The sequence below is a fragment of the Pantoea sp. Z09 genome (assembly GCF_022394795.1).
Lineage (GTDB): Bacteria > Pseudomonadota > Gammaproteobacteria > Enterobacterales > Enterobacteriaceae > Pantoea > Pantoea latae.
This window is the reverse complement of the sequence record NZ_CP092373.1, coordinates 172126-616310: the sequence shown is the minus strand read 5'-3', so window position 1 is coordinate 616310 and position 444185 is coordinate 172126. Positions and strand designations below refer to the sequence as shown.

General features: G+C 59.7%; 453 protein-coding genes, 6 tRNA genes, 4 rRNA genes, 1 other RNA gene, 4 pseudogenes and 1 riboswitch (2 of these 469 only partly in view). Of the genes and pseudogenes, 163 read left to right on the top strand and 305 right to left on the bottom strand.

From position 1 onward, the window contains the following. Both MC269_RS03105 and MC269_RS03100 read right to left on the bottom strand, forming a co-directional pair. Positions 1-14: the beginning of a bifunctional diguanylate cyclase/phosphodiesterase gene (locus MC269_RS03105; protein ID WP_239953872.1), read on the bottom strand. 2110 nt of this gene lie to the left of the window's left edge; the window shows 14 of its 2124 coding nt (coding positions 1-14); the start codon lies at positions 12-14; its stop codon lies beyond the left edge, outside the window. Between the two features lie 154 nt (positions 15-168). Beyond that, positions 169-2214, bottom strand: coding sequence for a bifunctional diguanylate cyclase/phosphodiesterase (locus tag MC269_RS03100; protein ID WP_239953871.1), 2046 nt, complete (start codon positions 2212-2214; stop codon positions 169-171). 533 nt (positions 2215-2747) lie between these two features. Between MC269_RS03100 and MC269_RS03095 the strand changes: the two genes are divergently transcribed. The 5 genes from MC269_RS03095 to MC269_RS03075 are packed head-to-tail and all read left to right on the top strand — an operon-like array spanning position 2748 to position 7994. Continuing rightward, entirely contained in the window at positions 2748-3317 is a 570-nt protein-coding gene (locus tag MC269_RS03095) for a spore coat protein U domain-containing protein (RefSeq protein WP_239953869.1), read from the top strand. A 49-nt stretch (positions 3318-3366) separates the two neighbouring features. After that, complete coding sequence (locus MC269_RS03090) at positions 3367-3855, top strand: spore coat U domain-containing protein (RefSeq protein ID WP_239955059.1); 489 nt, start codon at positions 3367-3369, stop codon at positions 3853-3855. 24 nt (positions 3856-3879) lie between these two features. Then, on the top strand, positions 3880-4569 hold the full coding sequence (locus MC269_RS03085; protein WP_371824353.1) for a molecular chaperone: 690 nt from the start codon (positions 3880-3882) through the stop codon (positions 4567-4569). Then, positions 4570-7020 carry a fimbria/pilus outer membrane usher protein gene (locus tag MC269_RS03080; protein WP_239953867.1) on the top strand — a complete coding sequence of 817 codons (2451 nt, stop codon included), beginning with the start codon at positions 4570-4572 and terminating at the stop codon, positions 7018-7020. It begins immediately after the preceding gene. Beyond that, complete coding sequence (locus MC269_RS03075; RefSeq protein WP_239953866.1) at positions 7017-7994, top strand: spore coat U domain-containing protein; 978 nt, start codon at positions 7017-7019, stop codon at positions 7992-7994. The genes MC269_RS03080 and MC269_RS03075 overlap by 4 nt, the downstream gene beginning before the upstream one ends. Here the strand turns inward: MC269_RS03075 and MC269_RS03070 are convergent. Then, a complete protein-coding gene (locus tag MC269_RS03070) occupies positions 7991-9310 on the bottom strand; it encodes an MFS transporter (protein WP_081139789.1) in 1320 nt (439 codons plus the stop codon). The genes MC269_RS03075 and MC269_RS03070 overlap by 4 nt on opposite strands. A gap of 252 nt (positions 9311-9562) precedes the next feature. Between MC269_RS03070 and MC269_RS03065 the strand changes: the two genes are divergently transcribed. Continuing rightward, complete coding sequence (locus tag MC269_RS03065) at positions 9563-10468, top strand: alpha/beta fold hydrolase (RefSeq protein WP_239953864.1); 906 nt, start codon at positions 9563-9565, stop codon at positions 10466-10468. A 103-nt stretch (positions 10469-10571) separates the two neighbouring features. Here the strand turns inward: MC269_RS03065 and MC269_RS03060 are convergent, their stop codons facing one another. The 3 genes from MC269_RS03060 to exbB form a co-directional block, all read right to left on the bottom strand. Then, a complete protein-coding gene (locus MC269_RS03060) occupies positions 10572-11009 on the bottom strand; it encodes a 6,7-dimethyl-8-ribityllumazine synthase (RefSeq protein WP_239953862.1) in 438 nt (145 codons plus the stop codon). Between the two features lie 230 nt (positions 11010-11239). Beyond that, a complete protein-coding gene (gene exbD / locus MC269_RS03055; protein ID WP_081139795.1) occupies positions 11240-11662 on the bottom strand; it encodes a TonB system transport protein ExbD in 423 nt (140 codons plus the stop codon). A 4-nt stretch (positions 11663-11666) separates the two neighbouring features. Next, positions 11667-12392: a tol-pal system-associated acyl-CoA thioesterase gene (gene exbB, locus MC269_RS03050; RefSeq protein WP_239953860.1), complete on the bottom strand. Its 726-nt coding sequence runs from the start codon at positions 12390-12392 to the stop codon at positions 11667-11669. Between the two features lie 334 nt (positions 12393-12726). Between exbB and MC269_RS03045 the strand changes: the two genes are divergently transcribed. The 5 genes from MC269_RS03045 to MC269_RS03025 all read left to right on the top strand — a co-directional run bounded on the left by MC269_RS03045 (position 12727) and on the right by MC269_RS03025 (position 17642). Next, positions 12727-13704, top strand: a complete 978-nt coding sequence (locus MC269_RS03045) for a TRAP transporter substrate-binding protein (protein ID WP_239953858.1) — start codon at positions 12727-12729, stop codon at positions 13702-13704. A 45-nt stretch (positions 13705-13749) separates the two neighbouring features. Further along, complete coding sequence (locus tag MC269_RS03040; protein ID WP_081139800.1) at positions 13750-14256, top strand: TRAP transporter small permease; 507 nt, start codon at positions 13750-13752, stop codon at positions 14254-14256. 9 nt (positions 14257-14265) lie between these two features. After that, positions 14266-15552: a TRAP transporter large permease gene (locus MC269_RS03035; RefSeq protein ID WP_239953856.1), complete on the top strand. Its 1287-nt coding sequence runs from the start codon at positions 14266-14268 to the stop codon at positions 15550-15552. 131 nt (positions 15553-15683) lie between these two features. Beyond that, on the top strand, positions 15684-16877 hold the full coding sequence (gene metC, locus MC269_RS03030; RefSeq protein WP_239953854.1) for a cystathionine beta-lyase: 1194 nt from the start codon (positions 15684-15686) through the stop codon (positions 16875-16877). Positions 16878-16979: 102 nt separating this feature from the next. Beyond that, the gene (locus MC269_RS03025) at positions 16980-17642 is read left to right on the top strand and encodes a DedA family protein (protein WP_081139806.1); all 663 of its coding nucleotides are present in this window, start codon (positions 16980-16982) and stop codon (positions 17640-17642) included. A gap of 10 nt (positions 17643-17652) precedes the next feature. On the opposite strand, the pseudogene MC269_RS03020 reads toward MC269_RS03025, so the two are convergent. After that, positions 17653-18565: pseudogene (locus MC269_RS03020) on the bottom strand (AraC family transcriptional regulator N-terminal domain-containing protein). Between the two features lie 183 nt (positions 18566-18748). Here MC269_RS03020 and dkgA point away from each other — a divergent pair. Next, positions 18749-19573, top strand: coding sequence for a 2,5-didehydrogluconate reductase DkgA (gene dkgA, locus MC269_RS03015; protein ID WP_239953852.1), 825 nt, complete (start codon positions 18749-18751; stop codon positions 19571-19573). A gap of 36 nt (positions 19574-19609) precedes the next feature. On the opposite strand, the gene ftsP is transcribed toward dkgA, so the two are convergent. From ftsP to MC269_RS02995, 4 genes are all read right to left on the bottom strand, one after another. Then, positions 19610-21040 (bottom strand): cell division protein FtsP, encoded by a 1431-nt coding sequence (ftsP, locus tag MC269_RS03010; RefSeq protein WP_081139813.1) that lies wholly within the window; start codon positions 21038-21040, stop codon positions 19610-19612. 132 nt (positions 21041-21172) lie between these two features. After that, positions 21173-21910 (bottom strand): 1-acylglycerol-3-phosphate O-acyltransferase, encoded by a 738-nt coding sequence (locus MC269_RS03005; RefSeq protein ID WP_081139815.1) that lies wholly within the window; start codon positions 21908-21910, stop codon positions 21173-21175. Between the two features lie 46 nt (positions 21911-21956). Next, positions 21957-24230: a DNA topoisomerase IV subunit A gene (gene parC, locus MC269_RS03000; protein WP_239953850.1), complete on the bottom strand. Its 2274-nt coding sequence runs from the start codon at positions 24228-24230 to the stop codon at positions 21957-21959. A gap of 131 nt (positions 24231-24361) precedes the next feature. Beyond that, entirely contained in the window at positions 24362-25129 is a 768-nt protein-coding gene (locus tag MC269_RS02995; protein ID WP_239953848.1) for a transporter substrate-binding domain-containing protein, read from the bottom strand. Between the two features lie 161 nt (positions 25130-25290). Here MC269_RS02995 and MC269_RS02990 point away from each other — a divergent pair, with 161 nt between their 5' ends. Continuing rightward, positions 25291-25869: an NAD(P)H-dependent oxidoreductase gene (locus MC269_RS02990; protein ID WP_239953846.1), complete on the top strand. Its 579-nt coding sequence runs from the start codon at positions 25291-25293 to the stop codon at positions 25867-25869. A gap of 32 nt (positions 25870-25901) precedes the next feature. Further along, positions 25902-26210 carry a putative quinol monooxygenase gene (locus MC269_RS02985; RefSeq protein ID WP_081139822.1) on the top strand — a complete coding sequence of 103 codons (309 nt, stop codon included), beginning with the start codon at positions 25902-25904 and terminating at the stop codon, positions 26208-26210. Positions 26211-26262: 52 nt separating this feature from the next. Here the strand turns inward: MC269_RS02985 and MC269_RS02980 are convergent, their stop codons facing one another. From MC269_RS02980 to nudF, 6 genes are read right to left on the bottom strand one after another with little or no spacing between them, the layout of a single operon-like run. After that, complete coding sequence (locus MC269_RS02980) at positions 26263-27162, bottom strand: LysR substrate-binding domain-containing protein (protein ID WP_081139824.1); 900 nt, start codon at positions 27160-27162, stop codon at positions 26263-26265. A 22-nt stretch (positions 27163-27184) separates the two neighbouring features. After that, positions 27185-29080, bottom strand: a complete 1896-nt coding sequence (gene parE, locus MC269_RS02975; protein ID WP_081139826.1) for a DNA topoisomerase IV subunit B — start codon at positions 29078-29080, stop codon at positions 27185-27187. A gap of 47 nt (positions 29081-29127) precedes the next feature. Then, positions 29128-29709 (bottom strand): esterase YqiA, encoded by a 582-nt coding sequence (yqiA, locus tag MC269_RS02970; protein WP_239953845.1) that lies wholly within the window; start codon positions 29707-29709, stop codon positions 29128-29130. Further along, positions 29709-30536, bottom strand: coding sequence for a 3',5'-cyclic-AMP phosphodiesterase (cpdA, locus tag MC269_RS02965; protein WP_081139829.1), 828 nt, complete (start codon positions 30534-30536; stop codon positions 29709-29711). The genes yqiA and cpdA overlap by 1 nt, the downstream gene beginning before the upstream one ends. Positions 30537-30581: 45 nt before the next feature. Next, the gene (locus MC269_RS02960) at positions 30582-31007 is read right to left on the bottom strand and encodes a DUF1249 family protein (protein WP_081139830.1); all 426 of its coding nucleotides are present in this window, start codon (positions 31005-31007) and stop codon (positions 30582-30584) included. Continuing rightward, positions 31004-31639, bottom strand: a complete 636-nt coding sequence (gene nudF / locus MC269_RS02955; RefSeq protein WP_081139832.1) for an ADP-ribose diphosphatase — start codon at positions 31637-31639, stop codon at positions 31004-31006. The genes MC269_RS02960 and nudF overlap by 4 nt, the downstream gene beginning before the upstream one ends. 214 nt (positions 31640-31853) lie before the next feature. On the opposite strand from nudF, the gene tolC reads away from it, so the two are divergent. From tolC to MC269_RS02940, 3 genes are all read left to right on the top strand, one after another. Next, positions 31854-33320 carry an outer membrane channel protein TolC gene (gene tolC / locus MC269_RS02950; protein WP_081139834.1) on the top strand — a complete coding sequence of 489 codons (1467 nt, stop codon included), beginning with the start codon at positions 31854-31856 and terminating at the stop codon, positions 33318-33320. Positions 33321-33630: 310 nt separating this feature from the next. After that, the gene (locus MC269_RS02945; RefSeq protein WP_033792232.1) at positions 33631-34302 is read left to right on the top strand and encodes a DUF1190 family protein; all 672 of its coding nucleotides are present in this window, start codon (positions 33631-33633) and stop codon (positions 34300-34302) included. Positions 34303-34309: 7 nt separating this feature from the next. Next, the gene (locus MC269_RS02940) at positions 34310-35470 is read left to right on the top strand and encodes a glutathionylspermidine synthase family protein (RefSeq protein ID WP_239953843.1); all 1161 of its coding nucleotides are present in this window, start codon (positions 34310-34312) and stop codon (positions 35468-35470) included. A 30-nt stretch (positions 35471-35500) separates the two neighbouring features. Here MC269_RS02940 and ygiD read toward each other — a convergent pair whose 3' ends face one another. Next, a complete protein-coding gene (gene ygiD, locus MC269_RS02935; RefSeq protein WP_239953841.1) occupies positions 35501-36286 on the bottom strand; it encodes a 4,5-DOPA dioxygenase extradiol in 786 nt (261 codons plus the stop codon). A 189-nt stretch (positions 36287-36475) separates the two neighbouring features. On the opposite strand from ygiD, the gene zupT reads away from it, so the two are divergent. Continuing rightward, complete coding sequence (gene zupT, locus MC269_RS02930; protein ID WP_239953840.1) at positions 36476-37243, top strand: zinc transporter ZupT; 768 nt, start codon at positions 36476-36478, stop codon at positions 37241-37243. Positions 37244-37305: 62 nt separating this feature from the next. On the opposite strand, the gene ribB is transcribed toward zupT, so the two are convergent. Further along, positions 37306-37962 (bottom strand): 3,4-dihydroxy-2-butanone-4-phosphate synthase, encoded by a 657-nt coding sequence (gene ribB / locus MC269_RS02925; RefSeq protein WP_239953838.1) that lies wholly within the window; start codon positions 37960-37962, stop codon positions 37306-37308. Between the two features lie 108 nt (positions 37963-38070). After that, positions 38071-38218, bottom strand: a riboswitch (FMN riboswitch). A gap of 172 nt (positions 38219-38390) precedes the next feature. Between ribB and MC269_RS02920 the strand changes: the two genes are divergently transcribed. Further along, positions 38391-38696 carry an accessory factor UbiK family protein gene (locus tag MC269_RS02920; RefSeq protein ID WP_033752486.1) on the top strand — a complete coding sequence of 102 codons (306 nt, stop codon included), beginning with the start codon at positions 38391-38393 and terminating at the stop codon, positions 38694-38696. Between the two features lie 40 nt (positions 38697-38736). Here the strand turns inward: MC269_RS02920 and hldE are convergent, their stop codons facing one another. The 3 genes from hldE to MC269_RS02905 all read right to left on the bottom strand — a co-directional run bounded on the left by hldE (position 38737) and on the right by MC269_RS02905 (position 44416). Beyond that, positions 38737-40161, bottom strand: coding sequence for a bifunctional D-glycero-beta-D-manno-heptose-7-phosphate kinase/D-glycero-beta-D-manno-heptose 1-phosphate adenylyltransferase HldE (gene hldE / locus MC269_RS02915; RefSeq protein WP_239953821.1), 1425 nt, complete (start codon positions 40159-40161; stop codon positions 38737-38739). 75 nt (positions 40162-40236) lie between these two features. Continuing rightward, a complete protein-coding gene (glnE, locus tag MC269_RS02910; RefSeq protein ID WP_239953819.1) occupies positions 40237-43080 on the bottom strand; it encodes a bifunctional [glutamate--ammonia ligase]-adenylyl-L-tyrosine phosphorylase/[glutamate--ammonia-ligase] adenylyltransferase in 2844 nt (947 codons plus the stop codon). Between the two features lie 25 nt (positions 43081-43105). Then, a complete protein-coding gene (locus MC269_RS02905) occupies positions 43106-44416 on the bottom strand; it encodes an inorganic triphosphatase (RefSeq protein WP_239953817.1) in 1311 nt (436 codons plus the stop codon). Between the two features lie 206 nt (positions 44417-44622). On the opposite strand from MC269_RS02905, the gene MC269_RS02900 reads away from it, so the two are divergent. Further along, complete coding sequence (locus MC269_RS02900; RefSeq protein ID WP_239953815.1) at positions 44623-45243, top strand: TIGR04211 family SH3 domain-containing protein; 621 nt, start codon at positions 44623-44625, stop codon at positions 45241-45243. 156 nt (positions 45244-45399) lie between these two features. Then, positions 45400-46632 carry a multifunctional CCA addition/repair protein gene (locus MC269_RS02895; RefSeq protein WP_239953813.1) on the top strand — a complete coding sequence of 411 codons (1233 nt, stop codon included), beginning with the start codon at positions 45400-45402 and terminating at the stop codon, positions 46630-46632. Positions 46633-46650: 18 nt separating this feature from the next. Here the strand turns inward: MC269_RS02895 and bacA are convergent, their stop codons facing one another. Both bacA and folB read right to left on the bottom strand, forming a co-directional pair. Continuing rightward, entirely contained in the window at positions 46651-47469 is an 819-nt protein-coding gene (gene bacA / locus MC269_RS02890) for an undecaprenyl-diphosphate phosphatase (protein WP_081141399.1), read from the bottom strand. A 193-nt stretch (positions 47470-47662) separates the two neighbouring features. Beyond that, positions 47663-48022 carry a bifunctional dihydroneopterin aldolase/7,8-dihydroneopterin epimerase gene (gene folB, locus MC269_RS02885; protein WP_081141402.1) on the bottom strand — a complete coding sequence of 120 codons (360 nt, stop codon included), beginning with the start codon at positions 48020-48022 and terminating at the stop codon, positions 47663-47665. Between the two features lie 108 nt (positions 48023-48130). Between folB and plsY the strand changes: the two genes are divergently transcribed. Further along, positions 48131-48742, top strand: coding sequence for a glycerol-3-phosphate 1-O-acyltransferase PlsY (gene plsY / locus MC269_RS02880; protein WP_239953811.1), 612 nt, complete (start codon positions 48131-48133; stop codon positions 48740-48742). Between the two features lie 25 nt (positions 48743-48767). Here plsY and tsaD read toward each other — a convergent pair whose 3' ends face one another. Then, the gene (gene tsaD, locus MC269_RS02875) at positions 48768-49781 is read right to left on the bottom strand and encodes a tRNA (adenosine(37)-N6)-threonylcarbamoyltransferase complex transferase subunit TsaD (protein ID WP_081141408.1); all 1014 of its coding nucleotides are present in this window, start codon (positions 49779-49781) and stop codon (positions 48768-48770) included. A gap of 281 nt (positions 49782-50062) precedes the next feature. Here tsaD and rpsU point away from each other — a divergent pair, with 281 nt between their 5' ends. From rpsU to rpoD, 3 genes are all read left to right on the top strand, one after another. Continuing rightward, a complete protein-coding gene (gene rpsU / locus MC269_RS02870; protein WP_001144069.1) occupies positions 50063-50278 on the top strand; it encodes a 30S ribosomal protein S21 in 216 nt (71 codons plus the stop codon). 118 nt (positions 50279-50396) lie between these two features. After that, on the top strand, positions 50397-52142 hold the full coding sequence (dnaG, locus tag MC269_RS02865) for a DNA primase (RefSeq protein WP_239953809.1): 1746 nt from the start codon (positions 50397-50399) through the stop codon (positions 52140-52142). A gap of 477 nt (positions 52143-52619) precedes the next feature. Further along, entirely contained in the window at positions 52620-54464 is a 1845-nt protein-coding gene (gene rpoD / locus MC269_RS02860; protein WP_081141414.1) for an RNA polymerase sigma factor RpoD, read from the top strand. 48 nt (positions 54465-54512) lie between these two features. On the opposite strand, the gene MC269_RS02855 is transcribed toward rpoD, so the two are convergent. From MC269_RS02855 to MC269_RS02845, 3 genes are all read right to left on the bottom strand, one after another. Beyond that, the gene (locus tag MC269_RS02855; RefSeq protein WP_239953807.1) at positions 54513-55262 is read right to left on the bottom strand and encodes a substrate-binding domain-containing protein; all 750 of its coding nucleotides are present in this window, start codon (positions 55260-55262) and stop codon (positions 54513-54515) included. Between the two features lie 95 nt (positions 55263-55357). Further along, positions 55358-55873, bottom strand: a complete 516-nt coding sequence (gene mug, locus MC269_RS02850; protein WP_081141420.1) for a G/U mismatch-specific DNA glycosylase — start codon at positions 55871-55873, stop codon at positions 55358-55360. Beyond that, positions 55870-56460, bottom strand: coding sequence for a TetR/AcrR family transcriptional regulator (locus MC269_RS02845; protein ID WP_239953805.1), 591 nt, complete (start codon positions 56458-56460; stop codon positions 55870-55872). The genes mug and MC269_RS02845 overlap by 4 nt, the downstream gene beginning before the upstream one ends. A gap of 132 nt (positions 56461-56592) precedes the next feature. Between MC269_RS02845 and MC269_RS02840 the strand changes: the two genes are divergently transcribed. From MC269_RS02840 to MC269_RS02830, 3 genes are all read left to right on the top strand, one after another. Further along, on the top strand, positions 56593-57393 hold the full coding sequence (locus MC269_RS02840; protein WP_239953803.1) for an SDR family oxidoreductase: 801 nt from the start codon (positions 56593-56595) through the stop codon (positions 57391-57393). Positions 57394-57565: 172 nt separating this feature from the next. Continuing rightward, positions 57566-57641: transfer RNA gene (locus tag MC269_RS02835), tRNA-Ile, on the top strand. 18 nt (positions 57642-57659) lie between these two features. Continuing rightward, entirely contained in the window at positions 57660-58139 is a 480-nt protein-coding gene (locus MC269_RS02830) for a hypothetical protein (protein ID WP_239953801.1), read from the top strand. A 21-nt stretch (positions 58140-58160) separates the two neighbouring features. Here the strand turns inward: MC269_RS02830 and MC269_RS02825 are convergent, their stop codons facing one another. The 25 genes from MC269_RS02825 to MC269_RS02705 form a co-directional block, all read right to left on the bottom strand. Beyond that, positions 58161-58379, bottom strand: coding sequence for an ogr/Delta-like zinc finger family protein (locus MC269_RS02825; protein ID WP_072010442.1), 219 nt, complete (start codon positions 58377-58379; stop codon positions 58161-58163). A gap of 62 nt (positions 58380-58441) precedes the next feature. Next, positions 58442-59539, bottom strand: a complete 1098-nt coding sequence (locus MC269_RS02820) for a phage late control D family protein (RefSeq protein ID WP_239953799.1) — start codon at positions 59537-59539, stop codon at positions 58442-58444. Continuing rightward, positions 59536-60021: a phage tail protein gene (locus MC269_RS02815; protein WP_033752523.1), complete on the bottom strand. Its 486-nt coding sequence runs from the start codon at positions 60019-60021 to the stop codon at positions 59536-59538. Before MC269_RS02815 ends, MC269_RS02820 begins: the two co-directional genes overlap by 4 nt. Continuing rightward, the gene (locus MC269_RS02810) at positions 60021-62687 is read right to left on the bottom strand and encodes a phage tail tape measure protein (protein WP_239955056.1); all 2667 of its coding nucleotides are present in this window, start codon (positions 62685-62687) and stop codon (positions 60021-60023) included. The genes MC269_RS02815 and MC269_RS02810 overlap by 1 nt, the downstream gene beginning before the upstream one ends. Further along, positions 62680-62820, bottom strand: coding sequence for a GpE family phage tail protein (locus MC269_RS18800; RefSeq protein ID WP_072010443.1), 141 nt, complete (start codon positions 62818-62820; stop codon positions 62680-62682). The genes MC269_RS02810 and MC269_RS18800 overlap by 8 nt, the downstream gene beginning before the upstream one ends. Continuing rightward, a complete protein-coding gene (locus MC269_RS02800; RefSeq protein ID WP_239953797.1) occupies positions 62817-63119 on the bottom strand; it encodes a phage tail assembly protein in 303 nt (100 codons plus the stop codon). Before MC269_RS02800 ends, MC269_RS18800 begins: the two co-directional genes overlap by 4 nt. Positions 63120-63173: 54 nt before the next feature. Next, entirely contained in the window at positions 63174-63689 is a 516-nt protein-coding gene (locus tag MC269_RS02795; RefSeq protein ID WP_239953796.1) for a phage major tail tube protein, read from the bottom strand. Between the two features lie 12 nt (positions 63690-63701). Further along, positions 63702-64871, bottom strand: coding sequence for a phage tail sheath protein (locus MC269_RS02790; protein WP_239953795.1), 1170 nt, complete (start codon positions 64869-64871; stop codon positions 63702-63704). 118 nt (positions 64872-64989) lie between these two features. Beyond that, complete coding sequence (locus tag MC269_RS02785; protein WP_239955054.1) at positions 64990-65580, bottom strand: tail fiber assembly protein; 591 nt, start codon at positions 65578-65580, stop codon at positions 64990-64992. Continuing rightward, positions 65580-66680 (bottom strand): phage tail protein, encoded by a 1101-nt coding sequence (locus tag MC269_RS02780; protein ID WP_239953793.1) that lies wholly within the window; start codon positions 66678-66680, stop codon positions 65580-65582. Before MC269_RS02780 ends, MC269_RS02785 begins: the two co-directional genes overlap by 1 nt. Then, on the bottom strand, positions 66677-67288 hold the full coding sequence (locus MC269_RS02775) for a phage tail protein I (protein WP_239953791.1): 612 nt from the start codon (positions 67286-67288) through the stop codon (positions 66677-66679). Before MC269_RS02775 ends, MC269_RS02780 begins: the two co-directional genes overlap by 4 nt. After that, a complete protein-coding gene (locus MC269_RS02770) occupies positions 67285-68199 on the bottom strand; it encodes a baseplate J/gp47 family protein (RefSeq protein ID WP_239953789.1) in 915 nt (304 codons plus the stop codon). The genes MC269_RS02775 and MC269_RS02770 overlap by 4 nt, the downstream gene beginning before the upstream one ends. Then, positions 68186-68542: a GPW/gp25 family protein gene (locus MC269_RS02765; RefSeq protein ID WP_239953787.1), complete on the bottom strand. Its 357-nt coding sequence runs from the start codon at positions 68540-68542 to the stop codon at positions 68186-68188. Before MC269_RS02765 ends, MC269_RS02770 begins: the two co-directional genes overlap by 14 nt. Beyond that, positions 68539-69117: a phage baseplate assembly protein V gene (locus tag MC269_RS02760; RefSeq protein ID WP_239953785.1), complete on the bottom strand. Its 579-nt coding sequence runs from the start codon at positions 69115-69117 to the stop codon at positions 68539-68541. The genes MC269_RS02765 and MC269_RS02760 overlap by 4 nt, the downstream gene beginning before the upstream one ends. Before the next feature lie 75 nt (positions 69118-69192). Then, positions 69193-69639 carry a phage virion morphogenesis protein gene (locus tag MC269_RS02755; protein ID WP_239953784.1) on the bottom strand — a complete coding sequence of 149 codons (447 nt, stop codon included), beginning with the start codon at positions 69637-69639 and terminating at the stop codon, positions 69193-69195. Further along, a complete protein-coding gene (locus MC269_RS02750; protein ID WP_239953782.1) occupies positions 69632-70063 on the bottom strand; it encodes a phage tail protein in 432 nt (143 codons plus the stop codon). Before MC269_RS02750 ends, MC269_RS02755 begins: the two co-directional genes overlap by 8 nt. Beyond that, entirely contained in the window at positions 70026-70265 is a 240-nt protein-coding gene (gene lysC / locus MC269_RS02745) for an Rz1-like lysis system protein LysC (RefSeq protein ID WP_233215846.1), read from the bottom strand. The genes MC269_RS02750 and lysC (MC269_RS02745) overlap by 38 nt, the downstream gene beginning before the upstream one ends. Beyond that, entirely contained in the window at positions 70159-70581 is a 423-nt protein-coding gene (gene lysB / locus MC269_RS02740; protein ID WP_239955053.1) for an Rz-like lysis system protein LysB, read from the bottom strand. Before lysB ends, lysC (MC269_RS02745) begins: the two co-directional genes overlap by 107 nt. Before the next feature lie 8 nt (positions 70582-70589). Further along, on the bottom strand, positions 70590-71105 hold the full coding sequence (locus tag MC269_RS02735; protein ID WP_239953780.1) for a lysozyme: 516 nt from the start codon (positions 71103-71105) through the stop codon (positions 70590-70592). After that, the gene (locus MC269_RS02730) at positions 71086-71298 is read right to left on the bottom strand and encodes a phage holin family protein (protein WP_239953778.1); all 213 of its coding nucleotides are present in this window, start codon (positions 71296-71298) and stop codon (positions 71086-71088) included. Before MC269_RS02730 ends, MC269_RS02735 begins: the two co-directional genes overlap by 20 nt. Positions 71299-71301: 3 nt before the next feature. Then, entirely contained in the window at positions 71302-71505 is a 204-nt protein-coding gene (locus MC269_RS02725; protein ID WP_103794608.1) for a tail protein X, read from the bottom strand. Next, positions 71505-71969 (bottom strand): head completion/stabilization protein, encoded by a 465-nt coding sequence (locus tag MC269_RS02720; RefSeq protein WP_239953776.1) that lies wholly within the window; start codon positions 71967-71969, stop codon positions 71505-71507. Before MC269_RS02720 ends, MC269_RS02725 begins: the two co-directional genes overlap by 1 nt. 100 nt (positions 71970-72069) lie before the next feature. Beyond that, complete coding sequence (locus MC269_RS02715) at positions 72070-72720, bottom strand: terminase endonuclease subunit (RefSeq protein WP_239953774.1); 651 nt, start codon at positions 72718-72720, stop codon at positions 72070-72072. 3 nt (positions 72721-72723) lie between these two features. Next, complete coding sequence (locus tag MC269_RS02710) at positions 72724-73785, bottom strand: phage major capsid protein, P2 family (RefSeq protein WP_239953772.1); 1062 nt, start codon at positions 73783-73785, stop codon at positions 72724-72726. Positions 73786-73800: 15 nt separating this feature from the next. After that, entirely contained in the window at positions 73801-74655 is an 855-nt protein-coding gene (locus MC269_RS02705; protein WP_239953770.1) for a GPO family capsid scaffolding protein, read from the bottom strand. A 143-nt stretch (positions 74656-74798) separates the two neighbouring features. On the opposite strand from MC269_RS02705, the gene MC269_RS02700 reads away from it, so the two are divergent. Together MC269_RS02700 and MC269_RS02695 are read left to right on the top strand one after the other, a co-directional pair. Further along, positions 74799-76565 carry a terminase ATPase subunit family protein gene (locus MC269_RS02700; RefSeq protein ID WP_239953768.1) on the top strand — a complete coding sequence of 589 codons (1767 nt, stop codon included), beginning with the start codon at positions 74799-74801 and terminating at the stop codon, positions 76563-76565. After that, positions 76565-77599 carry a phage portal protein gene (locus tag MC269_RS02695; protein ID WP_239953766.1) on the top strand — a complete coding sequence of 345 codons (1035 nt, stop codon included), beginning with the start codon at positions 76565-76567 and terminating at the stop codon, positions 77597-77599. Before MC269_RS02700 ends, MC269_RS02695 begins: the two co-directional genes overlap by 1 nt. A 24-nt stretch (positions 77600-77623) precedes the next feature. Here the strand turns inward: MC269_RS02695 and MC269_RS02690 are convergent, their stop codons facing one another. The 12 genes from MC269_RS02690 to MC269_RS02635 all read right to left on the bottom strand — a co-directional run bounded on the left by MC269_RS02690 (position 77624) and on the right by MC269_RS02635 (position 85706). Then, a complete protein-coding gene (locus MC269_RS02690; protein WP_239953764.1) occupies positions 77624-78631 on the bottom strand; it encodes a DUF2806 domain-containing protein in 1008 nt (335 codons plus the stop codon). Between the two features lie 612 nt (positions 78632-79243). Then, a complete protein-coding gene (locus MC269_RS02685) occupies positions 79244-79477 on the bottom strand; it encodes a DinI-like family protein (protein ID WP_239953762.1) in 234 nt (77 codons plus the stop codon). 14 nt (positions 79478-79491) lie between these two features. Further along, a complete protein-coding gene (locus tag MC269_RS02680) occupies positions 79492-79680 on the bottom strand; it encodes a hypothetical protein (protein ID WP_239953760.1) in 189 nt (62 codons plus the stop codon). A gap of 120 nt (positions 79681-79800) precedes the next feature. After that, entirely contained in the window at positions 79801-82053 is a 2253-nt protein-coding gene (locus tag MC269_RS02675; protein WP_239953758.1) for a replication endonuclease, read from the bottom strand. Continuing rightward, entirely contained in the window at positions 82050-83054 is a 1005-nt protein-coding gene (locus tag MC269_RS02670) for a phosphoadenosine phosphosulfate reductase family protein (protein WP_239953756.1), read from the bottom strand. The genes MC269_RS02675 and MC269_RS02670 overlap by 4 nt, the downstream gene beginning before the upstream one ends. Further along, positions 83051-83914 carry a DNA adenine methylase gene (locus MC269_RS02665; protein WP_239953754.1) on the bottom strand — a complete coding sequence of 288 codons (864 nt, stop codon included), beginning with the start codon at positions 83912-83914 and terminating at the stop codon, positions 83051-83053. The genes MC269_RS02670 and MC269_RS02665 overlap by 4 nt, the downstream gene beginning before the upstream one ends. Further along, positions 83911-84138, bottom strand: coding sequence for a TraR/DksA family transcriptional regulator (locus tag MC269_RS02660; RefSeq protein ID WP_239953752.1), 228 nt, complete (start codon positions 84136-84138; stop codon positions 83911-83913). The genes MC269_RS02665 and MC269_RS02660 overlap by 4 nt, the downstream gene beginning before the upstream one ends. Further along, the gene (locus MC269_RS02655) at positions 84138-84365 is read right to left on the bottom strand and encodes a DUF2732 family protein (RefSeq protein ID WP_239955052.1); all 228 of its coding nucleotides are present in this window, start codon (positions 84363-84365) and stop codon (positions 84138-84140) included. The genes MC269_RS02660 and MC269_RS02655 overlap by 1 nt, the downstream gene beginning before the upstream one ends. Before the next feature lie 69 nt (positions 84366-84434). Next, entirely contained in the window at positions 84435-84776 is a 342-nt protein-coding gene (locus tag MC269_RS02650; RefSeq protein ID WP_239953750.1) for a DUF5347 family protein, read from the bottom strand. Continuing rightward, positions 84713-84916, bottom strand: a complete 204-nt coding sequence (locus MC269_RS02645; protein WP_239953748.1) for a phage filamentation protein Fil family protein — start codon at positions 84914-84916, stop codon at positions 84713-84715. Before MC269_RS02645 ends, MC269_RS02650 begins: the two co-directional genes overlap by 64 nt. 9 nt (positions 84917-84925) lie before the next feature. Next, positions 84926-85435, bottom strand: a complete 510-nt coding sequence (locus MC269_RS02640; protein WP_239953746.1) for a phage regulatory CII family protein — start codon at positions 85433-85435, stop codon at positions 84926-84928. A gap of 34 nt (positions 85436-85469) precedes the next feature. Next, positions 85470-85706 carry a regulator gene (locus MC269_RS02635; protein ID WP_239315397.1) on the bottom strand — a complete coding sequence of 79 codons (237 nt, stop codon included), beginning with the start codon at positions 85704-85706 and terminating at the stop codon, positions 85470-85472. Between the two features lie 89 nt (positions 85707-85795). Between MC269_RS02635 and MC269_RS02630 the strand changes: the two genes are divergently transcribed. Then, a complete protein-coding gene (locus MC269_RS02630; RefSeq protein WP_239953744.1) occupies positions 85796-86401 on the top strand; it encodes a phage repressor protein CI in 606 nt (201 codons plus the stop codon). Between the two features lie 9 nt (positions 86402-86410). Then, a pseudogene (locus MC269_RS02625) lies at positions 86411-87049 on the top strand (site-specific integrase); the annotation flags it as partial. A 56-nt stretch (positions 87050-87105) separates the two neighbouring features. On the opposite strand, the gene MC269_RS02620 reads toward MC269_RS02625, so the two are convergent. After that, a complete protein-coding gene (locus tag MC269_RS02620; RefSeq protein ID WP_000654812.1) occupies positions 87106-88074 on the bottom strand; it encodes an IS5-like element IS903B family transposase in 969 nt (322 codons plus the stop codon). A gap of 32 nt (positions 88075-88106) precedes the next feature. Between MC269_RS02620 and MC269_RS02615 the strand changes: the two are divergent. The 5 genes and pseudogenes from MC269_RS02615 to MC269_RS02595 all read left to right on the top strand — a co-directional run. Then, positions 88107-88496 (top strand): annotated as a pseudogene (locus tag MC269_RS02615) (tyrosine-type recombinase/integrase); the annotation flags it as partial. A 108-nt stretch (positions 88497-88604) separates the two neighbouring features. After that, positions 88605-90293: an ATP-dependent endonuclease gene (locus MC269_RS02610; RefSeq protein WP_239953742.1), complete on the top strand. Its 1689-nt coding sequence runs from the start codon at positions 88605-88607 to the stop codon at positions 90291-90293. Positions 90294-91027: 734 nt separating this feature from the next. Beyond that, positions 91028-91519: an Hcp family type VI secretion system effector gene (locus MC269_RS02605; RefSeq protein WP_239953740.1), complete on the top strand. Its 492-nt coding sequence runs from the start codon at positions 91028-91030 to the stop codon at positions 91517-91519. Next, positions 91516-91932, top strand: a complete 417-nt coding sequence (locus MC269_RS02600; protein WP_239953738.1) for a polymorphic toxin type 44 domain-containing protein — start codon at positions 91516-91518, stop codon at positions 91930-91932. Before MC269_RS02605 ends, MC269_RS02600 begins: the two co-directional genes overlap by 4 nt. Continuing rightward, complete coding sequence (locus MC269_RS02595) at positions 91910-92335, top strand: hypothetical protein (protein ID WP_239953736.1); 426 nt, start codon at positions 91910-91912, stop codon at positions 92333-92335. Before MC269_RS02600 ends, MC269_RS02595 begins: the two co-directional genes overlap by 23 nt. Positions 92336-92535: 200 nt before the next feature. On the opposite strand, the gene MC269_RS02590 is transcribed toward MC269_RS02595, so the two are convergent. The 9 genes from MC269_RS02590 to MC269_RS02550 form a co-directional block, all read right to left on the bottom strand. Beyond that, the gene (locus MC269_RS02590; protein ID WP_096072071.1) at positions 92536-92745 is read right to left on the bottom strand and encodes an ogr/Delta-like zinc finger family protein; all 210 of its coding nucleotides are present in this window, start codon (positions 92743-92745) and stop codon (positions 92536-92538) included. A 75-nt stretch (positions 92746-92820) separates the two neighbouring features. Then, a complete protein-coding gene (locus MC269_RS02585) occupies positions 92821-93945 on the bottom strand; it encodes a phage late control D family protein (RefSeq protein WP_239955051.1) in 1125 nt (374 codons plus the stop codon). Positions 93946-93959: 14 nt separating this feature from the next. Then, on the bottom strand, positions 93960-94451 hold the full coding sequence (locus MC269_RS02580; protein WP_239953734.1) for a phage tail protein: 492 nt from the start codon (positions 94449-94451) through the stop codon (positions 93960-93962). 3 nt (positions 94452-94454) lie between these two features. Continuing rightward, positions 94455-96902: a phage tail tape measure protein gene (locus tag MC269_RS02575; RefSeq protein ID WP_239953732.1), complete on the bottom strand. Its 2448-nt coding sequence runs from the start codon at positions 96900-96902 to the stop codon at positions 94455-94457. Beyond that, positions 96895-97017 carry a GpE family phage tail protein gene (locus MC269_RS02570; RefSeq protein WP_239953730.1) on the bottom strand — a complete coding sequence of 41 codons (123 nt, stop codon included), beginning with the start codon at positions 97015-97017 and terminating at the stop codon, positions 96895-96897. Before MC269_RS02570 ends, MC269_RS02575 begins: the two co-directional genes overlap by 8 nt. A gap of 14 nt (positions 97018-97031) precedes the next feature. Then, positions 97032-97328, bottom strand: coding sequence for a phage tail assembly protein (locus MC269_RS02565; protein ID WP_239953728.1), 297 nt, complete (start codon positions 97326-97328; stop codon positions 97032-97034). A gap of 53 nt (positions 97329-97381) precedes the next feature. Further along, entirely contained in the window at positions 97382-97891 is a 510-nt protein-coding gene (locus tag MC269_RS02560) for a phage major tail tube protein (protein WP_239953727.1), read from the bottom strand. Between the two features lie 12 nt (positions 97892-97903). Further along, positions 97904-99073 carry a phage tail sheath protein gene (locus MC269_RS02555; protein ID WP_239953725.1) on the bottom strand — a complete coding sequence of 390 codons (1170 nt, stop codon included), beginning with the start codon at positions 99071-99073 and terminating at the stop codon, positions 97904-97906. A 122-nt stretch (positions 99074-99195) separates the two neighbouring features. After that, positions 99196-99771, bottom strand: a complete 576-nt coding sequence (locus tag MC269_RS02550) for a recombinase family protein (protein ID WP_239953723.1) — start codon at positions 99769-99771, stop codon at positions 99196-99198. Between the two features lie 48 nt (positions 99772-99819). On the opposite strand from MC269_RS02550, the gene MC269_RS02545 reads away from it, so the two are divergent. Both MC269_RS02545 and MC269_RS02540 read left to right on the top strand, forming a co-directional pair. Next, positions 99820-100467: a hypothetical protein gene (locus tag MC269_RS02545; protein WP_239953721.1), complete on the top strand. Its 648-nt coding sequence runs from the start codon at positions 99820-99822 to the stop codon at positions 100465-100467. Then, on the top strand, positions 100451-100858 hold the full coding sequence (locus MC269_RS02540) for a tail fiber assembly protein (protein ID WP_239953719.1): 408 nt from the start codon (positions 100451-100453) through the stop codon (positions 100856-100858). Before MC269_RS02545 ends, MC269_RS02540 begins: the two co-directional genes overlap by 17 nt. 110 nt (positions 100859-100968) lie before the next feature. Here the strand turns inward: MC269_RS02540 and MC269_RS02535 are convergent, their stop codons facing one another. Both MC269_RS02535 and MC269_RS02530 read right to left on the bottom strand, forming a co-directional pair. Next, the gene (locus MC269_RS02535) at positions 100969-101562 is read right to left on the bottom strand and encodes a tail fiber assembly protein (RefSeq protein ID WP_239953717.1); all 594 of its coding nucleotides are present in this window, start codon (positions 101560-101562) and stop codon (positions 100969-100971) included. Further along, complete coding sequence (locus MC269_RS02530; RefSeq protein WP_239953715.1) at positions 101562-101870, bottom strand: hypothetical protein; 309 nt, start codon at positions 101868-101870, stop codon at positions 101562-101564. The genes MC269_RS02535 and MC269_RS02530 overlap by 1 nt, the downstream gene beginning before the upstream one ends. A gap of 61 nt (positions 101871-101931) precedes the next feature. Here MC269_RS02530 and MC269_RS02525 point away from each other — a divergent pair. After that, positions 101932-102629, top strand: a protein-coding gene (locus tag MC269_RS02525; RefSeq protein ID WP_103215986.1) for an IS1-like element IS1A family transposase whose coding sequence is annotated in 2 segments (ribosomal slippage) — positions 101932-102181 and positions 102181-102629 — 699 coding nt in all. Because the reading frame shifts where the segments join, the coding sequence is not laid out codon by codon here. Between the two features lie 13 nt (positions 102630-102642). Here MC269_RS02525 and MC269_RS02520 read toward each other — a convergent pair. The 10 genes and pseudogenes from MC269_RS02520 to MC269_RS02475 form a co-directional block, all read right to left on the bottom strand. Further along, positions 102643-103461: pseudogene (locus MC269_RS02520) on the bottom strand (phage tail protein); the annotation flags it as partial. Then, the gene (locus tag MC269_RS02515; RefSeq protein WP_239953713.1) at positions 103458-104066 is read right to left on the bottom strand and encodes a phage tail protein I; all 609 of its coding nucleotides are present in this window, start codon (positions 104064-104066) and stop codon (positions 103458-103460) included. The pseudogene MC269_RS02520 and the gene MC269_RS02515, both read right to left, overlap by 4 nt. Next, complete coding sequence (locus MC269_RS02510) at positions 104059-104967, bottom strand: baseplate assembly protein (RefSeq protein WP_239953711.1); 909 nt, start codon at positions 104965-104967, stop codon at positions 104059-104061. The genes MC269_RS02515 and MC269_RS02510 overlap by 8 nt, the downstream gene beginning before the upstream one ends. Before the next feature lie 4 nt (positions 104968-104971). After that, a complete protein-coding gene (locus MC269_RS02505) occupies positions 104972-105319 on the bottom strand; it encodes a GPW/gp25 family protein (RefSeq protein ID WP_371824352.1) in 348 nt (115 codons plus the stop codon). Further along, on the bottom strand, positions 105319-105909 hold the full coding sequence (locus tag MC269_RS02500; protein ID WP_239953707.1) for a phage baseplate assembly protein V: 591 nt from the start codon (positions 105907-105909) through the stop codon (positions 105319-105321). The genes MC269_RS02505 and MC269_RS02500 overlap by 1 nt, the downstream gene beginning before the upstream one ends. Before the next feature lie 71 nt (positions 105910-105980). Continuing rightward, positions 105981-106436, bottom strand: a complete 456-nt coding sequence (locus MC269_RS02495; protein ID WP_239953705.1) for a phage tail protein — start codon at positions 106434-106436, stop codon at positions 105981-105983. Continuing rightward, positions 106369-106689 carry an Rz1-like lysis system protein LysC gene (lysC, locus tag MC269_RS02490; protein ID WP_239955050.1) on the bottom strand — a complete coding sequence of 107 codons (321 nt, stop codon included), beginning with the start codon at positions 106687-106689 and terminating at the stop codon, positions 106369-106371. The genes MC269_RS02495 and lysC (MC269_RS02490) overlap by 68 nt, the downstream gene beginning before the upstream one ends. 195 nt (positions 106690-106884) lie before the next feature. After that, the gene (locus MC269_RS02485) at positions 106885-107394 is read right to left on the bottom strand and encodes a lysozyme (protein WP_239953703.1); all 510 of its coding nucleotides are present in this window, start codon (positions 107392-107394) and stop codon (positions 106885-106887) included. After that, positions 107378-107602, bottom strand: a complete 225-nt coding sequence (locus MC269_RS02480) for an HP1 family phage holin (RefSeq protein ID WP_081140833.1) — start codon at positions 107600-107602, stop codon at positions 107378-107380. Before MC269_RS02480 ends, MC269_RS02485 begins: the two co-directional genes overlap by 17 nt. Before the next feature lie 2 nt (positions 107603-107604). Beyond that, positions 107605-107808, bottom strand: coding sequence for a tail protein X (locus MC269_RS02475; protein WP_081140832.1), 204 nt, complete (start codon positions 107806-107808; stop codon positions 107605-107607). Positions 107809-107889: 81 nt separating this feature from the next. Between MC269_RS02475 and MC269_RS02470 the strand changes: the two genes are divergently transcribed. Next, positions 107890-108243 (top strand): hypothetical protein, encoded by a 354-nt coding sequence (locus tag MC269_RS02470; protein WP_239953701.1) that lies wholly within the window; start codon positions 107890-107892, stop codon positions 108241-108243. A gap of 274 nt (positions 108244-108517) precedes the next feature. On the opposite strand, the gene MC269_RS02465 is transcribed toward MC269_RS02470, so the two are convergent. From MC269_RS02465 to MC269_RS02450, 4 genes are all read right to left on the bottom strand, one after another. Beyond that, complete coding sequence (locus MC269_RS02465; protein WP_239953699.1) at positions 108518-110488, bottom strand: replication endonuclease; 1971 nt, start codon at positions 110486-110488, stop codon at positions 108518-108520. Continuing rightward, the gene (locus tag MC269_RS02460; RefSeq protein WP_239953697.1) at positions 110488-110712 is read right to left on the bottom strand and encodes a TraR/DksA C4-type zinc finger protein; all 225 of its coding nucleotides are present in this window, start codon (positions 110710-110712) and stop codon (positions 110488-110490) included. Before MC269_RS02460 ends, MC269_RS02465 begins: the two co-directional genes overlap by 1 nt. Then, entirely contained in the window at positions 110712-110930 is a 219-nt protein-coding gene (locus MC269_RS02455) for a DUF2732 family protein (protein WP_239953695.1), read from the bottom strand. The genes MC269_RS02460 and MC269_RS02455 overlap by 1 nt, the downstream gene beginning before the upstream one ends. Positions 110931-111000: 70 nt before the next feature. Next, on the bottom strand, positions 111001-111483 hold the full coding sequence (locus MC269_RS02450) for a hypothetical protein (protein WP_239953693.1): 483 nt from the start codon (positions 111481-111483) through the stop codon (positions 111001-111003). Between the two features lie 167 nt (positions 111484-111650). Between MC269_RS02450 and MC269_RS02445 the strand changes: the two genes are divergently transcribed. From MC269_RS02445 to ddlA, 3 genes are all read left to right on the top strand, one after another. After that, the gene (locus MC269_RS02445; RefSeq protein ID WP_081140827.1) at positions 111651-112265 is read left to right on the top strand and encodes a phage repressor protein CI; all 615 of its coding nucleotides are present in this window, start codon (positions 111651-111653) and stop codon (positions 112263-112265) included. A 114-nt stretch (positions 112266-112379) separates the two neighbouring features. Next, positions 112380-112712, top strand: a complete 333-nt coding sequence (locus MC269_RS02440; protein ID WP_239953691.1) for a hypothetical protein — start codon at positions 112380-112382, stop codon at positions 112710-112712. A gap of 87 nt (positions 112713-112799) precedes the next feature. Further along, on the top strand, positions 112800-113894 hold the full coding sequence (ddlA, locus tag MC269_RS02435) for a D-alanine--D-alanine ligase (RefSeq protein ID WP_239953690.1): 1095 nt from the start codon (positions 112800-112802) through the stop codon (positions 113892-113894). A 3-nt stretch (positions 113895-113897) separates the two neighbouring features. On the opposite strand, the gene MC269_RS02430 is transcribed toward ddlA, so the two are convergent. The 4 genes from MC269_RS02430 to MC269_RS02415 form a co-directional block, all read right to left on the bottom strand. After that, positions 113898-115322: a GGDEF domain-containing protein gene (locus MC269_RS02430; RefSeq protein ID WP_239953688.1), complete on the bottom strand. Its 1425-nt coding sequence runs from the start codon at positions 115320-115322 to the stop codon at positions 113898-113900. A 383-nt stretch (positions 115323-115705) separates the two neighbouring features. Beyond that, the gene (locus MC269_RS02425; protein ID WP_239955049.1) at positions 115706-117175 is read right to left on the bottom strand and encodes a SulP family inorganic anion transporter; all 1470 of its coding nucleotides are present in this window, start codon (positions 117173-117175) and stop codon (positions 115706-115708) included. A 2-nt stretch (positions 117176-117177) separates the two neighbouring features. Further along, positions 117178-117798: a carbonic anhydrase gene (locus MC269_RS02420; protein WP_239953686.1), complete on the bottom strand. Its 621-nt coding sequence runs from the start codon at positions 117796-117798 to the stop codon at positions 117178-117180. Between the two features lie 584 nt (positions 117799-118382). Then, positions 118383-119192 carry a 5'-nucleotidase, lipoprotein e(P4) family gene (locus MC269_RS02415; protein ID WP_239953684.1) on the bottom strand — a complete coding sequence of 270 codons (810 nt, stop codon included), beginning with the start codon at positions 119190-119192 and terminating at the stop codon, positions 118383-118385. A 99-nt stretch (positions 119193-119291) separates the two neighbouring features. Between MC269_RS02415 and MC269_RS02410 the strand changes: the two genes are divergently transcribed. Both MC269_RS02410 and MC269_RS02405 read left to right on the top strand, forming a co-directional pair. Further along, positions 119292-120017: a polyphenol oxidase family protein gene (locus MC269_RS02410; protein ID WP_081140820.1), complete on the top strand. Its 726-nt coding sequence runs from the start codon at positions 119292-119294 to the stop codon at positions 120015-120017. A gap of 92 nt (positions 120018-120109) precedes the next feature. Beyond that, a complete protein-coding gene (locus MC269_RS02405; protein WP_239953682.1) occupies positions 120110-122125 on the top strand; it encodes an NADPH-dependent 2,4-dienoyl-CoA reductase in 2016 nt (671 codons plus the stop codon). Here the strand turns inward: MC269_RS02405 and rlmG are convergent, their stop codons facing one another. Continuing rightward, a complete protein-coding gene (gene rlmG / locus MC269_RS02400) occupies positions 122126-123244 on the bottom strand; it encodes a 23S rRNA (guanine(1835)-N(2))-methyltransferase RlmG (RefSeq protein ID WP_239953680.1) in 1119 nt (372 codons plus the stop codon). Between the two features lie 81 nt (positions 123245-123325). On the opposite strand from rlmG, the gene MC269_RS02395 reads away from it, so the two are divergent. Beyond that, the gene (locus MC269_RS02395) at positions 123326-123829 is read left to right on the top strand and encodes a M48 family metallopeptidase (protein WP_081140818.1); all 504 of its coding nucleotides are present in this window, start codon (positions 123326-123328) and stop codon (positions 123827-123829) included. Here MC269_RS02395 and MC269_RS02390 read toward each other — a convergent pair. Then, positions 123826-125514: a chloride channel protein gene (locus MC269_RS02390; protein ID WP_239953678.1), complete on the bottom strand. Its 1689-nt coding sequence runs from the start codon at positions 125512-125514 to the stop codon at positions 123826-123828. The two genes, MC269_RS02395 and MC269_RS02390, sit on opposite strands and share 4 nt — an antisense overlap. 223 nt (positions 125515-125737) lie before the next feature. Here MC269_RS02390 and MC269_RS02385 point away from each other — a divergent pair, with 223 nt between their 5' ends. The 5 genes from MC269_RS02385 to sstT all read left to right on the top strand — a co-directional run bounded on the left by MC269_RS02385 (position 125738) and on the right by sstT (position 130215). Next, a complete protein-coding gene (locus MC269_RS02385) occupies positions 125738-126088 on the top strand; it encodes a type II toxin-antitoxin system RelE/ParE family toxin (RefSeq protein ID WP_239953677.1) in 351 nt (116 codons plus the stop codon). After that, on the top strand, positions 126085-126384 hold the full coding sequence (locus MC269_RS02380) for a helix-turn-helix domain-containing protein (protein ID WP_239953675.1): 300 nt from the start codon (positions 126085-126087) through the stop codon (positions 126382-126384). Before MC269_RS02385 ends, MC269_RS02380 begins: the two co-directional genes overlap by 4 nt. A 144-nt stretch (positions 126385-126528) precedes the next feature. Continuing rightward, positions 126529-127521 (top strand): Gfo/Idh/MocA family protein, encoded by a 993-nt coding sequence (locus MC269_RS02375; RefSeq protein ID WP_239953673.1) that lies wholly within the window; start codon positions 126529-126531, stop codon positions 127519-127521. 254 nt (positions 127522-127775) lie between these two features. After that, positions 127776-128747, top strand: coding sequence for a TerC family protein (locus MC269_RS02370; RefSeq protein WP_239953670.1), 972 nt, complete (start codon positions 127776-127778; stop codon positions 128745-128747). 235 nt (positions 128748-128982) lie between these two features. Beyond that, positions 128983-130215, top strand: coding sequence for a serine/threonine transporter SstT (sstT, locus tag MC269_RS02365; RefSeq protein ID WP_081140814.1), 1233 nt, complete (start codon positions 128983-128985; stop codon positions 130213-130215). A gap of 197 nt (positions 130216-130412) precedes the next feature. Here sstT and MC269_RS02360 read toward each other — a convergent pair whose 3' ends face one another. Genes MC269_RS02360 through uxaC form a run of 3 tightly spaced genes read right to left on the bottom strand, consistent with a single transcriptional unit; the run spans position 130413 to position 134774 of the window. Then, complete coding sequence (locus MC269_RS02360; protein WP_239953668.1) at positions 130413-131903, bottom strand: UxaA family hydrolase; 1491 nt, start codon at positions 131901-131903, stop codon at positions 130413-130415. A gap of 4 nt (positions 131904-131907) precedes the next feature. Then, positions 131908-133356, bottom strand: coding sequence for a tagaturonate reductase (locus MC269_RS02355; RefSeq protein WP_239953666.1), 1449 nt, complete (start codon positions 133354-133356; stop codon positions 131908-131910). Positions 133357-133358: 2 nt separating this feature from the next. Beyond that, complete coding sequence (gene uxaC / locus MC269_RS02350) at positions 133359-134774, bottom strand: glucuronate isomerase (protein WP_239953664.1); 1416 nt, start codon at positions 134772-134774, stop codon at positions 133359-133361. Positions 134775-135149: 375 nt separating this feature from the next. Between uxaC and MC269_RS02345 the strand changes: the two genes are divergently transcribed. The 11 genes from MC269_RS02345 (at position 135150) to MC269_RS02295 (ending at position 142604) form a co-directional block, all read left to right on the top strand. Then, positions 135150-136454, top strand: a complete 1305-nt coding sequence (locus MC269_RS02345) for an MFS transporter (protein ID WP_081140846.1) — start codon at positions 135150-135152, stop codon at positions 136452-136454. Between the two features lie 147 nt (positions 136455-136601). Continuing rightward, positions 136602-137375 carry a transcriptional regulator ExuR gene (exuR, locus tag MC269_RS02340; RefSeq protein ID WP_239953662.1) on the top strand — a complete coding sequence of 258 codons (774 nt, stop codon included), beginning with the start codon at positions 136602-136604 and terminating at the stop codon, positions 137373-137375. Positions 137376-137697: 322 nt separating this feature from the next. After that, positions 137698-138375 (top strand): DedA family protein, encoded by a 678-nt coding sequence (locus tag MC269_RS02335; protein ID WP_081140809.1) that lies wholly within the window; start codon positions 137698-137700, stop codon positions 138373-138375. Next, positions 138372-138734, top strand: coding sequence for an EnvZ/OmpR regulon moderator MzrA (gene mzrA / locus MC269_RS02330; RefSeq protein ID WP_081140808.1), 363 nt, complete (start codon positions 138372-138374; stop codon positions 138732-138734). The genes MC269_RS02335 and mzrA overlap by 4 nt, the downstream gene beginning before the upstream one ends. 177 nt (positions 138735-138911) lie before the next feature. After that, positions 138912-139292, top strand: coding sequence for a DUF1090 family protein (locus tag MC269_RS02325; RefSeq protein ID WP_239953660.1), 381 nt, complete (start codon positions 138912-138914; stop codon positions 139290-139292). Between the two features lie 36 nt (positions 139293-139328). Beyond that, positions 139329-139634 (top strand): YqjD family protein, encoded by a 306-nt coding sequence (locus tag MC269_RS02320; protein ID WP_081140806.1) that lies wholly within the window; start codon positions 139329-139331, stop codon positions 139632-139634. A gap of 2 nt (positions 139635-139636) precedes the next feature. Then, positions 139637-140035: a phage holin family protein gene (locus MC269_RS02315; RefSeq protein WP_174580918.1), complete on the top strand. Its 399-nt coding sequence runs from the start codon at positions 139637-139639 to the stop codon at positions 140033-140035. Then, a complete protein-coding gene (locus MC269_RS02310; protein ID WP_081140805.1) occupies positions 140032-140319 on the top strand; it encodes a YqjK-like family protein in 288 nt (95 codons plus the stop codon). The genes MC269_RS02315 and MC269_RS02310 overlap by 4 nt, the downstream gene beginning before the upstream one ends. Positions 140320-140528: 209 nt before the next feature. Beyond that, positions 140529-140942, top strand: coding sequence for a DoxX family protein (locus tag MC269_RS02305; protein ID WP_081140804.1), 414 nt, complete (start codon positions 140529-140531; stop codon positions 140940-140942). 75 nt (positions 140943-141017) lie between these two features. After that, the gene (locus MC269_RS02300) at positions 141018-141992 is read left to right on the top strand and encodes a glutathione S-transferase family protein (protein ID WP_081140803.1); all 975 of its coding nucleotides are present in this window, start codon (positions 141018-141020) and stop codon (positions 141990-141992) included. Between the two features lie 129 nt (positions 141993-142121). After that, positions 142122-142604 (top strand): YlaC family protein, encoded by a 483-nt coding sequence (locus tag MC269_RS02295; protein WP_081140802.1) that lies wholly within the window; start codon positions 142122-142124, stop codon positions 142602-142604. Here MC269_RS02295 and MC269_RS02290 read toward each other — a convergent pair. The 3 genes from MC269_RS02290 to rsmI all read right to left on the bottom strand — a co-directional run bounded on the left by MC269_RS02290 (position 142601) and on the right by rsmI (position 145409). Further along, positions 142601-144004, bottom strand: a complete 1404-nt coding sequence (locus MC269_RS02290; RefSeq protein WP_081140801.1) for a PLP-dependent aminotransferase family protein — start codon at positions 144002-144004, stop codon at positions 142601-142603. The genes MC269_RS02295 and MC269_RS02290 overlap by 4 nt on opposite strands. 130 nt (positions 144005-144134) lie before the next feature. After that, positions 144135-144512: RNase P RNA component class A (gene rnpB, locus MC269_RS02285), an RNA gene on the bottom strand. Between the two features lie 33 nt (positions 144513-144545). Then, positions 144546-145409, bottom strand: coding sequence for a 16S rRNA (cytidine(1402)-2'-O)-methyltransferase (gene rsmI, locus MC269_RS02280; RefSeq protein WP_239953658.1), 864 nt, complete (start codon positions 145407-145409; stop codon positions 144546-144548). A gap of 62 nt (positions 145410-145471) precedes the next feature. Between rsmI and MC269_RS02275 the strand changes: the two genes are divergently transcribed. Genes MC269_RS02275 through dolP form a run of 4 tightly spaced genes read left to right on the top strand, consistent with a single transcriptional unit; the run spans position 145472 to position 149035 of the window. After that, positions 145472-147493 (top strand): penicillin-binding protein activator, encoded by a 2022-nt coding sequence (locus tag MC269_RS02275; protein ID WP_239953655.1) that lies wholly within the window; start codon positions 145472-145474, stop codon positions 147491-147493. After that, positions 147451-147846 carry a YraN family protein gene (locus MC269_RS02270; RefSeq protein ID WP_081140794.1) on the top strand — a complete coding sequence of 132 codons (396 nt, stop codon included), beginning with the start codon at positions 147451-147453 and terminating at the stop codon, positions 147844-147846. Before MC269_RS02275 ends, MC269_RS02270 begins: the two co-directional genes overlap by 43 nt. A gap of 14 nt (positions 147847-147860) precedes the next feature. After that, a complete protein-coding gene (diaA, locus tag MC269_RS02265) occupies positions 147861-148448 on the top strand; it encodes a DnaA initiator-associating protein DiaA (protein WP_081140793.1) in 588 nt (195 codons plus the stop codon). Between the two features lie 14 nt (positions 148449-148462). Further along, complete coding sequence (gene dolP, locus MC269_RS02260) at positions 148463-149035, top strand: division/outer membrane stress-associated lipid-binding lipoprotein (protein WP_081140792.1); 573 nt, start codon at positions 148463-148465, stop codon at positions 149033-149035. A 72-nt stretch (positions 149036-149107) separates the two neighbouring features. On the opposite strand, the gene MC269_RS02255 is transcribed toward dolP, so the two are convergent. Next, complete coding sequence (locus MC269_RS02255; RefSeq protein WP_239953653.1) at positions 149108-149812, bottom strand: pirin family protein; 705 nt, start codon at positions 149810-149812, stop codon at positions 149108-149110. A 130-nt stretch (positions 149813-149942) separates the two neighbouring features. Between MC269_RS02255 and MC269_RS02250 the strand changes: the two genes are divergently transcribed. Continuing rightward, positions 149943-150842, top strand: a complete 900-nt coding sequence (locus MC269_RS02250) for a LysR family transcriptional regulator (protein ID WP_081140790.1) — start codon at positions 149943-149945, stop codon at positions 150840-150842. Positions 150843-150875: 33 nt separating this feature from the next. Here MC269_RS02250 and MC269_RS02245 read toward each other — a convergent pair whose 3' ends face one another. The 11 genes from MC269_RS02245 to pmbA all read right to left on the bottom strand — a co-directional run bounded on the left by MC269_RS02245 (position 150876) and on the right by pmbA (position 160494). Next, the gene (locus tag MC269_RS02245; protein ID WP_081140789.1) at positions 150876-152786 is read right to left on the bottom strand and encodes a transcription antiterminator; all 1911 of its coding nucleotides are present in this window, start codon (positions 152784-152786) and stop codon (positions 150876-150878) included. A gap of 129 nt (positions 152787-152915) precedes the next feature. Then, positions 152916-153656, bottom strand: a complete 741-nt coding sequence (locus MC269_RS02240) for a KDGP aldolase family protein (RefSeq protein WP_239953651.1) — start codon at positions 153654-153656, stop codon at positions 152916-152918. Beyond that, entirely contained in the window at positions 153653-154774 is a 1122-nt protein-coding gene (locus MC269_RS02235) for a DgaE family pyridoxal phosphate-dependent ammonia lyase (protein ID WP_081140787.1), read from the bottom strand. The genes MC269_RS02240 and MC269_RS02235 overlap by 4 nt, the downstream gene beginning before the upstream one ends. Then, positions 154758-155891 (bottom strand): amidohydrolase/deacetylase family metallohydrolase, encoded by a 1134-nt coding sequence (locus MC269_RS02230; protein WP_239953649.1) that lies wholly within the window; start codon positions 155889-155891, stop codon positions 154758-154760. The genes MC269_RS02235 and MC269_RS02230 overlap by 17 nt, the downstream gene beginning before the upstream one ends. A 45-nt stretch (positions 155892-155936) precedes the next feature. Next, on the bottom strand, positions 155937-156578 hold the full coding sequence (locus tag MC269_RS02225) for a DUF4310 family protein (RefSeq protein WP_239953647.1): 642 nt from the start codon (positions 156576-156578) through the stop codon (positions 155937-155939). A 10-nt stretch (positions 156579-156588) separates the two neighbouring features. Further along, complete coding sequence (locus MC269_RS02220; RefSeq protein WP_081140784.1) at positions 156589-157365, bottom strand: DUF4311 domain-containing protein; 777 nt, start codon at positions 157363-157365, stop codon at positions 156589-156591. 27 nt (positions 157366-157392) lie between these two features. Then, entirely contained in the window at positions 157393-157692 is a 300-nt protein-coding gene (locus MC269_RS02215) for a DUF4312 family protein (protein ID WP_081140783.1), read from the bottom strand. A gap of 2 nt (positions 157693-157694) precedes the next feature. After that, positions 157695-158051: an SFCGS family glycine-rich protein gene (locus tag MC269_RS02210; protein WP_081140782.1), complete on the bottom strand. Its 357-nt coding sequence runs from the start codon at positions 158049-158051 to the stop codon at positions 157695-157697. Between the two features lie 21 nt (positions 158052-158072). Next, entirely contained in the window at positions 158073-158336 is a 264-nt protein-coding gene (locus tag MC269_RS02205) for a glycine dehydrogenase (protein WP_371824370.1), read from the bottom strand. Between the two features lie 361 nt (positions 158337-158697). Then, on the bottom strand, positions 158698-159084 hold the full coding sequence (cybC, locus tag MC269_RS02200; RefSeq protein ID WP_239953643.1) for a cytochrome b562: 387 nt from the start codon (positions 159082-159084) through the stop codon (positions 158698-158700). A gap of 69 nt (positions 159085-159153) precedes the next feature. Continuing rightward, positions 159154-160494: a metalloprotease PmbA gene (gene pmbA / locus MC269_RS02195; RefSeq protein WP_239953641.1), complete on the bottom strand. Its 1341-nt coding sequence runs from the start codon at positions 160492-160494 to the stop codon at positions 159154-159156. A gap of 117 nt (positions 160495-160611) precedes the next feature. Here pmbA and yjgA point away from each other — a divergent pair, with 117 nt between their 5' ends. Beyond that, the gene (yjgA, locus tag MC269_RS02190; RefSeq protein WP_081140777.1) at positions 160612-161154 is read left to right on the top strand and encodes a ribosome biogenesis factor YjgA; all 543 of its coding nucleotides are present in this window, start codon (positions 160612-160614) and stop codon (positions 161152-161154) included. Between the two features lie 39 nt (positions 161155-161193). On the opposite strand, the gene MC269_RS02185 is transcribed toward yjgA, so the two are convergent. Together MC269_RS02185 and mpl are read right to left on the bottom strand one after the other, a co-directional pair. After that, complete coding sequence (locus MC269_RS02185) at positions 161194-161934, bottom strand: oligogalacturonate-specific porin KdgM family protein (protein ID WP_239953639.1); 741 nt, start codon at positions 161932-161934, stop codon at positions 161194-161196. Between the two features lie 364 nt (positions 161935-162298). After that, positions 162299-163651 (bottom strand): UDP-N-acetylmuramate:L-alanyl-gamma-D-glutamyl-meso-diaminopimelate ligase, encoded by a 1353-nt coding sequence (gene mpl / locus MC269_RS02180; protein ID WP_239953637.1) that lies wholly within the window; start codon positions 163649-163651, stop codon positions 162299-162301. A gap of 168 nt (positions 163652-163819) precedes the next feature. On the opposite strand from mpl, the gene fbp reads away from it, so the two are divergent. After that, a complete protein-coding gene (gene fbp / locus MC269_RS02175; protein ID WP_081140774.1) occupies positions 163820-164824 on the top strand; it encodes a class 1 fructose-bisphosphatase in 1005 nt (334 codons plus the stop codon). Between the two features lie 453 nt (positions 164825-165277). Here fbp and MC269_RS02170 read toward each other — a convergent pair whose 3' ends face one another. Next, the gene (locus tag MC269_RS02170; protein ID WP_239953635.1) at positions 165278-166837 is read right to left on the bottom strand and encodes a methyl-accepting chemotaxis protein; all 1560 of its coding nucleotides are present in this window, start codon (positions 166835-166837) and stop codon (positions 165278-165280) included. Between the two features lie 249 nt (positions 166838-167086). Here MC269_RS02170 and MC269_RS02165 point away from each other — a divergent pair, with 249 nt between their 5' ends. Both MC269_RS02165 and ppa read left to right on the top strand, forming a co-directional pair. Further along, positions 167087-167536 carry a DUF441 domain-containing protein gene (locus tag MC269_RS02165; RefSeq protein ID WP_081140773.1) on the top strand — a complete coding sequence of 150 codons (450 nt, stop codon included), beginning with the start codon at positions 167087-167089 and terminating at the stop codon, positions 167534-167536. Between the two features lie 99 nt (positions 167537-167635). After that, the gene (gene ppa, locus MC269_RS02160) at positions 167636-168166 is read left to right on the top strand and encodes an inorganic diphosphatase (RefSeq protein ID WP_239953633.1); all 531 of its coding nucleotides are present in this window, start codon (positions 167636-167638) and stop codon (positions 168164-168166) included. A gap of 122 nt (positions 168167-168288) precedes the next feature. Here the strand turns inward: ppa and MC269_RS02155 are convergent, their stop codons facing one another. The 3 genes from MC269_RS02155 to MC269_RS02145 are packed head-to-tail and all read right to left on the bottom strand — an operon-like array spanning position 168289 to position 174130. Then, positions 168289-168645, bottom strand: a complete 357-nt coding sequence (locus tag MC269_RS02155) for a gamma-glutamylcyclotransferase (RefSeq protein ID WP_081140771.1) — start codon at positions 168643-168645, stop codon at positions 168289-168291. Between the two features lie 2 nt (positions 168646-168647). Continuing rightward, positions 168648-172418, bottom strand: a complete 3771-nt coding sequence (locus tag MC269_RS02150) for a translocation/assembly module TamB domain-containing protein (protein ID WP_239953632.1) — start codon at positions 172416-172418, stop codon at positions 168648-168650. Further along, entirely contained in the window at positions 172415-174130 is a 1716-nt protein-coding gene (locus MC269_RS02145; RefSeq protein WP_174580921.1) for an autotransporter assembly complex family protein, read from the bottom strand. The genes MC269_RS02150 and MC269_RS02145 overlap by 4 nt, the downstream gene beginning before the upstream one ends. A gap of 467 nt (positions 174131-174597) precedes the next feature. Here MC269_RS02145 and MC269_RS02140 point away from each other — a divergent pair, with 467 nt between their 5' ends. After that, positions 174598-175926, top strand: a complete 1329-nt coding sequence (locus MC269_RS02140; protein ID WP_081140768.1) for a hemolysin family protein — start codon at positions 174598-174600, stop codon at positions 175924-175926. Between the two features lie 32 nt (positions 175927-175958). On the opposite strand, the gene MC269_RS02135 is transcribed toward MC269_RS02140, so the two are convergent. Continuing rightward, positions 175959-176165, bottom strand: a complete 207-nt coding sequence (locus tag MC269_RS02135) for a DUF1107 domain-containing protein (protein WP_081140767.1) — start codon at positions 176163-176165, stop codon at positions 175959-175961. 315 nt (positions 176166-176480) lie between these two features. On the opposite strand from MC269_RS02135, the gene MC269_RS02130 reads away from it, so the two are divergent. After that, the gene (locus MC269_RS02130) at positions 176481-177035 is read left to right on the top strand and encodes a YtfJ family protein (RefSeq protein WP_081140766.1); all 555 of its coding nucleotides are present in this window, start codon (positions 176481-176483) and stop codon (positions 177033-177035) included. A gap of 33 nt (positions 177036-177068) precedes the next feature. Here the strand turns inward: MC269_RS02130 and cysQ are convergent, their stop codons facing one another. Continuing rightward, entirely contained in the window at positions 177069-177809 is a 741-nt protein-coding gene (gene cysQ, locus MC269_RS02125; protein ID WP_239953630.1) for a 3'(2'),5'-bisphosphate nucleotidase CysQ, read from the bottom strand. A gap of 271 nt (positions 177810-178080) precedes the next feature. Here cysQ and MC269_RS02120 point away from each other — a divergent pair, with 271 nt between their 5' ends. Beyond that, a complete protein-coding gene (locus tag MC269_RS02120; protein ID WP_239953628.1) occupies positions 178081-180024 on the top strand; it encodes a bifunctional 2',3'-cyclic-nucleotide 2'-phosphodiesterase/3'-nucleotidase in 1944 nt (647 codons plus the stop codon). A gap of 56 nt (positions 180025-180080) precedes the next feature. Here the strand turns inward: MC269_RS02120 and fklB are convergent, their stop codons facing one another. Next, the gene (gene fklB, locus MC269_RS02115; RefSeq protein WP_033754889.1) at positions 180081-180701 is read right to left on the bottom strand and encodes an FKBP-type peptidyl-prolyl cis-trans isomerase; all 621 of its coding nucleotides are present in this window, start codon (positions 180699-180701) and stop codon (positions 180081-180083) included. A 215-nt stretch (positions 180702-180916) separates the two neighbouring features. On the opposite strand from fklB, the gene MC269_RS02110 reads away from it, so the two are divergent. After that, complete coding sequence (locus tag MC269_RS02110; protein WP_305802679.1) at positions 180917-181588, top strand: OapA family protein; 672 nt, start codon at positions 180917-180919, stop codon at positions 181586-181588. A gap of 60 nt (positions 181589-181648) precedes the next feature. On the opposite strand, the gene rplI is transcribed toward MC269_RS02110, so the two are convergent. Genes rplI through rpsF form a run of 4 tightly spaced genes read right to left on the bottom strand, consistent with a single transcriptional unit; the run spans position 181649 to position 183089 of the window. Then, positions 181649-182098 carry a 50S ribosomal protein L9 gene (gene rplI, locus MC269_RS02105; RefSeq protein WP_081140761.1) on the bottom strand — a complete coding sequence of 150 codons (450 nt, stop codon included), beginning with the start codon at positions 182096-182098 and terminating at the stop codon, positions 181649-181651. Between the two features lie 39 nt (positions 182099-182137). Beyond that, positions 182138-182365, bottom strand: a complete 228-nt coding sequence (gene rpsR / locus MC269_RS02100; protein ID WP_000135199.1) for a 30S ribosomal protein S18 — start codon at positions 182363-182365, stop codon at positions 182138-182140. 4 nt (positions 182366-182369) lie between these two features. Further along, the gene (priB, locus tag MC269_RS02095) at positions 182370-182687 is read right to left on the bottom strand and encodes a primosomal replication protein N (RefSeq protein WP_081140760.1); all 318 of its coding nucleotides are present in this window, start codon (positions 182685-182687) and stop codon (positions 182370-182372) included. Positions 182688-182693: 6 nt separating this feature from the next. Next, positions 182694-183089, bottom strand: a complete 396-nt coding sequence (gene rpsF / locus MC269_RS02090) for a 30S ribosomal protein S6 (protein WP_081140759.1) — start codon at positions 183087-183089, stop codon at positions 182694-182696. A gap of 373 nt (positions 183090-183462) precedes the next feature. Between rpsF and MC269_RS02085 the strand changes: the two genes are divergently transcribed. Continuing rightward, complete coding sequence (locus MC269_RS02085; protein WP_081140758.1) at positions 183463-183669, top strand: hypothetical protein; 207 nt, start codon at positions 183463-183465, stop codon at positions 183667-183669. Positions 183670-183715: 46 nt separating this feature from the next. Here MC269_RS02085 and yjfP read toward each other — a convergent pair whose 3' ends face one another. Next, the gene (gene yjfP, locus MC269_RS02080) at positions 183716-184465 is read right to left on the bottom strand and encodes an esterase (protein ID WP_239953624.1); all 750 of its coding nucleotides are present in this window, start codon (positions 184463-184465) and stop codon (positions 183716-183718) included. A gap of 155 nt (positions 184466-184620) precedes the next feature. On the opposite strand from yjfP, the gene MC269_RS02075 reads away from it, so the two are divergent. Both MC269_RS02075 and bsmA read left to right on the top strand, forming a co-directional pair. After that, complete coding sequence (locus tag MC269_RS02075) at positions 184621-186552, top strand: methyl-accepting chemotaxis protein (RefSeq protein WP_239953622.1); 1932 nt, start codon at positions 184621-184623, stop codon at positions 186550-186552. Between the two features lie 56 nt (positions 186553-186608). Then, a complete protein-coding gene (bsmA, locus tag MC269_RS02070; protein WP_239953620.1) occupies positions 186609-186935 on the top strand; it encodes a biofilm peroxide resistance protein BsmA in 327 nt (108 codons plus the stop codon). On the opposite strand, the gene MC269_RS02065 is transcribed toward bsmA, so the two are convergent. The 15 genes from MC269_RS02065 to nnr form a co-directional block, all read right to left on the bottom strand. Further along, entirely contained in the window at positions 186909-188537 is a 1629-nt protein-coding gene (locus tag MC269_RS02065; protein WP_239953618.1) for an isovaleryl-CoA dehydrogenase, read from the bottom strand. The two genes, bsmA and MC269_RS02065, sit on opposite strands and share 27 nt — an antisense overlap. Before the next feature lie 86 nt (positions 188538-188623). Then, the gene (rlmB, locus tag MC269_RS02060; protein ID WP_081140753.1) at positions 188624-189358 is read right to left on the bottom strand and encodes a 23S rRNA (guanosine(2251)-2'-O)-methyltransferase RlmB; all 735 of its coding nucleotides are present in this window, start codon (positions 189356-189358) and stop codon (positions 188624-188626) included. Between the two features lie 72 nt (positions 189359-189430). Further along, positions 189431-191869, bottom strand: coding sequence for a ribonuclease R (rnr, locus tag MC269_RS02055; protein ID WP_239953616.1), 2439 nt, complete (start codon positions 191867-191869; stop codon positions 189431-189433). 16 nt (positions 191870-191885) lie between these two features. After that, positions 191886-192329 (bottom strand): nitric oxide-sensing transcriptional repressor NsrR, encoded by a 444-nt coding sequence (gene nsrR / locus MC269_RS02050; RefSeq protein WP_081140751.1) that lies wholly within the window; start codon positions 192327-192329, stop codon positions 191886-191888. Between the two features lie 207 nt (positions 192330-192536). Beyond that, positions 192537-193835, bottom strand: coding sequence for an adenylosuccinate synthase (locus tag MC269_RS02045; RefSeq protein ID WP_081140843.1), 1299 nt, complete (start codon positions 193833-193835; stop codon positions 192537-192539). Positions 193836-193979: 144 nt separating this feature from the next. Further along, entirely contained in the window at positions 193980-194177 is a 198-nt protein-coding gene (locus MC269_RS02040; protein ID WP_239953614.1) for a DUF2065 family protein, read from the bottom strand. Between the two features lie 56 nt (positions 194178-194233). Then, positions 194234-195238, bottom strand: a complete 1005-nt coding sequence (hflC, locus tag MC269_RS02035) for a protease modulator HflC (protein WP_239953612.1) — start codon at positions 195236-195238, stop codon at positions 194234-194236. Between the two features lie 3 nt (positions 195239-195241). Continuing rightward, on the bottom strand, positions 195242-196477 hold the full coding sequence (gene hflK / locus MC269_RS02030; protein WP_239953610.1) for an FtsH protease activity modulator HflK: 1236 nt from the start codon (positions 196475-196477) through the stop codon (positions 195242-195244). A 289-nt stretch (positions 196478-196766) separates the two neighbouring features. Continuing rightward, positions 196767-198047: a ribosome rescue GTPase HflX gene (hflX, locus tag MC269_RS02025; protein ID WP_239953608.1), complete on the bottom strand. Its 1281-nt coding sequence runs from the start codon at positions 198045-198047 to the stop codon at positions 196767-196769. An 81-nt stretch (positions 198048-198128) separates the two neighbouring features. After that, the gene (gene hfq / locus MC269_RS02020) at positions 198129-198440 is read right to left on the bottom strand and encodes an RNA chaperone Hfq (RefSeq protein ID WP_081140747.1); all 312 of its coding nucleotides are present in this window, start codon (positions 198438-198440) and stop codon (positions 198129-198131) included. Between the two features lie 103 nt (positions 198441-198543). Further along, positions 198544-199494 carry a tRNA (adenosine(37)-N6)-dimethylallyltransferase MiaA gene (miaA, locus tag MC269_RS02015; protein ID WP_081140746.1) on the bottom strand — a complete coding sequence of 317 codons (951 nt, stop codon included), beginning with the start codon at positions 199492-199494 and terminating at the stop codon, positions 198544-198546. Further along, complete coding sequence (gene mutL, locus MC269_RS02010) at positions 199487-201346, bottom strand: DNA mismatch repair endonuclease MutL (protein WP_239953605.1); 1860 nt, start codon at positions 201344-201346, stop codon at positions 199487-199489. Before mutL ends, miaA begins: the two co-directional genes overlap by 8 nt. A gap of 46 nt (positions 201347-201392) precedes the next feature. Further along, positions 201393-203033: an N-acetylmuramoyl-L-alanine amidase AmiB gene (gene amiB / locus MC269_RS02005; RefSeq protein WP_081140744.1), complete on the bottom strand. Its 1641-nt coding sequence runs from the start codon at positions 203031-203033 to the stop codon at positions 201393-201395. Beyond that, positions 203030-203494 (bottom strand): tRNA (adenosine(37)-N6)-threonylcarbamoyltransferase complex ATPase subunit type 1 TsaE, encoded by a 465-nt coding sequence (gene tsaE / locus MC269_RS02000; RefSeq protein WP_081140743.1) that lies wholly within the window; start codon positions 203492-203494, stop codon positions 203030-203032. The genes amiB and tsaE overlap by 4 nt, the downstream gene beginning before the upstream one ends. 6 nt (positions 203495-203500) lie before the next feature. Further along, positions 203501-205015, bottom strand: a complete 1515-nt coding sequence (gene nnr, locus MC269_RS01995; RefSeq protein WP_239953603.1) for a bifunctional ADP-dependent NAD(P)H-hydrate dehydratase/NAD(P)H-hydrate epimerase — start codon at positions 205013-205015, stop codon at positions 203501-203503. Between nnr and queG the strand changes: the two genes are divergently transcribed. Then, positions 205014-206153 (top strand): tRNA epoxyqueuosine(34) reductase QueG, encoded by a 1140-nt coding sequence (gene queG, locus MC269_RS01990; RefSeq protein ID WP_239953601.1) that lies wholly within the window; start codon positions 205014-205016, stop codon positions 206151-206153. The two genes, nnr and queG, sit on opposite strands and share 2 nt — an antisense overlap. Before the next feature lie 348 nt (positions 206154-206501). Here the strand turns inward: queG and MC269_RS01985 are convergent. From MC269_RS01985 to orn, 4 genes are all read right to left on the bottom strand, one after another. After that, positions 206502-206577, bottom strand: a tRNA-Gly gene (locus MC269_RS01985). 27 nt (positions 206578-206604) lie between these two features. Continuing rightward, positions 206605-206680, bottom strand: a tRNA-Gly gene (locus tag MC269_RS01980). 27 nt (positions 206681-206707) lie between these two features. After that, positions 206708-206783, bottom strand: a tRNA-Gly gene (locus MC269_RS01975). Between the two features lie 153 nt (positions 206784-206936). Next, entirely contained in the window at positions 206937-207485 is a 549-nt protein-coding gene (gene orn / locus MC269_RS01970) for an oligoribonuclease (protein ID WP_081140740.1), read from the bottom strand. Positions 207486-207587: 102 nt separating this feature from the next. On the opposite strand from orn, the gene rsgA reads away from it, so the two are divergent. From rsgA to mscM, 3 genes are all read left to right on the top strand, one after another. Then, positions 207588-208631 (top strand): small ribosomal subunit biogenesis GTPase RsgA, encoded by a 1044-nt coding sequence (gene rsgA / locus MC269_RS01965; RefSeq protein ID WP_239953599.1) that lies wholly within the window; start codon positions 207588-207590, stop codon positions 208629-208631. A 140-nt stretch (positions 208632-208771) separates the two neighbouring features. After that, entirely contained in the window at positions 208772-209668 is an 897-nt protein-coding gene (asd, locus tag MC269_RS01960) for an archaetidylserine decarboxylase (RefSeq protein WP_239953598.1), read from the top strand. A gap of 20 nt (positions 209669-209688) precedes the next feature. Beyond that, the gene (mscM, locus tag MC269_RS01955) at positions 209689-213018 is read left to right on the top strand and encodes a miniconductance mechanosensitive channel MscM (RefSeq protein WP_239953597.1); all 3330 of its coding nucleotides are present in this window, start codon (positions 209689-209691) and stop codon (positions 213016-213018) included. 77 nt (positions 213019-213095) lie between these two features. Here the strand turns inward: mscM and mdh are convergent, their stop codons facing one another. After that, positions 213096-214034 (bottom strand): malate dehydrogenase, encoded by a 939-nt coding sequence (gene mdh, locus MC269_RS01950; protein WP_239953595.1) that lies wholly within the window; start codon positions 214032-214034, stop codon positions 213096-213098. A gap of 422 nt (positions 214035-214456) precedes the next feature. On the opposite strand from mdh, the gene argR reads away from it, so the two are divergent. From argR to yhcN (MC269_RS01930), 4 genes are all read left to right on the top strand, one after another. Next, the gene (gene argR / locus MC269_RS01945) at positions 214457-214927 is read left to right on the top strand and encodes a transcriptional regulator ArgR (protein ID WP_081140735.1); all 471 of its coding nucleotides are present in this window, start codon (positions 214457-214459) and stop codon (positions 214925-214927) included. Positions 214928-215399: 472 nt separating this feature from the next. Then, a complete protein-coding gene (yhcN, locus tag MC269_RS01940; protein WP_081140734.1) occupies positions 215400-215663 on the top strand; it encodes a peroxide/acid stress response protein YhcN in 264 nt (87 codons plus the stop codon). 90 nt (positions 215664-215753) lie between these two features. Then, positions 215754-216020: a YdgH/BhsA/McbA-like domain containing protein gene (locus MC269_RS01935; protein ID WP_081140733.1), complete on the top strand. Its 267-nt coding sequence runs from the start codon at positions 215754-215756 to the stop codon at positions 216018-216020. A gap of 97 nt (positions 216021-216117) precedes the next feature. After that, the gene (gene yhcN / locus MC269_RS01930) at positions 216118-216381 is read left to right on the top strand and encodes a peroxide/acid stress response protein YhcN (RefSeq protein ID WP_081140732.1); all 264 of its coding nucleotides are present in this window, start codon (positions 216118-216120) and stop codon (positions 216379-216381) included. Between the two features lie 60 nt (positions 216382-216441). Here yhcN (MC269_RS01930) and MC269_RS01925 read toward each other — a convergent pair whose 3' ends face one another. From MC269_RS01925 to aaeX, 5 genes are all read right to left on the bottom strand, one after another. Then, complete coding sequence (locus MC269_RS01925; RefSeq protein WP_081140731.1) at positions 216442-216711, bottom strand: hypothetical protein; 270 nt, start codon at positions 216709-216711, stop codon at positions 216442-216444. Positions 216712-216761: 50 nt separating this feature from the next. Continuing rightward, on the bottom strand, positions 216762-218222 hold the full coding sequence (locus MC269_RS01920) for an NAD-dependent succinate-semialdehyde dehydrogenase (protein ID WP_081140730.1): 1461 nt from the start codon (positions 218220-218222) through the stop codon (positions 216762-216764). A 112-nt stretch (positions 218223-218334) separates the two neighbouring features. After that, a complete protein-coding gene (aaeB, locus tag MC269_RS01915) occupies positions 218335-220290 on the bottom strand; it encodes a p-hydroxybenzoic acid efflux pump subunit AaeB (RefSeq protein ID WP_239953593.1) in 1956 nt (651 codons plus the stop codon). A gap of 10 nt (positions 220291-220300) precedes the next feature. Beyond that, positions 220301-221233: a p-hydroxybenzoic acid efflux pump subunit AaeA gene (aaeA, locus tag MC269_RS01910; protein WP_081140728.1), complete on the bottom strand. Its 933-nt coding sequence runs from the start codon at positions 221231-221233 to the stop codon at positions 220301-220303. A 7-nt stretch (positions 221234-221240) separates the two neighbouring features. After that, positions 221241-221444, bottom strand: coding sequence for a p-hydroxybenzoic acid efflux pump operon protein AaeX (gene aaeX, locus MC269_RS01905; RefSeq protein ID WP_081140727.1), 204 nt, complete (start codon positions 221442-221444; stop codon positions 221241-221243). A gap of 275 nt (positions 221445-221719) precedes the next feature. Between aaeX and aaeR the strand changes: the two genes are divergently transcribed. After that, on the top strand, positions 221720-222637 hold the full coding sequence (gene aaeR, locus MC269_RS01900; protein ID WP_239953591.1) for an HTH-type transcriptional activator AaeR: 918 nt from the start codon (positions 221720-221722) through the stop codon (positions 222635-222637). 31 nt (positions 222638-222668) lie between these two features. Here the strand turns inward: aaeR and tldD are convergent, their stop codons facing one another. From tldD to csrD, 8 genes are all read right to left on the bottom strand, one after another. After that, a complete protein-coding gene (tldD, locus tag MC269_RS01895; protein ID WP_081140725.1) occupies positions 222669-224114 on the bottom strand; it encodes a metalloprotease TldD in 1446 nt (481 codons plus the stop codon). 126 nt (positions 224115-224240) lie between these two features. Then, positions 224241-228059: an AsmA2 domain-containing protein YhdP gene (gene yhdP, locus MC269_RS01890; protein ID WP_239953589.1), complete on the bottom strand. Its 3819-nt coding sequence runs from the start codon at positions 228057-228059 to the stop codon at positions 224241-224243. A gap of 147 nt (positions 228060-228206) precedes the next feature. Further along, positions 228207-229676: a ribonuclease G gene (gene rng, locus MC269_RS01885; RefSeq protein ID WP_081140723.1), complete on the bottom strand. Its 1470-nt coding sequence runs from the start codon at positions 229674-229676 to the stop codon at positions 228207-228209. A 1-nt stretch (position 229677) separates the two neighbouring features. Beyond that, positions 229678-230259, bottom strand: a complete 582-nt coding sequence (locus tag MC269_RS01880; RefSeq protein ID WP_081140722.1) for a nucleoside triphosphate pyrophosphatase — start codon at positions 230257-230259, stop codon at positions 229678-229680. Positions 230260-230267: 8 nt separating this feature from the next. Continuing rightward, positions 230268-230756, bottom strand: a complete 489-nt coding sequence (gene mreD / locus MC269_RS01875) for a rod shape-determining protein MreD (RefSeq protein WP_239953587.1) — start codon at positions 230754-230756, stop codon at positions 230268-230270. Then, positions 230753-231769, bottom strand: a complete 1017-nt coding sequence (gene mreC, locus MC269_RS01870) for a rod shape-determining protein MreC (protein WP_081140720.1) — start codon at positions 231767-231769, stop codon at positions 230753-230755. The genes mreD and mreC overlap by 4 nt, the downstream gene beginning before the upstream one ends. Before the next feature lie 147 nt (positions 231770-231916). Beyond that, positions 231917-232960: a rod shape-determining protein MreB gene (gene mreB / locus MC269_RS01865; RefSeq protein ID WP_003855260.1), complete on the bottom strand. Its 1044-nt coding sequence runs from the start codon at positions 232958-232960 to the stop codon at positions 231917-231919. A 276-nt stretch (positions 232961-233236) separates the two neighbouring features. Further along, positions 233237-235186, bottom strand: coding sequence for an RNase E specificity factor CsrD (gene csrD / locus MC269_RS01860; protein WP_239953585.1), 1950 nt, complete (start codon positions 235184-235186; stop codon positions 233237-233239). Positions 235187-235468: 282 nt separating this feature from the next. Between csrD and msrP the strand changes: the two genes are divergently transcribed. The 11 genes from msrP to fis all read left to right on the top strand — a co-directional run bounded on the left by msrP (position 235469) and on the right by fis (position 244696). Next, positions 235469-236473: a protein-methionine-sulfoxide reductase catalytic subunit MsrP gene (msrP, locus tag MC269_RS01855; RefSeq protein WP_239953583.1), complete on the top strand. Its 1005-nt coding sequence runs from the start codon at positions 235469-235471 to the stop codon at positions 236471-236473. After that, positions 236474-237076: a protein-methionine-sulfoxide reductase heme-binding subunit MsrQ gene (gene msrQ / locus MC269_RS01850; RefSeq protein ID WP_081140717.1), complete on the top strand. Its 603-nt coding sequence runs from the start codon at positions 236474-236476 to the stop codon at positions 237074-237076. A 222-nt stretch (positions 237077-237298) separates the two neighbouring features. Then, the gene (gene aroQ / locus MC269_RS01845; protein WP_081140842.1) at positions 237299-237751 is read left to right on the top strand and encodes a type II 3-dehydroquinate dehydratase; all 453 of its coding nucleotides are present in this window, start codon (positions 237299-237301) and stop codon (positions 237749-237751) included. A 21-nt stretch (positions 237752-237772) separates the two neighbouring features. Then, entirely contained in the window at positions 237773-238240 is a 468-nt protein-coding gene (gene accB, locus MC269_RS01840; RefSeq protein ID WP_081140716.1) for an acetyl-CoA carboxylase biotin carboxyl carrier protein, read from the top strand. Positions 238241-238251: 11 nt separating this feature from the next. Continuing rightward, on the top strand, positions 238252-239601 hold the full coding sequence (accC, locus tag MC269_RS01835) for an acetyl-CoA carboxylase biotin carboxylase subunit (RefSeq protein ID WP_081140715.1): 1350 nt from the start codon (positions 238252-238254) through the stop codon (positions 239599-239601). A gap of 71 nt (positions 239602-239672) precedes the next feature. Continuing rightward, entirely contained in the window at positions 239673-239915 is a 243-nt protein-coding gene (locus tag MC269_RS01830; protein WP_239953581.1) for a YhdT family protein, read from the top strand. After that, positions 239905-241341, top strand: a complete 1437-nt coding sequence (gene panF / locus MC269_RS01825) for a sodium/pantothenate symporter (protein ID WP_239953579.1) — start codon at positions 239905-239907, stop codon at positions 241339-241341. The genes MC269_RS01830 and panF overlap by 11 nt, the downstream gene beginning before the upstream one ends. A gap of 11 nt (positions 241342-241352) precedes the next feature. Further along, the gene (prmA, locus tag MC269_RS01820) at positions 241353-242234 is read left to right on the top strand and encodes a 50S ribosomal protein L11 methyltransferase (RefSeq protein ID WP_239953577.1); all 882 of its coding nucleotides are present in this window, start codon (positions 241353-241355) and stop codon (positions 242232-242234) included. A 126-nt stretch (positions 242235-242360) separates the two neighbouring features. Beyond that, positions 242361-243098, top strand: coding sequence for a carbonic anhydrase (locus MC269_RS01815; protein ID WP_239953575.1), 738 nt, complete (start codon positions 242361-242363; stop codon positions 243096-243098). Between the two features lie 311 nt (positions 243099-243409). Continuing rightward, positions 243410-244375 (top strand): tRNA dihydrouridine synthase DusB, encoded by a 966-nt coding sequence (gene dusB / locus MC269_RS01810; RefSeq protein ID WP_081140841.1) that lies wholly within the window; start codon positions 243410-243412, stop codon positions 244373-244375. A 24-nt stretch (positions 244376-244399) separates the two neighbouring features. Beyond that, a complete protein-coding gene (fis, locus tag MC269_RS01805) occupies positions 244400-244696 on the top strand; it encodes a DNA-binding transcriptional regulator Fis (protein WP_000462905.1) in 297 nt (98 codons plus the stop codon). Positions 244697-244758: 62 nt separating this feature from the next. On the opposite strand, the gene MC269_RS01800 is transcribed toward fis, so the two are convergent. Beyond that, a complete protein-coding gene (locus MC269_RS01800) occupies positions 244759-244959 on the bottom strand; it encodes a hypothetical protein (protein WP_239953573.1) in 201 nt (66 codons plus the stop codon). 282 nt (positions 244960-245241) lie between these two features. Here MC269_RS01800 and MC269_RS01795 point away from each other — a divergent pair, with 282 nt between their 5' ends. From MC269_RS01795 to MC269_RS01780, 4 genes are all read left to right on the top strand, one after another. Then, on the top strand, positions 245242-246267 hold the full coding sequence (locus MC269_RS01795) for an amino acid ABC transporter substrate-binding protein (protein WP_081140709.1): 1026 nt from the start codon (positions 245242-245244) through the stop codon (positions 246265-246267). A 67-nt stretch (positions 246268-246334) separates the two neighbouring features. After that, positions 246335-247513, top strand: coding sequence for an amino acid ABC transporter permease (locus MC269_RS01790; protein ID WP_239953571.1), 1179 nt, complete (start codon positions 246335-246337; stop codon positions 247511-247513). Between the two features lie 15 nt (positions 247514-247528). Next, positions 247529-248629 carry an amino acid ABC transporter permease gene (locus MC269_RS01785; RefSeq protein WP_239953569.1) on the top strand — a complete coding sequence of 367 codons (1101 nt, stop codon included), beginning with the start codon at positions 247529-247531 and terminating at the stop codon, positions 248627-248629. 8 nt (positions 248630-248637) lie between these two features. Next, positions 248638-249396, top strand: coding sequence for an amino acid ABC transporter ATP-binding protein (locus tag MC269_RS01780; RefSeq protein ID WP_081140707.1), 759 nt, complete (start codon positions 248638-248640; stop codon positions 249394-249396). Between the two features lie 116 nt (positions 249397-249512). Here MC269_RS01780 and rrf (MC269_RS01775) read toward each other — a convergent pair. From rrf (MC269_RS01775) to MC269_RS01750, 6 genes are all read right to left on the bottom strand, one after another. Next, positions 249513-249628: ribosomal RNA gene (gene rrf, locus MC269_RS01775) — 5S ribosomal RNA — on the bottom strand. 32 nt (positions 249629-249660) lie between these two features. Beyond that, positions 249661-249736 (bottom strand) — tRNA-Thr (locus MC269_RS01770). 15 nt (positions 249737-249751) lie between these two features. Beyond that, positions 249752-249867, bottom strand: a 5S ribosomal RNA gene (rrf, locus tag MC269_RS01765). A gap of 92 nt (positions 249868-249959) precedes the next feature. Beyond that, positions 249960-252862: ribosomal RNA gene (locus MC269_RS01760) — 23S ribosomal RNA — on the bottom strand. Between the two features lie 210 nt (positions 252863-253072). Next, positions 253073-253147: transfer RNA gene (locus MC269_RS01755), tRNA-Glu, on the bottom strand. 92 nt (positions 253148-253239) lie between these two features. After that, a 16S ribosomal RNA gene (locus tag MC269_RS01750) occupies positions 253240-254781 on the bottom strand. The 16S, 23S and 5S rRNA genes sit together here with 2 tRNA genes alongside, the layout of an rRNA operon. A 489-nt stretch (positions 254782-255270) precedes the next feature. Here MC269_RS01750 and MC269_RS01745 point away from each other — a divergent pair. Beyond that, positions 255271-255822 carry a gamma carbonic anhydrase family protein gene (locus tag MC269_RS01745; RefSeq protein ID WP_239953567.1) on the top strand — a complete coding sequence of 184 codons (552 nt, stop codon included), beginning with the start codon at positions 255271-255273 and terminating at the stop codon, positions 255820-255822. Here the strand turns inward: MC269_RS01745 and MC269_RS01740 are convergent. From MC269_RS01740 to dprA, 6 genes are read right to left on the bottom strand one after another with little or no spacing between them, the layout of a single operon-like run. After that, positions 255789-256046, bottom strand: coding sequence for a DUF1488 domain-containing protein (locus tag MC269_RS01740; RefSeq protein ID WP_239953565.1), 258 nt, complete (start codon positions 256044-256046; stop codon positions 255789-255791). The two genes, MC269_RS01745 and MC269_RS01740, sit on opposite strands and share 34 nt — an antisense overlap. After that, positions 256043-256861, bottom strand: coding sequence for a shikimate dehydrogenase (aroE, locus tag MC269_RS01735; protein WP_239953562.1), 819 nt, complete (start codon positions 256859-256861; stop codon positions 256043-256045). The genes MC269_RS01740 and aroE overlap by 4 nt, the downstream gene beginning before the upstream one ends. Positions 256862-256864: 3 nt before the next feature. After that, entirely contained in the window at positions 256865-257437 is a 573-nt protein-coding gene (tsaC, locus tag MC269_RS01730; protein WP_239953560.1) for an L-threonylcarbamoyladenylate synthase type 1 TsaC, read from the bottom strand. A gap of 9 nt (positions 257438-257446) precedes the next feature. Continuing rightward, positions 257447-257992 (bottom strand): type I DNA topoisomerase, encoded by a 546-nt coding sequence (locus MC269_RS01725; RefSeq protein ID WP_239953558.1) that lies wholly within the window; start codon positions 257990-257992, stop codon positions 257447-257449. A 23-nt stretch (positions 257993-258015) separates the two neighbouring features. Continuing rightward, positions 258016-258489: a DUF494 family protein Smg gene (smg, locus tag MC269_RS01720; protein ID WP_033752918.1), complete on the bottom strand. Its 474-nt coding sequence runs from the start codon at positions 258487-258489 to the stop codon at positions 258016-258018. Next, the gene (gene dprA, locus MC269_RS01715; protein ID WP_239953556.1) at positions 258461-259585 is read right to left on the bottom strand and encodes a DNA-protecting protein DprA; all 1125 of its coding nucleotides are present in this window, start codon (positions 259583-259585) and stop codon (positions 258461-258463) included. The genes smg and dprA overlap by 29 nt, the downstream gene beginning before the upstream one ends. Positions 259586-259701: 116 nt before the next feature. Between dprA and def the strand changes: the two genes are divergently transcribed. The 5 genes from def to mscL all read left to right on the top strand — a co-directional run bounded on the left by def (position 259702) and on the right by mscL (position 264424). After that, positions 259702-260217, top strand: coding sequence for a peptide deformylase (gene def / locus MC269_RS01710; RefSeq protein ID WP_081134593.1), 516 nt, complete (start codon positions 259702-259704; stop codon positions 260215-260217). A 13-nt stretch (positions 260218-260230) separates the two neighbouring features. Continuing rightward, on the top strand, positions 260231-261175 hold the full coding sequence (fmt, locus tag MC269_RS01705) for a methionyl-tRNA formyltransferase (RefSeq protein ID WP_239953555.1): 945 nt from the start codon (positions 260231-260233) through the stop codon (positions 261173-261175). A 47-nt stretch (positions 261176-261222) separates the two neighbouring features. Then, complete coding sequence (gene rsmB / locus MC269_RS01700; RefSeq protein ID WP_239953554.1) at positions 261223-262515, top strand: 16S rRNA (cytosine(967)-C(5))-methyltransferase RsmB; 1293 nt, start codon at positions 261223-261225, stop codon at positions 262513-262515. Between the two features lie 19 nt (positions 262516-262534). Next, entirely contained in the window at positions 262535-263911 is a 1377-nt protein-coding gene (gene trkA / locus MC269_RS01695) for a Trk system potassium transporter TrkA (protein ID WP_081134599.1), read from the top strand. Positions 263912-264013: 102 nt separating this feature from the next. After that, positions 264014-264424: a large-conductance mechanosensitive channel protein MscL gene (gene mscL / locus MC269_RS01690; protein ID WP_239953552.1), complete on the top strand. Its 411-nt coding sequence runs from the start codon at positions 264014-264016 to the stop codon at positions 264422-264424. A gap of 25 nt (positions 264425-264449) precedes the next feature. Here mscL and MC269_RS01685 read toward each other — a convergent pair whose 3' ends face one another. The 43 genes from MC269_RS01685 to fkpA all read right to left on the bottom strand — a co-directional run bounded on the left by MC269_RS01685 (position 264450) and on the right by fkpA (position 289595). Beyond that, the gene (locus MC269_RS01685; protein ID WP_081134603.1) at positions 264450-264656 is read right to left on the bottom strand and encodes an alternative ribosome-rescue factor A; all 207 of its coding nucleotides are present in this window, start codon (positions 264654-264656) and stop codon (positions 264450-264452) included. A 50-nt stretch (positions 264657-264706) separates the two neighbouring features. Next, entirely contained in the window at positions 264707-265144 is a 438-nt protein-coding gene (gene zntR, locus MC269_RS01680) for a Zn(2+)-responsive transcriptional regulator (RefSeq protein WP_239953550.1), read from the bottom strand. Then, positions 265144-265515 carry a DUF1992 domain-containing protein gene (locus tag MC269_RS01675; protein ID WP_239953548.1) on the bottom strand — a complete coding sequence of 124 codons (372 nt, stop codon included), beginning with the start codon at positions 265513-265515 and terminating at the stop codon, positions 265144-265146. Before MC269_RS01675 ends, zntR begins: the two co-directional genes overlap by 1 nt. 99 nt (positions 265516-265614) lie before the next feature. Next, entirely contained in the window at positions 265615-266001 is a 387-nt protein-coding gene (rplQ, locus tag MC269_RS01670; RefSeq protein WP_081134609.1) for a 50S ribosomal protein L17, read from the bottom strand. Between the two features lie 40 nt (positions 266002-266041). After that, positions 266042-267031 (bottom strand): DNA-directed RNA polymerase subunit alpha, encoded by a 990-nt coding sequence (rpoA, locus tag MC269_RS01665; RefSeq protein WP_003850179.1) that lies wholly within the window; start codon positions 267029-267031, stop codon positions 266042-266044. Between the two features lie 25 nt (positions 267032-267056). After that, complete coding sequence (rpsD, locus tag MC269_RS01660) at positions 267057-267677, bottom strand: 30S ribosomal protein S4 (RefSeq protein ID WP_081134611.1); 621 nt, start codon at positions 267675-267677, stop codon at positions 267057-267059. 32 nt (positions 267678-267709) lie between these two features. After that, positions 267710-268099: a 30S ribosomal protein S11 gene (gene rpsK / locus MC269_RS01655; RefSeq protein ID WP_004160563.1), complete on the bottom strand. Its 390-nt coding sequence runs from the start codon at positions 268097-268099 to the stop codon at positions 267710-267712. A 16-nt stretch (positions 268100-268115) separates the two neighbouring features. After that, positions 268116-268472 (bottom strand): 30S ribosomal protein S13, encoded by a 357-nt coding sequence (gene rpsM, locus MC269_RS01650; protein WP_033752934.1) that lies wholly within the window; start codon positions 268470-268472, stop codon positions 268116-268118. Between the two features lie 146 nt (positions 268473-268618). After that, positions 268619-268735, bottom strand: a complete 117-nt coding sequence (rpmJ, locus tag MC269_RS01645; protein ID WP_071813610.1) for a 50S ribosomal protein L36 — start codon at positions 268733-268735, stop codon at positions 268619-268621. A 32-nt stretch (positions 268736-268767) separates the two neighbouring features. Further along, complete coding sequence (gene secY, locus MC269_RS01640; RefSeq protein WP_081134613.1) at positions 268768-270099, bottom strand: preprotein translocase subunit SecY; 1332 nt, start codon at positions 270097-270099, stop codon at positions 268768-268770. Between the two features lie 7 nt (positions 270100-270106). Next, positions 270107-270541, bottom strand: coding sequence for a 50S ribosomal protein L15 (gene rplO, locus MC269_RS01635; RefSeq protein WP_033752938.1), 435 nt, complete (start codon positions 270539-270541; stop codon positions 270107-270109). A gap of 3 nt (positions 270542-270544) precedes the next feature. After that, on the bottom strand, positions 270545-270724 hold the full coding sequence (gene rpmD / locus MC269_RS01630) for a 50S ribosomal protein L30 (RefSeq protein WP_021186404.1): 180 nt from the start codon (positions 270722-270724) through the stop codon (positions 270545-270547). Between the two features lie 5 nt (positions 270725-270729). Next, a complete protein-coding gene (gene rpsE, locus MC269_RS01625) occupies positions 270730-271230 on the bottom strand; it encodes a 30S ribosomal protein S5 (RefSeq protein WP_033792403.1) in 501 nt (166 codons plus the stop codon). Positions 271231-271244: 14 nt separating this feature from the next. Further along, the gene (gene rplR / locus MC269_RS01620; RefSeq protein WP_033752941.1) at positions 271245-271598 is read right to left on the bottom strand and encodes a 50S ribosomal protein L18; all 354 of its coding nucleotides are present in this window, start codon (positions 271596-271598) and stop codon (positions 271245-271247) included. Between the two features lie 9 nt (positions 271599-271607). Continuing rightward, positions 271608-272141: a 50S ribosomal protein L6 gene (gene rplF, locus MC269_RS01615; protein WP_033752942.1), complete on the bottom strand. Its 534-nt coding sequence runs from the start codon at positions 272139-272141 to the stop codon at positions 271608-271610. 12 nt (positions 272142-272153) lie between these two features. Continuing rightward, complete coding sequence (gene rpsH / locus MC269_RS01610) at positions 272154-272546, bottom strand: 30S ribosomal protein S8 (protein ID WP_081134615.1); 393 nt, start codon at positions 272544-272546, stop codon at positions 272154-272156. A 33-nt stretch (positions 272547-272579) separates the two neighbouring features. Further along, on the bottom strand, positions 272580-272885 hold the full coding sequence (gene rpsN, locus MC269_RS01605; protein ID WP_033752945.1) for a 30S ribosomal protein S14: 306 nt from the start codon (positions 272883-272885) through the stop codon (positions 272580-272582). A gap of 14 nt (positions 272886-272899) precedes the next feature. Next, on the bottom strand, positions 272900-273439 hold the full coding sequence (gene rplE, locus MC269_RS01600) for a 50S ribosomal protein L5 (protein ID WP_081134617.1): 540 nt from the start codon (positions 273437-273439) through the stop codon (positions 272900-272902). Between the two features lie 14 nt (positions 273440-273453). Continuing rightward, the gene (gene rplX, locus MC269_RS01595; RefSeq protein ID WP_003850150.1) at positions 273454-273768 is read right to left on the bottom strand and encodes a 50S ribosomal protein L24; all 315 of its coding nucleotides are present in this window, start codon (positions 273766-273768) and stop codon (positions 273454-273456) included. Positions 273769-273778: 10 nt separating this feature from the next. Further along, positions 273779-274150 (bottom strand): 50S ribosomal protein L14, encoded by a 372-nt coding sequence (gene rplN / locus MC269_RS01590; RefSeq protein WP_006120590.1) that lies wholly within the window; start codon positions 274148-274150, stop codon positions 273779-273781. A gap of 251 nt (positions 274151-274401) precedes the next feature. Further along, on the bottom strand, positions 274402-275754 hold the full coding sequence (locus MC269_RS01585; RefSeq protein ID WP_239953546.1) for an 8-oxoguanine deaminase: 1353 nt from the start codon (positions 275752-275754) through the stop codon (positions 274402-274404). Positions 275755-276068: 314 nt separating this feature from the next. After that, positions 276069-276323, bottom strand: a complete 255-nt coding sequence (gene rpsQ, locus MC269_RS01580; RefSeq protein ID WP_081134621.1) for a 30S ribosomal protein S17 — start codon at positions 276321-276323, stop codon at positions 276069-276071. Then, positions 276323-276514 (bottom strand): 50S ribosomal protein L29, encoded by a 192-nt coding sequence (rpmC, locus tag MC269_RS01575; protein WP_025902044.1) that lies wholly within the window; start codon positions 276512-276514, stop codon positions 276323-276325. Before rpmC ends, rpsQ begins: the two co-directional genes overlap by 1 nt. Further along, positions 276514-276924 carry a 50S ribosomal protein L16 gene (gene rplP, locus MC269_RS01570; RefSeq protein WP_002438716.1) on the bottom strand — a complete coding sequence of 137 codons (411 nt, stop codon included), beginning with the start codon at positions 276922-276924 and terminating at the stop codon, positions 276514-276516. Before rplP ends, rpmC begins: the two co-directional genes overlap by 1 nt. Before the next feature lie 12 nt (positions 276925-276936). Continuing rightward, positions 276937-277635, bottom strand: coding sequence for a 30S ribosomal protein S3 (rpsC, locus tag MC269_RS01565; protein ID WP_009087585.1), 699 nt, complete (start codon positions 277633-277635; stop codon positions 276937-276939). Between the two features lie 17 nt (positions 277636-277652). Next, a complete protein-coding gene (rplV, locus tag MC269_RS01560) occupies positions 277653-277985 on the bottom strand; it encodes a 50S ribosomal protein L22 (protein ID WP_002919773.1) in 333 nt (110 codons plus the stop codon). A 13-nt stretch (positions 277986-277998) separates the two neighbouring features. Next, on the bottom strand, positions 277999-278277 hold the full coding sequence (gene rpsS, locus MC269_RS01555; RefSeq protein ID WP_001138115.1) for a 30S ribosomal protein S19: 279 nt from the start codon (positions 278275-278277) through the stop codon (positions 277999-278001). Positions 278278-278293: 16 nt separating this feature from the next. Further along, a complete protein-coding gene (gene rplB / locus MC269_RS01550; protein WP_033752967.1) occupies positions 278294-279115 on the bottom strand; it encodes a 50S ribosomal protein L2 in 822 nt (273 codons plus the stop codon). A 17-nt stretch (positions 279116-279132) separates the two neighbouring features. Next, the gene (rplW, locus tag MC269_RS01545) at positions 279133-279435 is read right to left on the bottom strand and encodes a 50S ribosomal protein L23 (protein WP_033752969.1); all 303 of its coding nucleotides are present in this window, start codon (positions 279433-279435) and stop codon (positions 279133-279135) included. After that, on the bottom strand, positions 279432-280037 hold the full coding sequence (gene rplD, locus MC269_RS01540; RefSeq protein ID WP_033752971.1) for a 50S ribosomal protein L4: 606 nt from the start codon (positions 280035-280037) through the stop codon (positions 279432-279434). Before rplD ends, rplW begins: the two co-directional genes overlap by 4 nt. A 10-nt stretch (positions 280038-280047) precedes the next feature. Further along, positions 280048-280677 (bottom strand): 50S ribosomal protein L3, encoded by a 630-nt coding sequence (gene rplC, locus MC269_RS01535; RefSeq protein WP_033752973.1) that lies wholly within the window; start codon positions 280675-280677, stop codon positions 280048-280050. A 32-nt stretch (positions 280678-280709) separates the two neighbouring features. Beyond that, positions 280710-281021, bottom strand: a complete 312-nt coding sequence (gene rpsJ, locus MC269_RS01530; protein ID WP_001181005.1) for a 30S ribosomal protein S10 — start codon at positions 281019-281021, stop codon at positions 280710-280712. A 359-nt stretch (positions 281022-281380) separates the two neighbouring features. Then, entirely contained in the window at positions 281381-281857 is a 477-nt protein-coding gene (gene bfr, locus MC269_RS01525; protein ID WP_239953544.1) for a bacterioferritin, read from the bottom strand. A gap of 89 nt (positions 281858-281946) precedes the next feature. After that, positions 281947-282141 (bottom strand): bacterioferritin-associated ferredoxin, encoded by a 195-nt coding sequence (gene bfd / locus MC269_RS01520; protein WP_081134626.1) that lies wholly within the window; start codon positions 282139-282141, stop codon positions 281947-281949. 170 nt (positions 282142-282311) lie between these two features. Then, the gene (tuf, locus tag MC269_RS01515) at positions 282312-283496 is read right to left on the bottom strand and encodes an elongation factor Tu (protein WP_033752981.1); all 1185 of its coding nucleotides are present in this window, start codon (positions 283494-283496) and stop codon (positions 282312-282314) included. Positions 283497-283565: 69 nt separating this feature from the next. Further along, positions 283566-285680, bottom strand: coding sequence for an elongation factor G (gene fusA / locus MC269_RS01510; RefSeq protein WP_081136652.1), 2115 nt, complete (start codon positions 285678-285680; stop codon positions 283566-283568). 93 nt (positions 285681-285773) lie between these two features. Next, a complete protein-coding gene (gene rpsG, locus MC269_RS01505; RefSeq protein WP_013510774.1) occupies positions 285774-286244 on the bottom strand; it encodes a 30S ribosomal protein S7 in 471 nt (156 codons plus the stop codon). A 96-nt stretch (positions 286245-286340) separates the two neighbouring features. Next, positions 286341-286715 (bottom strand): 30S ribosomal protein S12, encoded by a 375-nt coding sequence (gene rpsL, locus MC269_RS01500; protein ID WP_003852912.1) that lies wholly within the window; start codon positions 286713-286715, stop codon positions 286341-286343. A gap of 123 nt (positions 286716-286838) precedes the next feature. Continuing rightward, positions 286839-287126 carry a sulfurtransferase complex subunit TusB gene (tusB, locus tag MC269_RS01495; protein WP_081136650.1) on the bottom strand — a complete coding sequence of 96 codons (288 nt, stop codon included), beginning with the start codon at positions 287124-287126 and terminating at the stop codon, positions 286839-286841. A 9-nt stretch (positions 287127-287135) separates the two neighbouring features. Next, on the bottom strand, positions 287136-287495 hold the full coding sequence (tusC, locus tag MC269_RS01490) for a sulfurtransferase complex subunit TusC (protein ID WP_239953542.1): 360 nt from the start codon (positions 287493-287495) through the stop codon (positions 287136-287138). Continuing rightward, positions 287495-287881: a sulfurtransferase complex subunit TusD gene (gene tusD / locus MC269_RS01485; RefSeq protein WP_081136646.1), complete on the bottom strand. Its 387-nt coding sequence runs from the start codon at positions 287879-287881 to the stop codon at positions 287495-287497. The genes tusC and tusD overlap by 1 nt, the downstream gene beginning before the upstream one ends. Continuing rightward, positions 287881-288603: a transcriptional regulator gene (locus tag MC269_RS01480; RefSeq protein WP_081136668.1), complete on the bottom strand. Its 723-nt coding sequence runs from the start codon at positions 288601-288603 to the stop codon at positions 287881-287883. The genes tusD and MC269_RS01480 overlap by 1 nt, the downstream gene beginning before the upstream one ends. 164 nt (positions 288604-288767) lie before the next feature. Continuing rightward, on the bottom strand, positions 288768-289595 hold the full coding sequence (gene fkpA, locus MC269_RS01475; protein ID WP_081136645.1) for an FKBP-type peptidyl-prolyl cis-trans isomerase: 828 nt from the start codon (positions 289593-289595) through the stop codon (positions 288768-288770). Positions 289596-289875: 280 nt separating this feature from the next. Here fkpA and MC269_RS01470 point away from each other — a divergent pair, with 280 nt between their 5' ends. Then, positions 289876-290094, top strand: a complete 219-nt coding sequence (locus MC269_RS01470; protein WP_081136643.1) for a protein SlyX — start codon at positions 289876-289878, stop codon at positions 290092-290094. Between the two features lie 191 nt (positions 290095-290285). Here the strand turns inward: MC269_RS01470 and slyD are convergent, their stop codons facing one another. The 4 genes from slyD to kefG form a co-directional block, all read right to left on the bottom strand. After that, positions 290286-290843, bottom strand: coding sequence for a peptidylprolyl isomerase (gene slyD / locus MC269_RS01465; RefSeq protein WP_081136641.1), 558 nt, complete (start codon positions 290841-290843; stop codon positions 290286-290288). A 192-nt stretch (positions 290844-291035) separates the two neighbouring features. Beyond that, complete coding sequence (locus MC269_RS01460) at positions 291036-291236, bottom strand: YheV family putative zinc ribbon protein (RefSeq protein WP_167376551.1); 201 nt, start codon at positions 291234-291236, stop codon at positions 291036-291038. A gap of 15 nt (positions 291237-291251) precedes the next feature. Next, the gene (kefB, locus tag MC269_RS01455) at positions 291252-293057 is read right to left on the bottom strand and encodes a glutathione-regulated potassium-efflux system protein KefB (RefSeq protein ID WP_239953540.1); all 1806 of its coding nucleotides are present in this window, start codon (positions 293055-293057) and stop codon (positions 291252-291254) included. Beyond that, positions 293057-293608 (bottom strand): glutathione-regulated potassium-efflux system ancillary protein KefG, encoded by a 552-nt coding sequence (kefG, locus tag MC269_RS01450; protein ID WP_081136637.1) that lies wholly within the window; start codon positions 293606-293608, stop codon positions 293057-293059. The genes kefB and kefG overlap by 1 nt, the downstream gene beginning before the upstream one ends. Before the next feature lie 113 nt (positions 293609-293721). Here kefG and MC269_RS01445 point away from each other — a divergent pair, with 113 nt between their 5' ends. After that, positions 293722-295626, top strand: coding sequence for an ABC transporter ATP-binding protein (locus MC269_RS01445; RefSeq protein WP_081136635.1), 1905 nt, complete (start codon positions 293722-293724; stop codon positions 295624-295626). 151 nt (positions 295627-295777) lie between these two features. On the opposite strand, the gene tauD is transcribed toward MC269_RS01445, so the two are convergent. The 4 genes from tauD to tauA are packed head-to-tail and all read right to left on the bottom strand — an operon-like array spanning position 295778 to position 299197. Continuing rightward, complete coding sequence (gene tauD / locus MC269_RS01440; RefSeq protein WP_239953538.1) at positions 295778-296617, bottom strand: taurine dioxygenase; 840 nt, start codon at positions 296615-296617, stop codon at positions 295778-295780. Continuing rightward, complete coding sequence (gene tauC / locus MC269_RS01435; RefSeq protein ID WP_081136631.1) at positions 296614-297441, bottom strand: taurine ABC transporter permease TauC; 828 nt, start codon at positions 297439-297441, stop codon at positions 296614-296616. The genes tauD and tauC overlap by 4 nt, the downstream gene beginning before the upstream one ends. Then, positions 297438-298205, bottom strand: coding sequence for a taurine ABC transporter ATP-binding subunit (tauB, locus tag MC269_RS01430; protein ID WP_239953536.1), 768 nt, complete (start codon positions 298203-298205; stop codon positions 297438-297440). The genes tauC and tauB overlap by 4 nt, the downstream gene beginning before the upstream one ends. Before the next feature lie 11 nt (positions 298206-298216). Continuing rightward, on the bottom strand, positions 298217-299197 hold the full coding sequence (gene tauA, locus MC269_RS01425) for a taurine ABC transporter substrate-binding protein (protein WP_174580887.1): 981 nt from the start codon (positions 299195-299197) through the stop codon (positions 298217-298219). A 236-nt stretch (positions 299198-299433) separates the two neighbouring features. On the opposite strand from tauA, the gene MC269_RS01420 reads away from it, so the two are divergent. Then, positions 299434-300414: a LacI family DNA-binding transcriptional regulator gene (locus MC269_RS01420; protein ID WP_081136625.1), complete on the top strand. Its 981-nt coding sequence runs from the start codon at positions 299434-299436 to the stop codon at positions 300412-300414. Between the two features lies 1 nt (position 300415). On the opposite strand, the gene MC269_RS01415 is transcribed toward MC269_RS01420, so the two are convergent. After that, positions 300416-301018: a LysE family translocator gene (locus MC269_RS01415; protein WP_081136623.1), complete on the bottom strand. Its 603-nt coding sequence runs from the start codon at positions 301016-301018 to the stop codon at positions 300416-300418. A 56-nt stretch (positions 301019-301074) separates the two neighbouring features. Here MC269_RS01415 and MC269_RS01410 point away from each other — a divergent pair, with 56 nt between their 5' ends. From MC269_RS01410 to MC269_RS01400, 3 genes are all read left to right on the top strand, one after another. Next, complete coding sequence (locus MC269_RS01410) at positions 301075-302091, top strand: hydrolase (RefSeq protein ID WP_239953534.1); 1017 nt, start codon at positions 301075-301077, stop codon at positions 302089-302091. Then, on the top strand, positions 302088-302306 hold the full coding sequence (locus MC269_RS01405; protein WP_081136619.1) for a YheU family protein: 219 nt from the start codon (positions 302088-302090) through the stop codon (positions 302304-302306). Before MC269_RS01410 ends, MC269_RS01405 begins: the two co-directional genes overlap by 4 nt. A gap of 61 nt (positions 302307-302367) precedes the next feature. Continuing rightward, positions 302368-303237: a phosphoribulokinase gene (locus MC269_RS01400; protein ID WP_081136617.1), complete on the top strand. Its 870-nt coding sequence runs from the start codon at positions 302368-302370 to the stop codon at positions 303235-303237. A gap of 57 nt (positions 303238-303294) precedes the next feature. On the opposite strand, the gene MC269_RS01395 is transcribed toward MC269_RS01400, so the two are convergent. Further along, positions 303295-303699 carry an OsmC family protein gene (locus MC269_RS01395; RefSeq protein ID WP_081136613.1) on the bottom strand — a complete coding sequence of 135 codons (405 nt, stop codon included), beginning with the start codon at positions 303697-303699 and terminating at the stop codon, positions 303295-303297. Positions 303700-303999: 300 nt separating this feature from the next. Between MC269_RS01395 and crp the strand changes: the two genes are divergently transcribed. Next, positions 304000-304632: a cAMP-activated global transcriptional regulator CRP gene (crp, locus tag MC269_RS01390; protein WP_000242758.1), complete on the top strand. Its 633-nt coding sequence runs from the start codon at positions 304000-304002 to the stop codon at positions 304630-304632. Between the two features lie 58 nt (positions 304633-304690). Further along, positions 304691-306766, top strand: a complete 2076-nt coding sequence (locus MC269_RS01385) for a YccS/YhfK family putative transporter (RefSeq protein WP_239953532.1) — start codon at positions 304691-304693, stop codon at positions 306764-306766. Here MC269_RS01385 and MC269_RS01380 read toward each other — a convergent pair whose 3' ends face one another. From MC269_RS01380 to ppiA, 5 genes are all read right to left on the bottom strand, one after another. After that, the gene (locus tag MC269_RS01380; protein ID WP_239953530.1) at positions 306767-307987 is read right to left on the bottom strand and encodes an aspartate aminotransferase family protein; all 1221 of its coding nucleotides are present in this window, start codon (positions 307985-307987) and stop codon (positions 306767-306769) included. An 88-nt stretch (positions 307988-308075) separates the two neighbouring features. Further along, positions 308076-308651, bottom strand: coding sequence for an aminodeoxychorismate/anthranilate synthase component II (locus MC269_RS01375; RefSeq protein ID WP_081136607.1), 576 nt, complete (start codon positions 308649-308651; stop codon positions 308076-308078). 41 nt (positions 308652-308692) lie between these two features. Then, the gene (locus tag MC269_RS01370; RefSeq protein WP_239953528.1) at positions 308693-309289 is read right to left on the bottom strand and encodes a putative adenosine monophosphate-protein transferase Fic; all 597 of its coding nucleotides are present in this window, start codon (positions 309287-309289) and stop codon (positions 308693-308695) included. Then, a complete protein-coding gene (locus tag MC269_RS01365) occupies positions 309276-309449 on the bottom strand; it encodes a YhfG family protein (protein ID WP_239953526.1) in 174 nt (57 codons plus the stop codon). Before MC269_RS01365 ends, MC269_RS01370 begins: the two co-directional genes overlap by 14 nt. Before the next feature lie 111 nt (positions 309450-309560). Continuing rightward, a complete protein-coding gene (ppiA, locus tag MC269_RS01360; protein WP_239953524.1) occupies positions 309561-310133 on the bottom strand; it encodes a peptidylprolyl isomerase A in 573 nt (190 codons plus the stop codon). 262 nt (positions 310134-310395) lie between these two features. Between ppiA and tsgA the strand changes: the two genes are divergently transcribed. The 4 genes from tsgA to cysG all read left to right on the top strand — a co-directional run bounded on the left by tsgA (position 310396) and on the right by cysG (position 316101). After that, entirely contained in the window at positions 310396-311574 is a 1179-nt protein-coding gene (gene tsgA, locus MC269_RS01355; protein WP_081136599.1) for an MFS transporter TsgA, read from the top strand. 212 nt (positions 311575-311786) lie between these two features. After that, positions 311787-314327: a nitrite reductase large subunit NirB gene (nirB, locus tag MC269_RS01350; protein ID WP_239953522.1), complete on the top strand. Its 2541-nt coding sequence runs from the start codon at positions 311787-311789 to the stop codon at positions 314325-314327. After that, a complete protein-coding gene (gene nirD, locus MC269_RS01345; RefSeq protein ID WP_081136595.1) occupies positions 314324-314650 on the top strand; it encodes a nitrite reductase small subunit NirD in 327 nt (108 codons plus the stop codon). The genes nirB and nirD overlap by 4 nt, the downstream gene beginning before the upstream one ends. A gap of 86 nt (positions 314651-314736) precedes the next feature. Beyond that, entirely contained in the window at positions 314737-316101 is a 1365-nt protein-coding gene (cysG, locus tag MC269_RS01340) for a siroheme synthase CysG (RefSeq protein ID WP_239953520.1), read from the top strand. A gap of 304 nt (positions 316102-316405) precedes the next feature. Here the strand turns inward: cysG and trpS are convergent, their stop codons facing one another. The 12 genes from trpS to pilM all read right to left on the bottom strand — a co-directional run bounded on the left by trpS (position 316406) and on the right by pilM (position 326295). Then, complete coding sequence (gene trpS, locus MC269_RS01335) at positions 316406-317410, bottom strand: tryptophan--tRNA ligase (RefSeq protein WP_081136591.1); 1005 nt, start codon at positions 317408-317410, stop codon at positions 316406-316408. 13 nt (positions 317411-317423) lie between these two features. Then, the gene (locus tag MC269_RS01330) at positions 317424-318104 is read right to left on the bottom strand and encodes a phosphoglycolate phosphatase (protein ID WP_239953518.1); all 681 of its coding nucleotides are present in this window, start codon (positions 318102-318104) and stop codon (positions 317424-317426) included. Continuing rightward, positions 318088-318771, bottom strand: a complete 684-nt coding sequence (gene rpe / locus MC269_RS01325; RefSeq protein ID WP_033753082.1) for a ribulose-phosphate 3-epimerase — start codon at positions 318769-318771, stop codon at positions 318088-318090. The genes MC269_RS01330 and rpe overlap by 17 nt, the downstream gene beginning before the upstream one ends. A gap of 66 nt (positions 318772-318837) precedes the next feature. Further along, entirely contained in the window at positions 318838-319650 is an 813-nt protein-coding gene (gene dam, locus MC269_RS01320) for an adenine-specific DNA-methyltransferase (RefSeq protein ID WP_081136666.1), read from the bottom strand. A gap of 94 nt (positions 319651-319744) precedes the next feature. Continuing rightward, positions 319745-320791: an SPOR domain-containing protein gene (locus MC269_RS01315; RefSeq protein WP_239953516.1), complete on the bottom strand. Its 1047-nt coding sequence runs from the start codon at positions 320789-320791 to the stop codon at positions 319745-319747. A 72-nt stretch (positions 320792-320863) separates the two neighbouring features. Then, the gene (gene aroB, locus MC269_RS01310; protein WP_239953515.1) at positions 320864-321952 is read right to left on the bottom strand and encodes a 3-dehydroquinate synthase; all 1089 of its coding nucleotides are present in this window, start codon (positions 321950-321952) and stop codon (positions 320864-320866) included. 38 nt (positions 321953-321990) lie between these two features. Continuing rightward, positions 321991-322512, bottom strand: a complete 522-nt coding sequence (gene aroK, locus MC269_RS01305) for a shikimate kinase AroK (RefSeq protein WP_033792589.1) — start codon at positions 322510-322512, stop codon at positions 321991-321993. A gap of 361 nt (positions 322513-322873) precedes the next feature. Further along, entirely contained in the window at positions 322874-324133 is a 1260-nt protein-coding gene (gene hofQ / locus MC269_RS01300) for a DNA uptake porin HofQ (protein ID WP_239955048.1), read from the bottom strand. Further along, positions 324063-324467 carry a HofP DNA utilization family protein gene (locus tag MC269_RS01295; protein ID WP_239953513.1) on the bottom strand — a complete coding sequence of 135 codons (405 nt, stop codon included), beginning with the start codon at positions 324465-324467 and terminating at the stop codon, positions 324063-324065. The genes hofQ and MC269_RS01295 overlap by 71 nt, the downstream gene beginning before the upstream one ends. Continuing rightward, positions 324457-324945 (bottom strand): hypothetical protein, encoded by a 489-nt coding sequence (locus MC269_RS01290; protein ID WP_239953511.1) that lies wholly within the window; start codon positions 324943-324945, stop codon positions 324457-324459. Before MC269_RS01290 ends, MC269_RS01295 begins: the two co-directional genes overlap by 11 nt. Next, positions 324938-325480, bottom strand: coding sequence for a PilN domain-containing protein (locus tag MC269_RS01285; RefSeq protein WP_239953509.1), 543 nt, complete (start codon positions 325478-325480; stop codon positions 324938-324940). Before MC269_RS01285 ends, MC269_RS01290 begins: the two co-directional genes overlap by 8 nt. Further along, on the bottom strand, positions 325477-326295 hold the full coding sequence (gene pilM / locus MC269_RS01280; RefSeq protein ID WP_239953507.1) for a pilus assembly protein PilM: 819 nt from the start codon (positions 326293-326295) through the stop codon (positions 325477-325479). Before pilM ends, MC269_RS01285 begins: the two co-directional genes overlap by 4 nt. A 117-nt stretch (positions 326296-326412) precedes the next feature. On the opposite strand from pilM, the gene mrcA reads away from it, so the two are divergent. After that, positions 326413-328962 (top strand): peptidoglycan glycosyltransferase/peptidoglycan DD-transpeptidase MrcA, encoded by a 2550-nt coding sequence (gene mrcA / locus MC269_RS01275; protein WP_239953504.1) that lies wholly within the window; start codon positions 326413-326415, stop codon positions 328960-328962. 238 nt (positions 328963-329200) lie between these two features. On the opposite strand, the gene nudE is transcribed toward mrcA, so the two are convergent. After that, positions 329201-329767, bottom strand: coding sequence for an ADP compounds hydrolase NudE (gene nudE, locus MC269_RS01270; RefSeq protein ID WP_239953502.1), 567 nt, complete (start codon positions 329765-329767; stop codon positions 329201-329203). Between the two features lie 393 nt (positions 329768-330160). Between nudE and MC269_RS01265 the strand changes: the two genes are divergently transcribed. The 5 genes from MC269_RS01265 to pckA all read left to right on the top strand — a co-directional run bounded on the left by MC269_RS01265 (position 330161) and on the right by pckA (position 336259). Then, positions 330161-332296: an intracellular growth attenuator family protein gene (locus MC269_RS01265; RefSeq protein ID WP_239953500.1), complete on the top strand. Its 2136-nt coding sequence runs from the start codon at positions 330161-330163 to the stop codon at positions 332294-332296. Between the two features lie 86 nt (positions 332297-332382). Next, the gene (yrfG, locus tag MC269_RS01260; protein ID WP_081136565.1) at positions 332383-333045 is read left to right on the top strand and encodes a GMP/IMP nucleotidase; all 663 of its coding nucleotides are present in this window, start codon (positions 332383-332385) and stop codon (positions 333043-333045) included. Positions 333046-333057: 12 nt separating this feature from the next. Further along, complete coding sequence (gene hslR / locus MC269_RS01255) at positions 333058-333465, top strand: ribosome-associated heat shock protein Hsp15 (RefSeq protein ID WP_081136563.1); 408 nt, start codon at positions 333058-333060, stop codon at positions 333463-333465. 19 nt (positions 333466-333484) lie between these two features. Continuing rightward, the gene (gene hslO, locus MC269_RS01250) at positions 333485-334357 is read left to right on the top strand and encodes an Hsp33 family molecular chaperone HslO (protein ID WP_081136561.1); all 873 of its coding nucleotides are present in this window, start codon (positions 333485-333487) and stop codon (positions 334355-334357) included. 282 nt (positions 334358-334639) lie between these two features. After that, positions 334640-336259 (top strand): phosphoenolpyruvate carboxykinase (ATP), encoded by a 1620-nt coding sequence (pckA, locus tag MC269_RS01245; protein ID WP_239953499.1) that lies wholly within the window; start codon positions 334640-334642, stop codon positions 336257-336259. 31 nt (positions 336260-336290) lie between these two features. Here the strand turns inward: pckA and envZ are convergent, their stop codons facing one another. Continuing rightward, on the bottom strand, positions 336291-337649 hold the full coding sequence (envZ, locus tag MC269_RS01240; protein WP_081136557.1) for a two-component system sensor histidine kinase EnvZ: 1359 nt from the start codon (positions 337647-337649) through the stop codon (positions 336291-336293). Next, the gene (gene ompR / locus MC269_RS01235; protein ID WP_001157751.1) at positions 337646-338365 is read right to left on the bottom strand and encodes a two-component system response regulator OmpR; all 720 of its coding nucleotides are present in this window, start codon (positions 338363-338365) and stop codon (positions 337646-337648) included. The genes envZ and ompR overlap by 4 nt, the downstream gene beginning before the upstream one ends. 531 nt (positions 338366-338896) lie before the next feature. On the opposite strand from ompR, the gene yjbE reads away from it, so the two are divergent. The 4 genes from yjbE to MC269_RS01215 all read left to right on the top strand — a co-directional run bounded on the left by yjbE (position 338897) and on the right by MC269_RS01215 (position 344031). Further along, the gene (gene yjbE / locus MC269_RS01230; RefSeq protein ID WP_239953497.1) at positions 338897-339136 is read left to right on the top strand and encodes an exopolysaccharide production protein YjbE; all 240 of its coding nucleotides are present in this window, start codon (positions 338897-338899) and stop codon (positions 339134-339136) included. 154 nt (positions 339137-339290) lie between these two features. Beyond that, on the top strand, positions 339291-339767 hold the full coding sequence (gene greB, locus MC269_RS01225) for a transcription elongation factor GreB (protein WP_239953495.1): 477 nt from the start codon (positions 339291-339293) through the stop codon (positions 339765-339767). A 100-nt stretch (positions 339768-339867) separates the two neighbouring features. Continuing rightward, a complete protein-coding gene (locus MC269_RS01220; RefSeq protein ID WP_239953493.1) occupies positions 339868-342201 on the top strand; it encodes a Tex family protein in 2334 nt (777 codons plus the stop codon). Positions 342202-342339: 138 nt separating this feature from the next. Beyond that, entirely contained in the window at positions 342340-344031 is a 1692-nt protein-coding gene (locus tag MC269_RS01215) for an alpha-amylase family glycosyl hydrolase (protein WP_239953491.1), read from the top strand. On the opposite strand, the gene MC269_RS01210 is transcribed toward MC269_RS01215, so the two are convergent. Further along, positions 344032-344301: a YdgH/BhsA/McbA-like domain containing protein gene (locus tag MC269_RS01210; RefSeq protein ID WP_081136547.1), complete on the bottom strand. Its 270-nt coding sequence runs from the start codon at positions 344299-344301 to the stop codon at positions 344032-344034. It lies immediately after the preceding gene. Between the two features lie 169 nt (positions 344302-344470). Further along, the gene (gene bioH / locus MC269_RS01205; protein WP_239953489.1) at positions 344471-345247 is read right to left on the bottom strand and encodes a pimeloyl-ACP methyl ester esterase BioH; all 777 of its coding nucleotides are present in this window, start codon (positions 345245-345247) and stop codon (positions 344471-344473) included. Between the two features lie 35 nt (positions 345248-345282). Between bioH and gntX the strand changes: the two genes are divergently transcribed. Together gntX and nfuA are read left to right on the top strand one after the other, a co-directional pair. Continuing rightward, a complete protein-coding gene (gene gntX / locus MC269_RS01200; protein WP_239953487.1) occupies positions 345283-345963 on the top strand; it encodes a DNA utilization protein GntX in 681 nt (226 codons plus the stop codon). A 58-nt stretch (positions 345964-346021) separates the two neighbouring features. Continuing rightward, positions 346022-346597, top strand: a complete 576-nt coding sequence (gene nfuA, locus MC269_RS01195; protein ID WP_081136541.1) for a Fe-S biogenesis protein NfuA — start codon at positions 346022-346024, stop codon at positions 346595-346597. 43 nt (positions 346598-346640) lie between these two features. On the opposite strand, the gene malQ is transcribed toward nfuA, so the two are convergent. From malQ to glpE, 4 genes are all read right to left on the bottom strand, one after another. Next, entirely contained in the window at positions 346641-348713 is a 2073-nt protein-coding gene (gene malQ, locus MC269_RS01190; protein WP_239953485.1) for a 4-alpha-glucanotransferase, read from the bottom strand. Positions 348714-348896: 183 nt separating this feature from the next. After that, positions 348897-349655 carry a DeoR/GlpR family transcriptional regulator gene (locus MC269_RS01185; protein WP_081136537.1) on the bottom strand — a complete coding sequence of 253 codons (759 nt, stop codon included), beginning with the start codon at positions 349653-349655 and terminating at the stop codon, positions 348897-348899. Positions 349656-349687: 32 nt separating this feature from the next. Then, the gene (gene glpG, locus MC269_RS01180; RefSeq protein ID WP_239955046.1) at positions 349688-350512 is read right to left on the bottom strand and encodes a rhomboid family intramembrane serine protease GlpG; all 825 of its coding nucleotides are present in this window, start codon (positions 350510-350512) and stop codon (positions 349688-349690) included. A gap of 33 nt (positions 350513-350545) precedes the next feature. After that, positions 350546-350872 carry a thiosulfate sulfurtransferase GlpE gene (gene glpE, locus MC269_RS01175; protein WP_239953483.1) on the bottom strand — a complete coding sequence of 109 codons (327 nt, stop codon included), beginning with the start codon at positions 350870-350872 and terminating at the stop codon, positions 350546-350548. A 227-nt stretch (positions 350873-351099) separates the two neighbouring features. Here glpE and glpD point away from each other — a divergent pair, with 227 nt between their 5' ends. After that, a complete protein-coding gene (glpD, locus tag MC269_RS01170; RefSeq protein WP_239953481.1) occupies positions 351100-352608 on the top strand; it encodes a glycerol-3-phosphate dehydrogenase in 1509 nt (502 codons plus the stop codon). A gap of 1003 nt (positions 352609-353611) precedes the next feature. Here the strand turns inward: glpD and glgP are convergent. The 6 genes from glgP to asd (MC269_RS01140) form a co-directional block, all read right to left on the bottom strand. Continuing rightward, complete coding sequence (glgP, locus tag MC269_RS01165) at positions 353612-356059, bottom strand: glycogen phosphorylase (RefSeq protein WP_081136531.1); 2448 nt, start codon at positions 356057-356059, stop codon at positions 353612-353614. A 21-nt stretch (positions 356060-356080) separates the two neighbouring features. Continuing rightward, on the bottom strand, positions 356081-357514 hold the full coding sequence (glgA, locus tag MC269_RS01160; protein WP_239953478.1) for a glycogen synthase GlgA: 1434 nt from the start codon (positions 357512-357514) through the stop codon (positions 356081-356083). Between the two features lie 70 nt (positions 357515-357584). Beyond that, the gene (glgC, locus tag MC269_RS01155; protein WP_081136527.1) at positions 357585-358871 is read right to left on the bottom strand and encodes a glucose-1-phosphate adenylyltransferase; all 1287 of its coding nucleotides are present in this window, start codon (positions 358869-358871) and stop codon (positions 357585-357587) included. A gap of 10 nt (positions 358872-358881) precedes the next feature. After that, positions 358882-360882: a glycogen debranching protein GlgX gene (gene glgX, locus MC269_RS01150; protein ID WP_371824351.1), complete on the bottom strand. Its 2001-nt coding sequence runs from the start codon at positions 360880-360882 to the stop codon at positions 358882-358884. Continuing rightward, positions 360858-363041: a 1,4-alpha-glucan branching enzyme gene (gene glgB, locus MC269_RS01145; protein ID WP_081136523.1), complete on the bottom strand. Its 2184-nt coding sequence runs from the start codon at positions 363039-363041 to the stop codon at positions 360858-360860. The genes glgX and glgB overlap by 25 nt, the downstream gene beginning before the upstream one ends. A 357-nt stretch (positions 363042-363398) precedes the next feature. Further along, entirely contained in the window at positions 363399-364508 is a 1110-nt protein-coding gene (asd, locus tag MC269_RS01140; RefSeq protein ID WP_239953474.1) for an aspartate-semialdehyde dehydrogenase, read from the bottom strand. 220 nt (positions 364509-364728) lie between these two features. On the opposite strand from asd (MC269_RS01140), the gene MC269_RS01135 reads away from it, so the two are divergent. Further along, the gene (locus MC269_RS01135; protein WP_081136519.1) at positions 364729-365322 is read left to right on the top strand and encodes a YhgN family NAAT transporter; all 594 of its coding nucleotides are present in this window, start codon (positions 364729-364731) and stop codon (positions 365320-365322) included. 116 nt (positions 365323-365438) lie between these two features. Then, positions 365439-366179 (top strand): carbonic anhydrase, encoded by a 741-nt coding sequence (locus tag MC269_RS01130; protein ID WP_239953472.1) that lies wholly within the window; start codon positions 365439-365441, stop codon positions 366177-366179. Between the two features lie 32 nt (positions 366180-366211). Here MC269_RS01130 and gntU read toward each other — a convergent pair whose 3' ends face one another. The 5 genes from gntU to ggt form a co-directional block, all read right to left on the bottom strand. Then, a complete protein-coding gene (gntU, locus tag MC269_RS01125) occupies positions 366212-367552 on the bottom strand; it encodes a gluconate transporter (RefSeq protein WP_239953470.1) in 1341 nt (446 codons plus the stop codon). A 2-nt stretch (positions 367553-367554) separates the two neighbouring features. Further along, on the bottom strand, positions 367555-368091 hold the full coding sequence (gene gntK / locus MC269_RS01120) for a gluconokinase (RefSeq protein ID WP_033753176.1): 537 nt from the start codon (positions 368089-368091) through the stop codon (positions 367555-367557). A gap of 139 nt (positions 368092-368230) precedes the next feature. Then, positions 368231-369226: a gluconate operon transcriptional repressor GntR gene (gntR, locus tag MC269_RS01115; RefSeq protein ID WP_239953468.1), complete on the bottom strand. Its 996-nt coding sequence runs from the start codon at positions 369224-369226 to the stop codon at positions 368231-368233. A gap of 92 nt (positions 369227-369318) precedes the next feature. Further along, entirely contained in the window at positions 369319-370014 is a 696-nt protein-coding gene (locus tag MC269_RS01110) for a pirin family protein (protein ID WP_239953466.1), read from the bottom strand. A gap of 1006 nt (positions 370015-371020) precedes the next feature. After that, on the bottom strand, positions 371021-372775 hold the full coding sequence (gene ggt, locus MC269_RS01105) for a gamma-glutamyltransferase (protein WP_239953464.1): 1755 nt from the start codon (positions 372773-372775) through the stop codon (positions 371021-371023). Positions 372776-372962: 187 nt separating this feature from the next. Here ggt and MC269_RS01100 point away from each other — a divergent pair, with 187 nt between their 5' ends. Next, complete coding sequence (locus MC269_RS01100; RefSeq protein ID WP_081136505.1) at positions 372963-373241, top strand: DUF2756 domain-containing protein; 279 nt, start codon at positions 372963-372965, stop codon at positions 373239-373241. Here MC269_RS01100 and ugpQ read toward each other — a convergent pair. The 10 genes from ugpQ to MC269_RS01050 all read right to left on the bottom strand — a co-directional run bounded on the left by ugpQ (position 373238) and on the right by MC269_RS01050 (position 383429). Beyond that, positions 373238-373981, bottom strand: coding sequence for a glycerophosphodiester phosphodiesterase (gene ugpQ / locus MC269_RS01095; protein WP_239953462.1), 744 nt, complete (start codon positions 373979-373981; stop codon positions 373238-373240). The two genes, MC269_RS01100 and ugpQ, sit on opposite strands and share 4 nt — an antisense overlap. Then, on the bottom strand, positions 373978-375051 hold the full coding sequence (locus MC269_RS01090) for a sn-glycerol-3-phosphate import ATP-binding protein UgpC (protein WP_239953460.1): 1074 nt from the start codon (positions 375049-375051) through the stop codon (positions 373978-373980). The genes ugpQ and MC269_RS01090 overlap by 4 nt, the downstream gene beginning before the upstream one ends. Before the next feature lie 2 nt (positions 375052-375053). Beyond that, positions 375054-375899, bottom strand: a complete 846-nt coding sequence (gene ugpE / locus MC269_RS01085) for a sn-glycerol-3-phosphate ABC transporter permease UgpE (RefSeq protein ID WP_239953458.1) — start codon at positions 375897-375899, stop codon at positions 375054-375056. Next, complete coding sequence (gene ugpA / locus MC269_RS01080) at positions 375896-376783, bottom strand: sn-glycerol-3-phosphate ABC transporter permease UgpA (RefSeq protein WP_081136497.1); 888 nt, start codon at positions 376781-376783, stop codon at positions 375896-375898. Before ugpA ends, ugpE begins: the two co-directional genes overlap by 4 nt. Positions 376784-376838: 55 nt before the next feature. Next, the gene (ugpB, locus tag MC269_RS01075) at positions 376839-378155 is read right to left on the bottom strand and encodes a sn-glycerol-3-phosphate ABC transporter substrate-binding protein UgpB (RefSeq protein WP_239953456.1); all 1317 of its coding nucleotides are present in this window, start codon (positions 378153-378155) and stop codon (positions 376839-376841) included. Between the two features lie 404 nt (positions 378156-378559). Further along, positions 378560-379273 carry a high-affinity branched-chain amino acid ABC transporter ATP-binding protein LivF gene (gene livF, locus MC269_RS01070; RefSeq protein WP_081136493.1) on the bottom strand — a complete coding sequence of 238 codons (714 nt, stop codon included), beginning with the start codon at positions 379271-379273 and terminating at the stop codon, positions 378560-378562. A gap of 1 nt (position 379274) precedes the next feature. After that, positions 379275-380042 carry a high-affinity branched-chain amino acid ABC transporter ATP-binding protein LivG gene (livG, locus tag MC269_RS01065; RefSeq protein ID WP_081136491.1) on the bottom strand — a complete coding sequence of 256 codons (768 nt, stop codon included), beginning with the start codon at positions 380040-380042 and terminating at the stop codon, positions 379275-379277. Beyond that, entirely contained in the window at positions 380039-381307 is a 1269-nt protein-coding gene (locus MC269_RS01060) for a high-affinity branched-chain amino acid ABC transporter permease LivM (RefSeq protein WP_239953455.1), read from the bottom strand. The genes livG and MC269_RS01060 overlap by 4 nt, the downstream gene beginning before the upstream one ends. Next, entirely contained in the window at positions 381304-382230 is a 927-nt protein-coding gene (livH, locus tag MC269_RS01055) for a high-affinity branched-chain amino acid ABC transporter permease LivH (RefSeq protein ID WP_081136662.1), read from the bottom strand. The genes MC269_RS01060 and livH overlap by 4 nt, the downstream gene beginning before the upstream one ends. A gap of 71 nt (positions 382231-382301) precedes the next feature. Beyond that, positions 382302-383429: a branched-chain amino acid ABC transporter substrate-binding protein gene (locus MC269_RS01050; RefSeq protein WP_239953454.1), complete on the bottom strand. Its 1128-nt coding sequence runs from the start codon at positions 383427-383429 to the stop codon at positions 382302-382304. A 400-nt stretch (positions 383430-383829) separates the two neighbouring features. Here MC269_RS01050 and panM point away from each other — a divergent pair, with 400 nt between their 5' ends. Continuing rightward, positions 383830-384216 carry an aspartate 1-decarboxylase autocleavage activator PanM gene (panM, locus tag MC269_RS01045; protein WP_239953452.1) on the top strand — a complete coding sequence of 129 codons (387 nt, stop codon included), beginning with the start codon at positions 383830-383832 and terminating at the stop codon, positions 384214-384216. A gap of 47 nt (positions 384217-384263) precedes the next feature. Here panM and rpoH read toward each other — a convergent pair whose 3' ends face one another. The 4 genes from rpoH to ftsY all read right to left on the bottom strand — a co-directional run bounded on the left by rpoH (position 384264) and on the right by ftsY (position 388558). Then, positions 384264-385121 (bottom strand): RNA polymerase sigma factor RpoH, encoded by an 858-nt coding sequence (rpoH, locus tag MC269_RS01040; RefSeq protein ID WP_033753215.1) that lies wholly within the window; start codon positions 385119-385121, stop codon positions 384264-384266. A 242-nt stretch (positions 385122-385363) separates the two neighbouring features. Continuing rightward, the gene (gene ftsX / locus MC269_RS01035) at positions 385364-386347 is read right to left on the bottom strand and encodes a permease-like cell division protein FtsX (RefSeq protein ID WP_239955045.1); all 984 of its coding nucleotides are present in this window, start codon (positions 386345-386347) and stop codon (positions 385364-385366) included. Continuing rightward, positions 386337-387005, bottom strand: coding sequence for a cell division ATP-binding protein FtsE (ftsE, locus tag MC269_RS01030; RefSeq protein ID WP_081136483.1), 669 nt, complete (start codon positions 387003-387005; stop codon positions 386337-386339). The genes ftsX and ftsE overlap by 11 nt, the downstream gene beginning before the upstream one ends. A 5-nt stretch (positions 387006-387010) precedes the next feature. Further along, complete coding sequence (ftsY, locus tag MC269_RS01025) at positions 387011-388558, bottom strand: signal recognition particle-docking protein FtsY (protein ID WP_239953450.1); 1548 nt, start codon at positions 388556-388558, stop codon at positions 387011-387013. Between the two features lie 235 nt (positions 388559-388793). Here ftsY and rsmD point away from each other — a divergent pair, with 235 nt between their 5' ends. Next, positions 388794-389393, top strand: coding sequence for a 16S rRNA (guanine(966)-N(2))-methyltransferase (gene rsmD, locus MC269_RS01020; protein WP_239953448.1), 600 nt, complete (start codon positions 388794-388796; stop codon positions 389391-389393). Next, complete coding sequence (locus MC269_RS01015) at positions 389383-389655, top strand: DUF1145 family protein (protein WP_239953446.1); 273 nt, start codon at positions 389383-389385, stop codon at positions 389653-389655. Before rsmD ends, MC269_RS01015 begins: the two co-directional genes overlap by 11 nt. A gap of 26 nt (positions 389656-389681) precedes the next feature. On the opposite strand, the gene MC269_RS01010 is transcribed toward MC269_RS01015, so the two are convergent. Next, on the bottom strand, positions 389682-390038 hold the full coding sequence (locus tag MC269_RS01010) for a DUF2500 domain-containing protein (RefSeq protein WP_081136477.1): 357 nt from the start codon (positions 390036-390038) through the stop codon (positions 389682-389684). Between the two features lie 157 nt (positions 390039-390195). On the opposite strand from MC269_RS01010, the gene MC269_RS01005 reads away from it, so the two are divergent. Further along, positions 390196-390825, top strand: coding sequence for a lysoplasmalogenase (locus MC269_RS01005; RefSeq protein WP_239953444.1), 630 nt, complete (start codon positions 390196-390198; stop codon positions 390823-390825). A gap of 86 nt (positions 390826-390911) precedes the next feature. Beyond that, positions 390912-393194 (top strand): zinc/cadmium/mercury/lead-transporting ATPase, encoded by a 2283-nt coding sequence (locus tag MC269_RS01000; protein WP_239953441.1) that lies wholly within the window; start codon positions 390912-390914, stop codon positions 393192-393194. A 12-nt stretch (positions 393195-393206) separates the two neighbouring features. On the opposite strand, the gene tusA is transcribed toward MC269_RS01000, so the two are convergent. Next, positions 393207-393458, bottom strand: a complete 252-nt coding sequence (tusA, locus tag MC269_RS00995; protein WP_081136471.1) for a sulfurtransferase TusA — start codon at positions 393456-393458, stop codon at positions 393207-393209. 202 nt (positions 393459-393660) lie between these two features. Here tusA and MC269_RS00990 point away from each other — a divergent pair, with 202 nt between their 5' ends. Together MC269_RS00990 and MC269_RS00985 are read left to right on the top strand one after the other, a co-directional pair. Further along, entirely contained in the window at positions 393661-394326 is a 666-nt protein-coding gene (locus MC269_RS00990) for a 7-cyano-7-deazaguanine/7-aminomethyl-7-deazaguanine transporter (protein ID WP_081136469.1), read from the top strand. 117 nt (positions 394327-394443) lie between these two features. Beyond that, positions 394444-394998, top strand: a complete 555-nt coding sequence (locus MC269_RS00985; protein WP_081136658.1) for a DcrB family lipoprotein — start codon at positions 394444-394446, stop codon at positions 394996-394998. Positions 394999-395268: 270 nt separating this feature from the next. Here MC269_RS00985 and iolC read toward each other — a convergent pair whose 3' ends face one another. Continuing rightward, entirely contained in the window at positions 395269-397182 is a 1914-nt protein-coding gene (gene iolC, locus MC269_RS00980; RefSeq protein WP_081136467.1) for a 5-dehydro-2-deoxygluconokinase, read from the bottom strand. A gap of 534 nt (positions 397183-397716) precedes the next feature. Here iolC and iolD point away from each other — a divergent pair. The 4 genes from iolD (at position 397717) to MC269_RS00960 (ending at position 402755) form a co-directional block, all read left to right on the top strand. Next, on the top strand, positions 397717-399657 hold the full coding sequence (gene iolD / locus MC269_RS00975; RefSeq protein WP_239953440.1) for a 3D-(3,5/4)-trihydroxycyclohexane-1,2-dione acylhydrolase (decyclizing): 1941 nt from the start codon (positions 397717-397719) through the stop codon (positions 399655-399657). A 58-nt stretch (positions 399658-399715) separates the two neighbouring features. Next, positions 399716-400732 (top strand): Gfo/Idh/MocA family oxidoreductase, encoded by a 1017-nt coding sequence (locus tag MC269_RS00970; RefSeq protein ID WP_081136463.1) that lies wholly within the window; start codon positions 399716-399718, stop codon positions 400730-400732. Between the two features lie 57 nt (positions 400733-400789). Further along, positions 400790-401686 (top strand): myo-inosose-2 dehydratase, encoded by an 897-nt coding sequence (gene iolE / locus MC269_RS00965; RefSeq protein WP_239953438.1) that lies wholly within the window; start codon positions 400790-400792, stop codon positions 401684-401686. A gap of 229 nt (positions 401687-401915) precedes the next feature. Continuing rightward, a complete protein-coding gene (locus MC269_RS00960; protein ID WP_081136459.1) occupies positions 401916-402755 on the top strand; it encodes a MurR/RpiR family transcriptional regulator in 840 nt (279 codons plus the stop codon). 68 nt (positions 402756-402823) lie between these two features. On the opposite strand, the gene iolB is transcribed toward MC269_RS00960, so the two are convergent. After that, the gene (gene iolB / locus MC269_RS00955; protein ID WP_239953436.1) at positions 402824-403639 is read right to left on the bottom strand and encodes a 5-deoxy-glucuronate isomerase; all 816 of its coding nucleotides are present in this window, start codon (positions 403637-403639) and stop codon (positions 402824-402826) included. An 82-nt stretch (positions 403640-403721) separates the two neighbouring features. Next, positions 403722-405227 carry a CoA-acylating methylmalonate-semialdehyde dehydrogenase gene (locus MC269_RS00950; protein ID WP_239953435.1) on the bottom strand — a complete coding sequence of 502 codons (1506 nt, stop codon included), beginning with the start codon at positions 405225-405227 and terminating at the stop codon, positions 403722-403724. Between the two features lie 402 nt (positions 405228-405629). Here MC269_RS00950 and MC269_RS00945 point away from each other — a divergent pair, with 402 nt between their 5' ends. Beyond that, positions 405630-406445 carry a TIM barrel protein gene (locus tag MC269_RS00945; protein WP_239953433.1) on the top strand — a complete coding sequence of 272 codons (816 nt, stop codon included), beginning with the start codon at positions 405630-405632 and terminating at the stop codon, positions 406443-406445. Positions 406446-406537: 92 nt separating this feature from the next. Here MC269_RS00945 and MC269_RS00940 read toward each other — a convergent pair whose 3' ends face one another. After that, positions 406538-407755: an MFS transporter gene (locus MC269_RS00940; protein ID WP_239953431.1), complete on the bottom strand. Its 1218-nt coding sequence runs from the start codon at positions 407753-407755 to the stop codon at positions 406538-406540. Between the two features lie 194 nt (positions 407756-407949). Here MC269_RS00940 and MC269_RS00935 point away from each other — a divergent pair, with 194 nt between their 5' ends. Next, complete coding sequence (locus MC269_RS00935; protein ID WP_081136437.1) at positions 407950-408996, top strand: AI-2E family transporter; 1047 nt, start codon at positions 407950-407952, stop codon at positions 408994-408996. Here MC269_RS00935 and MC269_RS00930 read toward each other — a convergent pair. After that, positions 408993-409682, bottom strand: coding sequence for a FadR/GntR family transcriptional regulator (locus MC269_RS00930; RefSeq protein WP_239953429.1), 690 nt, complete (start codon positions 409680-409682; stop codon positions 408993-408995). The two genes, MC269_RS00935 and MC269_RS00930, sit on opposite strands and share 4 nt — an antisense overlap. A 168-nt stretch (positions 409683-409850) precedes the next feature. Here MC269_RS00930 and uxuA point away from each other — a divergent pair, with 168 nt between their 5' ends. Then, on the top strand, positions 409851-411035 hold the full coding sequence (gene uxuA / locus MC269_RS00925) for a mannonate dehydratase (protein ID WP_239953427.1): 1185 nt from the start codon (positions 409851-409853) through the stop codon (positions 411033-411035). 38 nt (positions 411036-411073) lie between these two features. Here uxuA and MC269_RS00920 read toward each other — a convergent pair whose 3' ends face one another. Further along, positions 411074-412021 carry an ABC transporter substrate-binding protein gene (locus MC269_RS00920; protein ID WP_239953425.1) on the bottom strand — a complete coding sequence of 316 codons (948 nt, stop codon included), beginning with the start codon at positions 412019-412021 and terminating at the stop codon, positions 411074-411076. A gap of 9 nt (positions 412022-412030) precedes the next feature. Continuing rightward, complete coding sequence (locus MC269_RS00915; RefSeq protein WP_239953423.1) at positions 412031-412795, bottom strand: class II aldolase/adducin family protein; 765 nt, start codon at positions 412793-412795, stop codon at positions 412031-412033. 237 nt (positions 412796-413032) lie between these two features. Between MC269_RS00915 and MC269_RS00910 the strand changes: the two genes are divergently transcribed. After that, a complete protein-coding gene (locus tag MC269_RS00910; RefSeq protein WP_239953421.1) occupies positions 413033-414637 on the top strand; it encodes an EAL domain-containing protein in 1605 nt (534 codons plus the stop codon). Continuing rightward, positions 414615-415571: a D-2-hydroxyacid dehydrogenase family protein gene (locus MC269_RS00905; protein WP_239953419.1), complete on the top strand. Its 957-nt coding sequence runs from the start codon at positions 414615-414617 to the stop codon at positions 415569-415571. Before MC269_RS00910 ends, MC269_RS00905 begins: the two co-directional genes overlap by 23 nt. Here the strand turns inward: MC269_RS00905 and MC269_RS00900 are convergent. Then, positions 415560-415745: a hypothetical protein gene (locus MC269_RS00900; RefSeq protein ID WP_239953418.1), complete on the bottom strand. Its 186-nt coding sequence runs from the start codon at positions 415743-415745 to the stop codon at positions 415560-415562. The two genes, MC269_RS00905 and MC269_RS00900, sit on opposite strands and share 12 nt — an antisense overlap. A 643-nt stretch (positions 415746-416388) precedes the next feature. Between MC269_RS00900 and proP the strand changes: the two genes are divergently transcribed. From proP to MC269_RS00885, 3 genes are all read left to right on the top strand, one after another. Then, complete coding sequence (gene proP / locus MC269_RS00895) at positions 416389-417894, top strand: glycine betaine/L-proline transporter ProP (protein ID WP_081136423.1); 1506 nt, start codon at positions 416389-416391, stop codon at positions 417892-417894. Positions 417895-418264: 370 nt separating this feature from the next. After that, positions 418265-419242, top strand: coding sequence for a porphobilinogen synthase (gene hemB, locus MC269_RS00890; RefSeq protein ID WP_081136656.1), 978 nt, complete (start codon positions 418265-418267; stop codon positions 419240-419242). A 104-nt stretch (positions 419243-419346) separates the two neighbouring features. Then, positions 419347-420318, top strand: coding sequence for a sensor domain-containing diguanylate cyclase (locus MC269_RS00885; RefSeq protein ID WP_239953417.1), 972 nt, complete (start codon positions 419347-419349; stop codon positions 420316-420318). Here the strand turns inward: MC269_RS00885 and MC269_RS00880 are convergent. Beyond that, complete coding sequence (locus MC269_RS00880; protein ID WP_239953416.1) at positions 420315-421337, bottom strand: alpha/beta fold hydrolase; 1023 nt, start codon at positions 421335-421337, stop codon at positions 420315-420317. The two genes, MC269_RS00885 and MC269_RS00880, sit on opposite strands and share 4 nt — an antisense overlap. Positions 421338-421751: 414 nt before the next feature. On the opposite strand from MC269_RS00880, the gene MC269_RS00875 reads away from it, so the two are divergent. After that, positions 421752-422243: a helix-turn-helix domain-containing protein gene (locus MC269_RS00875; RefSeq protein WP_239953415.1), complete on the top strand. Its 492-nt coding sequence runs from the start codon at positions 421752-421754 to the stop codon at positions 422241-422243. 52 nt (positions 422244-422295) lie between these two features. On the opposite strand, the gene MC269_RS00870 is transcribed toward MC269_RS00875, so the two are convergent. The 5 genes from MC269_RS00870 to MC269_RS00850 all read right to left on the bottom strand — a co-directional run bounded on the left by MC269_RS00870 (position 422296) and on the right by MC269_RS00850 (position 427635). Further along, positions 422296-422955 carry an epoxyqueuosine reductase QueH gene (locus MC269_RS00870; protein ID WP_239953414.1) on the bottom strand — a complete coding sequence of 220 codons (660 nt, stop codon included), beginning with the start codon at positions 422953-422955 and terminating at the stop codon, positions 422296-422298. 79 nt (positions 422956-423034) lie between these two features. After that, the gene (locus MC269_RS00865; RefSeq protein WP_239953413.1) at positions 423035-423697 is read right to left on the bottom strand and encodes an SDR family oxidoreductase; all 663 of its coding nucleotides are present in this window, start codon (positions 423695-423697) and stop codon (positions 423035-423037) included. Between the two features lie 107 nt (positions 423698-423804). Beyond that, positions 423805-425115, bottom strand: a complete 1311-nt coding sequence (locus MC269_RS00860; RefSeq protein ID WP_239953412.1) for a c-type cytochrome — start codon at positions 425113-425115, stop codon at positions 423805-423807. Between the two features lies 1 nt (position 425116). Next, positions 425117-426889 carry a GMC family oxidoreductase gene (locus MC269_RS00855; protein WP_239953411.1) on the bottom strand — a complete coding sequence of 591 codons (1773 nt, stop codon included), beginning with the start codon at positions 426887-426889 and terminating at the stop codon, positions 425117-425119. 32 nt (positions 426890-426921) lie between these two features. Then, a complete protein-coding gene (locus tag MC269_RS00850) occupies positions 426922-427635 on the bottom strand; it encodes a gluconate 2-dehydrogenase subunit 3 family protein (RefSeq protein WP_239953410.1) in 714 nt (237 codons plus the stop codon). 603 nt (positions 427636-428238) lie between these two features. Between MC269_RS00850 and MC269_RS00845 the strand changes: the two genes are divergently transcribed. Next, positions 428239-429258, top strand: coding sequence for a LacI family DNA-binding transcriptional regulator (locus tag MC269_RS00845; protein WP_081136403.1), 1020 nt, complete (start codon positions 428239-428241; stop codon positions 429256-429258). On the opposite strand, the gene MC269_RS00840 is transcribed toward MC269_RS00845, so the two are convergent. The 3 genes from MC269_RS00840 to MC269_RS00830 form a co-directional block, all read right to left on the bottom strand. Beyond that, complete coding sequence (locus MC269_RS00840) at positions 429236-430042, bottom strand: hypothetical protein (RefSeq protein ID WP_239953409.1); 807 nt, start codon at positions 430040-430042, stop codon at positions 429236-429238. The two genes, MC269_RS00845 and MC269_RS00840, sit on opposite strands and share 23 nt — an antisense overlap. A gap of 1 nt (position 430043) precedes the next feature. Continuing rightward, positions 430044-430241, bottom strand: a complete 198-nt coding sequence (locus tag MC269_RS00835) for a hypothetical protein (RefSeq protein WP_081136399.1) — start codon at positions 430239-430241, stop codon at positions 430044-430046. Between the two features lie 182 nt (positions 430242-430423). Further along, positions 430424-431608, bottom strand: a complete 1185-nt coding sequence (locus MC269_RS00830; RefSeq protein WP_239953408.1) for an NAD(P)/FAD-dependent oxidoreductase — start codon at positions 431606-431608, stop codon at positions 430424-430426. A 242-nt stretch (positions 431609-431850) separates the two neighbouring features. On the opposite strand from MC269_RS00830, the gene pitA reads away from it, so the two are divergent. After that, positions 431851-433353, top strand: coding sequence for an inorganic phosphate transporter PitA (gene pitA / locus MC269_RS00825; protein WP_081136654.1), 1503 nt, complete (start codon positions 431851-431853; stop codon positions 433351-433353). Positions 433354-433402: 49 nt separating this feature from the next. Here the strand turns inward: pitA and uspB are convergent, their stop codons facing one another. Further along, complete coding sequence (uspB, locus tag MC269_RS00820) at positions 433403-433738, bottom strand: universal stress protein UspB (RefSeq protein WP_081136393.1); 336 nt, start codon at positions 433736-433738, stop codon at positions 433403-433405. 424 nt (positions 433739-434162) lie between these two features. On the opposite strand from uspB, the gene uspA reads away from it, so the two are divergent. After that, complete coding sequence (uspA, locus tag MC269_RS00815; RefSeq protein WP_081136391.1) at positions 434163-434600, top strand: universal stress protein UspA; 438 nt, start codon at positions 434163-434165, stop codon at positions 434598-434600. A 53-nt stretch (positions 434601-434653) separates the two neighbouring features. On the opposite strand, the gene rsmJ is transcribed toward uspA, so the two are convergent. Further along, positions 434654-435406 carry a 16S rRNA (guanine(1516)-N(2))-methyltransferase RsmJ gene (gene rsmJ, locus MC269_RS00810; protein WP_239953407.1) on the bottom strand — a complete coding sequence of 251 codons (753 nt, stop codon included), beginning with the start codon at positions 435404-435406 and terminating at the stop codon, positions 434654-434656. Positions 435407-435414: 8 nt separating this feature from the next. Further along, the gene (gene prlC / locus MC269_RS00805; protein WP_239953406.1) at positions 435415-437457 is read right to left on the bottom strand and encodes an oligopeptidase A; all 2043 of its coding nucleotides are present in this window, start codon (positions 437455-437457) and stop codon (positions 435415-435417) included. 225 nt (positions 437458-437682) lie between these two features. On the opposite strand from prlC, the gene MC269_RS00800 reads away from it, so the two are divergent. Further along, positions 437683-438525, top strand: coding sequence for a 23S rRNA (adenine(2030)-N(6))-methyltransferase RlmJ (locus tag MC269_RS00800; RefSeq protein WP_239953405.1), 843 nt, complete (start codon positions 437683-437685; stop codon positions 438523-438525). A 4-nt stretch (positions 438526-438529) separates the two neighbouring features. On the opposite strand, the gene rnz is transcribed toward MC269_RS00800, so the two are convergent. Then, positions 438530-439441 (bottom strand): ribonuclease Z, encoded by a 912-nt coding sequence (gene rnz, locus MC269_RS00795; RefSeq protein WP_239953404.1) that lies wholly within the window; start codon positions 439439-439441, stop codon positions 438530-438532. Between the two features lie 124 nt (positions 439442-439565). Here rnz and gorA point away from each other — a divergent pair, with 124 nt between their 5' ends. Continuing rightward, a complete protein-coding gene (gene gorA / locus MC269_RS00790; protein ID WP_239953403.1) occupies positions 439566-440918 on the top strand; it encodes a glutathione-disulfide reductase in 1353 nt (450 codons plus the stop codon). 63 nt (positions 440919-440981) lie between these two features. On the opposite strand, the gene MC269_RS00785 is transcribed toward gorA, so the two are convergent. After that, the gene (locus MC269_RS00785; RefSeq protein ID WP_239953402.1) at positions 440982-441887 is read right to left on the bottom strand and encodes an Rpn family recombination-promoting nuclease/putative transposase; all 906 of its coding nucleotides are present in this window, start codon (positions 441885-441887) and stop codon (positions 440982-440984) included. A gap of 140 nt (positions 441888-442027) precedes the next feature. Further along, entirely contained in the window at positions 442028-442669 is a 642-nt protein-coding gene (locus MC269_RS00780; RefSeq protein WP_239955044.1) for a hydrolase, read from the bottom strand. Between the two features lie 223 nt (positions 442670-442892). Here MC269_RS00780 and MC269_RS00775 point away from each other — a divergent pair, with 223 nt between their 5' ends. Further along, the gene (locus MC269_RS00775; RefSeq protein ID WP_239953401.1) at positions 442893-443807 is read left to right on the top strand and encodes a bestrophin family protein; all 915 of its coding nucleotides are present in this window, start codon (positions 442893-442895) and stop codon (positions 443805-443807) included. On the opposite strand, the gene MC269_RS00770 is transcribed toward MC269_RS00775, so the two are convergent. Next, a protein-coding gene (locus MC269_RS00770; RefSeq protein ID WP_081136672.1) for an alpha/beta hydrolase crosses the window boundary here: on the bottom strand, positions 443808-444185 show its 3' end. 519 nt of this gene lie beyond the right edge of the window; only the last 378 of its 897 coding nucleotides appear in the window; the start codon falls outside the window, past its right edge; the stop codon is at positions 443808-443810. It abuts the gene before it with no gap.

Here is a 444185-nt window from a genome sequence, read left to right as displayed (position 1 = left end):
GAGGTCACTAACATAGTGAAGTTCCGTTAAAGCCCAAAACGCAGCTGTGGTGTTGTAATGAAAAAGTCACAGGGATGAATTATTTGCTCAGGTTATCGGCAAAAGGCAAAGGGTTATTAGCCAGCCACGATGAAAGCTTCCGATGTCTCTGAGCGTTAAAATCTATCGTCAGCTGACAATGAAGTCGCCGACGCGGTCGGCAGGGGTCGGTTTGCCCAGCAGATAGCCCTGCAGCGCGTCGAAACCGAGCCGCGTCAGCAGCGTTTGCTGCTCTTCCGTTTCCACCCCTTCCGCCACCATGCGCAGATTCAGCGTCTGCGCCAGCGCCAGCATCGCGCTGACCACGGTGGCGTCCTCGCTGTCGGCGCGCAGGCTGTTGATAAAGCTGCGGTCGATCTTCAGCTCGCTGGCGTCGAGGTGCTTGAGATGCAGCAGATTGGCGTAGCCGATGCCGAAGTTGTCGATCGCCACGCTTACCTGAATTTTTTGCAGCTCGCTGATGCGCTGCTGGCTGAACTGCGGATCGCGCATGGCGACGGTTTCGGCAATCTCCAGCGTCAGTGCGCCGCCCGGCAGCTGATGGCGCAGCAGCGCCTGGCGCACCGTTTCCAGCAGATCGCGCTGGTGAAACTGCAGCGCCGAGAGGTTGACGGAGACGGTCCAGTGCTCATGCCCGTCGCTGTGCCACTGTTTTAGCTGGCGGCAGGCTTCGTTGATCACCCAGTTGCCGAGGGCGACGATCTGGCCGGTTTTCTCCGCACGCGGCAGGAAGATATCGGGCATCAGCAGGCCGCGCGTGGGATGCTGCCAGCGCAGCAGCGCCTCAAAGCCGATCAGCTCGCTGCCGCTGGAGCGGAATTTCGGCTGATAGAACAGCCGCATCTCCTGGCGCTCCAGCGCCTGCCACAGATCGTTGGCCAGCGCCAGCTGATGCTGCGCGCTGGCGCTCATTGCCGGCTCGAACAGGCAGCAGCCGTTGCGGCCGCTGTATTTGACGTGGTACATCGCCGAATCGGCGTTGAACATCAGCTCCTGCTTGCTGCGGCCGTGCTGCGGCCAGAGGGCGACGCCAACGCTGAGCGAGACGCGCAGCAGATAACGCTCCAGCTCGAACGCGGCGTCGATCGCCCTGACCAGCCGCTGCGCCAGCGCCACGGTGCGCGCGCTGTCGTTGCCCGTTGTCAGCAGCACAAACTCGTCGCCGCCGAGGCGCGCCAGCAGCATGTCGTCGTCGAGCTGGCCGCGCAGGCGGTCGGCGACAGCAATCAGCAGGCGGTCGCCGACAAAGTGGCCCCAGGTGTCGTTGACCGCCTTAAAGCCGTCGAGATCCATATACATCAGGGCGAAGCCCGCGCCGTCGCGCGACGCCTGACGCAGCGCGGCGTCGAGGCGCTGTTCGAGCATCACGCGATTGGGCAGCGCCGTCAGGTTGTCGTGCATCGCCAGCTGATGCAGCTCCTGGTTCGCCTGTTTCAGGCGCTGCGCCAGCCGCGCCGCGCGCAGCTGCGCGTCCAGCATTGAGGCGAGCAGCGTAAAGCCGAGAATAGAGAGCGTCACCAGCGCCACCCACACCGCCAGCCCCTGACTGCTGACGCCCTGCGCCAGCGTCATGCTGTGGCGATCGAACTGCGCTGCCGCCATGCCGGTATAGTGCATGCCGGCGATGGCGACGCCCATCACCAGCGCCCCGAGCGCGCGCATCGTCAGAATATTTTTTTCGCTCTGACGCAGGTGGAACGCCAGCCAGAGCGCCGCGGCGGAGGCGAGATAAGCGATGGCGACGGAGAGCGCCACCAGCGACAGGCGCCAGTGCGGCGCGGGCGAGATCAGCAGCGCGCGCATGCCGATGTAGTGCATCGCCGCCACGCCGCTGCCGAGCATGGCGCTGCCGATCAGCCAGCGGCGTCGGCTAAAGCGTAAGCCGCCCTGAGTCTGGGCAAAGGCCAGCACGCAGGCACCGCAGGCCGCCAGCAGCGACAGCACCGTCAGGCCGCTGTCGTAATGCATCGGCATCATCATCGCCAGCATGCCGATAAAGTGCATTGCCCAGATGCCGATTCCCATCGCGACGCCGCCGACCATCAGCCATAAACGCGCCTGCCAGCCTTGCGATACCGCGACGCGCCCTGCCGTATCCAGCGCAGTAAACGCGGCAATAAAAGCGACGATCAGCGAAACGCCAACCAGAACGCTATCCCAGGTGACCAGCAGCATGTGAACTCCTCACACCCCGTCTGTCAGCAGGCGGGGTGTTGTCATCAACAACGATTTCAAACAACAACAGACGGATAAAATATCGGCCAGCCGTGCGGTTTATATTTTCAGGGCCGAATGCCGCCGTCCCGCTCGGGCGGGAGATAAGTAAGACCTTTCCTGGTCTGGCTGAAAAAAGCGTAACTATGTCTGATTAATGCATGAACATATCACTGTTAGCGAAGCGACGATAGAGGGCGAAATGTTACCCGCTTTGCTTTTTTTCATCTGACACAACATATTGGTATTACTGGTTTATCGACCGGATAAGCGAATTGATTAATGAAAAATTAACGTATCGCTTCACCGAGCCCTGCGCGCTGATCTATAGTAAGTAAAATTTATAAAAATCCCTTAGCCAAAAACTAAGAAGATTCTAAGAAGACAGGTAATTTCTGGCGCAGCCAGAGCTGCCACTGAGATATTTTGCTGGATTTGCTAATTGGTCACCGGGTGAAAAAGCACTGACTCTGGATAATCGGTAAGGATTGATTATGAAACTCAAGCTTTTTCTGTTTGCCGCTGCGGGACTGACCACCGTACTGCCTTCTCTGACTTTTGGCGCCACCACCACAGGGACCATTAATGCGACCCTGACGCTCACCACCGGTTGTCTGGTCAACGGCCAGTCCGCTACCACCGGCGTTAACTTCGGTACCCTGAACTTCGGTAGTAGCGCGGCGACGTTCGATACCCTGAACGCCACGCTGGTCGGCGCCTCCGGCAACGGCATCTACGTGCGCTGCACCACCGGTCAGACCTACAATGTGCAGGTCACCAGCAGCAACGCGGCGCCCGCCACCATCTTCGGCACCGTTTCTGGCCAGCCGCGCTACCTGATCCTCGGCTCCAACAATACGCAGGGGATCGCCTACACCCTCTACAGCGACGCGGCCTTTACCACCGCCATCGCCAACAACACCAATATCGCCGCCAGCGGCACCACCGATCCGACGCTGGGCACCAACTACGCCATCTACGGTCGCGTGGTGGGCGGCGGCTTTAATCCGCTGATCCCGGCCGGGACCTACACCGACACCATCAACGTCGCCGTGAATTACTGATCGCGCGGTCGGGAGCCTCTGGGTGGCAGTGCCGCGCGCGTTGCGCACGCTGATCTGCACGCTGCCCCTGCTGACAGGAAGTCTACACGCCTGGAGCCTGCCTACCAGCACGTTTCAGGTGTCCGCTTCCATCGTGGCGGGCTGCGTCGTCTCCGGTACCAATACCGGGGTCTTTGGCACGCTTGATTTCGGCTCGCAGTCGGGCGTCGCCAGCAGCAGCGTTAGCGCCAGCTTTGTGCAGAGCACCGCGATTACGCTCGCCTGCACGCCCGGCACTACGCTGAGCATGAGCATCAACGGCGGCGCTAACTACACCACCACGCGCAACCTGAAACACACCAGCAACACCAATACCCTGGCCTATTCCCTCTATTCCAACGCCAGCCGTACTACCGCGATCCCGGTCAACAGCGCCGTCGCGCTGAGCTACAGCAACGCCAATAACATCACTTTGCCGATTTACGGGTTGCTGCAACTGCCTGGGCCGACGCGCGCTGGCGTCTACACCGACACGCTGACCGTGACGCTGAGCTGGTAGCCGCATGCTTAAAGGAGAAATGTGATGATGCGCGCCCTGTTGTTCTTTATATCCCTGCTGGCGACCAGCGCCCAGGCGGCCAATTCGCTGATGATCTGGCCCATCGATCCCAGCATCAACCCGGATGAAAAAGCCAGCGAGCTGTGGCTGGAGAATCGCGGCAGCGTCACGACGCTGATGCAGGTGCGCATTTTTAGCTGGCAGCAGGTCGGCGGCCAGGAGCAGTACGCCACCCAGCAAAGCGTGGTCGCCAGCCCGCCGCTGGTGCGCATCGAGCCAGGGCAGAAACAGCTGGTGCGTCTGATCAAGCAGACGCCGCCCGGCGCGGGTCAGGAGCTGGCCTACCGCGTGGTGCTCGACGAGATCCCGACGCCGCGCACGCCTGGCGAAAACCAGGCGGGGCTTAATTTTCAGATGCGCTACTCGGTGCCGCTGTTTGTCTACGGCGACGGGCTGACGCGCGACACGGCGAAGCCCGATCTGAGCTGGCGGACGGTCGGCGAGGGCGGCAAATCCTGGCTGCTTATCGCCAATCGCGGCAGCGGCCATGCGCGCCTCAGCAACGTGATCATCGGCGGACGTAAGCTGGGCGACGGTCTGTTCGGCTACGTGCTGGCGCGCAGCGAAAACCGCTGGCCGCTGAAAGCCGCCGCTGGCGGCCAGCTGACGGCGGAGACCAACGCCGGCGCCTGGCGCAGCGCGTCCAGCCGCTAAATGGCACGCTCCCTTCGCCCCTGCGCGCTGGCGGTGGCCAGCGTCTGCGCCTGTTTGACGTCAGCCGCCGCGCTGGCGGAGACCTTTTCGTCTCTGCCGCCGCCGCCGTCGCTGGCGAGCAGCGGCGAGCAGCAGCGCTATATGCTGGAGCTGGTGGTTAACCAGCGCGAAAGCGGCGCTATCGTGCCGGTCGAGCGGCGCGACGGCCACTTTCTGCTGCGCGCCGGCGACCTGCAGCGCGCCGGCATTCCGGCGGAAAAACTGCCGGACCCGCAGCAGGTCGACGTCAGCCAGTGGCGCGAGGTAAAAGCGGACTACGACGATCGTCGTCAGCGTCTGCTGCTGACGGTGCCGCCCGACTGGCTGCCGGGCCAGGTGATCGGCGAGGCGCAGAATGGCCCGCGCTATCCCGGCCGCACCAGCACCGGCGCGCTGTTCAACTACGATTTTTACGCCACGCGCACCACCAACGCCGGCACGCGGCTGTCGGCCTGGAACGAGCTGCGGCTTTTCGGCGCGGCGGGCCAGTTCTCCAGCAACGGCGTCTGGCAGCAGCAGATGGAGGGGCGTGCGCCCGCGCAGGATGATGGCTATATCCGCTACGACACCTGGTGGAGCAACGAGGATGAGAACAACGTCATCAGCTGGCGCGTCGGCGATCTCACCACCGATGCCCTGAGCTGGAGCAACAGCGTGCGGCTCGGCGGGATCCAGATTGGCCGCGACTTCAGCGTGCGGCCCGACCTGGTGACCTATCCGCTACCGGCGTTTTCCGGCCAGGCAGCGGTGCCCTCGACCGTCGATCTCTTTATCAACGGCTATCGATCCAGCCAGGCGAACGTGCAGCCCGGTCCCTGGTCGCTGACCAACGTGCCTTTCGTTAACGGCGCGGGCGACGCGGTGATCACCACCACCGACGCCGTGGGACGACAGGTGACCACCACGCTGCCGTTTTACGTCTCCAGCACGCTGCTGAAGGCGGGCCTGAGCGACTACTCCTTCTCCGCCGGGGCGTTTCGCGACAACTACGGCATTAAAAATTTCGATTACGGCGAGGCGGCGGCGAGCGGCTCGCTGCGCTACGGCGCCACCGACTGGCTGACGCTGGAAACCCATGCCGAAGGCAGCGACAGTCTGGCGATGGGCGGCGCGGGCGCGATGTTCCGCGTCGGCAGCCTGGGCGTGCTGAACGGCGCGCTGGCGCAGAGCCAGATGAACGGCGCGGCCGGCACGCAGTACAGCTGGGGCTATCAGTACAACAACAGCTGGTTCAGCATCGGCACGCAGCACACGCTGCGCAGCCGCGAATTCGGCAACCTGGCGCTGCTCAGCAGCCGGACCGGCAACAGCGACACCAGCAATACCACCTATAGCCTGGCGCGCCGCAGCGCCCAGTACAACGCCAGCGTGTCGCTGAGCCAGTATGGCAGTCTCGGCGCGGCCTATATCGATATCAGCGGCGGCGACGGCCAGCACACGCGGCTGCTCAATCTGTCGTGGAGCAAAACCCTGTGGGGCAACTCCAGCCTCTACGTCTCCGCCAGCCGCGACCAGCAACAGGGCGCGTGGAGCGGCGCGATTTCGCTGGTGATCCCGTTCGGCGAGCACGGCAGCGCCTCGGTCAGCATGGAGCGCGACCAGCAGGGCGAGAATAATCAGCGGCTCTACCTGTCGCGCTCGATGCCAAGCGACGGCGGCTTCGCCTGGGACGCCTCCTGGGCCAATCAGGGCGGCAACAGCGGCGATTACCGTCAGGGCAGCCTGCGCTGGCGCAACAACAAAATCGACACCTCGGCAGGCTTCTACGGCGACGACGACTACAACACCCAGTGGGCGGATCTCACCGGATCGCTGGTGCTGATGGACAGCGAGGTGTTCGCCGCCAACGCCATTAACGACGCCTTCGTGGTGGTGAAAACCAGCTATCCCGACGTCAACGTGCGCTATGAAAATCAGTCGATGGGACGCACCGACCGCAACGGCTATCTGCTGGTGCCGTCGATCAGCAGCTACTATCCGGCCAAATACGATATCGACACCCTCGACCTGCCGGCGGATATCACCACGCCAAAGGTGGAGCAGCGCTTCGCGGTGAAGCGCCAGAGCGGCTATCTGCTGCACTTCCCGGTGGAGAAGCTGCGCGCCGCCAGCGTGATCCTGCACGACGCCGACGGCCAGCCGCTGCCGGTTTCCAGCCAGGTACTGCGCGACGGTCAGGCGACAGAGTATGTTGGCTGGGACGGCATCGCGTGGATGGAGAACCTGCGCGCCAGCAACCCAATGCGCGTCGCCACGCCCGATGGACGCACCTGCAGCGCCGAGCTGACTATCGCCAACGGCCAGCCGCAGGCGCTGAAAACCTATGGCCCGATCACCTGCCCGCTGCCGCCCAGGCCAGCAGGCGCGCCGGTGCCCAGCCCCGATAACTCCACCTCAGGGATCACGCCATGAAGAAAATTTTGCTGATGCTGGCGCTGCTGCTCTTCTTTCCCACGCTGGCGCGCGCCGCCTGCACGCTACCCAGCTCCACCGCCAGCTTCGGCTCGGTCACCACTTTTGTGGTGAACAGCACGGTGCAAAACACCTCGACCAACGCCAACGTCAACTGCGGCTCCGGCTCGGCGCTGTCGCTGCTGGGCAATAACCAGATCACCTTTCAGCTCACCGGCGCCACCAACGTCAGCGGCACGCGCGGCACGCTGAAACGCAGCGGCGACACCGGCACCGATAATATTCCTGTGCAGCTTTGCGTCGACAGCGCCTGCGCCACCGAACTCACCATCGGCGCCGCCGCCTACGTCATCAGCCAGTCGGTGCTGGTCAACCTCGCCGGCCTGCTGGGCAGCCTTAACTTCGCCATTCCGGTCTATCTGCGCACCGTGCCGGGCCAGACGGTGGCGGCGGGCACCTATACCACCACGCTCAACCTGGCGGTGACCTATAACATCTGCACCAGCGTCGGCGTCGGCAATATTTGCCTGTCGCCGCAGACCGGCAGCGGCGTGATCCCCATCAGCGTCACCCTGGTGGTCACCAACGACTGCACCACCATTACCTCGCCCAATATCAGCTTCGGCAGCGCGCCGCTGGTCGGCAGCTTCTCCGCCGTGTCGCAGACGATTAACGTGGTATGCAGTAAAGGCAGCACCTACACGGTGGGATTGAGCAACGGCAACTACGTCAGCGGCACGCAGCGCCAGATGGCGAGCGGCACTAACCGACTGAGCTATGAGATTTACAAGGGAACCAGCAGCAACCGCTGGGGGCCGAGCAGCAGCGAGCGCTACAGCAGCGCCAGCTCCACCAGCGTCAGCAGCGATGGGCTGACGCGCGGCTACAGCTACACCGCGCGCATCCTCACCACGCAAAACACGCCGCCTGCGGGAGACTACACCGACAGCGTAGTGGTGGACCTCTCGTTTTAGATCGAGGCGCTGGCGACGGCAGCGCCGTGGCGTGCGCGATATTGTTTCACCATCCGGCCAATCAGCAAGGTGCCGATCAGGCCGCAGACGGCGGCGAAGGTGAGCCAGACGCCGGGCATCGCCTTATCGCCGGTGGCGTGGATCAGGTAGCTGGAGATAGCAGGCGTAAAGCCGCCGAACAGCGCGGTCGCCAGGCTGTAGGCGAGGGAAAAACCAGAGGCGCGCACCTCGGCGGGCATGATCTCCGCCAGATAGACCACCATTGCGCCGTTGTAGCTGGCGTAGAGAAACGAGAGCCACAGCTCCGCCTCCATCAGATGGGCGAAGGTCGGCGATCCCACCAGCCAGTGCAGCACCGGCCAGGTGGTGAGGATCATCAGCAGCGTAAAGGTAATCAACAGCGGACGGCGGCCGATGCGGTCTGACAGCGCCCCCATCAGCGGCAGCCAGATCAGGTTAGAGAGGCCAACGCACAGCGTCACCAGGAAGCTCTGCTTGTCGCTCATCATCAGCACGGTTTTGCCGAAGGTCGGGGTAAAGGCGGTGATCATATAGAACATCACGGTGGTGGTGACCACCATCAACATGCCCGCCAGCACCAGTGCCCAGTTACTCGCCAGCGAGCGCATAATCTGGCGCATGGTCGGATGCTGTTTACGCTGGCTGAAGGCTTCGGTCTCTTCCAGCATGCGGCGGATCCAGAACAGGAAAGGCACGATCATACAGCCGACGACAAAGGGAATACGCCAGCCCCACTCCGTTACCGCCTCTTTCGCCAGCAGATGGTTAAGCAGCAGGCCGAGCAGCGCGGCGAAGATCACCGCAATCTGCTGGCTGCCCGACTGCCAGCTGACGAAGAAGCCTTTGCGCCCTTTCGGCGCAACCTCCGCCAGATAGACCGAGACGCCGCCCAGTTCAACCCCGGCGGAGAAGCCCTGCAGCAGACGACCCAGCAGGATCAGAATCGGCGCGGCGGCGCCCAGCGTGGCGTAGCCCGGCACCAGCGCGATGGTCAGCGTGCCGATCGCCATCAGCCCCAGGGTCAGCAGCAGCCCTTTACGGCGGCCATGCTGGTCGATATAGGCGCCAAGCACGATAGCGCCCAGCGGCCGCATCAGGAATCCGGCGCCGAAGGTCATCAGGGTTAACATTAGCGAGGCAAATGGATCGTCGCCGGGAAAGAAGGTTTTCGCGATGGCGGTGGCGTAGTAGCCAAACACCATAAAGTCATACATTTCAAGGAAGTTACCGCTGGTAACGTTGAAGATGGTTCGGGCGCTGCCCTGAGGTTTTTGTAAAGACGACGTGTGGCTCATAGTGGCTTCCTGCGTTTTTCCTCCGTTTTAGCCTGACGGGCCTGGGATTAACGTGACGCGCCTCACCATTTCACTTTACAATACTGAAACTAACAGTAACAAACAGTTAACCTGGCAATTATGCAGCATTATTCACCCTTGTGCGCGCTCGCGCTGCCTGAGTCTGCTTTCAGGCGGTCGACAGGCAAGGTATTTGAAAAGGCGCAAAGCGATCAGCCGTGGCTTAAGCCGCTAACGTAAACAGAGGAAGTTATGCATATCACCACTCTCCGTGCACTATTCGCAGGAACGCTTTTACTCATGTCACTTTTATTCTCAGCATCCGCCGCTCAGCCTGTTACCCCACTTTCTCCCCACTCGCAGCGTATCTCTGTACAGACGCAGGGCGCAGGAACGGATGTCATCCTGATTCCAGGGCTGGCGTCGTCGCGCGACGTTTGGGCCGAGGTCGCAGCAGGTTTACGCAGCAACCACCGTGTTCATCTTGTCGAACTGGCAGGCTTTGCGACTACGCCGGCCATTTCCCGCCCAGAGGGAAAGGTCATCGCGCCGGCAGTGGAGGCCATCGCTGAGTATATCCAGGCCCAGCACATCCACGCCCCGGCGATCGTTGGCCATTCTCTCGGGGGAGAGATCGCCTTGATGCTGGGGGCGCGCTATCCCGACCTTGTCGGTCGTTTGATGATCGTCGATGCGTTGCCGTTCTATACGTTGATGATGGACCCTGCGGCGACCCGCGAAACGGCTGCCAGCCATGCCGCGGCTACGCGGGAGTGGCTACTGCAGCAGTCGCCGCAGCAGTTCGACGCGTTTCAGACAGCTTCCATAGCCCGTTTAGCCAGGACCGAGGCGGTGAGGCCCGCTCTGGTGGCAGCGAGCATCCATTCCGATCGCAAAACCGTTGCGGATGCACTGTATGAACTGATGATGACCGATTTGCGTCCCGAGCTTGGCCGCATTAAAGCACCGATGGAGATCGTATACGCGTATGACCCCTTATTCGGGATACCGGCAACCCGCGTAGAGGCGATGTACCATCAGGCCTATGCTTCTGCATCCGATATCCATTTCACGCGCATCGATGAGAGTTTTCACTTTGTGATGCTTGATCAGCCCGAGCGGTTCTTCAGCGCGGTTGAGGCGTTTTTAAAGGAGTAAAGGATGCGCAGCGCGCAAGCACCGCTGCTGGCACAAAGGGGAGTTTCGTCAGGAACAAGGTCCGCTATAAGTGAAAAGCGGACATTGCATCGGACGTTCAGTTTCAGTCAATCGCCAGGTTATGAATCGCCAGCGCTGCGCGCGCAGCTTCCTGGCCTTTTTTGATGAAGTGTTCGGTGTAGAAATTTTCCAGCGCTTCAACCGGCTGGAAGTTATGCGGCGTCAGTGACACTGAATAGACCGGCACGTTGGTGGTGAGCTGCACGTTCATCAGGCCGTCAACCACCGCCGCGGCAACGAAATCGTGACGATAAATACCACCGTCAACCACCAGCGCAGCGCAAACGATCGCATCGTACCGGCCGGTTTCAGCTAAACGCTTTGCCAGTAAAGGCATCTCAAACGCGCCGGGAACGTCGAACGTTTTTAGCTCTGCGTTCACCTCCTGTGCCGCTAATTCTTGTTTAAACCCTGCCAGCGCATTATTAACAATCTCTGCATGCCAGTTGGCTTTGATAAAGGCGATCTTAAAGTCTTTCATGGTTACTCCTGTCATATTTTATTTTTCCAGCCGCTGGCGAGAATCGGTCACTCTGGGCGATAGCCTGGTTCATACCTTACGTCTGATAGGTGCCAGCGACTATTCTATACGGTGCTGAGCGACAGCGACATTCAGGAAGTGCCGGTAAACATTAGCACTTATCACACCACGCCCGCCCAAAAAAACAAAAAAGGGCAGCCCGCAGGCTGCCCTTTTCTTATCCCAACCGCTTACTTCGCGGCGGTTTCCATTCCCATCAGGCCGATTTTCAGATAACCCGCGCCACGCAGCTTATCCATCGCGCTCATCAGCGTTTCATAATCGACCGATTTATCGGCCTGGAAAAAGATCGTCGTCTCTTTGTTGCCCTGAGTCTGGCTGTTCAAAACCTGAACCAGCGTCTCCGGCGTCACCTGATCGTTGCCGATATAAAACTGCTTATCCGCTTTAATCGACAGGTAGACCGGCTTCTCTGGCCGCGGCTGCGGCGCGCTGGTCGAGGCAGGCAGATTAACGCGAACATCCACGGTCGCCAGCGGCGCGGCCACCATAAAGATGATCAGCAGAACCAGCATAACGTCGATAAACGGCGTTACGTTGATCTCATGCATTTCGCCATCGCTTTCCAGGTCGTCGTTTAATCGCATTGCCATGACGTTAACCTACGCGTAATTTCTGAGCGGCCGGACGGGCATCAGCGCTTTTCGCGGTGAGATTGCCCAGGTCGATATCGCGGCTCTGCAGCAGCAGGATCTGCGCGGCCACGTCGCCCAGCGACGCCTTATAGCTCGCAATCATGCGCGCGAACACGTTGTAGATCACCACCGCCGGGATCGCTGCCACCAGGCCGATGGCGGTCGCCAGCAGCGCTTCGGCGATGCCGGGCGCGACAACCGCCAGATTGGTGGTCTGCGTCTGCGCGATGCCGATAAAGCTGTTCATGATGCCCCATACCGTGCCGAACAGGCCGATAAAAGGCGACACGGAACCGATAGTGGCGAGAAAACCGTTGCCGCGACCGGCGTGACGGCTAAAGGCGGCGACGCGGCGTTCCAGACGGAAGCTGGTGCGCTCTTTAATCCCGTCGGTATCCTCAACGCCCGCCGACAGCTCAATCTCGTTTTGCGCGTCATTCAGCAACACGGCGCTGTGGCTATGGCCTTTGAACTGCGCGGCGGCACGGGCGGCATCGCCCAGATTGCGCGCGTCGCTCAGCGCCAGCTGCTCTTGTTTCAGTCGGCGTTTCGCCGCGCTCAGCTCGGCAAACTTGCCAAAAAAGAGCGCCCAGGTCACGACCGACGCCAGTAACAGGCCGATCATTACCACTTTTACCACGATATCAGCATGTTGATACATGCCCCAAACGGAGAGGTCCGTTTGCATCAAGTCACTGGCTACCACGCTGCGTCTCCAACTTCATATGCAGGAATAATGGATAAGCGCGAATAATAGCAAAAAACGGGCGAATTGATAGTAGTTCTCATTACTATTTACAAACAGCGCAGCCGGTTGTTGCCCTTATTAGCGGCCTTTTATGAACCTTTTTAAGGGCATTTCAGAAATGTGATTTCCAGTATAAATTTATTAAAACATCGTTTCAAAATGTGAGCTTGTTCATTCAATCAACATTGTCGCATTTTCAACCAGCGCCATTTGCCTATTCTGGCAGCATCTGGATCGTTCCCCGTGCCCTCCTCTACCTGCCTGGAGAAAAATAATGAAAATGAATAAATGGATGCTTGCCGTTTCCGTCTCCGCTGCGCTCGGCCTGAGCGCCACCGCCGCGTCGGCGAAGATGCTGAAAGTGGCGGAAGTGCAGCCCGCCGGCTATCCCACCGTGGTGGCGCTGCAGCATATGGGCGACAAGCTTAAACAGGCCACCGACGGGCGGCTGGAGATGCGCGTCTACGCAGGCGGCGTGCTGGGCGACGAAGATCAAACCTTACAGCAGGTTCAGCTCGGCGCCATCGATATGATCCGCGTCTCGCTGGCGCCGGTCACCACCATCGCGCCGGAAACCAGCGTGCTGACGCTGCCCTATATCTTCCGCGACGTCGAGCATATGCATAAGGTGCTGGACGGCGAGGTCGGCAAGCAGATCGTTGAGAAGTTTGACGCCGACGCCAACGCACGCATGGTGTTTCTCGGCTGGACCGACGCCGGCGAACGCAACATGATCACCAAAAAGCCGCTCAGCAAGCCCGAAGATCTCAAGGGCATGAAAATCCGCGTGCAGAACAGCGCCATCTCGCTGGCAACGCTAAAAGCGATGGGAGCGAACCCGGTGGCGATGGGCGTCAGCGAAGTGTTTAGCGCCATGCAGACCGGCGTGGTAGACGGCACCGAAAACAACCCGCCCACCTTCGTTGCCCACAACTACCTGCCGGTGGCGAAGTACTACACCCTGACCGGCCACTTTATCCAGCCGGAGATGATCCTGTTCTCGAAAAGCGCGTGGGCGCGCCTCTCGCCGGACGATCAGGCGCTGCTGAAAAAACTCGGCAAAGAGGCGCAGGATGAAGAGCGCCAGCTCTGGGCCACCTACACCCAGCAGTCGATCGAGAAGATGAAAGCGGGCGGCGTCACCTTTCAGGAGACCGACCGGGACTACTTTATGAAAGCCACGCAGCCGGTGCGCGATGAGTTCGGCGGTAAATATCGAGATCTGATGACGCAGATCGCCGACGTTAAATAACCTCCCCCGCCGCGCGTCCTGCGCGGCGTTATTCAGGTAACGCATATGACCCGATACTCTCGTCTGATGGATGGGCTCTACCTGCTGTGCATGGGCATCGCCGCCGTCGCGCTGCTGATTATGGTGACGGTGATCCCCATCGGCATCTTCGCCCGCTATGTGTTGAACGGCGCGCTGGCGTGGCCCGAACCGGTGGCCATCGTCTGCATGATTATTTTTACCTTTATCGGCGCGCCGGTGGGCTTCCGCGCCGGCACCCATATCTGCGTCTCGATGGTGACGGATCGCCTGTCGCCCGGCGCGCAGCGTCTGATGCTGCGCCTGTGCGATCTGCTGATGGTGGCGACCTGTTTGATTATCTTCCAGGCGAGCTACAGCCTCTGCGCGGCGATGTGGATCCAGCCGCTCGCCTCGCTGCCGTCGGTGACCTACGGCGAGATGTATTTGCCGATCCCCATCGGCGCGCTGTTTACCCTGTTGTTTGTTATCGAGCGGCTGCTGAACGGCGATCAAAGCCAGCGGCCGGTGGTGGTTTTAGGCGGCACCCATTAAGGAGCGACCATGGACGCATTGATATTGATCGGCAGCCTGGTTGTGCTGCTGCTGTTGGGCTTTCCCGTCGCCTTCGCCGTGGGCCTCAGCGCCTTTATCGGCGCCTGGTGGATCGATCTGCCGCTCGAAGCGGTGGTGATTCAAATCACCAACGGAGTGAATAAATTCTCGCTGCTCACTATCCCCTTCTTTATCCTGGCGGGCGCGATTATGGCGGAGGGCGGCATTGCGCGACGGCTGGTGAACTTCGCCTATATCTTCGTCGGCTTTATTCGCGGCGGGCTGTCGCTGGTGAACATCGTTGCCTCGACCTTTTTCGGCGCCATTTCCGGCTCGTCGGTGGCGGACACCGCTTCGATCGGCTCGGTGATGATCCCGCAGATGGAGCAGAAAGGCTATCCGCGCGACTTCGCCGCAGCGGTCACCGCCAGCGGCTCGGTGCAGGCGGTGCTGACGCCGCCCAGCCATAACTCGGTGATCTATTCGCTGGCGACCGGCGGCGTGGTGACCATCTCCTCGCTGTTTGTCGCCGGCATTTTTCCCGGCCTGCTGCTGGGGCTCTGTCTGATGGTGATGTGCCTGGCCTTTGCGCGCAAGCGCGGCTATCCCAAAGGCGAGCGCATTCCGTTTCGCCAGGCGGTGAAGATCTTTTTCGACGCCTTCTGGGGCCTCTTCACCATCGTCATCATTCTGGGCGGCATTCTCTCCGGCATTTTTACCGCGTCGGAGTCGGCGGCGATCGCCTGCCTCTGGGCCTTTTTCGTTACCATGTTTATCTACCGCGACTTTAAGTGGAACCAGCTGCATATCCTGCTGTTCCGCACTATCAAAACGGTGACCATCGTGATGGTGCTGATCGCCTTCGCGGCGGGCTTCGGCGCGGTGATGACCTTTATGCAGCTGCCAACCATTATTACCGACGCCTTTACCAGCCTGTCGGACAACAAGTACGTCATTCTGATGTGCATTAACGTTCTGCTGCTGGTGATCGGCACGCTGATGGATATGGCGCCGATCATTCTGATCCTGACGCCGGTGCTGCTGCCGGTGGCGACCGCGCTGGGCATCGATCCCGTGCACTTCGGCATGATCATGATGACCAACCTCGGCATCGGCCTGATTACCCCGCCGGTGGGCACGGTGCTGTTTGTCGCCAGCGCGGTAAGCAAGCAGAAGATTGAGCAGGTGGTGGGCGCGATGCTGCCCTTTTACGGCATCCTGTTTCTGGTGCTGATGCTGATCACTTACATCCCGGCCATCTCCCTCTGGCTGCCGCATGTGATGGGCGTGATGTAGCGCGCGGCAAGGCGGGCGGCGCGCCGTCGCCCGCCAGCGGACAGGTTCTGAATATCAGGATTTGGGGTCAACCCTGACCGGCAATTCATGGTAACGTGAAGCCTTTGTAGGAAGCGGCAGGGCAGACACGAATGACAACCAAAAAAATCGATACCACCTTAGTCAGCGCAGGACGCAGCAAACGTTACACCCAGGGCGCGGTCAACAGCGTCATTCAGCGCGCCTCTTCGCTGGTTTTTGACAGCGTTGCCGATAAAAAACGCGCCACGGCGGGACGCGCCAGCGGCGAACTCTTTTACGGCCGGCGCGGCACCCTGACCCACTTCTCGCTGCAGGATGCGATGACCGAGCTGGAAGGCGGCGCGGGCTGTGTGCTCTACCCCTGCGGCGCGGCGGCGGTGGCCAACGCCATTCTCTCTTTCGTCGACGCCGGCGACCATGTGCTGATGTGCGGCGCGGTCTATGAGCCGACCCAGGACTTCTGCACTAAAATCCTCAGCAAACTTGGCGTCGCCACCACCTTCTACGATCACACCATTGGCAGCGATATCGGCGCGCTGGTGCGCCCGGAAACCCGCGTGGTGTTTCTCGAGTCTCCCGCGTCTATCACCATGGAGGTGCAGGATATTCCCGCCATTGTCGCCGCCGTGCGCGCGAAGGCGCCCGACGCGGTGATCATGATGGACAACACCTGGGCGGCGGGCGTGTTCTTTAACGCGCTGGCGCACGGCGTCGATATCTCGATTCAGGCGGGCACCAAATATCTGATTGGCCACAGCGACGCGATGATCGGCACCGCGGTGGCGAATGCGCGCTGCCTGGAGCAGCTGCGCGAAAACTCCTATCTGATGGGCCAGACGGTAGACGCCGACAGCGCCTATATGGCGAGCCGCGGCCTGCGCACCCTCGCCACGCGCCTGCGCCAGCATGAAGAGAGCGCGTTAACGGTGGCGGAGTGGCTGGCGACACGGCCGGAAGTGGCGCGCGTCAACCATCCGGCGCTGGCACAGAGCAAAGGCCACGCCTTCTGGAAACGCGACTTCAGCGGCAGCAGCGGCCTCTTCTCCTTTGTGCTGCATGAAAAACTCGGCAGCGAAAAACTGGCGCATTATCTCGATCGCTTCCACCATTTCAGCATGGCCTACTCGTGGGGCGGCTATGAGTCGCTGATTCTGGCGAACCAGCCGGAAGAGCTGGCGGCGATTCGCCCGGCGGGCGGCGTCGACTTTGACGGCACCCTGGTGCGCCTGCATATTGGTCTGGAGCACGTTGACGACCTGATTGACGATTTAACGGCGGGCTTTGCCCGCCTGGCGCAGTCGTAACATAAACAGAACCTCAACCACAGAATGGCGACCGGCCGCAGATCAAATCTCTCCGCCGGATTGCCGCTAAAATAGATTCCTTGTGACTCGATGGGATAGCAGATGAGTGTTTTACACGAGATTGTTCATGCGCTCTGGCATCAGGATTTCGCCGCGCTGGCCGATCCAAATGTGGTTTGGGTAGTTTATGGCGTGATGTTTCTGACGCTGTTTCTGGAAAACGGTTTGCTTCCCGCCTCGTTTTTGCCGGGCGACAGCTTGCTGCTGCTGGCGGGCGCGATGGTGGCCAAAGGGGTAATGGATTTTTTCCCGACGATGGTGATCCTCACCACCGCCGCCAGCCTCGGCTGCTGGCTGAGCTACCTGCAGGGACGCTGGCTCGGCAATACGCGCCTGGTGAAGAGCTGGCTGATGCACCTGCCGGCGCAGTACCATCAGCGCGCCTGGCAGCTGTTTAACCGCCACGGCCTGATGGCGCTGCTGGTGGGCCGCTTTCTGGCGTTCGTTCGCACCATTCTGCCTACCATGGCGGGCATCTCCGGCCTGCAGAACGGCCGCTTTCAGCTGTTCAACTGGCTGAGTGGGCTTCTGTGGGTGGCGATTGTGGTGGCGTTTGGCTATGGCATCAGTCAGGTGCCCTTTATCAAACGCCATGAAGATCAGGTGATGGCGATCCTGATGGTGCTGCCGGTGGTGCTGCTGTTTGTCGGCCTGGCGGGCAGCGTTATCGTCATCTGGAAAAAACGCCGGCAAAAGCAGGCGTAATCGGGCGGCGTCAGGCCTGCGGCTCCGCCACCGTCTGACGCACGCGATTGATCTCCTCTCCCGGCGTCACGCCGAAATAGCGCTTAAACTCCCGTGAAAACTGCGATGGGCTTTCGTAGCCCACCCGAACCGCCGCCGCGCTCGCCTTCAGCCCGTCATGCAGCATTAGCAGCCGCGCCTGATGCAGCCGGTAGCGCTTCAGATACTGCAGCGGCGAGGTCTGCGTTACCGCCTTGAAGTTGTGATGAAACGCCGAGACGCTCATATTCACCTCCGCCGCCAGCGCGTCGACGCTGAGGTTGTCCGCATAGTGATTTTCAATACGGCGGGCGCAGCGCGCGGGCGATCTGGCTGAACTGGGTGTGGCGGCTCACCAGCGACAGCAGCGCGCCGCCCGTTGGGCCAGTCAGCACGTAATAGATAATCTCCCGCACGATCTGCGGCCCGAGCACGCGCGCGTCGCGCGGGTTCACCATTACGTCGAGCAGGCGCTCCGCCGCGCACAGCATCGGTTCGGTCAGCCAGGCGGAGTGAATGCCGGAGGTCTGCGGCTGCGGCTGGAAATCTTCGTCGTCACCGATCTCAATCAGCAGATCCTGCAGCCCGGCGGTGTCGACCGTCAGAAACATACCGGCGACCGGCGCTTCCGGCGACGCCCAGGTTTCACACTCCACCGGCAGCGGCACGGTGAGCATCAGGTATTTGGTGGCGTCGTAGGTAAACACGGTGCTGCCGAGATAGCCGGTTTTGCTGCCCTGAAACAGGATCACGATACCGGGCTGATACATAATCGGCGTGCGCGGCTGGTACTGGTTAACGTAAATCAGGCCGACGTTTTCCACCGGGCAAAGGCGGTGGCGTCCATGGGTCATGAGGGTCACCACCTGGCTGGCCAGGCGCTGACACAGAGCTTCGTGCGCCATGCATCTCTCTCGCAGGATAAAGAACCCAGTCTGCCAGGCTGCTGCGAAATTCGCCACTGAAATGGAGAAACAGGCAAGACTTCCGCAGGATCAGGCAGGGCGAGAAGCGGAATTGCCGCCCACAATAAGGTTTGTTGACTAGACTTAACCACTCTCGGGTCACTGCAACAGAAAGGAGCACCTATGGCAGATCAACCGATTATCAAACTGCACGACGGCAATATGATGCCGCAGCTGGGGCTGGGCGTGTGGCAGGCGAGCAACGAAGACGCCCACCGCGCGGTGCTTAAGGCGCTGGAGGTCGGCTACCGCTCCATCGATACCGCCGCGGCCTACAAGAACGAAGAGGCGATCGGCCAGGCGTTACAGGATACCGACGTGTCGCGCGACGAGATTTTCGTCACCACCAAGCTGTGGAACGACGACCAGCAGAATGTGCAGCAGGCGATGGAAACCAGCCTGAAAAAACTGCAGCTGGAGCAGGTCGATCTCTATCTGATGCACTGGCCGTGCCCGGAAAAAGATCACTACGTCGACGCGTGGAAAGCGATGATCAAGCTGCAGCAGCAGGGGCTAACCAAAAGTATCGGCGTCTGCAACTTCCATGAAGCGCACCTGAAGCGGCTGCTGGACGAAACTGGCGTCTCGCCGGTGGTGAACCAGATCGAGCTGCACCCGATGCTGCAGCAGCGCACGCTGCACGCGTGGAACGCCATGCATCAGATCCAGACCGAATCCTGGAGCCCGCTGGCGCAGGGCGGCGAAGGGGTGTTCGATCAGGAGATTATCCGCCAGCTGGCGAAGAAGTATGGCAAAACCGCAGCGCAGATTGTGATCCGCTGGCATCTCGACAGCGGGCTGGTGGTGATCCCGAAATCGGTGACGCCGGCGCGCATCGAAGAGAACTTCGCGGTGTTCGATTTCCGTCTGGAGAAGACCGAACTGAGCGAAATCGCGAAGCTGGATCGCAGCAACCGTCTGGGGCCAGATCCGGAAACCTTTAACTAACCGCGATGCGCGCTGCTCTGACGGGCAGCGCGCCCGTTACGCCGTCGGCTGCACCAGCAGCTGCCCCGCCGTGCCGAGATCGGCCAGCTCCAGCGTCTGGCTGTAGTAGACGAAGGGGAAATGATCGGACGAGCTTTGCGGGAAGCTCACCAGCAGCTCAACCTCGCCATCGACCCACACCGTATCTTTCCAGCCGCGATCTTCGCCCATCGGCTGCGCGCCGTTGACGCTCTTGATCAGGAACATCGCGCCCTGAATATGCATCGCCTGCGGCCGATCGGCGCGCAGGATCCAGCGCTCAAAGGTGCCCTGCTGCACGGTGGTGTCGATGCGGTTCATATCCCACTGCGCGCCGTTAATGCCCGCCATGCCGTCGCCGATGCGGAACTCGCGCGTGCGCGTTGCCATGCCGTCGAGGATCTGATCCGCCAGCAGGCGCATCGGCAGGTTATCGGTTACCAGCGGCAGCAGCCCGGTGGGACGCAGCGTCAGCACCAGGGTATTGGTCAGGATTGAGGAAGGCTCGAACAGGCCGCGCAGCCGATCCATAATGCCGGCCGCCGTGCCTGCGGTGATCGACACCTCATCGCCCTGCGACATATCAATCAGCACTTCGCGGCGTTCGCCCGGCGCCAGCGACAGCTGCTGCACCGCCACGGGCGCGGGGAGAAAGCCCTGATCGCTGGCGATCACGGTAAAAGGCCGGTTATCGCTTAGCACCATCTGATAGCGCCGCGCGTTGGAGGCGTTAAGCAGACGCAGGCGCACCCAGCCGCGCGACACCTCGACAAAGGGATTCTGCACGCCGTTGACCAGCAGCACGTCGCCGAGGAAGCCGCCGTCCTGCGGCGGATCGTAGGTCGGCGTGCCAAAGTTATCGAGCCGCTTGTCCTGAATAATCAGCGGAAAGTCATCCACGCCGTAGTGGCGCGGCAGCGGCAGCTGTTTGCTTACCTCGTCTTCGATCAGCCACATGCCCGCCAGGCCGTTATAGACGTGCGGCGCCATGCGGTTCGGCGTGCTGGCGTGATACCAGCAGGTGGCGGCGTTCTGGCGGATCGGCAGCACCGGCGCCCAGTCGGCGCCGGCGGACATCATGCGCGGCGCGCCGCCCATCAGCGCGCCCGGCACCTGCAGGCCGCTGACGGTCATCGCCACCGGCTCGTTCAGGCGGTTGCTGTAGATCAGCTTGACGTCGTCGCCGTTGTAAACGCGCACCGTCGGCCCGAGATAGAGGCCGTTGACGCCCCACACCGGCACTTTGTTACTGTCGCCGAGAAAAGACCAGTGGCTGCGCATCAGCGTCAGAAACAGCGGCTGGCCGCGACGCGATTCAATAAGCGGCGGCACCGGCAGCGGCGTATCGCCGTTGGCAACGGAGGCGGCGCGCGCCGCGCCAGGCAAGAGACCCGCGCTAAGCGCCGCGCCAGCAGAAAGCTGGATAAACTGTCGTCTGCTGAAAGACATAGAACGTCAAACCCTTTACGCCTGGCGCCTGCGCGCCAGCTGATTGTTATTCTTGATTATTGCTGTGCTGCGTCGCGGCGGCGAAACGCGCGCCGCGTGCATCCGTGCGGGTGCCGGCGACATGCTGTCCGGCTAGATTTTACCGCTTTTTTCGCGCGCCTCGACTTCGGCGTTGAGCGCTTCCAGTTTCTCCATCATCAGTTCGCGGCAGTGGGTCGCCAGCTTGCGCACCGACTGCGTGGTGTAGCCGCTGGTGTCGATCGGCGGCAGCATTTCCACAATCACCAGACCGTTTTTCAGGCGGTTCAGGTTGATCTTGCCGTGGGTGTTGGAGACCACAATCGGAATAATGGGCACGCCCGCCGCCACGGCGGCGTGAAACGCGCCGGTTTTAAAAGGTAGCAGACCGCGGCCGCGGCTGCGCGTGCCTTCCGGAAACATCCAGAACGAGATGCGCTTCTTTTTAAACTGATCCACCAGCTGGCCGATGGTGCCGTGCGCCTTCGAGCGGTTATCGCGGTCGATCAGCAGGTTGCCGGTGAGCCAGTAGAGCAGGCCGAAGAACGGCACCCACAGCAGGCTCTTTTTGCCCACCGTCACCGTGGTCGGCTGGACGATCTTCGCCGCGGTGATCATGTCGTAGTTGTTCTGATGATTGGCGATATAGATGGCGTTGCCGTAATGGGCCGCTTCGGCGGGTTTACGCAGCTCGACCTTGACGCCGAACACCCCGGAGAGCCGGCCGAACAGATGGCCGAAGGTGGCGACGTGGCGCGGGTTGCGCGGCGAAAACAGACACCAGATGCAGCCGAAAACACAGACCAGAATCGAGTAAATCACCACAAATATCGTGCGCAGTACTAGTAACATATATCCCTCATTATGGCGCGGCGGAGAAGATCATCCGCCGCGTTGCTCAGGCTTCGCCGTCTTCGCTGACAACACGCGCTGGGGCATCCAGCTCTACCTTGTCGATACGCTGCAGGCCGCGCGGCAGCAGCGTGCCGCGACGGCCGCGGTCGGCGCGGAACTTTTGCAGCTCTTCGCTGCGCATCACCAGCTTGCGCTTGCCGACGTAGAGCGTGACCGCGCTGCCCGGCGGCAGGATCAGCAGCCAGGCGAGCTTGTCGTTGCCCGCCGCGGCGTCCGCCGCCGGGATAGAGATAATCTTGTTGCCTTTGCCTTTCGACATCTGCGGCAGCTCGCCCACCGGGAACATCAGCATCCGGCCCGCCTGGGTGATCGCCAGCAGCATGTCATCTTCGTGATGCACCGCCATCGGCGTCATTACGCGCGCGTTGTCCGGCAGCGTCAGCAGCGCCTTGCCGGCGCGGTTGCGCGACACCAGATCGGCGAAGGTGCAGATAAAGCCGTAGCCGGCGTCGGAGGCCATCAGCAGCTTCTGCTCCTCCGCCTCCATCAGCACCTGCTCCACCACCGCGCCCGGCGGCGGCTGAAGCTTGCCGGTCAGCGGCTCGCCCTGCCCGCGCGCCGACGGCAGCGAGGTGGGATCAAGCGTGTAGCTGCGTCCGGTGGAGTCGATAAAGGCAACCGGCTGATTGCTCTTGCCGCGCGCCGCCGCCAGATAGCTGTCGCCCGCTTTGTAGCTCAGCCCGGACGGGTCGATATCGTGGCCTTTGGCGCTGCGCACCCAGCCCATCTGCGACAGCACGATGGTAACCGGCTCGGAAGGCACCAGCTCGTTCTCGCTCAGCGCCTTCGCCTCTTCGCGCTCGTGCAGCGGCGAACGGCGATCGTCGCCGTAGGCAGCGGCGTCGGCCTGCAGCTCTTTCTTCAGCAGCGTGTTCATCTTGCGTTCAGAGGCGAGGATCGCCTGAATCTGATCGCGCTCTTTCTCCAGCTCACTCTGCTCGCCGCGGATTTTCATCTCTTCCAGCTTCGCCAGATGGCGCAGCTTCAGCTCAAGGATCGCTTCCGCCTGAGTTTCACTGATGCCGAAGCGCGACATCAGCACCGGCTTAGGCTCATCCTCGCTGCGGATGATATGGATCACCTCGTCGATATTGAGGAAGGCGACCAGCAGGCCCTCAAGGATGTGCAGACGACGCAGCACGCGCTCCAGGCGATAGTTAAGGCGGCGCTTAACGGTGTCGCGGCGGAACACCAGCCATTCCGACAGGATCTCCAGCAGGTTTTTCACCGACGGACGGTTGTCGAGGCCGATCATGTTGAGGTTAACGCGGTAGCTCTTCTCGAGATCGGTGGTGGCGAACAGGTGGTGCATCACCTGATCGAGATCGACGCGGTTCGAGCGCGGCACGATCACCAGACGAGTCGGGTTTTCATGATCGGATTCGTCGCGCAGATCCTCGACCATCGGCAGCTTTTTATTGCGCATCTGGGCGGCGATCTGCTCCAGCACGCGCGCGCCCGAGACCTGATGCGGCAGCGCGGTGATCACCACCTCGCCATCCTCTTTTTTCCACACCGCACGCTGACGGATCGATCCGCGTCCGTTCTGGTAGATCTTGCGGATCTCGTCGCGCGGCGTGATGATCTCAGCCTCGGTGGGATAATCGGGGCCGTGCACGATATCGAGCAGCGCGTCGAGGCTGGTGTTCGGCTTGTCGATCAGGGCGATCGCCGCCTGCGCCACTTCGCGCAGGTTGTGCGGCGGAATATCGGTCGCCATGCCGACCGCAATGCCGGTGGTGCCGTTCAGCAGGATGTTTGGCAGCCGCGCAGGCAGCATCTTCGGCTCCTGCAGCGTGCCGTCGAAGTTCGGCACAAAGTCGACCGTGCCCTGGCCCAGCTCCCCGAGCAGCACTTCCGCATATTTCGACAGGCGCGATTCGGTGTAGCGCATCGCGGCGAAGGATTTCGGATCGTCCGGCGCGCCCCAGTTGCCCTGGCCATCGACCAGCGGATAGCGATAGGAGAACGGCTGCGCCATCAGCACCATCGCTTCATAGCAGGCGCTGTCGCCGTGCGGATGGTATTTACCCAGCACGTCGCCGACGGTACGCGCCGACTTTTTGAATTTGGCGCTGGCGCTCAGGCCGAGTTCCGACATGGCGTAGACGATACGGCGCTGAACCGGCTTCAGACCGTCGCCGATATAGGGCAAGGCGCGGTCCATAATGACGTACATGGAGTAGTTCAGGTACGCGTTTTCGGTAAATTTGTGCAGGGCAAGACGCTCTGCACCATCCTGCGTCAATTCACTCATTAAGCTTTTATCCTCACTTCGTGGCCCGCAATGGCGGATCACCCGGCGGTTATTTGGCGAGGATAGTACCTTAATCGCCAGAATTAGTCACAGGGAAGCGCGGCGCGGCGCGCGATTGCCGGGCGTAGCGATCAGCGCGCCGCACCCATCCACTGCGCCGCAATACGGGCGTACTCGCCGGTGGCGGTCGCCAGGTGCAGCCACTGGTCAATATAGGCTTTCCAGCTCATATCGTCGCGCGGGATCATGTACGCTTTCTCGCCATACTGCAGCGGCGCCTGCGGATTGATGGCGCAGAGCTGCGGGTAGCGCTGCTGCTGATAGAGCGCCTCAGAGGCGTCGGTGATCATTACGTCAGCCTTGTTGTCCACCAGCTGCTGGAAAATGGTGACGTTGTCGTGGAACAGCGTCAGCGACGCCTGCGGCAGATGGCTGTGAACAAAGGCTTCGTTGGTGCCGCCCGCCGGCTCGATCAGGCGCACCGCAGGCGCGTTAAGCTGCGCGATGGTCTGGTATTTCGCCTTGTCGGCGCAGCGCACCAGCGGGATTTTGCCGTCGACGCCGAGCGGCTGGGCGAACCAGGCGATCTGCTGGCGCTTCAGCGTTACCGACACGCCGCCCAGCGCGATGTCGCACTGCTGCTGTTTAAAATCCTGCGACAGGGTTTTCCAGGTGGTCGGCACCCAGCGGATCTGCGCGTCGAGGCTGGCGGCCAGCGACTGCGCCATGCTGATATCCAGCCCTTCATACTGGCCGTCCGGGCGCAAATAGGTGTAGGGCTTGTAGTCGCCGGTGGTGCAGACCTTGAGCGTTTTGCTGGCGAGGATCTGATCGAGGCGCGAATCCGCCTGCGCCACGCCGCTGACCAGCAGCAGCGCGCTGAATAGGGTTTTGTACATAGCTGTTCTTCTGTTACCGCGCGATTAAGTGTGAAGGGAGTGTGTCATACCGCGCGGGATTATTGCTTCCAGCGCAAAAGTCTTGTGATCCGAATCCCATTTTTCTCCCGGCGCGACGCGCGTACAGTAGCCCCCTATCGCATCACACAAGAGAGTAGCGCATGAATATTCTGATTATCGACGGCGGCAAAACCTTCGCCCACTCTAAAGGCGAACTGAACCACACCCTGACCGACGTGGCGGCAAGCCAGCTGCGCGACCTGGGCCATCAGGTCACAGTCACCGTCGCCGACAGCGACTACAGCATCGAAGAAGAGGTGCAGAAGTATCTCGACAGCGACGTGGTGATCTATCAGATGCCGGGCTGGTGGATGGGCGAACCCTGGACGGTGAAACGCTATATCGACGAGATCTTTACTGAAGGCCACGGCAAGCTCTACGCCAGCGATGGCCGCACCCGCGCCGACGCCGGCAAGAAATATGGCTCAGGCGGTTTGCTGCAGGGTAAAAAATATATGCTGTCGCTCACCTGGAACGCGCCGCTGGAAGCCTTTACCGATCCCGAGCAGTTCTTTGAAGGCGTCGGCGTCGACGGCCTCTATCTGCACTTCCATAAAGCGAACCAGTTCCTCGGTATGGACGCGCTGCCGACCTTTATCTGCAACGACGTGATCAAGCAGCCGGACGTGCCGCGCGATATCGCGCGTTATCGGACTCATCTCAGCGAGATCTTTGCTTAACTTAATGCGGGTCCGTTAATGAGGAGGCGTAAATGCTAACGGTAGTGGCTGAGATTTGTATCAAACCTGGACGTCGCAACGCAGTGCTGGACGCGATCGCCTCGCTGATCCCGACGGTGCTGGCCGAAGAGGGCTGCCATCAGTATGACGCGCTGGTGGATCACCAGGCGCAGGTGCCGTGGAAGCACAATTCGCCTGACTCCATTTTTATGCTGGAGCAGTGGGAGTCGCTGCGCCATCTGGAGCAGCATCAGCAGATGCCGCATATGGAGGCGCATCGCGAAAAGATCAAAGCGGATGTGGTGGACGTGAAGATTCTGGTGCTGGAGCCAACGGCCTGACCGCCGCCTCGCCGATCAGCCGCGCGCTTTCGGGCCCGCGGCTTTTTTTATTTCAGAACAGCGCCTGCGCGGCGATCTCGGCGTGAAGAAAATCGAGAAAACAGGTAATGCGCGCCGCCAGCTCCGCGTTGCGGTAGTACACGGCGTGCACCGGCAGCCGCACATCCAGGGTCTGCGCCACCAGCACCTCTTTCAGCCGGCCGGCGGCGAGATCCTGATGGCTGACGAAATCGGAGATGCGCGCGATGCCCTGGCCGGCCAGCGCGAGCTGGCGGATGATTTCGCCGCTTGAGGCGGCGATGGTCGGCTGGATGCGCAGCATTTCGCCTTCGCGCTGCCAGACGGGCCAGACGTTGTGCATCTCCAGCTGGCTAAAGCCGATCAGCTGATGCTGCGCCAGCGCCTCGACGCTGTGCGGCTCGCCCGCCCGTTGCAGATAGTCCGGGCTGGCCAGCAGCCGCACCCTGCTGCTGCCGAGCATGCGGGCGCGCATGGTGGAATCGCGCAGCTCGCCGATGCGGATCGCGATATCGGTCTGCTGCTCCAGCAGATCGATCACGATATCGTCGGTATTGAGTTCCAGCTGAATTAACGGATAGCGCTGGCGGAAGGCGCCGATCAGCGGCACCACCACGTGCTGCATAAAAGGCGCGGCGGCGTTGATGCGCAGGCGGCCCGACGGGGTTTCCCGGCGTCGGGCGAGCTGCTCTTCCGCCTGTTCGACAGAGAGCAGGATCTGGCGCGCGTGGGACAGGAACAGCAGGCCCTCTTCGGTCAGGGCCAGCCGGCGCGTGGTGCGGTGCAGCAGGGTGCTGTTGAGCTTGGCCTCAAGACGGCTCAGGGCGCGGCTTACGCCTGAGCTGGTTTGATCCAGCAGCTCCGCCGCCGCGGTGATAGAACCGCAGTCCGCCACCGCCACCAGCACGCGCAGCTCTTCCAGCGTGACTTTCATCCTCGACCCCGCAGCGCGCCTGTCACACTTCGATATCGGCCATATCGCCTTTTTCCTGCAGCCAGTTGCGGCGATCTTCCGAACGCTTCTTGGCCAGCAGCATATCCATCACGCGCAGCGTCTGCTCGACGTCGCTCTCTTCCACCGTCAGCTGCACCAGGCGGCGCGTGTTAGGGTCGAGCGTGGTTTCGCGCAGCTGCAGCGGGTTCATCTCGCCCAGCCCTTTAAAGCGCTGCACGTTCGGCTTGCCCTTCTTGCGCTTGAGCTGCTCCAGCACGCCCTCTTTTTCATCTTCGTCGAGCGCGTAGTAGACCTCTTTGCCGAGATCGATACGGTAGAGCGGCGGCATTGCCACATAGACGTGGCCGCCCTTCACCAGCGAGCGGAAGTGCTTCACAAACAGCGCGCACAGCAGGGTGGCGATATGCAGGCCGTCGGAGTCCGCATCGGCAAGGATGCAGATCTTGCCGTAGCGCAGCTGGCTGAGATCTTCGCTGTCGGGATCGATGCCGATCGCCACGGAGATGTCGTGCACCTCCTGCGACGCCAGCACCTCGTCCGAGGAGACTTCCCAGGTGTTGAGGATCTTGCCCTTCAGCGGCATGATCGCCTGATATTCGCGATCGCGCGCCTGCTTGGCAGATCCGCCGGCAGAATCCCCTTCCACCAGGAAGAGTTCGGTTTTATTCAGGTCCTGCGCGGTGCAGTCCGCCAGCTTGCCGGGCAGCGCCGGTCCGCTGGTGAGCTTTTTACGCACCACTTTCTTCGCTGCGCGCATACGGCGCTGAGCGCTGGCGATCGCCAGCTCCGCCAGCTGTTCCGCCGCCTGCACGTTCTGGTTGAGCCACAGGCTAAAGGCATCTTTCACCACCGCCGAAACGAAGGCAGCGCACTGGCGCGACGAGAGACGCTCTTTGGTCTGACCGGCGAACTGCGGGTCCTGCATCTTCACCGACAGCACGTAAGCGCAGCGATCCCAGATATCCTCCGCCGACAGCTTGACGCCGCGCGGCAGAATATTGCGGTATTCGCAGAACTCGCGCATCGCGTCGAGCAGCCCCTGACGCAGGCCGTTAACGTGCGTGCCGCCCTGCATGGTCGGGATCAGGTTAACGTAGCTTTCAGTCAGCAGCTCGCCGCCTTCCGGCAGCCAGATCAGCGCCCAGTCCACCGCTTCCGTGTCGCCGGAGAAGCTGCCGACGAACGGTTTTTCCGGCAGCGTCGGCAGGCCGTTGATCGCTTCGCACAGGTAGTCGGTGAGGCCATCTTCATAGCACCAGCGCTGTTCGGTGTTGTTGACCTTGTCTTTAAAGACGATCTCGACGCCGGGACAGAGCACCGCTTTCGCCTTCAGCAGGTGAGTCAGGCGGGAGACCGAGAAGCGCGGGCTGTCAAAGAAGCTTTCGTCAGGCCAGAAGTGCACGCTGGTGCCGGTGTTGCGTTTCGCCACCGTGCCGGTTTTGGTCAGCTCCTGCACCTTCTCGCCGTTTTCAAACGCGATGTCGTACACTTCGCCGTTGCGGCGCACCGTGACCTCTACCCGCTTCGACAGGGCGTTGACCACGGAGATGCCGACGCCGTGCAGGCCGCCCGAGAACTGATAGTTTTTGCTGGAGAACTTGCCGCCCGCATGCAGTCGGCAGAGGATCAGCTCAACGGCGGGCACGCCCTCTTCCGGGTGGATGTCCACCGGCATGCCGCGCCCGTCGTCGATCACCTCCAGCGACTGATCGGCATGCAGAATCACTTCGACCCGTTTCGCATGGCCCGCCAGCGCCTCATCGACGCTGTTATCAATGACTTCCTGACCCAGATGGTTAGGACGCGTCGTATCGGTATACATGCCGGGACGACGGCGAACCGGCTCAAGGCCAGTCAGAACCTCAATAGCATCCGCGTTATAGCTTGATTGACTCATGATAAATTTCTAATCAGAAGCGTGAAATTAGGTGCAATTTCCGCAGGTTAGTCGTGATTCAGACCCAGAAAGTCCAGAATCTGCGGGAAATGGCGTTCGAATCCGGTAAAGGCATGATTGCCGCCCTGCTCCACCGTTTGACGGCACGCGCTGTAGTAGTCGAGCGCCTGGCGATAATCGAGCACTTCGTCGCCCGTTTGCTGCAGCAGCCAGAGTAAATCGGGCGCTTCCAGCGGCTCAATCTGCATGACTTTCAGATCGTAAATGTGGCGAGACTCTAACACATATTGCTGGCCGGTGTAGGGATTCTGGTTGACCCCAAGGTAATCCGCCAGCAGCTCAAACGGCCGCACCGCCGGATTGACCACCACGGCGGGCAGCATAAAACACTGGGAGAGCCAGGTGGCGAAATAGCCGCCCAGCGAGGAGCCGACCAGGCCGAGCGGCTGGCCGCTCAGCGCCATCACTTTCTCTTCCAGCAGCGCGGCGGCGTCGGCGGGAAACGCCGGCAGCTGCGGCACGATCACCTCGATATGCGGATGCGTCGCCGCCAGCCACTGCTGCAGCTGCGTCGCCTTGGCGGAGCGCGGCGAGCTGTTGAAGCCGTGCAGATAGAGCAGCGCCGCCATCAGTAGCCGTCCGAGTCCAGATCGGGGCGAAACGCGTCGGTTTGCAGCCGCTCGACCTCGGTGTCGAACGATCCGTCTGGATGCAGCGTAAACCAGCGCCAGCCTGGCGCCACGGTATCAATGGTGAAGCTGGTGCAGTGCGGTTTGAACTGCACGCAGGTCGAGGGCGTCGCCAGCACGCGACGGTCGTGCCAGCTAAGATCCAGCTCCTGATGAATATGGCCGCACACCAGCGTGCGCGCTAAGGGATAGTGCTGCAGCACCGCGTCGAGCTGATGCGCGTTGCGCAGGCTGTGCTGATCGAGCCAGGTGCAGCCGCTGGCCAGCGGATGATGGTGCAGCACCACCAGCGTGTGGCGCTGCGGAAAGCGCGCCAGCGCCTTCTCCAGCCACTCCAGCTGATAGTCACTCAGCATGCCGTGCGGCACGCCAAACACCTGGCTGTCGAGCATCACCAGCTGCCAGTGCTCGCCCAGCAGCACGTGCTTTTGCGCGGCGATCGCCGCCTCGGCCAGGGTATCCACCATCGCCGGCTGGAAATCGTGGTTGCCCGGCAGCCAGACGCAGGGTTTCGGCAGACGCGCGATGCCCTCAGCGAAGTGCTGATAGGCTTCGACAGAGTGATCCTGAGCGAGATCGCCGGTGGCGATGATCAGATCGAAATCGCGCTGCTGCGCCGCAATGGCGTCCAGCACCGCGTCATAACTCGCCCAGGTATTCACGCCCAGCAGCGATTCGTTTTTTCCAGCGAAAAGGTGGGTGTCCGTGATTTGCAAAATCCTGATCCCGGCCCCATTCGCCGCAGGAAGTGTTAGCAGGCTATCCAAAGCGTTTCCTTCGTCTCCACGCCGAATAATGCATTATCTGTGCGATCAGCAGACCGGCTCCGCCATCGCGCCCTGCGCCAGGCAGTAGCGCAGCCAGTCAGCAAGGAACTGGTTGATCTGGTGTTTCTCGTCGCGCTGATGCAGTTTTTTATTAGGATAATCATAGCGCGCTTTAAAGCGATAGATCTGCTGTGTTGAACACACTTCGGCGACCATCGCGTCGTGATATAACCGCACCGACATGCAAGGCAGGCTCCAGTAACTCACAACGGGCGCCACCTGGCGGATCTCCACCAGCGTGGTGTAGCGCGTGGACTCTTCGATGGTCAACTGATAGCGGGCGCCCTTAACCTGATAGACCACCGATGCGCCTGCCTCGTCGCTGCGCGGCAGCAGACGACGCAGCTGGGCGAAGTTGGTTTCGCAGAGCCGCATCATTTCGGGGAAATCAGGGATATAGCGCTGTTTCATTTTAGCTTCCACTCGTCTCGTAGTTTTTCATGGTGCAACGCCAGCCATTGCAGGGCGATGACAGACGCCGCGTTGTCGATAATCCCCTCTTCCACCCAGCGGTAAGCCTGTTCGCGGCTCACCACATGCACAAGAATATCCTCATTCTCTTCCTCCAGACCGTGGCATCCTTTTGCCAGGCTGGCATCCACTTCTCCCACCAGTATCGATAAGCGCTCACTGGTGCCGCCAGGGCTGGCGAGGTAGTTTAACACGGGTTTAACGCGTCCGACGCTCAGTCCCGCCTCTTCGACGGCTTCGCGTCGCACCACCTCTTCGGCGCTTTCGTTGGGCTCGATAATGCCCGCCACCATTTCCAGCAGCCAGGGCGTTTTGCTGACGTCAAAGGCGGGAATGCGGATCTGCTCGATCAGCACCACTTCGTCGCGTAAGGGATCATAGGGTAGCAGCACGGCAGCGTGTCCGCGCTCGAAAACTTCGCGCACCACTTCGTTGCTCATTTCGCCATTAAAACGGCGGTGGCGAAACCGGTAGCGAACAATGGAAAAAAAACCTTTCCAGGCGGTTTCGCGTGCAATAATTTCTACATCGTTTTTTGTAAAAGTCACTGGGGATTTTTTTTCGCCGCTCATCGACGGGCTCCTTATGCAGATTGGGACGGAGCGGCAAAAAGCCAACCCACAGGCTCCATCCGAGTGGTTCTTTCTGAATTATTTACGTAAATTAGGGGGAGAAGGCACGTTCAGCCAACTTATCTCACAGTCGCACTCTGCTAGAATCTGCGATTATTTTTTGGCTTATCCGGCAGCGCTACCCCTGTAATTTGCTGCAACAAAAGGAATGCAAATGAAAAAACTGCTCCCACTTTTTATTGGGCTGAGCCTGGCCGGTTTCAGCCTTGCCAGTCAGGCAGAGGACCTGCTGCAGGTCTATCAACAAGCGCGTCTCAGCAACCCGGATTTACGCAGCTCCGCCGCCACCCGTGACGCCGCCTTTGAAAAGATCAATGAAGCGCGCAGTCCTTTGTTGCCTCAGTTAGGTTTAGGCGCGGATTACACCTATAGCAATGGTTATCGCGACAGCAGCGGCCTTCATTCCAACACGACCAGCGGATCGCTGCAATTAACGCAGACCATTTTCGACATGTCGAAATGGCGCGCGCTGACCCTGCAGGAGAAAGCGGCCGGCATTCAGGACGTCACCTACCAGGTGGCGCAGCAGGATTTAATCCTCAACACCGCGACCGCCTATTTCAACGTATTAAAGGCGATTGATACCCTTTCTTACACCGAAGCGCAAAAACAGTCGATCTACCGCGAGCTGGATCAGACTACCCAGCGTTTTAACGTTGGCCTGGTGGCGATTACCGACGTGCAGAACGCCCGCGCGCAGTACGACAGCGTGCTGGCGAACGAAGTAACCGCGCGCAACAACCTCGACAATATGGTCGAGTCGCTGCGTCAGATCACCGGCAACGACTACCTGGCGCTGGCGTCGCTGAATATCGATCGCTTTAAGGCCACCAAGCCGGACGCGGTGAGCGCGCTGCTGAAGCAGGCCGAGAGCCGCAACCTCAATCTGCTGTCAGCCCGTCTGAACCAGGATCTGGCGCGCGAGCAGATCCGCTCTGCGGAAACCGGCCATATGCCGACGCTGGATCTGACCGCGTCGACCGGTCTCTCTAACAGCAAGTATGGCGGCAGCCGCGCCAACCAGAGCACCGGCAGCACCGATTCCATCAGCGGCACCAATCAGGTGGGCCTGAGCTTCTCGCTGCCGCTCTACAGCGGCGGCGCGGTCACCTCACAGGTGAAGCAGGCGCAGTTCAACTACGTCAGCGCCAGCGAACAGCTGGAGAGCGCGCATCGCTCTGCGGTGCAGACGGTACGCTCCTCCTACAACAACGTGAACGCGTCGGTGAGCAGCATTGAGGCCTACAAACAGGCGGTGGTTTCTGCGCAAAGCTCGCTGGATGCCTCTGAAGCGGGTTATCAGGTCGGCACGCGCACCATCGTCGACGTGCTGGACGCGACCACCACGCTCTACAACGCCAAGCAGCAGCTCTCTGACGCGCGCTACAGCTATCTGATTAACCAGCTGAATATCAAATATGCGCTGGGCACGCTGAACGAGCAGGATCTGCAGCAGCTTAACAGCCAGCTCGGCAAAGAGATCTCTACCTCGCCGGAAAGCGTGGCGCCGGAAAATCCGCAGCAGACCGCGCGCGTTGACAACGGCCCAGCGGCGGAGCCAGCAACCCCTGCGGCGCGTCCTGCCGCTCAGCGCAGCAGCGCGAATCCGTTCCGCAATTAATCTTCAACGGGCCGCTTTGCGGCCCGTCTTGATTGTGCCACCGTGCGTGACATGGACCGATCGCAAAGTCGCAAAATCGGCATCCTTGCCAGCTCGGCACGCGCCCTCCCTGGCGCGTGACGCTTTGCTCTTCGGTCCATATCACACCCGTTTCAAATTCCAGCTGCAGGCCATAACGGGCCGCTTTGCGGCCCGTCTCTCCGTTAAACGTATAACAACGTAAAGATCCTTTCCGCATCAGGCCCTCAGCTTCATTTTCCACCAGCGATCCCCTATCCTGAGCATCACCTTTGGGCACAGGATGACAAATATGAAACGGACAAAAAATATTCGCCATGCCGCTTTTCGCAAAAGCTGGCAGGCACGCCATTTAACGCCGGTCGCACTGGCCATTGCTGCGGTATTTACCCTGGCGGGCTGCGAACAGAGCGATGAAACGGTCTCGATGTATCAAAATGCCGATGACTGCAGCAAGGCCAATCCAGGCCAGAGCGCGCAGTGCACCACCGCCTACAATAACGCGCTGAAAGAGGCGGAACGCACCGCGCCGAAATACGCCTCACGCGAAGACTGCGTAGCGGAATTTGGCGAGAATCAGTGCCAGCAGGCCCCGGCGCAGGCGGGCGTTGGCACCACGCAGAACGCGGAAGCGCAGCAGAGCGGCAGTTTCTGGATGCCGCTGATGGCGGGCTACATGATGGGCCGCCTGATGGGCGGCGGCGCGGGCTTCGCGCAGCAGCCGCTCTTTTCGCCGCGTACCCCGAACAGCCCGGCTAACGGCCAGTTTGTGGACGCGTCGGGCAAAAACTACGGCGCCGCCACCTCTGGCCGCACCATGAACGTGCCGAAAACCGCGCTGGCGCCGAAACCGGCCACCACCTCCACCATTACGCGCGGCGGCTTCGGCGAAACGGTGGCGAAGCAGAATAGTATGGCGCGCAGCAGCGCCACCGGCACCTCCAGCCGTTCGCTGGGAGGCTAACGCCGTTATGCAACGCATTGCCATCAATGAGCGCCCTGACTGGCGCGAAAAGGCCACGGAATATGGCTTTCGTTTTCACACCATGCACGGCGAGCCGTACTGGTGTGAAGACGCCTACTATCAGTTTACGCTGGCGCAGATAGAGAAACTGGAAGCCACCACCGCGGAGCTGCACCAGATGTGTCTGCAGGTGGTGGAGAAAGTGGTCGGCAGCGAGCAGCTGCTGGAGAAATTCCGCATACCGAAGCACACCTGGGATTTCGTGCGCGACTCCTGGACGCAGCGTCAGCCGTCGCTCTACTCGCGCCTCGACCTCGCCTGGGATGGCCAGAGCGACGCGAAGCTACTGGAAAACAACGCGGATACGCCGACCTCGCTGTATGAAGCGGCCTTCTTTCAGTGGATCTGGCTAGAGGATCAGCTTAACGCTGGCCAGCTGCCGCCGGGCAGCGATCAGTTCAACAGCCTGCAGGAGAAGCTGATTGAGCGCTTCGCCGCACTGCATCAGCAGCACGGTTTCCAGTGGCTGCACTTCGCCTGCTGCCGCGACACCGAAGAAGATCGCGGCACGGTGCAGTATCTGCAGGACTGCGCCACCGAGGCGGGTCTGCCGAGCGAGTTTCTCTATATCGACGAGATTGGCCTCGGCGACAAAGGCCAGTTCACCGACGTGCAGGATCAGGTGATCAGCAACCTGTTCAAGCTCTATCCGTGGGAATTTATGCTGCGCGAGATTTTCTCCACCAAGCTGGGCGATGCGGGCGTGCGCTGGCTGGAGCCGGCGTGGAAAAGTATCGTCTCTAACAAGGCGCTGCTGCCGATGCTGTGGCAGATGTTTCCCAACCACCCTAATCTGCTGCCCGCCTGGTTCGCCGAAGACAATGTGCCGCACATGGACAAATATGTGGTGAAGCCGCTGTTCTCGCGCGAAGGCGCCAATATTCGCATCGTGGAAAACGGTCAGGAGATTGCGCGCGTCGACGGGCCTTACGGCGAAGAGGGCATGATCGTGCAGCAGTTCCACCCGCTGCCGAAATTCGGCGACAGCTATACGCTGATCGGCAGCTGGCTGATTGACGATCAGCCGGCCGGCATTGGCCTGCGCGAAGATCGCGACCTGATCACCCAGGATCTTTCGCGCTTCTATCCTCACGCCTTTATCGGGTGAGCCAGAGCGGGCCGCGCTGGCCCGCTTCGCTTAGCCTACCTGCACCGACAGCATGCTGATTGCGCCCATCTCCAGGCCCTCCACCGGCACGCTGACCGGCTCGTCACCGCGACGGGCGCCCAGCACGTAGAGCAGCGGCAGATAGTGCTCTGGCGTCGGATTCGACAGCGCGGCGTCGGGATGCTGCATAAAGTTCACCAGCGGATGCGTCTCGCTTTCGCCCTGCCAGCTCAGGTTGTCCCGCACAAACCGATCGAAGCGCTGCGCCCAGGGCCAGGCTGGCGCGGTTTCGTCCCAGCGCACCTTGCGCAGGTTATGCACCACGTTGCCGCTGGCAACGATCATCACGCCGCTGTCGCGCAGCGCCGCCAGCTTTTTACCCTGCTCGAAATGCCAGGCGGGCGACTGCGTCGCATCGACGCTGAGCTGCACCACGGGAATGTCGGCGTCGGGATACATCTTGATCAGGACGCCCCAGGAGCCGTGATCGAATCCCCACTCATGGTCGAAGCGCACCGCCGTCGGCGCGAGCGCGTCAGCGATCTCCTGCGCCAGCGCGGGCGATCCTGGCGCCGGATAGCGCGTGTCGAACAGCGCCTGCGGGAAGCCGCCGAAATCATGGATGGTGCGCGGATCTTCCATCGCCGTGACCGCCGTGCCGCGCGTGTACCAGTGCGCCGACACCGCAATAATGGCGCGCGGACGCGGCAGGGTTTCACCCGCGTGACGCCAGGCCTGGGTATAGCGGTTCTCTTCCAGCACGTTCATCGGGCTGCCGTGACCTAAAAACAGCGCGGGCATAGGTTGTTGCATCATCGCTCCTCAGACATATCTCTATCGGCTAACGATACGCCCTTTAACAGCGCCGGAAACGCGCATAAGCATGATGAAGAGCATCAGTGAATTTGAACAACTTTCAGCCGACACTTCTTTACCAAATATAACTCGACGTTTCGTAGGGTTATCGCTAATTTTATGCGAATGATTATCATTAAGGAGAATGCGATGTCGGGTCCGTTATTGCTCACCGTGCTGGCTGGCGCCGCTACGTTTATCGGTGCGCTGTTCGGCGTGCTGGGCCAGAAGCCGTCTAACCGCATGCTGGCGTTTGCGCTCGGCTTTGCGGCGGGCATTATGCTGCTGATCTCACTCATGGAGATGCTGCCGACCGCGCTGCGCACCCAAGGGATCTCGCCGCTGCTCGGTTACGGCATGTTTATGCTGGGCCTGCTCGGCTATTTCGCGCTGGATCGTTTGCTGCCGCATCAGCATCCGCAGGATCTGATGTCGGCGCAGCGCCACCCGGCGAAGCTTCGCCGTACGGCGATCCTGCTGACGCTCGGCATCAGCCTGCATAACTTTCCCGAAGGCGTGGCGACCTTTGTCACCGCCAGCAGTGATATGGAGCTGGGGCTGGGTATTGCGCTGGCGGTGGCCATCCACAATATTCCCGAAGGTCTGGCGGTAGCCGGCCCCATGTACGCCGCCACCGGCTCGAAACGCAAAGCGCTGTTCTGGGCCTGCGTTTCCGGCATGGCGGAGATCCTCGGCGGGCTGCTGGCGTTTGCGCTGCTTGGCCCGATGATGTCGCCGGTAGTTATCGCGGCGGTGATGGCGGGCGTCGCCGGCATTATGGTAGCGCTGTCGGTGGATGAGCTGATGCCGCTGGCACGGGAGATCGATCCCCACAATAATCCGAGTTACGGCGTGCTGTGCGGGATGACGGTGATGGGCGCCAGCCTCGCGCTGTTGCAGATCAGCGAAGTAGGCTAGATCGGCTGCTGAAAACAAAACGGGCCGCTAAGCGGCCCGTTTCTTTTTGGTCAGCGCCTGCCTTAGCTGGCCTGACGCGTTTCGTGCGCGCGCCGCCAGGCCACCAGATCTTCAATGGTGACCACAGGCATGTTGTGCGCTTTCGCGAAGGTAATCGCTTCCGGCGCGTGCGCCATGGTGCCGTCGTCGTTGGTGAGCTCGCACAGCACGCCCGCCGGCTTAAAGCCCGCCAGCGTCACCAGATCGATAGTCGCTTCGGTGTGGCCGCCGCGCGTCAGGACGCCGCCGTCACGCGCGCGCAGCGGGAAGACGTGGCCGGGACGATTAAGGTCGCTCGGCTTCGCGTTATCGGCAATGGCCGCGCGGATGGTGGTAATGCGATCTTTCGCGGAGACGCCGGTGGTAACCCCTTCGGCGGCTTCAATCGTCACCGTAAAGCCGGTGCCGTAGGCGCTGGTGTTGGTCTCGACCATCATTGGCAGCTCAAGCTGCTGACGGCGCTCTTCGGTGAGGCAAAGGCAGACGATGCCGCTGCCGTGGCGGATGGTCAGCGCCATCTGCTCGACGGTCATGGTTTCCGCCGCGAAGATCATATCGCCTTCGTTTTCACGGTCTTCATCGTCAAGCACCATTACGCCGCGTCCCTCACGGAGCGCAGCAACTGCACGTTCTACACGCTGTTCCGGCGTGCCAAATTCAGAAAGAAGCGTCTGATTCATGGTAATAAAACCTTATAAAATATATGAGTTACCAGAATCAGGGCGAGCTTAGGAGTGATGTCATCAAGACATGGCAATAACGCGAAGCGGGCGTAGCCCGGCAGATGTCGTTACCCTCTCCCATCCGGACTTTAACCGTCGGCCCCGGAATTACACCGGATCTGCTGACCTTTCCGTTGCCGGAAAGCGCTCGCGGGCTTTCAGCCGTAGCTGATTTACCGCCGGTGGGGAATTTCGCCCCGCCCTGAGAATAAGCAAAATTACTATAGCGCCATTACACAGGTCGGGCAATCAACAAAACCTCAAATGCTTTTGCATTTCCTGCCGTGTCGATTTCGGGTTTAACCTTTTCGTTTCTGGCATTACACTTAACCCTTATCAGGCCCCAACCCCTGCTGTCACCAGCAACACGAAACCAGGAAATCATCATGATCGACACGAAAAAAATTGAACAACTTGCGCGTCAGGTGCACGAGGCAATGCCGAAAGGGATTCGTGAATTTGGCGACGATGTCGAAAAGAAAATTCGCCAGGTTCTGCAGGCGCAGCTGACGCGTATGGATTTGGTCAATCGTGAAGAGTTCGACGTGCAGACGCAGGTGCTGCTGCGCACGCGTGAAAAGCTGGCCGCGCTGGAGCAGCGCCTGGCACAGCTGGAAAGCCATCAGCCTTCCGCACCGGCGCCCGCGGTAGTGACGCCCGATCCGGCAGGCAAAATCGACACCCCGCAGTAAGCTTTCAGACGGCGGGCGCGCAAGGCGCCCGCCCGCACGGTTACTCGCCGCGAATAGTCTTGATGATATTGGTGGTAGAGATGCCGTCTTCGAAGTTCAGCACGCGCACGTCGCCGCCGTTCGCCCATACCTCTTTGCTGCCCGCGATATCTTCCGGCTTGTAGTCGCCGCCTTTTACCAGCAGATCCGGCAACACGCTGGCGATCAGACGCTGCGGCGTATCTTCCTCAAACGCCACTACCCAGTCTACCGCTTCCAGCGCGCCAAGCACGATCATGCGGTTCACCAGCGGATTTACCGGGCGACTGCTGCCTTTCAGACGCTTCGTCGACGCGTCGCTGTTGACCGCCACAATCAGGCGATCCCCCAGCTTGCGCGCGTTGGCCAGATAGGAGACGTGACCCGCGTGCAGAATGTCGAACACGCCGTTGGTCATCACTACTTTCTCGCCGCGCTTGCGCGCCTGCTCGACGGCGATTTTAAGCTGCGCTTCGTTCATGATGCCGAAACCTTCGTCCGGGCGTGCATGCACGGCGTTTTCCAGCTCAATCGGACTCACGGTCGAGGTGCCCAGCTTGCCGACCACCACGCCCGCCGCCGCATTGGCCATAAAACAGGCCTCTTCCAGCGAGTCGCCCGCCGCCAGCGTCGCCGCCAGCACGCCAATCACCGTGTCGCCTGCGCCGGTCACGTCGAAAACTTCCTGCGCCTGCGTCGGCAGATGCAGCGGCGCCTTGCCTGGCTGCAGCAGCGTCATGCCGTTTTCAGAGCGCGTCACCAGCAGCGCGGAGAGCTCGTAATCCGCCACCAGCTGCATGCCGCGGCTGACAATCTCCTCTTCGTTTTTACACTTGCCAACCACCGCCTCGAACTCCGACAGGTTCGGCGTCAGCAGCGTCGCGCCGCGATAGCGCTCGAAGTCAGTGCCTTTGGGATCGATCAGCACCGGCACCTCTGCTTCACGCGCCAGGCGGATCATGGTCTGCACGCTGGAGAGCGCGCCCTTGGCATAGTCGGAAAGCACCAGCGCGCCGGCCGCCGCCAGCGACTGGCGCAGACGCTGATGAATCGGTTCCGGATCGACCTGCTCGAAGCCCTCTTCGAAATCAAGGCGCAGCAGCTGCTGATTGCGCGACAGCACGCGCAGCTTGGTAATCGTAGGATGGGTTTTGACCGCAACGAAGTCGCAGCGCACGTTGACCTTTGCCAGCGTGCTGTTCAGCACGCGCGCCGCGTCATCTTCGCCGGTTAAGCCGATCAGCTGCGACGCCGCGCCCAGCGCCGCAATGTTCATCGCCACGTTTGCCGCGCCGCCGGGACGCTCTTCAATGGTGTCCACTTTCACCACCGGCACCGGCGCTTCAGGAGAGATACGGCTGGTGGGGCCATACCAGTAGCGATCCAACATCACGTCGCCTACCACCAGCACCGAAGCACGGTCGAACGCGGGCAAAGTAACTTTCATTCCAGACACTCCAGACTGCAGTAAAAATAGTGCGCGGATGATAGCACAGATGCGATCTGCGCTATCAACAGCCGCTTATGGGGTTAAAGGCGACGCCAGCCAGCGCTGCCAGCTTGCCACCACGGTTTGCCGCTCGGCGGCAAAGGCGTCCGGCTCGACATGGCCCGGCAGCTCCTGCAGCGCCAGATGATGCAGCGCGTCGCGCAGCGTGACGTAGGCATGGGTCAGCGCCTGCGCTTCCGCCTCCGGCAGTTTGTCATAGCGCGCCGCCAGTTCGAAAATCCGCACGTTATCGGACCAGCGCGTCAGCTCAGGCTGTTCGGCGGCCCAGGCTAAGACAAGATATTGCGCAATGAATTCAATGTCGGTAATGCCGCCTTCGTCGGTTTTGATCTCCCAGCGCCCTTTGTGCCTGTTGCTGAGATGAGTGCGCATTTTCTCACGCATCTCGCGCACCTCTTTTTGCAGCGCCTCTGGCGCGCGCGGCAGGCAGAGAATGGCGCGGCGGATGGCGTTGAAACGCCCGGCCAGCGCATCATCGCCAAACACCACGCGGGCGCGCACCAGCGCCTGATGCTCCCAGGTCCAGGCCTCATGGCGCTGATAGTCGTCGAAGGCGTCGAAAGTGCTGACCAGCATGCCGGCCGCGCCGGAAGGCCGCAGCCGCGCGTCCACTTCATAGAGAATGCCTGAGGCGGTGCGCGTGCTGAAGAGATGCATAATGCGCTGCGCCAGCCGCAGATAGAACTGCCGGCCGTCGATGCTGCGCTCGCCGTCGGTGACCGCATCCGCCGGGCAGTCGTGCAGAAACACCAGGTCGAGATCGGAGCTATAGCCCAGCTCCCAGCCGCCCAGCTTGCCGTAGCCCAGCACCGCGAAGCCGCGCTCGTGCTCATTTTTCAGGTGGCCCGGTCGGCCGTAGCGTTGCACCATCATCTGCCACGCCTGCTGCACCACCGATTCGATAATCGCTTCCGCCAGCCAGGTTAAGTGATCGCTCACTTTCATCACCGGTAACGTGCCGGCGATATCGGCCGCCGCGATGCGCAGCAGCTGCGCCTGTTTGAACTGGCGCACCGCCTCCAGCTGCTGCTCTTCATCATCCACCGGAATGCGCATCAGATACTGGCGCAGCTCGTCGCGGTAGGCGTCGGTGGCGGTCGGCTGATAGAGCGTGGCGGGATCGAGCAGCTCATCCAGCAGCAGCGGATAGCGCGCCAGCTGGCTGGCGATCATCGGCGACGCCGCGCACAGGCGGATCAGATGCCGCAGCGCGCCGTGATATTCGGTCAGGAGTTCAAGATAGGTGCTGCGCGTCAGCACGCCCAGCAGCAGCGGCACCAGCCGGCTGAACGTAACGGCGGCGTCGTCGCGCGGACACACCTCGCTCAGCAGGCGCGGCATCAGCTGGTCGATCGCCAGCCGTCCGCGCGGACCGATGGTGCGGCGGCTAATATCCTGACGAAAATCCTCCAGCGCGCGATGCAGCGACCGGCGCTGTTCATCGTCGAGCTGCGGCACCAGCGGCGCCAGCTCCGCATCCTCCAGCGAATCCTGCCACATGCCGCTGAACTCCAGCAGCTCGGGCTGATCGCTTATTTCCGGGATATCTTCACCGATCAGCTCGTCGAAAATGGCGCGCACCGCCGCCATATGCGTTTCAAGCCGCGCCGTTAAGACGCCCCAGCTCTCGGCGTTCATCGCCCAGGCGAGCCGCGCGCGGTCGCGCGCATCGGTCGGCAGCGTCTGGGTCTGTTCGTCATTGATGCTCTGCAGCAGGTTCTCCAGACGGCGCAGGAAAAGGTAGGCCGCGCGCAGCGTCGCCACCTGATCCGCCGTCAGCAGCGCCAGTTCGCCAATTGCCGACAGCGTCGGCAGCAGCGAGCGCAGCTGTAGCGAGCGCTCACGTCCGCCGCGTATCAGCTGGAAAACCTGCACGATAAATTCGGTTTCGCGAATGCCGCCCGCGCCCAGCTTGATGTTATTGGTCAGCCCGCGCCGCCGCACCTCGCGCGTGATCATGCTCTTCATGTTGCGCAGCGACTGGATGACGCTGAAGTCGATATAGCGACGGTAGATAAAGGGGCGCAGCATCTGCTGCAGCTCCTGGCTCCAGCGATCCTGGTCGTCGCCCATCAGGCGCGCCTTGACCATCGCATAGCGCTCCCAGTCGCGGCCCTGCTCCTGATAGTAATCCTCCAGCGCGGCGAAGCTCAGCACCAGCGGACCGCTGTCGCCGAAGGGGCGCAGCCGCATGTCGACGCGGTAGACGAAGCCGTCCATGGTGGGCTGATCCAGCACTTTGATCAGCCGCTGCCCCATGCGGGTAAAAAACTGCGCGTTATCCAGCTCGCGTCGGCCGCCGCGCGTGGTGCCGTTTTCCGGCCAGGCAAAAATCAGATCGATGTCGGAAGAGAAGTTGAGTTCGCCGCCGCCCAGCTTGCCCATGCCGAGGATCAGCATCGGCTGCGGCTCGCCCGCGCTGTTGCAGGGGGTGCCGAAGTCCTGACAACACGCCTGATAGACCCAGTCGCGCGCCCGGCTAATCAGCACTTCCGCCAGCACGCTGAGCTGCTGCAGGCTCTGCTCAGTGCTCGCCTCGTGCAGGCACTGCATCCAGGCAACCCGCACCAGCATACGGCGACGGAACAGCCGCAGCGCGCGCATCAGCGCCGCCTCGCCGTCAACGGTAGCGATGTCGGCGTCCAGCCAGCGGGCGTAGTGCTGCCACTCGTCCGGCTGCGGCGGCTGCTGCTGGATCGCCAGCCACCATTCCGGGTGACGCTGCAGGTTCTCGACGATGAAATCACTGAACGCCAGCGCAGCGCGCTGTGCGTCGGTTAAGGCGTCTGCGGCGACGCCGAGGCGCTCGGCCGCGCTGGCCGCCTGCGCCTGTAGTTCAGCGGGTAACTCTAACAACGTCTTCTCTCCCTGATGGGTCAGATCATCGCGGCGTGCTGCTGTTGAGCCAGAAAGCAGGCTGACGCATCGCCTGAGCCGCCAGCGATTGCAGCCAGCGATCCTGATGTTGCGCAATAGAAGTTTGCAGCTCCTGCCATGGCGCCAGCCAGACGGCCACCGCTTCCGGCGCGTAGGCGCCAGCCAGCAGATGCACCGCCAGCAGCTGACGCGACAGGCGCGTCGCCTTGTCGTGGTATTCGTTGGGCTGCTGCACGTCGCTGAAGGTCTCTTTCAGATCGGCGGCGATGCGGCTCAGCATAATGTCGCTGAAGCGCTTAAAGGAGCCGTCGAGCTTCGCCTGGTTTTTCGCATCGATCCAGCGTCGCCACTGCGACTCCACCAGCCAGTGAGTGAGCGCCAACTGGGTTTCTACTGAGAGCGCGGAAAAGCTCAGCGCCTGTGCGTCTTTAACCGGCTCGGCGAGCGTCTCTTCCAGCGTGGTGAGTTTCTGACGCAGCTCGCTGCTCGCCTTGCGCGGCACCAGCGCGCCGAACAGTGAAAAGGCCTGACGCAGCGCTTCCAGCGCCTCAACGACGCTGCGCTGCGCCTCGGCGTTACCGCGCAGCCACACCTCTTCATGATACTGCCAGTGGCTGAGCGCGCCCGACATCGCGGTGACCATCCCCTCTTCCACCGTGGCTTTCGGCGCGGCTTTCAGCAGCGGGAACGGCCGCAGCGGACGCGGCGGATTGCCCTGCGCCAGCTGATAGCCGCGCGCCGCCTTGCTCAGACTGCCGAGACGCAGGCCGCCCATGCCGATCAGCTGTTGGGCGAAGGTCATCATGTCGCCGCGCTGGCCGCTTTTCAGCTCCAGCTCGACTTCAAACAGATCTTCGCTCAGGGTCTCGGTCGCGACCGCGCCGCGATCGAACGCGACTTCCACTTCGCTTTCGCCGGTCTGCACCAGCCAGGTTTCACGCTGGAAATGGGTGCTGAACAGCGGCTGCAGGCGCGCCTGCAGCGCGGCGACATCGGTACCCTGCGGCCAGACCTCGGCGGGCAGCCGGGCAATATCCAGCGTGGCGTCGGGCAGGTCGATATTATATTCCGCGCGCTGATGCAGGCCGCCGAGGCTTTTTCCGGCGGTTTTCAGCGTCATTTCGTAATGACCGTCTACGCCGCGAATGCGCAGGCCCATATCCCAGCGACGCAGCTGGTTGTCGTCGGTTTCAAAATAGGTGTTGCTTAACGCGCGCGCGGCCTGATGCTGATGGGGAAAATCAGCGAGGGTCTGCGCCAGTTTGCTGGCGGCGTCGGGCGTGGCAATGAACTTTAATTCGATTTCGATGGTCATAATTTTTTATTCAATACGCTGCTGGCACTTACGAGGATTATCTGGCGAAGAGTAATGCACAGAAGGCGGGCTGTCTCTGCTTTCTTTGCGCTTTCGCTACCCTTTTCGCAGGGAAATGAGACCAGGATAGTTCTCATTCAGATTTATGCGAGGCGGTTCCAGACTGTGCCGGTAAATTTACAGACCCCAAGCTAAAACGACATCGAATGAAAAAAATTGTAATCGCAGGCCTTACCTTGCTGACTCTCAGCGCGCTCGCTCCAGCTCATGCCGACGAAAAACGCTACATCTCTGACGAATTATCCACCTGGGTTCGCACCGGGCCGGGCGATCAGTATCGCCTGCTCGGCAAGCTGAACGCGGGCGAAGAAGTGCAGCTGGTGCAGACCAATAATGACACCCACTACGGCCAGATCCGCGATTCAGAGGGCCGTACCGCCTGGATCCCGCTGTCGCAGCTCAGCGCCGAGCCGAGCCTGCGCACGCGCGTGCCGCAGCTGGAGCAGCAGGTCAAAGATCTTACCGCCAAGCTGGGCAATATTGACAACAGCTGGAACCAGCGCACCTCAGAGATGCAGAACAAAGTCGCCAACAGCGACAGCGTCATCAACGGGCTGAAAGAGGAAAACCAGAAGCTGAAAAACGAGCTGATCGTGGCGCAGAAAAAAGTCAGCGCCGCCAACGTTCAGCTGGACGACAAGCAGCGCACCATCATCATGCAGTGGTTTATGTATGGCGGCGGCGTACTGGGCGTCGGCCTGCTGCTGGGGCTGGTGTTGCCGCATATGGTGCCGCGCCGCAAGAAAAAAGATCGCTGGATGAACTAAGCCTTTCTCCGCGTGACGCGTTCAGCAGCCTGAGGGCATCCTTTGATGCCCTCTTTGTCATGCCTGCAATCTGGCGATTGTGTGCAACAATAGAGCAACAGGCGCGCTGAATAATTTTGGGCGGCGCGCCTTCATTTTTATCTCTGGAGTAGTTGAGTGAAGACCTATTTAGTCGGCGGCGCCGTTCGCGATGCGCTGCTAAACCTGCCGGTTAAAGACCGGGACTGGGTCGTGGTCGGCGCGACGCCTGACGCGCTGCAGGCGCAGGGCTTTCAGCAGGTGGGCCGCGATTTTCCGGTTTTTTTACATCCTGACAGCCGTGAAGAGTACGCGCTGGCGCGCACCGAGCGCAAAAGCGGTAACGGCTACACCGGCTTTGTGACCTGGTCCGCGCCGGACGTGACGCTGGAACAGGATCTGCAACGCCGCGATCTCACCATCAACGCCATTGCGCAGGCGGACAACGGCGATCTCATCGATCCCTTTCAGGGACAGCGCGATCTGCAGGCGCGCCTGCTGCGCCACGTTTCTGACGCCTTTAACGAAGATCCGCTGCGCGTGCTGCGCGTGGCCCGCTTCGCCGCGCGTTTTGCCCATCTTAATTTCCGCATCGCTGACGAGACACAGGCGCTGATGCGCCAGATGGCGGCGAGCGGCGAGCTCGGCCACCTTACCGCCGAGCGCGTCTGGAAAGAGACGGAGAAAGCGCTGACCTCGCGCAATCCGCAGGTCTATTTCCAGACGCTGCGCGACTGCGGCGCGCTGGCGGTGCTGTTTCCGGAGCTTGACCGGCTGTTCGGCATTCCCGCGCCGGCGAAGTGGCACCCGGAGATCGACACCGGCGTGCATACCCTGATGACGCTGACGCTGGCGGCGTCGCTGTCGGACGAGGTGGAGGTGCGTTTCGCCACGCTGTTCCACGACGTCGGCAAGGCGCTGACGCCGCCGGAGAAGTGGCCGAGCCATCACGGCCACGGCGCGGCGGGCGTGCCGCTGGTGGAAGCGCTCTGCCAGCGCCTGCGCGTGCCGAACGCCATTCGCGATCTGGCGCTGCTCGTCACGGAATTTCACGATATCGTGCATACCATTGAGCGCCAGAGCGCCGACGCCTTAGTGGCGCTGTTCGACCGCATCGACGCGTGGCGTAAGCCGCAGCGGGTTGAGCAGATCGCTCTCACCAGCGAAGCGGACGCGCGCGGCCGCGCCGGGCTGGAGAGCATGGCCTATCCGCAGGGCGATTACCTGCGACAGGCGTTTGCGCTGGCGCAGTCGGTGCCGACCAAAGCGGTGATCGAGGCGGGTTTCAAAGGCGCAGAGGTGCGGGAAGAGCTGACGCGACGTCGCATCGCTATCGTGGCGCAGGGCATTGCGGAGATGCGGCCAGCCTGATGGCTGGCCGCGCAGGCGTTACATAAAGAGCGCGTACACCGCGGCCGCCACGATAAAGCGGTAGATGGCGAACGAGACGAACGAGATACGTTTGATCAGCTCAAGGAAGGCTTTGATTGCAATCAGCGCCACGATAAAGGCGGTGACGAAGCCGACGGCGAACATCGGGAAGTCGCTCATGGTCAGGAAGCCGACGCTTTTATAGAGGTCGAGCACGGTGGCGCCCATCATCATCGGCACGGCGAGGATAAAGGAGAACTCCGAGGCCGCGTAACGGCTGACGCCCATCAGCATGCCGCCGGAAATGGTGGCGCCGGAGCGAGAGAAGCCCGGCCAGAGCGCAAGGCACTGGAAGCAGCCGATCATAAAGGCCTGACGATAGGTGATGTCGTCGATGCCGACCGCTTTCGGCTGTTTCGGCTTCAGGTATTCCGCTGCCAGCAGCAGCACACCGCCGACCACCAGCGCATACATAACGTTAATCGGGTTGAACAGCGTTTTGATCTGGTCATGCAGCACCAGCCCGATCACCACCGCCGGGATCATCCCCAGCAGGATGTGGATCAGCGTCAGATGCCCGCGGCCTACGCCTTCGTGCTTCACTTCGCCGAAGTGAATGCCGATCAGGCCAAAGAGACGACGCCAGAACATCACCACGACGGCGAGTATCGATCCGAGCTGAATCACCACTTCGAAGGTTTCTGCTTTATCCCCTTCGAAGCCCAGCAGGTGGCCGACAATAATCATGTGCCCCGTTGAGGAGACCGGCAGAAACTCCGTCAGCCCCTCCACGATGCCCAGGATTGCAGCCACCCAAAGCTGATGAATATCTGCCATCACATTTTCCTTATATCCGTTTCAAACCCATTAAAAAGGCGGTCGCGAAGATGCTTCCGCCTGAAATTTTGCCATTGTCTGCCTGAGGGAAACCTTAAGGCTTCAGGCGACGTCGCGTTTCTCAACGCAGCGGCGCCAGTTATGACAAGCAATAATTTGGTTTGGTTTCATTGTGATGGCAATCACATCTATCCTATTTAGGAATTGTCCCGCGCGTGATGCGCACGCCAACCTGCGCCGCCTGCGCCACCGCGCCCGGTTTGGCGACCTTGATACGCACGCCCGGCGTGTTGAAACGCGTCATCAGCAGATCGGCGATCTCTTCCGCCACACGCTCTACCAGCGCGAAGCGCGTGCCGCTGAGGTGGGTCAGGATCGCCTCAGAGACGTCGGCATAGCTCAGACAGTCGTTTACATCGTCGCTGCGCGCCGCCTGGCGGTTGTCCCACGCCATTTCGACATCGAGCACCAGCTTCTGCTGAATGCCCTGTTCCCAGTCGTAAACGCCAATGGTGGTGTACACCGTGAGTTGTTCGATAAAAACGATATCCATGATAGCAGTCTCTGTTTTTGGCTAAGCCGGATACCACTTCCGGCATATAATGCGTATTATCCACGGTTAACGAAGACAAAACGACCCTATAGGAAACGGTACGGTAATATGAGTGCTATCGCGCCTGTTATGATTTTTTTCGCGTATCTTTGCGGTTCGATTTCGAGCGCCATTCTGGTGTGCAAAGTCGCCGGACTGCCCGATCCGCGCACTCAGGGTTCTGGCAATCCTGGCGCGACCAACGTGCTGCGCATCGGCGGCAAAGCCGCAGCGGCCTGCGTTTTGGTTTTCGATATTCTTAAAGGCATGGTGCCGGTCTGGCTGGCCTATCTGCTGCATCTCGCGCCGCTCTATCTTGGCCTGACCGCCATCGCCGCCTGTCTCGGCCATATCTATCCGCTCTTTTTTCGCTTTCGCGGCGGCAAAGGCGTGGCCACCGCGCTGGGCGCTATCGCGCCAATCGGCTGGGACTTAACCGGGCTGATGACCGGCACCTGGCTGCTGACGGTGCTGCTGAGCGGCTACTCGTCGCTGGGCGCTATCGTCAGCGCGCTGATTGCACCTTTCTACGTCTGGTGGTTTAAGCCGCAGTTCACCTTTCCGGTGTCGATGCTGTCATGTCTGATTTTGCTGCGTCATCACGACAATATTCAGCGGCTGTGGCGCGGACAGGAGAGTAAAATCTGGAAGCGCAAAAAAGCGCGCGAAGAGAAAAAATAAAGCCGGCGATGCCGGCTTTTTTCCATCAGATGGCAGGCAGTTCCGCCAGCGGCCAGCGCGGCCGTACGCTGACGCCCAGCCCGCCGCGTGTGCCCCCTTTCAGACGCACCATGCCTGCATAGGCAATCATCGCGCCATTGTCGGTGCAGAACTCCGGACGAGCGTAGAACACCTCGCCGCCGCGCGCCTGCATCATCTGCGCCATGCGCTCGCGCAACGTGCGGTTGGCGCTGACGCCGCCCGCGATCACCAGCCGCTTAAAGCCGGTTTGATCCAGCGCGCGCTTGCACTTGATCATCAGCGTATCGACCACCGCATCCTCGAAGGCGCGGGCGATATCGGCGCGCGTCTGCGCGTCGTCCGCATTTTCGCGAATGGTATTGGCGGCAAAGGTCTTCAGGCCGGAAAAGCTAAAGTCGAGCCCGGGACGATCGGTCATCGGGCGCGGAAAGGTGAAACGCCCGGCGACGCCCTGCTGCGCCATCTTCGACAGCATCGGTCCGCCGGGATAGTCCAGCCCGAGCAGCTTGGCGGTTTTATCAAAGGCTTCGCCCGCCGCGTCGTCGATGGATTCGCCCAGCAGCGTATATTCGCCGATGCCGGTGACGCCGATCAGCTGGGTATGTCCGCCAGAGACCAGCAGCGCCACGAACGGGAACGCCGGCGGGTTCTCTTCCAGCATCGGCGCCAGCAGATGGCCTTCCATATGGTGGACGGGAACCGCGGGCACCTTCCACGCAAAGGCGAGCGAGCGGCCGATGGTGGCGCCGACCAGCAGCGCGCCGACCAGACCCGGACCCGCCGTATAGGCGACGGCGTCGATCTGCTGCGGCTGCAGGTTCGCCTGTTTCAGCGCCGCCTGAATCAGCGGCACGGTTTTGCGCACGTGATCGCGCGACGCCAGTTCCGGCACCACGCCGCCGTAATCCGCGTGCAGTTTCACCTGGCTGTAAAGCTGATTGGCGAGCAGGCCCGCTTCGTCGTCATAGATTGCGATGCCAGTTTCATCGCAGGATGTTTCAATACCCAGAATTCGCATAGCGCTTACCTCTTACTTGCGGCGCGCAGTGTAGCATAGCAACACCTTTGTCCGTCGACGCTTTCGCTGCAAAAAGTGATTTCGTGGCGCGCAAAGAGTGCGCTATACTCCGCACCCTTGAAAAAAACCCGCAGCCGCATCGGCAAACGCTCCTGTTGGTTCTTAATTGTCCATGGTGCTTTACAAACCGACTCACGTTGGAGTAAAATGCTGCACCATTTTGAAATGTGCTGGCGCCGCAGTCAGCAGCAAAAACCGAATTTTATCGAGGTGAGAGTTACATGCCGGTAATTAAAGTACGTGAAAACGAGCCGTTCGACGTAGCACTGCGTCGCTTCAAGCGTTCCTGCGAGAAAGCAGGCGTTCTGGCTGAAGTTCGTCGTCGTGAGTTTTATGAAAAACCGACCACAGAACGTAAGCGCGCTAAAGCGTCAGCAGTTAAGCGTCACGCCAAGAAACTGGCTCGCGAAAACGCACGCCGCACTCGTCTGTACTAAGTTCTTCCGGAGGTTCGCCTCCACCGCGTGTTAAGCGCAGACAGAGTCACGTAAGAGGCCGTGCTTTCCGAAAGGAAGCGCGGCTTGTTGCCGTTTATGAGCTGAAAATTTGGGGCTTATGGCTGGAAGAATCCCACGCGTCTTTATCAACGATCTGCTTGCCCGCACGGACATCGTGGATCTTATCGATGCCCGCGTTAAGCTGAAAAAGCAGGGTAAGAACTTCCATGCGTGCTGTCCTTTCCATAATGAAAAAACGCCCTCTTTCACCGTAAACGGCGAAAAGCAGTTCTATCACTGCTTTGGCTGCGGCGCGCACGGCAATGCCATCGACTTTTTGATGAATTACGATCGGCTGGAGTTTGTCGAGAGTATCGAAGAGCTGGCGACGCAGCACGGTCTGGAAGTGCCCTATGAAGCGGGCAGCGGGCCGAGCCCGATGGAGCGCCATCAGCGTCAGAGCCTCTATCAGCTGATGGAGAGCCTGAACGGTTTTTACCAGCAAAGCCTGACCCAGTCCCATGCGCGCGCGGCGCGCGACTATCTCAGCAACCGCGGCTTAAGCGCCAAAGTGATTGAGCATTTCGCCATCGGCTTCGCGCCGGCTGGCTGGGATAACGTTTTAAAGCGTTTCGGCACCAGTAAAGACGATCGCGACTCTTTGATGGAGGCTGGCATGCTGGTTTCCAACGACAAGGGCCGCACCTACGATCGTTTCCGCGAGCGCGTGATGTTTCCTATCCGCGATAAGCGCGGGCGGGTGATCGGTTTCGGCGGTCGCGTGCTGGGCAACGATACGCCCAAGTACCTTAACTCGCCGGAAACGCCTATTTTCCATAAGGGTCGTCAGCTTTACGGCCTGTATGAAGCGCAAAAGAATCATCCGCAGCCTGCTCGTCTGCTGGTGGTGGAAGGCTATATGGATGTGGTGGCGCTGGCGCAGTTCGGCATTGATTATGCCGTCGCCTCGCTGGGCACCTCCACCACGGCGGAGCATATCCAGCTGCTGTTCCGCAGCACCGATACGGTGATCTGCTGCTACGACGGCGATCGCGCCGGTCGTGAAGCCGCCTGGCGCGCGCTGGAAACCGCATTGCCTTACATGAATGACGGACGTCAGCTACGCTTTATGTTTTTGCCAGACGGCGAAGACCCGGACACGCTGGTGCGCAAAGAGGGTAAAGAGGCGTTTGAAGCGCGTATGGAGCAGGCGATGCCGCTCTCCTCTTTCCTGTTCGACTCGCTGTTGCCGCAGGTGGATCTGAGCACGCGCGACGGCAAAGCGCGCCTGAGCACGCTGGCGCTGCCGCTGATTACGCAGATCCCAGGCGAGACCCTGCGCATCTATATGCGTCAGGAACTGGGTAATAAACTCGGCATTCTTGACGATAACCAGTTAGAGAAGCTGATGCCGAAGCAGGCCGCCAGCGGTGCGGCCCCGACGGCGCCGCCGCTGAAGCGCACCACCATGCGCGTGCTGGTGGCGCTGCTGGTGCAAAATCCGCAGCTGGCGACGCGAGTGCCGACGCTTGAAGGGCTGGCGCAGGTGAAAATGGCTGGCTTGCCGCTTTTTGCTGAATTGGTCAGCCGTTGCAATGAGAATCCTGGATTGACCACCGGACAGCTACTAGAGTTATATCGCGGGACAAATTTTAGCCAGATGCTTGAAACCTTAGCCACGTGGAACCACATGATAGTGGATGAGGAAGTTGAAGCGGTGTTTCACGACTCGCTGGCGAGTATTTACGACGCCGCGCTGGAGCAGCGTCTGGAAGCGCTGATCGCACGCGATCGCACCCAGGGTTTGAGCGCGGAAGAGCGCCGCGAATTCTGGACGTTAAGCCAGGCGCTGGCGAAAAAGTAGAGTTTTCAGTGGGTCAGAGTGTTGCGGGTAGCCAAAAGCGCATCTCTGACCCATTCGTTTCTGGGGCGATGCGCCGCAAGCCGAGGCTGAGCGACGCGATAAGCCAAGCCGGAGACGTGACAAATTTAGCAATAGACAGGCAGTGCGCGCGGTTAGCACGACTGGGGCGACGAAGCCTAGCCTACCGTTCAGAGCGCAAGGTAGCAGGGCCCTCGGCGGTGAAGTCAGTTTCATCACCGCCAGCGCGCAGCACACGGAGCGTACTGAAGTACGTGAGGAGTGCGAGCACTGCCGGGGATGAAAATGGCGAACAAGCCAGGCCCGAAAAATATTTAAAGCGGCTTAAGTGCCGATATATGAGGGGCAAAAGCCCTGGCCGCGACGAAGGCAGCGGCAATAACATAACGCCTTCACTGTTATAGTTGGCTCGCTGCCGACCGACACCAATCTAATTAACAGAAGTGTGGATACCGTCTTATGGAGCAAAACCCGCAGTCACAGCTTAAGCTGCTTGTCACCCGTGGTAAGGAGCAAGGCTATCTGACCTATGCTGAGGTCAATGACCATCTGCCGGAAGATATCGTCGACTCCGATCAGATCGAAGACATCATCCAGATGATTAACGATATGGGCATTCAGGTGGTGGAAGAAGCCCCTGACGCCGACGATCTGATGCTGAATGAGAACAGCGCCGATACTGACGAAGATGCCGCGGAAGCCGCCGCTCAGGTGTTATCCAGCGTTGAATCTGAAATTGGCCGCACCACCGATCCGGTGCGCATGTATATGCGCGAAATGGGTACCGTTGAACTGCTGACGCGCGAAGGCGAAATCGACATCGCCAAGCGCATCGAAGACGGCATCAACCAGGTACAGTGTTCGGTTGCGGAATATCCGGAAGCCATTACCTATCTGCTGGAGCAGTACGACAAAGTCGAAGCGGGCGAATCTCGCCTCTCCGACCTGATCACCGGCTTCGTGGATCCAAACGCTGAAGAAGATCTGGCGCCTACCGCCACCCACGTCGGCTCTGAGCTGTCTGAAGAAGACCGCGACGACGACGAAGATGAAGACGAAGAGAGCGAAGACGACAACTCCGACGACGATAACTCTATCGATCCGGAGCTGGCGCGCGAGAAATTCGTCGAACTGCGCACGCAGTATGAAACGACCCGCACCGTCATCAAGAGCAAAGGTCGCAGCCATGCTGACGCAGTAAAAGAGATCCAGAACCTTTCTGACGTCTTTAAGCAGTTCCGCCTGGTGCCGAAGCAGTTCGACTACCTGGTTAACAACATGCGCGAGATGATGGAGCGCGTGCGTACGCAAGAGCGCATCATCATGAAGCTGTGCATTGAACTGTGCAAAATGCCGAAGAAAAACTTCATCACGCTGTTCACCGGCAACGAGACCAGCGAGAGCTGGTTCAAAGCCGCGCTGGCCATGAATAAACCCTGGTCAGAGAAGCTGAAAGAAGTTGAAGAAGATGTGATGCGTTGTCTGCAAAAACTGCATCAGATCGAAGAAGAGACCGGCCTGACCATCGAGCAGGTGAAAGATATCAACCGTCGCATGTCTATCGGCGAAGCGAAAGCGCGTCGTGCGAAGAAAGAGATGGTCGAGGCGAACCTGCGTCTGGTGATTTCCATCGCGAAAAAATACACCAACCGCGGCCTGCAGTTCCTCGACCTGATTCAGGAAGGCAACATCGGCCTGATGAAAGCGGTTGATAAGTTTGAATACCGTCGTGGTTACAAGTTCTCAACCTACGCGACATGGTGGATCCGTCAGGCTATCACCCGCTCTATCGCCGACCAGGCGCGTACCATCCGTATTCCGGTGCATATGATTGAGACCATCAACAAGCTCAACCGTATCTCGCGCCAGATGCTGCAGGAGATGGGCCGCGAGCCGACGCCGGAAGAGCTGGCTGAGCGTATGCTGATGCCGGAAGACAAGATCCGCAAGGTGCTGAAAATCGCTAAAGAGCCGATTTCGATGGAGACGCCGATTGGCGACGACGAAGATTCGCATCTGGGCGACTTTATCGAAGACACCACGCTGGAGCTGCCGCTCGACTCTGCGACTTCCGAGAGCCTGCGTTCAGCCACCCACGACGTGCTGGCGGGTCTGACCGCGCGCGAAGCCAAAGTGCTGCGCATGCGTTTCGGTATCGATATGAACACCGACCATACGCTGGAAGAGGTGGGCAAACAGTTCGACGTGACGCGTGAGCGTATTCGTCAGATTGAAGCGAAAGCGCTGCGTAAGCTGCGCCACCCGAGCCGTTCAGAAGTGCTGCGTAGCTTCCTGGACGACTAATCCGCTCCACGTAAAAAAACCCCGGCCTGCCGGGGTTTTTTATTGCCGTTATAACGGCGTCAGCCCTTTGTCACGCATCATGGTTTTCGCCTGATCGCTTTGCAGATAGCGGACAAACGCTTCCGCCGCCTGCGGCTGCTTGCTGGAGGCAGTCACCACCGCGCCATACAGCGTATCCTGCTGCACCGCCGGCGGGATCAGGCCGACGATAGTGATCCCCTTCACCGCCTTTAGCTCGCTGTTCTGCTGAAAACCAATCGGCGCCTTGCCCTGCGCGACCGCTTCGCCAACCGGCGTGGCAGGAACGACCACCACCTTTTTCGCGGTCTGATCGCCCAGATTGAGCTTCTTCAGCATTTCGCTGCGGATGTAGCGTCCGCTGGCGCTGTCGGAAACGGCGATGGTCGAGGCTTCCGTCAGAACCTGTTTAAACTTCGCGACGCTGCTGATATCGGGCATCGGCCTGCCCTGCCTGACCGCCATCGCGATATAAGAGTGCGCCAGCACCTGATGGGTGTCCGCCTTCACCTGCTGCCCCAGCGGCGCGATAGCGTAGTCAACCATCACCAGCACGTCGGCGTCGTCGTGCCGTTTCAGGCGGTTCGGGATCGCCTGCGGCGTATCGCCCATCGATGGCGCCGCCTCCAGCGTCAGCTGATTGCCGCTGCGCTTTTCATAATCGGCCTTCAGGCTTTCCACCACGGGATACATCCCGCCGGAACAGAATACGCGCAGCGTTTCGCTCCATCCCGGCGCGGCAAACAGCAGCGCCGCTACGATAATCAGGTACTTTTTCATGCCACTCCCCTTTTATTGTCCAGCACCTGGTGTAGCCAGGAACCCGACGGGGAACAATGACCAGCCAGCAGTAAGCCGAGCCTGCTCACGTTTTATTAGCCGTTTTTATGTAACGCATCATGAAGTTGCCGATAGGACTCGACGATCTCCTCCAGCGAGGCGCGGTTAAGTCCGCTGGGATTGGGCAGCACCCAGACCTGGGTTTTGCCCATAAAGATCCCCTGTAAGCCCCACTCCACCTTGCGCTGATTAAAGGCACGCTTAAAGGCGTCTTTGCCGAGGATCGCCAGCACGCGCGGCTGATAGTTCAGCACCTTATCGGTGAGGCGCGCGCCACCGTCGCGCAGCTCTTCCGCCGCCAGCTGGTTCGCCTGCACGGTGGGACGCTCCACCAGCATGGTAATGCCGCAGCCGGTTTCCAGCAGCCGCTGCTCCTCTTCGGGTTTCAGCTGCTGGTGAGTAAAGCCAGCCAGATAGAGCACCTTCCAGAAGCGGTTGCCGGGATGCGCGAAGTGATAGCCGGTGTGCGCCGTCGAGTGGCCGGGATTGATGCCGCAGAACAGCACGTCGAGACCGGAGGCAATGATGTCGGTAATGTTGTGCTCACTCATGCCGCCTGCTCCCGTCCGGTGCGCTGCATAATTGCCTGACGGCTGCGCGCCAGCATCGCCGCGGAGAGCGTCTTATCGGGACAGGCGCGCGCCAGCGCCAGCGCACCGACCATTTCCGCCAGCAGGCTGCTGGCGAGCGTCTCGGCGTCGTGGTGTCCCAGCTCGGTGAGCAGCTCGCTCAGCCGTTTCAACATCGACGACACGCCCTGGGTAAAAATGGCTTTCGCCTCGTCCGGCAGATGGCCGACTTCGCTGACCAGCGCGGGCACCGGGCAGCCTTCGGCACGGCAATCGCGATGCGTTTCGGACAGGTAGTAATCGATAAGCGCGCTCAGCCGCTCAGCCGGATCGGGCTGCTGCCACAGCGATTTCATCCGCTGCGTAGAGTCTGTAAACATCTCGGCGATCACCGCCTCTACCAGCGCCTCGCGCGAGTCGAAGTGGGCGTAGAAGCCGCCGTGCGTCAGCCCGACGCGCTTCATTAGCGCCGCCACGCCGATGCTTTCCGTGCCGCTTTCGCGCATTACCCGCGCCGCCTCTTCCAGAATGCGCTGCCGCGTGCGCGCTTTAGGGCTCTGTTTATCCATCGCTCTTTTCCCGCTGATATGTTCTGCCGTTCATAGTAATTATTACGACCATCATATTCTACCTTGACGGAAAATATTACGATCGTCATATTAACTACAAATATGACAACCATCATACGCAAGGGGTTCACCATGTCAGCATCAACATCAGGCTCGGCTTTAATCACTGGCGCTTCAAGCGGTATCGGCGCGACCTATGCACAACGGCTGGCGGCGCGCGGCTACGATTTAATCCTGGTGGCGCGCGACCAGACGAGGCTCGAATCGCTGGCGCAAACGCTGCGACAGCAGCATCAGATTGAGGTGCGCGTGCTGCGCGCCGATCTGACCGACGCTGAGGATCTGCTCCGCGTGGAGCAGGAGCTGCGAAACAACGCCGCGATTACGCTGCTGGCGAACAACGCCGGCATGAGCGTAGACGGCGAGTTTATCGATGCCGATATCGACCGCATTCAGACCATGCTGGCGTTGAACATTATCGCCCCGACCCGCCTGGCGCATGCCGCAGCCAATGCGTTTCGCGCGCGCGGACGCGGCGTCATTATCAATGTCGCCTCGGTGCTGTCGCTGATGCATGAGATGTTTAACGGCGCCTATAACGGCAGCAAATCTTTTGTGCTGACGCTGACCCGTTCTATGCAGCGTGAGCTGGAGAACAGCGGCGTGCAGGTGCAGGCGGTTTTGCCTGGCGCCACGCGCACCGAGATTTTCGACCGCTCCGGCAAATCCATCGATGAGCTGCCGGCGAATATGATTATGGAAGTGGAAGATATGGTGGATGCCGCGCTAGCGGGTCTGGAGGCGGGCGAAGCGGTGACCATTCCGGCGCTGGAGGATCTGGCGCTGTGGCAGGATTACGATCGGGCGCGCGGCGCGATGCTGCCCTTCTTGTCGCTGAGCCAGCCAGCGTCGCGCTATCGCGATGGAGGTTGACGTGGTTATGGGCTGGTTTGCCTGCTTTGTTTAAAGAAGATGGGTAAAACAGGGCCGTATGTTCTGGAAATGTGTAGTTTAATCAAGCACTCATGCGCTGGAGAATTTTTCAGCATCCGGCGGATGAGTGCTGGATCGCTCTAAACAGATACATTATAATCCCCGCTCCGCTGGCCCCTTAGCTCAGTGGTTAGAGCAGGCGACTCATAATCGCTTGGTCGCTGGTTCAAACCCAGCAGGGGCCACCAAATTTTAGCATTAAAATCATGTATTTAAGCCACCTTTTCTTGGTGGCTTTTTTGTTGGCGGTGTTGCCATTGGCAGCAAAATGGCAGCAGATTTTTTCCTCACATCAATCTGGCAACTCACACATGAAAAAATTTCTTCTGGCGCTATCTATGCTTCCTGCCCTAACCGCAGTAGCTGCGCCGATACCTGAGCAGGTCGAAAAAACGCTTAAAACGTACCAATATGATAATTATGTTTTGAGAAATGGAGTTTTATCCCTAACTCTTCGAAAATCCACGGTTAATAAAGACTCTGCCTATTTCTTCTTTTCAGGAATCTGCAACACGATTTTTGTTCATCCTTGGGATGAAAAACTGATTACATCAATGCGCATCCTGAATTCAACACAAGATCAGGGGTTCGAATTTAGCGGCGGGGGGAAAGAGTGTAAGCAGGCAGGGGCTTTAGGCTTTGACGAAAGTAAAAAATTCATTGAATCGCGCACTTCAGAATTATAAGCCCGCTATCGCGGGCTACCCTTATAGCCAGAGTCCACCCTGTAAATTCCTGTCCGGATGTGGCGTTACAGGTTTGACTTTTCCAGGGTTCATTATAATGTCTGCGACTGTCTCGTGAGATTTGAAGGTACAGCCGCAGTTAAGGTTTTGGCATTGGTTGTAGCGCTCTTTAGTCGTTTTAGAAACTTGAAAACTACTGCGCGTATGGGACGCGTTCCCACACAATGGACAATTCATCATAACTAAACCTCGCATCTCGTTTTGGGTGGATGGTACACAAAAAAACCCAATTGGGATACTTCTTATTCCATTTCCAATGAGTCTATTTTTACCTCAAGATCAATGCTTGTTGTAAAGCCACTGTCCGCGCTGAGGCTGTGCGTAAGCGTCGTTACAATCCATTCTCCCGCATCTATCTGCTGTTTGAAGCCGCTCACCTTTACCGGCATTTCGGTGTAGAGATCTGCCCGGCCGCGAGCCAGCTGTATAGAAAATGACGCAACCCCGTGCTGCAGCCGCTCCCAACGCATTTTGGCCGCACGCTCTGCATTGGCCCGGTTTGCATAGGTACGACTCAGCACCAGGACGTTTTCATCCGTTCCGATCAGGTAATCGCCCTGTTTGGCTTCTGGCTCTTTTTTCTTTGTCGTCTTTTTCCGCCTGCGCTTTACTTTCGCCACCGGTTTTTTTGTCGGTTCGCGGGTATGCAGCCAGCTGGCAATCACGCCGGTGTAGGCGTCGCGGTCAGCCATGGTAAAGCGGTGGCTGTCGCCGTCCTTGCGTTGAATGGTGATCACCGGCAGCGCCTTACCGCTGGCCGTTTTTCCCTGCCCCTGACGTATGAACAGCAGATTGCCGTTTTTGATTGAGGCTATCGCGCCTGACTGTTTCGCCAGGCGCATCAGAAAGCTGGCGTCTGACTCGTTGGTCTGGTCAAGGTGATCTACGGCCATCTTCGCCACATCATCACCCAGGGCGATCTTCAGCTTGTGGCGGCCTGCAATGTCTTTCACGATGTCGCCCACGGTTGTCTGGTGCCATGATTTTTCACGCTTAGTATTGAGCGTCTGCCTGAAGTCGGCGCTGCGGGCGCGCAGGGTCAGCCGGTCAGGCGTGCCGGAGTGCTCAATCTCATCCACGATAAAGGTGCCTTTCGGAAAAAGCGCCTCACCCTGCCAGCCGAGCGCGAGCGACAGAGAAACGCCCCGGCGAGGCAGCAGCAGCTGGCAGTCTGCATCGTCCAGCTCGATGTCCAGCTGGTCAGCCTCAAACCCCCGGTTATCCGTGAGCGTCAGGCTCATAAGCCGCTTTTCAATCTTCTGCGTGATGTCCGCGCCCTCAAGCGTCAGCCTGAAAGAAGGGGAATTTGCCTGCCCGTTTATCCATTGCGTGGCGTTCATGAAAGCAGCCCTCCCATCATGCTGGTAACTTTACCCGCGGCGTCCGTCGCCGCGCCCTTCATGGCTGAGAGCTGATCGCTCAGGCTGCCGAACATTTCGCCCAGCGTTTCGTCGGTGCGCTTCAGGGTGAGCGTGAACTCAATGCGCCGGCAGACGCCACTGCTGAAAAACTCCGCTTTGGTCTGGCTCAGGCTCTCGATCACAAACATGCCGTAAATGGTGCCGCTTCCCTCTATCAGCGGCCATGCGCGCCCCAGCTCTGCTATCTGCTCCAGCGCCAGCAGTGACAGCCTGCCGCCGGTAATCTCCGGCAGCAGAACGCCCGAAAGCGTCAGCGTTTCATTATCCGGCCCCAGAAACTGCAGGGACGAGCGCACGCCGACGCGGCTGTTTGACGGAAACCGCCAGCTGCGCTGGATCTGCAGCTCCTGATAAGGGACTGTCTGCAGCATGAAAACGAACATCCCCAGCGTCATCATCATTATTCAAATCCTTCTCTGTCGTGGTAGCTGCTGCGGGCGCGGGCCTTCGCCTGTCGCTCTTTTGCCTCAAGCCTGCGCATAACCTCGTCCGCCACGTCCTGCGCGCTCTGCCCTGGCTGTTGCATGATGGTGATAGAGGCATTAACGGTCACGGGCGACATACTGGCCGCCGGTTGCGGTCGTGCCGCTTCCTGCCGGTATGCCTGTGCGGGCTGGCTCATCGGATGCAGCGGACGCGCAGCGGCTGGCGTTGCGGCCATGCCCATCGCCAGCGCGGCAGTGCGGCGGCGGCTGGTTATGTTGGCCGGGCCGTTCACAATTTCCGGCCCGTTTTCCCCGACGATGCCGAACTGCCCGGACGGAATATGCCCGCCGGTGTCGTACATTCTCGGAAAAGCCGGGAAGCCGCCCGGCGGCAGCGCCACTTTCCCGTCTGCCGTGACCTGCGGCGGGCGTGGTCGTGCTGCCTGCGCCGGTGCGCCTGGCTTGTCGTTGCCGGGCTTTAGAAAGTCCGGCAGGTAATCAGTCAGCGAGGACAGCTTGCTTTTGAGCGCATCCCATTTCTGGCTGATGCCTGCCAGCAGGCCGTCAATCATCTGCGAGCCAGCTTCCTGAAAGCGCGCGGGCAGCGCCTTCACGTCGGCCACAATCTCATCCCATTTTGTGCTGATGTAGGTGCGGATGGCCGTCCATACATTACTGACCTTGGTGCTGATGCCATCCCACAGCGCGGCAAATTTTGGCCCCAGCGTGTCCCAGTTCTGCCAGATATAAATTGCCCCCATGGCAATCAGTCCGATCACGGCCAGAATCCAGTTTGACATCATCAGCCGCCCCAGCCACAGCACGCTGTTACCGACTACGCCAATTGCCTTACGCATGAGGCCAAACGAGGTAAATGCCTGAAGGCCCGTCTTGTTCATAACCATACGCATTACCAGCATTGGTCCTAAGATGGCCGCCAGCGCAAGCAATATGCTCCCTATAGCTACTGTCGCTATCGCAAAACCTGCCGCCATCTTGAACAAGGCCGCCGTCAGTTGTGGGTGCTGTTTCACAAAGCTGCCGAGCGCGCTGGCAAGATTGCCCAGCCAGTCGGCCAGCTGTTTAAGCACTGGCGCGACCGTCTCACCAATTGCAGCCATTGCATTAGTAAACGAGCCGCTCGCCGCATCCCAGCGGTTTGACAGCGTCTTTAACGAGGCGTCAACACGCTCGCGCAGGGTCGCCTGATTGTCGAGCTTCGCAGCAGTTTCCCGATAACCCTCGATCCCCTTGCTGATCATGATGTTCAGCGCCTGCAGGGTTTCAGCGTCATCACCAAACAGCGTATTTAAAACGGACTGGCGCTTGCTGTCGCTGGTGATTTTTTTCAGCTTCGCCAGCTGCGCATACAAATTTTCCAGCCCGGCAAACTGCCCCTTTTTGTTCTGGAAATTCAGCTTTATCCCTGTACCAGCCAATACATCATTCGCGTCACCAATTTTTTTATTATTGAGCGTTGCCTGAAAAATCTTGCGGTAGGCGTTGCCCGCCGACTCGCCGGGCATACTGGCCTGATCGGCCATAACCAGCAGTGGCGCAAAGGTTTTCGCCGCAGTGAGCCCTTTCTGGTGAATGATGTCCATGGCGCTGCCGATTTTGGAGAATCCCTGCAGCATGTTTCCCGAATCCACGCCCGCATAAAATCCCTTCTGAATGATGTCGGTGAGCGCCATCATGTCCTTTTCGCTGGTCTGCGTGGCGTCCTGCAGCTTCGCCGCAAACTCCGCCGCATCGGTCGGGGCCATCTGCAGCTGTACGCCGAGATAGGCCGTCGCCTCACCCAGCCCGCCCAGGATCGCCTGCGCGCTCATGCCCTGGCGGCGAAGCATGGTCATCATGTTCTGAAAGTCCGCCGTGGTGCCGGGCAGCTTGTCGCCCAGGCTCACCGCCAGCCTGTTGATTTTTTCATACTCCGGCAGCACCTTAGCGCCCGGTCCCATCATGGAGGCGGCCAGCTGCGTCGCGGCGTTCTCCGAATCCGCATAGGCGCGCACAGGGGCCATCAGGGTCGCGCCGGTAGCAACGCCGGTTGCCACCATGCCCGCGCCGTTACCGGCCAGCTTATTGCGCGTCTCGGTCAGCTTTTCATGCCGCGCCTGGATGTCGTGAATCTTCTGCTGGCGCTCGCCGAGCTTGCGCAGCTCTGCCTGCTGGCGCTCGATGGCCCCGGTTGCCGCCTGCGCGTCCGTTTTTAGCCGGCGCTGCGCCTCGCTCAGCTGCTTCGTGTCGATGCCCGCCGCATTCAGCGCCTCACGCTGGCGCTGCACCGACAGGCGCAGGCCGTTATAGGTCTGCTGCAGCTGGCTGGCGCGGTTCTTTGCCTGCTCAAGCAGCCTGGCCTGCTGTGCCGTGGGCCTGTTCGTTTCGGTAAACTGCACGGCAAGGCGCGCCGCTTCCTCGCGGGCGGCCTTCAGGTTGTTGGCGGTAACGGCAAGCTGTGAGCGGGTTTTGCGGAATCCGTCAATGCGGCCCGCCTGCTCGTTAAGGGATTTCAGGCCGTCTTTGCTGGCCTTCAGCGCAGCCGACAGCTCCTTAGAGCCGTCGCGCGCGCTGCGAAAGGGGCGCGTGATTTTATCCACCGCGCTTAATACCACCTGCAGCCGCAGGTTTGTGTCACTCATCGTCACCGGCTCCGCTACGCTGCATCGCTTTATGCCGCCACTCAAGCACGTCCGTCAGAGACTCCGCGTACATCACCGGCGGCGGCCAGTGAAAAACGGTAGCGATGTCCGCTACCAGATCTTCTACCGTCAGGCTGTCGGGAAAGCTGACAGCGCCGACTTCGGCAACAAAAAAGTGATCACCTCGACCGACAGGGACAGCAGATCGGCGGGGTCCATTTCGTTAATTTCCTGCACGGTCAGCGCCGGGCTCGTGACGCGCGGCAGCACGGCCATCATCGCGTTCACGTCCATATCCATCAGCGCCTGCAGGCGGATGCCGCGTAGCGCCCCGGCCTGCGGCTTGCGCACGGTCACGCTGGTAACTTCGGTTTTGCCGCGCAGAATGGGGGTGTCCAGCTCTACAGCTTTTTCGGTAATTTTGTCGGTCATGGTTATTTTCCGTTTATACGTTTCAGAGCGGCAGGGCTGCCCCTGCCGGGTTTATCAGAGGCCGAGCGCGTTACGGTGCGCTTCCATCAGGTCGGTGCCGCCCGCGATGTGGATCATATTCACCAGATCCACTTCGTAGAGCACTTCGCCGTTAATGGTCAGCTTGGCGTAGCTGTTGGTTGCGGACACCTTGGTGGTGCTGGACTCGCCTTCCTTCCACTCGCCGGAATCCAGCTCTTTGTAGCGGCCGCGCGTGACCAGTTCGACCGCCTGCACTTCGCCGGTGTCGTCGCGCTGGATAGAGCCGGTAAAGCGCAGCTGCACGCCGTCCACGGTGGCGGTGCCCAGCTGCTTGAACAGCAGCGCCTCGGTGCCGCCTACAGTGAACTCCGTATCCAGCGCGCCGTCGTCCAGGCCCATGTCGATGTCCACGCCTCCGGCCATGCCGCCACCTCGGTACTTCTCAAACTTGCGGGTAAGCTTTGGCAGGGTGATGGACTCAACCAGCCCCTGCCAGTTGTTGCCTGCGTTAAACACGTTCAGGTGCTTGAGCTTGCGGGGTAATGCCATGTTTCAGTCTCCTTATGCGCTGACGCGGCTGCTGAAATCGACCAGGTACTGGTCGGTGATGCGCTGGCGCAGCAGCAGGTTTTCCAGCGGTGGCACCGGCGTGTAGTCGTAGTCGATGGTCAGTTTGCCCGCCTTCAGCGTGTCCTTGTCGTTCACGCTTTCATCCAGCCAGCAGTCCGCCCCGATGAGGTAGCCCTGATTCACCAGGCTGCGCAGCTTCGCGCGGATGCTCTCGATGATGTCGCGGGCCAGCGACGGGTTCAGCGGACCGTCAACGGCCCACATCTGCGCCTCGGCCATGGTGTCCATCAGCACCTGCGCGGTGCGGGTGTAGCACTCGAAGGCAAACAGCGCGTCGTCGCTCAGGCAGCGGGAACCCCAGAAGCGGAAGCCGTCTTTGCGGATCAGCGTGGTGACGTCGTTCTGGTTCAGCATGCCCGCGTCCGTCGCCGGATCCTGCAGGTCCCAAAAAACGTCTCTGGAAATGCCGGTGACGCCGTTCACCCCGACGTTTGACAGGGACTTGTGCCAGCCGGTCTGCTCGTCGATTTTGGCGCGCAGGCCGAGCGCGCGGGCGGTGGCGTAGGCCGTCGCGTCCGCTTTCAGCACGGTGTCAAAGCTGATGAAGTCAGGCCAGATAAGCATCCCTTCGCGCTGGCTGAAGTTGGCGCGGTAGGCGATGGCCTCCTCTACGCTTTTGCAGCCGTAGGCCGACAGGTAGGCAAAGCCGCGCAGGCTCTGCGCCACGGTCAGCAGCTCGGTGGAAACTGCCTGCGTGTCATGTCCCGGCACGCCGAGAATGCGCGGCTTGACGCCACAGACGGCCTGCGCGGCCAGCAGCGCTTTCATGCCGGTGCGCTGGCCGTCGGTCACGCCGCCGATGATGTTAGCGGTGGTTTCCGCCTCGGTTTCGCCCTGCGGCACGCGCACAACGACGGTGACGGGTTTTGCCTGGTCGGCGATGGCGTCCAGCGAGCGGGCCAGCGTGCCGGACTCGCCAGCCTTGCCGCTGGCGGTGAGCACGTCGGTCAGCAGCACCGGGCGGTTGAGCGGAAAGGTTGCCGCGTCGGCGTCGTCGCCGGTGCAGACCAGGCCGACGATTGCCGTGCTGACGGTGGTGATAGTTCGGGTGCCCTCGTTGATTTCCTCAACGCGCACGCCGTGGTGATAATCCTGAGCCATGTGGCGGTTCTCCTGTAAAGGGGTTCCGCTATGGTGAAAGGTGACGGGCGCGGGCGCACCCTGCGGGCATTGTGCGGCGAATGGCACAAAGCAAACAGGCCCGAAACGGGCCTGCAATTTACTCTGGCTTTACCGGCCAGCTGATGTCTGGCGCGTTTGTCAGGTCTGTTTTCTGCACCGCCTGAATATATTTCATCCATTCGGTCAGCGTAACTTTGTCTTCGTCCGTAATGATGCCAAGCAGCAGCTGTGTCTGCCATGCCTGAGTAACGCCGCTTGCCTCGCTGATGCGCGCCGATTTCTCTGTTGTTGCCTGGCTAACGGCGGCAGAACGTTGTGCATCATTGTCCGTCACCCACTTTTCCCCTTCCCACTTATCCCATGCGGTTGCGGGCTCAAGCGGTGTTGTGCCCGCCGGATAATCGCCTAACTCTGCTAATTCTATTGCTGAGCCGTCAGCAACGGAGTAGACCGTTTCGCCACGATGGTCGGCAACAACCTGCCAGTTGCCATCACGATAAACAGCTGCCTGCCCGGCCTCAATGCTGGGCGGCGCGGTGATACAGGCGTTAGCAGGCAGGCCAACACCCTGCGCCAGATACTCATCGCTGGATCCGGTAAACTCGCCGGTTGATGCGTCAAAATTATAAATCGTCAAAGTGCCGGCCGATTTTGCCTGACCGTTTTTATCGAGTGTTGCCTTAGCCATCATGCGGCCCTCACAATGTAGTTAAAGGCGATGTTGCGCGGACGGTTTTCAGCTGCTGTAGGAACCTGTCGCGATGCATCCATTTTCGAAGACATGCCAGCCAGGCTACCGGTCTGTGATTGCAGCACCGTTGAGTCAGGCAGGGATGCATCATAAAAAACACCTGACGAACTGCCGCGCCACGCGTAATAGTTTGAACCAATAACCTGTCCTGTAAGGTTGCGCATTGCATCGCCCTGTGCCGACAGCAAAGTCCGCCCGCTGTCCGCTCCACGCCCGTCATCCCAGCCGCGAATAAATTCACCTCTCAAATCTGTTAGTACCAGCCCCGGAAATACCTGCGCCAGCTTCGGATACAGCGTTCCGCTAAATGTCGCACCGTTACTTTTCAAAAAGACCATGCCAGCCATTGATGGAAACAGCTCATTAGGCATTTTCGCGTGCGGCCAGGGGAAAGGCGAACCTATGACCGGCGAGCCTTCGCCTAAACCGAGGTTTTTGAGAACGTCCGGCAGCAAACCGGCATCAGCCATTTCCTTCAGCGCGTTCTTAATCAGCGGATACTGGTTATGCGGATTAGCAGCTGCTACATGGTCTGCCAGTAGCTGGTCCGCGTATTGCCTGACCGTCAGAATGTTGTCATCGACATATTTACGGGTAGCCAGCACCACGGACGGATCAATCTTCAGGGTGATGGCGTCGGTGCTGTTTACGATGATGAGCATGCGCACGGTCTGCGTGCGCCCGCTGCCTTCCTGCAGGGCGGGCTTGTAGGTTTCCGGCGTATTGCAGACCGCTATCAGCGTGCCGTCCGCATCGAACAGCCCCATTTCCCGGATCCAGAATCCGCCCTCCGTTTCAGGGATCACCTGCTCGGCTATCACCTGGCTGGCGTTGGCCGGATCGATGCTCAGCGTGTTGATGGCCGCGCGGCGCACCTCGTTTACCAGCTTTGTCTGGCTGGCGTTCGGTGTGGGCAGCGTGCCGCCGCCGTCACCTACGGCCATCTGCGTTATGTTCAGCTTTGTGCCGAGCGCGGCGGCGTTGGCAATTTTAGCCGCGCCGAGGTTGGTCACGATTGCATAGAATTTTTGAGTCATTGTCCCACTTCCATCAGGTCGATAACGTGAACCGCCGCGCCCGCATACGTCGGGCCGCTGACGGACAGAATTTCCGGGGTGTAGGGGTAAATCGAGAGATCGTCCCCGTCGTAGCTCGCGGCGGCTATGCGCGTTTCGCCGCTCACCTGCAGGTTGATGGACATGCCCAGCAGGTGACGGCTGCAGGGTTTGGCGTCACTGATGAGCCGCTCCAGCTCGTGATAGGTTTCTTCCGTAATGCCCTGGTCCTGCACACCGATGTCCAGGCGAAACGTGCCGGGCGCTTCGCCGGTTTTCCACCACTCAATAACGCGGATCAGGAACCCGAACGGCTCCACCACGCGCCGGATAGCGCTGATGGTTCCCTTGTGCTGATGGATATAAAACGCATCGAGCACCACCTGCCGCTTGACGCTTTCCGCCCAGTCTTCGTCCCATCGGTCCACCGAAAACGCCCAGGCGAGATACGGCAGAAAGCTGACCGGGCAGGTTGCCGGGTTCCACAGGTCGCGCAGCGGCACGTTCAGTCCGGTAATGCCGCTGCAGGCTTCCGCCAGGCGGCGCTCCAGCGCGGACGAGCCGGACGGCATCAGGCTGCTGTTGCTCATGTCAGCACCTCGTCAGTCGCCACCGAAATATCCGTGCCGGTGCAGTTACCCGCTGCCGTGCGGTCCAGGATGATGTCCGCCGCCGGTTCGATCATCTCCACCCAGTCCACGCCGGGCACGCGCAGCACCGCCCCGTAGGACTCGCGGCGCACGCTGCGTCCCAGCTTTTTCTGCTCGGTGAGGTAAGCGGCCAGCTGCGCGTTTGCCGCCTCAAGGCAGGGACCGGCCGCCACGCCATCAAACAGGTGCAGCTTTGCCTTCACGCTGTAGTCATGAATGGCCGCTCCCTGCACGGTCACGCGGTCCGCTACGGGCCGCACGCTTTCGGCGTTCAGCGCGGTGTTCACTGTAGCCAGCAAATCCGCCGCCGCTTCGCCGTTGCCTTCACGGCTCAGGACGGTGATCAGCACGCTGGCCGGTGACGGGCTGGTTGCCGACACGTCCTGGACGCGGCCGTCCGCGCTCTTTGCGTGAAACTCATAGGCCGCCGTCGGCCCGGCCACGCTCAGCCCCTCAAACGCCTCTGGCACGCGCACGCGCAGGGCATCGTCGGTTTCCATCACGGCATCGACCGGCGGCACCGCGTCAGGGTCAGCCGGGGTCACGGTCAGGCGCTGCACATTATGGTTTGCGGCCAGCTGGTCCAGATCGCTGCCGAGCGCGTACGCCACCATGACCGCCTGCGCCGCCTCGTTGATGCGCTGGCGCAGCAGGATTTCCCGGTAGGTGCTTTCCTGCAGCGTCTTCACCATCGGATCGGACTCCAGCGCCAGCACGCGGCGCACCGCCGCCTGCTCCTCCGTCGGGTAGAGCGCGATCAGCGCCTCTTTGCGCTCGGCCAGCAGGGTTTCAAAGTCCGGCACCTCAATCACTTCAGGCGCGGGCAGCTGGGAAAGGTCAATTACTGCCACTGTTCACCCCCGTTGAAACAGACATGGCAACCGGCGAGCCGTCATCCCGCTGGCCGGTCAGTTCAACCACCATTGAGCCGTCGAAGGCGCTGGTAATGTTGACAGTGTTCAGCCTGATACGCGGCTCCCAGCGGCTGAGCGCGGTATACACCGCCGCCATCACCTGCAGGCGGATCACGTCGTTTTGTGGCTGGTCAATCAGCACCGACAGCAGCGAGCCGTATTCCCGGCGCTGCAGGCGGCTGCCTTCCGGCGTCATCAGAATGTCACGCACACTTTGTCTGATGTGATCGATGTCGGTGAGCGCCTCACCGGTGTCGCGGTTCATGCCGAGATACATCATTGCGGACCTCCTGACATATCGCTACCAGACTTCACGCCGCCGTGCTGATGGGTATCCACCACGACGCCGTTTGAACTCATGCCGCCGCCGCCCTGCGTCACCGCGCCGTTCATCACGGTTTCGCTGTTAATCCGGGTCTGGTCAGCGTCCACGCCAAACTGCTCAGTGACGAGCTGGATACCGTCGGCCGCCTCAATCCGCACGCTTTTGATGTTCTTTATCAGCAGCTGGCCGGTTTCCGGCTCGTACTGAAACCAGCCGCCGTCCTGAAACACGGTTGTGGCTCCGTTTTCTGAATAGTCCGGCGGTGGAAAGGCGTCGGAATAGATGGCGGGCAGCGCAAAGGCGGTTTCGAGGTTGCCGCCCAGGCTCAGCAGCACAACCTGCTCGCCGACGGTCGGTTTCCACCATGTGCGGGTGTTACCGGCGCGCATGGTGAGCCAGTTAATCCAGTTGGTTTCGATGTCGCCCGTTTTCACCCGGCACAGCCAGTTCACCGGGTCCATCTCGGACACGGTGCCGGTGCGGATCAGGTTGGTGATAAGGCGCATAATTTCGGTCAGTTTTTCGTTCATGAGCTGAGAGTGTCACTAAGGCAGGGGACGGGCATCTGCCCGGCATTGTCTGAGGTATGGCACAACGACAGGCGGCTACTCCGTCAGCCAGCGCAGCAGGGTGTCGCGCACTGAGCTTTCAACCTCGTTATTTACGCCCAGCAGCGGGCGCTCCGCATATTTGACCGTCGTGCCGCGCCGGTTCACCCGGTCGCGCAGGCCGTAGTGGTGCACGCGGGCCAGCTTCTGCACGGCAGGCGCAAAGGCTATTTCGGCCTGATCGGTGCTGGCCTGCGCCTTCAGGTACTTTGTGGTTTTGAGCTTCGCAAACATCTTGCGCCGGATCCGGCCCGGCTTCGTGCGGGCCGTGGCGTGGCGGGGTTCCCATGCGGTGCCGTCCGGGGCGCGCTGCGCCGTGATGTTCGCCTGCTGAATGCGGCGCACGTCGCGCGCAACCTCCCGAAGCATCTTTTTCCTGGCCGACGGTTCAAGCTGTGCCAGCAGCGCATCCAGCCAGGCGTCTACCTCATGCAGTTCAGCCATGGCGCGCCGTCCAGAACTCCTCCGGCACGTCCGGCTCCGGTATGGCCTCGACCGTCATTTTCCCGTCCACTTCCCGCGCCAGCACCCGCTCGGTCAGCTTCAGGTCCATGCTGATGTCGCAGCGGTCATTGCCGAGAATGTCGGCCTCAAAGGTGAAGAGCTTTTCCCGCTCGCCGGGGTTCTGCAGGGCATCCGGCTGATTTTCCCGCAGCCAGAACATTATCGGGGCCATCAGCAGGTTCTGGTCGCCGGTGAAGTCGGTAATCACCACGTTCAGGGTGTAGCGGTATTCCCATGAGATCGACGCGGCCGACGTGGCGACCAGCGCGCCGTTATCCACGAACAGGTGCAGCCGGTCGGGATTGTCTGCCACGTAGGGCACGGCTTTATTCAGGGCGTTTCGCAAGGACTGCGGCTTGTTCATCGTCTTTTTCCTGACAGCTGATAATGGTATCCACTTTATCCGCGCACGCCGCCCAGGCGGCCTCGGTTTCATCCAGCAGGGCGTTCAGGTCGCCGTTACTTCTCGGCGCGGCCGGGTCCAGCTGGCAGCGGGTGATTTTGGGACAGCCACTCACGGTAAGATTCACCTCCGGCGAGGGCCGGTCGCTGGCGCAGCCGGACAACAGGATCAGGCAGAGGGGAATCAGCCCAGCGGCGCAGGTCTTCATTTTCACGTTTAAGCTCCTCGATGGTGCGTTGCCGGTCGCGCAGCAATTTGCCGTTTTGCTCGGCGGCGGCATAAAGCTGCGTCTGCGCCTGGCTGTTCGTCTGCGTAAGAATGTTCAGGGCGATCAGCTGACCGTTTTTCTGCGACAGCTTTTTGCCCTGGTCCGCAATCGCCGCCTGCTGCGTGCTGATAGTGTGGTGCGCATTGCTGAGCCGCCATGACTGCACGCCGAGCGCGGCCAGCAGGAGAAGGACAAGCGCTGCTGCCAGCAGCACTCGCTTCATGCGCCCGCTCCCCTGAGGCACCACGCCATTTCACGCTGGCGGCGGTTATCCAGTCCCTGATTAAATACGCCTTTTACGTACACCCAGCCCGGCAGTTGTCCGCAGGCCTCACGCCATCGCCCCTGTTTCAGCAGCGCCACCATGGTCGATCCGCAGGCGTTGCCGGTGCCGACGTTGAACGCCAGCGACACCAGCGCGTCATAAACCTGCTGCGGCATTGATACCGCCACGCAGCTCGCCAGTGCCGCCTCAACGCGTAACACGTTGGTGATGAAGTTGCCCGCCGCCTGCCGTTCCGTGATTGTTTTCCCCGGCACCACGCCGCGCGTGTTGCCGATCCCGTCGGTCCAGACGCCGGCGCTGCACTGGTACGGCTGCAGGCGGCAGCCCTCATAGTCCGCGATGAGCTTCAGCCCCTCCACGGAGGTGTGCAGCTGCTGAAAGCCGGGCAGCGAGGCGGCCAGCGCCAGCACCACGCCCACGGCACAGCGCTTAACGGTTTGCAGATTCATATTCCTCCCGCGTGATGCGCCCGCTTGCCAGCAGCAGGTAGGTTTTGTGCTTGTAGTACCAGCTGATAAGCGCCATCAGCAGGCCGATGAAGACACCGGCCACGGTGGAAACGTCCTTCAGATCCATGCCACCCAGCCACGCCATCACTACCGCCACGCACCAGGTGATAAAGGTGCTGATTTTTTCCCACATGTTTCAGTCCCAAAGCTGGACGGCCTGCACGGTTGCCGTCGTTGTTACGTCCGGCAATTCCACTTCCAGCCCGTGCGGCAGGATGGGGCCATGCTCAGACAGCCCCGGATTCGCCCGTATAACCTGCTCGGTCATGCCCTGCGTGCGCCCGTAGTGACGCCAGCAGATCGCGTCCACCGTGTCGTACTGCTGCGCACGCACTTTCATCAGATAAGCTCCACGGTGCTGTGCGGCAGGTTCTGCACGCGGCTGATGGCCCAGCGCGCATCCCGCCACAGGTCGCCGGTCGTGTCGGCCAGCTCCTCGCCGCGCTTCGCCGCAGCGGCGGTCGCGTCAAAATCCTGGTAGCGCTCGTTAAGTACCGCGCGGGTCCAGCACCACACCGCGCTGAAGTAGTGATGCAGGCGTACGCTCTCACCGGCCAGCTTCTCCGCCGGCACGTCGGCCAGGGTGTTAAACCCGCGCAGCTCCTGCCGCTCGCGCCATGAATAAAGCTCGGTATTGACCTCCGCCATCGCGGTGAGCACCACCTGCTTTAAGCGCTCCGGCGTCACGGTGCCGTCTACGCGCATTGCGGCTCTGAACTTCGCCAGATCGACGTCCGGCCAGAACGAGTTGTTGGGGATAATTTCCGGCGTTCCCGTCGCCTTCTGCGGCGCTACAAATTCCATAGCCTTGATACTCCTGAAAAGGTTGGGCGGTGGACGGAGTTTTGATAAGGCTCAGCCTGTCGCCACCCCGTGCCGCCCCGCGCGTGGGCACGTCCGGTTATCAGCTGGCGTTGCGGATTTTCCGCTCCAGCTGCTCAATGTCTTTTTTCACGCCGCAGCGCTCGTCGAGTTGCAGCGCCTGCTTAAGGTGATTCAGGGCCATCACGGGCTGGCTGCCGGTGAGCACGTAGCCGATGGACTTGTGCAGGCGGGCGCGCGACTGGTCCGGCATATCCAGCCCGTCGGTTGCCTCCAGCGTCTGCATCAGCAGGGCAGGATCAAAGTCGCTTTCTGCCATCAGGGCATTTTTAGCGGCGTCGGCCATCTCTTCGGCCAGCAGGGTCTGCACGTTTCGGTTAAACCCCTGCGGCATAGACCAGCCGTGCTTGAGGGCATGGCGGCCAACGGCCAGCGCCCCGGCATAATCCCCGGCGTCAATGCGCCACAGCATCACGTACATCAGCACGTCATCCTGTTGCGCGCCGTCGGCGGCCAGCACGCCGTCTACCCAGGCGGCATATTTCGGCAGCACTTCTGCCTTGATTTCGGCTTTTTTGACGTTGGACTGAATGCCCTTGAGGCGGCGGCGGTCTTCACCCAGCTGCATCAGCATCAGCTCGTAGCCGTTCGCGTGCCGGGCAGAGCCGCCCGTATGGGCGGCCTGCTCAGCCTGAACGCGCAGGCGGTGCTGCCGTGCGGGACTCAGGCTCATGGTTTACGCTCCGGCACCGGCATCAGCTGGCGCGCTAAAGTCGCCGATGGTGATGTTTTCGATCAGCGCGGCGCAGCGGTAGTCTTCCACCACGTACGCCTCGTTAACCGACTCGTAGTTCTCGATGCGGTCGCGCTTCGGATTGTCGATAACCGAGCGGCGGCGGGTGTCCTCCTGCCAGTAAATCGACAGGTTATCCAGACGGGGGATCAGCAGGGCATTCGCCGGGAAGTACGGCGCGCGCACCGCCTGCAGGCCGCCCATGCGTTTCTGGCTGATGATGAGATCGGCGGCCAGCTTTTCGGTGTTGGCCTGCTCACTGTTGACCAGCGGGAAATACTTGTCAGACAGCAGCTCGCGCCCGCAGATAACCACCATTTCGTCGTCGTCCTGGAAGATGGGATCGATAAGCTCGTTAACCGCATCCATGACCAGCGCGTCCAGGTTGAGATATTCGCCGCCTTTGCCGACCTTCACCGCTCCGGCGGTGGTTTCGCCGTCTTTAGTCGTGCTGCCCATCACGTTGTCCGGGGCGTCTTCGCGCAGCTTCTGCAGCCAGCCTTTGTTGACGTCCTGCAGCAGCGGGTTCTCTGCGCGGTTAGAGGTTTTGGCGCGCTTCACGCCGTTGAAGCCGATCATGATGCGGTCCAGCGCCTGGCGCTTCACGATGGCGTCGCGGATGCGGGTCTGGAAGTCCTGAAACTTCGCCCACATGTCCAGCTTCGCGTAGGTAATGGCCGTGTCGAAGTTGGTCTGCTCGCACTTGTACTCAGTCCCGGTCATCGCCGTTGGATCGGTCGGCTCGCGGTCCTTAGAGCTGGTATCGGTGGTGCCCGCGATGGTGCTGCCGACGCCGAGGCCCAGCAGCTGGCCGGACTGTTCAGATACGGCGATAACGTTAACCAGCGTCAGAAACGCGGTGCTCTGCTGGATGGTGTCCTCCAGCGTCTGCGCCACGGATGGCTCCACGCTGAACTTGCTGGAAAGCTCTGCAATCTCCACGGAATAGATGCGCGCCAGCTGGCTCAGGTAGGCGTTAAAGGCAAAACGGGTCTGTTTTTTCATGGGGTGTACTGCTCCTTAGCAGTTGGTCAGGTGAGCGGCCGGCGCATCGCCGCCCGGTGCGCGCTGGCGGTAGTCGGGGCGGCTGTCTGCGCGCTCCAGCTGCTCTTTGAGTGCGTTAAAGGCTTCCTTCTGCGCCGACAGGTCATCCAGCTGCGACTGCAGGCTGCTTTCCAGCTGGCTCAGGCGCTCGGCCTGCTCGCCCAGCGTTCTGTCGGTGCGGGTGCCATAGTTCTGCTGCTCGCTGGCAATCAGCTCGACCGCCTGATGCACGTCGCTGAAACGGTCGTCGTCGGTCTGCTTTTGTTTGGCAAACATGGCCCTGATGCGGGTAAACAGGGCGGGCTTTTCTTCGGGCGCCTCTTCCAGCTCGATCACGGTTTCGGTGGCGGCGGTAAAGAGGTTGTCCGGGTGCTGCTTGCGGTTTGCCAGTGGGTTCTTTTCCGCCGACGCGCTGAACGCCAGCATTTCGGTGCCGAGGCTCGCCGGATCGTCCGTGGCAGCCAGGCCGACCAGGTAGGCTTTGCCGGTGTCGGCAAATTTGGTGCTGACCTCCATAGAGGTGAAAAGCTTCTGGCCCTTTTTGACCAGCTCGACGAGCGAATCCGTTGGCAGAATGTCGGCGTAGAGCGCCATTTTCCCGGCCAGCGGTCCGTCGGTAATTTCCTCCGCAACCAGCGCGCTCACCGAGCCGTAGCGGTTAAAGGTGCTGTCCGGGGCGTAAGACTTGATGTGCTCCAGATTAATCAGCGCGGTGTAGACCTGCGGGTTGTACGCGGCGGCCATCTGCACGAGCCACTCGCGGGAAATTTCGCGCCCGTCCGTGGTGGCACCTTCCACCCCGATCCGAAAACGCTTTGCAGTTACTGTCATGAGCCAGGCTCCGTTGTGAAAAATCGCTTTGAGGCTCTATGTTTGCGGCGGGAGGGGTATTGAAACAACGCGGGGCCATTGTGCGGAAAACCACACAATGAGGGGCGGCGGAAAAGGGACCGCCGGGGCCGTATTTTGGGGCCATGACAACGACACTCGCCCCCGAAGACCTCGATCCCCGCAGGCAGGCCTTGCTCCTGTACTTTCAGGGATACCGTATCGCCCGCATTGCTGAAATGCTGGGAGAGAAACCCGCAACCGTTCACAGCTGGAAGAAGCGCGACAAGTGGAACGACTACGGCCCGCTTGACCAGATGCAGCTCACCACCGCCGCGCGCTACTGTCAGCTGGTCATGAAGGAGTCGAAAGAAGGGAAGGACTACAAGGAAATTGACCTGCTGGCGCGCCAGTCCGAGCGCCACGCCCGCATCGGCAAGTTCAGCAACGGCGGGAACGAGGCGGACCTTAACCCGAAGGTGGCAAACCGAAACAGCGGCCCCCGCAAGCCACCGGAAAAAAACGTATTCAGCGACGAACAGATCGAGAAGCTGCAGGAGATTTTCCACGGCTCGATGTTCGGCTATCAGCGCCAGTGGTGGGATGCGGGCAACAAGCACCGCATCCGCAACGTGCTTAAATCCCGTCAGATCGGCGCGACGTTTTATTTTGCCCGCGAGGCGCTGATCGATGCCCTGACCACCGGGCGCAACCAGATTTTTCTCTCAGCCAGCAAGGCGCAGGCACACGTCTTTAAGCAGTACATCATGGAGTTTGCCAAAGAGGTGGATGTAGAGCTGAAAGGCGACCCAATGACGCTCAGCAACGGCGCGTGCCTGTACTTCCTCGGCACCAACGCCCGCACCGCGCAGAGCTACCACGGCAATCTCTACCTGGATGAATATTTCTGGATCCCGAAGTTTCAGGAGCTGCGCAAGGTGGCGTCCGGCATGGCCCTGCACAAGAAATGGCGGCAGACCTACTTTTCCACCCCGTCCAGCCTGACCCACAGCGCCTATCCGTTCTGGTCCGGCGCGCTCTTCAACCGTGGGCGCGCTAAGGCGGACCGCGTAGACATCGACCTGACCCACGGCAACCTGTCGCCGGGCCGCTTCTGCGATGACGGCCAGTTCCGCCAGATTGTCACGGTTGAGGACGCCGTGCGCGGCGGCTGTAACCTGTTCGACCTCGACCAGCTGCGCCTGGAGTACAGCCCGCCGGAATACCAGAACCTGCTGATGTGCGAGTTCGTGGACGATCTGGCGTCCGTGTTCCCGCTGCAGCTGCTGCAAAAGTGCATGGTGGACAGCTGGGAAGTCTGGAACGACTTCGAGGCGCTGGCGCTGCGCCCGTTCGGCTGGCGCGAAGTCTGGATCGGCTATGACCCGGCGAAGGGGACGCAGAACGGCGACAGCGCCGGGTGCGTGGTTATCGCGCCGCCCGCCGTGCCGGGCGGCAAGTTCCGCATTCTGGAGCGGCACCAGTGGCGCGGCATGGACTTTCGCGCGCAGGCCGAGTCCATCAAAAAGCTGACGCAGCAGTATAACGTCACCTATATCGGCATCGACTCCACGGGCGTCGGCCTCGGCGTCTATGAAAACGTGAAAATGTTTTTCCCGGCGGTGAAAGAATTTGTCTACAACCCGAACGTGAAAAACGCCCTGGTGCTGAAGGCGTTCGACATCATCAGCAGCGGTCGCCTGGAGTTCGATGCCGGGCACCTCGACATCGCGCAGTCATTCATGGCAATCCGCCGCGCCACCACGGCCAGCGGCAACCGCCCGACCTACGAAGCCAGCCGCAGCGAAGAGGCAAGCCACGCCGATCTCGCCTGGGCGACGATGCACGCGCTGGCAAACGAACCGCTGCAGGGCGAAGCCGCCCACAGCCGCAACATTATGGAGATTTACTGATGAGCAAACGCAGGAACCGCACGCGCACCCAGCCCGTGCAGCAGCAGATGACCGGCGGCGCGGCGGCAGAAGCTTTTACCTTCGGCGACCCGGTGCCGGTACTGGACCGCCGCGAGCTGCTCGACTACGTGGAGTGCGTCATTAACGATCGCTGGTATGAACCGCCGGTGAGCTTTGACGGGCTGGCGCGCACGTTCCGCGCGGCCGTGCATCACAGCTCGCCGCTCAACGTAAAGCGCAACATTCTGACCAGCTCGTTTATCCCGCACCCGCTGCTGAGCCAGCAGGCATTCAGCCGGTTTGTGCAGGACTATCTGGTGTTCGGCAATGCGTATCTGGAGAAGCGTACCAACCGCCTCGGCGGAGTGATTGCGCTGGAGCCTGCCCTGGCGAAGTTTACGCGGCGCGGAACCGATCTCGACACCTACTGGTTTGTGCAGTACGGCCTGAGCACACAGCCTTACCAGTTCACGCCGGGCAACGTGTTCCACCTGATGGAGCCGGATTTGAATCAGGAGGTTTACGGCCTGCCGGAATATCTTTCGGCCATCCCGTCTACGCTGCTGAATGAGTCGGCGACGCTGTTCCGCCGTAAGTATTATCTTAACGGCAGCCACGCGGGTTACATCATGTACGTTACTGACCCCGCGCAGAATCAGGAAGATGTGGACGCCATGCGCAAAGCCATGAAAAGCACGAAGGGCCCTGGCAACTTCCGCAACCTTTTCATGTACTCGCCGAGCGGTAAAAAGGACGGTATCCAGATCATCCCGCTGTCAGAGGTAGCGGCAAAGGATGAGTTTCTGAACATCAAGAATGTGAGCCGGGATGACATGCTGGCCGCGCACCGGGTGCCGCCGCAGATGATGGGCATTATCCCGAATAACACCGGCGGGTTCGGTGACGTGGAGAAGGCCAGCCGCGTGTTCGTCCGCAATGAACTGATGCCACTGCAAAAACGTCTTGAAGAGCTCAATGCATGGTTGGGTGAAGAGGTAATACGCTTCGAAGCTTATAATTTAGCGTCCGAGTGATAATTTAAAGCGCCATTCGGCGCTTTAAAGGGCTTTAGCGTTATAAACTCTTATCGCTCCCGCCTGCATATCTACATAATCGACTAAAAAGACTTGGCTTCCTTGTGTTTTAAGATGTTCTCCAACCGCCAGTAAATACTCTTCGTTAGCATTGCAACCTGCAATTTCAGCAAGCTGAATACCTAGCTGCGTAACGGCTATATAAGGCATATTGATATCACTATCCCCCTCGCGTAGAAAAGTTAATGCTTTTTCATTACACCTTATAAAGGCTGTTTCACCTTTATTACCATTTAGGTTTATAGTTACATTCCCTTGATGTATCTCTTGTACTATTCCAAGCTCTTGCATCTTTAGCAAAATATCTAAGCTCAACCACTTATGAATGTATCTCGTTCTGTTTGATTGGAGGTAGCCACGAAAAATAAATCCCTCCTTAAATATAAAGGGTAGGACTGATTCAATTTCTTGTGCTTCTTTTTTTGTAATGTTTTTAATAAACTCCATGGTTCTGAAGGAAAATTTACCGGGCGATTTTACTTCTCCGGCTAAAAGCCTTGCCCAAATAGACTGCATCTCATCTGTGGAAACCTTGCAGGCATAATCACGCCAGCGGTTTATCCAGTCACTTTCGATATCTGCTTCAGAAACTTCAACTTCTTGTCCCTCAAGTTCTTTTTCAGCTTTAAGTAAAGTTTTTGCAATATTGATTTCGTTTTGCACTCTTTCAATAATAATATCTTCTCTTATTACTGCATACATACTTGGCAAATCAACAACAGGTTCATATTTTTCGATATTAGGTTTCAATACTACATTACTACCTTCTATCTTCGATATTAACATTCCATTCCTAACATCTTCTGCATCTTTTTCAGCCTGCGCGAGCATTAGGATTTGATTTCTTGCAACAACACTTTTTGCAAGTCCTTCTCTACGCATTTGTGCTGGCCTGAGAACTCCACAAATACCTTTGTCCACCACAGTATCCCACAACTTTAAGATAAGCTTCTCATAAGGACCATCAGCCATAACCCTCTCCTTATTTATTAATATGACTGGCTCATGCCAACGCCACTTACCAATAATTCCAAATACATATGCTATGCGCAAGTACAGCTGTAATGTATAACGAATGCTTACAGCGCGCGCTCGTACCCCCGCCACGCCTGCCCGCTTTATGTAGTGGTTTTCATGCGGGTGCATGACATAAGCAAAAGCCCGCCATTACTGGCGGGCCGGGGCATAAACGATCCTTTCGGGATCATGCGAATTCATGCGGCATAGTCATGCAGTGCCGGGCAACATCAAAACAGGGGCAACTGGTCATCAGGCTCTGACTCCGGCACTTCAACTTTTCGCCTGGTGAAATCCATGGCAAGCAGAAGAGCTTCCCGGTAAGTCAGGGGAAACCGCCGGCCAAAGATAAACGCATTTTCGAAAGTCTGCCCCAGCCAGAAACCGCCGCCACACTCGCGCGACCGTTGAAACATAACCCATCCACCGGGACAAAAATATGGGAGGGTTTCACCACGGTAAACAATCTGAAATTCAGATTCTCGTCCCCCCATAACCTAATGCCTCGCTCGCTCGTTGTTCAACCCTGCCGCCGTCAAAATCAAGCTTTTGACGTCTGCACGGTTATCAGTGTAGCCAGCTGTCATCTTCCCAGACGTTCTGAAGCAGATCATTTAGCCGCTGCCTGTCCTCGTCGAGTTTAAAGCCAGGCATTTCTATTCTTGTGTGGCTTCCTTGCCGTACCTGCACTACTGCTTCGGGGTAAAGCGCTACTACGCGCCTGTGTATCTCGTCATGAAAAGCTTCAATCACTGACTGGCTTAGTTTTTGATTTTTATCAAGCATAATTTCAATGCGCATAGTCTCCCCTCAAATCATTCAGATACTTGTATAGATCGTGAATATTCGTGTCTTCTTACCTTACGCATCAGCTCATCAGTCAGCTCTGAAACCCACTGAATCGCGAGCTGTTTCTCATCTTCACTGCAATCACTTGCTGCAACAAGTTTCATAAATAAATCAATACGCTGGAGCTTCATTGACTCCAAAAAATAGTCTCGCATAATCCCTCCGCACAATGAACAACTGGTTATGCATACAGTATATTACGAATTTCCAAATGTGAAATGATTTTTTATGGTCAATAAGACTTTATCTGAAAGCATGCTCTTGAAGTTAGGACGTTAATTGGCTTCATTCGCATCCTTAGAGGCACGAGCTAAGCGCCCTATTCGCTCCAGAACTTCATATTTTTTAGGTCCAGCATGAGGCCTCACTAACTCACCATATGCAGAACTGCGAAACAGTCGGCCAGCAATTTTCGTCTGCGTGCCGCCAATCAGGCGCACGGCCAGACCGCGGCTGATGGTTTCACCGCATAATTCCTTCACCTGGCCTATCACGTTGTCGCATGCGGCCTCGATTTTGTCCGACCGCCTTAGCTGCCGACGTCTTTTTTCTGGCTCCTGCGCCCTGATCCGGCTCAGCAGCTGCCGTCTTTCTCGTCTGCTAATGCCGTCCAGGTCGATATTGTCGAAACTTTCCGGCGGGTTCGAATCCTCAGATCTCAACCCCCCCGTACAGTTATTGACAGAACTCCGAGAGGACGCGGACGCGTCCTTAAATTCAAAACCCAAATCAACGGCACGTTTCGGGACAATCTTCCACTGCGCGAGACGGGTGAGGATCGGGGTATCTTCGCCAACTTCAGTTGCATAAACGCCTTTTATGCGCACGGTTTCCTCGCCGTACTCGTTCACGTCTTCGCTGGCCTGATACCAGGTGCGCACGGCCAGCTCGTCACGGCGCACGAAAGGCCCGCCCTGCGCGTTAACGTATCCGGCCCAGTCTCCCGCATCGGCGGCGTCATGCGCGGCCGCAAACTCAACGCTGAGGCCGTGGGCTGTTTCGCTGTCTGCCATGCGGCGCAGCTCGCGGTAAACCGTCACCGGCGCGCCGCCCACAAACTGGAATTGCCGGATGTGCCAGCGGGCCGCCCAGGCGGAAACGGCCGAGGCGGTTTCCTTCAGGTCTTTGCCGCTTTCGTCGTCCGTCTCGCCGTCCAGCGCGTATCCGTCGATGTTTTTGGAAATGTACTTCGCGACGTAGCCCGTCGCGCTGCCCTTCTCCGGATCGATAGCCTCGGCGTGAAAACGGGCCTTGCGGGCCTTGTCGGTCGTCAGCTCGTCGCTGTCCTCCTGCCAGGCGTAGTCGCGCATAATCTCGCGCACGCGTTCAACCTGTTCAGGACGCATAAACATCAGCATGTGCCAGTGCGGGGTCGCGTCGTGATGGGGCTCGGCAACGCGGATCCCGAAGATGCGGATTTCTTCACGGTGCAGTTTGGCGCGGACTTTTTGCCAGACGCCGCAGAGATAGCGCTGGGTGTCGGCCGGGCTGGCGCCGTTCCATTTGCGGTTGCGATGGCCGGTTTTGATTGTGGCGTGATAGCGCGCCGGGGCAGTCAGCGTGTAGAACTCGCCGATGAAGCCCATTTCGTTGCAGATGTTTTCGAAGCCGCGAATGCGGGTCATCAGCTCGCAGCGCCGGATCGCCGGATTGGCCACGCTGCCGTCGTACTTTTCAATCAGGCTGATGCGGTTGCCTTCCTCGTCTTCCAGCTCCATGCCCTTGAGGAACTCACGGGTGCGGCGTTTCTGCTCGCGCCACTCTGAGACGGTCATGCTGCTGGCGTAGGGGGTATGCTTTTTGCTGACGTTAGCCAGGGCAATCTGCAGGTGCTCACGCCATGACGCGGCGACGCGGCGCAGGCGGCCCTTCCACCACTTTTCGGTCTGCATACGCATGATCGCCGGGGTCACTTCTTCCGGGTCGAACAGGCGGGACGTGACCTTTTCCCACAGCGGCGGCGTCTGGCTCAGCTCGCGGGTAATAGTGGCGGCGGTCATGTAAACGCGGTGCGTGTACCGGTAATCTGACTCGTCGCTGGCCTGCGCGTGCGCCTGTACCAGCTCGGCGAGGATGAAATTAGCCACATCCCCAGCCAGCAGATCGACGTCGGCGCGCGCCATATCGGGCAGGCGGTTAAAGCGGCGCATCAGCTCCCACAGCGTGCCGGCCGCGCTGGCCGCGCCAGCCTGTTGAGCGGCGTTGCCTGCCAGCAGGTTAAACGTGCCGCTGCTCATTTCACCGAGGCGGTACTGCTCACTGACGCATTCAACGCGTGGCAATGTGCGCTCAACAAAGGTTTTTGCTAAGTACGCATTGGCACGGGCAATGCCCTGGGTCTTTTCAAGCTCGCTGACGCGGCGCTTAACGTCGAGCTGGATCAGCGTCGGCTGCTTTTCCAGCAATTCCTGCGCACGCGCCAAAGCCGCAATCATCTGACTGCGGCTGTGCATTTCCTCATAGGTGGGATACGGACTGGCGATGGCTTCCCGTGGAGCGTTCCACGGGTAAGCGTATTCCTGAATCACTCGCAAACCCCCAGATACACGCTGCTGCAAACGGACTTGTTGTCCATCGCTGCCAGCATGTCGAACTGCCGACCGCCGCGCGTAGTCAGTGCCCAGTCCCGGTAGGTTTCAATGCCGTGCGAGGTGAGAGTGACCTTTCTGCCGTTTGTTTCTGCTTTAACCGGATCCATGCCTGAATGGAAAAACGCAGCGTTACCACGGCGCGAGCACTGGGCAACAATCCGTTCCCACGCCGCAACGCGGCTGATTTCCTCAGGCCAGCGGGTAAAAATCTCCGCCAGTTCGGCTTTGTTTACGTTTACGCATGGCATGCAACCAACCCGGCTACAGCCCTGCTGATAAAGCGGATTGGGTTTGATCCCGTGACGTTTTGCCAGTGCAAAGACATCATCATGCGTCCAGTTGAGGATCGGCCGGTAAATCGAGAGGCCCGGCCCGAGGTCAAAGCCTTCTTCCCATTCAGCCAGCGCTGCGCGGCTCGCGGATTCCTGCGCACGAACTCCCTGCCACGTAATGACACGCTTACCCTCTGCAACCAGCCTGTCTACCACCTGCTCCTGCATCGGGATCTGTTTCAGCTCGAAAGAGCAGAATTTGCGCTGCGTTGAAGGGAATGTGCCTTTCCAGATGCACATATCAAGGAAAGGAATGCCGGTAGGCTTCAGGGCATTCAGGGCGCGACGGACAATTGAAGCGGCTTCAGTTTCAGTGAACCCCAAATCCCTGACCAGAGAAGTCGGCCACTTGTCTTTTACAAAGGTCCTTTTGTCCACGATACGCTGGGTGAAATCAGCCCTGATCCGACGCAGCGGGCCGAGCCTGGACTCAAGATAATTGAGGTACTCGACGGTTTCAGGGTGCTCGTGACCTGTATCAGCATGCGCAGCCTGAAACTCAACGCCAGATTCAATAGCGAGCAGCCAGTCAGCCAGGCTGTCCTTACCTCCTGAAACGGTTACAAGGTTCATGACGCCGGGCGCAAAGCAGCGAGAGTCAATCATGGCTGCACCTCCATTATTGCGGAGTGGTCCGCCCCTGCAGTCAGATCAAAACCAGTAACAACGGGCACGGGCTCAGGGCGGCGCACGGCGATAATTTCCGAGGCGCGCTTACCCTCACCGGCGGCAACGCCAACCGAGCGGGCTACGCTGATTTTGGTAATGTCGAACTCGCGGAGAATGCTGCGGGTGTAGAAGGTATCGCTGTTTGAAACGACAACCGGGCAGCGTTCCGAAACGCCGAGCAACATGCTGACCAGATCGTGATGCTCATCTTTGCCGAATCCAGCGGTGTGGTAGTCCGAGAAAGTCCCGTCATATGGCGGATCGCAGTACACGACATCCCCGGCTTTAACGAGAGGCAGCGTCTCGCGGAAGTCGGCGCAGATAAACGTCGCGCGCTGCGCCTTCTCGGCAAACGCCTCAATCTCTGCCAGTGGAAAATAGGGTTTTTTGTAGTGACCAAAAGGGATATTAAATTCACCGCTACGGTTGTAACGGCACATGCCGCGATAGCCGTGGCGGTTCAGATACAAAAAGTGCGCGGCGCGCTCCAGCAGGGGTAGCGCGGGGTTATGGTTGAACGTCTCACGGACAGAATAATAACTTTCGCCTGTGGTGTTCTGATTGAACAGGCTGGACGCAACAACGATAAAGGGGCGGGCGTGCTCCTTTATCTGGCGGTACAGGTTGATCAGGTCGGGGTTAATATCCGCAACCAGATAGGAAGGGTAATCGGTGTTCATCATCACCGCGCAGGAACCGGCGAAGGGTTCGACCAGGCGATCGCCTGCTGGCAGGTGTGCCAGCAGCTCCGGCATTACGCGGGTCTTGCTGCCCGCCCATTTCAGGATCGCGCTCATACCGCACCGCCTTTTGAAACTTTCGCGTACCGTTCGGCCATGTCCTGACAGCTGACGCAGCGAGTCACGCCACGCACGGCGCGGCGGCGCTGTTCTGGGATCGGCGCGTCGCAGTCTTCACAGAATGAAGCCGCCACGCTGACCGGGCGGTTAACCACGCTGGCGATGTTGCGCGCCAGCAGCTCATCGGCGCGCTGCTGCGCCATGTCGATAGAGTCGGCCATTAGTGCAGCTCCTGCGATTCGCTCTGATAACGCTCTGCCTCGCGGCGGATCAGGTCGGCAGCCTCGACAGCAGAAAGCCCCTGCTGATGTACATGCACGGCCAGCTCAACAAGGCGCTCAAACACAGCCAGCGCACGGTCTTTGCGCTCCTCAATGCGCGCCTTAGTGATGACTGCGGCCAGCGCCTCGGTGTCAGCGTCAAAATTAAATTTCTCGATATTTCGCATTTCACTTTCTCCAGAATTTGGGCAAAAGAATGCCCGGCGGGTGTACGCCATTTAATTACTTCGGGTTAATTAATTAGGCAGCGCCATTCGCTTCGGAAATAAACTCACAACTGCTTTTAGATGATTCATTGCACGAATAAGCGCCGCTCTTTCATCAGTAGTCAGTTCACTAAATTCAGCGGCGTGCCTGTCCTTACCGATGCCAGCCAGGAAGAAAATCGCGCTCAGCGCGCGCTTGTTGTCCTGGTAATTACTGTCTGTCACATCGCGCATTTCAGAGAAAAAACGGGTCATATCTTTTTCACAGTTGCCGCCCATCAGCTGCGCGCGGATTAAGGCAACGTGATTCAGCGCCGAAACCCGTTGGCCGGCAGTAAGCTCGACCAGCATTGAATCGCCTTCGATAGCCATGTTTTACCTCTTTGCTCTTTTACCTGTACCTGCTGGCTCAGTACCGGATGCCAGCGCTGACCGTTCTCGCCCATGATCCAGCCATGCCCGTATGACATTGACGGACTCTGGCGCTTGAGGCGTGCCGCAAATGAAATCATCGCGCGCCCTCAGCTGATGCCAATCGAAGCACCCAGCCCGCTGATTGCGTCAACGGTTGAGGCTAAGGTTGGGTTGGAGTGAACGCGGTTCTGCACGGCCAGCGCGGCCAGCATCATGCAGCGGATCCCGGTATTGGCAGCTTCCAAAATGCCGCGGCGGCAGGTTGCCGTAATACGCTCCGGGTTCGCGGCGTTAGCGGCCATATGCCCGACTTCGGCGGTTGCCTTCAGCACGTACGTCGGAAACTTCTCTTTTGCCAGCTCGTTAACCGGCACGCACGGCAAACACTGCAGCTGCGCCAGCATGCCGTCCATCAGCGTGGCGTCTTCGGTCAGATCGGTAAGCAACAGCACTTCTGGAACGGTCAGTTGATGCACTTGTTCCGGGTTAAGCTTGTTGCGCAGGGTCTGCACTTTCATACCCGCCCGCTGCGCCAGCTCCGTCATGTTGTGCGTAAGCGCAAACTTGCGGCAGGCGTCGTCGTAATCGGAATGTGTGGAAACACGAAAATCAAACATGATTATTCCCTATCGTTATCCCAATATGGATACATCAACCCTGCATCGTGATTTCGCAGCCAGCTGCTGCTTCGATAGTCAGAGCAACCATATTGATTTCGATCAGTCCGTTTACGCCCTCTTTCTTCCGAATGGGTAAACGATTTTCGCGGTACATCTGGCGCACGGTGCCTTCCTTGTAACCAGTGCGACGACAAAACTCTTCGACAGTAATGTACGGTTCTGAGATCACGAGGTTGATTGAAGGGCGCATTGAAAGTTTACGGGTCATGATGCACTATCCTCTGTTGAGTTCTAGCCAACTCTATTCATCACTATTAAACACGTCTTGATACGACGAGTGAATATTAGGATCACAAATTGGAAAGATCAACGAAAGATTTTACGAGTCGTAAAGCACCAACTTTACCGGAGGGTGGTAAAGATCCCATTGAACGCATCGTTCAAGCATATGGTTTTTCATCCCGACAGGCGCTGTGCCGCCATTTAAATGTCTCTCAGAGCACCATGGCTAACCGCATAATGCGCGGGAACTTTCCAGCTGATTGGGTGCTTATCTGCTCTATGGAGACTGGTACTTCGCTTGAGTGGCTAACGTACGGCCGTGGTGATTCAAACATCACAAAACAAGATGATAAACCTAACAAGATCGAACTCAAAAAAATCACAAATGGGAACTTTTCTTCCTCTGATTGGGTTGAATATGACATTCAGCTTTTGCCAAGCGATGTTGAGGCCCCTCTGTTAGTACATTTCGAGAAACAGAATTATCTAGTTGATATGACTGCCGCAGAGATCACCGATGGGCTATGGCTCATCGAGATTGATAAACTCATAAGCGTTAAAGAGCTTTACCGTTTTCCTGGCGGGCGCATTCGCGTTGAGAATGGAAAAGCCTCATTCGAGTGCAAAGCAGATGACATCAAGGTTTTGGGCAAAGTCCTTGCCCGTACTGAGTATCTTTAAAGGCAAAGCATGGCGATTAGCAAATTACCCAATGGAAAATGGCAAGCTCAGGTATTCCCCAATGGCCGAGACGGTAAAAGGATTCGCCGACAATTTGCGACGAAGGGCGAAGCACAATCCTATGAGAAGTTCGTGAAAGAGCAGGCTCAAGATAAGCCCTGGCTGGGAGAGAAAGCAGATAAGCGGCGGGTAATTGAGCTGGTTGAACTGTGGTTTAACACGCATGGTATTACATTGGCGGATGGTGAGAAGCGGCGAACTACAATGGCGTTCGCCTGCGGGGCGATGGGAAACCCACTCGCAACCGAGTTTAACGCGAAGATTTTCGCGTCTTATCGCGAGCAGCGGTTAAGCGGAAAGATCACCCGCTCCACTCGAGTTAAAACGGTTACGCCCCGCACGGTAAATTTAGAGCTGGCGTATTTCAGGGCGATGTTTAACGAGCTACGCCGGTTAGATGAATGGACCGCACCCAATCCGCTTGAGAACGTGCGCGAATTTAAGATCAGTGAATCCGAGATGGCGTATCTCACCATTGAGGAAATTAGAACCCTCCTCGTCGAATGTGAGAACAGCCGCTCTAAAGATCTGACGACCATTGTGAAAATTTGCTTGGCAACTGGCGCACGGTGGAGTGAGGCCGAAGGCGGCTTTGTTGAATAAATCAGATTTCGGGTAAGTCTCCCCCGTAGCGGGTTGTGTTTTCAGGCAATACGCACGCTTTCAGGCATACCTGCTTTCGTCATTTTGTTCAGCGCTCGTACCAGGGCCATAGCCTCTGCAACCTGACCATCGTAGTCACGCAGTGTCAGTGAACCCCCGAACAGCTGTTTTACCCGGTACATCGCCGTTTCCGCTATCGAGCGACGGTTGTAATCTGTTGTCCATTTCCACCGCGCATTACTCCCGGTCATTCGCTGATTAGCCACTGCACGGTTACGGTCTGCATATTCACCGGGCCAGTAACCCGCACCTTTTCGGGGAGGGATAAGCGCGCTGATTTTCTTACGCCGCAGTTCATCGTGACATAGCCGGGTATCGTAAGCGCCATCGGCGGCGGCTGACCTGATTTTCCGGTGGGTTTGCCGGATTAACCCGGGGAAGGCCTCTGAGTCCGTAACGTTGTTCAGCGACAGGTCAGCGCAGATGATTTCATGTGTTTTACTGTCAACGGCGAGATGCAGCTTACGCCAGATACGGCGGCGTTCCTGGCCATGCTTTTTGACTTTCCACTCGCCTTCACCGAAGACCTTCAGCCCGGTGGAATCAATTACCAGGTGTGCGATTTCACCCCGGGTGGGCGTTTTGAAACTGACATTAACCGACTTTGCCCGCCTGCTGACACAGCTGTAATCCGGGCAGCGTAGCGGAACGTTCATCAGAGAAAAAATGGAATCAATAAAGCCCTGCGCAGCGCGCAGGGTCAGCCTGAATACGCGTTTAATGACCAGCACAGTCGTGATGGCAAGGTCAGAATAGCGCTGAGGTCTGCCTCGTGAAGAAGGTGTTGCTGACTCATACCAGGCCTGAATAGCTTCATCATCCAGCCAGAAAGTTATGGAGCCACGGTTGATGAGGGCTTTATTGTAGGTGGGCCAGTTGGTGATTTTGAACTTTTGCTTTGCCACGGAACGGTCTGCGTTGTCGGGAAGATACGTGATCTGATCCTTCAACTCAGCAAAAGTTCGATTTATTCAACAAAGCCGCCGAAGGCTTGAAGGGCAATCAAATCCGCGCCGGTCAGATCATATACGTGAAAACTAAAGGCAAGAAAAACCGCGCGGTGCCGATAACTGAAAAATTACAGGCTGAACTGCCAACCAGCAGGAAAGCGCAGGTGCTCTTTAAACCTTGTTACTCAGCCTTTAGAAAGGCTATGCAACGAGCTGGTATCGAGACACCTGCTGGACAGCTTACGCATGTTTTGCGCCACACCTTCGCGTCTCATTTCATGATGAACGGGGGGAATATCCTAGTTCTTCAGCGGATATTGGGGCATACAGATATTAAGGTGACGATGCGGTATGCGCACTTTGCACCGGATCATTTATCAGAAGCAATGTCATTAAACCCATTAACTACTAGTAATTTATGAAAAAAATTCAAGATCAATAAAGAATTACAACGCATTTTAATAGCAAATTTTAAATTAGATATAATAGCCACATAAGTTAACGTTTTATCTTTTCAAAAGGAGTCTATCTTGCTAAGCAGCATAAAAATTGAAAGATTTAAAAACATCGTCGATATCGAAATTCCATTAGTCGGTATCAATATATTAATAGGTTCTAATAATGCTGGTAAAAGTAGTATACAACAGGCAATACAATTTGCGGTTTCGATAGCCCAATCTACAAACCAACAAGGTGCAAGATGGACAGAGGAAAGATGCCCTTCATCACTTTCTAGTGAGTCTTTAATCTATTCTCCATTAAGGGATATTGATGCACTGGCGCCTAACGGAAAGCTTCAAACATCATTGGAGCATGCAATCAAAGTTACTTTTAACGAACAAACAAGTTCATCAGTAACTATACGTAAGGGGAAAAATAGAAATATAGCAACCTCAATTGAAGGAAAAGAACTGGGAGAAAATCTTCAGAATATCGAACACCCATACTCGATGATTGTACCTGGTCTTGCAGGCATACCTTCTTTTGAAGAATATAGACCTCCATCAGTAGTACGCAAAGCTGCGGCCAAGGGGGATTCAAATAGCGTATTCAGGAATATCCTCTTACTTCTATCTAAAGATCAAGATTCATGGATAGCATTTGAGAATAAGTTCAAGGCAATTTTTCCTGATTATGAAATTAGCGTAAGATTTGATCCCAATGTCGATGAACATATTAATGCAAGAGTAACAAGCAATGAGGTTTCATTGCCAATAGATTCTTGTGGAACAGGCATTTTACAAGCAATACAGATTTTAGCATATTATTACTTATACAAACCAAAATTATTAATATTAGATGAGCCTGATTCCCACCTTCACCCAAATAACCAAAGAACTCTTGCTGTTCTATTAAAAGAACTTCATCAAGAAACTGAATGCCAAATTATTATCTCAACTCACTCAAGACATTTTTTTGAAGCATTGAAAAATGACGCCAGTGTTTTTTGGATAAACAACTGTTCATTGGTTGAAAACTCTGGAGACCTTGAAAGAAGTATATTATTAGAAATTGGAGCGCTTGATAAAGGTGATCAGTTAAGGAATGGCGAAATACCTTGCATATTATTAACTGAAGATACAAACGTAGAATATATTAAAATCATCGCAGAATCCTCTGGATTTTTGCAAGATGAATATCAAATATGGTCATACAATGGGTGTTCGAATGTAAATATTGCGTTAGCTCTAAATTCTTTCATACTGCACCATGCTCCCGGAAGTTCTGTCATAGTCCATAGAGATCGTGATTATATGACAGATGCAGAGGTTTCGTCTTACATAGAGAGTTTAGAGGAAGTTGGAATAAAAGTTTTCGTGACGAATGGTAATGATTCAGAAAGCCACTTTGTGAACGAAAATCATATTCATGAGCTTTACCCAACACTCACTCTCGAAGAAATTTCCAGTTATATTGATGAATGCCTAGTCGATAAGCGTGATGATATAATAATGAAATATATTAACACGATTTACAACCGAAGTTTGCAAGCTTCTTATCGAGGCGGTGATAAGCCAAATGCTGGAGAAATCTCTCATTTTTGCAATCGAAATTTCGACGGCAACAATCGTGGCTTTATGCATGGGAAATTAGTGGAGCGTTGTTTAAGAAATAAACTACAACAACGATTGGGGCAAAACATTAATCTATGTAGAACAACTTTGGCTATAAAAGATCAGACATTAAGTTCATTTGCAGAAGAAATATGGGATGAGTAAATTACTCAAATAATTTTCGACTGGGAAATTTGGATACCTTTTGATTTTTTCTGCATCATAGTTCTATGGTAAAAGTGGCAGCAAAGTGGCAGCAGAGCGCAACGCTATGTGCCACTTTTCATCACTATACGGCCTAAAGAAAACATAAAAATCAGCAAGTTACTGATTTTACTCACTTCAAATTGGGACTCATAATCGCTTGGTTGCTGGTTCAAAACCAGCAGAGTCACCCAATTAAGCTATGTAATCAGCCAGATATAGCCAACTTTTGAGTATTTTTTTCGGCGAGTTTAGCGTAGTAGTAAAATTGCGATGCAATTACCTATACATCAAAAACACCCTACCGATTTTATCATTACCTAATTTCCACCCTAAAATCTAATCTTTGTATGCCCGCTCCTTTCAACCCATTATCGCTATTACACATGCATTCTTTTTCACCTCTCAGAGCAATATATTTTTCTATTTTCACCTTATCCCTAACAATGCTCACCACAAAAAAAATTAAATAACCCCAGAAAATACCCTGCGACCCACCTTTTTAATTGCAAAATAAAAATCACATAGCCATTCCACCAAAATAACATACAAAAAATATTAGTTCCATTTCTGGCAGGCAAGTTAATTAACCACATTAAATAAAACATGAATAATAAATAAGTTGATTAAGATCAATTCCCCTCAATCATAAAAGAGTAGCGTCTGTATTTTTCAAAAATGACAAAGGTGCTCAAATGGCAATTCCCGCATATATGTGGTTAAAAGATGATGGTGGCTCTATTATTCGAGGCTCAGTAGATGTTCAAGACCGGGAGGGCAGCATCGAAGTCACTGCTTTTTCTCACAATTTGAGCCTTCCTACAGATGCGATGACAGGAAAAATAAAAGGAACAAGAAAACATTCCCCAGTCTTAATACAGAAAGAATTTGATTCTTCCTCTCCCTATCTCTATAAAGCCGTTGCCACTGGGCAAACTCTCAAGTCTGCCGAATTCAAGTGGTACCATATCAATGATGCTGGACAAGAAGTAGAGTATTTTAATATTTTACTTGAAAATGTTCGAATCGTTGGCGTATCGCCCGTTATGCATGACACAAAGGACGCAAGTAAAGAAAAACACAACCACCTGGAATGCATTGAATTACGCTATGAAAAAATCACCTGGAAGCATTGCGATGGAAACTTAATGTTTGTAGATAGCTGGAATGAGCGAGCGCAAGTATGAGATATCCTACATTTGCTGCCTCCCCGCATCCTCCTTATGATGTATCTTCTTTTTCTCCACCCGGGGTAAATATTCTACAAAACATGATGCTGGCCAGGCTGCATCGTGGTCCCTCAGCATTAACCTATCTTTGGTTTTATCAGCAGGTTAAAAATCATAGCCCTTGGGATTATAAAAACCAACATGGTAAGCAATATGCTAATTTTGGAAATTTCCATTATGGTGCTATCGGACATGCAGCAGGCATTCCTGACGAGATTTTACTAAGAGCTGCTGGATGGGCACAAAGTCGAGCAGGCACAAGTTCGCCTGCTTTTGGTGACTGGTATAGATCTGCACCTTACGGTGACGATCCAGACGATCAGGCATGGATAAAAATGGGTATAGAATATGCGAAACGCACAGGGTTTTAAAAAACGCTACCTGCTTATTTTACTTCTCCCTGTATTAGTGTGGGCAGCGTTTAAAATTGCCCACTTCAACCCGCTCGAACAAAGGCTCCTCCAGACGATCCCCGTCACCTCTCAGGTAAACCTCTACATCACCGAAGCCAGTGCAGGCGCCACAACAGACTTCTCTTACCGCTTCTATTTATACGATGCCCGTAAAGATGCCCATGCTTTTATGGCGAGCCTGAAAGATGACCAGCAGCCCTTTATGATCACATCACATCGCAACGCATTGCAAAAAGTCGATGATGGCGCGATCTATTTATCCGTAAAAGGCACCGTTTACCGCTTCACTAATACGCCATCCTGCCGCGTCGGCAATAGCATCTATTCGGTCCCTGTCTACCTCACTGCAACGCCATACTGAACAACATTCTCCATAGCCACGTTGCGCCACGGGATGTATCTGGTTAAAGGTACCTGGCACTCGCAAAGATAACGACTAACACTTATTGCCAACGCGGCAAGCTCCTCCCGCCTCACACCATACACTTATAGCCAGCACTCCAAGAGGCGGCGCTGCCGCCATAAAAAAACCCGCTGATGCGGGCTTTGCACTTCAAAAGATCAGGCGCGAACCTCAGGCTGCTTCTTGCCTGTCGCCACCTTCTCGATTTTACCCGGCGTCACGATCATGCCGGTCACGCTTTCGTGCGTCTTGAAGGTACAGCTGCAGTTGATGTTCTGACACTGGTTATAGCGCTCTTTGGTTTCGTTAGAGATGTAGCGGCTACTGCGCGTATGGGCAGCGCTCTGACACAGCGGGCAATGCATCATTTGTGAGTTCCTCAGTAGTTGACGACGTAATTATCGCTTTATTTACTCACAAAAAGCAAATTAATTAACTAATAGTTAGTTAACCACTTCATATTCCACGCCTGCGATGTCGTTCTCTAGCTCCAGCGTCGTGGTAAAGCCGTCGTTCGCGGTCAGGCTGTGCGTGACCTTGCTGATTATCCAGACGCTGGCGTCGATGACGGTTTTAAAACCGCTGACCCGCACCGGCGTTTCCGGGTAGAGATCCGCGCGTCCTGCCGCCAGCTGGAAGGTAAAATGGACGACGCCGCGCTGGATCTCATTCCACTTCGCCTGCGCCGCCTGCATCGCCATCTCTTCGCTGCTGAAGACCTCTGACAGCACCAGCAGGCTATTTTTCTGGCCGGAAAGATAATCTCCCTCTTGCTTGCCGGTTGGCTGCGGCGCGCTTTGCGCATCGGGATGCGTTGCGGCGTCAGCGCTGGCGGCTTTTGCCTTGCGCTGCAGCTGAAACAGATGGGTTTTCGCCTCCTTCGTAGAGAGCCATTTCGCCTGGACGCCGGTATAGGTGGTGCGATCGGCCACGGTAAAATTATGCTTATCGCCATCCTGACGCGTCAGCAACACCGTCGGAATCGCTTTACCGCTGGCTAACTCGCCGCTGCCGGGACGCAAAAACAGCAGGCGCCCCGCTTTAATCACCGCGATGGCGCCATAGCGTTTCGCCAGCCGGGTGACAAAGGCGGGATCGGTTTCGTGCGTTTGATCGATATGATCGATTTTGATCCCGGCGAACCCTTCCGCCATCTGTAAAATCAGCCCGCAGCGCTGGGCAATCTGCGTCACGATGCTGCCCAGCGTCGCGTCGTGATAAGAGAGGTCACGCGCCTTGTTCAGCTCCCCGCGAAAATCGACGCTGCGCGCAACAATGGTCAGCACATCGGGCGCGCTGCCGTGGCTGACCTGATCCACCGTATAGTCGCCCTTGTTGTGCAACTGCCCCACCCAGCCGAGGAACAGCGACACCAGGGTGCCGCGCTGCGGCAGCTGCAGCAGGCCGTCGCTGTCGTCCAGCTTCAGCGTCAGCGTATCTGCCTCGAAGCCGCGATTATCCTCGAGGTTGAGGGAGATCAGCCGATTGCGCAAATTGGACGTTACGTCTTTGTTGCCGATCCACAGCATAAAATCGGGCGCTCGCTGGCTGCCCGCCTTCATCGCCATCACGCCAAGATCGCTCACAGTGAAAAGCCTCCCGCCGCGATGCCTGAAGAGAGCGAGCCCGCCGCCGATTCCGCTTTCGCCCACAGCTCGCTGCCCTGCTTTTGCAAGTCGCCGAACATCGAGACCAGCGACTCGTCGACGCGCAGCAGGTTGAGGGTAAAGGCGATCACCCGCGCGCTGCCGTCGGCGTAGAAGTCGCTGTGCGTGGTCTTAAAGCTCTCGATAACATACATGCCGTAGATGGTGCCGTCGCCGCCGATCAGCGGCCAGGCGCGTCCTTCGTCAGCCAGCAGCTGAAACGCCAGCGCTTTAACCGGACCGCCGGTAAGCTCCGGGCGCAGCTCGCCGCTCAGCGTAATCTTGTCGTTACCCTTGCCGGTGAACTGCGCCGCGGGGCGCGTGCCGACGCGGCTGTTATTGGCCCAGCTCCAGCTGCTGTCGCGCATCAGCTGGGTATAGGGCAGCGTCTGCCGCATAAAGGGCGGCAGGCCGTAGATCATCATCATGGTTTAAAACACTCCTGTCATGGCGCTGCGCTGCCGGTTTTGCTGCTCAAACTGCTGCTGAGCTAAATGCTGCTGCACGATGCGCCCAACATCATTGGGGTCCATGCCGGGCGACGCATTCACCGTGATATTGTTGGTCCAGGCATTCTGCTGCGTCGCACCGCCGCCCGCGCCTGGCGTGATGACCGGCCGATAAGGCACGTTGCCGGCCGGCACAGCGGTTTGCAGCCCGCGAGTCGTCGTCGTTGCGTCGCTCGCCGCGTCTGACGGCAGATCCACCTTCAGCTCTTTGCTTTTACTGCTGGCGATGCCGAGCTTGTTCAGCACCCAGTCGATGCCGCTGGTAAGCTGCTCCAGCGCATGGCCGGGAATTTTCAGCGCATCGGCGATCATCGTGCCGAACTTTTTCCCCATATCGCCAGCGGCCGCCAGCTGCTCCTGCGTCGACTTCACCGGCTCCAGCAGTTGCGTAAAGCCGTTCCACACCGCCTTGATTTTATCCGTGACCCACGCAAATACCGGCTGCAGCGGCGTAAAGGCGTTGCTGATGGGCCCCATCGCGGCGGAGAACCCCTGCGCGACGCCGCTGATAAAGGCGCTGATCGGCTCCCAGTACTGGCGGATCAGCAGCGCGCCGCCAACGATAGCCGCAACGATGGCCACCACCGGCAAGGTAATGGCGCCGATGGCGGTGACGATAGCGCCGCCCACGACCGTGAACAGGCCGCCGAGGATCTCGACGCCGGCCATGATGGCGCCGACGCCGCTGACCACCGGCCAGACCGCCATGCCGATAGCGCCCAGCGCGCCGACAAAGGTCAGCGCCACCGCCGCCGCCGTTGCGATGCCGCTGGCCAGCGTCGGGTTGTCCTGCAGCCACTGGTCGACGGTCTGCAGAAACTGCGTTGCATCCTGCGTCAGCGTGCGCAGCGTGCCATCGAGCGGCGCGTAGAGATCGACGCCGATAGCTGCTTTTGAGGCGTCCAGCTTTTGCAGGTCGCCGCCCAGACTATCCTGCTGCGACTGCGCCATGCGCGCCGTGCCGCCGTCGGCGTGCTGTACGGTGGCGGTGAGCGTCGACAGCTCGCCGCTGGCCGCGCCCTGGGTCAGCAGCGCGGCCGCCGGGGCTGCCTTGTCGCCGACGAGGTTTTTCAGCACCTCCGCCTGCTGCGCCGCGCCCATGCCTTTTTTGGCGAACGCGGTCTGGATATCTTTCAGCAGCGGCATGATCTGACGCGCGTCGCCGTTTTCATCGCGGGTCGATACGCCGAGTGCGGCGATGCTGCGTTCCGCAGCAGGCGTCTGCAGGCGCGTTACTACCGCGCCGACCTCCTCGCCCGCCGCCGCGCCGGTAATGTGGTTTTTTGCCAGCAGCCCCAGCATAGCGGAGGTCTGCTCAACGCCAACGCCAGCGCTTCTGGCGACCGGCGCGACGCGGCTCAGCGCGCTGCTCAGATCCTCGAATGTCACGCCGGTCTGCTCGAGCGTAGCGTTCAGCACATCTCCCAGATGAGGGAGATCGCTGCTGTCGAGGCCAAAGGCGGTTTTCGTTTCCATCAGCAGGCCGGCGTTCTCCTGTGAGGAGTGGCGGTTAACCTGCGTCATATTCAGCGCCACCGGCGTCGCGGAGGCGATATCGTCAACCGAGCCGCCCGCCTGGGCGAGGTCGAGCTGCGTCTGCGCAACGGTCTGCGCCGGAACGCCCGTTTCCACGCTAAGGCGGCGCGCCTGCTTATCCAGCGCCACAGCCTGAGGCGACGCCTTATTCAGGCCGGTCGCGGCCTGCAGCGCGGCATCGGTACGCGCCAGCTCATAACCCGGACGCAGCAGCGCGGCGCCGGCGGTGAAGCCCGTTTTCGCCGCACCGATGGCCGCTGCGCCGCCGCTGCGGATCTTGCCCGCCAGCGCCTGGCCTTTGCGGTATTGCTCCGTCATCTGGTTATGGCGCGCCTGCTGCTGGCTCAGCTGTTGCAGCTGCTGCTGCTGACCGCTGAGGTTAAGGTTGGCCTGCGCGGCTGAGGCTTTCAGCCGCAGCTGTTCGCTGCTCAGGCTGCGCGTAGAGATGCCCGCGCTGTTCAGGCTCTCGCGCTGCTGCTGCACGGAGAGACGCAGGTTTTGCGCCTGGGTTTGCAGCGCGGCGGTTTGCTGCCGCGCCCTCTCCAGCGCGCGGCTCTGTGCGTCGGTTGGCTGACCGCTGCTGCGCATCGCCTGCGCCAGCGCCGCCGTTTCGGCTTTTGCCTCTTTCAGCTTCTGCTGGGTGTCGCTCAGCTGACGGCTGGTGGCGCGAAAGCCGTCGATTTTCGCCGACTGTGCCTGCAGCGCCGCAAGCTTCTGCTGCGTGTCGGCGATGTTGTCGGTCACCTGTTGCGTTTCATTCTGGAGGGTCTGTAGCGGGCGCAGCGCCTGATTAACCGCTTTCAGCAGCGCCTGCAGTTTGAGGTCTTCACTCATCCGTATTTGCTCCGCTGCGGATCAGGGCTTTATGCCGCCAGTCGAGCAGCTCGGCCAGCGGCAGGTTGTTCATTTCAGAAAGGGGCCAGTGAAAAATGGCGGCGATGTCGGCCATCAGGTCATTGACCGTCAGTCCGCCAGGCCATTCGACGCGGCCGACTTCGACTGCAAAAAACCGATCACCTTGCCGCCCAGCGCGATCAGATCCACCGGGTCGAGGCTATTGCACTCCGCTTTGGTCAGCGCAGGCAGCGTGATGCGCGGCAGCACCGTCAGCAGCGCATCGACGTCGCTTGATGCGAGATCGGCAAGGCGCACGCCGCGCAGCGAGCCGGCGTTCGGCTTAATCAGCTCTACCTGCGCGATGGCACCATCGCCGCGTTTTAGCGGGGTTTCCAGCACAACGATATTTTCTTGCTGTTCCATGTTTATCTCTCTCAGACAGGTAAAAAAGCCAGCGCCAGGCGCTGGCGTCAGGGTTAAGCCAGGCCGAGATTTTTACGGCGCTGCTCAAGGCGATCGGTGCCGTTCACCTTCTCCACCATGTTGACGGTGTCGATCTCAATCAGCTCTTTGCCGTTCCAGGTGAGCTTGAAATAGGTGTTTTTGGTAGTGATTTTGGTTTCAGTGTCCTCACCCTGTTTGGCTTCGCCAAAATCGAACGCCTGATGACGGCCACGCACCTCAATCTCAACCGCGATCTCTTCGCCGGTGTCGTCACGCTGGTAAGAGCCGGTGAAGCGCAGCGGCACGGCGGAACCGCCCCACTGCGACAGCGCCAGGTCGTCCATGCCGGCGATAGTCCACTCCATATCGAGCGCATCGTCGTCCAGGCCGTTATCGATAAAGGCGGCGCCGTTCATGCCGCCGCCGCGATAGGCGTTCAGCTTGCGGGAGAGCTTCGGCAGGGTGACGGAAGAGACAACGCCCTGATAGCTGTTTGAATCGTTGAAAAGGTTCAGCCCTTTCAGTTTGCGGGGTAGTGCCATTTATCCGGCTCCTCAGCTGTTAACGGATGCGGCGAAGTTCGCCAGATAGGTGTCGGTGATGCGCTGGCGCAGGGTGAGATCTTCCAGCGGCGGCACCGGCGTGTAGTCGTAGTCGATGGCGAGTTTGCCCGCCTTCAGGCTGGCAACGTCGTTGGCGCTTTCGTCGTACCAGGCTGACGCGCCCAGCAGGTAGCCGGCGTTGACCAGCTCGCGGAATTTGGCGTTGATGCCCGCCACGATTTCACGCACCAGTACCGGCGTCAGCGGTTTGTCGTTGGCCCACATGTGCGCTTCGGCCATGGTGTCGGCCAGCACCTGCGCGGTGCGGGTGTAGTTTTCAAACACAAAGAGCGGATCGTCGCTGCAGGTGCGGTTGCCCCAGAAGCGGAAGCCATCTTTGCGGATCAGCGTGGTGACGCAGGCTTCGTTCAGCAGGTCGGCATCGGTGCCGCTCTGTTGCAGATCCCAGAAGACCGATGAAGAGATGCCGGTAACGCCGTTGACGCCGACGTTTGACAGGGTTTTATGCCAGCCGGTGTCGTTGTCGATCTTGGCGCGCAGACCGAGCGCGCGCGCCGTGGCAAACGCGGTTTCAGCGGTGCTGGTTGCGGTGTTCCAGGCGACGAAATCGGGCCAGATCACCATCAGTTCGCGCTGGCTGAAGTTTTTGCGGTAGTTCATCGCATCGCTGATGGTTTTGCAGTTCCAGGCTGACACATAGGCGAAGGCGCGCAGCTGCTGCGCGATGCTCGCCAGCGCGGTCGCCACTTCCTGCGAGTCGAGCCCCGGCACGCCGAGGATACGCGGCTTGACGTCGAGCTGCGTCTGCGCGGTCAGCAGCGCCTTCATGCCGGTGTACTGGCCGTTTTCATCGGTGGTGCCGATAAGGTTGGAGATCGTTTCCGCTTCGGTCGCGCCTTCGGCGACGCGCACCACGACGGTAACCGGCTTCGCCTGGTCGGCAATCGCCTGCAGCGACGCCGCCAGCGTGCCTTTGCTGCCAGCTTTGGCGATAGCGGCCTGCACGTTGGTCAGCAGCACCGGGGTGTTGAGGGGGAACGCCGTGGCGTCTGCGTCGTCTGCGGTGCAGACCAGGCCGACTACGGCGGTGGATACGGTAGAAATGGTGCGCGTGCCGTCGTTGATTTCGACAACGCGTACACCGTGATGATAATCAGACATCTGATGTACTCCGTGTTGAGGGTGCGCTCAGATTGTCAGGTCAGGTGAGAGAAATCATGCGGTTGCGGTTTGCTGAGGGCTGAGCGAACAGCAGGCTAGCTCTGCCTTCTGCTGCCACAAAATTATGGAGCGCTCGCCTCTTCCTGCGTCTTTACAGGAAAATATTTATACAGGGTGGATAGCCCGACGCCGTAGATGATAGCCAGCTGCTGTCGGCTATGGCCTTGCGCCAGCAGCCGGCTGGCTTGCTCGCGTTCCTGCGGGTTCAGAGCCTGTGGCCTTCCGCCCGTGCGCCCTTTCGCCCGGGCCGCCGCCAGCCCAGCCAGCGTGCGCTCAACGATCAGTTCACGCTCCATCTCCGCCAGCGCTGACATCACATGGAAAAAGAAACGTCCCATGGCGCTGCTGGTGTCGATGCTGTCGGTCAAAGAGCGGAAATGCGCGCCGCGGTCATGCAGCGCTGAAATCAGCGCGATGAGATTTTTGACGCTGCGCCCAAGCCGATCCAGTTTCCAGACGACCAGCGTATCGCCTTTATTAATGTGCTTAAGCGCCTGCTTAAGGCCTGGGCGGCTTGCCACTTTCCCGCTAATTCGATCTTCAAAAATGCGGTCACAATTTGCGCTTTTGAGCGCATCCCGCTGTAAATCGCAATTCTGGTCAATTGTTGACACGCGAATATAACCAATGACGGCCATAACCTTTTCTCTTCAGCTTATCAGGGACGGATTTTTGCGGATTTTGTCATGCATGGCGGGTTTCTCAAAAACCTTGGTATTAGCGAAAAATTTTCCGGGCGCTTTCTTAACCGGCAGATATTCACCACGCCAGGGGCTGTCAGCTATAAGCCCTCGGCTGGAACGAAGCGTATCAAAATCATTATGACCGGCGGTGGCGGCAGGGGCTATGGCTTCCTTGGCTGGGGCAATGGATTTCATGCGCGTGGTGCAGGCGGCGGAGCGGGCGGCACCACCATCGCCTGGCTGACGGTTGATGAGAGCAAAACGTACGCAGGCGTTGTTGGTCAGGGAGCAGATGAGACGTCAGATTCATCAAGCAGTTCGTTTGATGGGCGGTTAACGGCAGGCAACGGTGCTTCAGCAAAGGGCGATGCGGGCGGCGGCGGTGGCAGCGCGGTTGGCGGCGACTTAAATATTCGCGGTGGTGACGGCAGCGATGCACCCGGTATTGTCAGCGAGTCAGCCAATCCTTACTTTGGCGGTTCTGGCGATGGCGGCGCAAGTTACTGGGGCGGCGGCGCCCGCAGCGGTGAAAGTTCAGCATCAAATCGTGCGCCAAGGTTTGGCGCGGGCGGCGGCGGTAATACTCGTACCGATCCGTATGTTGGGGCATTTGGCGCGCACGGCGTGATCTATATTGAGGAGTTTAGCTAATGAAAAATTATGCCGAATTGAGGAGCAGCACGTTGCAGAGATAGTTTCGCTCAGCGTTCAACCCTCAAAGATATATCATCCATCGCTGGAGTGGATCGATATTACCTCTTTGGCCGAGGCACCTGAGGTAGGTTACCTCTACAATGACGGTCATTTCACGGCTCCGGCTGTTAAAACTGAAAATGCTGTTTTAGTGGCAAAGGCTACGCATACTCTCTTAATGGAAGAGGCAAACAACGCTATCGCTCCGCTACAAGATGCCGTTGATATTAATATTGCAACGGATGAAGAAGTGACACGATTAGCTGAATGGAAAAAATACCGAGTCCTTCTCAGTCGCGTTAATATGCAGAATGCGGCAGATATAGAGTGGCCGACCAAACCCTCATAATAATAAAAATGCACCTGAGGATTTCACTACCTCAGGTGCAGTCACGATAAATTATGCCGTCATTAAGAGCGAATAAATTTACAGGTTTGGGTATCAATCATGCCAGTCATTCACTGAGCGGGCACTTCTGGCCATTTAATATCTGGCGCAGCGCTACTATCAATTTTTTGTAGCGCTTTAATGTAAGACAACCAGTCTGTCAGCTTAGCTTTATCTTCATTATCAATAATGCCTAACTGCAATTCAGTTTGCCAGATACTGATTTTTACCTGCGCCTCTGCCAGTAATGATTTCCTCTTGGCTTCTGCAACTTTAATTTGCGCGATATTCATCGCATCCCTATCCGTGACCCACTTTTCTCCATCCCATTTATCAAATTCGGTTGCAGGCTTTAACGTTGTGGTTCCGGCTGGATAATCACCTAACTCAGTGACTTCTGTTACTGCTCCGTCTTCAGTTTTGTATATGCTTTCACCACGATGATCGGCAATAATATGCCAGTCATTTTCGCGAAAAATAGCCATATTACCTGCTTTAACAACCGGTGGCGCAACGGTAGTTGCATTTGCCGGCACGCCAACACCTTGCGGCAAATACTCTTCGACCATATTTATATATTCGCCACTTTGCGAATCATAATTATATACAGTTACATTACCGGGCTCGCTTGCCAGGCCGTTCTCATCGAAAGTAAAATCAATCATTATGCAGCTCTCACAATAATATTAAATGCAATGTTGCGTGGTCTGTTCTCATTAGCCGTCGGAACAGTTCTTGAAGCATCAAAATATATTTTCTCACCATGAGAAGCCCCTCCTTCTGAAACATTCCCTACTGGTGGACCATCATTTATTTCAGTTCCATCGGCGTAAACACCCTCATTTGAGTTCTTCCCATTATTATAAAAAACGCCTGACGACCTACCATTGTAAGCAACAACAAGTGACTGTTCGCCTACAATATTTCTAATAGCATCACCTTGTGCTGATAATAATAAACGTTCACTATCCACTCCGCGGGTGATGCTGCCAACTTACTGATTTAGTGTATGATGGTGTTTTTGAGGTGCTCCAGTGGCTTCTGTTTCTATCAGCTGTCCCTCCTGTTCAGCTACTGACGGGGTGGTGCGTAACGGTAAAAGTACTGCCGGACATCAGCGCTATCTCTGCTCTCACTGCCGTAAAACATGGCAGTTACAGTTCACATACACCGCCTCTCAACCCGGTACGCACCAGAAAATCATTGATATGGCCATGAATGGCGTTGGATGCCGGGCAACCGCCCGCATTATGGGCGTTGGCCTCAACACGATTTTACGTCACTTAAAAAACTCAGGCCGCAGTCGGTAACCTCGCGCATACAGCCGGGCAGTGACGTCATCGTCTGCGCGGAAATGGACGAACAGTGGGGCTACGTCGGGGCTAAATCGCGCCAGCGCTGGCTGTTTTACGCGTATGACAGGCTCCGGAAGACGGTTGTTGCGCACGTATTCGGTGAACGCACTATGGCGACGCTGGGGCGTCTTATGAGCCTGCTGTCACCCTTTGACGTGGTGATATGGATGACGGATGGCTGGCCGCTGTATGAATCCCGCCTGAAGGGAAAGCTGCACGTAATCAGCAAGCGATATACGCAGCGAATTGAGCGGCATAACCTGAATCTGAGGCAGCATCTGGCAAGGCTGGGACGGAAGTCGCTGTCGTTCTCAAAATCGGTGGAGCTGCATGATAAAGTCATCGGGCATTATCTGAACATAAAACACTATCAATAAGTTGGGACCATTACCCACTATCCACTCCGCGCCCGTCATCCCAGCCACGAATAAACTCCCCGCGCAGATCGGGAAGCTTTAACGTCGGGTACGCTTTGGCCAGCAAGGGATACGTCGCGGCAGAAAAAGCGGCTCCGTTACACTTCAACCAGCCTGCAGGCGGCGTTGCCGACGGCCACGGAACCGGTACGCCGACCGGTAGCGCCGAGCCTGCTCCCAAACCAAGGTTTTGTAGAACATCCGCCACCTTCCCCGCGCTCTTCACCTCCGCCAGCGCATTAGCAATCTGCAGATACTGCTTATGCGGGTTCGCCGCCGCGACGTGGTCAGCAATGCCCTTATCCGCATACTGCTTCGCCTCGATCACCCCGTTATCCACATACTGGCGCGTCGCCAGCACCACGGAGGGGTCGATCTTCAGCGTCACCGCGTCAGTGCTGTTGACGATGATAATCATGCGCACCGTCTGCGTGCGGCCGCTGCCCTCCTGCAGCTGCGGCTTGTAGGTCTCCGCGCAGTTGGCGACGGCAATCATCACGCCGTCGGCGTCGAACAGGCCGATTTCGCGGATCCAGAAGCCGCCTTCGTTTTCCGGGATAATCTGCTCGGCGATAATCTGGCTGCTGTTGGCCGCATCGACGCTCAGGGAATTGAGCGCCGCGCGGCGTTTTTCGCCCACCAGCGCCGTCTGCGAGGCGTTCGGTGTCGGCAGCGTGCCGCCGCCGTCGCCTACTGCCATTTCCGTAATTTGCAGCTTCGTGCCGAGCGCCGTGGCGTTCGCCAGCTTTGCCGCGCCCTGATTGGTCAGCAGGGCGTAATATTTCGTTGTCATGTGCGCACTTCCGTCAGGTCAATTAAATGTACCGCTGCGCCGGTGTAGCCTGGCCCGTTCACGGTGATGATTTCTGGGGTATAGGGATAAATCGTCAGCTCGTCGCCGCTGTAGCTGGCGACCGCCATCGGCAGCACGCCGCTGGCGTCCAGATTGATCGAGAGACCAATCAGATGCCGGCTGCACGGCTTCGCATCGGCGATTAGCCGCTCCAGTTCGTTGTACATCGCCTCGGTGATGCCGGTGTCGAGCACGCCGACGTCGAGGCGAAACGTGCCCGGCGCGTCGCCGGTTTTCCACCACTCGGTGATGCGGATCAGATAGCCGAGCGGCTCGACGATACGCCGCAGCGAACCGATAGTGCCTTTATGCCGGTGCACATACTCCGAGGCGGCGACGACGCTGCGTTTGGTCGCCTCATTCCAGCTGCTGTCCCAGCGGTCGACCGACCAGGCCCAGGCGAGATAGGGCAGCAGCGCAACCGGGCAGGTCTGCGCGTTCCACAACTGGCGCAGCGGCACCGGCGTCGCCTCGATAGCCGCGCAGGCCTGCGCGGCGGCGACTTCGAGCGTTGAGGAGCCGGTCGGCAGCAGCCGATCACTCATCGGAGCCTCCCACCGCGATGCTGTAGCCGCTGCAGTACGCGGCCTGGGTTTTATCCAGCACCACATCGGCGGCCGGCTGCGCCAGCTCGACGCGCTGCACCCCTTCCACATGCAGCGCGGCATAGAGCGCCGACTGGCGGATATCGCGCCCCAGCCGCGCCTGGGCGTTGATAAAGGCGATCAGCTTTGCTTCGGCGGCGGCGCGGATCGGCTCCGCTTCCGGACCGGGATAGAGATAGAGCGTGGCGTCGACGCGGTATTCGACAATGGCGGCCGTCTGCACGCTGACGCGATCGGCGACCGGACGCACATCCTCATCGTTGAGCGCGTTGGCCACGATGGCGAGCAGATCGGCGGGCGCCGTGCCGTCGCCCTCGCGGCTCAGGACGGTGATCACCACCTCTGCCGGCGCCGGACTGGTGGCGGAGACATCCGCCACGCGGCCGTCGGCGCTTTTGGCGTGATACTCGTAGGCGCCGCTCGGCCCCGCCACGCTCAGCCCTTCAAACGCGGCGGCGATGCGCATGCGGAAATTGTCGTCGCTCTCCATCAGCGCCGCGGTCGGCGGCAGCGTGCTGTTGTCCGCGGCCCGCAGGGTCAGCCGCGTCACGCCGTTATTGGCGCCCAGCTGGTCCAGATCGCTGCCGGTCGCCCAGGCGACCATATTGGCTTTCGCCGCCTCGTTGATGCGCTGGCGCAGGATCAGCTCGCGGTAGGCGTTCTCCTGCAGCAGCTTCACCAGCGGCTCCGACTCCAGCGTCAGCGTGCGGGTAAGCGCCGCCTGCTGCTCGGCGGGATAGAGAGAAATCAGCGTCGCCTTGCGCTCGGCCAGCAGGGCTTCATAATCCAGCGTCTCCACCACATCGGGCGCAGGCAGCTGGCTCAGGTCAATGGTTGCCATAGGTTCAGCTCACGGGAATAGTCAGGGAAAAATCTTGCGTGGTATCACTGCGGCTGCCGGTAAGTTCTACCGTCATGCCGCCGTCATACGACGCCTCATAGTCGATCGCGCTCAGCTGAATACGCGGCTCCCACTGCAAAATTGCCATATAGCAGGCGGACATAATTTGCAGACGCAGCGCCGGGTTTTGCGGCTGGTCAATCAGCGCCGACAGCAGCGAGCCGTAACGGCGACGCATCACCCGGGAGCCAAGCGGCGTGGTCAAAATATCGCGCACCGACTGGCGGATATGCTCCAGGTCCGCCAGCGCCGCGCCGCTTTCGCGATTCATGCCAAGATATTTCTCCGTCATCACTGCGGCCCTCCCGAGAGATCGCCGCCCGACTTCACGCCGCTATGCTGATGGGCGTGCAGCACGATGCCGTTAGAGCTAAGGCTGCCGCCGCTGTGTGTCAGATTTCCCTGCAACGTACCGCCGCCGGTCACCTCCAGCGTGGCGGTTTTCAGCTTTGCGCTGCACTCCACCAGCGGCGCGTCCAGCAACACACTGACCGCCGCCTGCACGGTGGCGCGCTGAATGCCGCTCGCCTTTAGCGCGCCGTTCTGCGGTTCATACTCGATGACCGCGCCGTCAGGAAACGACCAGTGCAGCGCATCGGCCGAGGCGGAAGGCGCGGGATGGCTGTCGGAAAAGATGCCCGGCAGAATAAAACCGGTGTTTAGCTCGCCGCCCAGGCTGAGCAGCAGCACCTGTTCGCCGACCGACGGCGCGCTCCAGGCACGCGATCGTCCGGCGCGGGCGCTGAGCCACGGCAGCCAGCCGGTTTCGTTGTCGCCGCTGCGCACGCGACAGCGGCCGTTCGGCGCATCCACCGCCGAAACGGTGCCGATGCGGATAAGGTTGCGCAGCAGGCGCAGGATTTCGCTGATATGTTCGTTCATGTCGCTAGTGTTACCCGTGGTGCGTGCGGCCAGCAACGCGGCGCCGACCGCTGAGAGATAGCAGGACAGCTTTAGCGCTGCCACTCGCTGACCAGCGTGCCGTGCACCCAGAGCTGCAGCGGCGCCTCATCGTTAGCCGGCGGCGTCGGCTCGCCGGGAAAGGTGACCTGCAGCGCGCTCTCCTGCTGCGTCACCAGCACGCGCTCGCTCAGCTGCAGGCCGATGCTGAGCGCGCCAGCGGCGTCGGACGCGAAGGTAAAATCGCTGCGGCGCTTATCGGCATTGCCCATCATCTCCGGCTGGTTATCCCGCAGCCAGGCGAGCAGCGGCACGATCGCCGCTTCAATCTCCTGCTGAACCTCGGCGATGGTTAATTCAAGCCGGTAGCGATACTCAAAGGAAAGCGACGGCGCGCTGGTCGCCACCACTGTTCCAGCGGCGATGCTCATGGTCAGCCGCTCAGGGTTTTGCTGTAGCAGCGGCACGCTGCGGTTCAGCGCCGCGCGTAGCTGTTGAGGTTTCTGCATCCTGTTGCTCCTGGCACTCTTTTATGATTTCAATCTGCAGCCCGCACGACGCGAGCGCATCCTCTAGCTGACGGTTATCTGCCGCCAGATCGCCCTGCGTCTGCAGGCGGTTGCCCGGCACTGGACAGCTGGTCACGCGCGGACAGCCAGCCCAGATAATCGCGGGGGTTGTCGAAGGCGGGACGACTGTGCAGCCGGATAACATCATCAGGCAGAGCGGCAGCAGACCACTGGCGTAACGCCTGGCTGGCATTGGTTTCCCTCGCGATTTGTCTTTCACGGTTAAGGGCGAGGCGGCTGGCGCGACTCTGCTGTTCACGCAGCGCCGCCTCGCGTATAGCGTTCATCTGCGCCTGCTCGCGCAGACGGACAATGATTTGGTCGCGGCTGGCGAGATCGGCGGCGAGCGCCAGCAGCAGCCCCGCCAGCAGCGCAAGGCACAGGCGCGTCACGGCACGCCTCGCAGGCACCAGGCGTGCTCTCGCGTGCGCCGCTGCGCCAGTCCGGCGTTTTTCACGCCGTTGACGTAGATCCAGCGCGGCAGCTGATCGCACGCCGCGCGCCAGCGCTGCTGATTCAGCTCGCGCGCCAGCGTCGAGCGGCAGGCGGCGCCGGCGCCGACGTTAAAGGCGAAGCTCACCGCTGCATCCCAGACCGGCTGCGGCATCGTCACCGGCACGCAGCGGGCGAGCTGACGCTCGACGCGGATCAGATCGTCGACCAAATTGACCGCCGCCTGGCGCTCGTTGACCGTGCTCTGCGGCGTGACGCCGGCGGTATGGCCGATACCGTTGGTCCAGACGCCGGCGCTGCACTGATAGGGTGAGGTGCGGCAGCCCTCGGCGTCGGCCAGCAGCCGCAGCCCGTCAGAGGAGATTTTCAGGGTGGCGAACCGCGGCAGCAGCGCGGCAATTGCCACCACGGCGACCACGGCGCAGCGCTTAGCGATCTGACTCAAGGCTGCCTCCCTGCGCGCTGGCGCGCTGCAGCTCATAGGTTTTGCGGCGGTAGTGCCAGTTGATGAAAAAGGTCGCCACGTTAACCATCAGGGTGATCACCGCCACGCCGGAACCGACTAAAAACGCGATGTCCTGGATGGTGTGGCGGCCCAGCCACATCAGAAACAGGCTGACCAGGTAGTTAATCAGCGAGCTGGTTTTCTCCATCTTCAGTCCCACAGATTGACGGTTTCGCCTGTCGCGGCGTCTGGCAGCTCGGGCAGCGTCAGGGCATAGCCGTGCGGCAGAACCGCACCGCGCTCGGCGAGGCCGGGATTGGCGGCGTAAACCTGCTCTACCGCCTGCTGCGTGCGGCCGTAGTAGCGATAGCAAATCTCGTCGACCGTATCGCCCTGGCGGGCATAGATGTTCATGGCGATAGCTCTCCATCGGGCAGGCTAAAATGGTGCGTCACTCTTCTCTTTCTCCCCTTAAGGCGGCGAGCAGGCTCGCGTGTGAGCCGCTTCGCGGTTGTATTCGGCGGCGCCTGCGCGTCATCCGGCACTGCCAGTCTCCTCGCTGCAGGACCATGGCTCAACGTCCACCTGTTCGCTGAAACAGGGGTAAACAGGGAAATCGCGGCGCAAAAAAAAACGGCACCCAGAGGGTGCCGTTATCGCTTCACTGTTGCCGTGCCGGGACGGCGCGCGCATCAAGGGGAAAGGGTGGGGATCTGCCGCTTTGCAGCAGTCAGGCGATCGCTTCTCATTGCCATACCTGCGTTATTATTTATTAGTGGGTATCGCAGAAAACGAAACGGCGAACTGCTTGTTTTTTATCATCATATCGCCAGCAATCTCGGCGATTAAAGCGAGGGCCACTTCTCGGTCGCGCTCCCTGCAAACTCCTTCAGTGGTCAGTCTTGCAATAAGCTCAACGCGCTCAAGCATTACCTGTTCTTGTAAGTCAGTATCCACTTTCCCTCCCCCATTTTATAACTGTATATCTATACAGTATCACAGCATGCAATCTGATATAAAGAAAATTAACTGCGCAGCCTGTCTGGCTCAGGCCATTGATATTGCGCCTCTTTTATCTAACAGCGACTTAACGCAAATGTGAAAACAGGGCGGAAAAAGGGCGTTACGGCGCGCTGTTTTGCCGATAAAAAAAACCGTTCTGAGGGAGACAGGCGAGGTTTTTAACCGCCAGAGGGTCACCATGATTCAATGGCGCTAACCGGTCTGGCCGTCGCGCCCTCTGCGTACAGTTAATAACAGAACTCCAAGAGGCGTTGTCGACAGGAGAACGCGCCTGCTCCTCTTTGCGCTTCGGCACCAGCTTCCAGCTCACCAGCCGGGTCAGCAGCGGTTTTTCCGCGCCCATGGCGGTAAGGTAAACGCCTTTGATGCGCGTCATCTCTTCACCCCAGCTGTTGCGCTGCCCGGCAGATTGATACCAGCTGCGCACCGCCAGCTCATCGCGACGCACCAGCGGGCCGCCCTGCGCGTTGACGTAGGCGGCCCAGTCGCCGCGGTCGGCCGCCTCGCGCGCGTCGGCCAGCGTCTCGCTCATTTCACGCAGCCCCTCACCCTCCGTTATGCGGCGCAGCTCGCGCCAGACCGTCACCGGCGCGCCGCCGATAAACTGGAACTGCCGGATATGCCAGCGACTCGCCCAGGCGGATACCGCCGCCGCGCAGTCGCGCAGGCTTGCGCCGCTCTCATGGTCGCGCTCGCCGTCGAGCGCGTAGCCGTCGATATTTTTGGCGATATATTTAGCGATATAGCCGGTGGCGCTGCCCTTTTGTGGATCGATGGCCGTGATGTGAAAGCGCGCCCTGCGCGCTTTTTCGCTCTTCAGCTCGTCGTTGTCCTGCTGGCAGGCGTACTCTGTCAGGATCTGGCGCACCTGCGCCGCCTGCTGAGGGCGCATAAACAGCAGCAGATGCCAGTGCGGCGTGCCGTCATGATGCGGTTCGGCAACGCGAATGCCGAACAGGCGGATCTGTTCGCGGTGCAGTCTGGCGCGTACCTTCTGCCACAGCTGGCAAAGGTAGCGCTGCGTCTCCGCCGGGCTGGCGCCGCGCCATTTCGGGTTGTGCTGGCCGCTGCTGAGGGTGGCGTGATAGCGCGCCGGCGCGGTGAGCGTGCAAAACTCGCCGACGTAGCCCATTTCGTGGCAGATAGTTTCAAAGCCGCGGATGCGCGTCATCAGCTCGCAGCGGCGGATCGCCGGATTGGCGACGCTGCCGTCATGTTTATCGATCAGGCTGATGCGGTTGCCCTCTTCATCCTCCAGATCCATGCTCTGCAAAAAGTCGCGGGTGCGGCGTTTCTGCTCGCGCCATTCGGCGATGGTCGTGCGGCTGGCGTAAGGCGAGCGGGTTTTACTGACCTGCGCCAGCGCGATCTGCAGATGTTCGCGCCAGGCGGCGGCGAGTCGGCGCAGTCGCCCTTTCCACCATGTCTCCGCCTGCATACGCATAATGGCTGGCGTCGCCTCTTCCGGCGCGAAGAGGCGCGTGGTGATCTTGTCCCACAGCGGCGGCGTCTGGCGGAACTCGCGGGTAATGGTGGCGGCCAGCAGATAGAGCCGATGGCTGTAGCGCCAGTCTGATTCATCGCGGCTCTGCGCGTGCAGCTGCGCCAGTTCGGCGAAGATAAAGTGGGCGATATCGCCCGCCAACCGATCGACATCGGCGCGCGCCATATCGGCCAGACGGTTGAAGCGGCGCATCAGCTCCCACAGCGTGCCGGCCGCCGCCGCCGCGCCTTTTTCCTGCGCGGCGTGGCCACTCAGCAGCGCAGCGGTGCCGCGACGCATTTCCCCGAGTCGATACTGGGCGCCTGCCTGCTCCACGCGCGGCAGCAGGCGTTCGGCGAAGGTGGTGGTCAGCCAGGCGGCGGCCGCCGCCGTGCCTCTCTCCTTCTCCAGCTGGCCGTGACGCAGCCGGATAATGCGCTGCACCAGCGACGGCTGCTGCTCCAGCGCCGTCCACGCCTGCGCCTGCGCAGCGAACTGTCGGCTGCGCCGCTGCATCTCGGCGTGCGTCGGATAAGGCGAGGCGATAGCCTGACGCGGCGCGCGCCACGGCCAGTTTTCGTGCAACATCAGACGCCGCCCTGATAGTGGCGAGCGCGCCGTTCGGCCAGCTCCTGGCAGCCGACGCAGCGGGACACCCCGCTAAGGGCGCGGCGGCGCGCTTCAGGAATGGCGCTGTCGCACTCCTCGCAGAAGAAGGCGCTGATGCCTTTGGGCCGCTGCGTCACGGCGGCGATATCCTGCGCCAGCCGCTCCGCCTGGCGCTGCTGCGCAATATCCATGGTATCGACCATCAGTGCAGCTCCTCTGACTCATCGCGGTAGCGCTGCGCCTCATGGCGAATCAGCTCGGCGGCTTCGATGCCGTTAAGTCCCTGGCGGCTGATATGCGTCGCCATGGCGGCCAGACGCGCGGCGACCGCCTGTGCGCGGTCTTTGCGCTCGTCGGCGCGCGCCGCGGTTAGCAGGGCGTTGAGCGCCTCATTTTCAGTGCGGTGAATAGCGTGTTTCATCTCATCTCTCCTGAATGCGGGCAAAGGGAAGCCCGACGGGTTGACGTCATTAAGTTGCAGTGGGTGTTAGTTATTCAGACAGATATCGGTCGGCGTCGGAAAACGCGCGCGGCCAGCGCCGACCCCAGCGCACCATTTTGTTCATGGCGGCGATAATCAGCGCGCGCCGGGCTTCGTCGAAGGTTTCAAAATTCTGGCCGACCTCCTGCAGGCGAAAGCTGCCGGGCTTTTCCCGGTTCGCCAGCGTCAGCACGCAGAATTTGCATTCGTCATCCTGTTGGTTGAAGGCGACCAGCGCCGGATTACGGCTGTTGCTGCGCATCTGCCGCCAGCTTTTGCAGAACTCCTCAAAGCTCATGGCAGCCGCTGGTTGAGAGTGACTATTCATCATAAGTGAGTTAGTCCGGCTGAAAATTAACAGAAAAAGAGCCAGCCCGACCGGCGGCCCGTTCTGCCGCGTCGGCAGCGCGTTTTCCCCGGAGCGCATGTCGGCATAGGGCGCGCCCGTTTGCCGGCAAAAGGCCGTATTGCCTGATAAAAAGCGCGTCAGCACGCCGTTTAACGCTTACGGGTAATAAAAGAGCGCGCGCTATGGCATTTGTAATGTCGGGCTTCATAGGGCATCATCTCCAGTTAACGTAATGTCAGCGATATGCGATAACATTCACAACGCAGTGATGCTAATTCAAATATGTTAGTAACACAAGAGGAAGCTCAAAAATGTTAGTCACTAATTTTAACGGGAGCGGCGGGGCTATCCTCGACAGGCTGATTCAGGCCTATGGGTTCAAACAGAAATCGCAGTATGCCGACCATGTCGGGCTCTCTTCGAGCAACCTGGCAATGCGTTATAAAAGAGACGCTTTCCCGGCCGATCTGGTGGTGCAGTGTTTGATTGACACCGATGCCGAGCTGAACTGGATCCTCTATGGTCAGGGCGAGGCGCCCAGCGCGGTAAAAGCGCTGGCGGCGGAAAAAGGCAGCGAAAGCCACCCGATCAAAAGCCTGACCGAGATTGAGCGGGTTAAATTAACAAATGGTGAACTCAGCCCTGTCGATTTTGTGACTCTGGAAAGCAAACTGTTTCTTGATAAGGTGGCGGCCAACAGCAACCTGCTGGCGGTGATTGAAGGCGAGCAGCAGTACATCATTAACCGCAGCTATAAGGCGGTGGTGGACGGCAAATGGCTGCTGGATATTGAAGGCATGGCCAGCCTGCGCACCCTTGCTCGCCTGCCTGGCGGACGCGTCAGAATTAGCGGCGGCGACGCCGAGTTCGAATGCGCGCTGAATGAAATTGCCGCGACGGGTATCGTGGTGATGACGCTGATTTAACGGTGCTGCGCTTTCCCTGGCGATAAGCGCAACCCTTTAGCTCATTGAGCTGCCGTTATCCGTTACGCGCTATACTCCCCCGCTTTGTTCCCTGCTACGAGCGTACCCACAGCTATGATCGCCCGACTGAAATATCTTCTCCCGCTGCTTCTTCTTGCCGCCGCCCTCTGGTACTGGCTGACGCCGCACTACAGCAAAGAGGACGAGGCCTACTACGTCTCGGTGTTCTGCGCCATTCACCATGACGACAGCCGCCGCTTCGTGGCGGATATGCGCACGGTGATCGAAGGCGGCAACTCCGACTATGCGCTGCAAAAAATTCATTTTCAGCCGCGCCTCGGCCAACAGGTAGTGGATGCCTGGCAGCGCCTGAGCACGGCGCAACAGGCGCAGGTGCGCGCCGACGCCGGCCAGTGCCGCAGCCTGCTCTCCGCCGCGCTGAATTAAGCGCCTCGCTGACCCGCGCCATGCCGTTACAGGGCGAAATCTGCATGTTATCTTGTGGGTTTCGCATCATCTTTCAGGCACGTTCTTATGACAAAACTGCGGGTAGGCATTGTGTTCGGCGGCAAGTCGGCCGAGCATGAAGTATCGTTACAGTCGGCTAAAAATATCCTCGATGCGATCGATAAAACGCGCTTCGAGCCGGTGCTGCTGGGCATTGATAAACAGGGTCAGTGGCATCTGAACGACGCCTCAAACTTTCTGATCAATGCGCAGGATCCGGCGCTTATCGCGCTCAATCGCGCTGGCGAAAGCGTGGCGCTGGTGCCTGGCGCGTCGCAGCAGCAGGTAATTGCCCGCCAGAGCGGCGATGCGCTGTCGCAGATCGACGTGATTTTCCCTATCGTGCACGGCACGCTCGGCGAGGATGGCTCGCTGCAGGGGCTGCTGCGCATGGCGTCGCTGCCTTTTGTCGGCTCTGGCGTGCTCGGCTCGGCGGTCAGCATGGATAAAGACGTCACCAAACGTCTGCTGCGCGACGCCGGTTTGCAGGTCGCGCCCTGGATCAGCGTCACCCAGGCGCAGCGGCCGCGTCTTCAGGCAGCCGACGTGATTGCGCAGCTGGGGCTGCCGCTGTTTATCAAACCGGCTAATCAGGGGTCGTCAGTAGGCGTCAGTAAAGTCGACAGCCTCGAGGCGTTCAGTAGCGCGCTGGATCTCGCCTTCTCCTTCGACCGCAAGGTGCTGATTGAGACCGGCATTAAAGGGCGGGAAATCGAGTGCGCGGTGCTGGGCAACGACGAGCCGCAGGCGAGCCCGTGCGGCGAAGTGGTGGTGCACGACGCCTTCTACTCCTATGAAACCAAATATATCAGCGAAACCGGCGCGCAGACCCAGGTGCCCGCGGCCATTGACGCAGAGCGCAGCGAGGCGATCCGCGCGGTGGCGATCAGGGCGTTTCAGGCGCTGGAGTGCAGCGGCATGGCGCGCGTCGACGTCTTCCTGACCGAGGCGGGCGAGATTATCGTCAACGAGGTCAATACCCTGCTCGGCTTCACCAATATCAGCATGTATCCCAAGCTGTGGCAGGCGGCGGGCGTCAGCTATCGCGATTTGATTAGTCGCCTGATCGAACTGGCGCTGGAGCGTCATCAGCAGAGCAGCCAGCTAAAAAGCAGCGTGTAGCCGCTAGGCTACCTCGCCCGCCAGCGTCAGCGTGCGGTAGGCGGGCGAGGTCTGGTTACGCCCGTTGCGCTTGGAGAGATAGAGATTTTTATCCGCGGCGGAGACCAGCTGATTAATCACGCTGTGCCAGTCGCGCTCCTCGCCCGCGTGCCCCTGCGCCAGTCCCAGGCTGACGGTCACGGTCACCGTGTTGCCCTGCAGCCAGAACTTCTCTTTGCCTATCGCCTGACGCACCGCCTCCGCCAGCTGAAACAGCTGCGCGGCGTGGGCGTCGAACAGCACGATGGCGAACTCCTCGCCGCCGAACCGGCAGATGCGCCCCTGGCTGCCCACCACTTTTTGCATCCGCAGCGCAATCTCCTCCAGCACGCCATCGCCCGCATCGTGGCCGAAGTTGTCGTTAATCGCCTTGAAGTAGTCGACGTCGAGCAGGATCACACCGACGCTGCGCTGGGCGGAGAACGGCTCCTCTTTCAGGCTTTCGTACAGGCCGGAACGCGACAGCAGCTGCGTGAGAAAATCGTAGTTGGCGCGCAGCGCGAGCCGCTGGTTGAGCTGGCGCACCGCATCCATACTGACGGCGACGATCAGCGGGCTAATCGCCACGGTGGCGACGCCGAGACGCGCCGAGGTGAGATGGCTTAACGGCAGCAGGTTGTCATTGCCCTGAATGTTCATCACGCCGTGCGAGACCAGCACAATTTCGGTGATGCCGGTCAGCAGGATCACCAGGCTGGTTACCGGGATCGGCAGGACGATGGCGCACCAGATCAGCGCCGGCACCGGAAACGTCAGGCTGCCCGCGCCGCCGATCATCGCGCCCACCACCAGCGACAGCAGCACGCTGAGCACCGGTAGCCATTTGCCCGGCGCCAGCAGCGCGGCGAACGACAGGCTGCGCCAGCCGCGCGCCAGCAGGAACGGCAGCAGCATCAGCCCGGTGGAGAACTGTTCGCTAAACCAGTCGCCCCAGGCGGTGGCGAAGCGGACGTCAAAGCTCATATCCTGCGCCAGTCCGCCCCAGGTGGCGCAGGCAAAGGCGGCCAGCAAACAGGCGGGAAAGATGCGCAGCGCATTGCCGAGCTGGGTGCGGCTGGAATCGCGCAGGTAGTGCCTGACCAGCATCGAGACGGAAATAATGATAAACAGCAGGTTGGCGATATTGAGCGTGACCGCAGGCCAGGCCCAGCCGGAGAAAACCGTGTCGTTCACCACCATCGCGGCGAAACTGGCAAGGTAGTAGCGGATGCGGTGAAGATAAGGGTGTCGCACGATAACCGCGGCGACGATGGCGTTTACCGGCCAGAACAGCGACAGCTCGGCGGGAATACGCAGATGGCTGCCTAAAAAGCAGAACAGCAGCGTCAACAGAAACAGCGAGAGGGCATTTTTTTTAGTCTGGTGCTCTGCAAACAGCTTAACGCGCATAGGTCTGAACCCTGTAGCCTGTAAATTCCCCGCTCCCTGCCCGTTCTGGACGATCGCCGCACGCCATTAAACCGCACTTGCCGTTCGGGCAATCAGGTGAATAAACGGCAGGGATCGACGCTACTCGCGATGTGGGTAGCGCCGTCTGGCTTTGGGCGCGCCAATTATGCCCTAAACAGGAAAAAACCGGCTATCCGAGATATCTGATTTTTAATACAGCCGGCCAGGGTGCGACGGCGGGTGGCAAGGCCCGATCGCAAAGACGCAAAAAACGGCATCCTTGCCAGCTCGGCCCGCAACATCCCTGTTGCGGGACGCTTTGCTCTTCGTGCCCTGCCACCCGCCTGGTTGAACGCTGTGCGGCCTGAAAAAGCGAAACAGCGCTACTTCACCGCCACCGGCCACTGGCTCAGGCGAATGCCGCGCTGATCGGCGCTGTCGCCAAAATCTTTCAGCACTGCCTTTACGTCGGGATCGAGATAGCGCGCGTTGTCATGATCGACAATCACCACGCTGTTCTCCGGGATCTCCGCCAGCAGCCCCTGCAGTTTCGGGTTGTGCAAGAAAGTGAGGTTCTGCTGAAAGCGCAGCACATAGTGATCGTCGTAGCGCGTCAGCTGCAGCGCGTTACGGTGGCTCTTATAGAGGCTGAACAGCATCTGCGTCGCCAGGCCGATACCGATGCCCGTCAGCATGCCGAACAGGATAATGCCGCCGATGGTGGCGAGGAACGGCACAGACTGCTGCGCGCCCAGCCGGAACTGCTCGACGAACAGCCGCGGCGGCGCCAGCTTATAGCCGGTGTAGAGCAGCACCGCCGCCAGGCTGGCCAGCGGAATGGCGTTCAGCAGATCGCTAAACCAGAGTCCGCAGATCAACAGCAGCACGCCGTGGATCAAGATCGAGAGTTTGGTCTGCGCGCCGGTGCTGACGTTCACCGAGCTGCGCACGATCACCGCGGTAATCGGCATGGCGCCCAGCAGCCCGGCACTGAGGTTGCCGATGCCCTGGGCGAACATCTCGCGATTGGGCGACGGCGGCGGATTCTGCGGGCGCAGCTTCTTCAGCGCCTCCTGGCTCAGCAGCGTCTCGAGGCTGGCAACCAGCGCCAGCGTCACCGCCACCACCCAGACCGCCGGGTTTTGCCACGCGTTCCAGGTCGGACGCTCCAGCTGCGCCGCCAGCGCGGAGAGGCTGTCGAACGCTGGCAGCGCAATGCGCGCCAGCTGGTCCGCCATCTCCGGCATTACGCGCCCGCCGAAAACGGTAGCGGCGCAGCCGAACAGCACCGCGACTAGCGGGCCGGGCACCCAGGCCAGCGCACCGACGCGCTTCACCAGCGGCGTGGTCCAGAGCCAGAGGATCGCCAGACTGCCGCCCGCCACCAGCATCGCGGGCGCCGAGAAGGTGGTGGCGCCGCTGGCGAAGCCGGCCAGTCCGGCGTCGCCCTCAACGCCAAACGCCACCGGGATCTGCTGGATAATCAGCAGAATGCCGATAGCCGCCAGCATTCCCTTAATCACGCTGCCGGGCACCAGCGAAATAAAACGGCCCGCGCGCAGCAGGCCGAGACCGCACTGCATCAGGCCCGCCAGCACCAGCGCGGTCAGGAAGGCGCTAAAGCTGCCGAGGGTCTCGATCGAGGCGACGACAATCGTCACCAGCCCCGCCGCCGGGCCGCTGACGGCAAAGCGCGACGGGCTTAACGCGGTGACCAGCAGCCCGCCGATCACCCCGGTCAGCAGCCCGGCGAACGGCGGCAGCCCGCTCGCCTGCGCGATACCCAGACAAAGCGGCAGCGCCACCAGAAACACCACCAGACCGGCGGGAATATCCTGACGAAGCGTATTCACATTCATGGCGAAGATTCCTCTGCGGATTGCTGAATTAACTCTTTAAGATGGCCCGACTGCAGATCGTACACGCAGCCGAACAGGTCTAGTGGCTGACCCGCGCGCCAGGCCTCGCGCACCGGCGCGGTGGCGGCCAGGTGGGAAAACTGCGCCAGCACGTTGACCTCCACCAGGCGGTTCAGGGTTTCGGCCGACGCCGCCTGCTCGCTGGGGACCTCCGCGCCCAGCGCCTGGCGCAGCGCGGCGATGCGGCGCGCCAGCGCCGAGCTTTCCTGCGCCAGCGGCGTGTGCGGCAGATCGAGCGCCGCCTGAACGCCGCCGCAGCCGTAGTGGCCGCACAGCACGATGCGTTTTACGCCGAGATAGAGAATGGCGTACTGCAGCACGCTCATCAGGTTATCGTCGCCGTCCACCACCATGTTGGCGATATTGCGATGGACGAAAAGTTCACCGGGATGCGATCCGGTCAGGACCTCGGCCGGCACGCGGCTGTCGGAACAGCCTATCCAGAGGGAGTGCGGTTTTTGTTGATGGAGATATTGTTCAAAATAGTCAGGATTACGCTCGCGGCGCTGAAGCGCCCAGCTGCGATTTTTCGCTAATAAAGGTTTCAGTGTCGTCACAATCGTCTCTCTCAACAATCGGGCAGAAGGTATCCAGGCAACAGAGGCAGTGAACCTGCTCACAGATAAACGTGAGCGGTTGGCGAATTAACGCAGCAGGTCACAGAAAACGTTTATAGACGTTTATGAATCAATACGCACCCGCAATTTTATTGCAGGCCAGAGAGGTGCGCTTTTTGTCAGTTATTATTCAAGACAGGTAAATATCAGGTAAAGCTAATACAGAGGAGTCAGCCGTCGAATAGCGGTCATTAAAAATAAAAATTATATTTATCAACAAGATAAATAAAACACGCAAAAACAAAGCCTGCTTTCCTGACAAATATTTACAACAGGCTGCGTGAGCAGACTAGCCATATTGATTTACAAACGGCCCTTATATACAGAATAGTCCGAATTGCATTCTTAACCATTAGCGTTAAAAACTGGCAACCGGGCAAAAAGGCAGTGCGATCCGCTTAATAACAGCGTGTTTAAAAGTAAGAGATAATAAAATTAATTCGCAGGGATATAATTACCTGGAAACGTAAATATCGGCGCGCAAAATAAAGAGCCTGCTGGCGCAGGCTCTTTCGCTTGACGAATTATTTACCGTTCCAGGCTTTCAGCTGCGCGTCGCGCGTGGAGAGCTGCTGCTGCGGCGTCAGCTTGTTGTAGTTTTCCGCCATGCCGCTCTCCCAGTCGCCATACAGCGGATTGGGCAGCACGATAAACTGGGTGCCGAATCGCTGGTGATTCTGGCTGACAAAGGCGCGACGCTGCGCGTTGCCCTGATGCCAGGTCGCCGCGCCAAAGTCATTCAGGTTGTCGCCGACATAGAGCACCACGTTATAGCCCGCCGCCTGGATGGCGTCGAAGCGCGCCTGCTTGTTGGAGCTGCCGGTGCTGAGACGCACCGTCTGCGCGTTGGCCTGCGGGAAGCCGAGCTGCGTCAGGTTCGCCACCGTGGCGTCAAAATCTTTCTGGTCGCGGTTCGACACGTAGAACAGCGTGCCGCCGTGCGAGGTGACGTAGCGGGCGAAATCGACCGCGCCGGGCACCGCCAGCGCCTGCTTCGCCTGGGTCCACGTCGACCAGCTCTGCGCGCTGAACGGCTGGCCGTTTTTCGCCTGCCAGGCGCTGTAGGCGCTGTTATCGATCATCGTCTCATCGAGATCGACAATCACCGCTTTGGGCTTGCCGGTCAGCGAGGGCGCGGCGTCGAAGGCGAGGCGCGCGCCGTTAAAGGCCTGCCACGTCAGCGCCTGGTACTCGCCGGACTGCTGAAACCAGTTCAGCGCCAGCACCGACTGCTGGCCCAGCTGCTGCTGCGCCTTCTGCGCCGACTGCGAGGCGCAGCCCGACAGCATCAGCGCCATCAGTCCGCTGGTCAGCAGCGTTGCGGTCATTTTCATGTTGTTGTCCTTAAGCCGGAAAGTGGGAAGAGGTAACGCTTTCAAAATGTAGCAGTTAACCTAAGATGAATGCAGCCTAACGCCTCAGAGGAGATTCATATGGGAATCCGCGTACGCTCTACCCTGCTTGATGCGCTGGAGTGGGTTGAATATGCTTTCCAGCCTGCAGGCGAAGCGCCGCCCGACGATGTCGCCTACGGCCATCAGCGCCACAGCGCCATCGTGGTGGATGACGAAGCCAACGTGCCGCCGAAAAGCTGCGAGTCAGACGGTATTATCGGTCTGGGCGCGCGCCCGGTGGCGGTCTACACCGCCGACTGTCTGCCGGTGCTGATCGCTGACAGGCAGCAGCGGCGCGTGGCGGCGGTGCATGCGGGCCTGAAAGGCACGCTGGCGGGCGTGCTGGATCGCGCCGTGGCGCGGCTGTGCGAAGCGGGCAGCACGCCGGATGCGCTCGTCGTCGCCATCGGTCCGGCAATCGCGCCCTGCTGTTACGAGCTGGGCGAAGAGATGCTGACCCCCATCGCGCAGCGCCTCTCTGGCCCGCTGGCGCACTGCTGGCACCGCGAGCAGCCGCGCAATGCGCTGGCCGTCAGGCCGCAGGCGATCGGCACGCAGCACGGCATCTGGTTTAACCTGCCGCAGCTGGCGACAGCGATCCTGACAGAGGCCGGCGTGCCGGCGGCGAATATCGAAAACGTCGGCTTTTGCACCTACTGCATGGCAGAAGCGGGCTCGAGCTATCGGCGCAACACCCACTTCAACAGCGGCTATCAGTCGCGCTTTTCCTGGATCCGCCGCCGGGGCGACAACGCGCTTTTTTGATGCGCCTCACAGCGCGGTAAACTTTCACTTTTTTTTAACATCACCGCGGCTACAGTACACTCATCCGACCACTTACTCTGAGTGATGCCGCCGTGAAGAGTCACGCCTACCCTGCCCTGTTCGCCCCGCTCGATCTGGGCTTTACCCAGCTGCGCAACCGCTTTCTGATGGGTTCGATGCACACCGGACTGGAAGAGCACCCTGATGGCGCGCAGCGCCTCGCCGCGTTTTACGGCGAGCGCGCACGCGAAGGGGTGGCGCTGATCGTCACCGGCGGCGTGGCGCCCGACGCGCACGGCGTGGCGATGAAGCATGGCGCCACGCTCACTTCGCCCGAGCAGTGCGGCTGGCATCGCGCGATCACCGACGCTGTGCATGCGGAAGGCGGCAAAATCGCCCTGCAGATCCTGCACACCGGCCGCTACAGCTACCAGCAAGATCTGGTGGCGCCCTCGGCGATCCAGGCGCCGATTAATCCTTATCTGCCGCAGGAGATGAGCGAGCAGGCGATCCTGCAAACCATCAGCGACTTCGCCCGCTGCGCGCGGCTGGCGCAGCAGGCAGGCTACGACGGCGTAGAGATTATGGGCTCGGAAGGCTACCTGATTAACCAGTTTTTAGCGCCGCGCACCAACCGCCGCAGCGACCGCTGGGGCGGCGACGCGACGCGACGCCAGGCGTTCGCACTGGCCGTCACCCGCGCGGTGCGCGAAGCGGTCGGCCGCGACTTTATCGTGATTTTCCGCCTGTCGATGCTGGATCTGGTGGAAGACGGCAGCTCGCTGGAGGAGACGCTCACGCTGGCGACCGGGCTGGAGAAGAGCGGCGTCACGCTGTTCAATACCGGCATTGGCTGGCACGAAGCGCGCGTGCCCACCATCGCCACCTCGGTGCCGCGCGCGGCCTTCGCCGCAGCGGCGCGCCGCCTGCGCCAGCACGTTGCGGCGCCAGTGATCGCCACCAACCGCATCAATCATCCGCAGGTCGCCGAACAGCTGCTGCAGAGCGGCTGCGCGGATATGGTGTCGCTGGCGCGCCCGTTTCTCGCCGACGCCGCCTTTGTCAGCAAAGCGGCGCGCGGCGCGGCAGAGAGCATCAATACCTGCATCGCCTGCAACCAGGCGTGCCTTGACCAGATTTTCGTCGGCAAGGTGACCTCTTGCCTGGTGAACCCGCGCGCCTGCCACGAAACCCTGATGCCGGTGACGCCGTGCGCCGTGCCAAAGCGGATTGCGGTGGTCGGCGCCGGTCCGGCGGGTATGGCGTTTGCGCTGCAGGCAGCGCAGCGCGGCCATCGGGTGCGGCTCTATGAGGCTGATGAAACGATTGGCGGCCAGTTCAATATTGCGCGTCAGATCCCAGGCAAAGCGGAGTTCAGCGAAACCCTGCGCTACTTTAACCATCAGCTCGCCGCCGCTGGTGTGGAGGTGCGAACCCGCTGGCGGGCGACGCCGGCGGATCTGGACGAGGCGGATGAGGTGGTGCTGGCAAGCGGCATTCAGCCGCGCACGCCGCCGATCCCGGGCGTCGATCACCCCAGCGTGCTCAGCTATCTCGAGGTGCTGCGCGACAAAAAAGCGGTGGGCCGACGCGTCGCCATTATCGGCGCGGGCGGCATCGGCTTCGACACCGCCATGTTTCTCTCGCAGGCTGCGCAAGAGAACGACCTTGACCATTTTTGCCGTGAATGGGGCATCGACCTGACGCTGTCGCAGCGCGGTGGGGTGCTGCCCGCGCAGCCGCAGCCCGCCGCGCGCGATATCTGGCTGCTGCAGCGCAAGCCGGGCAAACCCGGCGCGGGATTAGGCAAAACCACCGGCTGGATCCACCGCGCCGCGCTGCAGGCGCGCGGCGTACGCATGTGGGGCGGCGTAGAGTATCTGGCGATTGACGATCGCGGGCTGCATCTGCGCCGCGACGGCGAGGTGGACATCCTGGCGGTGGATAATGTGATTATCTGCGCCGGTCAGGAGCCGCAGCGCGAGCTGGATGCCGCGCTGCGCGCGCGCGGCAAAGTGCTACATCTTATCGGCGGCGCCGACGTGGCGCTGGAGCTGGACGCGCGTCGGGCGATCGCCCAGGCGGTGCAGCTGGCGCTGACTATCTGATCAGCGCATCTTCACCGCGCGCAGCACCACGAACTTCTGATTCGAGGCCACCAGCGTACAGTTGCCGAACAGTTTTTTTAGCTTGTGGTGGTAGTCGAGGTGGCGGTTGCCGACGATGCGCAGCTCGCCGCCGTACTGCAGGCAGCGTTTGGCGTCGCGGAACATCTGCCACGCCAGGTGATCGGTGACGGCGTGCTGCTGATGGAACGGCGGGTTGCAGAGCACGGCGTGCAGACGGTCTGACGGATAGCCGCTCAGCACGTTGTTGACGCGAAAGACGCAGCGCGTCAGATCCTGCGGCCGGTTCACCTCGACGTTGAGCTGGCTTGACGCCACCGCCATGTAAGACTCATCGAGAAAATGCACTTCAGCCTGCGGATTGCTCTCCAGCGCCATCAGGCCAATCACCCCGTTGCCGCAGCCGAGATCGACGATCTCGCCTTCGATATTTTCCGGCAGATGCTGCATAAAGAAACGCGCGCCGATATCCAGCGAGGCGCGGGAGAATACGTTGGCGTGGTTATGGATCTGATACGGCGTCTCATCCAGCGGCCAGACGGTGGTGGCCGGCTGCGGCGCCAGCGCGGGCGCGCTAAAGTGGGTGTAGATCAGTCGCGCCTTTTTCCACGCCAGCGAGGTGCGGGTGTCGCCGAGGATCTTCTCAAACAGCTGCAGCGTAGAGTTGTGGATCTCTTTGGCGCGCGCCGCCGCCAGGATCACCGTCTCGGCGGTTACCACTTCGCGCAGGGCGCGCAGCTGCTGTTCCAGCAGCGCCAGGGTTTTCGGCACCTTGATCAGCACCGCGGCCGGCGCGGCGGGCAGCGCGTCGAGGCTGCTGAGGAAATGCACTTCGCCGTCGTCGAGTTCATTGAGGCGCAGGTTTTGCCGCGTCGCCTGCTGGCTGAGCCAGGAGTCGCTGACGTGCCAGACCGGGCGCGGATTAAGCGCGCAGGTGAGCGCGCCAAAGCTGTCGTTGAACACCAGCGTCGGCCCTTCCGGCAGCGTCTGTTGCAGCAGATATTCATCCGCCGCATCCCACGCCTGAAGCGGACTCTCTTCGCGCATTTGCGGGAAACGATGCAGGATCAGGGTGCGATCCACTAGTTCAAGTTGGCTCATGAATTCTCCGGCTGGTACAATCTGGCTGTTTTACGCCCCAAAAGGGGGGCGCAGTATACTGTCTTTCGCCGGGAATCCCTAATGTCCTCACTTATCTATCTGCAGGGTTATCCTGAAAATATCCTGCAGCAGGTTCAGACGCTGATTGACCATCAGAAGCTGGGCGCGTTTCTGCAGCAGCGCTATCCCGACACCCACGATATCGTCAGCGATAAAGCGTTATATGACTATACCCAGGCGCTGAAAAATCGCTTTATGCGCAACGCGCCTCCCATCAGTAAAGTGATCTGGGATAATAAAATCAAGGTGATGAAGCATGCGCTGGGGCTGCACACGGCGGTGTCGCGCGTGCAGGGCGGCAACCTGAAGGCGAAAGCGGAGATCCGCGTCTCGACCTTTTTCCGCCTCGCACCGGAGCCGTTTCTGCGCATGATCGTGGTGCACGAGCTGGCGCATCTGAAAGAGAAAGAGCACGACAAAGCCTTCTATCAGCTCTGCTGCCATATGGAGCCGGACTACCATCAGCTGGAGTTCGACGCCCGGCTCTGGATGACGGATCAGGCGATGCGCGGCAACGCGGCCTAGAGAAACTCCTGCGCTTTCTGGATCAGGCTGGTTTTGGTCAGCGCGCCGAGAAAACGCTTCTCCTGCGGATTGTTCAGCACCGGCAGACGCTCCAGCGTGACGCGGGCAAACGCCTCCCACCCTTCGCGCATGCTCTGGTTCTGGTAGACAAAGGGAAAGTTGTCATCCATTACCGTGGCGACCGGCGAATCCAGCGTGATCTCCTGCGCCAGCACCTTACGCGCGATGTCGTGGATCGACACCACGCCGAGAAAGGCGCCCGCCGCGTTAATCACGTAAACGTAGCGCTCGCGCTTGAGCGAGCTGACCGCCAGCGCCTGCCCTACCGACTCCTGCGGCTGTAGCGCCGCGCCCGGAATAATCAGCTGCGACACGCGCATATTGTCGAAGTCATATTTCGCCTCCGAGCGGTTAAAGTGGTTGCCGACCACCGGATAGGTACTGGCGGACTGCAGGCGATAGACCACCATTGACGCCAGCACGGCGGCGATCATCACCGGAAAGAGCAGCGAGCTGTTGAGGGTCATCTCCAGCACCATCAGCATCGCCATCAGCGGCGCCTGACTGACGGCGGCCAGCACCGCCGCCATGCCGATGGCCGCGTAGAGCAGCACGTTGCTGAGCGGCAGATGCAGCGCCGCGCCCAGCGTCGCCAGCGCCACGCCGAGCAGCGCGCCGATCAACAGCGACGGCGTAAACAGGCCGCCCACCGCATTGGAGCCGACTGACAGCGTGGTCGCCAGCGTCTTTAGCAGCAACAGCAGCAGCAGGCCCGGCAGCAGATAGTCGCCCGCCATGATTTTGACGATCACTTCGTAGCCGTTGCCCAGGATATCGGTGGAGATCAGCGCCAGCAGCCCCACCGCCACTCCGCCCGCGCCCAGCCGCAGCGGCAGCGAACGGATATGGCCGAACAGCGCTTTGCTGCGCGCGATAAGCTTAATCAGCAGCCAGCCCGCCAGTCCGGCGGCCAGGCCAATGACAACCGTTAGCAGCAGGCTGCTTACGTCCATCTGAAAGCTGGCCTCCGCCAGCGGATAGAGCGCGCTGCGAAAGCCGAGCGACCACATGGTCATCACGGCGACGGAGGAGGCGATCACTAGCGGAATCAAACGCTGCAGCGCTGAGATGCCGAAGGCAATTTCGGCGACGAAGATCGCCGACGCCAGCGGCGCGTGGTAGACCGAGGAGAGCCCGGCGGCGGCGGCCATCGCCACCACGTCGCTGTTCTTCAGGTTGAGCGAGGCGGGTAGCCAGCGGCCCAGCACGCTGCCGCACAGCGCGGAGAGTTGCACCATCGGCCCCTCTTTACCGATCGAGGCGCCCGATCCGATGCTGGCGATGGAAGAGAGCGCGCGAAACAGCGAGGTGCGCGTTGGCACCGCGTCGAGCCGCGCGTTAATCACTTCCAGATAGTCGGTTTTGACCGTCTGCTGCTGTTCGATGCTCACCGCATAGCGCAGGAAAAAGCCCGCCAGCACGCCGCCCGCGCCGACCAGCAGCGGCCAGAAGATCCACGGCCAGACGTGCATTGCCACGGTGATCTCGCTGTCGCTGTTGAACAGCAGGCGGTTAAGCAGTTCGATCACGCCGCGAAACGCCAGCGTCACCAGCGACGCCGCCAGGCCGACCGGGATCGCCACCAGCAGCGTGGTCCAGTTCAGTGCGTGTTTACTTCCTTTCAAGCGTTTCTCCACTTTTTTCAGCCAGTCGCCGTTACTATGGCGCGATTCCCGCTTGCGGGATATATACCATAAAACGGAACAAGGAAGCTGGCGGAAGCCTGAAAGGCGACAGGCATGAAAGGGCTGGATAGAGGTCGCAGCGAATTTCTATGCGATACGCCTCTTGTTTTTATAAGCTGTAGCTTATAGAATTTTTATAAGCTACAGCTTATAAGGATATTCTATGTGGACTGTGCTTTTCGGCGAGATATTCGATGCGTGGTTCGAAGACCAGGAAGAAGCTTTGCAGGAAAAAATCCTTGCCGACCTCATCAACCTCAGGACGTATGGACCCACGCTGCCTCGGCCTTATGCGGATACGGTTAAAGGATCGCGACACAAGAATATGAAAGAACTTCGTATTCAATACGCAGGAAAGCCGGTACGCGCCTTTTTCGCGTTTGATCCCGTGCGCAGAGCGGTCATTCTTTGCGCAGGTGATAAAAGCAATGATAAAAATTTTTACCCGCGCATGATACGTATCGCCGACGATGCATTTACGGCGCACCTGAACAATATGAAGGGGAAACTATGAGAACACTCGATGATGCTATTGCTGCACGCTCTGCGGAAAGCCAGCAGCGCATACGCGATATGGCAGACGAGATGGTGCTCGAAACCGGCCTGCAGATGATGCGAGAAGAACTGCAACTGTCGCAAAAAAACGTTGCGGAAGCGATGGGCATCAGCCAGCCCGCGATTACGCAGCTAGAGCAACGCGGCAACGAGCTGAAAATTGCGACGCTTAAGCGCTACATTGAGGCAATGGGAGGTAAGCTCAGCCTGGATGTGGAATTGCCTTCCGGCAAACGCATCGCTTTTCACCTCTGAACAGCATGGGTTATTTCTCTCCCGGAACCTGTCGTCTGTGCCTGACTGGAAGGCGGATCGCATAATCAATTTGCCTTTACTATCAGCGCTTGCGCCCGGTGCCCGGCGTGCTACTCTGCCGCTATTTGCCGCAGGAGAGCCGACGTGATCCGTTTTGCTATTGTGGGAACCAACTGGATAACGCGCCAGTTTATCGATGCCGCGCACGAAACCGGCCATCTGCGCCTGAACGCCATCTATTCGCGTTCGCAGCAGCAGGCGGAAAGCTTCGCCGGGGACTATCCCTGTCAGCATCTCTTTACCTCGCTGGAGGCGCTGGCTGCCTCCGATCTTATCGATGCGGTTTACCTGGCAAGTCCCAACGCCCTGCACTGCGAGCAGGCGCTGCTGTTTATGTCACACGGCAAGCACGTGATCTGCGAAAAGCCGCTCGCCTCCAACCTGCACGAGGCGGAGCGGATGATCGCCTGCGCCCGTCAGCATCAGGTGGTGCTGTTCGAGGCGTTTAAAACCGCCAGCCTGCCTAATTTCACGCAGCTGCAGCAGGCGCTGCCCGCCATCGGCCCACTGCGTAAGGCGCTGTTTAGCTACTGTCAGTACTCGTCGCGCTATCAGCGCTATCTCGACGGCGAGAACCCCAATACTTTTGATCCGCGCTGGTCCAACGGCTCAATCATGGATATCGGCTACTACTGTCTGGCGACGGCGGTAGCGCTATGGGGCGCGCCACAGGCGGTAAGCGCACGCGCGACGCTGCTGGCGAGCGGCGTTGACGGCCACGGTAGCGTGCTGCTCGACTATGGCGACTTCGACGTCACGCTGCTGCACTCCAAGGTCAGCGATTCGCGCATTCCCAGCGAAATTCAGGGCGAAGCGGGCTCGCTGCTGATCGAAAAAGTGTCGGAGATGCAGGCGATCAGCCTGGTGCCGCGCCACAGCGCCGCCCAGGTGCAGGATCTCAGCCAGCCGCAGCATATCAACACCATGCTCTATGAAGCCCAGCATTTTGTGCAGCTGGTGCGCCAGCGCCATGTCGATCATCCGGGGCTGGAAAGCGCGCGCATCACCGCCGCGCTGCTGACCGAAATCCGCCGCCAGACCGGCGTGGTTTTCCCGGCTGACGGCCGCGCTGTGTAAATATGTCTAAATATGAATGGCCCGCTCTTGCCTCTTTCCCGGCCTGCGCCTATCTTAACGGACAGCAAAGGGGAGTAACTTGTAAGCTGTACGATCGTCATTACGATGCGTAAGCATCCGGTCGTCAGGCAACCCGGAATCTGATTCTGCGTTGTAAGTGAGACCTTGCCGGAAGGCGAGGTTTGCTTACAACCCTGTAAAGCGGCTGACGTCTTCTGACTTCAGCCGTTTTTTATTTCAGGGCAGGAAACGCTATGCAGACAGTAGGAACGCCTCTTCTCTGGGGCAGCTTCGCGGTGGTAGTGCTTATTATGCTGGCGATCGATCTCTTGTTACAGGGACGTCGCGGCGCGCAGACCATGAGCTTTAAACAGGCGGCCGTCTGGTCGCTGGTGTGGGTATCGGTGTCGCTGCTGTTCAGCGCCGCTTTCTGGTGGTATCTCGAGGGCAGCGCCGGGCGCGAAGTCGCCACCACGCAAACCCTGGCCTTTTTAACCGGCTATGTGCTGGAAAAAGCGCTGGCGGTCGATAACGTCTTTGTCTGGCTGATGCTCTTCAGCTACTTCTCTATCCCCGCCGCGCTGCAGCGCCGCGTGCTGATCTACGGCGTGCTGGGCGCGATTGTGCTGCGCACCATTATGATCTTCGCCGGAAGCTGGCTGGTAACGCAGTTTAGCTGGATCCTCTATCTGTTCGGCGCTTTCCTGCTGCTCACCGGACTGAAGATGGCCTTCTCGAAAGAGGATGACGAAAACGCGGTGGGCGATAAGCCGGTGGTGCGCTGGCTGCGCAAACACCTGCGTATGACCGACGCGCTGGAGGGCGAGAAGTTTTTCACCCGCAAGAACGGCGTGCTGTTTGCCACGCCGCTGCTGCTGGTGCTGATTATGGTCGAGCTGAGCGACGTCATCTTTGCGGTCGACAGCATTCCGGCAATTTTCGCCGTGACCACCGATCCCTTTATCGTGCTGACCTCTAACCTGTTCGCCATCCTCGGCCTGCGCGCGATGTACTTTCTGCTGGCCAACGTCGCCGAGCGCTTCTCGATGCTCAAATATGGTCTGGCGGTGGTGCTGGTGTTTATCGGCGTGAAGATGCTGATCGTCGAGTTTTACCATATCCCGGTCTCCTTCTCGCTGGGCGTGGTGGGCGCGATCCTGGGGTCGACGCTGTTGATCAACGCCTGGGTGAATCGCAAAAGCGACCAGAAAAAGCTCTCGCAATAATCCGCTACAGGGGCAGGTAATGCCCCTGTTTTATTTTGCCAGTCACCAATGCGACATTTCATCCCTCTGTCACATCTTCTTCATGCAGCATAATAGAAATCCGATCCACCTCGCACCGACAGAATTATCTCTTTCTTCGTCCGATCTTTTCCTTATACTCCGCCGGGCAAACCGCTTCAGGCGCGTTAATCGACGCCCTCTGAAGCCACATCCCGCTACAACGTAAAGAACAATTATGCAGAACTCATTTTCCGGTCGTCTGGGCGCGCTACTCGCAGGAAGCCTGGTGAAACAAATCATGATAGGGCTGGTGGCCGGCGTGGCGCTGGCCTGGGTCTCGAAGGATGCCGCGCTGGCCGTCGGCCTGCTGGGCGAGCTTTTCGTCAGCGCGCTGAAGGCTGTTGCGCCGCTGCTGGTGCTGGTGCTGGTGATCGCCTCGATCGCTAACCATCAGCAGGGGCAGAAGAGCAATATCAAGCCCATTATCGCGCTCTACTTGTTGAGCACCTTTTTCGCGGCGGTGGTCGCGGTGGTGTTTAGCCATCTGCTGCCGCAGACGCTGACGCTGGCGGTCGGCACAACGGAAATCACGCCGCCGTCGGGCATTACCGAGGTGTTGCGCGGCCTGCTGATGAGCATGGTGGCGAACCCGATCACCGCGCTGATGCAGGCGAATTACATCGGCATTCTGGTATGGGCAATTGGCCTCGGCCTGGCGTTCCGCCATAGCGCGCAGAGCACGCGCGATCTGCTCAATGACGCCTCGAACGCCGTGACCTGGCTGGTGCGCTGCGTGATCCGCTGCGCGCCGATCGGCATTTTCGGCCTGGTGGCATCAATTCTGGCGTCGACCGGCTTTGGCGCGCTGTGGCAGTACGCCCATCTGCTGGCGCTGCTGCTGGGCTGCATGGCGCTGATGGCGCTGGTGGTGAACCCGCTGCTGGTTTACAGCAAGATCCGTCGCAACCCCTACCCGCTGGTGTTTACCTGCCTGCGCGAGAGCGGCGTGACCGCCTTCTTTACCCGCAGCTCGGCGGCCAATATTCCGGTGAATATGGCGCTGGCGAAACGCCTGAACCTGGATGAGGATACCTATTCGGTGTCGATTCCGCTGGGCGCGACCATCAGCATGGCGGGCGCTTCTATTACCATTACCGTGCTGACGCTGGCGGCGGTGCATACGCTGGGGATCAGCGTCGACGTGCCGACGGCGATTCTGCTGAGCCTGGTGGCCTCGCTGTGCGCCTGCGGCGCATCCGGCGTAGCGGGCGGTTCGCTGCTGCTGATCCCGGTCGCCTGCAATATGTTTGGCATTCCCAACGATCTGGCGATGCAGGTGGTGGCGGTCGGTTTTATTATCGGCGTGCTGCAGGACTCTGCCGAAACCGCGCTGAATTCCTCGACCGATATTCTGTTTACCGCTGCGGTGTGTCAGGCGGAAGCCGAGCGCGAAACCAGCCGGGCTTGATCGTTCAGATAGCTCAGTAGCCTAAAGAGCGGGTGGCAGGGTCCGAAGAGCAAAGCGTCCCGCGCCAGGGAAGGCGCGGGCCGAGCGAGCAGGGATGCGTTAAGCGACTTTGCGATCGGACCCTGCCACCCGCGAAGGGCTCAAGATTAACAGACAGCAATGGCGACCTTCAGGTCGCCATTTTTTTGCCCGACAAACTATAACGTCACGCCGCTTTTAAAAATCGCCAGCTCGCGGAAATCGTTCTTCTCGTTGTTGGTCAGCTCGCCGCTGGCAATCGCCACGATGGTGTCGACGAAATCCGCCAGCAGCGCCTCCATGCTCATCCCTTCCAGCAGACGACCGGCGTTAAAGTCGATCCAGTGCGGCTTCTTCTCCGCCAGCGGCGAGTTGGTCGCCAGCTTCACCGTCGGCACAAAGCCGCCGTAAGGCGTGCCGCGCCCGGTGCTGAACAGCACCATATGACAGCCCGCGCCCGCCAGCGCGCTGGTGGCGACCGCGTCGTTGCCCGGCGCGCTCAACAGATTCAGACCCGGCGTCTTCAGGCGCTCGCCATACTTCAGCACGTCGACCACCTGGCTGGAGCCCGCTTTCTGCGTGCAGCCCAGCGACTTCTCCTCCAGCGTGGTAATGCCGCCCGCTTTATTACCCGGCGACGGGTTCTCGTAAATCGGCTGCTGATGGTCGATAAAGTAGCGCTTGAAGTCGTTAATCATCGCCACGGTCTTGTCGAACGTCGATTCGTCTCGGCAGCGGCTCATCAGGATGCGCTCCGCGCCGAACATCTCCGGCACCTCGGTCAGCACCGTGGTGCCGCCGTTGGCGATCATCTGATCGGAGAAGCGTCCCAGCAGCGGGTTGGCGGTAATGCCGGAGAAGCCGTCGGAGCCGCCGCACTCCAGACCAAACTTCAGCTCGCTCAGCCTGCCCGGCTGGCGCCTGTCGTGACGCATCACCTCATACAGCGCGCGCAGACGTTCCAGCCCCGCCTCTACTTCATCGTCGTGCTGCTGGCACACCATAAACTGAATGCGGTCGCTCTCCGGCAGGCCCAGCGTCTCGCGGAAGGCGTCCACCTGATTGTTCTCGCAGCCGAGGCCGATCACCAGCACCGCGCCGGCGTTGGGATGACGCACCATATTTTGCAGCATGGTGCGCGTATTTTCATGATCCTGGCCCAGCTGCGAGCAGCCGAAGGTGTGGCTAAAGAGAAAGGCGCCGTCAGTGCCCGCCGCGTTGTCGGTCTCTTTGAGGAAACGCTGCAGGATCTGACGCGCGATGCCGTTCACGCAGCCCACGGTCGGCAGGATCCACAGCTCGTTGCGGATGCCGACGTCGCCGTTGGCGCGGCGATAGATCTGCACCTCGCGATCGCCCGGCTGCGGCGGCACCTCAACAAACTCCGGCTGATAGTCGTACTCATCCAGATCGCTCAGGTTAGTGCGCGCGTTGCTGGAGTGGATCACTTCGCCGGCCGCGATCGGCTGCGTGGCGTGGGCGATCGGCAGCCCATACTTGATCACCAGCTCGCCCTCGGCGATGGGCCGCAGCGCGAACTTATGGCCGCGCGTCACCGCCTGCTGCAGCTGCACCGATCTCTGCTGCAGATCGATGGTCTGCCCTGCTTCTAAGTCGCGCAGCGCCACGGCGACGTTGTCCTGAGAGTGAATCTTAATCGCGTCTTGCATAGCTTTATCCCAGTGTGCTCAACGCCTCACGCATGCCGTGGGCGATGATATTTTGCAGGTGTCGGCTGACCTCGGCCACCAGCTGCGGCTGCCGGGTCAAATCTTCTCCCCAGTGCTGCGCGTCGCTTAACACCTCGCGCACCAGCTGTTCCGGGGAGATCTGGTCGTTATTAAGGGCGTGCCAGTTTTTTTCAAAGCGCGCCAGCCAGTGCGCGTCATCCTGCAGCGGCCAGCTTTTTTCCGCCGACGCGCCGCGATAGAAGGCGATCAGCGCCGCGAGCGCGAAGGTCAGGCGCGGCGGCCAGACGCCGCGCTGCGCGTGCGACGCCAGCAGCGGCGTCAGCAGACGCGTGCGGAACTTGGTCATGCCGTTGAGCGCGATAGCGAGCAGCGCATGGCGGATAAAGGGATTGCGGAAGCGTCGCTCGACCGCATCGGCGAAGGCGTGCAGCTCGCTGCGCGGCAGATCCAGCGTCGGGATGATCTCCTCGCGCAGCAGGCGATCGACGAAGCCAGCAATGGCGGGATCCGCCATTGCATCGCCGACGCTCTCCAGACCGGCCTGAAACGCCACCGGCACCATCGCGGTGTGCGCGCCGTTGAGGATCGCCACCTTCTGCGCCTTCCACGGCGCGATATCCTCGACCTGACGCACCTGCGGCGCCAGCGCGTCGAGCTTCAGCTCGTCGAACAGCGCGCGCGGCCCCTGCAGAATAAACTGGTAGTAGACCTCGCCCGCCACCAGAAAACGATCCTCATAGCCGAGCTGGGCGGCGAGCGCCTCGCTCTCCTGCGGAAAGCCGGTCACGATACGGTCCACCAGCGTGTTGTAGAACACGCAGTGCTGCGTCACCCAGGCGGCGAAGCGTTCCGGCAGCTGCCAGTGGCGCGCATAGCGCAGCACCAGCTCGCGCAGGGCGTCGCCGTTATGGTCAATCAGCTCGCAGGGCACAATCAGCCAGCCTTTGTCGGCGGCGCCGCTGAAGTGCTCGAAGCGCGCCCACAGCAGCTGCGTCAGCTTGCCGGGAAAGCTGGATGCGGGCGCATCCGCCAGCTGGTCGCCTTCCGCGAAGGCGATGCCCGCTTCGGTGGTGTTAGAGAAAACGAAGCGCATCTGCGGCGCGCGCGCCAGCGCCAGAAAGTCGTCATGCTGGGTATAGGGCTGGATCTCGCGGTTCAGACTGCGGATCAGACGCGTTTCGCTGACGCGCTCGCCCTGCTCGTTCAGCCCGCGGATCAGCGTGGTATAGAGCCCGTCCTGCTGGTTCAGGCTGTCGCTGACGGCGCGGTTGCGCGGCCGCACCACCACGATGCCCGCGTCGGTGCCCTGGTGCTGGTTCAGCCAGTCGAGTTGCCAGTCGATAAAGGCGCGCAAAAAGTTGCCTTCGCCGAACTGGATCACGCGCTCGCTGTAGATCGCGCCGGGGAAATCGTGACGGTTTAGCCGCTGCATGATCAGGCTCCCAGCTCGATGCCGAAGTAGTCGCGCGCGTTGTTGAAGCAGATGTTTTGCACCATCTGTCCCAGCAGCGCTTCGTCGCCCGGCGCTTCGCCGTTTTCTACCCAGCGGCCGATCATCTGGCACAGCAGACGACGGAAATATTCGTGGCGCGTATAGGAGAGGAAGCTGCGGCTATCGGTCAGCATGCCGACAAAGCGGCTGAGCAGGCCAATCTGCGCCAGCTGCGTCATCTGACGCTGCATGCCGTCGAGCTGATCGTTGAACCACCATGCGGAGCCGAACTGCATTTTGCCCGCCTCGCCTTCGCCCTGGAAATTGCCTGCCATAGTCGCCAGTACTTCGTTGTCGCGCGGGTTCAGGCAGTAGAGGATGGTTTTCGGCAGGGCGTTATGCAGATTCTGCGCGCCCAGCAGCTTCGCCAGCGGTTCCGCCAGCGGCTGATCGTTAATGGAGTCGAAGCCGACGTCCGGTCCCAGCAGCTCGAACTGGCGACGGTTAGTGTTGCGCAGCGCGCCGATGTGGTACTGCTGCACCCAGCCGCGACGGGCGTATTCGCCGCCCAGCCAGACCAGCACGGCGGTTTTGAACTGCGCGATCGCCTGCGCGTCCGGCGCGTTGCCGGCACGGCGCGCGGCCAGGATGGCATCCAGCGTCGCGTCGTCTGCGTCGGCGTAGAGCACCACGTCGAGCGCGTGGTCCGACACCTTGCAGCCGTGATCGGCGAAGTAGTCGAGACGCTTGCTCAGGGCGCTGCGCAGCTCGTCGAAGCGGCGCACGCTGATATCGGTCAGCGACTCCAGCTTTTCGATCCACGGCAGGAAGCTTTCCGCTTCGATATTAAAGGCTTTGTCTGGACGCCAGCTCGGCAGCACTTTGACGCTGAAGCTACCGTCCTGCGCCAGCGCGCGGTGGTGCTGCAGATCGTCCAGCGGATCGTCGGTGGTGCCGACCATCTTCACGTTCATCTGCTGCATAATGCCGCGCGCGGTAAACGCATCCTGCGCCAGCAGGTCGTTGCAGCGATCCCAGATGCTGTCGGCGGTTTTTTCTGAGAGCAGGATGTCGGTAATGCCAAAAGGACGGCGCAGCTCAAGGTGGGTCCAGTGGTAGAGCGGGTTGCCGATGGTGTGCGGCACGGTGCGCGCCCAGGCGTTGAATTTTTCGCGGTCGCTGGCGTCGCCGGTGCAGAAGGCTTCCGGCACGCCGTTAGCGCGCATGGCGCGCCACTTATAGTGATCGCCCTTCAGCCAGATATCATAGAGGTTGGTAAAGCGGTAATTTTCGGCAATCTGCTGCGGGGGAAGATGGCAGTGATAGTCGAAAATCGGCTGATCCTTCGCATAGTCGTGATAAAGGCGACGGGCAAATTCAGTATCCAGCAAAAAATACTCGGTCATAAAACGCGACATACGTGCTTCCTCTTGGATAGAGCCTTAATGCGCTCAAAGTTATCATACCAATTTTAGCCCACTACAGAATTCTTTGAGATCTCGCTCACATTTCCGGCAGCAATTCCCTGGTCTTATGGACGTTTTTGCTCTCTGCAGCGTGCTAAATGGCTGTCCTGACGCAGGTTTAAAGTATCCCACATTGCAAACGAGGCTTTTGTGATGGCTCTCAACTTTTAAAGTTGTATAACAAGTTACGCTCTCGCTCCGTAATGGCAAGGTAAACAGGGGTCGCTTTTGCGCGGCCTGCGGGCGTGAACGAGTCAGATCACGGGTGTCCCGCTCCAGATAACAACAGCGGCAAGACCGCAGACAGAACACTGGAAGAGGTAAATGATGCGTAAGATTAAAGGGCTACGCTGGTATATGATCGGGCTGGTGACGTTGGGCACCGTGCTGGGTTATCTCACCCGCAATACCATTGCCGTCGCGGCGCCGACGCTACAAACCGATTTGCATATCACCACCCAACAGTACTCCTACATCGTGGCGGCCTACTCCGCCTGTTATACCGTGATGCAGCCGGTGGCGGGCTACGTGCTCGACCTGCTCGGCACCAAAGTCGGCTATGCCGTGTTCGCCGTGCTGTGGGCGATTTTCTGCGCCGCGACGGCGATGGCGGGCAGCTGGGGCGGCTTTGCGCTGGCGCGCGGCGCGGTCGGCGCGGCAGAAGCGGCGATGATCCCCGCGGGCCTGAAAGCGAGCAGCGAATGGTTCCCGGCGAAAGAGCGCTCGGTCGCCGTCGGCTACTTCAACGTCGGCTCCTCTATCGGCGCCATGCTGGCGCCGCCGTTGGTGGTGTGGGCGATCGTGGCGCACAGCTGGCAGATGGCGTTTATCATCACCGGCGTGCTGAGCCTGGTCTGGGCGATCTGCTGGCTCATCTTCTATAAGCATCCGAAGCAGCAAACCAAACTCAGCGAGGAAGAGCGTCAGTACATTATTTCCGGTCAGGAAGCGCAGCATCAGACCGGCAACACCAAAAAAATGTCGGCGCGTCAGATCCTGCGCAACCGCCAGTTCTGGGGCATCGCGCTGCCGCGCTTTCTGGCGGAACCGGCCTGGGGCACCTTTAACGCCTGGATCCCGCTGTTTATGTTCAAGGTCTATGGCTTCAACCTGAAAGAGATCGCGCTGTTTGCCTGGATGCCAATGCTGTTCGCCGACCTGGGCTGCATCCTCGGCGGCTACCTGCCGCCGCTGTTCCAGCGCTGGTTCGGCGTCAATCTGATCGTGTCGCGCAAACTGGTGGTCACCATGGGCGCGGTGCTGATGATTGGCCCCGGCACTATCGGCCTGTTCACCAGTCCTTATGTCGCTATCGGCCTGCTCTGCGTCGGCGGCTTCGCCCACCAGGCGCTCTCCGGCGCGCTGATCACCCTCTCTTCTGACGTCTTTGGCCGTAACGAAGTCGCCACTGCCAACGGCCTGACCGGCATGGCGGCGTGGACCGCCAGCACCATGTTCGCGCTGGTGGTCGGGGCGCTGGCCGATACCCTGGGCTTCAGCCCGCTGTTCGCCGCGCTGGCGGTATTCGACCTGCTGGGCGCGGTGGTGATCTGGACGGTCTTGCGCAATAAGCCCGTCTCCGAGCTGGAAAAAGAGGTGGCGGTGCCGCAGGCCGCGGCGGTGCGCGGTTGAGGAAACGTGCCGTTTATTGCCCGCGCCCTTGCGGCGCGCGGCAGCCTGACTGAAAAACGACATGTCCCGCACCATGATGGCGCGGGACATTTTCTTTCACGCCCGCAGAGTGGTATAACAACTTTATTTGCGACACGGGAATGCGCTATGGAACTGACCGAACCTCGCCGACTTTATCAGCAGCTTGCCAGCGATCTAAAAAGCCGTATTGAATCAGGCGTTTATCCAGTGGGCGACAAACTGCCCGCCGAACGGCTGATTGCGGAAGAGATGAACGTCAGCCGCACGGTGGTGCGCGAGGCGATCATTATGCTGGAAGTGGAAGGCTACGTTGAGGTGCGCAAAGGTTCCGGCATTCATGTTATCGCCAGCCAGCAGCAAAACCGCGTCACCACTTCGAGCCAGCTCGAATTCGCCAGCTTCGGCCCCTTCGAACTGCTGCAGGCGCGCCAGCTGATTGAAAGCAACGTTGCTGAATTCGCCGCAACCCAGGTAACGCGGCAGGATATTATCGAGCTGATGGCGATTCAGGAGAAAGCGCGTCAGGAAGATCACTTCCGCGATTCACAGTGGGACATGCAGTTCCACGTGCGTATTGCGCAGTCTACGCAAAACAGCGCGCTGGCAGCCATCGTCGAAAAAATGTGGCTGCACCGTCTGCACAACCCCTACTGGCTCAAACTCCATGAGCATATCGACCAGCGCAGCATTCTCAGCTGGTGCGACGACCACGATCAGATCCTTAAAGCGCTGATGCGCAAAGATCCTGCCGCCTGCAAACTGGCGATGTGGCAACATCTGGAAAATACTAAGCAGATGCTGTTCAACGCGACCGCCGACGACTTCGAATTTAACGTGGATCGGTACATGTTTGCTGAAAACCCTGTCATCCTGCCGGAAGGCTCCAGCAATCTGCCTTGATTCCGCTGCGTTTTTGCGCAACAAAGTCAGTTAATCTGGAATAGTGTCAGGTCGTGTAAAACTCCTTTTGACGGACCGTGTCAAAAGGTAAAACTCCTGTGCGGCGGGCACATTCCCCTGTCTCAGACCTGTGATTTTTGTTACAGTTATCGACCCTTTCTTACCCTTTGCGACAGGGTTTAAAAAGTTGCTGATTTAACAATCAATTCTGGAAGGATCCGGAAAATCCTGCTCAGGCTGTGCTCCTAAAACAGATAACCAACCGCCGGTCTGCGCTTATGTCCTTTGAGACGCGTTAAACAATGATGTTCAGGAATGATTGATGGATATTTTGCATGCGTTGCTGCAGGCGTTGTGGCAACAGGACTACGAGACTCTCTCCGATCCAACGCTGGTATGGGCCATTTACGGCGTGTTGTTCATGATCCTGTTTCTGGAAAATGGCCTGCTTCCCGCCGCGTTTCTGCCCGGCGACAGCCTGCTGATTCTGGTGGGCGTGCTGATCGCCAAAGGCACCATGAGCTTTCCGCTCACCGTTCTGGTGCTGACCACCGGCGCCAGCCTCGGCTGCTGGGTCAGCTATATTCAGGGCCGCTGGCTCGGCAATACGCCGACGGTACAGAAGTGGCTTTCGCATCTGCCGGCGCAGTATCACGCCCGCGCGCACAGCCTGTTTCACCGCCACGGGCTGTCGGCGCTGCTGATCGGCCGCTTTATCGCCTTTGTGCGCACCCTGCTGCCGACCATTGCCGGCCTCTCCGGCCTGAATAATGCCCGCTTCCAGTTTTTCAACTGGGTTAGCGCGCTGCTCTGGGTGCTGATCCTCACCGTTCTCGGCTTCGCGCTGGGCAAAACGCCCCTCTTCCGCCGCTACGAAGACGAACTGATGTTCTGTCTGATGCTGCTGCCGCTGGTGCTGCTGGTTATCGGCCTCGCCGGCTCGCTGCTGGTGCTGTGGCGCAAACGCCAGGCGAACCGGCACGGCAAGGGGGAGTTATGAAAATTTATGGCCCCGTTCCCCGTCGCATGCTGCCCTGGCTGGCGATCGCCACGCTGCTGCTGCTGGCGATCTGCCTGACGCCGACGCTGCTGCGCCATGAAACCGTGGTGCAGATCCGCGTCTCCCATGCCGGCGGACCGCTGCCGGACGGCTTTTATCTCTATCAGCAGCTGACGGCGCAGGGCATCCGCATCAAAAGCATTACGCCGTCAGGCGACGCGCTGATTATCCATTTCGAAAACGAAGAGCAGAGCCTCGCCGCGCAGAAAGTGCTGCGCCGCCTGCTGCCGGACGGCTTTGTGGTCGCCCGTCATCTCGATTCCGCCTCTGCCGCTTCCGCCACGCTGAATATCTCCTGACGCGCCGTTGCCGTCCCGCCCGCGCGGGACGGCACGGAATAATCTGTATCCCCTCGTCTTTTTTGAACTTTTTACAGGCGCTGTCTATGCTTTAGGGATGGCTCAGCTATCTGACACGCCAGGACATGACGCTGTCTGGTCACGGCAGGTCAGTAACAAAGGAAGGTAACAAGCCTGATGAAACATCAATTACTTCTTGGCCTCGCGCTGTTTTCTCTCTCGGGTTCGCTGATGGCGGCGGAATCGCTCTGTCAGCAAAAAGAGCAGGATATTCAGCATGAAATTGCGATGGCGAAACAGCATAACAATCAGCGTCGCGTCAATGGACTGGAGCGGGCGTTAACCGAAGTGCGCGCCAACTGTAGCGACGACCAACTGAAAACGGCCCATCAGACGCGCATCAAAGAGCAGCGGGAAAAAGTCGCTGAACGCGAACGCGAACGCGAACTGAAAGAGGAACGTCAGGAGGGCGATGACAAGGAGAAGATCGCCAAACGTGAACGTAAAGTGGAAGAAGCACGCCAGGAGCTGAAAAAGTTACAGGCGGAGCCTTATTAATCCGGACTTAATCACTGAAGCTAAAAGGAACATTACATGTCTAAAGACACTTCATCAGAAAATTTGCGTGCTGAACTGAAAAACCTGGCGGACACCCTGGAAGAAGTGCTGAGCAGCACCACGGACAAGTCGAAAGGCGAGCTGGATAAGCTGCGTCAGAAAGCGCGCGTGGCGCTCGACAGCTCACGCGAGAAGCTGGGTGACTCCGGCGAATATCTGGCGCAAACCACGCGCGAAGCGGCGCAGAAAGCGGACGGCTACGTGCGCGATAACCCCTGGCATGGCGTAGGCATCGGTGCGGCAATTGGCGTGGCGATCGGCATGCTGATTTCACGGCGTTAATTATGGCGGATTCACAGCAGAGCCACGGCCCCGGCAAAGGGGTCATCAACATTGGTCAGCGCATCGTCACCACGCTGGTCAGCATGGTCGAGACCCGCGTTCGTCTGGCGGTGGTCGAGCTGGAAGCGGAAAAGGCTAATCTGATCCAGCTGCTGCTGATGGTCGGCCTGACTATGTTGTTCACCGCGTTCGGGCTGATGAGCCTGATGGTGCTGATTATCTGGGCCGTCGACGCGCAGTATCGTCTGATGGCGATTGGCATTACCACCGGCGTGCTGTTTCTCCTGGCGATTATTTTCGGCCTGTGGAGCCTGCGCAAATCGCGTCAGTCCACGCTGCTGCATCATACCCGCAAAGAGCTGGAGACAGACCGCAAGCTGCTGGAGGATGACCGCGCATGAGCAGCAAACTGGAACGTGAAGCGCGCATTCATGAGCTGCTGAGCGAAGTGCAGCAGCAGCGGCTGGATCTTAGCGCGGGTCGCCGTGATTTTCTGCAAAGCACGGCGCAGTACGATCGCGGCTGGCTGACGTTCCTCAGCATGCGCCGCTATCTGGCTATCGGCAGCAGCGCGCTGGCCATCTGGTCGGTGCGCAGCCCCAACAAAATCATGCGTCTGCTCAAGCGCGGCTTCGGCGTCTGGAGCACCTGGCGCATGCTGAAATCGGCGCTGCCGCAGCGTTGATCTCTCTCTGAGCTCAGCCGGTGCGAAATCGCCGGCTTCGCTTTATCAGATTTCCTGAATAAGACCCACAGAATATCTCGCTTACAACCTTTCCCCGCCGCGACTATCATCTCCAGCTATCAGCTCAGCAAACGGCAACACCGCCTCTTGCTGGGAATTATCCAACGCAGGCGCGATTGCCCTGCCGAAAACCTGGTCTGGAGTCAATGATGAAAAAATTCGAAGATACTGGTCTGCTGCTGGCGCGTATTTTAATGCCTGTTCTGTTTATCACGGCCGGCTGGGGCAAGATTACCGGCTATGCCGGCACCCAGCAGTATATGGAAGCGATGGGCGTGCCCGGCTTCATGCTGCCGCTGGTGATCCTGCTGGAGTTCGGCGGCGGCCTGGCGATTCTGTTCGGCTTCCTGACCCGTTTCACCGCGCTGTTTACCGCCGCCTTCACCATCCTGACGGCGTTCCTGTTCCACAGTAACTTCGCGGAAGGCGTTAACCAGCTGATGTTTATGAAAAACCTCTCTATCGCTGGCGGTTTCCTGGTGCTGGGCCTGGTCGGTCCTGGCGCGTACAGCATTGACCGTCTGCTGCGTAAAAAAGCACAGCCAGCCGCGGCGCTGCGCTAAGCACACATCCGGCGTAATGCCACATATACTTAGCAGGGCGAGGATACTCCTCGCCCTGTTTGCATTGGAGGCGATATGGGCCAACTGATCGAGGGTGTCTGGCACGACACCTGGTACGACACCAAATCCACCGGCGGACGCTTTAAGCGCTCTGATGCGGTCTGGCGCAACTGGGTGACGGCGGACGGCAGCGCCGGGCCGACCGGCAGCGCTGGCTTTAAAGCCGAACGCGACCGCTATCATCTGTATGTTTCTCTCGCCTGTCCCTGGGCGCATCGCACGCTGCTGATGCGTCAGCTCAAAGGGCTGGAGTCGATGATTGACGTCTCCGTGGTGCATCCGTTAATGCTGGAAAACGGCTGGACCTTTGACGACGATTTTCCCGACGCCACCGGCGATAAGCTCTATCAGAACGAATTTCTCTACCAGCTCTATCTGCATGCCGATCCGCACTACACCGGACGTGTGACCGTGCCGGTGCTGTGGGATAAACAGCAGAACACCATCGTCAGCAATGAGTCGGCGGATATTATCCGCATGTTCAACAGCGCTTTCGACGCCGTTGGCGCACGCGCCGGCGACTACTATCCTCCTGCGCTGCGCGAGAAGATCGACGAGCTGAACGGCTGGATTTACGACACGGTCAACAACGGGGTCTACAAGTCGGGCTTCGCCACCTCGCAGGCAGCCTATGACGAGTCGGTGACCGCGCTGTTCCATTCGCTGTCGCGGCTGGAGCAGATTCTGGGGCAGCATCGCTATCTCACCGGCGATCAGCTCACCGAGGCGGATTTACGCCTCTGGACCACTCTGGTGCGTTTCGATCCGGTCTACGTGACGCATTTTAAATGCGACCGCCACCGCATCGGCGACTACCTGAATCTGAGCGGCTTCCTGCGCGATATCTATCAGATGCCGGGCATCGCCGACACCGTGAATCTGCCGCATATTCGCCATCACTACTACGTCAGTCATAAAACCATCAACCCGAACGGCGTGATTTCGCTGGGTCCGGCGTTTGACTGGGATGAACCGCACGGTCGCGGCTGACCGCAGGCGCCGTCTCTTCGCGGGGACGGCGCGCGGAGCAACTGTTATAACTATTCTGCGCGTTTCTGTGTCTCCTTTGCCTCACTGTTATCTGTTTTACTGAGCAGAAAAGTAACGGTGAGGTGAACAATGGACGCCATTAAACAAATCTTGATCGACGAAATCGCCACGCTGAACCGCGAAGAGCGCCGCGACAACCGGCCGCGTTTCAGCTTCTCCTTCCTGAAAACCCATCCTGGGCTGTGGGCGATCATGTATCTCTGCTACGCGCTGTGCGTGGCGCTGATCTTTTCCACCGAGATGCTCGGCTGGCCCGCCTTCTGGTTCGCCACCCTTTTCGTGCTGGTGATGAGCTTTCTGATGCTGCTGGATATCAACCCGAAATATCGCTTCGAGGATATCGACGCGCTGGATCTGCGCGTCTGCTATAACGGCGAGTGGTATTACGTGCAGCCGGTTTCGGAAGGCGGGGTGAAGAAGATCCTGAATCTGCCGGATGCGCCGGAGCAGGTGAAAAGCGGCATCCATCGCCTGCTGCAGCAGAAAGGCGAGGTGGATTTCTATGACGTCTACTATCTCACCTGGGGCCACCAGCAGGCGGCGCGCATTTAACGACCGCGCTGGTCGGCAATCAGGCCGCCCAGCGTGTCGATCGCCGCTTCGGCGCGCGTGTCCCACGGCCAGGCGGCGTTGACGCGAAAACAGTGGGTAAACTCCTCGCCTGCGGAAAAGAGCCGCCCCGGCGCGATGCTGATTCCCTGCTGTAAGGCCTGCTGATAGAGTCGCGTGGTGTCATAGCCGCGCGGCAGCGTTACCCACAAAAAGAACCCGCCCGGCGAATCGCTTACGCTGGCTTCCGCCGGCAGCGCGCGGCTGAGCGCCTGGCGCACCCACTCTTTGCGCCGCGCCAGCGTCTGGCGCAATTTTTTCAGATGGGTGTCGTAGCGGCGCGTGGCGAGAAAATCCGCCAGCGCCAGCTGCATCGGCGCGCTAGTGGAGAGCGTGCTCATTAGCTGCAGGCGCTGGATGCGCTGCGCGTGCTCTCCCGCCGCGACCCAGCCGACGCGAAACCCCGCCACCAGACATTTGGAAAACGAGCCGCAGTGCAGCACGCCGCCGCTGCGATCCCAGTATTTCGCCGGATGGGGCGGCTCGCCGCCGCTCCAGAGTTCAGCGTAGACGTCATCTTCGATCAGCGGTACCTGATAGCGCGCCAGCAGCGCCACCAGCTGCGCTTTGCGCGCGGGCGACAGCGTGACGCCGAGCGGGTTTTGCAGCGTGGTCATCAGCCAGCACGCTTTCACCGGCCAGCGCTGCAGCGTCTCTTCCAGCTGCTGCATGTCGATGCCCTGCTGCGGGTCGCTCGGCACCGCCAGCGCTTTCAGCTTCAGGCGCTCGATCGCCTGCAGCGCGCCATAGAAGGTCGGCTGCTCAATCACCACGTAGTCGCCGGGCTCGGTCAGCGCCTGCAGGCTAAGGTTGAGCGCTTCCAGCGCGCCGTTGGTAATCACGATTTCATCCGGCGACAGGGTAATACCCTGACGCGCGTAGCGCTGCGCCAGCATCTGCCGCAGCGCCGCGTTGCCGGGCGGAAGGTTATTGAGCGCGTCGAGCGGCGTCAGCTGGTGGGAGACGTTAGAGAGAGAGCGCATCAGCTGGCGCTGCGGAAAAAGTTCGGGGTCGGGAAAGGCGGAGCCGAACGGCACAATCGCCGGTTCGCGTATCGCCTGCAGCACGTCGAAGACGAAGTTGTTGATATCCACCTGCTCGCTGAGCGCCACCTGCGCGGGCGCGGTTTGCAGCGCGCGCGGCGCGACATAGTAGCCGGACTGCGGCCGCGAGACGATCCAGCCCTGGCTTTCCAGCACCTCATAGGCGTGCATTACCGTCATCAGGCTCAGCCCATGCTGCGCCACCTGCTGACGCAGCGACGGCAGCTTCGTGCCCGGCGGCCAGATGCCCGCCTCAATCTGCTGCTGAATCTCATCCGTCAGTTGCTGGTATTTCGCCACGGGCTGCTCCTTTCGTTGCCGGCGCGCAGTTTAGCATGGGGAGAACAGAAGCGCCGAAGGCGGCATAAGATTTGATATCAGCGATACCCAGAAAGCAAAAACCCCGCTTGCGCGGGGTTTTCACCTGAAAAGTCGAAACTGACCGATAAGCCGGGTTCTGTCGTGGACAGTCATTCATCTAGGCCAGCAATCGCTCACTGGCTCAAGCAGCCTACCCGGGTTCAGTACGGGCCGTACCATGCGAACCCCTATTTGGCCTTGCTCCGGGTGGAGTTTACCGTGCCGCGAACTGTTGCCAGACGCGCGGTGCGCTCTTACCGCACCCTTTCACCCTTACCTGATCCCATAAATGGGCCATCGGCGGTTTGCTCTCTGTTGCACTGGTCGTAGGCTTGCGCCCCCCAGGCGTTACCTGGCACCCTGCCCTATGGAGCCCGGACTTTCCTCCCCTCTGCCCGTCTCCCTACAAGAGGGACGACGACAAAGCGGCGACTGTCTGGTCAGCTTCGGCGCGAGATATTAGGGCATTCGACCGCGTTTGTCACGCCTCTTGCTGATCGAGCGCGAAGCGATAGAGCGCATTTTTCTTCACGCCATGGATTTCCGCCGTCAGCGCCGCCGCCTTTTTTAACGGCAATTCTTTTTGCAGCAGCGCCAGCGTGCGCAGCGCGTCGGCGGGCAGCGCCTCTTCATCCGCCTTATGCCCTTCGACGATCAGCGCCATCTCCCCTTTGCGACGATTCTCATCCTCTTTGATCCAGGCAAGCAGCTCGCCCACCGGCGCGCCGTGAATCGACTCCCAGGTTTTGGTCAGCTCGCGCGCCAGCACCACATAGCGATTGGCGCCCAGCTCCTTCACCATATCTTCCAGGCTGTCGAGCAGACGGTGGGTCGACTCATAAAAAATCAGGGTGCGCGGCTCCTGCGCCAGCGCACGCAGCGCATCGCAGCGCGCCTTGGTTTTGGCGGGCAGAAACCCTTCGTAACAGAAACGATCGGACGGTAACCCGGCGGCGCTTAATGCTGTGACGGCGGCGCAGGCGCCAGGCAGCGGCACCACGCGGATGCCCGCCTCGCGGCAGCGGCGCACCAGATGGTAGCCCGGATCGTTGATCAGCGGCGTGCCGGCATCGGAAACCAGCGCAATGCTCTGCCCTTCCTGCAGCTTCGCCAGCAGCAGTTCCGCCTTCTGCTGTTCGTTGTGGTCGTGAAGTGCGAAGAGCCGCGCAGCGATGGCGAAATGTTGTAGCAACAGTCCGGTATGACGTGTATCTTCCGCTGCGACCAGATCGACGCCCGAAAGCACCGTCAGCGCCCGCTGGGTGATATCACCCAAATTACCAATCGGGGTTGGAACGATGTAGAGCGTGCTGGCAGAAATCTCTGCCCGATCGAGTTGTTTCATTGTTTCATCCGAATTGCCGATTTAATATTGAGCATCTTGAAAAAAACATCACTGGATACAGTATGCTTCCTTCAAAAGTCGTTCGTCATAAAGCAGGACGCTTTGTGCCTGTCCTTCTTGCTGGGCTGATTTTAGCCGCCTGTAGCGGTCAGGGGCCGCAAACCTCAAACGTAAATATTCAGGGGCCCATTACCGGCGGGTCTGATTACTATCTGCAGCAAGTGCAGCAAAGCAGCGATGATAGCAGGACAGACTGGCAATTACTTGCCATCCGTGCCCTGATGAAAGAAGGAAAGTATCCGCAGGCCGGGCAGCAGCTCAACCAGCTGCCGAGCCGCCTCAGCGACACGCAACAGCAGGAGCTGCTGCTGCTTAAGTCGCAGTTTCTGTTCAGCCAGCAGAACGTGCCGGGCGCAACGCAGCTGCTGAGCCAGGTGAAAGTTGACGACCTGTCGAAAGAGCAGCAGGCGCGCTACTACGGCCTGCAGATCGCCGCCGCGCAGGGCAAACCTTCGCTGGCGCTGCTGCGCGCCTATATCGCGCAGGAGCCGCTGCTGAGCGGCGAGGATCATCAGAAAAACATCGACGCCACCTGGCAGGCGCTGACGCAGATGACGCCGCAGGAGGCGAGCAATCTGGTGATCAACGCCAGCGAGAATACCCTGCAGGGCTGGCTGGATCTGCTTAACGTCTGGCGCGCCAACGCCCAGGATGGCGAAATGCTGAAGTCCGCCCTTAAAGACTGGCAGACGCGCTATCCGCAAAACCCGGCGGCGAAAACCCTGCCGACGCCGCTCAGCCAGGCGCAGAACTTTACTAAAGCCTCGACCAGCACCATCGCGCTGCTGCTGCCGCTCAACGGCCAGGCGCAGGTGTTCGCCAGTGCCATCGAGAAAGGCTTCAACGACGCCAAAAACGGCGCCCTGAACGGTGCGCCGCAGCCGGCCGCGCAACCCGCGCCCCAGCCGGCCGCCGCAGACGCCGCGCAGCCCGCGCCGACCGGCGAAGCCAATACTGTGGTCAGCCCGACCGCTGCCGCGATTACCCCAGCCGATACTCAGCAGCCCGCGGCGTCGCAGCCAGCGGCCAGCGCCGCGCCCGCCAGCAGCGCGCAGATCAAGGTCTATGACACCAGCAGCCAGCCGATTCAGCAGGTGATGCAGCAGGCGCAGCAGGATGGCGCAACGCTGGTGGTCGGTCCGCTGCTGAAAAACAACGTCGAAGCGGTCGCCAACAGCCAGACGCCGCTCAACGTGCTGGCGCTTAACGCGCCGGAGCAGATCCAGAACCATCCGAATATTTGCTATTTTGCGCTTTCTCCTGAAGACGAAGCGCGCGATGCCGCGCACCATATGTGGGATCAGGGCAAACGCCAGCCGCTGCTGCTGGTGCCGCGCAGCAGCTTCGGCGATCGCGTGGTCAGCGCCTTCGCCCAGGAGTGGCAGAAGCTGGGCGGCACGGCGCCGCTGCAGCAGCGCTTCGGCTCGACCGCCGAGCTGAAGCAGGGCATCAACAGCGGCGCGGGCATTACGCTGAGCGGCACGCCGGTCAACACGCAGCCTGCGGAACCGCAGGGCGTGACCATCGCCGGGCTGACGATCCCGTCGCCGCAGCAGGAGAGCGCGCCGCCAGCGGCGAGCGGCGGCGGCGTCGATTCGGTCTATATCGTCTCGACGCAGGATGAGCTGCAGCTGATTAAGCCGATGATCGCCATGCGCACCGGCAGCCGCAGCGCGGCCTCGCTCTACGCCAGCTCGCGCAGCTACCAGGCGGGCGCCGGCCCTGACTTCCGTCTGGAGATGGAAGGGTTGCAGTTTAGCGACATTCCGCTGCTTTCAGGCCGCAATCCGGCGCTGATGCAGCGAGCAGCGCAGTCGTTCAACAACGACTATTCGCTGGTTCGCCTCTATGCGATGGGTATTGACGCCTGGACGCTGGCGAACAGTTTTAACCAGGTGCGCCAGACGCCGGGCTTCACCATCGACGGCAATACCGGCAAACTGAGCGCGAATCAGGATTGCGTGATCAACAGGACGTTGTCATGGAGCCAGTATCGTCAGGGCGAGATCGTTCCCGCCTCCTGAACCCTCGGCGCCTCGGCGCCGAACAGGAACAGCGCGCCCGGCGCTATTTAGAGCGCGCCGGGCTGCGCTGGGTCGCCAGCAATGTGAACTATCGCGGCGGCGAACTGGATCTCATCATGCGCGACGGCGCATGCTGGGTGTTTGTGGAGGTGCGCTACCGGCGCGATGCGCGCTACGGCGGCGCGCTGGCCAGCATCACCCGCCTCAAACAGCAGAAACTGCTGCGCGCCGCCGCCCTGTGGCTGGCGCAGCGCGGCGGCAGTTTTGAGACGGTGGATTGCCGTTTCGACATCATCGCCATTACCGGTACGGCGCTGGAATGGCTGCCCAATGCCTTTAATGCAGACGTATAGAACCAGGTGGTCGTGTGCAGGACAGAATCAAAGCGTGTTTTACTGAAAGTATTCAAACCCAGATTGCCGCCGCAGAGGCGCTGCCGGATGCCATTTCCCGCGCCGCGATGACGCTGGTGCAGTGCCTGCTTAACGGCAATAAAATTCTCAGCTGCGGCAACGGGGCCTCAGCCGCCAACGCGCAGCATTTCGCCGCCAGCATGATCAACCGTTTCGAGACCGAGCGCCCCAGCCTGCCTGCGCTGGTGCTCAGCGCGGACAACGTGATGCTGACGGCGATCGGTAACGATCGTCAGCACGATGAAATTTACGCTAAGCAGGTGCGCGCGCTGGGTCAGACCGGCGACGTCCTGCTGGCGATCTCCACCCGCGGCAACACGCGCGATATCGTGAAAGCGGTAGAAGCCGCGGTGACCCGTGATATGACCATCGTTGCGCTCACCGGCTATGACGGCGGCGAGCTGGCGGGCCTGCTGGGCCCGCACGACGTGGAAATTCGCATCCCGTCGCACCGAAGCGCCCGCATCCACGAAATGCATATGCTGACGCTGAACTGCCTGTGCGACCTGATTGACAACACACTGTTTCCACACCAGGAATAGCTGAAGGAGCAAACATGAAAGCATTGAACGCTGTCGCCATCCTGTTAACCGCCATGCTGCTGCAGGGCTGCGTCGCCGTCGTCGCCGGCGGCGCGGCCGTCGCCACCAAAACCGCCACTGACCCGCGCACCGTGGGCACCCAGGTCGATGACGGCACGCTGGAGCTGCGCGTCAGCAACGCGCTGGCGAAAGATCAGCAGATCAAAACCGACGCGCGCATTATCGCCACCGCCTATCAGGGCAAAGTGCTGCTGACCGGCCAGGCGCCGTCGCAGGATATCGCCAGCCGCGCCAAGCAGATCACCATGGGCGTGGATGGCGCGACCGAAGTTTACAACGAGATCCGCATCGGCCAGAAAGTGAGCCTCGGCACCTCGTCGTCAGACACCTGGATCACCACCAAAATCCGCTCGCAGCTGCTGGGCAGCGATCAGGTGAAATCGTCGAACGTGAAGGTCACCACCGAGAACGGGGAAGTGTTCCTGCTGGGTCTGGTGACGGCGGAAGAGGCGAAAGCGGCGGCGGATATCGCCAGCCGGGTCAGCGGCGTGAAGCACGTCACCACCGCGTTCACCATGCTGAAGTAAGCGAGCATCAGGTCGCTCATCCGCGCAAGCACAGCGGCAACAGACGAACAGGGCGGCCTTAGCCGCCCTTTTTTACACCGGTATGTCGATCACCAGCGCCCGCGTTGCGGTCTTCGCCCGCAGCCGAATCTGCTGCTCCTCCTGCAAAAACGCCCCGTCGCCGCAGCCCAGCTTCTCCTGACGATCGCCAGGCGTCACCGCCTCCAGCGAGCCGTGAATCGACTGTAAATAGGCGCGCGGACCACGCAGCGTCAGCGTCTGCTCTTCTCCCGGCGCCAGCCGCAGCTGATGCACCCACACCTGCTGACGCAGCTGCAGGCTATTGCCCGCGCCGTCCGGCGACGCGATCAGCAGGCTGTTTTCCCGCGTCGGCAGCACGATTTTTTGCAGCGGCGGGTTTTCCCGCTCGGGACAGGCGGCCAGCCAGAGCTGCATGCGCGTCAGCGGCTGATCCTTACGCAGGTTGATCTCGCTGTAGCTGACGCCCTGCTGCGTGGCGAGCAGCAGCGCTTCGCCTTCGCGCGCAACGATATGATTGCCCTCGCTGTCGCGATACTCCGCCTCGCCCTGCAGCACGATGTTCAACACGTCGACCTGCGGATAGGTGCGCGGCTGAAAGGCGGCGCCCGGCGCCAGCACTTCCTGGTTCAACACGCGAAGCGAAGCGTAGCCCATCAGTTTGGGATCGAAATAGTGACCAAAAGAGAAACTGTAGCGCGCCTGCAGCCAGCCGAAATCAGCCTGGCCGCACGCGGACGCACTGCGCGTTGTTATCATGATAATCCTCCAGCTCGCCGCGGCAGAGAGCGGCCGCAGACTTGATACCCGTTATGGTAAAAGGCTGGACGCCGTATTGTTAGCCAGTTAATCTGCCGTGCATATTCAAATTTCCTGAAAGAGAGTGCGGATGGCCAAAGAGCGGGCTTTAACCCTGGAAGCGTTGCGCGTGATGGATGCGATCGACCGGCGCGGCAGCTTTGCGGCGGCGGCGGATGAGCTGGGGCGCGTGCCGTCGGCGCTCAGCTACACCATGCAAAAGCTGGAGGAAGAGCTGGACGTGGTGCTGTTCGACCGCTCCGGCCACCGAACCAAATTCACCAACGTCGGGCGCATGCTGCTGGAGCGCGGACGCGTGCTGCTGGAGGCGGCGGACAAGCTCACCACCGACGCCGAAGCGCTGGCGCGCGGCTGGGAAACCCACCTCACCATCGTCACCGAGGCGCTGGTGCCAACCGACGCGCTGTTCCCGCTGGTCGAGAAGCTGGCGGAAAAAGCCAATACCCAGATTTCGCTGATCACCGAGGTGCTGGCGGGCGCGTGGGAGCGGCTGGAGCAGGGCCGCGCCGATATCGTTATCGCGCCGGATATGCATTTTCGCGCCTCCACCGAAATCAACACCCGCAAGCTCTACACCATGATGAGCGTCTATGTCGCCAGCGCCGATCACCCTATCCACAACGAGCCGGAGCCGCAGTCGGAAGTGACGCGCGTGAAATATCGCGGCATCGCGGTGGCCGACACGGCGCGCGAGCGTCCGGTGCTGACGGTGCAGCTGCTGGATAAGCAGCAGCGCCTGACGGTGAGCAGCATGGACGACAAGCGCCGCGCGCTGCTGGCGGGCCTCGGCGTCGCCACCATGCCCTATTCGCTGGTGGAAAAGGATATTGCAGAGGGTCGGCTGCGCGTCGTCAGCCCGGAATATACCCGCGAAGTAGATATTATTATGGCGTGGCGCCGCGACAGCATGGGCGAAGCCAAAGCCTGGTGCCTGCGCGAGATCCCGCGCCTGCTGGCGAAAAGAAGCTAGGCCTCTGCGACGGCGCCTGGCTGGCGCCCGTTGTTACAGCCGCCCCAGACACTCAATCGCCACCGCCTTAAACCCGGCGAAATCGCTGCTGTCGCGCAGCCGGGCCACCGCCCTTTCGCGCAGAAACGTCACGAACAGATCGTAGATCGCCATCGCCTCTTCATACTCGCTTTTGCTGATCGCCAGCAGAAAGATCACCGAGGCGGTGTCGTCGCCCCAGGGAATGCCCTGCGGCGCCAGCACGGTATAGACCACGGTCTTCTTCGCCAGCAGGCCGAGCGAGTGCGGCAGCGCGATGCCCTCGCCCAGCATGGTGCTGACGATCGCCTCGCGCTCCTCTACCGAGGGGTAGAAGCTCGCGTCGACATAGCCTTCCGCCTCCAGCCGATCGCACAGCTGACGAAACAGCTGCGACTGCGTCATCGGCTTATCGACGATCAGGAAGTGCTGCGCGTCGAAAAACTTCTCCAGCATATAGGGCCGCGTGCGGTCCACCAGCACCAGCTTGCCGATCTGCTCCAGCTGAAAGCCGGTGGGAAACGGCGACATCACCACCACCGGCTTATCTTTCTCGCTCAGCCGCGCGGTGGAGATAACGAAATCCTCGTCGATGCGCGTGCGCGCCTCATACTCGCGCTGCGACAGCCGCGCGGTCACCTGCAGCTGCGGGTATTTGCGCAGCAGCATCGCCTCAATCATGCGCAGCGTCGAGTTGCCGCTGTCGCATACCAGCAACACCTGCGGATGTCGCTGATAGCCGACGTCGTAGTGACGCTCCAGCCCGACGCCGATGTGCAGCACCAGAAAGCCGATTTCGTTCTCGCTGATGGTATAGGGCGTGTATTTGCCCCAGCTCGAGACCGCCGCCAGCGTGACGTCGTAGGCCATTGGATAGTGCTGTTTGATATTGTCCAGCAGCGGGTTGGGAATATGGATCTGGTAACGCACGCGGGTGATCATGGTTTTAATGTGCGTCAGCAGATCGGCGCGCAGCTGCGCGTCGCCCTGCAGGTTGTAGTTGTAGTGGGTATTGATATAGCTCAGCAGGTAATCCACCAGCGCGTCGGCGTCATCGGCATTGATGGCGCTCGGCGCCGCCTCCTGGATCTGGCGCGCCGCGATATTAACCCGCAGCCAGCTCTCTTCCGCCGGGGACACCGGCTTGCCCACCAGCGGACGCAGCAGCGCGATCAGCTGGTGCGCCGCCTCGCGCACGTCCAGCCCGACATCTTCCGCGCCGGGATCGCTGAGCGGATAGCCTTCGCTGATGCGCCGCACCGCCACCGCGCAGTAGAGGCGCAGATAGCGCTCGCCCTCGTCGCTGAGGCGCACGTTATGGCGCGTCAGGCACTGCTGCAGCAGCGGGCGCAGCGTCTCGAGAATGCCGCTGTGCAACGCTTCGACAGCGATCAGCGGGCTGTCGGCCTGCTCCTGGTCAATCTGCCACAGCAGGTCGGTCAAACAGGTGCGGATCGCCACTTCGCTGCCGAATAGCTTCATGCCGTAGTGCGGCTTGCTCTCAATGTTGAGGTGATAGCGCGCCAGCCATTCGCGCACCTCGGTCATGTCGTTTTGCAGCGTGGCGCGGCTGACGAACCACTCTTCCGCCAGATCCTCCAGCTTCAGCGACCAGGCGGCGGTGAGAAAACGCGTCAGCAGATAGCGCACGCGCTCGGCGGAGGTGCGCGGCACGCGCAGCGGCGCGCGCTTGTGCGGCTCCAGCCGCTGGAAGCGCTGCGCGTCGTCGATTTTCAGCTGATAGCCGGCGCCGCGGCTCAGCACAAACTGCGCGCCGTAGTCCGCCAGCAGCGCGTTGAGCGCGCTGATATCGGTGCGCACGGTGCGTGTGGAAACGGCGAAGCGCCGTGCCAGCTCATCCTGGGGCAGCGTTTCGTTCTGCAAAGCGTCAAACAGTTGCGCAAGGCGCTGATTAGGAAATCTCAAGGCGGTCTACCTGTTGCAGCGATGGCATGCTTCAGCGGCATCATGCCGAAAGATAGCAGCCTAAAGCGAACGCCGCGTCACGTCCAGGCATGCGCCGACGCCCTGTGAGGCGCGCCGGCGCAGCGGGCGTTACGGCAGCAGTTTCTTGCAAATCGCCAGCAGCTGGCGCACATCTTCCACGCGCGTATCGCCGCTGGCGGGATCGATGATCGAGCTGTAGACGTGCGGGATAATTTTACTGACGCCCGCCTCCAGCGCAATGCGCAGGATCGCTTCGACTTTATCCAGATCGATGCCGCCGGTCGGCTCCAGCCAGAAGTCGTGCGCGGCACACGCCTGCGCCACGGCGCGATATTCGTCGACCGCCTTCAGGCCGCCCATAGGAAAGTATTTCACCGAGCTGCCGCCCATATCCTTCAGCAGCGCGATGGCGGCGTCGATCGGCACCAGCGCGTCGCTGCCCTGCGAACTCTGCGGGCCGGTGGAGATCTTTACCAGGCCCGGCGTGCCGGTCGGTGAGATCAGGCCGTTGACCACGGTTTGCGACTGGCCGAGCAGCGCGCGGCTGGTGGCGACGCCGGTAAACACCTGGTTGACGTGCTGCGGCTGCAGCACGGCGGAAATCTCGCTCACCATTTTTGATTGATTCGGGTCGCCCGCGCCCAGCCCGACCGAGAGCGCGTTGTCGATCAGCGCGGCGTATTCGCGCATATCGGCGATGGCCGCCTCGTTGCTGCTGTAGTTTTTTGACAGCACGCCCACCAGCACATGCCCTTCCGCCGCTTCCCAGATGGCGCGCGCGTTGGCTTTCGATCCGGCCAGCACGTTAAGACAGAGACGATCCTGATAGAAATTCGGGGTCAGCGTCATGCGGTTTTTCCTCCGTTCAACAGCGCCTGGATCGAGGTGAAAATGGTGTGCAGCTGCTCGGCGCTGACGCTGCGCACATCCGCCTCGATAATGCCTTCATTGGCTTTGTAGCCGCGAAAATAGATGGCGATAGCACCGTTTTTCAGCGCCTGTACGATATCGCCGGTGCGCTGGCCGATGGCCGCCTCGTCGAATTTGATTTCGGCGCGGGCGATGTCGCGTCCCGCCGCGTCCCACACCACGCGCGCGCTGACGCCGCGCAGCTGGTTGAGGCTGTCGATAAAGGGCGTCATCTTCTCTACCATCTGCGCGCCGCTGGTTTTCTCCAGCCGCAGATAGTTTTCAACTGCCTGCGTCAGGCCGAGGATGCCCTCTTTGCCGACTTTCATTGCCCGGCCGATGCCGTTGCTCTGGCGTTTCACCCACTCGACGTACTGCTGTCTGCCGATCACCAGCCCGCTGGTCGGCCCCTCAATCGCCTTCGCGCCGCTGTAGATCACCAGATCGGCGCCGTACTGGTAGTAGCACTGCAGATCCTCTTCGGCGGCGGCGTCGACGATCAGCGGCACGCCATGTTTGCGCGCCACCACTGCCGCCTGCTCGACGCTCAGATGGCTTTTCTGCACGCAGTGGTGCGATTTCACGTAGAGGATCGCCGCGGTCTGCGGCGTGATCGCCGCCGCCAGCTGCTCGGGCGAGCATTCGTTGCTGTAGCCCGCCTCTACCAGCCGTCCGCCGCCCAGCGCCACCATGCTGCCGACCGGCGCGCCGTAGTTGACGTTATGGCCCTTCGGCACCACGATGTCGTGCGGCACCGCCAGCGGTGCGGCGTGCAGGTTATCCAGCAGCCAGTCGCTCTCTTTGACGATCACCGCCGCCACGCACTGCGCGATGCCCGCCGAGGCGCAGGAGACCACCACCGCGTTTTCTACGTTCAGCAGCTGCGCGATATAGGCGCCGGTTTTGTTGACCAGATCTTTCATTTCGAAATAGTGGCTGAGGCCGGTCTGGACGGTGTCGACCACATCCGCCGACGGCGTAGAGACGCCGAGGATGGTCATGCGGCCCGAGGCGTTGATCACCGGCTTCAGGCCATATTTTTCATAAATCGAAGACATTGGCTTTCCCTTCTTCTGTCAGGAACCACTCGCCCGCCACCACGGCGGCCAGCGGCGTAAGGTGTTTCTCCCCGGTAAGCTGTTCGCCTTCGGAATCCACAAACAGGCGGGGCGTGTCGGTCAGGCTGAACAGCGTCAGATCGCCGTCATAGCCGACCTCCAGTCGTCCTTTGCGCGTCAGGCGCAATCCTTCAGCCGCCTTCCAGGTGACGCAGTCGATCACCTGCGGCAGCGTCATGCCGACGCTAAGAAATTTCGACATCACGTGCGCCAGGCTATGCACCGGGCCATTGAGGCGGTTGCGGCAGTAGATATCGGAGCTGATGGTGTCGGGCAGAATGCCCTGCGCGATGGCGACGCGCGCCACCTCAAAGCTAAAGCTGGCGCTGCCGTGGCCGACGTCCATCTTCACGCCGCGCGCGATGGCGTTGCGCACCGACGCCTTGAGTTCGCCCTGCGGCGTCAGCACGCGGTTGGGCTTGCCGTTAAAGCAGTGGGTGATGATGTCGCCCGCGGTGAGGCGATCGGCGATCTCCGCCAGATCCGGCGGATTGTTGCCGATATGCACCATCAGCGGCAGGCCGCCAACGCGCTGCTGGATCGCTTTGGCTTTGATCAGCGGCTGAATACCGTTCTCGCCCACCACGCTGCTGCTCATGCGCGCCTTCAGGCCGACGATAAAGTCGGGCAGCCGCGCGACGGCGCCCGCTACCGCGTCGCCGTCGATCTGGCGCATATCCGCCAGCTCGTTCTGCGTGACGATGCCGGTGCGCGCGATATTGATCAGCGCGTAAACCTGAGTCGTGGCGGCGCGGGTAATCGCATAAAAATCATCAATATGATCCGCGCCGGTGCTGCCCGCGTCGATCACCGTGGTGACGCCGGTGGCGACGCCGATGGCGTCCGCCTCGTCGTGGTAGATGGGCGATTTGGGGTAGCAGTGCACGTGGGAATCGATCCAGCCTGCGCTGACGTAGCAGCGTCCAGCCAGATCGCGTTCGCGTTTGGCTTCGCCCGGCAGGCTGTCGGCGATGGCGGCGATTTTGCCCTCCTGCAGCGCGATATCCACCAGCCGTTCATCCGTTAGCCTGGCGCGGCGAAGGATCAGATCGAACATAGCAACTCCTTAACGCGGCGGCCCGCTGGCGAGCCGCCGCCAGTTCTAGATGGCGACCGGAAAGATCGCGCCGAGGATCATGGCGCCGAGGATCGCGCCGCCGGTGATCGGCTTGTTCCACAGGTAGAACAGCAGCGCGCCGAGCAGCGATCCCAGGCCGATCGGGATCGAGGCCGCCATGGCGGAGAGAATGATCAGCGGCCCTAAAAAGCGGCCGGAGGCGTTGCCCGCGCCCATCATCACATCCGCGCCGTAGGTCGAGTCGCTCTGGTTGATGGTGAACTTGCGCGCCAGAATGATGATGTAGCCAATCGCCAGGCCAATCACCAGACCAGTCGCCAGCGAGGCGGCGAAGTTTGCCACCGGAAAGACGATGCCCGCGCCGAGCAGCAGCGCCGGCACGCCCAGTCCGACGCCGGTCTGGATAGCGCCGCCGATGTCGAGGATGCCCACCAGCGAGCCTTCGATAATACGCGCGAACAGGAAGCTCGCGCCGAAGGCGGCCACCGCGCCATAGACGCCGGTTTCCATTCCGGCGCGCAGCATAGAGACGAACGCCACTTCGTTAAACGCGCCGATGCCGTAGAGATAGTACATATGGGTGCCGGCGAACACGCCCGACGAGAGCAGGCCGACGAAGATGGGAAAAGACCAGTCGGCGTACCAGAAGCCTTTATTTTCAGTCATGACGCTAGCCTCACTTGCCGCTCAGAGAGTTATGGATCATGTCGAGCCAGCCGGGAATGCCCAACTGGAAGGATTGCAGCAGCTTCATATCGAAACCGCGGAAGAAGCCGCTCAGCACGAACAGCAGCACGATCGCCACCATCATCACTTTGGTGACTTTGTTCCAGCCGCTCTCTTCCACGCCTTTGCCGATCAGGATGCCCAGCACCAGGCCCGGTACGGCGTTGCCCATGATCAGCTGCGCCAGACCGCCGAAAATCGTCGCCCAGAAGCCCGATTTTTTCCCGGCGTCGATGGCCGCCAGCCAGAAGATCACCGGCATCACCGTGTTGACCAGCAGGTTGGCCGCCGGCACCAGCACTTTCACCGCGGTGACCTGCAGCGCGGCCGGCACCGCCGAGGCGGTGGAGTTGAGGAAGGCGACCACGATCATGCCGATGATGCCGCAGGCGATGGCCATTTTTTTCGGGTCGTGCAGGGTTTCGGCCAGGTTGCGGTTTTTTATCATCAGCGCGGCCGCGCCCCAGTTAGGAATAATGCGGTGATCGACGTCCTGCGTGAAGGAGCCTGCCGCCACGGAAGATGCCCAGGCATTGAAGAAAAAGCCGAGACCAAAGGAGAAGTGCGACGCGGGATCGCCTTCGCAGGAGTTAAGCTCGCCCAGCGTACGGAACGCGCCCATCCCCTGCGACGTCGGCGCGTGGAACATGCGCGCCGCACCGGCGCCAACGCCCACACCCACCAGCCCCCCAATGATCAACGACTTAAACAAAATGATTAAAAACATGTTTTTTACCTTTGTTGTCGTCTGTTTTTACGGTGTCGCCGTGAATGCCACCTGTGCGGTATCGATCACGGTGACGCTGACGGTAATCTCCAGCTCAACGCTGTAGGTCCGCCGCTGGCGCGCCAGAAAGAAGAAGAGAAACTTCTCCGTTCGGACGCTCTCCTGCGCGCGCAGCACCCGTACATCCTGGGGTTCAATGCGCAGCAGAATTTTTTGCGTCGCGCGCAGCACCTGGCTCTGCACGCGACTCAGGGCATCGGCAAAGGCCTTCTCTTTGCTGTCGCCTTTGCCCTGCACCGTCACCTGAGTAACGTATTGTTCTTTCATGGTCAGCTGCCGTGCTTCTTGTTCCAGGCCTGCACCAGCCGCTCGCCTAACTCTTCTTTGTCCATAAAACCGAAGCCGAGCACGTTGGCGCCTTCGTTAATGGCGGTGACCCCTTCGTCGATAGAGCGCATGCCGTGGCGTGCTTTATAGCCATATTTGTTCTGGGCGGTAATGGCACCCGCGCCGCCGCTGCCGCAAAAGGAGATGCCGAAGTCGGCGTTTTCCGCCTTCATCACGTCGCCCAGCTTCATGTCCGCCGCCACGCCCGGCACCACCACGGCGCGTCCGCCCGCTTTTTCAATGCCTGCGGCCACTTTCTGTCCTTTACCTAAACGATCGCCAATGACTACGGTTACCATGATGATTTCCTCATTTAACAATTAGTTGGAACGTGCCACTTCTATATGGACGGAGAGAAGCCAGGCCTCTTCGCGCGGCAGATTGCCGAACAGATCGACCACCTGCTGCGCCAGCTGCATGGTTTCCGGCGATATATCCTCAAACAGCTCCGCGTCGACTTCTGGAAGGGGTTCGCCGGTCAGCGAGCGCAGCGCCATGGCGCGTACGTGCGACGCCAGCATCTGCTGCTGCACCGCGTTGGGCGCGATAGCGTGTTGGGCGTAGATCGCCGCGATTTGCGCCATCACCCTGTCGGTCAGGGCCTCAATCTCATCCGGCGTGGTCTGCCGTACCGAAGCTTCGTTGCTGCTCACCTTGCTACTCCTGTTCACGAAAATTCGCGTTGCGAATAAATTACGGCGTAGCGCGGCGGAAGTGCAGACGCACTTTTTCCGCCTCGAAACGGAAATCGCAGTGGATGCTGTGCGCCAGATCGCAGGACGCACGGATTGTGTGATACACGCCGCGTTATGCGCGCTTTAAAAGCAAAAAGTGAGTGTCAAAAGAGAAGCGTGCATGGGCCGCCGCGCTGCGCGCTGGCCATAAAAGATGAGATAAGAAAAGCTGATGACGAAAAAAAGCCGGTCGTGCCGACCGGCCTGGCCGTTAGCGGAATTTTTTATGGTTGGCGTTGCGGATATCCGCCAGCTTTTTCGCTTCGGCTTTGGCGCCGTCGACGTTGTTGGCTTTCGCCAGCTGATCGACCACGTCAATCTGGGCGATAAGCGAGTCCAGCCCGGCGTGGTAGTCCTTGATCTGCGCGCTGTCGGCCGGCTCTCCTTCCAGCTTCTCCGGCGTCGATTTTTTAGCGTCTTGCGCTGCCTGACGCATCTCGGCCAGCGCCTTTTGCATCTCCTGCGCGTCGCTGGTTTTCATCACGGTGTTCAGCCCCGCTTTCAGGGTGTCCATGTCATGTTCCAGATCCGCCGCGTAGAGGCTGGCGCTTCCGAACAGCAAAGAGAGAGATAACATTGCAATCACATGCTTACGCATCGGTTTATCCTTTTTATTGTGGGCAAAAAAAAAGCAGCCAGAGCGGCTGCTTTCGGGAAGCGAGTATTATTATTGTCCGGCGATTTTCATCTCCGGCAGCAGCACCGAACCACATTGTATGTTGCTGCGGGTTTCAATGTCGTTACCGACCGTGACGATATTGCGCCACATATCCTTGAGATTTCCTGCAATAGTGATCTCGCTCACAGGATACTGAATCTCCCCGTTTTCCACCCAGTAGCCCGCCGCGCCGCGCGAATAGTCGCCGGTAATGGCGCTGACGCCCTGGCCCATCAGCTCAGTCACCACCAGACCGCGTCCCATCTGCTTGAGAAGATCGTCGAAGCTGCTGCCCTGGCCGGCGATGCGCCAGTTGTGAATGCCGCCCGCATGGCCGGTGCTTTTCAGCCCCAGCTTGCGCGCCGAGTAGCTGGTCATTAGCCAGGTTTGCAGCACGCCCGCTTTGATGATGTCGCGCGCCTGAGTGCGGACGCCTTCGCTGTCGAACGGCGTTGACGCCAGCCCCTTCAGCAGATGCGGCTGCTCCTGAATGGTCAGCCACTCCGGCAGGATCTGCTGGCCCAGCGCATCCAGCAGGAAGGTCGATTTGCGGTAGACGCTGCTGCCGCTGATGGCGCCGACCAGATGGCCGAACAGACCGGTGGCGACTTCCGGCGCGAAAATCACCGGCGCCTTCATGGTAGAGAGCTTGCGCGGCGCCAGGCGCGACAGCACGCGACGCGCGCACTCTGCGCCGACCCAGTCCGGGCTTTGCAGATCCTCGAAGGCGCGGCCGATAGTGTAGGCGTAGTCGCGCTCCATATCGCCATCCTGCTCGGCGATCACGCTGCTGGAGAGCGAATGACGGCTGGAGCAGTAGCTTTGCAGCATGCCGTGACTGTTGCCGAACACTTTGATACCGACGTGGCTGTTGAAGCTGCCGCCTTCGGTATTGGTGATGCGCGCATCCGCCTTCAGCGCCGCCTGCTCTGCCTGCGCGGCGAGTTCAATGGCGCGATCGGCGTCGATCTCCCACGGATGGTAGAGATCGAGGTCCGGCGCCTCGAACGCCAGCAGCTCGGCGTCCGCCGGTGCGGCGTAGGGATCCGCCGAGGTATAGCGCGCGATATCGATCGCCGCCTGCACGGTGCGCTTGATCGCTTCCGGGCTGAGATCGGTAGAGGAGGCGCTGCCCTTGCGGTTCTGATGATAAACGGTGATGCCGAGCGCGCCGTCGCTGTTGAATTCGACGTTCTCCACTTCGCCGTAACGGGTGCTGACGCCGATTCCGGTGGTTTTGGTCACTGCCACTTCCGCGCCGTCGGTGCTGGCTTTCGCCAGATCCAGCGCCTGCGCCACTGCCTGTTCCAACACTTTTCGCTGTTCTGCAACCTGAGTAGATACGTTCATCGGCCTGCCGTCTAATCTTATGTATGAAAGTTTTGAGTCTATCAGAGTCAGAGAACAATTTCGCAGTCACCCGATAAACTGATAGGATTAGCCTCTTTTTTTAGGGGAGCCCAGAAAATGACCAAACAGCCCGATGAGTGGCTCGACGATGTGCCGGATAATCAGGAAGAAGAAGACGAAGAGATTATCTGGGTCAGTAAAAGCGAAATTAAACGCGACGCTGAAGAGCTGAAACGCCTGGGTGCCGAACTGGTCGATCTGGGCAAGAACGCCCTGGAGAAGATCCCGCTGGATGAAGAGCTGCTGGCCGCCATCGAGCTGGCGCAGCGCATCAAGAAAGAGGGCCGCCGCCGTCAGCTGCAGCTGATCGGCAAAATGCTGCGCGCGCGCGACGTCGATCCGATTCGCCAGGCGCTGGATAAGCTAAAGAACCGTCACAACCAGCAGGTGGCGCTGTTCCACAAGCTGGAAGCGCTGCGCGATCGCTTGATCGACCAGGGCGACGAGGCGATGAACGAGGTGATCACCCTCTATCCGCACGCCGATCGCCAGCAGTTGCGCAGCATGATCCGCAACGCGCAGAAAGAGAAAGCGGGCAATAAGCCGCCGAAGTCGTCACGTCAGATCTTCCAGTACCTGCGCGAGCTGGCGGAAAGCTAAGCCTGTGCAAGGCGGGCATCGCTGCCCGCCTGTCAGCGGTTAACGATAAATGTAGGCAATGCCGGCGCGCAGTCGCAGCTGACGCTCGCTGGAGGTTGAAGAGCGACCAATATCGCCAAAGGTGACATAGGGAACCCAGGCGCGATCGTTGCCTAGCGCATAGTCGAACTGCAACTCCTGCTCATAGTCATCGTGTTTATTTGCGAACAGCTTCGCATCCGCATGTTTATAGACCAGCTTATAGGTGGTGGTCAGCCGATCGCTTTTATTACGTAAATAGATATCGAAGCGATTGGCGGTGCGGTGACGATCGGTGTCGCAATAATCGATGCCGCCGGTGCGACATTTATCTTCATGCGCATAGTCGGTCAGCTCAAGGCGGTACAATCCGCCGAGATACCACTGGTCATTAATTTTATACCAGGGCGCGACGCCGAATTTCCATTCGGTACGCGCTGAATTAAATTCCGGCTGAATAAAGGGCGAGAGCGTCCAGTTGCCCCAGTAGTAGGATTTAAGAAAGGTGGCTTCTACCACGTTCAGAACGGTATCGTTGTAGAACTTATCTTTCGGATTTGCGCCGCCGGTTTTAAATTTGGTCTCCACGCCGATAAACATATCATCGGGCAAGGTGGTGCCCAGCCCCAGCTTATCGTAGTGGGTACGATCGCGCAGGCGGTACTCGTGGCGGTAGTCCACCGTCGCGGTGGCCAGCGCCGCCGTCGAGCCCAGCAGCAGCGCGATGCCCAGAGAGGCGCGCAATAATTTATTTTTTCCCATAATAACATCCTTATTTCATACAATGAGGCAAGTTTAAAAGAATAAGCAGACGAATAGTGGTCATTAACTTATATTTAACCCGCATACCAAAATAAGCATGATTAAATCATCAACACCTGTTATTTATTTCACTAACGGGAAAGCTGTTTATTTCTTATATGGCAGCACGACCGATGCTAGAAATAATCGGCGCCGTAATCCTTTTTATTTATGACAGGGAAAAATTAAAACTGGCAACCTCAGAAAGAGTAAAGCGATCGGTTTCAAATATTAAGGCGTGGATTTTTTGCTACAGAATAAATAACCCGCTGATAATTAGCGGATTCATTAATAAAAAGGCGCCCGTCGCCGGGCGCCTGACCGATTAAGCCAGTCGATCGAGCAGCTTCTGATGAATGCCGCCAAAGCCGCCGTTGCTCATCACCAGAATCGAATCGCCCGGCTGCGCGGTTTTCGCCACCATCTCCACCAGCGTATCGATATCGGCGCTCCAGTGCGCCGGCGGCATGCACGCCTCGGCCACGTCAGAGACCTGCCACGGAATATGGTGCGGCTGAAACAGGAATACCTCATCCGCGCGCGCCAGCGACGGCGCCAGGTCGTTTTTGCTTACGCCCATCTTCATGGTGTTGGAGCGCGGCTCCAGCACCGCCAGAATGCGCGCCCGGCCGCCGACCTTGCTGCGCAAGGCAGAGAGCGTCGCCAGAATCGCCGTCGGGTGATGGGCGAAATCGTCATACACCTTGATGCCGTTCACCTCGCCGCGCAGCTCCAGACGACGGCGCGCGTTGATAAAGCTGTCCAGCGCCTGCGCCGCGTCCTGCGGTTTCACGCCGACGTGGCGCGCGGCGGCGATCGCCATCAGGCCGTTATGCATGTTGTGCTCGCCCACCAGCGACCAGTTCACCTCGCCGACGCTTTCGCCGTCGAGCAGCACTTCCCAGCGCGAGGCGTCCGGCACCAGTTTCTTCGCCTGCCAGCGACCGCCTTCGCCGACGCTCTCCTGCTCGCTCCAGCAGCCCATCGTCATCACCTGGCGAATGTTGTGGTCGTGCTCCGGCAGCAGGATCTTGCCCTGGCCCGGCACGATACGCACCAGGTGGTGGAACTGCTTCTGGATAGCCCGCAGATCGTCGAAGATATCCGCATGATCGAACTCAAGGTTGTTGAGGATCAGGGTGCGCGGCGCGTAGTGAACGAATTTGGAACGCTTGTCGAAGAAGGCGCAGTCATATTCATCCGCCTCGATGACGAAGAATGGACTTTTTCCTAATTTTGCCGAGACGTCGAAGTTGCCCGGCACGCCGCCAATGATAAAGCCCGGCTCCAGTCCGCACGACTCGAGGATCCAGGCTACCATACCAGAAGTGGTTGTTTTGCCATGGGTTCCTGCTACTGCGACCACCCAGCGGTCGCGCAGTACAAAGTCATGCAGCCACTGCGGGCCGGAGAGATAGGGAATGCTGCGCTCCAGCACCGCCTCTACACAGGGGTTGCCGCGCGTCATCGCATTGCCGATGATAACGAGGTCCGGCGCGGGATCGAGCTGGGAGGCGTCGTAACCTTCCGTCAATGCAATGCCCTGCTGCTCCAGCAGCGTGCTCATTGGCGGATAAACGTTGGCGTCCGAACCGGTCACCTGATGGCCGAGGGAACGTGCCAGCATCGCCAGACCGCCCATAAACGTGCCGCAAATCCCAAGGATATGAATGCGCATAACGAGATCCATTACTCAAAAGTTCGGCGCACAGTGTAACCCCGCTCGCAGCGTTAAGAAACGGATTAGGACTATGGTTTTTGAAGTTCAATCGGCTAAACTGCGTACGCAAACGTTGGCGGTTTGCCAGGCAGGCTGCCACTCCATCGAAGATTCAGGGAATGTGTTATGAAAACGTTAGGCGAATTTATCGTCGAGAAACAGCACGACTTTCCTCACGCTACAGGTGAACTGACGGCGCTGATTTCCGCTATCAAGCTGGGCGCGAAGATTATTCATCGCGACATCAATAAAGCGGGCCTGGTCGATATTCTCGGCGCCAGCGGCGTTGAAAACGTTCAGGGCGAACAGCAGATGAAGCTGGATCTCTTCGCCAACGAAAAGCTGAAAGCGGCGCTAAAAGCGCGCGGCATCGTGGCAGGGATCGCATCGGAAGAAGAGGATGAGTTTGTAATCTTCGAAGGGGTTGAGCACGGCAAATATGTGGTATTGATGGATCCGCTCGACGGCTCTTCCAATATCGACGTTAACGTCTCCGTCGGCACCATCTTCTCTATCTACCATCGCGTCAGCGCGCCGGGCACTCCGGTGACCGAAGCGGACTTTATGCAGCCGGGCCACAAGCAGGTCGCAGCGGGCTACGTCGTCTACGGCTCGTCCACCATGATGGTCTATACCACCGGCTGCGGCGTGCACGCCTTTACCTACGATCCGTCGCTCGGCGTTTTCTGCCTGAGCCACGAACGTATGACCTATCCGCCGACGGGCTACACCTACTCGATTAACGAAGGCAACTATATTCGTTTCCCGCAGGGCGTGAAGAAGTACCTGAAGTTCTGCCAGGAAGAGGATCACGACACTCATCGTCCTTACACCTCGCGCTATATCGGCTCGCTGGTGGCGGACTTCCACCGCAACCTGCTGAAAGGCGGCATCTACCTCTATCCGAGCACCGCCAGCCACCCAAACGGCAAGCTGCGCCTGCTCTATGAGTGCAATCCGATGGCGTTCCTCGCCGAACAGGCGGGCGGCAAGGCGAGCGACGGCGCGAAACGAATTCTCGATATCCAGCCGGAAACCCTGCATCAGCGCTGCCCGTTCTTCTGCGGCAACAACGCGATGGTCGACGACGTCGAGCGCTTCCTGCGTGAATACCCGGACGCGGCGCAGTAACAGCGGACTCGCATAGAAACGGGCGCGAATCTCGCGTAATACTTGTCAGTTAAGATTGTATTCAGGTAAGGCCGCCTTTTTCTCAAAATGGCGGCCTTTTTTATGCGCGTGTGAGCCTGCTGGTGCGGGCCACGGCACCTCCTCTGCTGCCGTACTCTCTCTTATGCCCTTTCCAGCAGCCCCCACGGAAGCTGGCCAGCAGGCGGGTGCCGCTCAGGGGCGGGCATTTCGCAGCGCTGAACAGAATGAGTCAGCCAGGAGAGCCCGCAGGGATGCGGGCGAAAGGTGGGGCTGGAACAGGGAGGTTCCATCCCCACCGGTCCGTCAGGCAGACGAATGGCGTGAAGGGACCGCGTCAGCGGTGCGAGGACCGCCCGCCCCTGAGCGGCACCAGACTGCGTTATTACCTCATGCTTAACTGACAAGCATTACGCGAATCTCGCGCCCTTTCTTTTACGCCGTTTCCAGCCGGAACAGCGACACCGTCGACTGCAGATGCTGCGACTGCGCCTCCAGCGACTGCGTCGCCGCCGTGGCCTGCTCCACCAGCGCCGCGTTCTGCTGCGCCACCTCATCCATCTGCGTCACCGCCTGATTGACCTGCTCGATGCCGCGGCTCTGCTCATCGGACGCCATGGAAATCTCTTTCATCAGCGTCGTCACGCGCATCACCTCGCTGGAGATCTCATCCATGGTTTCCCCGGCGCGCGTCGCCATATCGCTGCCCTCTTTCACCCGCGACTGCGACTCGGCGATCAGCCCGCGGATCTCTTTCGCCGCGTTGGCGCTGCGCTGCGCCAGGGTGCGCACCTCGTTCGCCACCACGGCGAAACCGCGCCCCTGCTCGCCCGCGCGCGCCGCTTCCACCGAGGCGTTCAGCGCCAGAATATTGGTCTGGAAGGCGATGCTGTCGATCACGCCGAGGATATCGCCGATGCGGTTGGCGCTGTCGGTGATCTCCTGCATCTTCTCCATCACATAGCACACCACCTCCGCGCCGCGATCGGCGGTGTCGGAGACGCTGTTCGCCAGCTTATGCGCCTGCTGCGCGTTGGCGGCGTTCAGACGAACCGTGGCGGTCAGTTGCTCCATGCTGGCCGCCGTCTGCTCCAGCGACGCCGCCGACTCTTCGGTGCGCTGGGAAAGATGCACGTTGCCCGCCGCCAGCTCGCGGCTGCCGACGTCGATCTGCATACTGGCGTCGAGCACCTGGCTCACCTGAGCACGCAGCGCCTGCTGCATTTCCCCTAAGGCACGATTAAGGCGGCCCAGTTCGTTGTCGCCGGCGGGCGGCAGCGTCTGCGAGAGATCGCCTGCCGCCACCTGCTCCAGATGCGCGATAGCGCGGTTAAGCGGCTTCAGCAACAGACGACGCATCAGCAGCCACGCCAGCGCGAACAGCAGCAGCGTCAGCGCCACCGCCGCGCCGATCAGCGTCTTCATCAGGGTTTCATTCCACGCCGCCTGCGCCAGCTGCGCCTCCGTCACCTGATCGGCGTAGCTGCCGAACGCCGCCACCGCCGTGCTGTAGGCGGTCGCCAGCCGGGCGAGATTGCCCTCCAGCACGCTGTAATATTCATCGGTGTACTGTTTTTCCAGCGCATCCATAATCGGCCTGATGCCCTGCGCCAGATAGGCGTTGTAGGAGGCCACCACCTCGTCTGCCAGCTTTTTACCCTGCGCGGTGACCGTTCCGGCCGCAATAAAGGCCTGCATATTTTGCTGCGAGGTGGCGACGTCGGTCTGCGCCTGTTTTACCGAGGCGGCGCCTTCGTCCAGCAGGCCGATCTCGATTTTGCGCACCGCCAGCGCGGCGGTGGCGCGCGCGCGCATCAGATCGCCGTTGCTTTGATAGAGCGCGTTAAGTTCGATGCCCTGAATGCGGTTGATGACATCCAGCGATCGGTTTCCTTTGTTAATGGCAATAATGCCCATCACGCTGACCGCCAGCAGCAGCAGCGTCATAAAGGCGAGTAAAGCTAAGAGTCCTGTGCGTAGTGAGAGCTTTTTCATGATGTTGTTTTCCGTTTGCTTATAAAAAGGCAGAGAATCCAGCAGCCCTAAAACGAACAAGTTATCGGCAGTTGCGCAGGGAAACTTTATCGCTCTTGATGGTTATTTGCCTGATGATCACCCCTGTTTGCGCACGCTGCCGCAATAAAGGCAGTTGCGCCTGGCGCGCAGATTGTTGATAAATGAAGGCGGTCTGTTATTTACGCGCGGGCGTCCGTCCGCGCATTCATCTATTTTCAGGGAGAAATCATGGCTGCGTACGCCTCGACTCTTATTCTTATCGGCCTCGCGGTCTTAAGCTATTTCGTTCACAACAGCGCGGTCACTATCTCTATTCTGATCCTGCTGGCGATCAAGCTGACGCCGCTGTCGCAGTTTTTCCCCTACGTGGAGAAGCAGGGCATTCAGCTCGGCATTATTATCCTGACGGTGGCGGTGATGGCGCCGCTCGCCAGCGGCTCGCTGCCCGCCTCGTCGCTGCTGAAATCCTTCGCTAACTGGCAGTCGATCGTGGCGATTCTGGTGGGTGTTTTTGTCGCCTGGCTCGGCGGCCGCGGCGTCAACTTTATGAGCGTGCAGCCCTCGGTGATTGGCGGCTTGTTAATCGGCACGGTGATTGGCGTCGCCTTCTTTCGCGGCGTGCCGGTCGGACCACTGATTGCTGCGGGGATCGTCTCGCTGTTTGTCACTGCGAAGTAAGGCGTGGACCATTCCGAAACGTCAAATTTGGGGCATACTTTCCCAGGCAGTTGGCTATAATAGCCGACACTCAACATATGACTATTGAAGGAATGCCCGATGAGTTTGAACCAGGTGCCTGCAGGTAAAGAACTGCCAGAAGATATCTACGTTGTCATTGAGATCCCGGCGAACGCCGATCCGATCAAATACGAAGTCGACAAAGAGTCTGGCACCCTGTTCGTGGACCGTTTCATGTCTACGGCGATGTTCTATCCGTGCAACTACGGCTACATCAACCACACCCTGTCGCTGGATGGTGATCCGGTTGACGTGCTGGTTCCAACCCCGTATCCGCTGCAGCCTGGCTCGGTGATCCGCTGCCGTCCGGTTGGCGTGCTGAAGATGACCGATGAGTCTGGCGAAGACGCCAAACTGGTTGCGGTGCCGCACACTAAGCTGACCAAAGAGTACGATCACATCAAAGATGTGAACGACCTGCCGGAACTGCTGCGCGCGCAGATTACCCACTTCTTCGAGCAATACAAAGCGCTGGAAAAAGGCAAATGGGTGAAGGTGGAAGGCTGGGACAACGCCGAAGCGGCGAAAGCTGAAATCATCTCCTCTTTCGAGCGCGCAAAGCAGAAATAATCTGACGCCGTCCGATAAAAAACATCGTCCTCTGGACGGTGTTTTTGTTTGTGCGCCGGGTGAGTGAGCGGGTGATATGGGCCGCAGGCAAAAAAACACCGTCCTCTGGACGGTGTTTTTGTTTATGCGTCTGACGGAGGGTCGTCGCGCCGCAGCCAGTCGCCGCTGGCGATGCGCTGACGTCCCTTTACCGGGCGCTGATAGACATAGAGCCATGCGCTGCCGTAAGGCGTTTGCATCAGCTGGCGCTTGTACTCGCCAGCCTTAGTGCGCAATGCATCCAGTTCGCCCAACGTGGTGGCGTCGATGCGGTAAACTTCACAATAGACGGTTCCTTCGCCCGGGATCACGCCCGGATAATGGCCGAGACTGTAGAGCGCATAGCCCTCAATCTGCATATCCCCCAGCCATTGCGCATTCGTCATCCAGTGACTGTTTCCCTGTTTGCGCCGTAAACTGCCGTAGACAATTATTCGCATTGCTAAAACTCAAACTGATAGAGCAAATCAAGAGCCTGGTCCACACCGGACACGGCTTCCAAATAGAGTTTGGGCATCAGGCGATAACGCAAGGTCAAGGTCGCCAGCGAATCAAAAATGCCGACGCCATATTTTACTTGTAGACCCGGCAGCACATAGCCGCTGACCTGCACCTGCTGGCTGTCGCCAACCCCAGTCGTATCAAGGGCAAGATTGCTGACGCCAAACGTCTCACCGATTTTACCCACAACCTGACCACTTTGTGCAACCCCTAGCCCAACTAACGCCGAGGTTAATGCGTTTCCATCGCCGTCAGAGCCTAATCCCTGACCGCGCAGCAGGTAGGAAAGCGCCTCCTGCTGCGACATCGCCGGATCGGAGAAGACCTCGACCTTCGGCTCGTCCGCCAGCCCGGTGACGCGCAGACCCGCCGTGACGTCATCCTCTGTCGCCTCAGGATTACGGATCGCTTCCAGGTTGACATAGGGTTGATCCGGCGGACCGGCGAACTGCAGCTCGCCTTTGCGCACGATCAGATCCTGACCGTAGGCGTGGAAGCGCCCGGACGGAATATTGATCTGGCCATTGAGGCCGAGACCGGTTCTGTCCTGCACCACCTTCAGGTCGCCGTTGAGCTTCGCCTTCAGGCCGAAGGCAGAGAGGCGCACGTCGTTGCCGACGTGGATCACCAGATTACTGTTAATCGGGATAGCGGCGGTTTTCGGCTGAATCGGCTGCAGGTTTTTATCCAGCAGCACCTCGTCCGACGAGACGCCCGTCGCGCTCTCTGGCACCTCCTGCACCGTAATGCGCGCCCAGGGAATATCGACGCTGCCGTCCAGGCTGAAGGCCGCCGGCGTCGCCTCGAACACCAGATCCGGCGAGACATCCATGCGCACCATCGGCGGCACGGTGACGCGCACGCGGCTGCCCTGCGCGGCGATGCGCGCGCGCCAGTTGTCGAGCTGGCTCCAGTCCGCGTTGCCGTTGAGGTTGATGTTGCCCTGCGCGGTCTGCACCAGACCGTTCAGCGTCGAACTCATGCCGTTGAACACCATGTTCAGATTGGCAGCAGTGAGATCGACCGGCATAAAGTTGCCGTCGACGTCGACGCCCTGCAGGCCAAGCTGGCCGAAGATCTGCGGCTGCTTCACGCTGCCGCCGAGGCGCAGGCTGCTGTTGAGGTTGCCTTTGATCTTCTCGCCCTGCATCAGCGCCGGGTTGAGCATCGCCAGCGAGATATTACGGATGTTGACGTTGCCCGCCAGCGTACGACGGTTTTGCGGATCGCCGATCTGCACGTTGCCGTCGAGCTGGCCGTTGTTAGCGATGCGGATCAGCCAGTCGAGATCGGCGTGGCCGTTGCGCAGCGCCGCGTTGAGGTTCAGCGCGTTAAAGTCGATGGGCAGCGTATTGCCCTGCACATCCTGCCGCACCTTCACGCCGCTGCCCTTCAGCGAGAGGGTACCGGTCGGCAGCGCGCCGTCCGCCGTCCAGTTGACGCGCGCGTCGCCGCTAAAGAGGCCCGCCAGCTGGGTTTCATCCGGCAGGAACGGCTTGATCATCGCCAGGTCGAAGCGGTTGAGCTGGATATGGGCGTGGCCGCTCGGGCCCGCTTCAACCGGCTCCGGCACGCAGAGCTGAGCATTGGGGTTCTGCCAGCAGTGCGGGCCAATGGTGGCGGTCTGCTTCGCGTTGAGGTAGTCGATCGCCATCGCGCGCGTCAGTCGCCATTCGCCGACCGGCGTTTCAAAGCGCGTATTGTTAAGCGTGCCCTGCCAGCGCTGCTGCTGGCGATCGAAGCTGCCGTTGAGCGCCAGCTGGCCGGAAACCGGCTCGCCCTGCACGTTAAGTTTGAGCTGATGCGCTTTTTCATTGCCGTCGGCGTTGAGCGTCAGCAGGCTGATAGACAGCGCATCCTGCTTCAGCTGCTCGACGCGCAGCTGTAGCTTGCCGGCGACCTGATCGCTGGAGCGCACGTCGCCGTCCAGCGTCACGCGACGGATCTGCAGCTGCTGCCAGCGCAGCCCGGTGGCGTTGAGATCGGCGAGTAGCTGCGGCGCCTGCAGCGTGCCGCGCGCCTTGATGGTACCTTTGGCAACGCCGCCCAGCCCTGGCAGGGCGTTGTCGAGGTGCGGCGCGTCGATGGTGGCGTCGAGGTTAAGCGCGTCACCCAGCGAGCCTTTCACGTCCAGATTGTTGCGGCCCAGCACGATGTGCACGCCAGGAATATCCCACTGGTTGTAGCTGTTGCCTTTTAGCGACCCGTCGGCGCTGACCGCGTTCTGCTTGACGTTGCCCTTCAGCTGCAGCTGCGGCACGCTCACCTGCCAGCTGCCGCCGTAGAGGCTGCCGCGCGTGGCGATTTTGCCGTCCAGCTTCGCCGGCCAGTCGGGATACTGGCGTGCGGTGTTGATGCCGGAGAGCGTCAGTTCGCTGCGCCAGCTGATCGCCTTGCTCCAGTCCACCAGCGCCGTGAGATCGACGTTGCCCTGCAGCGCGCCAAGGCGCAGCCTGTCGAGGCTAAACTGCTCGACGTTGCCTTTGCCGTCCAGCGCGACGGTGGCGGGCGGCAGGCCCTCTCCTTTCACCGCCGTGCGCAGCGACATTACATAGTCTGTGGCTTTGCCCTTGAACTGATAGTCGAGATCGTCCGCCTGATACTGCGCCGCGCCGGTCAGCGGCCAGCGCAGCTGCGGGCTGGTGAGGTGCAGCGACAGCGGCAGCCCCACCGCCGCCAGCTGGGTGGTGGCGTCGAGCTGCGCGCGCACCGGGCCGGAAAGATTCAGGCCCAGCTTCAGCTCATCGCGCATCGCGCCGCCCAGATCCAGTTTGATCTTCTCGCCCTTCAGCGGATCGACGTTGGCCGTGCCGTTAAGGGTGAAATTCACCGGCCAGTTGTCTGCCAGCGTCGCATCGCCGCTGCCGTTGAGCTGGCCAAGGTTAGAGTCGATGTCCAGCGTCTGCAGCTGCAGCTTGCGGTCAGCGGTTTTCGCCTTCAGCAGCAGGCGACTGACCGCAATGTCGGTGTCGCCGGTCAGGCGCAGCTGCTCGCCAAGGATCGACTGCACGTCGATATCGAGCGGCAGACGAAAGTCGGGCATCTCCGGCAGCAGCGGCTTCGCAAACATCGCCTGCAGGGTTTCGCCCAGCGGCTTCTCATCCGGCTGCGGCTGCTGTACCTTCGGCTGCACCACCTCTTCGTTGGCGACCTTCGCCGCTTTCGGCAGCGCTACCAGCAGGCTCTGGATATGGGTGGGATTCAGCGTCAGCGCGCGACCCTGCCACTGCAGACCGGTAGTGAAATCGAGCAGCGAGATGGCGGTGTCGTCGATTTTCACATTGACGTTATGCAGGCCAAGATGGCGCAGCGTAATCGGATACGGTGTGCTGAGATCGCCGCTGCCGCTCTCCTCTTCCGGCGGCGCCTCCTGCGCGGGCGTCATCTTTTTGCTGTCGACCACCACGCTGACATCCTTCAGCGCGATATCGTTGACGCACACCGAGGAGTGCAGCAGGCAGTTAAGATCCACCGCCAGATGAAAGGAGCCGGCATCGACGCTGACGCCGGGCATCTCATAGCGCAGGCCGCTGACCGTCAGATTACGCCAGCCGCCGTCCACCTGTTTGATCGACAGGCCCGGCACCCAGCGCGCCGCGCCGTTCAGCACCAGATGCAGTCCCGGCGTGGTGCCGATTAAAAACGCCACGCCGCCCAGTAACAGCAGCAGAAAGATCACTACGCCGATCAGGACCTTTTTCCACAGCTTCATAGTTCAGGCCCCAGTCCGATATAAAATTGCAAACCATGCTCCTCGCTGTCGCCAATCGGCCGGGCGATATCCAGTTTGATCGGCCCGACCGGCGACGCCCAGCGCACGCCGAAGCCCGCGCCGGTTTTAAAATTGCTCTGTTTGATGTCGTTGACCGCCTCGCCCGAGTCGATAAACGCCGCGCCCCACCATTTGCCGGTCACGTTGTACTGGTACTCCAGCGAGCCGGTGGCAAGTTTCGAGGCGCCGGTCAGCTTGCCGTCTTCGTCGCGCGGGGAGATGTCTTTGTATTTGTAGCCGCGAATGCTGCGATCGCCGCCCGCGAAGAAGCGCAGATCCGGCGGCACCTTCTCGAAGTCGTTGGTTTCGATCCAGCCGAGATTGCCGCGCGCCACAAAGCGATGCTTATCCGCCAGGGTGCGGATCCAGACGTTCTGCGCCTGCAGGATCAGGAAGTCGACGTCCGATCCCCAGGTGGTGTCGGAGACGTCAATGGAGTAGCGCTGCGAGTCGCCCCACGTCGGCATCAGGCCGCCGCGCGAGCGGGTGCGGTTCAGGCTGACGCCGGGATAGAGCAGCATGGTGGTGTTGGTGACGCTGCCCTGGGTAAAGTGATCGAGGCTCCATTTCAGGTTTATCGCCTTCTGCCAGCCGGTGCTGTTCTCCCAGTAGCGCGACACCCCGAGTGTGGAAGTGTCCGCTTTGGTGTCGTTAAGATCGGTGCGCTTCAGGCCGCCAGAGAAGATGTAATACTGCTCCAGCGGGCTTTTCAACAGCGGCACCTTATAGCTCAGGTCGAGCTGCTGCTCCGGCGCGGAGAGATAGGCGCTGGCCGCCATGCTGTGGCCGCTGTCGTTAACCCAGGGCTTTTTCCACGTCGCCTTCAGGCGCGGCCCGACGTCGGTGGAGTAGCCGACGCCCGTTTCGATGGTGTTTTCGGTGCGCGGCGACACCACCGCGCTGAGCGGCAGCACTTTGGTTTTCCGCCCCTGCGCGAATTCCGGCGCCACCACCACGGAGTTAAACCAGCCCGTCGCCGAGAGACGACGGTTCAGCTCGGCGAGATCGCGCGAGCTGTAGTTGTCGCCTTTTTTAAACGGCACCAGCTTCTCCAGATACTCCTCGCGGATTTGCGAGCCGGAAAAGCTGACGTCGCCGAAGCGATAGCGCTGCCCGCTGTCGTAGTCGATATCCCAGAAGGCTTCGCGACGCTCCACAGAGACGCCAAGCTGGCTCTTTTTAAAGTTGCCGTCGAAATAGCCGTTGCGCAGCGCCAGGTTCGAGAAGCCGCTTTTAAACTTCTCATATTCGCCGTGGTTAAGCTGGCGCCCTTTTTGCGGCGTGCCCTGTTTCACCCAGGCCCGATAGTCGGGATCGCGCAGCGCGTCGCCTTCGAGCACGATGGTGCTGCCGGCGATTTTCACCGGTTCGCCGGGTTTGACATGGGCGATCAGCACCGGTCGGCCGCCCTGCGGTGGCGCGGGACGCGCCTCGAAATCGATATCGGGCTCATAGTAGCCGAGCGCTTTCAGCCCTTGCTGAATCGCCTCTGAAACGCGCGCGCGAAAGCGGCCGTCGTTCGACACCTCGTCGGCGCCGATGGTCGAGAGACGGGCGCGCACGTTTTTGTTGAGATCCCCGGTTAAGCCTTGCACTTCAAGGCGCACTTTCGCTGCCTCAGCGACCGGCGCGGCGGCCAGCAGGCAGGTCATAAAACAGACGTGAATTCGTGGCACGCGTACTCCTGTTAATCATGCCGACCCCTATTCCGCGGGGCGTGATATAGATCCCTGGATAAGAACATCGCAGCGGCGCTGTCATCATCATAGCCGCAGAAAGCGGCCTGCGGCTGCGAAAAAACGGCAACAAAGCCAAATAGCGCCCCATTGTCAGCAAATGACCGGATCGATACAACCGCTGCGCAGCAGATGCGCGCGCCACTCGGATTAATCTGAGCTAAACGCGGTCGCTGCGAACTCTGGCGGCCTTGAGGGCGCTGCTGCTATAATCAGCGGCGCAGGCTTCGCCTGCTCTTTTTCTGCCCCGACGCTGCTCTGTCGATAAGGCGCAGACATTTTTGGCACGGATAGCCCAGACTGAGAGGTGAGTACAGACGGTACGCCCTTTGCGTGCGCTGCCCAGGCCAAAAATGACAAGTGGATAACCCTTTGGAAACCCTATGTTAGATAGCTTGCTTGTCATCTTGTTGCTGATCGTGATCAGCGCCTTTTTCTCTCTCTCGGAAATCTCGCTGGCGGCCGCCCGCAAGATCAAACTTAAACTGCTGGCCGACGAGGGCAATATCAACGCCCAGCGCGTGCTGAAGATGCAGGAAACGCCCGGCACCTTCTTTACCGTGGTGCAGATTGGCCTGAACGCGGTCGCCATCCTCGGCGGTATCGTCGGCGACGCGGCCTTCTCGCCCGCCTTCAGCAGCCTGTTTAGCCGCTTTATGGAGCCGGCGCTCGCCGATCAGCTCAGCTTTATCTGCTCCTTTATCATCGTCACCAGCTTCTTTATTCTGTTCGCCGATCTGACGCCGAAGCGCGTCGGCATGATTGCGCCGGAAGTGGTGGCGCTGCGCATCATTAACCCGATGCGCTTCTGTCTGCTGGTGTTCAGCCCGCTGGTCTGGCTGTTCAACGGCCTGGCGAACGTCTTCTTCCGCGTCTTTAAGCTGCCGATGGTGCGTAAAGACGACATCACCTCTGACGATATCTACGCGGTGGTGGAAGCGGGCGCGCTGGCGGGCGTGCTGCGCAAGCAGGAGCACGAGCTGATTGAGAACGTGTTTGAGCTGGAATCGCGCACCGTGCCCTCTTCCATGACCTCACGCGAAAACGTGGTCTGGTTCGATCTGCGCGAAGACGAAACCACGCTGAAGACCAAAATTGCCGAGCATCCGCACTCGAAGTTCCTGGTGTGCGACGGCGACATCGACCATATCGTCGGCTACGTCGATTCCAAAGAGCTGCTGCTGCGCGTGCTGGGCAATCAGAGCATGGCGCTTAACAGCGGCGTGCAGATCCGGTCGGCACTCATCGTGCCGGACACGCTGACGCTCTCTGAAGCGCTGGAAAGCTTTAAAACCGCAGGCGAAGACTTCGCGGTGATCATGAACGAATACGCGCTGGTGGTGGGCATCATTACCCTCAACGACGTGATGACCACGCTGATGGGCGATCTGGTCGGCCAGGGAATGGAAGAGCAGATTGTGGCGCGCGACGAGAACTCCTGGCTGGTAGAGGGCGGCACGCCGATCGACGACGTGATGCGCGTGCTGCATATCGACGAATTTCCGCAGTCAGGCAACTATGAAACCATCGGCGGCTTTATGATGTATATGCTGCGCAAAATCCCGAAACGTACCGATTTCGTCAAGTTCGCCGGATTTAAGTTCGAAGTGGTGGATATTGACAGCTATCGTATCGATCAGCTGCTGGTGACGCGGATTGACGATCGTCCGCCGGTGCTGAATGTGGCGAAGGCCACGGAAGGGGAAGAGTAGAAAATCAGAGGGCGCCGACGGCGCCCTTTTTGTCAGTTGAACTCCGCCTGAAGGCGCAGAACCTGACGGTTAATTTCGGACATCACGCTTAAGTGCTGTACGTCCTTTACGCGCGGGATCAACACTTTCCCTTTGTCGAACTCGAACGCGCCAACGTCCTTGATATACATCCTTCCTTTGAACAGCGTTTTTACATATTTCGCTATTTGCAGTGGATTATAGCGTTGGAAAATCTTCATGCTGTCTAACTCCTGTATATATTTAAATACGCTTCGCCGTTTCCAAGTTCGGTACGAGCCCATGAAGCGCAAATGCCGGTAAACTATAGAACACTTAACGGGGTTAATGTTCCGAAAGCTGAACTTTTTTACTGAGTTGACACATCATTACAGAATAGTCTGTTATCACGCGTCACCAACACAGTATAAATCCAAGCTTGTTAATAAATTGTGTCATAGATAACAAACCTGACACCTTAACAAGACAGGCGCATCATCCCCGCTTACTATTGCAGAAAAATGACTAACTGGTCGGATTACTCAAGGAGATCTACTATGCGACTCGCCTGTGCCCTGTTTGCGCTGGTTCTACTGCCCGGCGCGGTTTTCGCCCACGTTCTGAAACCAGATGAACGCGTGCCTGCGGTCGGCGTCGACGATAAAGGCGAGCTGCTTTATCAGCAGGATGATTTCAGCTATAAGCGCTGGAACAGCGCGCAGCTGGCGGGCAAGGTGCGCGTGATCCAGCATATTGCCGGACGCTCCTCCGCTAAAGAGAAAAATGCCGCCGTGATTGAGGCGATTAAAGCGGCGCAGTTCCCGCACGACCGCTATCAGACCACCACCATCGTCAATACCGACGACGCTATCCCCGGCACCGGCATGTTCGTGCGCAGCAGCATTGAGAGCAATAAGAAGCAGTATCCCTGGTCGCAGTTTATCGTCGACAACAAAGGCAACGTTAAACACGCCTGGCAGCTGCAGGACGCCGGCTCGGCGATTGTGGTGCTGGATAAAAACGGCCGCGTGCGCTTTGTGAAAGATGGCGCGCTAACGCAACAGGAGGTGACGCAGGTGATCGATCTTGTGCGGACGCTGCTGAAGCAGTAACAGAAAACGGGAGGCATGCGCCTCCCGTGTTGATCAGAACAGCGACACGCGGAAGCCAGGATTAAGAAAAGATTCGCGCGGCGCATAGTCCAGCGTTTTGCCCTGCCAGTCATGCACGTGCGCGCCCGCCGCCATCGCGACGGCGTGCCCCGCGCCAGTGTCCCAGATGTTGGTTGGCCCAAAGCGCGGATAGAGCTGCGCTTTGCCTTCCGCCACCAGACAGAATTTCAGCGACGAGCCGATAGCGACGGTCTGATGCTCGCCCAGCTGCTTCAGATACTCTTTCAGTTCGTCGTCGGCGTGAGAGCGGCTCACCACCACCAGCGGCGGTCGCGCCGCCTGGGCGTGGATCGCCGTCTTGTGGCCGCCCTCTTCTTTCCAGGCCTTGCCGTCGGCGGCAGAGTACATCACGTCGAGCGCCGGCGCATAGACCACGCCCAGCACCGGTTTGCCCTGATCGATCAGCGCGATGTTGACGGTAAATTCGCCGTTGCGCTTGATAAACTCTTTAGTGCCGTCGAGCGGGTCGACTAGCCAGTAGCGCTGCCACTGCTGCCGCTCGCTCCAGGCGGGCGGATCTTCTTCCGACAGCACCGGCACTTCCGGCGTCAGCTGCCGCAGCCCCTGCAGAATAATATCGTGCGCGGCGATATCCGCTGCGGTCACCGGGGAGTCGTCGGATTTGCGTGAAACGTCTGGCGGCGTTTCTTTCTCGTAAATCAGCATGATCGCGTTGCCCGCTTCGCGCGCCAGCTGGCAAATGTGCTCTAACATTGTTCACCTCCTGATCGGTGGCTGCTGCACGCGTTAACGTGCGCCACATCGGTTAAATTTTAGCAGCTACAGCGCTGCTGCCCGGCCATCCAGGCGCTAAACCCTCAATATTTTAATGATATCAATACCATGTATTGCGACCTGCCGCCATGCCGCGCGCTTTTCAGCGGTTTCAGCCGCTAAAACGAGAATCCCATCACGTATTCCTCTGACACATCATCGTTGTTTTACATTACTTTGAGAGCCTTACTTTTTTGCAGCAGGAGCACGCATGTTTAAACCCACTCTGACTTTTCTGGCGCTGGGCCTCTCAACCGCCCTGCACGCCGCCACCGTCGATCTTCGTCTGCTGGAAACCACCGATCTGCACAGCAACATGATGGATTTCGACTACTACAAAGACGCCCCCACCGAGAAGTTCGGGCTGGTGCGCACCGCGACGCTGATCCATGCCGCGCGTCAGGAGGTGAAGAACAGCGTGCTGGTGGATAACGGCGATATTATTCAGGGCAGCCCGCTCGGCGACTATATGGCGGCGAAGGGGCTGCAGCAGGGCGAGATCCATCCGGTTTATAAGGCGCTCAATACGCTTGATTACAGCGTCGGCAACCTCGGCAACCATGAATTCAACTACGGCCTGCCTTACCTGCGCAAAGCGCTGGCGGGGGCGCGCTTCCCCTACGTTAACGCCAATATTATCGATCTGAAAACCAACCAGCCGATGTTTACGCCCTGGCTGATAGAGCCCATCGAAGTGACGGATCGCGACGGCAACAGCCAGCTGCTGAAGATTGGCTTTATCGGCTTCGCGCCGCCGCAGATTATGGTGTGGGATAAAGCGAACCTGCAGGGCAAGGTGCGCGTCGAGGACATCACCGAAACCGCGCGCCGCTATGTGCCGCAGATGCGCGCTCAGGGCGCGGATCTGGTGGTGGCGATCCCCCATTCCGGCCTCAGCAGCGAGCCCTACCACGCGATGGCGGAAAACTCGGTCTACTACCTGAGCCAGGTAAAAGGGATCGATGCGATCCTGTTCGGCCACGCGCACGCGGTTTTCCCCAGCAAAGAGTTCGCCGCCATCAAAGGCGCGGACGTGGAAAAAGGCACGCTGAACGGCGTGGCGGCGGTGATGCCCGGCATGTGGGGCGATCATCTCGGCGTGGTGGATCTGGTGCTGACGCATGACGACGGCCGCTGGCAGGTCAGCGATCGCAAAGCGGAAGCGCGTCCGATTTACGACGCGGCGCAGAAAAAGTCGCTGGCGGCGGAAGATCCGGCGCTGGTGAAGGTGCTGGAACAGGATCATCGCGCCACGCGCACCTTTGTGGCGCAGCCGATCGGCAAATCGGCGGACGTGATGTACAGCTATCTCGCGCTGGTGCAGGACGATCCCACCGTGCAGATCATCAATAACGCGCAGCGCGCCTACGTCGAGCATTTTATTCAGGGCGATCCCGATCTCGGTCGCCTGCCGGTGCTCTCCGCCGCCGCGCCGTTTAAAGCAGGCGGGCGCAAAAACGATCCTGCCAGCTATACCGAAGTGGAAAAAGGCGACCTCACCTTCCGCAACGCCGCCGATCTTTATCTCTACCCGAATACGCTGGTGGTGTTGAAAGTCAGCGGCGCCGAGGTCAAAGAGTGGCTGGAGTGCTCCGCCGGCCAGTTTAACCAAATCGATCCACAGCGCCGCGATGCGCAGTCGCTGATTAACTGGGACTTCCGCACCTACAACTTCGACGTCATCGACGGCGTCAACTATCAGATCGACGTTACCCAGCCCGCGCGCTACACCAACGACTGCCGGCTGATCCATCCAGACGCCTCGCGCATCAAAAACCTGACGTGGCAGGGCAAGCCGATCGATCCGCATGCCACCTTTCTGGTCGCCACCAATAACTATCGCGCCTACGGCGGCACATTTGCCGGCACCGGCGATAGCCATATCGCCTTCGCCGCGCCCGATGAGAACCGCGCGGTGGTGGCGGCCTATATCAGCGCGGAGACAAAGGCGCATGGCGAGGTGCGTCCACAGGCGGACAACAACTGGCGGCTGGCGCCGATTAGCAGCAGCGCGCCGCTCGATATTCGCTTTGAGACCGCGCCGGGCGACAAGGCGACGGCGTTTATCCGCAGCCATGCGCAATACCCGATGCAGCCGCAGGGCAGCGACGCCATCGGTTTTGCGCTGTGGCGCGTCGATCTGCAGCCGCGATAGGGGCGTAAAAAAGCCAGCCCAGGGGCTGGCTTTCGCGTACTGAAAAGCAACGGAGATTACAGGATCTCCAGCAGCTCCACTTCGAAGATCAGGGTGCTGAACGGCGGAATGGAGGCGCCTGCGCCGCGCTCGCCGTAGGCGAGGTTGTGTGGAATAGTCAGCTCCCACTTCGAGCCGACCGGCATCAGCGTCAGCGCTTCAATCCAGCCGGCGATCACGCCGGTGACCGGGAATTCAGCCGGTTCGCCGCGCGCAACCGAGCTGTCGAACACCGTGCCGTCGATCAGCTTGCCGGTGTAGTGAACGCGTACGCGATCCTGACGTGACGGGATCGGGCCATCGCCCTGTTTGATCACGCTGAACTGCAGGCCCGATTCGGTGCTGTTGACGCCTTCGCGCTGCGCGTTCTCCGCCAGGAAGGTTTGACCTTCGGCCGCCATCGCCTCGACGCGCTCGCGACGCACGCCTTCGGCGCGCTCATGCACTTCGCGCAGCGCACGATGCACGACGTCAACCGGCACCGCCGGCGAATTCCCTTCCAGCGCGTCGCGCAGGCCCGCGAGCAGCGCTTCCGGCTGAAGTCCCTGCAGACCGGACTCCAGCAACTGCTGGCCAACCTGTAAACCGATTCCGTAACTTGCTTGTGATTCGACGCTGTCGAATGAAGGGGTCGTCATCTTGATACCTGTCTCTTTCGCTAATAGAACCGGCAGCATAACAGCGCGGGCCGCCGGCGTAAAATCCCGCGCGCGCAGATGACTTTTGCCGTTGAAACAGAAACAATACGCAGGTCATATTTCATCGGGCTGGCAGGCGCGTCGCGCTCGCATTGCCCATACTATAACTCTGGACCAAGGCCATCTTTGCCAGAGTACTGAAAGAAGAGAGATACATGGGTCAAATCGCCCCACGACGCCGCAGGACGCGCGCACCCCGCGCTTTGCGCACTTTGCGCCAACGCTTCGCCTGGCGGCCCGCTACCCCGCCGACCGCCGCTGGCGATGAGGAGGATTCACGAATGGCTTCAGACGCGCCTTCCCGCATGCCCGCCTGGCTGAGTAAAATCTGGCACTTTACCGACACCCTGCGCTGGATGGGCCCGCTGCCGCCGGCGCACCGGCGCGGCATCGTTATCGCCCTGCTGGTGATGCTGCTGGCCTTCTTATGGCCCTCCAGCTCGCCGCAATACCCGATTGAGCGCCCGCAGACCGCGAGTGGCGAAAAAGAGGTGCCGATGCAGGCGGAGATCGTCGATCAGAACGCGCCGCAGCAAAACGCGCAACCGCCGAAGGCGGATTCTCAGGGCGCGTGGCGCAGCTATACCATCGCCTCTGGTCAGACGCTGGCGCAGCTGTTTCGCGACAATAATCTGCCGGTCGGCGACGTCTTCGCTATGGCGCGCGTGGAAGGCAACGATCAGCCGCTGAGCGCGCTGCAGAGCGGACAGCAGGTAAAGATCAGGCAGAATGGAGAGGGCGTGGTGACGGGGCTGACGGTGGATGGCGCGAACGGCCCGGTGCTGTTTACTCGCCAGCCGGACGGCTCGTTTATACGCGCCCAATAGCGCGGCGGCAAAAACAAAAAAGCCGGCACAAGGCCGGCTTTTTCGCATTACCGAGTAAAATTACTCAGCAACTACATTTACAACCAGTTTCGCGAAAACTTCGCTGTGAACCTGGAAGTCAACTTCGTGCTCACCGGTGGTGCGCAGAACGCCGTTCGGCAGACGAACTTCGCTCTTAGCCACGTCAACGCCAGCTGCAGTTACAGCGTCAGCGATGTCGCGCGTACCGATAGAACCGAACAGTTTACCTTCGTCGCCTGATTTAGAGGCGATGGTCACTGAACCCAGTGCATTGATTTTCTCAGCGCGTGCGTTGGCAGCAGCCAGAACGTCGGAGAGCTTAGCTTCCAGTTCAGCGCGACGAGCTTCGAAATATTCAACGTTTTTCTTGGTAGCAGGAACAGCTTTGCCCTGCGGTACCAGGAAGTTGCGCGCGTAGCCCGCTTTAACGTTGACCTGATCACCCAGGCTGCCCAGGTTTGCTACTTTATCAAGCAGAATAACTTGCATTACCTTATCCTCTTAAAGTCGTTAATGGACAGTTGCCGATTACTGATGACGATCAGTGTACGGCAGCAGAGACAGGTAACGCGCGCGCTTGATAGCACGAGCCAGCTGACGCTGGTATTTTGCGCGAGTACCGGTGATACGGCTCGGTACGATCTTGCCGCTTTCAGTGATGTAGTTTTTCAGCGTTGCGATATCTTTATAATCGATCTCTTGAACGCCTTCCGCGGTGAAACGGCAGAACTTGCGACGACGGAAATAACGTGCCATTTGGCTAGTCTCCAGAATCTATCAATTCAATCTGCTCGGCATGCAGCACCATTTTACTCTGGCCATTTCGCGCCTGATGGCAGCTAATGAAACCTTCGAGGGTGAGCGGCGTGCCGACCGTTATATGTTGAGTAATCTCCTGATGGAGCGTGCCGCTGATAATCACAGGCATTCTGCACCAGGCTTGCCGGTGGAAACCGGCTTCTTCCTGCACTGAGCGGTGCTCAAGCACGAACTGACAGTGAGGAATTCCTGACGGGCTCACTTTTCGAACCGGCGTCTTGCACACGGTGCCAGACAGGCGCAGTCGATTGGCCGTCACGAATGATTACTCTTCAGAATCCCCAGCATCTGACTCATCAGAGGTTTCGTTAGCGAAGTCTTCGCGGCGCTCACGACGCTCGTCTTTCGCTTTAACCATCGGAGAGGCTTCAGTTACCGCGTGCTTAACGCGCATAACCATGCTGCGGATAACGGCGTCGTTGAAGCGGAAGTTCGTTTCCAGCTCGTCGATCGCTTCCTGCGGCGCTTCTACGTTCAGCAGAACGTAGTGAGCTTTGTGCAGTTTGTTGATCGGGTAAGCCAGCTGACGGCGGCCCCAGTCTTCCAGACGGTGAATCGTGCCCTGTGCACCAGTGATAGCACCAGTGTAACGCTCGATCATGCCCGGAACCTGTTCGCTCTGGTCAGGATGGACCATAAATACGATTTCGTAATGACGCATCGAAATTGCTCCTTACGGATTATTCAGCCTCCTGTCAGGGTCAGCTGCGGCCCACGGAAGCAAGGAACGTTATAGGTCGTGAAACATTCATTGAATGTAACGCGCCCCTGAATGCAGCTGAAAAATTGACGCGTAATCATACTGGCGTCGCTGTCTAAACTCAAGCGCACATTTCATTAAATCGCGTTTAATGCGGCTTTCCGTGCTATGGCCAAAAATTCAACAGCTTGCGCATAACTTCATCAGTTTTACTGATTAAGGCGTTCAGCGTTGCCGTCTGGCATCGGCGACGGCAGGCACTAAACTTACTCATGACGCCGCGAGTCTTCTCTCCGCCGTCGCAGAGTGTGTTCCCATCAGTGAGGAGTCGAGCATGAAAACGTTCGTCGTCGCCACTTTACTGGGTCTCTTCCTGTCTCCACCCGCCCTTGCCAGCCAGACTGACTGTGCGCAGCAGATGAGAAGTAACAGCAGCAAAGCGGCCTCAGGCTATGTCTACGTCAATCGACTGGACGCGCCGGGCAGTACGCACGCCAGCGCCACCACCAGCGCGGCGCAGCGGTTGTCGAATCAGTTGTGATCTCTGCAGGGTAACGGGCTGACGGCGCGCCGCCGGCCCGACTGCGCTACAGCTGCGCCTTGAAGAAATCCACCAGCGCGCGCAGCGCGAAAGGGGTGATTTTGTGGCCGATGCCCCTCTCTGAGAAAAAGGTCATCTTCTCTGTCTCTCCGTTTGCCTGCAGCGCCTCTACCAGCCGCGCCGTTTCGGCGAAAGGCACCACCTCGTCCGCTTCGCCGTGCCACAGCAGCAGCGGCCGGCTCGCCAGCGTCTCCAGTCTGGCGCTGGGATCGTAAGCCGCCAGCGGCGCCATCAGCCGATCGAACTGCGCCTGCTCCTCCGGCGAGCCGACGCGCAGCGGCGGAAACAGCGAACGGCTAAGAGACATAAAGTAGCCCGATCCCATCAGGCAGGCGACGCTGCGGATATGCGGATAGCGCGCCATCGCGCCCAGCGCGGTCATGCCGCCCAGCGAGGCGCCCGCCACGCCGAAGCGGTCGCCGTCGACCAGATTCGCGGCGCGCAGCGCGCTCTCCAGCTGCGGCAGCTCGTCAATATTGCGCTGCAAAATCTGCCAAAAGCGCGACAGCCGTAGCGCGTCGTTGCCGTTGTCGCGCGCGCCGTGCAGGTCAGCGTCGGGCATCACGGCGCGGAAGCCCGCCTGCGCCAGCGCCACGGCCAGATAGGCATACACCTCTTTCGAGGAGGTGAAGCCATGATAAAGCAGCACCGTCGGCAGCGGCGCGTGACGCTGGCCCGCCGGCGCGGCATGCAGCACCTCAATGCCCGCCAGCCTTTCCGTATTCAGTTCAATCATGCCTGCCCCGCTCTCTTTGTTAACTCCGCTGAGTTTACGCGCCGCGGCGTTAATCTGCGAACCGCTTCACAAATCTACTGCCCTTTTTAGGGGGTAAACCTTTTGCTGCCGATGCCGTTAATCGTATATCCCGTAAACCGACCTAAAGGTATTTTATGAAGCGTCTCTCTCTCAGCCCCATGAGTCTTGGAGTCAAGCTGTCTGTACTGACGTCTCTCAGCGTCGCACTGCTGCTGTTCGTCCTGACACTGACTCAAAGCCACACAGCAGCCCGCCAGCTGGAAAGCCTCGCCACCGATGATATGCATAATCAGGTGCAGGGCATTAGCGAAATGGCAACGATGTTCAACGCCACCCTGACCGAAGAGGTCAACAACTACACCCAGCTGTTCGCCAGCTTTCTGCCGCAGCGCTTTAGCCGCGACGACAGCGCGCGCATTCAGGTGGGCGAGTTTTCGACCCCGACGCTACGCGCCGGACTGAAAACCCTGAACCTCGATCAGGTGGCGGTGGATGACTTTTTACAGCGCACCACCGCCGTCTCCACCATCTTTGTGCGTGACGGCGACGACTTTTACCGTATCTCCACCTCGCTGAAAAAAGAGGATGGCAGCCGCGCCATCGGCACCCGTCTCGACCGTAGCAGCGCGGCGTGGAAAAGCGTCAGCCGCGGCGAGATCTATCGCGGGCTGGCGACGCTGTTCGGCCATCGCTATATCACCCAGTATCAGCCGGTGAAAGATGACGCCGGCGCGGTGGTCGGCATTCTGTTCGTCGGCGTGCAGATCGATAAGCAGTACGCGCTGATGCGCGACAAAGTGCTGGCGCGCAAGCTGGGCGACAGCGGCCATTTCTTTGTGCTGAACGGCGCGCCGGGCGCGGCGCAGGGCCGCTATCTGTTTGACGCGCGCCATGAAGGCCAACAGCCGGCGTGGGACGCCAGCGTGCAGCAGGCGCTGCTGAGCCAGCCGCAGGGCATTCAGGAGGCGCAGATCGACGGCGAGAGCAAAATGCTGGCCTGGCAGCAGCTGCCGGGCTGGGAGTGGATTGTGGTCGGCGAAGTGAGCCGCGACAGCCTGCTGGCGCCGATTACCCACAGCCGCAATCTCTTTATGCTAATCGGACTGGCGCTGGTGCTGCTTTTTGCGCTGGGCTTTGTGTTCTACAGCCGCCGCGCTATTACTCAGCCGCTGCAGCAGGTGATCCATCTGGCGGAGCAGTACGCGGCGGGCAACCTGCGCGTGCACCTCGATACCCGACGTCGCGACGAAGTGGGCCAGCTGATTACCGCCATTAATGGCATCGGCGACGGGCTAGAGAAGATTGTCGGCCAGGTGCGCGCCGCCGCGCAGGAGATCAGCGACGGCACCGACACCATCGCTGCCAGCAGCCTGAATATCAGCGAGCAGATTGGCCGTCAGGCGAGCAGCGTGGAGGAGACCTCGGCGAGCATGGAGCAGTTCGGCGCCACGGTCGAGCACACCGCGGACAACCTGCGCCAGGCGATGACGCTGGTGGCGGAAGCGAGCAGCCTGGTGGGCCACGGCAGCCAGACGGTGAGCCGCTCGGTGAACACCATGTCCGCGATTCAGGTCTCGTCGCAGAGCATCGCCGACATTACGCACGTGATCGAATCGATCGCCTTCCAGACCAATATCCTGGCGCTAAACGCCGCGGTGGAAGCGGCGCGCGCCGGCGAGCACGGCCGCGGCTTCGCCGTGGTGGCGGCGGAAGTGCGCGCGCTGGCGCAGCGTAGCGCGCAGGCGGCGAAAGAGATCGACGGTTTGATCGCCACCTCGATCAGCAACGTCTCGGAAGGGCATCAGCTGTCGCAGCAGACCCACGACGCCATGACCCATATCGTGTCGCATATCGAGCAGGTTCAGGCGCTGATGGGCGAGATCAACGTCGCGGCGCAGCAGCAGGCGGCGGGCATCGGCCAGGTCAATCTGGCGATGAACCAGATCAGCCAGGCGACCCATGAAAACAGCGAGCTGATGGCGCAGGCGGATGCCTCGGCGCAGAATCTGAGTCACAAAGGCCACCACCTGACGCAGTTAGTCAGCGTTTTTCATCTGAAATCCTGACCCGCTTTTGGGGCGGTGACTTACACTTATGTCACCGTCCCTCTTGAGGAAATCTTATGCGTTACGCTTACTTACTGACTTTGGCGCTGCTGTTGAGCGGCTGCTCGGCGCTGAAAACCACGCCGCAGCCGCCGCCTGCGCCTGGCCATCAGGCGCAGGAAATTACGCGCGCGCAGAGTACCGGCCTGCCGAGACTCGGCAGCATCAGCACCCAGACGCGAGGTTCGCCGGACGACGCGCAGCGCGCGCTGGCGGCAGAGGCCAACCAGCGCGGCGCGGTCTACTATCAGGTGATTATGGTGGATGAAACGGTCACGCCGGGATACTGGTACGCCACGGCGATCCTTTACGGCGCGTCACCCACCGCTGGCGCGCAGCAGTAAGCGTTCCGCCACCAGGCTCTCCAGCGGACGGACGCCGCGACCGTCGAGCCACTGCCGGCACCAGGCGTCCGCCAGCGGTGGCTCACCATATTTCAGCAGCTGCGCGCCCGTCGCCAGCAAAAACAGGCGCTGGGCGATGTCGCGCGCCTGGCTCTCCTGCAGGCGGTTCAGCCGCAGTTTTAGCTGACGCCAGGCCGCGTCAAACAGGCGATTAACGCCCTTCACCGCCCCAAACTCATCATCCAGCATCTCAATCACGCCTGGCTGCTTGCGCAGCACCCGCAGCACGTCGAGACACATCACGTTGCCGGATCCCTCCCAGATGCTGTTGACCGGCATATCGCGATAGAGACGCGGCAGTTCGCTCTCTTCGCAGTAGCCTACGCCGCCCAGCACCTCCATCGCCTCGGCGACGAACGGCATGCCCGCCTTGCAGACGGCGTACTTCGCTGCCGGGGTGAAAAGCCGGGCGAACAGGGTTTCCAGCGGCTGGGCCGGCTGCGACCAGGCGCGCGCCAGCCGCATCAGCAGCGCCGTTTGCCCCTCCAGCTGCAGCGCCTGCGCCGCCAGCACCTGGCGCATCAGCGGCTGGTCCAGCAAATTCTTGCCCATCACCTGGCGCTGGTGCGCATGATAGAGCGCGACGGAGAAGGCGCGCCGCATCTGGCCGTGGCTGCCGAGCGCGCAGTCGAAGCGCGTCATGCCGCCCATTTGCAGAATCAGCCGCACGCCGTCGCCTTCTTCGCCCAGCAGCCAGCCGGTGGCGTCCTGAAACTCCGCTTCGCTGCTGGCGTTGGCGCGGTTACCCAGCTTCTCTTTTAGCCGTTCAAGGCGGATGGCGTTGCGCGTGCCGTCCGGCAGCAGACGCGGCACAAAAAAGCAGCTCAGCCCGTTGCCGCTTTGCGCCAGCACCAGGTGCGCGTCGCTCTGCGGCACGGAAAAGAACCATTTATGGCCGGTGAGACGCCAGAGCGAGCCGGGCGCGCGATCCGCCAGCGGCTCCGCGCGCGTGGTGTTGCTGGTGACGTCGCTGCCGCCCTGCTTTTCCGTCATGCCCATACCGATCAGCAGGCCGCGCTTCTGGCCGCCCGGCTGCGCGTGGGTGTCGTAGCGATCGCTGAGCAGCGGCTCGCGCCAGTCGCTGAAAGTGTCGGGCAGCCAGCGCCGCAGCAGCGGAACGGCGGCGTGCGTCATGGTCGCCGGACAGAGCGTGCCCGCCTCGACCTGCGCATGCAGGATAAAGCGCGCGGCGCGCGCCACCATGGCGCGATCGAGCACGTCGGGCTGCCAGCTGAGATTATGCAGCCGGCTGGCGCAGACGCCCTGCATCAGCAGATGCCAGGCGGGGTGAAAACGCACCTCGTCGATGCGCACGCCGCGCGCGTCATAGCGCAGCAGCTCCGGCGGCGCGGCGTTGGCCAGCCGGCCTAACTCCAGCGACTCGGCGCCGCCGAGCTGCGCGCCCACCGACGCCAGCCACTCGCGGTCCCACTCGGCACCTTCACGGGCGAGCGCCTCGCGCAGCGGTGTGTCGGAGAGAAAGAGGTTGCTGTTGCTCAGGGGCTGTGGCTGATTGAAAACGGTGTGGGTGGTCCAGGTCATAACCCTTCCTCGCGTTGCCTGTCCCAGTGAGTATGGGAGAATGACGCGCGGTTATGCCTGGCACTAAGAGGATTTTGCGGCGGGGATCACGCCCCGCGCTGGCGTACCGCTTCGAACAGGCAGACGCCGGTCGCCACAGAGACGTTAAGCGACGAGACGCTGCCCGCCATCGGAATGCTGATCAGCTCGTCGCAGTGCTCGCGCGTCAGACGGCGCATGCCTTCACCTTCCGCACCCATCACCAGCGCCATCGGCCCGGTCATTTTGCTCTGGTAGAGCGTATGGTCCGCTTCGCCCGCCGTGCCAACCACCCAGATGTTGTACTCCTGCAGCAGGCGCAGCGTGCGTGCCAGGTTGGTGACGCGGATCAGCGGCACGTTTTCCGCCGCGCCGCTGGCGACTTTTTTCGCCGTGGCGTTGAGCGACGCAGAACGATCCTTCGGTACGATCACCGCGTGTACGCCCGCCGCATCGGCGCTGCGCAGGCAGGCGCCAAGGTTGTGCGGATCGGTAACGCCGTCCAGCACCAGCAGCAGCGGTTTTTCCAGACTCGCCAGCAGATCCGGCAGATCGCCTTCCTGATACTGACGGCCCGGCTTGATGCGCGCCACGATACCCTGATGCACGCCGCCCTCTACCTGGCCATCCAGCCACTGACGGTTCGCCAGCTGGATAACGATGCCCTGAGCTTCCAGCGCCGCCACCAACGGCTGCAGGCGACGATCGTCGCGGCCCTTGAGGATAAAGACTTCCTGGAAGCGCTGGGGATCGCGCTCCAGCAGCGCCTGCACGGCATGGATACCAAAAATAATTTCGCTCATCGATCTGCTCAGTTTGGAATGAAATGGACTTCAGCGGACGCCCTCTGCGGGCAGAAGGCGTCCGTTAACGCATCAGGCGGAGTCAGCCTGTTTTTTCGCGGCGCGCTTCGCCTTGGTGGCGGCGGCGATTTTACGGGTTTTTTCCGACGGGGTTTTGCTTTTTTTCTCTTTCTTCGCTTTGGCCGGTTTTTCCTTGCCGTCGCGGAACGCTTCGTTCGGCTCAAAGTTGCCTTTTTTGCCCACCTGACGACGACGCTTCGGCGGCGCTTTGCCTTCGCGCTTCGCTTTGTCGCGCGCGGTTTTGCCTTCGCCGCGCGGCTGACGCTGGCTGGAGATCAGCGCGAAGTCGATCTTGCGCTCGTCCAGATGCACCGCCTCGACGCGCACTTCCACCGCATCGCCCAGACGATAGGTGCGTCCGCCCGATTCGCCGATCAGACGCTGCCCGACCGGATCGAAACGGTAGTAGTCGTTGTCGAGCGTCGAGACGTGCACCAGCCCGTCGATAAAGAGATCGTTCAGGCGCACAAAGAAGCCGAAGCCGGTCACGCTGGAGATCACGCCGTTAAAGGTGTTGCCGACCTGATCCTGCATAAAGTCGCACTTCAGCCAGTCGGCGACGTCGCGCGTTGCCTCGTCGGCGCGACGCTCGGTCATCGAACAGTGCTGGCCCAGCTGCAGCATCTGCGGCAGATCGTAGTGGTAGCCGCCGGTGGCGGTGGTGTTGCCTTTCACCTCGCCCTCGGCCTGCGCCAGCAGGTATTTGATGGCACGGTGCAGCAGCAGATCGGGATAGCGGCGGATCGGCGAGGTAAAGTGCGCATAGGACTGCAGGGCCAGACCGAAGTGGCCGCGGTTTTCCGGATCGTAGACCGCCTGCTTCATTGAGCGCAGCAGCATGGTTTGCAGCATCTCCGCATCCGGACGATCGGCGATCTGCGTCAGCAGCTCGGCGTAGTCGATCGGCTCCGGCTTCGCGCCGCCCGGCAGCGACAGGCCCAGCTCATTCAGCACGGTGCGGAAGCTGGTGATGCTGTCGTCGCTGGGACGATCGTGGTCGCGGAACAGCGCCGGCTCCTGGTGTTTCTCGACGAAGCGCGCCGAGGCGATGTTGGCGAGGATCATGCACTCTTCGATCAGCTTGTGCGCGTCGTTGCGCACGGTGCGCTCTACGCGCTCGATGCGGCGCTCGGCGTTGAAGATAAACTTCGCTTCTTCGGTCTCGAACGAGATGCCGCCGCGCGCGTCGCGCGCCTGCTCCAGCACTTTATACATGGTGTGCAGCTCTTCCAGCGGCTTCAGCAGCGGCGCGTACTGCTCGCGCAGTTCCGGGTTGCCCTGCAGAATGTTCCACACTTTGGTGTAGGTCAGACGCGCGTGAGAGTTCATCACCGCTTCGTAGTGCTTATAGCCGGTCAGCTTGCCTGTGGCGGAGATGGTCATCTCGCACACCATGCAGAGGCGATCGACCTGCGGATTCAGCGAGCAGAGACCGTTGGAGAGCACTTCCGGCAGCATTGGCACCACCTGCGACGGGAAGTAGACCGAGGTGCCGCGCTGCAGCGCTTCGTCGTCGAGCGGCGTGCCGGGACGAACGTAGTAGCTCACGTCGGCGATCGCCACCCACAGACGCCAGCCGCCGCCGCGTTTTTTCTCGCAGTAGACCGCATCGTCGAAGTCGCGCGCGTCTTCGCCGTCAATGGTGACCAGCGGCAGCTTGCGCAGATCGACGCGCCCTTGCTTCGCCGCTTCCGGCACCTCTTCGCTGAGTTTGCTGACCTGCTTTTCCACTTCCGGTGGCCAGCTGTGCGGGATCTCATGGGTGCGCAGCGCCATATCGACCGCCAGGCCGGTGCCCATGTTGTCGCCGAGGATCTCCGCGACTTTGCCGATCGCCTTGGTGCGGCGCGTCGGGCGCTGCACCAGTTCGACCACCACCACCGAGCCCATACGCGCCTGTAAGGTCGCTTCCGGCGGGATGAGAATGTCGAAGCTCAGACGGCTGTCGTCCGGCACCACGAAACCGGCGCCCGCGTCGGTGAAGTAGCGGCCGACGATCTGATTGTTGCGCGGCTCCAGCACGCGCACCACGCGCGCTTCACGCCGTCCTTTGCGATCGGCGCCCAGCGGCTGCGCAAGGATAACGTCGCCGTGCATGCACATCTTCATCTGCTCGGCAGAGAGATAGAGGTCATCTTTCTGACCTTCCACGCGCAGGAAGCCGTAGCCGTCGCGGTGGCCAATCACCTTGCCGCGCAGCAGATCGAGGCGTTCCGGCAGCGCGTAGCACTGGCGACGGGTAAACACCAGCTGACCGTCACGCTCCATGGCGCGCAGGCGACGACGCAGCGCTTCAAGGTGCTCTTCGTCGGTCAGGTTCAGTTCCTGCGCCAGCTCGTCGCGGCTGGCGGGTTTTTCGCGTTTTTCCAGATGAGCCAGAATGAATTCACGGCTCGGAATAGGATTTTCGTATTTTTCAGCTTCTCTTTCCTGAAAAGGATCTTTTGACATAGCGGTTCCTCCGATGTCATTTCAGATTCATTGCCACCGGCGGTTCGGACAATAAAATGTGGTATAAGGGTTCATTCCCCTCGACTAGGTCTGCCAGCGTGTAGCTGTCCAGTTCCCGCAAAAACAGCTGTACCGCATCGTTCAGCGCCTTTCTCAGGCGGCAGGCTGGCGTAATGACGCAGGTGGCGCAGTCAACTAACTGTAGCGGCTCCATTTTTCGTACCACGTCGCCGATGATGATATGACGCGGATCCATCCCGAGACGGATGCCGCCGTTTTTGCCGCGCGTCGCCGCGATAAATCCCGCACGGCTGAGCTGATTGATAATTTTAACCATATGGTTGCGCGACACGCCGTAGGTCTCGGTGACTTCGGTGATGTTAGTCATTTTGCCTTCCGGCAAACTGGCCATGTAAATTAGGGCCCGCAGACCATAATCGGTAAAACTTGTCAGCTGCACAGTGACCTCAGTAGCGCACCCACGGCGTATTTATCTGCTCTGCCCGCGTTGCGGTTGATTTTAATAGTAAACCGGCTTGCGGTTACTGTAGATGATAAACCAGAGTCGAAACCAGAGTGTGTTTTTTTCAGCCGAACGGTGATGTGAACGCGCGAAGGGATGAGAAGCGGAGAAAAAGAGGCCGGAGCGTCTCCGGCCTGTGCAGGATTATGCGTCGAACGGATCGCGCAGAATCATGGTTTCGCTACGGTCTGGACCGGTAGAGATAATATCAACCGGCACGCCGGTGACTTCTTCAACGCGCTTAATGTAGTCGCGCGCGGTCTGCGGCAGCCCTTCCAGCGTTTTCACGCCAAAGGTGGTTTCGCTCCAGCCCGGCAGGGTTTCGTAGATCGGCTCGATGCCTTCCCAGTTTTCCGCCGCCAGCGGCGTGGTGGTCACTTCGCGGCCGTCTGGCAGGCGATAGCCCACGCAGATTTTCACTTCTTTCAGGCCGTCCAGCACGTCCAGCTTGGTCATGCAGAAGCCCGACAGGGAGTTGATCTGCACCGCGCGACGCACCGCGACCGCATCCAGCCAGCCGGTGCGACGACGACGCCCGGTGGTGGCGCCAAATTCATTGCCTTTCGCGCACAGGAACTCGCCGATGTCGTCAAACAGTTCGGTCGGGAACGGACCCGCGCCAACGCGCGTCGAGTAGGCTTTGACGATGCCCAGCACGTAATCAACGCAGCGCGGACCAATGCCCGAACCGGTCGCCACGCCGCCGGCGGTGGTGTTGGACGAGGTCACATAGGGATAGGTGCCGTGGTCGATGTCCAGCAGCGTGCCCTGCGCGCCTTCGAACATGATCAGGTCGCCGCGCTTCTGCGCTTTGTCCAGCAGATCGGAAACGTCGACCACCATGCTGGTCAGCACGTCGGCTACTGCCATTACGTCGCTCAGCACTTTGTCGTAGTCGACCGCGTCTTCTTTGTAGTAGTTGACCAGCTGGAAGTTGTAGTAATCGACAATCTCTTTCAGCTTGATGGCGAAGGTCTCTTTATTGAAGAGATCGCCGACGCGCAGGCCGCGACGCGCCACTTTATCTTCATAGGCGGGACCGATGCCGCGGCCGGTGGTGCCGATGGCTTTGGCGCCGCGCGCTTTCTCGCGCGCCAGATCCATCGCCACATGGTATTGCAGGATCAGCGGACAGGCTTCGGAAATCAGCAGACGTTCGCGTACCGGTATGCCGCGTTCTTCCAGGCCTTTCATCTCTTTCATCAGAGCTTCAGGCGACAGCACCACGCCGTTACCGATAATGCTGGTGACGTTTTCGCGCAGGATGCCAGATGGAATTAAATGGAGGACGGTTTTTTCACCGTTGATGACAAGCGTATGGCCTGCATTGTGGCCACCCTGGTAGCGCACGACATAATTCGCGCGTTCAGTCAGAAGGTCTACAATCTTACCTTTGCCTTCGTCACCCCATTGGGTGCCCAGTACGACGACGTTCTTACCCATTTTCAAAATCACCGATTGCTTAAAAATGGATTCTACCATCTGATCTTGCGGCTTTCAGCACTTTTAGCATACGTTTGCGCGCATTTTTCGCCTGGCTTTTGCACACTACAACATCCTGGGGAACGCGCGCGCAAAAGACACAATTTAGCTGCTGTGCGCGGCAATCATGTAGTAGATCACCACGCCCGCCACCACCAGGCCGCCGCCGAAACGGTGCAGCAGACGATCCGGCAGCTGCGCCATACTGAGGAGCATACGTCGCCAGACGCGCGGCAGAAACATCGGTCCCAGCCCCTCCAGCACTAACACCAGCGCCAGCGCCATCCATATGGTTGTGTTCATGGATCATCCCAAAAAAAAGGCCGACATCATTGTCGGCCCGTAGGTTATAGCAGTTCTTATCGCGTCGCGTTAGAGGGCGCTTTCATATATCGGAAGAAATCGCTGTCCGGACTCAGCACCATCACATCCTGATTGTCGCTGAAGCTATTTTCATAGGCGCGCAGGCTGCGGATAAAGGCATAGAAATCAGGATCCTGACTGAAAGCGTCAGCAAAAAGTTTCGCCGCTTCGGCATCGCCGTCACCGCGTGTAATCAATGCGGTGCGCTGCGCTTCCGCCAGCGTGCGGGTTACCTGGTAGTCCGCCTGAGCGCGCAGTTTTTCCGCCTCTTCCTGACCCTGCGAGCGCTGGCTACGCGCTACCGCTTCACGCTCGGCGCGCATACGGTTGTAGATTGCGTCCGACACTTCGGTCGGCAGGTTGATCTGCTTGATGCGCACATCCACCACCTGAATGCCCAGCGCCGCCATGCTGTTCGGGTTGATCGCCGGCTCTTTGCTGTTGGTTTCACGCTCGACGCGCGCCGCGGCGCTGGCGATGGCGTCATCCGCCGCCGGCGTCTGCACCTCGTCGTCGCTGCCGGCGCTGCCGGTGTTCAGCGCATCGCGCACGTCGGTGGTCAGACGCCCGCGCGAATCCGTTACGATATCCTTCACGTCAAGACGGCCCATCTCGGAACGCAGGCGGTCGCTGAACTTACGTTTCAGCAGCACTTCCGCCTGAGAGACATCGCCACCGCCCGTCGCCAGGTAGTAGCGGCTGAAGTCGCTGATGCGCCACTTGATGTAGGAGTCGACGATCAGATCTTTCTTCTCTTTGGTGACGAAGCGATCCGCCTGGTTGTCCATGGTCTGAATGCGCGCATCGAGGGTTTTCACCGTCTCGATAAACGGCACTTTCATGTGCAGACCCGGCGCGAACACCTGCGGTTTGTTCTCGTCGTCGCGCAGCACTTTACCAAAGCGCAGCACGATGCCGCGCTCGCCTTCCTGAACCACGAACAGTGAAGCGTAGAGCGCCACCAGTACAACAACAATGACTACAATTATGGGCTTACGCATCAATTACTCTCTCCCTTCGCGCTGGGTATCGTTGCGCAGAGCGTTGGCCCGACGCTGATCCATGATGCTGTCTGGATTATAGGCTGAGGTGTCGCTGCGGCTGGCGGTGCTGCCAGGCGAAGCGGGCAGCGTGGACAGACTGGCACCTTTCTGGCCGCTCTGCGCCGCGCCGCTGGCGCCGCGCATCAGCTGATCGAGCGGCAGCACCATCAGGTTGTTGCCGCGATCGTTAACCAGCACCTTGCGGGTATGGCTCAGCACACGTTCCATGGTTTCGATATAGAGACGCTCTTTGGTGATATCCGGCGCCGCTTTATATTCCGGCAGCAGTTTGGCGAAGCGCGCCACTTCACCCTGCGCTTCCAGCACGGTGCGCTCTTTATAGGCGCGCGCCTCTTCGAGAATGCGCTGCGCCTGACCGTTGGCGCGCGGCTGCACTTCGTTGGCGTAGGCTTCCGCCTCGCGGACGTATTGCTCGCGGTTTTCACGCGCGGCGATGGCGTCGTCGAACGCGGCTTTCACCTCTTCCGGCGGACGCGCCGCCTGGAAGTTGACGTCCAGCAGCGTGATGCCCATGTTGTAAGGACGAATGGTTTCGTCGATTTCGCGCTGGGTATCGCTACGCACCACGGTACGGCCTTCGGTCAGGATGCGATCCATGGTCGAACGGCCGATAACGCCGCGCAGCGCGCTGTCGGTTGCCTGGCGCAGGCTGTCGTCCGCGCTGGTAACGGCGAACAGGTAGCGTTCAGGATCGGTCACGCGGTACTGCACGTTCATTTCCACGCGCACCACGTTCTCGTCCGAGGTCAGCATCACGCCTGAGGCGGCAAGCTCGCGCACCGCTTCGACGTTGACCGCACGCACCTGATCGATAAAGGTGGGTTTCCAGTTCAGGCCTGGCTCAACCAGATGACTGAATTTGCCGAAGCGCGTCACGACGCCGCGCTCCGCTTCTTTGATAGTGTAGAATCCGCTGGCGGCCCAGATAACCACCGCCGCAACCGCGACGATACCGACCAGTTTGCCTCCGCTGCCGCCGCTGCGCTGGCCATTTTCACTCTGTTTGCCACCGCCCAGTCCGCCAAGCTTTTTGCTTAACTTACGGAAGATATCATCCAGATCCGGAGGTCCCTGCTCACGACCGCCTTTGCTTCCCCCAGAGTTGCCGCCTTTATTATTGCTGCTTCCCCACGGGTCGCGGTCCTGTCCGTTATTACCGGGCTGATTCCACGCCATGTTCTACTCCATTTATTGTAAGTGCGCTGTTTACCCTGCAGCTTTCAGGCTGTAGCGGTGTTGGCTGCCTTCGTTCGCCCCAGTCACTTACCGATGTAAGCTCCTGGGGACTCGCTCAGTTGCCGCCTTGCCACAGCCTGAAATCTTTGGGTAAACCCTGCTATTCGCGGCTGTAGCGGTGTTGGCTGCCTTCGTTCGCCCTAAAGAGCCTAAAGAAAAAGATCCCAGAAAAACGGCAGCCGCCTGCTACACCATATCAGCTATTGCGTAAGGACGTTTGGGCAACGTGTCAAACTATGTAATCGAGCAGCGCCGGCTCCTGCTTGCACAGGCGTCGCCAGTCGACCATCGGCAGGCGCACGCGCAGCCCAACGCCGCCATCTTCTTCATTCCATTCATCTTCAATGGCCTGCAGCTGGTAGAAGCGGCTGCGTAAACGCCCCGCTTCCGGCGGCAGACGCAGCGCGAACTGCGCGATTTCGCCCGCCAGCCGCTCAGAGAGCGCCTGCCATAACAGCGGAATGCCTTCGCCGCTCTGCGCGGAAAGCCAGACGCGGATCGGCAGGTTTTCTTCATCGCGGTCGATGCGCGGCGCGAACCCGTCCAGCATATCGATTTTATTCATCACCAGCAGCGTCGGGATCTCATCCGCTTCGATCTCTTCCAGCACCGTGTCGACCGCTTCAATGTTCTCGTTGACGCGCACGTCGGCGGCATCGATGACGTGCAGCAGCAGCGTCGCCTGGCGCGTTTCCTGCAGCGTCGCTTTAAACGCGGCCACCAGGTCATGGGGCAGATGGCGGATAAAGCCGACGGTGTCCGCCAGCACCACGTCACCGACGTCGGCAACGCTCAGACGACGCAGCGTGGGATCGAGCGTGGCGAACAGCTGATCCGCCGCATAGACGTTAGCGGAGGTAATGGTGTTAAACAGGGTGGATTTGCCGGCGTTGGTGTAGCCCACCAGCGACACGGTCGGCACGTCCGCTTTCGCGCGCGCCTGACGTCCCTGCTCGCGCTGTTTTTCCACGCGTTCGAGCCGGGATAAAATTTGGCTAATTCGGTTGCGCAGCAGGCGACGGTCGGTTTCCAGCTGGGTTTCACCCGGGCCGCGTAGGCCGATACCGCCTTTCTGACGCTCAAGGTGCGTCCAGCCGCGAACCAGTCGCGTGGCAAGATGGCGCAGCTGGGCCAGCTCGACCTGAAGCTTACCTTCATGGGTACGGGCGCGTTGGGCAAAAATATCCAGGATCAGACCGGTGCGGTCAATGACTCGGCATTCGCACAGGCGCTCCAGATTGCGTTCCTGCGCTGGGGTTAAGGCATGATCGAATAATACGACCGATGCTCCACTTGATTTTACCGCATCGGCAATTTCAGCTGCCTTTCCTTCACCGACAAAATATTTGGGATGTGGCGCTTTACGACTGCCGGTAATAACCTGCAGCGCCTCGACGCCCGCAGAAGAAACCAGGGTTTCGAATTCCTGGAGATCTTCCATCTCTTTGTCTTGGGAGAACCAGATGTGTACCAGTACGGCCTGCTCACCGGCATCATAACGGTCAAACAAGCTATAACCTCGCTTAGAAAATAGAAGACCAGGACGGAAAACGGCCTGCGTTCTCCCGCCCTGGCTTGTACGGGTAGCGCGTTATTCCGCGTTATCGCCGTCTTGTTGTGGCTGCGACTGTGCAGAAGCGTTGCTACCGCCGTGGTGGTAGTTATTGCTGCCGCCACCAGCATTGTTGCTGTGGTGAGAAACCGGGCGTGATGGAACCACGGTAGAAATGGCGTGTTTGTAAACCATCTGGCTTACCGTGTTCTTCAACAAAATCACGAATTGATCGAAAGACTCAATTTGTCCCTGCAGCTTGATACCGTTGACCAAATAAATCGAAACCGGAACACGTTCACGACGCAGTGCGTTCAAAAACGGGTCTTGTAATGATTGCCCCTTAGCCATTCTATCTTTTCCTTATATGCTTGTTGTTTATTACTTGTAGAACCGAAGTCCTGAAAAAAACTGCGTAAAAATTTGCGCACGATAACCAGCCAATTGTACACAATCACCCATGCTTCGCACTAAGAACCTGAAGCACCTCATTACGCGCGGATTCTGGGCTGTCGCTGTCAAGCCAGCGGACATTTTCCCAGCCGCGTAACCAGGTCATCTGGCGTTTAGCGAGCTGCCGGGTTGCGCAAATTCCCCGATAAACCATCTCGTCATAATCGATCTCGCCAGCCAGGTAAGACCACATCTGGCGATAACCGACACAGCGAATGGAAGGCATATCCGTATGCAAATCACCTCGTGCAAACAGGGCCCGAGCCTCCGCTTCAAATCCTGACGCCAGCATCTGTTCGAAGCGTAATGCGATACGCTGATGCAGCAGTTCACGGCTCGCGGGGGCGATTGCGAACTGATACACATCGTAGGGTAACGCTTCGCCGGATGTTTTTGTCAGTTCCGTTAAAGTTTTACCCGAAATAAAAAAAACTTCCAGTGCTCGCGAAAGTCTCTGCGGATCATTCGGATGAATACGACTCCCGGCGACCGGATCGATGGCGCACAGCTGACGATGCAGTTCGTCCCATCCTTTCTCGCGCGCCATTTCCTCTATCCGCTGACGCACCTCGGGATCGGCCGAGGGCAGCGGCGACAATCCTTCCAGCAACGCTTTGAAATAGAGCATGGTTCCGCCGACCAGCAGCGGGATCCGGCCGGCCTGCACGATCTCCGCCATCGCCGCCAGCGCATCGCGGCGAAAGTCGGCGGCCGAATAGGCCTGCGACGGATCGCGGATGTCCAGCAGGCGATGCGGCGCCTGCGCTAACTCATCGGCGGAGGGCTTCGCCGTGCCGATATCCATCCCGCGATAGATTAAGGCAGAATCAACGCTAATAAGTTCCACCGGCAGCTGCTTTCTTAACGCAATCGCCAGCGCGGTTTTGCCCGAGGCGGTCGGCCCCATCAAAAAAATAGCCTTAGGTCGGCCAGACTGGTTTTGTTCACTCATGCTTTAGTGCGGTCAGCGCGCTCTCAATCTCAATGGCCTGAATCAGGCCTGAAGGCGGCGATTTCAGCAGCTGCGGACAGAGCCGCTCCAGCTCCGCCAGCAGCGCAATCGCCTGGGTGTGATTCCAGTGGGACGCCTCGCTATCGCAGCGTCGCGCCAGCCACTGCGCCAGCTGAGAAGCGTCGCACGCCGGCTGCTGGGCGAGATAGCCTAACAGCTCTGGAATCAAGATTTGTAAATTTTGCGTGCGCAAGGGTAAAGGCACCGCGCGCAGCGTCACGTGGTCGCCCTCCGGCTGCAGATCGATGCCCATTTCGCTCAGCAGGCTCTGCCTGTCGGCGGCGATCTGGCGCTCCGGTCGGGCGATCTTCATCCGCACCGGGATCAGCAGCGGCTGCGATTTCAGCCCGGTTTCGCCTGGCTGCAGCTGCGCGTGACGCACCCAACGCGTGGCCACCGGCAGCGACAGCAGCAGCAGACGCTGCTCCTGCTCCAGCAGCGCATAGCATTCGCGCACCACCGTCAGCACGCGACCGAAGCTTTGCGCATGGGAGGTCAGCGGCGCTTCAGCGGGCCGCGCGCGCGCCGGCGTCACAGGCGCGGCGACCGGCTCGGCCGGCGTCGCCCGATCCGCCGTCGGCGTTTTCAGCAGCTGCTGATAGACCGCGCCTTCGCGCTTGCTGTAGCCGCTCTCTTTATTCTGCCAGGCCGGCTGCGGCTGCGCGGCGGCGGCGCCTTCGCGGCTGCGCGGCGCGGAAGGCTGGGAAAAGTGGTTGCCGCCCGCCGCCTGGCGGTTCTCCGGCTGCCAGCGCGGCGCCGGCTCTTCCGCCGGGCCAACAGGCAGAGCCGGCGCGCGGCTCTCCTGCAGCACGCTCATCACGCCCTGGAAAATAAAGTCATGCACCAGCCGCGACTGATGAAAGCGCACCTCGTGCTTGGCGGGATGGACGTTGACGTCCACCTGATGCGGATCGATCTCCAGATAGAGCACGTAGGCCGGCTGCTGTTCCGCCTGCAGCTGCGTCTGAAACGCCTGGCGTATCGCATGGTTAATCAGCTTGTCGCGCATCATGCGGCCGTTGACGTAGCAGTACTGGATGTCGGTCAGCTGGCGCGAGCCAGCCGGATCGGCCACCCAGCCGCGCAGCAGCAGATCGTCATGCTGCCAGTCGATGCGCAGCGCATGCTGCATAAAGGTGGCGCCGCAAATCGCGCCCAGCCGCCGCTCGCGCTGCGCCTCATCGCTGACCGCGCGATACTGGCGCATTAGCTTGCCGTTGTGGCTGAGCGAGATGGCGACGTCGAAACGCGCCAGCGCGATGCGGCGGATCACCTCGTCGATATGGCCGAACTCGGTTTTCTCGGTGCGCATAAATTTCCGGCGCGCGGGCGTGTTGTAAAAGAGGTCGAGCACCTCCAGCGTGGTGCCGCACGGGTGGGCCGCTGGCTTCACCGTCACCTCCATATCGCGCCCTTCGGCGTACGCCTGCCAGGCTTCGCTCTGCGCCTGGGTGCGTGAGGTTAAGGTGAGGCGCGACACCGAGCTGATGCTGGCGAGCGCTTCGCCGCGAAAGCCCAGGCTCATAATGGCTTCGAGATCGTCGAGCGAGGCGATTTTGCTGGTGGCGTGCCGTGCCAGCGCCATCGCCAGCTCCTCTTTGCTGATGCCACAGCCGTTATCGCGGATGCGGATCAGCTTCGCGCCGCCCTTCTCGATATCGATATCGATGCGCGTCGCGCCGGCGTCAAGGCTGTTTTCCACCAGCTCTTTCACCACCGACGCGGGGCGCTCGACGACTTCGCCCGCCGCAATCTGGTTGGCCAGCTGCGGCGGTAAAATTTGAATGGGCATGGTTTATCCTTTTAGAGCCTGGCCCGGCGCCTGGCCGGGCAGTCCGTCAGGAAGCGGGAATTTTCAGGGTTTGCCCCAACATTACGTTTGAGGACTTCATGTTGTTCGCCTGGATGATCGCCTGCGGGCTGACGCCGTAATGGGCGGCGATCGCCGTCAGCGAGTCGCCGCGCACCACTTTATGACGCGCCGGTGCGCGCGCGGCCACCGTGCTGCCTGCCGGCACCTTCAGACGCTGTCCGACCCAGACAACGTCGCGCTTGAGCCGGTTCAGCTCGCGCAGCGTTCCCATGCTGACGCCATATTTCGCCGCAATGCCGGAGAGCGTTTCGCCGCGCGTTACCGTATGGCGCTGCACCGCGCCGGTATACTGCGTGACGCCGGTCGCCGGATTACTGGCGACGCTCACCGTCGGCGATGAGCCGAGCGGACGATTTTCCTCCTTTGGGAGCGATTGTAGCGGGTGCGCCAGGAAATAGTTGCGCAGGCCTTTGTAGATGGCCATCGCAATCTTATCCTGGTAAGCGCTACTGCCGAGCAGTCGCTCCTCCGAGGTATTACTGATAAAGCCGGTTTCCACTAACAGCGAGGGAATATCCGGCGAACGCAGCACGCCCAGGCTGGCGTGCTCTGGCAAACGCTTATGCAGCGGCGACACGCCGCGCAGCTGTTGCAGCACCTTCACCGCCACATCGTAACCAACGCGCTGCGAATGGCCGAACTGCAGATCCAGCACCGCCTGGCTCAGATAGGGGTCCGCCTGGCTGTTCGCCAGCAGATCCCCTGCGCCGCCCAGCAGTTCGGACTGTTTCTCGCGCTGTTCCAGCCAGTTGGCCATTTCGCTGTTGGCACGGCGGTTTGACAGCACCCATACCGAAGCGCCGGTGGCGCTGTGGCTCGGCGCCGAGTCGGCGTGAATCGAAACCAGCAGGTTGGCGTTCTCTTTACGCGCCACCTCAGAGCGGCCCATCACTGAGATAAAGTAGTCGCCGTCGCGCGTCAGCACCCCTTTGAACATCGGGTCTTTGTTGAGCAGCACCTTCAGCTTGCGCGCGATAGCGATAGTCACGTTCTTTTCATGCAGGCCGCGCTGGCCGGTGGCGCCCGGATCCTGGCCGCCGTGACCGGCGTCGATCGCCACAATCACCGTGTCGTTGCTGGTGGGCACCGCATTGCCCGGACGCGTTGTGGTGTTGGTGTTACTGACCGCCGTCACCTGATTAGCGTTAAACGGGTTAGCCGCCGGACGGCTCGGCGCGGCCGACGCCGTCGACACAGGCGCAGCATGCGCGGCGGGCTGCCGGCCCTGAATGGTGAACACCACGTTATAGCTGCTGCCGTTACGCTGCGTCACCGCGCGGGTTTTGGCCGACTGCGTCAGCTCCAGCACCAGACGAATGCTCTGTTTGTCTTTCGGCGTGCTGGTGCGGATGCGCCTGACGATGTTTTCGCCGCTGAAGTTAAGCGGCAGTCCCTGGATCACGCCGCTCTGCCGGATATCCAGCACCACGCGATCGGGATTGCGCAGCGGGAAAAAACCATACACCGGCTGACCGGCGAAGCTCAGCGTTACCGTCGCCTGGCTGTCGCCGTTCTCTACTTTGATATCGGAAAGGCTGGCCGCCAGCGCCGGGGCCGTTATCAGGCAGAGCGCCAGCAGCAGCGCGCTTTTCATCCTTGCGATCATGCCTGCGCCACCTGCTCTGTCAGGGTTTCGCCCAGCGCGGAGCGCGCCTCGAGCCGCGCCTCGCGCGCGGTGCCGACGTAGCTCAGCGTCAGCGCCAGATCGGGCGGCGGCAGCACGCCAGCGCCCTGCTGCGGCCATTCCACCAGGCAGATGGCGTCGCCGGTGAAGTAGTCGCGGATGCCCATAAACTCCAGCTCTTCCGGATCGGCCAGGCGATAGAGATCGAAGTGATAGAGCGCGCGCTCGCCGAGCTGATACGGCTCGACCAGCGTGTAGGTCGGGCTTTTCACGTTGCCCTGATGGCCAAGCGCCTGCAAAAATCCGCGGCTGAAGGTGGTTTTACCCGCGCCCAGATCGCCATAGAGATAGATTACCGCCGCGCCGGTACAGGCGCGGGCCAGCTGAGCGCCCAGATCGAGGGTCGCCGCCTCATCGGGCAAGGAAATAACACAGGTCTTCATGCTTTATTATTGGGTCATCTCTGGATTAACAAACTGCCACAGCAGCTCGAATAAATCTGTTGCCAACATGCCGCGCGTGCCGCGCCGCGCCGCCACTGCGTCCGCCGCTGCGCCGTGTGCCACGCAGCCTGCGCAGGCCGCGTCAAACAGCGCCAGCTGCTGCCCCATCATCGAGGCGATAATACCACTTAATACGTCGCCCATGCCGCCGGACGCCATACCGGCGTTGCCAACGTCAGCGAAGGCCATCGCGCCCTGTTCGCTGGCGATCAGCGTGCCGGCGCCTTTCAACACCGCCACGCCGCCGTAGCGCGCCGCTAACTTCTGCGCGGCGAGCAGGCGATCGCTCTCGACCTCGCTGGTCTTAATACCCAGCAGTCGCGCCGCCTCGCCGGGATGCGGCGTAATGATGCGATTCTGACGTTTCTGCGCATTGATTGCCAGCAGGTTAAGCGCATCCGCGTCCCAAAGCATCGGCTTTTCGCTGGTGGCAACCGCTTTCAGCGCATTCTGTCCCCACTCGCGCTGGCCCAGACCAGGGCCAATGGCGATCACATCCGCCCACGCCAGGCCGCTCTGCAGCGCGTCGTCCGTCAGCTCGTCCACCATAATTTCCGGGCGCGCCGTCAGAACTGGCGCGATATTATCGCGATGCGTCAGGACGCGCACCAGCCCTGACCCGCTGCGCAGCGCCGCCTCCGCCGTCATGCGTATCGCGCCCGCAGTGCCGGTATCGCCGCCCACCACCAGCAGACGGCCGTGATTGCCTTTGTGCGAGGTCGGCTTGCGCGGCTTCAGCCAGTGCGACAGAAAGGTGGCGTCGAAGCGCGCCATCGGCGCCGCTTCGCCGGCGAGAAAAGCCTCTAAGCCGAGATCGGCATAGCGCAGTTCGCCGATCAGATCGCGCGCTTTGCCGGTGATCTGGCCGGGCTTGAGGGCAATAAAGCTCAGCGTCTGCGTCGCGGCGATCGCCTCGCCCGGCGCGCAGCCGGTGGCCGCCGAAAGTCCCGACGGCATATCAAGCGCCAGCACCGGCGCGTGATGAGCGTTCGCCTGCGCAATCAGCGTGAGGTAAGGTTCGGCGGGCGCGCGGTTGATGCCGGTGCCAAGCAGCGCGTCGACGATCAGATCGACCCGCTCTGGCCAGGCGGCGTCAGGCGCATGGATTTCGCCTCCCGCTTCCAGCCACGCGTCGCGCGCGCGCTGCGCCTCGTCCGGCAGCGGCTTTTCGCCCGTGCACGCCAGCAGCGTCACCGCGCAGCCCGCCGCCTGCGCCAGCCGCGCCGTAACGTAGCCGTCGCCGCCGTTGTTGCCATGGCCACAAAGGATCAGCCAGTTTTGCGCCTGCGGCCACTGCGCGCGCGCGCGTTCAAACGCCGCCTGCCCGGCGCGCTGCATCAGCTCATACAGCGTAACGCCCAGCGCATCGGCGCCGTCGCGCTCCAGCTGGCGCAGGGTCTGCGCAGGCCAGACGGAATATGGTAAACTGCGGCCGTTTGCTTCTGATTCCTGGTTACTCATGTCATACCCTCTCGATCTTCATCAGCTTGCTCAACAGATTAAACAGTGGGGCAAGGATCTCGGCTTTCAGCAGGTCGGCATCACCGACACCGATCTCAGCGCGGAAGAGCCGCGTCTACAGGCGTGGCTGGACAAACAGTATCACGGCGAAATGGAGTGGATGGCGCGTCACGGCATGATGCGCGCGCGTCCGCATGAACTGCTGCCCGGCACGCTGCGCGTCATCAGCGTACGGATGAATTACCTGCCGGCGAAAGCCGCCTTTGCCAGCACGCTGAAAAACCCGCAGCTCGGCTATGTCAGCCGCTACGCGCTGGGACGTGATTACCACAAAGTATTACGCAATCGCCTGAAAAAGCTCGGAGAAATGATTCAGGAGGCGTGCGGCGAGCTGAATTTCCGCCCCTTCGTCGACTCCGCGCCGCTGCTGGAGCGGCCGCTGGCGGCCAAAGCGGGCCTCGGCTGGACCGGCAAACATTCGCTGATCCTCAATCGCGAGGCGGGCTCCTGGTTTTTCCTCGGCGAGCTGCTGATCGATCTGCCGCTGCCGATCGACGCGCCGCAGGAAGAGCAGTGCGGCCGCTGCGTCGCCTGCATGACGATCTGCCCCACCAGCGCCATTGTCGAGCCCTATGTGGTCGATGCGCGCCGCTGCATCTCCTATCTCACCATCGAGCTGGAAGGCGCGATTCCGGAAGCGCTGCGTCCGCTGATGGGCAACCGCATCTACGGCTGCGACGACTGCCAGCTGATCTGCCCGTGGAACCGCTACGGCCAGCTCAGCGACGAGGCGGATTTCTCACCACGCGCCGCGCTGCATGCGCCAGAGCTGATGACGCTGTTCCAGTGGGACGAAAAAACCTTTTTACGCGTGACGGAGGGATCGGCGATACGGCGTATCGGCCATCTGCGCTGGCTGCGCAATATCGCCGTGGCGCTGGGCAATGCGCCCTGGACGGCGGAAATCGTTGAGGTGCTGGTGAAGCGGCTGGGCGAGAACCCGCTGCTTGACGAACATATCGAATGGGCGCTGCGTCAGCAGCATGCTAAGCGGCAGGCGCTGGCGATAGAGGTGCAGCCGGCGCAGCAGAAACGGCTGGTGCGCGCCGTCGAGAAGGGTTTGCCGCGTGATGCATGATTGACCACCACCCGCTGCGTCTGAGTTTTCCACAAGCTGTGCATAAAAATAAAAAGCCGTTGTCATTCAACTGACACAGAGCACACTGCACCCCTGTTTAACAAAATGAAATATTGTCATTACAATAATAATCAATGAGTTAAATCAAGAATGTGTACAAATAAGAATGTGGATAGCGTCAGGCGTAGACAACAAAGTTGTGGATAACTCTGTTTAAAATAGTTTTACAGATCGCGGGAAGCGGCAGCAAACGCGGCTGGCGCGCTGTGGATAACCTGATAAGCGCAGCGTCAGGCAGTGACCGACATCGGCTTGCTCTAAACGTATGATTTTTAGTGATGTAAAATTTGGAGCGGGAAACGAGACTCGAACTCGCGACCCCGACCTTGGCAAGGTCGTGCTCTACCAACTGAGCTATTCCCGCGTAGAGAAGGTACTGCTAACTACATTTTGGAGCGGGAAACGAGACTCGAACTCGCGACCCCGACCTTGGCAAGGTCGTGCTCTACCAACTGAGCTATTCCCGCTTAGAGAAGGTGCTGCTGACTAAATTTTGGAGCGGGAAACGAGACTCGAACTCGCGACCCCGACCTTGGCAAGGTCGTGCTCTACCAACTGAGCTATTCCCGCGCCCTGTACCGCTGCATAAATTCTTCATCGGTACGGGGTGCGCATTATACGAGAAATTATTGCTGCTGCAAGAGTCTGAAAGCAAAATTTTGCGCTTTCGATTCGTTTGCCGATTAAAGCAGCAACCTGCTGTTTTCCTGCGCACCTTTGAGGCTAGAGCTGCAAAAAGTGCTCGCGATAGTATGCCAGCTCGGCGACCGATTCGCGAATATCATCCAGCGCCTGATGCGTGCCCGCCTTTTTAAAGCCTGGCAGAATTGCCGGCTTCCAGCGACGCGCCAGCTCTTTTAAGGTGCTGACGTCGAGATAGCGGTAGTGGAAATAGGCCTCCAGCTCTGGCATGTATTTGAAAAGGAAGCGGCGATCCTGGCCGATGCTGTTGCCACAAATCGGCGAGCTGTTAGCCGGCACCCACTGTTTTAAAAACTCAATCGTCGCCAGTTCGGCGCGGCGATCGTCGAACGCGCTGGCTTTCACGCGCTCCACCAGCCCGCTCGCGGTATGGGTGCGCACGTTCCACTCATCCATCAGCGCCAGCTGCGCGTCGGACTGATGCACCGCCATCACCGGCCCTTCCGCCAGGATATTCAGGTTCGCGTCGGTCACCAGCGTGGCGATCTCGATAATGCGGTCGCGCTCTGGATCCAGTCCGGTCATCTCCAGATCGATCCAGATTAAATTATTTTCATTTCCTGTTGCCATGCTGTTTCCCGCCGTAGCCGTAGTCGTCATCGATAGTCATTAGGGTGTATCATAGACGTTTTGCCCAGCGGGGCGAAATCTGGCAACAGCCTGAGAGGATGCGTGAGCAAAAATAAACTGTCGAAAGGTCAACAACGTCGCGTCAGCGCTAACCACCAGCGTCGTCTTAACCAGCGTGAAGCGCCGGAAGCGGACGACAACCTGTTTGGTGAAGCGGCGGAAGGCGTAGTGATCAGCCGCTTCGGCATGCACGCAGACGTCGAGGATGCCGTGGGTGAGGTGCATCGCTGCAACCTGCGCCGCACCATCCGCTCGCTGGTGACTGGCGATCGCGTGGTATGGCGTCCGGCGCTCGGCGGCGGTAAAGGCATTGTCGAAGCAGTGCACGAGCGCACCAGCGTGCTGACTCGCCCTGACTATTACGATGGCCTGAAGCCTATTGCCGCCAATATCGACCAGATCATTATCGTCTCGGCGATTTTGCCCGAGCTGTCGCTTAATATTATCGACCGCTATCTGGTGGCGAGCGAAGCCCTCGGCATCGAGCCGCTGCTGGTGTTGAACAAAACCGATCTGCTGGATAACGAGGCGCGCGCCTTTGTCGACCAGCAGATGGCGATCTATCGCCGTATCGGCTACCGCGTGCTGATGGTCTCCAGTCATGCCAAAGCGGGCCTGGCGGAGCTGGAAGCCGCCCTGACCGATCGCATCAGCATCTTCGCCGGGCAGTCCGGCGTCGGCAAATCGAGCCTGCTGAACGCCCTGCTCGGCCTTGATGCGGCGGCGGAGACCGCGATTGTCACCAACGACGTCTCTGACGTCTCCGGGCTGGGTCAGCACACCACCACCGCGTCGCGCCTGTATCACTTTCCCCACGGCGGCGATGTGATCGACTCGCCGGGCGTGCGCGAGTTCGGTTTATGGCATCTCGAACCGGAACAAATTACCCGCGGCTTTGTCGAATTCCGTGAGTTTATTGGCAGTTGTAAGTTTCGCGACTGCAAGCACGGCAACGATCCCGGCTGCGCCATTCGCGCCGCCGTCGAGGCGGGCCAGATCGATCGGTCGCGCTTCGACAACTATCACCGCATTCTGGAGAGCATGGCGCAGGTAAAAACGCGCAAAAATTTCTCCTCCAGCGAGTAACCCTCGCTGCTGATTAACGGCATTGACCCTGCATCGCCGCCGTAACGCGCACGATCGCGGGGGAAATTCGCCATCTGGCCGGGGCGCTGATATCATTCGCCCCCTTTTTGACTGACGCGAAACAAAGCCAGGAGGCTACGGTGTTTGATCGTGTAAAACTCGGCCTGAATCATGTACTGCCGAAAAAATGGTTAACGGAACTTGCGGGTTGGGGCGCCAGCCGGCGTGGCGGCTGGTTGACCAAACTGGTGATTGATATCTTCGTCTGGTTCTACAAGGTAGATATGTCGGAAGCGCGTAAGCCCGATACCGGCAGCTATCGCACCTTCAACGACTTCTTCGTCCGTCCGCTGAAGGACGACGCGCGTCCGGTCGATCCCGACGCCAGCCTGATCGTGCTGCCCGCCGACGGTGCCATCAGCCAGCTGGGCCCCATCGAAGGCGACCAGATTTTCCAGGCAAAGGGCCATCACTATACGCTGGACGCGCTGCTGGCCGGTCAGGAAGCGATGGCGGCGCAGTTCCGCGACGGTCATTTCGTTACCACCTATCTGGCACCGCGCGACTACCATCGCGTGCATATGCCGTGCAACGGTATCCTGCGCGAGATGATTTACGTGCCGGGCGATCTCTACTCGGTCAATCCGCTGACGGCGCGCAATATCCCTAACCTGTTCGCGCGCAACGAACGCGTGATCTGCTATTTCGATACCGATATCGGCCCAATGGTGCAGATCCTCGTGGGCGCGACCATCGTCGGCAGTATCGAAACCAGCTGGGCCGGCACTATTACGCCGCCGCGTGAAGGGGTGATCAAACGCTGGCACTATCCGGCCGCCGATGATGAAGGCGCGATCGTGCTGCTGAAAGGCCAGGAGATGGGGCGCTTCAAGCTGGGCTCCACCGTCATCAATCTGTTCGCGCCGGGACGCGTCAAGCTGGCGGAGAGTCTGGAAGCCGAAAGCAAAACCCGCCTGGGCCAGCCGCTGGCCATCGCGCTGCCGCAGACCGCCCCCGTCGACGTTATCGCCGACTAACCGCTGAGAGTGTTTTTGCTGTGCGATCGTTTCTCATCCTGCTGCTGAGCCTCTGGCTCAGCACCTCCGCGCTGGCGGCCACCGTGCCGGACGCCAGCCAACTTAAACAGGCGCTGGACGAGGCGAAGGCGGCAAAAAGCTCTCCCGCGCAGGCGGAGCAGGTGCAGTCTCTTGAGGCTGCCCTCAACACCCTTTCCGAACGCGATGCGTCGCTGGAGCGCGCAAAGCAGTATCAGCAGGTTATCGACGACTTCCCCCGTCTGGCGCGCGAGCTGCGCCAGCAAATCGCCTCGCTGGACGACAGCAGCAAAAGCGTGCGCAGCACGCTGAGCAGCGCCCAGCTCGATCAGGAGATCCTGCAGGTCAGCAGCCAGCTGCTGGAAGAGGGACGTCAGGCGCAGCAGGAGCAGGATCGCGCCCGCGAGATCAGCGACTCGCTGTCGCAGCTGCCGCAGCAGCAGACCGACGCGCGGCGGGCGATGAACGAAAGCGACCGCCGGCTGCAGGGCGGATCCGCCGCCTCGCCGCAGGCGCAGACGCAGCTGTGGGCGGCCCAGGCGGAAAACGCGCTGAACAAAGCGCGCGTGGACGAGCTGGAGCTGGCGCAGCTCTCCGCCAACAACCGCCAGGAGCTGGCGCGCATGCGCGCCGACCTCCATCAGCGCAAAGCGGCGCAGCTCGACAACTATCTGCAGGCGCTGCGCAACCAGCTTAACGAACAGCGTCAGCGCGAGGCGGAGCTGGCGCTGGCGCGCACCGAACAGCTGGCGGAAAACAGTGGCGATCTGCCGCCCGCCATCAGCGATCAGTTTCGCGTCAACCGCGACCTTTCCGGCGCGCTGAACCAGCAGGCGCAGCGTATGGATCTGGTGGCGTCGCAGCAGCGGCTGGCGACCAATCAGATTATCCAGGTGCGTCAGGCGCTGGGCACGCTGCGCGAACAGTCGCAGTGGCTCGGCGCGTCGAATCTGCTGGGCGAAGCGCTGCGCGCGCAGGTGGCGCGACTGCCCGATATGCCTAAATCGCAGCAGATCGACAACGAGATGGCGCAGCTGCGCGTGCAGCGCCTGCGCTACGAAGATTTATTGCAGCAGCAGGAGTCGCTGCGCAAGGCGCATCAGGCCGACGGGCAGCCCTTTACCACCGAGCAGCGCCGTATTCTGGATGCGCAGCTGAAAACCCAGCGCGAGCTGCTCAACTCGCTGATTTCCGGCTGCGACACGCTGATTCTGGAGATCACCAAGCTCAAGGTCGCCAATACCCAGCTGCAGGATGCGCTGACCGACGTCAAGGACGCGACCCACCGCTATCTGTTCTGGACCGCGGATATCAGCCCCATCGGCCTGAACTATCCGGTGGAAGTGGCGCGCGATCTGACGCGCCTGCTGTCGCTCGACACCCTGGGCCAGCTGGGCAAAGCGCTGGCGATGATGGTTACCAGCCGCGAGACCGTTTTGCCGCTGATCGGCGCGGTGCTGCTGGTCGGCTTCAGCATCAGAACGCGTCGCCACTTTAACGCCTTCCTCGCGCGTTCGGCGAGCAAGGTCGGCAAAGTGACTCAGGATCGCTTCCGCCTGACGCTGCGCACCGTTTTCTGGTCGATTCTGGTGGCGCTGCCGCTGCCGGTGCTGTGGGCCGCGCTCGGCTACGGCCTGCAGCACGCCTGGCCCTACCCTGTCGCGGTAGCGTTCGGCGACGGCATCACGGCGACGCTGCCGCTGCTGTGGGCCTTTATGATCAGCGCCGCCTTCGCGCGCCCTAACGGCCTGTTCGTGGTCCATTTCCGCTGGCCGCAAACCCGCGTCGCGCGCGCAACCCGCTATTACTCGCTGACCATCGGCCTGATTGTGCCGCTGATTATGCTGCTGATCGCCTTCGCCAATATGGAAGATCGTCAGTTTTCCGCTTCGCTCGGCCGGCTCTGCTTTATCCTGATCTGCGGCGCGCTGTCGATCGTCACGGTGAGCCTGAAGCGCGCCGGCATCCCGCTCTATCTGGATAAAGAGGGCAACGGCGATAATCTGGTGAACCGCGTGCTGTGGAACCTGATGATCGCCATTCCGCTGGCGGCCGCCCTCGCCTCAATGATCGGCTATCTGGCCACCGCGCAGGCGCTGCTGGCGCGTCTGGAAACCTCCGTCGCCATCTGGTTCCTGCTGCTGGTGATTTACCACATCATCCGCCGCTGGATGCTGATCCAGCGGCGTCGCATCGCCTTCGACCGCGCGCGTCAGCGCCGCGCCGATATGCTGGCGAACCGCGCGCGTCATGAAGAGGAGAAAGACGCCGCGGCGCAAAACGTCGACGTGGTGGATGTCGATGAGCCGATTATCGATCTCGACGCCATCAGCGCCCAGTCGCTGCGGCTGGTGCGCTCTATTCTGACGCTGATCGCGCTGGTGTCGGTGATTGTGCTCTGGTCAGAGATCCACTCCGCGTTCGGCTTTCTGGAAAACATTCGCCTGTGGGACGTCAGCACCACGGTGCAGGGCGTCGAAAGCATCCAGCCGATTACGCTGGGCTCGGTGTTGATTGCGATTCTGGTGCTGATTATCACCACCCAGCTGGTGCGCAATATGCCCGCGCTACTGGAGCTGGCGCTGCTGCAGCATCTTAATCTGACGCCCGGCACCGGCTACGCCATCACCACCCTGACCAAGTATGTGCTGATGCTGATCGGCGGTTTAATAGGCTTCTCGATGATCGGCATCGAGTGGTCGAAACTGCAGTGGCTGGTCGCCGCGCTCGGTGTGGGACTCGGTTTCGGCCTGCAGGAGATTTTCGCTAACTTTATCTCCGGCCTGATTATCCTGTTTGAAAAACCGATCCGCATCGGCGATACCGTGACCATTCGCGATCTTACCGGCAGCATCACCCGCATCAACACGCGTGCCACCACCATTATCGACTGGGATCGCAAAGAGATTATCGTGCCCAACAAGGCCTTTATCACCGAGCAGTTCGTTAACTGGTCGCTCTCCGATTCGGTGACGCGCGTGGTGCTGACCATTCCTGCGCCCGCCCATGTAGACAGCGAACAGGTGACCACGGTGCTGAAGCAGGCGTGCGACCGCTGCAGCTACGTGCTGGAGGTGCCGGCGCCGGATGTCTTCCTCGTCGATCTACAACAGGGGATTCAGCTGTTTGAGCTGCGTATTCACGCGGCCGAGATGGGGCATCGCATGCCGCTGCGCCACGAGCTGCACCAGCTGATCCTGAAAGGCTTCGCCGAGCACGGCATTGAAATGCCCTTCCCGCCGTTCCAAGTGCGCATGGAGACGCTGGGCAAAAAGACGCCTGCCAGCAACGGCACGCCGCCAACGCGCACTTTTAAGTCTGGCGGCCTTTAGACCAGGCAGCCGTGATACGAAGCGAGGCCCGTCAAGACGGGCCTCGTTAACACAGGGAACAGACTGCACTCGCACGCTTACTGCTTCACAAATTCCTCGCCCTGGGCGATATCTTTTTTCAGCGTTTCCAGCATAGCGTTCAGCGCCTGCTGCTCAAACGCGCTGAGCGTGCCGACAGGACGCCGCTCCACTACGCCACCTTTACCCAGCAGCAGCGGCTGCGAGAAGAAACGGGCATATTCGCCGTCGCCTTCTACGTAGGCGCACTCCACGACGTTCGCCTCGCCCTTCAGGGCGCGCACCAGCGCCAGGCCGAAACGCGCCGCCGCCTGACCCATTGATAAGGTTGCCGAGCCGCCGCCCGCTTTGGCCTCGACCACTTCGGTGCCCGCGTTCTGAATGCGTTTTGTCAGGCTGGCGACCTCTTCGTCGCTAAAGCTCACCCCTTTCACCTGCGACAGCAGAGGCAGAATGGTGACGCCGGAGTGGCCGCCGATGACCGGCACCTCGACCTCATTCGGCTGCTTGCCTTTCAGCTCGGCAACAAAGGTATTGGCACGAATGATATCCAGCGTGGTGACGCCGAACAGACGATTCTTGTCATAGACGCCATGCTTTTTCAGCACCTCGGCGGCAATCGCCACGGTGGTGTTGACCGGATTGGTGATGACGCCGATAAGCGCTTTGGGCGCGGTTTGCGCCACCTGCTCGATAAGATTGCGCACAATCCCGGCGTTGACGTTAAACAGATCGGCGCGATCCATTCCCGGTTTGCGCGCCACGCCCGCCGAGATCAGGATCACTTCCGCGCCCTGCAGCGCAGGCGTCGCGTCTTCGCCGCTAAAGCCCTGGATCTTGACTGCCGTGGGAATATGGCTGAGATCGACCGCCACGCCAGGCGTCACCGGCGCGATATCATAGAGTGAGAGTTCGGAACCCGCAGGAAGCTGGGTTTTTAACAGAAGGGCGAGCGCCTGACCAATTCCGCCAGCGGCGCCAAGAACGGCAACTTTCATTCTGTACTCCTTATTAAGGTGGGGCAGAGTAGAGCCGAATTTCCATCTGTGTCCAGACCTGAATCAACTTCTCAGACGATGACAAACCCACTGTCTATTATGCGTGCAGCAGCACTTAATCTTATGGGTTGCTACTTTGTCAGCACAACGCGCCTGAATGACCGACAACGATGCCAATGGCAGATAGAGCACGGCCGCGATAGCTATCCATTGTGACACCTCAATTGTATAACAATTCTGCAACCTTCGCGTAGCCAGCCGCGCGCCGTTTTTGGTCTGTGCAGAAAACTTTGTTATCATTGGCGCCCGCACCGCGCGGCGCCTGCCTGTTTTACCAGCGAATTGCATAAAAATTCATTCATATGCATAATAATGTATCTGCCGTCGGCGGGCGTTCGGCATTTTTTCTCTACTGGTAGCTTATGCGAAACCCATCTAAACAAGACGAATTGATCAAAGCGTTTAAAGCCTTATTAAAACAAGAGAAATTTAGTTCTCAGGGCGAGATTGTGCAGGCGCTGCAGGATGAAGGCTTCGAGAATATCAACCAGTCAAAGGTTTCTCGTATGCTGACCAAGTTCGGTGCCGTCCGCACGCGCAACGCCAAAATGGAGATGGTTTACTGTCTGCCTGCAGAACTGGGCGTGCCGACCACCACCAGCCCGCTGAAAAACCTGGTGCTGGATATCGACTACAATGACGCGCTGGTGGTGATCCATACCAGCCCCGGCGCCGCGCAGCTGATCGCCCGCCTGCTCGATTCGCTGGGTAAAGCGGAAGGCATCCTCGGCACTATCGCCGGCGACGATACTATTTTTATCACCCCTGCCCGCGCCTTTACCGTGCGACAGCTGCATGACGCTATTCTGATGCTGTTCGAACAAGAGCTGTAAACCGCTCGCCGACCGGCAACGCCTTTGCCGGTCGCATTCTGCCCGGCCTGTTCCTTCTCTCCCTCTGCTTTTTCAACCCGTTAGCTTATGCGCTTTACCGCTTAGCGGCTGCGCTGCTTTGGTCATACCTTTTGGCCTGCTTAACCTTTCGCGCTATTTTACGCTGCTTTACACTACGCAATTAGCGACAATACCCAGATCTAAATCAATAACCAGCCACATTCACCGCAATGTTTCGCACAAAAAGATAAAGTGAAATATCCCCTTGTTTTTGCAAGTGTTTAACCGGAAAAGGTCGTTTTTTATCCATTTTTTATAACTATAAAGAATAAAAATGAAGCATAAGGATAAAGAATAACAACAAAACATTATTAGGCAGGTATTAATTTCACACGTTATTAGTTCTATACTTCTTTTCGTGATGCAAATCACACCAAACAAAAAGACAAAAACAGACGACGAGGAAATAAACATGAAAGTTAAAACTACTATCGCAACCCTGAGCATTCTATCTGCCCTGTCATTCGGTGCTTTTGCAGCAGAATCCATTAACGCTCAGCAGGCGCAAAATCTGCAGTCTATCGGCTCAGTAAGCGTAAGCGGCGTGGCGGGTTCTCCGATGCAAATTAAAGAAGAACTGAACGCAAAAGCAGAGCAGCAAGGCGCCAGCGCCTATCGCGTGATCGAGGCCTATAACAACGGCAACTACCACGCCACTGCCGAGCTTTATAAATAAGTTCGCACCAACCGATATCGTCCCGGCGACCTCTTTGAAGCGCTACTTGCGCATCGGGTTGCCTGACTTATGAATTCAGGAGAGTAGACCATGAAAACCAAATCACTTATCGCTATCGCCGCGCTGACTTCCGCCCTGTCCTTTGGCGCCAGCGCAGCCAGTTTGGTATCAAATCAGCAGGCTGAAACCCTGCAGCCGCTGAACCAGACCATCAGCATCAGCGGTCATGACGGCGACCAGACCAATATTCGTCAGGCGCTTTCTCAAAAAGCCGACGCGCAGGGCGCTAGCCACTATCGCATCATTGAGAACAACCAGGACGATACCTTCCACGTCACGGCTGAGCTGTATAAATAATTAACCGATTGGGCGCCCGTGCGACGCCTGAAAATATCGACGACCCGCATCGATTATCGCTAACCGCAGGTTGTTGATTGTAATGAGGAGACGAACAATGAAAATCAAAGCAACCATCGCAACCGTTAGCCTGCTTTCCGTAATCGCATTTGGCGCTCAGGCAGCGCAGCTGGTTACCGGCGATCAGGCGCAAAACATGCAACCTGCAGGTACAGTCACCATTAGTGGTACGGCGGGCGCGCCGATGGACTATCGCGCGCAGCTTTCTCAGAAAGCGGATGAGCAAGGCGCCAGCGCCTATAAAGTGATCGAAGCGCGCACCGGCGACAACTATCACTTCACGGCTGAACTCTACAAGTAATTCCTCGTCAACTACTGACGAACCCCTTGGCCCCGCTTGTCGGGGCCCTTTTTGCGGGGGTTACCTGATATTAAAGCGGAGCTGGCCCTCCAGCTCCTCTTCCGCTTCATCAAACAGCAGGATCAGCGCGCCGTAGCGCCGCTTTTGACCCTTCCCCAGATTGATAAATTCAACCTCCAGCGGCATCGGCAGCTCCTCGCCCAGGATCGCCTCCCATAACGCATCCAGATCGCAAATCCGGCCCGGTGCCAGATCGAAACGTTCGCTGAACTGGCGAAAAAAATGGGCCTGGTCAACGATCTCATTGAAGTCGAAACGCTCGCTTTTCATCCTCAGGGCTCCTGTTCTTCTTCACAGGACAGCAGAGTGCCGTCCGCGTGTTAATTCTCGCTCAGGCCGCCGATATGCAGCGCTTTGACTTCCAGATACTCCTCCAGACCGAGCACAGAGCCCTCGCGGCCCAGCCCTGACTCTTTCACGCCGCCAAACGGCGCCAGCTCGGTCGATACCGCGCACTCGTTGATGCCGATCATGCCGCTTTCCAGCGCGGCGGAGACGCGAAACACGCGCTGCAGGTTTTGCGTGTAGAAATAGGCCGCCAGCCCGAATTCCGTCTGGTTGGCGCGGCGAATGACGTCAGCCTCCTCGCTGAAGCGGAAACAGGCGGCGACCGGGCCAAAGGTCTCTTCCTGCGCCAGCTTCATCTCTTCATGCGCCTCGGCAATCACCGTCGGCTGCCAGAAGTTGCCACCCAGCGCATGCCGCTCGCCGCCCGTGACGATGCGTCCGCCTTTCGCCTGTGCGTCTTTCACATGCTCTTCCACTTTATCCACCGCAGCGGCCTCAATCAGCGGCCCGACCACCACGCCCTCGTCGACGCCGTTGCCGACCTTGAGCTTTTTCACCTCTTCAGCCAGCTGACTGACGAAGCGATCGTAGACGGCGTCGTGGATATAGAAACGGTTGACGCTGACGCAGACCTGGCCGGCGTTGCGGAACTTATTGGCGATAGCGCCTTTCACCGCCGCATCGATATCCGCATCCTCAAACACGATATAGGGCGCGTTGCCGCCCAGCTCCATCGACACCTTTTTCAGGGTGTCGGCGGCGTTGCGCACCAGGGTTTTGCCCACCTGTGTCGATCCGGTAAAGGAAATTTTACGCACCGCCTTGCTGGCCATAATCGCATCGCTGATGGCGTGCGTATCGCCCGCCACTGCGTTAAGCACGCCGTCCGGCACGCCCGCTTTTTTCGCCAGCGCCAGCAGCGCAAAGGCGCTGAGCGGCGTGTTGTTCGCCGGTTTGATAATACCGGTGCAGCCCGCCGCCAGCGCCGGACCCAGCTTGCGCGTCAGCATCGCCATCGGGAAGTTCCACGGCGTGATGGCCGCCACTACGCCGATCGGCTCGCGCGTCGCCAGAATGCGCGAACCGGGTTTGGCCGGCGGAATAATTTCGCCGTTGGCCCGCTTCGCCTGTTCCGCAAACCACTGAATAAAGCTGGCGGCATATTCCACCTCGCCTTCCGCTTCCTTCACGGGTTTGCCCTGCTCGGCGGTCATCAGCTGCGCCAGCCAGGCTTTGTGTTCGATGATAAGCTGATACCAGCGATAAAGGATTTCCGAGCGCGCTTTGGCGGTCTGCGCGCGCCAGGCGGGAAAGGCGCGTTCGGCGGCGGCGATCGCCTGCTCGGTTTCCGCCTTGCCGGCTTTCGCCACGGCGGCCAGCACCTCGCCCGTTGCCGGGTTCAGCACATCGAAAGTGGCGGCGGCGCGGCGCCACTCGCCGTTGACCAGATAGCCGGTCTGAAACAGTTCGCTGTCGTGTAGGGGGGTCGTCATCGCTTCGCTCCTGTCATTTTCTTTTCCTGTGAGAAAAGTATAGATGGCAAAAGCGAGCCACTCAGGGAAGGCGTGGCATTGAGCAGGCCGCTACGCAAGGCAGCGGCGAGATTCAGATTTGGATCAGGGTGTTCTGGTATTTACTCAGCATATCGGCCAGCCGTTTTACCGGCTCGGTCACGCTGAGCGGCGCCTCGTACTGCACCAGTTTCTGCTGATAGATCTCGAACTCCGCCAGCAGCTGTTCAAAGTAGCGGCGGCGCTTTTCATCGCTGCGCGCGGAGATAATATGATCCGCCGTGGCGCGCAGCTGGCGGTGAAAAGCGGAGAGATCGGCATTCACCGGCACGTCCGCATTGCGCAGCCGCTGGTGGCCGATAATCAGGGTCAGCGCGATGCGATATTTGTCGAGATCGCCGGGGAACAGGTTCAGCAGCATAAACAGCTGCTGGTAGAGCGCCGGAAGATGATTCTCGCGACGGCGCGCCTGGTTGGTGGTCATGGCGGAAACGGCCGCATACATAAAGCGGTTCAGCAGTTTACGTCCGGTGCGCGCCTTCGATTTGTCGCGGATCAGCAGGATCACCATCATTGCCACGAAACAGCCGATCACCTGCCCCAGCACGTTGTCGAGGAAGACGTTGAACTCGAACTTCATCGGGTTATCCAGCACCAGCACGTTAATGGTGCCGATAAGCGCACCGAGCGTGCCGAGCTGACGCCGCTGCACAAAGATGCCGCCGACAAAGCCGAGCAGGCCGATGGCGATGCAGAGCAGCAGCGCGCTCTGCTGCGTGTTGGGCAGCACATACATAAAGTAGAGCGCGCCGAGCGGCACCGCGACGGTCATGCCGTAGAGGAAATCTTTTGCCATCAGCAGCGGATTCGGCACGCGCATCGCCAGCGCGGTGATCACCGCCAGCATTACCATGCAGCCGCTGCCGGAAGTCCAGCCGGTATAGAGCCAGAACAGCGAGCCGAGCGCGGTGGCGGCAAAGGTGCGAATACCGTTAATCATCGCGTGGTGCGTTTCCGCAGAGCGCGCCTGAATAACCACTTCGCGCTCAAGGATGCCCTCTTCCAGCGTGGTGATGCGGCTGTTGCTTTTAATGCCTTTCAGCAGCAGCAAATATTCGGTCGCCGCGCCCACCCAGCTGGCGAGCGTCACCGGCGCTTTGCCGTCGCTGCTGGCGCCGATCACCCGGCGCATTACCTTCATGCGTCGATGCACGTCGGCGACGGTTTCTACCTCTTTTTCCACCAGCAGACGATACTGCGGCGCGATATATTCCGGGCGCGAGTTCTGGATTAAGAAGGTTTCCGCCGCCTGAGTGATCATGGTCAGCGACAGAGTATTGAGCATCTGCAGACGACGGTTGGCGTTTTGCCAGCGCGACGACTCCATCATCAGCTGGCCGCGCATGGTGCCGAGCGCTGTGGTGCGGCGCACCAGCGCACTCCAGGCTTTGTCCACTTCCTCTTTATCTTCATGCGCCACGCAGAGCTGCAGCAGCCGATAGTGCGCCACCAGCAGCGCATCAACCTCGCTGTCGATCACTTTTTTAATCGAGCGCGGCGAGAAGATCATATCCGCCAGAATGGCGCAGAGAATACCGAGCACGATTTCGCTGCAGCGCTCTACCGCAAACTGCGGCGCCAGCGTCAGCCCGCCGCTGGCGTCGGCGGTCACCACGATAATCAGCGCGGTATAGCCCGCCAGGCCGAGCGCGTAGGAATTTTCGACTTTGATCAGCGACGAGAGCCAGACGCAGACGCCGGCCCAGATGCAGCAGAGCAGCAGCATCACCACCGGTGCGCGCACCGTGGCGATCATAATGGTCAGCGCGGCGATACAGCCGATAAAAGTGCCGATAATGCGCAGAATGCCGCGATAGCGCAGCGCCCCAGAGTAGGGATCGCCGCCGGCGACGAAGGCGGTGCCGCCGGCGACGATGCCGGCGGTCATTACCGCCCAGCGCGGCGTTTCAAGGTTGAGGTGAAAGCCGATCATCAGCGCCGCCACCAGCGCGAAGGTCAGCTTGACCGGGAAACGCAGGAACTCGATCATATCGCCCCGCTTAACCAAACTCACGCAGGCGATTAAAGAGACGCGTCATCGGCGACACCTGAGTGTCGGCGCGATCGTTCTGGCCGGTGATCACCACGGTTGCGGTGGTGCCCGCCGGGAAGCGATTGCCAGGCTGCTGATCGAGGCGAATGCGCACCGGCACGCGCTGCGCCAGACGCACCCACTCCAGGTTCGAGTCCACGGTGGCCATGCCTTTGCTGTCAACCGAACTGCTGCTGTTGGTGACGCCCGCCGCCACGCTGTCGACGGTGCCGCGCAGCACCACGTTGCTGCCGAGCGGCGTCACTTCCGCGCGGAAGCCCGGCTCGACGCCGTGCAGCTTGGTCTCTTCCAGATAGGCCAGCACGTAGAAAGAGTGCTGCTGCACCAGCGCCACCGCCACCGAGCCGCGGGTGATGAACTCGCCCTGATAGACGTTGAGGTTAGTGACCCAGCCGTCGGACGGCGCGGTAATAGCGGTGCGATCCAGGTCGATCTTCGCCAGATCGCGGGTGGCGATCGATTTCGCCAGCTGATGTTCGCTGGTTTGCAGATCGTTATTCGCCTGATCGATCGCCTCGCGCGACATCGCCGAGGTGCCCAGCTGATTGCGACGCGCCGCCTCGCGGCGTTTTTCGCTCACCAGCGCCTGATAGTACTCGACGTCCGCCTGCGCCTGATCCAGCGCTTTCTGGTAGCGCGGGCGATCGACGACAAACAGCGTGTCGCCTTTTTTCACCAGCTGGTTGTCATGCACCGGCACCTCGGTAATCAGCCCCGTCACATCCGGCGAAATCGCCACGACATCCGCCGCGAATTTGGCGTCGCGCGTCCACGGCGACTCGGTGTAAAACACCCAGGCGCGAAAGATAATAACTACAGCGATGATGACCAGCAGGATAGTAATCGCGTATCGCGCGATTTTTCTTATTAGCGATTTCACTTAAACCTCAGACGAATAGACGGGATACCAGGTAAAACACACAGCAGTAGAGCGCCGTGTTAAAAAGCGCCGGATGCCAGACGAGATCGTATATCCCGCTCGGCGTCAGCAGACGTTTCACCAACCAGAACAGCATTAGCGAGACGATTAATTCAACGAAGATGGGCGGGAACGAGAGCCCAAACACGACAAAAACCGGAAGCACACTCATCAGGGATCCTTAGTTCGACCTTGCCGGGATGATCCTTAGCCTGCCCGGCCGCAAGCCGCGACGGGTTGATGAGGACGGATGACAACATCCGAACCATTGCTGAGTAAATAATAGCGTATCATCGGGCAGCAGCAGGCGTTTTGCCGCAGGTCGGTTTGACCTTTCGTGGACAAAAGCGGATCACCGGGAGATACCCCGGCGCGCATATAGTAACGCGCCTGACTATACGTTTTCTACAGATTGTGAACTAAATCACTTTTTAGCCAGAGTAAACAATGGAACGACTGAAAGGCATGTCCATTTTCGCCAAAGTGGTTGAATTAGGCTCTTTTACCGCCGCTGCGCGCCAGCTCCACCTTAGCGTTTCGTCTATCAGTCAGATTGTGGCGAAACTGGAAGATGAGCTACAGGTGAAGCTGCTGAACCGCAGCACCCGCAGCCTCGGCCTGACCGAGGCGGGAAAAATCTACTATCAGGGCTGCCGCCGCATGCTGGCGGAAGCCACCCAGGTGCACGAACAGCTCTATGCGTTTAACAACACGCCGATCGGCACGCTGCGCATCGGCAGCTCCTCCACCATGGCGCAAAACGTTCTCGCCGAGATGACCAGCAATATGCTGCGCGAATATCCCGGTCTGAGCGTCAATCTGGTGGCGGGCATCCCGGCGCCCGATTTGATCGCTGACGGGCTGGATCTGGTGATCCGCGTCGGCGCGCTGAAAGATTCCAGCCTTTTTTCGCGTCGCCTCGGCGCGATGCCGATGGTGGTGTGCGCGGCGAAAAGCTATCTGCAGCAGCACGGCGCGCCGGAGAAACCGGCTGACGTCGATAATTTCGCCTGGCTGGAATATAGCGTGCGTCCCGATAACAACTTCGAGCTGATCGCGCCTGAAGGGCTGGTGTCGCGGCTGTCACCGCAGGGACGCTTCGTCACCAACGACTCGCTGACGCTGATCCGCTGGCTGAAGGCGGGCAACGGCATCGCCTATGTGCCGATGATGTGGGTGATAGAGGAGATTAACGCAGGCGAGATCGATATTCTTTTTCCGCAGTATCAGTCCGATCCGCGCCCGGTCTATGCGCTCTATACCGAGAAAGATAAGCTGCCGCTGAAGGTGCAGGTCTGTATCGACTACCTGACGGGCTATTTTCAGCAGGTGGCGGCGCAGTATCAGCAGCACCGCGCCAGCTAACAGCCCGCCAGAAGGCGGGCTGTTAGTGATATTAGGCGGTGCCGCCGATGGTGAGCTTATCCAGCTTCAGCGTCGGCTGGCCGACGCCGACCGGCACGCTCTGCCCCTCTTTGCCGCACACGCCGACGCCTTTATCCAGCGCCAGATCGTTGCCGACCATCGAGATCTGCTGCATCGCCTCGATGCCGGAGCCGATCAGCGTGGCGCCTTTCACCGGCTTCGTTACCTTGCCGTTTTCAATCAGATAGGCTTCTGAGGTAGAGAAGACAAACTTGCCGGAGGTGATATCCACCTGGCCGCCGCCGAAGTTTGGCGCATAGAGGCCATATTCGACGCTTTCGATAATTTCCTGCGGCGTCGATTTGCCCGCCAGCATATAGGTGTTGGTCATACGCGGCATCGGCAGATGCGCATAGGACTCGCGGCGGCCGTTGCCGGTCGGCGCCACGCCCATCAGGCGCGCGTTAAGCTTGTCCTGCATATAGTTTTTCAGCACGCCGTTTTCGATCAGCACGTTGTACTGGCCCGGCACGCCTTCGTCATCCACTGCCAGCGAGCCGCGCAGCCCTTCGATAGTGCCGTCATCCACCACGGTGCAGAGTTCCGACGCCACCAGCTGACCCATTTTGCCGCTGAACACCGAGGTTTCGCGACGGTTGAAGTCACCTTCCAGACCATGACCGACCGCTTCATGCAGCAGCACGCCCGGCCAGCCTGCGCCCAGCACCACCGGCAGCGTGCCGGCCGGCGCGGCGACGGCGGAGAGATTAACCAGCGCCATGCGCACCGCCTCTTTCGCCCAGGCGTCGGCGCGTACTTCGCCGTTTTCATCGGCGAGGAAGAATTCGTAGCCGACGCGCGCGCCGCCGCCGCTGGCGCCGCGCTCGCGTTTGCCCTGATCTTCAACCAGCACGCTGACGGAGAGGCGCACCAGCGGACGGATGTCCGCCGCCAGCGTGCCGTCGGTGGCGGCCACCAGCACCTGCTCATAGACGCCGCTCAGACTGGCGTTCACCTCCTGCACGCGCGCGTCGGCGGCGCGCGCCACTTTGTCTACGCGCTGCAGCAGGGCGATTTTATCTTCGCGCGTCAGGCTGTCGAGCGGGTTAATCGGCTGATAGAGCGCGCGATGCATCACGTTTGAAAGCGTATGCGCCTTGCCGTTGCCCTGTTCGCGCACGATGCTGCGCGCCGCTTCCGCCGACTGACGCAGCGCGTTCAGGGTGATCTGGTCGGCATAGGCGAAGCCGGTTTTCTCGCCGCTGACGGCGCGCACGCCGACGCCCTGGTCGATATGCCAGGAGCCGTCTTTAATGATCTTGTCTTCCAGCACCCAGGATTCATGGAAGCTGGACTGAAAATAGAGATCGGCATAATCCAGACGACGTTCTGAAAGCTGCCCTAACAGGGAAAACAGGTCCTGCTGATTAATATTGTTAGCAGTTAGCAACTGCTCACTTACCAGGTTCAGAGTCATCGTATCTCGCTCGTTTTATGCTCGGATAATGAGGGTGTGACACTCATTCTGCGCCAGCGCCGTCTGGCGCTGCGCGGATAAAGTCAGATTTTACTAGCCTGCGGCAATTCCCCGACGGCGTCAAATTCACTTCTTCTCTTCTTCGCGCGGTTTGCGCAGCACTTCGTTGATTTGCGGCTTATCCAGCGGGCCGTCGATGTGATAACGCAGCAGCGAGATTTTATTCCATAGCGGGCCCAGCACCTTGCTGGCGGCGAAAACCGCCGCGCCGACCACCGGGTTGATGACAAAGGCGGTCGCGACGCCGACAGAGGCGGAGATCTCCGGCGCCACCACCGCTTCCATATCGATATTGCGCTTCACTAAATCGACTTTCCCCTGCATGGCGATATCCGCTTCCAGCCCGTCCACCAGCAGGTTATCGGTGCGCATCACGCCGTTTTCAATCCATGCGGTGCCGTTGATCGAGTCAAAATAGAAACCGTCGTTGTTAAAGGTATCGCTAAAATCGAAACGCAGCTTGCGCAGCAGCGCGTCAAAGCTCATCAGACGCAGCAGCTGTCCCGCCGCGCCCGTATTTACGTCGGCGATTTGCCCCTTGCCGAAATGGGTTTTAAGCGTGCCGCTCAGCGTCTCTTCCGAGGGCTGCCACGGCGCCGAGCGCCAGTGGAGATCGTAATCGACCTTAAAAGAGGCGTCGCGCAGCGGCGTATTGACGCCAAACCAGTTGGTGGCGTTATTAATATTGCTGCCGCTCAGCGTGCCCTTCAGCGAGGTGCGCGGCGCGTTGGCGCGATTGACCCACTCGCCGGAGACGTTAAGACGCGAGCTGCCGGTATCCACCACGCCGTTAGTGAGTGCTAACGTATCGCCTTTCGGCACCACCTGCGCCTGAATGCGGCCGAACTTCTGCCCGCGCAGCCAGCACTCGGCGCAGCTCAGCTGCAGCGCCGGCCAGCGGCTGAAGTCGATGTGGCTCGCCTGCTGCTGCTGTCGCGCCGCGTTATCGCCGCCGCCGCTCTGCCATTCCGGATTGTAGTAAAGATAGTCGAGCGCCACGCGCCATGCCGCGCTTTGCGCCGTCTCCAGCGTGCCGCGAATTTCTCGTCCCGTGACGCTGACGCGGCTTTTGCCGTTAACGCCCTGCTCCAGCGTGGCGTCAACGTCGTGCCACTGCTGGCCCGCCAGCGTCACCGCCGGGCTGCGCAGGGTCACATCGCCGGGCAGCGCAACGCCACCCAACTCGCCTCCGCCGCGCGCGTCAGAGGCGCCGCCCGCAGCCATCAGTCCAGCCCAGGCTTCGCCGTCCAGCGGAGGCAGATTAAGCACCATGCCGGCGCGATCCGGCAGGGCGGGCTTGCTGTGCGCCTCGTTCAGCCAGATACCGCGCTCGACGCGCAGCTGCGGCTCCAGCAGCCAGCGGCTGTTGAAGCGATGGCGGTTCGCCACGCTGCCGCTCAGCTCGAACTGCTTCAGGTCGCCGCTGGCGTTTACCGCGATGGGCATCGCGTCGCCGCTTGCCTTAGCGAGCGGGGCCGGTAAGCGACTGCTTACTTCTTTCGCATCCCCTTTCAGGCTGACGTCGTAGCGCGCCCCGCCCTGATGCGGCAGCGTAATGTTCACATCGCCCTGCCACGGCAGATGTCCGCCTAGCTGGCTGGCGACCGGCGCCGGCAGCGGCGACAGTTTCGCCGGCTGCCAGTCGCCGTCGAGTTTGACGTTAACGCCGAACTCCTGCGGATTCTCTTTGGTGCTAAAGCTGACGTTAACCGGCTGGCCGAACCAGTTCGCCTGCAGTCTGTCGCTGTCGAGATTGCCGTTGTTGAAGCGGAAACGGCCGCTCAGGTGATCTAAGGTGGTGTTGAGCGGCTTGATATGCAGCGCGTTGTTGTGCAGATCGACGTTGCCGCTGGCGTGCACCTGCTCGCCGTCGAGGGGAATATCGAGCTTCAGATGCCCCTGGGTTTTCCCTTTGATCTCCAGCTGCTCCAGCGCCGCGCCCAGCGAGGCCTTCAGCGGCGTATCCTGAAAATAGCGTGCGATTTGATCGCCTTCGCCGCTGATATCGCCGTCGATCAGCAGTTTCTCTTTCAGGTAGTCCGGAATGGCCGCGCTGAAATGGCCGACGTCCACCTCGCCCAGCCTGAAGCGCGGCGCCGTCATCCACAGCCCGTCGTTGATGAAGTTGAGATCGATATCGAGCTGAGAAACGTCGGGCCAGTTGGGCTGGAAGGCGTAGGTCGCCTGCCGCAGCGGCACCCAGACCTGAAACATGCCGTCGTTATGACGGAACGGGAACAGCGTCGGATTGCCCGCGAACAGCAGCGTCGCGTTATCGACCTGACCGCCCTTGATCGCCCCGCTCAGGTAGCGCGTAAGCGCCTTGCCCATCAGCGGCTGTGGGAAGTAGCGCCAGGCGTCACCCGCGTCGGTGACGCGAATGCCGGCGAGAATATCGAGACGCGGCTCGCGGCCGAGGTTCTGCTGATAGCGAAAATCGCCGCGCGCCCAGAGCGAGCGCGCCTGTACGTCGAGATCGCGACCATCCAGCGTCAGGCCGTTTTGATCGCGCAGCCAGCTCAGCGAGCCACGCAGCTGATGGATCTCCAGCGGCGCGTTGAACATGGCGCTGTAGGGCACGTCGGTGCGGCCCATCTCGATCTTCACCTGGCCATTGCTGAGGCTGCCGCGCGCTTCGCCGCTCAGGTTGCTGATGCCTGGCAGCAGCTGCCACGGCTGCCAGCGAAAATCGCGCCATTTTACCTGCATGCGCGTCTGGTCCGGCTGCTGCAGAGGAATGTCCAGCGCCAGCCCCTCTACCATGCCCTGCGGCTGCAGCGCGCGCCAGTTTTCGAACAGCGAGGGCGATAGCGGCGCAAACAAAGGCACCAGCGGCGCAATGCGGTTGAGCGCCAGCTGTGTCGCCCTCACCCGCACCTCGCCCTGATGATCGGGGCCGAGCAGCTGCTTATCCTGTGGCCGCCACAGCAGCGCAAAGTGGCCTGCAGGCCAGGCTTCGCCGTCGGTGCTGAGACGCGTCTGCGGCACGTTGACCATCCAGCCGTTTTGATAGCGCGAAAGATGCGCAGTCAGGCCGTCCACCTGCAAATGATGGGCGCCATCTTCGCCCTGCCAGTTCGCGCCACCCTGGCGCAGCAGCAGATCGCCCGCGTAGAGATCGCCGTCGCGCAGGCTAACCCAGGCCGCCAGGCTGAAACGCGCGCTGTCGAGCCGCGTGTTGTCGCGCATCCAGCGCCCCAGCCACGGCCGCACGTCAACGTCGTCCGCCTGCATCCAGATGCGTCCGTCGTTGAGCAGGCCTTCGCTGTCGTTCAGGTCAAGCCGCACCTGCACTACGCCGTGCTGGCCGGTAAAGCTGGAGAGGCTCACCTCGCCCTCTGCGCGATGGCGGTTCGCCTCGTTCAGCCAGGTAAGTTTGGGGATCGCCAGCTCGGCGCGCTGGCCGGAAGGCGTGCGGAAAAAGATCGAGCTGTCGCGCAGGTCGAAGTGGTCGAACTGACGCAGAAAGAGTTCGTTGATGCGGCCAGGCTTGAAGCTATTTTTCTCTTCATCGCTGGAAAAGAGCGGACGATTGTTGTCGAGGCGCAGCTGCCAGAAGGTGAGATCGCGAAACTGCCAGCGCCAGTGCAGCAGCGACTGCCAGACATCCAGCGCCAGGCTGACGCGCGCGATGTCGAGGGTACCATTCTCTTTCATATCGACGCGCAGGCCGCGGATCTGCATCGTCGGGCCGAACGTTTCCCAGCGGCCGCGCAGTTCGTCGGCGGTGACGCTGACGCCGCTGGCGCGCGACACCGTCGCCAGGATGTCGCTGCGGTAGCTGTCGAGGTGCGGCATCACCAGACGCAGCCCGCTGACCAGCAGCGCGACAATGACGATCGCCGTCGCAACCAGCAGTAACAAAATCCTCGGCAGCTGCCTCACACACCTCTCCTTGTCTTCCGCATTTGACGGATGGTTATCTCTCATACTCAACCGTCGCCAGACAATTATCGGTATGAATGCGCATGTTAACCTAAGCAAGGCCGCTTTTTTAGCCCGCAGCAGGCGATTTTGCCTGATGCTACGGGATTACATCATTACCACGTCGAACTGCTCCTGGGTGTAGAGCGGTTCGATATGCACTTTGACCTGTTTGCCGACGAAAATTTCGACCTCGGCCAGCGCGTGCGACTCGTCGCTTTTCAGCGCCTCGCCGACGGCCGGCGAAACATAGACCAGAAAGCGATCGGCATCATAGGCGTGATGGACGCGGACGATTTCACGCATGATTTCGTAGCAGACCGTCTCCACCGTTTTCATGGTGCCGCGCCCTTTGCAGACCGGACAATCTTCGCACAGCACATGCTCGATGCTTTCCCGCGTGCGTTTGCGCGTCATCTCCACCAGCCCCAGCGCCGAGAAGCCGTGAATGCCGGTTTTGACCCGATCCTTGGCGAGCGCCGACTCCAGCGAGTGCAGCACGCGGCGACGGTGGTCGTCATTGCTCATATCGATAAAGTCGATAATGATAATGCCGCCCAGGTTGCGCAGCCGCAGCTGGCGCGCAATCGCCTGCGTCGCCTCGACATTGGTGTTGAAGATGGTTTCATCGAGATTGCGATGGCCGACAAAGGCGCCGGTGTTGATGTCGATAGTGGTCATCGCTTCGGTCTGATCGATGATCAGATAGCCGCCTGACTTCAGCTCGACTTTGCGATCCAGCGAGCGCTGGATTTCATTCTCGACGTCGAAGAGATCGAAGATGGGCTGTTTGCCGGCGTAAAGCTCCAGCTTGTCGGCCATTTCCGGAATGTATTCGCGCGTGAATTCCACCAGCAGCTCGCAGGTCAGGCGAGAGTCAACGCGAATACGATCCAGCGCCGCGCCGGCGAAATCGCGCAGGATACGCTGCGCCAGCGCCAGCTCGCCGTAGAGCAGACAGCGGGTCTGGTTACGCTTTTTCCGCTCGGTGACTTTGGTCCAGAGACGTTTCAGGAAGGCGGCGTCCTGCGCCAGCTCCTCTTCGCCAATGCCTTCCGCCGCGGTGCGGATAATAAAGCCGCCCAGATCGTCGCAGTAGTCCGCGACCACCGCCTTCAGGCGCTCGCGCTCGCGCTCGCTTTCGATGCGCTGGGAGACGCCGACGTGCGACGCACCGGGCATAAACACCAGATAACGCGACGGCAGCGTAATGTCGGTGGTGAGGCGCGCCCCTTTGGTGCCGAGCGGATCTTTTACTACCTGCACCATCAGGTCCTGGCCCTGCCGCACCAGTTCGGCGATATCGCGCACGATAAAGTTTTTCTTCTCATCGCCCGCCACGCATTCGGTGTGCGGCATGATATCGGAGGCGTGCAAAAAGGCGGCTTTATCCAGGCCGATATCAACAAAGGCCGCCTGCATGCCCGGCAGTACGCGGCTGACGCGCCCTTTGTAGATATTGCCGACGATGCCGCGCCGCGCCTCGCGCTCAATATGAATTTCCTGCAGAATGCCGCCGTCGATATAGGCCACGCGCGTCTCGGAAGGCGTGACGTTGACCAGTAATTCAGCCGTCATGTTATCCCCTTACGGCACGCAGTGACTGAAAATGGCTGAGTAACTCGCCTGTCTCAACCAACGGCAATCCGACCACCGCGTGATAGCTTCCATTAATTTTGCGGACAAAGTTTCCACCGATGCCCTGAATGCCGTACGCGCCGGCTTTATCCATCGGCTCACCGGTAGCGATATAGTCAGCGATCTCCGCCGCGCTTAACAGGCGAAAGGTCACGTCCGTCACCACCAGGCAGTCGAGCGCGCGCGCGCGATCGGCCAGCGCAACGGCGGTCATCACCTGATGCGTCTGGCCCGAAAGACGCGCCAGCATCCCGGCGGCGTCCGCGGCGTCGCGCGGCTTTTCCAGCACCTCGCCGTTGAGCACCACGATGGTGTCCGCGCCCAGCACCGGCAGATCCTGCTGCGCGACCGCGACGCCAGCGCGCGCTTTGTCATTCGCCAGGCGACGCACGTAACTTTCCGCCGCCTCATCCGGGCGGCGTTGCTCTTCAACATCGGTATGGAGACGCTCAAACTGCAGGCCAAGCTGCGTCAGCAGCTCACGACGACGCGGAGAACCGGAAGCCAGATAGAGGGATAACATAAAATTCCTTACTGAACAGCGAACTGACGACGAATCTTTCTCATTAATAAGAATAGCCAGGGCCAGAGAATCCCGTCGATAACGCTGCTCCAGAAAATCTCAGGGCGGAATGATACGTTGATCACTAAAAACTCTGCCCAGAAAACAATCACGTCCACCGCCAGCGACAGCACCATCACCATTAACGCCTGCTGCCACAACGCCAGGTTGCGGAACAGCTGGAATTTAAAGGCGACCAGGTAGGCGATGATGCTGAGCGCCAGCGCGCGCACGCCGAGGGTAGATCCGGCGATCAGATCCATCACCCCGCCCAGCACGAAGCCGGAGCCGACGTTGACGCGGTGCGGCAGCGCCAGCACCCAGTAAATCAGGATAAGCAGGATCCACGATGGCCGGAACATATAGAACTGTTCCGGCCACGGCATGATCTGCAGCACAAGGGCGACAAGAAAGGACAGCCAGATAACCCAACGACCCTGGCTGCGGTATCGACTCAAGGCTGGCCTCCGCGCGCGTTAGCCGGCGCGCTTTGCGTTCCGCTGCTGGCTGGCGCAGGCGGGCCCATCTGCGCGGACGGCGCCGGCGGCCCCATCTCGCCCGCTGGCGGCAGCACCTGCGGCATCATCTGCATCAGGCGCTCGTTGGCAACGCGGTGCACGTCATCCGGCGCCATCGGCATGTCGCCGTTCTTATCCGCGCCCCACAGCAGCAGCAGATAGCGCAGACGCTGCAGTCCCGCGGTCGGACGCGCCTGAATCACGGTATAGGCGCGCTGCGTGTCGACTTTCACCGACGAAACCACCGCCACCGGATAGCCTTCCGGGAAACGACCACCCAGGCCAGAGGTCACCAGCATATCGCCGACGCGAATATCGGTGTTGCCCGGCAGATGCTCCAGCTGCAGATCTTCGGTGCAGCCGTTGCCGGCCGCAATCACGCGGATGTCGTTGCGCAGCACCTGAATCGGCAGCGCGTGCGACGCGTCGCAAATCAGCAGCACGCGGCTGGTCACCTGACCGACAGCGATAACCTGGCCGACCACGCCTTTGTCGCTGATGACCGGCTGGCCTTCATAGACGCCGTTGACGCTGCCTTTGTCGATCACCACCTGATCGGTGTAGGGATCGGTGCCGGTGGAGATCACCTGCGTCACCATCTTGTGCTCATCCTGACGCAGCGGCGAACCTAACAGTTCGCGCAGACGCGCGTTTTCCTGCTTATATTGCCCCAGCATCAGCAGGTCGCTGTTTTTCAGGAAAAGCTCGCGGCGCAGGGCTTTATTCTCCAGCTCAAGCTGCTGGCGCGACGCCAGCGAACCGGAAATACCGTCAAGGATCTGGCGCGGGCCGTTGGCCAGGAAATAAAACGGACTGACCGATGTGTCCAGATAGTTGCGAATTTGGGTAAACGAACCCAGCCGGCTATCGGCGACAATAATCGCGATGGCAACGATCACCGCCAAAAACAGGCGCAACTGCAGGGAAGGCCCCCTGCTAAAAATCGGCTTCATATATTCTGCGTGTTCCTCGACAACAGGTAAGGAAGTACGGCCAACGCCGCACTTCCCTGGGCTGGACGTCTGACGCCGACGCCTGTAGCGTCAGCTTCCACGCGATTCCCTGCGCATTTCCATTCAGGTCACAGCCGATTGAGGCGATTATTCTTCGCTGAACAAATCGCCGCCATGCATGTCGATCATTTCCAGCGCTTTACCGCCACCGCGCGCCACGCAGGTCAGCGGATCTTCTGCCACCACCACCGGAATGCCGGTCTCTTCCATCAGCAGACGGTCCAGGTTGCGCAGCAGCGCGCCGCCGCCGGTCAGCACCATGCCGCGTTCAGAGATATCGGACGCCAGCTCCGGCGGGCACTGCTCCAGCGCCACCATTACCGCGCTCACGATGCCGGTCAGCGGCTCCTGCAGCGCTTCCAGAATTTCATTTGAGTTCAGCGTAAAGCCGCGCGGCACCCCTTCCGCCAGGTTACGGCCGCGCACTTCGATTTCGCGCACTTCGTCGCCCGGATAGGCGGAGCCGATCTCATGCTTGATGCGTTCTGCGGTCGCTTCGCCAATCAGCGAGCCGTAGTTACGGCGCACATAATTGATAATCGCTTCGTCGAAGCGGTCGCCGCCGATACGCACCGACGAGGAGTAGACCACACCGTTCAACGAGATCACCGCTACTTCGGTGGTGCCGCCGCCGATATCAACCACCATCGAGCCGGTCGCTTCAGAAACCGGCAGGCCAGCGCCGATAGCGGCCGCCATCGGTTCTTCAATCAGGAAAACTTCACGCGCGCCTGCGCCCTGCGCGGATTCGCGGATAGCGCGACGCTCAACCTGGGTCGCGCCGACCGGCACGCACACCAGCACGCGCGGGCTTGGACGCATAAAGCTGTTGCTGTGCACCTGCTTGATGAAGTGCTGCAGCATTTTTTCAGTAACGAAAAAGTCCGCGATCACGCCATCTTTCATCGGGCGAATGGCGGCAATATTACCTGGCGTACGGCCGAGCATCTGTTTGGCATCATGGCCAACGGCCGCCACGCTCTTTGGGGAACCGGCACGGTCCTGGCGGATGGCAACCACGGAAGGCTCGTTCAGCACGATGCCCTGTCCTTTTACATAAATCAGGGTATTCGCGGTACCCAGGTCAATGGACAAGTCATTGGAAAACATGCCACGAAATTTTTTAAACATATCTAAAGGATAATCCTGCAAGCTGGGGGCGGAAAATAAAATCCGCTTACTTTACCAACCACGCGAAGCCGCCACAAGGCGCAAAAACGTTCTGCTTCGGTGAAAAAATAGACCAATTTGGCTTTATACGATCGTCAACGAGAACTGACGGGTGCAAAACAGCGCTATTCCCCTGTTTTCACCCCTTCCGGCGTCTATTTTGACGTTCTCGTTCGACATAAAATTTAACATTTCCGCTTAGGATTTTGGCTATGTCGCCGCCGCTATCCCTACTGGCTAAATATGATAGCGTTGTGAATACTTTTTCACATTACTGTTTACCGGCAGCGATGGCGCGAAAAGATCGCCCTGCCCGCCGGAGACGCCCAGGCCGACCAGCGTCTGCCACTCCGCATGCGTTCGCACAGCGGTGGCAAAAACCTGCGTCTGAGTCGACTTGCACACCTCCAGCAGGCTCTGCACGAACAGCTGATTTTCGGTGCGCCGGTCGATATTGCGCACCAGGCCGGGATCAAGCTTGATTAAATTGATGGGGAATTGCTTGATATACGCGCTACTCACCACGGTTAAACCAGCCTGAGCGACGGCGATGCGGCAGCCAAACGCCTGCAGCGCGCGGAACACCGGCGCTAAACGGTTGATGTGTTGACAAACGTCAGCCTCAGCAAGTTCAAATAAAAATCGTTTTCTTTGCGCTTTGGTGCACTGCAGCAGCATATTTTGCAGCCAGTTGACAAAGGGGCGCTGCAGCAGCGAGTCGATATTGATCGGCATCGCCAGGGTTTCGTCCGGCCAGACTTCGGAGAGCGCGGCGATGCGTAGCACCAGCTGGCGATCCCAGCCGTCCGCCATGCCGAACTGCAGCACCAGCGGCATAAACTCCGCCGCCAGCACCTCTTTGTCGCCGTCGAAAATGCGCATCAGCAGCTCGCGATGGTGCACGCTGCCGTCGAGCAGCACCGCCGGTTTCTGGTAGAGGCGCGGACCGCCGCGGCTCAGGGTATTTTCCAGCAGGGTGCGCCAGCGCACGCTGCCGCGGCCGGCGTCAAGCGGGTTGCCTTCGCCGTTTGACCAGTTATTGCCGCCCAGCAGCGTCGCCCGTCGCGTCGCCATTTCGACGTTGTCCATCACCTGCGGCACGCTCTGTCCGCTGTGCCACGCGCTGATGCCGATATGGATCAGATCGTCGCGGTTCACCATACGCATCGGCGGCAGCGAGTCGACCGCGTTGATCAGCTGATCCGCGATGCTGTTGGCCTCTTTCAGGCTGCGATGCGGCAGCAGCACCGCGAAGTCGCTGCGGAAGTAGCGCGCCAGCAGCGCGCCCGGATAGCGCAGCACAAAGGTAGAGAGCATGTTCACCAGATCATAGAGATACTCATCTACCAGCGTCGGACCCAGGGTTTCGTTGAGCATATCGAGATCGGGCAGGCGCACCATCATCACCACGCCGTGCATGCCGACATCTTCTTGATCCTCCAGCAGCGTCGCCAGCTGGTTGTCGAAGAAGAGCCGATTGCTCAGGCCGGTGCGGCTGTCCTGCGCGGCGAAGGCGCGGATCAGCGTGTCGATGCGCAGCCGCTGTTCGCCCGCTTCCTGTAGATCGCCTAGCAGCATATCGATGGCGCTGCTGGCGCGCGGCGGCCACTCATCGACGTCGCCCTTGCGCAGCAGCGTGCGCTCGCCCGCCAGGATCGCCTCGGCGCGCTTTTCCAGCCGCTCCATGCCGCGCCACTGGCGATTGAGCCAGCAGTGCATCATAAACAGCAGCAGGCTCATCACCAGCACCACAAAGAGGATCGCCGTCAGGGTATAGACGCCGGTAAAAGACTGAAACCAGGTTTTGGCGGGATCGAGCACCACGACGCGCATCGTCACGCCCGGCTGATGCACCAGCGGCACATCGAACTGGATAAAGCGGTTGGTCTCATCTTCCAGCATCGGGTTTTCATGCCGGCTAAGCCGAAACAGGATCTTGTCGCCGTTGCGCAGCTCGATGCGTTCGGTATTGATCACCGTCATGGTGTGCTGCAGCCAGCCGCGCAGTTCGTCGGGCGACTGCTCGAGCAGCGCTTGATCCACTTCGGTCGCCAGCGTCTGCACCCGTCCCTCGGCGCGCTGGTGCGTCAGCCAGTAAACGCTAAAAGCGCAGCCTACCAGCATCAAAAACATCGCCAGTAAGCTTAAAAATGTAATGAACGCAGAAAGTTTCGTGGTTAATCGCATCCCTGTGCCTGTTCGCTGCGGTGATGACCCGTTTATGCCCGCCCTGCGTCGCGCCTGACGCAAGCGCGAGCAAAATAGCATAAATTCCGCTACGCGGCAGCGCTGCTGCGTATGAAGGGCCAGTATATCCGTACCAGACAACGGGGAAGCGCGGTCGTTCTGTTTTTCAGCGCATTCTCATCAGCGAGGCGCGCCAGGAAATTTCATATTTTCGCAGCGAAAGTCGCGGCAATCGGCAATAGTCATCATGCTGGGAGAGTGATTCCAGCCGGGAGGTGAGTGATGAAATCGACAAAATATCTGACGGAAGCCGACGTAACGCCGGAAAGCGTCTTTAATATGCAGCGCCGTCAGGTGCTGAAAACCCTCGGCCTGAGCGCCGCTGCGCTGGGCATGCCGGGCGCGGCGCAGGCGGACGTGCTGAGCTGGTTCAAGGGCAACGACCGCCCCGCCGCACCAGCCGGCCGCGCGCTGACCTTCAGCAAGCCGGAAAAATATCAGGCCAGCCTGACGCTGACGCCGGAGGATAAGGTCGCCGGCTACAATAATTTCTATGAATTCGGCCTCGACAAGGCCGATCCGGCCGCCAACGCCGGCACGCTGAAAACCGATCCCTGGCAGCTGACCATCGACGGCGAAGTGGCGAAGCCGATCACCCTGAATATGGACGACATCTTCAAAAAGTTCGCCATGGAGCAGCGTATCTACCGTATGCGCTGCGTGGAAGCCTGGTCAATGGTGGTGCCCTGGGTCGGTTTCGAGCTGAATAAGCTGCTCAAGCTGGCGGAGCCCACCAGCAATGCGCGCTTCGTCGCGTTTCAGACGCTCTATGCGCCCGATCAGATGCCCGGGCAGAAGGATCGCTTTATCGGTGGCGGACTCAACTATCCCTATGTGGAAGGATTACGCCTCGACGAGGCGATGCATCCGCTGACGCTGCTCAGCACCGGCGTTTACGGCAAGGCGCTGCCGCCGCAGAACGGCGCGCCGATCCGCCTGACCGTGCCGTGGAAGTATGGCTTTAAAGGCATTAAATCGATCGTCAAAATTACCCTGACGCGCGATCAACCGCCGACCACCTGGAATCAGATCGCGTCAAATGAGTATGGTTTTTACGCCAACGTTAACCCGCACGTCGACCATCCGCGCTGGTCGCAGGCCAGCGAGCGCTTTATCGGCCCAGGCGGCACGCTGAGCGTGAAGCGTCAGCCGACGCTGCTGTTTAACGGCTACGCCGACGAGGTGGCGTCGCTCTATCGCGGGCTCGATTTACGGGAGAACTACTGAGTGCGACTGACGCTGAAACAGATTGTCTGGCTGAAAGTGGTGCTTCATCTGGCGGCGTTTTTGCCGCTGGTCTATCTCTTTATGGCGGCAAGTCAGGGGTGGCTGAGCGCCGATCCGGCGAAAGATATTCAGCACTTCACCGGCCGCATGGCGCTGAAGCTGCTGCTGGGGACGCTGCTGGTCTCGCCGCTGACGCGCTATGCGAAACAGCCGCTGCTGATCCGCACCCGACGCCTGCTTGGCGTCTGGACCTTTGTCTGGGCCTCGCTGCATCTGCTGAGTTACTACCTGCTGGAGCTGGGCGTCGATAATTTACGTCTGCTCGGCAGCGAGCTGGTTTCGCGCCCCTATCTTATGCTTGGCATCCTGACCTGGCTGATCCTGCTGGCGCTGACGGCGACCTCGTTTCAGCGCGCGCAGCGCAGGCTCGGCCGCCGCTGGCAAATTCTGCATAACTTCATCTATCTGGCGGCGATCCTCGCGCCGATTCACTATCTCTGGTCGGTAAAGGTGCTGTCGCCGCAGCCGCTGCTTTACGCAGTCGCCGCGCTGGCGTTGTTAGCGTGGCGTTACAAAAAGTTTCGTCACTGGTTGCCGCGCTAAGTTGTCTTCCCCCCGCGATTTCTGATAAAACGTGTGGCCTTCGGGCCACGCTGGATCAACTTCGCAGATAAGACCAGTATTTTGCTGCGAATTGCCCCGAAACGGATATAATGCCCGGCTTTGTTGCGCGCGGCGTCGCCTTTTTTGGCGCGGCGGGTGACAAATGGAAGATAGCAAGGTATTTTACGCGATGCCTCAATGATTGCGGGAGATGGCAGCACGATGGCGCATAAATTTCACATTCTGCTTTTGAACGGTCCCAACCTTAATTTGCTGGGAACCCGCGAGCCGGAAAAGTATGGTCGCACTACGCTACAGCAAATCGTCAGCGATTTAGCGGCGCAGGCGAGCCAGCTTGATGTGGAACTGAGTCACCTGCAGTCCAATGCGGAGTTTCAGCTCATCGATCGCATTCATGAGGCCAGAGGCAATGTGGATTACATCATCATTAATCCCGCTGCGTTTACGCACACCAGCGTAGCATTGCGCGATGCCCTTCTGGCGGTAAGCATTCCCTTTATCGAGGTGCACCTCTCCAACGTGCATGCTCGCGAACCTTTCCGTCATCACTCCTATCTTTCTGACGTATCCGCCGGCGTGATTTGCGGTTTAGGCGCCGACGGCTACTCATGGGCTTTACAAACGGCAGTAAAACGCCTGTCTCACTCCAATTAAACAGAGTACGGAACCACACTCATGGATATTCGTAAAATTAAAAAACTGATCGAACTGGTTGAAGAATCCGGCATCGCTGAGCTGGAAATTTCAGAGGGCGAAGAGTCCGTTCGTATCAGTCGTTCACCTGCCAATGTGGGTTATCCAGTCATGCAGCAGGCTTACGCCGCGCCGGCTCCGCAGCCTGCGCTGGCCACTGCCGTCGCGCCGATCGCTGCGCCGGTGGTAGAAAACGCCAAGCCTGCTGAAATCAGCGGCCATATCGTGCGTTCGCCGATGGTCGGCACCTTCTATCGCACCCCGAGCCCGGATGCGAAAGCCTTTATTGAAATCGGACAGAAAGTGAACGCTGGCGACACCCTCTGCATCGTTGAAGCGATGAAGATGATGAACCAGATCGAAGCCGATAAATCTGGCGTCGTGAAAGCCATTCTGGTCGAAAGCGGCCAGCCGGTTGAATTTGACGAGCCGCTGGTCGTCATCGAATAACGAGGCGAACCATGCTGGATAAAATTGTCATTGCTAACCGTGGTGAAATCGCGCTGCGTATTCTCCGCGCCTGTAAAGAGCTGGGCATCAAGACCGTGGCGGTGCACTCCACCGCGGACCGCGATCTGAAGCACGTGCTGCTGGCGGACGAAACCGTCTGCATCGGCCCGGCGCAGTCGGTTAAAAGCTACCTTAACATCCCGGCGCTGATTTCCGCCGCCGAGATCACCGGCGCGGTCGCTATCCACCCCGGCTACGGCTTTCTCTCTGAGAACGCCGACTTCGCCGAGCAGGTTGAGCGCTCCGGCTTTATCTTTATCGGCCCGAAAGCGGACACCATTCGCCTGATGGGCGACAAAGTCTCCGCCATTACCGCGATGAAAAAAGCGGGCGTGCCGACCGTTCCAGGTTCAGACGGCTCGCTGGGCGAAGACATGGAGAAAAACCGTGCCATCGCCAAGCGCATCGGTTATCCGGTCATCATCAAGGCGTCCGGCGGCGGCGGCGGTCGCGGCATGCGCGTGGTGCGTAGCGATAAAGAACTCGAGCAGTCCATTAACATGACGAAAGCGGAAGCCAAAGCGGCTTTCAACAACGACATGGTTTACATGGAGAAGTATCTCGAGAACCCGCGCCATATCGAGATTCAGGTGCTGGCCGACGGCCAGGGCAACGCCATCTATCTGGCCGAACGCGACTGCTCGATGCAGCGTCGTCACCAGAAAGTGGTCGAAGAGGCGCCCGCGCCAGGCATCACGCCGGAACTGCGTCGCTACATCGGCGAGCGCTGCTCTAACGCCTGTATCGAAATCGGCTACCGCGGCGCAGGCACCTTCGAGTTCCTGTATGAAAACGGCGAGTTCTACTTTATTGAGATGAACACCCGTATTCAGGTTGAGCATCCGGTTACCGAGATGATCACCGGCGTGGATCTGATCAAAGAGCAGCTGCGCATCGCTGCCGGTCAGCCGCTCTCTATCAGGCAGGAAGACGTGGTGATCCGCGGCCATGCGGTCGAGTGCCGTATCAACGCGGAAGACCCGAACACCTTCCTGCCGAGCCCGGGCAAAATCACCCGTTTCCACGCGCCGGGCGGTTTCGGCGTGCGCTGGGAATCGCACATTTACGCCGGCTACAGCGTGCCGCCGTACTACGATTCCATGATCGGCAAGCTGATCTGCTACGGTGAAACCCGCGACGTGGCGATTGCGCGCATGAAAAACGCGCTGGCGGAGCTGATCATCGACGGCATCAAGACCAACATTGAGCTGCAGATGCGCATCATGTCCGACGAAAACTTCCAGCAGGGTGGCACCAACATCCACTATCTGGAAAAGAAACTCGGCCTGTACGATAAATAAGCACAGCGCTGACTAAGAGCAAGGCCGGTGATACCGGCCTTTTTCATTTTTGTCGCCGATGAGGTTGCATAATGGACTGGCGTTTTCTGCAAGCGAATAAAGAGGCGCGCTGGGCGCTCTACCTGACGCTGGCCTATCTGGCCGTCTGGGGCCTTTCCGCCTGGCTGGGCGGCGATGAAACCGGCGTGACCGGTCTGCCGCGCTGGTTTGAACTCTCCTGCGTGTTTGCTCCGCTGCTGTTTATCGTGCTGTGCTGGCTGATGGTGCGCCTGGTGTTTCGCGATATACCGCTAGAGGATAACGATGGAAACTGAAATCATTCTTCCGCTGCTGGCTTACCTGGCGCTTATCGCCGGGCTGTCGGTGTTCGCCATGCGCAAACAGCAGCAGGGCAATTTTCTGACGGAATATTTTCTCGGCAGCCGCTCGATGGGCGGCTTTGTGCTGGCGATGACCATCACCACCACCTATATCAGCGCCAGCTCCTTTATCGGCGGCCCCGGCGCGGCCTATAAATATGGCCTCGGCTGGGTGCTGCTGGCGATGATCCAGGTGCCGGCGGTCTGGCTGTCGCTCGGCGTGCTGGGGAAAAAATTCGCCATTCTGGCGCGTCGCTACAACGCGGTGACGCTGAACGATATGCTCTACGCGCGCTACCGCAGCACGCTGCTGATCTGGCTGGCAAGCCTGAGCCTGCTGGTGGCCTTTATTGGCGCGATGACGGTGCAGTTTATCGGCGGCGCACGCCTACTGGAGACCGCAGCGGGCATCCCTTACGACACCGGCCTGCTGATTTTTGGCGGCACCATCGCGCTCTACACCGCCTTCGGCGGCTTCCGCGCCAGCGTGCTTAACGACGCCATGCAGGGACTGGTGATGCTGATTGGCACCTTTCTGCTGCTGTTCGCCGTGATCCACCAGGCCGGCGGACTCGGCACCGCGGTGACCAAACTGCGCGCTATCGATCCGCAGCTGGTGTCGCCGGAAGGTGTCGGCAACGTCATCAACCCGACCTTCGTTAGCTCGTTCGCGGTGCTGGTCTGTTTCGGCGTGATCGGCCTGCCGCATACCGCCGTGCGCTGTATCTCCTATAAAGACAGCAAAGCGCTGCATCGCGGCATTATCCTCGGCACCATCGTGGTGGTGGTGCTGATGTTCGGCATGCATCTGGCGGGCGCGCTGGGACGGACGATCCTGCCGGATCTCACCATACCCGATCGCGTGATCCCGACCCTGATGATCACCGTGCTGCCGCCGATGGCCGCTGGCGTGTTTCTCGCTGCGCCGATGGCGGCGATCATGTCGACCATCAACGCGCAGCTGCTGCAATCCTCCGCTACCCTGATCAAAGATCTCTATCTGCGCATCGCGCCGCAGCAGAGTGAAAATGAAGCGCGCCTGCGCCTGCTCTCCGGCACCATTACCTTTGTGCTGGGGCTGCTGCTGCTGCTGGCGGCGTGGAACCCGCCGGATATGATTATCTGGCTCAACCTGCTGGCGTTCGGCGGGCTGGAGGCGGTTTTCCTCTGGCCGCTGGTGCTCGGCCTCTACTGGTCGCGTGCCAACGCCGCCGGCGCGATTTCCGGTATGCTGGCAGGCGCCGGGAGCTACACGCTGCTTGCCAGCCTGAATATTGAATGGGGTGGCTTCCACCCTATCGTTCCGTCATTGACCATAAGCCTGCTGGCTTTTCTGGTCGGTAATCTGTTTGGCCGCGCGCCTGATGCTGCGCTGGAATAAAGAGAAACGCTATGCCATGGATTCAAATCAAAATTAACAGCACCGGCGAGCACGCCGAAACCCTCAGCGATGCGCTGATGGAGAGCGGCGCGGTCTCGGTGACCTTTCAGGATACCCACGACAATCCGGTTTATGAGCCGTTGCCGGGCGAAACCCGCCTGTGGGGCGATACCGACGTCATCGGCCTGTTCGACGCGGAAACCGAGATGGACGAGGTGGTGGCGGCGCTGAGCCAGCATCCGCTGCTGGGATCCGACTTTCGCCATAAGATCGAACAGATCGAAGATAAAGACTGGGAGCGCGAATGGATGGATAACTTCCACCCGATGCGCTTCGGCGAGCGGCTGTGGATCTGTCCGAGCTGGCGCGACGTGCCGGATCCCAGCGCCGTTAACGTCATGCTCGACCCGGGACTGGCGTTCGGCACCGGCACCCACCCGACCACCTCGCTCTGCCTCAGCTGGCTGGACGGGCTGGATCTGGTGGGCAAAACGGTGATCGATTTCGGCTGCGGATCCGGCATCCTGGCGATTGCGGCGCTCAAGCTGGGCGCGGCGCAGGCGATCGGCATCGATATCGATCCGCAGGCGATCCAGGCCAGCCGCGACAACGCGGAGCGCAACGGCGTCGCCGATCGCCTGTCGCTCTATCTGCCGCATCAGCAGCCGGCGGATCTGCAGGCTGACGTGGTGGTCGCCAATATCCTCGCCGGCCCGCTGCGCGAGCTGGCGCCGCTGATCGGCGTGCTGCCGAAAGCTGGCGGCCATCTGGGACTTTCCGGCGTGCTGGCCAGCCAGGCGGAAGGCGTGTGCGAGGCCTATGCCGATCGCTTCGAGCTGGATGCGGTGGCGGAAAAAGAGGAGTGGTGTCGCATTACCGGCGTACGCCGCTAACGCTCTCCGCTGTTTGACGATAAATGCGGGCGCAGTACAATTCTGCGCCCGCTTTGTCCAGCCGCAAACTTTCCCTGTCTGACCGATGCTTATTATCTGATCCCCTTCATTTTTTCGAGTCAGATAATGAGAAGATCGCTGCTGTTAAGCTGGCTGGCCGCGTGCGTGCCTCTCTCTCCCGTCTGCGCCTCTGCGCCGCACTGGAGTTATGAAGGCCAGGCGGGCCCTGAACACTGGGGTGAACTGGCCGCTGAGTATCACACCTGCCATAACGGACAGTTTCAGTCGCCAATAGATATACGCCATCCTGTTGACGGTCATTTGCCGCCGCTCGCTCTGGAATTTCATGCCGCAGCCGAAACGCTGGTTAACAACGGCCATACGCTTCAGGTCACGGTCGATGACGAAGATGACTTCCAGCTCGATGGCGAAACCTACTCTCTCAGGCAATACCATTTTCATACGCCGAGCGAGAACCGCATTGCCGGCCGCGCCTTTCCCCTTGAAGCGCACTTCGTGCATCAGAATGCGGCAGGCGAGCTGGCGGTCGTCGCAGTGATGTTTGAGACGGGCGCGGAGAACCCGGCGTTGACCGGGTTGCTGGCGGCCCTTCCCGCGCAGCAGAATCGGCCGGTGGTGTTAAACAGGCCGGTCGATTTGCGCCCGCTGTTTCCGCAGGATCGCCACTACTATCGCTTTAGCGGATCGCTGACGACCCCGCCCTGTACCGAAGGATTGCGCTGGCTGGTGATGAAGCAGCCGGTGCAGCTGTCGTCGGCGCAGCTCGCTGTTTTCCAGCAGGCGCTGAAGTCGAGCAACAATCGTCCCTTGCAGCCGCTGCACGGCCGTGTGGTGGTTGAATAGGATTGGTTACCTACTGGACGCAATCATATTTGTATAATTAATAGCCAATCCGCCGCCATATCTCTGGCTAATTACCTGATGTGGCGCTTTTTATGTTGTGATTCAGCGCCTGTTTTGAGAAAAATTTTTGCTCACAATTTCAGCGTATTTCTTTAATTCATTGAATTTATAGGTTATTTAAAAAATTGCACGCGCTTTGACCGGCTTCATCGCGTCTTTAACGGCGGATTGTTCAAAGTTTGGCCTTTCATCTTCCTTAAAAAATGCGTAATATAAGCCGCCTTGCGAACAGTTACGGTCACTTCTTCTTCATGCGCATTGGACACCACCAGCTTCGTAATCGACTCATTGCTGCGCCGATGGCCGGGATCACCGATAAGCCATTCCGCACTCTCTGTTTTGAGAACGGCGCCGGCATGGCGGTCTCCGAGATGTTGTCGTCTAACCCGGAAGTCTGGGCCAGCGACAAATCGCGTTTGCGTATGGTGCACAGTGACGAACCCGGCATTCGTGCCGTGCAGATTGCAGGTTGCGATCCTGATGATATGGCGGCCGCCGCGCGCATTAACGTGGCGTCTGGTGCGCAGATCATCGATATCAACATGGGCTGCCCGGCGAAAAAAGTGAATCGTAAGATGGCAGGCTCAGCGCTGCTGCAGTATCCCGACCTGGTGAAGTCTATTCTCAGCGCCGTGGTTAACGCAGTGGATGTGCCCGTTACGCTGAAGATTCGCACCGGCTGGGATCCGGAAAACCGTAACTGTGTAGAGATTGCCCAATTGGCTGAACGCTGTGGCGTTCAGGCCCTGACGATACATGGACGCACTCGTGCCTGCCTGTTCAACGGGGAAGCTGAATACGACAGCATTCGGACAGTTAAGCAGAGTGTCACCATTCCCGTTATCGCGAATGGCGACATAACTGACCCGCATAAAGCCAGAGCCGTGCTTGACTATACGGGGGCAGATGCCCTGATGGTAGGCCGCGCGGCTCAGGGAAGACCGTGGATCTTCCGGGAAATCCAGCATTATCTGGACACTGGGGAGCTGCTTGCGCCGCTGCCGCTGGCAGAGGTGAAGCGTATGCTCGTTGCGCATATACGTGAGCTGCACGACTTTTATGGTCCAGGCAAGGGATACCGTATAGCGCGAAAGCACGTCTCCTGGTATTTGCAGGAACATGCCCCTAATGACCAGTTTCGGCGCACATTCAACGCCATAGAGGATGCCAGCGAACAGCTGGAGGCGTTGGAGGCATACTTCGAAAATCTTGCGTAAACGAAATAAAGAGCTGAAAGAACTATGTTCGAACAACGCGTAAATTCTGACGTACTGACCGTTTCTACCGTTAACTCACAGGATCAGGTGACGCAAAAGCCTCTGCGTGATTCGGTTAAACAGGCACTGAAGAACTATTTTGCTCAACTGAATGGTCAGGATGTGAATGACCTCTATGAGCTGGTACTGGCTGAAGTCGAGCAGCCACTGTTGGACATGGTGATGCAGTATACCCGTGGCAACCAGACCCGTGCTGCGCTGATGATGGGTATCAACCGTGGTACTCTGCGTAAGAAACTGAAAAAATACGGCATGAACTGATTTTTAGTTGATGCGGTAAATGACGCCAGCCTGAGTGCTGGCGTTTTTATTTGTGCAGCGTTTCACAATAACGCATGAATCAATGAAACAACTCGCACGCAAATGGTAACCTTCGTTGCAATCGCGCAGGTGAAAATTGCCTGCGTTTCGACAATTTCTCCTGCCTGATGGCCCACTCTCTTTTTCGCCCGCTGCTCCACAACCCGCGTGCTGACGCCAGCCAGTGATCTGCGTTGGCGAAAAACGTAACGCCATCCCTGCATACATTCTTTCCTGAGCTTTGGCTCACATTGCTTCCATATAGTGAAACTATTTGCACTAAATGTGATCGGGGCGACTCGCTTTGCTTGCTTTTGGTGCGCGATAGTAACGCTGCTTTCCCAATTCTTCAGAATAATAAGAGATCTTTCCAGCCCACTCGAGTTTCTGCAAACCTGGCATTGGCTTTGCAGAGCTATGCGTGGCTGACCGCCACAGACAGGTCATAGCGCGCGGCAAAGCGCGCATCAAACATAACAATATAGTTACGCCACACAGGATCCTTTATGAAAAAGATGATGCTCTCTACGTTGGTCGCCGCCGCTGCGCTTTTCGCGGTTACCCAGCAGGCGCACGCCGGCACCACGCTGGATGCGATTAAGAAGAAAGGTTTCGTGCAGTGCGGGATCAGCGATGGGCTGCCGGGCTTCTCTTATGCCGACGCCAGCGGCAAGTTCTCCGGCATCGACGTAGATGTCTGCCGCGCGGCCGCCGCCGCCGTTTTCGGCGACGCCAGCAAGGTTAAATACACGCCGCTGACCGCTAAAGAGCGTTTTACCGCCCTGCAGTCAGGCGAAGTGGATATCCTGTCGCGCAACACCACCTGGACCTCTTCGCGCGACGGCGGAATGGGCTTCCTGTTCGCCGGCGTCAACTACTACGACGGCATCGGCTTTTTGACCCATCAGAAAGCGGGCCTGAAGAGCGCGAAAGAGCTGGACGGCGCAACCGTCTGTATCCAGGCGGGTACCGATACCGAACTGAATGTGGCGGACTTTTTCAAAGCCAACAAAATGCAGTACACCCCGGTGACTTTCGACCGCTCTGACGAGTCCGCTAAAGCGCTCGACAGCGGACGCTGCGATACCCTGGCGTCTGACCAGTCTCAGCTCTATGCGCTGCGCATCAAACTTGGCAAGCCGGATGAGTTTATCGTGCTGCCGGAAGTGATCTCGAAAGAGCCGCTGGGTCCGGTTGTGCGTCGCGGTGACGATGACTGGTTCACCATCGTTAAGTGGTCGCTCTACGCCATGCTGAACGCTGAAGAGATGGGCATTAACTCGAAGAACGTCGATCAGATGACCGCCAAACCCACCACGCCGGATATGGCGCATCTGTTAGGCGCGGAAGGCGACTTCGGCAAAGACCTGAAGCTCGATAATAAGTGGGCTTTCAACATCATTAAGCAGGTGGGTAACTATCAGGAAGTGTTCGACCGCAACGTGGGCAAAGACAGCGCGCTGAAAATCGCGCGCGGCCAGAACGCGCTGTGGAATCAGGGCGGCATTCAGTACGCCCCGCCGGTCCGCTAACTATCCCTGTTCACGGGACGCCGCACCGTGCGGCGTCCTGCCTGCGCTTTGTCTCTGAGGTTTCAACATGTCACAACGCCCAAGCGTGAAAAGGGACATTTCATTCGGTAATCCCGCGGTTCGCGCCTGGCTTTACCAGATTATCGCCGTCGTCGCAGTATTTATCGTGGTGGGTTATCTGATCCACAACACGGTCATTAACCTTGCCAGCCGCGGCATTACGTCCGGATTTGGTTTTCTTGAGCGCAGCGCCGGTTTCGGCATCGTTCAGCATCTGATCGACTACACCGAAGGCGATACCTATGCGCGCGTGTTTCTGGTCGGCCTGACCAACACGCTGCTGGTCTCTGCGCTCTGTATCGTTTTCGCTTCGCTGCTGGGATTTTTCATCGGCCTGGCGCGTCTGTCGGATAACTGGCTGCTGCGCAAGCTCTCGACGATCTACATCGAAACGTTCCGCAATATTCCGCCGCTGCTGCAGATCTTCTTCTGGTACTTCGCGGTACTGCGTAATCTTCCCGGCCCGCGACAGGCGCTCAGCGCCTTCGATCTCGCCTTCGTCAGCAACCGCGGCCTCTATGTGCCCTGGCCGCAGTATGCGCCTGGCTCCTGGCCGTTTGTTATCGCGCTGACGCTGGCCGCCGCAGGCAGCTATGCGCTGTTCCGCTATCATCGCAAATACCAGCTCAAGACCGGCCAGCTGCGCCGGACCTGGCCCGCTGCTCTCGCTATGCTGCTGCTGTTTCCCGCGGTGGCGCATCTCGCTTTCGGCGCCGCCAACCACTGGGATGTGCCGACGCTGCGCGGCTTCAACTTCCGCGGCGGCTTTGTCATGATCCCTGAACTGGCGGCGCTGACGCTGGCGCTTTCGGTCTATACCTCTTCGTTTATCGCCGAGGTGATCCGTGCCGGCATTCAGTCCGTGCCGCACGGCCAGCATGAGGCCGCGCGCTCGCTGGGATTGCCTAATCCGGTGACGCTGCGTCAGGTCATTATTCCGCAGGCGATGCGCGTCATTATCCCGCCGCTGACCAGCCAGTATCTCAACATCGTGAAAAACTCCTCGCTGGCCGCCGCTATCGGCTACCCCGATATGGTGTCGCTGTTTGCCGGTACGGTATTGAATCAGACGGGCCAGGCGATCGAAACCATCGCCATCACCATGGGTGTTTACCTGGTGATTAGCCTGGTGATTTCCCTGTTGATGAATATTTATAACCGCAAAATTGCGCTGGTTGAGCGCTAAGAGAACGGGATGACGATGTCTGTGACCACACATGAAACCCCGCCGGTCGCCACCACGCCGCTGAGCCGCGCCTGGGGCTGGGCGCGAAAGAACCTCTTCTCCAGCTGGTTCAACACGCTGCTGACGCTGTTCTGCCTCTGGCTGATGTGGCAGGTGATCCCGCCCGCGCTGGAGTGGCTGGTGTTTCAGGCGAACTGGATTGGCGAGACGCGCGCCGACTGCACCAAAGAGGGTGCCTGCTGGGTGTTTATCCATGCGCGTTTCGGCCAGTTTATGTATGGCCTCTATCCGCATGAGCTGCGCTGGCGCATTAACCTTGCGCTGGTGCTAGGGATAGCCTCTCTTATCCCGATGTTTATTAAATCGCTGCCGTACCGCGGCCGCTACATCGCCTGTTGGGCGCTGATCTATCCCCTCACCGTCTGGCTGCTGATGTATGGCGGCTTCTTTGGGCTGGAGCGGGTCGAGACGCGTCAATGGGGCGGGCTAACCTTAACGCTGATTATTGCCGCGGTCGGCATCGCCGGCGCGCTGCCGCTCGGTATTCTGCTGGCGCTGGGACGCCGCTCGCGTATGCCGGTGGTGCGCACGCTGTCGATCATTTTCATCGAGTTCTGGCGCGGCGTGCCGCTGATTACCGTGCTGTTTATGTCCTCGGTAATGCTGCCGCTGTTTATGTCAGAAGGCACCACTATCGATAAGCTGGTGCGTGCGCTGGTCGGGGTGATTTTGTTCCAGTCGGCCTATGTTGCCGAAGTGGTGCGCGGTGGTTTGCAGGCGCTGCCGAAAGGGCAGTATGAAGCGGCGGAGTCGCTGGCGCTCGGCTACTGGAAAACCCAGCTGCTGGTGATTTTGCCGCAGGCGCTGAAGCTCACCATTCCTGGGCTGGTCAATACCATTATCGCGCTGTTTAAAGATACCAGCCTGGTGATCATCATCGGCCTTTTCGATCTGTTCAGCAGCGTGCAGCAAGCCACCGTCGATCCCGCATGGTTGGGCATGTCGACGGAAGGCTATGTCTTTGCCGCGCTGGTCTACTGGATCTTCTGTTTTAGCATGTCGCGCTATAGCCAGCATCTGGAGAAGCGCTTTCACACCGGGCGTAAATCGCACTGAGGTTTTTCATGACACAACATTCGCATCACGATTCAGCTTTAATGATTTCGCTCGAGAACGTGAACAAATGGTATGGGCAATTCCATGTTCTGAAGGATATCAATCTGCAGGTCAAACCGCGCGAACGCATCGTACTCTGTGGACCTTCCGGCTCCGGCAAATCCACCACGATCCGCTGTATCAACCATCTGGAAGAGCATCAGCAAGGGCGAATCGTGGTTGACGGCATTCATCTGAATGATGATGTGCGCAATATTGAGCGCGTTCGTACTGAAGTCGGCATGGTGTTTCAGCATTTCAATCTGTTCCCGCACCTGACGGTTTTGCAGAACTGCACGCTGGCGCCCATCTGGGTGCGCAAGACCTCTAAAAAAGAGGCGGAGGCGCTGGCGATGCACTATCTGGAACGCGTGCGCATTGCGGAGCATGCGCATAAGTTTCCGGGTCAGCTCTCTGGCGGACAGCAGCAGCGCGTGGCCATTGCCCGTTCGCTCTGTATGAAGCCGAAAATTATGCTGTTTGATGAACCCACCTCGGCGCTGGATCCGGAAATGGTCAAAGAGGTGCTGGATACTATGATTGGACTGGCAGAGGATGGCATGACGATGCTGTGCGTCACGCATGAGATGGGCTTTGCCCGCACCGTGGCTGACCGCGTGATCTTTATGGATCGCGGCGAGATCGTCGAGATGGCGCCGCCGCAAACCTTCTTCTCTAACCCAACGTCAGAGCGCACGCGCGCCTTTCTGTCGCAGGTTATTCACTGACGCTCGTCTCTGGCGCAACGCCCCGGACTGGTTCCGGGTTTTTTTATCGCACTCAAGGCCGATCGCAGCAAAGAAAAAAGCCCTTTGCTTTCGCAAAGGGCTTTCTCTTGTTTGATGCCTGGCAGTTCCCTACTCTCGCATGGGGAGACCCCACACTACCATCGGCGCTACGGCGTTTCACTTCTGAGTTCGGCATGGGGTCAGGTGGGACCGCCGCGCTAGTGCCGCCAGGCAAATTCTTTTTTTGCCGAACTCTCATGTAACTGGTGCTGATACCCAGAGTCGAACTGGGGACCTCACCCTTACCAAGGGTGCGCTCTACCAACTGAGCCATATCAGCACACTGTATTTGGATGCCTGGCAGTTCCCTACTCTCGCATGGGGAGACCCCACACTACCATCGGCGCTACGGCGTTTCACTTCTGAGTTCGGCATGGGGTCAGGTGGGACCGCCGCGCTAGTGCCGCCAGGCAAATTCTGTTTTCCGCGCCGCCCGAAGGCCGCACGGTGTATCCGTTAACAAGCTGAAAATCTCGCGTCTCGCAAAACGCCTCTGGCGTTGTAAGGTTAAGCCTCACGGGTCATTAGTACCGGTTAGCTCAACGCATCGCTGCGCTTACACACCCGGCCTATCAACGTCGTCGTCTTCAACGTCCCTTCAGGACCCTCAAGGGGTCAGGGAAAACTCATCTCGGGGCAAGTTTCGTGCTTAGATGCTTTCAGCACTTATCTCTTCCGCACTTAGCTACCGGGCAGTGCCATTGGCATGACAACCCGAACACCAGCGGTGCGTTCACTCCGGTCCTCTCGTACTAGGAGCAACCCCCCTCAGTTTTCCAGCGCCCACGGCAGATAGGGACCGAACTGTCTCACGACGTTCTAAACCCAGCTCGCGTACCACTTTAAACGGCGAACAGCCGTACCCTTGGGACCTACTTCAGCCCCAGGATGTGATGAGCCGACATCGAGGTGCCAAACACCGCCGTCGATATGAACTCTTGGGCGGTATCAGCCTGTTATCCCCGGAGTACCTTTTATCCGTTGAGCGATGGCCCTTCCATTCAGAACCACCGGATCACTATGACCTGCTTTCGCACCTGCTCGAGCCGTCACTCTCGCAGTCAAGCTGGCTTATGCCATTGCACTAACCTCCTGATGTCCGACCAGGATTAGCCAACCTTCGTGCTCCTCCGTTACGCTTTGGGAGGAGACCGCCCCAGTCAAACTACCCACCAGACACTGTCCGCAGCCCGGATAACGGGCCTACGTTAGAACACCAGCCATTAAAGGGTGGTATTTCAAGGACGGCTCCACGCAGACTGGCGTCCACGCTTCGAAGCCTCCCACCTATCCTACACATCAAGGACCAGTGTTCAGTGTCAAGCTGTAGTAAAGGTTCACGGGGTCTTTCCGTCTTGCCGCGGGTACACTGCATCTTCACAGCGATTTCAATTTCACTGAGTCTCGGGTGGAGACAGCCTGGCCATCATTACGCCATTCGTGCAGGTCGGAACTTACCCGACAAGGAATTTCGCTACCTTAGGACCGTTATAGTTACGGCCGCCGTTTACCGGGGCTTCGATCAAGAGCTTCTCCTTGCGGATAACCCCATCAATTAACCTTCCGGCACCGGGCAGGCGTCACACCGTATACGTCCACTTTCGTGTTTGCACAGTGCTGTGTTTTTAATAAACAGTTGCAGCCAGCTGGTATCTTCGACTGGCCTCGGCTCCGGGAGCAAGTCCCCTCACCTACGCGCCAGCGTGCCTTCTCCCGAAGTTACGGCACCATTTTGCCTAGTTCCTTCACCCGAGTTCTCTCAAGCGCCTTGGTATTCTCTACCTGACCACCTGTGTCGGTTTGGGGTACGATTTCGTGTTGCCTGATGCTTAGAGGCTTTTCCTGGAAGCAGGGCATTTGTTGCTTCAGCACCGTAGTGCCTCGTCGTCACGCCTCAGCCTTGACTTTCCGGATTTGCCTGGAAAGTCAGCCTACACGCTTAAACCGGGACAACCGTCGCCCGGCCAACATAGCCTTCTCCGTCCCCCCTTCGCAGCAACACCAAGTACAGGAATATTAACCTGTTTCCCATCGACTACGCCTTTCGGCCTCGCCTTAGGGGTCGACTCACCCTGCCCCGATTAACGTTGGACAGGAACCCTTGGTCTTCCGGCGAGCGGGCTTTTCACCCGCTTTATCGTTACTTATGTCAGCATTCGCACTTCTGATACCTCCAGCGGCCCTCACAGGCCACCTTCGACGGCTTACAGAACGCTCCCCTACCCAACAGTATCGCTACTGCTGCCGCAGCTTCGGTGCATGGTTTAGCCCCGTTACATCTTCCGCGCAGGCCGACTCGACCAGTGAGCTATTACGCTTTCTTTAAATGATGGCTGCTTCTAAGCCAACATCCTGGCTGTCTGGGCCTTCCCACATCGTTTCCCACTTAACCATGACTTTGGGACCTTAGCTGGCGGTCTGGGTTGTTTCCCTCTTCACGACGGACGTTAGCACCCGCCGTGTGTCTCCCGTGATAACATTTCTCGGTATTCGCAGTTTGCATCGGGTTGGTAAGCCGGGATGGCCCCCTAGCCGAAACAGTGCTCTACCCCCGAGAATGAGTTCACGAGGCGCTACCTAAATAGCTTTCGGGGAGAACCAGCTATCTCCCGGTTTGATTGGCCTTTCACCCCCAGCCACAGGTCATCCGCTAATTTTTCAACATTAGTCGGTTCGGTCCTCCAGTTAGTGTTACCCAACCTTCAACCTGCCCATGGCTAGATCACCGGGTTTCGGGTCTATACCCTGCAACTTAACGCCCAGTTAAGACTCGGTTTCCCTGCGGCTCCCCTATACGGTTAACCTTGCTACAGAATATAAGTCGCTGACCCATTATACAAAAGGTACGCAGTCACCCCATAAAAGAGGCTCCCACTGCTTGTACGTACACGGTTTCAGGTTCTTTTCACTCCCCTCGCCGGGGTTCTTTTCGCCTTTCCCTCACGGTACTGGTTCACTATCGGTCAGTCAGGAGTATTTAGCCTTGGAGGATGGTCCCCCCATATTCAGACAGGATACCACGTGTCCCGCCCTACTCATCGAGCTCACAGCCTGTGTGTTTTCGTGTACGGGAGTATCACCCTGTACCCTGCGACTTTCCAGACGCTTCCACTAACACACAAGCTGATTCAGGCTCTGGGCTGCTCCCCGTTCGCTCGCCGCTACTGGGGGAATCTCGGTTGATTTCTTTTCCTCGGGGTACTTAGATGTTTCAGTTCCCCCGGTTCGCCTCGCAACACTATGTATTCATGTTGCGATAGTGTGTCGAAACACACTGGGTTTCCCCATTCGGACATCGCCGGCTGTAGCGGTTCATATCACCTTGCCGGCGCTTTTCGCAGATTAGCACGTCCTTCATCGCCTCTGACTGCCAGGGCATCCACCGTGTACGCTTAGTCGCTTAACCTCACAACCCACAGGCGTCTTGCGACGTCGCGGTTGTGATTATTGAGAGACTCGAACGCGTTGCCTTTATTCCTTATTACGGAGGAATAACGCAAAGCGTCGTTTCAATTTTCAGCTTGTTCCGGATTGTTAAAGAGCAATATCTTAAACATGACTCGCAAGTCATCTTTAAGATACGGGGGTCGGTGACTTTCACTCACGAACCAGCAAGTGGCGTCCCCTAGGGGATTCGAACCCCTGTTGCCGCCGTGAAAGGGCGGAGTCCTAACCGCTAGACGAAGGGGACACGAAAACGCGTCACGACTTCGCAGCCGTCTTGCTTCTTTACGTTTCTATCAGACAATCTGTGTGAGCACTTCGAAAGGCAGTATCTTCAGGTAAGGAGGTGATCCAACCGCAGGTTCCCCTACGGTTACCTTGTTACGACTTCACCCCAGTCATGAATCACAAAGTGGTAAGCGCCCTCCCGAAGGTTAAGCTACCTACTTCTTTTGCAACCCACTCCCATGGTGTGACGGGCGGTGTGTACAAGGCCCGGGAACGTATTCACCGTGGCATTCTGATCCACGATTACTAGCGATTCCGACTTCACGGAGTCGAGTTGCAGACTCCGATCCGGACTACGACGCACTTTATGAGGTCCGCTTGCTCTCGCGAGGTCGCTTCTCTTTGTATGCGCCATTGTAGCACGTGTGTAGCCCTACTCGTAAGGGCCATGATGACTTGACGTCATCCCCACCTTCCTCCGGTTTATCACCGGCAGTCTCCTTTGAGTTCCCGACCGAATCGCTGGCAACAAAGGATAAGGGTTGCGCTCGTTGCGGGACTTAACCCAACATTTCACAACACGAGCTGACGACAGCCATGCAGCACCTGTCTCACGGTTCCCGAAGGCACTAAGGCATCTCTGCCAAATTCCGTGGATGTCAAGAGTAGGTAAGGTTCTTCGCGTTGCATCGAATTAAACCACATGCTCCACCGCTTGTGCGGGCCCCCGTCAATTCATTTGAGTTTTAACCTTGCGGCCGTACTCCCCAGGCGGTCGACTTAACGCGTTAGCTCCGGAAGCCACTCCTCAAGGGAACAGCCTCCAAGTCGACATCGTTTACGGCGTGGACTACCAGGGTATCTAATCCTGTTTGCTCCCCACGCTTTCGCACCTGAGCGTCAGTCTTTGTCCAGGGGGCCGCCTTCGCCACCGGTATTCCTCCAGATCTCTACGCATTTCACCGCTACACCTGGAATTCTACCCCCCTCTACAAGACTCTAGCCTGCCAGTTTCGAATGCAGTTCCCAGGTTAAGCCCGGGGATTTCACATCCGACTTGACAGACCGCCTGCGTGCGCTTTACGCCCAGTAATTCCGATTAACGCTTGCACCCTCCGTATTACCGCGGCTGCTGGCACGGAGTTAGCCGGTGCTTCTTCTGCGGGTAACGTCAATCGACGCGGTTATTAACCGCATCGCCTTCCTCCCCGCTGAAAGTACTTTACAACCCGAAGGCCTTCTTCATACACGCGGCATGGCTGCATCAGGCTTGCGCCCATTGTGCAATATTCCCCACTGCTGCCTCCCGTAGGAGTCTGGACCGTGTCTCAGTTCCAGTGTGGCTGGTCATCCTCTCAGACCAGCTAGGGATCGTCGCCTAGGTGAGCCGTTACCCCACCTACTAGCTAATCCCATCTGGGCACATCCGATGGTGTGAGGCCCGAAGGTCCCCCACTTTGGTCTTGCGACGTTATGCGGTATTAGCTACCGTTTCCAGTAGTTATCCCCCTCCATCGGGCAGTTTCCCAGACATTACTCACCCGTCCGCCACTCGTCACCCAGAGAGCAAGCTCTCCTGTGCTACCGTTCGACTTGCATGTGTTAGGCCTGCCGCCAGCGTTCAATCTGAGCCATGATCAAACTCTTCAATTTAAGTTTGATTTGCTTAAACAAGTTAAGCGGTGCTCATCTGTAAAACGTCATAATGAATGTCATTATGTGTCCACTCGTGAGGCTTGATATTTTTTAAGTCCGAAGACTTTGATATCTGCTCTCGAGTGCCCACACAGATTGTCTGATAAATTGTTAAAGAGCGGTGCAGTCAGCGGCTGAGCCTGCTGCTGCGAGGTGGCGTATATTACGCTACTCTCCTTCGGAGTCAACCCCTTTTTTCAGGGACTTCATCCGGCGACTCAGCTACCTGAGTCTCCTGAACACCGCATTCCGTAAGCCGTTGTGCCGTGTCAGTGGAGGCGCATTATAGGGATCCGATTTAATTGCACAACCCTTTTTTCGATCTTTTTTTCCGGTTGGTGATAAAACCATCTTATTGCCGAGATCTTCAACGATCGCCGCCCTTTTACCCTTGTCTGGCGCCGCGATCCGTCTCAGTCTGTAGCTGAATCTATAAGGAGAAAGTGAATGTCAGCTCTACGTCGATATAAAGAGAGTTATCCGCAATGCGGTCAGCGCGTCATGATCGACGCCTCCAGCGTGGTGGTCGGGGATGTGATTCTGGGCGACGACGCCAGCGTCTGGCCACTGGTGGCGATACGCGGCGATGTTAATCAGGTTCGTATCGGCGCGCGCACCAATATCCAGGATGGTAGCGTCCTGCACGTGACGCATAAGTCCGCCAGTAATCCGCAGGGTTTTCCGTTAACCATCGGCGACGACGTCACGGTCGGGCATAAAGCGATGCTGCACGCCTGCACTATTGGCAATCGCGTGCTGGTAGGTATGGGATCTATCTTGCTGGACGGTGCGATTATCGAAGATGACGTGATGATTGGCGCCGGCAGCCTGGTGCCGCCGGGCAAACGTCTGGAGAGCGGCTACCTTTATCTCGGCAGCCCGGTCAGACAGGTGCGTCCGCTGAACGAACAGGAGATCGCAGGCTTACTCTATTCTGCTAACAACTATGTTCGCTGGAAAGATGACTACCTTGCCGAGGCGAGCCAGACCCAATCCTGATCGTCAAATGCTTCATTAAGGATGGCCGCTTCCGCCTCTTCTTCTATATCCCAGCGATGGGTGACAAATAAGGCCAGCGCCTCGCCCTGGCCGAAGCGCTGTGCCAGGGCGTCGGCAGAGATGGCGCAGGTCAAAAGCATGCCGTTCGCCAGCGCCGGAAAGCAGACCGCCTTTTTCTCCGCGTTCCACTCTTCACGATCCGGAAACTGAATAGCCTGATTCATGGCTGCATCGCCTGTTTAAGCTGAGCGATAACGGGCGCCACCTCCGGCATTACGCCGTGCCACAGTTGAAAAGCGTGCGCGGCCTGTCCCACCAGCATGCCGAGACCATCCGCATAGCGCTGGGCGCCATGCTGCTCGCACCACTGCAAAAACGGCGTCGCGCCTGCCTGGTAAAACATGTCGTAGCAGCGCACCTGCGCATCAATCAGCGAAACAGGCAGCGGCGGCACCTCGCCGCTTACGCCGCTTGAGGTCGCATTGACGATCAGATCGAAACGACGCGTGGCCAGCCGATCAAAACCGCAGGCGTCGATCTTCCCGCTCTGGCGGAAGATCTGCGCCAGCTCCTCCGCGCGCGCCTGCGTGCGGTTGACCACGGTGACCGCGCAGCCGGCGGAAAGCAGCGGCAGAATAACGCCGCGCGCCGCGCCGCCCGCGCCGACCAACAGAATGCGGTCGCCAGGATGGATCAGCGCCAGCCGTTGCAGATCGCTCAACAGACCAATGCCGTCGGTGTTATCGCCCAGAATGCGGCCGTCGCTGCCTTTTTTCAGGGTATTGACCGCGCCGGAGAGCGCTGCTCGCTCGCTCAGCGCATCGGCAAACTCGCACGCCTGCTGCTTGAAAGGCAGCGTAACGTTGGCGCCGCGTCCGCCCTGGGCAAAAAACGCAGCGATAGTGTCAGGAAAAGCCTCGAGCGGCGCGCAGACCCGGCCGTAGCGATGCGCAATGCCCGTCTGCTCAGCAAACATCTGGTGAATTAAAGGCGATTTGCTGTGGCTGATGGGATTGCCGAATACCGCAAACTGATCCATGAATTAGCCCTGACGAATAAGGTTGCCGGTTAAGACATCGCGAATTTCCGACGGATTCTGCCGTCCACCGGTGTCGCCCGCCAGCACGGGAAACGCCTCGCCGAATTGCGTGCGCACCGCTTCAACGGTACGGCATGGCGCTTCGCCCGACAGGTTGGCGCTGGTCGACACCAGCGGCTTGCCGAATGCGCGACACAGCGCCTGTACATCAGGATGATCGCTGACGCGGATCGCCAGCGAATCAAAACGCCCTGTCAGCCAGCGCGGCGTTTGCGGCGTGGCCGGCACCACGAAGGTAACTGGACCCGGCCAGTGCGCGAACATACGCTCGCGTTGCTCAACGGTCAGTTCTCGGTCGGAGATATAAGGCTCCAGCTGAGCATAGTCGGCGGCGATGAGAATTAATCCTTTCTCAACCGGACGCTGTTTTAATGCCAGCAGCGCCATGACGGCGCTTTCGCTGTCCGGGTCGCAGCCCAGACCAAACACGGCTTCAGTGGGATAAGCGATAACGGCCTGCTGACGCAGCTGGTCAACGCAGGCTTCCAGAGAACCGGAAAAAGAGGTGTTTTGCATAATATGATCTTAATTCTCTGATGCGGCGGCCTTGCCGCAACTCTTACTGGCGCAAAAGCGTTTGACGCCCTGCGCGGTTTTCTTTTCTACCAGCAGCGGAAAATGGCAGTGCGGACACTCGCCTGCGACCGGCGTGGCGTTGACGGCGAACTGGCAGGATGGATAGCGGTTACAGGCGTGAAACGTCTTGCCGTAACGCGAGCGGCGCTGCACTAGTTTGCCTTCCTGACACTGTGGGCAGGCGATAAGGGTTTCATCCGGCTTATCGATAGCTTCGCTGTAGCTGCATTCAGGATAGTGGCTGCAGCCGATAAACATGCCGTAGCGTCCCTGTCGCAACGCTTTATCTGCGCCGCACTGTGGACAGGCGTGTCCCTCAAGCACTTTAACGATATGTCCGTCAGCCTGATTTTTCAGCGGGCGGATATAGTCGCAGTCGGGATAATTAGTACAGCCTAAAAAGGCGCCGTGTTTACCGCTGCGGATCGCTAACTCTGCCCCGCATGCGGGGCAGGGATCCGATTTACGCACGGTGAAGAGTGCTGATTTGCTCATAACGATGGCTGCATAATCAATAATTAGTGCAGCATGCCTTCATTGACGTCGAATAAAAGTTCTTCCATTTGCTGATAGGCGTTCTCGCATCCCGGAAGATTAAACAACACCATCAGCACCACCCATTTGAGATCTTCCAGATCGAACTCGAGCGTGTCGAGCGCCATGACTCGTTCGATGACCATTTCACGCGTTTCCATATTGAGCACCTGAATCTGCTCAAGGAACAGCAGGAAACCACGACATTCGGCATCTAAACGCTGGCCTTCTTCTTCCGTGTAGATGCGCATTGAAAGCGGATCGTTCGCTAACAGAATCGGATCGACCAGGCCTTCCTGATAATCTGCAAGCTTTTCTAACCAGTTCAACGCATTGTAGATATCTTCACGATGAAAACCGGCATCGGTTAAGTCATCAGTCAATGTATCCTGATCAACCTGCATTTCTGCTTCGTTGTGGATATATGTCTCAAACAAGTACATTAGTACGTCGAACATGGCATGCCCTCCTCAATCGGACATAGCCGCCGGGTACAGCTGCGATCCATCCTGCTAACTCCAGCTCCAGCAGTTGGGCTGCGATCACTGGCACAGGTTGGCCGGCACGTTCAGCGACGACGTCAACAGGTGTAACCTCATCACCTACGTTAGCCAACACCTCAGCAAATGGCAATGGCACATCGTCGCTCACTTCGCAATATATTGCTTCCGGCTGTGTAAAGGGCAGCCAGTTAAGCGCAGCGCGCAGATCGTCAACGATATCGGTGGGATGGGCCACCAGCAGCGCGCCTTGCTGGATCAGCCAGTGCGTGCCTTCGCTGCCGCTATTGCCCAGCGCGCCCGGCAAAGCGTAGACGTTGCGATTCTGTTCCAGCGCGCAGCGCGCGGTCACCAGCGAACCGCTTTTGCGCGTCGCTTCCACCACCAGCACGCCCCGGCTCAGGCCGCTGATGATGCGGTTGCGGCGCGGAAAGTTAAGCGCATGCGGCGGCGCGGCAAGTGGAAACTCTGAAACCAGCGCCCCGCCTTTTGCCACGATCTCTTCCGCCAGCGCGCAGTGGCTTTTGGGATAGAGATGCTGCAGTCCGCTGCCCAGCACGGCAACGGTTTTTCCCTGCACATCCAGCGCAGCGCGATGCGCGACGCCGTCGATGCCGCGCGCCAGCCCGCTGGTAATGGTGAGGTCGCTCAGGGCAAGCTGTTGGGTGAACCATGCGCCCCACTGTCGCCCGTAGTGCGAACAGTTGCGGCTGCCGACAACCGCCAGCTGCACAGAGGAGAGCACTACGGGGTCGCCTTTTATATAGAGCAGCGGCGGAAAGCGATGAATTTCGCGCAGCGCGGCGGGATAGCGCGCATCCAGCGCGGTCAGCAGCGAGTGAGAGTCATGGGCGGCGAGCCACGCCTGCGTCTGCGCAATCTGCCCAGCCGCCAGGCGGTGGAACTGCCTGATTTGCTGCTCACTCAATCCCAACGACGTCAGCACCCGGCCAGGGTCGTCTGTTTGCTCAAGTGCGTTCGCCAGCTGCAGCCAGCGTTTTCCACTCAGGCCGGTGACGGCGGAAAGCCGCAGCCAGCACTCGATTTTGTCCATAGTTGCTCCCTGCTCTACGCGCCGCTTCCTGCGGGTGAATGCTGTCAATCACGCAGCAAAAAGTCTACAATATGAAGCAATAATCTTTTATTCATCGCATACAGATCTGGATATTTATGTCAGTTTTGCAGGTATTACATTTCCCTGACGATCGTCTTCGCAAAATCGCGGCGCCAGTCAAAGAAGTTAACGCTGACGTGCAGCGCATCGTCGACGATATGTTTGAAACCATGTACGCCGAAGAGGGTATCGGCCTGGCGGCGACGCAGGTAGATATTCACCAGCGCATCATCGTTATCGACGTATCGGAAAATCGCGACGAGCGTCTGGTGTTGATTAACCCGGAGCTGCTGGAAAAGAGCGGCGAAACCGGCATCGAAGAGGGCTGTCTCTCTATTCCGGAACAGCGCGCCTTTGTTCCGCGCGCCGAGCGTGTGAAAGTGCGCGCGCTGGATCGCGAGGGCAAGTCGTATGAACTGGAAACTGATGGCCTGCTGGCGATCTGTATTCAGCATGAGATCGATCACCTCGACGGCAAACTTTTTATTGATTACCTGTCGCCGCTGAAACGTCAACGCATCAAGCAAAAGCTGGAAAAACTGGCGCGTCAGAACGCGCGTACCGAAGGCTAAAGAAGGGATAAACGTGTCTGCCCCGCTGAAAATTATTTTTGCCGGCACACCTGATTTTGCAGCGCGTCATCTCGACGCGCTGCTTGCTTCTGAGCATCAGGTCGTTGGCGTCTTTACCCAACCCGATCGCCCCGCCGGTCGCGGCAATAAGCTTACGCCCAGCCCGGTGAAAACCCTGGCGCAATCTCACGCCATTCCCCTCTTCCAGCCTAAGTCGCTGCGCCCGGTCGAAAACCAGCAGCTGGTGGCGGAGTTAGAGGCGGATGTCATGGTGGTGGTCGCCTACGGCCTGATCCTGCCGCAGGCGGTGCTGACGATGCCGCGCCTCGGCTGCATCAACGTGCACGGCTCGCTGCTGCCGCGCTGGCGCGGCGCGGCGCCGATCCAGCGTTCGCTCTGGGCGGGCGACAGCGAAACCGGCGTGACCATTATGCAGATGGACGTGGGTCTCGACACCGGCGATATGCTTTTCAAACTCAGCTGCCCGATTAGCGCACAGGACACCAGCGCCACGCTGTATGACAAGCTGGCGCAGCTCGGTCCGCAAGGGCTGCTGGAGACGCTGACGCAGCTGGCGGAAGGCCGCGCTCAGCCGGAAAAACAGGACGACGCGCAGGCAAACTACGCCGAGAAGCTGAGCAAAGAGGAAGCGCGTCTCGACTGGCAGCTCTCCGCCGCGCAGCTGGAACGCTGCATTCGCGCCTTTAATCCCTGGCCGGTGAGCTATTTCCTGATTGACGATCAGCCGGTAAAAGTGTGGCAGGCAAGCGTATTGCCGCACGTAACCGGTGAGCCGGGCGAGATTATCGCCGCCGACAAGCAGGGTATTCAGGTCGCCACCGCCGAAGGCGTGTTAAATCTTCAGCTGCTGCAGCCTGCCGGTAAAAAACCGATGTCGGCGCAGGATCTGCTTAACTCGCGCCGCGAGTGGTTCACGTCAGGCCGCGTTTTAGCCTGACTCCAGCCCGGCTCTGTCCGGGCTTTTTGTTTAATGACGTAACGCGAATGACTAAATCAACGAATCTGCGAAGCCTCTCCGCTCAACTGATTGAGCGGGTTATCGATAAAGGCGAATCGCTTAGCGCCATACTGCCTGCCGCGCAGAAAAAAGTGGCGGATAAAGATGGCGCGCTGCTGCAGGAACTCTGCTTCGGCGTGCTGCGCACGCTGCCGCAGCTTGAAGCCCTTATCGGCAAACTGATGGCGCGCCCGCTGAATGGCAAACAGCGCGTGCTGCACTACCTCATTATGGTCGGCCTCTATCAGCTGATCTACACGCGCGTCCCCGCTCACGCCGCGCTGGCGGAAACCGTCGCCGGCGCCGAGGTGCTGAAGCGCGCGAACCTCAAAGGCCTGCTGAACGGCGTGCTGCGCCAGTTTCAGCGTCAGCAGGCGGAGCTGATCGCGGAAGTCGATCAGGGCACGCAGCGCTATCTGCATCCGGGGTGGCTGCTGCAGCGTCTGCAGCAGGCCTGGCCGCAACAGTGGCAGCAGATCGTGGAGGCGAACAATCAGCGTCCACCGATGTGGCTACGCGTCAACCGTCAGCACCACAGCCGCGACGGCTGGCTGGGGCTGCTGGCCGAGAGCGGCAAAGCAGCCGTTGCCGACGAGACGGCGCCTGATGCGCTGCGGCTAGAGTCGCCCGCGCCGGTCGGGCAGCTTCCTGGCTTCGCGGACGGCTGGGTCACGGTGCAGGATCTCTCCGCACAGCGCTGCGCGCTGCTGCTGGCGCCGGAAAACGGCGAACAGATCCTCGACCTTTGCGCCGCGCCGGGCGGCAAAACCACCCATATCCTGGAGATTGCGCCAGAAGCGCAGGTGATGGCGGTGGATGTCGATGCTCAGCGTCTGACGCGCGTGAAAGAGAATTTGCAGCGTCTAAATATGCAGGCTGATGTAAAACAGGGCGACGGCCGTACCCCGCAAGCCTGGTGCGGCGATCGTCAGTTCGATCGTATTCTGCTCGATGCGCCCTGCTCCGCTACCGGCGTGATCCGCCGTCATCCCGATATCAAATGGCTGCGCCGCGACCGGGATATCGCCGAGCTGGCTGCGCTGCAGCGCGATATTCTGGAAGCGATATGGTCGCATCTGAAACCGGGCGGCACGCTGCTTTATGCCACCTGCTCTGTCTTGCCCGAAGAGAACGACGCGCAGATTGCCGCCTTTTTGACGCGCCATAGCGACGCGCGCGCCGACGTTTTGCCGGGCGGTAAAACAAGCGGGCTGCAATGCTTCCCGACTGCGGAAGGCGGCGACGGATTTTTCTACGCTAAGCTGGTAAAAGCGCATTAACTGAAGAGCACGACACGCGATGAAAATTATTATTCTGGGCGCCGGCCAGGTCGGCGGCACGCTGGCGGAAAATCTGGTCGGCGAAAACAATGACATTACGGTAGTGGATACCGATGCTGACCGTTTGCGGCAGCTGCAGGATAAATTTGATTTGCGTGTCGTTCAGGGTCACGGGTCGCATCCGCGTATTTTGCGCGAAGCTGGCGCGGAAGATGCCGACATGTTGGTGGCGGTCACCAGTTCGGACGAGACCAATATGGTGGCGTGCCAGATAGCCTATTCGCTTTTCAACACGCCTAACCGCATCGCACGTATTCGCGCGGCGGATTATCTGCGCGACGCGGAAAAACTTTTTATTCCCGAAGCGGTGCCAATTGACCATCTCATTTCGCCGGAACAGCTGGTGATCGAAAATATCTATCGCCTGATCCAGTATCCCGGCGCGCTGCAGGTGGTGAACTTCGCAGAGGGCCTGGTCAGCCTTGCCGTGGTGAAAGCCTATTATGGCGGCCCGCTGGTGGGGAATCCGCTCTCAATTTTGCGCGAGCATATGCCGCATATCGACACGCGCGTGGCGGCAATCTTCCGCCAGGATCGCCCTATTCGTCCGCAAGGCTCCACCATTGTGGAAGCAGGCGACGAGGTCTTCTTTATCGCGGCCAGCCAGAATATCCGCGCGGTTATGAGCGAAATGCAGCGCCTGGAGAGACCATATAAACGCATCATGCTGGTGGGCGGCGGCAACATCGGCTTCGGGCTGGCGCAGCGGCTGGAAAAGAATTACAGCGTGAAGCTGATCGAGCGCGACGCGCGACGCGCCGCTGAGCTGGCGGAACGTCTGCATGACACCATCGTTTTCTATGGCGACGCTTCGGATCAAGAGTTGCTGGCGGAAGAGCATATCGATCAGGTGGATCTGTTTATTGCGGTCACCAACGATGATGAAGCGAACATCATGTCGGCGATGCTGGCGAAAAAAATGGGTGCGAAGAAAGTCATGGTGCTGATCCAGCGTCGCGCCTATGTCGATCTGGTTCAGGGCAGCGTGATTGATATCGCGATCTCGCCGCAGCAGGCGACGATCTCCGCGCTGCTGGGTCACGTGCGTAAAGCGGATATTGTGGGCGTGTCATCATTGCGACGCGGCATTGCCGAAGCGATTGAAGCGATCGCCCACGGCGATGAAACCACCTCGCGCGTGGTGGGTCGCATGATCAACGACATCAAACTGCCGCCCGGTACGCTTATCGGCGCGGTGGTGCGCGGCGAAGATGTCATGATCGCCAAAGACAACTTGCGTATTGAGCAAGGGGATCACGTCATTATGTTCCTGACCGACAAAAAGTTTGTGCCGGACGTTGAACGCCTGTTCCAGCCAAGCCCTTTCTTCCTCTAAGCGCAGCGTTGGCAGGACTATTCCGACAAATGGTGCCGCTTAGATGGCAATTGCCGAAAGGTTTGTTAGACTTTAGCCATTGGCATGGGCAAGGAGATAAGTATGAGTTTTTTCAAAGAGTTTCGTGATTTTGCAATGCGCGGTAACGTCGTCGATCTCGCGGTAGGTGTGATCATCGGCGCTGCGTTTGGCAAAATCGTCTCTTCACTGGTGGCGAACATTATTATGCCGCCGCTGGGACTGCTGATCGGCGGCGTCGACTTCAAGCAGTTCAAATGGATACTGAAGCCAGCCGAAGGCGCGACGCCGCCGGTGGTGATGGAGTACGGCGTATTTATCCAGACCGTTTTCGACTTTGTGATTGTGGCGTTCGCTATCTTCATCGCCATCAAGCTGATGAATAAACTGCACAAGAAAAAAGAAGTGGAAAAACCGGCCGCGAAGCCTTCTAACGAAGAGGTACTGCTGACCGAGATTCGTGATTTGCTGAAGCAGCAGAACGGCAAAATCTGAATATAGCCGCCGCGAGGCGGCTTTTTTATGCCCAGAAAGAAGAAGGCCAGTGATAAGCGTCTTTCTTATCACTGGCCTCCCAACCGCCTTTCTTCGCATGTTTCTCTTTACGCCGGAAGCTGCCTTTGCCTTTTTGCTTCTGCTCGATGCGCTGGCGGAACAGCGGGTCATGCAGCAGCGCCTGAATCGCGTTATCGCGGATCTCGCCTTTGGTATGCTGATATTTACTCATCGTGTTCTCCTGGTTGTGACCGGATAAATATATTCCCTCTGCGGCAAAATTCAATCTCGCCGATGCGAATATTCGGGTTGCGGCTCGGTGCCCTGTTCAAGCGCTTCCAGTATCGAACAGCAATGGCTGGTGTGCGCCTCGCCGCAGCAGGCGTCGGATAAACGCTGTAGCGAGCGCTGCACGTTCTGCAGCTCGCCGATCATCCTGTTCACTTCACTCAGGCGCGCCTCGACAATCGCCTTCGACTCTTCGCAGGTATGATGCGCGGGATCGACGCGGATCGACAGCAGATCGCGGATAGAATCGAGGCCAAATCCAAGCTGGCGGCCAAAGCGAATAAACTTCAAACGCTGAAGATCGCTGTCGCTATACAGGCGAAAACCGCCTTCGGTGCGGATTTCATGCGCCATCATCTGCTTCTTTTCGTAAAAACGAATGGTGTCGACGCTCACGTTCGCCAGCGTCGCCAGTTGGCCGATGCGATACATTATTCCTCCTTCAGCAGCCGTTCGCGGATCGCCTCGCCATAGGAGCCCTGCAAAAACACCGTGCTCATGCCCGCCTGGCGCAGCTGTAGCTCCAGTACCAGCAGACGCTTACTCTGCTCGCGGTAGCGATGATCCTCAGGATCGAGATTGCGCAGCAGATCGCTGATTTCCAGCGCCTCGCGCCGCATTTCCAGTTCCGGCGGCAGAAAGCCGGCATTTTTTAGCAGCCGGTAACCGCTGCGTAATTCAGCCGGGACATGGCTGTCGTCATCCAGCTCCAGCGGCACGCCTTCACCGGGCAGATTGCTGAGTTCGCCCTTTTCCTGCGCCGCACGGATATGCTGTTCAGCCAGCTGGTCGAGTAACCACATAAACGCCTCCTGATTAAGCCAGAATTTTGAGCTTAACGGACGGGGTAAATTTCAGGCAATAAAAAACCCGCCGAAGCGGGTTTTTTACGATGCTGCAGATTACTCTGCGGCAGCTTCTGCTGGAGCTTCTGGACGATCAACCAGCTCGATGTAAGCCATCGGAGCGTTGTCACCAGCACGGAAGCCACACTTCAGAATGCGAGTGTAACCACCGGCACGGCTCGCGAAACGCGGGCCCAGCTCGTTAAACAGTTTTGCCACGATCTCGTTATCACGAGTGCGGGCGAATGCCAGACGACGATTAGCTACGCTGTCGGTCTTGGCAAGAGTAATCAGCGGCTCAACTACGCGGCGCAGCTCTTTGGCTTTCGGCAGAGTCGTTTTGATGATCTCGTGACGAACCAGAGAACCGGCCATGTTGCGGAACATAGCCTGACGATGGCTGCTGTTGCGGTTCAGTTGACGACCACTCTTACGATGGCGCATGACCTTATCCTTCTCAGTGAAACCTTAACCTGCGATCCGGTTATTCATCAGCGATGCTTGCCGGCGGCCAGTTCTCGAGGCGCATGCCCAGAGAAAGACCACGTGAGGCGAGCACGTCTTTAATCTCAGTAAGAGATTTTTTACCCAGGTTAGGCGTTTTGAGCAGCTCAACCTCGGTACGCTGTACCAGATCACCGATGTAGTGGATAGCTTCTGCCTTAAGGCAGTTAGCAGAGCGGACAGTCAATTCCAGATCGTCAACAGGGCGCAGCAGGATCGGATCGAATTCTGGTTTCTCTTCTTTCACTTCCGGCTGACGTACATCACGTAAGTCAACGAAAGCTTCCAGTTGTTCTGCCAGGATGGTCGCCGCACGACGAATCGCCTCTTCAGGATCGATTGTGCCGTTGGTTTCCATTTCGATGACCAGCTTGTCCAGGTCGGTGCGCTGTTCTACACGCGCTGCTTCAACATTGTAGGCGATACGGTCTACAGGGCTGTAGCAAGCGTCGACCAGCAGGCGGCCGATTGGGCGCTCATCTTCTTCCGAATGAATTCGGGCAGAAGCCGGCACATAACCACGACCACGCTGAACTTTGATACGCATGCTGATAGCGGCGTTCTCATCGGTCAGGTGACAGATCACGTGCTGCGGCTTGACGATTTCGACATCACCATCATGGGTGATGTCGGCTGCAGTCACAGGGCCAATGCCAGATTTATTCAGGGTCAGAATAACTTCATCTTTACCCTGAACTCTTACCGCCAGCCCTTTCAGGTTGAGCAGGATTTCCAGGATATCTTCCTGTACGCCCTCTTTGGTGCTGTACTCATGCAGTACACCATCAATTTCAACCTCGGTCACCGCGCAACCCGGCATGGAAGAAAGCAGAATACGGCGCAGTGCGTTACCAAGAGTATGGCCAAAGCCACGCTCTAAAGGCTCAAGGGTCACCTTGGCGTGCGTCGAACTCACTTGCTCGATATCTACCAGGCGCGGTTTTAGAAACTCTGTCACAGAACCCTGCATTGTGTCCTCTCTTTGGTACTAAGCTTTACTTGGAGTAAAGCTCGACGATCAGGTGTTCGTTAATGTCCGCAGACAGATCGGTACGCTCAGGAATACGCTTGAACACACCTTCCATCTTAGTCGCATCAACTTCCAGCCAGGTTGGCTTTTCACGCTGCTCAGCCAGCTCCAGAGCGGCCTTCACGCGAGATTGCTTTTTGGCTTTCTCACGGATGCTGACGACATCATTCGGAGATACCTGATAAGAAGCGATGTTAACAACGCGGCCGTTAACCATTACAGACTTGTGGCTGACCAGCTGACGTGATTCTGCACGAGTAGCGCCAAAGCCCATACGGTAAACTACGTTATCCAGACGACCTTCCAGCAGAGCTAACAGGTTTTCACCGGTGTTGCCTTTCAGACGTGCTGCTTCTTTATAGTAGTTGCGGAACTGACGTTCCAGCACGCCGTAGATACGACGAACTTTTTGTTTTTCACGCAACTGGCCGCCGTAGTCAGACAGACGCGGTTTACGCGCACCATGCTGGCCAGGGGCTTGTTCAATTTTACACTTGGAATCAATCGCGCGAACGCCAGACTTCAGGAAAAGGTCTGTGCCCTCACGACGGCTCAGCTTGAGCTTAGGACCCAAATATCTTGCCATTTTCTTTCTCCAACTATCCTAAAAACGTGGCGTTATACGCGACGTTTTTTCGGCGGACGACAACCGTTGTGAGGGATCGGAGTCACATCAGTAATGTTCGTGATGCGGAAACCTGCGGCGTTCAGAGCACGAATTGTTGATTCGCGACCCGGACCCGGACCCTTAACCATAACTTCCAGGTTCTTAATACCGTAATCTTTAACGGCTTCTGCACAGCGCTCTGCAGCGACCTGAGCAGCAAACGGCGTAGATTTACGTGAACCGCGGAAACCGGAACCACCGGCGGTTGCCCAACCCAGCGCGTTACCCTGACGATCAGTAATGGTAACGATGGTGTTGTTAAAAGAAGCATGGACATGAGCCACGCCATCTGAGACTTGCTTTCTTACACGCTTACGTGCACGAACTGGTGCCTTTGCCATTATTTACTCACCCCGATTATTTCTTGATCGGTTTGCGCGGACCCTTACGGGTACGTGCATTGGTCTTAGTACGCTGACCGCGTACTGGCAGACCACGACGATGGCGCAAACCACGGTAGCAACCAAGGTCCATCAGACGCTTGATGCTCAGGGTGATTTCACGGCGCAGATCACCTTCAACAACGAATTTACCAACCGCATCACGCAGCTGATCAATTTGTTCTTCAGACAGCTCACTGATCTTAACATCTTCAGCGATACCCGTTGCAGCGCAAATGGCTTTAGAACGGGTCTTGCCGATACCGAAAATCGAAGTTAATGCGATAACGGTGTGTTTATGATCAGGAATGTTAATGCCTGCTATACGGGCCACTATGCACTCCTATAATTAAATAAATGCGCCCCATGCTGAAAAGCCCGTTTTCAGGATACTCAAATGGAAACGCATTGACATACAAAAGATTGGCTGGCTAATCTAGCCAGCTCAACCCGACTTTGCAAGAAAAATATGTGAAAAAATCAGCCCTGGCGCTGTTTATGCTTAGGCTCGGAGCTGCAGATCACACGCACGACGCCGTCGCGACGGATGATTTTGCAGTTACGACATAATTTCTTGACGGAAGCACGAACTTTCATTTTTACTCTCCGTAACTTCTCAAGCGCCTGAATTAACGGCCGTAGCCTTTCAGGTTTGCTTTCTTCAATGCAGACTCGTACTGACTAGACATCATCAGAGTTTGCACTTGAGCCATAAAGTCCATGATGACGACCACTACGATGAGCAGTGACGTACCGCCAAAGTAGAAGGGAACCTTCATCGCATCACGCATGAACTCCGGGATCAGGCAAATAAAAGTAATGTAGAGTGCGCCGATTAAGGTCAAACGCGTCATTACTTTATCGATATACTTCGCCGTTTGCTCTCCCGGACGAATCCCCGGTACGAATGCACCAGACTTCTTCAGGTTATCTGCGGTTTCACGCGGGTTGAAAACCAACGCCGTGTAGAAAAAGCAGAAGAAGATGATTGCAGTCGCATAGAGTAGCACATATAGCGGCTGTCCTGGCTGCAAATACAGCGAAATTGTTGTCAGCCAGTTCCAACCGGTACCGCCCCCGAACCAGGATGCTATCGTCGCGGGGAACAGAATAATGCTGGAAGCAAAAATAGCCGGGATTACGCCCGCCATGTTCACTTTCAACGGTAAATGTGTGCTCTGTGCAGCGTATACACGACGACCTTGCTGACGTTTCGCATAGTTCACCACAATGCGGCGCTGACCACGCTCAACGAAAACAACGAAGAAGGTCACTGCAAATACGAGAACTGCAACCAACAGCAACAGGAGGAAGTGCAGGTCACCTTGCCGCGCTTGCTCGATGGTATGGCCAATGGCCGGCGGAAGTCCCGCAACAATACCCGCGAAGATAATGATCGAAATACCGTTGCCGATACCTCGTTCAGTAATCTGTTCGCCCAGCCACATCAGGAACATTGTCCCAGTGACCAGACTGACAACAGCGGTAAAGTAGAAGGCAAAGCCTGGATTTAACACCAGGCCCTGCATTCCAGGCATATTCGGTAGACCGGTAGCAATACCGATCGACTGGAATATGGCCAATACCAACGTACCGTAGCGGGTATACTGGCTAATCTTACGACGGCCAGCCTCCCCTTCCTTCTTAATCTCCGCCAACGCTGGATGAACCACCGTCAGCAGCTGGATAATAATAGAGGCCGAAATATACGGCATAATACCCAGCGCGAAGATTGAGGCACGGCTGAGAGCACCACCAGAGAACATGTTGAACATTTCAATGATGGTGCCACGCTGTTGCTCAAGCAGTTTGGCAAGTACAGCGGCATCAATACCAGGGATCGGAATAAAAGAGCCAACTCGGAAGACAATCAGTGCACCGATTACAAACAGCAGTCTGCGTTTCAGTTCACCAAATCCGCCTTTGGCACTTTGAAAATCTAATCCCGGTTGTTTAGCCATCTGCTACTTATTCCTCGATTTTACCGCCAGCAGCTTCGATTGCAGCACGAGCACCTTTGGTGACACGCAGACCGCGAACCGTTACCGGTGCAGAAACTTCACCAGACAGAATCACTTTCGCGAATTCAATCTGAACACCGATAATGTTGGCTGCTTTCAGCGTGCTCAGGTCAACGATACCGCCTTCCACTTTCGCCAGATCAGACAGACGCACTTCTGCAGTCACGAATGATTTACGCGAGGTGAAGCCGAATTTCGGCAGACGACGGTACAGAGGCATCTGACCACCCTCGAACCCGCGACGTACGCCACCGCCAGAACGAGAGTTCTGACCTTTGTGACCACGACCACCGGTTTTGCCGAGGCCAGAACCGATACCACGACCCAGACGCTTAGAGGCGTGCTTGGAGCCTTCGGCCGGAGACAGAGTATTTAAACGCATCTGTTACTCCTCTACTTTCAGCATGTAAGAAATCGCGTTGACCATACCGCGTACTGCCGGCGTGTCTTCACGCTCAACAGTGTGGCCAATGCGACGCAGACCCAGACCAACCAGAGTGGCTTTATGCTTAGGCAGGCGGCCGATTGAGCTACGGGTTTGAGTGATTTTAATAGTCTTAGCCATCGTGATTACCCCAGAATTTCTTCAACGGATTTACCACGCTTGGCAGCGACCATTTCTGGAGAATTCATATTTTCCAGGCCGTCGATAGTTGCACGAACCACGTTAATCGGGTTGGTGGAACCATAGGCTTTAGCCAGAACGTTATGAACTCCAGCGACTTCCAGAACGGCGCGCATTGCACCGCCGGCGATGATACCGGTACCTTCAGAAGCCGGCTGCATGAACACGCGGGAACCCGTGTGCGCACCTTTAACCGGGTGCTGCAGGGTGCCGTTGGTCAGCGCGACATTAATCATGTTGCGACGGGCTTTCTCCATCGCTTTCTGGATCGCTGCCGGAACTTCGCGCGCTTTACCGTAACCAAAACCAACGCGGCCGTTACCATCACCCACTACAGTCAGTGCGGTGAAGGAAAAGATACGACCACCTTTCACAGTTTTAGAAACACGGTTTACCGCGATCAGTTTTTCCTGCAGTTCGCCAGCTTGTTTCTCGATGTGTGACATCCTAGACCTCTACCTTAGAACTGAAGGCCAGCTTCACGAGCAGCATCTGCCAGTGCCTGGACACGACCATGATATTGGAAACCGGAACGGTCGAAAGAAACATCTTTGATGCCTTTTTCGATAGCGCGCTCAGCAATAGCTTTACCTACTGCGGCAGCTGCATCTTTGTTGCCGGTGTACTTCAGTTGTTCAGAGATAGCTTTTTCTACAGTAGAAGCAGCAACCAGAACTTCGGAACCGTTCGGGGCGATTACCTGTGCGTAAATGTGACGCGGGGTACGATGTACCACCAGGCGAGTAGCACCCAGCTCTTTGAGCTTGCGACGTGCACGGGTCGCACGACGGATACGAGCAGATTTCTTATCCATAGTGTTACCTTACTTCTTCTTAGCCTCTTTGATACGCACGACTTCGTCGGCGTAACGGACACCCTTGCCTTTATACGGCTCAGGACGACGGTAGGCGCGCAAGTCAGCTGCAACCTGGCCGATCAGTTGTTTATCAGCGCCTTTCAGCACGATTTCAGTCTGAGTCGGACATTCTGCAGAGATACCCGCGGGCAGCTGATGATCAACCGGGTGAGAGAAACCCAGTGACAGGTTAACCACGTTGCCTTTAACGGCCGCACGATAACCAACACCAACCAGCTGCAGCTTCTTAGTGAAGCCTTCGGTAACACCGATAACCATGCCGTTCAGCAGTGCACGAGCGGTACCCGCTTGCGCCCAGCCGTTTGCAAAACCGTCGCGCGGAGCGAAGGTCAGTGCATTATCAGCATGTTTAACTTCTACGGCATTATTGATAGTACGAGTCAGCTCGCCGTTTTTACCTTTAATCGAAATTACCTGACCGTCGAGTTTTACCTCTACGCCGGCAGGAACAACGACAGGTGCTTTAGCAACACGAGACATAGTTTCCTCCGATTACGCTACGTAGCAGATAATTTCGCCGCCAAGACCAGCCTGGCGCGCTGCACGATCAGTCATGACACCTTTAGAGGTAGAAATAACAGCAATACCTAAACCCGCCATAACTTTCGGCAGCTCATCTTTTTTCTTATAGATGCGCAGACCTGGGCGGCTAACACGCTGAATGCTTTCTACAACAGCTTTACCCTGGAAATACTTAAGAGTCAGTTCCAGTTCCGGCTTGGTGTCGCCTTCGATTTTGAAATCTTCAATATAACCTTCTTCCTTCAGCACGTTGGCAATTGCCACTTTCAGCTTGGAGGAAGGCATGGTGACCGCAGCTTTGTTCGCGGCCTGACCGTTACGGATACGGGTCAGCATATCCGCGATCGGATCTTGCATGCTCATCTGTCTTTACTCCCGTGATTCAATTGGTGACAATTACCAGCTAGCCTTTTTCAGACCCGGGATTTCACCGCGCATAGCGGCTTCACGGACCTTGATACGGCTCAACCCGAACTTCCGCAGGAAACCGTGCGGACGACCTGTTTGACGGCAGCGGTTACGCTGACGAGACGGGCTGGAATCACGCGGCAGAGTCTGCAGCTTGAGAACAGCGTTCCAACGATCTTCGTCGGTTGCGTTCACATCAGAAATGATCGCTTTCAGTTCAGCGCGTTTTGCGAAGAATTTGTCTGCTAATTTCACACGCTTAACTTCGCGTGCTTTCATTGATTGCTTAGCCATTAAGTAACCCTACCTTACTTGCGGAACGGGAAGTCAAAGGCAGTCAGCAGAGCACGGCCTTCATCATCAGATTTCGCAGTAGTGGTAATGGTGATATCCAAACCACGAACGCGATCGACTTTGTCGTAGTCGATTTCTGGGAAGATGATCTGCTCACGAACGCCCATGCTGTAGTTGCCACGACCGTCGAATGACTTCGCGGACAAACCACGGAAGTCGCGGATACGCGGTACAGCAATGGTGATCAGACGCTCAAAGAACTCCCACATGCGCTCGCCGCGCAGAGTTACTTTACAGCCGATCGGATAGCCCTGACGGATTTTGAAGCCTGCAACTGATTTGCGTGCTTTGGTGACCAGCGGTTTTTGACCGGAGATGGCTGCCAGGTCTGCTGCTGCGTTATCCAGCAGTTTCTTGTCAGCGATCGCTTCACCAACACCCATGTTCAGGGTGATCTTCTCGACCCGAGGGACTTGCATGACAGAAGTGTAGCCAAACTCTGTCATGAGTTTCTGGACTACTTCGTCTTTGTAGTAATCATGCAGTTTCGCCATCGTACTACTCCAAATTACTTGATAGTTTCGCTGTTAGACTTGAAGAAACGGACTTTTTTGCCGTCTTCGAATCTAAAGCCTACACGGTCAGCCTTGCCGGTTGCCGCATTGAAGAGTGCAACGTTGGAAACCTGAATAGCGGCTTCTTTTTCAACGATGCCACCTGGCTGGTTCAGAGCCGGAACCGGCTTCTGGTGTTTCTTAACCAGGTTGATACCTTCAACGATGACCTTGCCAGAAGACAGGACATTCTTAACTTTACCGCGCTTACCTTTATCTTTGCCGGTCAGCACGATAACTTCGTCGTTACGACGGATTTTCGCTGCCATTGTTCGCTCCTTAGAGTACTTCTGGTGCCAGAGAGATAATTTTCATGAACTTTTCAGTACGAAGTTCACGAGTTACCGGCCCAAAAATACGTGTTCCGATTGGCTGCTCGCTGTTATTGTTCAAAATAACGCATGCGTTACCATCGAAGCGAATGACAGAACCGTCCGGGCGACGAACACCCTTCCTGGTGCGCACCACTACCGCCTTCAGGACATCACCTTTTTTCACCTTACCACGCGGAATTGCTTCCTTGATGGTAACTTTGATGATGTCGCCGACGCCTGCGTAGCGACGGTGCGAGCCACCCAGAACCTTGATACACATTACGCGACGTGCACCGGAGTTGTCGGCGACGTTCAGCATAGTCTGTTCTTGGATCATTTTAGTGCTCCGCTAATGTCAACTACTACTTCGGGACCCAGACTTCAGGTCGTTAGAAAGCCCCATATTTGAGGGCGCGGCATTATAACACCGGTTCTCACAGATGGGTAGAAAAAATGAACGGCTCAGCAATGGAGCCGCTTATTTTCCCTGATAACAGGGAGCGCGTATTCTAGGGAATAGTCTCAGCAGTAGCAAATGTAATCTGCCTTATTTTTCGACACTCGCCATTCCGCTTCTGATTGGGGGCTTTACTTCATCAGCTGCGCGGCCAGCTGATTGTGTCGGTAGAGCACTTTCGGCAGGTCGATGACCGTTAATTCCCCCTGGCGCACCACGACTTTTCCATTAATGACGCTGTAGGCCACCGGCCCTGGATTGCAGAAGACCAGCGCCGCGACCGGATCGTGCCCTGCCCCGGCCAGCCCCAGACGGTTGAGATCGAATATCGCCAGATCGGCCTGCATGCCTGGGGCGATGGCGCCGATATCATCGCGGTTCAGCACCTTCGCGCCGCCGCGCGTCGCCAGCTCCAGCGCCTGACGTGCGCTCATCGCGTCGGGGCCAAAGCCGACCCGCTGCAGCAGCATCGCCTGGCGCACCTCGCCGATCATATCGCCGCTGTCGTTGGAGGCGGAGCCGTCAACGCCCAGCCCGACGTTGACGCCTGCATCGCACATCTGCCGCACCGGCGCGATGCCGGAGGCGAGCCGCATATTAGAGCAGGGACAGTGCGCCACGCCGGTGCCAGTGCGCGCAAACAATTCGATGCCGTGATCGTCAAGCTTCACGCAGTGCGCATGCCAGACGTCATGCCCTACCCAGCCGAGGTCCTCGACATACTGCGCTGGCGTCATATTGAACTTCTCGCGGCTGTAGCGGATGTCACTCTCGTTCTCCGCCAGATGGGTGTGCAGCGAAACGCCGTAGTGACGCGCCAGCGCGGCGGACGTTTTCATTAGCTCGCGGCTGACGGAAAAGGGCGAACAGGGCGCCACCACGATACGCAGCATGGCGCCACGACCGCTGTCATGGTAGCGCTCAATCACCCGCTGCGTATCTTCCAGGATGTCGGCCTCTTTCTCCACCAGGCTGTCCGGCGGCAGCCCGCCCTGCTTCTGCCCCACGCTCATGCTGCCGCGGCTGGCGTGAAAGCGCATGCCCATTTCCGCCGCCGCGTCGATACTGTCGTCGAGCCGGCAGCCGTTGGGGTAGACATAGAGATGATCGCTGCTGGTGGTGCAGCCGGAGAGCATCAGCTCGGCCATCGCCGTTTGCGTCGAGACATGGATCATCTCTGGCGTCAGCTTCTGCCAGATGGGATAAAGGTGGGTCAGCCAGTTAAACAGCTCGCCGTTCTGTACGGAAGGCACCACGCGCGTGAGGCTCTGATACATATGGTGATGCGTATTGATCAATCCCGGTACGACGATGTGCCCTTTTAGATCGATGATCTCATCAGCATGCTGCGGCAGTGCTTCAGCCGCGCCAACCCCTTCAATCCTCTCTCCTTTGATATAGATACTGCCGTTGCGGATCTCCTGACGCGCATCATCCATACAGACCACGACTTCAGCGTTCTTCAATAACAGTGTCCGTTGCATCTCCTGACCCTTTTGCTGCAATGAGTGAGGGGTCGATAGTATCGTCTCTTTTTTCGCCATGCTAACAGAAGGGATCGCTGCCAGTAGTGGCACGGTCAGCAGAGAGCGACGTATGCGGTCTGGGGTTTCCTTTTTCACACGACTCATCCTTGTTCATGATAAACAGATACGGCATCGCTGCCGCCACATAAGCTCAATCATTATCAACAGGTCAGCCGGTGATATTTTGACCAATGTCGTAAACAAGGGCAGATTACAGGCAAAAAAAAACCCCCTGCCGAAGCAGAGGGTTTCTCCAGAAAAAACCGTTCTTATTACAGAACCGCTTTCTCTACAACGCGAACCAGAGTCCAGGATTTAGTCTTGGACAGCGGACGGGTTTCGCGGATTTCAACCACGTCACCAATACCGCATTCGTTGTTCTCGTCATGGATGTGCAGCTTAGTCGTACGCTTAATGAATTTACCGTAGATCGGGTGTTTCACGAAACGCTCGATAGCGACAACAGCAGATTTCTGCATTTTGTCACTAACAACACGACCTTGCAGAGTACGGATTTTATCGGTCATTACGCACCCGCCTTCTCAGTCAGTAAAGTCTTAACGCGTGCAACATCACGGCGAACCTGTTTCAGCAGATGAGTCTGCTGCAGTTGGCCAGATGCTGCCTGCATGCGCAGGTTAAATTGCTCACGCAGCAGATTAAGCAGCTCAGTGTTCAGCTCTTCAACGCTTTTTTCACGCAGCTCTGTTGCTTTCATTACATCACCGTCTTAGTAACAAAGGTGGTTTTGATAGGCAGTTTTGCTGCTGCCAGCTTGAAGGCTTCACGGGCCAGCTCTTCTGGTACGCCGTCCATTTCATACAGGACTTTACCAGGCTGAATCAGGGCAACCCAATACTCCACGTTACCCTTACCTTTACCCATACGCACTTCCAGCGGCTTCTCGGTGATCGGTTTGTCCGGGAATACACGGATCCAGATCTTACCTTGACGCTTAACTGCACGGGTCATAGCACGACGTGCTGCTTCGATCTGACGAGCAGTCAGACGACCACGGCCAACAGCTTTCAGACCGAAAGTACCGAAGCTAACATCCGTACCCTGCGCCAGACCGCGGTTGCGGCCTTTGTGCACTTTACGGAATTTTGTACGCTTTGGTTGTAACATCAGCGACTCTCCTTACTTACGGCCTTTACGCTGCTGCTTTTTAGGTTGAGCAGCCGGTTCCGGTTGTTCAACAGCAGCCATACCACCCAGGATCTCGCCTTTGAAGATCCATACCTTAACGCCGATTACACCATAAGTGGTGTGCGCTTCAGAGGTGTTGTAGTCAATGTCAGCACGCAGAGTGTGCAGCGGTACGCGACCTTCGCGGTACCATTCGGTACGTGCGATTTCCGCGCCGCCCAGACGGCCGCTAACTTCAACTTTGATACCTTTCGCGCCCAGACGCATGGCGTTCTGAACAGCACGCTTCATCGCACGACGGAACATCACGCGACGCTCCAGCTGTGAAGTGATGCTGTCAGCAACCAGTTTCGCGTCCAGTTCCGGCTTACGGACTTCGGCGATATTGATCTGTGCAGGGACGCCCGCGATGTTCGCGACGACCGTGCGCAGTTTTTCTACGTCTTCACCCTTTTTACCGATAACGATACCCGGGCGAGCGGTGTGAATGGTCACACGGATGCTCTTCGCCGGACGCTCGATAACGATGCGGGATACAGACGCTTTAGCCAGTTCTTTTGTCAGGAACTGACGAACTTTAAAATCGCTGTCCAGGTTGTCAGCGAATTCTTTGGTGTTCGCAAACCAGGTAGAGTTCCATGGTTTTACAATACCCAGGCGAATACCATTAGGATGTACTTTCTGACCCATTGCTAGTCTCCAGAGTCTCAGCGATCGGACACAACCACAGTAATGTGGCTGGTGCGCTTCAGGATGCGATCTGCACGACCTTTAGCACGCGGCATAATGCGCTTCATGCTCGGGCCTTCGTCTACGAAAATTTTCGCGACTTTCAGATCGTCGATATCAGCGCCATCGTTGTGTTCGGCGTTAGCAATGGCAGATTCCAGGACCTTCTTAACCAGTACAGCAGCTTTCTTGTTGGTGTAGGTCAGAATATCCAGAGCCTGCGACACTTTCTTACCGCGAATCAGGTCAGCAACCAGGCGAACCTTCTGAGCAGAAGAACGAGCATGGCGATGTTGAGCTAAAGTTTCCATCTCTTCCTCCTACTTATTTCTTCTTGGCTTTCTTATCTGCAGCGTGGCCGCGATAAGTACGTGTCGGTGCAAATTCACCCAGCTTGTGGCCGACCATTTCGTCGGAAACAAAGACAGGAACGTGCTGACGACCATTATGGACAGCGATGGTCAAACCGATCATGTTAGGGAAGATCGTTGAACGACGGGACCAGGTGCGCAGGGGCTTCTTGTCTCCGCTTTCCACCGCTTTCTCTACCTTCTTCAGCAAGTGCAGGTCAATAAAAGGACCTTTCTTGAGAGAACGTGGCATGGCTTATCCTCTAAAATTATTTGCTACGGCGACGTACGATAAATTTATCAGTACGCTTGTTGCTACGGGTCTTCTTACCTTTGGTCTGCACGCCCCACGGAGTGACCGGGTGCTTACCAAAGTTACGACCTTCACCACCACCGTGCGGGTGATCGACTGGGTTCATCGCGGTACCGCGAACGGTCGGACGAACACCACGCCAGCGAGTTGCACCAGCTTTACCCAGAACGCGCAGCATGTGCTCAGCGTTGCCGACTTCGCCCAGGGTCGCGCGGCAATCAGCTTCGATTTTACGCATTTCGCCTGAACGCAGACGCAGGGTAACGTAGGAACCTTCACGCGCAACGATCTGCACGTAAGCGCCAGCAGAGCGAGCGATCTGACCGCCTTTGCCCGGCTTCATTTCTACGTTATGCACGGTAGAACCCACCGGGATGTTACGCATCGGCAGGGTGTTGCCTGCTTTGATCGCAGCATCAACGCCAGACTGAATCTGGTCGCCGGCTTTCAGGCCTTTAGGGGCCAGGATATAACGGCGTTCGCCATCTTTGTACAGAACCAGTGCGATGTTCGCAGAACGGTTCGGATCGTACTCAAGACGCTCAACAACTGCCGGGATACCATCTTTGTTGCGTTTGAAGTCAACAATACGGTAAGCCTGCTTGTGACCACCACCGATATGACGGGTAGTGATACGACCATTGTTGTTACGACCACCGGATTTGCTGTTCTTTTCGATCAGCGGGGCAAAAGGTTTGCCCTTGTGCAGCTCAGGGTTTACCACTTTAACGACGTGGCGACGACCCGGAGATGTCGGTTTACATTTAACAACTGCCATTGTCTTTCTCCTCCGACTTACTCAGCGCCGCCGACGAAGTCCAGATTCTGGCCTTCCTTCAGGGTGACGTAAGCTTTTTTCCAGTCGCTGCGACGACCGATACGCTGTCCGTGACGCTTAGTTTTCCCTTTAACAACCAGGGTGTTCACGTCTTTAACTTCTACTTCGAACAGTTTTTCAACAGCAGCAACGATCTCTGCTTTGGTCGCGTCTTTCGCAACTTTGAGAACGATGGTGTTGGTTTTTTCCATCGCAGCAGACGCTTTTTCAGATACGTGCGGCGCGCGCAGTACTTTCAGCAGACGTTCTTCACGGATCATGCCAGCATCTCCTCAACTTGCTTAACTGCGTCAGCAGTCATAACGACTTTGTCGAAGGCGATCAGGCTAACTGGGTCGATACCCGCTGCATCGCGCACGTCAACCTTGTACAGGTTACGCGCAGCCAGGAACAGATTCTCATCCAGTTCACCGGTGATGATCAGCACGTCTTCCAGCGCCATGTCTTTCAGTTTCTGTACCAGCAGCTTGGTTTTCGGTGCTTCTACAGAGAACGTCTCGACAACGATCAGACGATCTTGACGTACCAGTTCGGACAGGATGCTTTTCAGCGCGCCGCGGTACATCTTTTTGTTAACTTTTTGACTGTGGTCCTGCGGACGCGCAGCGAAGGTCACGCCACCTGAACGCCAGATCGGGCTCTTTACAGAACCTGAACGCGCACGGCCGGTGCCTTTCTGACGCCACGGCTTTTTGCCTGAACCAGTTACTTCAGCACGCGTTTTCTGCGCGCGGGTACCCTGACGGGCGCCTGCAGCGTAAGCAACAACAACCTGGTGAACCAGCGCTTCGTTGAAATCACGACCGAAGGTAGTTTCGGAAACAGTCAGCGCGCTCTGCGCGTCTTTCAGTACTAATTCCATTGCTATCCCCTTACGCCTTCACAGCTGGTTTAACGATCAGGTCGCTACCGGTCGCACCCGGGACAGCACCTTTCACCAGCAGCAGGTTGCGCTCAGCGTCAACACGTACCACATCCAGGCTCTGAACGGTTACGCGCTCATTACCCAGCTGACCTGCCATTTTCTTGCCCTTGAACACTTTGCCCGGAGTCTGGTTCTGACCGATAGAACCCGGAACGCGGTGAGAAAGGGAGTTACCGTGGGTAGCGTCCTGGGTACGGAAGTTCCAGCGCTTAACGGTACCTGCGAAACCTTTACCTTTAGAGGTACCGGTTACGTCTACTTTTTTAACGTCAGCGAAAATTTCAACACTGATGCTCTGACCAACAGAGTACTCTTCACCTTCAACGGTGAGGAATTCCCACAGGCCACGGCCAGCTTCAACGCCAGCTTTAGCAAAATGACCAGCTTCAGGTTTGGTCACACGGTTCGCTTTTTTCGCACCGGTGGTAACCTGGATTGCCTGGTAACCATCGTTCTCCAGGCCTTTGACCTGAGTAACGCGGTTTGCTTCAACTTCGATTACGGTTACTGGGATTGAAACGCCGTCTTCAGTGAAGACGCGGGTCATGCCCACTTTTTTACCGACTAAACCAATCATTGTATCAACCTCTCAATCGCTCGATGACCTGATTAACCCAGGCTGATCTGCACGTCTACACCGGCAGCCAGATCCAGACGCATCAGAGCATCAACGGTTTTTTCAGTTGGCTCAACGATGTCTACCAGACGCTTGTGAGTGCGGATTTCGTACTGATCGCGCGCATCTTTGTTAACGTGCGGAGAGATCAGAACGGTGAAGCGCTCTTTGCGAGTCGGCAGCGGGATCGGACCGCGAACCTGCGCACCAGTGCGCTTGGCAGTCTCTACGATTTCCGCGGTTGATTGATCGATCAGACGATGATCAAACGCTTTAAGACGGATACGGATTCTTTGGTTCTGCATGAGACCAGAGCTCCAAACTTTTTATAGACGAAAAAAATTACTACTCTCACCCATTACGATTGATGGGGGAGTGTAATCGTTCAGCATATAACTCCACAGTTGGGAGTATTGTCAGGCGACCTAACATGCTGCCGCCTGCGATTCAGCTCGAATCGCGCTCGCCAATATCGGCAAGCCCGCGCATTATACGTAAATCTGCTCAGGAAGCAACCCGTGTTCTGTTTTTAACCCTGTTTTCTGCTGGCATTATTGCGGCGAGGCGGTAACGAGGAGAGTTTGAGGCGGGGGATGTCAGCTAGCCCGCTGAGCGTCGGCTGGCGACGAAAGCGGGCGGGCTTATACGATAATTCACAGCTTGATTACTCTTCTTCCCGGATTTGCGCCTGCAGGTAGTTCTGGATGCCCAGCTTAGTAATGAGGTCGAGCTCGGTTTCGATCCAGTCGATATGGTGCTCTTCATCCGCGAGGATTTCGATCATCATGTCGCGGCTGACGTAGTCGTGCACTTTATCCGCGTAGGCGATCGCCTCGCGCAGGTCTTTCGCCCCTTCCAGCTCGAGCTGCAGATCGGAGCGCAGCATCTCCTCGACATCTTCGCCAATGCGCAGCCGCCCTAAATCCTGCAGGTTGGGGATCCCCTCAAGAAACAGAATGCGTTCGATATATTTATCGGCGTGTTTCATTTCGTCGATGGACTCGTGGTACTCCGTGTCGTTGAGGCGCTGCAGGCCCCAGTTTTTGAACATTCGCGCATGAAGAAAGTACTGATTGATGGCAACCAGTTCATTTCCCAGCAATTTATTGAGATGGCTTATGATTTTAATATCGCCCTTCATTTTGCTTCCTCCGCTTCCAGTTAAATAACAGCGTAGATGCGGATAAAAAGAAGTCAAAAAAACGCGACAAAATATGGGGGTATTGCCCGTCAGGCAATCTCTTTATACAGCGGAGCGTGCTGCAGCTCATCTTCCATAATCTCGCGCGCCACGCGAATGCACTTGCCGCACTGCTTCCCGACTGGAACCAGCTGGCGCAGCTGTTGAATAGATTTTGGCTGATAGCGGCGAACCGCCTCACGGAGGGCTTTATCGCTGACGGCGTTACACAAACAGACGTACATTTACTGCTCACCTCGATCAATTAATGATCAAAGCTTAAATGAGAATAGTTTTTATTTCAAACCCAGGCTTAGTAGGGATAAGCCGTCGCGCCGGCAGCAGGCAAAAAAAAAAGAGCACCGAAGTGCTCTCTTTCTGCTCTGGTGGCCCGAAGGCCACCTCGCTAACGCAATTAAGCGATAACTTCAGCAACAACGCCCGCGCCAACGGTACGGCCGCCTTCGCGGATTGCGAAGCGCAGACCCTGGTCCATCGCGATCGGATGGATCAGAGTAACGGTCATTTTGATGTTGTCGCCCGGCATGACCATCTCAACGCCTTCCGGCAGTTCGATGTTGCCAGTCACGTCAGTAGTACGGAAGTAGAACTGCGGACGGTAGCCTTTGAAGAACGGAGTGTGACGACCGCCTTCTTCTTTGGACAGAACGTAAACTTCTGACACGAAAGTGGTGTGCGGCTTGATTGAGCCCGGCTTAGCCAGAACCTGGCCACGCTCGATCTCTTCACGCTTGATACCACGCAGCAGAACGCCGACGTTCTCACCAGCCTGACCCTGATCCAGCAGTTTGCGGAACATTTCAACGCCGGTACAGGTTGATTTCGCGGTGTCTTTGATGCCCACGATTTCAACTTCGTCGCCGACTTTCACGATGCCGCGCTCAACACGACCGGTAACAACGGTACCACGGCCAGAGATTGAGAATACGTCTTCGATCGGCAGCAGGAACGGCAGGTCGATAGCACGAACCGGATCCGGGATGTAGGTATCCAGGTGGCCAGCCAGCTCAACGATCTTCGCTTCCCACTCAGCGTCGCCTTCCAGCGCTTTCAGCGCTGAACCGCGAACGATCGGAGTGTCGTCGCCCGGGAAGTCGTACTGTGACAGCAGGTCACGCACTTCCATCTCAACCAGTTCCAGCAGCTCTTCGTCATCAACCATGTCACACTTGTTCAGGAACACGATGATGTAAGGCACGCCAACCTGACGACCCAGCAGGATGTGCTCACGGGTCTGCGGCATCGGGCCGTCAGTCGCAGCAACAACCAGGATAGCGCCGTCCATCTGCGCAGCACCGGTGATCATGTTTTTCACATAGTCGGCGTGGCCCGGGCAGTCAACGTGCGCGTAGTGGCGAGACGGGGTTTCATACTCAACGTGTGAAGTGTTGATGGTGATACCACGTGCTTTCTCTTCCGGCGCGTTATCGATCTGGTCGAATGCGCGAGCCTGGCCGCCGTAGGTTTTAGCCAGAACGGTGGTGATTGCTGCAGTCAGGGTGGTTTTACCGTGGTCAACGTGACCGATGGTGCCCACGTTTACGTGCAGTTTGTTACGTTGAAATTGCTCTTTCGCCATGGCGATAATCCTTACGTTATGCCTTCATCATTGATGAAGGCATCTGTTCACAATTTTTAAACCGTAGCCTTATTTGCTACGAGCTTCAATAACGGCCTGAGCGACGTTGTTCGGCGCATCATCGTACTTCAGGAACTCCATGGAGTAAGAAGCACGGCCTTTAGTCAGAGAACGCAACTGCGTCGCGTATCCGAACATTTCAGACAGCGGAACTTCAGCGTGAATCTGAACGCCGGTAGCGTTAGATTCCTGCCCTTTCAGCATACCACGACGACGGCTAAGGTCACCGATGACGTCACCGGTGTTCTCTTCCGGCGTCTCTACTTCAACCTTCATGATCGGCTCAAGCAGAACCGGCTGCGCTTTCTTAAAGCCATCTTTAAAGGCGATAGAAGCGGCCAGTTTAAACGCCAGCTCAGAGGAGTCGACATCATGGTAAGAACCGAAGTGCAGACGCACGCCCAGATCAACAACCGGGTAACCAGCCAGCGGGCCAGATTTCAGCTGTTCCTGGATGCCTTTATCAACCGCAGGGATGTATTCGCCAGGAATCACACCGCCTTTGATGTCGTTGACAAATTCGTAGCCTTTCGGGTTTGAACCCGGCTCCAGCGGGTACATGTCGATAACAACATGACCGTACTGACCGCGACCACCAGACTGCTTAGCGTGTTTACCTTCGATGTCGGTAACTTTAGAGCGAATCGCTTCGCGGTAAGCTACCTGCGGTTTGCCCACGTTCGCTTCAACGTTGAATTCGCGCTTCATGCGGTCAACGATGATGTCGAGGTGCAGCTCACCCATACCAGCGATGATGGTCTGGTTAGACTCTTCGTCAGTCCATACGCGGAATGACGGGTCTTCTTTAGCCAGACGACCCAGAGCCAGACCCATTTTTTCCTGGTCAGCTTTGGTTTTCGGCTCAACGGCGATAGAGATTACCGGCTCCGGGAACTCCATGCGCTCCAGGATGATCGGGTTGCTCGGATCGCACAGGGTGTCACCGGTGATCACGTCTTTCAGACCGATCGCAGCGGCGATGTCGCCTGCGCGAACTTCGCTGATCTCTTCACGTTTGTTGGCGTGCATCTGTACGATACGGCCGAAACGCTCACGCGCAGATTTCACTGAGTTCAGTACGGTGTCGCCTGAGTTCACCACGCCAGAGTAGACGCGGAAGAAGGTCAGGTTGCCCACGAACGGGTCGTTGGCGATTTTGAACGCCAGCGCAGAGAACGGCTCGCTGTCGTCAGCGTGACGCTCAGCAGGCGTGTCTTTACCGTCGTCCAGCATACCGTTGATAGCAGGAACGTCAGTCGGTGCCGGCAGGTATTCCACCACGGCATCCAGCATCGCCTGAACACCTTTGTTCTTGAACGCAGAACCACAGGTAACCAGGATAATTTCGTTGCGCAGTACGCGCTGACGCAGAGCAGTTTTGATCTCTTCTTCGCTCAGCTCGTCGCCGCTGAAGAATTTCTCCATCAGCTCTTCAGAAGCTTCTGCTGCCGCTTCGATCAGCTTGCCGCGCCACTCTTCAGCCAGTTCCTGCATGTCAGCCGGGATATCTTCGTAAACGAAGGTTACGCCCTGGTCAGCATCATTCCAGTTGATGGCTTTCATTTTGATCAGGTCAACGATGCCGGTGAAGTTCTCTTCAGCGCCAATAGCCAGCTGCAGCGGAACCGGAGTCGCGCCCAGACGGGATTCGATCTGACCAACTACTTTCAGGAAGTTCGCGCCCATACGGTCCATTTTGTTAACGAACGCGATACGCGGAACTTTATATTTGTTCGCCTGACGCCATACGGTCTCAGACTGCGGCTGCACGCCACCTACAGCACAGTAAACCATTACTGCGCCATCGAGCACACGCATTGAACGTTCTACTTCGATGGTGAAGTCAACGTGTCCAGGGGTGTCGATGATGTTGATACGGTGCGGCTCAAACTGCTTAGCCATACCGGACCAGAATGCGGTGGTCGCTGCAGACGTGATGGTGATACCACGTTCCTGCTCCTGCGCCATCCAGTCCATGGTCGCGGCGCCATCATGCACTTCACCGATTTTGTGGTTAACACCGGTGTAGAACAGGATGCGCTCGGTAGTCGTGGTTTTACCGGCGTCGATGTGTGCGCTGATACCGATGTTACGGTAGCGCGCAATGGGTGTTGTACGAGCCATTTGATTCCTCTGATTCTCGGGCGTTCAAAATTAGTCGAACCCAGCGGGTTTGCATTTTGCACGCCCGCTGGTTTAACAACAACTACGTGGCGATTACCAGCGGTAGTGAGCGAACGCCTTGTTGGCTTCAGCCATACGGTGAACGTCTTCACGTTTCTTAACTGCAGTACCTTTGTTTTCTGCAGCGTCAGAAAGTTCGTTCGCCAGGCGGAGAGCCATAGATTTATCACCGCGTTTACGAGCAGCTTCTACGATCCAGCGCATTGCCAGGGCATTACGACGAACCGGACGGACTTCTACTGGTACCTGGTAGGTAGAACCACCAACGCGACGTGACTTAACTTCGACAGTCGGACGCACGTTTTCGAGGGCTACTTCAAAGGCTTCCAGCTCGTTCTTACCAGAACGCTGAGCCAGGGTCTCAAGCGCGGTATAAACGATTGATTCAGCGGTAGATTTTTTACCATCTACCATCAGGATATTTACAAATTTGGCCAGCAGCTCTGATCCGAACTTAGGATCCGGCAGAATTTTACGCTGACCAATGACGCGACGACGTGGCATGGAAATACTCCGTTGTTAATTCAGGATTGTCCAAAACTCTACGAGTTTAGTTTGACATTTAAGTTAAAACGTTTGGCCTTACTTAACGGAGAACCATTAAGCCTTTGGCTTCTTCACGCCGTACTTGGAGCGAGCCTGCTTACGGTCTTTAACACCTGAGCAGTCCAGCGCGCCACGAACGGTGTGGTAACGCACACCTGGCAGGTCTTTAACACGACCGCCACGGATCAGGATCACGGAGTGTTCCTGCAGGTTATGACCTTCACCGCCGATATAGGAGGTAACTTCAAAACCGTTGGTCAGACGAACACGGCAAACTTTACGCAGTGCGGAGTTCGGTTTTTTCGGAGTGGTGGTGTACACACGAGTACAAACGCCACGTTTTTGCGGGCAAGCTTCCAGCGCAGGCACGTTGCTCTTTGCAACTTTGCGTACGCGTGGTTTGCGAACCAGCTGGTTAACTGTTGCCATTAAATAGCTCCTGGATTTGCTTTTGCTTCGTAAACACGTAATAAATCGCCCCGTATAACTACGAGGACGCAGAATTTTAGGGCTGAGCCAATAGGGTGTCAAGAAATAACCAGGCTTTGTACGCTACCAGGTCATTTGCTGCTGATGTTTTTCAGTGAGCGTGACGAAACCAGTATAGTCTACCGGCCTTATTTTGGCTGAAATTTGACCAGCAAGGCCGCGCGCGGTCACGTCCTCCGTCAGCACCCACAGGGTTGCCGGGGAAGCGAGTAGACGATTCAGGGCGCGGCTGCCCTCTAGCGCGCCCAGCACGCCATCCTGCAGCAGCAGCAGATCGTCTTGCGCCGTCAGCAGCAGCAGCAGCGTGTCGAGGTCGCTGTAATAGGGTGAATGCATCAGGGTATGCAGCATAGCGCGCTCTTAAAAGGTGATAATACGATCGTAGGTTGCCAGCTGCTGCTGCAGCGCCGCGGCGTCCAGAATGCCGACATCCATAATGCGGGCGCCCTCTTCCGCCAGCCCGCGCTCGCGCAGCGCCTCGCGGCTAATGTAGCAGTGCTCGATATCGTACAGCGCCAGCACGCCGAAGGTAGCGGCATGGTTGCGGGACAGAATGATCTCTGGCTGCTGGCCGGGCATCAGCTGCAAGACGCCGTCGCCGATAAAGAACAGGCCGATCGACTCACTCAGCGCGCCGGTCGCCAGCGCGGCGTCGAGCCCTTCCCGTCCGGCGCTGCTGCCGTGCGGCGCGCGGGTAAACACAAAGGCGACGCGATTCATTAAAACTGCACCAGTCGATCGCAGCTGAGCGCGGCTTCCGCCAGCGCGCCCAGACCGCTGAGTTCAAACCCCGGCTGCAGGTTGCTGCCTGCCAGCTGCAGCCGCTCCGCCTCCTGCGCGTCGGTGACGCCGCGGCGCAGCGCGGCCGCCACGCAAATATTGAGCGCCACGCCCTGCTCCTGCTGCAGCCGCAGCCAGGCGCGCACGATATCCGCCTCGTCGCTGGCCGGCGCGGTCAGCTGATTGGCGTTCAGCACGCCCTCGCGATAAAAGAACACGCTCTGTAGCTGATGCCCCGCCGCCAGCAGCGCGCGGGCGAACAGCAAGGCGCTGCTCGCCTGCTGCGTGCCATAGGCCGGCCCGGTCACCAGCAGGGTGTAGCGCATCAGCGCTCCTGCCCCTGAAAGTCGCCGTTCTTGAACTGACGAATATAGAGATAGACGGTGTGCTTAGAGATATTGAGGCGATCCGCAACCTGATTGATGGCGTCTTTGATGTCGAAGATGCCCTTCTCATAAAGATTGAGCACGATCTGCCGGTTCTTGGCGTTATTGGAGACGTTGCGATCGGCGCTCACCTCTTCAATGGTGAACTCCAGCGTCTGGGTCACCAGATCCTCCACCGAGCTGGCGAAGTTGACGTTGGAATCGACCTGATGCATTTCCGGTGGCATAAAGGTCGACATAATCTGCGAGAACGGCACATCGAGATTCATATTGATGCACAACAGCCCGATAACGCGCTGCTGGCGATTGCGTATTGCAATGGTGACCGACTTCATCAGCACACCGCTTTTGGCGCGAGTGAAGTAGGCGCGCGAGACGTTGCTGTCCGCGCCGTGCATATCGTGCAGCATACGCAGCGCCAGATCGGTAATCGGCGAGCCGACTTTACGCCCGGTGTGTTCGCCGTTGGCGATGCGCACCGCCGAACATTTCAGATCTTCCAGCGAGTGCAGCACGATTTCGCAGTGCGAACCGATCAGCATCGCCAGGCCGTCGACCACCGCCTCATAAGATTTGAGAATATCGTAGTCCGTCTGCTCAAACGGACGCTGCTCCAGTAAATCGAAGTCGCTCAGTTCGCCGGGATTGAATGGATTTGACATCGAAGACATTACCCTAAATGGCTGGAGCCTGTCTCAGCGCAGCGGGCAGACTCTTTTATTGGGAAAGTTGTGCAGGCGATAGTCTGGCAAATGTCGCACGCTTATGCCAGGGCTTTGTCATGGTGTGGAAATGAAACCGCCGCCCGAAGGCGGCGGTAGACAGATTATTGAGATTTCTTCGCGTCGGCGGCAGGCGCCTGCGCTTTCTCATCTGCTTTAGGCGCCGGTTTGATGTCGAGCAGTTCAACATCGAACACCAGCGTGGAGTTAGCCGGAATACCTGGCACGCCGTTTTTGCCGTAGGCGAGCTGCGGTGGGATCACCAGCTTGATTTTGCCGCCTTTCTTCACGTGCTTCAGGCCTTCGGTCCAGCCTGGGATCACGCCGTCAAGACGGAAAGAGAGCGGTTCGCCGCGCGTATAGGAGTTGTCGAACTCGGTGCCGTCGATCAGCGTGCCTTTATAGTTCACGACTACGGTGTCGCTGTCTTTCGGCGCGTCGCCGCTGCCCTCTTTCTCTACTTTATACAGCAGGCCAGATTCGGTTTTCTTCACGCCGCTCTCTTTGGCGAATTTGTCGGCGAAAGCGCTGCCTTTATCGGCGTTCTCTTTCGCGTCTTTCTCCATCTTCGCCTGCGCGGCGCCCTTCACGCGGCCTTCAAAGGCCTGCAGGGTCTGCTCGATCTCCTGGTCGGAGAGCTTGCTCTTACCGCCGAACGCATCCTGAACGCCCGCAATCAGCTGATCTTTGTCCAGCTTGATGCCCAGCTTCTCCTGTTCCTTCAGAGAGTTATCCATGTAGCGACCCAGCGAGGCGCCCAGCGCGTAGGCTGACTGCTGATCTTCATTTTTGAAGGCCGCATTTTTCGGTGCCTGCGGTGCCGCATCGGTTGCAGCAGGGGCTGCGGTCGCTTCGGCTGCCATCGCCAGCGGCGCGTTGAGCGCGATGGCCATGGTGGTGGCTAACATGGTGACTTTAAACAGTGATTTCATCCTTTCTCCAAAACCGAAGCTTGTTACCTCGGGAATTATTGCGGACTAAAGCTCCACACTATAGCGGTACGCGGCAGCGTCGAACACTCCCGCAGCGTAATTACCCGGCTCTCCTCCGACCTTTTTTGCATCAGGAAGTTTCATCAGAGATGATGCTGCCACCGGCGCTATTCAACCCCACGCAGGCGAGACGGCAAAGAAATCAGGTGATTCTGACCGAGGAAACCGTAGAATCAGCGCCTGATGCGAGATTCGCAGCGTCATACTATAAGGAGAGGTCATGCAACAATCAGAGTGGGAACAACGGCTTGAAGCACTGGAGAGCAAGCTGGCCTTTCAGGAGCTGACTATCGACCAGCTGAATCAGACGGTGGTGCAGCACGAGCTGGAGATGGCGAAGATGCGCGAGCAGCTGCGCCTGCTGCTGGATAAGCTAAAGGCGGCCGCGCCGTCGATGGTGGCGTCGCAGTCAGAAGAGACGCCGCCTCCGCATTACTGATATGTTCAGAATGGCTGCGCTACGCCGATGCTGCGTTGCTGCGTCAGCGTGAGATGCTCACATACCGCGGTATGCTCCGCTCTCCCGCTTCCTGGCGCCTTGCCTCGCCGCTTGCTCGCGCATTCTTCGCTCGCAAAAAGAGCAAAAGAAAAGGCCACCGTCTGGTGGCCTTGTCATCTGTCTCACACAGCTTAGTGGTTGCAGCCGCAACCGCCGTGGCTGCCGCAGCCGCCGTTGCCGTGATCGTGACCGTGGTCATGATCGTGGTCATGGTCGTGACCGTGCTCGCCGTGAACGTGGCCGTGCGCCAGCTCTTCCGGGGTCGCTTCGCGGATAGCGACAACTTCCACGTTGAAGTTCAGGTTCTGACCCGCCAGCATATGGTTGCCGTCAACCACCACGTGGTCATCTTCCACTTCGGTGATTTCGACCGGCACCGGGCCCTGATCGGTTTCCGCCAGGAAGCGCATGCCAACCTGCAGCTCGTCAACGCCCATAAACACATCTTTAGGCACGCGCTGCACCAGGTTGTCGTCGTACTGGCCGTATGCGTCGTTTGCCGGGATATGCACCTCAAACTTGTCGCCGACATCGTGATTTTCCAGCGCTTTTTCCAGACCAGAAATCAGGGAACCATGACCGTGCAGATAGTCTAACGGCGCACTTACCGGCGACTCGTCAACCAACACACCATCTTCTGTACGTACCTGATAGGCCAGGCTCACCACCAGGTCTTTTGCTACTTTCATGATATCTCCTAACCGTTGAGAACTGAGATCCCGTCTCATTGGTCTATTCTTGCGTGCAATAACACCAACCAGAAAGGTTCGGGGCTGAGGCCGCGCAGTCGCGACGCGTTTTACCTCAGCGTTAGTGGCGCCGATTGTATCGGAATTCAATCCCGCTGTAAGTTTAAGCGTAAAAAAAGCTGCGCCATTTCGCTACTCGGGATGGAAAATACCGATCACTTGCTCCTGGCTGCGAACCTGATCGCGAACCTGCTTATCCGCCTCGCGCATCTGGTGTCCGCATTTCACGCACTCCACGACGTCGACATTGTTTTCACGCCACATCGCCAGCGTGTCTTTTTCCTGGCAGTGCGGGCAAACCGCACCGGCAATAAATCGTTTACGCATGTTGATTAACCTGTGTTGCTGTTACTGATCTTCATCCCAGTCGTCGATCTGCCGCCTTTCATGCTGCATCTCGCGCTGGAAAATGTCTTCCAGCTCGCGCCTCGCCTCGCGCACGCGTGAAATCTGTGCGTTGTCGGTGTGGTTCGGCATCAGCTCGCGCAGCATACGCATATCGAGCCGGCGGAAATGCAGCTGCGCGCGCTGCGCCTGATGCGGATGCATGCCGACCGAAATCAGCGCCTTACGTCCCAGCTCCAGTGCGCTAGAGAAGGTTTCGCGCGAGAACTGCGTGACGCCCGCCTGCAGCAGCTCGTGCGCCTCGACGCGGCCGCGCGCGCGCGCCACGATCTCCAGCTGCGGGAAGTGCTGCTGACAGAGATGCACGATCGCCATGGTATCTTCCGGCTCGTTGCAGGTGATAACGATCGACTGCGCGTCGGCGGCGCCTGCGGCGCGCAGCAGCTCCAGTTCGGTCGCGTCGCCATAGTAAACCTTGTAGCCATACTTGCGCATCAGGCTCACCGCGCTGATGTCGCGCTCCAGCACCGTGATCCTTTTATTGTTGGCCATCAGCAGACGGCCCACTACCTGCCCCATGCGTCCGAAGCCCACCACAATCACCTGCGGCTGATCATCTTCGACAAACGGCTTCTCACCATCTTCATCCACTTCGTTAAAACGCCGCGCCAGCAGCTTGTCGATCGCCTGCATCAGCAGCGGCGTGGTCATCATCGACAGCGTGACCGTCACCAGCAGCAGCGGCAGCTGATCGCCGGCAAACAGATGCGCCGAAGAAGCGGCGGAGAAGAGCACGAAGGCGAACTCCCCGCCCTGGCTTAGCACGCCGGCGAACTGCTGGCGCTCAGAGCTGCGCAGGCCGTAAACGCGCGCCAGCACGTAGAGCACCAGCGTTTTCACCGTGACCAGAATCAGTACGCCGAGCAGGATCTCCAGAATATGGGTATAGAGCACACCGAGATTAAGCGCCATGCCGACGGAGATAAAGAACAGCCCGAGCAGCAGGCCTTTAAACGGATCGATGGCGACTTCCAGCTCGTGGCGGTACTCGCTCTCGGCCAGCAGAATGCCGGCGATAAAGGTGCCGAGCGCCATCGACAGTCCGAGGGCGTCCATAAACAGCGCCGAGCCCAGTACCAGCAGCAGCGCGGCGGCGGTAAACACCTCGCGCACGCCGGAAGCGGCGATAAAGCGGAAAATCGGCCGTAGCAGATAGCGGCCGCCCACCAGCATGCCGGCAAACGCCAGCACCTTCATGCCGATCTTCATCCAGTCGATATTGCCGCTGTCGCTGCCCGCCAGCAGCGGCACCAGCGCCAGCGCCGGAATTACCGCCAGGTCCTGGAACAGCAGCACCGAGAAGCCGAGCTGTCCCGCCTCGCTGCGGTTCATGCCTTTGTCGCGCATCAGCTGCAGCGCCATTGCGGTCGAGGACATGGCGAGGCCGATGCCGCCGATCACCGCCGCCTGCCAGCTAAAGTCGCTCAGCCACAGCAGCGCGCCGAGGATGCCGGCGGAAATCAGCACCTGCGCCGCGCCGACGCCGAAAATCGACCGTCGCAGCGCCCAGAGTTTCGACGGATTCAGCTCCAGCCCGATGATAAACATCAGGAACACCACGCCCAGCTCCGAGAAATGCAGGATCTCTTCAACGTCGCTGATAAAGCCCAGCCCCCACGGGCCGATGGCGATGCCCGCCACCAGATAGCCGAGCACGGCGCCGATGCCGAGCCGCGCGGCGATGGGCACGATCAGCACCGCCGCCACCAGATAGATCACGCCTGCGGTCAGCAGCGTCTGTCCTTCCATCAGAGACCTCCGTTGGGCAGCGGCGCGGCGAGCCATTCGCCGTAGGCGCGGGCGAAATGGCTCATCACCTCTTTCGGCTGGCGGCGCGCCCAGTAGAGGATCATCGGCGTCATCCAGTGCATGCGGCACATCTGCGCCGTCAGTTCGAACGGGCGCATAATGTCCGATATGGAATAGCGATTCAGGCCGCTCTGCTGATAGGCCGCCTCCGGTTCGCCGGTGGTGATCACGCTGCGCCAGTATTTGCCTTCCAGCGCGTTGCCGTCGACGCCGTTGGCGAAGCCGCGCGACAGCACGCGATCCAGCCACTCTTTCAGCAGCGCCGGGCAGCTGTAGGTATAGAGCGGATGCTGAAAGACGATCACCTGATGCTCGCGCAGCAGCTGCTGTTCATAGTGAATATCGATAAAGAAATCAGGATAGTGCGCGTACAGATCGTGTACGGTGACGTTCTCCTGTTGCTGGGCCGACTGCAGCAGAACCCGATTCGCTATCGACTCCTGCGTTTCCGGATGAGCGTAAAGCAGCAAAACTTTTGCTGGCTGCGACATAGTTATCCTCTTCCAAAGCGTCGTCAGCACGGCGGTTTTCCGCTACCATGCACGACGCGACACCCTCTAATTATGTGGTGGGTAAATTAACATATTCTGACGATACGGCGCTTATGATTGTCTTTTCTTCTCTGCAAATCCGCCGCGGCGTCCGCGTGCTGCTCGATAACGCTTCCGCCACCATTAATCCCGGCCAGAAAGTGGGCCTGGTGGGCAAAAACGGCTGCGGCAAATCGACCCTGCTGTCGCTGTTAAAAGGCGAGATCGGCAGCGACGCCGGCGGCGTGACCTTTCCCGGCAACTGGGCGCTGGCCTGGGTGAACCAGGAGACCCCGGCGCTGAGCAAACCGGCGCTGGAATACGTTATCGACGGCGATCGCGAATACCGCGAGCTTGAGGCGGAGCTGGCGGACGCCAACCAGCGCAACGACGGCAACGCCATCGCGCTGCTGCACGGCAAGCTGGACGCGATTCAGGCGTGGAGCATTCACGCCCGCGCCTCCAGCCTGCTGCACGGCCTCGGCTTTAGCCAGGAGCAGCTTAATCGTCCGGTGAGCGACTTCTCCGGCGGCTGGCGTATGCGCCTCAACCTCGCGCAGGCGCTGGTGTGCCGCTCAGATCTGCTGCTGCTCGACGAACCCACCAACCACCTCGATCTCGACGCGGTGATCTGGCTGGAGCGCTGGCTGAAAAGCTACGAAGGCACGCTGATCCTGATCTCTCACGACCGCGACTTCCTCGATCCGGTGGTGGATAAGATTATCCATATCGAGCAGGAAAGCCTTTACGAATACACCGGCAACTACTCCTCGTTCGAACGGCAGCGCGTCGCCAAACTGGCGCAGCAGCAGGCGCTGTTTGCCAGCCAGCAAGAGAAAGTGGCGCATCTGCAGAGCTATATCGACCGCTTCCGTGCCAAGGCGTCAAAAGCGAAACAGGCGCAGAGCCGCATCAAGATGCTGGAGCGCATGGAGATGATCGCCCCGGCGCACGTCGACAACCCGTTCAGCTTCAGCTTCCGCGCGCCGGAAAGCCTGCCGAATCCGCTGCTGAAGATGGAGAAGGTCACCGCCGGCTACGGCGAGCGCATCATTCTCGACGCCATCAAGCTTAATCTGGTGCCGGGCTCGCGCATCGGCCTGCTCGGCCGCAACGGCGCGGGCAAATCGACGCTGATTAAGCTGCTGGCGGGCGAGCTGACGCCGCTCGACGGCGAGGTTGGGCTGGCAAAAGGCATTAAGCTCGGCTACTTCGCGCAGCATCAGCTGGAGTATCTGCGCAGCGACGAGTCGCCGCTGCAGCATCTGGCGCGCATCGCGCCGAAGGTGCTGGAGCAGCAGCTGCGCGACTATCTCGGCGGCTTCGGCTTTCAGGGCGACAAAGTCAGCGAGGTAACAGCGCGCTTCTCCGGCGGCGAAAAGGCGCGGCTGGTGCTGGCGCTGATCGTCTGGCAGCGCCCTAACCTGCTGCTGCTCGACGAACCGACCAACCACCTCGATCTCGACATGCGCCAGGCGCTGACCGAAGCGCTGATCGACTTCGAAGGCGCGCTGGTGGTGGTGTCGCACGACCGCCATCTGCTGCGCGCCACCACCGACGATCTCTATCTGGTGCATGACGGCAAGGTCGATGTCTTCCCTGGCGACCTTGAAGACTATCAGCAGTGGCTGAGTGACCTGCAGAAGCAGCAGGCGCAGGCGGACGCTGCGCCGAAGCAGGACAACGGCAACAGCGCGCAGTCGCGCAAAGATCAGAAGCGCCGCGACGCCGAGCTGCGCGCCCAGACGCAGCCGCTGCGCAAAGAGATTGAGAAGCTGGAGAAGCAGATGGCGAAATGGCAAAGCCAGCTCACCGAAGCGGAAACCCAGCTCGCCGACGGCGACATCTACGACCCGAGCCGCAAAGCGGATCTTACCGTCGCGCTGCAGCGTCAGGCTGAGAGCAAAGCGGCGCTGGAAGAGGTCGAGATGGCGTGGCTGGATGCGCAGGAGCAGCTGGAGGCGATGCTCGCCTCCTGATAGCTAACTGTTAGTTTTCAGTTTTCAGCGGACTTAAAACGATCGTACCGGAGCGAGACAAGGCGCAAGACGCGCCATAAGCGGAGCATACCGACGTATGTGAGCATTATGGCGCGTCGCAGCAACGCCGTCGCAGCCCGGTACGGACGTTTTAAAAGGGCTGATCCCCCAGCACCGTCGCCCGATGCATTACCCGCCTCGCCGGATAATAATCCGCATTGGCATAGTGCTGCGTCACGCGGTTATCCCAGATCGCCACGTCGTTCGGCTGCCAGCGCCAGCGCACCTGAAACTCCGGCTTAGTGGCGTGCGCATAGAGCAGCTCCAGCACGGCGTGACTCTCTTTCTCGCTCAGTTCGACAATCCGCGTGGTAAATCCTTCGTTAACAAACAGCGCCTTGCGTCCGCTGACCGGGTGGGTGCGGATCACCGGATGCTGCACCGGCGGATGCTTCGCCACCGCCGCCTGCCAGCGCTGATGCTCCTCTTCGGTTCGGCGATATTTATACTCCTGAAACGACTTCTTGAAATCGTGTTCGGCATGCAATCCTTCCAGCAGGGTTTTGATCGGCGCCGACAGGGTCTCATACGCGGCGATGCCGCTCGCCCACAGGGTATCGCCGCCTGACTCAGGCAGCAGCTTCGACGCCAGAATCGCCACCGCCGGCGGCGTGTTGATAAAGGTCACGTCGGTGTGCCAGTTGTCGTTGTCCGGCGGATTATCCTGATGGGTATCCAGCACAATAATTTCCTCGACGCCCTCGGCATGCGGATAAACCGGGTGGATATGCAGGTCGCCGAAGCGTGCCGCCAGCGCGCGCTGCTGGTGCGGCGTGATTGCCTGGTCGCGCAGGAACAGCACCTGATGGCGCAGCAGCGCGTGATAGAGCTGTTCGAACTGGGCGTCGCTGAGCGGCCGGGTTAAATCGAGATTCGACACCTGCGCGCCAATATAAGGGCCGAGCGCGGTGATGGTCAGCTTTTCGTTCATGATTGTTCTCCATTCCAGGGCGTCAGTCGACGCTGCAGGGCGCGCAGCCCGAGTTCTAAGGTAAAGGCAATCAGCGCGATGACCGCGATGCCCGCCAGCACCACGTCGGTTGCCAGAAATTCGCCGGCGGACTGCACCATAAAGCCGAGCCCGCGCGTCGCGGCGATCAGCTCCGCCGCCACCAGCGTCGACCAGCCGACGCCCAGCCCGATGCGCAGGCCGGTGAGGATCTCCGGCAGCGCGCCGGGCAGGATCACCCAGCGCAGCAGCTGCCAGCGGCTGGCGCCCAGCGACTGCGCGGCGCGAATGCGCACCTGCTGCGTGTTGCGCACGCCCGCCAGGGTTGAAAGCGTCACCGGCGCGAAAATCGCCAGATAGATCAGCAGAATTTTGGAGGTTTCGCCGATGCCGAACCAGATCACCATCAGCGGCAGATAGGCGAGCGGCGGCACGGGACGATAAAGCTCAATCAGCGGATCGAGCAGGCCGCGCACCGCCGGGCTCAGGCCCATGGCGATGCCGACCGGAATGCCGATGGCCGCGGCGGCAAACAGCGCCACCAGCATGCGCGTCAGGCTGGCGGCGAGGTGCTGCCACAGCGTCGCGTCCATAAAGCCCTGCGGACTGGCGATCAGCAGCAGCTTGCTCAGCACCTGCTGCGGCGCCGGCAGAAACAGCGGGCTAATCAGGCCCAGCGCCGTCACGCTCCACCAGATCAGCAGCAGCAGCGCCAGGCTCAGCAGGCTGAGGCTGAACGGTCGGGAAAAGGGCCAGCGCAGACGGCGACGCGCCGCCGCGGTTTTGTCATTGATCAGCGCGCTCATACAAAAGCCTCCCGCTGTTCGAATACCCGGCTCAGCACATATTCACGCTGGGCAATAAACGCGGGATCGGATTTGATAGCGCGGCAGGGTTCGCCGTCGGCAAAGCGCTGGCCGAAGTTAAGCTTCAGGCGCTCCACGATGCGGCCCGGTCCCGGCGAAAGCAGCACCAGCTCGCTGGCGAGAAACACCGCCTCTTCGATATCGTGCGTGATAAGGAAAATTTGTTTGCCGCTGTCGCGCCACAGCGTCAGCAGCAGCGTCTGCATCTGCTCGCGGGTAAAGGCATCCAGCGCGCCGAAGGGTTCGTCGAGCAGCAGCTGCTGCGGATCCGCCGCCAGCGCACGGGCAATGCCGACGCGCTGACGCTGGCCGCCGGAGAGCTGCCAGATAGGGCGGTTTTCCGCCCCTTCCAGTCCAACCTTTTTAATCAGCCGCTGCGCGATGGCGTTGCGCTCGCTGCGCGCCATCCCGGCGAGCTGCAGCCCGAACGCGACATTATCCAGCACGTTGCGCCACGGCAGCAGCCCTTCATGCTGAAACACCACGCCGCGCTCCGCGCCCGGCCCGCTGATGGTTTTACCCTCCAGCGTAATACTGCCCGACTCCACCGGCAAAAAGCCGGCGATCAGGTTCAGCAGCGTGGTTTTGCCGCAGCCCGACGGGCCGAGCACCACCAGCAGTTCGCCTTTATCGAGCTGCAGGTTGATATCCTGCAGCGCGGGACGTCCGGCATAACGCGCGTTGAGATGAGCGATGCGCAGCATGGCGTTCTCCTTTATTGTTTCGCCAGCGGCTCGACAAAGCGGCTGGTGACGTAGTCGCTGTAGTCGGCGTTCGCCTGCGGCACTTTGCCCTGCTCTTTCAGGAAGTTCGCCGTGTCGACAATCGCCTTATTCACCGGCTTGCCCAGCTGCTCGACCTGCTGCTGCGCGGTGAGGTAGGTATTGCCCTTCACCAGCCCCGGCACCTGCGCTTCCGGCACGCCGCTCAGGCGCGACAGCTTGCTCAGGTTGTCAGGCTGCTTCAGCCATTGCTCCGGGTTGTCGATATAGGGTTTCTGCGCCTCCAGCGCGCTGCGGGCGAAGGCGGTGACGATCTCAGGATGCGCCTGAGCAAAATCCTTGCGCACCACCCAGACGTCGAGCGTCGGCGAGCCCCACTGTCCGACCTGCGAAGAGTCGGTCAGCACCTTGCCCTCTTTCTCCAGCTCGTTGACGGCGGGCGCCCAGACATAGGCGCCGTCGATATCCCCACGCTGCCAGGCGGCGATAATCGCGGGCGGCTGCAGGTTCACCAGCTGCACCTCGGTCGGCTTGATGCCCCAGTGCTTCAGCGCCGCCAGCAGGCTGTAGTGGGTAGTAGAAATAAAGGGCACGGCGATACGCTTGCCGATCAGATCTTTCGGGCTGGCGATGTTTTTCTTCACCACCAGCGCCTCGGAGTTGCCCAGCTGCGACGCCAGCAAAAAGGCTTCGATCGGCAGCTGCTGTGTGGCGGCGACCGCCAGCGGGCTGGAGCCGATATTGCCGATCTGCACGTCGCCGGACGCCAGCGCGCGCAGCACGCCCGCGCCGCTGTCGAACTTACGCCAGTCGACGGTGGCGCCGCTCTCTTTTGCAAAGCTATTGTCCGCCTGCGCCACTTTGGCCGGCTCGGCGGAGGTCTGATACGCCACCGTCACGTTGACGGCCTGCGCCTGAAACGCCAGCAGCGAAAGCGCTGCGGCCAAAATCGTTATACGTCCTTTCACTGCCATGATGTCGCACTCCGCCAGGGTCTGATGATGGGCGCAGTGTCGCCAGCGGCGATGATTTCATAAAGGAATTAAAAATTATTCTTAATAAACAGATGTTCTTAGATCATGATCGGCAAAGCTGATGCGAAATCCGGCAATGGCTGCGCCACTATTCAGACAAAATGGCAGGCGCTCACATTGCCGCTGTGCTATTGATATGAGTCCACTGTTAACCGGCCAAAAAGGGTTGCGGCAACATGTCCATTGAGAAGGTCGCGCTGCTGGCGGGCGTCTCCAAAGCCACGGTTTCCCGCGTGCTGAACGATCATCCCGGCGTAAAGTCAGATACGCGCGAACGCGTGCTGGCGGCAATCTCCGCCAGCGAATACCAGCCCAATCTGCTCGCGCGCCAGCTGCGTACCGCTCAGAGCAATATGCTGCTGGTGCTGATCTCCGATATCACCAATCCCTTCTGTTCGCGCGTGGTGCAGGGCATCGAAGCGGAAGCAGAAGCGCAGGGCTATCACATTCTGCTGTGCAACTCCGCCTCTCAGCTGCGGCGCGAAGCCGCTTATCTTGGCCTGCTGGCCGGCAAGGTAGTGGATGGGGTGATCACCATGGACGCCGCCGCCGCGCTGCAGGATATCGCCGCGATTATCGGCGATGCGCCCTGGGTGCAGTGCGCGGAGTTTGATCCCGCGCTGCCCGCCTCCTCGGTTTCTATTGATAACCACGGCGCGGCGCGAGAAACGGTGCGCTACCTGGCGAGCAAAGGCCGCCGCCGCATCGGGCTGGTGAACAGCGATTTGCGCTACCTTTATTCGCATCAGCGCGAGGCGGGCTATGAGCAGGGGTTGGCCGAGCTGGCGCTGCCGTGGCGCGGCGTGGCTTATGCGGAGGCGATTTCATGCGAAGCGGGCAGCGAGGCGCTGCGCCAGCTTTTGCAGCAGCCGACGCCGCCGGACGCGGTGCTGGCGGTGTCGGACGTGCTGGCGGTGGGCGTGGTGCACGCCGCGCTTGAGGCGGGTCTGCGCGTGCCGGAGGATCTGGCGGTGGTGGGATTCGACGGCATTCCCTTTACCCGCAGCCTGAATCCGCCGCTCACCACCGTCGAGCAGCCGATGTATCAGCTTGGCGCGCGCAGCGTGCAGCTGCTGCTGCAGCGCATTCGCCGCCCGACGTCGCCGGTGGTGCGCGAAGTGCTGCCGTGGACGCGCGTCGAACGCGCCTCCAGCTAGCCTAGCGCCAGATCAGCAGCACGCAGGCGGCGGTCAGCAGCCCCATCGCCAGGTTGAAAAGAGTCCAGGCGCGGCGGCTTTGCAGAATGCGGCCAATCAGCGCGCCGAAGCCGATCCAGATAATGCCCGCCACCAGGTTGACCATAAACATGCCCAGGCTGATAGCCGCCACCGAATGGAGATAGGCGGCGCCGGCGAGACTGAAGCTGGCGACCGCGCCCAGCGCCATCAGCCAGGCTTTGGGGTTGATCAGCTGCAGCAGGCCGCCCTGCCAGAACGGCATCGGCTTCGGCGGCGCGTCGCCGGTCTCCAGCTTTTCATAGGCGGCGGTGGCGATTTTCCACGCCAGCCAGAGCAGATAAAGGCTACCGGCAATCTTCAGGATAAGATGCAGCGCGGGATAAAGCAGGATCAGGCCGCCAACGCCGAACGCCACCATCAGCAGCATCACCTGCATACCAATCATAATGCCGATCATTAGCGGCACGGTGCGCCAGAAGCCGAAATTGGCGCCGGACGCGGTGAGTAACATATTATTAGGGCCTGGCGTGATGGCGGCGACCCAGAGAAAACCTAACATTGATAAAAACAGGCTCAGTTCCATGAACGGGTGCTCCTTCCCCAAATTCACAACAAACTCAACGAAGCTAACAGTGTGATATGGATCAGACAAGCCCTGGCGACATGAATTTTACGCCGGACGCCGCGACGCGCTTTCTGCCGCCGCGCGCCCTGCGCAATCCGCATCTGCAGACGGTGCTGCCGCGCCTGGTGCGCCGTCGTCTGCTGCTGCGGCCGCACTGGCAGCGCCTCGACCTGCCGGACGGCGACTTCGTCGATCTCGCCTGGAGCGAAGATCCGCAGCAGGCGAGCCATAAGCCGCGCGTGGTGCTGTTTCACGGGCTGGAAGGCAATTTTCACAGCCCTTACGCCCACGGGCTGATGCACGCCTGCCAGCGACAGGGCTGGCTCGGCGTGGTGATGCACTTTCGCGGCTGCGGCGGCGAGCCGAACCGCCTTCATCGCATCTATCACTCCGGCGAAACCGAAGACGCCGCCTTTTTTCTGCGCTGGCTGAAAACCCGCTGGGGCGACGCGCCCACCGCGGCGGTCGGCGTGTCGCTCGGCGGCAATATGCTGGGCTGTTTACTCGGCAGGCTGGGCGACGCCGCGCCGCTCGACGCCGGGGTGATCGTCTCCGCGCCGCTGCTGCTGGAGCCGTGCAGCCTGAAGCTGGAACAGGGCTTTTCACGCTTTTATCAGCGCTATCTGCTCGATCAGCTAAAAAAGAACGCCGAGCGCAAGCTGCGCGCCTGGCCGGGCACGCTGCCGGTCGATCTGCCGCAGCTGAAGGCGCTGCGGCGCCTGCGCGATTTCGACGACGCCATTACCGCGCGCGCCCACGGCTTTCTCGACGCGGGCGACTACTATCGTCGCGCCAGCGCCATGCCGCTGCTGCAAAAGGTGCGCAAGCCCTTGCTGATCATTCACGCAAAAGACGATCCTTTTATGACTGACGAGGTGATCCCGCAGCCGGAACAGCTCTCAGCCAGCACAACCTATCAACTCACGCCGCATGGCGGACACGTTGGTTTTGTCGGCGGCACGCTGCGTCAACCGCAGATGTGGCTCGAACAACGTGTGCCGCAGTGGCTCACACAGTGGCTTACATTATGATGATTCCCTGGCAACAGATCGATCCCGAGACCCTCACCAACCTGATCGAAGCCTTTGTGCTGCGCGAAGGCACCGACTACGGCGAACAGGAGCGCAGCTTGGCGCAAAAGGTCGATGACGTGCGCCGCCAGCTGGAGCGCGGCGACGTAGTGCTGGTCTGGTCGGAACTGCATGAAACCGTCAACATTATGCCGCGCAGCGAATTTCGCGGCTGATGCGCCACGGCCTTTTTCGTGTTAACAATGCTCATCGCCCGAGGTTACAGGAAGCTTTACCATGTCAGCACGACACCCGATTATCGCGGTGACCGGCTCCAGCGGGGCCGGCACCACCACCACCAGCCTGGCGTTCCGTAAGATTTTCCAGCAGCTCAGCCTGCACGCCGCCGAGCTGGAGGGCGACAGTTTCCACCGCTATACGCGGCCGGAGATGGATATGGCCATCCGCAAAGCGCGCGATCTGGGGCGGCACATCAGCTATTTCGGGCCGGAAGCTAATGATTTCGGCCTGCTGGAGCAGACCTTTATCGACTACGGCAACGCAGGCAAAGGCCAGTCGCGCAAGTATCTGCACACCTACGACGAGGCCGTGCCCTGGAATCAGGTGCCCGGCACCTTTACGCCCTGGCAGCCGCTGCCGGAGAACACCGATATTCTGTTTTACGAGGGGCTGCACGGCGGTGTCGTGACGCAGCAGCACAACGTGGCGGAAAAGGTCGATCTGCTGGTGGGCGTGGTGCCGATCGTCAATCTGGAGTGGATCCAGAAGCTGGTGCGCGACACCGGCGAGCGCGGCCACTCGCGCGAAGCGGTGATGGACTCGGTAGTGCGCTCAATGGAGGATTACATCAACTTCATTACGCCGCAGTTCTCGCGCACCCACATTAACTTCCAGCGCGTCCCCACCGTAGATACCTCGAACCCGTTCGCCGCGCGCGAGATCCCGTCGCTGGACGAGAGCTTCGTGGTGATCCACTTTCGCGGGCTGGAGAATATCGACTTCCCCTATCTGCTGGCGATGCTGCAGGGATCCTTTATCTCGCATATGAATACGCTGGTGGTGCCGGGCGGCAAGATGGGGCTGGCGATGGAGCTGATTATGGCACCGCTGGTGCAGCGGCTGATGGAAGGCAAACAGATCGCCTGACCAGGTCTGGAGCGGGAGCGAGTAGCAAGGCCCGCTCCTTACATACAGTGCGCTTTTTTACAGCGCGACCACTTCATAGCTATGGGTCATCTCTACGCCCTTGCCCAGCATCAACGCCACCGAACAATACTTCTCCGCCGAGAGATCCACCGCGCGCGCCACGGCTTTGTCGCTCAGCGCCTTGCCGGTGACCACAAAGTGCAGGTTGATATGGGTAAACAGGCGCGGCGCCTCTTCGCGGCGTTCAGAGGTCAGTTTCACCTCACAGTCCACCACGTCGTTGCGCCCTTTCTGCAAAATAGAAACCACGTCGATGGCGCTGCAGCCGCCCGCGGCCATCAGCACCATCTCCATCGGACTGGGCGCTTTATCGCCGGAGTTGCCGTCCATCAGGATCTGATGCCCTGACGACGACTCGCCGAGAAAGGTTAACCCTTCGACCCACTTCACTCTTGCCTGCATGTTTCCACCTCGAGAATAGCCCGTTTGCCGCCAGAGTACGCGTTCGCCTGGCAAACAGCAATCCAGAGTAATCCCCCCTTTGCTGAAGCGAGACAACAGAAGACAGTCGGCAAAAGCTGTGCTACAAACAGTGCTGAAAATAGTTCGTCTTGCTAAGGACGAAGACGGGACACATCAAGCGCCTGGCGCAAAATAAGGCCCGAATAATCTCCTTTAGGGGAAACGCTTGAAGCTTTCATCGCCTGGCAGGGAATAATCCCCCCGCGTTTTGGGCACGATTACAACAGAGGATAATAGCGAATGGTTCTCGGCAAACCGCAAACAGACCCTACACTCGAATGGTTCCTGTCCCATTGCCATATTCACAAATATCCATCCAAAAGTACGCTGATTCATCAGGGTGAGAAGGCTGAAACCCTCTACTACATCGTGAAAGGTTCCGTTGCGGTACTGATCAAAGATGAAGAGGGCAAAGAGATGATCCTCTCTTACCTGAATCAGGGTGATTTTATCGGCGAGCTTGGCCTGTTTGAAGAAGGTCAGGAGCGCAGCGCCTGGGTGCGCGCGAAAACCGCGTGCGAAGTGGCAGAAATTTCCTACAAGAAATTCCGCCAGCTTATCCAGGTGAACCCGGATATTTTAATGCGTCTCTCATCGCAGATGGCGCGCCGTCTGCAGGTAACATCGGAGAAAGTGGGCAATTTAGCTTTCCTCGACGTGACCGGACGTATTGCACAAACCCTGCTTAACCTGGCGAAACAGCCAGACGCCATGACGCATCCCGACGGCATGCAAATCAAAATTACTCGTCAGGAAATTGGCCAAATCGTTGGTTGCTCGCGTGAAACCGTGGGCCGCATTTTGAAAATGTTGGAAGACCAGAATCTGATTTCCGCACACGGCAAAACCATTGTCGTTTACGGCACCCGCTGATTTCCTCTCACTCACGGCGTGATCTTACCGTCACGCCGTTACTGCTTTTAGCGAAGTGATGTGGCGTCGAATCATCTACCACCCCGAAGTTAACTATGCTCTGCGGCAGACGCTGGTGCTGTGCATTCCCGTCGCGCTCGGCTGGCTGTTCGGCGATCTGCAAAAAGGGCTGCTCTTCTCGCTGGTTCCCGCCTGCTGCAACGTCGCGGGCCTGGATACGCCCCATAAGCGCTTCTTCAAACGACTGATCGTTGGCGGCTCGCTGTTCGCGCTCGGCAGCTTTCTGATCCAGCTGCTGACCCTGAAAGGGGTGCCGCTGCCTGCGGTGCTCTTTGTGCTGCCGCTGCTGCTGGGCGTCACCGGCGAAATCAGCCCGCTGCACGGCCGGCTGCTCTCCGGCACGCTGGTGGCGGCGATCTTTACCCTGAGCCTGATCGGCCGCATGCCGATCTACGTGCCGCCGCTGCTCTATATCGGCGGCACGCTCTGGTACGGGCTCTTCAACTGGTTCTGGTTCTGGCTGTGGAAAGAGCAGCCGATGCGCGAAACCCTGAGCCTGATCTACCGCGAGCTGGCGGACTACTGCGACGCCAAATATACCCTGCTGACCCAGCTCACCGATCCGGAAAAAGCGCTGCCGCCGCTGCTGGCGCGCCAGCAGAAAGCGGTCGATCTGATCAACACCTGCTATCAGCAGATGCATATGCTCTCCGCCAGCCGCGACAACAGCCATAAACGGCTGACGCGCGCCTTTCAGGTGGCGCTCGATCTGCAGGAGCACATCTCCGTCAGCCTGCACCAGCCGGAAGAGGTGCAAAAGCTGGTAGAACGCAGCCATGCGGAAGCGGTGATACACTGGAACGCCAAAATCATCTCGGCGCGGCTGCGCGCGCTGGCCGACGCCATTCTCTATCACCAGCTGCCGAGCCGTTTCGAGATGGAGAAGCCGCTCGGCGCGCTGGAGAAGATCGCTCGCCAGCATCCCGACAATCCCGTCGGCCACTTCTGCTTCTACCACTTCAGCCGCATCGCGCGCGTGCTGCGCACCCAGAAGCCGCTTTATCAGCGCGACCTGATGACCGATCGTCAGCGCCGGCTGCCGCTGCTGCCCGCGCTGCGCAGCTACCTGTCGCTGAAGTCCGCCGCGCTGCGCACCGCGGCGCGCTTCGCCGTGATGCTGATGTTCGGCAGCGCGCTGGCGATGCTGTTCGACATTCCCAAGCCCTACTGGATCCTGATGACCATTATGTTCGTCAGCCAGAACGGCTACAGCGCCACGCGGGTGCGCATTCAGCACCGGGCGCTCGGCACCTTTGTCGGGCTGGTGATCGCCGCCGCCTCGCTGCGCTTTGCGGTGCCGGAATCGCTGGTGCTGCTGTTTATGCTGGTGGTCACGCTGCTCAGCTATCTGGTGACGCGCAAATATTACGGCTGGTCGATGATCGGCTTTACCGTCACGGCGGTCTACTCGCTGCAGCTGCTGTCGCTGAACGGCGCGCAGTTTCTCCTGCCGCGCCTGATGGATACGCTGATGGGCTGTTTGATCGCCTTCGGCGGCATGCTGTGGCTCTGGCCGCAGTGGCAAAGCGGGCTGCTGCGGCAGAACGCTCACGACGCGCTGGAAACCTATCAGGAGGCGCTGCGCCTGCTGCTGGGGCCGGAGCAGGAGGCGAAGCCGCTGGCGTACCAGCGCATGAAGGTCAATCAGGCGCACAACGCGCTGTTTAACTCGCTCAATCAGGCGATGCAGGAGCCGGGCTTCAACGCGCAGTATCTGAAAGATATGCGCTTATGGGTGACGCACAGCCAGTTTATCGTCGAGCATATCAACGCCATGACCATTCTGGCGCGCGAGCACACCATGCTGACCGCAGACCTGGCGCAGCGTTATCTGCAGTCGTGCGAGGTGGCGCTGCAGCGCTGCCAGCAGCGGCTGGAGTATGACGGACCGGGATCGCAGACCAACGTGATGGCAGGCGTGGAGAGCATTGATGAAGGCCCCACCACGATTCTGGAGCAGCATGTGAAACGCATTCTGGAGCACCTGAACGTGATGCACACCATTTCGTCGCTGGCGTGGAGCCAGCGGCCGCATCATGGCCGCTGGCTGATCAGGCATTTACGCAAAGGCTGATTAGGCCGCCAGCACGCGCTCGACCGCGCGGGCGAAGCGCGCCATGCCCTCTTCGATATCGGCGGGTTCGATCACCAGCGACGGCGCGAAACGGATCACGTCGGTGCCGGCCACCAGCACCATCAGCCCTTCCGCCGCCGCGGCGTTGAGAATATCGCGCGCTTTACCGGCGTGCTGCGGCTTAAGCGCCGCGCCAATCAGCAGCCCTTTGCCGCGGATGTCGCTAAACAGATCGAACTTCGCGTCGAGCGTCTGCAGCGCGCTGACAAACTGCTGGCGACGCGCCTGCACGCCCTCCAGCACCTCGGGCGTATTGATGACGTCGAGCGCCGCTTCCGCGACCGCGCAGGCCAGCGGATTGCCGCCGTATGTGGTGCCGTGCACGCCCGGCGACATGGTTGAGGCGATCTCATTGGTGGTCAGCATCGCGCTCACCGGGAAGCCGCCGCCCAGCGCCTTGGCGCTGGTGAGAATATCGGGCGTCACGCCGTAGTGTTCATAGGCGAACAGCTTGCCGCTGCGTCCCATGCCGCTCTGCACCTCATCCAGCACCAGCAGCGCCTGATGCTTATCGCACAGCGCGCGCAGCCCCTGCATAAATTCTGGCGTGGCGGGCATCACGCCGCCCTCGCCCTGAATCGGCTCCACCACGATGGCGCAGGTATGGTCGTCGATAACCGCTTTGACCGCCTCGAGATCGTTAAAGGGAACGTGCACGATATCCGCCGGTTTTGGCCCGAAGCCGTCGGAGTATTTCGGCTGGCCGCCCACCGACACGGTAAACAAGGTGCGGCCGTGAAACGCATTGTGGAAGGCGATGATTTTGGTCTTGAACGGGCTGTGGCGCTGACAGGCGTAAAAGCGCGCCAGCTTAAAGGCGGCTTCGTTCGCTTCCGCGCCGGAGTTGGCGAAGAAGACGCGATCGGCGAAGGTGGCGTCGATCAGTTTGCTGGCGAGGCGCAGCGCAGGCTCATTGGTAAAGACGTTGCTGAGATGCCACAGGGTTTCGCCCTGGGTTTTCAGCGCCTCGACCAGCGCCGGATGGCAGTGGCCGAGCGCCGTAACGGCGATGCCGCCGGAGAAGTCGATATACTCTTTGCCCTGCTGATCCCAGACGCGGCTGCCCTTGCCTTTGACCGGCACGAACTGCGCAGGTGCATAAACAGGCAAAATGACGTTATCGAACGTTTCCCGCGTTACCGCAATTTTCTCCGCTGCCATCGACGACCACCTTTGATTAATTATTGAGCCACAGTGAAATAATAGTCATAAAATATGCATAATAAATCACCCAAAGGCAAACATAACTTCAGGTAGCGAGAAAATTGCGCAGCAGCTGATGCCCCTGCTCGCTGAGAATGCTTTCAGGATGAAACTGCACACCTTCCAGCGCCAGCGTCTTGTGGCGGAAGCCCATAATCTCGTCGGGTTCGCCCGCTTTCAAACTCCAGGCGGTGATTTCGAACGCGTCGGGCAGCGAATCCCAGGCGACGATCAGGGAGTGGTAGCGCGTGACGGTAAGCGGATCGTTGAGGTTGCGGAACACGCCGCGATGGTTATGCGCGATGGCGGAGGTCTTGCCGTGCATCGCCTGTCGGGCGCGCACCACCTTCGCGCCATAGGCCTGGGCGATCGCCTGATGGCCGAGGCAGACGCCCAACACCGGAATGCGGCCGGCGAAGTAACGGATCGCCGCCATCGACACGCCGGACGCGTCGGGCGTGCAGGGGCCAGGCGAGATCACCAGATGCGTCAGCGGCAGCGCCGCCATCTCTTCCAGCGTGATGGCGTCGTTGCGCACGACGCGCACCTGCGCGCCAAGCTCGCAAAAATACTGATAAAGATTCCAGGTAAAGGAGTCGTAGTTGTCGATTAGCAGCAGCATAATCCGTCCTGAAGGAGAAAACCGCCGCTATTCTACGCGTTTTACAGGCTGGCGCGACTCACCACCTGGGCGAACAGCGCTTCCAGCGGCGCCAGATCGCCGCCGGCGGCCGCCTGATTCGCCTCGCGCCACGCCTGCGCCTCTGCGTGCTGCCACTCGAGGAAGTAGCCGGCGTGCAGCGCCAGCTGCTCGAAGAAGATGCGCTGGGCGCGTCCGTTGCCTTCGCGGAACGGATGCAGCATGTTGATTTCGCAATAGTAGTGCGCGATGCGCTCGACAAACGCCTGCGGCTCCAGATTGCGCAGCCCCTCTTCTTCCTCCAGCGCGTCCATCAGCGCGTTGCCCTCTTTCTCGATATATTCGAAGTGGCAGAACGGCGTATCGTCGCGCCAGATATCGATGGTGCGCAGCTCGCCCGCCCAGGCGTAGAGATCCTGGAACAGCGTGCGATGGATATGGCACAGGAAAGGCAGGCCGATGGTGGCGGGCCCCAGCTCGAGCGTTGCGAGACGTGCGGCGCTGAACGCCAGCTCCGCCTTGCGCAGCTGCGCGGCATCATGAATATCCAGACGGTTTTTCAACACGTCGTCGTTTTGCCACAGGTAGGGATCGCGTGCTACCGCACTATTCGGCACCATACTGCCTCCTCAGCGAGTCAAGTCGCGCCTCGGCCTGATCGTAAGTGCTGGCGGGCTCGGTCAGAATGAGATCTTCCAGCCGACAGCTGGCCTGATAGCTGGCGATGCGGCGCTGCTGCCAGAGGGTATTTTTCTGTTTCTCGGTGAGTTTGCTTGCCATGCCGCCTCCTGGCTGGGGTTGTCCACTCTCGTGAAGAGGAGTATAGGAGCAAATTTTCCCTTTGCCGGAGAGGGGCAAGGCGAGGCCGCCAGCGGAGGGCGGCCTACAGGGTTACGGCAGGACTTTCGCAGAAAGGATAACTACCGGTTTTACCGGCACATTTTGATAGGGACCGACATCTTTGGTCGGCACCTGGGAAATTTTTTCCGCCACATCCATCCCTTTCACAATTTTACCAAATACCGCGTAGCCGAAGTCGCGCTGGCCGTGATCGAGGAAGGCGTTATCGGCAACGTTGAGAAAGAACTGGCTGGTGGCGCTGTCTTTATCGGCGGTGCGCGCCATCGAGATGGTGCCGCGCAGGTTGCGCAGGCCGTTGTCCGCTTCGTTTTTAATCGGCGCGTTGGTCTGCTTCTGCTGCATGTCGGTGGTAAAGCCGCCGCCCTGCACCATAAATCCGGGGATCACGCGATGAAAAATGGTGTTGTTGTAGAAACCGCTGTTGACGTAGTCGACAAAGTTTTTCACTGAAACCGGCGCTTTTTGGTTATTCAATTCGAGTTCGATATTACCGGCGGAGGTGGTGAACAGGACGTGGGTATCGCCTTTGGCGGCCAGCGCCGAGACGGAAACGGAAGAGAGCGCAAACAGGGCGACCGCCGCTGTAAGAGTACGTTTAAGCATGAGTGAGTCCTTACCTTGGAGAGCAGCTTTTAAACGAGACTGATTGTAAAGAGCCTAAAATACAAGAGCCAGCGTTTTACCGTAATTTACGCAGCTTGTGGGCAAAATGGACAATCGGCCACGCAAACGTTTTCGTGATGCAAATCACATTATGAATGAAATATGAAAACGTATTTTCAGTCTTTATTTATTAAGATCACAGTTCCGTTTACACTTTCTGACAGTTTTACGCCGCCCTCTCTGTTTTCCACAGGTTCACAACATGACAAATCGTAATCGTATCGGGCTTACCTGGATAAGCTTTTTCTCGTACGCGCTGACCGGCGCGCTGGTAATCGTCACCGGCATGGTCATGGGCGACATCGCGAAGGATTTCCAGCTGCCGATTGAAAGTATGGGCAACACCTTTACCTTTCTGAACGCCGGCATTCTGGTCTCGGTTTTCCTCAACGCCTGGCTGATGGTTATCGTGCCGCTGAAGCGTCAGCTGATTTTCGGCTTTATTTTGATGGTGCTGGCGGTGCTGGGCCTGATGACCAGCCGCGATCTCTCGGTGTTCTCGCTCTGCATGTTCGTGCTGGGCGTGGTCAGCGGCATCACCATGTCGATCGGCACCTTCCTGATCACCCATCTGTATGAAGGCCGTCAGCGCGGCTCGCGCCTGCTGTTTACCGACTCCTTCTTCAGCATGGCCGGCACGCTGTTTCCGGTGCTGGCGGGTATCCTGCTGGCGCGCGCGCTGCCGTGGTACTGGGTCTATGTCTGCATCGGCATTATCTACGTCGCCATCTTCGTGCTGACGCTGTGCGTCGAGTTCCCGGTGCTGCGCAAGCCGGAAAACAGCCCGACGGTGGAAAAAGAGAAATGGGGCGTCGGCGTGCTGTTTCTCGCCGTGGCCGCGCTCTGCTATATCCTCGGCCAGCTCGGCTTTATCTCCTGGGTGCCGGAGTACGCCACCAAAACCATGGGCATGGATATCGCCAGCGCTGGCCAGCTGGTGGGCAACTTCTGGACCGCCTATATGGTCGGCATGTGGATCTTTAGCTTCCTGCTGCGCTTCTTCGACCTGCAGCGCATTCTGATGGTGCTGGCTGGCCTGGCGACGCTGCTGATGTACTGGTTCGTCAGCGCCACGGACGCCAGCATGCTGCGCTGGATTATTATGATCCTCGGCTTCAGCTCCAGCGCCATCTACACCACCATCATTACGCTCGGCTCGCTGCAGACCAAAGTCTCCTCGCCGAAGCTGGTGAACTTTATCCTCACCTGCGGCACCGTCGGCACCATGCTCACCTTCGTGGTGACCAGCCCGATCGTCAGGCAGGGTGGCGTCCATGCCGCGCTGCTGACGGCGAACGGTCTCTACGCCGTGGTGTTCGTGATGTGCGTGCTGCTGGGCTTTGTCACCCGACATCGCCAGCACGGCCATGTCATGCACTAAGCAGTAACAAGGCGGCGCAAGCCGCCTTTTTTTATCCCGCCGCAAAAATGCGATCCCGCGCTTTTGTTAACAGAACGAATAACTTACGAAAAATGATGCAGAAACAGTAACCTACCTCAAAATAGGTATACAGAAAGGCGCTTGATGTATATCAATATGAGCGCAAAACGGCGCGCTATTGTAGCCTCAATTCCCGCAATTTTGAGGCAAGCATGAGCAAACACAATGTCGTCGTTATTGGTAACGGCATGGTGGGGCATCGCTTTATTGAGGAGCTGATCGACAAAGCCGAACCCGGCCAGTTCGCGTTAACCGTCTTCTGCGAAGAACCCCGCGTCGCCTATGACCGCGTCCACCTTTCCGCCTACTTTTCTCACCATACCGCCGAAGAGCTTTCGCTGGTGCGCGAAGGCTATTATGAAAAGCATCAGGTCAATCTGCTGCTGGGCGAGCGCGCCATCACCATCAACCGCGACGAGAAGCTGATCCACTCCAATACCGGCCGCGCCATGCGCTACGATACGCTGATTTTCGCCACCGGCTCCTATCCCTGGATCCCGCCAATCAAGGGTTCGGAAGGCAGCGACTGCTTTGTTTACCGCACCATCGAAGATCTCAACGCCATTGAAGCCTGCGCGCGCCGCAGTAAGCGTGGCGCGGTGATTGGCGGTGGCCTGCTCGGCCTGGAGGCCGCGGGCGCGCTGAAAAACTTAGGGGTGGAAACGCACGTGATTGAGTTCGCGCCGGTGCTGATGGCGGAGCAGCTCGACGTGCAGGGCGGCGAGCAGCTGCGGCGAAAAATCGAAGAGATGGGCGTGCGGGTGCATACCGGCAAAAATACCCAGCAAATTGTGCATCACGCCGCAGGTGGCAAAACGCTGGAGTTTGCCGACGGCAGCGCGCTGGAGGTCGATTTTATCGTCTTCTCCACCGGCATTCGCCCGCAGGACAAGCTGGCGAAGCAGTGCGGCCTGGCGCTCGGCCAGCGCGGCGGCATCGCCATTGACGACCGCTGCCGCACCAGCGATCCGGCGATCTACGCCATCGGCGAATGCGCCGCCTGGCGCCACCGCGCCTTTGGCCTGGTAGCGCCGGGCTACAAAATGGCGCAGGTGGCGAGCGATGCACTGGTGGGTCGCGACAGCCTCTTCCAGGGCGCCGACATGAGCGCCAAACTCAAGCTGCTCGGCGTGGACGTCGGCGGCATCGGCGACGCGCATGGCCGCACGCCGGGCGCGCGCAGCTTCGTCTGGCTGGATGAGAGCCGTTCGGTCTACAAACGCCTGATCGTCAGCGAAGAGGGCAACACCCTGCTCGGCGCGGTGCTGGTGGGCGACACCAGCGACTACGGCAACCTGCTGCAGCTGGTGCTTAACGCCATTCCGCTGCCGGAAAATCCCGAAGCGCTGATCCTGCCCACCGGCAGCGGCGAAAAGCCGGTGATGGGCGTTGATTCGCTGCCCGACAGCGCGCAGATCTGCTCCTGCTTCGACGTCAGCAAAGGGGACATCGTCAAGGCGGTGCAGGCCGGCTGCCACACCGTGGCGGCGCTGAAAAGCGAAACCCGCGCCGGCACCGGCTGCGGCGGCTGCATCCCGCTGCTGACCCAGGTGCTGAACGCCGAGCTAAGCCGTCAGGGCATCGAGGTCAACAACCATCTCTGCGCCCACTTCCCCTACTCGCGTCAGGAGCTTTACCATCTGATCCGCGTCGAGGAGATCAAAACCTTCGACGCGCTACTGGCGAAATATGGCACCGGCTACGGCTGCGAAGTCTGCAAACCTACGGTGGCGTCGCTGCTGGCGTCGTGCTGGAACGACTTTGTGCTCGCACCGCAGCATACGCCGCTGCAGGACAGCAACGATCTTTTCCTCGGCAATATCCAGAAAGACGGCACCTACTCCGTGATCCCGCGCTCGCCCGGCGGCGAAATCACACCGCAGGGGCTGAAGGTGATTGGCGAGGTCGCCGAACGCTATAACCTCTACACCAAAATCACCGGCTCGCAGCGCATCGGCCTGTTCGGCGCGCAGAAAGACGATCTGCCCGCTATCTGGTCGCAGCTGATCGCCGCAGGTTTTGAAACCGGCCAGGCCTACGCCAAAGCGCTGCGCATGGCGAAAACCTGCGTCGGCAGCGCCTGGTGCCGCTATGGCGTCGGCGACAGCCTCGGCTTCGGCATCGCGCTGGAGAACCGCTACAAGGGCATCCGCACGCCGCACAAGATGAAGTTCGGCGTGTCGGGCTGCACGCGTGAATGCGCCGAGGCGCAGGGCAAAGACGTCGGCATTATCGCCACGGAAAAAGGCTGGAATCTCTACGTCTGCGGCAACGGCGGCATGAAGCCGCGCCACGCCGATCTGCTGGCGGCCGACCTCGACAGCGACACCCTGCTCGCCTACCTGGACCGCTTTATGATGTTCTACATCCGCACCGGCGATCGGCTGCAGCGCACTTCACTGTGGCTGGAGAGCCTGGAAGGCGGCATCGACTACCTGCGCAGCGTCATCATTGATGACAAGCTGGGCATCAACGCCAGGCTGGAGGCAGAGCTGGCCGAGCTGCGCGCCCGCGCGCGCTGCGAGTGGAAAGAAACCCTGGAGGATCCCGCCCAGCAGGCGCGCTTTGCCCACTTTATCAACGCGCCGCTGCGCGATCCCAACGTGCAGATGGTCGCCGAGCGCAGCCAGCATCGTCCAGCGCGGCCGGATGAGCGCATCGCCGTGACCCTGATTGAGGAGAGCGAAGTATGAGCCAGTGGACGCCCGTCTGCGATTTGCAGCAAATTCTGCCCGCTACCGGCGTATGCGCGCTGGTGAATAACCAGCAGATCGCCATTTTCCGGCCGCGCAACGATAGCGAGCTGTTCGCCATCAGCAATATCGATCCCTTTGCCCAGGCCAGCGTGCTGTCGCGCGGCATTATCGCCGAGCATGAAGGTACGCTCTGGGTCGCCAGCCCGCTGAAGAAGCAGCGCTTTCGCCTCAGCGACGGCCACTGTATGGAGGACGCGTCGCGCTCTGTCGCCGCTTATCCGGTCCGGGTAAACGCGGGCAAGGTCGAGGTGTGTGCCTGACCCCATCCCTGCCCTGATGTTATGCTACGCCGCCGGTGCCCTGCGCGCCGGCTGTCTGCCCTCTCTTCTCGCTTTCAGGATGCGCTATGGACTACTTTCCCCTTTTTTGTCGCCTGCAGGGCAAGCGCTGTTTGCTGGTGGGCGGCGGCGAGGTCGCTGAGCGCAAGGCGCGCCTGCTGCTGGCCGCTGGCGCCGATCTGCAGGTTGGCGCGCTGCGCTTTTCACCCGCGTTCCAGCAGTGGGCCGACAGCGGCGAGCTGACGCTGATGGTCGGCGCGTTCGACGACGCCTGGCTGGACGGATGCTGGCTGGCGGTCGCCGCCACCGATGACGACGCGGTGAATCAGCAGGTAGCGGACGCCGCCGAGCCGCGACGCATCTTCTGCAATCTGGTGGACGCGCCGGAGCAGGCCAGCGCGATTATGCCGTCGGTTATCGACCGTTCGCCGCTGATGGTGGCAGTCTCTTCCGGCGGCCGCGCGCCGGTGCTGGCGCGCCTGCTGCGCGAAAAAATCGAGGCGATGCTGCCGCAGCATCTTGGTCAGCTGGCGTCGCTGGCGGGCACGCTGCGCGCGCGGGTTAAGCAGCGTTTCGCCTCGATGGCGCAGCGCCGCTTTTTCTGGGAGCGCTTTTTCACCAGCGATCGGCTGGCGCAGACGCTGGCCAACGGCGACACCGCGCGCGCGGATCGACTGGTCGAGGCGCTGTTCAGCGACGCGCTGCCCGCGCAAGGGGAAGTGACGCTGGTCGGCGCCGGGCCGGGCGATGCGGGACTGCTGACGCTGAAAGGGCTGCAGCAGATCCAGCAGGCGGACGTGATTGTTTATGACCGGCTGGTGTCAGAAGAGATCCTGAATCTGGTGCGCCGCGACGCGGAGCGCATTTTTGTCGGCAAACGCGCCGGGCATCACTGCGTGCCGCAGGAGGAGATTAATCAGCTGCTGCTGCAACAGGCGCAGCGCGGCAGGCGCGTGGTGCGGCTGAAAGGCGGCGATCCCTTTATCTTCGGGCGCGGCGGCGAGGAGCTGGAGAGCCTCGCGCAGCATCAGATCCCGTTCAGCGTGGTGCCGGGCGTGACGGCAGCCTCAGGCTGCGCCGCCTACAGCGGCATTCCGCTGACGCACCGCGACCATGCGCAGAGCGTGCGGCTGGTCACCGGCCATTTGCAGCAGAAGAACGCGCTGGAGTGGGAGAAGCTGGCCGCCGAGCAGCAGACGCTGGTGTTTTATATGGGCCTCTCGCAGGCTCCGTATATTCAGCAGCAGCTGATGCGTCACGGTATGCGCGCGGATATGCCGGTGGCGCTGGTGGAGAACGGCACCAGCACGCGGCAGCGCGTAGTGACCGGCACACTGGCGCAGCTCGGCGAGCTGGCGCAGCAGGTGGAGAGCCCGTCGCTGATGATTATCGGCAGCGTGGTGTCGCTGCGCGATCGGCTGCGCTGGTTTTAGGCAGGCCTCAGAAACGAATTTAAAAAACGTTTGAGTTGACTGAAATAAGGTGCCAGCGCGGATGAGGTGGTCCGATCGCAAAGACGCAAAAACGGCGTCCTTGCCAGCTCGGCCTGCGCAGATACGCACCTCATCCCTGAGGTGCGCCCGTAAACGGGCTAACGCGCTGCGTTGTTCAAAAACGCTCCCGGCGTTTTTGTCCATGGCGCAGGACGCTTTGCTCTTCGGCCCACCTCACCCGCTTGCTAGCTTTACTGCGGCCTGAAAAAGCGGGATGGCTTCCGCCTTTTACTTTTTAATCAAATTATGGCGCGGCAACAAAGCCGATCGCTTCATACACCTTCTTCAGCGTCTCCTGCGCGCGCTCACGCGCTTTTTGCGCGCCGTCGCGCATCACCTGCTCCAGGAAGGCTTCGTCGTTGCGATAGCGGTTATAGCGCTCCTGCAGCTCGGTGAGCATGCCGGATACCGCATCCGCCACCGCGCCTTTCAGGTGGCCATACATCTTGCCTTCGAACTCCGCTTCCAGCTCGGCGATGGTTTTGCCGGTAACGCCAGCGAGAATATCCAGCAGGTTCGAGACCCCTGCTTTCTCTTTGACGTCGTAACGCACCACCGGCGGCTCTTCGGAGTCGGTCACCGCGCGTTTGATCTTCTTCACCACCGATTTCGGATCTTCCAGCAGGCCGATAACGTTGTTGCGGTTATCGTCCGATTTGGACATCTTGCGCGTCGGCTCCAGCAGCGACATTACGCGCGCGCCCGATTTCGGGATAAACGGCTCCGGCACGCGGAAGATATCGCCGTAGAGCGCGTTAAAGCGCTGCGCGATATCGCGGCTCAGCTCCAGATGCTGCTTCTGATCTTCGCCCACCGGCACCTGGTTGGTCTGGTAAAGCAGGATGTCCGCCGCCATCAGCACCGGATAGTCGAACAGCCCGGCGTTGATGTTCTCTTCATAGCGCGCCGACTTGTCTTTGAACTGGGTCATACGGCTCAGCTCGCCGAAATAGGCGTAGCAGTTCAGCACCCAGCTCAGCTGCGCGTGTTCCGGCACGTGCGACTGCACGAAGATGGTGCTCTTGCTGGGATCGATGCCGCAGGCGAGATAGAGCGCCAGCGTATCCAGCGTGGCCTTACGCAGCGCCGCCGGATCCTGACGAACGGTGATGGCGTGCAGATCGACGATGCAGTAAATGCAGTGGAAATCGTCCTGCATCTGCACCCACTGACGCAGCGCACCCATATAGTTGCCAATGGTAAGTTCGCCGGACGGCTGTGCGCCGCTGAAAACAATGGGTTTGCTCATGCTTGTGTCCTGATTAGTGCAGCCCGAGTAGGGGCAAAAGTTCATCAAAAGAGTCGAGTGTCAGGTCAGGGTTGCTGCCGGCGATCGGCTCGCCGTAGTTATAGCCGTAGGTCATGGCGACGTTCGGCACGCCGGCAGCCTGGGCGGCCTGAATATCGTTGCGCGAGTCGCCGACAAACAGCAGCTGGTTCGGCAGCACGCCGAAGCGGCCCAGTACCAGAAATATCGCCGCCGGGTGCGGCTTTTTCACGATCACGTCATCACCGCCGATGATCAGCGTAAACGCCTCGGCGATGCCGAGCGACTCCAGCAGCGGCGCGACGAACGGCGTCGGCTTGTTGGTGACGATCGCCATCGGAAAACCTTTCGCATGCAGCGCCAGCAGCGTCTCTTTCACCTGCGGAAACAGCGTGCTGCCCGCTTCCACCGTGTCGACATAGTGCTTATCAAACAGCGCGCGCGCGTCGCGCTGCTCGTCGGGCTGCGGTTCGCGGCCCAGCGCCCAGTTCAGCGCGCGCGACATCATCACGTCGGCGCCGTTGCCGATCCAGGTGGAGGCGCGCTCGACGCCCGCAGGCGGCAGCTGCAGATCCGCCAGCGCGCGGTCGATCGCCTGCGCCAGACCCGGCGCGCTGTGCACCAGCGTGCCGTCGAGATCGAACGCCAGCGCGCGGATATCAGTGAAATGAGCCATTAACCTTCTCCAGTTCGTGACGCATTTCATCGATCACTTTCTTGTAGTCGGGATGGCCGAAAATTGCCGAGCCGGCGACGAACATATCCGCGCCAGCGGCGGCGATCTGAGCGATATTGTCGATCTTCACCCCGCCGTCCACTTCCAGGCGAATGTTATAGCCGCCGTGATCGATGCGTCTGCGCGCTTCGCGCAGCTTATCCAGCGTGCCGGGAATAAAGGACTGACCGCCGAAACCGGGGTTCACCGACATAATCAGGATCACGTCGAGCTTATCCATCACATAGTCGAGGTAGCTCAGCGGCGTGGCGGGGTTAAACACCAGGCCCGCTTTGCAGCCGTGCTCTTTGATCAGCTGCAGCGTGCGGTCGACGTGCTCGCTCGCTTCGGGATGAAAAGTGATATAGCTGGCGCCAGCTTTGGCGAAATCCGGGATCAGCGCATCGACCGGTTTCACCATCAGATGCACGTCAATCGGCGCGGTAATGCCGTAGTCGCGCAGCGCTTTCAGCACCATCGGCCCCATCGTGAGGTTGGGAACGTAGTGGTTGTCCATCACGTCGAAATGCACCACGTCGCCGCCGGCGGCTAACGCTTTTGCGGTATCTTCACCCAGTCGGGCAAAATCCGCCGAGAGGATTGAAGGGGCCAGCAAATATTGTTTCATCCGATTCTCCCAATGTTGTGCGCCAGCCCTGCGGCTGACGTAATGCCTGGTCGCGGACGAAACAGACTAGCAGTAAAGTGCCAGCAGTTCGTCGACCTGTGTGCGACCCGTTATGCTCCGGCTGATAGAACGCCGCGCTTTAACCACATGTAATACTGCATCCTGATACCAGAGACGCGTCAGCGCGGTATCGTGATTCGAGATCAGAACCGGTATGCGGCTCTCCAGCGCCAGCCGCGACGCCAGTTCGGCGAGATGCTGCTGCTCACGCAGGCTGAAGCTGTTGGTGTGGTAGGCCGTAAAGTTGGCCGTTGCCGACAGCGGCGCATAGGGTGGATCGCAATAGACCACCGAACCCGCCTGCGCGTTGGTCAGGGTAACATCGTACGATTCACAGACAAAGGTCGCCTTTTGCGCCCGTTCGGCAAACCACAGCAGCTCGGCTTCAGGAAAGTAGGGCTTGCGGTAGCGACCGAAAGGCACGTTGAACTCGCCGCGCAGGTTATAGCGGCACAGACCGTTGTAGCCGTGGCGGTTGAGATAGAGAAACAGCAGCGCGCGCTCATAGGGATCGCTGCTGGCGTTAAAGGCGATGCGGCGCAGATAGTAGCACTCCGACGTGTTGCCTTCAGGCGAAAACAGCCGACGCGCGTCTTCAATAAAGGCCGCGCTGCGGTGCTTGACGATGTTGTAGAGGTTGATCAGGTCGCTGTTGATATCCGCCAGGTGATAGCGCGCATAGTCGGTGTTGAGAAACACCGAACCCGCGCCGACAAAAGGCTCAATCAGGCAGTCGCCTTGCGGCAGATGGCGACGGATATCCTCCATCAGAGGATATTTGCCTCCTGCCCATTTCAGGAAAGCGCGATTTTTCTTCATGCTGTCGTGGTTATACATCTTATTGTGGAGCTGTGGCGGACCGACAGCAGAACGGCGCTTATCAACGGGGCCGGTTCGACCGGCCCCACATGGTTTACTGGCTGGCTTCTTTCTTCACCTGGCTTACAGGCTTCACCCAGGGGTTTTGCGCGCGCACTTCAGCGGGCAGCGAAGCGACGGCGCGTCGGGCGTCTGCCGAGGTCGCGTAAGAACCGCTCACCAGCACGTACCATGGCTGGCCGTTGCGAGTGGTTTTATAAACGTGGTAGCCGCTAAGATTCTGTTTTTTCGCCCAGGCGTTCAGGCTCTCCGCGCGTGACGCACCGCTCAGCTGCAGCGTGTAGTTACCGCCCGGCACCGACTTGCCTGCTGCTGCGCTGTTGCTGGCCGCCGTTGCGCTGCCGCCTGTCGCGCCGTTGATCGCAGGACGCGCCGGCGTGGTATGGGTGCGGCTTTCGCTGGCTGCAGGTCGGCTGGCGGTCGCGGATTTGTGCGCAGGCTCGCGCGACGTATGCGACGGCGCAGCGGTGCGCGGCGTGGTCGGACGCGTCGCTGCAGGCGCGCTAATGCTGTTGCTGCTGCCGGCGCTGCCGCTAATGGTCGCTGGCGCGGTTGGCAGCGAGCTGCCGCCCTGCGCGGCGCTGTCGACCTGCTGCTGCTGATTGCTCAGTGCGCTGTTGAGGTCGCCAGGCAGCGTGACGCGCTGCTGGTTAGCAGGCGTCTCTACCGGCGCAGCCTGCGTCGGCGTAGAGGAGACCGGCGGCATAGAGACGTCGCGCGGCGCGCTGTTGTCAGCCGGCGCGCTGCCTGTTGTCGCCCCTTCTGCTGGCGCACTCTGGCCGCCGCTCATGGCGGTCGAGCCGGAAAGATCGATGCTCTTCTCGCCGCCGTTGCCGCCGGTGGAAGCCGGTGCGTTACTGGCGCTCTTGCCTGCGGCCGGTTTGCTCTCATCCGGGCCTTTCAGCGCCGAACCAATGCCGAGCACCAGCAGCAACAGCACCAGAATGCCGATGCCCATCATCATATGCTGGCGCGAAACCGGCACCTTAACCTTAGGCGCGGAAGACGTCTTACGCGGGCGCGAGGGACGGCGGTCGCTGGCGTCAGGTTTTAACTCGTCTTCGGGTTTAAACTCATCCATTTTGCCTCCTCCGTAAAGCGGCATTCGGCCATGCGCACCCCGCGCGCCGCGTCACCACTTAACTGCTTATGTTCAGGGTTTCTGACAGTCGTTAATCGCAGCCAGCACCATATCATGCGCCACGCCGCCGCGCACTTCAGAGCGGCCCAGCGCCAGCGGCAGCACCAGCCGCAGCTCGCCCGCCAGCACCTTTTTGTCGCGCAGCATATGCGGCAGGTAATCTTCCGCCTGCATGCTTTGCGGACCGTGCACCGGCAGACCGGCGCGCTGCAGCAGCGCGATAATGCGCTGGGTGTCCGCCTCGCTGAACTGGCCGAGACGTTGCGCGGTGCGCGCCGCCATCACCATGCCCGCCGCGACGGCTTCGCCGTGCAGCCAGTTGCCGTAGCCCATGTGCGCTTCGATGGCGTGGCCGAAGGTGTGACCCAAATTCAGCAGCGCGCGCTGGCCGTGCTCATGCTCGTCCGCCGCCACGACCTCTGCCTTCAGCTCGCAGCAGCGACGAATGCACCAGGCAATCGCCTGTTCATCCAGCGCCAGCAGCGCGTCCAGGTTCTGCTCCAGCCAGCAAAAGAAGTCGCCGTCCAGAATGATGCCGTATTTGATCACTTCCGCCAGGCCCGACGCAAGTTCGCGCGGCGGCAGCGTGCGCAGACAGTCGGTATCGATTACCACCGATGCGGGCTGGTAGAAGGCGCCGATCATGTTTTTGCCTAACGGATGGTTAACGGCCGTTTTGCCGCCGACCGACGAATCAACCTGCGACAGCAGCGTGGTGGGCACCTGAATAAAGCGCACGCCGCGCTGATAGCTGGCGGCCGCAAAACCGGTAAGATCGCCGATCACGCCGCCACCCAGCGCAATAAGCGTGGTGTCGCGACCGTGCGGCTTCTGCAGTAACGCGGTAAAGACCTCATCCATCACGGCCAGCGTTTTGTACTGCTCGCCGTCGGGTAAAATCACCTGATCCACTTTGACGCCCGCAGCCGTCAGCCGCGCCGAAAGCGCGTCAAGATAGAGCGGCTCCAGCGTCTGGTTGGTGACCAGCATCGCGTTATCACCCGCTTTTAGCGGCCAAAAAGAAGCCGGATCCTTGAACAGTCCGGCGGCAATGGTGATGGGATAGCTACGCTTTCCCAGTGAGACGGTGATCTTCTCCATGATGCTCGATACCTGTTACTGAGCCTTTCGGCATTAGATCAGTTTTTTTCCAACATGTGGATAATCTGGTTGGCCACCACTTTCGCACTTTGATCGTCAGTACGAATGGTGACATCCGCGATCTCTTCATAGAGCGGGTTGCGCTCGTCCGCCAGCGCTTCAAGCACTTCGCGCGGCGGGGAATCAACCTGCAGCAGCGGACGCTTTTTATCGCGTTGCGTGCGTGCCAGCTGTTTCTCGATGGTGGTTTCAAGATACACCACGACACCACGGGCGGAGAGACGATTGCGTGTTTCCCGAGATTTGACGGAACCGCCGCCGGTCGCCAGGACAATGCCCTGCTTCTCGGTCAGCTCGTTGATAATTTTTTCTTCGCGGTCACGAAATCCAGCTTCGCCCTCGACGTCAAATACCCAGCCCACATCCGCTCCGGTACGTCGCTCAATTTCCTGATCGGAATCGAAAAATTCCATATTGAGTTGCTGAGCTAACTGACGACCAATAGTGCTTTTGCCGGCACCCATCGGCCCAACCAGAAAGATATTGCGTTTCTCTGCCATTTTGTCGGTATTACTAAGAATTCGTTGATGATACCCCGCGTTCAGCGATTTCGCTGGCGGGACAGGAACTGAGACCTCATGAGCGTTAGCAAGAGTCAGACGAAAAATTATCTCAACACTCAAGGCCGTTTGGCAACCGAATAAATCGCTCGCCGGCATTCCCCTTGCGGGGCCGGTGTGCGGTGCGCGAAACGATACGCATTAGCGCTGCGCTTTTTACGCGCCGCCTTCAGAGGAAACTTCTGACCCTGACGGATACGCGCCGTCGGGACGGTTACAGCGTTCTAAAAATCGCTAAACCTTGTAAGCTAATTCCTGCCCTGCGTCAACGCAGTTGGCACTGGAGGGCGCATTTTCCGGTTTATCCGGCCGTAAGCGCTGCTTCCCTGACCAATCGCGGCGTAATGAAGATAACCAGCTCGCGCTTTTTATTTTCCGTGGTCTGATGGCGAAACAGCGCGCCTAACAGCGGAATATCGCCCAGCAGCGGCACCCGACTTTCGCCCTGGCTGCGCTGCTGTTGAAAAATACCGCCCAGCGCCAGGGTTTCGCCATCTTTTAGCGTGACCTGGGTTTCAATTTCCTGCTTGTCGATAGAGAGTATGCTGCTGTCGCCGTTCTGGATGGCGCGGCCCGGCACATTCTGGCTGAGCCGGATGCGCAGCAGAATACGCCCGTTGCCCAGCACGTTGGGCGTGACCTCCATGCCCAGCACCGCCTCTTTGAATTCGATGGTGGTGGCGCCGCTGTTGCCCGCCGAGACCTCATAGGGAATTTCGCTGCCCTGCTTGATGGTCGCCTTCTGCTGATGCGAGGTCAGCAGGCGCGGGCTGGCGATAATCTCCACCTGATTCTCCTGCTCCAGCGCGCTCAGCTCCAGGTCGAGCAGCTGGCCGCCGATGCGCGCCAGGGTGACGCCCGCGGCGATGCCCGGCGAGCCTGCCGCCAGCGGGATCGCCAGCCGGGGATGGTGCAGCGCCTCGCTGACCGCCTCAGTGCCAGCGGGCAGGCTCCAGCTGACGCCGAGTTCGCGCAGCGTCTCCTCGCTGATGGTGACGATATGCGCCGCCAGCTCCACCTGCTCGAGCGGTACGTCAAGCGCCTGCAGCCAGCGCTCCGTCTCCTTGAGCGCCGCCGCCGTATCGCGCAGCAGCAGCGCATTGGCGCGCGCGTCCAGCGTCACGCTGCCGCGCGGCGTCATCAGCGACGGCCGCTCGCTCTGCAGGCTGCGATAGACCTCCTCCGCGCTGGCGTAGCGTAGCGTCACGGCGCGCAGCGCCAGCGGCTGCTGCTCGACCGCAATGGCCTGCTCGGCCTGCGCCTCTTCTCGCTGATGCTGGCGCCAGCTGTCGGGATAGACCAGCAGCACATTCTCCTCCTCCACCACGGTGAGCCCGGCCAGCCGCGTCACCAGCGACAGTGCCTGCCGCCAGGGCACGTCGTCGAGCCGCAGCGAAAGCTGGCCCTCTACGCCCGGCGCGATTAACAGATTCACGCGCTGATAATCCGCCAGCGCCTGCAAAATACGCTCAACCGGCGCGTCGTCGAAATTAAGGCTGAGCCGCTGGCTGCTGGCCTGCACCGGCGCGAGCAGGACGCACGCCACCAGCAGAAGTATCATCCTGAACACAGGCGCCTCCCTTCAGTGAAAATGTGATGCGCTGCGGCGCACAGCCGCGGCCTGTTGTGAGCGTCAGGCTGCGCGGCGTGATAGCGCCCAGCTGCCAGCCCACCAGCGGCAGAGGTATTGCCGACGCCACCGTCACCCTGGCGCCCTGCGGCGCAACCAGCCAGGCGCGCAGGCTGGCTCCGCGTCCCAGCACGCCCTGCAGCCGCCAGTGGGTCAGCGTGTCCGGCGGCGGGCACACCGGGCTGGCCAGCGGCTGAAAGGGATCGCGCGGCGCGGCGCTCAGGCTGAACGTCGCCAGCGCGACACACAGCCATCTAGCGCGCATCGTCGCTCTCCAGCCAGAGTCTGGCCTGCACGTTTCCCTGCTGCGCCTCCAGCAGAAAGCGCGCGGGGAAAGGCGTCGCGGTGCGCGCCAGCTCGGCAAACAGCGGCTGAAACTGCGGCCACGCCAGCAGCAGGGTTAAGGCGCGCGGCGCAGACTCCGGCTGCCACGCCGTCAGCTGGCTGCCGCGCGCCGCCAGAAGCGTCTCAAGCGGCGCGGCGCGCGTGGCGAGCTGACGCGCCGTCTCGTCGAGCTGCGACCGCAACAGGCTTTCCGCAGGCAGCGCCCTGAGCTGCGCCTGCTGCTGCCGAGACCGCTGTTCGAGCGCTGTGAGATCGGCGCGCAGCGCCTGCTGCGCCCGCTGCTGAGGCCGAAGCAGCAGCAGCCATATTCCCAGCATCGCCGCCGCCAGGCACGCCGTCGCGACCGCAAGCCGGGCGCGCAGCGGCAGGTGCAGCCAGCGTTCCAGCGCGCTATTCATCGTCGACCTCGCCAGGGTAGGCGCGCAGCGTGAAGCGATAGAGCCCGTCCGGCTGACGCTCGACGCTGCCCTGCTTTATCGCCGCGAACAGCGGCAGGCCGCCCAGCCGCCGACGCAGCTCGCCTATCGCCTGCATACTCTGCGCGCGCCCCTCGATGCTGAGCCGCTCTGGCTGTTTCTCTACGCGATCGAGCCACAGCGGGTCGGGCAGCAGCGCTGGCAGGGCCTGCCAGAACTGATGCCAGCGCAGCAGCTGGTCGGCGTGACGCCGGACGCGGCGCCACTGCGCCTGTTGCGCGGCCAGCTGCTGCTGCAAGGCGCGGCGCTGGGCGAGCCGGTCGCCGCTTTCCGCCAGCGCGGCGCGCGCCTCACGCTGCGCGGCCTGCAGCCGCTGGCTGGCGCAATCGAGGCGCCACAGCTGCCAGGCCGCCGTCAGCGCCAGCAGCAGCAGCGCGGCGGCGCCAATGCTCAGGCTGACGCGCCGCTGACGCCGCAGGCGGGCCTGTCGCCACGGCAGCAAATTCACCGCGATCATGGGCAATCCTCCGGACGCAGCGCCAGGCCGGCGGCGATGCAAAACGCCGCCTCCTGCTGCGGCAGCGGCGGCTGCCGGTAAGCAAACAGCTGCAACGGCGAAAAAGGCGTGAAGGCGTCAGGCAGAGCGACAGAGGATGGCGCGCAGCCGTACAGCGCGCGCGCCTGAGGGAAATAGCGCGGTGGCAGCGTCTCCGCCGCGCTGTCCGCCACCGCGCTGCCAACCAGGCTTTCGCTGGCGCGGCTATACCAGAGCCACTGCGCATCCTGATAGAGCAGCAGCGCGGCGTCCTCAGCCAGCCCGGCGGCCAGCGCGGTCTGCGCCAGCGCGTGAGTGGCGAGTTCAAAAACCGCAGGCCGCAGCGCGCTCTGTTGCAGCGGTGCCAGCCACTGCGCAATCGCCTCGCGCCGCGCGGCCGTCACATAGAGCTGGCGATCCGCTTCGCTGGCGCGATAGTCGAGCGCCAGCGCGTCAGGTTCGACGGGAAAGAGACGCTGCGCCGCCGCCGTCACGTAACGCCCCAGCGCCGGCTCCTGCAGACGCTGAGCGGGCAGCGCCAGCGGCCGCTGCAGCACCAGCTGCGCAGGCAGCGCGACGCGCAGCGAATAGCGCTGTGGCAGCTGCCGCTGCAGGTCGCGCAGCGCCGCCTGCAGTTCAGGCGAAGATTGCAGCAGGCCGTTTCTTAACGTATCTTGCGGCAGCCCTTGCTGCCACCAGCGGCAGAGTTGCCAGCCGCCGCGTCGGCGCTGTACGGCGAGAGCGCAGAGCTGCGTATTCTGAATATCCAGTCCGACTTGCCATGTCTGAAAAGCCATGCGCGCGATCTCCTTATCTACAGGGGCAAAAGGACATATCAAAGCGTCTGGCTTGCCTTTATACTACCGCGCGGTTGTTTATAAACTGCCCAAACGACAACAGATGGGAAATTCCAGGTGAAGTTCGTAAAGTATTTATTAATCCTTGCAGTGTGTTGCGTCTTGCTGGGAGCTGGCTCGATTTATGGTTTGTACAAATACATAGAGCCGCAGTTGCCTGACGTTAACACGCTGAAAGATGTGCGCCTGCAAACACCCATGCAGGTGTACAGCGCGGATGGCGAGCTGATCGCCCAGTATGGCGAGAAACGCCGTATCCCATTAACGTTGCAGCAGATGCCGCCCGTGATGCTCAAAGCTTTTATCGCCACGGAAGACAGCCGTTTCTATGAGCACCACGGCGTGGATCCGGTAGGCATTTTCCGTGCGGCGAGCATCGCGTTGATGTCTGGCCACGCCTCGCAGGGCGCGAGCACCATCACGCAGCAGCTGGCGCGTAACTTCTTCCTGAGCCCGGAACGCACCCTGATGCGTAAAATCAAGGAAGCGTTTCTCGCCATTCGCATTGAGCAGCTGCTGAATAAAGATGAGATCCTCGAACTCTATCTGAACAAAATTTATCTCGGCTACCGCGCCTATGGCGTCGGCGCCGCGGCGCAGGTCTACTTCGGCAAACCGGTCGACCAGCTTTCCCTGAGCGAAATGGCGATGATCGCCGGCCTGCCGAAAGCGCCGTCGACCTTCAACCCGCTCTATTCCCACAGCCGCGCGCTGGCGCGTCGCAACGTGGTGCTGGCGCGTATGCTGGATCAGCATTACATCACCCAGCAGCAGTATGACGAGGCGCGCAGCACGCCGCTGGTGGCGGTCTATCACGGCCCGGAAATCGCCTTCTCCTCTCCCTATCTCAGCGAGATGGTGCGTCAGGAGATGGTGAAGCGCTACGGCGACGGCGCCTACAACGACGGTTACAAGGTCTACACCACCGTGACGCGTCGTCTGCAGCAGGCGGCGCAGGATGCGGTGCGCAACAACGTGCTGGCCTACGATATGCGCCACGGCTACCGCGGCCCGACCAGCGTGCTGTGGAAGGTGGGCGAACCCGCCTGGAGTCAGGAGCAGATCCTGAAGGCGCTGAAACCGCTGCCCGCTTATGGGCCGCTGCTGCCTGCTGTCGTGACGCAGGCGAGCAGTAACGAAGCGACCGCGATGCTAAAAGACGGCACCAGCGTCTCGCTGGGCCTTGCCGGCGTGCGCTGGGCGCGCGCCTTTAAGTCAGATACCGTTCAGGGCCCGACGCCGCGCAGCGTGACGCAGGTTATCCAGACCGGCCAGCAGATTTGGGTGCGCAAAGTCGATAACGACTGGTGGCTGGCGCAGGTGCCGGACGTCAACTCCGCGCTGGTGTCGCTCGATCCGCAAACCGGCGCGGTGCGCGCGCTGGTGGGCGGATTCGACTTTAACCAGAGCATGTTCAACCGCGCCACCCAGGCGCTGCGCCAGGTCGGCTCCAACATCAAGCCGTTCCTCTACACTGCGGCGATGGATCGCGGCCTGACGCTCGCCTCGATTCTCAACGACGTGCCGATTTCACGCTGGGATGCGGGCGCGGGCGCCGACTGGCGGCCGAAAAACTCGCCGCCAACCTACGACGGTCCGATTCGTCTGCGTCAGGGGTTAGGTCAGTCGAAAAACGTGGTGATGGTGCGCGCCATGCGCGCGATGGGCGTCGACTACGCGGCGGAGTACCTGCAGCGCTTCGGCTTCCCGGCGCAGAATATCGTGCATACCGAATCGCTGGCGCTTGGCGCGGCCTCATTTACCCCGCTGCAGGTGGCGCGCGGCTACTCGGTGATGGCGAACGGCGGCTTCCTGGTTGACCCTTACTTCATCAGCAAGATTGAGAACGAGCAAGGCGGCACGATTTTCGAAGCGAAACCGCGCATCGCCTGCCCGCAGTGCAATCTGCCGGTGATCTACGGCGAGACCCGCAAAGCGCTGGCGCTGAACGAGGAGAGCGTAGAGAACGTCGCCACTTCCGATCAGAACCAGAATCAGCCCGCGCCGCAGCCGGCGCTGGAGCAGGTTCCGGCCCAGCCGCAGCCGGACGGTCAGCAGTATGCGCCGCACGTGATCAACACGCCGCTGTCATTCCTGATCAAGAGCGCGCTGAATTCCAATATCTTCGGCGAACCGGGCTGGATGGGCACCGGCTGGCGCGCGTCGCGCGATCTGAAACGCAACGATATCGGCGGCAAAACCGGCACCACCAACAGTTCCAAAGACGCCTGGTTCTCGGGTTACGGTCCTGGCGTGGTGACCTCGGTGTGGATCGGCTTTGACGATGCGCGGCGCGATCTGGGCCGCAGCACGCTGTCGGGGGCGATCCCTAATCAGATTTCCGGCTACGAAGGTGGCGCGAAAAGCGCTCAGCCAGCCTGGGACGACTACATGAAGAGTGCGCTGGACGGCGTGCCGGAGCAGCCGCTGACGCCGCCGGACGGCGTGGTAACGGTGACTATCGATCGCAGCACCGGCAAGCTGGCCAACGGCGGCGGCAATACGCGTCAGGAGTATTTCATCAACGGCACGCAGCCGACGGAATATTCCGTGCATGACGTCGGCACCACCATTATGGATAACGGCGAGAGCCACGAACTGTTTTAAGCCCTGCCGTGAGTAGCAAAAAAGGCCGACATCGCTGTCGGCCTTTTTATTTTGGAATGTGCCAACGCGGGTGAGATGGCCCGATCGCAAAGACGCAAAAAGCGGCATCCCTGCCAGCTCGGCCCGCGACATCCCTGTCGCGGGACGCTTTGCTCTTCGGTCCATCTCACCCGCTTGCGAGCTTTAGAGCTGTCTGTAAAAGTCAAAGCCCTGCCAGTTTCAGGCAATGTCGTACCCGTTAGTAACTCAGCCGCCCCTGCTGCACCAGCCATTCGCGCACCAGGAATAGCGCGCTGACGTTGCGCGCCTCGCGGAAGTCCGGCTCCTGCAGCAGTGCCAACAGGTTATCCAGCGGCCAGCGATGCTCGATCAGCGGCTCTGGCTCGTCGCCTTCCAGCCGCTCCGGGTAAAGCCCTTCCGCCACCACGATATTCATCTTGCTGGAGAAGTAAGAGGGCGCCATGGTGAGCTTGCTGAGAAACTCCAGCTTCTCGGCACCAAAGCCGACTTCCTCTTTCAGCTCGCGGTTCGCCGCCTCGAAGACATTCTCGCCGGGATCGATCAGCCCTTTCGGAAAGCCCAGCTCATAGGTCTCCAGCCCCACCGCATACTCCTGAATCAGCACCACCTGGTCGTCGATAATCGGCACGATCATCACCGCCTCGCGCTCCGACGGTTTCATCCGCTCATAAACGCGGCGCGCGCCGTTGCTAAAAGCGAGATCGACCGATTCAACGGTGAACAGACGCGAACGCGCTACCGTTTCCACATTGAGGATGTCAGGTTTTTTTAACGGGTTCTTCATATCAGCCTCAGACTTTCAACGCCGTGCTCTACCGGGAAAAAATCAGCTTACCTGACCACAGGCGAATGTGCGACAGCGAGTTTAGACCCGTAGTCTGGCAGAAGGCGACGCCGCACGATATCAACGAATTGTTATAGCAGTTAACGTTTTCGCCATAAGTCAACGTCGAAGAGTAAAATTCAGAAAAGACCGATGTTTAATTCAGTTTCTAACGGTTAACATTCGGACAAGGCATGCTGCATTAACTTCTAATTTAATGATTTTGCGCGTTATTTCCTCCGGCATTTAACTTGTCAGAGTTGTTTATTCCCGCCAAAATTGTCTTAAATAACAGTTCTATCTGGGAGCATCGGGCTAACGTGAAGGCAGGATTTTGGCTGAATTGAGCAAAGCATGAGCACAATCCTCATTGTATTGATAATAGTGCTGGTCTGCTCAGCTCTGGCAGGCGTCGGCTTTTGGTACGCTATGCGGCATCGTCCGCCGTTGGCGAAACCGCTGCCATTTATCAGTCCGCCCTGCCGTAAACTCACCGATGACGAACGTCGCGCGGTAGAGAAATATGTCGCCTCGATTGCCAGACAGTCGCGTCCCGTCACGCCTGGCGAAAAGCACCCCGCGTTCGACAACCTGACGCTCACCGCCCAGAGCAATAACGTCTATCCCGTGACGCGCGCCATTACCCGCTACGGCCTCTCAACGGACGATCCGCACAAGTGGCGCTACTATCTCGACGAAGTTGAAGTGCATCTGCCGCCGCACTGGGAGCAGTACATCACCGATGAAAACTACGTCGAACTGATCCGCACCCAGACCGTGCCGCTGGTGATCTCGCTCAACGGCCACTCGCTGATCAACTATGGTACGGACCAGCCGGCGCTGCCGGCGCTGGTGCGTCCCGGCTCGACCAACGCCTCGATCCGTAAGGAAGAGAGCGAAAACGTCGAGCTGCTGCAGGTGCGCAAAGAGACGCTGGAGGAGTATCAGCTGACGCGGCCGGACGGCACGCGCGAGGCGGTCACCATCACCTTCGCCTTTTTGCTGTTTTTCGTCAGCCTGCTGGTGCCAACCAGCCTGATGGGCTGGCTGGTGCTGCTGGGCTGCGCCATGATCGGCGCCAGCGTCTGGTCACTGTTTCACATTCCTGCGCAAAAGCGCATGCGCGATATCCACTGCCTGCGCGGCGCGCCCAAGCGCTGGGGCCTGTTCGGCGAGTCGAACCAGGAGCAGAGCAATATCACGCTGGGCATTATCGACCTTGCCTATCCGCCGCACTGGCTGCCCTATGTGGCGCACGATCTCGGCCAGACCACCGACGTCGAGATCTACCTGAACCGTCAGGTGGTGCGTCAGGGCCGCTTTCTGTCGCTTCAGGATGAAGTGCGCAACTTTCCTATCCAGCGCTGGCGCAAAAACGTGGTGCTGGCCTGCGGCTCGCTGCTGGTGATGGCGCTGCTGGTGAGCTGGATCCCGCTCAGCATGCCGATCAAACTCAGCCTGGCCTGGATAAAAGGCACCGAAAGCCTGGCCGTCGACAACGTGGACAAGCTGGCGGCGCAGACGCTGCACGTCGGCGATATTTTAAAGGTCAACGGCACCGGCATGTGTTCCGTGCCCGATAACTATCAGAGCAACCGCAGCTACGCCTATATGCCGTTCGACTGCTCGGCGGTCTACTGGAACAACGCCTCGCCGCTGCCTCAGCCGCAGTCCGACATTATCGACAAAGCCGCGGCGCTGCTGGACGCCACCACGCGCCAGCTGCATCCGGAAACCAACACCGATCCCAAGCTCAACCCGCAGCTCGCCTCGGCGATCCAGAAATCGGGCATGATCCTGCTGGACGACTTTGCCGACCTGGTGCTGAAAACTCAGGACCTCTGCAGCCAGCAGCAGGATTGCGTGCGGCTGAAGAACGCGCTGGTCAATCTCGGCAACGCCAAAGACTGGGATACGCTGGTGCGCCGCGCCGATTCCGGCCAACTCAACGGCATGAACGTGCTGCTGCGCCCGGTCAGCGCGGAAGCGCTGGAAAACCTGGTCAATACCGCCACCTCCAGCTTCTTTTTCCGCGAGACGCGCCGCGCCGCCGAAAACCTTAACAGCCCGCCGCCGGGCGGCTTCCTGATCGTCAGCGACGAGGGTCGCCAGCTGGTGAATCAGCCGCAGCCGACGGTATCGCTGTTCGATCTCGACGCGCCGTCGCAATGGCGCGAGCTACAGCGCCTCTCCGGCATGCTGCTGCACACGCCGTTCAGCGCCAGCGGCATCATCACCGGCCTGTCAGTCGACGCCAACGGCACGCGTCATATCGCGCTGCACAACGAACCGGATGCGATGGCGATGTGGCGCTATCTCGGCACTGCCCTGCTGCTGACGGTATTGCTCGCCTGCGCGCTGATCAACGGCCTGCTGGCGCTGCGCCGCATTCACCGCAACCGTCAGCGCATGGCGAATATTCAGCACTATTACGACAAATGCTTTAATCATAATCTCGGCACCATGCAGAGCGTGCGCTCGATGTTCTGACGCGGCCGTCGCCGCCTCTCACCCTCCCCTCTTCCCGCCTGTTTTGTGCTACCCTGTCGCCCGCTTTTCACCGGAGAACCTGCCTGATGACGCTGAACTGGTCGCAAATCGATACCGTGCTGCTGGATATGGACGGCACGCTACTGGATCTGGCGTTCGACCGCCATTTCTGGCTGGAGCATGTGCCGCTAACGCTGAGCGAAACGCGCGGTATTACACTGGCGGAAGCGGAGTCGCTGATCGCCGGAAAGTACCAGGCGGTGGCGCATACGCTAAACTGGTATTGTCTGGACTACTGGGCAGCAGAGCTGGGGCTGGATATCCGCGCCATGACCTTTGCGAAACGTAGCCTGGCGGCGATGCGCGACGATACCGTGCCGTTTTTGCAGGCGCTGCGTCAGGCGGGAAAACGCACCATCCTGCTGACCAACGCCCATCCGTACAATCTGGATGTCAAACTGGCGCAGACCGGCCTTGCGCCGCACCTTGATTTATTACTTTCCACCCATACCTTTGGGTATCCGAAAGAGGACCCGCGCTTATGGCAGGCGGTGGAGCAGCATACCGGACTTGATCGTCCCCGAACGCTGTTTATTGATGACAACGAGACCATTCTCGACGCCGCGAAAAGCTGGGGCATCGGCTGCTGTTTAGGCGTCAGCAATCCCGACTCCGGGCGTCCCGATCAGGTCTTCCAGCGTCACGCGGCGGTCCGCGATTTTCGCACCCTGTGCCGCGCGCTGGCGTAAACGGGAGCAGCAATGAAAGAGAAAAGCAGCGAAGGCGTGCGCCTCGACAAATGGCTCTGGGCGGCGCGCTTCTACAAAACGCGCTCGCTGGCGCGCGACATGATTGAAGGCGGCAAAGTGCACTACAACGGCCAGCGCAGCAAGCCGAGCAAGCTGGTGGAGCTGGAGGCGGAGCTGACGCTGCGCCAGGGCAACGACGAGCGCACCGTGATTGTTACCGCGCTGAGCGACAAGCGCGGTCCGGCGGAGGTGGCGCAGCAGCTCTACAGCGAAACCGCCGCCAGCATTGAGAAGCGGGAAAAAGTGGCGCTGGCGCGCAAGATGAATGCGCTGACCATGCCGCATCCCGATCGCCGCCCCGATAAAAAAGAGCGCCGCGATCTGCTGAAATTTAAATTAACGGGCGACGACCAGGGTTAGCCCCAACGAGAGAAACTTTATGTCTGTACAAGATCAACTGCATCGTTACCTGTTTGAAAATGTGGCCGTGCGCGGCGAGCTGGCGAACGTCAGCCACACCTGGCAGGAAATTATCAAAAACCACGACTATCCGGCACCGGTGCAGACGCTGCTGGGCGAGCTGCTGGTGGCGACCAGCCTGCTGACCGCCACCCTGAAGTTCGACGGCGACATCACGGTACAGCTGCAGGGCGATGGGCCGCTGACGCTGGCGGTGATTAACGGCAATAACCGTCAGGAGCTGCGCGGCGTGGCGCGCGTGAAGGGCGATATTCCGGCGGACGCCACGCTGAAAAGCATGGTCGGCACCGGCTATCTGGCGATCACCATTTCGCCGGAGAAAGGCGAGCGCTATCAGGGCGTGGTCGGCCTGGAAGGCGAAACCCTGGCTGCCTGCCTGGAAGATTACTTTATGCGCTCTGAGCAGCTGCCGACGCGCCTGTTTATTCGCACCAATGAAAAAGGCGCGGCGGGCATCCTGCTGCAGGTGCTGCCGGCGCAGGACACCCAGACCGAAGACTTCAACCATCTGGCGACGCTGACCGAAACCGTGAAGAGTGAAGAGCTGATCGATCTGCCGGCCACCGACGTGCTGTGGCGCCTCTATCATCAGGAAGAGGCGACGGTTTTCGATCCGCAGCCGGTAAGCTTTAAGTGCACCTGCTCGCGCGAGCGCTGTGGTGAAGTGCTGAAAACCCTGCCGCAGCATGAGGTTGACGAGATCATCGAAGAGGATGGTCAGGTCGATATGCACTGCGACTACTGCGGCACTCACTACGTCTACGACGCGGTCGATATTGCAGCGATCCGCAAAGGCGGCGCGGAAGGCGAAAGCAGCGACAGCATTCACTGATTTATCATCCTTGGGCGGCGTCGCCGCCCTTTTCCCCTGCCGCGATATCCCCTTAATTTACAAAGTAAAATAACCCGTTTTCGCGAACTTTAGTTTCAAAAGCGGCTCTTTTCGCTCCTTAACGCGCCCTGGTTCGCATTTCTGACGGACAACGCTTTTCCCACAGGCTGAGAAGAGTACACTGCGCGCGATCGTGCATCCGCCCAGCCGCGTGCGGCGCCTGTTGTACGACACCTATAACTATTCGCCTGTGCAGTACCAAAACGATTTAAGGAGCAGTCAATGCGCGTTACCGGCCTGACCTCGCAAGATCTTGCCGCTTTGGGCATCGAGGACACCACCGAAGTGGTTCACAATCCCGATTTCGATACGCTGTTTGCCGAAGAACTTCGTCCTGAGCTGGAAGGTTATGCGCGCGGCACTCTCACGCAAAGCGGCGCCGTCGCGGTCGATACCGGCATTTTTACCGGCCGCTCGCCAAAGGATAAATATATCGTCCGCGATGACACCACCCGCGACACGCTGTGGTGGAACGATCGGGGAACAGGCAAAAACGACAACCAGCCGCTGTCGCCGGAAGTCTGGCAGCAGCTCAAAGCCTGCGTGACGCGCCAGCTCTCCGGCAAGCGCCTGTTCGTGGTGGACGCCTTCTGCGGCGCCAACGCCGATTCACGCCTCAGCGTGCGCTTCGTCACCGAGGTCGCCTGGCAGGCGCACTTCGTCAAAAACATGTTTATTCAGCCGAGTGAAAGCGAACTGGCGGCGTTTAAACCTGACTTCACGGTGCTGAACGGGGCGAAATGCACCAACCCCGACTGGCAGGCGCAGGGGCTGCACTCTGAGAACTTCGTGGCGTTCAACCTGACCGAAAACATGCAGCTGATCGGCGGCACCTGGTACGGCGGCGAGATGAAGAAAGGGCTGTTCGCGGTGTTGAACTACCTGCTGCCGCTGCGCGGCATCGCCTCGATGCACTGCTCGGCCAACGTCGGCAAAGCGGGTGACGTCGCGGTGTTCTTTGGTCTTTCCGGCACCGGCAAAACCACCCTCTCCACCGATCCTGAGCGCCAGCTGATCGGCGACGACGAACACGGCTGGGACGACGACGGCGTGTTTAACTTCGAAGGCGGCTGCTACGCCAAGACCATTAAACTCTCCGAGCAGGCCGAGCCGGAGATCTACCGCGCCATCCGCCGCAACGCGCTGCTGGAGAACGTGGTGGTGCGCGAAGACGGCAGCGTCGACTACGACGACGACAGCAAGACGGAAAACACCCGCGTCTCCTATCCGATCGATCACATCGACAATATCGTGCGTCCGGTGTCAAAAGCGGGCCACGCGAAGAAAGTGATCTTCCTGACCGCCGACGCCTTTGGCGTGCTGCCGCCGGTGTCGCGCCTGACGCCTGAGCAGACGCAGTATCACTTCCTGTCCGGTTTTACCGCCAAGCTGGCCGGCACCGAGCGCGGCGTCACCGCGCCGACGCCGACCTTCTCCGCCTGTTTCGGCGCGGCGTTCCTGACGCTGCATCCGACGCAGTATGCCGAGGTGCTGGTGAAGCGCATGCAGGCGGCGGGCGCGCAGGCGTATCTGGTCAATACCGGCTGGAACGGCAGCGGCAAACGCATCTCCCTGAAGGATACGCGCGCCATCATCAACGCGATTCTGGCCGGTGAGCTGGACGATGCGGAAACCGAGACGCTGCCGGTGTTCAACCTGCAGGTGCCGACCGCGCTGGGGCAGCTTGACGCCGCCACGCTCGATCCGCGCAGCAGCTGGGAAAGCAGTGAGAAGTGGCAGGAAGCGGCGCGCGATCTGGCGCAGCGCTTTATCACCAACTTTGAGAAGTACACCGATAACGCGGCGGGCGCCGCGCTGGTCAAAGCGGGCCCGGTGCTGTAACCCGTCGGGCGCGGCTCTCGCCGCGCCTGTTTTAGCTCTGCGCCGCGCTGATGCTGCCCGGCGCGCTCTGCTCCGTCAGCGGCAGCCAGGCGCGAATGCGCAGCCCGCCGCGCTCGCTCTCGCCAATCTCCAGCGATCCCTGATGCGCATCGATAATGCGCTGCACAATCGCCAGCCCCAACCCGGTGCCGCTGGTGCTGCGCGCGCTGTCGCCGCGCACAAAGGGCTGCAGCAGATGCGCCAGCTGCTCGGGCTTAATGCCTGGACCGTCATCCTCGACCTGAAACCAGGCGCGATGCAGTTCGCGGCCGCTGCTCACCTTGATCCAGCCGTTGCCGTAGCGCGCCGCGTTCACCACCAGGTTCGCCACCGCGCGCTTGATCGACAGCGGGTTGATATTCAGCATCAGCTCTTCCGGCATCACCGCGTTCTCAATCTCCCGCTCGTAGCCGCTTTCCGCCGCCACCACTTCGCCCAGCACGCTGTTGAGGTCGGCGCGTTCGGTCTGGATCTCCTGGCCGGTGCGCAGATAGTCGATGAACTGTTCGATGATGGCGTTGCACTCTTCGATATCTTTATTAATCGATTCGGCAAGATAGCCATCCTCTTCGCTCATCATCTCGGTGGCGAGGCGAATGCGCGTCAGCGGCGTGCGCAGGTCGTGGCTGACGCCCGCCATCAGCAGCGTGCGGTCATCCGCCAGCTGCTTGACGCCTGAGGCCATCTGGTTAAAGGCGCGCGTCACCGAACGCACCTCCGACGCACCATACTCGCGCAGCGGCGGCGGAATAATGCCTTTGCCGACCTGCAGCGCCGCGTGTTCGAGATCGACCAGCGGCCGGTTCTGAATACGGATAAACAGCCACGCGCCGCCTATGGCCAGCAGCATAATCGCCAGCGTGTAGCGGAACAGCGGCGAGAAGTCGCCCTGATGGATCTCCGTCAGCGGCACGCGCACCCAGATGTCGGGCGATAGCCAGGTTTTCAGCCACACCACCGGCGAGTTTTTATTGACCTCGACGCGCACGTCGGTCGGCCCGCCAAGCTGCTGGCCCATCTGCTCGCTAAGGAATTCATAGTGCTGCGCCCAGCGCAACCCGCTCTCTTCAGCCGCCGCATTGGTATAGAGCGAAATGCCGAGTTCGCGGTAGATCTCGCGGCGGAACGCTGGCGGCACTTCCAGCTGCGTGCCGTCCTCCAGCTGCAGCCGGTCGGTCATCAACATGCGCACTTCATACGCCAGCACCTTGTTGAACTGCTGCAGGCTGGGAAGAATGGCGAAGTTGAGCACCACCAGATAGGTCGTGACCAGGCTGACGAACAGCAGGGTCACGATCAATAACAGGGTGCGGGCGAACGAACTGCGAGGCGAGAAGCGCAGTCGCCTCATGCTTTAGAACCGTCCGGAACGAACACGTAGCCTAAGCCCCAGACCGTCTGGATATAGCGCGGGTGCGCCGGATCTTCTTCCACCATGCGGCGCAGGCGCGAGATCTGCACGTCGATAGAGCGCTCCATCGCGCTGTATTCGCGTCCGCGCGCCAGGTTCATCAGCTTGTCGCGCGACAGCGGCTCGCGCGGGTGGCTAACCAGCGCTTTCAGCACCGCGAATTCGCCGCTGGTGAGCGGCATCGGCTCATCTTCGCGGAACATTTCGCGCGTGCCGAGGTTCAGCTTAAATTTGCCGAAGGCGATGACCGCCTCTTCCTGCGAAGGCGCGCCCGGCAGCTCATTGGCCTGACGGCGCAGCACCGCACGGATACGCGCCAGCAGTTCGCGCGGGTTAAAAGGCTTGGGAATATAGTCGTCGGCGCCGATTTCCAGCCCGACGATGCGATCCACCTCTTCGCCTTTCGCCGTCACCATAATGATCGGCATCGGGTTGCTCTGGCTGCGCAGACGGCGGCAAATCGACAGGCCATCTTCGCCCGGCAGCATCAGATCCAGCACCATCAGATGAAAGGATTCACGGGTCAGCAGACGATCCATCTGCTCGGCGTTGGCGACGCTGCGCACCTGAAAGCCCTGCTCGGTGAGATAGCGTTCCAGCAGCGCACGCAAACGCATATCATCATCAACGACCAGAATTTTGTAATTCTCTTGCATTTTCTACTCCCAAAGGCGCCATTGCCTGAGCCGATATTGTTAAAAAAAGTTGTCTGTCTGTGACAGTCATTAATGGTTTATATTCTAGCCGAAATTGTTACAAAGCATATTAAACAGGAGCTTATCTTTAATTTTCTCGCTGCGTTAAGTGTAAAATCACATGCTTAAGGGCGCGTTACCTTGCTTACGGCAAATCTGAAAGTCAGCCGCTTTTTCTCGCTATCGCCGGCAGTAAAACCCAGCCGCTTATTAATCAAACTTGCAGATCAACCAGTTAACGCGCAATTTGAGTTTAGCGCCATTCAGCACGCGCCTGCCGTCTGGTAGCAGAAAGCGCCTCAGCCGCGTAACAGCATAAAATATCAGCTTCTGCGCGCCGCGCCGCACGCTTCTCTCGGATTAGCGCCACTTTGCGCATCGTTCAGGCCATTCAAAAATAAAGCACGCTAAATCAATCAGTAAAGCTACCTTTCCGCCCTTTGTGAATTGCACCACACTGCTTGCACTCGCTTCACTACAGGGATAGCAATTATGAAAAAAACGTTGTTAGTGCTGGGTGCGCTGGCCACCCTTAGTCTGAACTCAGCCTGGGCGGCGACCGCGACGGGCGAAGCTGCCGGCGCGCAGGCTTCTACTACCGCACAGGGTAACTCTAACGCTATCGGCGTCGGCGCCGTGGCGGCGCTGCTCGGCGTGGCGCTGGCCACCGCTGGCGGCGGCGATAAAGGCACCTCTTCTTCCACCACCACCTCAACCGTGGCGGGAAAATAACACTTTTTGCTTTCTGACTTTTTTGACCCTGCCCGTTTCGCCACCGGGGAACGCAACAAGGGGTTTTCACCGTTGAAAACCTGTTCCCCGACTCTTTTTTGCCGCGCCCGCTTTGCTTTACACTGCCTGCCTGTTTCTTTCTGAGTCGCTACGCATGAAAACCCGACTGATCACTCGCGAAGGCTTCGATAAGCTGAAGGCCGAACTCGACTATCTCTGGCGCGAAGAACGTCCCGAAGTCACGAAGAAGGTGACCTGGGCCGCCAGCCTCGGCGACCGCAGCGAAAACGCCGACTACCAGTACAACAAAAAACGGCTGCGCGAAATCGATCGCCGCGTGCGTTATCTGACCAAAAGTCTCGAGTCGCTGCGCATCGTCGACTATTCGCCGCAGCAGGACGGCAAGGTCTTTTTCGGCGCCTGGGTCGAAGTCGAGAATGACGACGGCGAAATAAAACGCTTCCGCATTGTTGGCTACGACGAGATTTTCGGCCGCAAAGATTACATCTCTATCGACTCGCCAATGGCGCGCGCGCTGCTGAAAAAAGAGGTGGGCGACGCGGCGACGGTTGAGACGCCGGCGGGTCCGGCGCTCTGGTACGTCAACGCCATATCCTATCCAGACGCCTGATTCAGAATATCGCTGAAAGCCAGCCGCATCGCTGGCAATTTCACTTTTCAGTCCGTATAACTGTCCCCTGTTTTTTAACCCTGTAAGCAAGACAGAATCGATGATGAAAGATCTCAGCCACATTATTGCCAGTGAGCTGCAGGCGCGAGCGGAGCAAGTTGAAGCCGCCGTGCGTCTGCTGGACGAAGGGAACACCGTGCCGTTTATCGCACGCTATCGTAAAGAGGTGACCGGCGGTCTGGACGATACCCAACTGCGCCAGCTGGAGACGCGTCTCGGCTACCTGCGCGAACTGGAAGAGCGCCGCCAGTCGATTCTGAAATCCATTGCCGATCAGGGCAAACTCACCGATGAACTCGCCGGGGCGATTAACGCCACGCTGAACAAAACCGAACTCGAAGACCTCTACCTGCCCTATAAACTCAAGCGCCGCACCCGCGGTCAGATCGCCATCGAAGCGGGTCTGCAACCGCTGGCCGAGACGCTGTGGCAGGATCCGTCGCAGGATCCCGAGCAGCTGGCCGCGCAGTATGTCGACGCTGACAAAGGCGTCGCCGACGTGCGCGCCGCGCTGGACGGCGCGCGCTATATCCTGATGGAGCGCTTCGCCGAAGACGCCGCGCTGCTGGCGAAGGTGCGCGACTACCTGTGGAAAAACGCGCATCTGGTGTCGCGCGTGGTGGAAGGCAAAGAGCAGGAAGGGGCCAAATTCCGCGACTACTTCGATCATCACGAGGCGCTGCACAGCGTGCCGTCGCACCGCGCGCTGGCGATGCTGCGCGGCCGCAACGAAGGCATTCTGCAGCTTTCGCTGAACGCCGATCCGCAGTTCGACGAGCCGCCGCGCGAAAGCCACGGCGAAACGCTGATCGCCGAGCACCTCGATCTGCGCCTTAACGGCGCGCCGGCCGACGGCTGGCGCAAGGCGGTGGTGAGCTGGACCTGGCGCATTAAAGTGATGCTGCATCTGGAGACAGAGCTGATGGGCACGGTGCGCGAGCGCGCCGAAGATGAAGCAATCAACGTCTTCGCCCGTAACCTGCACGATCTGCTGATGGCGGCCCCGGCGGGCATGCGCGCCACCATGGGCCTCGATCCCGGCCTGCGCACCGGCGTAAAGGTTGCGGTGGTGGACGCCACCGGCAAGCTGGTCGCCACCGACACTATCTATCCGCACACCGGCCAGGCGGCGAAAGCCGCCACCGCGGTCGCCGCGCTCTGCGCGAAACATCAGGTCGAACTGGTGGCGATTGGCAACGGCACCGCCTCGCGCGAGACAGAGCGCTTCTTCCTTGAGGTGCAGAAACAGTATCCGCACGTGACCGCGCAGAAAGTGATCGTCAGCGAAGCGGGCGCCTCGGTCTACTCCGCCTCAGAGCTGGCGGCGCTGGAGTTCCCCAATCTCGACGTTTCGCTGCGCGGCGCCGTCTCTATTGCGCGACGCCTGCAGGATCCGCTGGCGGAGCTGGTGAAGATCGATCCGAAATCGATCGGCGTCGGCCAGTATCAGCACGACGTCAGTCAGAGCCAGCTGGCGAAGAAGCTGGACGCGGTGGTGGAAGACTGCGTGAACGCGGTCGGCGTCGATCTCAATACCGCCTCTGTGCCGCTGCTGACCCGCGTCGCGGGTCTGACGCGCATGATGGCGCAGAATATCGTCAGCTGGCGCGATGAGAATGGCCGCTTCCAGAACCGTCAGCAGCTGCTGAAGGTGAGCCGCCTCGGCCCGAAAGCCTTTGAGCAGTGCGCCGGCTTCCTGCGCATCAACCACGGCGATAACCCGCTCGACGCCTCAACGGTACACCCGGAAGCCTATCCGGTGGTGGAGCGCATTCTGGCGGCCACCGAGCAGGCGCTGAACGAGCTGATGGGCAATCCCTCCAGCCTGCGCAGCGTGAAAGCGGTGGATTTTACCGACGAGCGCTTCGGCCTGCCGACCGTGACCGACATTATTAAAGAGCTGGAAAAGCCGGGCCGCGATCCGCGCCCTGAGTTCAAGACCGCGCAGTTCGCCGAAGGCGTCGAAACCCTGAACGATCTGCTGCCGGGCATGGTGCTGGAAGGCGCGGTGACCAACGTCACCAACTTCGGCGCCTTTGTCGATATCGGCGTGCATCAGGACGGTCTGGTGCATATCTCTTCGCTGTCGGACAAGTTCGTCGAAGATCCGCATCAGGTGGTGAAAGCGGGCGATATCGTGAAGGTCAAAGTGATGGAGGTCGATCTGCCGCGCAAGCGCATCGCACTGACCATGCGGCTGGATGAGCAGCCAGGCGACAGCAGCGCGCGCAGCAGCGGCAACGGCCGCAGCGCGCCGCGCGATAACGCCCGTCCAGCTGGCGGCGCGAAGCCGCGTCCGCGCCAGAACAGCCAGCCCGCCGGCAACAGCGCGATGGGCGATGCGCTGGCGGCGGCGTTCGGCAAAAAACGCTGACTTAGCACCACGCGCGCCCGGCTGATTCCGCGCCGGGCGCGCGCAACCTCCGCTGCAAAGTTGAAAATCCCCTTCTTAACGCTACGCTGAAAACACGCCTGCATAAAAAACAACCCGGGACGTGGCACCCAATTCGCGATGGAAACGATCACAGCGCTGCTTGATAAAATCTATGCCGACACCTTTCCCCAGGCGGCGCGAGCGCGCTTGCTGAGCCGCATCGCCGCCGCGCGCGACGCGATTAAACTGCCGCGCAAAGCGCACTGGGACGAACAGGACGTGGTGCTGATCACCTACGCCGATCAGTTCCGCGAGACGGACAAGCCGACGCTGCAGAGCTTTTCCCGCTTCTACCAGCAGCATCTGCAGGCCTCCTTTCCGCTGGTGCATCTGCTGCCCTTTTTCCCCTATTCCTCCGACGACGGCTTCTCCGTGATTGATTACCATCAGGTCAATCCGCTGTGCGGCGAGTGGCCGGACGTTGCGCGGCTGCATCAGGAGACGCGCCTGATGTTCGACTTTGTCTGCAACCATATGTCCGCCCACAGCGCCTGGTTCAAACACTATCTGGCGCTCGATCCCGGCTGGGACGACTTCTTTATCAGCATGCCGCCCGCTACCGATCTTAGCGCCGTAACGCGGCCGCGCACCTCGCCGCTGCTGACGCCGTTCGAGATGGCCAGCGGCGAAACGCGCTTTATCTGGACCACCTTCAGTGCCGATCAGATCGATCTTAACTTCGGCAATCCCGAGGTGCTGATCCGCATGGTGGAGGTGCTGCTCGACTACCTGCAAAAAGGGGCGGACTACGTGCGCCTCGACGCCGTGGGCTATATGTGGAAAACGCCCGGCACGCGCTGCATCCATCTGGAGAAAACCCATCTGCTGGTGAAGCTGTTTCGCGCCATTGCCGACACGGTCGCGCCCGGCACGGTGATTATCACGGAAACCAACGTGCCGCATAAAGATAACGTCAGCTACTTCGGCGACGGCCATGACGAGGCGCAGATGGTCTACCAGTTCTCTCTGCCGCCGCTGGTGCTGCACGCCATTCACTCTGGCTCAGGACGCGCGCTGCGCCAGTGGGCCGGCGCGCTGGAGCCAGGCAATGGCGGAACCACTTTTTTTAACTTTCTCGCCTCGCACGACGGCATTGGGCTCAATCCGGCGCGCGGCATTCTCTCTGAAGTGGAAATCGTGGCGCTGGTGCGCGACCTGGCGCTGGAAGGGGCGCTGGTTTCCTATAAAAACAACCCGGACGGCACCACCAGCCCTTACGAAATCAACGTCACCTATCTTGATGCCCTTAACCGCCAGCAGGACAGCGACGACACGCGCCTGCGGCGCTTTTTACTGGCTCATGCCATTCTACTGGCGTTTCCCGGCGTGCCCGCCATCTATATCCAGAGCATTCTCGGATCGCGCAACGACTATGAAGGCGTCAAGGCCGCCGGCCATAACCGCGCCATCAACCGGCAGAAGTTCGATCTGGCGGAGATAGAGGCAGCGCTGGCGCAGAACGACACGCTGCGTCACGCCATCTACACCCGCCTGAGCCAGCTGATCCAGCTGCGCACGCGCCAGTCCGCTTTTCATCCCGATAATCCGATGCGGCTCTATGACAGCGACAATGCGCTGCTGGTGCTGAAGCGCCATGCGCCGCAGCAGGAGGATAGCGGGCTGCTGTGCGTGTTCAATCTGAGCGGCAAAAGCGTGGAGACAACGCTGCCGGAGGCGCGCCTTTTTCAGGATATCGTGACGGGAGAGAAAGTTGATGGCACCCAGCGGATAACGCTGGATGCCTGGCAGTTTGTCTGGTTAAAAAGCTGATTACTTATAGACTTCTGCGGTGGCGCTGAATTTGCCGTGTTCACGGCCTGCGATCACCAGGAAGTATTTGCCTCCTTTTTCATCAGCCTGTTTAGAAAGCTCGCGCTTGGCGTCCATTGGCGAGGTGGTTTCCGCCGTGGTGTTCACCGTGCCGATCTTCTGAAGATTCATTTTCTTCACTTCTTCTTTGGTCACTTCCTTGGCCGCAAACGCCGAAAACGACACCGCACCCATCACCATCGAAGCGACAACCCATTTCATCACCTTCATTACAGTACCCCTCATTCATTTCCGTTATGTGAGATGTAAGCAGACGCCGAATGCGTCAGGCGAGATGGAACATCATTATCCTCTCCCTGGACAATTCACATCATGAAGCGGCCATGCTTACCAGGAAAGTATTGTCGCTGCCGGAAAAAATGCCAGCCGCGCACCGGGTTTAACCGCAAAACTCTCGACTGAAATCAAGAATATGCTGACAGAAGGCGTCAGGATGCGAAATAAACGGCGCGTGCGCGGCTTTCTCCATCACCACGGAAGGCGAAGCGGGCAGCGCCGCGTCGAGCTGCGCGGCGATGCGGCGCGGGACTAGCCCGTCGAGCGCGCCATAGAGGCGCAAAAACGGCACGCTGAGCTGCGACAGCCGAGGGCGTAAATCCACCTCACGCAGGATCGCCAGCCCACCGTCCAGCACCTCGACCGGCGGCATCGGCTGCGCCAGCACCACCTCTTTTAAGCGGCGCGCATCCTGACGCGCGCTGTCGGTGCCCAGCGTCTGCAGCGCCAGAAAGCGTTCGACGGTGCGCTGGAAGTCGCTGTTGAGCTGCGCCCGAAAGGTTTCCAGCGTTTCTGGCTTAATGCCCGGCCATGACTCGCCGGCGGTAAAACAGGGCGACGAGGCGACGCTGATCAATCCCGTGACCTGCTGCGGCGCGCGCAGCGCCAGCTCGGTCGCCACCAGCCCGCCCAGTGACCAGCCCAGCAGCAGCGCGCGGGCGGGCAAATGCGGCAGCAGCTGTTGCGCCATCTCCTCCAGCGACAGCGCGCCGGCGCGCCGGCTGCGGCCATAGCCCGGCAGATCGACCAGGTGCAGGCGGAAATGCGGGCTGAGTCGCGGCACAATGCTTTGCCACACTTCGGCGTTCAGCCCCCATCCGTGCAGCAGCACAAGATCCACATTCCCTTCTCCGCAGGTGTGCCAGTAAAGCGAGGTCATCAGTTACTATCCCGTAAAACGTTAAGGAGGCCGCTATGCTACCAATGCCCGCCCTCTGTTGGCTATGCCAGCTGCCGCTGCGCCTCGCCGCGCATGGATTATGCAGCGTCTGTCTGCGCGCCCTGCCGTCGTTGCCGATCCTCTGTCCGCGCTGCGGCTTGCCCGCCGCCTCCTGCCGCATCGCCTGCGGCCGCTGCTTGCGCACGCCGCCGGCGTGGCAGGCGCTGGTCTGCGTCAGCGGCTATCAGCCGCCGCTGCGCCGCTGGGTGCAGCAGCTGAAGTTTTCCCGCGTCACCGCACTCAGGGTGATGCTGGCGCGGCTGCTTTTGCTAAGCTGGCTGGACGCTCACCGCACGCGCGGGCTGGCGCGGCCGGATCTGCTGCTGTGCGTGCCGCTGCATAAAAGGCGCGCCTGCCAGCGCGGCTATAATCAGGCGGCGCTGCTGGCGCAGCCGCTGGCACGCTGGCTGGGCTGCGAGTTTCGCGATGCCGTGCGCCGCAGGCGGCGCGGCGCGCTGCAGCATCAGCTCAGCGCCTCGCAGCGCCGTCGCAACGTGCGCGGCGCCTTCCGCCTTGAAATCGCCGTGCGCGGACGCCATATCGCCCTGATAGACGATGTGGTGACGACGGGTCATACCGTGGGGGAGATTAGCCGCATTTTGCTGGCGCAGGGCGCGGCCAGCGTACAAATCTGGTGCCTGTGCCGTACCTTGTAGAGCGTCGGTGATGGGCGTATTATAACCAACTAAATTAGTCAACTATTGAGCAATTGCCATGATCCGAATTACAGACTCTGCCCAGGAGCATTTCGCAAAACTGCTGTCAAAACAGGAAGATGGCACCCAAATCCGCGTATTCGTCATTAACCCGGGTACGCCAACCGCCGAGTGCGGCGTCTCTTACTGTCCGCCGGACGCGGTAGAAGCCACCGACACGGAGCTGAAGTTCGAGAAGCTTTCGGCCTACGTTGACGAACTGAGCGCGCCCTACCTGGAAGACGCGGAAATCGACTTTGTCACCGATAACCTCGGCTCGCAGCTGACGCTGAAAGCGCCGAACGCCAAAATGCGCAAGGTTTCTGACGATGCGCCGATGGTTGAACGCGTCGAATATCTGCTGCAGGCGCAGATCAATCCGCAGCTGGCGGGTCACGGCGGTCGCGTGTCGCTGATGGAAATCACCGACGACGGCTACGCCATTCTGCAGTTCGGCGGCGGCTGTAACGGCTGCTCAATGATCGACGTCACCCTGAAAGACGGCATCGAAAAAGAGCTGCTGGCCGCTTTCCCGGAGCTGAAAGGCGTGCGCGATCTCACCGAGCACCAGCGCGGCGAGCACTCCTACTACTAATCGCTGCTCTGCGCGACAGTCATCGACTGTCGCGCCCTGTTTGCTACGCCTCTTTCCGCGTCTGGCTCACCGCCTTCAGCAGTTTCACCACCGCTTTATCCGCAAAGATGGTTTCCAGCGGCTGCGTCAGCTTGCGTCGCCAGTTGGGGTATTGATCGACCGTGCCCGGCACGTTGACCGGCGTGGTCATGCCGATCCAGTCCTCTGGCTGCAGGCCTAACAGCGCGCTGCCGGTCGCCGCCAGAAACTTATGCATTGCCAGATTGAGCGCGGGCGTCATCTCCAGCTTCTCCGCCTGACGCGCGCTGCGCGCCGGCATCGCGCCCGCCAGATGCAGCGCGTCCAGCAGCGCCTGTTTCTGCTTCGCCCGCTGTTCATGCAGCGACTGCAAAACCGCTTTGCCGGGATAAAGCTTGAGCTTTTCACCCAGCGCGAAGTCGCCAGCGTTCCAGAAGCCGCTCAGCGTCGGCAGATCGTGCGTGCTGGCGCTGGCAATCGACTGGCGCGGATAGTCGCCAGGCAGGCGATAGCGGCCGTCGCGCTGCTGCTCAAACCACATCACCTTCCAGGAGAAGACGCCGCTGGCGCGCAGCAGGCCGACGATTTCCGGCGGCACGGTGCCAAGATCTTCGCCAATTACCATACAGCGATGCCGCTGGCTTTCCAGCGCCAGCACGCCCAGCAGATCCTGCACCGGATAGCTGACGTAGGCGCCTTTATCGGCGGTTTCCCCTTTCGGCACCCACCACAGTCGCAGCAGCGCCATGACGTGATCGATGCGCAGCGCGCCGCAGTCGCGCATATTGGCGCGCAGCATGTCGATAAACGGCTGGTAGCCGCGCGCGCGCATCACGTGCGGATCCATCGGCGGCAGGCCCCAGTTTTGCCCCAGCGGACCGAGGCGATCCGGCGGCGCGCCGACCGACGCTTCCAGACGATAAAGCTCAGGATCGTGCCAGGTTTCCGCGCTGCCTTCTGCGACGCCGACCGCCAGGTCGCGATAGAGGCCCACCGTCATGTTCAACGCCTGGCTGCGCGCCCAGCACTGGGCAAACTGGGTCTGCGCCAGCCACTGCAGCCACTGCCAGAAGGCGATCTCTTCTTCGTGCGCCGCGCACCAGCGCTGCACCTCGGGCGACTGGCTGCTGCGCCAGCTCTCCGGCCAGGCGGGCCAGCCCCAGGCCTGATTATCCTCGGCGCGGCGTTCCGCCTGCAAACCGTCGTAGGCCGCCTGATAGCGCAGGCTGTCGCCGCCGTCGCGCACGAAATCGGCAAACGCCTGTCGCTGCGCATCCTCTTCCGCGCGCTGGCTAAACTGCGCCCAGGCGTGACGCAGCGCGGCGAGCTTCAGCGCCATCACCGCCGCGTAGTCGACAAACTCGCTGTCGCGCGCCTTCGCCAGCGCGCGCTGGGTTTTCGCCGCGTTCCACCACTTCTGCGCCGCCGCGCTGTTCTGAAAGTCCTCCAGCTGCGCCACGCTGATATAGATAATATTCAGCCAGCGCCGCGAAGAGGGGCTGTAGGGGCTGGCAAAATCGGGCGTGGCGGGATAGAGCGCGTGCAGCGGATTAAGGCCGACGAAGTCGCCGCCCTGGCGCGCCACCTGCTCCAGCAGCTGCTGCAGGTCGCCGAAATCGCCGATGCCCCAGTTATCGGCGGAGCGCACGGTGTAAAGCTGCACCAGCGCGCCCCAGCGTTTCTCGCCGTTGCGCAGCGGCGCCGGCAGCCAGCAGCGACGCGGCGTCAGGATAATGCGCGTCTGCCACGCTTTTTTGCCTTTGCTCAGCGTCAGCTGGTGATAGCCGTGGCCGAGCGGCGACGGCAGCGTAAACGGCTCGCCCGCCTCGAGTTCGCCGCTGAACTCGCGGCCCTTTTCGCTGCGCAGCCGCCACTGATAGCGGCCGCGCCCTTGCGGCTCAAGCTGTCGCGCGGCGCCGCCGCTGAAGACCTGCACCGGCGGCAGCGGCGCGCCCTTCTCCTGGCGCGCATCGCCCATAACCGCCAGCAGCGCCGTTTTAGTGTCGTCGCTAATGGCTTCCGGCTCGCCTTTGGCGTTGGTATAGGTCAGGGAAATCCCGGCGGCGACTGCCGCGCGATCCAGTGCGCTCTCTTTCATGCTCTCCCCTTAGCGTCGTGATCCAAAGCCGTTGAGTGACGGTGTGATGAATGTCTGCGCACAGGCAAACTGAGCATTAAGTAAAGACGGCAGTGGGGAAAAAATCGACAGGAAACAAAGAAAAAGGTCAGGCGCAAGCGTCATGGGCAGAGCGTTTACGCCATGACGCTTATTACGGCGGGATTAGCAGAGTTCGAGCTGCACCTCATGCTGCTCAATCACCTTCATAATGCTGGCGGGCGGCTGCTTGTCGGTGTAGAGCTGGTCGATCAGCCCCATATTGCCGAGGTTCACCATCGCGTTGCGGCCAAATTTCGAATGGTCGACCACCAGCATGACGCAGCGTGAATTCTCGATGATGGCGCGTTTGGTGCGCACCTCATGGTAATCGAACTCCAGCAGCGAGCCGTCCATATCGATGCCGCTAATGCCGAGAATGCCGAAGTCGAGGCGGAACTGGGAGATAAAATCGAGCGTCGCTTCGCCCATAATGCCGCCGTCGCGCGTGCGCACTTCGCCACCGGCAATAATCAGCCGGAAGTCGGGCTTGCACATCAGCAGCGTCGCAACGTTGATGTTGTTGGTGACCACGCGCAGATTTTTATGGTTCAGCAGCGCGTGCGCCACCGCTTCCGGCGTGGTGCCGATATCGATAAACAGCGTCGCGCCGTCGGGTATTTCGCTGGCGACGCGTTCGGCGATGCGTGCTTTCTCCGCCGACCACATCATCTTACGCTCTTGCCAGGCGGTGTTTTCAGAGCTGGAAGGCAGCGCCGCGCCGCCGTGATGACGCTGAATTTTATTCTGATCGGCGAGGTCGTTAAGATCGCGACGAATGGTCTGCGGGCTGACCTCAAAATGCTCTACCAGCTCTTCGGTACTGACATATCCCTGACGCCGGACCAGATCGATAATGGCGTCATGACGTTGCGTCTGCTTCACATTACTCTCCTGTTTTCTTTTCTTATCCGGCGCTAACGGCGCCGCACTGCACGGGTATCGACAAACGCCATCGCCAGCCCGACCAGCAGACCGGCAACGTGTGCGCCATTGGCGATAGCGAGTCCAAACGCGCCATACCAGCCGATCACCAGCCATACAATGGCAAAACCAATCAGGCCGCGCTCCAGATAGACGCCGCTTTCGGGATCGCGCTCGCCGCGCAGCCAGCAGTAGCCCATCAGCGCATAGACCACGCCCGACAGCCCGCCGAACCAGATGCCGCTGAATTTCGCCTGCACGAAGCCGCTCAGCAGCGCTGAGATCAGCATAATGACGAACAGCTTGCCGCTGCCGAGCCGCTTCTCTACCGCGCCGCCCAGATACCACCACCACATCAGGTTAAACAGGATATGCAGCAGCGAGAAGTGCAGCAGCGCATGGCTGAACCAGCGCCAGACTTGAAAATACTGGCCCGGTCCGTCCGGCCAGCTGAGCCACAGCAGCACGGTCTGATCGCCGAAAATCTGCATCAGAATAAACACCGCGATGCAGACAAACAGGATGGTCATGGTGAGCGGACCGGCGCGATCGCGAATGTTAGTCCAGAGGTTGCTACGCTCATAGCGCAGGCCGCTTTTGGTGCTGCCGGTATGCCAGCTGGCGGCCTGATAGCGGGGATGGTCCGGCTGGCGCACAAACTGCTGAAGTTCGTTTTCGACCATTGAGAGCTGGCTCTCATCGTCGAGCAGGATGACCGCGTGACCGTCCTGTTCGATGCGCAGCGTGACGCCGCGCGTCGCCATATAGTCGACAAACGCCTGCGCCATGCGCGGGTTATTGAACTGGGTAATGCGCACCATTATTCACTCTCCTTGTCCTTTGCGCGTGGCTCACTGGCCGCCGTCAGCAACCTGCGCCGGGAACGCGGCACGCCAGGCGTCGAAGCCGCCGTCGATGCTGTAGGCGGCGTGGAAGCCCTGGCTCAGCAGATACTGCGCCGCGCCTTTGCTGCTGTTGCCGTGATAACACATCACCAGCACCGGCAGCTCGCGGCTGGCGCTGGCGAGAAACGCATTCAGGTTGGTGTTGCTCAGGTGCTGCGCGCTTTTCGCATGGCCCAGCGCGAAGCTCTGCGCATCGCGGATGTCGACCAGCAGCGCGCCCTGCGCCAGCTGTTCGCTGGCCTGCTGAACGTTAATACATTCGAATGTTTCCATGATTTTCTCATTACGACGACACAATTGTCGCCTAGTGTAACCCGATAAGCTGCCCCAATAACCTGACAAACTCTGCGGCTTTGTATTTTTTTCTCAGCAAGAATGTTAGCTATATCACGCTAAAATGTTTTTACCACGTTAAACACTGGCATCAATGTTGGTTTGCGATTATGATTATGCTCGAAAACGAACATTAATGAACTATTCCGAACATCGGAGGAGATGACGTGGAAACCAAAGACCTGATCGTGATCGGCGGCGGCATCAACGGTGCCGGCATTGCAGCGGACGCTGCAGGACGCGGCCTGTCAGTGCTAATGCTGGAGGCGCGGGACCTGGCTTGCGCGACCTCTTCCGCCAGTTCAAAGCTGATTCACGGCGGCCTGCGCTACCTCGAACACTACGAATTCCGTCTGGTCAGCGAGGCGCTGGCAGAGCGTGAAGTGCTGCTGAAGATGGCGCCGCATATCGCCTTCCCGATGCGCTTCCGCCTGCCGCACCGTCCGCATCTGCGCCCGGCGTGGATGATCCGCACCGGCCTGTTTTTATATGACCATCTTGGCAAACGCACCAGCCTGCCGGGCAGCAAGAGCCTGCGTTTTGGCGCGGATTCGGCCCTGAAGCCGGAGATTACGCGCGGTTTCGAATATTCCGACTGCTGGGTAGACGATGCGCGTCTGGTGGTGCTGAACGCGCAGGAAGTGGTGAAGCGCGGCGGCGACGTCCGCACCCGCACCCGCGTGACGCGCGCCTGGCGTGAAAACGGCCTGTGGATGGTAGAAGCGGAAGATGTCGACAGCGGCAAAACTTACACCTGGCGCGCCAAAGCGCTGGTGAACGCGGCGGGCCCGTGGGTGAAACAGTTCTTTGACGACGGCCTGAAGCTGAAATCGCCTTACGGCATTCGTCTGATTAAAGGCAGCCATATCGTGGTGCCGCGCGTGCACAACGAGAAGCAGTCCTACATTCTGCAGAACGAAGATAACCGTATCGTGTTTGTGATCCCGTGGATGGACGATTTCTCCATTATCGGCACCACCGACGTGGAGTACAAAGGCGATCCGAAGAACGTCAAAATCGACGAGAGCGAGATCGACTATCTGCTGAAGATTTACAACAGCCACTTCAAGAAGCCGCTGGCGCGCAACGATGTGGTCTGGACCTACTCCGGCGTGCGTCCGCTGTGCGACGACGAATCCGATTCGCCGCAGGCGATTACCCGCGACTACACGCTGGACGTGCGCGACGACAACGGCCAGGCGCCGCTGCTGTCGGTGTTCGGCGGCAAGCTGACCACCTACCGTAAGCTGGCGGAGCATGCACTGGAGAAGCTGACGAAGTATTTCCCGAATGCCGGTCCGGCATGGACGAAAAACTGCGTGTTGCCGGGCGGCGATATCGCCGGTACGCGTGAAGACTACGCCGCCAGCCTGCGTCGTCGCTATCCGTTTATTACCGAAGGCATGGCGCGTCACTTCGCCCGTACCTACGGCAGCAGCACCGAGACGCTGCTCGATGGCGCGTCGCGCCTTGAGGATCTGGGCGAGAACTTCGGCCATGACTTCTATGAAGCCGAGCTACGCTATCTGGTGCAGAACGAATGGGTGCGCGAGCTGGACGATGCTATCTGGCGCCGCACCAAGCAAGGGATGTGGCTGAATGAGGCGCAGCAGGCGCGCGTGGCGGAGTGGCTGGCAACGCACAGTCAGAAGCCCAGCCTGTCGCTGGCGAGCTAAATAAGATCAACGGGGCTTCGGCCCCGTTTTTTTTTGCCTGCTGCGCAGGCGGGCTTGCGTTCGCTGCGCGAACGGGCTATGAGCGGGTTTCGCCCGCCAGCCGCGTTTGCCTACTGCGCAGGCGGTTCGGTGTTCGCTGCGCGAACTGGCTCTGAGCGGGTTCCGCCCGCCAGGCACGTTTGCCTGCTGCGCAGGCGGCTCGGTGTTCGCTGCGCGAACCGGCTCTGAGCGGGTTCCGCCCGCCAGGCGGCAGGGAGTTTCAGCTGCTCCGCTGCTGGCGTGCGTGTTAAGGGGCTCGCCAGCCCCTTAACAATCCCGGCTTCCGGCAGCCTCCACGCCGCGCTCCGCGCGGTCCCTTCGTTGCTTACGTCGGCCGCACGGACCCGTCGGGACAGGCCGTCCTGGCCTGGCCCTCCCTCTCGCCGACGTCCTGTCGGCTCGTCCTGGCCGCCGTGCGCGCCTCAGCGTGTCGGATGCCTCTGACACTGCCCCGCCTGTGATTCCTGATTCTTCATTAACGACAGTGTCGTCTGAACGCATAACTCACGTTTTCAGCAACGAAGGTCGTCATGAAACTTACGAGATTTGCAGCGGGGGTTGTAGGGGCCATCGCAGCCGCTGAGCGGAGGAGGGATTTCAGGACGAGCGGCAGGGATGCCGCGAAGAGGCTGGCATGAGCCAGGGACAAAAACGCCGGGAGCGTTTTTGAACCGCGCAAAGCGCTGGCCCCGAAGGGGTGAGCCCCAGGGATGGGGCGAATAAGGCGAATCCAGCCGGTCCGTCAGAAATCCTGAGGGAGCGAAGGGACCCGCGCAGCGGGCGGCTGAGCTGGCCCGGGGCGCGGGTGCAGGGCCGGCGCCTACCGGCCCTGCTCGGTCGCCCGCAGCGGGCGAAATGAAACTGCCTCGCTGTTGGGCGAACGAAACCCGCTCAGAGCCGGTTCGTGCAGCGAACCTAAGCCCGCCTGCGCAGCAGGCAACCCCGCCAGCGGGCGGGAACCCGCTCAAAGCCTCACTGGCTTAATATGCCAAATCTCATCCGCATACTCCTGGATGGTCCGGTCGGACGAAAAATACCCCATATTGGCGATATTCAGCGCCGCGCGGCGCTGCCACTCTTCCGGCTTGCGATACAGCTCATCTACCTTATCCTGGGTATCCACATAGCTGCGGTAATCCGCCAGCAGCTGATAGTGGTCGCCAAAGTTCACCAGCGAATCGAACAGGTTACGGTAGCGGCCTGGCTCCTGCGGGCTAAACACCCCAGAGGCGATTTGCGTCAGCACCTGATGCAGCTCGGCATCCTCTTCGTAATATTTACGCGGGTTATAGCCGCCGCTGCGCAGCGCCTCCACCTGCGGCGTGGTGTTGCCGAAAATAAAGATATTCTCCTCGCCGACGTGCTCCAGCATCTCGACGTTGGCGCCATCCAGCGTGCCGATAGTCAGCGCGCCGTTGAGCGCAAACTTCATATTGCTGGTGCCCGACGCCTCGGTGCCCGCCGTGGAAATCTGTTCAGAGAGATCCGCCGCCGGAATAATGATCTGCGCCAGACTGACGCTGTAGTTGGGGATAAACACCACTTTCAGTTTGTTCTTCACCTGCGGATCGTTGTTGATCACGCTCGCCACATCGTTGATCAGGTGAATAATGTGCTTGGCGGTGTAGTAGGCGGAAGCCGCCTTGCCGGCGAAAATATTGACGCGCGGCACCCAGTCGGCGTTGGGATCGGCCTTAATGCGGTTATAGCGGGTGATGACGTGCAGCACGTTCAACAGCTGACGCTTGTACTCGTGGATGCGCTTGATCTGCACGTCGAACAAGGCGTTGGGGTCGAGCACCACGTCCAGATTCTTCGCCACCCAGTCCGCCAGACGACGCTTGTTGGCAAACTTGGCGTCCGCCACCTTCTCGATAAACGCCGGAAAATCGACCTGCTGGTTCAGCTCGGCGAGCTGGCTGAGATCGGTGCGCCAGGTGCGGCCAATCTCTTCATCCAGCAGATCCGACAGCGCAGGGTTGGCCAGCGCCAGCCAGCGACGCGGCGTTACGCCGTTGGTTTTATTGCAGAAGCGGCCTGGGAAGAGACGGGCGAAATCGGCAAACAGCGACTGCACCATCAGATTGGAGTGCAGCTCAGAGACGCCGTTGACCTTGTGGCTCACCACCACCGCCAGCCACGCCATGCGGATACGGCGGCCGTTGTTTTCATCAATGATAGAGATGCGCGACAGCAGATCCCAGTCATCCGGGTAGTACTCCTGAATCGTCTTCAGGAAGTAGTCGTTGATCTCGAAAATAATGCCGAGATGGCGCGGCAGGATCTTGCCGATCATCTCTACCGGCCAGGTTTCCAGCGCTTCGCTCATCAGCGTGTGGTTGGTGTAGGAGAAGACCTGACAGGTCACTTCAAAGGCGTCGTCCCAGCTAAACTTGTGCTCGTCGATCAGCAGACGCATCAGCTCCGGGATCGCCAGCACCGGATGGGTGTCGTTCAGGTGGATGGCGATCTTATCCGCCAGGTTGGCCCAGGTCTTGTGCATTTGCCAGTGGCGGTTAAGGATATCCTGCACCGTGGCGGAGACAAGGAAGTACTCCTGACGCAGGCGCAGCTCGCGGCCTGAATAGGTCGAGTCGTCGGGATAGAGCACGCGCGACACGTTTTCAGAGTGGTTTTTATCTTCTACCGCGGCAAAGTAATCGCCCTGGTTGAATTTGCCCAGATTGATTTCGTTGCTCGCCTGCGCGCCCCACAGCCGCAGGGTGTTGGTAGCATCGGTGTCGAAGCCGGGAATGATCTGATCGTAGGCCATCGCCACGATCTCTTCCGTCTCCAGCCAGCGCACCTTGGATCCTTCATGCTGAATGCGGCCGCCGAAACGCACCTTGTAGCGCGTGTTGTAGCGCTGGAACTCCCAGGGGTTGCCGTATTCCAGCCAGTAGTCGGGCGACTCTTTCTGCTCGCCGTCGATAATATTCTGCCGGAACATGCCGTAGTCGTAGCGGATGCCGTAGCCGCGTCCCGGCAGGCCGAGCGTGGCGAGCGAGTCGAGAAAACAGGCGGCGAGCCGCCCGAGGCCGCCGTTGCCGAGCCCGGGATCGTTCTCTTCTTCCATCAGATCGGCCAGATCCAGTCCCATCTCGTCCAGCGCCTGGTTGAGATCGTCATAAATGCCCATCGCCATCAGCGCGTTGCCTAACGTCCGGCCCAGCAGAAACTCCATCGACAGGTAGTAGACCTGACGCACATCCTGCGAAAGCTGCGCGCGGCTGGAGCGCAGCCAGCGCTCCACCATACGGTCGCGCACCGCCAGCAGCGAGGCGTTGAGCCAGTCATGCTGGTTCGCCACGGAGGGATCCTTGCCGATGGTGAACATCAGCTTATAGGCAATCGAGTGTTTCAGCGCCTCGACCGTCAGTGTCGGCGACGTGTAGGTGAAAGGAGCATTCATATCAGTTATCCCAGTCTCTCGTTACAGCAAACGTTGGTAAAGATCGCGATAGGCCTGCGCGGCCACCTGCCAGCTGAAATCCATTCCCATCGCCTGTCGCTGCACGTAGCGCCAGAGCGAAGGCCGGGACCACAAGACAAACGCGCGCCGAATCGCCCGCAGCAGCGACCAGGCGTTGCTGTCTTCAAAGCTAAAGCCGCTGGCGATGCCGTCAGCGAGGTTCTCCAGCGAGCTGTCGTTGACCGTATCGGCCAGGCCGCCCGTGCGCCGCACCAGCGGCAAGGTGCCGTACTTCAGGCCGTAGAGCTGAGTCAGGCCGCAGGGCTCGAAGCGGCTCGGCACCATAATGACGTCCGCGCCGCCGACAATGCGGTGCGAAAAGGCTTCGTGATAGCCGATCTGCACGCCGACGCTGCCGGGATGCTCCGCCGCCGCCGCCAGGAAGCCCTGCTGCAGTTCGGCGTCGCCCTGTCCGAGCAGCACCAGCTGACCGCCCTGCGCCAGCAGGCCAGGCAGCGCCTCCAGCACCAGATCCAGCCCTTTTTGCCGCGTCAGACGGCTGATCACCGCGAACACCGGCACGCTGTCGTCGACCTTAAGCCCCATGGCGATCTGCAGCTGCCGTTTGTTCTCCGCCTTCGCCTCCAGCGTGTCGCGGTTGTAGCGCGCGCTGAGCAGCAGGTCGTGCGCCGGGTCCCAGATGCCGGGATCGACACCGTTAAGGATGCCGCTCAGGCGCCCTTCGCGCAGCCGCTGCTCCAGCAGCGACTCCATGCCGTAGCCGAACTCAGGACGGGTGATCTCGTGCGCATAGGTCGGGCTGACGGCGGTAATGTGATCGGCGAAAAAGAGCCCCGCCTTCAGATAGGAGATCTGGCCGTAGAACTCCAGCCCGTGCATATCGAAAAACGCCCGCGGCAGTTCGATTTCGTCCAGATGACGCGCGTTGAACAGCCCCTGATACGCCAGGTTGTGTACGGTAAACACCGACTTTGCCGGACGTCCGCGCGCCTCCAGATAGGCGCAGGTCAGGCCCGCATGCCAGTCATGGGCATGCACGATATCGGGCCGCCAGTAGGTGTCCAGCCCGCTGGCGATTTCACACCCCATCCAGCCCAGCAGCGCGAAGCGCAGGTAGTTATCCACATAGGCGAACTGCGACGTATCGTGATACGGACTGCCGGGACGGTCATACAGCTCCGGCACGTCGATCAGATAGATGCCAACGCCGTTGAAATGGCCAAACAGCAGCCGTGTCGGACCGGCAAAGGTCTGCAACTCGGCCACCACTTCCGTTTCGGGGATCCCTTTGCGCAGGTCGGGAAAAGCGGGCAGCAGCACCCGCGTATCCGTCCCGTCAGCGATCTGCGCCTGCGGCAATGCCCCAACAACATCAGCCAACCCGCCGGTTTTTAGCAGCGGAAAAAGTTCTGAACAGACATGTAAAACCTGCATCCTCGGCCTCTTAATTAGTGATCGGGCGCGATCCTCGCGTCGATTATATGGTGCTTTTTATCGCTAACGGCTACGCGCTGGCCAGCCTGGCAAGCATGGCGCGTGTGACCAGAACGATACCCTCTTCTGAACGGTAAAACCGACGACTGTCCTCGTCAGGATTCTCTCCTATCACCATGCCTTCCGGCAGCACGCAGGCGCGGTCGATGACGCATCGGCGCAGGCGGCAGGATCGTCCCACCACCACGTCGGGCAGCAGTACGGCGGAATCGATATTGCAAAACGAGTTGATGCGCACGCGCGGAAACAGCACCGAGTTGACCACCACCGACCCCGAGATAATGGTGCCGCCCGAGATCAGCGAGTTCATCGTCATCCCGTGGCTGCCCGAGCGGTCCTGCACGAACTTGGCGGGCGGCAGCGGCTCCATATGCGTCCGGATCGGCCAGGTATGGTCATACATATCCAGCTCCGGCGTGACCGACGCGAGATCGAGATTCGCGCGCCAGTAGGCTTCCAGCGTCCCTACGTCGCGCCAGTAGGGCGTCGAACTCTCATCCTGCTGCACGCAGGAGAGCGTGAACGAATGCGCGTAGCCTTCGCCGCTCGCCACCACTTTGGGCAGAATATCTTTGCCGAAGTCGTGGTTGGAGTTCGGCTCCTGAAGATCTTCCTCCAGCAGCTGATAGAGATAGTCGGCGTTAAACACATAGATCCCCATGCTGGCGAGCGCCTGCGTGTCGTCCCCCGGCATGGCGGGCGGCTGCGGCGGCTTCTCGACGAAGTCGATCACTTTGTTGTGTTCATCCACCGCCATCACGCCAAAGGCGGTTGCTTCATGAAGCGGCACGGGCAAGCAGGCAATGGTGCACTTCGCGTTGGCGTCGACGTGGTCGAGCAGCATGCGCGAATAGTCCATTTTATAAATATGATCCCCGGCCAGAATCACGATGTACTGCGCCTGATAGCGGCGAATAATGTCGAGGTTCTGGGTCACGGCGTCCGCGGTGCCGCGATACCAGTGTTCCGTTAACGTCCGCTGCTGCGCCGGCAGCAGGTCAACGAACTCGTTCATCTCTTCGTTGAAGATAGACCAGCCGCGCTGAACGTGCTGCGTTAGCGTGTGCGACTGATACTGGGTGATGACGCCGATGCGGCGGATCCCCGAGTTGATGCAGTTGGAGAGCGCGAAATCGATAATGCGAAACTTGCCGCCGAAGTGCACCGCTGGCTTGGCGCGTTTGGCGGTCAGATCTTTCAGGCGCGTGCCTCTTCCCCCGGCGAGGATCAGCGCAACCGTCTGTGTAGGGAGCTGGCGGGCCAGCATCAGGTGATCGGTTCTGTCTAACTTAACCATGTCTGACTCCTTATGATTGCTTTTGGAACACGCACACACCGTGTGCGGGACCATGCCAGACAGTCGACAAAATGGGGTTGTCATCCCCGGCGAAAGGAGGAACGGCACGCCATTCTCCGTCTGGTAAGGCGATGTCACTCACCGAATCCGTGGCGTTTATTGTTATTAACCAGCGGCCGGAGAGCAGGATCTGCATTCTGTGCGCCTTCTGCTCCCACTCCTCTCGCTGCAGTGGCCTGCCGCTGGCATTGAACCACTGCACATTGCCGTCGCCCTCTTGCCACCAGCGATCGGCGGTTAACGCCGGGATCTGCTGACGCAAACGGATCAGGGCGGCGGTAAAATCCTCCAGACTGCTCTCTTCTTCCTGCCAGTCGAGCCAGGTCAGGAGGTTATCCTGACAGTAGGCGTTGTTGTTGCCGTGCTGGCTGTGGCCGCGCTCGTCGCCGGCGAGCAGCATCGGCGTGCCCTGCGCCAGCAGCAGCGTGGTCAGCAGCGCATGGGCGCTGAGTCGGCGCCGTTCGATGACGTCGAAGCTGGCGCGCAGCCCTTCCACGCCGTGGTTATGGCTGAAATTGCTGCTGCTGCCGTCGCGATTATCTTCGCCGTTGGCCTGGTTGTGCTTCTGGTTAAAGCTCACCTGGTCGCGCAGCGTAAAACCGTCATGGGCGGTAATCAGGTTAACGGCGGCGTGCGGCAGCCGGCCGCTACGCTGAAACAGATCGCTTGAGGCGGCGAAGCGCCGGGCAAACGCGCCGTTGCTGACGTCGCGGTGCAGCCAGAAACGCCGCATATCGTCGCGAAAATGGTCGTTCCACTCGGCGAACAGCGGCGGAAAGTTGCCCACCTGATAGCCGCCAGGGCCGATATCCCAGGGTTCGGCGATCAGCTTGACCTGCGAGAGCAGCGGGCAGGCGTTGATCGCCTCAAACAGCGGCGCGTGCGCCGAAAAATCGGGCGTGCGCCCCAGCACCGACGCCAGATCGAAGCGAAAGCCGTCGACGTGGCAGACGCGCACCCAGTAGCGCAGCGCCTCCAGCGCCCAGTTCATCACGTCGGGGTCGCTGAGGTTCAGGGTATTGCCGCAGCCGGTCCAGTTTTCATACTCGCCCTGCGGCGTCAGCCAGTAGTAGCTGGCGTTATCGACGCCGCGCAGCGACAGCGTCGGGCCGATCTCTTCCAGCTCGGCGGTGTGGTTGAACACCACGTCCAGCAGCACTTCGATGCCCGCCGCGTGCAGGTTTTTCACCGCCTGCTGGAACTCCTGCAGCGGCGTCGCGCCAGCGTGACCGGAGGCGTAGCGTGCATCGACAGCCCAGAGCGCGAAGGGGTTATAGCCCCAGTAGTTGCTCAGCCCCAGCCGCTGCAGGCGCGGCTCGCTGGCGAACTGGGCCACCGGCAGCAGCTCCAGCGCGGTGACGCCGAGATGGCGCAGGTAATTCACCATAACAGGATGGCCGAGCGCGGCGTAAGTCCCGCGCAGCGATTCCGGAATTTCCGGATGCCGCTGCGTTAAGCCGCGCACGTGCGCCTCGTAAATCACCGTATTGCCCCAGGGCGTGCGCGGTGCGATGTCCCCTTCCCAGTCGAAATCCTCGGCCACCACCAGCGATTTAGGCGCCACGGCACCGCTGTCCTGTTCGTCGGGCTGCGCGATGCCGCCATAGAGACGCGCGTCGTCGGCTACGTCGCCCTCTACCGCGCGGGCGCAGGGATCGACCAGCAGCTTGGCCGGATTGAAGCGGTGGCCGCGCGCCGGCGCCCAGGGGCCGTGCACGCGGAAGCCGTAGCGCTGGCCGGGTTTCAGCGCGGCCGCGTAGCCGTGCCAGATATCGCCGGTGCGCGCCGGCAGATCGAAACGACGCTCCTGCCCGTCGCTAAACAGGCACAGCTCGACGCGTTCGGCATGCCGGGAAAAGAGCGTAAAGTTAACGCCCTTGCCGTCGTAACTGGCGCCTGGAGGCTCAGCACGTCCCGGAAGCAGCGTCATTCCGCCTCCTTCACCAGCCATAGCGTTGCGAGCGGCGGCAGCGTCAGCGACAGGGACTGCGCGCGGTTATGGCTCGGGATATCGTCGGTATGCACCACCGGGTTGCGCGTATCGCTGCCGTGATAGCTATGCTGATCGGTGTTGATCACCTCGCGCCAGTTCCCCGCCTGATTAACGCCAAAGCGATAGTTATGGCGCGGCACCGGCGTAAAGTTGCTGGCGACAATAATTTCGTTGCCGTCGCGATCGCGACGCACAAAAACAAACACCGAGTTCTCGCGATCGTCGACCACCAGCCACTCAAAGCCCGCCGGATCGAAATCGAGCTGGTGCATCGGCGCGTAGTGGCGATAGGTATGGTTCAGGTCGCGCACCAGCCGCTGCACGCCGTGATGCCAGTTGTCGCCGCCTTCCAGTAGATGCCAGTCCAGGCTGACGTCATGGTTCCACTCTTTGCCCTGGGCGAACTCGCCGCCCATAAACAGCAGTTTTTTACCAGGGAAGGCCCACATCCAGCCGTAATAGGCGCGCAGGTTGGCGAACTTCTGCCAGGCGTCGCCCGGCATGCGGTCGAGGATCGACTTTTTGCCGTGCACCACCTCGTCGTGGGAGAGCGGCAGCATGAAGTTCTCGGTGTAGTTGTACATCATGCCGAAGCTCATCAGGTCATGATGATGGCAGCGGTAGACGGGATCGAGCTTCATGTAGTCGAGGGTGTCGTGCATCCAGCCCAGGTTCCACTTGTACCAGAAGCCGAGCCCGCCCGACTCCGGCGGGCGCGACACGCCATCGAAGTCGGTGGACTCCTCGGCGATGGTGACGCTGCCCGGCGCGGCGCGGCCCAGCGTGCGGTTGGTGTAGCGCAGAAAGGCGATCGCTTCGAGATTCTCGCGCCCGCCGTAGTGGTTCGGCACCCATTCGCCCTCGGCGCGGCTGTAATCGCGATAGATCATCGAGGCCACCGCGTCGACGCGCAGTCCGTCGATGCCGTAGCGCTCCAGCCAGTAGAGGGCGTTGCCCGCCAGATAGTTGCTTACCTCGCGGCGGCCGAAGTTGTAGATCAGGGTGTTCCAGTCCTGATGATAGCCTTCGCGCGGATCGCTGTGCTCATACAGCTCGGTGCCGTCGAACTTCGCCAGGCCGAAATCGTCGCTGGGGAAGTGGCCCGGCACCCAGTCGAGCAGCACGTTGAGGCCCGCCTCGTGCGCGGCGTTGATAAAGTAGAGGAACTCGTCGCGCGTGCCGAAGCGGCGCGTTGGGGCATACATGCCGAGCGGCTGGTAGCCCCAGCTGCCGTCGAAAGGGTGCTCATTGATCGGCAGCAGTTCGATATGGGTAAAGCCCATCTCTTTGACATAGGGCACCAGCTGCTCCGCCAGCTCTTTGTAGCTGAGCCAGAAGTTGTTTTCGGTGTGGCGACGCCAGGAGCCGAGGTGCACTTCGTAGACGGAAATCGGCGCGTCGAAGGCGTTGCGCGCTTTGCGCTCCTCGCTCATCTCCGTTTTCGGCGGCAGGCCGCAGATCATCGACGCGGTTTGCGGGCGCATTTGCGCCTCGAAGGCGTAGGGATCCGCTTTGATACGCAGCTGTCCGGCGATATCCACGATTTCAAACTTATAGAGCTGGCCGTTAAAGGCGCCGGGCACGAACAGCTCCCAGATGCCCATTTCGCGGCGGAAACGCATGGGATGACGGCGGCCGTCCCAGAAGTTGAAATCCCCCACCACCGAGACGCGCTGCGCGTTAGGCGCCCAGACGCTGAAGCGGGTGCCGTGCACGCCGTCAATCACCGCGCCGTGCGCGCCCAGGGTTTCGTAGGGGCGCAAATGGGTGCCTTCCGCCAGCAGCCAGGCGTCCATCTCCTGCAGCAGCGGGCCGAAGCGGTAGGCGTCGTCGATCAGATTCTGCTGGCCGTGCCAGTTCACCGCCAGCTGGTAGCGGAACATATTCTTGCGGCGCGGCACCACTGCGCTGAAAAAGCCGCGCGGATCGAGACATTCTAGCTGAGCGAGCTTGCGTCCGGTGGTGGTTTCAATCACCCACACTTCCGAGGCGTCGGGCAGCAACGCTCTGACTTCCAGCCCGTTGGCTGTCTGGTGCATCCCCAGTAACGCAAAAGGATCGGCATAATTACCCGCAAACAGGGCATTGATCGCCAGGCGATCGGGAAGCTCTGACATGACTTTCTTCCTGTGATTATTTGGCAGGCGAGATGGACGCGGCGCGGGCCACGCATCAGGTGCGCTGCTCTTCATTGAGCCATGCGTACAACGGCAGAGAAAGGAAACCGCTCCGTGGGAAAAGAACTTTGCCGTGTACAACAACCATTCAGTGCGAAAAGCAAAACAGTCAACAACCGGCACATCATTGTTAAATCATAGCTTGGGCTTGCAAGTTGCCAGGGCAGAAAGCGAAAAATTATTGGTGGGGACGTAAAAAACGGAAGTCGATCACTTACAGACGGTAAGTTGTTTGACTTATTTCAGAATAATCAGGCAAAAGGCCGGGAAATTCCCGGCCTCGCTTAGTGTTTTGTCTTAGTCGACCAGCAGACGCAGCATGCGGCGCAGCGGCTCCGCCGCGCCCCACAGCAGCTGATCGCCGACCGTAAAGGCAGAGAGATACTCCGGCCCCATATTGAGCTTGCGCAGACGGCCAACCGGCGTGGTCAGCGTGCCGGTCACCGCTGCCGGCGTCAGCTCGCGCATCGTCAGATCGCGGTCATTCGGCACCACTTTCACCCACTCGTTGTGCGACGCCAGCAGCTGTTCGATCTCCGCCAGCGGCACATCTTTTTTCAGCTTCAGGGTGAACGCCTGGCTGTGGCAGCGCAGCGCGCCGACGCGCACGCAGAGGCCATCCACCGGAATGGTCTGCTGGGTGCCGAGGATCTTGTTGGTTTCCGCCTGGCCCTTCCACTCTTCGCGGCTCTGGCCGTTGTCGAGCTGTTTGTCGATCCACGGGATCAGGCTGCCGGCCAGCGGCACGCCGAAGTTATCGGTCGGCAGCGTGCCGGAGCGGGTCAGCTCGGTGACGCTGCGCTCGATGTCGAGAATAGCCGACGCGGGATCCTGCAGCGAGGTCGCGACGTGGTTGTGCAGCATGCCCATCTGGGTCAGCAGTTCGCGCATATGGCGTGCGCCGCCGCCGGACGCCGCCTGGTAGGTGGCGACAGAGGCCCACTCCACCAGATTCTGAGCGAACAGGCCGCCCAGCGACATCAGCATCAGGCTGACGGTGCAGTTGCCGCCGACAAAGGTGTTGATGCCTTTGTCGAGGCCCTGACGGATCACCTGATGGTTCACCGGGTCGAGAATAATGATGGCGTCGTCTTTCATGCGCAGCGTTGAGGCCGCGTCAATCCAGTAGCCCTGCCAGCCGCTGGCGCGCAGCTTCGGATAGACTTCACTGGTGTAGTCGCCGCCCTGGCAGGTGATAATGATATCCAGCGCCTTCAGCGCGTCGATATCAAAGGCATCCTGCAGCGCACCGGTGGACTTGCCGCCAAACGCTGGCGCAGCCTGTCCCAGTTGCGAGGTGGAGAAGAAGACCGGATTGATGACGTCAAAATCACGCTCTTCGCTCATGCGCGACATCAGCACGGAGCCGACCATACCGCGCCAACCAATAAAACCTACATTCTTCATTTTCTGTCCGTCTCAGTCAGCGATAACGCCTGACCTGCTTACCGAAGGGAAGAGCGGAAGGGTGTTTTCACTCCGCTCTGCGTCATAAATGGATTTACCTGTGACCAACAACTCTACAAAATGCAGCCTTTCTGGCAAGTGAATTAATTCGATTGCGCCAACTTTTTCAGCAGCGCAGCTAATAACCCTGCGTCAGCCTGTAAGGGATAACCTAAAACTCATGACCGAAATGATTTCTGCGACCGTTTTACTGCTGCTGATTATGGATCCGCTGGGCAACCTGCCGATTTTTATGTCGGTGCTGAAGCATCTGGAGCCGAAACGGCGCCGCGCGGTGTTGATCCGCGAGCTGCTGATCGCGCTGGTGCTGATGCTGCTGTTTTTGTTCGCTGGCGAACGCATTCTCACCTTTCTTAACCTGCGCACCGAGACGGTGTCGATTTCCGGCGGTATCATCCTGTTTCTGATCGCCATCCGCATGATTTTTCCGTCCGGCGAGAGCAGCACCAGCGGCCTGCCCGCGGGCGAAGAGCCGTTTCTGGTGCCGCTGGCGATCCCACTGGTCGCCGGCCCGTCGCTGCTCGCCACGCTGATGCTGCTGTCGCATCAGTATCCCAACCAGATGGGGCATCTGGTGGGCGCGCTGCTGATCGCCTGGGGCGTTACGGTGACCATTCTGCTGCTGTCGGGCCTGTTTCTGCGGCTGCTGGGTGATAAAGGCGTCAGCGCGCTGGAGCGGCTGATGGGACTGATTTTGATTATGCTGGCGACGCAGATGTTCCTGGACGGCATTCGCGCCTACCTGAAATTATGATCTGACGCAAAGCGAAGCGGGATTGATACCCCTTTCTTTATAACGGTTTTACGTTAGTTGATTTTCGTCGCCCTACCATCGGGCGCGTTTAAATCGACCAACATCAGGATCTTATAATGAAAACACTCCAGCCCGCTCAACCTTCACGTCGTTCCATTCTAAAAAAAACCCTGGCGGTTTCTGCGCTGTCGGTCACAGGCGTCGGCACCATGACGCTGCCGACCCTCTCCTTTGCCGCGTCACTGAGTAAAGAGGCGCGCGACGCCATGACGCCGGACGCGGTGATCGCGCATTTTAAACAGGGCAACCTGCGCTTTCGTGAAAACCGCCCCCTGCAGCACGATTACCTGGCGCAGAAGCGCAATAGCATTGCGGGTCAGTATCCGGCGGCGGTGATACTGAGCTGCATCGACTCACGCGCACCCGCTGAAATTGTGCTGGACGCCGGGATCGGTGAAACCTTCAACGCGCGCGTAGCCGGCAATATCAGCAACCGCGATATGCTGGGCAGCATGGAGTTCGCCTGCGCCGTGGCCGGCGCGAAAGTGGTGCTGGTCATGGGGCATACGCGCTGCGGCGCGGTGCGCGGCGCGATTGATAACGCGCAGCTCGGCAACCTGACCGGCCTGCTGGAGGAGATTAAGCCAGCGATCGACCAGACGGTTTTCAGCGGCGAGCGCAGCGGCAGCAACTACGATTTCGTCGATGCGGTGGCGCGCAAGAATGTCGAGCTGACCATCGAACGCATTCGCAGCAACAGCCCGGTGCTGAAGCAGCTGGAAGAGGAGAAGAAGATCAAAATCGTCGGCAGCATGTACCATCTGTCCGGCGGCAAGGTGGAGTTTTTCGAGGCTTAATCTGTCAGCCGCCGCGCGCGGCGGCTGACCATTTATGACAGCAGGGTAAAGGCGATCATGCCGACAATGGCGCCGACGGTGCCGAGAATGGTCTCCATCAGCGTCCAGGTTTTCAGCGTTTCCCCTTCGGTGGCGCCGGTAAAGCGGCCGAACAGCCAGAAGCCCGCGTCGTTCACGTGGCTGATAATGATTGAACCGCCGCCGATGCAGATAGAGAGCGCCGCCAGCTGCGCGCCGCTGTAGTGCAGCGGCTCGATCACCGGCATCACCAGCCCAACCGTGGTCAGGCAGGCAACCGTCGCCGATCCCTGAATCACGCGCACCGCGCCGGAGAGGATAAAGCAGGCCAGCGCGATCGGCAGGCCCGCGCCAGTGAGCGCATGGCCCAGCACCGGACCGACGCCCGAATCCACCAGCACCTGCTTGAATACGCCGCCGGCGCCGATTACCAGCAGAATAATGCCTGCGGGCTGCAGCGCGCTGCCGCACACCTGCATCACCTTCTCTTTATCCATGCCCTGGCGGTAGGCCAGACCATAGATCGCCACCAGACAGGCGAGCAGAATGGCGGTAAACGGATGACCGATAAACTCCAGCCATTCATACAGAGAAGACCCCTGTTCGGTAAAGCGCGCGCCGATGGTTTTCAGCCCCACCAGCAGCAGCGGGAAGAGAATAAGCGCCAGGCTGAAGCCGAACGACGGCAGTTTGGTCGCATCGACGTCGGGCTGATGATCTTCCGGCGGCGCGCTAAAGGTGACGCGACGCGCAATCAGCGAGCCGAACAGCGGCCCGGCGATCAGCATGCCGGGGATCGCGGCGCACAGCCCGAGCAGGATCATCCAGCCGAAATCGGCGTGCATCTGCGATGCCAGCAGCATCGGCGCCGGACCCGGCAGCAAAAAGGCCGCCGAGGCCGCCACGCCAGCGAACAGCGGGATCACCAGCTTCACCAGATTGTCGTGAGTGCGGCGCGCCACGGCGAAGGCGATGCTGATCAGCAGCACCACCGCCACCTCGAAAAAGAGCGGCAGCGCGCAGATCAAGCCGGCAATGCCCATCGCGTAGTGGGCGCGGCTTTCGCCGAAGGTTTTCAGCATACGGATAGCGATCTGATCCACCGCGCCCGTCTCATGCAGGATTTTGCCGAACATCGCGCCCAGCGCCACCACGATAGCCAGAAAGCCCAGCGTGCCGCCCATGCCCTTCTGCATAGTGTCCGCGATCTTGTCCAGCGGCATACCGGAGCAGAGGCCTGCGCCAATCGAGACCAGCATCAGCGCGACGAAGGCGTGCATACGCGCTTTCATCACTAAAAAAAGCAGCAGCAGGACAGAGCCTGCTGCGGTTAACACCAGCGTTGCGGTACTCATGACTAACCCTTGTTGATGGCTTTCCCGATAGCCGCAACCGTAGCCGCAACAACCTCGTCAACTGAATGATTGATATCCACCGTCAGCACGTCCGGCTCGTCAGCGCCCGGCTCTTCCAGCGTGGCGAACTGCGTCACCAGCATCTGCGGTTTAAAGAAGTGGCCTTTGCGCGCCTTCAGACGGGATTCGATGGTGTCGAAGTCGCCTTTGAGATAGATAAAGCGCAGGTTGTCGTTGCCCTGACGCAGGATGTCGCGGTAGCGCTTTTTCAGCGCCGAGCAGACGATAATGGAGATCGCCTGGGTGCGCTGCATGGCGAAAGCGGCGTCGTTCAGCGCCTGCAGCCACGGCTGACGATCGTTGTCGTCCAGCGGATGGCCGTCTGCCATTTTCAAAATATTGGCGCGCGGATGAAGAAAGTCGCCGTCGAGAAAAGCGGTGTTGAGCTGGTGGGAAACCTGGTTAGCGACAACGGATTTACCGCTGCCTGAAACGCCCATCAAAATAAAGACGTGATGCGACGAAGATTGAGTAGTCATTTTTCTGCTCCGGCAGGTAAATTCGCCAATGTTACCGATAACAATGCTGGTTGCCATTGTGTTAAGCCCACTACAGGCTGGCAACCCTGTTTAGCCGGAAAAGCATGAAAGTGTGAACTGACTCATAAAAATGTCAGATTCAGATGCTGCCGCCTTCTGTGATGTCAAAGCCGATATCGAGCGGCGCGACGGCGCTGAGATCGCCGTTGATACGCGCCAGCAGCATGGCGGCCGCTTCACGTCCCATGCGTTCGCGCGGCGTCAGGACGGTCGCCAGCTTCGGCGTCACCACCTGACTAATATCATGGCCGTGAAACCCGGCGATCGCCATTTGCGACGGCACTTTAAGCCCCTGACGCTGGCATTCGAACATGGCGCCGACCGCCAGGTCGTCGTTGGTGCAGAACAAACTGTCGGTTTGCGGATAGCGGCGCTGCGCCTCGCACAGCAGCATTCCGCCCGCGCTAAAGGAGGAGGCCTCTTCCATCATCACGCTGTGCGGCTCCAGCCCCGCTTCGCGCATCGCCTTTTCGTAGCCCTGCTGTTTCTGCAGGGTGCGCTCGTCGAGACGCGCGCCCAGATAGACGGTGTGGCGATGCCCTTTGCGCAGGATGGCGTGGGTCATCTGACGCGCCGCCTCGACGTTGTCGAACCCCACCGCCATATCCAGGCAGGGCGAAACGCTGTCCATCATTTCGATCACCGGAATGCCGGCGACCTCCAGCATGCGCAGCGTGGCGGGCGTGTGGGTGCGTTCGGTGAGGATAACGCCGTCGATGTTCCAGCCCAGCAGCGAGCGCAGCTGCAGCTCCTCTTTTTGTGGGCTGTAGCCGAAATGGGCCACCAGCGTCTGGTAGCCCGCTTCATCGGTGACGGTTTCGATGCCGCGCAGCACGTCGGCGAACACCTGGTTGGTAAGCGACGGCAGCAGCACGCCGATGGCGCGACTGGTGGCGTTGGAGAGCATGTCCGGCGCGCGGTTGGGGATATAGCCGAGTTCATCGAGCGCGACGGCGATCTTGTCGCGCAGCGGCGCCGAGACCTGCTCAGGATTGCGCAGGTAGCGGCTGACGGTCATTTTTGTTACGCCGACACGATCGGCAACGTCCTGTAATACCGGTCTTTTTTTCTTCATCGTCTGTGCTCAGGGTCACCATTACGACGAGTCTATCACTATTCAGCCGCAGAATTGTAAGCAGGGCGCGAAGGTGCGCGCCCTGTCACCGCTTAGACCGGCGGAAGATCGAACAGCAGCACTTCGGCGTCGCTGCTGGCTTCAAGCGTCACGCTCGCCTCATCCCAGACGGCAAACGCGTCGCTGGTGCGGGCGGTTTCGCCGTTGACGCGGATCTCGCCTTTGACCACCTGCACCCAGACGCGGCGGCCGGTTTCGATAGCGACCGCATCTTTTTCGCCCGCGCTCAATACCCAGCGCGACAGGGTCATATCCTGATAGACCTTGAGCGAGCCGTCACGCGCGTCCGGCGTCAGCACAAACTGGCGTCCTTTGACGTCCGGGAAGCGACGCTGAGCGTAGCGCGGTTCGATGCCGGTGCGCTCGGGAATAATCCAGATCTGATACAGATGCAGCGGCTCGCTGCTGCTGGCGTTGTATTCAGAGTGGCGCACGCCGGTGCCCGCGCTCATGATCTGAAATTCGCCTGCCGGGATCTGCTCTTTGTTGCCCATGCTGTCCTGATGCTCGACGGTGCCGGAGAGCACATAGGTCAGGATCTCCATATCCTTATGAGGATGGGTGCCAAAGCCCTGCCCGCCTGCGACCACATCTTCATTAATCACGCGCAGCGCCGAAAAGCCCATGAAATTTGCGTCGTGGTAGCTGGCGAAAGAGAAAGTGTGCCAGCTTTCCAGCCAGCCGTGATTCGCGTGACCGCGTTCTTCTGCTTTACGTAAGTAGATCATGTTCAGTTCTCCTCAATGTTTTAAAACAGTCTGAACCTGAGACGAACCTATTGATAGCTGAAAAACTTCACGCCTCTGTTCAAAAAAGGTGAATAAGGTTGTGGAGAATAGTGAGTAGGGCTGAATAAAACGGCGGGCAAAAAAAAAGCCAGCACCCGAGCTGGCTAAGAAATACTGGAAGCAATGTGAGCAATGTCGTGCTTTCCGGTTTGTCTGAGGACGCCCCGAAAACGCATCGCAATAATAATCATTATCATTCGCGTCTGTAAAGCCTTTTGTGATCTTTTCTGTTGATAATTAATAAGATTTCCTTGATGTTTGAAGGGGTTTCAGAGGTGAGCATAGCTCTGGGCGGGTTCCGCCCGCCAGACGGCAGGGAGTTTCAGCCGCGCCCCTGCTGGCGTACGTGTTAAGGGGCTCGCCAGCCCCTTAACAATCCCGGCTTCCGGCAGCCTCCACGCCGCGCTCCGCGCGGTTCCTTCGTTGCTTACGTCGGCCGACGGACCGCGCGGATTCGACATCCTGTCTCATGCCGCGCTCTCGCCGACGTCCTGTCGGCTCGTCCTGGCCGCCGTGCGCGCCTCAGCGTGTCAGATGCCTCGACCACCCCCCGCCTGCAATTCCTCAGCTTTTTTAATAACGGCTGCGCTGGCTGAACGGATGATTCACACCTTCAGCAACGATGGTCGTCATGAAACAGACGAGACTTGCAGCGGGGTTATGGGGGCCATCGCAGCCGCTGAGCGGAGGAAGGATTTCAGGACGAGCGGCAGGGATGCCGCGAAGAGGCTGGCATGAGCCAGGGATGGTGAATCCAGCCGGTCCGTCGAAATCCTGAGGGAGCGAAGGGACCCGCGCAGCGGGCGGCTGAGCTGGCCCGGGGCGCGGGTGCAGGGCCGGCGCCTACCGGCCCTGCTCGGTCGCCCGCAACGGGCGAAATGAAACTGTATGGCTGTCGGGCGAACGAAACCTGCACTTTGGCCCGCCTGCGCAGCAGGCCGATATCTTAATACCCCGCGCTTAAATCCCCTGGCGTGCGCGGATCGGACGCGCCATACAGCGTGCCGTCCGGCCCAATCATAATGCTCTGCGTGCTGCCCATCGCTGGCAGCACCTTCACATGCTGCCCTTTGCTTTCCAGCAGGCGCAGCGTATCCGGGCTGAACCCCTTCTCGACGCGCAGCTGATCCGGCAGCCACTGATGATGGAAACGCGGCGCGTTGGTCGCTTCCGCCACGTTCATCCCAAAATCGACGCTGTTCACCACCATTTGCAGCACGGTGGTGATAATGCGGCTGCCGCCCGGACTGCCGGTCACCAGCCAGGTTTTGCCCCCTTTCGCCACGATGGTCGGCGACATTGAGGAAAGCGGACGCTTGGCCGGCTGCACCGCGTTCGCCTCGCCGCCGACCAGGCCGTAGACGTTCGGCGTGCCCGGCTTGGCGGAGAAGTCGTCCATCTCGTTATTCAGCAGAATGCCGCTGTTACCCGCCACAATGCCGCTGCCGAAGTTGGTGTTCAGGGTATAGGTCACCGCGACCGCCGTGCCCTGCTTGTCGACCACCGAGAAATGGGTGGTCTGGTTGCTCTCATAGGGCTCCAGCTTGCCGGGTTTGATCTCGCTCGACGGACGCGCCTTCGCCACGTCGATCTGCTGCGCGATCGACTTCGCATAGGCTTTGCTGGTCAGCGCCTGCCACGGCACCTTCACGAAATCGGGATCGCCAAGGTACTCTGAACGGTCGGCGTAGGCGTACTTCTCCGCTTCGGCGACCACCTGCATCGCGTCGGCGCTGCCAAAGCCCATCTTCGCCAGATCGAAGTTTTCCAGGATATTGAGGATCTGCACGATATGGATCCCGCCGGATGAGGGCGGCGGCATTGAGAAGACCTCATAGCCGCGATAGGTGCCGCTGATCGGCTTACGCTCGACGGCACGGTAGGCCGCCAGATCCGCTTTGCCGATCAATCCGCCGTGCTGCGCCATCTCGCTGGCGATCTGATCGGCGATTTCGCCTTTATAGAAAGCATCCGGCCCCTGCTGCGCAATCAGCTGCAGGCTGTGGGCGAGGTTTTTCTGCACCAGACGATCGCCCTTCTGCCACGGCGTGCCGTCAGGCTTAAAGAAGATCGCTTTGCTGTTGGGGTGCGCCAGCAGCACCTCTTTGCCGTAGGTTTTCAGATCGTCCGCCAGCGCGTCGTTAACCACATAGCCTTCGCGCGCCAGTTTGATCGCCGGCGCCAGCAGGGTACTGAGCGGCAGCGTGCCATATTTCTGCGCCGCCAGCGCAAAGCCCGCCACGCTGCCCGGCGTGCCGGAGGCGAGATGCGAGGTCAGCGACATCTTGCTGTCGGCGTTGCCCTGTTTATCGAGGAACATATCGCGTGAGGCGCGGCCCGGTGCCATTTCGCGGAAGTCGATAGAGGTGGCGCGGCCGGAGGCGGTGCGCAGCAGCATAAAGCCGCCGCCGCCGAGATTGCCCGCCTGCGGATGGGTCACCGCCAGCGCGAACCCAACGGCGACGGCCGCATCTACCGCGTTGCCGCCCTGGCGCAGAATATCGACTCCTACCTGCGTCGCCAGCGCATCCACCGACGCCACCATACCGTGCTGCGCCCTGACCGGATGAAAGGTGTCATCCTCAACGCCGTAAGAAACAGGCGGCGCGCTGGCGGGTGCGGCGGCGTTAGCCACGCTGACCACCGTTAAACTCATCATTACGGCCCAGCCAAGCTGGCGTATATTTCCTCGCATCATCATCCCTCTACCCTTTTCAGTTGTTTACATTTGTTATCGCGCAGGCAAGTGTTTACAAATACAGCAAAAAAATAACATCTAAGTCAAATTCGGTGCGTTCCTGGGGGAGAAGTTTGTGAGGTTGCTAAACTTATAGCTGCGGCCACGGCGCATCACACGCCGACGCGGCCGCCTTGACGGAGGATGTCAGATGAAAAAATGGTTAATCGTTTTTGCCGCGCTGCTGCCGCTCAGCAGCATGGCCAATATGCTGAACAACAGCAATCAGCCTAATCAGCCGGGCTACAATCCCAGCCAGCAGCGGATGCAGACGCAGATGCAAATCAGGCAGCAGCAACAGCAGAGCAAACTGCAGCAGGATCAGCAGCAGCAGACGCAGCAGATTCAGCGCAAACTGCAGGAGCAGCGCAGCAGCGCCCAGCAGCGCGTGATCAACGCGCAGCCGGGACAGCAGCAGAACAGTAATTAGCAGAAGTCGGGGCCGATGATGTCGATGCGATCGGTGCAGATGGCGTCAACGCCCCATTTCAGCAGAATACGCGCGCGATCCGGGTCATTCACCGTGTAGACCAGAATATGCAGGCCGGCGGCCTTCAGCGCTGCTACACGCTCAGCGTCGAGCAGCCTGTGGTTAAGGTGAATCGACACGCACCCCAGCGCGGCGGTTTTGCTTTGCCACGCCTCATCCCACTCATCCAGCAGCAGGCCGCGCGGCAGCTCCGGCTCCGCCTGCATCGCCGCCTCCAGCGCCTCGTAAGAGAAGGAGGAGAGCAGCGGCGCGGTCATCTCCTGCCACAGGATTTTCGCCGCATGGGCGATGGCGCGACCGGTTTCCACTTCGTGTCCGGTGGTGGGTTTAATTTCGATATTCGCCATCATGCCGTGCTGGCGGCAGCGCGCCGCCACATCCGGCAGCTGCGCCAGCGGTTCGCCGTCGAACGCCTTGCCAAACCAGCCGCCTGCATCGAGCCGCGCCAGCTTTTCCCACGGCAGATCGCCCGCCACGCCCCAGCCGTTGCTGGTGCGATCGAGCGTGTCGTCGTGCAGCAGGAAAATCTGCCGATCCTGCGACAGCTTCGCGTCGAACTCGATCATGCTATGGCCATACTTCGCGCCGACATCAATCGCAGCCAGGGTATTTTCCGGGGCCAGTTTGCCGCCGCCGCGATGGGCGACGATATGAGGATAGGGCCAGCGGTATGTGCTCATTCCAGTCGCTTTCCTGTGGTTGAATCGAAATAGTGTAACGCATCCGACGGCAGATGCAGCCACAGCGTGCTGCCCGCCTGCGGCCTGACGCTGTGCGGCAGACGCACCACCAGCGGCGTCTCGCCGATGCGTCCGTGCGCCAGATTATCCGCGCCGAGCAGCTCCAGCGTCTCGACGCGCAGCGGCAGGCCGTCGCGCTCGCGCGCGCTGACCTGCACATGCTCGGGACGAATGCCGAGCGTGACGGCGCGATTCGCCCACTGCGTTTTGCTGTCGCCGAGCGGCAGGGAGTATGAATTGTCGATATTGAAATGCGCACCGTCGCTGGCGATCTGGCCGAGCATCAGGTTCATCGCCGGCGCGCCGATAAACGAGGCGACAAACTGGCTGGCGGGCCGCTCGTAAATCTCCACCGGCGAGCCGATCTGCTCGACAAAACCTTTGTTCAGCACCATCACGCGCTGCGCCAGCGTCATCGCCTCGACCTGATCGTGCGTGACGTAGAGGCTGGTGGTTTGCAGGCGACGATGCAGCTGCTGCAGCTCCAGCCGCATCTGCACGCGCAGCCGCGCGTCCAGGTTGGAGAGCGGCTCGTCGAACAGAAACACCGCCGGCTCGCGCACGATGGCGCGCCCCATCGCCACGCGCTGGCGCTGGCCGCCGGACAGCTCGCGCGGGCGACGGCTCAGCAGCTGATCCAGCTCCAGGCTGCGCGCCGCCTCCAGCACGCGCAGGCGGATATGCTCTTTGCTCATGCCGCGGATCTTCAGCCCGTAGGCCATATTCTCTTCTACCGTCATATGCGGGTAGAGCGCGTAGTTCTGGAAGACCATGGCGATGCCGCGATCTTTCGGCTCCAGCTGGGTGACGCGCCGGTCGTCGATATAGATATCGCCCGAGGTGACGCGCTCCAGCCCCGCCACCATGCGCAGCAGCGTCGATTTGCCGCAGCCGGAAGGACCGACCATCACCATAAATTCGCCGTCGTTGACGGTGACGTTCAGCGGCTGAATGATCTGATTCTTGCCATCGTAAGATTTGGTTACCGCCTGAAGGGTTACGCCTGCCATGCTTATTTCTCGCTCTCGACCAGGCCACGCACGAACGCGCGCTGCATGACCAGCACCACCACCACCGGTGGGATCAGGGTTAATAACATTGCCGCCATCACTTCGTTCCACTGCGTCGGCGATCCGCTGGTGGAGATCATGCTTTTGATCCCCGCCACCGCGGTGCTGAGCGAGGCGTCGTTGACGATCAGCAGCGGCCAGAGATACTGGTTCCAGCCGTAGATAAAGGTGATAACGAACAGCGCCGCGAGGTTGGTTTTCGACAGCGGCAGCACGATGTCCCAGAAGAAGCGCAGCGCGCTGGCGCCGTCGATGCGCGCCGCCTCGATCAGCTCGTCCGGCAGCGACATAAAGAACTGGCGGAACAGAAAGGTCGCCGTGGCCGATGCCATCAGCGGCAGCGTCAGGCCGCTGTAGCTGTCGAGCATATTGAGATCGGCGATCACCTGCACCGTCGGGAAGATACGCACCTCGACCGGCAGCATCAGAGTGATAAAGATCAGCCAGAAAAAGAGCGTGCGCAGCGGAAAGCGAAACCAGACCAGCGCAAAGGCAGAGAGCATCGACACCGTGATTTTGCCGACGGTAATGCCGAACGCCATAATCAGGCTGTTCAGCAGCATCAGGCTGAACGCCGGGCCGCTGCCGTTCACGCCCTGCGTCCAGATGCGCGCGAGGTTTTCCCACAGATGGGTGCCGGGGATCAGCGTCATCGGCACCTGATAGACCGCCTCGTTATCCAGCGTGGCGGCGACAAAGGCGACGTAGAGCGGAAAGAGAATAGTGAGCACGCCCAGCACCAGCAGCGTGTGGCTGAAGATATCCAGCCCGCGACGGTTTTCAATCATTGGTACTGCACCTTACGCTCGACAAAGCGAAACTGAATCACGGTCAGGCCGATCACCAGCAGCATCAGCACCACCGACTGCGCCGCCGAGGAGGACAAATCCAGCCCGGTAAAGCCTTCGCGATAAATTTTGTAGATCAGCGTGGTGGTGGCCTGCACCGGCCCGCCGCCGGTCGCGGCGTCGATCACCGGGAAGGTGTCGAAGAAGGCGTAGATCAGGTTCACCACCAGCAGAAAGAAGCTCACCGGCGTGATCAGCGGCAGCGACAGATGGAAGAAGCGGCGCACCGGACCGGCACCGTCGATTGCCGCCGCTTCTACCAGCGATTTCGGGATCGACTGCAGCGCGGCGAAAAAGAACAGAAAGTTGTAGCTCATCTGCTGCCAGATCGAGGCCACTACAATCAGAAACATCGCCTGGCCGCTGTTCTGCGCGTAGTTCCAGTTGTAGCCCAGCTGGTTAAGAACGTGGCTAATCAGGCCGAGGCCGGGATTGAACAGAAACATCCACAGCACCGCCGCCACTACCGGCGCCACCGCGTAGGGCAGCAGCAGCAGCGTCTGATAGAGCTTGCGCAGGCGAATAACGTAATCCACCAGCGCCGCCAGCAGCAGCGACAGCAGCATGCCGCACACCGTCACCAGCGTGCTGAACACGATGGTGGTCCAGAAGGCGTCAAGGTAGTAGCTGTCCTGAAACAGGCGTTTGAAGTTTTCGAGGCCGACAAAGGTGCTGGAGAGGCCAAAGGGATCGAGGTTCTGCAGCGAATACCACAGCGCTTCGCCCGCGGGCCAGAGGAAAAAGATGGCGGTAATCAGCAGCTGCGGCAGCACCAGCAAATAGGGCAATGGGCTGGTGCGAAACACCGGACGAGATAGAGACATAGCGGACTCTGTCTGAGAAAAAAAGAGAGGGTCGGCCCACGCCGACCCTTTGAGATTACTTCACCTGCTGTTCAAAGCGGCGCAGCAGTTCGTTGCCGCGTTTTACCGCGTTATCCAGCGCAGCCTGCGGCGACTGTTTGCCGGTCCAGACGCCTTCCAGCTCTTCGTCGACGATGGTGCGGATCTGCGGCATATTGCCCAGGCGCATGCCTTTGGTGAACGGCAGCGGATCTTTGTTCAGCATCTGACGCGTGGCGATATCCGCGCCGGGATTCTTGTCATAGAAGCCCTGCTGCTTGCTCAGCTCGTAGGCGACGGTGGTAATCGGCAGATAGCCGGTTTTCTGGTGCCACTCGGCGGCGATTTCCGGCTGCGCAAGGAACTGCATAAACTCCGCCACACCCTTGTAGGTGTTGGCATCTTTGCCTTTCATCACCCACAGGCTGGCACCGCCGATAATGGCGTTCTGCGGCGCGTTCGGCACGCTTTCGTCATAGGGCATCATGCCGACGCCGAAGTTGAATTTGGCGTAGTGCTTGATATCCGCCAGCGAACCGGAAGAGGCGGTGGTGATGCCGCAGTCGCCGTTATAGAACTTGGCGGTGGATTCATCTTTGCGGCCAAAGTAGGTGAAGTCCCCTTTCTTGTTCATCTCCTCCAGCATCTGGATATGGCGCACCTGCACCGGCTTATTGAACTCCAGCACCGCGTCGGTGCCGTCGAAGCCGTTGTTTTTGCTGGCCACCGGCAGGGCGTGCCAGGCGCTGAAGTTTTCAATCTGGATCCAGCCCTGCCAGCCGCTGGCGTAGCCGCAGGTCACGCCCGCTTTACGCAGCGCGTCGGCGTCTTTCGCCAGCTCCTGCCAGGTTTTTGGCGGCTGATCCGGGTTCAGGCCCGCTTTTTTAAAGGCGTCTTTGTTGTAGTAGAGCACCGGCGTGGAGCTGTTGAACGGCTGAGAGATCAGCTGGCCGCTGGCGTCGCTGTAGTAGCCCGCCACGGTCGGCACGAACTGTTTTTCGTCGAACGGGATACCCGCATCCTGGAACACCTGGTGCACCGGCACGATCGCCTTTGAGGCCATCATGGTAGCGGTGCCGACTTCGTAAACCTGCAAAATGGCCGGCGCCTTGCCGGTGCGTACCGCTGCGATGCCTGCCGCCAGGCTCTGCTCGTAGTTGCCTTTATAGGTCGGCACGATTTTATAGTCGGGATGCGCCTGGTTGAAACGCTGTGCCAGCGAGTCGACCTCTTTGCCTAACTCGCCCTCCATCGAGTGCCAGAAAGGAATTTCAGTGGCGGCCAGGGCGTTGCCGCTGATGGCCAGGCCCAGAACCGCACTCATCAGGCTTTTTTTATAGGTAAAGACAGACATAGAGTTTTCCTGTGCAGGTAGGTACGCGCGATATCACGCATTTTTTGTTCGCGAAGTAACATGACACGGGAAAATGACGGATTAATAACAGCCAGATGACAGCCGCATGACGGCCAGATGAAGGGCAACCTAAAATATTTTATCGCACAACAGCCAAGGGCCGTCGGCGGCGCAGCCAGATTACGGGCGGCCAGCGCGCAGTCACCGGAGCGTACACGTAGTACGTGAGGATGACGAGCACTGCCCAACCGCAATCTGGCAAGTAAGCCAGGCCTTATCCAATGCCAAGGGCCGTCGGTGTCGCAGCCAGTTCAACGACGGCCAGCGCGCAGCCACCGGAGCGTACACGTAGTACGTGAGGATGGCGAGCACTGCCCGGCGTCGAAATGGCAAGTAAACCAGGCCTAAGCACCCAAGTAAGCGCTGCGGACGGCTTCGTTGGAGAGAAGCGCTTCGCCGGTATCTTCCAGCACCACGTGTCCGTTCTCCAGCACATAGCCGCGATCCGCCAGCTTCAGCGCCTGATTCGCGTTCTGCTCCACCAGGAAGATCGTCATCCCCTCCTGGCGCAGCTGCTCGATGGTGTCGAAGATCTGCTGGATAATAATCGGCGCCAGCCCCAGCGACGGCTCGTCCAGCAGCAGCAGACGCGGCTGGCTCATCAGCGCGCGGCCGATCGCCAGCATCTGCTGCTCGCCGCCGGACATGGTGCCGGCGCGCTGGATTTTACGCTCCGCCAGCCGCGGGAAGAGTTCATAAACGCGCGCGATGCGCGTCTGATACTCCTGGCGGCTGGCGAAAAAGCCGCCCATCGCCAGGTTCTCTTCCACCGTCATGCGCGAAAAGACGCGACGCCCTTCCGGCACGATGGCGATCGCCTCGCGCATAATGCGCGCGGTTTGCCAGTCGGTAATGGTTTTGCCATCAAAGGTAATGCTGCCCTGGGTGGCGCGCGGCTCGCCGCACAGCGTGCCGAGCAGCGTGGTTTTCCCTGCGCCGTTGGCGCCGATCAGGGTGACAATTTCGCCCTGGCTGATATGCAGGCTGACGTTGTGCAGCGCCTGGATTTTGCCGTAGTGCGCGCTGACGTTGTTAACGGATAACATCGGGTTTGCCATGTTACGCCTCTCCTAAATAGGCTCGGATCACATCCGGATTGTTACGCACCTCTTCCGGCGTGCCGTTGGCCAGCGGCGTACCCTGGTTCACCACGTAGATACGGTCGGAAATACCCATCACCAGCTTCATATCGTGTTCAATCAGCAGCACGGAAACCTTGTGCTCGCCGCGCAGTTCGGCGATCAGCTCATCCAGCTCGTGCGTCTCTTTCGGATTGAGCCCGGCCGCCGGTTCGTCCAGCATCAGGATCTCCGGACGCGTCACCATGCAGCGGGCGATCTCCAGACGACGCTGCTGGCCGTAGGCGAGATTGCCCGCCTGACGGTTAGCAAGATCGAGCAGCCCGATGCGCGACAGCCAGCTGGCGGCGCGATCCAGCGCCTCGCTCTCGCCGCGACGAAACGCCGGGGTTTTGAACAGGCCGGAAAAGAGTCCGCTCTTCAGATGCTGATGCTGCGCCACCAGCAGGTTTTCGATCACCGTCATCTCACGGAACAGGCGCACGTGCTGAAAGGTGCGCACCACGCCCATGCGGGCGATCTGCTGGCCGGGCAGCCCTTCCAGATGCTGCTCACGCAGCTTGATGGTGCCGCCGGTCGGCTTGTAGAAGCCGGTCAGGCAGTTAAAGACGGTGGTTTTTCCCGCGCCGTTGGGGCCGATCAGCGAGACGATCTCCTGCGGACGCAGCTCCAGCGCCACGTTATTGACCGCCAGCAGGCCGCCGAAGCGCATCATCAGGCCTTCAACGGCTAATAAAGGCTGACTCATGCCTGCTCTCCTTGTTTCTGCTTCAGTTTCAGATGCGGGCGCTTCATCGGCAGCAGCCCCTGCGGACGCCAGATCATCATCAGCACCATCAGGCCGCCCAGCACCAGCATGCTGTATTCGTTCAGATCGCGCATCAGCTCACGCGACACCACCAGCAGGATAGCGGCGAGGATCACCGCGAACTGCGAGCCCATGCCGCCCAGCACCACAATCGCCAGCACAAAGGCGGATTCGACGAAGGTAAAGGACTCTGGGCTGACAAAGCCCTGGCGCGCGGCGAACAGCGTGCCCGCGAAGCCGGCGAACGCGGCGCTGATGGTGAAGGCGGTCAGCTTGATGCGCGTCGGGCTAAGGCCAAGCGAGCGACAGGCGATTTCATCTTCGCGCAGCGCTTCCCAGGCACGGCCCAGCGGCATACGCAGCAGGCGGTTGATGACAAACAGCGTCAGGGCCACCAGCAGCAGCGCCACCAGATAGAGGAAAATCACGCGGTCGCTGGGGTCATATTTCAGGCCGAAGAACTCGTGGAAGGTGCTCCAGCCGCCCTCAGAGACTTTGCGGCCGAACTCCAGGCCGAACAGCGACGGCTTAGGGATCTGCGCGATGCCGTTGGGGCCGCCGGTTATAGAGGTGTTGTTCAGCAGCAGAATACGCACGATTTCGCCGAAGCCGAGCGTGACGATTGCCAGATAGTCGCCACGCAGGCGCAGCACCGGAAAGCCGAGCAGCAGGCCGAACAGCGCCGAGACGATGCCCGCCAGCGGCAGACACTCCCAGAAGCCGAGGCCGAAGTAGTGATTGAGCAGCGCAAAGGTGTAGGCGCCGATGGCGTAAAAGCCGCCGTAGCCGAGCACCAGCAGGCCGGAAAGTCCAACCACCACGTTGAGGCCGAGGCCGAGCATCACGTAGATCAGCGTCAGGGTGGCGATATCCACCGCGCCGCGCGACACGAAAAAGGGCCAGGCCACCGCCACGACGATCAGCGCCAGCATAAACAGCTTCTGCTTCGGCGTAGAGCCGTCAATGCCGGGCAGCACCAGCGCCGGGCCGGAAATCTTTTTCAGGCCGCGCTGCCAGAACGGGCGCAGCAGCTGGAACAGAAACACCACGGCGCAGCCGACGAAAATCCAGTTCCAGCGCACGTCCCCTGCGCTCTCCACCACCAGCCGGGTGCCGTCGAGGCCGAGGCGCATGCCCATAAAGAAGCTGGCCAGCACCAGCAGCATCACGGATGAGAGCAGCGCGTTGATAAAGGAGGATTTCATACTTTCTCTACCTCCGGGCGGCCCAGAATGCCGGTCGGCATCACCAGCAGCACCACGATCAGCAGCGCGAAGGAGACCACGTCTTTATATTCGGTGCTGAGATAGGCGGAGGTCAGCGCTTCGGCAATGCCGAGCACCAGGCCGCCGATCATCGCGCCCGGAATGCTGCCGATGCCGCCCAGCACCGCGGCGGTAAAGGCCTTCATGCCGGCCATAAAACCGATAAAGGGGTTAATCGAGCCGTAGAACTGGCCGAGCAGCACGCCCGCCACCGCCGCCATCGCCGCGCCGATAACAAAGGTCAGCGAAATCACGCGGTCGGTGTTAATGCCGAGCAGGCTCGCCATTTTCAGATCTTCGGCGCAGGCGCGGCAGGCGCGGCCCATGCGCGAATAGCGGATAAACAGCGTCAGCGCCAGCATCGCCAGGAAGGTTACCAGCCAGATCACGATCTGCATGGTAGAGACGGTGGCGGCAAAGCCGTTGCTCTCGCCCAGCGTCCACTGGCCGGTGATCAGGCTCGGCAGCGCAAGGTCGCGCGAGCCCTGCGTCAGGCTGACGTAGTTCTGCAGGAAGATCGACATGCCGATGGCGGAGATCAGCGCGATCAGGCGCTTCGAGGATCGCACCGGCTTATAGGCGACGCGCTCAATGCTCCAGCCGTAGGCGCTGGAGATCAGGATCGCCATCACGAAGCCGGCGGCGATCATCAGCCAGCCGGTGTCGATGCCCATCATCATCAGGGCGGCGATCACGATAAAGGAGACATAGCTGCCGATCATATAGACCTCGCCGTGGGCGAAGTTGATCATGCCGATAATGCCGTAAACCATGGTGTAACCGATGGCGATCAGCGCGTAGGTGCTGCCGAGGGTGACCCCGTTAAGCATCTGCTGAATAAAATAAAGAAACTGCTCGGACATAGTGAAGACCTGCATAAGAACGGGAAAATCCCCTGCCGACGCGGCAAGGGATTGGTCTGCCGATGGGACGATTACTTAACTGCGGTAGAGGAACCGTCTTTGTGCCATTTGAATACGCCGAACTCGAAGCCTTTCAGATCGCCTTTCTGGTCCCAGCTCAGGTTGCCCATCACGGTCGGCACCGGCGCGCCACCCTTCAGGTCCTTGGCGATGGCGTCTGGCTCGTCGCTTTTGCTGCGTTCGATGCCGGCCGCCAGCGACTGGATCGCCGCATAGGTGGTCCAGACGAACGGGCCGGTCGGATCTTTGCGGTTCTGCGCGCTGTTGGTTTTGATAGCATCAACGATCGCCTTGTTCTCCGGCAGCTGGTCGTAGCGCTTCGGCAGCGTCACATAGATGCCTTCCGAGGCGTCGCCCGCGATGTTAGAGAGCGACGCGTTGCCCACCCCTTCCGGCCCCATAAAGCCAGCGTTCAGACCTGCGGCTTTCGCCTGGCGCAGGATCTGGCCCATTTCCGGGTAGTAGCCGCCGTAATAGACGAAGTCCACGTTCTCTTTTTTCAGGCGCGCAATCAGCGTCGAGAAGTCTTTATCACCTGCGGTGATACCTTCAAACAGCACCACGTTGCCGCCTTTGGCTTTCAGAGTCTTCTGCACGGATTCCGCCAGGCCCTGGCCGTACTGCTGCTTGTCATGCACCACGGCGATGCGCTTAGGCTTGATCTGGTCGAGGATATAGCTTGCGGCGGTCGGGCCCTGGTCGGAGTCCAGACCGGTGGTGCGCATAATGGTTTCATAACCGCGCGCGGTCAGCTCCGGTGCGGTGGCCGCCGGGGTAATCATCAGCACGCCTTCGTCGTTGTAGATGTCAGACGCAGGCTGGGTAGAAGAGGAGCAAAGATGGCCGATAACGTACTTGATGCCGTCGTTGACGACCTTGTTCGCCACCGCCACGGCCTGTTTCGGATCGCAGGCGTCGTCATACTCTACGCCCACCAGCTTGTTGCCGTTTACGCCGCCTTTGGCGTTGATATCCTTAATCGCCTGCGCGGCGCCGGTGAACTGCATATCGCCATACTGCGCGACCGGGCCGGTGACGGCGCCGACGATGGCAATTTTGATGTCGGCAGCCAGGGCGGCGTGGCTCATCGCCAGCGCAACGCATCCCGCCAGTAACGCGCGGCCTTTACTCATTTTCATGCGGACTTCCCCATCTTGTTGTGTCTGTGATTTGTGGTTTGCTGTTGCTACCGGATAAAGCCGAAAAATGATGTTTATGAATGATTTAGCGTGCTTTTCCGGTATTTTTTGGTAATAAGGCTTTATTTTTCAGGTTATTAAACAGGAAGTTTCTTCTGTAAATCAACTGACACATTGGGAAATAGCCAGCTGAAACAGCATAATCATCTGGTTGTTATGCAGGCTTTACTGCCACTTCTCTAGCGCGTTATGCTGGCTTTTAGCGCGAATATTGTTCTTTATCTCCTCTATCCTGGCATCCAGGCCATCTTTTGACCTGTTTTCATCTTAAAAAAGTGACGGCGCTCTGACTGTCTAAATTCGCTACACTATGCCCTTTCGACTAGTACAGGTGTTTGTTATGAAACTCACTATTCTGCGCCTGACGACGCTGAGCGCGCAGGACCGTATCGATCTGGCGAAAATCTGGCCTAATGAAGATATTGCGGCGCTGGAAAACAGCCTGAGCGACACGCGTCGTCTCTATGCGGCACGCTTCAACGCGCGGCTGCTGGGCGCGCTGAAGCTGGAGATCGCAGGAACGCTGGGCAAGATTTCGCAGCTGGAGGTGCGTGAGGTGACGCGGCGTCGCGGCGTAGGCCGCTATTTGATGGAAGAGACGCTGGCGCAGAACGGCGCGATCTCAAGCTGGTGGGTGGCGGACGACGGCAGCGCGGATCAGGGCGAGCGCGCCGCCTTTATGCAGGCGTGCGGTTTTCGCGCGCAGGCGGATGGCTGGGTGAAATAGCGGGCAAAAAAAAGGGCGACTTCGCGTCGCCCGTTTTGACTGTCTGATTATGCTTCAATCGCCATGCGCAGTTTTTTCATGGCGTTCTTTTCCAGCTGCCGCACACGTTCGGCCGACACGCCGTAGCGATCCGCCAGTTCCTGCAGCGTGGTTTTATTGTCTTCGTCCAGCCAGCGCGCGCGAATGATATGCTGGCTGCGCTCGTCGAGGCCCTGCATCGCGTCGCTCAGCTTATCCGCCGCGTGCGATTCCCAGTTGTCCTCTTCGATACCGTCGGCGAAGTCTGAGGTTTTATCCTGCAGATAGAGCACCGGCGCCATCGCTTTGCCTTCGCCGCTTTCATCGTCAGCGGACATATCGAAGGTCATATCCTGCGCGGCCATACGCGATTCCATTTCACGCACGTCTTTGCTGCTTACGCCCAGTTCACGCGCCACCATCTCCACTTCGTCCTGATTGAACCAGCCCAGACGCTGCTTGGTTTTACGCAGGTTGAAGAACAGCTTGCGCTGCGCTTTAGTGGTAGCGACCTTCACGATACGCCAGTTACGCAGCACGTATTCGTGGATCTCGGCTTTAATCCAGTGCACGGCAAAAGAGACCAGACGCACGCCCACTTCAGGGTTAAAGCGACGCACCGCCTTCATCAGGCCGATGTTCCCTTCCTGAATCAGGTCCGCCTGAGGCAGGCCGTAACCAGAATAATTACGAGCGATATGAACTACAAAGCGCAGGTGAGACAGGATCAGCGTCTTGGCTGCATCCAGATCGCCCTGGTAATGCAGCCGTTCAGCCAGCGCTTTTTCCTCTTCTGCCGACAGCATCGGCCAGACATTGGCGGCCCGAACGTAAGATTCCAGGTTGCCAAGAGGAGCAATAGCTAAAGTTTGCATTTCTTTGGTCATTCAAACCCTCACATGGTTAATGAATTGCTGCGTCTTCCCTTTTGAGCAGACGTTACCTTAAGTCAACGCCGGGGAAAATCCGAAAGCAATCTGTGCTACTTAGAGTAGCTAAGTTATCCACAAGTTCAATTATAGCAGTGAATATTTTACACACAGATGACGAGGCGGGAAGAGAGAAGATTCCTCTGCGCCCGGATCGTCGGCAGCAGAGGAACATTATACCAAAAAAACGTTGCAGGCGGTTACTGGGGCGTAAATCGACGTAAATGTTGCACCGTCGCCAGCCAGGCGGCGATCCAGCCGATAATCGCGGCGATCAGCAGCAAGAGCAGCCCTTCATCCCACGAGAAACCTTCCAGCGAGAAGGTGGTGCCGAACACCTGCGCCACCTGCGCCACCACCGACTGCAGGCGCAGCACCAGCACTTCGGAGAGGATCAGCGACAGCACCGCGCCGCTGAAGCCGAGCAGCGCACCGCCGTAGAGAAACGGACGCAGGATAAAGCCGTCGGTGGCGCCGATCAGCTTCTGCACGTTGATGGTGTCGCGACGCGCGAAGATGCTGAGCCGCACGCTGTTGCCGATCACCAGGAAAACCGCGACAATCATCAGAATGCCGATCATCGAGGCGATCTGCCCGACCAGCCCGGTCAGGGCCGCCAGACGCGCGAACCAGCTGTCGTCCATGCGCACTTCATCGACGCCCTGCACCTTCGCTACCGTATCGCGCAGGTTCTGCATGGTATTCGAGTTCTGGAAGTTAAGCTTCGGCGTAATGATCGCCACCGCCGGCAGCGGATTCTGCTCCAGCATATCCATCGCGCCGCCAAAGCCCGACCAGTTGCGGAACTCATTCAGCGCCTCTTCCCGCGTCAGGTAGTTGACGTTATCCACGCCGTCGACCTGCTTCAGCTGCGCCACCACGTTTTCCGCCGCGGTGTCGTCGAGGGTTTTCGACAGATACACCGTCAGCTGCGGCGCGGGATACCACTGGGTCGCGGCCTGGTTGACGTTTTTCCACACCATATAGCAGACGCTGGGCAGCGTCAGCGAAATGGCGATCACCATCACCGTCAGCAGCGTCGCCAGCGGCTGACGATACATATCCGACAGGGTGCCGCGCCACGCGTAGCGCCACTGCTCCTGCCAGCCGCCCTTCAGCGCTTTGCTTTTTGACGGCGCTTTCGCTTTTGGCGCGGCGGGGCGCTTGTTGCGTTTATTGACCATCGTGGCCTCCATGCAGGCGTCCCTGATTGAGCGTCATGACGCGATAGCGACGACGCGCGATCAGCCCGCTGTCGTGCGTGGCCATCAGCACGGTGACGCCAACGCGGTTGAACTCTTCGAACAGGCGCAGAATATCTTCCGACAGCGCGTCATCCAGGTTGCCGGTCGGTTCGTCCGCCAGCAGCACGGCGGGCTTGTTCACCACGGCGCGCGCAATGCCGACGCGCTGCTGTTCACCGCCGGAGAGCTGAATCGGAAAATTTTTCGCCTTGTCGAGCAGGCCGACCTTATCCAGCGCCGCCGACACGCGACGGCGAATATCTTCGCCGCTGGCGCCGGAGATAATCAATGGGATCGCCACGTTGTCGTAGACCGACCGATCCATCAACAGGTGGTGATCCTGAAAGATCATGCCGATCTGACGACGCAGAAACGGCACCTCGCTGTTGCGCAGCCGGGAAATGTCGTGCCCGCTGAACCAGATATGGCCCGCGCTCGGACGTTCAATGCCACAAATCAGCTTCAGCAGCGTACTTTTACCGGCGCCGGAGTGGCCGGTAAGAAACGCCATTTCGCCAGGGCGCAGATGAAAATCGACCCCCTGCAGCGCCTGGCGCCCGCCGAGATATGCCTTACTGACCTCTTCAAAGCGAATCATCCCAATTAGTCCTCTCGGGCAAACAGTGCCTCAATAAAATCCTCGGCCTTAAAGGGCCGTAAATCTTCAATGCCTTCGCCGACGCCGATGTAGCGGATCGGGATGCCGAACTGATCGGCCACCGAGAAGATCACGCCGCCTTTCGCCGTGCCGTCCAGCTTGGTCAGGGTAATGCCGGTCAGACCGACCGCTTCGTGGAAGAGTTTCGCCTGGCTGATGGCGTTCTGGCCGGTGCTGGCGTCGAGGGTAAGCATCACCTCGTGCGGCGCCTCTACGTCCAGCTTTTTCATCACGCGGGTGATTTTCTTCAGCTCTTCCATCAGGTGCGATTTGTTCTGCAGACGGCCGGCGGTATCGGCGATCAGCACGTCAACGCCGCGCGCCTTCGCCGCCTGGATGGCGTCGAAAATCACCGAGGCGGAATCCGCGCCGGTATGCTGCGCCACCACCGGGATATGGTTGCGTTCGCCCCACACCTGCAGCTGCTCAACGGCCGCCGCGCGGAAGGTATCGCCCGCCGCCAGCATCACCGATTTGCCCTGCGCCTGATACTGGCGCGCCAGCTTGCCGATGGTGGTGGTTTTGCCGACGCCGTTAACGCCGACCATCAGAATGACGAACGGCGTTTTGCCGCTGACGTCGAGCGGCGCGTCCACTTTCGCCAGAATGCCGGACATTTCCGCCTTCAGCAGGCCGTAGAGCGCTTCCGCGTCGCGCAGCTGCTTGCGGTTCGCCTGCTGCGTCAGATTGGTAATGATGCGGCGCGTCGTCTCGACGCCAACATCGGCGATCAGCAGCTGCTCTTCCAGCTCTTCAAAGAGATCGTCGTCGATTTTCTTGCCGCGAAACAGGCTGATAAAACCAGAGCCGAGGTTCTGGCGAGTTTTCACCAGGCTGCGCTTCAGGCGCGCGAAAAAGCCCTCTTTGGTGGGGCGTTCCTGCTCCTGGCTAACGATAGGCGCGGCGGCGAGCGGCAGATCGCTGACGGTGTCCTGCGGTTCGTCTTCCGCGGCGATGGCTTGCGCGGTGTCGTCCTGCGGCGCTTCCGCCAGCGCCAGCGCGGCCAGCTCCTCGTCGTCCAGCGGCTGCTCCTCTTCCGGCAGCGTCTCGGGGAGGATCTCTTCTTCAACCGGCTGCGGTGCCAGCGTCGGCTCCTCTTCCGGGACGATCTCCTCTAACGGCGCGATAATCTCTGCATCATGCTCCTGCCGGATGATCGCTTCCGCTTCCGGCTCCACGATAGCGGGCGCTTCTGCAACGGGCTGGTCCGCAACAGGCGCTGTTTCGCTGTGCACTTCTTCGACGTGCGCTGCTTCGCTGTGCGCTTCTTCGGCGTACGCTTCTTCGCTGTGCGCTTGCGCTTCGCGCTCGTCCGCAGCGTGCGCTTCACGCTGCGCCTCGGCAACCTGCTCAGTCACCTCGACGGTATGCGCCGCGTCGCTTTCCGCCTGCGCTAGCGCAGCCTCTTCCGGCTGCTGTTCAGGCTGTTGCTTCTCTTCTTCTTTGCCAAATCCCAGCCAGGAAAAAAAGCCACGTTTTTTCTCTTTTGCCATTGTGTGACCACACTCCTTGATGGCTTAATCCCGGTCGCTCGCTGTTCCCAGGGGATAAAAATTAGCTCTGGTTTTACGCGCCAAAACGGCGAAAAACGGCAGAATTATGTATGACTTTAGCAACTCACTAGTCTAACACTTTCCAGCCAGCGCACCACAGCACCCTTTTTTACCGTTTCTTCTCACCCGTTCGCCCGTTAAACTACGCAACAAATTATGACGAGTTGTGAGCAAGATGAGTAAAACTCCCCGTGGCACAGGCGGTGCCGGACAAATTCGCATCATCGGCGGCCGGTGGCGCGGACGCAAACTGCCGGTGCCCGACAGCGCCGGACTGCGTCCCACCACCGATCGCGTGCGTGAAACCCTGTTTAACTGGCTGGCGCCCGTGTTGCCGCAGGCGCGCTGCCTCGACTGTTTCGCCGGCAGCGGCGCGCTCGGGCTGGAGGCACTGTCGCGCCATGCCGCGTCGGTGACGCTACTGGAGCTGGAACGGCCGGTGGCGCAGCAGCTTGAGAAGAATCTTCACACCCTGGGCACGCGCGACGCGCAGGTGATTAACGCCAATACCCTTAACTGGCTGGCCGCTGCCGGCGAGCCCTACGATGTGGTATTCGTCGATCCGCCGTTTCGCAAAGGGCTGCTGGAGCAGACGCTGCAGCAGCTGGAGCAAAACGGCTGGCTGGCGGATGAGGCGATGATTTATGTAGAGAGCGAAGTAGAGCACGGCGCGCCGCCGGTGCCCGCCAGCTGGGCGCTGCATCGCGAGAAGATCGCCGGACAAGTGGCGTACCGTTTATATCACCGACAACAAGAGAGTGCCGATGTTGCTTAATTTAGGTCGCCTGCTGATGCTGTGCGTCTGGGCCTTTTTACTTTTCAACCTGATTGATCCCTACCCGAAACCGCTGCGCTATTTTATCCACGTCGCGCTGTTCTTTATGATCCTGATGCACGGGCTGCAGCTGACGCTGCTGCGCGCCACCCAGCCGAAAGACGCGCCGCCGATCGATCGCTGGACGCAGACCAAAATCTTTCTGTTCGGCGTGTTTGAACTGCTGGCGTGGCAGAAAGCCAATTTTCCGAAGAAGAAGTAAACGCGGCGGGCTGAATAGCCCGCTTTTTACTGCGCCGGCGTAAAGCTGACAAAGCGCGAGCCCTGCATTTTAAGCTCACCCTGCGCGCCGGTATCCATCTGGTTGTAATCACGCTCGCCCACAATCGCTTTGATGTCGCTGGCGCCGTTCAGCGGATGAAACCAGGCCTCATAGCGCATCTCTTCGCCGGCGATCACCTCTCGCTGGCGCGAACGCCGATTCGGCGACGGATATTCCCGTTTGGTTTTCACTTTCACCATTAGCGTGCGCACCGGCGAGGCGTCGTTAACCGCCGTTTCACGCCGCTGTTTGATAAACTGACGGGTCGCCAGCACGGCGATAATCGCCAGCACGATAAAAAAGAGTAGCGGTGGTTTGCTCATGATTTTTCTCGTCTCGTTAAGCGCTAAAAAGCAATGCGCAAGAAGCATACAACCAGAGTTGCCTGATTGTCACATCGCGAAGCCGTAACCTAAACTAGGATCGACTTACTGGGATTCTTCACCATCTGATGGACAGGTTGTCCTTAAGGGAGCAGCAATGCTTTGGTCATTTCTTGCGGTACTTTTCTCCGGTTGGCTCTACGTTGACGCATCCTATCGCGGCCCGCAGTGGCAGCGCTGGCTCTTTAAGCCGGTTACGCTGCTGCTGATGGTGGGCTGGGCCTGGCAGGCGCCGGTACTCAAACCCACCGACTACCTGATTATCGCCGGCCTGGTGGCGACGCTGATCGGCGACGCGCTGCTGCTGCTGCCGCGCCAGCAGATGCTCTATGCGCTGGGCGCCTTTTTCCTCTCTCATCTGCTTTACACCCTCTGCTTCGCCGCCAATATGACGATGACGTTCTACTGGCCGATCCCGCTGACGCTGCTGATTATCGGCGCGGCCACCATCGCGGTGATCTGGAGTCGGCTGGAGACGCTGCGCTGGCCGATCTGCACGCTGATCGGCATGACGCTGGTCATGACCTGGATGGCCGCCGAGCAGTACTTCTTCCGTCCCAGCGACGACAGCTTCACGCTGATCGTCGGCGCGAGCCTGCTGCTGCTGGCAAATATCGTCTGGTTCGTCAGCCACTATCGCCGTCGCTTCCGCGCCGACAGCGCTATCGTCGCCGCCTGCTACTTCGCCGGGCACTTTATGATTGTCCGTTCGCTGTGGCTTATCTGAGGCAAACCGTTCTTGACTCTGGAGTCGACTCCAGAGTGTAGGATGCAGTAGCGGGCGGGATCGCCCGTCCGTTACTGGAGGTTTATATGCACTCACATCATCACGCCTGCGGCTGCGGCCGCGCATGCCATACCCCTTCCGCCACCAAACCGCTCTGCGCCGTGCCTGCCGCTTCGTCCTCAGGCCTCACTATTCGCGCCGCCTCGCCCGTTCAGCCTGACTGCGGCGGCGGATGCTGCGCGGCTAACAGCAGCCCCGACAGCGGTGGCGGCGATGACGACGAAGGCGACAGGCGCGGCGCCTGGCGCTTTAGCTGGCGCGTCAGCGGCATGGACTGCCCCAGCTGCGCCCGCACCGTGGAAACCGCCGTCAGCCAGCTGCCCGAGGTGTTACGCACCCGCGTCGTCTTCGCCAGCGAAAAACTGCAGGTCGGCGCCAGCGCCGACGTCGCCGCCGCGGTTGAACAGGCGGTCGCGCGCGCCGGTTTTTCCCTGATCAGCGACGCCGCGCCAGCCGCCCCGCCCTCTCGCTGGCGCGAAAACCGCACGCTGCTGCTGCTCGCTTTTTTGATGCTGGTCAGCGTGATCCTGAGCCAGTTTATGCCGCGCTGGGGCGACGGCCTGTTTATCGCCACCACGCTGATCGGCCTGTGGCCGGTGGCGCGCAGCGCATGGCGACGCGCGCGCAGCGGATCACCTTTCACCATTGAAATGTTAATGAGCGTCGCCGCCGCGGGCGCGCTGCTGATCGGTGCCCATGCCGAAGCGGCAATGGTGCTGCTGCTGTTCCTGCTGGGCGAGCGGCTGGAGGCCTTCGCCGCCGCCCGCGCACGCAGCGGCGTGACGCAGCTGATGGCGCTGCGTCCGGAAAGTGCCACGCGGATAGCGGGCGACAAACGGGAAAGCGTGGCGCTGGCGGCCTTGCGGCCCGGCGACCTCATCGAAGTCGCCGCGGGCGGACGCCTGCCGGTGGATGGCCGCCTGCTGAATGACGAAGCGAGCTTCGACGAAAGCGCGCTGACCGGCGAGTCGCTGCCGGTCACGCGTGAAAAAGGCGAGGCGCTGCTGGCGGGTGCCGCCAGCGTCGATCGCCTGGTGCGCATTGAGGTGACCTCAAAGCCAGGCGAAAGCGCCATCGACCGTATTCTGACCCTGATTGAAGAGGCGGACAGCCACCGCGCGCCGGTAGAGCGCTTTATCGATCGCTTCAGCCGTCTCTATACGCCGCTGATTATGCTACTGGCGGCGCTGGTGATGGTGGCGCCGCCGCTGCTCGGTTTTGGCGGCTGGCTGTCGTGGATCTATAAAGGGCTGACGCTGCTGCTGATCGGCTGCCCCTGCGCGCTGGTGATCGCTACGCCCGCCGCCATTACCTCTGGTCTCGCCGCTGCCGCGCGTCAGGGCGCGCTGATTAAAGGCGGCGCGGCGCTGGAGCGCCTTAGCCAGGTGCGCGCCGTCGCCTTCGACAAAACTGGCACCCTGACCCAGGGCAAGCCGCAGGTCACCGCCGTGCTCTGTTTCGCCACCGCGTCGCAGGAGGAGCTGCTGGCGCTGGCGGCGGCGGTGGAACAGGGTTCGACCCATCCGCTGGCGACGGCGATCGTCGCGGCCGCCAGCGCACGTCAGCTGCCGCTGCCCGCCGCCACGCATCAGCTGACGCTGGCGGGCAGCGGCATCGCCGCGCGGATCGCGGGCGCACAGGTGGAACTGCTGTCGCCTGGACGCGCCGCCGCGCTGAATGCCGCGCAGCGCGCGCAGATTGCGCAGCAGGAAGAGCAGGGGCAAACGCTGGTGGCGATCCTGCGCGACGGCGAACCGATCGGGGCGCTGGCGCTGCGCGACAACCTGCGCGCCGACGCGCGTGACGCGCTGGCGGCGCTGAAGAAAATGGGCATTGAGAGCCTGATGCTCACCGGCGACAACCCGCGTGCGGCGGCCGCGATCGCCCGCGAACTCGATATCGAGTTTCGCGCCGGGCTGCTGCCTGCGGATAAGGTCGAAGCGGTGCGCGCGCTGGGCCAGCAGCGCCCGCTGGCGATGGTCGGCGACGGCATTAACGACGCGCCCGCGATGAAGGCGGCCACCATCGGCATCGCGATGGGCAGCGGCAGCGATATCGCGCTGGAGAGCGCCGACGCCGCGCTGACGCGCGACGCGTTGCCGTTGCTGCCGTCGCTGGTGGCGCTGGCGCGGCGCACGCGCGCCACGCTGCGGCAGAATATCGCCATCGCGCTCGGACTGAAGGCGCTGTTTCTGGTGACGACGCTGCTGGGCCTGACCGGCCTGTGGCTGGCGGTGGTCGCCGACTCTGGCGCCACCGCGCTGGTGACCGCTAACGCGCTGCGTCTGCTGCGCGCGCGGCGCACGTAAGGCGCGCGACGATCAGGCGCCGAGGCCTTTCTGGATCAGATAGTGATAAGGCAGGGTCTCGGTCTGCTGCGCCAGCAGGCGGTGTTCCATAAAGCGGCAGAAGCCGGGGATATCGCGCGTGGTGGCCGGATCGTCGGCGATAATCAGCAGCGTTTCCCCGTCCTGCATGGTGCGGACCGTTTTACGCACCATCATGACCGGCTCCGGGCAGCGCAGGCCCTGCGCATCCAGCTGATGGTCGGCATGGGAGAAGTTGTCGCTCATAAATCACTCGGTTCTAAACAGGGGGGCGCTCATTTTAGCGCGCCGTCCCGCAGACGCAAGACGAGAACGATTGCGTTAAAATTAACCATTGCGTAAATAGCACAACGCGGTAAGATGCCGCGGTTTTTACATACGGTACCGTCGCGCAGGCTCGGTTTGCGCGGCAATGGGTTCCCTCACCCCAATATGAAAAAGGTCCATTATGATCGCATTTTCTTCGCGTCAGCGCCTGCACGCGCTGGTCTGGCTGTCGCTGTTTCACCTGCTGGTGATTATCTCCAGTAACTATCTGGTGCAGCTGCCGGTCTCCGTGTTTGGCTTCAACACCACCTGGGGCGCGTTCAGCTTCCCGTTTATCTTTCTGGCGACCGATCTGACGGTGCGTATTTTTGGCGCTCCGCTGGCGCGTCGCATTATCCTCGCGGTGATGATCCCGGCGCTGTTTGTCTCCTATCTGGTCTCCAGCCTGTTTTATCAGGGCCAGTGGCAGGGCCTGGCGGCGCTGCAAAACGTTAACCTGTTCGTCGCGCGCATCGCCTGCGCCAGCTTTATGGCCTATGCGCTTGGACAGATCCTCGACGTTCACGTCTTTAACCGCCTGCGCCAGCTGCCACAGTGGTGGATCGCGCCCGGCTGCGCCATGTTCCTCGGCAATATCAGCGATACGCTCGCCTTCTTTTTTATCGCCTTTTATAAAAGCACCGATCCCTTTATGGCCACGCACTGGGTCGAGATCGCGCTGGTGGATTACAGCTTCAAGGTGCTGATCTGCCTGGTGTTCTTCCTGCCCGCCTACGGCGTGCTGCTCAATGCGATGCTGAAACGTCTGGCAGAGCGCTCGCAGAGGCCGCAGGTCAATTTCGGCTAACCGGAGATAGAGCATTTCGCCATCACCCGCTAAGATCTGCTGACAATCAGGCGGTTGATTTTGCCGCCTGATTCGAGTTGTATGAACGCCTTACTGGAATCAAATAAAGGGATTCAGATGCGAAACTTAGTGAAATATGCGGGTATTGGTTTGCTGGTGCTGGGCCTGGCGGCCTGCGATCAGAAGAAAGATGAGGCGACCGGCAGCAATGGCACCACCGCCAGCCAGTCGGCGCAGAACGTGACCCTGATGGACGGCAAGCTGAGCTTCTCGCTGCCGGCCGGCATGTCAGACAAGAGCGGCAAGCTGGGCAACCAGACCACCAATATGCACGTCTACGCCGATGAAACCGGCGCGCGCGCCGTGATCGTCATCGCCGGCGACGCCACCAGCGAAGGGCTGGATGTGCTGGCGCAGCGTCTGGAACAGCAGCAGCGCAACCGCGATCCGCAGCTGCAGGTGGTCTCTGACAAAGCGATTACCCTGAAAGATCAGCCGGCGCAGCGTCTGGACAGCGTGGTTTCCGCCAATAACCAGACCTCCTGGTCTTCGGTGATCCTGGCGAAGGTCGACGGCAAACTGCTGACGCTGCAGATTACGCTGCCGGGCGACAACCAGCAGCAGGCGCAGAGCGACGCGGACAGCATCGTTCAGAGCATTACGCTGAAATAAGGCGGTTTTAACAGACGGCTGAGAAGTTTAAGCGTGGGCGGCATGGCGCGAAGAGCAAAGCGTCCCGCGCCAGGGACAAAAATGTTGGGAACGTTTTTGAACAACGCAGCGCGTTGGCCCGTTTACGGGCGCATCTCAGGGAAGAGGTGCGTATCCGCGCGGGCCGAGCGAGCAGGGAAGCCTTGAGCGACTTTGCGATCGCGCCATGCCGCCCGCGCTAGCACCATGCCCCAAAAAAAACGGCGGGATATTCCCGCCGTTTTTTTATCTTTAACCGCGCGCGTCGCGCCAGTAGCCGATCAGCCGCAGATAGTTGCCCTTCACCTTCTCCACCAGCGCCGCATCATCCAGCTCGCCCTGCAGCCACTGACGCGACGGCTGGCCGAAAATAGTGCGTCCGACCGCAAAGCCTTTCACCCAGGGCGCCTGCGCCGCCGCGGCGAAACCCGCTTTCAGCTTCTCTTCCGGCGCGTCGAGCCCCAGCAGCAGAATGCCGCGACAGTGAGGATCCTGCTGCTCGATCAGGCTGCCGATCGCCTGCCAGCTCTCCGCCGACAGCGGCGGCAGCTTCCACCAGTCGGGCTGAATGCCCAGCTGATAGAAATGGCTCAGCATAGTCAGATAGTGGGCTTCGTCGCGATCGGGATTGCTCTCCGGCAGGATCACTTCCAGCAGCAGCTCGTGGCCGCTTTTGTTGCAGCCGCGCCAGACGTCCAGCACCAGCTCATCCTGCTCTTTGCGCATCTCGGCGCTGTCGTGCGGATGGTAAAACACCAAGCATTTCACGACGTGCTCGGCCGGCCAGTCAACCAGCTGCGAGCCGATATTGCCGTGCTCCAGACGCAGCGGACGCGAGCCGGGCAGCTCAATCGGCCGCCCAATCCACCACCCTTTGCCGGTGATGGCGTTGAGCGCTTTCTGTCCATAGGTGGTGTCGGCCAGAATACCGCTTTTGCTCTCCAGCCCGGCGTCGCGCGCCGCCTCTTCCGCCGCTTTCAGCAGCAGCACCTTCAGCGCCGGGATGTTGCTGTCGTCCACGCCCGCCTCGCGCGCCATGTCAGCCAGCTGCTTGCGATGGTCGAAGGCGAAAACATTTAGCTCCGGCCACGGCTGCTTGCGCGTGGTGACGCGATGCAGGTGATTAAGTCGCGCGTCGAGATCGGGACGCTTCACGTCATTATCGCGGCTGAGGAAATCATCCAGCTCCGCTTTGGTCGGCATCGCCGGCGCGCAGCCGTGACGCGACACCACCAGCGCGCCGCAGGCGTTGGCGTAGCGGCACGCCTGGGTCCAGCCTTCGTCGTTAAGCCAGCCGCGCAGCAGGCCGGACATAAAGGCGTCGCCCGCGCCGAGCACGTTCAACACCTCGACGCGCACGCCGCTGTGCAGCTGCGTCTGATCCCAGGAGTCAGGGATCTCACCTTCAAACACCACGCAGCCGAGCGGGCCGCGCTTGCATACCAGCGTCGCCTGCGTCGCCTGGCGCACGTTCTTCAGCGCTGCGAGCGTATCGGTGCTGCCGCCCGCGATATGAAACTCTTCCTCCGTGCCGACAATCAGGTCGAAGTAGTGCATCACCTCCTGCAGCTGGCGCGTTACCTGATCCGACTCGATAAAGCGCGTTTCGCCGTCGCCGAGTGAGGTCAGGCCCCATAGCACCGGGCGATAGTCGATATCCAGCGCGGTGCGCAGGCCGTTGCGCCTGGCGATATCCAGCGCTTTCAGCACCGCGGCTCGCGTCTGCGGATGCGACAGATGAGTGCCGGTCACGGCCACCGCGCGTGACGAGGTAATAAAGGCCTCGTCAATATCCTCCGGCACCAGCCCCATATCCGCGCAGTTCTCGCGGTAGAAGATCAGCGGAAAGGTCTCTTCATCCTTAATGCCCAGCATCACCAGCCCCGTCAGGCGCTGCTTATCGGTAATCAGTCCGTCGGTATTGCACCCTACGCGATTCAGCTCTTCGCGCAGAAAGCGACCGTTATGCTCATCGCCCACGCGCGCCAGCATCGCCGACTTCAGCCCCTGAATAGCGGTGCCGTAAGCGACGTTGCCGGAAGAGCCGCCGAGATATTTGGCAAAGGTGCTCATATCCTCCAGCCGCGCACCAATTTGCTGACCATAAAGGTCGACGGCGATGCGCCCAATACAAATCACATCAAGCCGCTTCTGTTGTGTAGTCATACCTGTGATTTCCTTCTGTGATAAGCGGACACGGCGGATAGAGCCGTTATCCCGGCGTGCGTCTGGGTTATTTCGCTTGCCAGACTGGCGATGTGGGGAGTATGAGGAATAAAAATTCCAAATACAATATGAAATGAAACATCCATCGCGATTTTGTGAACCAGGTAAAACTCTGCGCCGCCTCGACATTATGTCCGCTTAATCTCGCCCGTTTCGCCGTCAATCAGGGATGCCAGGCCGATCGCCGCCGCGCGTCGCCATTAACGGGAAGCCGCTGACGTGAAATGAAATTTTCCAGTTTTGCCCCGCTTCTCGTCTGCTGTTTCACTTCGCGCGGGCGAAGGCCCCCGCTAACACCCGTTTCACGGCTAAATTTGATCTCACTCGCAAAATGAAATGTTTCTTCTGTAATCGTATTTTATGAAAAATATATTTGTTTATAATCGCTTCACGTTTCAGTTACCTGCGGTCGCCTTGCGCGATACGCCACGTCGCTAACCTGCTATCAGGTTGCAGCATGTAAAGGAAAAGCCTATGACCACCATCAGAATGACCACCGCGCAGGCGCTGGTTAAGTTCCTTGATAATCAGTACCTTGACGTTGACGGCGTGGAAACGAAGTTTGTAAAAGGCCTCTTCGCCATCTTCGGTCACGGCAACGTGCTGGGGCTGGGGCAGGCGCTGGAGCAGGATAGCGGCGATCTGATTGTTTATCAGGGCCGCAATGAACAGGGCATGGCGCACGCCGCGATGGGCTTCGCCAAACAGTCGCTGCGTCGTCAGATCATTGCCTGCAGCTCGTCGGTCGGGCCGGGCGCCGCCAATATGATCACCGCCGCGGCCACCGCCACCGCCAACCGCATTCCTTTACTGCTGCTGCCGGGCGACGTCTTCGCGACGCGTCAGCCCGATCCGGTGCTGCAGCAGATTGAGCAGAGCCACGATCTCAGCATCAGCACCAACGACGCCTTTCGCGCCGTCAGCAAATACTGGGATCGCGTCAGCCGTCCCGAACAGCTGATGACCGCCTGCATCAACGCCATGCGCGTGCTGACCGATCCCGCCGAAACCGGCGCGGTGACGATTGCGCTGCCGCAGGACGTGCAGGGCGAGGCCTGGGACTTCCCGGACTACTTCTTTCAGAAACGCGTGCACCGCCTCGATCGCCGCCTGCCGACCGCCGCGCAGCTTCACGACGCGCTGGCGCTGATCGGCCGCAAGCGCAAGCCGATGATCGTGCTGGGCGGCGGCGTGAAATATTCCGAGGCGGGCGAAGCGCTGCGCCAGTTCGCCGAGCGCTACCAGATCCCCTTCGCCGAAACCCAGGCGGGCAAAGGCACCATCGTCTCCGATCATCCGCTTAACGTCGGCGGCGTGGGCGAGACCGGCTGTCTGGCCGCCAACCTGCTGGCGAAAGAGGCGGATCTGGTGATTGGCATCGGCACGCGCTACACCGACTTCACCACCGCGTCGAAATGGATTTTCCAGCATCCTGACGTCAGCTTCCTTAACGTCAACGTCAGCAATTTCGACAGCTACAAGCTCGACGGCGTGCAGCTGCTGGCCGACGCGCGTGAAGCGCTCGTTGCTCTCGATGCAGGGCTGGCGGACCAACGCTACAGCAACGACTGGGGCAGCCAGATTGAGCAGGCGCAGAGCAAGCTGCTGAAAGAGACGCAGCGCGTCTATCAGGTGGAATACAGCGGCGACGGTTTTATTCCGGAAATCGCCGACCATATCGACCGCGACGCGGTGTTCGCCGAATTCAATCGTCTGACGCAGTCGGTGCTCACCCAGAGCCGCGTGCTTGGCACGCTAAACGAACAGCTCCCAAAGGATGCGGTGATTGTGGCGGCGGCGGGCAGCCTGCCGGGCGATCTGCAGCGCGTCTGGCGCACCCGCGACTACAACGCGTACCATGTTGAGTACGGCTACTCCTGCATGGGCTACGAGGTGAACGCCGCGCTGGGCGCGAAGCTGGCGCAGCCGCATCGCGAGGTCTACGCGCTGCTGGGCGACGGCTCATTTATGATGCTGCACTCCGAGCTGGTCACCTCGATTCAGGAGCGCGCCAAGATCAACGTGGTGCTGTTCGACAATATGACCAACGGCTGCATCAACAACCTGCAGATGGAGCACGGCATGGACAGTTTCAGCACCGAGTTCCGCTTCCGCAACCCGGAAGGCGGCAAGCTCGACGGCGGCTTCGTGCCGGTGGATTTCGCCGCCATCGCGGCGGGATACGGCTGCAAAACCTGGCGCGTGACAACGCTGGAGCAGCTGCAGACTGCGCTGGAAGAGGCGCGCCAGTCGCCAGTCTCTACGCTTATCGACATCAAAGTGCTGCCGAAAACCATGGTGCACAAATATTTCAGCTGGTGGCACGTCGGCGTCGCGCAGGCTTCAGAGTCAGAACGCACCCAGGCGGTTGCGGAGAAGCTGAACGCCCATCTCGACCAGGCGCGCAAATACTGATTTCCGGCCGGGTGAGCCCGGCCCTTTCTTCCTCGATACGAACCCTACAGGTGTAATTATGACTTTGAAACTTGGCGTTATCGGTGCCGGCGCGATCGGCCAGGAACATATTCGTCGCTGCAACAATGTCCTGCAGGGGGCAAAAGTGGTGGCGGTGTCAGATATCAACGTGGATGGCGCGCGCGCCGCGCTGCAGCGTCTCAATATCGAGGCGGAGGTCTACGCCGACGGCTATCAGGTGATCCAGTCGCCGGAGGTGGACGCGATTCTGGTGACCTCCTGGGATCCGACCCATGAAGAGTTTACGCTGGCGGCCATCGCCGCGGGCAAGCCGGTGTTCTGCGAAAAGCCGCTGGCGATGAGCGCGGAAGGCTGCCGTCGCGTGGTGGACGCCGAGGTTAAACACGGCAAGCGTCTGGTGCAGGTCGGCTTTATGCGTCCTTACGACGCGGGCTATCGCGCGCTGAAGAAAGTGATTACCGAGGGCGGCATCGGCGAGCCGCTGATGCTGCACTGCGCGCACCGCAACCCCAGCGTGCCGGAGAGCTACACTACCGATATGGCGATCACCAACACGCTGATCCATGAGCTGGACGTGCTGCGCTGGCTGACCAACGACGACTATAAAAGCGTGCAGGTGGTTTTCCCGCGCGTCACCTCGAAATCGCACGCGCGCCTGAAAGATCCGCAAATCGTGCTGTTCGAAACGCAGAAAGGAGTACGCATTGACGTCGAGATTTTCGTTAACTGCGCCTACGGCTACGACATCCAGTGCGAAGTGGTCGGTGAAACCGGCATCGCTAAGCTGCCGGAACCTGCCTCGGTGCAGCTGCGCCGCGACGCCAAACTCTCCACCACCATTCTGACCGACTGGAAAGATCGTTTTATCGAGGCGTATGACGTTGAGCTGCAGGCCTTTATCAACGACGTGAAGGCGGGTGAACTCACCGGCCCGTCCGCCTGGGACGGCTTCGCCGCCTCGGTGGCCGCCGACGCCTGCCTGAAAGCGCAGCAGAGCGGCGCTATCGAGCCGGTTGAAATGCCGCCGCGCCCCGCCTTTTACGACAAGCACTAAGCCTTTCCCTTTCCTTGCGGGCGGCCGCCGCCGCCCCGATCCCTCGGGACGACACAGATGAACAAAGAGAATGTAAAACTGGCCATCGCGCCAATTGGCTGGACCAACGACGACATGCCGGAGCTGGGCAAAGAGAACACCTTTCAGCAGACGGTGAGCGAGATGGCGCTGGCGGGCTTTACCGGCAGCGAAGTCGGCAGCAAATACCCGCGCGATCCGGCGATCCTCAAGCCGATGCTCGATATTCGCGGCATTGAGATCTGCAACGCCTGGTTCAGCACCTTCTTCGCCAACGGCGAGAAGGCGAAAACCATCGACGAGTTCGTCAACCATATGAATTTTCTGCATGCGATGGGCGCGCGCGTCATCGGCTGCTCTGAGCAGAGTAAAAGCATTCAGGGCACGACGCTGCCGGTGCTGGAGCAAAAGCCGATCTTCAGCGACGAAGAGTGGCGGCTGACGGCCGAAGGCTATAACGAGCTGGCGGAGATCGCCGCCGCCAAAGGGATGCGCGTCACGCTGCATCATCATATGGGCACCGGCGTTCAGACCGTAGAAGAGATCGACCGCTTTATGGCGCTGACCAATGACAACGTCGGCCTGCTCTATGACACCGGCCATATCTACTACTCCGAAGGCTCGCAGCAGGCGATGCTCGACGTGCTGCAGAAATACCTGCCGCGCATTTTCCACGTTCATCTGAAAGATGTGCGCGACGAGATTGTCGCAGAGGTGCGTCATAATCATCTGTGCTTCCTCGACGGCGTGAAAAAAGGCACCTTCACCGTGCCGGGCGACGGCGTCATCGATTTTAGGCCGGTGTTTAAGATTCTGGATGACTACGGCTATAAAGGCTGGATGGTGGTGGAAGCGGAACAAGATCCGGCGCTGGCCAACCCGTTCGAATATGCGGTGAAGGCACGTAAATACATTCGCGAACACGCCGGGCTGTAAAGGCGCCTGCGGCGCAATCCTGTTTATCCTGCCTGAGCGCAGGATAAGCAGATCCACTTTATCTTCTACTTTTCTCCGCTGTTTCGCCCCCATTCCCTGCATTATGTGAGGCAATTCATAAACCGATGAAATAAACCCCGCTGTGAGCGCAAACAAATGAAATTTTCCATCCATCTGGTACTATAGCGCTCATTATCCAGCCATATTTCTTTTTTAACGGGCCGAAGTAATGACCAATAACCCTACCCAACTCTCCCTGTTACAGGATGATATTCGTCGCCGCTACGAAACGCTGAGCAAGCGCCTGAAGCAGGTGGCTCGTTATATTCTTGATAACAGTAACAGCATCGCCTTCGACACCGTGGCCTCTATCGCCGCGCAGGCGGATGTGCCACCCTCAACCCTCATTCGCTTCGCTAACGCCTTCGGCTTTAGCGGTTTCAACGAAATGAAACAGGTTTTCCGTCAGCACCTGATGGAAGAGACGGTTAACTACACCGAGCGCGCGCGTCTGTTTCGCCAGACCGCCACCGACGATGCCGCCACCTCGCCGGAAAGCCCGATGGAGATCCTCAACGTCTTCACCATGGTCAACAGCCAGGCGCTGCAGCAGCTGGCGATGCAGGTCAATCCCGACCAGCTGAATAAAGCCGTGCAGCTGCTGAACGACGCCGAAAACATCTATGTTATCGGCCTGCGCCGCTCATTTAGCGTCGCCTCCTATCTGGTTTACGCGCTGCGCCACCTGGAGCGCCGCGCGTTCCTGATCGACGGGCTGGGTGGCATGTTTACCGAGCAGCTCAGCCTGGTGAACCCGAAGGATGTAGTGATCGCCATCAGCTACTCGCCCTACGCGCGCGAAGCGGTGGAGCTGGTGGAGATGGGAGCGAAGCGCGGCGCGCATCAGATCGCTATTACCGACAGCCAGGTGAGCCCGCTGGCCGCCTTCAGCGACGTCTGCTTTGTGGTGCGTGAAGCACAGGTGGATGGATTCCGCTCGCAGGTCGCCTCGCTCTGTCTGGCGCAGACGCTGGCGGTGTCGCTAGCGTTGAATAACGCCAGCGCTTAAACCCAGCCTGTCGTTGTGAAAAGGGCAACCCAGAGGTTGCCCTTTTTTATTGCTGAATTCGGTCTCGCCTAGCCGCGCGGATAGTTATCGCTGTTGACCCAGGCGTGATCTTTCTCCCAGGTGAATTTCCACAGCCTCACCGGGCCAGCCATGACGTTCAGGTAGTAGTTGTTGTAACCGGCAAGGGTGGCCACTGGATGGTAGCCGCGCGGCACGGTCACCACGTCGCGGTTGTAGGGCGCCATACATTCGTCGAGCGAGCGGTCGTCGGTGTAGACGCGCTGCATGGCGAAGCCCTGCTCCGGATCGAAACGGTGATAGTAGGTCTCTTCCAGATAGGTTTCGTTTTCGCTGTTTTCCTGGTCGTGCTTATGGCTCGGGTAGGAGCTGGTGTCGCCCTCGTTGGTGTAGACCTCGACCACCAGCAGGCTGTCGGCCGGTTTATCGTCCGGCAGAATGTTATGCACCAGTCGCTGGTTGCGCCCTTTGCCGCGATGCTCGACGCCGACGTCCGCGGGTGCGATCAGGCGCGCCGGCAGATTACCCTGGCCTGGCGCGTTGCACACCGCCAGCTCCAGATCGCTGTCGGCGACGATCTCAACTTCGTCATCGTGCGGCACATAGACGGAGTAAGGCGGCACGCGCTCAAACGGCGACATGCGCTTGCCGATGCCGGGAAATTCCGCGTGGCGCGTTTTCACCGAGGCCAGCCCCGCGACCAGCACCAGGCATAGCTCTTTATCGCCGCTGCTCAGCCGCAACGTGTCACCCTTTTTCAGCAGATAGGCGTCAAAGCCGACATAGCGCCAGCCCGCGCTTTCCGGCGTAACGTGCTGGATACGGCCGCTGGCGTCCGGCTGCTGCGCTTTTGCAAGAAAAGACATCCCCACTCTCCTTTTAGCCTGAAAATAAAAGGCTACAGGCGCGTCGCCGCTGGCCTGTAGCTGTTATCACTCGCGCGCGCCCTTAGCTCAGGGTCGGCATGCTGAATTCTGATACCGTCTGCTGGCCGCTCGGCCAGCGCGCCGTGGCGGTTTTCATGCGGGTATAGAAGCGAACGCCGTCCGGGCCGTGCACGTTGAGCGCGCCGAACACCGAGCGCTTCCAGCCGCCGAAGCTGTGGAACGCCATCGGCACCGGCACCGGCACGTTGACGCCGACCATGCCCGCTTCCACATCCTGCACGAACTCGCGCGCAGTATTGCCGTTGCTGGTGAAAATGGCGCTGCCGTTGCCGAACTCATGGCTGTTCACCAGCTGGAGCGCGCTGGCGTAGTCCGGGGCGCGCATAATGCTCAGCACCGGTCCGAAGATCTCTTCACGCCAGATGGTCATCTCCGGCGTCACGTTGTCGAACAGCGTGCCGCCGACGTAGTAACCTTCCGCATGGCCCGGCACCTGGAAGTTGCGGCCGTCGACCACCAGCTTCGCGCCCTCCTGCTCGCCCTTGTCGATATAGCCCAGCACCTTTTTCTGGTGCGCGGCGGAGACCACCGGGCCCATCTCATTCTCTTCCGCGCCTTTATTGATACCAGGGCCAACGCGCAGCGCGTTGATTAACGGTGTCAGACGGGCAATCAGCTTGTCGGCGGTGTCGTCGCCGACCGCCACCACCACCGGCAGCGCCATGCAGCGCTCGCCAGCGGAACCGAAGGCGCCGCCCATAATGGCGTTGACCGTGGCGTCGAGATCGGCGTCCGGCATCACGATGGCGTGGTTTTTCGCCGCGCCAAACGCCTGCACCCGTTTGCCGTGGGCGCTGGCGGTTTTGTAAATATGCTCGGCGACGCCGGAAGAGCCGACGAAGCTCACCGCGGCGATGCGCGGATCTTTATAGAGCTGCTCGGCGTCTTCGTTAGAGGAGTGCACCACGTTAAACACGCCGTCCGGCAGGCCCGCCTCTTTCAGCAGCTCCGCCATACGCACCGCCGCCGAAGGATCGAGCGCGGGCGGCTTCAGCACGAAGGTGTTGCCGCAGGCGAGCGCGATAGGGAACATCCACAGCGGCACCATCGCCGGAAAGTTAAACGGCGTAATGCCCGCCACTACGCCGACCGGCTGCATCAGCGAGTAGCTGTCGACGCCGGTGCCGACGTTGGCCGAGTATTCGCCTTTGATCAGGTGCGGAATGCCGCAGGCGAACTCCACCACTTCCAGCCCGCGCGTCAGCTCGCCCTGCGCGTCCGACCACACCTTGCCGTGCTCAGACACAATCAGCTCGGCCAGCTCGTCGCGATGCTGCTCCATCAGCGTCTTGAAGTTAAACAGGACGCGGGCGCGGCGCAGCGGTGAAGTTTTCGACCAGGCAGGAAATGCCTCATGCGCCACCTTGATCGCTTCCGCTACTTCCGCGCCGGTGCTCTGCGTCAGCTCGCGCACCACTTTGCCGGTTGCCGGGTCATAAACAGGGATGGTTTCGTTACTGGCGCTGTGAGTGATCTGACCGCCAATGAAGTTTCCTGTGATGTTCATTTTATAGCCTCTTAAGATGTGTGAGTTCCCTGCAGAACCTAAGCGTGACGCCACGCCGTCTGACCAGGCAAAACCAAAAGCGTGCTATGAAGCTATTACAGTGAAATAAATTTTTCAAATAAAAGTTTTTGAAAAATTCCCTTTTAGCGGCGTGGATCGCATTTTTCTCGCTCAGGCGAAAAACCGCGCGCTGACTGGCGGCAGCACCCCTCTTTCACAGCCTTTTGCAGCTGCTTTCTCGCCACAGAAACGCGCTGAGCGAGGCGCTGTCGGTGTGAAAAATGAAATTATTGAGAGGCAGATCTCAACCTTTAAATTCCACATTTCACTATTTATGAAATAAATGTTTTCTTTAGCTCCAGCTTACTCTCTCTTCCTCTTGCACGTTACAGGAGCCGCAGCATGGCCATCGATCCAACCCGCTTTTGTATTAACCGTAAAATCGCGCCGACGCTCTCTTTAGAGGCGTTTTTCCAGCTAGTTCACCGGCTGGGCCTGCGCAAAGTCGAGCTGCGCAACGACATGCCGAGCGGCAAGGTGTGCGATGATCTGACCTATGAAGAGACGCGCGCCCTGATGGCGAAATATGAGATCGAGGTGGTCACCATCAACGCGCTCTATCCGTTTAATCGCGTAGACGAAGCGCTGCTGGCGAAAACCGACGCCCTGCTGCAGGACGCGCAGGCCATCGGCGCGCAGGCGCTGGTGATGTGTCCGCTAAACGAAGGGGTCGATATCGCGCCGGAAAAAACGCTGGCGGCGCTCGCCGCGCTGGCGCCGCGCTTTGCGCAGCATGGCGTGCAGGGGCTGGTGGAGCCGCTAGGCTTCCCGGTCAGCTCGCTGCGTTCAGCGGTGCAGGCGCAGCAGCTAATCCGCGACGCGCAGGCGCCCTTTAAGCTGGTAATCGACACCTTCCATCATCATCTGTATGAAAATGCTGAGCAGGAGTTTCCGGCGGAGATTGACGTTGAGATGATTGGCCTGGTGCATCTTTCCGGCGTGGAAGACCGGCGCGCCACCGCCGAACTCACCGATGAAGAGCGCATTATGCTGAGCGACCGGGACGTGCTAAACAGCGTGGCGCAGGTGAAGCGGCTGGAGATGCTCGGCTACAAAGGCGTCTACGCCTTCGAGCCTTTCTCTTCGGAGCTGAACAGCTGGACGCCGGCGGAGATTGAGCGCCAGATCCGCCACAGTATCGACCTGCTGCAGGCCTGACATCTGCGCGGCGGGCCATTTGCTCGCCGCGTCGCCCTACCCTTATCTGTGTCTTGCGACACGTTTTTTGGCCTCGGTCGGAGGCCGCTTTTTTAGCTCTCTTTCGCTTCTGCCGACGCCTCTGGCCAGCGCCGCGCCAGCCGCAGCGTGCAGAACAGTCCCAGACAGACCAGCAGCGCCGTCAGCAGATAGACCAGCGGTACGCCGGCGAAGCTCATGATAAACCCCGCAACCGGGCCGGTGATCCCCAGCGCGAGATCCATGAAGGCAGTATAGGTCGCCAGCGCGCTGCCCTGATTCGCCTGCGGCACCGCTTTTACCGCCACCACGCCCAGCGCCGGGAAAACCAGCGAGAAGCCCGCGCCAGTCAACAGCGCGCCGGTTTTCGCCATCCAGGGTTCGAACGCACCCGCCACCAGAAACAAACCGATCGCCTCTACCGCCAGACAGGCGCTGGCGACGCGCAGCCCGCCAAAGCGGTTAATGGCGTTGGGAAACAGCAGGCGGGTGCCGACAAAGGCGGCGCTGAACAGCGTCAGCGCGAAGGCGGCGCCGTCCCAGCCTTTCGCCTGATAAAACAGGGTAATAAAGGTGGCAATCACGCCGAACCCGGCCGAGCCCATCGCCAGGATCAGGCCAAAGCCGTAGATCTTGCCGAGCACGTCGCGAAACGGCAGCGGCCGCGCGCGGCTGCCCTTAACCGCCGGACGCGGCAGCGCCAGCGCCATCGCCAGCGCGCAGATGGCGATAATCACCAGCGAGAGCAGCAGCAGGCCGCCCTGGCGGTAGACGATCACCCCGAGTGGCGCGCCCAGTGCCATCGCGCCGTAGGTGCAGATGCCGTTCCACGAGATGACGCGGCCGATATGCAGCGATCCGACGCGCGCCACGCCCCACAGCGAGGTGCCGGTGCCGGTAAAACTCTGGCCGATGCCGAGAATAACGCGCCCGACGCAGAGCAACGCCAGGCTGGTGAGCGGCGAGGCCGCCAGCCAGGCCGCCAGCAGATAGCAGAGCCCGCTCAACAGCACGCCCGCCAGCCCGAGCACCACCACGCGCTTCGGCCCCCAGATATCGGCGTAGCGTCCGGCGTGCGGTCGGCTCAGCAGCGTTGCCAGATACTGCAGGCTGATCACCACGCCCGCCCAGAAGGCGCTGTAGCCCAGCTGGTCATGCACCATCCCGGGCAGCACCGCCAGCTGCAGGCCGATGGTGAGGTAGCTGGCGAAGTTGTAGATCACGATAGAGATAATCAGAAGCGTTAATCCGACGCCCTTAGGAACAGGTGGCGCTGCGGGTTGATCTGCCATGACAAATTGCGCTCGTGGTTGACTGAGTTTTTATATGCAGGAAGCTTCACTATACGCTTTTTCACTGCGGGCGCATCTGTCGGAGCGGCCGGGGTTAACTTTTCTGAATATCGTTACGCTTTTACAGGCATATCAGACGTTTAATTCCCCATCAGCTACACTACTCTCTGCGGTCTGGCTTTTCTGGAGAGGGAATGAGCGAACTACAGCAGGAAAAAATAGGACAGAGCATTCTGATAAAGCTGGCGATGCTGGTGATTATTCTCGCCGGCATCCGCGCCGCGTCCGATATTATGGTGCCCTTCTTACTGGCGGCCTTTTTTGCCATCGTGCTTAACCCGATCGTCACCTTTCTGATGCGGCGCGGCTGGCGGCGCGGGCTGGCGATTACCGTGGTGATTACGGTGATATTTATCGTGATTTTGCTGCTAGTGGCGGTGTTGGCCAGTTCGGTAAGCGAATTCTCCGATCTCTACCCGCAGCTGCGCGCCACAATGGAACGCAAGATGGCCGTGGTGCAGCACCTGGCGTCGGGCATCGGCATTCACGTTTCCACGACGACACTGGTGCAGCGCTTCGATCCCAATATGCTGATGTCGTTTGCCACCGTGGCGCTGACGCAGTTCTCCGGCATGATGAGCAATTTCGTGCTGCTGATCCTGACGGTGGTGTTTATGCTGTTTGAAGTGCACCACCTGCCCTACAAAATGCGCAACGCCCTGACCAACCCGCAGATCCGCATCGCCGGGCTGCACCGGGCGCTGAAAGGCGTGACGCACTATCTGGCGTTGAAGACCCTGATTAGCCTGATTACCGGCGTGGCGGTCTGGGGCTCGCTGTTTCTGCTCGACATTAAGTTCGCGCTGCTGTGGGGCGTGGTGGCGTTTATGCTCAACTACATTCCCAATATCGGCCCAATTATCGCCGGCATTCCGCCGGTGCTGCAGGCGCTGCTGCTTAACACTCCCTATGACGCGATGCTGGTGGCGGCGCTGTTTATCGCCATTCATATGGTGTTTGGCAATATGCTGGAGCCGCGCGTGATGGGGCGCGGCTTAGGGCTGTCGACGCTGGTGGTGTTTCTGTCGCTGATCTTCTGGGGCTGGCTGCTGGGGCCGGTGGGCATGCTGCTCTCGGTGCCGCTGACCAGCATCACCAAAATCCTGATGGAAACCACACCGGGCGGCAGCCGCCTGGCGATTATGCTCGGCGCAGGCCGGCCCAGACGCCAGAAAATCTAGCCCAGCAGCCGCTGCTGCACCTGCGTCAGATGGGCCTCCATCACGGCGCGCGCGGCGGCGGCGTCTCCTGCGCAGATGGCGGCGGCAATCTGCTGATGGTCGCGGTTCATCTCGCCGGTAAAGGTGTTATCGGCGAAGTGGCGCTCCAGCCGCCGGAAGTGGGCGCTGTCGCGCTTGTTCCACAGATACTCCATCATGTCGCGCAGCACCTCGTTGCCGCTCATCTCGCTGATCAGCAGGTGAAAGCGTTTATCCTGATCGAGAAAGGCCGCGTCGTTGGCGTCGTAGCGCAGCAGCCGGTCGGTCAGCGCGCGCAGCTGGTCGCGCTGCGCCGGCGTGCCGTGCTGCGCGGCGCGCTCTGCCAGCATGCCTTCAAACGCCAGACGCGCCTGCAACAGATCCTCCAGCCCAAAATCCGCCTCCGCCTCCGCCACGGGCGCGGCGCTCTGCGGCAGCGGCTGCATCACAAAGACGCCGTTGCCGGTGCGGATATCGACCCAGCCGGTCATCTCCAGCGCGATCAGCGCCTCGCGCACCGAGGAGCGGCTGACGCCCAGCAGCTTCGCCAGCTCGCGCTCCGGCGGCAGCGCCGCGCCTGGGGCGAACTCGCCGCGTTGAATACTTTCCCTAATCGCGTTGGCGATCTGGCGATAAAGACGTTCCGTTTTCAGCACGGGCAGCGCCATATGTTTTCTCCTGTCAGCAGCGGTGCAGCGTAGCACAGGCCGTGTCGCCTTTCCGATCCGCGTAATTCGCTATGCTGCGATCGCGATCACGGCCTTTCGCGTCAGGCTAGCATACTCTTGGCCCAGCGGCCTGACCACTGGGCCAAATTCTGCGGCTAAGGAGTAAAAATGGAACATACATGGCGCTGGTATGGCCCCAACGATCCGGTTTCGTTAGACGATGCGCGCCAGGCGGGCGCCACCGGCATCGTGACCGCGTTGCACCATATTCCCAACGGCGAGGTGTGGCCGGTGGAAGAGATTAAGGCGCGTCAGGCGCTGCTGGCGGAAAAAGATCTGGTCTGGTCGGTGGTGGAGAGCATTCCGGTGCATGAGGCGATCAAGACGCAGCGCGGCGACTATCAGCGCTATATCGCCAGTTATCAGCAGTCGATTCGCAATCTGGCGGCCTGCGGCGTAGAGACCGTGTGCTACAACTTTATGCCGGTGCTCGACTGGACGCGCACCGATCTCGCCTGGACGCTGCCGGACGGCGCCAAAGCGCTGCGCTTCGACGCCGACGCTTTTGCCGCCTTCGAACTGCATATTTTGCAGCGTCCCGGCGCGCAGCACGATTATTCCGCGGCGGAGCAAGAGGCGGCCGCGCGCTGCTTTGCCGCGATGAGCGACGATGATAAGGCGCTGTTAACGCGCAATATTATTGCCGGCCTGCCGGGCGCAGAAGAGGGTTACACGCTGGATCAGTTCCGCGCCCAGCTGGCGCAGTATGACGGCATCGACAAAGCGACGCTGCGCGAACATATGGCGACCTTTCTGCGCGCCATCGTACCGGTTGCCGAAGAGGTCGGCATTAAGCTGGCGGTGCACCCGGACGATCCGCCGCGCCCGATCCTCGGCCTGCCGCGCATTATCTCCACCGAAGAGGATATGCAGTGGCTGAAAGAGACGGTGGATAGCCTGCACAATGGCTTCTGTTTCTGCACCGGATCCTACGGCGTGCGCGCCGACAATAACCTGACGCAGATGGCGGCGCGCTTCGCGGACCGCATCAACTTTATTCACCTGCGCGCCACGCAGCGCGAAGCCAACCCCAACAGCTTCCATGAGGCGGCGCATCTGGCGGGCGATGTCGATATGGTCGGCGTAATCCGGGTGATTCTGGCGGAGGAGCAGCGCCGGCGGCGCGCGGGCGAGAAAGCGGCGATCCCGATGCGTCCCGATCACGGCCACCAGATGCTCGACGACCTGCACAAGCGCACCAACCCAGGCTATTCGGCGATTGGCCGTTTGAAAGGGCTGGCGGAGCTGCGCGGCGTCGAGCTGGCGCTGCGCCAGACGCTGTTCAGCGATTAACGCGGCAAAATCGGGCACAGGCTAAACGCTGTGCCCGGCTACTGCGGAAACAGGCTCTGGTCGGTAATCGCCGCCACATCCACCTTATTCGGCAGAATTTTTAGCTCGCTGAAGAGATCCGACACCTTCTGCACCTTTGCGATATCCTCAGCCGTCACGGCGCGGATGCCGTGCGAAATGCGCGCGGTAATCTTCTGCGCATCGGCGGGCGGCAGACGCGTCAGCTGCGCATACACCTGGTTATATTCCGCCTGATGAGTCAGCGCCCAGGCGCGCGCTTGCGCCAGCCGCTGGGCGAAATCGGCGATCGCCGCGCGCTTGCCGGGATCGGCCAGCGACTGCTGGGTCGCGGTGACGAACGACAGCGCGGTGGTTAAGCCTTTGCCGTCGCGCAGCAGCCGCGCGCCGTGCTGTTCGGCGATGCCGAGATAGGGGTCGAAGGTCGCCCAGGCGCCAATCTGCCCCGAGTTAAAGGCGGCGCTGGCGTCGGTCGGCAGCACAAAGCGCACCGGCACACTGTCGCGCGGCACCTTCGCCTCCTCCAGCGCCTCATAGAGCAGATGCTGCGAGATGCTGCCACGCGCCGACGATACCACCACCTCTTTACCCGCCAGATCCTTCACGCTGTGCACCGGCGAATCCGCCGGCACCACCAGCCCGTTGGATCCGGCGTCGCCGACGTTGGTGGCGATGATTTTCAGCGGCACGCCGCCGGAGGCCGCCATCAGCACCGGCAGATCGCCCGCGTAAGAGGTATCGACCGCGCCGGCGCGCTGCGCTTCAAACAGCGGCGCGGCGCCCTGAAAATTGGCCCAGCGATAGTGATAAGGCGCATCCTTCAGCACGCCGGACGCCTCCACCAGCGAGCGCAGGTTGCGCGCCTGGTCGCCCAGCACCAGCGTGACCTCGCTGAGATCGGGCGCGGCCTGCGCCATCGCGCTGGCGCTCAGCAGCAGCGCCGCGGCAAAAACCTTAAGCTTCTTCATCCCGCCTCCTTACAGCGCGTTGCGGTTGAGCTGACGAATATAGGCGTCCCAGTGCAGCTGATACTTCCTGGTGCGGATGCTGTTGTCGAACGCCTGCGCCGCCTTCTCCGCCACCGCGTCCGGCAGAATAATCAGCTCGGCGCCGCCCGACTGCGCGGCCAGCTGCGCCTGACAGGCGCGCTCAAGGTAGTAAAGGTTATAAAACGCCTCTTCAATGCTGCCGCCCGCGGTCAGCAGGCCGTGATTGCGCAGGATCAGCGCGTTAAGCGCGCCGAGATCGGCCACGATGCGCTGCTGTTCGTCGAGATCGAGCGCGATGCCCTCATAGTCGTGATAGGCGAGGCGGTTATGAAAGCGCGTGCTGTGCTGTGAGGTCATCAGCAGCCCCTTTTTTTGCGCCGACACGCCGATGCCCGCCGCCGTGTGGGTATGCATCACCGCGTGCGCGTCCGGCCGGGCGCGGTGAATGGCGCTGTGGATGACGAAGCCCGCCGGGTTGATCCCCAGCCCGGTGGGATCGTCAATGATATTGCCGTCGATATCAATTTTGACCAGGGTTTCCGGCTGGATCTCGTCGAAGGTCTGGCCGTAGGCGTTAATCAGGAAGTGCGGTGCATCGCCCGGCACGCGCAGCGAAAAGTGGGTGTAGATATGATCGGTCCAGCGCAGCTTCGCCGCCAGATGGTAGGCCTGCGCCAGCCTGACGCGCGCCTGCCACTCCGCGTCGGAGATGCGCTGCTGCAGGGAGGAGGATGCCAGGGTTGCGGTACTCATATACGCCTCTTTTTTATGCTATTCAGTGTGGCGTCACTGTTACACAGCGTTTTCGCCGCAGGGAAATGCCAAAAGCGGAAAAACAAAGTCAATAATTGCAAAGCGCGGTCGATACTTGATCTGCATCACCTGCTTGCCTCAGCAAAACGCTACCCTGCACGGCCTGAGGGCGTGCTATGCTGCGCTGACTGAATTTGCACCTCCTCACAGACGCATTCACATTCAGAGGAATTCGCGGTGCCGCCGTTAAAACGAAAACGCGACTACGCCAGAATAATCATTATTTTGTCCGGGGTGCTGCCCCTGCTGCTCGGCATCCTGTTTACCGCCATTGACGCGCGCCACACCGTCGAGCAACAGCAAGTCAGCGCCGCGAATACGCTGCTTTCGCAGGCGGAAAAAATGAGCGACAGCGCCTGGGATATGATCACCTGGCTGCGCCGCTTTCACTATCGGCCCTGCAGCCAGTTTGAAGATGAGCTGCAGCGCGCGGGCAACCTCAACGCCTATTTTCGCGCTATCGGCAAGCTGGAAGGGGAGAAAGTCACCTGCTCCTCGGCCTACGGCACCAATCCCGGCACCTTAACCGACATGATGCGGCGCGCGCCGCCGATAACCGGCAAAGCCTGGTGGAGTCTGTCGCTGGCGGGCACGGCCGGCGTGCCGGATCGTCCCGCGGTGATTTTCGTGCGGCAGCTGGCGGATGACGAGGGGTTCTGGGCCATTATCGACGGCCAGTATCTGATGGACTTTATGAGCGCCATCGGCGAGTCGCGCGGCTACCGGCTTAGCATGCGTTTCGATAACGGCGCGCCGATTACCGTGGGAGAGGCGCCCCCGCCCCGCTCCAGCCTGTTTAGCGCCCAGATTTATCAGGCGCAGTCGAGCCGCTATCCCATCAGCGTCACCATCGAAACGCCCGGCGCAGAGCTGATGCGCGCCTGGCGGCAGGTAACCTTTATTTTCCTGCCGATGACGGCAATTCTCTCTATTCTGCTGATGGTGCTGACGGCCAACTGGCTGCAGCGCCGCATCTCCTGGCGCGACGAGATCCGCCGCGCTATTCATGCGCGCCAGTTCTCGGTGCACTACCAGCCGGTTTACAACAACCGCACCCAGAGCTGCACCGGCGCGGAAGCGCTGCTGCGCTGGACGCTGCCGAGCGGCGACAGCATCCGGCCCGATATCTTTATCAGCGCCGCCGAGGCGGAAGGGATGATTGTGCCGCTGACGCGCCATCTGCTCGACCTGATCGCCGAGGATGTGCAGCAGTGGCAGGTGGAGCCGGGCTTTCATATCGGCATTAACGTCGCCGCCGATCATCTGCAGCACCCGGCCTTTGTCGACGATATGCTGAAGTTTGCCGACAAAATCAAACAGACTCCGCTGCTGATCACCCTGGAGCTGACCGAGCGCAGCCTGATCAAAGATGGCGAGGATGTGGCGCGAAAACTCGATCGCCTGCGCGCCGACGGGATGAAGGTGGCGATCGACGATTTTGGCACCGGCCACTGCTCGCTCAGCTACCTGCAAACCTTTGCGCTCGACTACCTGAAAATCGATCGCGGCTTTATCAACGCCATTGAGTCGCTGTCGGGCGAAACCCCGGTGCTGGACGCGATTATCAACCTCAGCCATAAGCTGCAGCTGGAGGTACTGGGCGAAGGGGTAGAGACCGCGCTGCAGTATTGCTATCTGCGCCAGCGCGGCGTCACCTTTATTCAGGGCTACTATTATGCTCATCCCATGGATAACGACGCGCTGATCGCCTGGCTCGCAGAGCATGAACAACAGCCGATGCGTATAGAGGATTCTGACGATGCTCAACTGCACCCTTCTTGACGACTACCAAAACGTGGCGCTGTCGCTGGCGGACTGGGCGTCGCTGTACCCCGCCGTTCAGACCCGCGCGCTGCAGCAGCATATCGCCGACGATCGGGCGCTAATCGCCGCACTGGCCGACAGCGACATTGTGGTCATCATGCGCGAACGCACGCCGCTGACCGCCGCGCGCCTGGCGCAGCTGCCGCGCCTGAAGCTGATCGTCACCTCCGGCATGCGCAACGCCGCCATCGATCTGGACGCCTGCCGCGCGCGCGGCATTGCGGTGTGCGGCACCAGCAGCAGCAGCGCGCCGCCGCTCGAGCTGACCTGGGGTCTGCTGCTGGCGCTGGCGCGTCACATCGTGGCGGAGAATCAGGCGCTGCGCGGCAACGGGCCGTGGCAGCAGCATCTTGGCGTCGGGCTGGCGGGCAAAACCCTCGGGCTGATCGGGCTGGGCAAGATTGGCGGCGCAATGGCCCAGGTGGCGCAGGCGTTCGGCATGCAGGTCTGCGCCTGGAGCCAGAACCTGACCGCCGCGCGCGCGGCGGAGTGCGGCGCGCAGCTGATGCCGTCGCTCCCGGCGCTGCTGGCGACGAGCGACATCGTCTCGCTGCATCTGGTGTTAAGCGCGCGCACGCGCCACCTGCTGGACGCCGCCGCGCTGGGGCAGATGAAGCCTGGCGCACTGCTGATCAATACCGCGCGCGCGGGCCTGGTGGATCAGCAGGCGATGATCGCCGCGCTGCGTTCCGGCCAGCTGGCGGGCGCCGCGCTGGACGTTTTTGATACCGAGCCGCTGCCGGCCGATCATCCGCTGCGGCAGCTGCCGAACGTGCTGGCGACGCCGCATCTGGGCTATGTCGCCGACGACAACTACCGGCGCTACTTTAGCGAGGCGGTCGAGGATATCGCCGCCTGGCTGCAGCATCAGCCGCTGCGCTCACTGCTTTAGCCGCCCGGCGCGCTGCTTACGCACCACGCGCAGCGCCACCTCAACGCTCTCATCCTGACAGCCCGCCTGCGGCAGCGCGACCTTCGTCGCCCGAAGGCGCTGGTTGATACGCGCCAGCGTCGGCAACAGCTGTTGATATGCCTCTTCTGGCGGCGCGTCCACCTGTGGCAACAATGGCTCTACTGCCATGCAATCGTTTGCGCGGCTGGGGCGAGTTTCAGGCCGTCGGTGCAGCGAGCGTGGCTCAGGCCAGACGCTGCGCGACCTCTCTGGCGCAGGATAGAGCGGGTTAAACGAGGCGTAACGAGCGAGTTTTTTTTCCGTGCTGTCGATGGCCGACAGCCAGGGATTATCGAAGGGAGCGGTCTCTTTCCTTACCATTGATCCTCCGTTGAGCGTAAGGCGCAAAGTATTACCGAATCGCGCCGCAGCGGCAAGGCTAGCCGCCGCGCCGCGCGCCCTTTGCCGCTGCGCTTTCTCCTCACGCCCCGTCGGGCCGCCGCCAGGCAAAATGCGCCCGGCCACATTTTAAGAAAAAACCGCCTGTGCCTCGATTTTTATCACCTCTTTTTCAGGCGCAGGCCGATGCGCTATCCTCGGTAAAAAAGCGCATGTTTAGACCAAACATGACAAATATCAAAGAAAAACGGTATACTCTGCCACCTGACGCAATAATTTCAACACTAATTATTGCGCCATGTAGCCAGTGGAAAATTCTGCTAAACGGCTATGCTTTAATTTTCTCAATGCCGCGAACTGTTTCGTTCAATCGGTTCGCGACCTTGAGGAATTTCATGTGCTATTACAGGGTAACTCTATGAAACTACGTAGGAAGCGTGTCAAACCTATTGGGCTGGATGACGTCACTATTATTGATGATGCCCGTTTGCGGAAAGCCATTACCGCCGCGTCGCTGGGAAACGCGATGGAATGGTTTGATTTCGGTGTGTACGGCTTCGTCGCCTATGCGTTAGGTAAGGTGTTTTTCCCGGACGCCTCGCCGGGCGTACAGATGATCGCCGCGCTCGGAACCTTCTCCGTTCCCTTTCTGATCCGACCGCTGGGCGGCCTGTTCTTCGGCATGCTGGGCGATAAGTATGGTCGCCAGAAAATTTTGTCGATCACCATCGTGATTATGTCGATCAGCACCTTCTGTATCGGCCTGATCCCCTCCTACGCCTCGATTGGCATCTGGGCGCCGGTTCTGCTGCTGATCGCCAAGATGGCGCAGGGCTTCTCGGTGGGCGGTGAATACACCGGCGCCTCGATCTTCGTCGCTGAATATTCGCCCGACCGCAAGCGCGGCTTTATGGGCAGCTGGCTCGACTTCGGCTCTATTGCCGGCTTCGTGCTCGGCGCGGGCATCGTGGTGCTGATCTCCGCCATTATCGGCGAAGCGAAATTTATGGAATGGGGCTGGCGTCTGCCGTTCTTCCTCGCGCTGCCGCTCGGCATTATCGGCCTCTACCTGCGCCACGCGCTGGAAGAGACGCCGGCCTTCCAGCAGCACGTCGAAAAGCTGGAGCAAGGCGACCGCGAAGGGCTGCGCGACGGCCCGAAAGTCTCGTTCAAAGAGATTGCCAGCAAACACTGGAAAAGCCTGCTGGCCTGTATCGGTCTGGTGATCGCCACCAACGTGACCTACTACATGCTGCTGACCTACATGCCGAGCTATCTGTCGCATAACCTGCACTACTCGGAAGATCACGGCGTGTTGATCATCATCGCCATTATGCTCGGCATGCTGTTTGTGCAGCCGGTGATGGGGATGCTCAGCGACCGCTTCGGCCGTCGTCCGTTTGTGATTATCGGCAGTATCGCGCTGCTGATCTTCGCTATCCCCGCCTTTATGCTGATCAACAGCGGCGTGCTGGGGCTGATTTTCGCCGGTCTGCTGCTGATGGCGGTGATCCTCAACGCCTTTACCGGCGTGATGGCGTCGTCGCTGCCGGCAATGTTCCCGACCCATATCCGCTACAGCGCGCTGGCGAGCGCCTTTAACATCTCGGTGCTGATTGCCGGTCTGACCCCGACGCTGGCGGCATGGCTGGTGGAAACCACCAACAATCTCTATATGCCGGCCTACTACCTGATGGTGGTGGCGGTGATTGGTCTGATCACCGGCATCTATATGAAAGAGACGGCGAATAAACCGCTGCGTGGCGCCACGCCAGCCGCTTCCGACCTTGAAGAGGCGCGTGAAATCCTGCAGGAGCATCACGACAATATCGAGCAGAAAATCGAAGATATCGACGAAGAGATCGCCCGCCTGGAGGCGAAGCGTAAGAATCTGGTGCAGCAGCACCCCGATATTAACGAGTAAGCGCGTTAAGGCCCGCCGTATGGCGTAATGCTTGTCGGTTAAGGTCATGTTCAGGTAAGGCCGCTATTTTCTCTAAATGGCGGCCTTTTTTTATATGCGTGTGAGCATGCTGGTGCGGGCCACCGCACCTCCTCTGCTGCCGGGCCGCGGCCCTTTCCAGCAACGCACACGGAAGCTGGCCAGCAGGCTGGGGCCGCTCAGGGGCGCGAGGACCGCCAGCCCCTGAGCGGCACCGGCCTGCGTTATCACCCCGTGCTTAACTGACAAGCATTACGCAGGCGGGCTTTTCTTCCCGCCGCACACAATCTTCATTCTCACGCGCGAAAAGGAGTAAACTATCGCTACTTTTTTCACCTGCGTAAGAATGAATATGTCTGACTTTTCTCTGATCCAGCGCCCAAGAAGGCTGCGTGCCAGCCCCGCGATGCGCGAACTCTTCCAGGAAACCTCCCTCAGCCTGAACGATCTGGCGCTGCCGATTTTCGTTGAGGAAGGCGTTGACGATTACAAAGCGATTGAAGCGATGCCGGGCGTGATGCGCATTCCGGAAAAGCGTCTCGCCTATGAAATTGAGCGTATCGCTAAAGCGGGCATTCGCTCGGTCATGACCTTCGGCATCTCGCACCACACCGACGCCACCGGCAGCGATGCCTGGAATGAAAACGGCCTGGTGGCGCGCATGTCGCGCATCTGCAAAGAGACCGTGCCGGAAATGATCGTTATGTCCGACACCTGCTTCTGCGAATACACCAGCCACGGCCACTGCGGCGTGCTGTGCGATCACGGCGTCGACAACGACGCGACCCTGATCAACCTCGGCAAACAGGCGGTGGTGGCGGCAGCGGCGGGCGCGGACTTTATCGCGCCGTCGGCGGCGATGGATGGCCAGGTTAAGGCGATCCGTCAGGCGCTGGACGCGGCGGGCTTCACCCAGACCGCCATTATGTCCTACTCCACCAAGTTCGCCTCGTCGTTCTACGGCCCCTTCCGCGAAGCGGCGGGCACCGCGCTGAAAGGCGATCGCAAAACCTATCAGATGAACCCGATGAACCGCCGCGAAGCGATTCGCGAGTCGCTGATCGACGCGGCCGAAGGTGCGGATTCGCTAATGGTGAAACCGGCGGGCGCCTACCTCGACGTGCTGCGCGAAATCCGCGACCGCACCGAGCTGCCGCTGGCGGCGTACCAGGTCAGCGGCGAATACGCGATGATCAAATTCGCCGCGCAGGCGGGCGCCATTGACGAACGTAACGTGGTGCTGGAAAGCCTGGGCGCCATCAAGCGCGCCGGCGCCGATCTGATTTTTAGCTATTTCGCCCTTGATCTCGCCGAACAGAAAGTGCTCTGATCGTCTCCCCCATCCTGCCTTCGCAACGACGGCAGGATGCCTTTTATTTCTTGCGGCCGTACCCGCTTCGCTTCACCTGTTTAACCCACAACAAGAGTACCGCGATGAGAGCACCTCCACATCCGGCTAACGAGGCGCAACGCCTTGGCCAGCTGCACGACATGAAGATCCTCAATACGCCGCCGGAAGAGCGCTTTGACCGCCTGACCCGGCTGGCGCGCCGCCTGTTCAACACCCCCATTGCGCTGGTCAGCCTGGTCGAAGCCAGCCAGCAGTGGTTCAAATCCGTTTCCGGCCCCTTTGAGGCGCAGAGTACGCCGCGCGACATCTCCTTTTGCGGCCATGCCATCCTGCAGGACGACGTGATGGTGGTGGAAAACACGCTGCGCGACGACCGGTTTCACAATAACCCGCTGGTGACCGGCGAACCCCATATTCGCTTCTACGCCGGCTGCCCGCTGCGCGGGCCAGGCGGCGTCAACGTCGGTACGCTCTGCATTCTCGGCAGCGAGCCGCGCGATTTCAGCGCCGACGACCGCGCCACGCTGCGCGATCTGGCGGCGATGGCCGAAGCGGAGCTGGCGGCGTTTCAGAGCGCGACCTGCGACGAGCTGACGCAAATCACCAACCGCCGCGGCTTTATGACCCTGGGCCAGCTGGTGCTGAACGACTGCCTGCTAAAGCAGCGTCCAGCCTGCCTGACCTTTCTCGATCTCGATAAATTTAAGCAGATCAACGACATCCTCGGCCATCGCGAAGGCGACCGCGCACTGATGGACTTTGCCGACGCGATGAAAGTCTGCTTTCGCCATCACGATCTCTTTGCTCGGCTGGGCGGAGATGAATTCGTGGTGCTGTTCAACGGCCTGCGCCAGCCGGAAGCGGACGCGCTGCTGGCGGACTTTGAACGTCATTTGCAGCAGCAGAGCCGCAGCCTCAACCGCCGCTACGCGCTGCGCTTCTCCTCCGGCGTGGTCGAATTCGACGCCGCCCATTCGAGGAGTCTGGAGCAGATGCTGGAAGAGAGCGACGCACGCATGTACGCCGCCAAAAAGCGCAGGAACGCGCTGGCTTAGCGCTGCGCGAGCGCCGCAATCAGCGCCTGGTTGAATTTCGCCGGCGCCTCCATTTGCGGCGCATGGCCCATGCCGGGGAATTCAATCAGCCGCGCGCCGGGAATACGCCGCGCCGCCTCTTTGCCCAGCACATCGTAGTGACCCAGCGTCGCCTTCACTTCAGGCGAGGCGATATCGCTGCCGATGGCGGTGGTGTCCGCCGTGCCGATCATCAAGGTGGTCGGCACCTTTAGCTCGCCGAACTCGTAAAACACCGGCTGGGTGAAGATCATGTCGTAGATCAGCGCCGAGTTCCACGCCACCCTCTTATGCCCCGGACCGGCGTTGAGGCCCGCCAGCATATCGACCCATTTGTCATACTCCGGCTTCCACTGGCCGCTGTAATAGGTGTGCTGCTCATACTTTTTGATGCCCGCCGCGTCCAGTTTCAGCTCGCGCTGATACCACTGATCGACGCTACGCCAGGGCGCGCCTTTGGCTTTCCAGTCCTCCAGCCCGATGGGGTTCACCAGCACCAGCTGCTGCGTCTCGCCCGGATACATCAGCGCATAGCGCGTGGCGAGCATGCCGCCGGTGGAGTGGCCGACGATCACCGCTTTCTGCACGCCGAGATGCGCCAGCAGCTGATGAGTGTTGTCCGCCAGCTGCTGGAAGCTGTACTGGTAGTTTGCCGGCTTGCTGGCGCTGCAAAAGCCGATCTGGTCCGGTGCAACCACGCGGTAGCCCGCCTGGCTCAGCGCGCGAATGCTCTCTTCCCAGGTGGCGCCGCAAAAGTTTTTGCCGTGCAGTAGCACCACGGTCTGACCGTTGGCGTTGCGGGCCGGCCTGACATCCATATATCCCATGCTGAGCGGCTGCTGCTGCGAGGTAAAACTGAAGCGCTGTAGCGGAAAGGGATACTGAAACCCTTCCAGCTGTTCGCCATAGGTGCTGGCGGCCAAGGCGGGCGTGGCGCTCAGCAGGGTTATCGAGGCGAGTAAAGCGGCAAGCGGTTTTTTCAGGCCAGAGGTCGGGCGCATGCAGTGATCTCCATATTGAACAAAAGTGCGGCAGTGTGACACGCGCGGCAGTCAGTCGTATTGTTGCGCTGTGTCATGTTGATGATTTTCCTTCAGCAAGCGTAGAGGGTTCGTGTCATTTTTCCTCTTATCCGGCTGTGGGGCAGAAAGCCGCGCCGGTCAATTTCCCCTCTGAACCTTGCAAAAACTCTAAATATTCCCGTCTGAGCGTGGCAAGCCATTAACCTTTATTTAGGGCTTTTATTTAATTTTCACAACTTAAAAACAACACACCTCTTTTTTTGGTAAAAAAACCCTATTTCGCTCCTCTTGCAAAAAAATAAACATGCATTTTCTGATATTTCTTTACTGAAGCCGCGTATAGCGAAAGATTAACTTCTCTACACTATGCGCAACTGTTTGATGAGGTGGGTCATGGGTCAGAAAAAATATAACGAAGAAGTGATTGATAGCATTACCGAGTGGATCAATAGCCATCTCGACCAGCGTTTGAGCATCGATGATATCGCTGAAAAATCGGGTTATTCAAAATGGTATTTACAGAAGCTTTTTGCGCGCTGCCGTAACGAAACCCTGGCGCGCTATATCCGTAAACGCAAGCTGGCCGCCTGCGTTCACGCCCTGAAAAGCAGTTCGACGCCGATTATTACGCTGGCGGTGAAATACCATTTTGAAAGCCAGCAATCTTTTACGCGATCCTTTAAGCAGGTGATGGGCTGTACGCCGTACGTCTGTCGTAAGCGACAGCTGGATCCGCATATCCAGGCACAGCTGGAAGGCAATATTAATCCCTGCGAACTCTGTCGTCAGGCGCAGCCCGTCGCCCGCGATAACAAACGTTTTACGGCGGCGCGTCTGGATATTCGCCATCTCGACGCCGCTGAGGCCTGTAATGAGCTGCGCTGATTTTTTCTTTTGCCGTCAATAATAAAGGGCGATTGCTTCGCCCTTTATTTCGCTACTCTTCATCCGGCGTATAATACTGCACGCCGATTTTAATTCGTTCGCGCCCGCTGGCCACGCGATGACGATTGCTGTCGCGCAGCGAATAAACGCAGCCGCAATATTCCTGCTGATAAAAGCGCTCGCGCTTGCTGATTTCAATCATGCGCGCTGAACCGCCGCCCTTACGCCAGTTAAATTCCCAGTAGAGCATATCGGGATAGCGCGCGGCGGCACGCACGCCGCAGTCGTTGATTTGCTGCATGTTTTTCCAGCGCGAGATGCCGAGCGAGCTGGTGATCACCGGAAAGCCGTGCTCATGGGCGTAGAGCGCGGTGCGCTCGAAACGCATATCGAAGCACATGGTGCAGCGTTCGCCGCGCTCTGGCTCCCACTCCATCCCTTTTGCGCGCGCAAACCAGTTGTCGCGATCGTAGTCCGCATCAACGAACGGCACGCCGAACTGCTCGGCAAAGCGGATATTCTCCTCTTTGCGCAGCTCATACTCTTTCAGCGGATGGATATTGGGATTGTAGAAGAAGATGGTGTAGTCGATGCCGGAGGCCAGCATCGCCTCCATCACTTCGCCGGAACAGGGCGCGCAGCAGGAGTGCAACAGCACTTTATTGTGACCGCCTGGCAGCGGCAGCGGCTTACGCTGAACGGGTTGAGACATAATTACTCCTTGTCAGACTCTGCCGCGAGTGTAGTGTTTCGCCGCTACAGATGCAAAAAAGGCGCTGGCGCGCCCTGATTTACCACTGCAACAGCTGCCCGGCGTAGTCCACATAGTGATGGCCGCCGCGTCCGCGATACGCCTCCAGCTGCTGCACCAGCCCTTCACCGCTCTGCTCCACCGTGACCGGCGCCGATTCGCCGCCCATATCGGTTTTCACCCAGCCGGGATGCAGCGACAGCAGCGTCGCCTGATGCTGGTTAATCTGCGGCAGCAGCGCGCGGCTCAGCATATTGAGCGCCGATTTACTGGCGGAGTAGATCGGCAGCGCCGCCGTATCGTTTTCGTTCAGGCTGCCGAGAATCGAGGTGGTGAAACCGATCACCCCGTTCTGCTTCGCCAGCAGCGGCAGCAGGGTCTCCGCGCTGCGCACCGGCGCGATGGTGTTGGTCAGGAACAGCTGCGCCAGCTCGTCGTCGCTGCTCTGCAGCAGATTCTGATGCGACGGCCCTGAAATACCGGCGTTGATCAGAATGATATCGAAAGTGTCATCCTTAAGCTGCGCCGCCAGCTGCCGCACCTCATCCTGGTGAGTCATATCCAGCGCGTACCACCGGGCGTCGGCCTGCGGCGCGCTGCTGCGCCAGGTGGCAGTGACCTGCCAGCCCTTTGCCGCCAGCGCCTTAACCACCGCCAGACCAATGCCGCGCGATGCGCCGATCACTAATGCTTTGCCTGCCATATCCGTTCCTCTCTGATGAAGTGACCTACACAGCTTAGAGCCTGGCGCGGGAAGCTGCGCGGCAGGCGCACGGGGTGTAAAAAAGGCGGCTCGCGCCGCCCCTTTATTTAGTGTGCCGCCATCTGGTCCGGCAGCTGCAGCAGCCTGCGCTTGCCCGCCACTTCATCAGCCTTCACCGGCGTCGCGGCGTTGCCCCAGCTGTTGCGGATATAGGTCGAGACCGCCGCGACCTGATCGTCCGTCAGCTTCCAGGCGAAGCTCGGCATGGCGCCGCTGGTGGGGTTGCCCTGGGTGACCGCGCCGCGTCCGCCCTGCAGCACCGTGGTGATGATGGAGGAGGCGTCGTCCGCCAGCAGCCCAGGATTGTTCGCCAGGCTGGCGGCCAGGTTCGGGATCCCTTTGCCGTCGCTGTTATGACAGGCGCTGCAGTTGGCGCTGTAGACGTTCTCGCCCGTTTTCATCTGCGCGCTGTCGCGCGGCTGCGGCGACGGCGGCTGCGTCGCAGAGGCGGGCTGCGCCTTCAGATAAGTGGCGATGGCACGCAAATCGGCGTCGCTGAGGTGCTGCGTCGAGTTGGTGACCGCTTCCGCCATCGGGCCGGACGCCACCGCGACGTGGTTACTGCCCAGCTTCAGGTAGTCCACAATCTGCTCTTTACTCCAGCTGCCGATGCCGACCGTGCGATTTGACGTCAAATCCGGCGCGTGCCACTCGCTAAGGTTACTGCCCTGCAGATAGTCGCCGGTGTCGCCACCGAGCAGGTTTTTCGGCGTATGGCAGGCGCCGCAGTGCTCCAGCCCCTCCACCAGATAGGCGCCGCGATTAAACTCCGCGGATTTGCCCGGATCGGTTTCAAAGCCGCTGTTGCGGAAGAACAGCAGGTTCCAGCCCATCATCGCCAGGCGGATATTATAGGGGAAGCCCAGATTGGTCTCCGGCACCTTGTAGCGCACCGGCTTCACCGAGCGCATATACATCCAGAGATCGTGCATATCCTGGTCGCTGACCTTCACGTAGGCGTTGTAGGGCATCGCCGGGTAGAGATGCTCGCCCTCTTTGCCTTTGCCGTGCCGCACCGCGCGGTAAAAGTCACGCTCGGTCCAGCTGCCGATGCCCGTCTCTTTATCCGGCGTAATGTTGCTGGCGAAGATACCGCCGAAGGGCGTGCTGATAGAGTAGCCGCCCGCAAAGGCCTCTTTGCTGCCCGGCGCGGTATGGCACGCCACACAGTCGCCGGCGATCGCCACGTAACGGCCGCGCGCCACCGCAGCGGCATCGGTTGCCGCAGGCGGCTGACTGGTCAGCGTCTGGTTGTTCGCCACATCATCGGCCGAGGCATCGCCGTTTTGCCACAGCAGGCCCGCGGCGATAATGCCTGCGATCACCGCCGCGCCGCCCGCAAGGGTTGTTTTTTTCATATCACACCTTCACCAGTGGGCCGGGATTTTTCAGGTAACGATCGACAATTGCCTTCGCCGTCCAGAGGCTGAGCGCGCCAATGGTGCCGGTTGGGTTGTAGCCCGCGTTGTTCGGGAACGAGGAGGCGCCCAGCACAAACAGGTTGTGCATATCCCAGCTCTGCTGATAACGGTTAAGCACGCTGGTTTTCGGATCGGTGCCCATCACCGCGCCGCCAATGGTGTGATCGCTGGCGAAGTTGTAGGGCGAATATTTGCCCGCCGCCGAATTGGTGCCGATGACGGTTTTTGCGCCCATCGCCTTGCCGATCTCAACGCTCTTCTCTTCGATAAACTTCGCCGAGCGGCGGTCGTTGTCGTTGTAGTCGAAGGTGACGCGCAGCAGCGGGTTGCCGTTGTCGTCTTTATATTCCGGGTCGAGATCGAGGTAGTAATCTTCGTGAGAGAAGCTGGTGCCCTGGCCGAAGATAAAGGTCGCGTTCTGGAAGGCGTGGGTATAGGCCTTTTTCCACGCTTTGCCCCAGCGCGGCGTGCCAGGGGGCAGCGCGTCGGCGTTGCCGATGGGACGCGCGCCGCGCGCGACCACCAGAATGCCCGCGCCGCCAATAAAGTCCTTATCGCTGTGGTCGAAGTTATCGCCGTTCCAGTCATCCACCTGCTGCGACAGCGCGCCTGCGCCGATAAACTGGTTCAGGTATTCATCTTCGAAGAACAGGCTGGCGCCGGAAACGGTCTGGAAGCTGTAGGCGCGCCCCACCGTGCCGGTTTTGGTTTCCGGATTGTAAGGCTGGCCGATTTTCGACAGCAGCAGCAGACGCACGTTTTGCATCTGGAAAGCGGACAGGATGACGATATCTGCCGGCTGCACCCACTCTTTCTTGTTTTTATCGATATAGGTGACGCCGGTGGCGGTTTTGCCGTCTTCCGCCTTATTGACGCGCACCACCGCGGAATCGGTCAGCACGGTGAAATTCTCGCGCTGCATCAGCGCCGGAATGACGCAGGCGTTTGGGCTGGATTTCGAGAAGTTGCCGCAGCCGTAGTAGAGGCAGTAGCCGCAGTAGGTGCATGGGCCCATGCGCACGCCGAGCGGGTTAACGTAGGCGCGCGAGGTCTGGCCGGCGGGCACCATAAAGGGATGCTGGCCAAGCGATTTCGCCGCGTCGCGGAACAGATCGGTCAGGCGGGTACTCTCCAGCGGCGGCAGCGGATAGTCGCTGCTGCGGTTGCCTTCGAACGGGTTGCCATCAGGCACGATTTCGCCGTTAAGCCTGCCCGCTTTGCCGGAGACGCCGGCGATCTTCTCGAATCGATCGTAAAACGGCTCCAGCTCGTCGTAGGTGACGCCCCAGTCCTGCAGGATCAGCCCTTTGGCGATCTTCTCTTTGCCGTAGCGCTCAACCGTCTGGGTATAGGGTTGCAGATCCCACGGCGTAAAGCGCCAGGCCATGCCTGCCCAGTGGGTGCCGGAACCACCGACGTTGTAGCCCAGTTCGTTCAGGTTCCATTCGCGCGTCGGCAGCGCGGTTTCGCTGCGGTTATTACGAAAGGTGGTGGTTTCTACCGCAGGCGGCAGCAGCATGCTGCGGCGGGTATCCCAGCGCAGCTCGTCAGTGTCGATAGAGGGTGGAAAATCGGTCGCGGTTTCAAACCAGGGGCCGCGTTCGATGGCGACCACGTTCAGGCCGGCGCGGGTCAGCTCTTCGGCAATCAACGAGCCGCACCAACCCAGGCCGACGATCACAGCGTCAGCTTTTGGACGAATATTTTGCATGTGTTAACTCACTGCTCAGTCAGACTGAAGAGTCAAAGGGTGTTGTCAATCAGGCTGGTGGGGATGATGTTGAGCTTCTTCCCTTTCTTGCCAATCAGGTCGCGGAAGTCGTAGCGCGCGCCGGGAAAACCGATCATTTTCCAGCTCGCCATCTCTTTGTTGCCGCCGTAAATCGGATCGGACAAAAAGCCTTCGCGCACGTTCTGCAGCAGCAGTTCGAAGAAGACTTTGGTCTCGACGTCCGCTCCCAGATCGAGCTGATTAGCCTCCATCCGGCGCAGCAGTTCGTCCTGCTGTTCGCCGTTCAGCGCGACAAAGGGCTGGTGGAAGGTTTTTTGCGTGTAGGCGTCGAGCGCGGTCAGTCCCTGACGATAGCGCTGCGCGGGGGTCAGCGGCGACTGCGGCCCCTGCTCTGGCGTGCCTTTGACGAAGCGCCCTAGTCGATAGATCGCCGCCGCGCTGCCGTAGTCGCCCGCCAGCTGGCGATCGATAAAGGTGGCGCAGCCCGCTTCCTTGCCGCTGATGCTCAGTTCGTCGGCGGGGATAAAGCGTTCGGCGATAGCGCCAACGGTGTCGAATTCCTGCTGCGTGAGATACTGCAGACCGCCTTTGCGCGGCGCGGGCGGCGTATTGATTTTGCCCGGTTCCCAGGGCTGACCGCCCTGCACGGTTTCGGCTTTGGCCATGGGCAGCGATGATGCCACGCCCAGGGCAGCCACGGAGGTGAGAAACTCTCTGCGTTTCATATTTTCCCTGCCAACGAATTAATCACATTAATTTATTTAACGGTATGAAGAGCCTGCTCAATGCAATTATTGATGACATAGCCTTCTCTGCCCGCCGGAATAAAATTCTGGCGGCAGCTTTTTTTATTTTTAGTAGAATTTACGTCTGAAAACGGAAAAGACGTTTTTAGTCAGAGATTGATTGTTAACATCAAAAAAATCGTTATCCATTTATTAACAACAAAATAATCATAAATTTTTAACGTACTTTCGGAAAGCGCAGCGTTGATGAAAAGCCATCATAAAATGCATAATTTTATTTATTATTATACAGTTAAAGACATCATACTTTGCACTACTATTTAGCATCGCGCTGGCGAACGGCGCAAAATGCTTTCTCTACGTGATTAAAGCGTGTTTTTTCGCTGGCTTTTTCACCAGCTTTGGCCTGCATTTAACCCGCGACATGAAATTTCATCAAAATGCGCTGGCGCAACGGTCAGCGCGGTTATTAAAATAGCGCCGATATCGTCAGGATCTATTACGTGCTCGCTGAATAAACAGCAGTATTATCGGGCGCGCGGTGGTAACAGCATGACAAATAAGGTCATGCGTGGAGCAGCAATGAAAAAGCTCACCCTTGAGATGGTGGCAAAATTAGCGGGCGTCGGCATCGCAACGGTCGATCGGGTATTAAACGAACGCGGCGGCGTTTCGCCGGAGACCACGCGCAAGGTGTTAAAAGCGGCGCGCGACGTCGGCCTGAAGCGGCTGCTGCCGGAAGAGTATCGCCATCCGTGGCAGATTGAGGTGTTTCTCAGCAATAACGGCTCGTCGTTTTTCCAGCAGCTGGTGCGCTATTTCGGCGAGGTAGCGGGCGAGCTGGGCTACCGTCGCATTACCCTGCATAAAACGCTGGTGGCGGAGTCACAGCCGGAGAAGCTGGCGCAAAGCATTATCGCGCGTAGCGCCACGCGCGACGGCATTATTGTTTTCGGCCACGACTATCCGCCCATCTATCGCGCGCTGGCGCTGTGTCGCAGCCGCGGCGTGCCGGTGATCACCATCGTCACCGACCTGCCCGACGCCGAGCGACTCTGCCATGTCGGCATCGATCAGTATCAGGCGGGCCGCACCGCCGGGTTGCTGATGAGCAAAGTCGTCAATCAGCCGGGCGATATCGTGATGGTGAGCGGCCGCTTTGACTACTGGGCGCATCGCCAGCGTATCGCTGGCTTTCGCGAGGTGATGATGCAGCGCGCGCCGCAGCGCCATCTGCGTGAGGTGCTGTTTGGCCTGGATCAGCGTGACACCATCCGCACGCTGCTGGACAGCAGTCTGGCGCAGTCGCAGCACGTCGCAGGCCTCTACAATACCGGTATGGGCAACAGCGAAGTCAGCGAAACGCTGCGCGCGCATCAGCTGCTGGGCCGCTGCGGCTATATTACGCATGAACTCTATTCGGTGACGCGCCGGCTGCTGCGCAACGACGAACTCGCTTTCGCGCTGGATCAGAACGCACAGCAGCACGCGCGCCTGGCTATTGACCTGCTGCTGCGTCATCTGGAGAGCGGCTACCAGCCCGATGTTTATGAAGAGGGCAAAGTCGCCCTGCGGCTGTTTACGGCGGAGAATCTGGATTAAAGGTGCCGTGCACTTCCATCGGCACGCCGTCATAGTGCGTCATCGCCAGCGAGCTGGCGCTGGCCGGATCGAACAGCGACAGGCTTTCGATCTGATCCACCATCAGCACTTTACGAAACGCCATGGCGTTTTTCGGTTCCGAGGTGAGCGTAATGTTGTGCTCGGCGTACCAGCGGCTGTAGTTGTGCTCAATCGACATGCTGAGCGTTTTGCTGTCGCGATAGCCGCTGAGCATCGGGATGATCACGATATTGGCGGTGTTTTCATACTCGAAGGTGGCGGCGTGCACCATGCCGATATAGATGCGGCGTGATTTCAGGGTGATCCACGCCAGCTCCCCTTCCTGCATGCACTGATAGAGCAGCTGTTCCACGCCGTTCGATTTAGAGAGCTGCTGATAGAGGTCTTTGCGGCCGCTGCTGTTAAGGCGCGCGCTTTCTGACCAGTTAGAGCGGTACATGCAGAACCCTACCGCAAAGGCGAGCATCACCACCACCGGCGCCTGAATGCCGAGGAAACTCCAGTTCATAAACTCCATCTGCCAGCGCAGATGTTCGCCCGGTATCACCTGCAGCGCATTGGCGGTGCTGGAGACGATCAGCAACAGCAGCCAGATAATGGCGGTCGCCAGCATTCCTTGCAGCACGAAGATACAGCCGTAGAGCGCCACCAGAAAATAGACGTCCCAGCCTATGCTGCGGCGGACCTTGAAGCGGCTGGAGAGATCGCGGCTGGTGTACCAGTAGCCGCAGACCATCAGCACCATAAATATTGCCGTCCCCATCTTAAACTCCTTTTAACGTGTCGACGTGACGGGCGAAATCTTCATGCACTTCCTCACTCAGCACGTTTACCGAGGCGTTGCCGTCTTCGTCGATAATAATGCGCTCGCCGTCGGCGATAGAGTCATTGATATCCTGACGCGACATACCTCTGATAAAGCTTTCGGGGCTGGAAAACAGGGAACGCAAAAAGGTGAGCATTAGGGGCGGATCTCCTCTGTGATAAATCAGAAGTATGAAATCCAGGCGCCAAACGCGCCAGTAGGGATTAGTCTAAAAGTGTTGCCGCTCAGTGAATTAGCGAAGCGGTAGCCAGCGAGAAAGAGAGAAGCCGCATCCTTGCGGCCAGAGGTTTTAGCGGTTGTTAGTGCCCATGCTCAGGCTTAAACCGCCTGCGCGCACGCCCAGGCGGAACTCCACGCCCACTGGAAGTTATATCCGCCCAGCCAGCCGGTGACGTCGACCACTTCGCCGATAAAATAGAGCCCCGGCACCTGCCGCGCTTCCATGGTTTTCGAGGAGAGCTGCGTGGTGTCGACGCCGCCCAGCGTCACTTCCGCCGTGCGATAGCCTTCCGTGCCGTTGGGCTGCACACGCCACTGATGCAGCGTCTGCGCCAGTTCTGCCTGCTGTTTACTGTTGAGCTGCTTCAGCGTGACGTCCGGCACCTGCCCCATCTCCTGCAGCACCTCCACCAGGCGCTTCGGCAGCAGTTTCGCCAGGCTGTTTTTCAGACTCAGATTCGGATGGGCCGCGCGCTGCGCATCAATGAATTCATCTATCGACGTGGCGGGCGACAGGTTGACGGTGATCTGCTCGCCCGGCTGCCAGTAGCTGGAGATTTGCAGCACCGCCGGACCGGAAAGGCCGCGATGGGTAAACAGCATCGCCTCTTTAAACAGCGTGCCGTCCTGCGCTTCGATGGTGGTGTCGAGCGCCACGCCGGAGAGGGTTTGCAGTCGCTCCAGCAGCGGCTTATGCAGGGTAAACGGCACCAGCGCGGCGCGCGTCGGGAAGACCTTCAGACCGAACTGCTCGGCGATTTTATAGCCGAACGGTGTGGCGCCAAGACCCGGCATTGAGAGTCCGCCGCTGGCGATCACCAGCTTCTCCGCCTGCACCGACGCGCCGTTGAGCTGCAGCGTATAGCCCGCGTCATCGCGCGTAACGCTCAACACCTCGCTGCGCAGACGGTGCTGGACCTGGCCTTTTTCACACTCCGCCATCAGCATCTCGACGATTTGCGCCGCCGAGTCGTCGCAGAAGAGCTGCCCCAGCGTCTTTTCGTGATACGCAATCTGATGGCGGTTAACCAGATCGATAAAATCCCACTGGGTGTAGCGCGCCAGTGCCGACTTGCAGAAGTGCGGATTGTGCGACAGATAGGCAGCGGGTTCGGTGTACATATTGGTGAAGTTGCAGCGGCCACCGCCCGACATCAAAATCTTACGGCCAGGCTTTTTGCCGTTATCCAGCAGCAGCACGCGTCGGCCTCGCTGCCCGGCCTGCGCCGCGCAAAACAGTCCTGCCGCGCCGGCGCCGATGATAATAACGTCAAACTTGTCCACTGCTGTTACCCTGCCTCTCTTGAAAGGCGCTGATTGTAGTGGTCTGCTCTGCGCGACGCCAGCGTCAAAAACTTGTCGTAATTATGTCATATTGTAACCTGCTGGTTTTACGACGCTTTTAGACTAAACAGCGCGTTTTTCGACATAATTAAGTCAAAACAAGACTATATTTTGCTTTCCCATACAGTGTGTTGTCGCAGATAATGCGCCGCGCTCATGTCCTCAAAAATGGCGTAATGTTTATGCTACATTTGTTCGCTGGTCTTGACCTCACTACCGGCCTGTTACTGGTTCTTGCCCTGCTGTTTGTGTTGTTTTATGAAGCAATCAACGGCTTTCACGACACGGCCAACGCAGTTGCAACGGTTATCTATACCCGCGCCATGCGCGCGCAGCTTGCTGTGGTGATGGCGGGCGTATTTAACTTCCTTGGCGTACTGCTCGGGGGCTTAAGCGTCGCTTACGCTATCGTGCATATGCTGCCTACCGATCTGTTATTGAATGTCGGCTCCGCGCACGGCCTGGCGATGGTCTTCTCCATGCTGCTGGCCGCGATTATCTGGAACCTCGGCACCTGGTATCTGGGCCTGCCGGCCTCCAGTTCGCACACGCTGATTGGCGCGATTATCGGCATCGGCCTCACCAACGCGCTGATGACCGGCACCTCGGTGATCGACGCGCTGAACATCCCCAAAGTCATCAACATCTTCCTGTCGCTGATCCTCTCGCCGATTGTCGGCCTGATCATCGCGGGCAGCCTGATTTTCCTGCTGCGTCGTTACTGGAGCAGCACCAAAAAACGCGCGCGCATCCATATGACGCCGGCCGACCGCGAAAAAATCGACGGCAAGAAAAAGCCGCCGTTCTGGACGCGTATCGCCCTGATCGTCTCGGCGATCGGCGTCAGCTACTCGCACGGCGCTAACGACGGTCAGAAAGGCATTGGCCTGATCATGCTGGTGCTGATCGGCGTCGCGCCAGCCGGTTTCGTGGTGAACATGAATGCCAGCGGCTACGACATCACCCGTACGCGCGACGCGGTTAACCATCTCGAACAGTATTATCAGCAGCACGGCGACGCGCTGACGCACGTCATTCAGATGGCGCCGCCTGCGCTGCCGACGCCGGAAGAGACGCCGTCTGGTCCTAAAGAGTTCCACTGCGACAGCGCCCGTGTGCTGCAGGCGGTGCAGCGCGCTCAGGGCCTGCTGAATAGCAACCTGCAAAGCTATGACCAGCTCAACGTCGAACAGCGTAGCCAGATGCGTCGTCTGCTGCTCTGCATCGCCGACACCGCGGATAAAACCGCCAAGCTGCCGGAAACCAGCGCCGACGATAAGCGCTTCCTCGGCAAGCTGAAAACTGACCTGTTGGGCACCATCGAGTACGCGCCGGTCTGGATTATCATGGCGGTCGCGCTGGCGCTCGGCGTTGGCACCATGATCGGCTGGCGTCGCGTGGCGACCACCATCGGCGAGAAGATTGGTAAAAAAGGCATGACCTACGCGCAGGGCATGTCGGCGCAGGTGACTGCGGCGGTCTCTATCGGCATCGCCAGCTACACCGGTATGCCGGTCTCGACCACCCATATCCTGTCGTCGTCGGTGGCGGGCACCATGCTGGTCGACGGCGGCGGGCTGCAGAGCCGCACCATCAAGAACATCGCTATGGCGTGGGTGTTTACGCTGCCGGTGTGTATTGTGCTGTCAGGCAGCCTCTACTGGCTGGCGCTTAAGCTGGTGTAACCCACCGGCTGCATAAAAAAGGGCGACGCGAGTCGCCCTTTTTTTATCGCTAATGCCAGATCGCCAGGCAGATCAGACTGAGGATCACCAGTCCGCATAAGGCGCTGGTTAAGATAAACTGACCGCGCACCCGCTCGCAGCGACGAATAAATTCGTCGTCGTGATGATCGAGATAACGCTTTGCCCAAATATAGCGCACCAGCCGCACCTGTTTGCTCGGCTGACCGTGCGACGTAAAGAAACCCGCTCCGTCAACATACTGATAGAGCAAGGGATCGCAGCCTCGCAGCACCGCCAGCAGCGCGCGCAAAGAAGAAAAATAGCGCGCCATATTCACAATACACACCACACAAAGAGCCCAGAAAAGCGCGATAGTGCTGATCATATATCCCTCCCGGCTGGAGCCGCAGAGACAGGTTTAGCGCGGCTGCGCTTTACGCTCCACGGGAAAAAGCCAACCACTGAATGACCTGAACAGATCTCTTTATTTGCCAAGCTTAAGCGGTCAGTGCCAGGTAAGAGTGACCGTTAATTTGTAGTGTAGGAGAAGATTTTCATTTTTTTCCAGCGATGATTTTCGTTCGCGGCGAGTGAAAAAGACGATAAGCCTTGATCTCATTCACAACCGAAGCCGGTACGGAAGCATTTGCTCACCGTCGCCGCTATACTGATGGCATAACAATAATCTGTCGCCACCGCCGACAGACCATCTGGTGACACATATCGCCCGTTCGCGTAAAGGATTGCGCAGGCAATAACGCGACAGGAAGACAGGTTGCCGTCCTGAATCTTGTGAAAGGAGTTATATCATGGCTTATAAACATATCCTGATTGCAGTAGACCTTTCCCCGGAAAGCCAGTTGCTGGTGGATAAAGCCGTTTCGCTGGCGCGTCCCTACGACGCCAAAATCTCGCTGATCCACGTCGACGTCAACTATTCCGATCTCTATACCGGCCTGATCGACGTCAACCTGGGCGATATGCAGAAGCGCATCTCGGAAGAGACGCACACGGCGCTGCGCGGGCTGTCGGATGCCGCAGGCTACCCAATTAGCGAGACCCTGAGCGGCAGCGGCGATCTGGGCCAGGTGCTGGTAGACGCGATTAAAAAATATGATGTGGATTTGGTGGTATGCGGCCACCATCAGGATTTCTGGAGCAAGCTGATGTCGTCAGCACGCCAGCTGATCAACACGGTGCATATCGATATGCTGATTGTTCCGCTGCGCGACGCGGATGACGAGTAAGCGACACAGCGTAGCGATGCTAAAAAGCCGGTGCTGACCGGCTTTTTTATCTTTTAAGGATTGAGCGGCGGATAGATATCGAAGCGATGGCTTTTGGTGACTACCGCCGACTGCGTCGCGACCCCCGCCAGCGGCGGCGCATAGTCAGGCCGCTTCACCACAATACGCTTCTTCGCCAGCCGGCGCGCCGGCTCCAGCAGCGCATCGGCGTCTTCGTCGGCGCCCACCAGCGACTGAAACACCCGCATCTCTTTTTTCACCATCGCGCTTTTCTGCCGGTGCGGATACATCGGATCGAGATAGACCACGTCTGGCGCAGGTGAAATATCGCCCAGCGCCTGCGCGCTCGGCGCATGGATTAGCGTCAGCCGCTCGCGCAGCCAGCCGCCGATCTCCGCGTCCTGATAGCCGCGCTGCAGCCCGTCATCCAGCAGCGCCGCCACTACCGGATGGCGCTCCAGCATGCGCACGCGGCAGCCGATCGCCGCCAGCACGAAGGCGTCGCGCCCTAGTCCGGCGGTGGCGTCCACCACGTCCGGCAGGTAACCGCTCTTCACGCCGACCGCTTTCGCCACCGCCTCGCCGCGTCCGCCGCCGAAGCGACGCCGGTGCGCCATCGCCCCGGAGACGAAGTCGACGAAAATGCCGCCCAGCTTCGGCTCGTCGCGCTTGCGCAGCTCCAGATGGGTCGCAGTCTGCACCAGCGCCAGCGCGCAGGCGTCGTCATGCTCCAGCTGCCAGCGCTGCGCCAGATGCGACAAGGCGCCGGTGACGGCGCCCGATTCATCAATCAAACAGATCTTCACTGCAGCCGTTATCCCTTGATGCCGTAGTGATCCAGCATCGCGTCCAGCTGCGGCTCGCGGCCACGGAAGCGCTTAAACAGCTCCATCGGCTCTTCCGATCCGCCGCGCGTCAGGATGTTATCGAGGAACGACTGGCCGGTCTGGCGGTTGAAAATCCCCTCTTCTTCGAAGCGCGAATAGGCATCCGCCGCCAGCACGTCCGCCCACAGATAGCTGTAGTAACCCGCCGCATAGCCGCCGGCAAAGATATGGCTGAAGGCGTGCGGGAAACGGCCCCATTCCGGGCTCGGCACCACCGCCACCAGCTTTTTCACTTCGCGCAGGGTGTCGAGGATCTGCGCGCCTTTTGCCGGGTCAAACTCGGCGTGCAGGCGGAAGTCGAACAGGCCGAACTCCAGCTGACGCAGGATAAACAGCGCCGCCTGATAGTTTTTCGCCGCCAGCATCTTGTCGAGCAGTTCTTTCGGCAGCGGTTCGCCGGTTTCATAGTGGCCGGAGATAAAGGCCAGCGCCTCCGGCTCCCAGCACCAGTTCTCCATAAACTGGCTCGGCAGCTCGACCGCATCCCACGGCACGCCGCTGATGCCGGACACCCCTGGGGTTTCGATGCGCGTCAGCATATGGTGCAGGCCGTGACCGAATTCGTGGAACAGCGTGGTGACCTCGTCGTGGGTAAACAGCGCCGGCTTGCCGTTTACCGGACGGTTGAAGTTGCAGGTCAGATAGGCAACCGGCTTCTGCAGCGTGCCGTCCGCTTTGCGCATCTGGCCGACGCAGTCGTCCATCCAGGCGCCGCCGCGCTTGTGCTCGCGCGCATAGAGGTCGAGATAGAAGCTGCCGCGCAGCTCGCCGCTCTCGTCAAACAGGTCGAAGAAACGCACGTCGGGATGGTAAACGTCGACGTCGGTGCGCTCTTTGGCGGTGATGCCGTAGATGCGCTTCACCACCTCGAACAGGCCGTTAACGGCGCGCGCTTCCGGGAAGTAGGGGCGCAGCTGTTCGTCGCTGATGGTGTAGAGATGCTGCTTCTGCTTTTCGCCGTAATAGGTGAGATCCCACGGATTCAGCTCGCTGACGCTGTACTCTTTCTCGGCGAAGGCGCGCAGCTGCGCCAGCTCTTTTTCCGCCTGCGGACGGGCGCGCTTCGCCAGATCGTTCAGGAAGTCGAGCACCTGCGCCGGGTTTTCCGCCATTTTAGTGGCGAGCGATTTGTCGGCGTAGGAGTCGAAGCCGAGCAGCTGTGCCAGCTCGTGACGCAGCGCCAGCTCTTCCGCCATGATCGGGCCGTTGTCCCACTTGCCGGCGTTCGGGCCTTGATCGGAAGCACGCGTCGAGTAGGCGCGGTACATCTCTTCGCGCAGCGCGGCGTTGTCGCAGTAGGTCATCACCGGCAGATAGCTCGGGATATCCAGCGTCAGCAGCCAGCCATCCTGCTCTTTGGCTTCGGCCTGCGCCTTCGCCGCCGCCAGCGCGCTTTCCGGCATGCCGGAGAGTTCGCTCTCGTCGGTGATCAGCTTGCTCCAGCCCATGGTGGCGTCCAGCACGTTGTTGCTGTAGGCGGAACCCAGCTCGGAGAGGCGCGCGGCGATCTCGCCGTAGCGCTGCTGTTTCTCTTTATCGAGGCCGATGCCGGAGAGTTCGAAATCGCGCAGCGCGTTGTCGACCGCTTTCTGCTGCGCCAGATCGAGCGCGGCGAAGCTCTCGCCCTCTTTCAGATCGCGATAGGCCTGATAAAGCCCTTCATGCTGGCCGACCCAGGTGCTGTATTCCGACAGCAGCGGCAGCGTCTGCTCGTAGGCCTGACGCAGCTCTGGGCTGTTTTTCACCGAGTTAAGATGGCTGACCGGCGAGAAGATGCGGCCAAGGCGGTCGTCGACTTCGGCCAGCGGCTGCACCAGATTGTCCCAGGTGTAGGGCGCACCCTGCGCCACCACTTTTTCCACCGCCGCGCGACATTCGTTCAGCGCCTCGGTCACGGCGGGCACCACATGTTCAGGCTGAATAGCGGAGAAAGGCGGCAGCGTAAAAGGCTGGAGTAACGGATTGGTCATAGCGCAGTCCTTGTTCAATGTATGGGGCGCGCGGGGCGCGCAACGCAATCGTATTAACATGCGGTTAAGTGTAGCGAAAATCAATGCCGCCCCAGGCTGAGCGGCGAAGAAACGACACGGACAAGGCCGCGACGGAGAATCGGCCAGCATTTTTCCCCTTCAGCAGGTATAATCTCGCTGACTTGCAGTACGCCTTTTTACGCCAACCGCGGAATCCCCACTGTTATGCTGAGCTATCGCCACAGTTTTCACGCCGGCAACCACGCCGACGTGCTGAAACACACCGTACAGAGCCTGATCATCAGCGCGCTGAAAGAGAAAGAAAAGCCGTTCCTCTACCTCGACAGCCACGCTGGCGCAGGCCGTTATCTGCTGAGCGGCGAGCACGCCGAACGCACCGGCGAATATCTGGAGGGGATCGCCCGCATCTGGCAGCAGCCGGACGCGCCGGCGCTGCTGAAGCCTTACTTCAACGCCATTCGCGACCTCAACCCCAACGGCACGCTGCGCTACTATCCCGGCTCGCCGCTGATCGCGCGCCATCTGCTGCGTGAAGAGGACAAGCTGCAGCTTACCGAGCTGCACCCGAGCGACTATCCGCTGCTACGCGGCGAGTTTCTGAAAGACAGCCGCGCCCGCGTCGAGCGCGCCGACGGCTACCAGCAGTTGAAGGCGAAACTGCCGCCGCCGACCCGTCGCGGCCTGGTGCTGATCGATCCACCCTACGAGCTGAAGAGCGACTATCAGGCGGTAGTGAAAGCGATTCACGAGGGCCACAAGCGCTTCGCCACCGGCGTGTTCGCGCTCTGGTATCCGGTGGTGCTGCGCCAGCAGATCAAGCATATGCTGCGCGATCTGGAGGCGACCGGCATTCGCAATATCCTGCAGATTGAGCTGGCGGTGCGCCCGGACAGCGACCAGCGCGGCATGACCGCGTCGGGCATGATTGTGATCAACCCGCCGTGGAAGCTGGCGCAGCAGATGAACGAGCTGCTGCCCTGGCTGCATCAGAAGCTGGTGCCTGCCGGAACCGGCCACGCCACCGTCACACAGATCGTGCCGGAATAAACCGCTACAGCGTAAACACCGCCAGATCGGAGGCCAGCTCGGTGTCGGGAAATATCGAGCGGCACTCCTCCAGCAGGCGCGGCATGTCGCGCGGCAGATAGCGCGAGCTGAAATGGGTGGCGATCAGGCGCTTCGCGCCTGCCTCTTTCGCCACCTGCGCCGCCTGCAGCGTGGTAGAGTGGCCGCGCCCGTTGGCCTTCACCTGCAGCGCCGCCTCCAGCGTGGCTTCATGCACCATTAAATCGACGTTTGCCGCCAGCTGCAGCGCCGTCGGCGTCGGCGCGGTGTCGCCAAAAATGGCCAGGGTTTTGCCTCGGGTCGCCGGGCCGAGATAGTCCGCGCCGTTGATCACCCGTCCATCCTCCAGCGTCACGCGCTCTCCCGCTTTTAGCTGCTGATACCAGGGCCCGCGCGGCACCCCCTCTTCTTTCAGACGCGCGGCGTCGAGAAAGCCCGGCTTATCGTGCTGCTCAATGCGATAGCCGAAGCAGGGCAGCGGATGCACCAGCGGCCAGGCGCTGACGCGGAACTCGCCGTCGTCAAGCACCGGCCCCGCCTCAATCTCGACGATCTCCAGCGGATAGTCGGTATAGGAGCCGCTCAGCGACAGCGCGGTGTCGACAAAGCGTTTGATGCCTTCAGGTCCGTAAATCGTCAGCGGCTCGGTGATGCCGCCCATCGACCGGCTGGTCAGCAGACCGGGCAGGCCGAAGATATGGTCGCCGTGCAGATGAGTGATAAAGATTTTGTTCATGCGGCCCGGCTTGAGCGGCGAACGCATGTACTGCAGTTGCGTCCCTTCGCCGCAGTCGAACAGCCAGGTGTCGCCACGCGGCGAATGGGTAAAGGCGATGGCGGTGACGTTGCGTTGCAGGCTAGGCGCGCCGCCGCCGGTGCCGAGAAATGTAAGCTGCATGCTATGCTTCCCTGTCAGTGATGAGAGGATTCAACCCTATTACAATCATAGGTGCAATCTTTGCGCCGTCTCGCCTCTCAGCGTTACAATCCCGACCAAACTCTCGCAACCGGATGGACACACCATGACACGACATTATGACTATCTCGCCATTGGCGGCGGCAGCGGCGGTATCGCCTCGATTAACCGTGCCGCCATGTATGGCCAGAAATGCGCCCTGATTGAAGCCAAAGAGCTGGGCGGCACCTGCGTGAACGTGGGTTGTGTTCCGAAGAAAGTGATGTGGCATGCGGCGCAGATCGCCGAGGCGATTCATCAGTACGGCCCGGATTACGGCTTCGATACTACGGTAAACCACTTCGACTGGAAGACGCTGGTGAAAAACCGCAGCGCCTACATCGATCGCATCCATACCTCGTACGATAACGTGCTGGGCAAAAACAACGTCGATGTGATCAAGGGCTTCGCCCGCTTTGTTGACGCGCATACCGTGGAAGTCAACGGCGAGCGCATCACCGCCGACCATATTTTGATCGCCACCGGCGGCCGTCCGAGCCATCCCGACGTGCCTGGCGTTGAGTACGGCATCGACTCTGACGGCTTCTTCGAGCTGGACGCGCTGCCGAAGCGTACCGCGGTGATCGGCGCCGGCTATATCGCCGTTGAGCTGGCGGGCGTAGTGAACGCGCTCGGCTCAGAAACGCACCTGTTTGTGCGCAAGCACGCGCCGCTGCGCAGCTTCGATCCGCTGATCACCGACACGCTGGTGGAGGTGATGAACGCCGAAGGCCCGACGCTGCACACGCACGCCGTGCCGAAAGCGGTGGTGAAGAACGCCGACGGCAGCCTGACGCTGCAGCTGGAAGATGGGCGCGAGCAGACCGTCGACTGTCTGGTCTGGGCGATTGGCCGCCAACCGGAAACCGACAACCTGAATCTGGCGGCAACCGGCGTGGCGCTGAACGAGAAAGGCTATATCAAGGTCGACAAATACCAGAACACCAACGTTAGCGGCCTCTATGCGGTGGGCGACAACACCGGCGCGGTAGAGCTGACGCCGGTCGCGGTTGCGGCGGGTCGTCGTCTGTCAGAGCGCCTGTTCAACAACAAGCCGGACGAGCATCTCGATTACAGCAACATTCCAACCGTGGTGTTCAGCCATCCGCCGATTGGCACCGTGGGCCTGACCGAGCCGCAGGCGCGCGAGCAGTACGGCGACGATCAGGTGAAAATCTATAAATCGTCCTTTACCGCGATGTACACCGCCGTGACGCAGCACCGGCAGCCGTGCCGCATGAAGCTGGTGTGTGTCGGCGCGGAGGAGAAGATCGTCGGCATTCACGGCATCGGTTCGGGTATGGATGAGATGCTGCAGGGCTTTGCGGTGGCGCTGAAGATGGGCGCGACGAAAAAAGATTTCGACAATACGGTGGCGATCCACCCGACGGCGGCGGAAGAGTTTGTGACGATGCGCTGATCTGGCGCGGACAGAGGGGCCAGCGGATGCTGGCCCTAAGCGTAGCGGCGAAGCCAGGGATCGTCAGGCTGACTGAATGCGATTTAGCTCTTCTTCCGACAGCCCGGTAGCCTGCATAATTGCCTCGCGCGGCATTTTCATTTTCAGCAGGCTGAGTGCGACTTTAAGTGTGCCTTCACGCTCCCCTTCAAGCTTTCCTTCAAGCCTGCCTTCCTGCTTAAGCTGTTCTGCAATAGTCATCAGTGTATCCTTCTGTTGCGGCATTCGCTGTGCCAGTACGCGAACAAAGGCGTCGGCGTCTGTGGTTTCGCCTGCCTGAATAATATAGTTTACCAGCGAGCGTGTTTGTGATGAAGATTTGTCCGCCTGCAAAGCAGCCACCAGCAGGTCCATTACCTCCGCTAAATCGCGCTGGCGAATATGTTTTTGCAGCAGCGTCAGCGCCGCCATACGACGATGCTGCACGATTTCATCATCAGGAATGACGGTGACGTCGACCAGCGGAAAAGCCTTGCCGTAAAGCACGGCGGCCAGTGCCGGGTCGGCGAACCCGTCCAGCCAGCAGGTTGACCAGGGGTAAGGGCTGCGCTGGCCGGCGTAAAACAGCACCGGTATCACCAGCGGCAGCGTCTTATGTCCGGCGTCGAGGTGACGCTTCATCGCCGCCACCGCGTAGCGCAGCAGCCGAAACGCCATCTGTTTGTCCGGCGTCGACTGGTGCTCAATCAGCACCTGCACATAGCCGTCGCCGCCGCTGCGGGTTTTCATGCTGTAGAGCACGTCGCTGAAGTAAGGGCGCAGATCATCCTCCACGAAAGAGCCGGAGGCCAGCCTGAGCGTGCTGAGGTCACAGAGCGCAAGGAGCTGAGGCGGAAGGTGGATTTCCATAAAGTCGCGCGCCACGTCCGGCTGGCTGAGAAGCTGGCGGAAGACGGCGTCGTGCGGAGTCGGCGTGCTCTTTTTCTTCATCTTTGCTGGCTCTGAAAAAACCTGCGCAAAGCCTGCCACAGCGATAAAAAAGAGTCATTAGCGAGACCGGTAACTCACAGATAATAAAGGGAGAAAGCCGGTAAGTGGCCCTCTCCCACGGATTATTTACTCTGTCGCGCTCAGGCCTGACGCGCCGGCGCTTTATGCACCATGGTGTAGGCGTAATCGACGCCCATGCCGTAGGCGCCGCTGTGCTCGCGCACCAGATCCATCACCGCGTCGTAGGTCTCTTTGCGTGACCAGTCGCGCTGATACTCAAGCAGCACCTGCTGCCAGGTCACAGGGATCGCGCCGGCCTGCACCATGCGCTGCATCGAGCGCTCGTGGGCGTCGACGCTGGTGCCGCCAGAGGTGTCCGTCACCACATAGACTTCGTAGCCCTCTTTCAACGCCATCAGCGCCGGAAACGTGAGACAGACTTCGGTCCAGAGCGCAGAGATAACCAGCTTCTTACGCCCGGTTTTCTCCACCGCTTCAACAAATTTCGCATCTTCCCAGGAGTTCATCGAGGTGCGCTCAATCGGCTTCGACTCCGGGTGCACCGCCAGCAGTTCCGGCCAGATATAGCCGCTAAAGCTTTCGGTTTCGACCGAGGTGTAGATCACCGGCACGTTAAAGATTTTTCCGGCCTTCGCGAGGGCAACGGTATTATTTTTAAGCTGCTGACGATCGATATTGGCGACGCCGAAAGACATCTGCGGCTGGTGGTCGATGAAAATCAGCGTTGAGTTTTGCGGGTCCAGCAGGTCGAATTTAGACATCATGTAGTTCCTCTCAAAGGGTTTGAATGTTGTGTTTCCGTTGAGATGAACTTTACGCAGCCAGCCTGTTAAGAGATAACGGAAAGAATTTCACAAGTTATTAAAGATTATTTTAGATAGCTGATATTAATGACCTTTTTCAGAAGAAAGCGGCAAAACTCGCGTTTATTCCTCTGTCGGCGTAGGCTTACACCACGAAAATAACCTCTACATCGCATTCACTATGATTGTTCGTCCCTACCAACACTGGTTCCGTCGGCTGCTGGGCTGGCACGGTTCGGTGCTGCCGAAAATTGGCTTCCGCCTGTCGCTAAACCTGGTGATGTCGATTGTCGCCATCGTCTGCTTTCAGTGGTACGAATCGCTCGGCGTCCACCTGAAAACTGCGCCCTTCAGCCTGCTCGGCGTGGCGCTGGCGATCTTTCTCGGCTTTCGCAATAACGCCAGCTACGCGCGGTTTACCGAAGCGCGCACGCTGTGGGGTGGCATGCTGATTACCCATCGCTCGCTGCTGCGTCAGGTCAAGAGCGTGCCGCTGGACAAGGCGCACGCGCGGGAATGTGCGGGGCTGCAGATGGCGTTCAGCTTCAGCATGAAGCATCAGCTGCGCAACAGCGACGCGCGTGAGGATCTGACGCGTCTGCTGCCGCCACGCTGGCGCGATGAGGTGTTGAGCAGCCCGCAGCCTGCCAGCCGCGCGCTGCTGTGCCTGGGTAAATGGCTGGGCGAGCAGCGTCAGCGGGGCAAGGTGTCCGATATTCTCTGGCAGAGCATGGATGAAAATCTCAATCATCTGTCGCAGGTGCTGGGCGGCTGCGAGCGCATCGCCTCCACGCCGATCCCTTTCGCCTACTCGCTGATCCTGCACCGCACGGTCTCGCTGTTTTGCACCCTGCTGCCGTTTGCGCTGGTAAGCGATCTGCACGGCATGACGCCGCTGGTGTCGATGTTTATCTCTTACACCTTTCTGGCGCTGGAATCGGTGTCGGAGGAGCTGGAGGATCCCTTTGGCGTCGAAGCCAACGATCTGCCGCTAAACGCCCTGTGCGTCAGCATTGAGCGCAGCCTGCGTGAAATGAACGACGACTTCCCGCTGCCGCCGCTGCCGCAGCCCGACGGCCGTCGCATATTGACCTGATTAGCCGAGACGGTCGAGCCAGCGCACGTAGGCCTGATCCCACAGCGCGGCGGGCGTCCCGGCCTGGCCGAGGCCGAAGCCGTGGCCGCCGCGGCTGATCTCGATCAGTTCGACCGGCACGCGATTGCGGCGGCAGGTATCGCGCATCAGCTCGGTGTTGTAGGGATTAGAGATGTGGTCATCTTCCGCCTGCGCCAGAAAGGTCGGCGGATAGCTGCGGGTCACGTAGTTCTGTACCGACCAGTTCGCCTCTTCTACCGGCGTTGCGCCGTTGCCCACCAGAATGCGGTGCGTGGTGGTATGGGTATAGGGCGCTTCCAGGGTGATCACCGGATAGATCAGCCCGACGCTGTCGACTTTTGGCACCACATGGTCCAG

Excerpts from the sequence above, each read along its gene's own strand:
- MC269_RS02730 (WP_239953778.1), bottom strand. The coding sequence starts at position 71,298 with ATGTGGGAAAAAATCAGCACCTTTATCACCTGGTGCGTGGCGGTAGTG.
- mzrA (WP_081140808.1), top strand. The coding sequence starts at position 138,372 with ATGAAAATTTATGGCCCCGTTCCCCGTCGCATGCTGCCCTGGCTGGCG.
- MC269_RS02110 (WP_305802679.1), top strand. The coding sequence starts at position 180,917 with ATGGGTCAAATCGCCCCACGACGCCGCAGGACGCGCGCACCCCGCGCT.
- tsaE (WP_081140743.1), bottom strand. The coding sequence starts at position 203,494 with ATGAAGACCTGTGTTATTTCCTTGCCCGATGAGGCGGCGACCCTCGAT.
- slyD (WP_081136641.1), bottom strand. The coding sequence starts at position 290,843 with ATGAAAGTAGCAAAAGACCTGGTGGTGAGCCTGGCCTATCAGGTACGT.
- nirD (WP_081136595.1), top strand. The coding sequence starts at position 314,324 with ATGAGCCAGTGGACGCCCGTCTGCGATTTGCAGCAAATTCTGCCCGCT.
- MC269_RS02705 (WP_239953770.1), bottom strand. The coding sequence starts at position 74,655 with ATGACAGTAACTGCAAAGCGTTTTCGGATCGGGGTGGAAGGTGCCACC.
- MC269_RS02270 (WP_081140794.1), top strand. The coding sequence starts at position 147,451 with ATGGAGCCAGTATCGTCAGGGCGAGATCGTTCCCGCCTCCTGAACCCT.
- MC269_RS02305 (WP_081140804.1), top strand. The coding sequence starts at position 140,529 with ATGAAAAAATTCGAAGATACTGGTCTGCTGCTGGCGCGTATTTTAATG.
- aroE (WP_239953562.1), bottom strand. The coding sequence starts at position 256,861 with ATGGATCAGTTTGCGGTATTCGGCAATCCCATCAGCCACAGCAAATCG.
- rpsK (WP_004160563.1), bottom strand. The coding sequence starts at position 268,099 with ATGGCAAAGGCACCAGTTCGTGCACGTAAGCGTGTAAGAAAGCAAGTC.
- MC269_RS03080 (WP_239953867.1), top strand. The coding sequence starts at position 4,570 with ATGGCACGCTCCCTTCGCCCCTGCGCGCTGGCGGTGGCCAGCGTCTGC.
- rplV (WP_002919773.1), bottom strand. The coding sequence starts at position 277,985 with ATGGAAACTTTAGCTCAACATCGCCATGCTCGTTCTTCTGCTCAGAAG.
- MC269_RS01830 (WP_239953581.1), top strand. The coding sequence starts at position 239,673 with ATGGACTGGCGTTTTCTGCAAGCGAATAAAGAGGCGCGCTGGGCGCTC.
- MC269_RS01330 (WP_239953518.1), bottom strand. The coding sequence starts at position 318,104 with ATGGCTCATTTCACTGATATCCGCGCGCTGGCGTTCGATCTCGACGGC.
- MC269_RS02510 (WP_239953711.1), bottom strand. The coding sequence starts at position 104,967 with ATGGCAACCATTGACCTGAGCCAGCTGCCTGCGCCCGATGTGGTGGAG.
- MC269_RS02550 (WP_239953723.1), bottom strand. The coding sequence starts at position 99,771 with ATGGCCGTCATTGGTTATATTCGCGTGTCAACAATTGACCAGAATTGC.
- rpsH (WP_081134615.1), bottom strand. The coding sequence starts at position 272,546 with ATGAGCATGCAAGATCCGATCGCGGATATGCTGACCCGTATCCGTAAC.
- MC269_RS02985 (WP_081139822.1), top strand. The coding sequence starts at position 25,902 with ATGCTAACGGTAGTGGCTGAGATTTGTATCAAACCTGGACGTCGCAAC.
- MC269_RS02075 (WP_239953622.1), top strand. The coding sequence starts at position 184,621 with ATGAAGCGTCTCTCTCTCAGCCCCATGAGTCTTGGAGTCAAGCTGTCT.
- gntK (WP_033753176.1), bottom strand. The coding sequence starts at position 368,091 with ATGACTACTCAATCTTCGTCGCATCACGTCTTTATTTTGATGGGCGTT.
- envZ (WP_081136557.1), bottom strand. The coding sequence starts at position 337,649 with ATGAGGCGACTGCGCTTCTCGCCTCGCAGTTCGTTCGCCCGCACCCTG.
- rng (WP_081140723.1), bottom strand. The coding sequence starts at position 229,676 with ATGACGGCTGAATTACTGGTCAACGTCACGCCTTCCGAGACGCGCGTG.
- MC269_RS02710 (WP_239953772.1), bottom strand. The coding sequence starts at position 73,785 with ATGAAAAAACAGACCCGTTTTGCCTTTAACGCCTACCTGAGCCAGCTG.
- rpsG (WP_013510774.1), bottom strand. The coding sequence starts at position 286,244 with ATGCCACGTCGTCGCGTCATTGGTCAGCGTAAAATTCTGCCGGATCCT.
- MC269_RS02945 (WP_033792232.1), top strand. The coding sequence starts at position 33,631 with ATGAAACGGACAAAAAATATTCGCCATGCCGCTTTTCGCAAAAGCTGG.
- pitA (WP_081136654.1), top strand. The coding sequence starts at position 431,851 with ATGCTACATTTGTTCGCTGGTCTTGACCTCACTACCGGCCTGTTACTG.
- MC269_RS01470 (WP_081136643.1), top strand. The coding sequence starts at position 289,876 with ATGCAACAATCAGAGTGGGAACAACGGCTTGAAGCACTGGAGAGCAAG.
- trpS (WP_081136591.1), bottom strand. The coding sequence starts at position 317,410 with ATGAGCAAACCCATTGTTTTCAGCGGCGCACAGCCGTCCGGCGAACTT.
- MC269_RS00780 (WP_239955044.1), bottom strand. The coding sequence starts at position 442,669 with ATGTCTAAATTCGACCTGCTGGACCCGCAAAACTCAACGCTGATTTTC.
- MC269_RS00940 (WP_239953431.1), bottom strand. The coding sequence starts at position 407,755 with ATGGCAGATCAACCCGCAGCGCCACCTGTTCCTAAGGGCGTCGGATTA.
- MC269_RS02170 (WP_239953635.1), bottom strand. The coding sequence starts at position 166,837 with ATGAAAAAGCTCTCACTACGCACAGGACTCTTAGCTTTACTCGCCTTT.
- tuf (WP_033752981.1), bottom strand. The coding sequence starts at position 283,496 with ATGGCGAAAGAGCAATTTCAACGTAACAAACTGCACGTAAACGTGGGC.
- rpoH (WP_033753215.1), bottom strand. The coding sequence starts at position 385,121 with ATGACCAAAGAAATGCAAACTTTAGCTATTGCTCCTCTTGGCAACCTG.
- MC269_RS02535 (WP_239953717.1), bottom strand. The coding sequence starts at position 101,562 with ATGATTGATTTTACTTTCGATGAGAACGGCCTGGCAAGCGAGCCCGGT.
- dolP (WP_081140792.1), top strand. The coding sequence starts at position 148,463 with ATGAAAGCATTGAACGCTGTCGCCATCCTGTTAACCGCCATGCTGCTG.
- ugpQ (WP_239953462.1), bottom strand. The coding sequence starts at position 373,981 with ATGAGCACATACCGCTGGCCCTATCCTCATATCGTCGCCCATCGCGGC.
- MC269_RS01740 (WP_239953565.1), bottom strand. The coding sequence starts at position 256,046 with ATGAATCAGGCTATTCAGTTTCCGGATCGTGAAGAGTGGAACGCGGAG.
- MC269_RS02810 (WP_239955056.1), bottom strand. The coding sequence starts at position 62,687 with ATGAGTGACACAAACCTGCGGCTGCAGGTGGTATTAAGCGCGGTGGAT.
- MC269_RS02840 (WP_239953803.1), top strand. The coding sequence starts at position 56,593 with ATGTCAGCATCAACATCAGGCTCGGCTTTAATCACTGGCGCTTCAAGC.
- MC269_RS01405 (WP_081136619.1), top strand. The coding sequence starts at position 302,088 with ATGATGATTCCCTGGCAACAGATCGATCCCGAGACCCTCACCAACCTG.
- MC269_RS02430 (WP_239953688.1), bottom strand. The coding sequence starts at position 115,322 with ATGCGCGTTAAGCTGTTTGCAGAGCACCAGACTAAAAAAAATGCCCTC.
- rnr (WP_239953616.1), bottom strand. The coding sequence starts at position 191,869 with ATGTCAAAAGATCCTTTTCAGGAAAGAGAAGCTGAAAAATACGAAAAT.
- MC269_RS00840 (WP_239953409.1), bottom strand. The coding sequence starts at position 430,042 with ATGGGGACGGCAATATTTATGGTGCTGATGGTCTGCGGCTACTGGTAC.
- ugpB (WP_239953456.1), bottom strand. The coding sequence starts at position 378,155 with ATGTCTGTCTTTACCTATAAAAAAAGCCTGATGAGTGCGGTTCTGGGC.
- zntR (WP_239953550.1), bottom strand. The coding sequence starts at position 265,144 with ATGTATCGCATCGGCCAACTGGCGACGCTGGCGAACGTGAGCGTCGAC.
- hflC (WP_239953612.1), bottom strand. The coding sequence starts at position 195,238 with ATGCGTAAGCCCATAATTGTAGTCATTGTTGTTGTACTGGTGGCGCTC.
- MC269_RS02635 (WP_239315397.1), bottom strand. The coding sequence starts at position 85,706 with ATGACCCGTAAACTTTCAATGCGCCCTTCAATCAACCTCGTGATCTCA.
- MC269_RS03005 (WP_081139815.1), bottom strand. The coding sequence starts at position 21,910 with ATGTTACTAGTACTGCGCACGATATTTGTGGTGATTTACTCGATTCTG.
- bioH (WP_239953489.1), bottom strand. The coding sequence starts at position 345,247 with ATGACCTCGCTTTACTGGCACACCTGCGGAGAAGGGAATGTGGATCTT.
- ppa (WP_239953633.1), top strand. The coding sequence starts at position 167,636 with ATGAGTTTGAACCAGGTGCCTGCAGGTAAAGAACTGCCAGAAGATATC.
- rplF (WP_033752942.1), bottom strand. The coding sequence starts at position 272,141 with ATGTCTCGTGTTGCTAAAGCACCTGTCGTTGTTCCTGCCGGCGTAGAG.
- MC269_RS03085 (WP_371824353.1), top strand. The coding sequence starts at position 3,880 with ATGATGCGCGCCCTGTTGTTCTTTATATCCCTGCTGGCGACCAGCGCC.
- MC269_RS02680 (WP_239953760.1), bottom strand. The coding sequence starts at position 79,680 with ATGCGAGACTATTTTTTGGAGTCAATGAAGCTCCAGCGTATTGATTTA.
- dusB (WP_081140841.1), top strand. The coding sequence starts at position 243,410 with ATGCGCATTGGACACCACCAGCTTCGTAATCGACTCATTGCTGCGCCG.
- MC269_RS00835 (WP_081136399.1), bottom strand. The coding sequence starts at position 430,241 with ATGCTCACCTTTTTGCGTTCCCTGTTTTCCAGCCCCGAAAGCTTTATC.
- MC269_RS02960 (WP_081139830.1), bottom strand. The coding sequence starts at position 31,007 with ATGAAACAGCGCTATATCCCTGATTTCCCCGAAATGATGCGGCTCTGC.
- MC269_RS02475 (WP_081140832.1), bottom strand. The coding sequence starts at position 107,808 with ATGAACATCTATGCCCGCCAGGGCGATACGGTCGACGAGATTTGCTAT.
- ftsE (WP_081136483.1), bottom strand. The coding sequence starts at position 387,005 with ATGATTCGCTTTGAAGAGGTCAGTAAGGCATATCTCGGCGGGCGCCAG.
- rlmG (WP_239953680.1), bottom strand. The coding sequence starts at position 123,244 with ATGAGCCAACTTGAACTAGTGGATCGCACCCTGATCCTGCATCGTTTC.
- MC269_RS02320 (WP_081140806.1), top strand. The coding sequence starts at position 139,329 with ATGTCTAAAGACACTTCATCAGAAAATTTGCGTGCTGAACTGAAAAAC.
- MC269_RS02760 (WP_239953785.1), bottom strand. The coding sequence starts at position 69,117 with ATGAACGAAAAACTGACCGAAATTATGCGCCTTATCACCAACCTGATC.
- mreB (WP_003855260.1), bottom strand. The coding sequence starts at position 232,960 with ATGTTTAAAAAATTTCGTGGCATGTTTTCCAATGACTTGTCCATTGAC.
- MC269_RS00775 (WP_239953401.1), top strand. The coding sequence starts at position 442,893 with ATGATTGTTCGTCCCTACCAACACTGGTTCCGTCGGCTGCTGGGCTGG.
- argR (WP_081140735.1), top strand. The coding sequence starts at position 214,457 with ATGCGAAACCCATCTAAACAAGACGAATTGATCAAAGCGTTTAAAGCC.
- MC269_RS00870 (WP_239953414.1), bottom strand. The coding sequence starts at position 422,955 with ATGTCTCAACCCGTTCAGCGTAAGCCGCTGCCGCTGCCAGGCGGTCAC.
- dam (WP_081136666.1), bottom strand. The coding sequence starts at position 319,650 with ATGAAGAAAAATCGCGCTTTCCTGAAATGGGCAGGAGGCAAATATCCT.
- mdh (WP_239953595.1), bottom strand. The coding sequence starts at position 214,034 with ATGAAAGTTGCCGTTCTTGGCGCCGCTGGCGGAATTGGTCAGGCGCTC.
- ggt (WP_239953464.1), bottom strand. The coding sequence starts at position 372,775 with ATGATGATGCGAGGAAATATACGCCAGCTTGGCTGGGCCGTAATGATG.
- dprA (WP_239953556.1), bottom strand. The coding sequence starts at position 259,585 with ATGGACAAAATCGAGTGCTGGCTGCGGCTTTCCGCCGTCACCGGCCTG.
- MC269_RS00945 (WP_239953433.1), top strand. The coding sequence starts at position 405,630 with ATGGCCATCGATCCAACCCGCTTTTGTATTAACCGTAAAATCGCGCCG.
- tusB (WP_081136650.1), bottom strand. The coding sequence starts at position 287,126 with ATGCTGCATACCCTGATGCATTCACCCTATTACAGCGACCTCGACACG.
- msrP (WP_239953583.1), top strand. The coding sequence starts at position 235,469 with ATGAAATCGACAAAATATCTGACGGAAGCCGACGTAACGCCGGAAAGC.
- MC269_RS03100 (WP_239953871.1), bottom strand. The coding sequence starts at position 2,214 with ATGCTGCTGGTCACCTGGGATAGCGTTCTGGTTGGCGTTTCGCTGATC.
- rpmJ (WP_071813610.1), bottom strand. The coding sequence starts at position 268,735 with ATGAAAGTTCGTGCTTCCGTCAAGAAATTATGTCGTAACTGCAAAATC.
- MC269_RS00785 (WP_239953402.1), bottom strand. The coding sequence starts at position 441,887 with ATGAAGAAAAAGAGCACGCCGACTCCGCACGACGCCGTCTTCCGCCAG.
- rpe (WP_033753082.1), bottom strand. The coding sequence starts at position 318,771 with ATGAAACAATATTTGCTGGCCCCTTCAATCCTCTCGGCGGATTTTGCC.
- MC269_RS02900 (WP_239953815.1), top strand. The coding sequence starts at position 44,623 with ATGAAAAAAATTGTAATCGCAGGCCTTACCTTGCTGACTCTCAGCGCG.
- MC269_RS01935 (WP_081140733.1), top strand. The coding sequence starts at position 215,754 with ATGAAAACCAAATCACTTATCGCTATCGCCGCGCTGACTTCCGCCCTG.
- MC269_RS02825 (WP_072010442.1), bottom strand. The coding sequence starts at position 58,379 with ATGATGAATTGTCCATTGTGTGGGAACGCGTCCCATACGCGCAGTAGT.
- MC269_RS00860 (WP_239953412.1), bottom strand. The coding sequence starts at position 425,115 with ATGAAAAAAACAACCCTTGCGGGCGGCGCGGCGGTGATCGCAGGCATT.
- hfq (WP_081140747.1), bottom strand. The coding sequence starts at position 198,440 with ATGGCTAAGGGGCAATCATTACAAGACCCGTTTTTGAACGCACTGCGT.
- MC269_RS02720 (WP_239953776.1), bottom strand. The coding sequence starts at position 71,969 with ATGGAATTTGTAGCGCCGCAGAAGGCGACGGGAACGCCGGAAATTATC.
- rplR (WP_033752941.1), bottom strand. The coding sequence starts at position 271,598 with ATGGATAAGAAATCTGCTCGTATCCGTCGTGCGACCCGTGCACGTCGC.
- MC269_RS01365 (WP_239953526.1), bottom strand. The coding sequence starts at position 309,449 with ATGGCAAGCAAACTCACCGAGAAACAGAAAAATACCCTCTGGCAGCAG.
- MC269_RS02395 (WP_081140818.1), top strand. The coding sequence starts at position 123,326 with ATGTCCTCACTTATCTATCTGCAGGGTTATCCTGAAAATATCCTGCAG.
- tldD (WP_081140725.1), bottom strand. The coding sequence starts at position 224,114 with ATGACTCTGAACCTGGTAAGTGAGCAGTTGCTAACTGCTAACAATATT.
- kefB (WP_239953540.1), bottom strand. The coding sequence starts at position 293,057 with ATGGAAGGACAGACGCTGCTGACCGCAGGCGTGATCTATCTGGTGGCG.
- iolC (WP_081136467.1), bottom strand. The coding sequence starts at position 397,182 with ATGACTACACAACAGAAGCGGCTTGATGTGATTTGTATTGGGCGCATC.
- MC269_RS00950 (WP_239953435.1), bottom strand. The coding sequence starts at position 405,227 with ATGAACATCACAGGAAACTTCATTGGCGGTCAGATCACTCACAGCGCC.
- MC269_RS00935 (WP_081136437.1), top strand. The coding sequence starts at position 407,950 with ATGAGCGAACTACAGCAGGAAAAAATAGGACAGAGCATTCTGATAAAG.
- greB (WP_239953495.1), top strand. The coding sequence starts at position 339,291 with ATGAAAACCCGACTGATCACTCGCGAAGGCTTCGATAAGCTGAAGGCC.
- cybC (WP_239953643.1), bottom strand. The coding sequence starts at position 159,084 with ATGCGTAAGCATGTGATTGCAATGTTATCTCTCTCTTTGCTGTTCGGA.
- uspB (WP_081136393.1), bottom strand. The coding sequence starts at position 433,738 with ATGATCAGCACTATCGCGCTTTTCTGGGCTCTTTGTGTGGTGTGTATT.
- tauB (WP_239953536.1), bottom strand. The coding sequence starts at position 298,205 with ATGCTGCGCATCGCTCATCTCAACGCGCGTTATGCCGGACGTCCCGCG.
- MC269_RS02660 (WP_239953752.1), bottom strand. The coding sequence starts at position 84,138 with ATGGCCGACTCTATCGACATGGCGCAGCAGCGCGCCGATGAGCTGCTG.
- MC269_RS01010 (WP_081136477.1), bottom strand. The coding sequence starts at position 390,038 with ATGAGCAAACCACCGCTACTCTTTTTTATCGTGCTGGCGATTATCGCC.
- rplD (WP_033752971.1), bottom strand. The coding sequence starts at position 280,037 with ATGGAATTAGTACTGAAAGACGCGCAGAGCGCGCTGACTGTTTCCGAA.
- MC269_RS02465 (WP_239953699.1), bottom strand. The coding sequence starts at position 110,488 with ATGTTGCACGAAAACTGGCCGTGGCGCGCGCCGCGTCAGGCTATCGCC.
- MC269_RS02690 (WP_239953764.1), bottom strand. The coding sequence starts at position 78,631 with ATGGCTGATGGTCCTTATGAGAAGCTTATCTTAAAGTTGTGGGATACT.
- MC269_RS00915 (WP_239953423.1), bottom strand. The coding sequence starts at position 412,795 with ATGAGTACCGCAACCCTGGCATCCTCCTCCCTGCAGCAGCGCATCTCC.
- iolD (WP_239953440.1), top strand. The coding sequence starts at position 397,717 with ATGACCACCATCAGAATGACCACCGCGCAGGCGCTGGTTAAGTTCCTT.
- MC269_RS01265 (WP_239953500.1), top strand. The coding sequence starts at position 330,161 with ATGAGCACAATCCTCATTGTATTGATAATAGTGCTGGTCTGCTCAGCT.
- MC269_RS02250 (WP_081140790.1), top strand. The coding sequence starts at position 149,943 with ATGGCCAAAGAGCGGGCTTTAACCCTGGAAGCGTTGCGCGTGATGGAT.
- MC269_RS02225 (WP_239953647.1), bottom strand. The coding sequence starts at position 156,578 with ATGACTGAAAATAAAGGCTTCTGGTACGCCGACTGGTCTTTTCCCATC.
- livH (WP_081136662.1), bottom strand. The coding sequence starts at position 382,230 with ATGTCCGAGCAGTTTCTTTATTTTATTCAGCAGATGCTTAACGGGGTC.
- tsgA (WP_081136599.1), top strand. The coding sequence starts at position 310,396 with ATGACAAATCGTAATCGTATCGGGCTTACCTGGATAAGCTTTTTCTCG.
- rpsD (WP_081134611.1), bottom strand. The coding sequence starts at position 267,677 with ATGGCAAGATATTTGGGTCCTAAGCTCAAGCTGAGCCGTCGTGAGGGC.
- MC269_RS02165 (WP_081140773.1), top strand. The coding sequence starts at position 167,087 with ATGGCTGCGTACGCCTCGACTCTTATTCTTATCGGCCTCGCGGTCTTA.
- MC269_RS02995 (WP_239953848.1), bottom strand. The coding sequence starts at position 25,129 with ATGTACAAAACCCTATTCAGCGCGCTGCTGCTGGTCAGCGGCGTGGCG.
- hldE (WP_239953821.1), bottom strand. The coding sequence starts at position 40,161 with ATGAAAGTTACTTTGCCCGCGTTCGACCGTGCTTCGGTGCTGGTGGTA.
- nudF (WP_081139832.1), bottom strand. The coding sequence starts at position 31,639 with ATGAGCGGCGAAAAAAAATCCCCAGTGACTTTTACAAAAAACGATGTA.
- rpsL (WP_003852912.1), bottom strand. The coding sequence starts at position 286,715 with ATGGCAACAGTTAACCAGCTGGTTCGCAAACCACGCGTACGCAAAGTT.
- ftsY (WP_239953450.1), bottom strand. The coding sequence starts at position 388,558 with ATGGCAAAAGAGAAAAAACGTGGCTTTTTTTCCTGGCTGGGATTTGGC.
- aroQ (WP_081140842.1), top strand. The coding sequence starts at position 237,299 with ATGGCGCATAAATTTCACATTCTGCTTTTGAACGGTCCCAACCTTAAT.
- MC269_RS01315 (WP_239953516.1), bottom strand. The coding sequence starts at position 320,791 with ATGGATGAGTTTAAACCCGAAGACGAGTTAAAACCTGACGCCAGCGAC.
- folB (WP_081141402.1), bottom strand. The coding sequence starts at position 48,022 with ATGGATATCGTTTTTATCGAACAACTCACGGTGTACACCACCATTGGC.
- MC269_RS01110 (WP_239953466.1), bottom strand. The coding sequence starts at position 370,014 with ATGATCTACTTACGTAAAGCAGAAGAACGCGGTCACGCGAATCACGGC.
- rpsJ (WP_001181005.1), bottom strand. The coding sequence starts at position 281,021 with ATGCAGAACCAAAGAATCCGTATCCGTCTTAAAGCGTTTGATCATCGT.
- glpE (WP_239953483.1), bottom strand. The coding sequence starts at position 350,872 with ATGGAAACATTCGAATGTATTAACGTTCAGCAGGCCAGCGAACAGCTG.
- MC269_RS02150 (WP_239953632.1), bottom strand. The coding sequence starts at position 172,418 with ATGAAGCTGTGGAAAAAGGTCCTGATCGGCGTAGTGATCTTTCTGCTG.
- MC269_RS02845 (WP_239953805.1), bottom strand. The coding sequence starts at position 56,460 with ATGGATAAACAGAGCCCTAAAGCGCGCACGCGGCAGCGCATTCTGGAA.
- plsY (WP_239953811.1), top strand. The coding sequence starts at position 48,131 with ATGAGTGCTATCGCGCCTGTTATGATTTTTTTCGCGTATCTTTGCGGT.
- tauD (WP_239953538.1), bottom strand. The coding sequence starts at position 296,617 with ATGAACGAAAAGCTGACCATCACCGCGCTCGGCCCTTATATTGGCGCG.
- MC269_RS02500 (WP_239953707.1), bottom strand. The coding sequence starts at position 105,909 with ATGAACGAACATATCAGCGAAATCCTGCGCCTGCTGCGCAACCTTATC.
- ribB (WP_239953838.1), bottom strand. The coding sequence starts at position 37,962 with ATGAATCAGACGCTTCTTTCTGAATTTGGCACGCCGGAACAGCGTGTA.
- MC269_RS02725 (WP_103794608.1), bottom strand. The coding sequence starts at position 71,505 with ATGAAAGTGCGTGCGCAGCAGTACGACACGGTGGACGCGATCTGCTGG.
- smg (WP_033752918.1), bottom strand. The coding sequence starts at position 258,489 with ATGTTCGACGTACTAATGTACTTGTTTGAGACATATATCCACAACGAA.
- MC269_RS02775 (WP_239953791.1), bottom strand. The coding sequence starts at position 67,288 with ATGAGCAACAGCAGCCTGATGCCGTCCGGCTCGTCCGCGCTGGAGCGC.
- proP (WP_081136423.1), top strand. The coding sequence starts at position 416,389 with ATGAAACTACGTAGGAAGCGTGTCAAACCTATTGGGCTGGATGACGTC.
- ddlA (WP_239953690.1), top strand. The coding sequence starts at position 112,800 with ATGACAAAACTGCGGGTAGGCATTGTGTTCGGCGGCAAGTCGGCCGAG.
- rplE (WP_081134617.1), bottom strand. The coding sequence starts at position 273,439 with ATGGCGAAACTGCATGATTACTACAAAGACGAAGTAGTCCAGAAACTC.
- rsmB (WP_239953554.1), top strand. The coding sequence starts at position 261,223 with ATGACTAAATCAACGAATCTGCGAAGCCTCTCCGCTCAACTGATTGAG.
- MC269_RS02795 (WP_239953796.1), bottom strand. The coding sequence starts at position 63,689 with ATGGCATTACCCCGCAAGCTCAAGCACCTGAACGTGTTTAACGCAGGC.
- pilM (WP_239953507.1), bottom strand. The coding sequence starts at position 326,295 with ATGGCTTTTCAGACATGGCAAGTCGGACTGGATATTCAGAATACGCAG.
- rpsU (WP_001144069.1), top strand. The coding sequence starts at position 50,063 with ATGCCGGTAATTAAAGTACGTGAAAACGAGCCGTTCGACGTAGCACTG.
- MC269_RS02780 (WP_239953793.1), bottom strand. The coding sequence starts at position 66,680 with ATGACTCAAAAATTCTATGCAATCGTGACCAACCTCGGCGCGGCTAAA.
- MC269_RS00865 (WP_239953413.1), bottom strand. The coding sequence starts at position 423,697 with ATGGCAGGCAAAGCATTAGTGATCGGCGCATCGCGCGGCATTGGTCTG.
- MC269_RS02735 (WP_239953780.1), bottom strand. The coding sequence starts at position 71,105 with ATGAATCTGCAAACCGTTAAGCGCTGTGCCGTGGGCGTGGTGCTGGCG.
- MC269_RS02220 (WP_081140784.1), bottom strand. The coding sequence starts at position 157,365 with ATGTTTTTAATCATTTTGTTTAAGTCGTTGATCATTGGGGGGCTGGTG.
- malQ (WP_239953485.1), bottom strand. The coding sequence starts at position 348,713 with ATGAAAGAGAGCGCACTGGATCGCGCGGCAGTCGCCGCCGGGATTTCC.
- fkpA (WP_081136645.1), bottom strand. The coding sequence starts at position 289,595 with ATGAAATCACTGTTTAAAGTCACCATGTTAGCCACCACCATGGCCATC.
- MC269_RS01050 (WP_239953454.1), bottom strand. The coding sequence starts at position 383,429 with ATGAAAATGAGTAAAGGCCGCGCGTTACTGGCGGGATGCGTTGCGCTG.
- MC269_RS02605 (WP_239953740.1), top strand. The coding sequence starts at position 91,028 with ATGGCAATTCCCGCATATATGTGGTTAAAAGATGATGGTGGCTCTATT.
- zupT (WP_239953840.1), top strand. The coding sequence starts at position 36,476 with ATGTCGGGTCCGTTATTGCTCACCGTGCTGGCTGGCGCCGCTACGTTT.
- MC269_RS01295 (WP_239953513.1), bottom strand. The coding sequence starts at position 324,467 with ATGCGCGCTAGATGGCTGTGTGTCGCGCTGGCGACGTTCAGCCTGAGC.
- MC269_RS00880 (WP_239953416.1), bottom strand. The coding sequence starts at position 421,337 with ATGCGCCCGACCTCTGGCCTGAAAAAACCGCTTGCCGCTTTACTCGCC.
- tusD (WP_081136646.1), bottom strand. The coding sequence starts at position 287,881 with ATGCGCTACACCCTGCTGGTGACCGGGCCGGCCTATGGCACGCAGCAG.
- mutL (WP_239953605.1), bottom strand. The coding sequence starts at position 201,346 with ATGCCCATTCAAATTTTACCGCCGCAGCTGGCCAACCAGATTGCGGCG.
- MC269_RS03025 (WP_081139806.1), top strand. The coding sequence starts at position 16,980 with ATGAGTGTTTTACACGAGATTGTTCATGCGCTCTGGCATCAGGATTTC.
- MC269_RS01815 (WP_239953575.1), top strand. The coding sequence starts at position 242,361 with ATGAGAAGATCGCTGCTGTTAAGCTGGCTGGCCGCGTGCGTGCCTCTC.
- MC269_RS01790 (WP_239953571.1), top strand. The coding sequence starts at position 246,335 with ATGTCACAACGCCCAAGCGTGAAAAGGGACATTTCATTCGGTAATCCC.
- secY (WP_081134613.1), bottom strand. The coding sequence starts at position 270,099 with ATGGCTAAACAACCGGGATTAGATTTTCAAAGTGCCAAAGGCGGATTT.
- MC269_RS02155 (WP_081140771.1), bottom strand. The coding sequence starts at position 168,645 with ATGCGAATAATTGTCTACGGCAGTTTACGGCGCAAACAGGGAAACAGT.
- MC269_RS03065 (WP_239953864.1), top strand. The coding sequence starts at position 9,563 with ATGCATATCACCACTCTCCGTGCACTATTCGCAGGAACGCTTTTACTC.
- MC269_RS02135 (WP_081140767.1), bottom strand. The coding sequence starts at position 176,165 with ATGAAGATTTTCCAACGCTATAATCCACTGCAAATAGCGAAATATGTA.
- MC269_RS01215 (WP_239953491.1), top strand. The coding sequence starts at position 342,340 with ATGGAAACGATCACAGCGCTGCTTGATAAAATCTATGCCGACACCTTT.
- cysQ (WP_239953630.1), bottom strand. The coding sequence starts at position 177,809 with ATGTTAGAGCACATTTGCCAGCTGGCGCGCGAAGCGGGCAACGCGATC.
- rsmD (WP_239953448.1), top strand. The coding sequence starts at position 388,794 with ATGAGTAAAACTCCCCGTGGCACAGGCGGTGCCGGACAAATTCGCATC.
- ftsP (WP_081139813.1), bottom strand. The coding sequence starts at position 21,040 with ATGTCTTTCAGCAGACGACAGTTTATCCAGCTTTCTGCTGGCGCGGCG.
- MC269_RS02145 (WP_174580921.1), bottom strand. The coding sequence starts at position 174,130 with ATGACCTGCCTGCTGGCCGCCGCGCCGGTCGCTGAGGCAGCGAAAGTG.
- glgP (WP_081136531.1), bottom strand. The coding sequence starts at position 356,059 with ATGAATGCTCCTTTCACCTACACGTCGCCGACACTGACGGTCGAGGCG.
- tusA (WP_081136471.1), bottom strand. The coding sequence starts at position 393,458 with ATGAGCGACAACTTCTCCCATGCCGACCATCAGCTGGATGCGCAGGGC.
- MC269_RS02130 (WP_081140766.1), top strand. The coding sequence starts at position 176,481 with ATGCGACTCGCCTGTGCCCTGTTTGCGCTGGTTCTACTGCCCGGCGCG.
- MC269_RS01925 (WP_081140731.1), bottom strand. The coding sequence starts at position 216,711 with ATGAAAAGCGAGCGTTTCGACTTCAATGAGATCGTTGACCAGGCCCAT.
- kefG (WP_081136637.1), bottom strand. The coding sequence starts at position 293,608 with ATGTCGCAGCCAGCAAAAGTTTTGCTGCTTTACGCTCATCCGGAAACG.
- rplW (WP_033752969.1), bottom strand. The coding sequence starts at position 279,435 with ATGATCCGTGAAGAACGTCTGCTGAAAGTACTGCGCGCGCCGCACGTA.
- MC269_RS02120 (WP_239953628.1), top strand. The coding sequence starts at position 178,081 with ATGTTTAAACCCACTCTGACTTTTCTGGCGCTGGGCCTCTCAACCGCC.
- MC269_RS02275 (WP_239953655.1), top strand. The coding sequence starts at position 145,472 with ATGCTTCCTTCAAAAGTCGTTCGTCATAAAGCAGGACGCTTTGTGCCT.
- ugpA (WP_081136497.1), bottom strand. The coding sequence starts at position 376,783 with ATGTCTCTATCTCGTCCGGTGTTTCGCACCAGCCCATTGCCCTATTTG.
- rplC (WP_033752973.1), bottom strand. The coding sequence starts at position 280,677 with ATGATTGGTTTAGTCGGTAAAAAAGTGGGCATGACCCGCGTCTTCACT.
- iolE (WP_239953438.1), top strand. The coding sequence starts at position 400,790 with ATGAACAAAGAGAATGTAAAACTGGCCATCGCGCCAATTGGCTGGACC.
- miaA (WP_081140746.1), bottom strand. The coding sequence starts at position 199,494 with ATGAGTGAACAAAACCAGTCTGGCCGACCTAAGGCTATTTTTTTGATG.
- MC269_RS02545 (WP_239953721.1), top strand. The coding sequence starts at position 99,820 with ATGCATGGCGGGTTTCTCAAAAACCTTGGTATTAGCGAAAAATTTTCC.
- MC269_RS01060 (WP_239953455.1), bottom strand. The coding sequence starts at position 381,307 with ATGAAATCCTCCTTTATCAACGCGCTGCTCTCATCCGTGATGCTGCTG.
- fusA (WP_081136652.1), bottom strand. The coding sequence starts at position 285,680 with ATGGCTCGTACAACACCCATTGCGCGCTACCGTAACATCGGTATCAGC.
- MC269_RS02585 (WP_239955051.1), bottom strand. The coding sequence starts at position 93,945 with ATGGCGATGAAGGCGGGCAGCCAGCGAGCGCCCGATTTTATGCTGTGG.
- MC269_RS02755 (WP_239953784.1), bottom strand. The coding sequence starts at position 69,639 with ATGGCTGAACTGCATGAGGTAGACGCCTGGCTGGATGCGCTGCTGGCA.
- MC269_RS02565 (WP_239953728.1), bottom strand. The coding sequence starts at position 97,328 with ATGGAACAGCAAGAAAATATCGTTGTGCTGGAAACCCCGCTAAAACGC.
- orn (WP_081140740.1), bottom strand. The coding sequence starts at position 207,485 with ATGGCAACAGGAAATGAAAATAATTTAATCTGGATCGATCTGGAGATG.
- MC269_RS02240 (WP_239953651.1), bottom strand. The coding sequence starts at position 153,656 with ATGACGCTGACCCCGAATTTCTATCAGGATCGTCTCTGTCTTAACGTG.
- MC269_RS01220 (WP_239953493.1), top strand. The coding sequence starts at position 339,868 with ATGATGAAAGATCTCAGCCACATTATTGCCAGTGAGCTGCAGGCGCGA.
- exuR (WP_239953662.1), top strand. The coding sequence starts at position 136,602 with ATGGAACTGACCGAACCTCGCCGACTTTATCAGCAGCTTGCCAGCGAT.
- MC269_RS02570 (WP_239953730.1), bottom strand. The coding sequence starts at position 97,017 with ATGGCCGACATCGCCGCCATTTTTCACTGGCCCCTTTCTGAAATGAAC.
- MC269_RS02700 (WP_239953768.1), top strand. The coding sequence starts at position 74,799 with ATGACAACGACACTCGCCCCCGAAGACCTCGATCCCCGCAGGCAGGCC.
- ftsX (WP_239955045.1), bottom strand. The coding sequence starts at position 386,347 with ATGGTCAATAAACGCAACAAGCGCCCCGCCGCGCCAAAAGCGAAAGCG.
- MC269_RS00930 (WP_239953429.1), bottom strand. The coding sequence starts at position 409,682 with ATGGCGCTGCCCGTGCTGAAAACGGAACGTCTTTATCGCCAGATCGCC.
- rsmI (WP_239953658.1), bottom strand. The coding sequence starts at position 145,409 with ATGAAACAACTCGATCGGGCAGAGATTTCTGCCAGCACGCTCTACATC.
- MC269_RS01210 (WP_081136547.1), bottom strand. The coding sequence starts at position 344,301 with ATGAAGGTGATGAAATGGGTTGTCGCTTCGATGGTGATGGGTGCGGTG.
- dkgA (WP_239953852.1), top strand. The coding sequence starts at position 18,749 with ATGGCAGATCAACCGATTATCAAACTGCACGACGGCAATATGATGCCG.
- aaeB (WP_239953593.1), bottom strand. The coding sequence starts at position 220,290 with ATGATCGAGTTCCTGCGTTTCCCGGTCAAGCTGACCTTCGCGCTGGTG.
- pckA (WP_239953499.1), top strand. The coding sequence starts at position 334,640 with ATGCGCGTTACCGGCCTGACCTCGCAAGATCTTGCCGCTTTGGGCATC.
- MC269_RS01015 (WP_239953446.1), top strand. The coding sequence starts at position 389,383 with ATGTTGCTTAATTTAGGTCGCCTGCTGATGCTGTGCGTCTGGGCCTTT.
- MC269_RS02820 (WP_239953799.1), bottom strand. The coding sequence starts at position 59,539 with ATGAACGCCACGCAATGGATAAACGGGCAGGCAAATTCCCCTTCTTTC.
- MC269_RS02905 (WP_239953817.1), bottom strand. The coding sequence starts at position 44,416 with ATGACCATCGAAATCGAATTAAAGTTCATTGCCACGCCCGACGCCGCC.
- MC269_RS02140 (WP_081140768.1), top strand. The coding sequence starts at position 174,598 with ATGTTAGATAGCTTGCTTGTCATCTTGTTGCTGATCGTGATCAGCGCC.
- MC269_RS02335 (WP_081140809.1), top strand. The coding sequence starts at position 137,698 with ATGGATATTTTGCATGCGTTGCTGCAGGCGTTGTGGCAACAGGACTAC.
- rpsR (WP_000135199.1), bottom strand. The coding sequence starts at position 182,365 with ATGGCACGTTATTTCCGTCGTCGCAAGTTCTGCCGTTTCACCGCGGAA.
- MC269_RS02345 (WP_081140846.1), top strand. The coding sequence starts at position 135,150 with ATGCGTAAGATTAAAGGGCTACGCTGGTATATGATCGGGCTGGTGACG.
- pmbA (WP_239953641.1), bottom strand. The coding sequence starts at position 160,494 with ATGAACGTATCTACTCAGGTTGCAGAACAGCGAAAAGTGTTGGAACAG.
- glgC (WP_081136527.1), bottom strand. The coding sequence starts at position 358,871 with ATGGTTAAGTTAGACAGAACCGATCACCTGATGCTGGCCCGCCAGCTC.
- uxaC (WP_239953664.1), bottom strand. The coding sequence starts at position 134,774 with ATGTCGCGTTTTATGACCGAGTATTTTTTGCTGGATACTGAATTTGCC.
- glgB (WP_081136523.1), bottom strand. The coding sequence starts at position 363,041 with ATGTCAGAGCTTCCCGATCGCCTGGCGATCAATGCCCTGTTTGCGGGT.
- MC269_RS02655 (WP_239955052.1), bottom strand. The coding sequence starts at position 84,365 with ATGCGAAATATCGAGAAATTTAATTTTGACGCTGACACCGAGGCGCTG.
- MC269_RS01395 (WP_081136613.1), bottom strand. The coding sequence starts at position 303,699 with ATGCAGGCAAGAGTGAAGTGGGTCGAAGGGTTAACCTTTCTCGGCGAG.
- tusC (WP_239953542.1), bottom strand. The coding sequence starts at position 287,495 with ATGAATCGCGTCGCCTTTGTGTTTACCCGCGCGCCGCACGGCAGCAGC.
- MC269_RS01385 (WP_239953532.1), top strand. The coding sequence starts at position 304,691 with ATGTGGCGTCGAATCATCTACCACCCCGAAGTTAACTATGCTCTGCGG.
- uspA (WP_081136391.1), top strand. The coding sequence starts at position 434,163 with ATGGCTTATAAACATATCCTGATTGCAGTAGACCTTTCCCCGGAAAGC.
- nudE (WP_239953502.1), bottom strand. The coding sequence starts at position 329,767 with ATGAAGAACCCGTTAAAAAAACCTGACATCCTCAATGTGGAAACGGTA.
- iolB (WP_239953436.1), bottom strand. The coding sequence starts at position 403,639 with ATGTCTTTTCTTGCAAAAGCGCAGCAGCCGGACGCCAGCGGCCGTATC.
- glgX (WP_371824351.1), bottom strand. The coding sequence starts at position 360,882 with ATGGCTGGTGAAGGAGGCGGAATGACGCTGCTTCCGGGACGTGCTGAG.
- MC269_RS01445 (WP_081136635.1), top strand. The coding sequence starts at position 293,722 with ATGATTGTCTTTTCTTCTCTGCAAATCCGCCGCGGCGTCCGCGTGCTG.
- MC269_RS02505 (WP_371824352.1), bottom strand. The coding sequence starts at position 105,319 with ATGACGGAGAAATATCTTGGCATGAATCGCGAAAGCGGCGCGGCGCTG.
- amiB (WP_081140744.1), bottom strand. The coding sequence starts at position 203,033 with ATGATCGCAAGGATGAAAAGCGCGCTGCTGCTGGCGCTCTGCCTGATA.
- MC269_RS02580 (WP_239953734.1), bottom strand. The coding sequence starts at position 94,451 with ATGATGATGATCTACGGCCTGCCGCCCTTTATGCGGCAGACGCTGCCC.
- tsaC (WP_239953560.1), bottom strand. The coding sequence starts at position 257,437 with ATGCAAAACACCTCTTTTTCCGGTTCTCTGGAAGCCTGCGTTGACCAG.
- MC269_RS01800 (WP_239953573.1), bottom strand. The coding sequence starts at position 244,959 with ATGCAGGGATGGCGTTACGTTTTTCGCCAACGCAGATCACTGGCTGGC.
- mug (WP_081141420.1), bottom strand. The coding sequence starts at position 55,873 with ATGAGTGAGCACAACATTACCGACATCATTGCCTCCGGTCTCGACGTG.
- MC269_RS00855 (WP_239953411.1), bottom strand. The coding sequence starts at position 426,889 with ATGCAAAATATTCGTCCAAAAGCTGACGCTGTGATCGTCGGCCTGGGT.
- yhcN (WP_081140732.1), top strand. The coding sequence starts at position 216,118 with ATGAAAATCAAAGCAACCATCGCAACCGTTAGCCTGCTTTCCGTAATC.
- rpsE (WP_033792403.1), bottom strand. The coding sequence starts at position 271,230 with ATGTCACACATCGAGAAACAAGCTGGCGAACTGCAGGAAAAACTGATC.
- MC269_RS02215 (WP_081140783.1), bottom strand. The coding sequence starts at position 157,692 with ATGAAAGAACAATACGTTACTCAGGTGACGGTGCAGGGCAAAGGCGAC.
- rpmC (WP_025902044.1), bottom strand. The coding sequence starts at position 276,514 with ATGAAAGCAACAGAGCTGCGTGAAAAAAGCGTTGAAGAGCTGAACACT.
- MC269_RS02665 (WP_239953754.1), bottom strand. The coding sequence starts at position 83,914 with ATGAGCGCGATCCTGAAATGGGCGGGCAGCAAGACCCGCGTAATGCCG.
- nfuA (WP_081136541.1), top strand. The coding sequence starts at position 346,022 with ATGATCCGAATTACAGACTCTGCCCAGGAGCATTTCGCAAAACTGCTG.
- MC269_RS03045 (WP_239953858.1), top strand. The coding sequence starts at position 12,727 with ATGAAAATGAATAAATGGATGCTTGCCGTTTCCGTCTCCGCTGCGCTC.
- MC269_RS03070 (WP_081139789.1), bottom strand. The coding sequence starts at position 9,310 with ATGAGCCACACGTCGTCTTTACAAAAACCTCAGGGCAGCGCCCGAACC.
- MC269_RS02560 (WP_239953727.1), bottom strand. The coding sequence starts at position 97,891 with ATGGCACTACCCCGCAAACTGAAAGGGCTGAACCTTTTCAACGATTCA.
- MC269_RS02495 (WP_239953705.1), bottom strand. The coding sequence starts at position 106,436 with ATGCAGAAACCTCAACAGCTACGCGCGGCGCTGAACCGCAGCGTGCCG.
- hemB (WP_081136656.1), top strand. The coding sequence starts at position 418,265 with ATGTCTGACTTTTCTCTGATCCAGCGCCCAAGAAGGCTGCGTGCCAGC.
- MC269_RS02045 (WP_081140843.1), bottom strand. The coding sequence starts at position 193,835 with ATGGGTAAGAACGTCGTCGTACTGGGCACCCAATGGGGTGACGAAGGC.
- MC269_RS01420 (WP_081136625.1), top strand. The coding sequence starts at position 299,434 with ATGTCCATTGAGAAGGTCGCGCTGCTGGCGGGCGTCTCCAAAGCCACG.
- rpsS (WP_001138115.1), bottom strand. The coding sequence starts at position 278,277 with ATGCCACGTTCTCTCAAGAAAGGTCCTTTTATTGACCTGCACTTGCTG.
- dnaG (WP_239953809.1), top strand. The coding sequence starts at position 50,397 with ATGGCTGGAAGAATCCCACGCGTCTTTATCAACGATCTGCTTGCCCGC.
- tauC (WP_081136631.1), bottom strand. The coding sequence starts at position 297,441 with ATGAGCGCGCTGATCAATGACAAAACCGCGGCGGCGCGTCGCCGTCTG.
- cysG (WP_239953520.1), top strand. The coding sequence starts at position 314,737 with ATGGACTACTTTCCCCTTTTTTGTCGCCTGCAGGGCAAGCGCTGTTTG.
- MC269_RS03060 (WP_239953862.1), bottom strand. The coding sequence starts at position 11,009 with ATGAAAGACTTTAAGATCGCCTTTATCAAAGCCAACTGGCATGCAGAG.
- tsaD (WP_081141408.1), bottom strand. The coding sequence starts at position 49,781 with ATGCGAATTCTGGGTATTGAAACATCCTGCGATGAAACTGGCATCGCA.
- MC269_RS02415 (WP_239953684.1), bottom strand. The coding sequence starts at position 119,192 with ATGAAAATGACCGCAACGCTGCTGACCAGCGGACTGATGGCGCTGATG.
- yjgA (WP_081140777.1), top strand. The coding sequence starts at position 160,612 with ATGACCAAACAGCCCGATGAGTGGCTCGACGATGTGCCGGATAATCAG.
- rplP (WP_002438716.1), bottom strand. The coding sequence starts at position 276,924 with ATGTTACAACCAAAGCGTACAAAATTCCGTAAAGTGCACAAAGGCCGC.
- MC269_RS01880 (WP_081140722.1), bottom strand. The coding sequence starts at position 230,259 with ATGTTATCCCTCTATCTGGCTTCCGGTTCTCCGCGTCGTCGTGAGCTG.
- MC269_RS02575 (WP_239953732.1), bottom strand. The coding sequence starts at position 96,902 with ATGAGTGAAGACCTCAAACTGCAGGCGCTGCTGAAAGCGGTTAATCAG.
- MC269_RS01285 (WP_239953509.1), bottom strand. The coding sequence starts at position 325,480 with ATGATCGCGGTGAATTTGCTGCCGTGGCGACAGGCCCGCCTGCGGCGT.
- MC269_RS03075 (WP_239953866.1), top strand. The coding sequence starts at position 7,017 with ATGAAGAAAATTTTGCTGATGCTGGCGCTGCTGCTCTTCTTTCCCACG.
- MC269_RS02830 (WP_239953801.1), top strand. The coding sequence starts at position 57,660 with ATGTATTTAAGCCACCTTTTCTTGGTGGCTTTTTTGTTGGCGGTGTTG.
- MC269_RS02380 (WP_239953675.1), top strand. The coding sequence starts at position 126,085 with ATGAGAACACTCGATGATGCTATTGCTGCACGCTCTGCGGAAAGCCAG.
- csrD (WP_239953585.1), bottom strand. The coding sequence starts at position 235,186 with ATGCGATTAACCACGAAACTTTCTGCGTTCATTACATTTTTAAGCTTA.
- rplX (WP_003850150.1), bottom strand. The coding sequence starts at position 273,768 with ATGGCAGCGAAAATCCGTCGTAACGACGAAGTTATCGTGCTGACCGGC.
- MC269_RS02315 (WP_174580918.1), top strand. The coding sequence starts at position 139,637 with ATGGCGGATTCACAGCAGAGCCACGGCCCCGGCAAAGGGGTCATCAAC.
- MC269_RS02360 (WP_239953668.1), bottom strand. The coding sequence starts at position 131,903 with ATGCAAGACGCGATTAAGATTCACTCTCAGGACAACGTCGCCGTGGCG.
- yjfP (WP_239953624.1), bottom strand. The coding sequence starts at position 184,465 with ATGATTGAACTGAATACGGAAAGGCTGGCGGGCATTGAGGTGCTGCAT.
- gorA (WP_239953403.1), top strand. The coding sequence starts at position 439,566 with ATGACACGACATTATGACTATCTCGCCATTGGCGGCGGCAGCGGCGGT.
- MC269_RS02445 (WP_081140827.1), top strand. The coding sequence starts at position 111,651 with ATGTTAGTCACTAATTTTAACGGGAGCGGCGGGGCTATCCTCGACAGG.
- MC269_RS01000 (WP_239953441.1), top strand. The coding sequence starts at position 390,912 with ATGCACTCACATCATCACGCCTGCGGCTGCGGCCGCGCATGCCATACC.
- rpsF (WP_081140759.1), bottom strand. The coding sequence starts at position 183,089 with ATGCGTCATTACGAAATCGTATTTATGGTCCATCCTGACCAGAGCGAA.
- MC269_RS00970 (WP_081136463.1), top strand. The coding sequence starts at position 399,716 with ATGACTTTGAAACTTGGCGTTATCGGTGCCGGCGCGATCGGCCAGGAA.
- rpsQ (WP_081134621.1), bottom strand. The coding sequence starts at position 276,323 with ATGACCGATAAAATCCGTACTCTGCAAGGTCGTGTTGTTAGTGACAAA.
- MC269_RS01380 (WP_239953530.1), bottom strand. The coding sequence starts at position 307,987 with ATGGCAGCGGAGAAAATTGCGGTAACGCGGGAAACGTTCGATAACGTC.
- MC269_RS02440 (WP_239953691.1), top strand. The coding sequence starts at position 112,380 with ATGATCGCCCGACTGAAATATCTTCTCCCGCTGCTTCTTCTTGCCGCC.
- mscL (WP_239953552.1), top strand. The coding sequence starts at position 264,014 with ATGAGTTTTTTCAAAGAGTTTCGTGATTTTGCAATGCGCGGTAACGTC.
- hslR (WP_081136563.1), top strand. The coding sequence starts at position 333,058 with ATGAAAGAGAAAAGCAGCGAAGGCGTGCGCCTCGACAAATGGCTCTGG.
- MC269_RS02555 (WP_239953725.1), bottom strand. The coding sequence starts at position 99,073 with ATGTCTGATTATCATCACGGTGTACGCGTTGTCGAAATCAACGACGGC.
- MC269_RS02940 (WP_239953843.1), top strand. The coding sequence starts at position 34,310 with ATGCAACGCATTGCCATCAATGAGCGCCCTGACTGGCGCGAAAAGGCC.
- MC269_RS01785 (WP_239953569.1), top strand. The coding sequence starts at position 247,529 with ATGTCTGTGACCACACATGAAACCCCGCCGGTCGCCACCACGCCGCTG.
- MC269_RS00905 (WP_239953419.1), top strand. The coding sequence starts at position 414,615 with ATGCTCAACTGCACCCTTCTTGACGACTACCAAAACGTGGCGCTGTCG.
- lysC (WP_239955050.1), bottom strand. The coding sequence starts at position 106,689 with ATGCCAGCCAGGCGTTACGCCAGTGGTCTGCTGCCGCTCTGCCTGATG.
- bfd (WP_081134626.1), bottom strand. The coding sequence starts at position 282,141 with ATGTACGTCTGTTTGTGTAACGCCGTCAGCGATAAAGCCCTCCGTGAG.
- hofQ (WP_239955048.1), bottom strand. The coding sequence starts at position 324,133 with ATGATACTTCTGCTGGTGGCGTGCGTCCTGCTCGCGCCGGTGCAGGCC.
- prlC (WP_239953406.1), bottom strand. The coding sequence starts at position 437,457 with ATGACCAATCCGTTACTCCAGCCTTTTACGCTGCCGCCTTTCTCCGCT.
- MC269_RS00885 (WP_239953417.1), top strand. The coding sequence starts at position 419,347 with ATGAGAGCACCTCCACATCCGGCTAACGAGGCGCAACGCCTTGGCCAG.
- MC269_RS02085 (WP_081140758.1), top strand. The coding sequence starts at position 183,463 with ATGAAAACGTTCGTCGTCGCCACTTTACTGGGTCTCTTCCTGTCTCCA.
- MC269_RS02990 (WP_239953846.1), top strand. The coding sequence starts at position 25,291 with ATGAATATTCTGATTATCGACGGCGGCAAAACCTTCGCCCACTCTAAA.
- aroK (WP_033792589.1), bottom strand. The coding sequence starts at position 322,512 with ATGGCAGAGAAACGCAATATCTTTCTGGTTGGGCCGATGGGTGCCGGC.
- bfr (WP_239953544.1), bottom strand. The coding sequence starts at position 281,857 with ATGAAGGGCGATATTAAAATCATAAGCCATCTCAATAAATTGCTGGGA.
- MC269_RS01005 (WP_239953444.1), top strand. The coding sequence starts at position 390,196 with ATGCTTTGGTCATTTCTTGCGGTACTTTTCTCCGGTTGGCTCTACGTT.
- hslO (WP_081136561.1), top strand. The coding sequence starts at position 333,485 with ATGTCTGTACAAGATCAACTGCATCGTTACCTGTTTGAAAATGTGGCC.
- MC269_RS01795 (WP_081140709.1), top strand. The coding sequence starts at position 245,242 with ATGAAAAAGATGATGCTCTCTACGTTGGTCGCCGCCGCTGCGCTTTTC.
- MC269_RS02210 (WP_081140782.1), bottom strand. The coding sequence starts at position 158,051 with ATGGTAACCGTAGTCATTGGCGATCGTTTAGGTAAAGGACAGAAAGTG.
- mpl (WP_239953637.1), bottom strand. The coding sequence starts at position 163,651 with ATGCGCATTCATATCCTTGGGATTTGCGGCACGTTTATGGGCGGTCTG.
- MC269_RS02685 (WP_239953762.1), bottom strand. The coding sequence starts at position 79,477 with ATGCGCATTGAAATTATGCTTGATAAAAATCAAAAACTAAGCCAGTCA.
- MC269_RS01415 (WP_081136623.1), bottom strand. The coding sequence starts at position 301,018 with ATGGAACTGAGCCTGTTTTTATCAATGTTAGGTTTTCTCTGGGTCGCC.
- bacA (WP_081141399.1), bottom strand. The coding sequence starts at position 47,469 with ATGGCAGATATTCATCAGCTTTGGGTGGCTGCAATCCTGGGCATCGTG.
- rpsN (WP_033752945.1), bottom strand. The coding sequence starts at position 272,885 with ATGGCTAAGCAATCAATGAAAGCACGCGAAGTTAAGCGTGTGAAATTA.
- prmA (WP_239953577.1), top strand. The coding sequence starts at position 241,353 with ATGCCATGGATTCAAATCAAAATTAACAGCACCGGCGAGCACGCCGAA.
- nnr (WP_239953603.1), bottom strand. The coding sequence starts at position 205,015 with ATGAGTAACCAGGAATCAGAAGCAAACGGCCGCAGTTTACCATATTCC.
- trkA (WP_081134599.1), top strand. The coding sequence starts at position 262,535 with ATGAAAATTATTATTCTGGGCGCCGGCCAGGTCGGCGGCACGCTGGCG.
- hflK (WP_239953610.1), bottom strand. The coding sequence starts at position 196,477 with ATGGCGTGGAATCAGCCCGGTAATAACGGACAGGACCGCGACCCGTGG.
- rpsC (WP_009087585.1), bottom strand. The coding sequence starts at position 277,635 with ATGGGTCAGAAAGTACATCCTAATGGTATTCGCCTGGGTATTGTAAAA.
- nirB (WP_239953522.1), top strand. The coding sequence starts at position 311,787 with ATGAGCAAACACAATGTCGTCGTTATTGGTAACGGCATGGTGGGGCAT.
- fis (WP_000462905.1), top strand. The coding sequence starts at position 244,400 with ATGTTCGAACAACGCGTAAATTCTGACGTACTGACCGTTTCTACCGTT.
- crp (WP_000242758.1), top strand. The coding sequence starts at position 304,000 with ATGGTTCTCGGCAAACCGCAAACAGACCCTACACTCGAATGGTTCCTG.
- queG (WP_239953601.1), top strand. The coding sequence starts at position 205,014 with ATGTCATACCCTCTCGATCTTCATCAGCTTGCTCAACAGATTAAACAG.
- MC269_RS02410 (WP_081140820.1), top strand. The coding sequence starts at position 119,292 with ATGGGAATCCGCGTACGCTCTACCCTGCTTGATGCGCTGGAGTGGGTT.
- MC269_RS02750 (WP_239953782.1), bottom strand. The coding sequence starts at position 70,063 with ATGAACAAGCCGCAGTCCTTGCGAAACGCCCTGAATAAAGCCGTGCCC.
- MC269_RS01685 (WP_081134603.1), bottom strand. The coding sequence starts at position 264,656 with ATGAGTAAATATCAGCATACCAAAGGCGAGATCCGCGATAACGCGATT.
- MC269_RS00800 (WP_239953405.1), top strand. The coding sequence starts at position 437,683 with ATGCTGAGCTATCGCCACAGTTTTCACGCCGGCAACCACGCCGACGTG.
- livG (WP_081136491.1), bottom strand. The coding sequence starts at position 380,042 with ATGAGTCAGCCTTTATTAGCCGTTGAAGGCCTGATGATGCGCTTCGGC.
- MC269_RS02480 (WP_081140833.1), bottom strand. The coding sequence starts at position 107,602 with ATGGAGAAAACCAGCTCGCTGATTAACTACCTGGTCAGCCTGTTTCTG.
- rplN (WP_006120590.1), bottom strand. The coding sequence starts at position 274,150 with ATGATCCAAGAACAGACTATGCTGAACGTCGCCGACAACTCCGGTGCA.
- MC269_RS01725 (WP_239953558.1), bottom strand. The coding sequence starts at position 257,992 with ATGAGCAAATCAGCACTCTTCACCGTGCGTAAATCGGATCCCTGCCCC.
- MC269_RS02695 (WP_239953766.1), top strand. The coding sequence starts at position 76,565 with ATGAGCAAACGCAGGAACCGCACGCGCACCCAGCCCGTGCAGCAGCAG.
- MC269_RS02515 (WP_239953713.1), bottom strand. The coding sequence starts at position 104,066 with ATGAGTGATCGGCTGCTGCCGACCGGCTCCTCAACGCTCGAAGTCGCC.
- MC269_RS00990 (WP_081136469.1), top strand. The coding sequence starts at position 393,661 with ATGATCGCATTTTCTTCGCGTCAGCGCCTGCACGCGCTGGTCTGGCTG.
- rpoA (WP_003850179.1), bottom strand. The coding sequence starts at position 267,031 with ATGCAGGGTTCTGTGACAGAGTTTCTAAAACCGCGCCTGGTAGATATC.
- MC269_RS02715 (WP_239953774.1), bottom strand. The coding sequence starts at position 72,720 with ATGAGCCTGAGTCCCGCACGGCAGCACCGCCTGCGCGTTCAGGCTGAG.
- fklB (WP_033754889.1), bottom strand. The coding sequence starts at position 180,701 with ATGACGACCCCTTCATTCGACAGCGTCGAATCACAAGCAAGTTACGGA.
- MC269_RS03035 (WP_239953856.1), top strand. The coding sequence starts at position 14,266 with ATGGACGCATTGATATTGATCGGCAGCCTGGTTGTGCTGCTGCTGTTG.
- gntU (WP_239953470.1), bottom strand. The coding sequence starts at position 367,552 with ATGAGTACCGCAACGCTGGTGTTAACCGCAGCAGGCTCTGTCCTGCTG.
- MC269_RS01090 (WP_239953460.1), bottom strand. The coding sequence starts at position 375,051 with ATGGCAGGCGTAACCCTTCAGGCGGTAACCAAATCTTACGATGGCAAG.
- livF (WP_081136493.1), bottom strand. The coding sequence starts at position 379,273 with ATGGCAAACCCGATGTTATCCGTTAACAACGTCAGCGCGCACTACGGC.
- rnz (WP_239953404.1), bottom strand. The coding sequence starts at position 439,441 with ATGCAGCTTACATTTCTCGGCACCGGCGGCGGCGCGCCTAGCCTGCAA.
- MC269_RS02600 (WP_239953738.1), top strand. The coding sequence starts at position 91,516 with ATGAGATATCCTACATTTGCTGCCTCCCCGCATCCTCCTTATGATGTA.
- aaeR (WP_239953591.1), top strand. The coding sequence starts at position 221,720 with ATGGAACGACTGAAAGGCATGTCCATTTTCGCCAAAGTGGTTGAATTA.
- MC269_RS02670 (WP_239953756.1), bottom strand. The coding sequence starts at position 83,054 with ATGATTGACTCTCGCTGCTTTGCGCCCGGCGTCATGAACCTTGTAACC.
- MC269_RS02595 (WP_239953736.1), top strand. The coding sequence starts at position 91,910 with ATGCGAAACGCACAGGGTTTTAAAAAACGCTACCTGCTTATTTTACTT.
- MC269_RS02065 (WP_239953618.1), bottom strand. The coding sequence starts at position 188,537 with ATGACCTGGACCACCCACACCGTTTTCAATCAGCCACAGCCCCTGAGC.
- MC269_RS01480 (WP_081136668.1), bottom strand. The coding sequence starts at position 288,603 with ATGTCAAATCCATTCAATCCCGGCGAACTGAGCGACTTCGATTTACTG.
- exbB (WP_239953860.1), bottom strand. The coding sequence starts at position 12,392 with ATGCAAACGGACCTCTCCGTTTGGGGCATGTATCAACATGCTGATATC.
- MC269_RS02300 (WP_081140803.1), top strand. The coding sequence starts at position 141,018 with ATGGGCCAACTGATCGAGGGTGTCTGGCACGACACCTGGTACGACACC.
- MC269_RS01290 (WP_239953511.1), bottom strand. The coding sequence starts at position 324,945 with ATGAATAGCGCGCTGGAACGCTGGCTGCACCTGCCGCTGCGCGCCCGG.
- MC269_RS01780 (WP_081140707.1), top strand. The coding sequence starts at position 248,638 with ATGACACAACATTCGCATCACGATTCAGCTTTAATGATTTCGCTCGAG.
- MC269_RS01400 (WP_081136617.1), top strand. The coding sequence starts at position 302,368 with ATGTCAGCACGACACCCGATTATCGCGGTGACCGGCTCCAGCGGGGCC.
- MC269_RS02295 (WP_081140802.1), top strand. The coding sequence starts at position 142,122 with ATGGACGCCATTAAACAAATCTTGATCGACGAAATCGCCACGCTGAAC.
- tolC (WP_081139834.1), top strand. The coding sequence starts at position 31,854 with ATGAAAAAACTGCTCCCACTTTTTATTGGGCTGAGCCTGGCCGGTTTC.
- MC269_RS02785 (WP_239955054.1), bottom strand. The coding sequence starts at position 65,580 with ATGGCTAAGGCAACACTCGATAAAAACGGTCAGGCAAAATCGGCCGGC.
- yjbE (WP_239953497.1), top strand. The coding sequence starts at position 338,897 with ATGAAAAAAACGTTGTTAGTGCTGGGTGCGCTGGCCACCCTTAGTCTG.
- rplO (WP_033752938.1), bottom strand. The coding sequence starts at position 270,541 with ATGCGTTTAAATACTCTGTCTCCGGCCGAAGGCTCCAAGCACGCCTCT.
- accB (WP_081140716.1), top strand. The coding sequence starts at position 237,773 with ATGGATATTCGTAAAATTAAAAAACTGATCGAACTGGTTGAAGAATCC.
- MC269_RS02255 (WP_239953653.1), bottom strand. The coding sequence starts at position 149,812 with ATGATAACAACGCGCAGTGCGTCCGCGTGCGGCCAGGCTGATTTCGGC.
- asd (WP_239953474.1), bottom strand. The coding sequence starts at position 364,508 with ATGAAGAATGTAGGTTTTATTGGTTGGCGCGGTATGGTCGGCTCCGTG.
- MC269_RS02230 (WP_239953649.1), bottom strand. The coding sequence starts at position 155,891 with ATGTTCGATCTGATCCTTCGCCGCGCCAGGCTAACGGATGAACGGCTG.
- MC269_RS03095 (WP_239953869.1), top strand. The coding sequence starts at position 2,748 with ATGAAACTCAAGCTTTTTCTGTTTGCCGCTGCGGGACTGACCACCGTA.
- parC (WP_239953850.1), bottom strand. The coding sequence starts at position 24,230 with ATGAGTGAATTGACGCAGGATGGTGCAGAGCGTCTTGCCCTGCACAAA.
- rplQ (WP_081134609.1), bottom strand. The coding sequence starts at position 266,001 with ATGCGCCATCGTAAGAGTGGTCGTCAACTGAACCGCAACAGCAGCCAT.
- MC269_RS02355 (WP_239953666.1), bottom strand. The coding sequence starts at position 133,356 with ATGCAGCGGCTAAACCGTCACGATTTCCCCGGCGCGATCTACAGCGAG.
- bsmA (WP_239953620.1), top strand. The coding sequence starts at position 186,609 with ATGCGTTACGCTTACTTACTGACTTTGGCGCTGCTGTTGAGCGGCTGC.
- MC269_RS02325 (WP_239953660.1), top strand. The coding sequence starts at position 138,912 with ATGAAACATCAATTACTTCTTGGCCTCGCGCTGTTTTCTCTCTCGGGT.
- gntX (WP_239953487.1), top strand. The coding sequence starts at position 345,283 with ATGCTACCAATGCCCGCCCTCTGTTGGCTATGCCAGCTGCCGCTGCGC.
- rpoD (WP_081141414.1), top strand. The coding sequence starts at position 52,620 with ATGGAGCAAAACCCGCAGTCACAGCTTAAGCTGCTTGTCACCCGTGGT.
- rplB (WP_033752967.1), bottom strand. The coding sequence starts at position 279,115 with ATGGCAGTTGTTAAATGTAAACCGACATCTCCGGGTCGTCGCCACGTC.
- MC269_RS01130 (WP_239953472.1), top strand. The coding sequence starts at position 365,439 with ATGAAAACACTCCAGCCCGCTCAACCTTCACGTCGTTCCATTCTAAAA.
- MC269_RS02920 (WP_033752486.1), top strand. The coding sequence starts at position 38,391 with ATGATCGACACGAAAAAAATTGAACAACTTGCGCGTCAGGTGCACGAG.
- MC269_RS00845 (WP_081136403.1), top strand. The coding sequence starts at position 428,239 with ATGAAAAAGCTCACCCTTGAGATGGTGGCAAAATTAGCGGGCGTCGGC.
- ugpE (WP_239953458.1), bottom strand. The coding sequence starts at position 375,899 with ATGATTGAAAACCGTCGCGGGCTGGATATCTTCAGCCACACGCTGCTG.
- MC269_RS00960 (WP_081136459.1), top strand. The coding sequence starts at position 401,916 with ATGACCAATAACCCTACCCAACTCTCCCTGTTACAGGATGATATTCGT.
- MC269_RS02455 (WP_239953695.1), bottom strand. The coding sequence starts at position 110,930 with ATGAAACACGCTATTCACCGCACTGAAAATGAGGCGCTCAACGCCCTG.
- MC269_RS01135 (WP_081136519.1), top strand. The coding sequence starts at position 364,729 with ATGACCGAAATGATTTCTGCGACCGTTTTACTGCTGCTGATTATGGAT.
- MC269_RS02790 (WP_239953795.1), bottom strand. The coding sequence starts at position 64,871 with ATGGCTCAGGATTATCACCACGGCGTGCGCGTTGAGGAAATCAACGAG.
- MC269_RS01920 (WP_081140730.1), bottom strand. The coding sequence starts at position 218,222 with ATGACGACCCCCCTACACGACAGCGAACTGTTTCAGACCGGCTATCTG.
- MC269_RS02185 (WP_239953639.1), bottom strand. The coding sequence starts at position 161,934 with ATGGGAAAAAATAAATTATTGCGCGCCTCTCTGGGCATCGCGCTGCTG.
- MC269_RS02765 (WP_239953787.1), bottom strand. The coding sequence starts at position 68,542 with ATGATGTATCTCGGCATGAACCGCGACACCGGTGAGGCGCTCACCGAC.
- uxuA (WP_239953427.1), top strand. The coding sequence starts at position 409,851 with ATGGAACATACATGGCGCTGGTATGGCCCCAACGATCCGGTTTCGTTA.
- def (WP_081134593.1), top strand. The coding sequence starts at position 259,702 with ATGTCAGTTTTGCAGGTATTACATTTCCCTGACGATCGTCTTCGCAAA.
- MC269_RS02640 (WP_239953746.1), bottom strand. The coding sequence starts at position 85,435 with ATGTTTGATTTTCGTGTTTCCACACATTCCGATTACGACGACGCCTGC.
- MC269_RS01410 (WP_239953534.1), top strand. The coding sequence starts at position 301,075 with ATGGATCAGACAAGCCCTGGCGACATGAATTTTACGCCGGACGCCGCG.
- accC (WP_081140715.1), top strand. The coding sequence starts at position 238,252 with ATGCTGGATAAAATTGTCATTGCTAACCGTGGTGAAATCGCGCTGCGT.
- MC269_RS00875 (WP_239953415.1), top strand. The coding sequence starts at position 421,752 with ATGGGTCAGAAAAAATATAACGAAGAAGTGATTGATAGCATTACCGAG.
- gntR (WP_239953468.1), bottom strand. The coding sequence starts at position 369,226 with ATGAAGAAAAAAAGACCGGTATTACAGGACGTTGCCGATCGTGTCGGC.
- MC269_RS02205 (WP_371824370.1), bottom strand. The coding sequence starts at position 158,336 with ATGGCGCAAATCGCGGCGATCTACGCCCAACACGCTATCGCGCCCAAC.
- MC269_RS02855 (WP_239953807.1), bottom strand. The coding sequence starts at position 55,262 with ATGAAAAAGTACCTGATTATCGTAGCGGCGCTGCTGTTTGCCGCGCCG.
- MC269_RS02460 (WP_239953697.1), bottom strand. The coding sequence starts at position 110,712 with ATGGTCGATACCATGGATATTGCGCAGCAGCGCCAGGCGGAGCGGCTG.
- yrfG (WP_081136565.1), top strand. The coding sequence starts at position 332,383 with ATGACGCTGAACTGGTCGCAAATCGATACCGTGCTGCTGGATATGGAC.
- ygiD (WP_239953841.1), bottom strand. The coding sequence starts at position 36,286 with ATGATGCAACAACCTATGCCCGCGCTGTTTTTAGGTCACGGCAGCCCG.
- yhcN (WP_081140734.1), top strand. The coding sequence starts at position 215,400 with ATGAAAGTTAAAACTACTATCGCAACCCTGAGCATTCTATCTGCCCTG.
- exbD (WP_081139795.1), bottom strand. The coding sequence starts at position 11,662 with ATGGCAATGCGATTAAACGACGACCTGGAAAGCGATGGCGAAATGCAT.
- MC269_RS02980 (WP_081139824.1), bottom strand. The coding sequence starts at position 27,162 with ATGAAAGTCACGCTGGAAGAGCTGCGCGTGCTGGTGGCGGTGGCGGAC.
- MC269_RS02645 (WP_239953748.1), bottom strand. The coding sequence starts at position 84,916 with ATGATTTCATTTGCGGCACGCCTCAAGCGCCAGAGTCCGTCAATGTCA.
- metC (WP_239953854.1), top strand. The coding sequence starts at position 15,684 with ATGACAACCAAAAAAATCGATACCACCTTAGTCAGCGCAGGACGCAGC.
- MC269_RS02235 (WP_081140787.1), bottom strand. The coding sequence starts at position 154,774 with ATGTCTTCGATTTATGAAAAATATGGCCTGAAGCCGGTGATCAACGCC.
- MC269_RS02650 (WP_239953750.1), bottom strand. The coding sequence starts at position 84,776 with ATGGCTATCGAAGGCGATTCAATGCTGGTCGAGCTTACTGCCGGCCAA.
- yqiA (WP_239953845.1), bottom strand. The coding sequence starts at position 29,709 with ATGGCGGCGCTGCTCTATCTGCACGGCTTCAACAGCTCGCCGCGCTCC.
- aroB (WP_239953515.1), bottom strand. The coding sequence starts at position 321,952 with ATGGAGAAGATCACCGTCTCACTGGGAAAGCGTAGCTATCCCATCACC.
- MC269_RS02385 (WP_239953677.1), top strand. The coding sequence starts at position 125,738 with ATGTGGACTGTGCTTTTCGGCGAGATATTCGATGCGTGGTTCGAAGAC.
- MC269_RS02815 (WP_033752523.1), bottom strand. The coding sequence starts at position 60,021 with ATGATGATGACGCTGGGGATGTTCGTTTTCATGCTGCAGACAGTCCCT.
- rlmB (WP_081140753.1), bottom strand. The coding sequence starts at position 189,358 with ATGAGCGAAATTATTTTTGGTATCCATGCCGTGCAGGCGCTGCTGGAG.
- MC269_RS00920 (WP_239953425.1), bottom strand. The coding sequence starts at position 412,021 with ATGAAGAAGCTTAAGGTTTTTGCCGCGGCGCTGCTGCTGAGCGCCAGC.
- parE (WP_081139826.1), bottom strand. The coding sequence starts at position 29,080 with ATGAGTCAATCAAGCTATAACGCGGATGCTATTGAGGTTCTGACTGGC.
- MC269_RS03040 (WP_081139800.1), top strand. The coding sequence starts at position 13,750 with ATGACCCGATACTCTCGTCTGATGGATGGGCTCTACCTGCTGTGCATG.
- MC269_RS01675 (WP_239953548.1), bottom strand. The coding sequence starts at position 265,515 with ATGTGGTTACTCGACCAGCTGGCTGAACAGCATATCCGTGCGGCGCAG.
- glgA (WP_239953478.1), bottom strand. The coding sequence starts at position 357,514 with ATGCAGGTTTTACATGTCTGTTCAGAACTTTTTCCGCTGCTAAAAACC.
- MC269_RS01745 (WP_239953567.1), top strand. The coding sequence starts at position 255,271 with ATGTCAGCTCTACGTCGATATAAAGAGAGTTATCCGCAATGCGGTCAG.
- MC269_RS01585 (WP_239953546.1), bottom strand. The coding sequence starts at position 275,754 with ATGCAACGGACACTGTTATTGAAGAACGCTGAAGTCGTGGTCTGTATG.
- sstT (WP_081140814.1), top strand. The coding sequence starts at position 128,983 with ATGCAGAACTCATTTTCCGGTCGTCTGGGCGCGCTACTCGCAGGAAGC.
- panM (WP_239953452.1), top strand. The coding sequence starts at position 383,830 with ATGAAACTCACTATTCTGCGCCTGACGACGCTGAGCGCGCAGGACCGT.
- ompR (WP_001157751.1), bottom strand. The coding sequence starts at position 338,365 with ATGCAAGAGAATTACAAAATTCTGGTCGTTGATGATGATATGCGTTTG.
- MC269_RS00985 (WP_081136658.1), top strand. The coding sequence starts at position 394,444 with ATGCGAAACTTAGTGAAATATGCGGGTATTGGTTTGCTGGTGCTGGGC.
- MC269_RS02310 (WP_081140805.1), top strand. The coding sequence starts at position 140,032 with ATGAGCAGCAAACTGGAACGTGAAGCGCGCATTCATGAGCTGCTGAGC.
- panF (WP_239953579.1), top strand. The coding sequence starts at position 239,905 with ATGGAAACTGAAATCATTCTTCCGCTGCTGGCTTACCTGGCGCTTATC.
- rpmD (WP_021186404.1), bottom strand. The coding sequence starts at position 270,724 with ATGGCTAAGACTATTAAAATCACTCAAACCCGTAGCTCAATCGGCCGC.
- MC269_RS00850 (WP_239953410.1), bottom strand. The coding sequence starts at position 427,635 with ATGAAACGCAGAGAGTTTCTCACCTCCGTGGCTGCCCTGGGCGTGGCA.
- fbp (WP_081140774.1), top strand. The coding sequence starts at position 163,820 with ATGAAAACGTTAGGCGAATTTATCGTCGAGAAACAGCACGACTTTCCT.
- MC269_RS02590 (WP_096072071.1), bottom strand. The coding sequence starts at position 92,745 with ATGATGCATTGCCCGCTGTGTCAGAGCGCTGCCCATACGCGCAGTAGC.
- MC269_RS02800 (WP_239953797.1), bottom strand. The coding sequence starts at position 63,119 with ATGACCGACAAAATTACCGAAAAAGCTGTAGAGCTGGACACCCCCATT.
- MC269_RS02040 (WP_239953614.1), bottom strand. The coding sequence starts at position 194,177 with ATGAACACAACCATATGGATGGCGCTGGCGCTGGTGTTAGTGCTGGAG.
- ppiA (WP_239953524.1), bottom strand. The coding sequence starts at position 310,133 with ATGCTTAAACGTACTCTTACAGCGGCGGTCGCCCTGTTTGCGCTCTCT.
- MC269_RS01375 (WP_081136607.1), bottom strand. The coding sequence starts at position 308,651 with ATGCTGCTGCTAATCGACAACTACGACTCCTTTACCTGGAATCTTTAT.
- mreC (WP_081140720.1), bottom strand. The coding sequence starts at position 231,769 with ATGAAGCCGATTTTTAGCAGGGGGCCTTCCCTGCAGTTGCGCCTGTTT.
- MC269_RS01370 (WP_239953528.1), bottom strand. The coding sequence starts at position 309,289 with ATGGTGCCGAATAGTGCGGTAGCACGCGATCCCTACCTGTGGCAAAAC.
- rplI (WP_081140761.1), bottom strand. The coding sequence starts at position 182,098 with ATGCAAGTTATTCTGCTTGATAAAGTAGCAAACCTGGGCAGCCTGGGT.
- tauA (WP_174580887.1), bottom strand. The coding sequence starts at position 299,197 with ATGGCAGTGAAAGGACGTATAACGATTTTGGCCGCAGCGCTTTCGCTG.
- aaeX (WP_081140727.1), bottom strand. The coding sequence starts at position 221,444 with ATGAGTGTGCTTCCGGTTTTTGTCGTGTTTGGGCTCTCGTTCCCGCCC.
- MC269_RS02370 (WP_239953670.1), top strand. The coding sequence starts at position 127,776 with ATGCAGACAGTAGGAACGCCTCTTCTCTGGGGCAGCTTCGCGGTGGTA.
- MC269_RS01100 (WP_081136505.1), top strand. The coding sequence starts at position 372,963 with ATGAAAAAATGGTTAATCGTTTTTGCCGCGCTGCTGCCGCTCAGCAGC.